This is a genomic window from Enterococcus sp. DIV0176, assembly GCF_050528535.1.
Lineage (GTDB): Bacteria > Bacillota > Bacilli > Lactobacillales > Enterococcaceae > Enterococcus_B > Enterococcus_B thailandicus.
In genome coordinates, this window is sequence record NZ_CP172879.1 from 1210207 (window position 1) to 1671579 (window position 461373).

Genomic DNA, 461373 nt, shown 5'->3' on the forward strand with positions numbered 1-461373 from the left:
GTAGGAATTCGGCAGTTTGAAACCCAAGAATCATTGGCTCATAAAATTGTTGAATGTTTGAATGGAGGAAACAAACATGGTGAAACATGAAGAAGTGAAAAATGGTGTAATCTTTCCAATTGGCGAAAAAAATGATGCTTATGCACAATATTTTATTGGACAAAGTTACTTACAAGGATTAATTTCTGATCCAAAAATTAGCGTAGGTGTAGCCAATGTGACTTTTGAACCGGGCTGTCGGAATCATTGGCATATTCACCATGATGGATTCCAATTATTACTCGTAACTGGAGGAGAGGGTTGGTATCAAGAAGAAGGAAAACCTGCAAAACTTTTAAAAGCTGGTGATGTGATCACGACACATGACGGTGTTAAACATTGGCACGGAGCAACGAAAGATAGCTGGTTTGAGCATCTTGCAATTACTGCCGGCACTCCAGAATGGTTAGAACCAGTGGACAATCAATGGTATGAAAATTTAACTAAATAAAGGAGGAATACTCTGATGAAAAAGCAGACAGCAGGAAGAGAACAACTAGGTGAGTTTGCACCACAATTTGCAGCATTAAATGATGATGTACTTTTTGGAGAAGTGTGGGCAAAAGAAAACGAATTATCTGCCCATGGTCGCAGCATGATTACTTGCTCCGCGCTTTTAGCATTGGGCGCTCCTCAGCTAGAAGCTCATCTCAAAATTGCCAAAGAAAATGGTGTCACAAAAGAAGAAATCACAGCGTTGATTACGCATCTGGCTTTCTATGCTGGTTGGCCTAAAGCGTGGAGCGCCTTTTCAATGGCAAAAGAAATATTTGGCAGTTAAATTTAAAATAATCGTCAAACTAGAAATTTAAAGGAGAAAAAATAATGATTTTACAAGAAAATTATCTGTTAAATAATGGGATGAAGATACCTAAAGTTGGATTTGGCACGTGGATGATTGATGATAAAGTCGTAGCCCAAGTAGTAGGAGATGCCTTGGCATTAGGGTATCGCCATATTGATACGGCTCAGGCTTACGGAAACGAGCGTGGAGTTGGAGAAGCAATTCGAGATTCTGGAATTGATCGTTCAGCTATTTTTTTAACAAGTAAAGTAGCTGCTGAGCATAAAACGTACAATACAGCAGCAAAATCAATCAATGAATCTTTAGCAAAACTAGAATTAGAAACAATTGATCTCATGATTATTCATGCCCCTCAACCATGGGATGAATTTCGAGAAGCAAATTATGATGAAGAAAATATTGAAGTCTGGCATGCATTAGAAGAGGCGGTGAGAGAAGGAAAAATTCGCTCCATTGGATTGTCCAATTTCAACCAGCATGATATCGAAAATATCTTAAAACATGCAACAATAAAACCAGTAGTCAACCAGATTTTAGCACATATCTCAAATACCCCATTTGGCCTCATTGATTTTTGTAAGAAAAACGATATTTTGATTGAAGCTTATTCTCCTGTAGGGCACGGTGAATTAATGAAAAATGTGGAACTAAAAGAGTTAGCTGAAAAGTATCAAGTTTCGGTTCCTCAACTTGCGATTCGTTATTGTTTGGAACTTGGTCTGTTACCTTTGCCAAAATCTGCCAATAAAGAACATATTAAAATGAATGGAGAACTTGATTTTAAGTTGTCAAGTAAAGATCTGGAAAAGTTAAAATCAGTCAAAATGATGGATGACTATGGTGAATCAAGTAATTTTCCGGTTTATAGTAAAAAATAGAGTGTTCATTTTTTGTTGCAATCATATTTTGATGTCTCTAAATTATTGGTTGATACGTTGTTTTCAAATCAGTTTATTTTTTCTAATGAAGTAAGGTTACTTTCAATAGATATCGAAATTGAATGTATGTTCTTTCTAGATAAAAAAAGAAAAGCCCTGAGGCTTTTCTTTTTTTTCATTAAACGGCCGCTTTAAATTTAGCCGCTTTCTCAAATGAAACTAGTGGGCTAAAATGAACCTCAATTTCTCCGTTCTGATTTAAACCAAAGTGAGCAGTACAGTCCATTGATTTTCCAGGAGCAACAGAACCCATAGTGTTATCATTTGGATATGTCGAAGCTTTTTTATTGTCAGGACCGTAAACTTCAACATCCATGCCAACAGGTAAGTCTTCATCACCGTTATTTGTCATTGTATAAGTAATCTTAACTACTTGAGCTGGCTGTGTTTCATCAAATTGATTTCGTTCATCTGTAAGTTCAACTGTATTTAAAGTATATTCAGCATCGCCAACTTTAACGGTATCACCAACGTTGTAGAAATTTTCTGTTTCTTCTTTTGAAGCAGATGTTGAAGAAGATTTCTCGACTTTTTCTCCACCGTTCTTGCTGGCAGCTTTTTTATCATTTCCACCGCCTAATGCACCACCAACGATAAATACAACAATCACTACTAGAATCCAAAACCAAACTCTTTTATAGAATGGCTTTTTCTCTTTCATAACGTATGTTTTACCATCTTCACCTGTAACTTTGTTCTTTGCCATTTTTTCTCCTCCAAAAATATATTACTCCCGTTTAAAGGCAGGCAGCGATAGTCGCCTTTATAATTAAAGAAGTACATACAATTTAACTTTCCCCACAAAGTTTTGAATATAATTCTTAACTACCAAAATTAATTTGAAAAGCTATATACTGATTTTAAAAGACAATAGTAGAGAAAAAATGTAACTTTCCTTATCACTATCATTTTTTTAACTCCCAGAATAGGGCGGTCGAGTCGGAACATCTTTAGTATGTTGTTTTTACTCAGGTAAAAGAGTTTATGTCATATACGATGCTAACCTTTGAATCATGCAATTGTTCAAGTTCAACTAGATTTTTTAGCTGCCCGTTCAAGTGCCTAGTTTATATCTAGCAAGTAATCAGTAGTAACTTCAAAAATATCGGCAATTTTTTGAAGTTTTTCGGTAGTGACTTTTCTTGGAACGCTTTCAATCTTATTTCTAACAAATTTTTTCCTGATTCAGTTTAAGTTCAACTCACTTACTTAAGTCAGATTATGTTATTGATTAAATCATGATTATCCATAAGTAAAAAGCCTACCAAAGTTGTTTTTTCCACAATTATTATACCATCAACGTAAAAGGAAAAATATAAAAATATGATTTTTATACGGATATATCGATTTTTTTTTGAGTTTAATAGATGAAATTGTTGAAAAAGAAAAGTGACAGTCGTATGATATAGTGTTTGACTTAATATTTTAAGAAAAATCCAATGATGTTATTTTCTTAAAATATAAATCCAAAATTATCATTTTATAGATTCTAACGGTTATAGGTTCAAACATTTCCCTGAAGTGTTTGATTAAGAAAAGTATCGGCGAAGGTTTCATATAGATTGTGAAGATTTGAAACAATTTCTTGAACATTTGAGTGATTGATCATTACCTTCGAATAAAAATAAAATTTGGCTATGGTTAATATTAAGTGCCATGAACCGTAGTAACCTAAAAATACTGACAAAGTTGTCCGATTAGTTGATAGGATAACTATTGGATGGCGTTTCAAGTTTCACTAAAGAGCTTCTTGTATCGGCTCCTCAACTGAGTGTTCAAGAGGTCATAGTTGGTTTGAATATTCTCTCATCTTATATACAGGTAAAATAACATTAATCTAAAAAATTCTTTTTGATCTGATAAGTATTTGCTAATGACTTATTAGTAGATCAAAAAGAATTTTTTTATTCTTCCGAAGGTAAAACTTGGGCCAAAACTCGGCTCAGATCATCGGCACTGGTTCCATCATCGTTAATCAACCATTCCTCGACTGTTCCCAGAACACCTCTGACAAAATAAGTGAAATAGTATTCAAGCAATCGTGGATCGTCTTCATGGTATCTAGTGCCAAAACTCTCAATGGCTACCTCGTGGACCTCTTGAAAAATAGCTTTGATTAGATGACTATTCTGATAATTACGGGTCAAAATAGAAGAAAGTGGTTGTGCTTCTTTTAAGATAGTGATTAGTCGACTTAGCCATGATGCCAACTCTTCATCACTGTCAATTTTAATTAAGGGAAGGATTTTTTCGATAAGTTGTGCTTCGATTTGGTGGAAAAGATCTATCGTATCTGTGTAATAATTGTAGAAAGTCCCGCGATTCACATCTGCTCTTTTACAAATATCGGTAACAGTAATTTTTTGGAGTTCTTTTTCGGACAACAATTCCAAAAAAGCTTCTTTAATTATCTTTTTTGTATAAATAGTCCGACGATTATTTTTGATTCCAGCCATGAGCATGCTTCCTTTCATTTTTTCATTTATTGAACAATTCAATAATTTTTGTCTACTCAATGACAACTCCAAGGTCTTTGCATATTGTCATGAGTTCTTGAAACGATTATACTAACAACAAAGTATATAATCAACAGGGTGTTGAAAACATGACGAGGTGAATAAACATGAGCTATATTGAAGTAAAAAATGAGTCTAAACGATATCAAATGGGAGATACAACCATTACAGCTAATAATGACATCAGTTTCTCAGTTGAAGAAGGTGAATTAGCTGTGATTTTAGGTCCTAGTGGTGCTGGTAAATCAACGGTATTAAATATCCTAGGTGGAATGGACACTCCTGATGAAGGTCAGATTATCGTTGATGGGATGGATATCGCCAATTTTAATAACCGACAATTGACAGAGTTTAGGCGAACGGATGTAGGATTCGTCTTTCAGTTTTACAATCTAGTTCCCAACTTGACTGCAAAAGAAAATGTAGAGTTAGCTACTGCTGTATCACCAGACGCCTTAGATGTGGAAGAAACGTTACGTCAAGTTGGCCTTGGTGAACGAATGAAAAATTTTCCAGCTCAGCTTTCCGGTGGGGAACAGCAACGGGTAGCAATTGCCCGTGCGTTGGCAAAAAATCCTAAAATTTTACTCTGCGATGAACCGACAGGAGCGCTTGATTATGAAACGGGAAAACAGGTGTTGACGTTGTTACAAAATGTAGCTAAAAAACAAGGTCGGACGGTACTTTTAATTACTCATAACTCGGCAATCGCACCTATAGCAGATCGAATTATTCGGATCAATGATGCTAAAGTCCGCTCCGTGGAAATTAATAAAAATCCATTGCCTGTGGCTGAGATTGAGTGGTGAGGTTATAAAAATGAAAAATCTCTATATTCGTAGTATCTTTCGAGATATTCGTCAAAGTCTAGGACGTTTTATCGCGATCATTTTGATTATTTTCATGGGTGTCTTATTATTTGTAGGAATCAAGTCTATTGGACCGAATCTTGAAAAAACTGTCCAAGAATTTGTTACTAGCCATAACGTTTCGGATTTGCAAATTCAAGGAACAGCTGGTCTGACAAATGAGGATTTGGCTATTGCCGAAAAAGTTGCGGGTGCCAAGGGAGAACTAGGCTATAGTTTTCCTTATGTGGAAGAACAGCAAGATCGTAATTTACAGATTTATTCTTATGCTAAGGATAAAAAGCAAAATAAACTGACGCTACTGCAGGGAAGCTATCCCCAAAATAATCAGCAGTTGTTGATGGATGAGAGCTTAAAAGAACAATACCCCCTGAACAGTAAGATCACGATCAAAGATAACCAATTAAAAGATGAGACTTTTACAGTCACAGGTTATGTGGCTTCTCCCATATATGTGGATAAAAAAGAACGCGGCGTTACGACTGTGGGAGATGGGATGATCGATGGTTACGTCTATTTACCTGAAACAGCTTTTGCTAGTGAAACCTATTCTATTTTGTATTTGCGTTTCTCTGATTTGAAAGAGACAGACATGATGTCCGATGTTTATAAGAAACAGATGATCGATAACGAGGAAAAATTACAAAAACTTTTTGATGAACGCAAAGAGCCACGAAAAACTGAGTTACAAGATATGGCTAATGAAGAGATTGTCAAAGGAGAGCAAGAGTTACAAGAAAATCAGCAAAAGCTGAGTGATGGGCAAAATGAACTGAACACAGCGAAAGAACAATTGAGCAGTCAACAACAACAGTTGGAACAACAAAAAGCACAACTTGAGATACTTTACGGTCAAACTGTCGCTGATAACCAGTTAGCCTCAGCACAAAGCCAACTGGAACAGGCAGCCACAACACTTGCTGAAAAACAGGATGAGCTTACGGAAAACCAACAAAAATTAACAGAAGCGCAAGCGAAGATTGACGAATCGAAAAAAGATGTCGCAGCCATTAAAACACCCAACTACATTCTGACTCAAAGAAGTTCAAATCCTGGTTTTACAGAATTTACTAGTCTATCTGACCGAATTGATGCGATTGGAAATGTTTTTCCAGTTTTTTTCTTTTTGATTGGCATCTTGATTACATTTACTACTATTACACGTATGGTTGAAGAAGACCGAAAAGAGATTGGTACGTTGAAAGCGTTAGGCTATCGAAATAGTGAAATCTCACAGAAATACTTATTGTACGCCTTAATGACAGGGACTATCGGAACGGTTTTTGGAGTTATTGTGGGAACGAAAGGACTGCCACCTGTTGTTTTCACTATGCTGAAGAAAAATTATGTTTTTGAAAACTACCCGACTGATTTTTGGCCTTGGCCGATTTTAGTGGCAATACTTGCGGCTCTTTTTGCAACCGTTGCTGCCACTATTTATATCTTGATCAAAGATTTACGGGAAAAACCTATGGCGCTTTTGATGCCTAAAGCACCAAAGCCCGGAAAAAGAATTCTTTTAGAATACATTACACCTTTATGGAGCCGATTGAGTTTTAACCAAAAAGTGACGTACAGAAATCTTTTCCGCTATAAAGCTCGAGCAATTTTGACGATTCTTGGGATCGCAGGCTGTATGGGCTTAATGGTTGCTGGATTTGGATTACAAGATTCTATTGGTGGTGTTGTGGATGTTCAGTTCAAGCAACTGAATCACTTTCAAGGAATCGTTACTTTGGAAGACGAAGCAAATGTCCAAAAGGCGAATAAAGTGCTGACTGCTGATGACAAAGTCAAAGAAAGTATGAGTGTTTTTGCTGATCAAGTGAAATTTAAAAAAGAAGGGGTCAGTGATCTAAGTGCGTCGTTGTACGCGTTTAAGAATACGGATCGTGCCAAGGATTATTTCACCTTGAAAAAAGCGAATAAAAAAGAAGCTGTAAAGATTACCGATGATGGCGCAGTTGTCACGGAAGGTATTGCGAAAGCTTACGATGCTAAAATAGGCAGTAATTTGACGATTCAAGATAATGAAGGGAAAAAAATGAAGATAAAGGTTAGTGGAATCGTAGAAAATTACCTTGGTAATACAATCTTTATGGATCAAAATTACTATCAAAAAGTAACTGATAAAGATTTCACTGAAAATACTGTACTCTTCAAAAGTCATGAGATGTCTTCTCAAGAGGAAGAAAAATTAGCAAATCAATTGCAAGACACTAATCAAGTGACAACAACGACTTTTATGAGTACGCAAGCAAGCAAACAAGCTTTTGCTAGTGAGAATTTACGACCAGTTGTCTTGATTTTTATCGTTTTGTCAGGCACGTTAGCTTTTGTTGTTTTGTTTAATCTGACGAACATCAATGTGTCGGAGAGGGAACGAGAGTTGGCAACAATCAAAGTTTTAGGTTTTTTTGACGGAGAAGTTACGATGTATATCATTCGAGAGAACGTTATCTTTACTCTGGTAGGCATTTTATTAGGATGCGGTGTTGGTAAGGTCTTGACCTGGTTCATTATTACGATGGCTAGTGCCGATAATATGGCTTTTCCACTTTTGATTCCGGGAATGGGTTATTTCGTTTCTGGCGCATTGACGGTCATCTTTTCTGCTATCGTGATGTTTATCACCCATAAAAAGTTAAAAGAAATTGATATGATTAGTGCTTTGAAATCGAATGAATAAAAGTAAAAAGTTTTGTAAGTAGCTATTAAGTCACTTACAAAACTTTTTTTGTAACTTAAAGTTGCGTTTAAAAAAGCAAAAATGTGTGAGTGCTGGATTGGTTATGAATGAAGGACATCAGATAAATTAATTTGATACAAAATAAATCTTTTAGGTTTTAAACAGAAGTTAAACTGTTACTTGGAAGAACTTAATCAAGTTGATAACATAAATGCAAAAAAGAATTGCCAGTTTAATTATAGGCTGCTGGACTGACAACAGTAGAAAGATACACTTTGACAGAATCAGAAGTAGCACACCTGTCCGTTCTTTTAAAGTCATTCACTACAAATTCGTCTGTTTATGGTCTCATTTTTGATCAAATATAAATTTTTTCTAAATGATTTCATAAGCAACTCTAAAGAAAATTCGTTTTTTTACGATTTATTTTGATATTCCTTGAAAAAAAAAGTAAGATTTTTATGAAATTAAATAAATATAAGTAAACTTGTTAGGTGAGGCTCCTAAACAAACACAGGCTATTGCGCAGAAACGTCGAAAGACGCCAATGTGTAAAATAGGAATTGTCGGATTAAGGCTTTTCATAAAATAGCTAAGAGAAATTCTTTACGTTGTTTAGTGCTAAAACTCAGACGATGAGATTAATTGTGTGGGACACCAGATTTGTTAGTTTTTTTAGCTAACGTTTGGTGTCTTTTTTTGAGGCTATTTACTGTTTCTCTCCCGTCTTAACCAAGTGCTTAAAAAGGAGAGAGAACATTGTGAGAAAAAGAAAAACGATCGACTGGCTATTATTATTGCCCTATTTGGGAGTGAGTGTAGTCGGGCTCTTACTTGTGTTCAGTGCAAGTTCGTACAGACTGACAGCTGAGGGGCAAAATGCATTATCGCTATTTTATAAACAAGCTATTTTTATGGGGATGAGCTGGTTTGTGATTGCGGGAATCTATCGGCTAAAAAAGAAAATTTTATTAAAAGGATTCCTTGCCAAAAGTCTGCTGGGCTTGGGAATCGTTAGTTTGATTTTGGTTTATGTCATTGGCGTAAATATCAACGGAGCACAGCGATGGGTTTCATTAGCTGGTATTCAATTTCAGCCTTCTGAAATAACGAATGTAGCATTGATTCTTTATTTGGCGTATTTTTTTCGGATTGAACGGACGAAGAAGGAAATGTGGGTACCTTATGTTTTAGTTTTATTTAGTGGACTATTGATTTTATTTCAACCAAAAGTGACAGGAGCAATCATTCTTTGGGGAATCGCACTAGTAATCATTACAACAGCACAATTGCCTTATCAGGTTTCAATTGGCATTTTTCTAGCAACAATTGCAGGAGTTGCAGTGGTAGGTGGAACGATTCTTTTTCTAGGTAATCATGATCTTTTACCAAATTTGTTCATGCATACCTATGACCGTATTCAGTTAGTGAGAGATCCATTTTTAGATCCGTATGGAAAAGGATTTCAGATGAGTAACTCCTATTATGCGTTATATAATGGTGGCTTCTTTGGTCGAGGGTTAGGAAATAGTATTACAAAAAAAGGTTATCTACCAGTGGCAGAAACAGATTTTATTTATTCGATTTTAGTAGAAGAACTGGGAATGATCGTCGGACTAATTGTTTTAGGACTTCTTTTTTTAATCATTCTTCGATTGTTTATGTTAGCAGCAAAAGAAACCAGTCAACAAATTAGTCTGATTTATTTTGGCGTTGGCACTTTGTTGCTCTTACAAACGAGTATCAATATTGCAAGTATCTTAGGGCTGATTCCGATGACTGGAATTCCACTACCGTTTATCAGTTACGGAGGAACAAGTTATTTGTTCTTATCGATTGCTTTAGGAATCTGCCTAAAATTTTCCTCGGAGGTAAGTGTAAATGATCAAGCGTTTGAGCAACGAGTTTAACTATTCTCTGTTTTTGCCGATTTTCATTTTTTATTTGATGAGTATAGGAGTGCAAGCGATAGCTGCTGATTTGGATGGGGTTGATGTCAGGCGTGTTATTCTAAAGCAAACGATTTTTTGTCTTGTCTCGTTTATCCTGCTAGTTGTCACCAGCAGGATTCCTGTATCAACCTTACTAAGATATGCACCGATTTTGTATGTGTTATCACTTGGATTAATGGCTCTCTTATACTGGTTTTATGATCCAGCAATGTATGCTTTAACAAACACAAAACGGTGGTTGCGAATTGGCTCGTTTTCTTTTCAGCCTTCTGAGTTGATGAAACTAAGTTTTATTCTTTTTATGGTACGGCTGACAGTTAGTTATGAAATGGAATGGTCTCAAAAAAATTTAACTAGAGACTTGAAAAGTGATTTGCGTTATTTAATCAAGATTGCTATGTACAGTTTGCCAACCTTTTTGTTGATGTTTATGCAGCGAGATTTTGGAACGAGTTTAGTCTTTATTGCAATCCTAGGTGCGTTGTTTATTATTGCTGGCGTGCATTGGAAAATTTTGACGATTATTACAGGCATCGGTGCAACATTAGGTAGTACATTGTTAGTTCTGGTGTTCAGCGAATGGGGAAACAAGTTACTTTATTCCTTACATTTTAAGACCTATCAATTAGACCGTGTTCGTGCTTGGATTGATCCATTTCAATATAGTGACACGATTGCATATCAGCAAGTTCAAAGTCTTTATGCGATTGGTAGCGGTGGATTATTTGGACGTGGGATTAACGGAATCTCTGTGTATGTGCCAGTTCGAGAATCAGATATGATCTTCACTGTAGTTGGTGAGGGCTTTGGTTTTATGGGCGCGGCATTCGTCGTTTTTCTGTATTTCTATTTGTTTTATCAAATACTTTCTGCGGCTTTGAGAACCAATAATAAAGCGAACCTTTACCTTGCAGTGGCGTTTGTTTTTGGATTGATGTTTCAAATTTTTGAAAACATCGGCGCAGCAATTGGTATTTTACCACTAACTGGGATTCCATTACCCTTTTTAAGCCAAGGCGGCACTTCGTTGATTGTGCTGGGAATTGGGCTGGGCGTCACGATGGGATTCAAGAAAAAAGAGCTTGTTATGAACAAAATAAAAGAATAAAAAGTGAGGATACTTTATGCGAAAGAAATTGTTTTTAAATAGCACTGTTGCATGGATTTTACTAATCATTGTTACAACAGGGGTTATGATGAATGCATCATGGCTTAATCATGTGGATCAAATCTTCATCCAATATCGATTACCAGACAATACTTATGTAACTGTTTTTGTAGGCATGTTAGCGAAAGTGGCAACAATTGTTCCAATGGTACTCATTTTTGGTGCAATAGCGATTTTCTTACTAAAAACGAATCGCAAATCATTAGCAATCTGGTGTTTTGGAAATCTTATATTGGTTAGTGGTATTGGTTATGTCTTAAAACAGTTGATTCAAAGGGCACGCCCAGATCAATTTCAATATCTTGCACGTTCTTCTTATAGTTTTCCGAGTGGTCACTCCGCGTTGATCATGACATTTATTTGTTCCATGATTGTGGTTTATGCTTTCAGTAGTCAAAAGATTCCTCTATCAATCAAGCTGGGTTTCTGTTTCTTATTCGTTATGATTGCTGGTGGTCGCATTTATTTGGGTGTCCATTATTTCAGTGATGTTTTTACTGGATTGTTGCTTGGATACGGTACTACTTTTGGAACAGCCGGACTTTTTTATCCATACTTGCGACAAGAAACATTAACTATTCAACAAACTAAAAAAGGTCATTTTTCAACGTGGCAAAAAATTTTACTAAGTCTTGTTACTGTTCTAGTTATCATTGTTTCTGGTTTGAGTGTCTTTGCTTTGCGCTTTTATCACAGTAGTCAAAAGATGGCAGACTCAATGTATTCGCCCGTTGAACGAAAAGGAAATACAAAGGCACCAGAAGCTTCAGAACCAATGAGTATTTTGCTGTTGGGAATTGCGAATGATTCGAAAAGAAAAACCGACTACAGGGCAAATACAATTATGGTGGCAACCTTGAATAATCAGACAAAGAAGACAACTTTAGTCAGTATTCCACGAGATTCGTTTGTGGAAATCGTTGGAGCAGATTACGAGGATAAAATCAATCATGCACATTCAATTGGCGGACCAGAAATGATTATGAATACGGTTGAAAAGTTTTTAGACATTCCAATTCATCACTATGTGTCGGTCAATATGGACGGGTTGCAGACACTGGTAGACGCAGTGGGTGGAGTCACTGTGGATAATGATTTTGCTTTTTCGGCTGAAGGAATTGATTTTCCAAAAGGAAAGCAACATTTGGATGGCTGGGAAGCCTTACAATATTCGCGAATGCGTTATGAAGATCCTACAGGTGATTATGGGCGTCAAGGTAGACAACGAGAAGTAATGGAATTGTTGATCGACAAAATGTTATCAACGAAAAGCGTTTTTAGTTATCAAAAAATTATGGACGGCATTGGAGAGAATGGGAAGACGGATCTGACCTTCGATCAAATGCAAAAAATCTTAACAGGTTATTATTCTTGCTTAACAACTATTGAAAGTGAACAAGTCCAAGGTGAGGGCTTTACGGGAGATGGGATCACTGGAAATGATGGAATATCTTATCAAAGAATACCAGAAGAAGAAGTCCAAAGAGTAAAAGATTTATTGCATAAACAATTGAACATGTAAGGAAGAAATTTTAGCGGAGGTCAGTTGGGAAACGATTAAGAGCCAAACTGAATAGCTCAGGCAAATAAAAAAACTATCAATTGATTTTTGATAGTTTTTTTGTTGCTTAGAATCTTTTTATTGGTTCGACTCATGATCTGTTTCCTTAATTGAATATAATTGAGTGGATCTGGAATTAATTAGGGTAAATAATTCATTCCAATTATCCGCAGTAGGAATGATTTCAAATAAAATACTGGTTTCTACATCTAATTCGTCTGTCAAGTATTCTTTATAATTTGTCACAACAATATCGACTTGATTTTTCTTAAAGTATTCCAAAATACTAATATCATATCTGTTTGGAAAGAAAAGTTGATGATATTTACCAAGATATTTTGTTGCATTTGCTTGGACATTCTCACAAATATAACGATTTCCTTCGAGAAAAAAAGCGATTCTTTTTTGATAATGTGAATGAACGAGTAACATAGAATCAATGAAAAGTGTAAAAGCAGCACAGACATCTCCTGCTTGTCGTGTAGTTAACTGGAGATCCCTTCCAATGGTTTCCTCAATAAACTGCAAATTTTGTAGATATTTTGATGCGAATTTTTCTTTAGAATTCAGTAACCAAGCAAGATACTATTCGCGGAACACTATATCGTACTGTTAAACATCAAATTGAAGACCACTCACTTTGGTTGAATGTCAACTTTGTAGGCGATATTAAGTGGGCTTATGAGGTTGAAGATACACTAATCTAGCACGAAATCTTCGTTAATCAACAAAATGTCCATGGTAACGAAGCATCGTGACAAATAATTAGGAAAAAAGATAGGTGCTTCCTATCTTTTTTTGTGGAAAATTTTAATCAGTCAGGAGATAACTTTAAAGGCAATTCGTAGCGAATTGGAAACAAGCAACAAAGTGAATAGATGAATCTTATTTTGTAAAAAGCATAAAGTCCCACCCATAATGTGGATGGGACTTTATTGATTAATGAAAGGAATCTAGACTAATTCTCAATGATTAAAAATAAAGCCCCAAATAAGTTTCAATCAATAAATCAGCTTGAAGCATTAGTGCAGACCGAGAAGTAATGTCATAGTTTTCATAAATATTTGTTGGCATGGAAGAGCTTAGTGTAACATCAGTTAACTTAGCTAGCGTACTATTACCATTATTCGTAATAGAAAATAGATCAACTCGTTCAACGTAGTTCATCTTTTTTACGGCTTGAATAATTGTTTTTGTTTCACCGCTCATCGATAAAAAGAGAACAATATCATCTTTTTTGGTAAACGTTGGCATCAACTCAATCAGATGTGATTCATAGGTATAAAGTGTGGACTTATTTAGCTGTAAAAATCGCTTGGCGACGTACTCTGCAATCGGCTTTGTTATGCCAACGCCGGCAACATAGAGTGTGGAAGCGCCGTGGATTTTTTGCGCAATGTACGTTAATTTGTCTAAATCGGTACCGGTTATCACCGCATCTAGATAAGAGCGGTATCGTTCAGCCAGATCCTTTTGCGGAACAATTTGTGTGTCGCTGACAATTCTTTCTACTAAGTATTTAAAATTGGAAAAGCCATCTAACCCAAGCTTTTTGGTCATTCGAATAATCGTGGTATTTGATGTGTTTAATTTCTCAGCAATTTCAGATAAAGTAAGTTTTTTTACTAGATTAGGATGTTCGTCCAAATAATAAAAAACATATTTCTCAGTTTCAGATAGATTTCCAATATCAGTTACAAAATAATTTTCAATAGCACCCATCTTGTATCTCCCCCTTGGCGTATAATTATACGCTTTCTGAACTTTTTTTAATACGGTTTTGTGATATAACTGTGTTTGTAATAAATGAAAGGGCTTTTAATTATTTGTTGAGGTGGATTTATGATAACAGAAAAAATAGCAGCACATCTAGAAAAAATATACACAAGTAAGCAAGATCTCGATCAAGCGAATCAACTTTTTACTGATTTATTAGAAAAATACGCTACGAAAGAATTTACTGAAAATCCAGCAATCGATCAATCAAATGCATACCTAATCACTTATGGTGATAGTTTTCAAAATGGCAATGAAAAAGGACTAAAAGTGTTAAGGGAGGTAGTCCAGACATATCTGGATGACAGTATCACAGATGTTCATTTGCTACCTATGTTTCCATTTACCTCAGATGATGGTTTTTCTGTGACGGATTATTTAACAATCAATCCAGCGCTGGGTGATTGGGATGACATCAAAAAGTTAGCGCAGAAGAAACGTTTGATGTATGACTTTGTTGCTAACCATATGTCAGCTAAGAGTGAATGGTTCAAAAAGTTTTTAAACAATGACATAGGTTTTGAACAAAGTTTTGTTGAGTATCAAGAAGAGTTTGATACCACAAATGTTACTAGACCAAGAACTTCTCCGTTGTTCCATGAGTATTCAACTGATAAAGGAGAAAAGAAGAAGGTTTGGACCACATTTAGTGATGATCAAGTGGATGTCAATCCAAAAGATCCAATCATGTTAGCACGTTTGTCCGAAGTCTTACTTGAATATACGTTTCGTGGTGCGTCGTCCATTCGTTTAGATGCCATTGGTTTCTTATGGAAAGATTCGGGAACGACTTGTATGCATTTACCCAAAACACATGAAATCGTAAAAATGTGGCGAACACTCTTGAATCACTTTTCACCAAATACACAAATTATTACTGAAACAAATGTCCCTCACAAAGAGAACATTTCGTATCTAGGTGATGGTCATAATGAAGCGAATCAAGTGTATCAGTTTCCATTGCCGCCGTTAGTTCTGTTTTCGTTTATTCAAGAGAATACACAAAAGTTAGCTGAGTGGGCGAGCACAATCCATGCTCTTTCAGATGAAGCAACGTTCTTTAATTTTTTGGCTTCACATGATGGGATTGGGATGCGACCAGTGGAAGGAATCCTAGATGATACCGAGCGAGAAACAATTGTTGAACGAGTGTTGAACAATCAAGGGAAAGTTTCGTATAAGAGTAATCCTGATGGGTCACAAACAGTTTATGAATTGAATATCAATTATGGCGATGCGTTACGTTCGTCAGAAGATACAGATCAACTCGCAGCCAAAAAGTTGATTGCCGCACACAATATTTTGCTTTCCTTTGTAGGCGTCCCCGCAATTTATTATCATTCCATCTTTGGTTCGCGTGGGGATTTACAAGGTGTTGAGGAATCAGGTATTAATCGGCGAATCAATCGACAAAAAATTGAGACAAAACAATTAGCTACGGAATTAGACATAGATTCTTATCGCAAAACAGTTTATGAAGGAATCACGAGACTGCTGAAAGAGCGTCAGAATTATGAAGCATTTTCTCCGTATGGGGAACAGGAAGTACTACATTTAGATGAGCAAGTGTTTGCACTCAAACGAACGGCTAAAGATGGCTCTGAAATTATTTCTTTGACCAATGTAACTGGTACTGAAAAAATAGTCGAAGGCCTAAATGGAATCAATGTTCTAACTCAGACAGAAGTGGATAACAATTTTAGATTAGCACCATACGGCATTGCTTGGATCAAAGTTGGTGAACAACAATGAAGGTTCTCATAGCTATTGATAGCTTCAAAGGAAGTGCTAGCTCAATTGAACTGAATCGTGCTGTTGCTGAAAAATTGAATCAACTTGATTTTGTGGAAAGTACAACAGAAATTGCGATTGCAGATGGTGGCGAAGGTACATTAGCAAGTGTTCAGCATTCTTTAAACGGGGAAATTTTAGAAATACCAACGATTGATCTAATGGGAAAACCAATCAATGCCAAAGTGCTTAGTTTTAGAGCAGAGGGAAAACGGCAGGCACTAATTGAGTCTGCTGATACGATGGGTTTGGACTTGATTAAACCAAGTGCTGAAACAGTCAAAGCTGCTTCGTCAAAAGGGCTCGGGTTACTGATTAAAGAAATAGAGCAACGTGGTTTTCAAAAAGTGATTATCACATTGGGCGGATCGGGCGTTACTGATGGTGGCTTGGGATTGCTGAAAGAATTTGGTGCGACATTTCTTGACAGGCAACAAAACGATTTAGAAGAGGGAAACTTATTACTGGATGCCAGCGAAATTGAAATTTCAACAATCAGATTCCCCAACATACCAATTATTGTGGCAAATGATGTAACCAATCCTTATTTTGGTAATCAGGGGGCATTTCAAGTGTTTTCTCAACAAAAGGGCGCAACAGCCGAACAGATACGGCAATTAGATGCAAATGCAGAAAAATTGAGTCAAACGATTCTCAAAGAATTAAACATTGATTTAGCAACTTTGCAAGGTGCAGGAGCTGCCGGCGGCTTGGGAGGAGCACTGGCTATTCTTGGAGCAAAAATGGACGCAGGATTTAAATTGGTTACGGAGTTGATTGACTTTGAAGGCAGGCTGAAAACAGCAGATGTGGTGGTGACCGGCGAGGGAAGTATCGATCAACAGAGTTTGTTTGGTAAAGTACCTTTTGCTATCGCAGAACTAGCTAAGAAGTATCAGAAACCAGTGATTGCTATTTGTGGAAAAAAAAGTATAACTAATAATGAATCTTCGCCATTTTCTGGAATTTTTTCGATTCAAACAAAGCCAATTTCTTTACCGGATGCGATGGAGAAAGCAACAACCTTGAAAAATGCTGCTGAATTGGTATCTGAAATTTTTATTACTGCTTTTCAACTATCAAAAAATGGAGGAATAGGACATGAATTTAAGTAGTATTACAAATGAATCATTGATTTTTATTCATCAAAGTTGGCAAACACAAGCGGAAGTCTTCGATCACTTGATTGATGCTTTTGTTCGTAATGACATCGTTACTGATAAGGAAGCTTTTTTAGCAGCTGTCCGTGAAAGAGAGGCTATTTCTGAAACTGGAATGGAGAATGGTTTTGCTATTCCACATGGTAAATCAACAACTGTTTCAAAAGCAGCCGTAGCCATTGCTACTTTGGACAAAGCGATGCCGGCAGGAGCTTGGCCGTCAATTGACCCATCAAATCAAGTTGAGCTGATTTTCTTGCTAGCCATTCCAGACGCTGAAAAAGGACAAACTCACTTGAAAATTTTATCTGAGCTAAGCGTGAAATTAATGGATCCTGTCTTAGTAGACCAACTAAAAAAAGCAAGGACAAAAACAGAAATACTGCAATTATTATCGAATCAAAACAGCGAAATGGAGGAAGTAGTCCCAATGACAGCGAAAAACATCTTAGCTGTAACTGCGTGTGCGACCGGCATTGCCCATACTTATATGGCAGCTGAAGCATTACAAAAAGCGGCTAAAGAAAAAGGAATCACGATCCATGTAGAGAAACAAGGTGCTAATGGCATCGAAGACGGAATTACACCAGAGATGATTCAAGCTGCAGATGGCATAATTTTCGCAACGGATATTGCACCAAAAGGTAAGGAACGTTTTAAGGGGCTCCCCTATATTCAAACAAAAGTTGCAGAACCATTGAAACACGGATCTGCAATGATTGATCGATTGATTACGACACCCGACGGTAGAGTCAAAACAGCCGACGATCTGTCTAGTAGTGATGCTAGTTATGGACCAAAAAAAGCTTCCGTAATGAGTACATTGATGCAAGCAGTTATGACTGGTATTTCATACATGATTCCAATCTTAGTTGCGGCAGGTGTAATGATTGGGATTTCGCAAATTGGTGCTAGTTTCTTCGGATTGAGTAAAGAAATCGGTAACGCCGAAATGGCTACAAATGCAAATCAACTCATTGTCTTACTTCACTATATTGGGCTTACGGGAAACATGACGATGCGTTTTATGTATCCAATTTTCACAGCATTTATGGCGTATTCAATTGCTGATCGCCCAGCACTAGCTTCTGGTTTTATTGGTGGTGCATTTGCCGCAGGGTTACATCAAACTTTATGGGGTGTAGAAGGTGGCATTCCTTCTGGCTTCTTTGGCGCATTGATCTTAGGAGCAGTTTCCGGCTATGTTTGCAAATTCTTGAATGAACATGTGAAATTACACAAGAATTTACAAGCGATGAAACCAATGTTGATTATTCCTGGTCTATCCATTTTGGCAGTCTTCTTTGTCAATTATCTCTTGGTCGACCCAGTATTTGGTGGATTGAATGGTTGGCTACAGCAGATGGTTATGCAATATCAAGATTCTGGTAAAGTAGTGCTTTCAACAATCATTGCTTGCTTAACAGCGTTTGACTTAGGCGGGCCAGTGAATAAAGCAGCCGGTGCAGTTGCAATCGGAATGGCAGCTGATCAAATTTTCCCATTGACACCAAGAGTATTAGCGATCGTAATTCCACCAATCGGTATTGGTTTAGCAACTATTTTAGATAAATATATCGTTGGTCGTCGTGTATTTGATGATAATTTACGCGTAACAGGCCGAACATCATTGGTTCTTGGTTTTCTAGCAATTGGTGAAGGCGCAATTCCGTTTGCTTTGCAAAATCCATTGATCACGATTCCTATCAATATGATTGGCGCATCGATTGGGGCAGTTTTAGCTGTTGTTTTAGGAGCAGTTCAGTGGTATCCGCTTCCTGCAGTTTGGGGTTGGCCACTGGTTGAGAACTTTTGGGCATATGCTGTCGGTTTGATTGCCGGCGTTTTATTCATCGCCTTAGGAAATATCTTTATTCGATTTTATTTGATTAAGAAAAAAGAAGCGAAAAAAGCTTAAAAGTAGGGGAAACTAATGACAAAAACAGTATTCGTAGTGGCACATTCACATTGGGATCATGAGTGGTATTTCACACAAGAAGATTCCGATATTATTTTAGTAGAAAATCTTGATTATTTAATTGACACATTAGAAAATGATCCGGCATTCACTTGTTACTCTTTTGATGGGCAATTTTCTATTGTTGAAAAATATTTGAAAATTCGTCCAGAAAATAAAGAGCGTTTGTTAGCTCTTGTCGAAAAGAAGCGCCTTTTCATTGGGCCTTGGTACACTCAGGCAGATGCATTGCTTGGGATGACTGAGTCCGTTATTCGTAATTTATTGTATGGAGTGAAATATGCAGAAAGCTTTGGCCATTCCATGAATATCGGTTATGCACCAGATATTTTTGGGCAACATGCTTATTTACCATCAATTTACTCTCGTTTTGGCATGGATTATTCCATTTTTCAACGAGGTGTTTATAACGAACAGGTTGCAAAGAACTTGAACTTTTTGTGGGAAGCTCCTAACAAAGAGACAATTAAAACAAATAATATTTTTTATGGTTACGGTCCGGGAAAATTTTTAACAACAGAAGAGAACTATGTCAATCAACGTTTATTACCTATTCTGGATGAGCTAGCAAGGAAAAATCAGGATACCAATGCTATTTTGCTGCCGGCTGGTGGTGACCAAGTCATTATCAATCAAGCGTTTCCTGAGACAGTGAAACAATTAAATGAATTAGATTCAGCATATGAATTCCTACTTAGTGATTATGAAACCTTTATGGCAGCTGCTTGGGATGAAAATAATTTCCCTGACACGATTTCTGGGGAATTGCTCGCTTGTCAAAAATCACGTATTCATAATACATGTCGTTCCGAGCGTTATGATATTAAACGTTTGAATTTTGAAGTTGAGGAACTGCTGATCCATGAACTAGAACCATTATGTTTGATTGGTCAACAGCACGGAATCAAGTTCCCGCAAAATTGGTTGGATCAAATTTGGAAAAAAATCTTTGATAGTCAAGCCCACAACGGCATTGGTGCATCAAATTCGGATGATGCGAACCATGATATCGTTGTTCGCTTAACCAGTGCTTTACGTCAAGTAAAAGACTTGATCAATTTAGTCAAGCGTCAACTGGTAGGAGCTATCAGTAGCCAATTAGGAACAGAAGATGTCGTAACGTTATTTAACACAGATATCAAAACACAAACTTTTACACGTGAATTAGTCCTGTTTAGTTCAAAACCGTCTTTTGGTATCAGAACGGTGACGGGTGAAGCAATTGAATATGTAGTCAAAGAACAAATCAGTCTCGATGGAGGTAAAAGAATCATTGTGACGTCAAAAGGGGAGAAAGAAGAAGAGGTCCCTCCGTATTATCGCTCAACTATTTTGTTGAAAGACGTTTCAGTTCCTGCGATGGGATACACTACTCTCCTAATGGAGGACCAATCAGGAGTAACAATCGGTACAACGGAAAAATCAGCTACAACTTCCATTGAAAACGAGTCGTTCAAATTTAATTTTGCTGACCGCCTAGTGATTGAAAATTTACAAACGGGAGAAAGAATAGAAGACCCATTCCATTTTGATGATACTGCGGATGCAGGAGATTCTTTTGATTACTCACCGTTAAAAAGTGGTGATGAAGCAATCATCATTAGTGACTATGAGAGAGGTATTGTAACTAAGAATGACTTGTGTCAATCTGTGGAGTTAACACATACAGTGAAATTGCCAGCAAAATTAACTGGTGAAAAACGGTCAACTGAAAAAGTAGAGTTTGTTATCCAAACGAAAGTCTCGCTTTACACAGGTGAAAACTTTATCCGAATCACTCACCAAATGAATAATCAAGTATTAGATCATCGTGTCCGTGTTAACTGGAAAACAGGTGTTACAGATTTAGCAAAACACCATGCAGATCAAGGGTATTCAGCGTTAGAACGTTTGAGTACTAATCCATATCAAGAAAATTGGCGTGAATTAGGATTTGTTGAAAAGCCAATGCCAATCTATCCATTAGAAAGTTTTGTTGCACTATCTGATGAAAAGGCACATTTTACTTTCCACACAGGAATGATAAAAGAATATCAAGTGGAACCTGAAAAAGAACGATTGTCAGTAACTTTATTCCGTAGCAATGGGTTGTTAGGTCGAGATGATCTTGCATGGCGTCCGGGACGTGCTTCTGGAATTAATAATATGGTGGTTGAAACACCAGATGGACAGATGCTGACGGAAATGTCATTTGACTATTTCGTAAGTTTTGGGGAAGGACGCTTTGATCCAACTGAAGCCTATGAAATTTCGAAAAAATTATTTACAACGCAAGATTTTTATCAAGTACAAAGCTTGAATTCTTATTTGAATCGGGTAGATCGTTTTAATATTCCACCGCTAACTAACGTTGTTCCTAGCGAAGATTCATTGCTGAAATTAGAAAATAAACAGTTGTTTATGAGTACTGCTAAAAAAGAGTGGGCAGGGGATGGGATGATTATTCGCTTGTTCAATCCAAATGAGACAGACGAAGCCATCAAATTAATGAACTTGGATCGATTTGACTCAGTTAAGGTTGTCGATTTAGCAGAAAATGTGTTGAATGATTTTGTTCAAGGACAAACTTTAGGAGCAAAAGATTTTCTAACACTTTGTCTAAAATAAGTAAGGGAGTTAAGGAATCATGACCTACGATTTAAGACCAACAATCAAGGTACAAGAACATGCTGCAGCAGCGGTCGGAATCACTGAGATTGTTGCAAGTTTAAAAGAACAGATAACTAAAAAAAACGCACAGATCATTTGTTTCGAGACATACCCGGGAATAGATCAGCAACTTTTAAATCAACTGGTGGCTGAACTTGTACCAGAGAAGGTGATTCACAGTGAAATATGTACTCGACAAAAAAAAGAAATCAATTGTGAGTTGGCAAAAGAGTTGACAGAAGATCGTGTCTTCGGGTTGATGACCCATGCAGAAATGAACGATTATTTTGATTGTTCCGCAATTACTGAAGTACAACAGGAAATCAAAGCAACAAATGGATTAGTTATTGTATGGGGGGTAGGGGCTGCTTTGGTAGCTTCTTCACCTGACATAACTGTTTATTTCGACATCACACGTTGGGAAATCCAAAAACGATTCAGAAAAGGGTTGAACAACTGGTTGGCGGAGCCTGAAACAGATGCGCTCAAGAAATTCAAACGAGGCTATTTTTTTGAATGGCGAATTGCGGACAAACTAAAAAGTCAGTTGCGTTCACAAACGGATTTTTATATTGATGGTACAAAAAATGAAAAGTGGACAATGATTGATCGTGCGACGTACGAAACAATTCAAAAAAAAGCTGTACAGCGACCATTTCGCTTAGTGCCCTACTTTGATCAAAGTCCATGGGGTGGGCAATGGATGAAAGAAAAATTTGAGCTTCCAGATGAAATCCCAAATTATGGCTGGGCATTTGATGGAGTGCCAGAAGAAAACAGTTTAATTTTTGAATTAGAAAATGCGCACTATGAAATGCCGGCAATCAATCTCGTACGAAATTACCCAAGCCAACTGTTGGGTGAACGCGTATATGCTTTATTTGGCACAGAATTTCCAATCCGCTTTGACTACCTTGATACAATGGGCGGCGGAAATTTAAGCCTGCAGGTTCATCCTAAGGTGGAATACATTCAAGAAAAGTTTGGGATGGTTTATACACAAAACGAAAGCTATTATATTTTAGATGCGAAGGAAGATGCTTCAATCTATCTTGGGATAAAAAATAATACTGACATAGACGAGCTGTTTAACGAACTAGAAAAGGCCAGTAAAGATAGCAACTATAGATTTGATGATACCAAGTATATTAATCATTTTCCTGTTCAAAAACATGACCATTTTTCGATTCCTGCAGGAACAATCCATTGTGGTGGCACAAACGCGGTTGTACTTGAAATCAGTGCTACTCCATATATCTTCACGTTTAAACTTTGGGATTGGGGTCGTTTGGGGTTAGACGGTAAACCTCGACCAATTCATTTAGAACATGGACGAAAAAATGTCGATCGTCGATTTGATGAGGATTATGTTCGAGCGAATCTTTTTTCACCAAATGAGATTCTTTCAAGTAACGAGCAAGCTCTTGTTGAGAAAACTGGGCTATGTGACTTAGAATTTATTGAGACTCGACGACATACGTTTACAGGTGAAATAAAGCTAGAAGCACATGATTCGGTAAATATGCTTTGTTTGGTTGAAGGGGAGTCCATTGAGTTATTCAGTGATGATGGTGAATTCGTTCCAATCACTATTCATTACGGTGAAACCTTTATTATTCCAGATAATTGCCAGAACGTATCCTTTAAGAATAACGGGAAAGATCCTTCAGTAGTAATTCAAGCTTTTATCAAATAAGAGAAGAGCCTATTGCAAATGCGGTAGGCTCTTCTCTTATTTACTCTGGACAAAAAAATAGTATCGGATGGAAACTATTTAGGTTTGGCATAAAATTTTTTAGGCAAACAGATGACAATCTAAGTGATTTGATCGATCATTCTTATGGTATCATAAAGAAAAACAGGAATAAGGAGAAATAATGGTTACTATCAAACAGATTGCTAAAGAATCCGGAGTCTCGAAGAGCACGGTTTCTCGTTATTTAAATAACGGATATGTTAGTGAAGCAACAGCAAAAAAAATCGAAAAAATCATCAGTAAATATAATTATTCACCTAATGAATTTGCCCGTAATCTAAAGATTCAAAAAAGTAATTTTATCGGAGTAATTTCCCCGCGATTAACTTCGCCATCAATCATGGCAATTTTGAATGGGATTGATGAGGTTGCACGGAAAAATGGATTTCAAATGCTGATTTCTAATACTGAATTGGCAATCAAACGCGAGATTGAGAGTATCTACAGTCTAGTGCAAAACAAAGTAGCTGGTATTATTTTATTGGCAACCGAAATTACGGAAGAACACATCAAAGTAGCGAATTCAATCGACGTGCCAATCTTATTTGTCGGGCAATCTAATGAAGCGGTCTATTCCGTAGACCATGACAATTATCAAGCAGGTGTGAATCTTGCTCAAGCTTTGTTGGAATATGGTCACAAAGAAGTATTATATGTCGGTGTACCAGAAAATGATTTGTCAGTCGGAATCAATCGAAAACAAGGGGTTGTGACAACTTTTCTTGAAAATGGAATCACACCTCAGATCGTTCCTTCAACTTTTTATCCAGAAGATAATTATCAGTTAGGATTAGAATTGCTACCTCAAAAGAATGCCAGTTTGATTATCTGTGCGACAGATAGTATGGCGATGGGGGTAATCAAAGCTGCAAACCAATTGAATATCGCTATTGGTGTCGAACTTTCGGTTGCTGGATTTGGCGGCTACTCCTTTGGTGAGTACCTCTATCCACCGTTAACGACAGTTGACTTTCACCATCAACTTGTCGGCGAGAAAGCAGCGTGTTTAATGACTGAGCTTTTACAAGGAAATGAGATTGCGCGACAAACAATTGTTGATACGACAATGATTATCAGAAATAGTGTATGTGCTGTTAAAAAGTAGTTGACAGCGCATACATCTGCGTGTTACGCTGTTTTTGTTATTAAGGGAACGGTTCCACAAAGGATTAAGTTTTTATTTATTATTTTTTTAAGCAAAAACGGGAACGGTTCCATAAGAATGAGGAGGAAGAACAAAATGGAAAACCGAGAGATTGCAGCAGAAGTGATTCATGCCGTTGGTGGTGCAGAAAATATTCAAAGCGTTGCGCATTGTGCAACTCGATTACGATTGATGGTCAACGATGAAAGTAAAATCGATAAAAAAAAGGTAGAAGACATTCCAAAAGTCAAAGGAGCATTTTTTAACTCCGGACAATATCAGATTATTTTTGGAACGGGAACTGTTAATAAAATTTATGACGAGGTTATCGGCTTAGGCGCTCATGAAACGTCCACAGCTGAAATGAAATCAGAAGCAACAAAAAATGCAAATCCTTTTCAACGAATGGTTCGTACGTTTGGAGATGTCTTCGTACCGATTATTCCTGTCTTAGTTGCAACTGGTTTGTTTATGGGACTCCGTGGATTGATTACTCAGCCTCAAATTTTGCAACTGTTTGGTATGACACCTGATGCAATCAATTCGGACTTTCTTTTATACACGCAAGTCTTAACTGATACAGCGTTTGCCTTTCTACCAGCTTTAGTTGCTTGGTCAACATTTAAAGTCTTTGGTGGTAGTCCAATCATTGGGATAGTTTTAGGACTAATGTTGGTTAATCCTGCTTTACCAAACGCTTATGCAGTAGCCTCTGGAGATGCTACACCGATTATGTTACTTAATTTTATTCCGATTGTGGGGTATCAAGGAACTGTTTTACCAGCCTTTATTGCCGGCATCTTGGGTTCAAAATTGGAAAAAAGATTGCATAAATCCGTACCAGATACCTTTGATTTATTAGTCACACCTTTTGTTACATTATTAGTCATGAGCTTACTATCCTTGATGGTAATTGGCCCCATTTTTCATTCTTTTGAAACGGTGGTCTTGAATGGCACAGAATTTGTTTTGGCTTTACCATTTGGTTTAGCTGGTTTGATTATTGGTTTTTTAAATCAATTAATCGTCGTAACTGGTGTACATCACATCTTTAATTTCTTAGAAGTCCAGCTATTGGCAAATACAGGTGTGAACCCATTTAATGCAATTATTACTTGTTCTATTGCAGCACAAGGTGGCGCAACTTTAGCGGTTGGCTTCAAAACGAAATCGAAAAAATTAAAGGCATTATGTTTTCCTTCTGCTTTATCAGCCTTTTTAGGTATAACAGAACCTGCAATCTTCGGGGTAAATTTACGTTATGTAAAACCATTTATCATGGGGCTGATTGGTGGCGCTGTGGGTGGTTTTGCAGCTAGTTTGTTGCAATTGGCTGGTACTGGAATGGCAATTACAGTTATTCCGGGAACGTTGCTTTATTTAAACGGTCAATTATTGCCTTATTTATTTGTAAATATCTTAGCAATCAGTGTAGCTTTTGTCTTGACGTACTTGTTTGGCTACCAAGAAAAAATGGAAGAAGAGCTAGAACAAGCATAGACAATTGGCTTTAGTAAGGAAGTGAAAGTTAGATGTTAGATGGTAGAGTAAAGGACAGCCGTTATCCATTGAGTTTCCATTGTACACCAGAAGAAGGGTTACTGAATGATCCCAATGGATTGATTGAATATCAAGGAGCGTATCATCTCTTTTATCAATGGAATTCCAAAGACTGCTCACATGATTATAAATCCTGGGGACATGTTGTTTCTCAGGACATGATTCACTGGAAACGTTTGCCAGTGGCATTGGTTCCTAGCGAGCCTTATGACAAAGACGGAATTTATTCTGGATCAGCGATTGAAAAAGATGGCAAATTATACTTATTCTATACTGGAAATGTGATTAACCCTGATAGAAGTCGAAGTAGTTTTCAGTGTTGGGCAGTTTCAGAAAACGGTGTAGATTTTAAAAAGTTAGGCCCGCTTTTTGAACATCCGCAAGGGTATACACGTCATGTGCGTGATCCAAAAGTCTGGTTTGATAATGAAACACATCGATGGCGTTTAGTGCTCGGGGCTCAAACTTTAGCAGAGCAAGGAACAATTCTCTGTTACTCGTCCGCTGACTTTAAAAAATGGCAATTTGATGGCGAACTTTTTGATTCAAATGAAATGGATAAGATCTCTCAGAGAGGCTACATGTGGGAATGCCCTGATCTTTTTCAGGTGGATGGTCAAGAACTCTTACTTTATTCGCCACAAGGATTGACGGCGGAGAGAGAACAGTATCAAAATATTCATCAAACGGTCTATCTGCCACTGACGAAAGAATGGCAGATTGCTTCAGAAAATGAGTTGGTAGAAATGGATTGGGGATTTGAATTTTATGCACCTCAAACGTTTGAAACAGCTGATGAACGACGCATACTCTATGGTTGGATGGGCGTAATGCCACCTGAAAAGGAACAAGCACAACCAACAGTTGCAGAAAAGTGGGTGCATTGTTTAACGATTCCTCGTGAATTGAACTTCCATGAAGGTCGGCTTTATCAAAGACCCATCCGAGAATTACAACAGTTGCGCGGAGAAGAGTCTACTTTTGGGTTGATGGGAGACTGGAAATGTCCTTTGGCGAAATTTGGTTCAGAAATTCTTATGACCTTTGACTCTTTTGCTGAAGATTTCCAAGTAGAAGTAACGACTGGTTTTTCTTTACTATTTGATGCTAAAAAATCGCTGATGGAATTGAGTCGAACGAATTGGGAAGACGGCAAAAAAGAATTTCGTCATTACCATTTAGATGAACCATTGAAAGAAATTCAGTTGATGATTGATGGATCCGCTGTAGAAATTTTTGTAAACCATGGAGTAGCAGTAGCTTCAGCCCGTTTTTTCGCCTTTGAGAAACCATTACTCAAATATAATGGAAAGAATCAAGGACGTGGTGTGCATTTCAGCTTGCTTGATTGCCGTTAAAAGAAAAGGGATTGGGACAAAACTAAAAAGCCCAGTTGTTCTTAACACATTTTTCAATTCAAAAAAGCCTAAAATCACCGTTTTCAAAAACGAAGTTTAGGCTTTTTTTCTATTTAGACTATTTTTGCCCCAGCCCCTTTTTGTGTGAAGTGAGGATATTCTTTAAGAGGTAGTAGTTGAAATTTTAGCGCGAATGGTAATTCTTGGTTGGCTTTTTATTCGTATGATTGTACTTAAATATACTGAGGAATTTTTGTACATAACTGGGTATGATGAGTATTAGAAGTGAATGATGATGATTTAGAAAAATTTTTTTTATGCGAGGAAATTGTTCCTTATGATTTGTACTATATGTGAAATCAAAAATGTTGATGATGAAGATATGTTGAATTTGGGAGAGCTCTTTTATGTGAAGCGTTATATTTTGAGAAAGTTAGTTAACTTAATAGAAAAAAGAACTAGTTCCATCGTGTGTATTCATCAAAGTAATGCTTGATTTCGTTTTTTTATAGGAGAGAATAGGACAAGATAGTGAAGTGTGTGCTAATAGTGTTCTTGAAAAGTACTAGCGTAGGTGGTGGAGAAATGGAAGAAATCGAAAATGAACTTTTTTATCAACGATTAAAAAAACGTGATGATGATGCATTCGATTATCTAATTACAGCTTATAGTAAATTATTATGGGCAGTGGGTGCTCGCAGTGGTGTTCATAATAACATGGATCTGGAAGAAATAATCAGTGATGTTTTCTTACGATTTTGGCAACATCCTGAAAAATTTAATCCAGAAAAAGGTAGTCTGAAAACTTATTTGTGTATTATGACAAAGAGTATGACCAGAAATAAATGGCAAAAAGTCCAAAAATTTAAACAAGAACCATTGACGGAAATAAATGAAGATGCACAACAACTGATTAGTGATGAACTTGATGAGAAAGAAGCATGGCAAGAACTGTATAACTTGATTTTGACGTTTGACGAGCCCACACGTCAATTATTGTTTTGGCGAATCTTTTGTGATTTATCTCCTCTGGAAATCGCAGAGCGCACAAAACTCACGAGTAAAGAAATTGATAATTATTTGTATCGAGGGCGTAAAAAGCTTCGTCATTTAGTGAATGAAAATTCTTTTTTTAGAGAGGTGGAAAATAGATGAAAAAAGATCCTTTAGAATATTTAACTGAAGAACAGTTAGATGAATTACTGAAATGTACCGATCAACTCTTTCACGAAAAAAATAAAAAAGAAATCAAGAATAAATTTGTAACAAAAAAGAATATGTTTAGAAAAAAGAGACAACAAAAAAGACGTTGGATAATTGGTGGATCAACGGCAGCATTAGGTTTACTATTAGTAGGATTTACTTTTCGAGATGATTTGTCGTTAGCTTATAAAAAAAGGTTTGGTACAGATACAGAAATCTTATTGTTAAATTCAGATAAGCTAAGTCAAGAAGTAACGGATCAAGGATTACGGCTAAAAGCTGTTGCCTCTTTTAAAGATGGGAATAATCAATACTTGGTTAGCCAACTAACTGATTTAACTGGTGATCGGCTAGCAAAAGATACAGTCATCGAGGATTGGGAAATGTTTAGTGGTGGGAATACCCAAGTGGTCAATTATGACGAAGGAACGAAAACGGCTACATTAGTTACCAGCGCGATTGGTGCAGAGGCTACGCCAATTTCCGGGTTTCAAATCCGTTCTTTTGCAAGTCAAGAAAAAAACTTTATAAAAACTTTTACTCCAAAATGGGAAGAAATAGTAAAACCAGCTAAAACTTGGATTGATTTAACAAAACAAGAAAGCCAAGGTGGTGGATTTGATGAAAAAGAAGCCAAAAAACTAGGCGTTACTTGGGACGAGATAATCAAGGAAGGATTAAAACCATTGGAAGTCAATGAAAAATTAGACCGAAATTTTACGATTTCCAATATTGCTTACAAAGATAATTTATTACATGTCCAACTAAAAATACCAAATGAATCTAAGATGGCAGCTGTTTTTCCAAGTTTGGCTATTGGTGAAAAAGAAATAGAACCAATCGTAGACTTTAGTATTGATGAGGGGACGCATAATAATCAAACTGGCAGATCTGATTATCAAGAATATGTTTTTGCTATTTCAGAAGCAGACTTAACTCAAGCAAAACTTCTTTTAAACGGGTGGAATTGGGGTGTCTATCAAGAAGGGAATTGGCTGATACAATTGAAAGAGGTGAAAGAATTACCAATCACCAATTTGCCTGATCAAGAAATCGATGGGGCAACGGATAAAGTATTCTTAGAAAATATTACTTTATCGCCGCTGGCACTAGACTTTGACTATACGGGGAGTTTAATCAATGTTCCGATTACATTAACTTATAAAGATGGAACAACTTTCAGGTTAGATGAAGACAGGAGCCATTTCCAAGAAGGTAAAAAAATGCATTATCTTTATGAATTTGGATTAAAAGATAACGAAGAAATCCAATCAATTAAAATTGGAGCGAGTGAATTAAGTTTAGATTCCAAGGACTCAGCAACTTCTGAAGAGAAGTAAAGAAAAATTAATGTGAAAAAGTGTTAATCAGCGAACTACTAATTGGCACTCGGATCAATTGTTTCTTAAATAATTCAACTAGCTCAGGCTAACTACGAAAAATTTTTTCAAAATAAAAGGTGCTTTCAAATGTCTAACTTTTGGAAATTGAAGGCACTTTTTTATGTATGTTCCAGCTCCTTTTTCTGTCAGTTAATGAGTGTGCTTTGGAGCGTAGTAAGGAATAATAGAAGATAAAAACGCTACGGCTAAAGAATGGTTCTCCCAGCTTTTATTTTAAAAATGAAGACTGGGAGATTTTTTTGTGTTCAGACAGGAGTTGCTTGAAAAAGATAGGAGTGAACAGTTTCAGCTTTATCTATAAAGAATATAGTTACCACATAAATGAATCTTCTGGGAATGCACGTTAAACGTGTGCTTACTTAAATAAATGATAAACTTTTGGTAGTAACAGGCATGTACTGAACGTTTTCTTGTTGCCAAATTGTATTCCGTGCTACAATTTCTTTAGTAATTTTTTGATAAAGGGGTCATGAAAGATGTTAGGGAAAAAGGATAAACAAAAAAAGAAACAGCTTGAGGTAACAAATGAAAAGAAACTGAATGAAGTAGCTGAGTTGGATACACAGGAAGAACAAGAAGAATTTCAATCGTTCTTTAATGATGTGTTGAAACAATTTCCAAGTAAAATCTCTACTGCCATCATGAAATCTTTTGATAGTACAAAGACTAAAGCATTAAAGTTGACGGCTGCTAGTCGAAGTCGTTTCGATGGCGTTTTTGATGAATTTTTGACAGATGTCGATCAAGAAACGCGTAAAAAATGTCATACAACGGTTCATGTGGCATCCTTAACAGCAGCAATCATTGGTTTATCACCTATTCCGTTTTCCGACGCGTTTTTATTAGTTCCAGTACAGTTAACGATGATGGCACGTTTACATAAAATATTTGGACAATCTTGGTCGGAAAGTTTGGGTAAAAGTTTGACTAAAGAACTGGTAGTTGTCAGCTTTGGCCGTAGTGCAGTAGGCAATATCTTAAAATTTATTCCGGTAGTTGGAACAATTAGTGGTGGTGCGGTCAATGCGGTGGTTGCGATGGCAATTACGGAATCTCTTGGCTGGGTGACGGTCAAAATGCTGAATGATGGGGAAGATATCTTTGATCAAGTAATGTCGTTTAAAGGCCAGTTTGATACTTTGTTCAAGGCGATTCAAGGAGTAAATAAGAAAAAATAGCCAGAAGAGGTTGTGGCTCCAAGCGTCCAGCTTCGAAAAAATAAAGAACAACTGACAAAAATAGCCTTTCATGTTTTTGAACAGTTGAGAGTTATTTCGAGAAGTTGCTTGGTGAGCACCGTAGATAGAGGTTGTGGCTCCAAGCGTTCAGCTGTGAAAAGAAGAGACTATGTCAATATTTTTTGTCATAGTCTTTTTTTTCAATTGGAGAATAATCAAAACAATCGCTAAATAAATTTGATTTTTTGGAGATCATCAATCTGAAAAAAGTTTCTGATCCAGTATTCAGTCAAAAAATGATGGCGAGGGATTTGCGGTAAAGCCAAGTAACAATGGTTGCGGTGATTAAGCAAATTTTTCTAATTTCAGAGAACGCGAAAAGCCCTCCTTCTTCTAAAATAAGAAGGAGGGCTTTATGATGCTTTCAAGCGGTTCAAGAGATGAGTACTCAACTTGGAAGACAAATCTGACCGAGAAATTACCAATTACATAATGATAGTTATATTATTCTTTCAATAGTGTTAGCTCTTACATTCTCGATTCAATGTTTACTTGAACTAAAATGAATTATTATTTGAATAGATTAACTATAGGAGGAAGTAAGCCATTGAAAAAAATATTTATTACACTTACTTTAGCGTTAGCAAGTCTTTTTGTTATGTCAGGATGTCAGTTTTATGATAGAGAACTAAAAAAAGAGGTCTACTATACAAAAATCACGACAACTCCTGAAAAACAAACAGATAAAGAAGGTAGCTCATATTTTGAGTATAATCAAGTATTTGTCAATAAAAATGGTGAGAAAATCGACTTAGAAATGAAAGAATATCGAAATAAACCATTAAAAAAAGACGCCTATTTGAAAGCAAAAGTAACGAAAAGTGACGGAGTGAAAAGTTGGGAAGAGGTAGAAAAGAGTAAGGTTCCTGACAAAGCTTTAGACGTTATCGAAAAGAGTAAGTAAATAATACGTAATTCTTGAATTGAATATTTCCTACAAACTAGGTTGACTGTATCTCGAGTAAAAAGATATGGTCAACTTAGTTTTTTTAGAATAAAAATCTTTAGTCAAAAATCACATGGCATCATGCGCTTTTTGAACTTGAAGATCAAGACGTTCTTAGAGATTATTGTTATGTAAGTTCGTACGGACAGTAATTTTAGAAAGTAGGGAATCAAGTGACATTAGGTATTTCAATTTATCCGGAAAAATCAACAAAAGAACAAGACAAAATCTACATTGATTTAGCTTACCAGCTAGGTTATCGTAGAGTTTTTACGAGTTTATTGGAGCTAGCAGGAGATAGCGATCAGGTTATTCGTCATTTTAAAGAAACGGTTCAGTATGCTAGTCAGATAGGTATGGAAGTTGTCGTAGATATCAACCCCCAAATTTTCAAGCAAATTGGTGTCAGTTATGAAGACCTCTCTTTTTTTGCAGATTTAGGCGTTTATGGTATTCGCTTGGATATGGGGTTTACGGGAAGAGAAGAAGCTGAGATGACGCGTAACATGTATAATCTAAAAATTGAAGTCAATATGAGTATTGGAACAAAGTATATCGATAATATTATGTCTTTCTCACCAAATAAAAAGAATTTGATTGGGTCACATAATTTTTATCCAATGGAGTATTCGGGTTTAGCCGAAGATTTTTATGCGTATTGTTGCCAGCAGTTCAAAAAATATGATCTTGAAACGGCGGCATTTATTACTAGTAAGCATGCGCAACTTGGTCCTTGGCCACTACAAGATGGACTTTGTACGTTGGAACAGCACCGAACGCAGTCAATTCGAAGTCAAGCATCGTATTATCTGTTGGATGACCGAATTGATACGATTATTATTGGTGATGCTTACGCTAGTGAACAAGAGTTGAGAGAAGTTTCGGAAATATATTTTACCACTCACCCTCAGTTGCAAGTTGTTTTAGAAGAGGGCATTCAACCTTTAGAAAAGAAAATTGTCTTAGAAGAAAAACATAGTTATCGAGGAGACCGCTCAGCATTTCTGATTCGTTCAAGTCTCCCGCGTTTTAAATATAAGGAAGAATCAATTGTGCCAACAATTTGTCCACCGCTAGAGAGAGGCGATATCGTGATCGGAAATGATTGTTTTGGTCAATACAAAGGAGAATTGCACATCATTTTGCAGGACATTCCGAATGACAGGCAAAGATGTAATTTGGTAGGACATTTGACGGAAGAATCAGTTGATTTACTATCCAAATTAAAGCCTTGGTCAAAATTTAAATTAACAGAGTAAGGGGAATAGTGATGAATAACAACGAATTGGCTAAAAAGATTTTAGATGGTGTTGGTGGAAAAGAAAATATCAGTGATGTCTTTCATTGCGCAACGAGGTTACGTTTTCGTTTGAAAGATGAGCACTTAGCAGCTACGTCAGAGTTAAATAAAATACCAAAAATAATCCAAATCGTTCAAAGTGGCGGACAATATCAAGTCGTGATTGGAAATGAAGTGAGCACTGTTTATGAAAGCTTGATAGAAGTAATGGGGGGAGAAGTAACAAGTGGTGATACTGGCAACGAAAAACAAGGAATCGTTGCCAAGATTATTGATATCGTTTCTTCGATTTTTACGCCATTTTTGACTGTGTTAGCAGGGACAGGGGTATTAAAAGGATTTTTAAGCTTGGCTGTCTTTCTGTCACCAGGATTTGCTGAAACAGGAACGTATATATTATTAAATGCTGCTGGCGATGCATTCTTTCGTTTCTTGCCAATTGCAATCGCTTTTACAGCTGCAAAAAAATTCAAAACAAATCAATACATTGCCATGGCATTAGCGATGGCAATGGTTTATCCAATTGAAAATACGGCTGATTTAACTTTTGTGGGATTGCCAGTTATTTATGGTGCAGGCTATACGTCAACAGTCTTTCCGATTATTTTAGCCGTTTTTATCCAGCGCTATGTAGAAGGCTTTTTCAAAAAAATCGTACCGAAATTTTTAGTATTTGGTGTTACGCTGATGACCTTAGTGATCATGGTTCCTTTCACATATCTGTTGATTGGGCCACTGGGAACAATCATTGGTTCGATTTTAAGTAAAGGTGTGAATGGACTCTATGAGTTTAGTCCACTACTTACAGGAATCGCATTAGGTGGGTTATGGCAGATTTTAGTGGTTTTTGGAATGCATTGGGGATTTGTGCCATTAACGTTACTTAATTTTTCAACATTGGGGTATGATCGTTTGTTGCCAATGTCAATTGCAGGTGTGATTGCCCAATCAGGTGCTGCATTTGGAGTATTTTTAAAGTCAAGAAATAAGAATTTAAAAAGTTTGGCTGTATCTAGCTCGCTAACAGCTTTGTTTGGTATAACGGAACCAGCAGTATATGGTGTTACCTTACCCTTGAAAAAACCATTTGTTGCTGCTTCCATTGGTGGGGCTGTCGGCGGCGGAATCATTGCATTCTTTGGTGTGAAATCATTTGCATTTAGTGCAAGTATTCTTGCCATTCCTAATATGATTGGTCGAAATGGCGTGGAGTCAAGTGCAACGATAGGAGTTATAGGATTAGCTGTTGCATTCATTATTGCAGCAACACTATCATTTATTTTTGGATTTGATGAAACGACTCAGGATGAAAAACTGGCAAACGAACTGGTTGAAGGAGAAGCGGTAACGATTGACGAAAAAATAACTGTTTTCTCGCCGATGAACGGAAAAATTCTTTCGTTGGAATCAATCGATGATCCTGTTTTTTCTTCCGGTTCGATGGGTAAAGGAGTAGCTATCTTACCAGAACAGGGAAGAGTGACCTCACCAGTGAATGGTAAAGTGACCCTTTTGTTTCCTACAAAACATGCGATTGGCATCACATCAGAAGAAGGTGCGGAGATTTTAATCCACGTTGGTATGGATACGGTTGAATTAAATGGAGAAGGTTTTACTCCATTAGTTAAGCAAGGCGATGTTGTTACACTTGGTGAAGAACTACTTTTATTTGATGAACAATTCCTCAAAGCACAGGGAAAAAGTACGGTTACCCCGATTGTGATTACTAATTCTACAAACTACAAAAATCTTCAATTAGTTGCTGGCGATACTATTTTAGCTGGTGAAAAATTATTTGTAAACGAATAAAGAGCCCTCAAAAAAGCATTCACTAACGTTTCTCGTTAGTGAATGCTTTTTGTGTTGTTAGTTGTTTTATTTGATTGTTGAGATCGTACCAGTTACGTTCACTAAAGTAGTCTGAGAAGCAAATGACATTTTTTATGCATTGAGGTGTATCAGCGATTGAGGTGACCAAAATAGCCTCATCGGGAATCATAATCAGCTCATCGTCCATCATTAAATGACAGTTTATATGGTAACGGCAATGACTTTCTAATTCTTTTTTTATAAACAGTGCATGTTCTAAATCAGTATCAACAAAAATATAAATAGCAATACATTGCTCAATTTTGTGCAGACAATTGTAAAGCTCGTACCAATGTGTCAGTAGAATGTAGATCAACTCATTGATTTCAGATTGAGGTGCAGCAGGAGCAAGAAGATTGATTACATAAGCAGATAAATAGTCCTTTAGATGAGGATACTTAATGGATAAATGTTCTAAAAAAGTTGCTCTGCGATCGTAAAGCAAAAACGTTCGAGGACTTTTAAACTGCAAAATATTGATAAAATCCAAAATGAGCATTTGTTCCGTTGACTCAGGCAGTCTGATTCCTAAATCTTGAGAAATGGTCTGCAAATTTGTTTTGATTGTTTGCATTTTCTCTTTTACTTCTATGGATTGCTCGGCCATCGTTTCAACCTGACCATAAGAATAGTAGAGGTAATAATTATTTAGTTGGTACAACAAATCGTTGATGGTTTCTAATGTTAGTGGAATCTGAAAAAGGTGCTCGAATTGATGGATAAATGTTTTATCTGATAATAAGCTACTTGTTTTGAAGCGATTCTTTTTTGGTGTGATACGATGACCGTACTTGATTCGAACGGCATTTAGATACATCCAACGAATATATTTATTGACTTGGTTTTTATAGATTTTTATTCCTCTTTGCTGAAATAAATCCTGAACTAAAGCATGTAAACATTGTCTTTGTTCCGTTGTCAAAAATTCTAGGTTGAAATACTTTTCATCATAAAAATAATTAAAAAATTGTCTTATTTTTTCTTCTTCTCCTTCAATGGCGACATTGTTATTTGAAATCATGATGCCTTCCCTTTTTAAAAGTGGTTTAATTCTGGTAATCGCTCGTTTCACCGTTGAGAGACTGACAAAGTTTTTTTCGGCTAGCTCTTCTAAAGTGAGATTTTCGTTTAAAAAGATTTGTTGAAGAATGGAAAACTCAAGGCTATGTTTCAATATGATACTGTAGACGTATCGGAAAGAATGTTCTTTGGGGATGATCAGATGCACTCCGCGATTGTCAGAGGAGATGTAGATGGGCAACTGGTAGCCATTGAACTCCTGTATATATGTCGATAACGTACGAATAGGAATAGCTAGTGTTTGACTAAGTTCTTTTAAGGAAGTGGTTTGTCGATTTCGATTCAACTCTTCCAGCAAGGTCAATAGTTTAAGGTCATGACTTGATAGCAATTTTTTCAAGGGATAAGCTCCTTTTTTACCAACTAAATGATTAGTTGCCGTTCTTTCTTATATCGTTTAGTTTATTATAACTTTTGCTATCTAATTATCCAACACTTGCATGAAATTGCTTACAAAAAATTCTCCTCATTCAAAATAAAGAGAGTTAAACATTTTTTTGTCAACAGTTATTGAAGTATCAATAAAATGTTCCATTTGCCATTCTTGTGTACGAGCGGCAGTCTTGTTTAAATCGTGTACCCAAGTGGGATAAATTCGCATCGCCATTTTCCCATTTGAAGTTTTGCTTTTGAGAATCCCTTTTTTTAGTAACACCTCTTTCGGAAAAATAAATTGCCGGATAGTTGTCCGTCAAGAATAGTAATAATCAGTTTGTCGGGGCTATTTTCGTATAAGAATGGTCGATTTTTATCAGTAATGTCCTTTTCCCAGAACGCAACAAAATAGCCTTTTTTCTTGGGGGTTGATTTGGCGAGTCGACTACGAAATGTGTGGGGATTTATTGAAAAAGTTGTACCTTCATACTCTTCATTTTGTCTTTCATAGTGAAGATTTTCGAAAGAAAAGTCATTCAATTTTTCAGTGATGAAACACAATGATTTATACAACGGTGGTCCTCCCTAAATGTTTTTGTAACTGAAATTCTCTCATAGAGGGAAAGTCATTACAATGTTAATGCCTCGAGTGTAACTTTTATTTTTCTTTCGCTCACCAAGGAAAATAACGTATCATTAATTAAATAAAAAATACTATCAGCAAATGGATTCACAAGAAGACCGATTCATGAGCTTAAAAAATCAACGGTTATCAAACTGAAACCAGATTCAAAGTCCTTTATTCGTTAGTTAATTCAAGAAAAAATGAATGAAACTAACATTAATGAACGGCAAAAAAGAAGGTGATGAATTTGGTTTGAATAAAGAAAAATGATCCAGGTAAAATAACTCAAAACGATTTTAAAGGTAGAAAAGAAGTGAGTAAATAAAAAACATTTAAAAAGAAAGGGCTTGCATTTGCGTTCAGGCACAGTTACAATCTGTTTGTAATTATTAATTACGTATCAATATACAAAAAAATGTACATTCATTTAGGAGGACTTTTGATGAAAAAAATCGTAGTAGGTGGCCAAATTGATAAAAGTGAAGTGAAAGAATTAGTTGAAAAATTCAGTGATGGAAAGTACGAAATCACAGTGAAAAGTGATTTGGATGCAGCGATGGCTGTAAAAAATGGTCAAGCCGACTATTATGTGGGGGCTTGCAATACTGGTGGTGGTGGAGCATTAGCAATGGCGTTAGCTTTATTAGGTCATGACAATTGTGTAACCGTTTCAATGCCAGGGAAAGTAATGGCTGAAGAAGAAATTCGCGAGAATGTTCGTTCTGGTAAACAAGCGTTTGGTTTTACTGCCCAACACAAAGAAGTAGTTGTGCCAATCATTATGGATGAATTAAAAAAACAATAGAATGATCGTGGGGGAAAAAAGATGGATTCGTCAAGAATAATTGAATTAATTGCTATCGCATCATTGGGTGGTTTATGTGCGGTATTAGCGAACAAGGGAATTGCTGTCTTTAATGATGGCTTGCGCCCAATCGTACCAGAGTTTTTAGAGGGGAAAATTGGGAAAAAAGAAATTGCTGCGACAAGTTTTGCGTTAAGTTTTGGTTTGGTTATCGGATTTGGGATACCAGTGTCGATTGGTGCATCAATTTTGTTAGTTCATAGTGTGTTATTGATGACAGATATTATCGGCTCTTGGGCACCCGAAGGAAAAACAGGCGTAATCATTTCGGCAGTGGTGGGTGCACTTTATGGGGTTGGTTTAGTTTTAGGACTTCAAGCGGTCGTTGATTTATTCGCGATGATGCCGGTCAACTTTATGGATGCACTTTCTTCGGTCGGGGCACCTGTAGTCATTTCCTTTAGTATTTTCCCGGCAGTAGCGATTACAAGCCAACATGGATTTAAAAAAGGCGCAATCTCTTTTGGTGCGACATTATTAACTTTATTTGTTGTTAAACGTTTCGGTACATTCAACTTAGGAAATGGAGCAACTTTGACGCTTAGCGCAGAAGGTATGTCTTTACTTGTCGGAATGATTTTTATGATTGTTTACGCAATTCAGGTCAAGAGTGATGGTAGTAATTCAAACGAAAGTTTAGTCAGTGTCTTTTTGGAACGTGTGAATCGTATCAAGAAAAATTGGATTTGGCTATCCATTACAGGTGGTTCTGTAGCAGCTGCGACTAGTTTAATGATTATCGCTGGTGATCCAATTTCATTGAATTTACTTTCTGAAGGAAAAATGAGTGAAGCAGCTTTAGCCGCATTTGCTAGAGGAATTGGCTTTATTCCATTGGTTTTCTCAACAGCAATCGTTACCGGCGTTTATAGTCCGGCTGGAACAACTTTTGTTTTTGTAGCAGGAATATTATTACATGATAAGCCAATCCTTGCGTTTATCGTTGGTGCGTTATTGATGTTTGTCGAAGTACAACTTTTGACATTGATGGCAAAAGCTTTGGATAAATTCCCGGGAATTCGCGAAATGGGTGAATATATTCGAACAGCAATGAACAAAGTTTTAGAGGTTGCTTTACTAATTGGTGGGGCAATGGCATCCGAACAAATTGCTCCGGGCATTGGCTATTTCTGGGTGATTGGCTTGATGCTGTTGAACAGAAAAGCGAAAAAACCAGTAGTAGAGTTAGCAGTTGGTCCAATTGCCGCAATTAGTTTAGGCGTAATTGTTAATATTCTTTACTTACTTGGTCTATTTGTGCCAGTCGTTGCAAACTAGGAGGAATCAGATTAGATGTTACTTGAGGGAATTACTTATATGCATGAGCACACGACAATTGATTTGTCTCGCTTAAAGAATATTGACGATACAAATCTGAATTGTTTTGAAGAAACTGTTTCAGAATACAAAAAATTGTATAATAAAGGTGTACGCAATATCGTGGACGTGACCAATATGGATATGAAAAGAAATCCAGCGTATGTACAAAAGGTTGCGGAATTATCTGGAATAAATGTCGTTCAAGCAACGGGTTTTTATCAAGATAAATTTCTTCCAGAATTTGTCACTGATGCAACGATTGATGAGTTGACAGAATTTATGGTGAATGAAATTGAACACGGAATTGCAGACACTGCAATCAAAGCACAAATTATTGGTGAGATAGGAACAAGTAAAAACTTGATGACTACACGTGAACGAAAAGTTTTTACCGCTTCAGTCATCGCACAAGAACAAACCAATGTTCCGATTACGACCCATACAACATTAGGAACTTATGGTCATGAGCAAGTAGCTTTTTTTAAAGAGCAACATGCGAATTTAGAAAAAATCGTTATTGGTCATGTAGACTTAACAGGAGATATTGATTATATTTTGCAGATGTTGGATCAAGGAGTCTATGTTGAGTTCGATACGGTTGGCAAAGAAAACTATCAGCCAGATTTAGTCAGAGCCAAAATGTTAAAAGAAATCGAAAGACGAGGATACGAAGACAAAGTGTTTCTTTCAATGGATATTACTCGCAAATCAAATTTAACCTATCAGGGTGGAATTGGTTATTCCTACTTGTTAGATCAATTTGTTCCATTGGCACTTGAAAATGGGGTTTCTGAACAATTCATCCAGAAGATGCTACGTTTCAATCCTCAAACCTTTATGAAATAGGAGTGAAACTTAATGGAAACATTTCCTTTACCAAGTTTATCGCTTGATGAAGCGATGGAGCTACAATTCAAACTAGTTGAAGCTGTGACAAATCATTTTTCTGGTGCTGAGATCTTGACTCGTGGAGATCTTGGAGTAGTGAAAGGCTTGAATCAGCCAAAAACAACGAATAAAGTTGAAAAAGTTCTTGCAGAATTTTTCGAAGCAGAAGCTGCAATGCTGGTTCGCGGATCAGGAACGAATGCGATTCGACTTGCACTTCACGCGAGTGTGGGTACGGGGAAAACGTTGCTCGTTCACGATGCACCTGTTTACCCGACAACACAAGTTTCAATTGATATGCTAGGAATTAAGCTAGTATACGCTGATTTTAATGATTGGGTTAACGTCGAAGCAGCATTAAAAGAAAACCAAATAGATGGTATATTAATTCAAGTAACACGACAAAAGATGGCTGATTCCTATGATCTGCGTACATTGATTACCCAAATTCGTTCGCTGGATCAAAAAGTGAAGATTCTAACGGATGATAATTATGCTGCTTTAAAAACGAATGGCATTGGGTGCCAATTCGGTGGCAACTTAGCTTGTTTTTCGACATTCAAATTATTAGGACCCGAGGGAATTGGCTGTATTGTCGGTGAAAAGTCACTGATTGACCAACTGAAAACTGAAAATTATTCAGGTGGTGGACAAGTTCAAGGTCACGAAGCAATTGATGTAATAAGAGGAATGGTTTACGCACCTGTTTCATTAGCCATTTCCGCTCAAGTAGGTGAAGAAGTCTGCCAACGAATCAATCAACAAGAAGTTGTCGGATTGAAAGAGGCATTTGTCGTTAATGCACAATCGAAAGTAGTCGTAGTGAAGCTAGCAAGCCCCATTGCAAAAAAGGTCATTGAATCAGCAACCCAATATGGTGCTTTGCCAAATCCAGTTGGAGCAGAGTCAAAATATGAATTTGCCCCGTTGATTTACCGTGTATCAGGTACTTTCATGAAGGCTGATCCAGATGCAGAAGACACCATGATCCGTATCAATCCAAATCGAGCAGGAGCAGAAACGATTATCCGTATTTTGAAAAAAGCAATGGCGAGTGTTCAACAGTAAGGAGTTTACTATGGGAGAAGAATTTTTAAAGAAAAAAGGAATTATCGTGAATTTTTTAGCTTCTGATTTATTACAGAAGAAAAAGGGTGATCGAGTACCGAGCGTGACTGACTATCAAACCAAATATGAAGTAGCACGAGGGACGATTCAAAATGCATTGTCTTTCTTAAAGGACAGAGAAGCAATCAAAGTAAAAAGTCATGGACACCTTGGTACCTTCATTGAAGAAATCAACTATAGCATTTTACAGGAGTATGCGTTGTCCGATACGATTTTAGGAACGATGACATTACCATATTCGAGACTGTATGAAGGTTTAGCGACGGGTATTTACGATGTGTTTAAAGAAAATAATATCAAATTAAATCTCGCCTATATTCGTGGTTCGAAAGAAAGAGTACGTTCAATCGTTAATAAAACCTATCGCTTTGCAGTTATTTCAAAATTTGCGGCAGAGCAAGCAATCTCAACAGGTGAACCAATTGAGATTAGTCTGGACTTCGGGAGCCGTTCTTACTTAAGCAAACATGTTCTCTTGTTCCGAGATAAGAATCAAAACCAAATCGAAAAAAATATGAAGATTGCTATTGATTATAGCTCAATTGACCAACAATTATTAACCAAATCTATTATTAAAGACGAGCAAGTCGAATACGTTGAAATGCAAGGACATCAGATTATCTCTGCACTACAAAATGGTCAAATCGATGCGGGAATCTGGAATTACGATGAAATACGTGATAAAAATCATCAGGGATTACATCATGTTTTATTGGAAGACAGCCAGATGGAAAGAGATATGAGCACTTCTGTCATCATTACACATGTAGATGACTCTTCAATGAATGCTTTTTTCCAGAAAAGTGTAGACAAAGAAAAAATCTTGTCCATTCAAAAAGATGTTTGTGCTGGAAAAATCATTCCACAATACTAATTCTTCTTACTAAAAAAAGCATCAAAAAATAAAAACTTTGTTGGAATTTAGGGGGCGTAACATGATTCGAGAGAAATTAATGATATTGCTAAGTTCAAATGTCATCGACCAAGAAACACATGAGTATGTCTTACATGTGTTAGATTACCTATTAAAAAATGAAATCATTCAAAATGAACAAAGAGCAGATGTGTTTTTGACACATCTGGCAATGGCTGACATGCGTAGGAAAACAAGTGAAACAATCAATGATTTGGAATCCTTTATTCGAGTAGAAATCGAAGCAGATACGAAATATCTTCATTCAAAAGAGTTATGGCAGGATTTACAAAAAATGGCTAAGGAAAAGCAGTTTACCAATGCTGAGTTGGACTATTTTTACCTTCATATCATTAATATGTTGAGGGAGGAATAGGATGTTTTTAGATGTTACTACCCGAAGAAATCCCAAATTAATTGAAGCAGCAGTTAACTTACATCAAGAAGGACTGATACTTCCTGATACGTATATTTTGGATCTCGATACGATTGAAAAAAATACGAAAAGTTTAGCACGTGATGCCAAGGAACAGGAAATCGAACTGTTTTATATGACGAAACAATTTGGTCGAAATCCTTACGTTGCACAAAAAATCCATGACGCAGGAATTGAAAAAGCAGTTGTTGTAGATTTCAAAGAGGCGCTAGTTATGATGGAACAAGGATTACCCTTAGGAAATGTTGGCCATCTTGTCCAAATACCACAACAATTGTTAAAAAAAATCATGAGCTATGGAACAGAGTTTATCACGATTTACTCACTGGAAGCCTTACGCCAAATTATTGTTATAGCAACTGAATTAGCCATCAAACAAAAAATTTTAATCAAAGTGATTGAACCCGATGACCAAATTTACGAGGGGCAGTTTGGAGGTTTTCATCTAGCTGAGCTGGCTAGTGTTGCTGAACTAGCAAATGAAACCGATTTAGTTGAAATTGCAGGAGTTACTTCATTTCCCTGTTTTTTATTTGATGGTGTTTCGCAATTAGTCCCGACAAAAAATAGCGGAACCATTCGAGCAGCAAAAGAAATTTTACAACATGAAGGAGTAGTTATCACAGAAGTGAATATTCCATCCGCAACTTGTCATAAGACCATTCCTTTGATTAAAAAAATGGGCGGAACACAGGGAGAACCTGGACATGCCTTGACAGGGACAACGCCTTTGCATGCAAAGTTGGATTTGCCTGAACTACCAGCGATGGTATATGTCAGTGAGATTTCTCATAATCTGGATGGCCAAGCGTATTTTTATGGTGGAGGTTATTATCGACGAGGAAATTTGGGCTCCGTGCTGATTACCGAAGAAGACGAGTTACTAAAAGATGACGTGATACCTTTTAGTAATGAAAACATTGATTACTATTTAGCAACTGCTCAAGAACATGCAGTTGGTTCGACCGTCATCGCCGCTTTTCGCACACAAATTTTTGTTACCCGAAGTGACGTTGCCGTGGTTTCTGGTATCCAAAAGGGGATGCCAAAAATCGAAGGGATTTATGATAGCTTGGGAAATTTAATTAGAAGGTGAAAGAAGAATGGGAAGATTTATCGTAATTGTATTAGATAGTTTTGGTGTAGGTGCAATGGCTGATGTGGCAAAAGTCCGCCCTAGAGATTTGGGTAGTAATACCGCTGGTCATATTATTGAAAAAAACGAGAAAATCCATCTTCCAACATTAGAGAAACTTGGTTTAATGAATGCGTTGGGGTATGAAATAGGGCATCATAAGTTTTCAAAAACAGCAAACTACGGAACCAGTAATTTAGCACATTATGGAGCAGATTCTTTTTTAGGACACCAAGAAATTATGGGAACAACACCAAAAGTTCCATTGATTCAGCCGTTCAATCAAAAAATCGATGTTGTTGAAGAAAATCTTCGAAAACACGGGTACAACGTCAGACGAGTAGGCGAGCTGGGAACGCAGATCTTAGTAGTCAATGAAGTTGCTACAGTGGGCGATAATTTAGAAACAGATTATGGGCAAGTTTACAATGTATCCGCTTGCTTGGATTTGATTTCTTTTGAAGCTTTGACTGAGTTGGGTCATGCTGTTCGAGAGGTTGTCCAAGTTTCACGAGTAATTACCTTTGGTGGTCAGCAAATTACTTTAGCAGATTTGTTACGAGCAAGAAAAATCAAGAATAATGAAATTGCAGGTGTAGATGCACCTGAATCAGGTGTTTATAATCATGGTTATCAAGTTGTTCATTTAGGGTATGGGATAGATAAGAATGTCCAAACACCAACGATTTTAGATAAAGCTGGAATCCCAGTATCCTTTCTCGGTAAAGTTGCTGATATTATTCAGACAAATAGTAAGCGCTTATCTCCTGGTGTGGATACAGAGATGTTGTTTGATTCCTTGATTAACGAAGTGAAAGCAATAACTCATGGTTTTATTGCTCTGAATATTCAAGAAACCGATTTGGCGGGTCATGCTGAAGATGTAGAAAAATATTCGGATCGTCTAGAGGTCAGTGATCGACGAATCAACGAATTACTTTCTTACTTGAATCAGGAGGATGTATTGATTGTGATGGCCGATCATGGGAATGATCCAACGATTGGTCATAGTAACCATACGAGAGAACGTGTGCCGTTACTGATTTATAGTCCAGAAATGCAAGGAAAAATGATTGGTGAACGAACGACTTTAGCAGATGTTGGAGCGACAGTATCCGAGTATTTTCAAGTGGATGCACCACAAAACGGTCACTCATTTTTAAAAGAGTTAATGTCAACTGAGCATAAATCTGACTAAAAAAGTTAAATGCCAGTCTTCTTTTAATGATTGATCGATAAGTAGCATTTGCAAAAGAAGAAATGACTATTTAGCAAAAATGTGAGCAATAATTTCGAAGCCAGTAGTTTATTTTTGATGCTAGGTCACCGGTTATTCCTATGTTATGGAGGTTCAGGTATGGAAATGAAAAGAATTCAAGAATATTCAAGTAAGACCAGTCTGGCAATGGCAAATGTTTATCACTCTGTAATGAAAGTTTACCCCAACTGCATTTCTGACATCAATTCTGATAAGGATTATTATCTTGGTGTCAAACAAGCTACATTGATTTCGCCTGCCTTGCTAGCATTTTTAGGAGAAAATGGTTTTCATTTTCATACATTAGATAAAGCAAGCCACAAAGGACGAGGAATTGATTTTCAGTTGAAAAATCCACTAACGGGCAAAGCAATGACGGGTTCTTCTAGCGGAACAGCATTGAATGTTTTTTTAGGTATCAATGATATTGGTATAGGAACAGATGGTGGTGGCTCTGTGCTTTCACCTGCAGCGACGTTGAATTTAATAGGAATGATTCACCCAGCATTTGGCGCAAACTGGGTCGATTTTCAAATGTATAAAAAAGTTTCAACAGATAACGTTGTTTTCACGCCGTCCATTGGCTTTATCAGTCGAAAATTACAGTTGGTTGAAGAAGTCGCCACTTTATTTGTTGAAACAGAAATGGAAAAAAAAGAAGTGAAAGTAGCGATTGATGCTGATATCGAGAAAGAAAAGTGGGCATCGTGGGAAATAGCCGCAGACATTCGTTTAAGAAATTTTGCGTATAAATACGAAGCAAGTAGGGAAGAACTGATTGATGAGGTGGAGGCACTTTTTACTGAGGTAGATATTATTGTTTCAAAAGAGGGGCCAATTGATGTTGATGGCATGGGTGAAACCCTTTTCGGCCATTTTGATACCCAGACAAGAGCGACACAAGTCCAAGGGAAAAAAGGCTTTGTTCGCGTCATAAATATGTGCAACGCTATAGGGTTGATTGTCCCTGCTGGCGAATTGGCAACAGGGTATCTAATTATCGCTAGACCACAACATGGGCTAGAAAAAACGGTCTTTCAATTGGCTGAACTGCTGATTGCAAAAGAAGATCCGTTGGTTGCTAATTATTTTTTAGATCATCATGCCTATTTTGAAGAGGGGTATAGTTCATAACAATGGGTCAAGAATGTTGCTTTACTAAAACGAAAAAGATGGAAACAAGTGATTGTTTCCATCTTTTTTTGTACATGCTAATTTAGAAGCAGCTTAACTAGCTGTTTAAAAAGTGATTCTTCAGTGACGTCTTGGATGATAATTACCTTTGCAAAAAAATAAGTCGAGTCATGAACGGATCTCATTTTCAGAATCACCGGTCATCTGCAAAATGATTTTTCCAGTAGCGCGACCAGATTGCGAATAGCTGAGAGCTTCTTCTACTTCAGACAATGGAACAATTCGATCAATCACCGGTTTAATTATTTCTGCTTCAATCAAGTGCCGTAAGACATCTAGCTGTGTACCACTTGGTTTCATGAAAAGAAAAGTATAAGAGGCTTGTGTTTGCTTTTCTAATTTTGTTAGGTTACGTGTCACCATTTTGAAAGCAAACTGTTTCCAAAGAGGGACACCGTATTCTTTACCAAAGCGATAGTTAGGTAATCCTGCGATGCTGACGACTTTTCCACCAGGCTTGATAATTTTGAAGGCAGCTTCTAATGTTGCACCACCACGTGTATCAAATACATAATCGTAATCTTGCAAAACTTCTGCAAAGTTTGTTGTTTGATAATTAATTGGATAATCAGCACCTAATGATTTCACGAGATCAAAATTATTTGCAGAAGTAGTCGTCGCAACATAGGCGCCTAAGTATTTTGCAAGTTGGATCGCAATCGTTCCAATCCCACCAGATCCACCTTGAATCATGACTTTTTGTCCAGGCTGAATCTGCATAATATCATGTAGCGCTTGGTAACTTGTCAGTCCAACCAAGGGGATAGAAGCAGCTTCTTCAAAATTGATATTTTTAGGTTTGAGGGCGATAGCTCCTTGATCGACAGCAATGTATTCGGCAAAGGTTCCAATTCGATTTTTTTGAACGCGACCATAGACAGCATCTCCAATTGAATAGTTGGTCACTTTTTCGCCAACGGCAGTGATGATTCCAGCAAAGTCACTTCCCATAATAATAGGCATATTGTAGCTAAGCAGCATCTTAAGTCCACCGTCTTTGGTTTTGATATCAATTGGATTGATGCTCGCAGCAACGATTTTTACTAAGACATCATTCGAGCGAATGTCTGGGATAGGAACTTCTTTTATTTTAGGCGTCGGTTGTTTGTAAGTATCAATAACCGCGGCTTTCATTGTTTTTTTCATGGTTATTTCCTCCAATTTATACGTGTTTCATTTAATCGTTCAATTTTTTGAACGAATCACTTTCACGAGTTTAGTTCATTGGTTTAAAAATGTCAACCAATAATTATCGACAACTAAGAGACCAAAAAAACGAGCCACCTATACAATTTCATCTAGGTGGCTTGTTTCGTTAGAGAGTTAGTTTTTTTTAAGACTTATGAACGTTTTGAAGGAAACTATTTTGAAAGAAAAAGATTCCCCTTTATACTTATCAAGAGAGAGGAGCTTGCGATGACTAATTGAGGGGAACAGTGGCAATAGATTCAGCAAAAAAAGTTTTTTAGGAGGGCGAAAGATGAAATTAGATATGATTGGTATCATTACTAAAGACATGGAAAAATCAATTGAATTTTATGCGTTGTTAGGGTTCATCGCGAATGGAGCTACTACCGAAGAATACGTTGAGCTAGCACATGAAGGTATTCGAATTTCTTTAAACACTAGCAAAATGATTGCTGGTATTTATGGATACGAACCGCAGACAATTGGAGACAAAATCGAATTAGCTTTTTTGTGCGACTCTGTGGCAGATGTTGATGAGATGTATCGAAAAGTAAGTGATGCTGGCTATGAGACTTTTAAAGAACCATGGGATGCTTTTTGGGGTCAACGCTATGCAATTATTAAAGATCCTGACGGAAATCTCCTCAGTTTATTTGCGAATTTTCCGACAAAATAGTGAACGAAAAAGAATAGAAATAAAAAAACAACTTTAGTTCAGTGCTAAGGTTGTTTTTTGTTTATTCAAAGTAAAAATCCACACTTTTTTTGGACTAATTGTATAAAGTTTATCAAATCATCAGCAAACAATGTTTTTCTATTTCTTGTATCTTAATAAAAATAACTATCAAGATGGGCATATACATGTGCGAATCTTCATTTGAATAAATTTTCATGTTATTTTTATGTTGACAAAGTAAAACTTACTTGATAAAGTGTCGTTGTCAAATCGTAATGATTACGTTTTGCTATAGACAAATCGAAAAAAAGGAGTGTCACCACTTATGGCTAAAAAAGCAAAAATGGCGCGAGCAAGGAAACAACAAGAGTTGATTGAGCAGTATGCAGAAATCCGACTTCAGTTAAAGACTGCCAATGATTATGAAGGTTTGGCAAAGCTACCCAAAAATGCGAACCCAAATCGTTTGAAACGACGCGATCAAATAGATGGCAGACCTCGGGGGTACATGCAAAAATTTGGTATGTCCAGGATAAGGTTCCGAGAATTAGCGCTTCAAGGTTTGATACCTGGAGTAAAAAAAGCAAGTTGGTAAAAAAGAAGAAAAGAAATCTGGAGGAATAAAAAATGGCAGTTCCAGCAAGAAAAACATCAAAAGCAAAGAAAAAATTGCGCAGAGCGCATTTAAAAATAGCAAAACCTGAAATTTCATTTGATGAAGAATTAGGCGATTATCGTCGTAGCCACCATGTTTCACTTAAAGGTTATTATAAAGGACGTAAAGTAAGCGGCAAAGAATAAGGGAGGATTAGAATGAACATTATTTATCCACCACTAGTTGAACAAAGCTTCCAATTTTATCAGAAAAATAGTAACGAAGACTTCAGTAAAACGGATCTTTATCGTTCAATGGTCGCTAATCAGATTATTACTGAGAATGGTAATCCAACAGTCGAAGCAATTGAAAGAGGACTTGTTCGAGATTTTTATGAGGAACAGGATCTTTCGTTTGAAGAATTTTTAGCAATTTATCCAATTTTTGCTACGTATGAAACAGAACTTTTTCAAAAAATTGATGGTTTTTGGGAGATACCAGTTTCATTGAAAAATGAATTGATGATCCAACTTGAGCAAGGGAAATTTAACTATGATGAACAGGTTCAAGTTGAACAGTTTTTATCAGAAAGATAAATCAGAAATGAAGGTGAAACGATTGAGACAAACAATTATTCTAGCATGCGAAGAAACAGGTGAACGAATTTATTTAACAAGTAAAAATAAACGAAATACACCTGAACGTTTAGTACTAAAAAAATATTCACCTAAATTACGTCGGCGTGCAATTTTTAAAGAGATGAAGTAAGCATTTTTGAAGAAGAGAGGTGATTTCTCTGGGAATACCGATAACAATCGTATCCGGCTTTTTAGGAGCTGGAAAAACAACCTTGATTAATCAGGCATTAAACGCGACTGAGCTACCAAGAGAAGAAATAATTATTATTGAAAATGAGGTTGGCCAAACAGGAATCGACCACGAACTCTTACTGCACACCAAGGAACATGTCCTGCAATTAAACAACGGTTGCATGTGTTGTAGCCTGAGAGAAGATTTGATAACAACGTTAGCAAGTATTGAAGAAGTAACCAAAGAATGGCAAGTTCCTTTGTCACAAATTATTGTTGAAACAACAGGAATTGCTGATCCTCAGCCAATTATTCAAACTATTTTAACTACACCTGTTCTGCGAAATACCTATTATATTGATAGTCTTTTAACTGTTGTGGATAGTCAAAATAGTTCGATGTATCAAAATGAACCTGTCAGTCTGAAACAAATCGCATTGGCGGATCGAATTTTCTTTGCTTTAAAAGAAGGAGATACTGTCAGCAATTGTTCAGAAATACTAGCAAGATTGATCGAAATCAATCCATTAGCTGATTTTATTTATTTTTCGGAAACAGCGCCGATTTCTGCAACCGACTTTTTTCACTTAGACAAATTTCAGGCGACCGAAGTGTTAAACGAGCCGGTAGCAACCCAAACTGAAATGGAATTGACGAATGAGTCGCATCACAGAGAACATCACCACAAAGTTCATTTACAGGGTCACACACATGCAACAACTGTTCATCAACAGAACAATCATGGTTTTCAAACCGTTTTGTTGACTGCAAATAGCGAATTAAATGAAACCGCACTAATACGTTGGATTGATTGGTTATTATTTTTTAATCAAGAGTTGTATCGTTTCAAAGGAATTGTTGCGCTAGAAAATCGTGAATTGGCAGTTGCTGTACAAGGCGTTAATCAGCAAGTTCGCTTTCAACTGACTCCACTAGAAAAATCAACGACAAAAATCGTACTCATTGGAAAAAATTTAGCATCAAAAGAAATAGAAGAAACCTTTAATCAATTGTGCATTGCTTATAAACAGTAAAAAGGAGAAATCAATGGAAAAAACAGACATTTCAAGTGCGTATCGACGATTAAAAAGTCCAAACATCAAGACAAGAAAACGAGCATTAAAGATTATCAAAGAATATAAACGAAATAAACAGCGAGCTAGTTGAATGAAAAGGAGAAATCGAATGAAAAAATGGAAAGTTGGTTTATTTAGCCTACTATTGGTAAGCGTGCTGGGTGCGTGCAGTACGAATGGTCAAACTAGTAAAGAAACCGGAAAAGAAAAGCTATCAGTTATCACAACTTTTTATCCCATGTATGATTTCACGAAGAACATTGTAGGTGATGAAGGTGAAGTCAAGTTGCTGATTCCAGCTGGAACGGAGCCACATGATTATGAACCATCTGCTAAAGAAATTGCAAGTATTCATGATGCAGATGTTTTTGTTTATCATAATGAAAATATGGAAACTTGGGTGCCACAAGCCGAGAAAAGTTGGAAAAAAGGTTCACCCAATGTAATTAAAGGAACAAATGGGATGGTGTTATTACCTGGAAGTGAAGAAGAACACGATCATGACCACGGCGAAGATGGGCATCATCATGAGTTAGATCCGCACACGTGGGTTTCACCTAAGATGGCGATTAAAGAAGTGACATCAATCAAGGAACAGTTAGAACAACTTTATCCCGAGAAAAAGAAAACTTTTGAAACAAATGCAGAAAAGTATCTAACAAAATTAAAAGCACTAGATGAAGAGTATACAGAAAAATTAAGTGTAGCTAAGCAAAAAAACTTTGTTACGCAACATGCTGCTTTTGGCTACTTAGCCTTAGATTACGGATTGAATCAAGTTCCTATAGCAGGTTTGTCTCCAGACCAAGAGCCTTCACCAAGTCGACTAGCTGAGCTAAAAAAATATGTTCAGGAAAATGAGATTAAATACATCTACTTTGAAGAAAACGCTGAGGATAAAATTGCAAAAACGTTAGCAGATGAAGCGAAAGTTAAACTCGAAGTACTAAACCCTGTCGAAAGTTTAACTAAAGAACAAATAGCAAATGGAGAAGATTATCTCTCGGTGATGAAAGAAAATCTGACGGCTTTAGAAAAAACAACAAGCGTTGCAGGCAAAGAAATCAAACCAGAAAACGTAACAGAATCGACTAAGACGGTTGCCAATGGTTACTTCAAAGATGAGGCAGTCAAAGACCGAACACTAGCTGATTATGCAGGTGAGTGGCAATCACTTTATCCTTTGTTAAAAGAGGGTGCTTTAGATCAAGTTTTCGACTATAAAGCAAAATTAAACAAAGATAAAACTGCGAAAGAATATAAGTCTTATTATACAGCTGGTTATAAAACAACTGTTGATAAAATGACGATCACAGATCATACGATTGACTTTGTTGTCGATGGCGAGCACCATCAATATGAATACAACTATGCTGGTTACAAGATTTTAAATTATGAAAAGGGAAATCGTGGTGTACGTTTCCTTTTTGAAACGGCTGACAAGGATGCTGGGGAATTTAAATATGTGCAATTTAGCGATCACAATATTGCACCAGTTAAAGCGGAACATTTCCATGTCTTTTTTGGTGGAGAGAGTCAGCAAAAGCTTTTCAATGAACTAACTAACTGGCCCACTTTTTATCCAGCTGATTTGACTTCGCAAGAAATCGCACAGGAAATGATTGCACATTAAGACCTATTTATGACAAATAAACGAGGACTTTTGAGGTCCTCGTTTTTGTTTTAGTGTGCGTATAAGAAAGCAGATAAGAGATACAAAATAGCAATATGTGCAGGGTAGAAAATATAGAAGAAATACTTCATTCCTTTTCCTTTTTGACCGTTGTAGAGCAAAATCGGAACGATTGCAAAAATCATCATCCATTGCGTAGAACCTAAGAAAAAGTAAATGGTTGCAACTACTACGATCATTAAACACTGGATTTGCCGATTATTTCTAGCGAGATACAGTAAAGGAATCAGCAGTACCATGACATTGTTTTCTGCCAAAAGTAACGCTGGTAAAGTCGCAGTAATTGTTAAAAAAACAAATTGATTTTGGATAATCATGGGGCTTTCCATTAATAGTGGTAATAAGAAAGAAAGCAAGATTGGGAGAATGAATAGAACAGTCCCGCCAAGCATTTTTTTCAAATTAGTTGCATGTTTTCCTTCGACAAAAAGATCAATGGCAAACATCATCAATGTACCAATAAAAAGATCTCTAAAAATATTGTTCATCAAAACAACTTGATCATATCCAACAAGTTTTTCGAGAGTAAAGGTAAATAAGGTCATCAGAACCATCGACAGGTAGAGTCTTGACATATATTTTTTCTTGTTGTGCGTATGACTAAAGCCAATAACACTGACAAAAAAGAAAATTGTTGCGACAGGTCTACCAAACCAGTCTAGCCAGTTAGGTGCTCCAAATGGAACAAACATCTGATGGATATGATCAATAAACATTAAGACAATGCCTAACATTTTTAAATCAAATGTTGATAGGCCTTTTTTGGGTGTATCAATCGTCAAAAATAATTCCTCCTAACTAATAATAACTATATGTTAACAATATGATTGATTGAAAGGCTAGTGAAGTAATATAGAACGAGCGAACAATTTTGTCACAAGAGATTTTTTTGTTATCGATCATATACTGGTCTTTATGAGGAAAGAGTTGGGTAGTTGGGCTAGTGAATTCATGGTATACTAATAAAAAAGATCCTTGAAATCTAAATAAATAGATACCAATAGAAGCATCCAAACTGAAGCCTTGCTATGGGCAAATAGTGCGAGTACGGAACCTCAAAAATTTTGAGCCGAGGTTTTAGAGCTATGCTGTTTTGAATGCTTCCAAAACAGTCGTCATTTTGAGCGTTTAAAACGTCAAGTTTTAGAGCTATGCTGTTTTGAATGCTTCCAAAACCCTTTGTTCAATGGGTCACTGCTAAATGTGCGTTTTAGAGCTATGCTGTTTTGAATGCTTCCAAAACCTAATACGAGTAATCTCTTGCCGTTTGCGTGTTTTAGAGCTATGCTGTTTTGAATGCTTCCAAAACAAGTTGGGTCAGTCGTCCATGGAAACCAATGTTTTAGAGCTATGCTGTTTTGAATGCTTCCAAAACATTGAAAAATTGGAGGTAATCAAATAATGATGTTTTAGAGCTATGCTGTTTTGAATGCTTCCAAAACATATGCAACTTTGGAATGTTATTCTTGGGAGTTTTAGAGCTATGCTGTTTTGAATGCTTCCAAAACTCAACTGTTATTTGCTCAAGCATACGCTGTGTTTTAGAGCTATGCTGTTTTGAATGCTTCCAAAACACATGGTCCACAAACCAAGTTCTATGGTTTGTTTTAGAGCTATGCTGTTTTGAATGCTTCCAAAACGTTTGAAAGTCAATGCCTTCTAGTTGCTTAGTTTTAGAGCTATGCTGTTTTGAATGCTTCCAAAACTTTCAGCGTCCCTCTTGACTAAATACACGCGTTTTAGAGCTATGCTGTTTTGAATGCTTCCAAAACTCAACTGTTATTTGCTCAAGCATACGCTGTGTTTTAGAGCTATGCTGTTTTGAATGCTTCCAAAACAATAGAAAAGAAGGTTTTTCAATGCTCTACCTGTGTATATTTAGGGTATACTCAAAATATACGATAATGTTCTATTTATTGATAATTATCTTCCTTAATTTTGAAATGGCAGAAATCGATATCAATGAGAGGATAGATTTTTTCTTAATCCTAAAAAAATTGAACAACAATTTCCGGAGTTTTTTAAAATCTCTGAGTTGTACTATTTGAAGGGAAAAATATGTTGGATACTAGAGAGTATGAGCTAAAGCTGCAGCAGCCGTAGATTTTCCTTGTAAAAAGGTTATTAAAGGTTTAAAAAGAACGCTTGAAAGAAATTGGAATACCAGTTCCAGAAATATATCAAGATAAAATAAAAAAGATGTAGCCGAGCAAATGCTTTGAAGAGGGTATAAATCCTGAAGATTATTAGGCTATAAGATTATATAGTTAAATATTAAATGTTATTTTTTGTGAGTGTACATACTTAATAAACCTTGTTTTTTAGCGTGTTTAGGTATTGAAATTGAATTATCAATAAATTTTAAAAATGTTATCGTAATGACACCGATTTATAATTATCCCTTTTTCTAAATATCATGCATACATTTCCAAATTAGTTTATTATACTTTTTGTGAACGTTTACAAACTAAATGAATGAATGGAGAATATCAAATGAAAAACGATGTTGGTAATTATTCTAAAAGTGTCTATGCTTTATTTTTCGCAATTCTTTTATGTTTAGGTATATTTTCACCCACGGTATCAATAGTGGTGGCTGCAGATGAACTTACTGTACCTGAAGCAAGTTCAACAGAAGTGGTAAAAAATGCAAAATGGGTTGCATTAGAACAAGAAATGGCTACACCACAATATCAAGTAGCTTCAAAAGCTAACCCTGAAGGCACTGCAAGATATATTCTTAATAAATATGAGGGAGCAGAAGCATTCGCTGCGGGATTAGGTCAACGTATACAAAATGGCGGTTGGAATGTATATTATAATTCAGCTTCGGGCAAGCAAACTGCTCGTACATCTTATAACGGTATGTATGTTGCAGCAGCAGGAGCCGGTAGTCTATCTACCGTATTAGCAAAATTTAGTGCTTCTGGTGGTGCAGTAATTGTTGGAGCTGCAGCTCTTTTAGCAGGTATAGCAATGGGTGCACTTAGCGTTTACTCGAAAGATTGCAGAGATAACATTGATAATCATGGAAATACTGGTACTGCACGGATTACACTTACTGAATCAAGATGGTCTTCACAATATGATCATCGTTGGTAAATTGATAATTTAAACTGGAAAACAATCTCTGTCTTCATTTATTGTTGCAATAAATAGAATAACAGAGGTTGTTTTTAATATAATGAGGAGGTGGGCGATGAAATCTTTGGGTTTTATTAGACTTTTTCAATTTTTTCTTTTAATTGCAAGTCTTTTTTTTGCTATGAAACACGATTTATTGTTAGCTTTGTTTATCTGGGCGCTATCTGGTGGGTTAAGTTTCACTGTCCCCCCAAAATATCGTTTCCCTTTTTGGTCACCTTATAAAGGCCTATTATTTCCAGTATGGATTGAAAATATTATGGATTTAGTCATAACAATAGGCGTGCTATTATTGGTAATATTTTTTTCATGATTTGTTTTAGAGCTATGCTGTTTTGAATGCTTCCCAAATAATAATAGCTGTGTTTATCAATGGTACCCAACTGAGCCATTTGAAGGAAACGAGTTTGCAGTAATTATCCAATATTCGTCAGAAACGTATCAACTGATTTTTTGATACCAATTTCAACAAAAAACCACCAACTAGTTGGTGGTTTTTTGTTGGGTAAATATTTGGGAATAACTAACATGAGAAGATATCATACAAATAAATTGAATTGGAAGATAGGGATAATTTATTCGTACAATATTATTATAACGTATTAAAAACGCTTTTATAATTTGTTTTTGCTATAGCTATTATTATCTTTTTTACTTAAATCAAGTTGCCTGAAATTGGCTATTGTAAAGTGAACGATAGAGTGTTGGACGTTTCAACAGTTGCTTATGCGTTCCTTTTTCAATGATGTCGCCCTTATCCATCACTAAAATCAAATCAGCATTTTCGATGGTGGAAAGGCGGTGAGCAATGACGAAACTTGTCCGATTTTGGGTCAACGAGTTCATTGCTTCTTGAATTTGTAATTCTGTGCGAGTATCCACACTAGAAGTTGCTTCATCCAAAATAACCACTGGTGGATTTGCCAAAATGACACGAGCAATGGTCAACAATTGTTGTTGCCCTTGTGAGAGGCCTCCACCATTATCACTTGTGACGATGGAATCATAGCCATTAGGAAGCGTCAGAATAAAGTGATGACACTGAGCGATTTTAGCTGCTTGGATAATTTCTTCTCGTGTTGCATCCATTTTTCCATATGCGATATTTTCAGCAATCGTACCTTCAAATAACCAAGTATTTTGTAGGACCATTCCAAATAGGGAGCGAAGATTTTCTCTTGGAAGATCAGTGGTTGGAATGCCATCGAATTCGATTTGACCAGATTCGATGTCGTAAAATCGCATAAGTAGATTGACTAGCGTTGTTTTGCCTGCGCCGGTTGGTCCAACAATGGCAATCTTTTGGTTTGCTTTCGCATCAAAGTCAACTTTTTTCATCAATGTTTTGTCGGGGGAGTAGCCAAAGCGAACATCCTTGAATCGGATATTTCCAGCAGGATGTTGAATGGTTGTTCGACTTGTATCTGCTTGTTCCTCTTCATAATCCAAAATATAGAAAATCCGTTCAATCGAAGCCATGGCAGCTTGAATCGAGTTAATGACGTAAGAAGCTGTTGAAATTGGTTCGGAAATTTGATTGATATATTGTAGATATGCTTGCAAGAAACCAATCGTGATTCCGCCACTTAATACGGTCATTGCACCAAATATCGCACTAAAAATAAAAGCTGATTGGTTAATAACACGGGATAAAGGGTAGATAGCAAAGTTCAAGAATTGAGCACGTTTAAATACAGTATAATGTTCATCAATTGTTTGACTGATAGCCTCTGTTTGTTGATTTTCTTGGTTAAAGGTTTTTGAAACAATGACACCAGAAAGATATTCTTCCATTTCATTGTTGATACTACCAAGTTTCACCTGTGCTTTATCGGCCACTTCTTTATTGATCATTGAAAATTTGTGTGTTACCAGTCCGCTAAGAACCAATAAACCAATCACTAAGATTGACATCTTACTGTCGATGTAAATCAACATGATTCCCGCAAAAAGAATGGTAACGACGGATGTGAATAGTTGGTTAATACCGGTCAATAATACTTGAGAAAGCTGATTCAAGCCTGTAGTCGTCCGACTAATTAGATCGCCAACTTGATGATTATCAAAAAAGGACATCGGTAATTTTTTGATTTTTTTCGTAATTAGTTTTCGAGTATTCAAAGTAAGTCGTTCACTCAATGTCGCCATTGCTCGTTCTTGCACGTAGGAAAGTCCACTACTGATTAGCGAAAACAGAATTAACAGTAAGACAGTTGGAAGCAATTGTTCTGTGAGTAAGTCAAGTGTTACTGGCAAAGATTCTTTCAATTGAATGACCGCGACGATTTTATCAATTCCTAGCGCCATCATGAAGGTCATTGCAACCACTAAAATATTTCCAACCAAACTACAAAACATCAATAGATAAAAATATTTATGTTCAAAACGATGTAATTTCCAAAAGCGATACATCAGATGTTTTTTATTCGGCATCATGTTGTTCTGTTTCATATTATCACTCCTTCATTCCTTGCGAAGCTGCAATTTCTTGATAAATTTTGTTGGTACATAACAATTCTTGATGTGTGCCTTCACCAGCAATCTTGCCATTTTCCATGAGGATGATGTGATCGGCATGGGCGATTGTACTCAAGCGTTGGGCAATGATTACTAATGTTTTGTTCGACAGTTCTTTTGTGAGAGCTTCTCGCAAAGCGGCATCTGTTTGATAATCTAAAGCAGAAAAACTGTCATCAAAAACATACATTGAAGCGGGCTTGATTAACGCTCGCGCAATACAAATTCGTTGTTTTTGTCCACCAGAGTAGTTACTGCCTCCCTGTGCAGTGAATGACTCATATTTATCGGGTAAAGTATCTACAAATGATTTTAACTGAGAAATTTTTGCTGCTTGGTCAATTTCAGCTGGTGTGGCATCTGCTTTTCCCATTAAAAGATTTGATTTAATTGTTCCTTTGAATAAAAATGCTTTTTGTGGAACATAAGCAACCTGTTCACGAATACTGCTTTGTGTCAAAGCAGTCGTTGGGACATCATTCAATTTGATTTCACCACTTGTAGGGTCATTGATTCGTAAAAGAAGCTTCATTAACGTGCTTTTTCCAGAACCAGTTGCGCCAACGATAGCGGTTGTTTTTCCAGCTGGGATTGTAAATGAAATTTTTTCAATCACTGGATTGCTTTCTTTTCCGTACGCAAAAGAAACGTTTTGATAGCTTGCAGCACTAGCATCTCTGATTTGAAAAGAAAACGGCTCAGGGTCACTGATTGACGGTTCAAAATCCATCACTTCTTCCAGTCGTTTCAATGAAGCAACGGAACGAGGGATGACCACAAAAACCATTGCTGCAAGCATAAGGTATGAGAGTGCCAAAAGCGCATATTCCGTAATTGCTGCGATGTTTCCAATTTGGATGGTCTGATTGCCAACGAGGTAACCACCGACCCAAAGAATGGATGCATAGACAACACCCATAATCAGAAAAGCGGTAGGAGTGATAAAAGCAAAAATTTTATTCACTTGAATCATTTGATTCGCGTAGTTGGTAAATGATTCATTCGTTTTCATTTCTTCATGGTCCTGATTGTTGAATGCACGAATCATGTTGATTCCAGTAAAAAACTCTCTTAGTTTAGTAGTGATTCGATCCATTTTTGGTTGAATACTTAATGCAATGGGTGTTCCTTTTTTCAGTAAAAACAATAATACGACCAAATAAAAGAGGATAGCTACCAGTGGAATCCACAACAAGTTTGGCGCATTGAGATACGTCATGGTCAAAGCAAAAACAGCAATGATTGGAGCAGGTAGGATCAATTGGCAAAACATCACAATCATTTGTTGCACATTGTCCACATCGTTCGTCATACGAGTGAGCAGAGTGCTAGAACCAATTTTATCAATATCAGAAATGCTTAGTTCCTGAAATTTTTGGAAAAACGATTTTCTGATTTGGCGACCGAAACGTCCGCCAAGAATTCCTGACAGATAGCTACCAATCACGGCGGCAATCGTACCTAAAACCGTAACGATAATCATTTGAATGGCAATAAGCTTGATTGCGTCAAGATCATTTTTTAAAATGCCAAGATTGATTAGCCGTGCTACTAGCATAGGCACGCCTAAGATTCCGATGATTTGTAAAACAATAAAACTGCTAGTCAGAGCAACAATGCCCTTATTTTGTAACAAGAAATTTTTTAGTACTTTCATAAGTCATGCCTCCTTAGTTTTGACAATAATGGAGTATACAGGTTAAAGTAGCTTTAAGGTCAAGGAGGTTTTAAAAAAAATGAATAAAACATTTTCTATTGGTGAAGCTGCGAAATTTTTGAACTTGCCAACATCTACGATTCGTTATTGGGATTCAATTGGTTTGCTAACGAACTCCCGAAATGAAGCCAATGATTATCGGACATTTACCTATGATGATTTATTTGCATTGTATGATGTCAAATTCATTCGAAGTTTGGGTTTATCAATCAAAGATGTTCAAGGCATTTATCGAAAATCAGAAAAAGAAGTTTATGAAGTTCTGGAGCAGACAGAAAAACGTTTGGCAGAAGAAATTGAAAGATTAAAAGGCGAAATGGCACAAATCGAGCAACGAAAACGACATCTTTCATCCACTGGGTTTGATTTGACTGGAACACATGATTTGAAAATCGACTTTACGAAAATGGTTCGTGCTGATTTAGATGAAAACTTTACTGCACGGAAATATTTAGAAAAAAATTGTAACTCAGGGATTATTTGGCAACAAAAAGGTCAATCGCTAGAATATGTTTTTTGTATCGGCACATCTTTTGAAGACGAAATTGAAGAAGAAATCCTTTGGGAATACAACCCAGCGTTTGATTATCAACCAGTAATCATTGAAGTAGATCCTGCAGATAGCGACCGAAATAATCTTCAAGAGGTCGTTCGTACGTTAACAGCTAAGGGTTATGATATTCAGCAAGTTATTGGCGAGTTTCTCGTAAGAAAACAATATGAGCACACTTCTGATAAGGAGTATTATTTATCTTGGATTGAAATCAAGAACAAAGGGAAACAAAACAAATAGTAGACAATTCGATAAGTCTGTCTAAAAGTAAGATTCGTAAATTTGCCTTATTCGTTGTAGGATAAAAGAAACAAATGAGTTATGATGAAGAAGGGATAAGATGGTTAAACACAAGCAAGAAGCTGAGGAACCTGTTGATATCTGGGGACGAAGCCCTTTACAACTGTACGAAAAAATTGGAACCCCTATCAAAAGGGCAACAACAAGTATGAATCGTTCAAGTAATGGCGAATTAATCCATGATTACTTTGTCGTATTTACTGATAGAAAACCGGATGTACGTGGCCACCGAGAATTGTTGCAAGCAGCTGAATGGATCAACTACGGCACAAAAATCTATCGAATCAGCACGACTAATTCTTTCGCAACAATTGAAAAATTAGTTACAGAAACATTTGATATTCAAATCAAGACAGATTTCTTTGTTTCTAATTCAACCGTTGATCCGAGATTCATCAATTAGTGTGACTGTTACTATGAGAATTGGACTGATAAGAAATTGTTACTGTTTTTATAAGTGAGGAGCGTGTTTGTAATGAAAAAGAAGATTTGTTTTGTCTTAGCGGTAGACGGTGGATTGTCTTATTCCGCACTCCCTATAGGCTTAAGAAATCAGCAACATTTAAAAGAGTTCTTTTCTAAAGACTATGATGTTTCGCTGAATTACCTTCGAGATAAAGAGCAGGTAGACTATCTGATTGTACCGAGACAGTTAGCACCATTCGTCAATGAAAAAAAGCTACCAATTATTGAAGTGCCATCAAATCTCTTTGTAATCAAAGATTATCAAGGAATAAAAGCAATCATCGATTACTATTTTAAGCTGGAAGATGAATGATAGAAGTGTTTCTAGTTGAAACAATTATCTAAACGTGCTAACGTTATGTGTGAGGGATGGTGCTCCCTCCTAAACGCTGAGTAAATCAGCTGATGGCGCCTATTGTAAACTAATTACTTATCCAAGAGTGTATTTGTTGTACTCTGTTTTTAAGTAGTTGCTTTACAATAGGCGTTTTTTTATTGCATTTTTGTAAAAACTAGGAGGAAAAAAAGATGACAGTAGTAATTGAACAAGTAAAAGCAAGAGAAATTTTTGATTCACGCGGAAATCCAACGGTGGAAGCCGATGTGATTTTATCTGATGGAACATTAGGCAGAGCCGAAGTGCCAAGCGGCGCCTCTACTGGTGATCGTGAAGCCGTGGAATTACGTGATGGCGGTACTCGTTTATTAGGAAAAGGAGTTAGTAAAGCTGTTGCTAATGTCAATGGAGAAATCAATGATGCATTGAAGGGAACTTCACCTTTTGACCAAGCAAAAATTGATAAAATGATGATTGATTTAGACGGAACATCAAACAAAGGACGACTTGGAGCAAACGCGATTCTTGGTGTTTCAATGGCGGTTGCTCGCGCAGCGGCACAAAGTAAAAAAGTTCCATTGTATCGTTATCTTGGTGGCGTTGATTTAGAGCTCCCTCAACCATTTTTCAATGTAATCAACGGAGGTGTTCATGCAGATTCTGGTATTGATGTGCAAGAATTTTTGATTACGCCCATTCAACGAACAACTTTCCGTGATGGCGTAGAAAAAATTGCTAACATTTACCATACATTAAAAAATATTTTAGCAAAAGACGGCTACGAAACAGCTGTCGGAGATGAAGGTGGCTTCGCACCAAAACTAGGAAGTACAGAAGCTGCGATTGAAATGCTTTATCGTGCAATTGAAGAAGCAGGTTACGAACCAAAAACGGAAATTGGTATCGCACTTGATCCAGCTTCCAGTGAATTCTATGAAGATGAAACAAAAAAATATCATTTTGAAGGAAAAGAATTAAGTTCTGATGAAATGCTTGCTTATTACCAAAATTTAGTTAAAAAATATCCAGCAATCATTTCTATTGAAGACGGATTTTCAGAGCATGATTGGGACGGATTCAAAAAAATGACGGATAAAATGGGTCAAACCATTCAACTAATTGGTGATGATATCTTTGTAACTAATCCAACGATTTTTGCTGAAGGAATTGCCAAAGGTGTTGCCAACTCGATTTTAATTAAACTAAATCAAATTGGAACAGTGTCAGAGTCCATTGAAGCCATCAAAATGGCACGAAAAAATGGCTACACAACGATGATTTCTCATCGTTCTGGTGAAACAGGAGACACATTTATTGCCGATTTTGCAGTTGCGATGAATGCTGGTCAAATTAAAACTGGTTCGATGGCACGCAGTGAACGTGTTGAAAAATACAATCAATTTTTACGTATCGAAGAAGAGCTAGAAGGCTACGGCGCACTTGCACAGTTTCCTAAAGTCCAATAAAAAACAAAGAATTAGCTAAATTTAATTAAAAAAGGGGTTCAAGCGAGAGAAAGTTCACTTGAACCCCTTTTTTCTTTTTTCAGCTATTATGTGAGCAGCAAACACGCTTGATTCGTTGAAAATGCTAACTAAAAGCAAAAGAAAGTCTGAGATAGAAAAAGAAAGAACAAATCGTATTGACAGCGCTTTCTCTAAATGGTAATTTATTTGTATAGTAAATTGAATAAGCAAAGAATAATAGGATTGTTATTATTAAGTTAAGCAAGACCTGACCAGTTTCGACTGGTTAGGTCTTTTTTTGTGTAATTCTATCTGAGGATAGTTGGTAATAGAATTACTAGTTGCTAAAACGAAATTTTAGTAACAAGTAGCTTAAAGAAAGGAGCATTTTGATTATAGCAACTCGCTATCACTAAAAAAGAATGTATCAAGAAGTACATTGTTAAAACGTTCGTTGGAATTTTTTGACATGTGCTTAAAAATGGAAGGGGATAGAAATGAAAAAGTGGTTGAAAGTAGTAGGAATGATTGGATTGATGTTTTCTTTATCAGCTTGTCAAGAAACAAACTCCGCAACAAGTACTGAAAAAGAGGCAAATAAAGCGCCAGATCAAGTAGAAATTTATTTAGCAAGACATGGCAAAACTATGCTGAACACAACGGATCGCTCGCAAGGCTGGATCGATGCACCGTTAACACCGGCAGGCATCGCTGTTGCAGAGGACTTGGGGAGGGGATTAGCAGATGTAGATTTTGATGCAGTTTATTCTAGTGATAGCGGACGAGCAGTCGAAACAGCAACCTTAGTATTGAAAAATAATGGACAAGAAAAGCTTTTAGATACATTACACACTGACAAACGATTACGTGAATTCAACTTTGGTACCTATGAAGGAATTCCCAATCCTGAAATGTGGAGCGAAATTGCCAAAGAACAAGGAAAAACGTTAGAAGAGTGGCAAAATGAAATGGGTGAAGAAGGATTCGTCAAAACAATCCAAGGTTTTGCAGACACTTTACATGAATTAGATGAAAAGAAACTTGAAGAATTAGGAAAAGAGCATGATGTCGCTGCTGATGAAGTGAGTTGGCGAGCAGAGGATTATCAAACAGTTATTGACCGTGTTTCGAGTGCAGTAGCTGACATTGTTAAAACAGCTGAGGAAAAAGGGCAAGATAAAATCTTAATCACTTCACACGGTATGACAATTGCTTCATTTGTCGCATCAATTGATGAATCGGCAGAAGTTCCGCCAACTGGCTTAAAAAATGCCAGCGTTTGTAAAATTATTTATCAAGATGGTAAGTATACAGTGGAATCAGTTAATGATTTATCTTACTTAGAAAAAGGTGCAAAAGATAAATAGTCTGCAGATGAAAAGTAACTTGCTCAAAAAAGTTGTGGCTCCAAGCGTTCTGCTTCGAAAAAATAATGAACAACTGACAAAAATAGCTTTCCATATTTTTGGACAGTTATGAATTATTTCGAGAAGTTGCTTGGGGAACACTGTGGATGAGGCTGTGGCTCCAAGCGGTCAGCTCCGGAAAACTAAAAAATAACTTTTGATTTTTCACAAGCAAATGGTATGACAGATAAATTCGTTCGTACTATTCTGGAACTGTGGGGGGGAAGTTTATTTTTTATACAAGGAAGGAGATTTATCGTGAGTAAAAGAAAAGTTATCATCGTAGGTGCATCACATGGCGGACATCAATCTATTTTAGAATTATTATCTAGATATGGTGAAGATGTGGAGATTACGTTATTTGAGGCTGGAGATTATATTTCGTTTATGTCGTGTGGAATGGAACTTTATTTAGAGGACCAAGTAACGGATGTAAATGATGTCAGAAACTTTCGACCAGAAAACTTTCCAGAAGAAAATGTACACATTTTGAATAATCATTTAGTAAAAGCAATCAATGCAGATCAAAAGACAGTGACTGTCACCAATACACTGGAAGATCAGACTACTGATTATGCATATGATAAATTGATTTTAAGTTCTGGTGTCACACCAAATTCGCTTCCAGTTCCAGGTACCGATTTAGAAAATGTTTATTTGATGCGTGGGTATAACTGGGCAACGAAAATCAAAGAAAAGCTCAATGATTCTGATGTTAAACATGTAGCAGTTATTGGTGCTGGATATATTGGTATTGAAGCAGCCGAAGCTTTTTGTAAAGCTGGGAAAGAAGTAATCCTTTTAGATATGATAGACCGTCCATTAGGCACTTATCTGGACCAAGAAATGACAGATATTTTAGCAGAGCATTTAACAGAAAAAGGAATCCAAGTCATGACCGGCGCAAAAATTGAAGCATTTTTAGGCAAAGGAAATGTTTCCGCTATTCAAGTAAACGGTGAAGAAATCCCAACTGATTTGATCATTCAAGCAGCAGGAGTAAAAGCCAATACTGAATGGTTAGAAGGAACCGTTGACTTAGATCAACGTGGTTGGATTGTAACGAATGAATACCTTCAAACCAATCTTCCAGATGTGTATGCCGTTGGTGATGCAACACTTGCTTATTCGATTCCGGCACGTGCCAAAATGCCAATTGCTTTGGCGACAGTTGCCAGAAGAGAAGCACGTTATGTTGTGCAACATTTATTTGAAAGCATTCCAAGCCAACCTTTTGGCGGAGTAGTTGGTTCATCCGCATTGAGTGTATTTGACTATCATTTTGCTGCAAGTGGTTTGAATAGTTTTACAGCGGGTAAAGCAGGAGTAACGATTGCCTCTGCTTACTTTGAAGATACTTTACGACCAAAATATGTACCAGAAAAATTTGGAAATACGAGAGTTTCTGTTCAACTATTTTTCGATCCAACGACCCATCAAATTTTGGGTGGAGCTGTGTTATCAACTTATGATATTACTGCTCAAGGAAATGTGTTAGCTTTAGCAATCCAACAAAAATTAACACTAGAAGATTTAGCTGAGGCAGACTTTTTCTTCCAACCAGGATTTGACCGTCAATGGAGTCTGTTGAACCTAGCTGCACAACATGCTTTAGCTGAAAAAGAATTTATTGAATAAGTTTCGTAAATTTATAGGATAAGTTCTATCTAGTTAATCAAAATAAAATGAATCACCTTCCAGAAGTTCGTTTAACTTTTGGAAGGTGATTTTTTTATATTTAAAAAAAATAGGTGATGAGATAAAGGCACCATATATAGGCAAACAGTTCGTGCGTGAACTAAGCTGATCAAAAGTATCGGTATTCATGACCAAAATAGAGATGCTTATTTATTTTAACTGATTTGGATAACTTTAATACCAGTATTTCGAATGTCAGTCAAAACTTTTTCAGAGCAAAATTGATCGGTAATCAGATAATCAAATGCAGAAATATCCGCAATTTTGAATTTCGATGTCAGACCAATTTTCCGATGATCAGCAACTAGAATTTTACACTTGAAAGTCTGACGAATCATCATTTCGTTGATGGTTGATTCATTTAAAATTTTTGTAGTCACGCCATTATCGAGACTTACTCCGCTACATCCAATGATACAAACATCAGCGTTCATAGAAGAAATTGTATTTAAAGCGATATCACCAACTAATGCTTCCTTAGGAAAACGCATCTCACCGCCAGTTAAGATGTAATTGCAGTTTTCTTTATGAGAAGAGTAGTTGACCTTTACATTATTTGTCACAACTGTTAGATGGTTTGCACGAAGAAATTCAAGTGTTTTTAAGGCAGTTGAGCTTGAATTTATAAATACAGTATCATAATCATTGATATATTTACTTGCCTCGCGAGCGATTGCTTGCTTCAATCGTTCTGGTCCAGATTGATCGAAGTCAGTATTGTTCTTATAATTATAAGAACAATAACCATACGTTCGGATGATCTCATTTTTTTCCTCTAGTAAGTTTAAATCTCTCCGAATCGTACTGATTGAAACCTTTAGACTCTCGGACAACTCAAGAGTAGTCATTTGCTCTTGTTGCTGAAGTAAGTCCAAAATATTTTTTTGCCGTTCATCAATATTTGCCAGCGAATTTTTCATCCTTTAACCTCCTATATAACTTTCTTTTTAAAATAAATGATTTTTCACCTCTAAACAATCATATAAAGTTCTTTAACTGCATCTATCATACTAAAAAAATCATTAAAGCTGTAAAGAACGTCATATAAATTTCAAACAGTCATATAAAAGGGTTCTCATATCCTTTTTGACACATTATGATTTAAATGTAATTAAGAAAGGAGCACTGAAGATGAGCAAGCAGGTCACTGACGTAACAAAAGAAAGCTGGATTCTAGAGACATTTCCGGAATGGGGCACTTATTTAAATGAGGAGATTGAAAGAGAAGAAGTCAAACAAGGAACATTTGCAATGTGGTGGTTAGGCTGTACAGGTATTTGGCTAAAGAGTGATAAAGATACGAATATTTTATGTGATTTATGGTGTGGGACGGGAAAACGTAGTCATGGAAATGGCAAGATGAAAAAAGGACACCAAATGATGCGGATGAGTGGTGTGCAAAAAATGCAGCCCAACTTACGGACACAACCATTCGTAATTGATCCATTTGAAATCAAAAATGTAAACGCTTTAGTGGTTACGCATATCCATTCTGATCATTTGGATATCAATACGGCAGCAGCAGTCCATCAAAATTGTCCAACAGCAAAATTTATTGGACCTAAGGAAGTAGTAAACACTTGGTTGAAGTGGGGAATTCCTAAAGAAAAAACAATTATTGTTAAGCCTGGTGATGAAGTGAAAATCAAAGATATCACGATTGTTGCACTAGAGGCTTTCGATCGAACTGCATTAGTTACTTGTGAAAATCCAGAAGTAACATTAAAAGGAACAATGCCACAAAATATGGATGAGATTGCAGTGAATTATCTGTTTAAAACGTCTGGAGGCAATCTTTATCATGCAGGAGATTCGCATTATTCGAACTTGTTTGCCAAACATGGGAATGAACATAAAATTGATGTTTGTCTGGGTGCGTATGGAGAAAATCCGCGTGGTATTACTGATAAAGTAACATCTGTTGATATGTTACGAATGGCGGAGTCTTTGAATGCAAAAGTAGTCATTCCTGTTCATTATGATATTTGGGCAAACTTTATGGCTGATCCAAAAGAAATTACTGAAATTTGGAAATTTAAAAAAGATCGTTTGAAGTATGCGTTCAAACCTTATATCTGGCAAGTTGGAGGCAAGTTTACTTATCCAACAAATAAGGATGATTTGGAATTCAATTTTTACCGTGGCTTTGACGATGTATTTGTTGTAGAAAATGACACACCGTTTCCATCATTCCTATAGAAACGAGGTAAAACAACATGTTGAAGTATTTTTTCGATAACGGCTTGGTAAAGTATTCTGATAAAGAAATTACTGATTGGAAAGAAGCAATCACTGAAAGCTGCCAACTGTTATTAGATAAACAACTAATTGATCAAACCTATATTGATGAAATCATTCAGTGTGTCAAAGAGTATGGTCCCTATATCGTCATTGTTCCGCAAGTAGCGATGCCTCATTCTTCTGAAAAAAGCCAAGGCGTTTTTGGTACAGCTATCTCATTTACAAAAATGCAGGAAGCTATTCAGTTTGAAAGTGACGGCGAAGAGAAATCAGCTATTTTATTTTTTACCTTAGCAGCTAAAAATCCTGAGGAGCACATGGAAAATATTCAACGTTTATCTGAATTGTTGATGACAGATGGTTTGATTGATCGTTTAGCGGCGACACATTCGCTTGAAGAATATCAAATAGTGATGCAAGAGTATCAGTTATAGGAGGAAAAGTAATGGCAGACTTTTTATTAAGTATTTGGACATATTTTGCAACAAACATCTTGACTCAGCCGGCTTATCTTATTGGTTTCATTGTTTTGCTAGGCTACCTCTTATTAAAACGCCCACTTTATGAGTGCCTTGCAGGTTTCCTAAAAGCCACAGTCGGCTACTTCATTTTGATGGTTGGTTCTGGTGGTTTAGTTAACAATTTTCGACCGATTTTAGTTGGTTTAAAAGAGCGATTCAACTTAGATGCGATGGTTACTGATCCATATTTTGGTCAAAATGCGGTAGATGCCGGTTTAATGGAAACTTTTGGTCGAACGTTTGGCGATGTAATGATCTTATTGTTAATTGCTTTTGTCATGAATATTTTACTTGTACGTTTTCAAAAATATACCAAGCTACGTTCAGTTTTTACCACGGGAAATGTCCAGATTCAACAATCTGCAACAGCATTCTGGATTTTACTATTCTGTTTTCCAGATTTAGGTAGAATTCAAGTTTTGATTTTTATGGGTTTGATTTTAGGTTGTTACTGGGCTGTTGCATCTAATTTGACCGTGGGAATTACGCAAGAGTTGACAGAAGGTGCTGGATTTGCGGTAGCTCATCAACAAATGTTTGGTATTTTTATCTTTGCAAAATTAGCTGAATGGATGAAAAAACAGGATAAGAAAAAAGATAAATCCAAAAAAGTCGATAAAAAAATTGAAGATATGGAATTGCCTGGATTCTTGTCAATTTTCAACGAAAACATGGTAGCAACCTCGTTATTAATGCTTTTCTTCTTTGGAATCATTTTATTGGTATTAGGACAAGATTATTTAATCCAAGCTGAGTTTATGCAAAAAGGTCAAAGTTTCTTATTCTATATTATGACAACTTCACTAAACTTTGCGGTTTATCTAGCTATTTTACAATTAGGTGTCCGGACATTCGTTGATGAGCTGACACAATCATTCCAAGGAATTTCAAATACAATTCTACCGGGAGCAGTACCGGGAATTGATGTTGCTGCTACATTTGGTTTCGGCTCCCCAAATGCTGTAACGATTGGATTTTTATTTGGCGCTTTAGGTCAATTTTTAATGATTGCTCTACTCATTTTGTTTCAGTCACCAACGATTGTAATTGCTGGATTTATCCCACTGTTCTTTGATAATGCTGTAATCGCCGTTTTTGCCAACAATCGTGGAGGCTTTAAAGCCGCTTGTCTTTTCCCATTCATTTCAGGGATTATTCAAGTTGGGGGATCTGCCATTTTTGCAACATGGATTGGTATGTCCAAATTTGGCGGGTATATTGGAATGTTTGATTGGGCTACGGCATGGCCGCTCTTCACCATTATTATGAAGGTGCTAGGATATGTTGGAATTGCCATAGTTGTTATTGGTTTGTTGATTATTCCGCAATTGCAATACCGTAAAAATCCAGATGGGTATTTTATGATTGTCGATGATTACGAACAATACGCAGAAAAATATCAAGAACAAAACTAAATAGATAAGAAAATAAAGAGAACATTTAGGAGGAGAACAAGATGAGAATTTTAGTATCTTGCGCAAATGGATCAGGAACAAGTTTGATGATGATGAGAAGTGTGGAAAAGGCGATGAAAGAACTAAGTATACCTATTACTAAAATTCATCATTGTTCTATTTCAGAAGGGAAAAGTTCTGCTACACAATATGACGTAGTTTTTACACCAGTCAATTTTTTGGCTATGTTTTCTCAAGCGGAGAAGAAGGGAATCACCGTTATCGGCATCAAAAATGTTATGTCAGCCAAAGAAATCAGTGGGAAATTTGCTGAATCAGAACTTTATCAAAAAAATAAGTAAAAGAGGACAATGAAATGAGTAGACCAAAATTACAAATTGCTTTAGATCACAATAATTTAGAACGTGCATTAGCAGATGTTATCAAAGTCGGAGAAATTGTCGATATCATTGAAGTTGGAACAATTTTATGCTTGCAAGAGGGCTGGAAAGCTATTAGCTGTATCCGTAGTATATTTCCAGAAAAAACAATCGTTGCTGATACAAAATGTGCAGACGCAGGTGGAACCGTAGCTAGAAACGTTGCAAAAGCTGGTGCTGATTTCATGACCGTTATCTGTTGTGCCACAATTCCTACCATGGAGGCCGCCCAAAAAGAAGTTAAAGAACTGCAAGTGGAATTATATGGTGATTGGACCTGTCAACAAGCAGCCGAGTGGCGACGGATTGGTATTAAACAAGCAATTTATCATCAAAGTCGTGATGCATTACTTTCGGGTGAAACTTGGGGTGAAAAAGATTTATCAAAAGTCAAAAAATTGATTGAAATGGGGTTTGAGGTATCTGTTACCGGTGGTTTAACCACTGATACACTTCAATTATTTGCAGGAATCGACATCTATAATTTTATTACTGGGAGAGGAATTTCTAGTGCAACTGATCCAGTTAAGGCTGCAAATGACTTCAAAAGAGAAATCATTCGTATTTGGGGGGAATAGTCGTGGCTCAAATTGGTATTTATGAAAAAGCTTTACCAAAAAATATCTCTTGGAAAGAACGTTTTGAATTAGCAAAGGAAATGGGGTTTTCCTTTATTGAAATGTCGATTGACGAAACAGATGCGCGCTTAGCTCGTCTAGATTGGTCAGCTGAAGTTACTGCTAAGCTACGTGAAGATATGTTGGAGACAAACATCCGTATCCATTCGATTTGCTTAAGTGGTCATCGAAGATTTCCTTTTGGTTCTTCGAACAGAGCAAAGCAAAAAAAAGCAAAAGAAATTATGCAAAAAGCAATCAAACTTGCTCACGAATTAAATGTCAAGATTATTCAAGTGGCGGGGTATGATGTTTACTATGAAAAAAAATCAGTACAAACGCGGGAAGCTTTTCTTGAAGGGCTGAAGGAAAGCGTCAAAATGGCTTCGGAATATGGCGTAATTCTTTCCATTGAAATTATGGATGATCCATTTATGAATTCAATTACTAAATTTTTGGAAATCAAAAAACAAATTCATTCACCTTATTTACAAGTATATCCTGATTTAGGGAATCTTTCCGCATGGCCAGAAAACAATCCGGGTGTTGAGTTGGAGCAAGGGGTTGACTACATTACCTCTATTCATTTAAAAGACACATACCCGGTAACTCATGATTCCAAAGGACAATTTAGAGATGTACCATTTGGGCAAGGGTGTGTGGACTTTTTAGGTTTATTAAAAACGCTCAAACGTTTAGAATATGATGGAACTTTTTTGATTGAAATGTGGAGTGAAACAAGTCCTGATTTTAAGAAGGAAATTGAAACGGCAAAAAATTATCTCTATCCAAAGTTAAAGGAGGCAGGTTATGCTATCGCGTGAGCAAATCATCAAAGAAATGAAACAACGTGTGTACGAAGCCAATTTGAAACTGCCTCAATACGGATTAGTGAAATTAACCTGGGGCAATGTGAGTGAGATTAATCGAGAACTTGGTATAATTGTGATTAAACCAAGTGGTGTAAACTATGAAAAAATGAAGGCGAATCAAATGGTTGTTACGGATTTGGCTGGAAATTTATTAGAGGAAGATAGCATGAAGCCATCTTCTGACCTACCAACGCATGTAATCTTATACGAAGCATTTGAACAAATCAATGCGATTGTTCATACTCACTCGACGAATTCCGTGATGTGGGCGCAAGCTGGTCGCGACTTACCCGCTTATGGAACGACCCATGCAGATGCTTTTTACGGAACGATTCCTTGTACGCGCCAATTAACGAAAGCAGAAGTCAAAGAGGCGTATGAGAAAAATACAGGACGTGTCATCGTTGAAACTTTCCAAGAAAGAACTTTACAAGCAACTGAAATTCCTGGTGTGTTCGTCTATGGACACGGGCCGTTCACTTGGGGTGAGACACCTGCGAAAGCTGTAGAAAATAGTCTGATTTTAGATGAAATCTGTTTGATGGCAAAAGAAAATGAAAAAATCAATCCAGACATTCATGAAATTCCACAATATTTATTGGATAAACATTACTATCGTAAACACGGTACAAATGCTTATTATGGACAAAAATAGGAAAAGCGATCAATCAATTGATTGATCGCTTTTCTGGTTTCTTTTAGTTGTTAGGAAGTCTGATTTAATCTTAGGTGTATGCCTATGAACATGTGAGGAAAAAATACCCTAAAATCACAGGTTACAGCAAAACTGTCAAAATTATTCCATTTATAACATAGTTATCATCAATCAAAAAAAGTTGCACTACCATACATAAACATAAAGGATAACAAAAACATGTTATCATTTTTATGCAGTCAGAGCAGTTATTCAAAAAAAGAGGAGGAATTGCATTGAAAAAAGAAATTAAGTTTGGACTAGGTCTTTTCTTAGTTATGGTGTTTGGAATTGTAAGCGGTAATCAAACAGTGGCGGCGAGTGCAAATGATGCTGGAGCGAAATACGACGATAAAATCGTTACAATCCAGAGTTTATTAGATCCTTGGTGGGTTGTTGACTACGATACAGAAACATTTGAAATCTCTACCCATTTGAATCAAGGAATTGATAGTCAAAAATGGCTCATGTCTTATAACGAGCAAGAAGATGCTTACACAATTAGATGTCGACAAGATCGAATCATAATTGATGGAGATGAGCAATTCAAAAATCCCTTATATTTAAATGCTTCTTCTATGGAAGACGAGAAAGGAAATGAAGTTATCGGCGTAGAGCCTGAATACCCTAATGAACGAAGATTTTGGCGATTAGTTGAGGATGACGTACATATGAATGGCGATGTTTATTACTTAGAAAACCTCTATAATGGTGACGTAATGGATGCACCAGGTTTGAATTTAGGTAAAGAACATCAATTGATCACATTCCCTAAAAATGGAGAGGATAATCAAAAATGGATTATCCAAGTAGAAGGAACTGTGGCTCAAAATTAAGCCAATTTTTTAGCACATAAAGATAATTTACTCGAATAACGAACGATGACTTGCATATAAAAAGAGTGCCGTTTCAGGAAACCCTTAGACCTTTGTTTGAGGGGATTCATTCATGAAACAGCGCTCTTTTTCTTAACGGATAGTACCTAGAAACATTTCAAAATTTTGCGTATCAGCTATTTTTTGTTGTAGTTTTCGGTCTTCTACAAGATCAGATAAATACTCAAAAAAAGCTTGGAGTTTGTCTTTGTCATCTTCAGCAACGGCAAGTAAAAAGATGATTTTTACGGTTGCATTCGGACGCCAAAAAATCGGTTCTTTTGAGATGTAAACAAAAATTTTTGTTTTCTGGATGGAGGCATCAATAGCATGAGGGATTGCGATTAACTCAGTGATATTTGTTGGTGCAATTTCTTCTCGATCAATCACTTTTTCAATAAAATCTTCAGCGACAATGTCTTGTTCTTGTAAAATAGTTCCGATTGACTGGATTAATTCGTCCCGTGTAAGTTGCTGATTGTTGACAACGAATAGGGCTGGATCAAACAAGCTCAAAAAATGACGTTTTTCTTCTTCAGCAGCTAAAAGTTTTTCAATTTTGCCCATCCCTTGTTTAATATCTAAAAAGTCGATTTGGATAACAGGAATCTGTTTATCTTCGAGAGGAACTGTTGAGATAAGAAAATCAACGTTTGTTAACTTTTTTGTTTGATAAGTTGCATAGGAAATAGTATCGATGATTTCTAATTGATCAGAAAAACGCTTCTTGAGCATCGCTTCAATCAACCGACTTGTCGAAACGCCTTGACCACAGACAACCAAAATTCGTTTTTTATCTGCTGTGTGTGCTTTTTTTCGCTCAATCGCTGCCGCAATGTGTAAAGCTAGGTAACCAATGTCATCTTCGGTGAACTCAAAGGTGCTTAGCCACTTACTATTGTTTGTTGCCAAAACAGCTAATTCAAAGGCATACGAAAAATTCTTTTTGATCTCCGATAATAGGGGGTTTTTTTTATTTTTCATAATTTCCTTTAATGTCAGGTAACTAGAAAAATGGATAAAGAGATCTTTTCGTAAAATCTCATCTTGTTGCAGGTCTTCACCAATCATTTCATTAAGTTCCATCAACATCTGATCAATGAATTGGTAGATCTTAGTTGTTTGGCTACTGGAATGTTGCGGCTGTTGTAAATCTAAAAAGAGATGGTTCTGTAACCAGATTTCGTCTTGAAGGTCAAAGCTGATTTGATTCTTTTTTTCGATAGCTGCCAAAAGTTCTCTGATTGAAGACTGAATCTTTTCATCAATAATAAAAAAACTCGAAACAGATTCAAGATGATGCTGATTTTTCACTCTAAGGATAGCAATGGCTAGGTGAATAACAAAATTTTTTCGATGATAGTCAGAAATTTTATACAGATTAGGTGGAAAGTAATCTGTTACTAACTGTGATAGTTCGACTAAGTTGATTTCGTGAAACAGTTCATACTCATTACGAGAAAACTGCGAGATATAGCTCTCAAAATTTTTTTCAATTAATTGATCTGAGATTACCTGCCGGATAGCTGATTCTTCCCCAACGATTTTATACCCAATGTTTACTTTTGAAGTGATTTTGATCTCATAAGAAGCAAGTAATAAGCGAAGCTGGCGAATATAACCTAAGATTGTCGTTCGCCCGACATACAATTGATTGCACAGTTCATCTAGTGATATTTCTTTCTCTGAAAATAAGAACAGAAGTAATAATTGCTTGATTCGATCTTCAGAAGTTTCTAGTTGATGGGATGGGGTGGTTGATTGTGAATGCAGCTCGGTAAATAGTTCTTGAACATTTTCTTTGTGTAACATTTCGTATCCAATACCTCTTTTGAGCACGACTGTGGCATCGTATTTCGCTAGAAAATCATTTAACTCCTTCAAATCATTTCTGATTGTTCGTTTAGAAACTGAAAAGTCCGAAGCCAGCTGCTCACTGGAACAATTTTTTTCGGTATAGAGACGTTGAAACAGCTGGTTTAATCTTTTATACGCAAACATAATTAGCTCCCCCCTTAATTGTTATCATATATAGGAATGAGCTGAATTACAATTGGCAGATTTTAATAAGAAATCCAAAAGAAAGAAAAGGCTTACAGTTCCAAGGCATGATGGATTCGTTTGAAGGTGGTCAAATGATTTCCATTTAATAACGGAAGTCATTGAACTAAAAAATTCAGCTCTTTCCACTTTGAAAAGGAAAGAGAAGTGGTATCGAATGTATGCGATTTCATTTATAGTATGGATAGCGAGGAGGTAATCGAGTGAAAGAAATCGAACAGCACTATTTATGTGAAAATCATCTAGCATTCAAATCAAAGGTTGCTAACTGGGAAGAGGCAGTGAAGTTAGCCGCAGAACCTTTACTACGAGAACGAATCATTGAAGAAAAGTATATTCAGGCAATGATCAAAAACGTTCGAGAAATGGGCACGTACATGGTATTAGTACCACGAGTTGCAATGCCTCACGCCCGACCAGAAGCAGGAGCATTAGGAACAGGATTTAGTATTTTGAAATTAGTTGAGCCGATTTCTTTTGGTGATGTAAAAGATGTGTACTTAATTATTTGTCTAGCAACGGATAATAATGAGGCTCATCTGGCAATGCTTCAAAAAATTTCCGCACTAATTGATGAAGAGGAAAAAGTCGATGCATTATTAGAAACATCGACAAAAACAGCATTTATTAAACTAGCAGAAAAGTTTATCAAAGAAGAGGAGGAATTATAATGATCAAAATTATTACAGTGTGTGGGAATGGAATTGGTAGTAGTAATTTATTGGCAATGAAAATCAATCAGATTGCGAAAAAGAATGGGTTTGAAGTTGATGCGAAATCCAGTGATTTTAATGCAGCGTTGGGAGAAGAACCCGATCTGTTTGTAACAGTCGATGAATTTGCCAAACAGTTTCCTGCAAACAAAAAAGTCGCTGTCGTTAGAAGCTACGCAGACAAGAAAAAAATTTCGGAAGACATTTTACCAGTATTGGAAGAATTAAGTAAAGGGTAATCATTTATCTTATATGGCCATATGAGAGGATTAAATAGATTCAATAAAACAGGAGGATTCATAATGGAATTTTTGGAATTTCTCAAGGATATGTTTAGTGAACCAGCAATTTTGATGGGGTTAGTTGCTTTGGTTGGCTTGGTTGCAATGAAAGCACCTGGACACAAAATCTTAACCGGAACATTGGGACCAATTCTTGGTTACTTGATGTTAGCCGCAGGTGCAGACGTTATTAGTGGAAACCTTGATCCACTTTCTCAGATGATTGAAAAAGGATTTCACATTACAGGAGTAGTGCCAAATAATGAAGCTGTAACTTCTGTCGCACAAAAAATTCTTGGTGTTGAAACAATGTCGATCTTAATCGTTGGACTGATTGTCAATTTGTTAGTCGCACGCTTTACCCGTTATAAATATGTCTTTTTAACTGGTCATCATTCATTCTTTATGGCGTGTTTATTATCGGCAGTATTAGGTGCAGTTGGCTTTTCTGGAACCTCTTTGATTTTAGTCGGCGGCTTTTTCTTAGGTGCATGGAGCGCAATTTCTCCAGCAATTGGTCAAAAATATACGCTTCGTGTCACTGATGGTGATGAAATCGCTATGGGACACTTTGGCTCGATTGGTTATTACTTATCCGCTTTTATTGGGAGCATCGTTGGAAAAGGTTCAAAGTCGACAGAAGATATTCAAGTGCCAGAAAAATTTGGGTTCTTACGAAATACGACAATTTCTACTGCATTAACGATGGTGATTTTTTACTTGATTTCCGCTATTGCGGCAGGACCTGAATTTGTTTCGACTTTATCAGACGGAAAATCACCCTATTTATTCGCGATTCTTTGTGGATTGAAATTCGCAGTAGGCGTTACAATTGTTTATTCGGGTGTCCGTATGATTCTTGCTGATTTATTACCTGCGTTTCAGGGAATTGCTGATAAAGTCATTCCAAATGCTGTGCCAGCTGTTGACTGTGCGGTATTTTTCCCATATGCACAAACAGCAGTTATCATTGGGTTTATTTCAAGTTTCGTTGGTGGCTTGATTGGTATGTTTATCCTTGGCGCTTTTGGTGGTGTATTGATTATCCCTGGATTGGTTCCTCACTTTTTCTGTGGTGCAACTGCCGGTGTTTACGGTAATGCAACTGGGGGACGACGCGGTGCAGTGGTTGGCTCATTCGTCAATGGCTTATTCTTAGCCTTTTTACCAGCACTTTTATTACCAGTTTTAGGTCAGCTAGGATTTTCAAATGCAACCTTTGGTGATTTTGACTTTGGATGGATTGGTATTTTATTAGGAAAAGTTGGTGGTCAATTTGGACAAACGGGAATCTATGTCATCATTGTGGCAGTTCTAGTCGCTTTGATTGCCCCAAGTATTATTCGACCATCTAAAACAGCGATTAATAATGAAGAAATGGAGCTTGATTAACATGAATTTTAACCTTGATATTTATTCAGATGGTGCAGTGATTGAAGAGATGTTGAAGATGAAAGCTGCTGGAATCGTTTCGGGATTTACAACTAACCCTAGTTTGATGAAACAGGCGGGAATTACGAATTATGTTGCTTTTGCAAAAGAAGTATTGGAAAAAGTCGAAGGATTACCTATCAGTTTTGAAGTTTTTGCCGATGATTTTGCAACGATGGAAAAAGAAGCTTTGAAACTCGCTGCATTGGGCGACAATGTTTACGTCAAAATTCCAATCATGAATACGAAAGGTGAGTCATCAACTGAATTAATCCAGCGATTATCAGAAAAAGGATTGAAACTTAACATCACAGCTATCATGACTTTAGAACAAGTAGAAGCCACAGTTGGTGCATTAGCGAATGGCACTGAAAACATCGTTTCTGTATTTGCTGGACGTGTTGCTGACACAGGAATCGATCCCTTACCATTGATGGAAAAATCTTTGAAAATTTGTGGCCGTAAAGAAGGAACTAAATTACTTTGGGCAAGTTCAAGAGAAGTTTACAACATCGTGCAAGCAGAACAGTTAGGTGTTGATATTATTACTGTGACGCCTGCGATCCTTTCTAAATTGTCAATGTATCACATGGACTTGAATGAACTTTCGTTGGAAACCGTCAAAATGTTCAATCGAGATATCCAAACTCTAGGATTTACTATTTTGGATGAAGAATAACTTAAGCAATAAAAAGAGAAGCTTGAAGCAATCGACTGATTGTTCCAAGCTTCTCTTTTTATAAGATTTATTGGACTAGTTAGTAGTAACAAGTTTATTATTTACTTTCTCGGGTAAGTCTTTTTGATCAATTGTATTGGGACCTTCGATAATCCGCTTTTTACTCATTTTTACTTTGACATATGAATTTGGAATCAATGGTTCCGCATTGTCATTAGAGATCTGAATCTCTCGTTTTTCAGTTGAGCCGTCTTCTTTAACAAAAGTAAGGTCGTAGTCGTAAGAAAACCAAGGACTATTGTCACCAATAGCACTTTCACTTTTATGTTTTACTTTAGCCGGGACTTCGTTTGGCACATGGGCATAGGCAACTTCACCAACATAAGTATCTTGATAATATTGATACCCTTTAAATCCACCGAATGCCAGTAATGCTAAAAATATTACGCCAATCACTTTTTTCATCTTATCACCTTTTTCTCCTAGAAATATGTTCTAGTATACCAAGGGTGATCCAAGATAGGGCTAACAGGGTGCTAACAGTTTTGCAAGATAAGCAAATGCAAAAATAAACTAGATCAACTAAATTTGCGAAGAAGTGTTTATATCGTTTTCCTTATTTTTGCCTTCGGTTTAAAAGTAAAAATGAAGGTTGAAGTGGATAGAGGGTGTATATGAGATATAAAAAAAATCACTGAGAAAAAACAGTGATTTTTTTTACAAACAAATTTAGTTTTAAAGCTAATTTTTTAATCTATTAAAAGTCAGACCAATCAGACTCATCATTTTCTACCGCGTTTGGTAGTGGCTCTGAAGAAGCTGTTTCTAACCCAGTAGAAGGAGAGAGACTTTCTAAGTTTTCAGCTTCATTTTTAGAATTGCGTTCAGCAGAATATTTATCTCTTAAATACTCTTTTAAAGTATCTCGATCCCACAATTCAACATTTCCCTCTAGTGCAAGCTGTTTTGCACTTGCAGAAAAATAGTTGTTTGAAATTACACTAACTTTATCAAGCTTGTAAAATGTTTTACCCGCCAGTGCTTGTTGAACCACGCTGTTTCCAAGTACACTAGAGTGTTTTCTGCATTGAAAACCATAGGATGTTGTTCCCATTGTGGCAAGCAAATCCAGTCCTTGATTGTCTGAATTAACAGTATTATTAATGTCACTGTAGCCGATTTTTTCTAAGAGTTTCTCACAATATCGACCAAATTCAACTTGAGTTAGTTGATCGATTTGTTGTAGTTCATATTCAAAACTCTTACGCTGTACACGATCCATCTCATGGACTATTTTCTTTTTTTGTTTGTTTAAGTCTTGAAGTTCATTTTTTATATGTTTTTTTTCAGCAGTTGAGTTCTCAATTTCTTGATTGATTTTATTTAGGTGATTCAATCTTGAATGATCAAATCCTACTTTCTCTAATAGCATTAATCGAAGAAATTTTGGCAGAATAAAGTAAGCAAATACAAGGCTAATCCCAAAACCACCAAGACGTTCACTTAATGGGCTACTTGCATCAAATAAAAGAGCAAACCCCGAAATACCAAAAAGTGCTGCCATAATAATTCTAAAAGTTTTCATTTAATATGCCTCCAGTGTTTATTTTCTTTTTCATAGTAAGAACATAACTATCTAATCTTTTAAATAGGCATTCAGAATTATTTGCATTCCTAAGGTTCTTATTTTCTCATAAAGGAGAAGAAAGGGGCGCTAAATAAAGTGAATAATTCGTTTTCTTTCCTAAAAAATGGACTAGAATATTTAGTTATCAAAAAGCATCGTTCTTGTTATTTCTTTTTTTAATTATACACTAAAAAATTTTGTGTTTTAATAAAATAAAGATTTATGTAGCGATTAAAATTCAAAAAATATAACAGCTTACAAAAAAAGCAGACCAACAAGTAGTCCACACTTAAAGTCCTAAAATCGTTCTTCTCTTATATCTTTATTATACCGCAAAAAAAATTGTAATTGTAGCCTTGTTTTTGATTGGATGTGGCTGTAAACTGCTATTCCGTAGATAAAACATTTACGGATCATTTTTTAGTAATTTAATAAATAGGCAAAGGGCGTGTTTTCTTGAAGAATGTAGATAAAAAAGAACAACAGCATTTAACGTCAGTTTATCAAGAGTTGAAAGCAGAAAAAAAACGATTGCTGCAGTTGATTCAACAAAAAGATCAGCATGGGCGACAGCACATTGAAGAAATGACTGGTGATATTCGTTTAAACATGGACAATATCACTGATAATTTAGACACCTTTGCCAATATTGAAGCCTTGAATCGGCAAATTGACCAGTACAATATTCAACTGGATTCCGCTAGAAAGAATTTAGAAAAGGTTGAGCGATTACTAGCTTCGCCGTATTTTGGTAAAATTTCCGTGGATTTTTTGGAGGAAGAACCAGATGAAGATTTTTATATTGGAATCAATGGTTTTACCACTGAAAAAGGATCGGATTTAATCTACGACTGGCGTTCACCGATTGCTGAACTATTTTATAACAATGAGCTAGGGAAGTCTCATTATCAAGTGAACAACCGAGAAATTGAAGTAGCAATTGAAAATCGCCGACAGTTAATTACTAAAGCAGACCAACTAATCAATTACTTCGATACTAAGACAACCATTCAAGATGATGTATTGCTTGACGTATTAGCGCAAAATACTTCGAGCACGATGCGAGATATTACGGCGACAATCCAACAAGAGCAAAATCGAATTATTCGTGATCAAGAAGCAAAAAATGTACTGGTCAATGGGGTAGCCGGCAGTGGTAAAACTTCAACAATCATGCAACGGATTGCGTATCTCCTTTATCAAAATCAACAAACGTATTCTGCAAAAGATATCTTGATTTTTTCACCTAACCAAGCATTTGGTCATTATATTGCAGATGTCTTGCCTAGTTTAGGAGAAGAAAATCCACCGACCTTAACTATTTTACAATTGGCAAGAGACTTTTCAGAAGCTGAAGTGGAAGATGAAACAACTTATTTTCAACGTATCAGTCGACAAGAGGCAACCAGACAAGAACGCGTCTTACGAAGTCAAGCATTTATCACATTTATTTTAGAGAATACTCGTTCACTACAGGTCACCTTTAACGAGGTGAATCAGAAGAAACAAGTCTTCTTTACACCTGAACAAATTGCTGAGTTGTTTAACTCTACACCAACAGACTATGACTTACGTGAACGAATTGCAGGCACTAAAGAAAAGATGCTTCAGCAGTGGGAACATCACTTGTTGCAACAAAGCCAAAGTGCAAAGTTGAGAAATCAGTTATTAGAACTGACGGAAAAACAGCAACGAGAATATTTTGGTAAATTATTAACGGAACAATCAGAAACAGCGTTAGCAAAATACGCCGAAATCTTATTGAGGAAAAAATATCGGAGAGTAACAGAGCAAATCAATGAGCTAGATTGGTTGGATAGTACCAACTTGATTGTTCAATTGTATCAAGCATTTACAGGGGAAGAATATCTGTTACAAGAAATTTTGACCCTCGATGAAGCAATAATCCAATTGTTCATTCAGCATACATTAGTTGAAAAGCTTGACCTTTTGGATTACAAAGTTATCTTGATTGATGAAATTCAAGATTATACACCTGCGCAGCTTCAATTGATACGTCATTTTTGGCCACATGCTGATTTGACAATGGTGGGAGACGAAAATCAAGGGATTTTTAACAGTCAGATTTCTTTTGCTGAAATCAGTGAGCTGATAGGAGACTCCGTTGTTTATTATCAATTAACGACAAGTTATCGTTCAAGTGGCGCAATCACGAAATTATTTGCATCATTACTGGAAAATCCCGAAGAAATGCAAATTACACCTATTCGTCCAGACGGAGAAGCAATTCAGTGGCTCCCTTATAACCGACTGTCAGTGTTTATCCATCTGATTGAACAACTGGATTCTGAGAAAATTTATACAATCCTGACAAAAACATTAGCAGAAGCAGATGGTTTGCGAGTAGAACTTTCTGAGCATGTGACAAAAAAAGTACGAATTCTACCAATTGAATTAGCAAAAGGATTAGAGTTTGACCATGTCATCTTGTTTGATGTTTCCGACAAAAATTATCAGACAGAGCAAGATCAACGATTGCTTTATACAGCGATTTCTCGTGGAACGCAAGCGGTGTGGATTACGTATGAAGGAGAATTGACAAGATTTTTAACGGAGCAGTTGAAGAAAAATTGAATTGATTGAGGATTAAAAATTGAAGCGCGGGGCAAAACACGAGTCATTCTTGTGTTTTGTCTCGCGCTTCTTTAAAAAAATTAGAGGACGCAATCATTTTGTTTACTTTCTGCAACCATTTTAGACAAGAGTTCCTTCGCACTTTCTAAGTCATTTTGCATGGCAGTTATTTCCTGAATCTTTTCTTCTGTAAAAGTAATTCGTTCTTCCTTTGTCAAATTTTGTGCGTCACTGGTCAAGTTTTGCAAATCAGAAATAGTAAATCCAGTAGAAGCTAGCATGCTTAATCTTTTTAAATAGGGAACGACCTCCTCCGCATATACACGGTAATTATTATTATCTCGTGAAATATATCTTTTAGGAATCAACTGTTGTCGTTCATAAAAACGGAGTGTAGAAATAGGAATCTTTGTCAGCTCTGAAACAGTTTTTGTTTTCAAAAAAATTTCTCCTTTATGCTTGCTATAAACAAAGGTTCATAGTTTAAGATAAACACATCTTATTGATTGAACAATAGGATGTCAAGAAAAAAGGAGAGAAATCAGATGAAATTAGAACATTTAAATGACTTTAACAAAATTATCGCTGAACGAAAATCAATCCGAAAATATGATCCTGAAGTTAAAATCTCGAAGGTTGAAATGACAGAGATGCTAAAATTAGCTAGCACCGCACCGTCAGCTGCCAATATTCAACCATGGCGAGTGGTGGTCGTTGAGTCGGATGAAGCAAAAGCCACACTTGAACCCGTATTGATGGGAAATAAATTGCAAAATGAAACTTCATCAGCGATGCTATTGATTTTTGGCGATTTATTAGCTTATGAAAATGTAGAGCGAATTTACGATGAGGCTGTTGAGAAACAATTAATGCCTTTAGAAGTACGTGAACAACAAGTGAATACTATTCGCGCAGGCTACTCTTCATTACCAACAGAAGTGCTTAGAGAAGTGGTCAAAACAGATGCAAGCTTATTCGCTATGCAGTTGATGTTAATCGCTCGTTCGTATGGTTATGACACAAATCCGATGACCGTTTTCTACCAAGATCAGCTTGCTGAAACTTTTTCATTAGATCCTGAAAGATATGTTCCAGTCATGATCCTTTCCATTGGTAAGGCAGTCGAGGAAGGTTATCGTTCAATTCGATTAACTGTTGATGAATTCAGCAGTTGGAAATAACAACATCTACTACAAAGTAAAACTCCCACCCAAATTTTATCGGGTGGAGTTTTTTGCTTAAAAAATCGTTGTGACAGAGGTTATTAGCTTTAGTAAATAGAAATTTTTGTAAATTGCTTTTCAAATTTTGTGAGATTTCCACTTAATGTCATTGTCGAAGAAATTGCTTTGGGAACACCGTGAATAAGGCTGTGAAAGAAGTGTCTAGCTCCAATAAATAAGAATAAATTTCCAGAAGCTGCTTCTCAAATTTTTGTGAAATTTATTTTTATTTTGAAGAAGTTACCTCTTGAACCCATTTATCTGGAAAAAGGGATGCAAGACAAGTATTCTCACATCTCCTTTTACTTTAGAGTTAAAGAGTACTCGTCTCGTGTTTATAAATTTCATTAATCAGTAAGAAGTTGATGACTTACTTATTAATCGAAGTAGATGAACATGTTGTGGTTAATAATAAAGAAATAGCAAAATGTTTTCTTGACTTAGAGTGCACTCCAGATGATTGAATGGAATTATCTTAAAAAAGGAGTGAAGAATAGTGAATAGCAAACTATTAAACAACGGAAAAAAAATGCCACAATTAGGTTTTGGTGTCTATCAAATCCCACTAGCAGACACTGCTGAAGCGGTCTATCAAGCAATCAAAATCGGGTATCGTTTAATCGATACAGCTATTTCATATGGAAATGAGGTTCAAACTGGTCAAGGAATCCAACGTGCAATTGCTGAAGGGCTTGTTCAACGAGAAGAACTCTTTATCACAACAAAACTTTTTATTCAACAAATGGGAGAAGAAAAGGCAACCCAAGCTATCCAACAATCACTCATCAATATGAATCTGGACTATCTGGATTTGTACTTGATTCATCAACCTTATGGCGACATTTATGGTGCATGGCGTGCCTTGGCAGCTGCACAAGAAAAAGGTTTGGTTAAATCAATTGGACTCTCCAACTTTGATTCGGCAAAGCTAATTGAATTTGTCAAAATGAATGAAGTAGCCCAACCACAAGTCAACCAAATTGAGGTTAATCCTTGGAACCAACAACAAGAAGCTGTCAGTTATCATAAAATGTGTGATGTTCAAATGGAAGCATGGGCACCTTTTGCGGAAGGACGGCATGAGCTGTTTACTAATGAAACGTTAGCCGGAATTGGTCGAAAGTATAACAAAACAATTGGGCAGGTTGTTTTACGCTGGTTGATGCAGCGAGGAATCATCGCCTTGGCAAAATCTGTGAATCCCGAACGAATGGCAGAAAATTTTGCTATTTTTGATTTTGAATTATCAGCGGAGGATTTGGCGTTGATTGCTCAATTAGATCAAAAAGAATCAGCATTTTTTGACCATCATGATCCAGAAAGAGTAAAATGGTTTATGGAAAGACTTTGATTTTTAATCAATGTAGCTGCAAAATGATCAATTGCCGGAGGGAAACAACATGAATATCAAAGAAGCAGCCAATCTAACAGGACTATCGAATGATACCATCCGTTATTATGAACGAATCGGAATCATTATGCCCGTACCAAGACAAGAAAACGGGCTACGTGATTTTTCAGAAAGAAGCATTAATCAGTTGAAATTCGCAAAGACGATGCGGAATGCAGGAATGGGTGTGGAAAGCTTACGCGAATATGTGGCGATGATTTATGAAAACGATGATTCAACGATCCCAGCTCGCAAAGCATTATTACTGGAGCAAGCTGAGCTGATGCAAGAAAAAATAACTAAAATGCAAGAAGCACATGATTATTTGCTATTTAAAGTCGAAAACTACGAAGGGCACATGCGCGAGTCTGAACAAAAGTTACAATAAATAACGAAAAAAAGCCCACTTTACTGCACCTTTTGATAGGGGAAAGTGGGCGAAACAATTCAAAATTATTTGTTGATTCGCGTTCGATTTGTCATACTGACATTTCCTAGATAGCGGTATAAGGGTAAGATATCCGTCTTTTTAGGAAATTCAAATTTATGTACGGCATGCACTTCGTTGTTTGAACGTTGATTAATATTTTTAAGATAAGTAATTGTAATCTCACTGTCATCTAATCCTGTTCCAGCAGTTTCCATATCGACTTCGACAATTGAATCAAGATGTATCGAGTGGAAGGCGGTTTTCTTACCAGTTGCTCCTTGCTTATCAACAAAAATCACTCGATGATTGGTAAAAATCAACGCATCCCTAACCAATTGATAGCCCATCGTAATTTCTTCATTATCAAAAAGATATGCTCCATATTCTTGAGTCAATTGTTCTGGCGTTTTTTCTGAGTAATTTCCTAAAGCTCCTTGTACAAGATTATTAAATAATGCCATACTGAGACCTCCTAAGTTGTTGTTTTTTGTGTCTAAACACTTAGTATGATTGACTATTTAATTAATCATACCTTATTTTATCGTACCACGTCGCGCATAATTATAGTATATATTTTTAAGTTATAAGTCTGATTTTTTTATTACTAGAAAGTGAACGAAATACTTAGTGGTGCTATAATAAATTTACGATAATTGAAATGAGGTCTGCAAAATGATGAATGAAACATTTTTAGAGGTAATGAGACATGAGGGAGCAGTAACAATAATTTCTTCGAGTGAAAATGCTCCGGGCTTTCATGCTGTGAACACTTGGAATAGCTATGTTCAAATCAGTGGCGATAAATTATATATTCCTGCAGCTGGGATGCACAGTGTTCAACAAGATATCGAAAAAAATAATCAAGTGATGTTAACCGTTGGAAGCAAAGAAGTCATTGGTACAGTAGGACCTGGTGCAGGATTCCATTTGCACGGAACCGCTGAGTTTATCACAGAGGGACCAATTTTTAATGAAATGAAGGAAAAGTTTCCGTTCTTAAGCCGTGTGCTACAAATAACTGTCACTGAAATTGATCAAAAAATTTAACAAAAAAAGGACCAGCTCTCAATGGGCGGTCCTTTTTTATCATATATTTAGCCAGTCATTCAAAACAGCATAGCTCTAAAACATTTCATCAACTTCTAATTGTAGTGTACCAGTTTTGGAAGCATTCAAAACAGCATAGCTCTAAAACACCACTCAACTTATCACCTCTGTTAACTACGTTTTGGAAGCATTCAAAACAGCATAGCTCTAAAACGTTTTTACACTTTTTATACCTATTTACTACGTTTTGGAAGCATTCAAAACAGCATAGCTCTAAAACGAAAAAGAAAGTCCGTTTGAAAGAAGTGAAGTTTTGGAAGCATTCAAAACAGCATAGCTCTAAAACAACAATATCGTCACACAGAAGCGTTCATTGGTTTTGGAAGCATTCAAAACAGCATAGCTCTAAAACTATCGCTCGCGTGAACAGTTGTCGAACCTTGTTTTGGAAGCATTCAAAACAGCATAGCTCTAAAACTTATTGCACATGTTAGATATGACCCGTAATGTTTTGGAAGCATTCAAAACAGCATAGCTCTAAAACCACCATGAATAACTTCCAGATTTATCAATAGTTTTGGAAGCATTCAAAACAGCATAGCTCTAAAACACACTTAACAATTGATTGTTTTGAATAATAGTTTTGGAAGCATTCAAAACAGCATAGCTCTAAAACCTCGGATAAATTTTTTGAGGCTCCGTAATCGCACTATTCACCCATAGCAAGGCTTCAGTTTGAATGCTTCTTTCTATTTATTTGGTAATATGTTGGCTATTTGAATGTCAACGAACAGTTTTCTTTAGTATAGCATAAACTGGCTTTCTGTCGTAACCAGTTTTTGGTTGATGAATGAGTCTGAGCTACAGGGACATAATTGTTTAAAGAACTAACAAATCAATATCGTAATTAAATCCATTTTCATCACTTAGTTTTTTATAAAATTCGCCACTTTTTTTGATTGTTCTTTTTTGAGTAGGTAGATCTAAGGAAACTAGTCCGTAACGATTTTTGTACGAATTGATCCATGACCAACAATCAATAAATGTCCATAAATGATAACCTTTGATGTTACAGCCGTCATCAATTGCTTTCCAAAGATAAGCTAAGTGGTCTCGAATAAATTCAATCCGATACTCATCAATTACTTGTCCATCTTCATCCATAAATCGTTCTTCGTTTGCAACACCCATGCCATTTTCAGAGATAAATGCTTCAATATTTCCATAGTTATTCTTGATATCCATACATAAATCATAGATTCCTTTTTCATAAATTTCCCAACCACGATATTCGTTCATACGACGCCCGGGCATTACATGATTTTCAAAGAACCATTCAGGTAGGAAGGGGCTTTCGGGATTGATTGCTGTTAGACGAGCTTTTACTCTGCGAGGTTCATAATAGTTCAATCCTAAAATTTGGGCGGTATTCGCTTGAATCGTTGCTAAATCCTCCTGAGTAAAGTCGAGTGGTAACTGATCATATTCGGTTAAAAGTTCAACTAGTTTGGGCGGGAAGTTTCCTTTCACCATTGGATCTAAAAAGCTTCGTGTATAAAATAAATCTGCAATCTCCGCGGCTCTGACATCAGCGGAATTATTACTTCTTGGAAAAGTTGGGCTAAGATTTAAAATGACACCAATCTTGCTTGATAAATTATATGTTTTAAAGACTTCGATTGCTTTCGCATGAGCTAAGATCGTAAAAAATGCGGCTTGGCTTCCGCGTTTAAAGTCAACCAAATTGGGATAGTGGAAGTCTTCTAAATAAGAGCCTAAGATTGGGCCAAGTGGTTCGTTAAACGTAAACCAGTGAAAGACTAAATCGCCAAATTCTTCAAAACACGTTTTTGCAAAATGGACATAAGCCTCAACAACATCCCGTGACTCCCAACCACCTTGATCCTGTAACTTAGCAGGCATATCAAAATGATAAAGATTAGCAAAAACTTTTATTCCGTTTTTATTCATTTCAGTAAATAAAGCACGATAGAAAGCAATCGCTTGTGGATTCACTTCTCCTACACCATCTTGCGGAAACATTCTTGCCCAAGAAATAGATACTCGAAAAGAATTATGTCCGGTTTGTTTCATCAATTGAATATCTTCTTTATAACGATGAATGTGATCGGTTGTGATTTCTGAGCTGATTCTTTGATAGAAGCGATTAGGTTGTTCTTTATACCAACGTTCCCACACCGTTTCAGCTTTTCCTGTTTCGCCACGACCTTCAGCTTGTTCAGCAGACCACGCAGATCCCCACCAAAAATTTTCTGGAAAGGATAATTTTTTGATTGTACTCATTGATAGACCTCCTTTAAATTCATACCAATCATAACACCGCTTTCAAATAAAATAAACATCTTTTTATAAAAATATATACTTTTACGACAGGAGCTTATTTTTTTTAGTTAAAAACAGCTGAAAGTATGGTAAAGTATATGAGAAGCTATTGTTTTAAGTGAAAGGAGGATAAGTATGAAACAGATTCCCAAATATATGGAGATTTATTTAGATGTTAAGCGAAAAATCATGGATGATAAATATCAGGTTGGAACAAAATTGCCGACTGGTGACCAATTGGCGGAAGAATACGGAACAAGTAAATTAACTGTAAAAAAAGGAATTGATTTATTAGTATCCGAGGGCGTGTTGCGAACACGTAGCGGATTTGGGACAGAAGTCTTACGTAAACCAATTGATAATTCAAAAGTTTTCGGTCCAAACGAAGGTTTATTGAGCGCGATGGGAGAAGAACATGTTGACTCTGAAATCCATACTTTTTCGATTGAACTTCCTTCAAAAGAAGTGGCGGAGATGTTGGAAATCAGCGAAAAAGATTATATTTACAATATTATTCGAAGTCGATTTATAGACCATCAACCTTATTCGATTGAACAAACATTTATGCCATTGGCTGTTATACCTGGATTGGAACCTAAGCATTTGAAAAAATCAGTTTATGCTTATATCACAGACGAATTAAATTTGGAAATAAAATCCTCTCATTTATGGATTAAGGGAGATATCGCCAATGAGTTTGATGCAAAAATTTTAAATATCGAGCCCGGTGAATTTATGATTGAAGTAGATAAAGTCGTCTCTTTGTCCTCAGGAACGCCGTTTGAGTATTCGTTATCCAGACATATCTATAAGGACTTTATTTTTGAAGCAATCTTTGTTGAAAAATAAAAAATCGGATATGCAATCAAAATAAACAGCAAGTTAAGCTTAACTTCTTGCTGTTTATTTTTTATTTTCGACAAAAGTATATATTTTTTAAAAAAGATATTTACTTTATTGGAAAGACGAGTTATTATCTAGGTGAAAGCAATCGCTTACAAATGAAGGGGGAGAGTTTTATGGGTAAAAATAAAAAAGAGATCATTCTTGAAAAGTTTGGGATGGTCGCAACAAAGTTAGGAAACCAGATTCACTTACGAACGTTGCGAGATGCATTTGCAACATTCATGCCTTTTATGATGCTGGCAGGATTTGTCACTTTGATTAACTATGTCATATTGGAGCCGACCGGTTTTCTAGGTCACTTTATTCGACCGGCTACTTTATCTACAATTCAAGAAATCGGAATTTCAATTAGCAATGGTACACTTAGCATTACGACATTGTTAGTCGTAGCAGCAGTTTCTTATCATATGTGCGTTAGCCGCAATTATCAAAATTCAATCGCTGCAGTGTTGGTTGCTATTTCTACTTTTATTGTCCTTACACCAATGGTTACGATGTTCACTCCAGAGAACAGTCAAAAAGCAATTGAAGTGAGTGGAGTGATTCCGATTGCTTACACTGGAGCTTCAGGCATGTTTGTCGGTATTTTTGTTGGTCTCGCAGCAACAGAATTGTTTATTAAGTTATCTAAAAATGAAAAACTTCAGATCAATTTATCTGGAAATATTCCACCAGCTGTTTTGAAATCATTTAATGTCTTGATTCCGATTATGTTGACGATCACAGTATTTGCGATTGGTTCATTTGCTATCAATCAGTTGTTCCATATGGATGTCAACACATTGCTTACTACGATCATTACAAAGCCTTTAAGTAAAATCACTACTGGACTACCAGGATTCTTATTGTTAACATCTATTGCAAATCTATTTTTTGGTTTCGGAATTCATCAAGCTGTCATTTCAGGTTCATTATTAGATCCATTCTTGATTCAAAATATGCAAGAAAACATGGCTGCGTATGCAAATAAAGAAGAGATTCCTCATATCATCAATATGGCATTCAAAGATACTTTTGCTGTAATGGGCGGCTCTGGTAATACAATTGCTTTACTTATTGCGATTTTTATTTTTAGTCGTCGTAAGGACTACAAAGATTTTGCTAAGTTATCTGTTACACCAGCTATCTTCAATATTAGCGAGCCGATTATTTTTGGGTTACCAATCGTCTTTAACATTAGTTTGATTATTCCATTTGTTTTAGCACCAATTTTTTCGTTAACCGTCGCCTATTTTGCGACTGCAGTTGGATTGATCAATCACGTCGTTGTCCAAATTCCTTGGACGACACCACCAATCATTTCTGGTTTCTTAGCGACTGGAGGGGACTGGCGTGCTGCAGTTCTTCAAGTGATAATTATTGCAGCTAGCGTGTTCATCTACTTACCATTTTTACGTATTGATGAAAAAGTTACGTCTGATATGACAAAATAAAGTTCAGAAATCTTAAAAAAGCGAACAGTTCAATGGTTCGCTTTTTGATTTGCTTAAACAAAAAAATTCTTTTCACTTCTGACGAAAGAAAAAATATGTTATGCTAGTCGGGTAAGTAAAAAATAATAGAATCTACTCACAAAGGGGAGCCTTTCGAGGCTGAGAATGAGTTTACTCTAAACCCTCCGTACCTGTTTCGGTCATACGAACGTAGGAATTGTGACGAGTGGAAGTGTAGCTAACACTTCTCCTTTGTGAATTGTGGTGATTCTAAAGGAGGAGTTTTTTTATGCATTCAGAAACAAAAGTTTGGATTGAGGGGACAATTATCGCAGCATTAGCTATGGTGCTTTCATTGATTCCACTAGACATTGGAAGCAGTTTTACTTTGTCGATCGGGCAAATTCCAATAACTATTTATGCTTTACGTAGAGGTCTCAAGGCAGGGTTAGGTGCTGGCTTGATTTGGGGTCTATTACACTTTTTAATGGGGAAAGTTCAATTTTTAAGTATCCCACAAGTTTTAATTGAATACCCAATTGCATTTACCTTTGCTGGATTCGCTGGATTGTTTACTTTATCTTTGCATCGCGCAATGGTGAATGGAGAGACAACCAAAATTTATGGAATCCTAATTGTCTCATCGGTGGTTGGAACCTTTACTCGCTTTTTCTGGCATTTTGTGGCTGGCGGTATTTTTTGGGGAGATTACGCACCAGAAGGTATGAACCCTTGGCTTTTTTCATTTGTCATGAATGGCGCAAGTGGCCTTGCTACTGCAATCGCCGTAGCAATCGTTGTCGTTATATGTTATCGAGTTTCACCAAAATTATTTGATCCTTTGAAGTAAAAAGGAACTGAAAATAAAAACTCTTAAAAGACTCGGGATGAACAAGTCTTTTAAGAGTTTTTTGTTATGCCAGTGATTTCTTTGCTAGTTGTGAAGGAGAGACACCGTAATATTTTTTGAAGAGCTTACTAAAATGATACGCATCTTGATAACCAACAGCTTGAGAAATTTCTCGGATAGTTAGTTGCTCGTTTGCTAGTAGTTCCTTGGCATGTTTTAGCCGAACTTGGATAAGATAATTGATGGGGCTCATACCTGTAGACTCTTTAAAAACTTTTGATAAATACGTAGGACTAACATACAACGTATCAGCTAATTGCTCTAAAGTAATTTCTTGCGTGTGATGGTTTTCTAAATAGTAAATGGCATGATTGACTAAATACTGTTTTCGTTTGGCATTTTTTGAAAGGGCTAGAGTGACCGTATTATCTTGCACTTTTTCTAGGCTTCTTAAAATAAGTACTAACATTTCGATAATTAACGCTTTGACCATTAATTGAAACTCAGGTTGCTCTTCACTATATTCTTTAACTAGACGCCACGCTTTGTCGAGAAATTCCCATTGGTATTCCCCAAGATTAAGAATTGCTTTTTTAGTTGGTAAGTGATTTCTCTTTAGTCCGTCTAATGAAATATTCGTTAAACCAATATGAAGTTGATGTGAATAAGTTCCTGTTCTTTGTTCTTCACCGTGATGGGTGCCAGGGTTAAAAAGCATAATTTGACCAGCATTTAATTGAAATTCTTGTTCCTCGATGGTGTAGTTCGCTTGGCCTTCTAAAACAATACTGATTTCTAGAAAATCATGGGTGTGGATGTCACTTTTGTTTCCTTGCTCATTCCAAGGATCAAAAGCGTAAATAATTTCTGGGTTAAATATTTGGGCATTTGCATAACTCATAAATGAAAACCCTTTCTTGTGGATTTGATAATATTGTACATCAAAACAAGTAAGAATAACCATTTTCTTTCAAATTTATTAAAGATAAGCTAGTACTTGATTGAGAAAAGGCTTTCGTATAGGAGGGGAAATAAAATGAGCAATTATCAATGGATTTGGCAATATGTAAAGAAGTATGCAAATAAAGGATTTCTGGCAATTATTTTTTTAATAATCAATGCGCTTTTAATTGTAGTCAACCCATTAGTGGCTGGTGAGATTGTCGACAAAGTAATTGAAAAAGGTGAAGCTGATTTATTGATTCCTTTATTAGCATTAATGATTGGTATCACGATTTTTCGAACGATCATCCGATATACTTATCAGATTTTATTTGAACGTATTGGTCAGAACAGTTTGTTTGAATTACGACAAGAAATGTATCAAAAGTTACAAGAACTTGATTTTGATTTCTTTAATCACACTCGAGTTGGGGACATTATGGCTAGAATGACTGGGGATACAGACGCTATTCGTCATTTTGTTTCGTGGGTCGTTTATAACATCATTGAATGTATTTTATGGTTCAGTATTGCTGTCATCCTAATGGCAACAATTAATTGGCAATTGATGTTGGCGTTGGTTGCAATCACACCAATCATTTTCTTGCTTACCCAGAAGATGTCAAAGCAAGCACGACCAATCTTTTTTGAGATTCGTGAAAGTTTTTCCCGTTTGAATTCGATGGTTGAGGAGAACATCGGGGGAAATCGAGTCGTCAAAGCTTTTGCTAGAGAAGACTTTGAAATTCAAAAATTCGTTGAGCACAACGAAGATTACAAAGTACAAAACATGAAATCAGCCGAGGTGTCTATGAAATACTTACCTTGGTTAGATGGACTAGCTGGAAGCTTGAACGTGATTACGTTGATTTTAGGCGGGTTATTTGTTATTCAAGGAAAGATGACCTTGGGTGATTTGATCGCATTCAATGGCTTTTTATGGATGCTGAATCAGCCGATGAGAATGAGCGGCTGGTTGATTAACGATGTTCAACGTTTTTCGGCAGCTTGTATCAAAATTCGTCAAATGTTAGGAACCAAACCACAAATTCCTGTATTGACTCATGATGAAGCAAAAAAAATCAAAGGGCATGTTGAATTTAGAGATGTTTCATTCCATTTTTCTGATGACCCAAATACATTAGTTTTGAAACACATCTCATTTAAGATTAGTCCAGGGCAAACGATTGGTATTTTAGGGGAAACAGGTTCTGGGAAAACAACGTTAGTTAACCTAGTTGGTCGTTTTTATGATCCAACTTCAGGTGAAGTCTTGATTGATGGAAAGAATGCAAAAGAGTACCCTGTTCGTCAATTACGTGAAAACATCTCGATGGTTATGCAAGATGTCTTTTTATTTTCTAACACGATTGAAGATAATATTGCTTTTGGTAATCCTTTAGCAAATGAAACGTACGTCCAACAAATGGCACAGATTGCTGATGCACATGAATTTATTTCACGGATGCCCGAAGGATACGAAACAATTGTAGGTGAGCGTGGTGTAGGACTTTCTGGCGGACAAAAACAACGCATTTCTTTAGCAAGAGCTTTAACGAAAGACCCATCAATTCTTATTTTGGACGATACGACTTCAGCTGTGGATATGGAAACAGAATTCAAGATCCAACGTGAGTTAACACAACTAACAACTGAAAAAACAACATTCATTATCGCTCATCGTATTTCTTCTGTTCGTGAAGCTGACTTGATTCTAATGATGGAAAAAGGACAAGTAATTGAGCAAGGAACGCACAAAGAATTACTGGAACAAAGAGGGCGCTACTATGAAGTTTACCAAAAACAATTAGGTATCAAAGAGAAGGAGGGGAACTAATGGCACGTAATAAATTTGATGTGGATGAAACACTGGAGCAAGAATTCAATTGGTCACATTACCGTCGCTTAGCCATGTATGTTAAACCCTATAAAAAAGCGATTTTCAAGGCTTTGTTCGTCATCATTCTTGCCAATACTGCCGGGATGTTGGGACCTTACTTTACCAAAATTGCCATTGATGATGTGATTCCAAAAGGAAATACCACATTATTGGTCCAAATAAGTGTGATCTTTTTAATTTCGCTAGTGGTCATTGGCTGGTGCATGCGTTATCGAATTTATGCAATTACCGAGATTGGTCAAGATATTTTAAAAGATATGCGTTATGCAATCTTTGAACATCTACAACACTTACCATTTTCCTATTTTGACAATCGACCTCATGGGAAAATTTTGATTCGTGTCGTTAACTACATCAATACGTTAAGCGACCTGCTAAGTAATGGTCTGATTAACTTGATTTCAGACATTTTCAATGTGCTAATTACTCTAATATTTATGCTTTTTATTGATGTCAAATTAACCTTGTATAGTTTAATTTTACTGCCAGTGTTATTTGTGATTGTTATGGTCATCAAAACGAAACAACGTAAAGCATATCAAGTGTTGAGTAATAAGCAATCAAATTTAAATGCGTATATTCATGAAAGTATATCCGGTATAAAAATCACACAATCTTTTGCTCGTGAACAGGAAAACTACGAGATTTTCAATGAAGTCAGTGATGAGTATCGTTCCTCCTGGATGAAAGCTGTCAAGGTTCAGTTCATGCTGTGGCCGGGAGTTCAAAATATTGCAGTAATGACAACTTGCTTGATTTATTTTGTAGGTATTCGTCAAATCGGGGTTAATGTTACAACAGGGACATTGATTGCGTTTATCGGTTATATCAACAATTTTTGGAATCCGGTAATCAATATTGGAAATTTTTATAACTCACTGATTACTGCAACAGCTTACTTGGAACGGATTTTTGAGACAATGGATGAAGTACCTGATATCCAAGATGAACCAAATGCACAGATTTTACCACCGATTAAAGGAAATGTTACATTCGATCACGTCACATTCCGTTATGAAGAAGGCAAGAATATCTTAAATGATGTTAACTTCCATATTAACGCAGGTGAGAGTATTGCGTTAGTTGGCCCGACAGGCGCGGGGAAAACAACTATTATTAATCTTTTGAGTCGCTTTTATGACGTTAATGAGGGAAGTGTCCAAGTGGATGGTCATGATGTTCGGTCAGTCACACTCGCTTCATTACGAACACAAATGGGCGTCATGCTACAAGATACGTTTGTTTTTTCTGGGACAATTATTGATAATATTCGTTACGGAAAGTTAGATGCAACAAAAGAAGAGATAATTGCAGCTGCTAAAATCGTTCGAGCGCATGATTTTATCAAAGAGCTAAAAGATGGCTACGATACCGTTGTCGAAGAAAGAGGTAGCACACTTTCTGCGGGACAACGCCAACTAATTTCTTTTGCCAGAGCGCTATTGGCAGATCCAAAAATTTTGATTTTGGACGAAGCCACTTCAAGTATTGATACTAAAACAGAAGAATTACTACAAGAAGGTTTGCAGCAGTTATTGAAAGGGCGCACTTCCTTTATTATTGCTCACCGATTATCGACAATAAAAAATAGTTCTCAAATTTTTTATGTCGCAGGTGGGAAAATTGCAGAAGCAGGGACACACGAAGAATTGATGGAGAAACAAGGTCTTTATCATCATTTGTATCAATCACAATATGATTTACTTCAAACAAATTGATAACGAAAAAACAGCAAGGAGCGTACGAGGCAGTTCGTATCTTCTTGCTGTTTTTCTTGTAAAATGAACGATAGCCCTCTCTGTTAAGAGAAGGCTATCTAACTAATCAATATTTATTATTCTAAAGTTGGTGGTGACTATTACTAACAATTAATTTTTCTCATTTAAACGATGTATTCCCTAACCTCTAATACATCCTTGTAACTCCAAGGTTACGCCAGTGTTGATTAAATTTCATCAAACAAATTAACAATTCGCGATAAAAATATTTTTCGTGTTAAGAATAATATTAGCAGGGAATATCCTTAATAGCAAGAAATCTAATTACAAATTAAAGAAAACTGAAGAAATAGCAGAACCAAAAAAGCACCTACTGTATTCATCCAGTAGGTGCTTTTAATGACTAGAACTGCAATCATTCATATGAGATATCTCTCCTATAGGGATTTTTTCAATTCTTGTACAGCTTGTTCAATCGTGACACCTGTAGCTACGTGGTTTGCATTGTCTTTATCAAAAACGATAAATAGATTCAAATCAGTATTTAAAGTAACACGATATTGTAAGTTTTTGTTATAGAATGTCATAATTCATTCTCCTTTCTTAAATCTTAACGAAAGGCAACTACTACGTTGATAACGAAATTCCACAAGTAATATAACATAAAAAAGAAAAAACAGCTAGTAAAGAGTTTCTTAAGATTAATCCGTGAGTATTCTTTTTTCAATCTTTCTTGTGTCAAGGAACCAATAATCATGATAATCGCCAATTAAAGCAGAGAAAGGAATAGGTGTTTTTCCTTGCTCAATTAATTTTTCGATTAAATAATTTTTTAGAATCCAAGGTTCTTCGATTGTAGCTGGTTGTAGTAGCAAAATGGCTTCTACTTTCTCCGGAGAAGTTCTTAATTCATCAGCAATTTCTTGAGTCGATGAACCTAGTAAAGCAAAGTTTTCTTGAAATTCATTTAGTGTATTTATTTGTTGCTGTTTTGTTAAAGACATCAGACCATCTCCTTGATTTAATAGTAGAAATAATAGTCCTAATAAATGAAAAATACAAGTAAAACCTGTGATTAAACGTGATTCACTATTGGAAAGCTTAACAATATGCAGTAAAGTAAAATTAGCAAGGAAACGAGGAAGACAAGAACAAAAAAATTATGAGGTGAACAATGAAATTAGTATTGGAAAACATAACGAAAAATTTTGATGAAAAAGTGATTTTTGATGATGCTAGCTTTACCTTTGAAAAGGGAAAAATCTACGGTTTGCTTGGACGAAATGGTTCTGGGAAAACAACCTTGTTCAATTGTATTTCAAAAAATCTATTACTTGATAATGGAACGATTGGCCTTGAAAAAAATGGCATTCTCAACACAGACTATGACAATACTGAAATCGGTTTTGTTTATACGATGCCACATTTACCAGCATTTATGACAGCATATGAGTTTGTGAAGTTTTTTATTGATATCAATCAAGATCGGATTGAAGAAATCAAACGGCCAGAAAATTATCTAGATTCAGTAGGGATCGAACGTCAAGACCAACACCGTTTGTTAAAAGATTTTTCTCACGGAATGCAAAACAAAGTACAGCTTTTGGTTTCACTTATGGTTCAACCACCTGTTTTATTATTAGATGAACCATTAACGTCTTTTGATGTTGTTGCCGCCCACGAGATGAAAGAGTTGATTTTAAAGATGAAAACGAACTCGGTTATTATTTTTTCGACTCATATTTTACAATTAGCACAAGATCTTTGTGACGAAATCGTGTTACTACACCACAAAAAATTGATTGGTATTGCATCAGATAAGATTCATGACCAAGATTTCGAAGAGGAAATCATTGATCTGTTGTCTGATAGAGAAGAACGGCCTACTTTTACAAAGGAAGAGGCGTAGTCTATGAACCGGATGTTTGATTATTTGCGCGACTATTGGCAATTAGAACAAGTTTCAGTCACTAAAAAGGTCAATGGCCTTGTTTTTTATTCACGAAAAATACCTGTTATTGGAAAATTCATACCTACTCGTTTCTATCAAAGTTATGAATTGAAACAAATTTTAACCGTCATTGGTTTGATAATTGAAAATATCCGCAGTATTCTCGCCAAAGGTTTATGGTTGGCTCTTTACTATGGACTCGCGATACTATTGAGCGGAGCAGATTTATTTTCCGGTAAAGCATTTACTCACCACACTGGCAACCTTGGTTTATTTTTGTGGTTCATGGTAGTGGCTGTTTTGTTTAATTTTTATGATGGGTTCGTTATCTCAGGAGAGAAAAGAATTGTTGACTTTATTGAACATTTCCAACGTCCTAAGCAGAGGATCATCCGTGGATATAAACTAACTGACAGCTTTATTCATGGCCTAAGATATCTTCCTGCTGCCATCATTTATGGTTTTGCTACCGGTGAACCGATTAAAGTAACTTGTTTTATTTTTTTAACGTATGTTGGTTCTCGCTGTTTTTATCTTTATTTAGGTAGAATTATTTTCACTTGGCACTTATCAAAGCGCCAACGGGTGATTTTTGGTAGTGTAGTGACTATTGTTGTTATTAGTAGCACGGTGATTCTTGTCTGGGAAAAATTAGCAGTAGCTGTGCTAGCATTTTTCCTTTCTTGGGTTGGAATCACGCTATCCATCGTTTTTCTCATCTTCAGTTGGTATGCTTTACTCCACTTTAAAAGGGAACTGGACTATGTCTTTTATTGGAGTGAGATGACTACTTTGTCGAATGTTGCCAGTCAAGAACTTGCTTCTGGTAAAAGTTATCTTAGTGATGGGTTAGCCATGCAGAAAAAATTAGTGATGAACCAGGAGGAACGATTCGCTCATTTAGATGGTAACCAATATCTGAATGCTTTATTATTTAGTCGGTATCGTAAAATACTGAACCGTGCTTTTCGATTACGTGTGTATACGATAGTTGCTGCATTAATTGTTGTTGTTATTCTTAGTTTCTTTGATGTTAGAGAAGCCTTGACTGAAAAAGAGATGACAAGAACCTTAAGTCTGCTATTTTTTATCATGTATGTCATGAGTTTTGGAAAGAAAGTCGTTCAAATGGTCTTTGTTAACTGTGATGTAGCGATGCTCTATTATCCATTTTATCGTGAAGCAGGAACAATCATTCATGGATTCAATTACCGTTTCAAACAGACTTTTTTCTACAATGGTTTATTATCAATCGGAATTTTTAGTGTTTATCTCCTTTTATCGGTGCTTAATGGGTTCTTTTTATCTTGGACATTTTTTGGTGTTTTAGCCTTATTATTACTGGCATTATCTGCCTTATTTTCATTTCATGAATTATTTATCTATTACTTGATTCAACCATTCACTAGTGAGATGGAAGTGGTCAGTCCGCTGTATAAAATCATTGCCATACTTTTTTATTGGATAGCGTATGGGAATCTACAATTAAAAGTATCAGGATTCTTTTATGCAATCATCGTGTCGGTGGCTTGCTTACTCTATGTCGGGATTGGTTTCGTGATTATTTATAAAAAAGCACCTAAAACATTTAGAATCAAAGATTAATTCCAAAGAAAAATAAACTTATTAGCAAAAAGGTTGCTTTCAGCCAGTGCCCATGGTATAGTAAACAAGTAATTTATTTTGAAACGTAATTTGAGCTGTATGGCACATTATACAAAACTCCTTTTGCTTATCAACAATTAATTGCAACAAAAAGCGTACTTGATACGTAATTAGGAGGAACTATAATATGAATAACGGTACAGTAAAATGGTTTAACGCAGACAAAGGTTTTGGATTTATCACTGGTGAAGATGGAAATGACTTATTTGCACATTTCTCAGCTATCCAAGGTGAAGGTTTCAAAACTTTAGAAGAAGGTCAATCTGTGACTTTTGATATCGAAGAAGGTCAACGTGGACCTCAAGCAACTAACATTGTAAAAGCTTAATTATTACATTGACTGTTAACCGTCTCGTCTGAGGCGGTTTTTTTGTGTCTTTATTTGGGTCGAATATTTTTCTATATCTACTAAAAAAAGCAAGACATTACAGTGTATTATTTATGTAATATTTACATTTCTGAACGATCCATAATTAATTGTGCTTTTTTTATAATAACTTGCGTTTTTTTGATATAATAGATATGGCTCAAAATAGTTAGCTATAATCAAAAGAAATGTAAACAAAACGGTTGTAGTTAGGGAAATAGGGGGAGAATATTTTGGGAATACCTAGTTTCATCATTTTGGCTATGATCGTTGGACAGTTAGCAAGTATGTTATTTGTCCTAGGCTATTTCAACGATGAATTAACAAATAAAAAATATCTATTGTTTTGTGTTGGGATCATGATAATTTGTATACCTACATATATGACGTTTGATGTGGTTTCTACTGGAATGTCCTGGTTATATATGTGCGCCACATTACTATATTTCAAGCGAGGGTATTATTGGTCTTTTTTCTCAGCCTCATTATCGATTTTACTGTATATCTTTGCTGATAATTTGTTTGCTACTGGGCTTTATGCAGTTGGAATTGATTCTGATACGCAAGTGAATCAGGTTCTTCGTTTGGTAATCAACACGTTGATCTACTTTTTACTCGCTTGGATGTTCAAAAAAATTGTTATCAAAAAGTATTTGAATAATGATCTCATCTTGAAAGTTAGTACAACCATCGTCACATTGACGTTTATGATGTACTTTTCTCTAATCGTAATTGATCGCTATCCCTCATTAAACGAGTATTTTGGACATGCAAATGCGTTTTTTCTTGTTTTGTATGGAATATTGTCTGCGTTGATTTGTTTTTCAATCATCTTTATCAAACAAGCGGAATACGAAGCAAAAGAGCAAAGAAACCGAATGAATTATTTGATTGATTACAGTGAACAAATCGAGAAAAACTATTCAGAACTCAGAAAATTTAAACATGATTATAAAAACATTCTGATTTCTTTAGAAGATTACATCGAAAATAATGATGTAACTGGTCTGAAAAACTATTTTTACTCCAGTATCAAAGGAACTGGGACAATCTTTGATCAAGAAATCTTGAAAATGGCATCCGTTAGTCATTTAGAAATTAGAGAAATCAAAAGTATTATCATCAGCAAACTGTATAGTGCATATGAACAAGGAATTCGCGTTAATATCCATGTGCCAAAAACAATTGACAAAATTTCAGTTCCATCGCTGATTCTAGTTCGGATGCTGGGAATTATTTTAGATAATGCGATTGAAGAGTCACAAAATGTCGACAACCCTGAAATTGAACTAACGGCGACCATTCATAATCAGGCTTGCTTGTTTATCATTAGCAATCGTTGTCAAGCGGACATCCCTAAACTACACGTTTTGAAACAAGCAAATTTTTCAACTAAATCACAGAATCGTGGGATTGGTTTAACAAACTTAGACGAATTGGTTCAAGCCCAACCCAATGTGTATTTAGAAACGAAAATTGACAACAATCAATTTATTCAAATCATTACAATTTTTGAGAGTTCGATGTAAAAAATCAAAAAAGTGCGCACTTTTTCTTAAAAAAGGCGCACTTTTGATTGTTTAAGGTCTATATCATTTTTCTTATTATAATTTTTATAGATAGTAACAAATTATATTGTTGCTACTTTGATTATTAGACTAGGGGTGGAGACGGATGATGAAAAAATTTTCAAATGTGAAGTTTCAAATGTTAAGTATGGTATCTGCTGTTGCATTGGTTGCCTATGAGGTAGCTACTACAAGTGGTATTTGTTTGCTAATGACTTACGAACCAAAAATGCCAGAAGCTTTGAAAAATGAAATGGAAAAATAATTACCTTTAAGAGCTTTTGCCAATAAGGTGAATGCTTTTAATCGTAGTTGTTTTATCGACATAGCATTGTCAGCCGACAGTGTTATGTCTTTTTTTATGAGCTTTTGATTGGTATTCGGTAAGCCTTTTTTGTGATGGGTTGCCTTTTTCAGAATAGCGTTTACTATGAAGATAGACCTATTGAATTACTTGAGAAGTATTTCACAAAATAAAACAAAACTATGATACAATAATTTACCCAAGCGCTAAAAGTTTGGGCGTTTCGCTTAATAATAAAGCGGTAAAAATGAGAGATGAAGTGGGGCGATAGCTGTGTTGAAAATCTTTGTTTGTGATGATGAAACAGTTCATAGAAATCGAATTACCAAAATTGTAAAAAACTATCTAATGATGATGGATTATGATATAGAATTTGCCATGGAGACTCCTGATCCTAATGATGTTTTGAACTTTATTCGTAAGGAACGAACAGAAGGACTCTATTTTTTAGACATTGACCTCAATGCCGAAATGAATGGAATCATGTTAGGTGCAAAAATCCGCGAGTATGATCCGACTGCTAAAATTGTCTTTATAACTTCTTATAGTGATATGGCTTATTTAACTTTTGTTTACAAAGTAGAAGCTATGGATTACTTAGTAAAAGACGACTTTGAAGAATTACAGAAAAAAGTGATTAGCTGCATTGACACTGCGATGCAACGTTATATGAACACAGAGCTTCCTAGTCGTGAACAGATTCGAATCAAAAGTGGTGTGCTGGACATTAAATTATTCGTAGACGAGATTTTATTTTTCGAATCGAGCCAAACACCGCATAAGCTGATTATTCATTTGGATAACAGAATGGTCGAATATACTGGAAAAATCAAAGATGTGGAGAAATTCAGTCAATCGTTTTATCGCTGTCACCAATCTTATGTAGTGAATGTCAACAATATCAGTCGGATTGACAAAAAGGAACGCGTAATCACAATGGTCAATGACGAGGAGTGCCTAGTGTCTACTCGTCACTTGAAAAAACTAGTTGATCGTTTTAATCAAAAATAAACTTAACACTTTTGCTGAAATAACTAACACTTATGAGTTTGCTTTCTCTCACTTTCAACTCCTTATATAATCAAGTTTAGGGGAGATGAAAATATGACAAATGAATATGTTTCACTAGAGGAGAAAATAGCAAAGAACTTAAGTCAAAAGCTTGGCTCAAATTTAAACCTTTCTGAACTTGAAACTGCAAAAATCGAGTATGGTCTTTCGACATTACTTGTTGAATTAATTAAACTTGTCTTTATTTATGCTGTTGCAGCATTCTTACAAATTGTTCCAGCTGTGATTGTTACCCACGTGACGTTTTTCGCCATTCGCCGAAATTCTTATGGCTATCACGCTAGCAAAAGTTGGTTATGTACAATCCAAAGTATTTTTTTATTAGTGATTGTGCCATTTGGTGCCATCTTTTTTGATATTACCATTGGTAGACTTGCTTTTTTAGGCGCTGCAGCACTTTTGACAGTGATTATCGGATTCAAAGGACCAGCAATCGATCCTAAGCGTTTAAAAGCAGGAGTTGAGAAAACACGAATGAAAGCAATCGTTGTCAGTATAGTAATTTTATTCATTGGCGTAGCGATTCCTAGTGATTTTTATCGAATGTGCATCCTGTTAGGAATGACAAGCGCAACAATTCTTTTATTCATCAAAGTTAAAGAGTAGTAAGTTAAAAAGTTACCTTTCACAATGGGAGGTAGCTTTTTTCTTTTCTAAAATTCTAGTTGTGTTTAACTTTAAGACAAATAAATTGCAATTTAAATTCATTCCGGCTATTATTATCTCGAATTAGAGATATTTGTTTTTAAGTAGATGGAGGTGGGAAAATGGAACAAACAACTCAGGCTTTAAATGCGTTCATTGGTTTATTGCGCGTAAGTGGAAAACTGGAAGCTGTGGTGAAAAAAGACGTTAAAAATTATGGTTTGAATATCACCGAATTTTCTGTACTTGAGTTTCTTTACCATAAAGGCAAGCAAACACCTCAAACCATCCAAGAGAGAATTTTGATTGCTAGTAGCAGTACCACCTACGTGATTGATAAGCTGGTAGCAAAAGGTTTAGCCGAGCGCAAAACGAATCAGGCAGATCGTCGTGAAACGTATGTTGCGATTACCGATCCGGGTTGTCAACTAATGGCTGAAATTTTTCCGCAACACGCAGCAACAATTGGTCGATGTTTCGCTGATTTTGAATTAGATGAACTATTGCAACTAGAAAAACTATTAAAAAAAGTAAAAGATAACTGACAATAAATATAACTATGAAGAAACGAGGAAATTGAAATGAATATACAAGATAACCCCTTAGGAATTCACCACGTAACTGCCATGACAAGTGACATTAAGAAAAATTATCAGTTCTTTACAGATATTTTGGGTATGCGTCTGGTGAAAAAAACAGTAAACCAAGATGATATCCAAACATACCACACGTATTATGCTGATGATTATGGTACACCCGGAACAACCATGACATTTTTCGACTTCCCTAATAATCCAAAAGGTGAAAAGGGCACCAATTCAATTTCAAGAATTGGTTTTCGTGTTCCCACTGATGCAGCACTAGAATATTATCTGCGCCGTTTTGATGAATTTGCTGTGAAACATGAAGAAATTTCTGAACTTTTCGGTAAGAAGATTTTACGTTTTTGGGATGAAGATGAGCAAGCTTACCAATTGATTTCCGATGAAACGAACGTAGGTGTTCGTCCAGGTACACCTTGGAAAAATGGACCAGTTCCAACTGAGTTTGCTATTTACGGTTTAGGTCCTGTGGAAATCACAATTTCTTACTTTGATGATTTTCGTGCACTTTTCGAAAATGTTTTAACCTTTAAAGAAATCGCTGTTGACGGTAACCGTCATTTGTTGGAAATCGGTGAAGGTGGAAATGGGGCACAAGTTATTTTAGTAGAAGATACAACTAGTCCTCAGGGGCAACAAGGCTTTGGTGAAGTTCATCATGTTGCATTCCGTTTAGCTGATCGTAGTTCTTTAGAAGTTTGGCAAAAGATTTTTGACGATCTTGGATTACCAAATTCAGGTTATGTCAACCGCTACTATTTTGAATCACTTTATGTTCGATTGGGACATATTTTAGTTGAATTTGCAACGGACGAACCAGGATTTATGGAGGACGAACCTTACGAAACGTTAGGCGAAATCTTATCATTACCACCATTTTTAGAAAATCAACGTGCATCAATCGAAAGCGCGATTAAACCTTTTGATACAAAACGTTAACAAAGGAGAATAGTATGCGTCCATTAAATAAAATTCATCATTTTTCTGCAACCGTTGCTGATTTAGATCAAACACTTCATTTTTATCGTGACATTTTAGGGTTACGCTTAGTGAAACAAACTGTTAATTTTGATGATCCAGATAGTTATCATCTTTATTTTGGGAATCATGATGCAGAGGTCGGTACCATCATCACTTTCTTTTCTTGGAAATATGAAACGAAAGGCAGAGTTGGAAGTGGGCAAGTTGGAACGATGGCTTTTCAAATACCGTTAGGAAGTATGCGTTATTGGCTTAGTCGTTTAGAAGAATTTTCAATTACTACGCAACAAACGGATTTATTTGGAAAACCAACAATTGAATTCGCTGATCCAGATGGATTGACGATTGCTTTAGTTGAAAATCAGAAAACCTCGGAGACCCCGGCGATTCTTAGTTTATATGGCGGCGTATTACTTTCTGCAGATCCCCAAGCAACGGTTCAGCTATTAACGGAAGGATTGGGTATGACTTTGGTACGTAACTCAGCTTTCGGCTACCATCTTGTTTTCGGTGAGGAAGAGGAGCAACAATTGATTGTTCCTAAAGAAACTTTAACTCCTGGTAGATTCGGGCCAGGAACAGTTCACCATGTCGCATTCTTGGTTGAAGATGATTCGTTACCAGATTGGAAAGCGAGATTACAAGAAGACAAATACGTTGTGACAAAAATCAAAAATCGTAAATATTTCCAATCCATCTATTTGCAAGAACATGGGAATGTTTGGTTGGAATTGGCAACGGGGACGCCTGGATTTACTGTTGACGAACCTTTAGAAACACTTGGTGAGGAATTTATGTTACCAGATAAATTTCTACCACAAAAGTCAGCAATTTTAAAAAGACTTCCCAAATTGAATACGTTATAGAAGGAGAAAAAAATGATCCAAAAATCACCTTCAGAATTAACTGAAAGAGAAAATTATAAATTATTGATTGGCTCAATCGTTCCCAGACCAGTAGCGTTAGTAACTACTCGTTCTGAAAATGGAATTGTGAATATTGCGCCGTTCAGCTATTTTTCGATTGTTAGCTCGAACCCGCCAATCATTTCGCTAGCAATTCAACGTAAAATGCACGAATTGAAAGATACAGCTGCCAATCTTTTAACCACAAAAGAAGCTGTTATCCATATTTTAGATGAAGATAACATTGCTGATGGAAACCAAACTGCGGCAACATTGCCAAGAGAAGAGAGCGAATTAACACGAACGACTTTTTCGACGGAGGACGCTCAGATAGTTAAAGTACCTGTTCTCAGAGAATCGAAAATTCGTTTTGAAACAGAACTCTACCAACACATTGAAATCAAAGAAAATGAGCAAATTACTGCGGACTTGCTTTTATTAAAAATCAAGCACTATCAAGTGGATGAATCCATCTATGATGACGGACGTATCTTAATTGAGAAATTAAAGCCTGTCAGCCGTTTAGCTGGCAATAATTATGCTAAAATAGGAGAGATCTTTACCTTGGTTCGCCCTGATTAATGTCGAGTGAGAAAAGAGAAAAATCAATTATACAGATTAGAGGGATTTATGATGTTAAAAATTACTTACAAAACTGCGGCAGATGCCAATGAAATGACGAAAGAATATGCTGAACCAGCAGCTTTCCTGCATGATCAATATTTAGAGGTCCCACCTTTACAAGATTACTATCATGTTGTAGAAGCAACTCTGGATGGTCAAGCAATCGAACTAAAGGATCAAACGATTGGTGGATTATTTAATCAATTGAATCAAAAATAAGAAAGCAAAGAGGCTGGGATATTTCATCCTAGCCTCTTTTTTACTGTGTTCCTAAAATGGTCTCTTCACCAATAAGCGAAAGTTGTTCAAAACTTAGAAAGCAATTCCTGGTAATTTCTATTTCTTGAAGTTAAATGCTTCTTTCACAGTCTAGCTTTTTTAATTTTATAACTCACTAAAATCATGGTTGATTGCCTCTAAAAATTGAAATTCTTTATCTGAATAAGAAAAGACAAGAATACAACAATTTGAAAATTGGACTTTTTTTACTTCAGGGAAAGACAGCCATTTTTGAAGAAACAGATACAAAGAGCCGCCGTGGCTAACGGCTAACACTTCTTGATGGTCAGGTCTTTCCATAATTTCTGTCAATGTATTGACCATTCTCTCCTGTAACTCTTGACTACTTTCACCACCAAAAGGTACAAAAAAATCACCATATGAAGTTTCTCCCGGTGCATGAGGAGGGTTGAGCGACTCGCTTTCGCCTTCAAAGACACCAAAATTCCATTCTTTTAACCCTTTTACTCGCTGATAAGGAAGCGTAGTGACTTGTTCCAACGTATCACAGGCTCTTTCTGAAGTAGAAGCATAAGCGTGATCTAGGGTGATTTGATTGGCAGAAAAATAATTACCAGCTATTTTTGCTTGCGCAATACCTTTTTCTGTTAGTGGTGAATCGCTCCAACCTTGAATTCTTTTTAGTTGGTTGAATAACGTTTCTCCGTGTCGCATAAGGTATAATTTTTTTGTCATTTTCATTCCTTCTTTACGTAAGATTTTGCTATTTGTAGCGTTTACTTTTAGTCTCTAAATAAATCATACAGGCTTGAGTGCACTCTAAGTCAAGCGTTTATTTGAAAATTTCTGACCTTTGCCCCATTTTCCGTTATAATAAATTTAGACAGCTTGAAGAAGTTGGTGGGTGAATGACCCCACTCAGTTGTCAACTTCCTATTTTTAATTGAACATAGACGAAAAGGAGTTAAAAAAATGAAAAAAATTGCTTATTTGAGCATTGCTATCGGCACACTTGGACTATTGGCAGGGTGTCAAAGCAATGAGAAGCAGGATCAAAGCCAAAATCAATCGAACACACAGACGAGCCAAACACAAGCAATGAAAGACAATCACAGTTCAACTACTGCTTCTTCCGTGGCAGGAAAATCAGTTGAAGGTGACTTACGCGTCTCAGTTGAAGAAGCAATCAAAACCTATCAAGCTACTTATCCTGATAGTGATATCACTTCTCTTGAATTAGATACCTCATTTGGTGCTTATTATTACAAGATTGAAGGAGTCAATGACACAACTGAATTTGAAATCAGGGTAGATGGTGTCACGAAAAAGGTGGAGAAAGAACGAGAAGAACAACTTGATAGAGATGAGCAAAATGGTGTAAAACGAAGAGAAGATAAAATTGACATCCAAAATTTATTGAGTATAGAAAAGGCTGCTGAGATTGCTGTCCAGCAAGTTGGCGGCGGAACAGCAACGGATTGGGATCTAGATAAGGATCTTGGTATTACTTTCTGGGAAGTTACTGTTGAAAACAACCAACAAGAAACAACTGTTAAAATGAATGCTCAGACAGGTGAGATTTTAGAAACCGAAGTTGATGACTAAAATAGCTCTTCGAAAAAAACGCTCTCAAAATAATTGAAATTCTTGTCCATAAGATATAGTATATACCGTGAAGTATATACTATATCTTTTTTTGTAAAAAATCAGCCAAATTTAAAGGAGCTCAGACTATTTTTATGGTGGAAAAAGAAACTAGAAATAAATTTACGCAAGTCGCTTCAAAAATTGAACAGCGAATTGAAGAAGGAACCTATGTCAGTTCGCAAAAATTACCTTCAGAATATGATTTAGCAAAAGAGTTTCAATGCAGTCGTTTAACAGTTCGAAAAGCAATTGATCTGTTAATTCAAAAAAACGTGTTAGTAAAACGACCAGGAAAAGGCAGTTATGTGATGTCTCAACAGAAGATTCAAAGTGGGCGCGCAGGTCTCCAAGGGTTTACTGAAGCAGCTAAAGCATATGGTAAAACGAGTAAAACAGAAGTTATTTCTTTTCGAAGATTACTCACAGACAATGAAAAAATTCGTAGCGCACTACAGCTGAATCCGGACACAGCCATTTACGAATTAATTCGAAGACGTTTACTTGATGGTGAGCCAATGACTGTTGAGAAAATCTACTTAGCAGAAAACTTTATCGCAGGTTTTACGATTGAGGATTTTAATGGTTCGTTGTTTGAACTATTGGAAAAACAAGTTGAAATCGCCTATTCTCATCAAGAAGTCGAAGCGATTTTAGTTGAGGAGGAGATGGCAGATTTATTAGATGTTTCCTTAGGCAATCCTTTATTAAGAGTGCAGTCTGTCACGTATGCCATTGATGCAGAACCTATTTTTTATGACATTTCATATTATCGAGCTGACCGTTATACATTTAAAAATACACTAACTCGTTACAGCCAATAGGAGGTCACTATGAACATTCACCAGTTAATCGAAGAGAACAAAGAACAGTTTTATCAAGATTTGAATGAAGTAATAAAGATCAAAAGTGTGAAAGGGACACCCGAAAAAGCAGCGCCATTTGGTCGAGGGCCAAAAGAGGTACTTGAAAAAGCCCTCTCTTTGTCTAAAAGCTATGGATTTGAAACTTCTAGTGTGCAAGATGCAGTTGGGTACGCACAATGGGGAAAAGATTCTGAGTATATTGGAATTGTTGGACATTTGGATGTTGTCCCCGAAGGTACAGGCTGGTCATTTCCACCCTATCAGTTAACAAAAAAGGCCGGACGTTTTTATGCGCGTGGAATCTTAGATAACAAAGGTCCTATTATGGCGTGTCTGTATGGTATGAAGTTATTAAAAGAAGCTGGATTCGTCCCTAAAAAAACGATTCGAATCCTTTTTGGAACAGATGAAGAAAGTGGTAGTTCTGACATTCCGATGTATTTGAGCCAAGAAAAGCCACCGATATTCGGTTTTACGCCTGATTGCAAATATCCCGTCGTTTACGGAGAGCGTGGAATTGTCAACTATCAAATTTTGACTGCTTTTGATACGCAAGAATTAAATCAACTCAGTAATATTAATGGCGATCAAGCAAAAGATCATGTTCCTGACCAATTAGCTGTCACAGTCAATCAGGAAGAAATCATGGTAACTGGGAAACGATCCCCCTCTAATGCACCTGAGTTAGGCGAAAATGCCATTACCTTATTAGCTGAAAAAATCAAGACCAACCAATTATTAACGGGAGAATTACAGGACTATTTTTCTTGGATAGCAGATTCGCTCGCGAATCAACACAACGGGGAAGGATTAGCTTTGAATTTTGAAGACGAAGACAGTGGAAAACTGATTTTGACCCCCTATGAATTGTTGAAAACAGAAACCGGTTTGTCCTTATCTATTGCCATCCGTTATCCTGTTTCCGTAACTGAAGAAGAAGTAACCGAAACGCTTCTTGGACAGTTACCAAAAAATAGCGAGATGGAAATTGTTCGTCGAATCAAAAGTAGTTCGTTTCCTAAAGAAAATCCACTTGTCCAAAAGTTGAGTGCAGTTTATGAAGAGGTAACGAAAGAAGATGGTTCACCCGTAACGACTACCGGTGCAACTTATGCTCGGTTTATGCCAAACATTGTCGCATTTGGTCCTTCATTTCCAGGGCAAAAAGGGATCGCACATAATCAAGATGAGTACATGGATGAACGTGACTTACTGCTGAATTTGGAAATTTATATGAGGGCAATCATTGCTTTGACTGAATAAGAACCCAAAAAAGATCTAGGATAAAAATTTTCCCAAATAGATAGACCGCCTAAAATCCGTTTTTAAAAGCGTTGATTTTAGGCGGTTTTAAAATTGAAAACATGCTGAGAGGGACTAGATTTTTCATTTTTTCGAATAAACGGTACTCAAGAAGTAACTTTTCCACATAGCTTTCAGCCATCTCCAAATATAAGCTACGGCTTTGAGCGACAGCTTGCCATCTTGTTTGGAGCTGAACGTTTTACATCGCAGCCTCTACCCACGGCGTTCAAGAAGCAACTCCTTCCAAATAAGTCTAAATTTCACAAAAATTTGAGAAGCAATTTCTGAAAATTTATTCTGATTTATTGGAGCCAAGCACTTCTTTCACAACCTTACTCACGGTGTTCCCAAAACAACTCCTCCAGATAGTGAGCAAACACTCAAAATAGCTTTTCATATTTTGAGGTGGATGCAAACTATCTGGAGGAGCTAAACGTTTTGTGCCACAACCTTTTTTACAGAAATGAGAGCTTGATTGTTTTTTTATGAGAAAGTCAACTTTTTAATTCTTTCAGTATATACAAAACAGTATATACTAATTATAATATTTTTATGAAAGCGCATTAATTGAAATGAAATAGAAAGGGTGAATAGAATGCAAGGTGCAATTGCTACTTGGCGAATGGCACATGATGGTGTCGTTGAAGCACTACGACTTTTAGAAAAAAATGAACGAGCTGGAGATGCTGTAGAAACACTGATTAAAACTGTGGAGGACTATCCGTATTATAAATCAGTGGGTTATGGTGGCTTGCCAAATGCTCAAGGCATTTTAGAAATGGATGCCGCTTTTATGGATGGCGACTCTTTTAAAATTGGCGCAGTTGCTGGAATTACGGATGTTAAAAATCCTATTTCAGTGGCTAGAAGTTTAAGTGAAGAAAAATTTAACAGTTTTTTAGTTGGAACTGGTGCAACACAATATTCGATGCTGCATGATTTTGAACGAAAAAATATGTTAACACCTCGTGCCCATAAAATTTGGGAAAAGCGATTAAAAGAAATCCAAGAAAAACAGTTGGATCCTTATGATGGTCATGATACGGTTGGTGCTATCACCTTAGATACCTATGGGTCGATGGCAGCAGGAACTTCCAGCTCAGGTTTGTTTATGAAAAAGCCTGGACGTGTCGGTGATTCACCACTTTCTGGTTCAGGCTTTTATGTCGATAGTACGATTGGTGGAGCAGCTGCAACTGGGCTAGGCGAAGATTTGATGAAGGGCTGTTTATCTTACGAGATTGTTCGACTAATGGGCAGCGGAGCTAGTCCACAAGAAGCTTGTGATCAAGCAGTTTATTCTTTTGAAACAAAACTTAAAGAGCGCTATGGGAAAGCTGGCGCATTCTCACTCATTGCACTGAATAAGGCAGGCGAGTGGGGCGTGGCAACCAATGTTGAATTCACCTTTAGTGTCGGTACACAAACACAAGCACCACAAATTTTTCTTGCTAATCCAGGGAAAAATCAGACAACGTTGATTGAACCAATCACGCAGGAATGGTTAGAAGCCTACGAGAAAAGAATCAAAGCACCAATTGATTAAAAATAAAAAAACATTTAAGGAGTGAATTATATGAAGAAAAAAATTTATTTGTTTTGTGATGCAGGTATGTCTACAAGTATTATGGTCAATAAAATGATGGAAGTCGTTCAAGCACACCAGATGCCATTAGAAATTACTGCCTTTCCAGTTGCTAGAGCACAAGAAGTTGTTGAGCAGGAAAAACCGATTGCCATTTTATTGGGGCCTCAAGTGCGCTTCTTGCTCGAAAAAGTTCGGACGCAGTTTTCACCACAAAATATTCCGGTTGCTGCAATCTCTCCAGAAATCTATGGCATGATGGACGGTGAAGGTGCGTTAAAAGAAGCACTTAAATTAATCAAGAAAAATAAACAATAACGTGGAGGTCGACCATGCAAAAATTTTTGAATTGGCTGGAAAAAGTACTAACTCCTTTAGCCAAAGTCATCGGTGAAAATAAATATTTAGTTGCTATTCGTGATGGATTCCTATTGTCAACACCACTATTGATCGTCGGCTCAGTTTTTCTTTTAATTGCTAATTTTCCTCTTCCTCAGTGGAATGAATGGATGTCTGCCTTGCTTGGTGACAACTGGGAGGCAATGATGTCTGTACCTGCTAGTGCGAGTTTCGATGTCATGACCATTTTGGCCGTAGTCGGAATTGCGTACAGTTTAGGGAAACAATTTCATGTTGATGCAATGCAGTCTGGGATTATAGCACTGGTTTCCTTCTTTATTTTAACTCCGTATCAGACATTATTTACACCAGAAGGAAGCACAACTGTTTATGAAGTAACTAGCTTGCCTTTGAAGTGGATGGGGTCTAGTGGGTTGTTTCTTGGAATGATTGTTGCGTTGATCTCTACTCGTTTATTCGTTGCAATGGTACGTAAAGGTTGGACGATCAAGATGCCGGATGGTGTTCCACCTACTGTAGTCAAATCATTTGAAGCACTTATTCCAAGTTTTGTAGTAGTAACAATGATGTTTTTAGTAAACTGGCTTGTTTCCTTGACTTCTTATGGCAATCTGCAAGATGTTATCTTCACCTTCTTACAAACGCCGTTATTAAGCTTAGGAAATACGTTAGGCGCTATGATTATCGCATATCTTTTCTTGCATTTCTTTTGGTTTTTTGGAATCAACGGGAGCAGTGTCGTTGGTGCTGTGTTCAATCCAGTTCTTCGAGCTTTATCCGTCGAAAATCTGCAAGCATTCAAAGACGGACATGAAATTCCGAACATCATTACCGGTCAATTTCAAGATATGTTCGCGACTTTTGGTGGGGCAGGTTCAACCTTGTCGTTAATTGTGGTAATGGTTCTATTCTGTAAAAGTCAACGAATCAAAAAGCTTTCACAATTATCGTTAATTCCGGGGATTTTTGGAATTAACGAACCCGTTATTTTTGGGTTACCGATTGTTTTGAATCCTATTTTGTTGGTTCCTTTTGCTTTAGTTCCAACAATCAATATCATTATTGCGTATTTTTCAATGAATATCGGATTGGTTCCTTACACAAATGGAATTCAGTTACCATGGACAACACCACCAATCATTTCCGGCTTTTTAGTGAGTGGATGGCAAGGTGCTGTGTTACAAGGACTTTTATTTGTTTTGGGGATGGCAATCTATTATCCATTTATCAAAGTAATGGATGTCCAGTATCTTCGTGAAGAGGTTAAGACTAGGGAAGAAGAACTAGATGAAATCAACTTAGATGATTTTGATTTCGATGATATTTAATTTTTTAACTTAAAAGAACCAACAAGACAATGGTGATTCTTGTCTTGTTGGTTTTTATTTATTAGAAAAGACGTGGTACATAAAACAAAAAAATAACAAATTTAAAAAAAATTTAAGATAGCAACCTAGTTGATAGTTAGATATAATAGAAGTGTTTTTAACGACCAACGATGGTTGAAGCAAAAATTGGGAGGATACAGATGAAAAGAAGCGAACAGAAAAAAACAAAAAGCTCTGTCCCATATATTTTAGGCGCTGTAGCACTCATTGCAATAGCTGGTGGGGGATTTTTCTATTATCAACATGATCAAGAAAACAAAACTGTCGATGAAGCGAAAACAACGATTAAACAATTTGTAAAGGCACTTGATAAAGGCGATTATCAAAAAGCAACGACCTTTTTAACAACAGCTACAAAAAAATCGAAATGGACGACTCAAGACATTTTGGATAAGTACCAGAATATCTATGATGCTGTTGATATAAAAGGATATACCGTGTCAGATTTAACTGTCGAAAAAAAGAAAAAAGATACCTATACTTTTTCTTACACAGCTAAAATGAGCACTGCTTTGGGTGAGCTAAAAAATCTGACTTTTGAAGGGACACTGACTCGCGAAAAAACAGGACCCAAAATCAATTGGCAACCTAATTTGGTTTTCCCTACTATGGAAAATGGGGACAAAGTCAGCTTGAACACACAAGAGGCAACGCGTGGTGAAATCCTGGATCGAAACGGGGAAGGATTAGCAACCAATGGCCAGTTGAAGCAACTCGGTGTTGTTCCAAGTAAGTTAGGCGAAGGTGCAGAAAAAGAGGCAAATATCAAAACTCTTGCTGAGAGGACACAACTAACAGAAGATGCAATCAACCAAGCTATCTCACAAAGTTGGGTTCAACCAGATTACTTCGTTCCACTCAAAATCATTGATGGGGAAACACCAGAATTACCTGCGGGTGCAACTATTCAAGAAGTAACTGGACGATATTATCCATTAAGTGAAGCTGCCGCACAATTAATTGGTTATGTAGGTGACATTACTGCCGAAGATATCGAAAAGAATCCAAAATTAAGTAGTGTAGGAAAAATTGGACGCTCTGGTTTGGAAATGGCTTACGATAAAGAATTACGGGGAACCAACGGTGGGAAGTTAGTTATCACAGATGAAAATGGGAATGAAAAAAACGTACTTCAAGAACAAGAAGTGAAGAATGGCAAATCAATTAAATTAACGATTGATGCAAAGGCTCAAAAGACTGCCTACGATGAATTAGGTGGAGAAGCTGGCTCGACTGTAGCTACCACACCAAAAACAGGCGATCTACTCGTTTTAGCAAGTTCACCAAGTTATGATCCGAATAAAATGACCAATGGTATCTCTGAAAAGGACTACCAAGTGTATGCCGATGACAAAAACCAACCATTTATCAGCCGTTTTGCTACTGGTTATGCGCCAGGTTCGACATTTAAAATGATTACTGCCGCAATTGGTTTGGACAATGGCACACTAAATTCTGAAGAGAGCTTAAACATTGATGGATTAAAATGGCAAAAAGATTCTTCTTGGGGGTCGTATGAAGTGACGCGGGTAAGCGATGTGGCACAAGTTAATTTACGAAATGCGTTGGTTTACTCTGATAATATTTATATGGCACAACAAACATTGAAAATGGGAGAAAAAGCTTTCCGAGCGGGCTTAGATAAGTTTATTTTTGGTGAAGATTTAGACCTACCAATCAGTATGAATCCTGCACAGATTTCTAATGAAGATAGCTTCAAATCAGAAATTTTATTAGCAGATACTGGTTATGGTCAAGGAGAATTATTGATTACACCTATCCAGCAAGCAACGATGTATTCCGTTTTTGCTAACAATGGAAATCTTATCTATCCTAAATTAGTTTTAGATGAAAAAACGAAAACGAAAGACAGTGTGGTTAGTAACTCCGCTGTTCAAACAATCTTGCCAGACTTGGAAGCTGTTGTGACTGATCCTAATGGGACAGCACATTCACTCGCTAGCTTAGGAATTCCTTTAGCAGCAAAAACAGGTACAGCAGAAATCAAGGAAAAACAAGATGAAAAAGGGCAAGAAAATAGTTTCTTATTTGCTACAAATCCAGCTAACCAAGGCTATCTCATGATTAGTATGCTAGAGGATAAAAAAGAAGGGGACTCTGCAACACAACGAGCACCAGAATTAGTAAACTATCTAAATGAAACTTATCAATAAAGGTTGTGGCGCAAAACGTTTAACTCCGAAAAAATAATGAATAACTGACAAAAATAGTTTTTCATATTTTTGGACAGGTATGAGTTATTTCGAGGAGTTGTTTGGGGAACACCGTGGATAAGGTTGTGGCACAAGGTGTTTAGCTTCAAGCAATAAGAATTTCTTTCTAAAAACAGTTCCTCATGTTTTTATGAAAGAAGGAATTATTGCCGAAGGAGCTGCCTTGGGAACACCGTGGATAAGGTTGTGGCACAAGGTGTTTAGCTTCAAGCAATAAGAATTTCTTTCTAAAAACAGTTCCTCAAGTTTTTATGAAAGAAGGAATTATTGCCGAAGGAGCTGCCTTGGGAACACCGTGGATAAGGTTGTGGCACAAGGTGTTTAGCTTCAAGCAATAAGAATTTCTTTCTAAAAACAGTTCCTCAAGTTTTTATGAAAGAAGGAATTATTGCCGAAGGAGCTGCCTTGGGAACACCGTGGATAAAGTTGTGGCTCCAAGCGTTCAGCTTCGAAAAAATAACTCTCAACTGGCAAAAAAAGCTTTTCATATTTTTAAACAGTTGAGAGTTATTGCGAAAAATTGCTTGGTGAACACCATCTATTCAGAAAAAGGAGGTATGACAAGACTTTTGTCATACCTCCTTTTTTGTTGGTGAATCATACGTTGAATAAAAATTCCAGCAATTTTTTTGTTAAAGTTTATTATCAAAGCGAATGAAACAATCAATTAAAATCAGCAACCTTAACGAACATTAAACTATTACTGAAAACTTGAGAATCATTTTAGGCACAATCTTTCTTGACCTAAAGAATCGTTGTGTCAGATGCAACCAATCAGCCAATCAAATGGTACTTTTCAAGCGTATCAAGACTTTCCAAAATGGTTTCTTCGTTATTGCTAAGTGGTTCACAACCTAAAAGATCTTTTGCTTTTTGATTACTAACATTGCGATTGATTTCAAGCATGAGTTTGCCTTCTTGCGCAGAAGGATTGAATAAAGCACCCAACTTAACAATAGGGCTGGGTAAAAGATGTTTGAGTTTCATTTGTTTAGCAAGTTCTGGTCGTTTCTTTTTGATAAGCGCAATGATTTCAGCCATAGAGATTTGGCCATCCTCAGTAGCGATAAACCGTTGTCCCTTTGCCTGAGGATGTGTCATTGCTCGAACGTGCAAATCAGCAACATCACGGACATTGACAAGATTTAAAGGGAGGTTCGGCATTGATGAACCGTTGAACAGGCTATTCAATAATACAAAACTACCAGAAACATGTTCATTAAGAGAAGCGCCCATAATTGCGACTGGATTGATTGTGGTTAATTCCAATGACGTGTTAGCATCTTGAATAAATTTCCATGCTGCTTTTTCAGCCAGCAACTTGGATTTCTCATAGGCAGATAAACCTTTTTCATCGGGATTCGTCCAATTTGCTTCCGTTGTGATTGAAGATTGATCTTTGTTACTAAAGCCGATAGCCCCAAAATTTGCTGTCATGACGACACGTTTTACCTTTGCTCGTGTGGCAGCTTTTAAAATTCGCAGTGTTCCTTCTTCTGATTGCTGACCAATAGTCATATCTTTATTTTTGGCATCGAAAAGAGGAGAGGCGACACTCAAGACATAGGTGATACCAGCCATTGCTTCCTCCCAACCTTCCTCTTTAGCCAAATCAGCTTGAATGAAACTTAATTTTTCAATATTTTTCACCTGATTATTTCTCAACGTCTTCCGAACATCTGCTTGTTTATCAAGGGATCTTAACGTTGCACGGACTTCGTATCCTTGATTTAAAAGAGCTAAAATAATTTGCATGCCCAAGTAACCATTTCCACCTGTAACTAATACTTTATCTGTCATTTTTCTATCTCCTTATCAGTTGCTTTTTCTGATTCATTTGTTTATGCTACTTATACTAGACCCTAGACCATACTCTATGGCAAGAAAAAAAGAAAAAAGGTGGAAAAATGAGTTACTCAATCAAAGAAGTCTCTCAAAAAGTCGGGCTATCTATTTACACATTACGATTCTACGACAAGCAAGGCTTACTTCCTTTTGTAGCAAGAAATGACGCAGGTTATCGTGAATTTACAGATGGTGACTTAAATCTGATCCATACGATTTGCTGTTTAAAGGAAACTGGAATGAAAATAAGTGATATTCGACAGTACATTGAATTTGTCATGGCTGGTCCTGAAACGGTTGATTCACGAAAAAACCTTTTATTGAGTCACCGACAAGAGGTATTAGAAAAGCAGAAAAAAATCGAAGAAAGTTTACAAGAAATCGACTATAAGATTGGTATGTACAGCTCGGAGGATGCAAAGAAACAAGTTGCTTTAGAAGTAAACTATGCAATTGCTGAAAAAGAAAAACATGGTTTATCGAATCCTTATGCGGGATTTAACTAAAAAAAACAAGACGTGTAATAAACTTCGCCGCGCGGTGAGGTTTATTTTTTTGCAAAAAAATTAGCTGGAAAGAAAGTGATGAAAAGAATTCTGTAACACAATCTAGTTGATTTTTTTTCATTAAATAATTTATAAAAAGTAGTTGACAAATAGTTCGGTGCCGAACTATAATAACTAACGAAATAAAGTTCGGTACCGAACTAAAAGAAAGGAATTTTGAAGATGAGTGAATTATCTGAACGTTTGATGAAGCAACTACGTTTTATTAGTGAAGCAAGCAATGCTTTTATGAGTCAAAAAAAGCAAAAATTTACTGGGCAACAACGAGTTTTGGCAATTTTACGACTAGAGGATGGATTAGTCCAAAGCTACCTTGCTGAAGTTTTAGATTTACGACCAAGCTCGTTAGCAGAACTAATGAAAAAAATGGAAAAAAGTGGGGATGTTACCCGTGAGGAAGATGAAAATGATAAACGAACAAAACGCGTTTATTTAACGGAACAAGGAAGAACAAAAGCGGAAAAGAATGCATCCTTCAAACAAGAAAATCAAAGCGAAATCTTTTTTGCTGGTTTAACTGAAGAGGAGCAAACAACTTTTAGCGACTTATTAGAAAAAATCTCTAGTGGATGGAGCGGTGAATTTCATCGTCAATCAGAAAAGTTTATTGATCCATTAGATCGTTTCCAAGCAATGCAAGAAATGCGGGAAGCTTTATTTGAAGAATACGGTGGAGATTGGCAAAACTTACCACCTGAAGATTTACGAAAAATGCGTCGCGAAATGAAACGAATGATGCGAAAATCGCCATTTGGTGAACATGGTGGTCGTCCAGACTTTTCACAAGATTTTCCAAATCGATTTGGTCGTGATTTTCGACGTGAGTTTTGGAGAGGCGGTCCAAATGAAAGACAGCATCCGTTCAACAAAGATGATTCGCAAAGAAACAATGATGATGAGTGGGAAGATTTTTAACGATTAAAAATTTTAGAACAAGTTTTGAGGTATTAGGAGGAAAAGAACATGGCACGAGGCGGAGGCGGACAACCCGCAAGATTTGCTGAAGAACTACCAGCATCTACTGGAACATTTAAATTCAAAGATTTTATGAAATTGATTAACAGTGTAAGCTCCAAGAAAGGTTTGTTTTTATTTGGGATCTTACTCAGTCTAGTCACAAGTGGAGCAAGTTTGGTCGTCCCACAGTTAACAAAGGGGCTGGTTGATACCAGTGAATTATCAAAAATTGACGGGAAAATGGTCGCAGTGCTACTTGTTGCATTTGCCGTTTATCTTGGTTTTGGAACGATTGGTGGTTTTTTACTTCGTTATGTTGGTGAACATTCTGTTAAATCCCTAAGAGAAAAGTTATGGGCACATTTACTTCATTTACCTGTAGGTTATTATGATGAACATAAATCAGGTGAGAGCAGTTCTCGTTTAGTAAATGACACAACGGTGATCAAAGATTTAGTGACGACTCAATTTCCAAACTTTATCACTGGTGCAATCCAACTAGTTGGCTCAGTTATTATTTTGATCATTATGGATTGGAAGATGGCGACGCTGATGTTTGTTGCAATACCAGTCGTCATGATTATCATGATCCCAATTGGTAAGATGATGTCTAAGATTGGTCGTCAACTACAAGGTGCGACAGCTGATTTTAATGCCGATGCTACAGAAAAACTTGCTGAGATTCGTTTGATCAAATCAAGTAATGGCGAGGAAGCAGAAAAAAATAGTGGTCGTACGTTTATCGAAAAGATTTTTGTTTTAGGTGTCAAAGATGCCAAAATAGAAGCTGTTTTACAACCAATCATGATGACAGCAATGCTTGGATTGTTTGTTGGAATCCTTGGCTATGGTGCCGTACGCGTTCAAGCAGGTACGTTAACAAGTGGCGAATTAGTTGCATTCCTTTTGTATCTGTTTAATATCATCACGCCCGTGACAAGCTTTGCGATGTTTTTCTCTCAAGCGCAAAAAGCAATGGGGGCAACGGAACGTATCCAACAAATTTTGGAAACAACGGTTGAAAAGAACGGTGAAGTAGCTGTCGATGTTGCAGGAAAAACGATTCAAGCAGAAAATATTTCTTTCAGCTATGAAGAAAATCATCCAATTCTAAAGGATATTTCGTTCTATGCAAAACCCAATACAGTGGTCGCTTTTGCTGGACCAAGTGGTGGCGGGAAGTCAACGATTTTCTCTTTACTTGAACGATTTTACCAACCAACAGCTGGTAAAATTACAGTTGGCAATCAAGACATTCAATCGTTTAAATTGAGCGAATGGCGTTCACAAATTGGCTACGTGTCACAAGATAGTGCTGTTTTCGCTGGAAGTATTCGAGATAATTTACAATATGGTTTGGGTAGAACTTTGACTGATGACGAACTTTGGCACGGCTTAAGTTTAGCGTATGCCGATCAGTTTGTTCGTGATTTTCCTGAACAATTGGAGACTGAAATCGGGGAACGTGGTGTGAAATTATCAGGTGGCCAAAAACAACGAATTGCGATTGCCCGTGCGTTTTTACGAAACCCACAAATTTTGATGTTAGATGAAGCAACTGCAAGTTTGGATTCACAATCAGAAGAAAAAGTCCAACGTGCATTAGATCATTTGATGAAAGGACGAACAACCTTAGTCATTGCCCATCGTTTATCAACAATTGTTGATGCGGATCAAATTTACTTCATTGAAAAAGGAACAGTTACTGGACACGGAACTCACAGCGAGTTGATTCATTCCCACAACTTATATGCTGAGTACGTCAATGAACAAATCGTTAATTAAATTTGTTAGTAAATAGGAAAGAAAAAGGTAAAACAAAACGGACTATCGTTTTGTTTTACCTTTTTTATTTTGATTTCAATTTACTTTAACAGTATAAATCTTTCTCGTAAAATGTTTTAAAATCAATGGAGAAACTAAAGTCGTTAGTAAAATGATGATTACTAATGGTGAATAATACCGTGCTTCAATCAACTTACTTTGTTGTCCAATTTGTAAAATAATCAGAGCCATTTCGCCACGTGAAATCATTCCCGCACCAACCATCAAGGAACTATTTCCAGAAAAGCCAGCAACTTTTGCGCCGAAATAACCACCGACCAGCTTCGTCAAGATTGCAACAATCGTAAAGGCAAGAATGAAGAAAAGTTGACTTCCGAAATTGGCGAAATCTACTTCCAGTCCTACACTGACAAAGAAAACAGGAATAAAGACGGAATAACCTAAAGCCTCTACATTTCGATAAACTTCCTGTTTGACTTTTGTCTGACTAACAGCAATTCCTGCAAAAAATGCTCCGATTACTGAACTAAGACCAACTAGATCTGCGACAAAAGACATCCCCAAACAGATGACTAGGGAAACAATGATCACAGCAGAATTTGCATAAATTTTTTCTGCGAAAGACATCAATAGAGGAGCAATCCATTTAACCAACAAGAAAATAAATACGAAATAAATCACTTGTTCCAATAAAATCAGTGGAAGAGATGTTTGGTTAGCTGTGTCACCAGTCAAGAACGAAAGACTCAAACTTAGCACTAAGACAACTAAAATATCATCTACTACAGAAGCTCCAAGGATGGTTGAGCCTTCTTTAGTATTGACCACATTTAATTCCTTCAATACCTCAACTGAAATACTTACTGAAGTTGCTGCAAGGATAATTCCAAAAAACAGTGCTTCATTTAGCGGCACATGAAAAGCTTCACCTGTGAGCCAACCAAATACTACTGGAAATAGAATTCCTAACAAAGCAACGAACATACCGGGCTTAAAATACTTTTTGAGTAAAGATAGATCGCTTTCCAAACCCGCAAGAAACATTAATAAAATCACACCGATTTCAGAAAAATCATGTACTAAAATGTTGGGATGCACCCAATTTAAACCTGCTTGTCCTAGAATCACGCCGACTAACAACTGCCCGATTACAGCGGGAATCCCAATACGACGTGAAAGATGTGAACCAAGCGTTGTCGCAATCAAAATTAGACACAAGGTTCCAATAAATTCCATTTGATCATTTCCTTTCATTTGAATAAAAAAGAAACAGCACACCTGCTACACAAAAATCAGGCGAACCATTTCTCTTGATACAATTAACACTTAGCTTAGTTGATCGTCATTTTTTTTAATTTGAAAAAGCTGATTGCTTCTGACACGCCCATGACAATGAGCATTACCCCAAAGATTTGGAATAAAACTAACAAACTAGCAAATGGGTTGAACAACAAAACGATTCCGCCAATCAATAACAGCACACTGTAGATAAGCCATGGTGTCGATTTCATATTCAATCCCATAATCAATTGGAAAATGCCGTTACAAATAATTGCTAAGCCTAACAAAATCGGTAAAATCGAAGCAATTGCTGGTGCAAAAAACAACACGACCAATGCCAAAATCAGAAAGATGATTCCGCTAAACAGACCAAAGCCCCAGCTTCCGACTTGTTTTTTACGTTTATAATCTTCAAATAAATTGAAAATACCTAACAAACAGAAATAAGCAGTAATCAGATAACCAATCAGATTAAAAACAGCTCTTGGATTAATAACGATCAATACACCTAAAACGATATAAATAATAGCTCTGACTAAAGCATAAGTTTTAAAGTTTCTTTTTAATCCCTCAATCATACGAAAACCTCCTTTTCTTTCATTCTATAACATAAACTGTTAGTTTGCCAAGAAAACCGATTAGCATTCACCACTAAAAATGCAAGATAACTTATTTTAGAAATAACGCAGTAATCAAAAATCCAACAGGTCTAACAATTCACTTTCATTTGAAAATAAAATAGCGTCATTAATCAAGACGCTTGGAACATCAGTCTGTGGGATAGGTTGATTGGTGATAATCAGATCAAATGCGTTTAAATCATAGTCAACGACTTCTTCATCTGTAATAGCTAACATATCTGAACGGATTTTGTGTAAAGAAAGTGTCGCATGAACATAATTACCAATGTACTGGCTATGATTGATTCCCATATCACTGACAACTAAAATCTTTTTAGATGCTACAATGCTTTGATTGATGCCTGGATAGCCATTCAACAGCCAAAAAATATAGGAAGAAGAATGGTTTAGTAAATTGGTTTCTAATAGAGCGGAAAAGAAGTGCAGTTCTGCTTGAAGTCTTGCATATAAATGGAGTTGAGTAAAGTGAATATGTCTTGTGAACAAAGTTGCTCGTTGTGTTAATTCCGTTGTATCAAACGGAATTAGTCGAGAGAATAAATAAAGACAAGTCAAGAGATGCACGATAAAATCGACTGCATCTTCTGTGAGTTGCTCAGTTTGTGAAAAAGAATTGAATTTTAGATTGGTACGGATTTTTTCACTGATATCCTTTTTTTCCTCATAAGAATATTGTTGGAAAGGTCCTTTTTGAAAATGGTAGAGTACCTCTTGATACGTTTCAACATCTAAGCCAATCAAATACTGGCTTAAAAAGACATAATCTTCGTGTTTGATTTTCATATTTTCAGGAGATTGTCTCTCGGAATAGAGTGGAAATCCCTGTTGCTCTCGCTCCAAGCTAACCATGAAATACATAATAAAAAAAGTATGCTCGTAACTATTATCACCACTGACAATATTTAATTGACAGTGGTTACGACGCATCAATTGCTTCACTTCCTTTTTGTCTAGTTGGTAAGGTAGTGCGTAGTGACCGTAGTAGATCAAAAAGAAAAAGGTAACGAAAATTCGTAATGATAATTCACCTTCTGTACTTGTTAGTTGATAGCCCTGGTCAACAACAATTTTCAGTGAATATTTCTCCAATACTTGATTACACTGTTTCAATTTTCGAGCAAAGGAGGAGCGGCTGATACAGATCGTGTCACAATAATATTCAATCGTATTGCCTGGATTTTGAATGAATTCGTTCAATAGTTGGGTATTTGTTGAGGTTTGTGCCATATCCGTTAACATTTGTAGATAAACTGAGACGTTGAACCTTTCCAAGCGATAGCCAAGTTTATGGGAAGTTTGAATCGTGAATACTGATCCCCAACGCTGTTTGATTTCTTCAATATAACGAATAAACGTTGACTCAGAGCTTCCAATATATTTTGCAAGTTCTTTTTTAGTCATCCATTTGTCAGAAATGGATAATATTCTAATAATTTCTTCCATTTTCCGATAATTATCTTCCAATAGCCTAATCATATTTTTTCCTCCCCAACCCTTTACTTTAATGAAACAACCATCGAAAGAATGAAGCAATCTCATAAATGAAACCGCTCGGTTTAAAAACTGGTGTGATTTAATTACTGGCTTCTTCGTATAATAATTATTAGATTAGAATAATGAAAAATTGTGCCATTAGCTATTCTAATTGAATTATTGACCCACAAAGGAAAGGAGAGAATAGAAATTAAATTATTGAAGAAACTTGGGGTTATTGGCGCTGTGCTATTACTTGTTTCATCTTATTTAATGCCAATCACTGTGAAAGCAGAAGCTGTTGATACCGTTGATATCACGTCAGCACAGATAACAACAGATGAAAAAGATCAGACCTCTTTAAATGTGGATCTGAATCTTATCAATCAGACAGATGCTGCACTAAAAAAAGAAATCAAGTTGACGAACGCTCGCTTGATTGATACAAAAGAACTTCAAAAAGATGGCTACTCTTATCAAGTAGAAGATCATATTCTCAGTTTAACAATTGCCAGTGGAACAAATCAGCAAGTTCAACTTTCGTTAGCTGTTGATTCTCACTCCTTAGATGTAACCCAAACACCTAAGTTATTGTACGAAAAAAATGAATTTGAAGTATCTTTTATGCCTGACGAAACTACGAGTGAGACGACTCCAAAAGAAACGGAGACTGACAGCACGACAGATAACACTATAGCAGAAGAAAGTGATGTCGAGCCAACGTCAGAAGAAATTGTTCGGCCTTTCGCCGAAGCAAAAATGGCCACAGCAGCCGATCTTTCCCGAAAAGAACATGAGTCGATTAATCCACAGTACACGACCGACAATTCAGGCACTTATCCAACAGCTAGTTGGCAACCAACTGGTAATCAGCAAGTCATCAACCATCAAGGAAATAAACAGGGAAGTAGCACTGAATGGGATGGGCAAACTTCTTGGAATGGTGATCCGCTAAATAAAACGAACTCGTATATCGAATATGGTGGTACTGGCGACCAAGCAGATTATGCAATTCGCAAATACGCAAAAGAAACTTCCACGCCCGGACTATTTGATGTCTACTTAAATGTTCGTGGAAATGTTCAAAAAGAGATCACACCTTTAGATTTAGTCTTAGTCGTTGACTGGTCAGGAAGTATGAACGATAACAACCGAATCGGAGAGGTTCAAAAAGGCGTAAACCGTTTTGTTGATACATTAGCTGATAGCGGAATTACTGACAGTATCAATATGGGTTACGTAGGTTATTCAAGTGATGGCTACAAAAACGGAACAGTTCCGATGGGCTCATTTGACTCTGTGAAAAACCCAATCAAAAATATTACGCCAAGTAGTACAACTGGTGGTACTTTTACACAAAAAGCATTACGTGATGCCGGTAACATGTTAGCAACACCAAATGGACACAAAAAAGTCATCGTTCTACTAACGGATGGTGTACCAACATTTTCATATCATGTTAGCCGTGTTCAAACCGAAGCTGACGGTAGTTATTACGGTACGCAGTTTACTACGAGTCAAGACAAACCCGGAAATACTTCCTACATTTCAAACAGTTACAATGCGCAGGACCAGAACAATACGAATCGTCGAATCAACAGTACCTTTATCGCAACGATTGGTGAAGCCCTAGCGCTAAAACAACGCGGAATTGAGATTCACGGATTAGGTATTCAATTACAAAGTGATTCAACTGCTGGTTTATCGAAACAAGAAGTTGAAAATAAAATGCGGCAAATGGTTTCTGAAGACGAAAATGGCGATTTATATTATGAATCTGCTGACTATGCACCAGACATCTCGGATTATTTGGCAAAGAAAGCCGTGCAAATTGCCGGAACCGTTGTGAACGGAAATGTCACTGATCCAATTGCTGAACCTTTTATTTATGAACCAGATACTTTAAGTATTAAAAGTGTTGGCTCAGTTCAAGTCCCATCTATGCCAAGCATTACAATGGACGGAACAACGGTAAAAAGTAATGGTATTTATTTAGGAAAACAGCAAGAAATCCAAATTCATTATCAAATTAGACTTCAAACGGAATCAGACTCATTCAAACCAGATTTTTGGTATCAAATGAATGGACGAACAACTTTTCAACCAATGGCAACGTCAAGTGAACTTGCAGATTTTGGTGTTCCTTCTGGTAAAGCTCCTGGGGTCAAATTGAATTTCAAAAAGATTTGGGAAGAATTTGATCAAGATACAAGTAGCCGACCAGAAAGTGTTACCTATGAAGTCACACGTCAACAAGTGACAAATTCAGCAAATTGGCAGACTGGTTACATCAAGATTTCTAAACCTGAAAATGACACTAGTAACACATGGGAAAGAACCGATATCACACAGTTATCAAAAACAGCTGATGATTCTTATGATGAAACCCTTAGTCTTCCTCAATACAACAATCAAGGGAAAAATTTCAGCTATCAGATGACTAATGAAGTGGCAGTCCCGGGTTATGACCAAGAAAAAGTAGATGAAACAACTTGGAAAAACACGAAACAGTTTAAACCATTAGACTTGAAAGTGATTAAGAATTCTTCAACTGGTGAAAAAAATCTCGAAGGAGCAATTTTTGAGTTAACTGGTGATGGCGTCAAAACAACGCTAATTGACAACCAAGATGGCAGTTACTCATTGCCTAAAGAGGTTCGCTTACAAAAAGGGGAAAAATATACACTGACAGAGCTTCAAGCTCCGGCAGGCCATGAACTAGGCGAAAAAACAACTTGGAACATCGAAGTCACGAATCAAGGGACAGTCAAGATTGATGGAAAAGAAGTAACTACGAGCAATCAAGTAATTACGCTAGAAATTGAAAATCAGTTTTCCGAATTACCAATCAATATCAGAAAGTACACGTTGCAACACGGTAAGCAAGTTAATCTAGCAGACGCAACATTTGAATTGCAAAGAAAAGACGAACAAGGGACTTATCAAAAAGTGGGTACCGAAAAAACAAATCAATCTGGAATTGCCCATTTTGTAATCAATCAGTCTGGGACTTATCGCTTGGTCGAAACAACTGGCCCACTCGGCTACGATACGCTTGCTGGAAATTATGAATTCAAAGTCGATAAATATGGCCAGATTCATTACGATGGTAAGAACATCGATCAGGATGCAACGGAGTGGACAGTGACGCACGAGAATCATCTAAAAGCTTTTGATTTGACGGTGCACAAGAAAGCAGATAATCAGACAGCGTTAAAAGGTGCAAAATTCCGCTTAACTGGTCCAGATACAGATATTGAATTACCAAAAGATGGCGAAGAAACAGATACCTTCCTCTTTGAAAACTTACAGCCTGGTGAATATACTTTGACAGAAACATTTACACCTGAAGGATATCAAGGACTCAAAGAACCCATTAAACTTGTGATTAACGAAGATGGGACAGTAACTATTGACGGAAAAGAAATCGACGATGTGCTCGTCACTGGTGAACAAAACAATCAAATCAGTTTAGATGTAACGAACCAAGCAAAAATTCCTCTACCAGAAACTGGTGGAATTGGTCGTGTTTGGCTCTACTTGATCGCTGCAATTAGTTTAGCAACAGTCGGTGGTTATCTATTCATCAAGCAACGAACAGAAGGAGAGGTGTAACGAATGAAAAACGCGCGATTATTAAAACTGTGTGTGTTCGTGCTTGTATTTTTCGGCTTTTCACAACAAGCATTGGCAGAAAATACGCAAGCAAACGTTCAGATTACTTTACACAAATTACTATTTCCTGAAGGTCAGTTGCCTACAGAACAAGAAAATTCTGGTGAAGAAGGTACCTTATTACAAAATTATCGTGGGCTCAATGATGTGGACTATCAAGTATTTGACGTAACCGATTCCTTTTATCAGTTACGCAGTGGGGGAGATTCTGTTCAATCGGCTCAAACTAAATTAGCACAAACAGGCGCTTCAGCGGGAAAGCTGGTCGCTGAAGGAACAACAAGTCATGTAAACGGTGAAGATGGGATCTTATCTTTTACTTTGCCAACTAAAGACGAAAAGCAACGTGATAAAGCTTATTTATTCATTGAAGTTCATGCACCAGAAGTCGTCAAAGAAAAAGCAAGTAATCTGGTCGTGATTTTACCAGTACAAGATAGTAATGGCACGGATTTGTCGACAATCCACCTTTACCCTAAAAACGAAGAAAATGCGTATGACTTACCACCACTAGAAAAAACGGTGTTAGAGGGAGAAAATGGATTTACTGTGGGTGATGCTGTTCACTACCAATTGAAGACAACTATTCCGGCAAACATCTTAGATTATCACCAGTTTCGTATTTCAGATACTGCTGATCCAGTACTGACGCTTTTACCGAACACATTGAAGGTATCTGTGGATGGACAAGAGTTAACCAGCGGCTATACGACGAAGACGCACACCCATGGATTTACGTTAGATTTTTCAATTCAAGAACTCCAAAAATTTGCGAAGAAACAACTAGTGATTTCTTACCAGATGACATTAGAAAAAGATGCAAAACCTGATACAGCTATTCTCAATGAAGGTCGTTTAGACAGTGATAAACACTCCATCACAAAGAAAACTGCTGTACGAACAGGTGGTAAACGATTTGTTAAAGTCTCAAGCGAAAATCAAACAGAAAAACTGGCTGGAGCAGTCTTTATCGTAAAAGACAAAACAGGTAACTACTTACATGAATCAGCTAGTGGCTACACTTGGAACAAAGATAAACAAGCAGCAAAACAGTTTCTATCTGATCGTTCTGGAAATTTTGCAGTCAAAGGCTTAAGAGATGGACACTATTTCTTAGAAGAAATCAAAGCACCTGATAACTATGTCTTAAGTCAAGAATCAGTTCCATTTACGATTACAGAACATTCTTATGTATCAAATGGGCAAGCGACAGAGCCTTTAAAAGTCGTCAATAAAAAGATAAAACATTCAGGGCTATTACCAAAAACAAATGACCAACAAACCATTTGGTGGGGACTACTTGGAACATTATTAATTGGCTTAGTCATTGGTTGGATAATTTATCAAAAACGAGGAGCAAAAAAATGAAACAGTTTAAGAAAGTTTGGTATTTATTAAGCACATTGTTACTGACCTTACCACTTTTTACAGGCCTAGTAGGTACAGTTCCAGCTTTTGCAGCAGAAAATGATGACACAGCAAAAGTAATCTTGCACAAAAAGAAGATGACTGATTTTCCTGACCCATTGATTCAAAATAGCGGGAAAGAAATGAGTGAGTTTGACCAGTATCAAGGATTAGCTGGTGTAACGTTTAGTGTCTATGATGTAACAGCAGAATTCTATGCTCAACGTGAAGCAGGTGCAACAGTCGATGCTGCTAAGCAAGCAGTTCAAGGCTTAACAACTGGCACACCTATTGCACAAGGAACAACCGATGCGAACGGAAACGTTAGCTTGGATTTGCCAAAGAAACAACAAAGTAAAGATGCAGTTTATACCATCAAAGAAGAAGCAAAAGATGGCGTAACTGCTGCAGCCAATATGGTCGTTGCTTTTCCTGTTTATGAACTAATCAAACAAGCAGATGGTTCTTACAAATACGGAACAGAAGAATTAACAACCATTCATTTATATCCAAAAAATATCGTAGCCAACGATGGTGCATTACACGTCAAAAAAGTTGGTACTGCTGAAAATGAATCTTTAAATGGTGCAGAATTTGTTATCTCAAAAACAGAAGGAACTCCGAGCATCGTAAAATATATCCAAGGTGTGAAAGATGGTCTTTACACTTGGACAACCGATAAAAGCCAAGCGAAACACTTCATCACCGGAAAAAATTATGCAATTGGCGAAAACGATTTTACAGAAACTGATGCTGCGACTGGTGAATTAACAATCAAAAATCTTGAAGTCGGTTCTTATGTATTAGAAGAAGTTAAAGCACCAGATAATGCGGAATTGATTGAAAGTCAAACGAAAACAGATTTTACAATTGAAGCTGATAATCAAACAGCTGTAGAAAAAACAATTAAAAATGACACATCAAAAGTAGAAAAAACAACACCTAACTTAGATGGAAAAGACGTTGCAATCGGTGAAAAAATCCAATACGAAATTTCTGTCAATATTCCTTTAGGTATTGCAGATAAAGAAGGCGATGCAAACAAATATGTTAAATTCAATCTAATTGATACACATGACGAAGCTTTAACGTTTGATAACATTGCTTCAGGTGACAATGCCTACGCACTTTATGATGGTGATACAGTAATTGCACCCGCAAATTATCAAGTGACAGAACAAGAAAATGGGTTCACTGTAGCAGTTGATCCTGCATTTATTCCTTCATTAACACCAGGTGGTACTTTGAAATTTGTTTACTACATGCACTTAAATGAAAAAGCAGATCCAACCAAAGGATTTAAAAACGAAGCCAACGTAGACAATGGACATACAGATGATAAAACACCACCAACTGTTGAAGTTGTTACTGGTGGGAAAAGATTTATCAAAGTAGATGGTGATGTTTCATCAACACAAGCTTTAGCAGGCGCTTCATTTGTCGTACGTGACGAAGACAGCGATACAGCTAATTACTTGAAAATCGATGAGGCAACAAAAGCTGTTACTTGGGTGAAAAACAAAGAAGAGGCAACTACTTTCACAACATCAGCAGATGGATTAGTAGACGTAACAGGGTTAGACTATGGAACGTATTACTTGGAAGAAACAGTTGCTCCTAACGACTACGTTCTATTAACAAATCGGATTGAATTTGAAGTTGATGAACACTCATACGGAACAACTGAAAACTTAGTTGCTCCAGAAAAAGTTCCAAACAAACACAAAGGAACTTTACCTTCAACTGGTGGTAAAGGAATCTACTTGTACATCGGTACAGGTGCTTTATTACTTGTTGTTGTAGGGCTATACTTTGCTAAACGTCGCAAAGAAAATGTATAGAAGCTGAACTTCCGCTAAAAAGTGAAGCAAGCCTTTCGATTAACAAAATAATCAAAGGATTCTATCTACCAAAACAATAAAAGAGCCTGAGACATTGTGTTGTCCTAGGCTCTTTTATTTATTGATCTTCATCCAAGGAGGAATCCATGAAACGAAAAAACAGACGACGAGTGATTGATAGCATAATGATTCTTTTATTGTTCATTGGCATAGGTGCTTTGGCTTATCCTTTTGTCAGTGATGCCTTGAACAACTATCTCGATCAGCAAATCATTTCTCATTATCAAACAAAAGCCAATCAAGAAAATGCAGATGCCATGGCGAAGTTACAAGCAAAAATGGAAAAGAAAAATCAGCAACTGGCTAAAGAAGGGGGAAATCCCGGACTAGATCCTTTTTCTGAACCAAAAAAGGCGGAGAAAAAACCCGATAAAACTTATTTCGAAAGTCATACGATTGGTGTTCTGACGATTCCAAAAATCAATGTTCGTCTACCTATTTTTGATAAGACGAATTCATTATTACTAGAAAAGGGGAGTTCCTTACTAGAAGGTACATCTTATCCTACTGGTGGGGCTAGCACCCATGCAGTAATCTCTGGACATCGAGGCTTGCCACAAGCAAAGCTATTCACCGACTTGCCTGAATTAACTGAAGGGGATGAATTTTATTTAGAAGTAAACGGTAAGACTCTTGCTTACCAAGTAGATCAAATCAAAACGGTCGAACCCACCGATACGCAATATCTGCATATTGAAGAAGGAAAAGACTTGGTGACGTTATTAACTTGTACACCTTACATGATTAATAGTCATCGCTTATTAGTAAGAGGTCATCGTGTGCCTTACACACCAGAAGAAGTTTCAAAAGGAATCAAAAAAGTAACTCAGCGACACCAATTTTTATTATGGGGTATTCTGTTAAGTGCATTACTTCTGATTAGTTTGTTTTTGATTCTCTTTTACAGACGGCACCAACGAAAAAAAGCCCGTAAGTAATAAAATTAGCTAACGAAATTACGCCAAAACAAGCTCGCGCTAAATAAAATCATTTATGCGTGAGCTTGTTTATTCTTTCAGCTATTAGTTGACGATAATACATTGATTCATTAGAATGTAAACTGAAAAGATTCCCAAAACAAAAGCAAGGGAACTTGCAAAATTAGGAGGAAATCCATGATTGTCAACCAGGAACGTCCAAAAAAAGCCACTGCAGCCACACATGGAAACAAGCCACTCTTTCTAGATAACGCTGATCAATCTGCCTTTTTCGACCGTCACTTTACCAATTCTGATGATGTCCGTTTTTCAGTAATCGAAAACAAAAGCCATTTAGATTCAACGGTCTTTAAAAAATATAAAAAAACTTTTTTTGACGACTGGATTGCATCTGAATAAACACAGAAAGTGACTAATTAAAGAATTGACTTGAGTCTTTTAAAAAATAAAAAAACAGAGCGGAGTATTTCATGAAAAAATTTTATTATTGGCTAGATGAGTGGGGACGTAATGATAAAATGCGTTATATTTTTCTGATTTCATTTCTTTCTGGATACTCAGTCAATAAAATTGATTCCTTTTTTCAATTCCCTGAATTTTTTCATTTTTTATTTGTTTGCGGAGCCTTTTTGTTAGGTGCAAGCATCCGTGCAACTTTTTATTACAAAAAACATCCACATAAAAATTTCCAGCGAAAGAATTGAGTATTTATCCTTCATCAGTCAACTGAAACCATTTACTGGTTTCAGTTTTTTTATTCTTCACTGTAATAAATGGTTGTTCGGATATTTTGTTCATGATTGCCAAAGGTATCTCCAAATAAAGTAACGCCTCCTTGATTGACTGCCCCTTCGTCTACAGCAATTTTAAACCGATAAAATGATTGATCTTCGATACCCAGATCAGCTAATCGAACCTCAGAAATTTTGACTCCATCAATTCCAGTATCAGAATTAGTGATGCGTAAGTGCTTTAAAAGGCCGTATTGGCTAAAATGATTCTTCCACCAATCAGGCGTTAATTTTCCCCTGACATCTGAAAAGTTTCCAGGACAGGTCCAAGTGCCTAGCTTGATTCCATTAATATAAAAGCTAATATCACTTGGCCAATTATTATTTGATTCTGGAAATTCTGAAGAGATTTCAAATGAGAGTTCCAATAACTGCAACGTTGAACCAACTGGTGCTTTATTAGGAATGATATATTCTACATACCCACGAGAAAACCATAAAAGGGCAGCTTCTGATCGGTGTTCGTCAACAAAGGACTGTGGCTCATCTAACAGACCAATAATCGTTTCCGTATCCGCGAGTCCACAAGTCGGCACGACCAAAAAATCAGAGAATAAGCCTAGCCGAGTTTCAACGCTTGCTTTTTTAAAAGGTAAAAAAACTTTTTGCGGAAAGACGATTTCCACTCGATCAAGTGCCAACGAAAACAAGCGCTTGTGTTGTTCGTCATCATTGAACCAAGAATCATTCAGTCGAATCAGGCGACAATCTTCTAATAGACGAACATGTCTTGAGATGATTGCCTTACTTAAATTGAGTTCCTTCGCAAGTTCGGTAACAGTCAAACCTCTTTCTGCTAGCAATTGCAAAATCGCTAACCGCGTTTCTGATGCTAATGCTTTATAAGTTGGTAAAGAATGTTGGTCTAAATATAATTCCATCTTAATGGTTCCTTTCATAAATAATTTAGTTATGTATGTAAGTAAACTATATCTCCGCTAGAGAATACAATTGCCTAATCGAATTGTTAACTATTGGGTTAACAGAGCCTATAGAAAATAAAATACACTCGTTAACTTCTCAGTTGAAAGTGGCTCGAACCTTGCTAAACTTATTGACGATACCCATGGTTCAAGCTAACATTTCTACTTGTAAGCGCTTAATACTATCGATAGGAAACCAACTCAAAAGGAGAGTGTCCAAAGTGTACTATAAAAAAGTCATCAAATTTGCGGGGATCGCCATTTTAAGTTTTAGCTTGGCCGCCTGTGGCAAAAGCTCGGAAAGTTCAGCCAAAACCGAAGAAATTCGAATCAGCTGGTGGGGTGGTGATGCGCGGAATAAAGTCATGCAAGAAGCCATCACAGCTTTTGAAAAAGAAAATCCCACAATCAAAATCAAGGCAGAGTTTAGTGGGTACGGAGGTTATCAAGAAAAAATGACAACACAACTATCTGGTGGCACAGCACCAGACGTCATTCGTTTGGATTCAATGTGGCTAAATCAATACAAAAACCAACTTGTTGATTTAGAGACTCTCTCAAAAGAGTTAGCAATTTCTACCAACTTTTCTGAAGAGTCCTTGATTTCACTAAAATATGATGACCATTTGTTAGGATTACCATTATCAACCAACTATCGTCCTTTGTTATACAACAAAACAGTTACAGATAAGTTCAATATCGAGGCACCCCAGTCTTGGGAAGATTTAATTGCTATGCGGGAAAAATTACCTGATGACTATTATCCAGCCTCAAATTTCTTTGGCGCTAAGTATGGTTCTCCAATTGTCTTCTTTCAAATTGTTGCGCAACAAACTGGATTACCAATTTCAGATGAGAATGGCAAGTTGAACTACACAGAAAAAGATTTCCTCACACTTGTCAATTTTTATCAGCAACTCGTTGAGCAAAGAATCATTCCTTCTAAAAAAGATGTAGACAATGCAGGAACAATTGAGGGCGCACCAGCACCAGCGTTACTTGAAGGAAAGTGGGTAACACTCTTTGAATTTATTGCCAACGTAAATACCATTAAGAGTCAATTGGAAGAACAAGGATTTGAATTAGCGTTAGCAGGCTATCCTTCAATGAGTAATGAAAAATCAACAGGAGTCTGGACGAAGCCATCGATGGTTTATTCTATTCCAACCTCTAGCAAGCACCAAAAAGCTGCTGCAAAGCTAATCAATTATTTAATGAATGATTCAGAAGCAAATAAAATTCAAAAATTAGAAAACGGCGTACCTGATAGTGAGAGCGGTAAACAAGCTTTGGAAGAAAGTGAACTGATTACGCCATTAGCGACAGAAATTTTAGTGGAAGGTGAGAAGAAGGTCGATACGAATCTATCCACTATGTATCGTTGGGACACAGCTAAGCTAAATGATGCAACTTTAGATATCATTACTCGATTAGATTATGGAAAAATCGACACTAAGCAGGCTGCAAAAGAATTTTACCAAGCATTCAAGGAAGAGGAAGACTCCGTGAATTAAGCCAGCTATGCTTTAACACATAGCAAATCATGGCATCTGATTTCTTAACTTTTATAGGAGGAAAAAAATGATCAAAAAAAAATACATTGGTCTTTTATATTTAACACCTTGGATGATTGGGATTCTCTTTTTTGTTGTTTATCCCTTTGCCATGTCACTCTTTTACAGCTTCACAGACTATTCGATGCTAACCGAGCCGAAGTTTATTGGCTTTGACAATTACATCAAAATGTTTACTGATGATCCCATTTTTTGGTCGTCAGTCAAAGCAACCATCAAATTCGTTTTCCTAACTGTTCCTTTTAAGCTGATTTTTGCACTTTTCGTAGCCTATGTAATGAATGCTAAGCTAAAGGGAATTGGCTTTTTCAGAACAGCTTATTATATCCCTTCGATTTTAGGTGCAAATGTCGCGATTGCTGTGTTGTGGCAGTTCCTATTTAAAAATGATGGATTAGTCAACATGGTATTAAACAGTATCGGGCTTGCTAATGTTGCTTGGTTTTCTAGTGGGACAGGTGCCATGTTGACCATTGTGTTGCTACGTGTTTGGCAGTTTGGTTCAGCTATGGTGATTTTCTTAAATGCGTTGACTGAGATGCCTCAAGATTTGTATGAAGCTGCAGCAATCGATGGTGCATCAAAATTTCGACAATTTTTCTCTGTTACTTTGCCACAATTGACACCGATTATTTTTTTTAATTTAATTTTACAATTGGTTCAAGCGTTCCAAGAATTTGATGGCCCATTTTTAATCACGGGTGGGGGACCAATGCGTAGCACGTACTTATTACCTATGTATATTTATGACAATGCCTTCAAGATTTTTAACATGGGCTATTCAAGTGCGTTGTCGTGGGTATTATTTGTGATGATTATGATCTTTACCGCAATCTTATTTAAGACTTCTAAAAATTGGGTCTTTTATGCCGATGGGAGGGGCTAACCATGCAGCAAACATTGCAGCATAAAACTGAAACAGAAAAAATGAATCGACAAGTAAAACGAAAAAAACGATTAGTTTCGTTGATCAAATATCTTATTTTGATTGCAGGAGCGCTCATCATGTTATACCCAATTCTATGGCTATTTGGTGCTTCCTTTAAGACAAATAGTGAAATTTTTCAATCCATTTGGTTTATGCCAAAAACGTTTGATTTTACGCCTTATATTGAAGGTTGGCAAACATCGAGTCAGTACACGTTTGCTACTTATTTCTTGAATTCTTTTCTGATTGTCATCCCTAAAGTTCTCTTGACTTTGATTTCCTGTACCTTAGCAGCTTATGGCTTTGCTCGCTTTGATTTTCCTTTCAAGAAAATTTTATTTCCAATAATGATTGCTACTTTATTTTTGCCTGGAATCGTTACTCGAATTCCAATGTATATTTTTTGGCGAAATGTAAATTTGCTTGATACGTATCTACCTTTGATTACGAATTCAGCTTTTGCCTGCGATACGTTTTTCGTTTACATGCTGGTTCAATTTTTCCGCACAGTACCAAAAGAACTAGACGAAGCTGCAACGATTGATGGCTGTAATTCTTTCACAATTTTAACAAGAATCCTTGTACCCATTCTCAAACCATCATTGATTACTGCAGCTTTGTTTCAATTTATCTGGACCTTTACCGACTTTCAAGGCCCATTGATTTACATCTCTTCTGTAGAAAAATACCCAGTATCGATTGCCTTAAGGATGGCGATGGACACTACTTCAGCAGATTTCAGCTGGAATCGAACAATTGCCATGTCGATCATTGGTTTGATTCCTTCATTAGTTGTTTATTTCTCTGCTCAAAAACACTTCATCGGTGGTTCAACTGCTGGTGGTGTGAAAGGTTAAAAAAGAAAGGAAGACAAAAATGACCGTGACAATTAGCGCATTTGCAGATGAAATTAATCCCAGTATGCAACAACAAATTGCTGGGTTAATCGAACAAAAAATCAAACACATCGAGTTACGAACACTTGATGGAAAAAATGTCAGTGAGTTAACCTTTGAAGAGGCTCACCGCTATAAACAACAATTAGATACAGCAGGAATCACCGTATCCAGTATTGGTTCACCTATTGGGAAAATAAATATCAATGACCCGTTTTCTGAACACTTAGAACTTTTTAAACATGTGCTACACCTAGCCAACATTTTTCAGAGTCCGTATGTCCGCATGTTCAGTTTCTTTATTGATCCTGCAGAAAATCCAGATGATTATCAAGAAGAAGTTGTTACTCGGTGGAAAGCCTTTGTAGCCATTGCGAAAGCATATCCTGAAATCACATTGCTTCATGAGAATGAAAAAGAAATCTTTGGTGATACCCCCGAACGATGTGCCTATTTGCTCAATGAGTTAAATAATCCGCAAGTCAAGGCTGTCTTTGACCCAGCAAATTTTGTTCAATGCGACGTTGAAGCTTTTCCCGATGCATACGAATTACTGAAGCCCTCAATTGCTTACCTCCACATTAAGGACGCTCGGTTCAGTGACCACGAAGTCAGGCCAGCTGGTTTTGGAGACGGAAAACTTGAAGAAATTCTAAACGATTTAACTTCCAATGGCTACAACGGTTTTGTTTCGCTGGAACCACACCTGACTTTCTTTGAGGGTTTTGAACGTTTAGAACCAACCAATCAACAATTAACAAAAAAAGCTGACAACGCAAGAATGTTCATTCTTGCGTCAGAGTCATTAAAAAAACTACTAACAAAACTTGATGTGAGGTGGCAATGATGAAACCAATTCGAATTGCGATTATTGGTGTGGGAAATATTGGAACTGCACATGTAAATAATTTATTAGCTAATGAGCTAAAAAATGTCGTATTAACTGGTCTTTGCGATAACCAGCCAGAGAAGTTAGCCAAAATTCGTGAAAAACTTGGGGAAAGTTATCTATACTTTACACACGCTGCCAGTGTATTTTCTTCTTCTGAAATTGATGCAGTGATTATTGCTACGCCGCATTATGACCATCCAATTTTAGCCATTGAAGCCCTAAAAGCGGGTAAACATGTCTTAATTGAAAAGCCTGTGGGTGTCTATACAAAAAAAGTGCAAGAAATGTTAACAGAAGCCAAAAAACATCCAGAACTAACACTCGCACTGATGTACAATCAACGAATGAATCCACTTTATCAAAAAGCGAAAGAGCTCGTTGATTCAGGTGAAATCGGTGAGCTTCGCCGGACAAATTGGATTATCACTGATTGGTATCGTTCGCAAAGCTATTACGATTCTAGCAATTGGCGTGCTACTTGGAAAGGAGAAGGTGGTGGTGTTTTACTGAATCAAGACCCACATCAGCTTGATTTATGGCAGTGGATTTGCGGTATGCCTCAGCGGATTTTCGCATTTACTTATAATGGAAAACGCCGAAATGTCGAAGTCGAAACAGAAGTTACCGCCTATGTGGAGTATCAAAATGGAGCTACTGGTGTTTTTGTTACAACGACGACTGAAACTCCCGGAACAAATCGTTTTGAAATCGTGGGTTCCAAAGGAAAAATTGTCATTGAAGATCATCAATTAAAATTTTGGCAAACTCGAATTGATGAAACCACTTGGAATCAAACCTATACAGGAGGCTTTGGTGAACCAGAAGTTTGGTCTATTAAGATTCCTGTCACTTTTGATAATGAATCTGGTCATAAAAAAATCACTCAAAATTTCATCAATCACATCTTATTTCAGGAAGAACTGGTTTCTCCTGCGGAAGAGGGAATCAAAGGCCTTAGTATTTCAAACGCCATCCATCTTTCTTCATGGCTTCAAGAATGGGTTCCATTACCAATCAACGAACATTTATTTTTAGAAGAATTAACTAAAAAAATTGAGACATCAACTGAAAAACAACGAGCAGAAGTAATTTTAGACACAAAAAAAACGTATTAGAAAGAAGGAAAAACAAAATGGTTGGTGTCGGAATAATAGGCTGTGGTGCAATTGCCCAAACACATGCTAAAGTAGTTCAAACATTGGAGGACGCCCAGCTAATCGCTTGCTGTGATATAAATCAGACAATTGGTCTCACTTTTGCAGAACAATTCTCTTGTATTTTTCATCAAGATTTCAATCGACTACTAGCAATGACAGAGGTCGAATTGGTAATCATTTGTACCCCTCATGATTTACATCAGGCAATGAGTATCGCTGCACTGAACGCACAAAAACATGTTCTTTGTGAAAAGCCAATGGCAACAACACTCCAAGCAACTGAAGAATTGATTTCTATCATAGAAAAACAATCCACACTTTACCATGTTTGCTATCAAAATCGACTGAATCCAACTTATTTACTACTCAAAAAACAGCTAGCAGACAACAAATACGGTAAAGTTACTGGTATCAAATGCGAACTGGCTTGGGAAAGAACTCCGAGCTACTATCAATCAGATTGGAAAGGAACGTGGCAACGAGAAGGGGGAGGTGTGCTGATCAATCAAGCGATCCACATGATTGATGCTGTTACTTGGTTAGTTGGCACACCCGAGAAAATCAAAGGGAAAATCATGACTGCTTGTTTAGAGCAAGTAATCGAAGTTGAAGATACAGCGATGGCGATTGCCCTATACCATGACGGCACACCATTTGTGATTCAAGCAACGAATAACTATACAGGTAATCCATCACCAAAACTTACCTTTGAATGTGAAAAAGGGCAGATTGAACTAACAACAGAACAATTGAAGTTTAACCAACAAGTAATCTTAGAAGATCTGCCACAACATTTAACTTATGCTTCAAAAAGGTATTGGGGGCGTGGACATCAGGCAGTTATTGCTGCCTTTATCAAGGAAATCAATGGACAAACGGACGACCATATAGCAAGTCTCGCCGGAATTGATGCACTTCAATCACTAAAAATTGTTTTAGGTATTTATACTTCTAGTCGGATGAACAAATGGATTTCGCTAAATAATTAATTTAAAAGCCCCCAAGTTGTAAAAGCTCAATACAACTTGGGGGCTTTAACTCCTATCTTTATTTTCCAGACTCACTTCTCAAAATCTTTCCCATTTTTTTACCTTTAGCTAATTCATCGACCAACTTATCGAGATAGCGAATTTCTTTCATTAAGGAATCTTCCATTTCTTCCACGCGAATGCCACAAATCATGCCAGTAATCAGTGAACGTTTGGGATTCAACAATGGTGCTTCTTCAAAAAAAGTTTCAAAAGTTGCTTCTTTAGCCAATTGGTTCTCTAATTCATCTTGTGTGTAACCTGTTAACCATAAGATAATTTGATCCACTTCTGCTTTTGTTCGCTGTTTCTTCGTCGCTTTTGTGACGTAGTGGGGGTAGACACTGGCAAAACTAGTTGTGTAAATTCGATGTTTAGGCATCTTTTTCCCTCCTGATTGAGATTAATAAAAAGATATTAATTTAAGTAATTGTCAACGGTCGACTTAAAGATTGGATAGCTAAAAAAAATAGAACAAGCTGATTCAATAAAAATTCAAGCAAAATATTCTGGATATCTTTCCACAACTGACTCTTGCTCGTTCAACATCATATGCAAATGTAAAATCGTTAAAAAGCGAACTTCTTCAGGATTTTTAGCAACTAGTGCGTCAAATAATTGCTGATGCTGGTTTGTGATGGTTTCCCAAGGTAACCCAGAAATCGTCACCCGTAGCCAACGAAATCGTTCTAAATGCGTATTATGGTTATCTAACCAATTCCAAACTTCTTTGCGCTCAGCAATGTCAAAACACGTTTCATGAAATAAATTATCCGCATGAAAAAATCCACGTGCATCTTGTTTTTCAATTGTTTTTTGTTGTGAGTTTAATATTTCTTGTAATCGTTGTTGTGTTTCAGGAGTTAATTTTGTACAACACTCAACCATGATTTGCTGTTCAAGTTGCTCACGTACAAAGCGTGCATTTTGCGCAGAAGCCAAATCAATTTTTGAAATATAGGTACCACTTTGAGGAATCGTATAAACAAGTTCTTGTTGACGCAATTGTATCAAAGATTCACGAATAGGGGTGCGGCCAATGTTAAGTAAGTCTTCTAAACTTTTTTCAGATATTTTGCGTCCTGGTTCTAAATCTGAAAAAATAATTCGTTTTCTAATTTCCTGGTATGCTTGATTTTGCAAGCTATCAATCATGTTCATTCCTCCAACTCCACCATCAATATCTGTTTTATTATAGCAGAAAACCACTTAAAAGTATGTTATGCAACTAGTAGCTCGTTAGTCTATTTTATAAAAAAAGCATGTAACATGTTACGCAAAATGTAACATGTTCTTTTTGTTTTCTATTCCTTTCTTAAACTAGAAAAGCCCTTACAACTTATTAAAAAAACAAGTATGCTCAAAGTGTCAAAAGGATTACTCGAGTATAAACGACAAAAAATAGATAATTGAAGGAGAATGTAAAATGCAAAAACGTGATTTTATCGATACAAATGATTTTTCAAAAGAAGAGGTAGATTACTTGATTGAATTGGGCTTGAAATTGAAAGAATCAATTACTAATGGCTACTATCCTCCTTTGTTGAAAAACAAAACGTTAGGAATGATTTTTGAGCAATCTTCTACACGTACCCGTGTATCTTTTGAAACAGCTATGACGCAACTAGGTGGGCACGCACAATACCTAGCGCCTGGACAAATCCAATTAGGTGGACACGAAAGTCTGGGCGATACTTCCCGCGTCTTATCTCGCTTAGTAGATATTTTGATGGCTCGGGTAGAACGTCATGACTCAGTAGTTGAATTAGCTAAAACAGCAACGATTCCTGTAATAAACGGAATGAGCGACTATAATCACCCGACTCAAGAACTAGGTGACATCATCACCATGACAGAACATCTACCAGCCGGCAAAAAATTAAGTGACTGTAAAGTCGTTTTTGTCGGTGATGCGACACAAGTTTGCGTTTCGTTAATGTTTATTGCTACAAAAATGGGGATGGACTTTGTTCAATTTGGACCAAAAGGATTCCAAATCAAACCAGAAACATTGGCTATTGGTGAAGCAAATGCACAAATATCTGGCGGAAGCGTGTTAATTACTGAAGACGCTGATCTTGCTATGAAAGATGCAGACTTTGTTTATACAGATGTTTGGTATGGTTTGTATGAAGCGGAACTATCTGAAGAAGAACGGATGAACGTATTTTATCCAAAATATCAAGTCAATGCAGACTTAATGAAAAAAGCGGCCTCACATGCTAAATTTATGCATTGTCTACCCGCTACCCGTGGAGAAGAAGTAACTGATGAAGTATTAGATGCACCTTACTCAGTGGTACTGGACGAAGCCGAAAACAGATTAACAGCGATGCGCGCTTTGCTAGTTTACTTCTTAAATCCTTACTTAAACTATGCGAGTGAAGCAGTAGTCACAACATACAATAGTGAATTTGAACGTTTATTACGTCAAACAAAACAATACGAACGCAAAAACTAAGGCTAGAAAGGAGCAAGGATAATGGAAAAAAAGAAGTTCCGATTATTTGACGCTGTATTAATGGCAGTTGTGGTTATCCTGGTAGTAGAATCTGCTGCCCCCGCCGCAGCAATTGGCTCCTCACAATTTTTTTGGTGGGGGTTACTACTGATTTTATTCTTCTTACCTTATGGATTAATTTCTGCAGAGTTAGGTACAACTTATGAAGGCGACGGCGGAATTTATGATTGGGTAAAGAAAGCTTTTGGTCGACGTTGGGGTGGAAGAGTTGCCTGGTTTTATTGGATCAACTTTCCTATTTGGATGGCAAGCTTAGCCGTTTTGTTCCAAGAAGTCCTATCACAAATTTTTCAAATTCAGCTTCATTTATTTGTAACTATTGGAATCCAGTTGCTCTTCATTTGGGTCGTTACTTTTATTAGTTGTTATCCTGTGAGTGACAGTAAATGGATTTTGAATCTTGCCGCTTTTGCGAAAGTTGCCATCATGATTTGTTTAGGTGTTCTGGGTATCTATCATGCGGTAACGAAAGGTGTAGCAAACGATTTTTCAGGAGCAGCTTTACTTCCAAAAATGGATATTAAGAGCCTTAGCTTTCTTTCAGTTATTCTATTTAACTTTTTGGGATTCGAAGTGGTAACTACTATGGCAAGCGACATGGATAATCCGAAAAAGCAAATTCCGCAATCAATTATCTATGGTGGAATACTTATTGCATTCTTTTATCTATTTGCGGCATTTGGTATGGGCGCAGCGGTTCCTGCCGATGAATTATCTGCATCAGGCGGCTTAATCGACAGCTTTATCTTATTAGTCGGTGGCTTGAATCCGTTTGTAGTGATTATTGGCTTATTATTTATGTATACTTTAGCTGCCAATTTGATTTCATGGTCTTTAGGTGTGAATTATGTTGCTTTATACGCAGCTAAGAATAACGATATGCCTGCGATTTTTGCACGTGTAAATTCCAAAAATGAAATGCCCGTTGGTGCTTCTTTACTTAACGGAATCATTGCAACATTGCTTGTTGTCGCCGCACCAATGATCCCCAACGAAAATATTTTTTGGGCATTCTTTTCATTAAATGTCGTTGCATTATTGTTATCATATATCATGATGTTCCCAGCATTTTTAAAACTACGCAAAACAGATCCCGATACACCTCGACCATTCAAAGTTCCTGGCCCAACATGGTTTCTTCGAATTCTGACTTATGTTCCATTTACTTTACTGGTCTTAACTTTAATTTTCTCAGTCGTACCACTTGATAATAGTCCAGAAGAAATTTCCGGAAAAATTCCGGTATTGATAGGTACAATTCTTGTAGCATTGATTGGTGAAATAATGATAAAACACGCAGGAAAAACGTTAGAAAAAGGAGTTCATTCTCATGAAAACAATTGATAGTACCCCAAAACAAGATGGCTTTTGGATGCCTGGCGAATTTGAAAACCATGAGGGCGTTTATATTTTATGGCCCCAACGATCAGATAATTGGCGCAATGGTGGAAAGCCAGCACAACAAACATTTGTCGAAGTAGCCAAAGCAATTGCTGCCTTCGAACCAGTAACCGTGGGAGCAAATCCTGACCAATATAATAATGCACGTCATTTACTACCGGAAGAAATCAGAGTAGTTGAAATCGCTAATGATGATGCATGGGTACGTGACTGTGGCCCAACATTTGTTAAAAGTAGTAGTGGTGAAGTCCGCGGTGTCGATTGGTCATTCAATGCGTGGGGCGGATTGGAAGATGGTCTTTATTTCCCATGGGATAAAGACGATCAAGTCGCTCAAAAAATTTGTGAAATCGAACGTAAAGATCGTTATCGGTTAGATAGTTTTGTTTTAGAAGGCGGCTCAATCCACGTCGATGGAGAGGGTACCTTATTAACAACGGAAGAGTGTCTACTTTCAAACGGACGGAATCCTCAATTATCTAAGGAACAAATTGAACATGTTTTAAAAGAACAGTTAGCCGTTGAAAAAATTATTTGGCTGAAACGTGGAATCTATCTAGATGAAACGAATGGTCACGTTGACAATATTGCTAATTTTGTTAAGCCAGGTGAAGTGGTTCTTGCTTGGACAGACGACATAGCTGATCCGCAGTATGAAATTTCTCAAGAATGCTTGAATATTTTAGAAAACGAAACAGATGCCAAAGGGCGGAAGTTGGTCGTTCATAAAATGTATGTACCAAATCCTGTTACGATTACTAAAGAAGAAAGCTTAGGTGTAGACGCTGTAGCAGGTACCTTGCCAAGAGAAGAGGGCGACCGTTTAGCTGCTAGTTATGTTAATTATTATACGGCTAATGGCGGAATCGTCTTTCCATTATTTGGTGACCCTATGGATCATGAGGCAGAAAAACTTTTAGCAAAATTATATCCAGATCGTGTAATTAGCGGGGTTCCTGCACGAGAAATCCTTTTAGGCGGAGGAAATATTCACTGTATCACTCAACAGATACCTAGTAGCCACTAAAAGATACAATGAAATGATTTAACAAGTTAAAAGGAGAGGACGGAGGATTCGCAAACAGGTTTGTTTCGAATCCTCGTTTTTTGCTATACTAATAGGAGAAGAGGAGTTGTCCAAATGAAAATCGAACACAGTACCCCGAAGCAAGATGGCTTTCGCTTGCCGGCAGAAACAGTTCCTCATGAGGAATGTTTTATGATTTGGCCGGAGAGAACTGATAATTGGCGAAATGGTGCAAAGCCAGCTCAACTTACTTATGCAGAAGTTGCACAAACTATTGCGAAATTCGAACCAGTGACAATGCTTGTATCAAAAAGACAATACAAAAATGCTCGTCATTTACTTAACGAAAACATCCGTGTTTTAGAAATGAGTTCAGATGATGCATGGATCAAGGATACAGGTCCAGTCTACGTCATGGACACGTCAGAAAATCTTCGTGCTGTAGACTTTCGATTCAATGCGTGGGGCGGATTGTTAGACGGGCTGTTTTTCCCTTGGGATCAAGATGATTTATTGGCAGAAAAAATTTGTAATTGGCAACGATTAGACTATTATTCCTTAGCAAATTTCGTACTAGAAGGTTGCTCCATTCACAGCGATGGGGAAGGAACAATTTTTACTACGGAAGAATGTCTCCTATCTGAAGGAAGGAATCCGCAATTTACTAAAACACAAATCGAAGAAATCCTTTTGGAGTATTGCGGAGCTCAAAAAATCATCTGGCTTCCACATGGCTTCTTTTTAGATGAAACAAATGGTGATATTGATAATTTGTTGAATATCGTTCGCCCCGGTGAACTCGTCCTTAATTGGTGCGATGATCCAGAAGACCCAATGTATGAAATTGTACGAGAAGCTTATATGTACTTATCAAAAGTAACAGATGCCCAGGGACGGGGACTACAAATTCATAAAATGCCTTTACCGCAAGCAATGTACATTACTGAAGAAGAAAGTCAAGGAGTAGACCCAGTAAATGGTATGCTTCCACGCTTTCCTGGAGATCGATTAACAGCTAGTTATGTTAGTTATTATACGGCAAATCAAGGCGTAATCTATCCTGTATTTGACGACCCTAATGACCAAAAAGCACATAAAATACTGAAAGACTTGTATCCTGGATATGAGGTCATCGGAGTTCCTGCACGAGAAATTCTTTTAGGTGGAGGAAATATCCACTGTATTGCTCAGGCACTACCAAAACATAGAAAGTAGGATGATTATGGATTTCTATGAAATTGTTAATTCCCATCTAGCAGAACTGACAAGAAATGAACGGGTTTTGTTTGATTATGTTATCTCAAACTTGAATGTCATCAAAAATAAAAGTATTAGAGAAGTTTCTGAAGAATGCTTTGTTTCAACCACGACTTTTTTGCGTTTCGTTAGAAAAATAGGTTTTAGTGGTTATAGTGAATTTTCAACAGTTATCAAATACACTTTATTAACAAAAAATGATGTTCCTCAACAAAGTCCATTTGTGGTTTCTCAAAGAGATTATCGGGAAGAATACTTAAAAAATTTAATTGAGTCCGTTCGTGTAATGGATAGTGATAAAATCAAAAAAATTGTTTTGGCCATGCAGGAAAAACCAAAAATCTTTTTATTCGCCAAAGGAATGAGCAAAGAAATTATGGGCTATATCAAATATCTCTATACTACAGCTGGATTTTTTGTCATCTTTCCAGAAGATCAACAAACAAGAACAATTGCTTTACAACAAGCTGAATCAAAAGATTTGGTTTTCGTTTTTAGTTATCGTGGTGAGGACAATGAGTTAATTACCTTGATTCGAAAGTTGAAAGAGCAGTCACATCCCTTGATTGTATCAATCACCGGTGCCGACAATAACCTGATGCAAAACACAAGCGATATCAATCTCTACTTATTTACAGATGAATTGTACCTTAATCAACTAAATCTTACTTCGCATATCTCGATGATTGCCTTGATGGAGCTGTTGCTTTATCAATATATCGAAGGCTGTGATCCCCAGGACTATCATCTGGTATTTCGTTGAATCAACTACCTTTAGAGCTTAGAACAACATGTTCTTCGTGTCTATAGGTAGTTTCTTTTTTGGTAAAAAGTTTCAGTTTTTTGCGATAAACAGGCTTTTTTCTGGTACAAACTGCCAATTTTCAGTCGTTCGCTTATCAAAGAATCATTTTCATGGTTCAATGAGGCCACAACAATCTATGAAAATGAAATTTCAATTAAAAGGGTGAACAATATGAAGTTAGCGATAATTGGCTCTGGCAAAATTGTACAAGACTTTTTAACAATTACAAAAGACTTACCTCAAATCGAATTAGAAGCAATCGTCGGAACAAAAAGAAGCAAAGAGACATTAGAAGAACTACAAAAAAAATATGGAATCAAAAACTATTTTACTGACTACGAACAATGTTTACAGGAAGATACGATTGATACCGTTTATGTTGCTGTCCCTAATCATTTACATTTCTCTTTTACAAAAAAAGCATTGTTAGCTGGTAAAAATGTCATTTGCGAAAAACCATTTACTACTGATTATCAACAATTTTTAGAACTAAAACATTTAGCAGAAAGCAAACAAAAATTTTTGCTTGAAGCAATTACAAACCAATACCTGGAGAATTATTTGGAAATCAAGAAACAACTGTCTTCCTTAGGAGAGATAAAGCTAATCGAATGCAACTATTCTCAATATTCTTCACGATATGATGCGTTTAAAAACGGAGAGATTGCGCCTGCTTTCGATGCTCAAAAAGGTGGAGGAGCATTGATGGATCTTAACATTTACAATGTCCACTTTGTTGTAGGACTATTAGGAAAACCATTAGAAGTCTATTATTTTCCACATATGGAAAAAGAGGTTGATACTTCTGGCATTTTAGTGTTGCAATATAAGGAATATCAAGCAGTTTGTATCGCGGCTAAGAATTCTGATGCACCCGTTCGCTCAGTTATTCAAGGTGAAAATAGGTCGATTGTAGTTGACAGTCCTGCCAATGTTCTAACTTCCTTTGGTATCTATCAAAAAAATCAACTCTTAGAAACTATTTCTGCGAATAGTCACGCACATAGAATGTATCAAGAATTTGCAATGTTTGATCAGATGATTCAAAGTAAAGATTTTTTTGCCATGCAAAAACAATTAAAACATAGTGAAACTGTCATGTGGGTGATTGACCAGGCAAAATTATCAACGAAATCAAGAAATTAATTCCTCGCATCAATTTTTTAAAAAAACTGCAAACAAAACTATCTGTCTCTAAAACAGTTTTACATTTCTACTTGTTTCAAAGACAGATAGTTTTCTGCTTAGTCCAGCTGCTTAATATTACATTTCTGGTGCTAGATTGTTTAAATACATATCCCACAACCAATTAAACAACTCACTTAAATAATTTGATTCATCTGTTAATTCGACGATAAAGCATGGTTTCGTCGTACTCGGCAAAATTTCTGAAAAGCTAGTGATAAACAAATCGATTTCTGAATGGTCAGTTACTGATAGTTCATAGTCAACAAATTGCAATTGTGATAAAAACAAAACAATATTCTGTAATATTTTTTGATTAATCATAGGAATAATTGCAACTTTCACTCGTCTATCTTTGATTTTTTTCTGGAAGTAAGGATAGAGGATAAAACTTAAATCTTCAAGTAATTCTTTTTTACGATCTTTAAAAATAAAAAAGGACGTTTTTTGAAAATATTGCTCAAAATAATGACCTAAAATCTCTATTAACTTTTGATACCCCGGTGTTTCTGAATGACTAGAAACGCCATCAAACCCATAGAATTTGGGTAGTTTTCCCCCATTAGTATAGTGAGAAAATAGCGTAGAAAATAGATTTGCACGGATAAGCAGTTCTTCTTCTTCAGTCAGATTTTCAGGTAAGATTTTTTTTGAATAAAATGAATTAAATTCTATCAAAAACCTGTGAAATTGCTGTTCTCTCTTTTCTAAATTTTGATAAAAATCAACTAAAATAGTTAAGCGAGAATCAACCGGTGATGCATAGTAGAACGAAAAAACAAATACATATTTCAAAAAATTAATGTGATAAATAATCTGATAGGGATCCTTAATAAACTGAGAAAAATATTGTTGTAAAACGGGATTAGCGTCAAAATAAATCAATTCATTTCCTTCAAATTCATCCAATTCATACCCTTGTAAACTTCGAATTTTCATAATCGTTAACATTAATCGGATTGCTTTTGGATGAACATGAGAAAAGTTAAAAAAATCAAAGTCTTTTAAAAGTTCTTTTTCATTATAATACGGTAAATCAAGTTCTTCGTTTGTGAGCACATCATCTCCAGTGGAGCCTAACCAAATCACATAAAAAAAAAGCAGTTGAATGTTGCTTTCTTCTCCAAAAATTTTCATTTTAGAAAAGTTAAGTTTTACATTCAAATCATCTAAGCACACTTTAGTCGTTTGTAATGCTCTGATTGCAGTCGAGCGACTGATATAGTTTTCTTCTAAAAAATCTTCAATCGTTTGTTCTGGTCTTGTCAATATAGAAAGTAAAAATTGATAGGGTAGAGAACACTTAATCAAAAACTGTAAATATATATTGTAATTATAGCCTTTAGTGTGCCAATTAACTCGTCCGCTCTCATCCCAAACACTCTTATCAAAGAGCGTAATCATGTCACGATCAAATGACTGGATCAACGATTGAGTGGCTGGAAAAGATAGTTTGAATTCTTTAGCTAAATAGGAAATGGAACAAGAAGCATTCTGTGAATTAAGGATCTGAAAAACTGCTAACTTTCGCCTGTCATAATCATTAAGAACCACAAATTCAAACATAATGAACTCTCTCCTTCTTTATTTTTGACCAGATTTCTTACATAATCCATCAACTTTCTGACAAAAAAATTAAACTATATCGTTTTTTATAACAAAAAACATTTTAAATATTAATTATATTTTAATACAAATAAAGGATTTACAGAAATATTACGCACTTTTAATGCATAAATTTTTACTTTATCAAAATATAACTCATACTAACTATGTGTTATACGCTCATCATTACATCACGCCATTATCATAGTTTGTGAATATTTTATAAATCAAAAAATAAAATGTGTTACATTTTTGAGAAAATAACATATAAAAAACGAACATCCTCTTTAAACCACACATTGTTAACTTTTGCTATAACATAATTCCGTTGCTAAACTTCAAATTGTAGAGGGAACATTTTTCATGTTTGTGAATTTGGAGGGAGGGGAGTCGGAATGAATCGTAAAGTAAAACTAGTTAGCTTCTTATGGATTGGTGTTTTGTTGCTAAGTATTTTTAGTCAGTTGTTAGGGATTTCTAGTTTAATTCATGCAGAAGAGACCACCGAATTTCGAGAAATTGCAACCAGTCAACAGTTGAAACTTGAGGGGAAAGATTCAATTGCCACAGAAGATGGCTCAGAAGGTACCAAGAACTGGACCTTGAGATATCATAAACAAGTAAGTGAAGAAAAGCAAACAACCTTACAACTAAAAGTTACCGCTGAAGATCAGCCAATTAAACAAGTAACGCAAACAGATTTTATAGAAATTGAAAATGGCTGGATTGAAGAAGTTCATGATGCCGAAATGAATACAATCGAATTTCAAACAGCTATTGAACAATCAGCTATCCAAATTCAAATAAAATTATTAGATGAGCAAGGAAAAATTTTAGAAGAAACAGCTCAAGCAATTGAGTTCCAATCAAGCATTGATCCCTCTATAAATGGTCAACAAACGAATGAATCTACTGATGAACAGGAAGAAATTAAGAAAGAAAATGATACAACTGTTCAAGAAAATACGTTAGGCACGGATGGCTCAGAACAAGCGAAGGAATCTGAGGAAGATAAAACTTCAGAAAAAGAGCAAACAGCAGATACTGAAGCTGCTCAACCTTCTGATGAAAAGGCACTTCCATTGATTACTGCAGCACCATTTGCTATGACACCTTTAGCAGGAAGTCCGGTCAATGTCGATCCATTTAATTACGTTAATGATGCGTTAGGAACGTATCCAGAACACTCGACAAATAATTACACGACCAATGACTCTTCCACATTTATCAAGAACTATGATTTTAGTACAGAGAAAACAGAGGGGACTTCATCAATAAATAATATCATTGATAGCAATCCGCTGAACTTTACTAATGGTTATCATGATTATGGTGATGGAGCAATTAAAAAAATTGTTATTCCAACTAGTAACCCAAATCAATTTAAAGTCCAATTAGATGTAATTGGGGATGCACTGGAAACAAATCAACCGATTGATATCTCTTTAGTATTAGATAAGTCTAGCTCAATGGTTCAAGAAACTGTTCCTGAAGGGATGACTCGTTGGGTCGCCTTACAAGACGCAGTGACTACATTTGCAAATGATTTGCTTGGACCCGGCAATGATGGAAATATTCGTTTAGGACTAGCAGCATTTGGTTCTACACGTATGCAAATCAACAATAATTCAGTCGATGTTCCATATGGAGAGATTGGGAAATTTGGTTCTAGTGGTTTCACAACAAGTCCATCAGCAATTACCAGTCACACAATCTATACTGCGACACCTGATACTTCTGGTACACCAACTTACCTTGGTCTTGATGCAGGTTATGCCATGCTAACAAATCCAAGTTATGGAACTAGGAGTGAAGCAGCAAAAGTCCTAATCGTTTTAACTGATGGTGAACCTACTTTTTCACCAAATCAAAATTATTTGAATCTGACAAATAACCTACTCAGTTTGAATCAAACAAATCTAGGCAATTCTGAACGCTACTATGCACGAATGAACAATACAAATTACTACAACGGGAACGGAACATCGTCAACTGGACATGTTACACCAACAGTTGATTATGTTAATCAAAGAGCTACGCATCCAGCAAATCAAAATATCATAAAATACTCAATTGGTTTTGCTACAGGTGAGACTGCTGAAAGTGTCTTAACAGCTATTGGGAAAAATGGTTATTTCACCGCAAATAATCGTGAACAGCTGATTCAGGTTTTAAAAACATTGAGTACTACTTTCTCAGCTACGCTCCAACAAGCAACGGTTACAGATCCAATGAGTGACTATGTCAATTTGATTGGTGATGTAAGTTCTTTTGCCTTGAAAGTTGATAATGGGTTGACTGTTATTCCATCTACAAGTAGTAGTTATCCGTCATTTGCACAACAAGTCCAAGTTGCCATCAATGGAAGTACGATCAACTTATCAAATATGAATCTAGGAAAGACAGAGACTGGACGAGAAGGTTATCGAATCGAATACCTGGTTGAAGTAAAAGAAGCCTATCGCGATGGCCTGTTTTATCCGGCGAATAAGACAACCTATGTAACAAATAATCGAACAACAACGCCAGATTATCTTCATTTCGCAATTCCATCTGTAAAAGTTCCAGTAACCACATTTGATATCCATGCGAAAAAAATCTGGGAAGATGAATCTAATCAATGGAATTTACGTGAAGACATCACCTTACAATTACAAGAAAAAAATCAAGATGGTAACTGGGTAGATGTCCCAAATCAACAATTATCGGTACCAAAAGGAGCTACGTCGACAGAAGGAATATTCACTGATGTGGTCGCACTTCGAAATGGTCAATTTATCGAATACCGTATCATCGAAAAAGTCGGCGAAGCAAATCACGTCACTGGGTACAGCGCACCGACATACGCACCAGCATCAACTACAAAAGAAACAAATCAAACATTAACCGTTACAAATACTTTGCTGAAAAAAGGAATCAGTTTTATCAAAGTCGGTGAGGATCATGAAACACCACTTGCGGGGGCAAAATTTGGTATTTATCAGAAGTCTGCGCCAACTGTTCTTCTTGCTGAGGCAACTTCTAATGATTCCGGGTTAGTTCAATTTCCAGCATATCCGATTGGTGAGTATATCATTCGTGAATTAGCTGCACCTGAGGGATATCAAGAAATTGAAGAATTTACGATTTTGGTAAAACAAGAATCTGATTTAAGTTTAAGCGTCACTGGATTCCCTGAAAACAATCAAATCAGTAACCAACTCGTTCCATTTTTACTTGAATTTAAGAAAACAAATGAAACTGGAACACCACTTTTAGGTGCAACTTTCACATTGGAAGGTGAAAATCTATTAGAACCAATTGAAGCAACTTCAGAATTACATGGAGTTGTCCAATTTAGCCAAGGGTTACAACCAGGTGAGTATCTCTTGAAAGAAACGAATGTACCACTTGGATATGAAAACAATCAGGGACCTTGGAAAGTAGTTATTGGTTCAGATAAAGTGATTCAAATTTTTGATAAGGATGAAACACTTCTCTACTCAGAACCCGCTACTTTTGATGAAACTCAAAACCGCTTTATTATTACCGGTTTGACACTGACTAACCGCTTAAAAGACTTTACTTTAGAACTAGAGAAAAAAGATCAAGATGGTCGATTGCTAAATGGTGCAGAGTTCACGCTTACTGGACCAGATAACTATAGTGAAACGATTAAACAAACAGATAGTTCCACATTTATCTTTACTGGCTTACGACCAGGAGAATACAGCCTAGAAGAAACCTTTACCCCAAGTGGTTTTATCGGCTTAACTCAACCAGTTGTGATTGTTATTAGTGATACAGGAAAAGTGACTATTGATGGAGAAGAACAGACAGACGTTCTCACTGTATCAGGTAATATCATCCAATTAGAAGTGACAAACCATGCAAAACAGCCACTTCCAGAAACTGGTGGAATGACAATTATTCCGTATTTAGCACTCGGTAGCACGTTGATGTTGAGTTTTTACATTTATTTAAGAAGAAGAGGGGGTAGAGCATGATGAAACAACTACTTTCCCGATTAAGCATTGTCCTAGTTTCACTTCTCTCTGTCTTCATGATGGCGCAAATTAATTCAACCGAAGTTTATACAGAAACTGAGGCTTCTTCAACAATCACGTTACACATTCACAAACTGTTGTTTGACCATGAAGCAGATATTGATGAACAACACAATGATGGTGAAACAAATCCTTTTGAAGAACCGATTGGACTCCAGAACTTTGAAGGTTTAAATGATGTTGAATTTACTGTTTATGAAGTAACAGATATGTATTATGAACAATTAGCAGCCTCAGATTTTGAAAATCAACCAATTGAAGAATTTCGAGCAGCATTTCTTAGACACATGCAAACGGCGGATGTTGAAGCATTGACCAAATACGTTGGTGTTACCCAAACACAGGGAAATGAAAAGGGGATTGCTTCCTTTGAACTTCCTGCTAAAAAAGGGGATAAGGATAGTGTTTTCTTCATCAAAGAAACGAATCATCCACCAACTGTCAATTCTATCACTCGCCCCATGTTAGTTGTTTTACCAGTATTTGATAATAATGGGAATGAATTACAAACCATTCGAATTTTCCCAAAAAGTCGAGCAACCAGAACAATTCCACCAACACTAACGAAAAAAATCAATGGTGAGAAAATCGACTTTGAATTTGGTGAACCAATCGACTATCAGTCAACACTGACCGTTCCATCAGATATTGCTAATTACGAAAGCTTTGTTGTGACTGATATACCGGATGACTCTTTGATGCTAATTCAAAAAGCAACTGCCGAAGAAACAGTCTCAATTTCGCTTAGTCAACCTGAAATGCGTCCATTTTATACATTCACTTCGATTTCAGAGCGCGGATTCACTGTCGCATTTGATCCAAAGGTTTTAGCAGACCATGTTGGTGAAAAAATCACTTTTTCTTATCAAATGTTGATCCAAGAAAATAATTTAAATCAGTCTGATTTCTTGAATCGAATCTCACTAATAGTTGATGGTGAGAAAAAAATTGAAGTAACGACAACCGTCGAAACAGGAGGGAAATACTTTGTAAAAGTTGATGCAACAGATGAATCAAAAAAATTAACGGGTGCAGAGTTTGTCGTACTAAATGATAAAGGAGAATATTTAGCACATGCAGATGGAAAAAACATCTGGATTGATGCAACGAAAGTACCAACTTCTTATGAAAATCTAGTGAAATTAGTCTCTGACACAAACGGTCTGTTTTGGATCAATGGATTACGTTATGGCGACTACCAACTATTAGAAATCAAAGCCCCAGAAGGTTACCTTCTAAATAAAGAAAAAGTGCCATTTGTTGTTGCAAAAGGAACGTTTACACAACAAGAAAACCAAACTTTAAAAATTGTAAATCAACAGGAAACAGTCAAAAAAGGTATACCAGCTACGCCCGTTGTTCCAACGGCTTCAATTGCTACACCAAGCAAATTTGGAAAAGATTTACCTAAAACGGCAGATCAATTCAATAATTATCTATTAGCAGCTGGTTTACTCATGATAGCAAGTGCAGGTTATTTGTTGGTCAAGCAACACAATCATGGAGTGAAAAAAAAGAATGGGAGTGAGGAAAATGAATAAGCAAAAGAAAGTATTTACCTGGGTTCTTTCACTTTTACTAATGTTACCGTTGTTTTTAGGGTTGGGAAGTGCTGTTTATGCCGTTGAAGAAGGCGACACTGAAACAGAGCAAACTGTTACACTACACAAACTTGCTTTTGATACGCTGCCCGAGTCAATTCAAAATACTGGTGATGAGATGACTTGGCCAAATTCGACACCATTAAGTGGTGCAGGTTTTACAGCATATGATGTAACGAGCATTTACTGGGCTGCTTATGATGGCGCAAGTGGTACACATGAAGAACGAGTCACTGAAGCTACCGATGCTGCAATTGCAGCAGATACTACTGGGTTAGCATCCCATGAATTTGCACTAACTGACTCAAGCGGTATTTCTTCACTCGCCTTACCAACACAATCAGGTGGACGAAATGCTGTTTATCTATTTAAAGAAACGACTACTCCCGCTGGTGCGATTGCTGAGAAATCAGTGCCATTCGTGGTCGGATTACCCGTAACTGATGAAGGTGGAAACAATCGTCCGGTTGTTCATCTTTATCCAAAAAATGAATACAAAACCTCAGACCTAACATTCAAAAAATATGGTGTAGGACTAGATGCTGAGGGAAATCAAGCAAATCCAGTCGCATTAAAAGACGCTGGGTTCATTCTAAAAGATCAAGCATCAGGAATGTATTACCAAGCAAGCACAGGCAAATTTGATGGAACAGTTGATGCAGCAACAATTCTTTTCTCGGATGCATCTGGCCAAGTTACTGTTGAAGATTTGATTTTAGCTGATGGCGGTATTTATGAATTTTATGAAGTAGACACACCGGTTGCAACAAGTCAACTTCAAACAGGAGCAGAAATTTATCACTATTTGAATAATCCAGTTGTTACAGCCTTTGCAACTCGTAATGCAAGTGATGGTTCAATGGCGATCAAATACTCACATTACAACGAACTCCAAGTGCTATTAACTGATAAAGAAAATGCATCTGCATACAACTACAAAGTTCCTGAACCTAAAAAAGAAGCAGATGATGTAGATGTAGATGTGGATCAAATCGTCACCTTTACAATCACACAACAAATTCCTAAAGATGTAGCGCAATTTACGAAATTCGATTTAGTTGATACGTATCATTCATCACTGGAACTTGTTTCTACAGCAGATGAAATTCTTTCAAGTATCAAAATTGATGGCGCAGCCACTGGAGATGTGACCGCAACTATTGCTGACATTACAGCTAACCCATTTATTGTTAGCTTCACACCAGCTGAGTTAGCAAACCATGCAGGTAAAATATTAACTTTTGAAGTTCAAATGAAAATCAAACCAGGCGCTCCACTAGCAACAGCAATCGACAACCAAATCAAGTTTGACAATAATTTTATTCCAAAAACAGCCCAGGAAGAAGTAAAGACTTTTGGTAAGAAATTTATCAAAAAAGATGCGGATACAAAACAAACACTTGCTGGAGCAGAATTTGTAGTTAAGCGCGGTGAGGCCTTCCTAAAAATGACAGACGGAAAAGTTAGTTGGGTTGCTACACAAGGAGATGCAACAGTTTTTCAATCAAATGACCAAGGCGTAATTGAAGTTTTCGGTATTGCTAAAACAGATGAACTTGGTGCTGATATCGTTTATCAATTGGTGGAAATAAAAGCTCCTGATGGTTATGTTTTACCAAATACACCAACAAACTTTGTCGCAGATAATGGAAAAGTTGAACTCGTGGTAGTGAATAAGACAAAAGGTAAGTTACCAATTACCGGTGGTATGGGGATTACTGTTTTCCTAGCTGCTGGACTAACAGCTGTCCTATCTGCTGGTTATTATTTTAAAAAACGAAAATCAGAATAATAAGATGTAGCTGTAATAAATTTGGCACGAGTGGTAGGTAAGGTGAGGCTGTAACAAAAGTCAAAATTGATTTTTGTTACAGCCTTTTTCTAGCAATTTTTCGATGATTTTACAAACAGGTGAGGTGAGTGAGATGAAAAAACAAAAAAAGGACAGAAAAAAAACAGATATCTTCATGATAATTGTTCTATTTCTTGGTATTAGTTTATTTTCCTATCCATTTGTTAGTGATGCCGTTAATAGTTATTTCGATCAACAATTAGTTCAGTATTACCAACAAAAGGCCAATAACGAAAATGAAGAAGCAGTTGCCAAACTGAAAGAGAAACAAGATAAACAGAATGCGGAGTTAGCAAAAGATGGAAATAATCCTGGAGTAGCAGCATTTAATGATGCGGTAAGTAATGAACAGCAAAAGAAAATCAAAAAAGAACAATCTTATTTAAAACAGCATACAATTGCAACTTTAACTATTCCAAAAATCAAAGTTAGTTTACCCATTTTTGATCAGACAAACGAATTGTTTTTACAAAACGGTGTTTCCTTGCTTGAAGGTACAAGTATCCCTTCTGGTGGTCCAAGTACTCACAGCGTCTTGTCAACTCATCGAGGATTACCAGAAGCTAAACTATTTACGGACTTACCTAAACTAAAAAAGACAGATGTTTTCTATATTGACATCAACAATGAACGACTAGCTTATGAAGTTGACCAAATAAAAACGATTGAACCTACAGACACTCAAGACTTACTGATTCAAGGTGGAGAAGACCTTATTACCTTGATGACATGTACCCCTTATATGGTCAATACACATCGTTTGCTCGTTCGGGGCCACAGAATCCCATATAAGCCAGAAGCGGAGAAAGAAATCAAAGAAACTATCAACCACAATCGAAACAAATTATTTATTTGGATAGGTGGAATAATTTTAGCCGTGTTACTTAGTCTTTTCATTTTTAGAAAGATCAAAAAGAAAAGAACACATTAATCAATAAAAAGCGTGAGTCAGACTACTCTTGGAAGGAGCCTGCTTACGCTTTTTTGATTGTAATTAACCATTCGTGCTTTCTTGAAGAATTCCTTCAATAATTTCTGATAAAAAAATAGTTTTCATTTCGTTTTCGACTGATTGTTGTAAAAAAATATATTTCTGATCCAATACTTTTTGAATATTTCCACCAACTAAGCAATTTGGGGCAGTATTTTTATCTGAATGAAAAATTGCTGGGTCTTTTTCGACCGCTTTATAGATAGTAGCTAATGAAATTTCTTCCGGTGGCATTACTAAAGAGGGGGCAGCCTTTCCTGATTCTGTTTTAATTAGGTTTGCTTTTCTCAAATCACCCATGATTTTTCTAACAGTTACCGGATTTGTTTGCACACTTTTGGCAATTGCTTCACTGGATAAATCAGTTCCTTGAAAAATTTGAATATAAGCTAAGATATGTATAGCATCACTAAGTCGCACTGAATACTTCATTCGATCACCTTTTCTTTTTATTTGACATCTATACTTTTATTATATATTATTTACCTGTAATTTACAAATATACAGGTAGGAAGTATTATCTAGAGAGGGGTATCGTATGAAAAAAATTGGTTTATTTTTATTAGCAATTAGTATGGGCACGGTTTTGTTAGCTGCTTGTTCATCTCAAAATAAAGAGGAAAACACAAAAAATGATTCAAGTAACACCACAACAATGACAAAGGAGGACACAAAGATGTATACAGAAACGAAAGGGCACAACATCACATATTACACTATGAATCCAGATGAAGTGTTTGGGGCCACTGCAACAATTATTGAAAAAAACGGTAAAGGTTTATTAGTAGATACTCAGTTTTCAAAAACAGACGCAGAAAAGATTTTAAAAGTAGCTAAAGACAAGAACATTGATATTCAGACAATTTATATTTCTTATAGTGATCCAGATTATTATTTTGGAGCAAGTCAAATCACAAAGAAATTTCCAAACGCTAAACTTTTAGCTACAGCTTCTAACATTGAAAGAATCAAAGAAACTTACAAGGCGAAGCTTTCTGTATGGTCGGATACGCTAAAAGAAAATGCACCCGACGAAATCATTATTCCCGAAGAAGTAAAAGATTCAATTAGCTTAGAGGGAATAGAATTCTCAATTTTTGGCAGCGATAGAAAGAAACAAACACTTTACAATAAAGAAGATGACTTACTTTTAGGTGGGATTCTTGTTTCTACAGGTAGCCATTTATTTATGGCAGATACAAAAACGATTGAAACTCAAGAACAATGGATTACAGACCTTGATGAACTAACTTCTTTGCAGCCTAAAGTAGTTATTCCAGGGCATTTTGAACAAGGAAATGATTTTTCAGCCAAAAATATTGAATTTACCAAAGACTATATTCAAAAATTTATTGAAGTAGAAAAAGATAGTCAAGCAAGCGCAGAGATTATCGAAAAAATGAAAAAAGCTTATCCAAATTTGCCAGATGGAAGTTTAGAAATGAGTGCTAAAGTTGTGACTGGAGAAATGGACTGGGAATAAACTTATCAAATAGCGAAGACGTCTACATCAGGAAGTTTCTTCACAATATTAAAGACAAAAAGATGATGACCTATATTTGGAGATAAAAAATTTAGAGATATAAACTCTTTTCGTTCGAATAAGTTGCTATCAACCGCTTATCAGAACAAAAAGAGTTTTTTTATATATTAGATACAAAAGCAACCACCATTTTCATTCCACATATCTATTAGAAAACGAGAATAAGATAACACCTTATCTTACTAAGTATCTCCGTTACCCAAGTGCCAAATAAATGGTGGAACATGACTTTTGATTGTTCTGGATGAAATTAAAAAACGGCATAAAAAATAGAGCGGATGAATCCACTCTATAAAAAGTCTAACTTTTCGGGGTCACTACAGGACTTCGATGTTATTTTTCACTCTTTTTTAATTACTTCTTGTTGCTCTTTTTTTAGATGTAGAGGAATTTCTTTTACTTTTAAAATGTCTAAAAAGAAAGTGAAAATCGGAATACCCACGATTAGTCCCCAAACACCAAACAAACGCTCACTGACTAATAGTACGATAAAAGTATAAAAAATCGGTAATTCTGTTTTGCTAGACATCAATTTAGGATTCAATACATAAGACTCGATCAAGTGGACAATCAAAATCGTGATTAAAATATAAACAACATCTCTGATTCCTCCTTGCGAGTAAGCAATAAATGACAATGGAATGCAAGAGATAATAACACCTGCTACTGGAATCAGGCTCAAAATAAAAATCATGATCGCTAAACTAGGTAATTGAGTGAATCCAAATGCAGCTAAGGCAATTGTCGTAATCACGGTGTTCAAAACAGCAATCACAAATTGTGCCTCCAAAACTAAGCCAAACGTGTTAACAAATTTATCTGCGAAATAATAAATATCTTGAAAGAACCAAGCAAACTCACTTTTCAAAAAGAGTCGAGAAAAAAGCACTGTTTTTTTCTTCTCAATCATGAAAAAGAAACTCAAAATAAAGGACATGGCAAACGCTACAGCTAATTTTCCAAGATCTTGTAGATAGCCAATAGCAATAGATGCACTATTTTGCACTTGTTCAAAAAAATCATTGCGTTCAATATAATTATGAACATAGGTTAGTAGTGGATTATCATCTTTAGGTTGCTGTTCATAAAAGTGAATAACTGAACCAACCATATCAAAAGTCTGATGAATCAAGATAGGGATATACTTCGTTAGTGCCAGATAAATCATGTAAACCACTATCGAATAAATAACTACTGTTAGTGCTGCAGTTGGTATCTTAACAAAACGCTGAATAATCTGAACAAGATGAATCATTAAATAGGTAAAGATAAAGGTGAGCAAGACCGTAGTAATCATTGCTTTAGATAAGAAAAGTAGTAAGATAACTGAAAGTAGAACAGTCAACCTACGAATTTTTTCATTTGCCAAAAATCGTTGGTAAAAAGACAATCATACAACCTCCCAGAAAATTATAGTACGTAACAAACTCATTATAGAATGAACAAACTTAAAAAGAAAACCGTTAAAAGTAACATTAGGTACTTTCTTATCAATTCCTTACTAACATCTAAAAAAGAAAGGGTTTACATACAAAAGAGTTATGTCATACTACTAAAGAGATCTAAATATATAAAGTAGAGGTGCAGACAAAATGACAAAACTAACAGATTCCTTACCAATTTCCACAGAACGAGGTTTATCAATTGATATTGGTCGCAAATTTTATTCACCAAATTTTTTAAAAGATCTACTTGATTACATGGCATCACTAAAAATGAATGCGTTACAGCTTCATTTTTCGGACAACGAAGGTTTCCGAATTGAATGCGAAACTGTTCCAGCGTTAACTTCGTCGCACTACTTATCAAAAATAGAAATCAAAGAATTAATCGCTTATGCTAAGCAACTGGGAATCGAAATCATTCCAGAATTTGATAGTCCTGGTCACTTGAAACGACTACTTAGTATTTATCCAGAATGGCAGATGGAACGTTTAGGAGAAGACTCAGATGTTTTCCCTTCAAACCGTGCAATAGATATCACAAATCAACTGGCAGTGAATAAAATCAAAGAAATTATCAAAGAATATTTAGAACTATTCCATGATTCACATTATTTTCATTTAGGAGCAGACGAATATATTAGTTTTGATGAATTAGATCGCTATCCTCAATTAGCGAGAAAAGCAGAGGAAATTTATCAGAATCCTGATAGAACCTATGATCTATTTATTGATTATATCAATGACCTAGCAACTCTAATTGAATCAACTGGTAAAACTGCACGTATCTGGAATGATGGAGTTTACAAAAAGAATCAGAAAGCGGAAAGCGCCCTGAAGAAATCAATTCAAATCACTTATTGGACAAATTACAATGCACAGATGGCAGATGTTCAAACCTTTTTTGAAGAAGGGCATAAAGTGTTAAATTTCAATGATAACTATTTTTATTTTGTACTTGGTGAAGGAGCGGGCTATCGTTATCCTACTGGAGATAAAATAAAAAATGAGTGGAAGCCAACGATTTTTTCTGGTAATCAACAGATTACAGAGGAGCAACTAACTAAAGTACCTGGAACATATTTTGCCATCTGGTGCGACTTCCCAGATGCATTAACGGAAGAGGAAGTATTACAAATGATTAAAGAACCACTAAAAGAGCAACAAACAATGCTCTGGAATGATCAGCTAACAACAAAATAAAGTCATTCATTCTCATTGCTTTTCTATAAGATTTCATAATAAAAACTATTATAAATATCATCTTTATAAATGAAAAATAATCATTTATACTTTTCATGAAAAGAAAAATACTAGAAAGAGATGATTATATATGATGAAAACAAGTAGAAAAGTCGCAATTGTAGGTACAGGATTCGTTGGAACAAGTATTGCCTATGCGATGATTAATCAAGGGATTACAAATGAATTAGTTTTAATTGATGTTAATCACGAAAAAGCAGAAGGAGAAGCACTTGACTTGCTGGATGGTATGGCTTGGGGCGAAGAAAATATTGCTGTTAAATCTGGTGACTATGCTGAATGCGCAGATGCTAATCTAGTAGTCATCACAGCAGGGATCAATCAAAAACCTGGCCAAACTCGCCTAGACCTTGTTAAAACAAACGCGACTATCATGCGCGAAATAGTTGTACAAATTATGAATGCTGGATTTGATGGTATCCTTGTGATTGCTTCAAATCCCGTAGATATTCTCACTTATATTGCTTGGCAGACATCTGGTTTACCAAATAATCGTGTGATTGGTACAGGAACAACTTTAGATACTACTAGACTAAGAAAAGAAATCGCATTGAAATTACAAGTCGACCCAAGAAGTGTTCACGGTTATGTTATGGGTGAACATGGTGACTCTGAAGTTGCTGTCTGGTCTCACACAACAGTGGGTGGCAAACCGATTCTCGAACTAGTAGAAAGTGATTCTCGCCTAACAAAAGGTGAGCTAACAATAATTGCTGAAAAGGTTAAAAATGCAGCCTACGAAATCATTGACCGAAAAAAAGCAACATACTATGGTATCGGAATGAGTACTACTCGGATTGTAAAAGCCGTCTTGAATAATGAGCAAGCCGTGCTACCAGTTTCAGCTTATTTATCAAATCAATATAGTCAAAAGGACATCTTTACTGGGGTACCTTCTGTAGTAGATGAAAATGGTGTCCGTGAAATAATCGAATTAGCTATCACAGACGAAGAACAAGAGTCATTTAATCGCTCTGTATCCGAATTACAAGCTGTTCTAGATACTGTAAAATAATAATGTGGTGAAAGGGAAGAGGTGGAGCTCTTCCCTTTTTTAGTTATGATATTCTTTCAAAAGCCCTTTTTGTAAAAGTTCTTGCTTGTCTTTAAGATTAAGTATATTTTCTTGAAAGTTCTGTGCATACATGACTGAATAAAGGGTATTTAGCACATAATCAAAAGCAATCTGAGAAGAGAAAGTAGCGACTTTTGCAAAGTCATATTCATCTTGAGAAATAACTAAACTCATTGTCGCTTTCTTTGCCATTTCAGAATGTTCGTTTCCTGTAATTAGCAAAGAAGGGGTACCCACATAGTTCAAGTAAGCCAATATCCGTTCATAATGGTGAATACGACCACTATAGCTAATAAAGATCGCACAATCATTTTTCATCAGATTAGCAGCATTCCATGAAGAATCACTATACTCTTCAGCAAGAATCAAAAATTTATTAAGCTTAACTAACTTATTTTGAAACTTCCTTGCAGTAATCTGGGAATCTCCTTTTGCGAATAAAAACATTCGGTTTGCTTGATTTAACGTGGTTGCTATCGTATCTAATTCTTGTCCTTCAATTTGTAGTTGCGCTTTTTTTATTGTCTGAACAGTAAGATCTGCCATTTTCTTAGCAATCGTTTGAGCATTATCTTCATGTGAAAATGGAAAATTTGGATCAATCACATGATTAAACTGGGCTACTAGTTGATGAACTTCACGTCCTAATTCAAAGCGAAATTCTTTAAAGCCCGTATAACCCATTTTTTTACATAAACGAATAATAGCTGAGTGAGAAGTATATGTAGCTTTTGCCAGTTCCTCAATCGTTAAATAGACGGCTTCTTCAAAATGTAATCGGATATAATCTGCAATCCGCTTCTCTGTAGTAGTAAATGTTTCTTGTTCGGCTAATTTATCTTCAATCAACACGCTTTCAACCTCCTAACGTCTTTATCATCTTACTAACAAATGACAAGGTTGGCTACTAATTCCTAAAAATTGGTACTTTTTTTCAAAAAACGGTTAATTTCCAGTGAAATTCAGAACATTTTTACCAAAATACGTGTACGTTAAGACTTTGAACACAGGATTCAGTATACTTGGCGTATCAACTATATAGGAGGTTTATTTATGTTAACAATTGCTTATCTGGGAAATGGAAAGAGTACAAATCGTTATCATTTACCTTTTTCTAGAAAATTATCAGACAAAATAAGAATCAAAAAAATTTACTCACCAAGTGAACCAGCCTGGGAAACTTTTGATGATATCGAGTACACTACAAAACTAGCTGATTTATGGAACGACCCTGAGATTCAATTAGTCGTTATCACGACACCAAGTCAATTTCATTATGAATATGCCAAACTTGCACTAAGACACGGCAAAAATGTTTTAGTTGAAAAACCTTTTGCAGAAACTTCTAAAGAGGCAAAAGAACTCTTTTCTCTAGCTAAAGAACAAGGATTGTTTATCCAATGCTATCAAAATAGACGTTTTGATTCAGATTTTTTAACTGTACAAAAGGTAATTGAAAGTGGCAAACTAGGAGATATTTTAGAAATCGAGATGCATTACGATTATTTTCGACCAGAAATCCCTGAAAGCACCACTACGTTTTCTATAGCAAACAGCTATCTTTACGGACATGCGTGTCACACAGTAGACCAAGTTCTTTCTTACTTTGGTGAACCAGACGACATTCATTATGATGTTCGCCAATTATTAGGAAAAGGTCGGATGAATGATTATTTTGATTTAGATTTTTTCTATGGAACAATGAAAATCTCAATAAAATCAAGTTACTTTAGAATCAAAGAACGTCCTAGCTTTGCTGTTTATGGAAAAAAAGGCATGTTTGTCAAACAAACGAAAGATCGTCAAGAAGAACATTTGAAAATGTTTTATATGCCAGATAACGCTGATTTTGGAATAGATTTACCGGAACATTTTGGTGTTTTAACTTACATGGATGATAAAAACATCTATCGTGAAGAAAAGGTGACTTCAGAGATAGGTGATTATAGCCGTGTATATGACGGTATTTATGAAACATTAATCAATGGTGCAGAAAAACTCATTAAAGATGAAGAAACCATTTTACAAATGCAGATTTTAGAAAATGGCATTCGTTCTATTCAAGAAAACGAAGAGAAAGAATAACATTTATATTCAAAAATTTAAATTAAAGAGATCCTTTTTGACAGTCTATTTATTCTTAGGTAAGATAAATAAGAGAACATGATAATTTTCTGGAGGGACAAAACTATGACTAATTACGATGGTGAAAAAGGAAAACGACTAAGAGGATCAATGGCACCAAAAACAGATGATGAAGTAGCTTTGGCTGGCACTAATTCTGGCGAAACACAAAACAAACAAGAAGCATTATCTGGAACTAACTCTGGAGAAGAAAAAACAGTCGCATTATCTGGATCAAATGCGGTTGAAGATGACACAAAAGAAGAACCAAACAAACTTGAAGAAGTAGTTGAAGAAGTCATAGAAGATGTCAAAGAAAAATTTGAAGAATTGACATCAAAAAACAAACATTCTAAATAAACAAAAATAGGCTGAGGCAAACGTAGCCTCACTTAAATAGAAAAAAAGCCTAAAATTCGTTTCTCAGAACGTTGATTTTAGGCTTTTTTTAATTGGAAAATGTGTTGATAACGACTGGATTTCTAGTTTTCTACCCGTCTCTTTATTCTAAAGACAAGGCACTAAACGCTAGTGCCTTGTCTTTTTTTATTTATGTTTACACTATTAAATTTGATTCCTTTCGCGTTTTGCTAGATAGGGCATAACGAACCCTAAACCAATCAAAACAACAATTCCAACAATATTGATGATTAATTCATGCCAAAAAAGTGATGAACCAAAAGCGGCATCCTGTGGTAAGACACCAAAAAGCGTTGCAATTATTGTTACAGCAAAACACCAGACACCAACGGCAACAGCAAATCGGTCGTTTTTGATAAACACGTACTCTGATTGGTATTTTTGACTATTTAAACGGATTTTGATAAACGCAAAGAAAATCCAACAAGTCACACCTGGAGAAATAATCCCATTCAAGTTCAATAACCAGTTAAAAATATCATTCATTTCTGGCAAGAAAACACCCAACAATAGAATAAAAGCACTTAACGCAGTTGTTAGAATATATCCGTTAATTGGTAGACCATCTTCATTTAATTTTGTTAATTTTTTAGGCATAAATTCTTTACCTGTATCTGAGATAAGCATTCTTGTCATAGCATCAAGTAAAACTGCAAGCAGCGCGCACATATAAATAATTTGCGTTACCGCAAAGACATACATCAAGCTATTCCCCATATGAAAAAACTCACCTAGACGTTGAAAAGCATAATAAGAACCATTCATCTTTAGATTATTCGGTAAATGGTGCGCATCGAAGAATACACCTAAAGAAAAAGAACCAAAAACAGTTAAGAAAATAGTCATAACAGTTAACATAATCATTGCTTTAGGAAATTCTCTCTTCGGTTTACGCATTCGAGTAACGAAAGGCGCAACTAATTCTGCTCCATTAATTGCATAAATCAGTAACCCAATCGTTGTTAAGTAATGCAGATCAAATTTTGGCAAAATTGTTTTGAAATTCATTGGTTGTGTTTCAATGTGTCCATTTGGCATAAATAGAGAAGTAAAGGTCATAATAACGAATAAGATTGTCATCACAAACATTGCACCACCGCCAATTGTGCTTAGAACTTCTAAAGACTTCTTGAAATGACGTTGCAAGAAAATAAATGCCAAGAAAATAACAAATGTCAGTAAAGCAAATAACGAATTAGACATTGTGTCTTCCATCGAATCATTTCCATTAATCAACCAACCAAAACCAACTACCACTGCATTAGCGGTGTCAACAACATAGGGGATAGAAGCAGCCCAATAAGTCCATGCCGTAAAGTAGCCAAGTTTATCACCACTTGTCCCACGAACCCACGAACTCAAACCACCACCTTCATGATTAAAGACAGACCCCAGCTGACCAACCATCAATGAATAGGGAACAACGTATAGTATTAACAAAATAACCCATGAAGTAATAACACCCATGCCTTGATTAGCAAAATTATAAATAATATCATCAAACCCAATAACCGTAACAAAAGACATTAATGCCAACACGGGCCACGAAATAAAATTTTTCTTTTCTTCCATATACATAACCTCCAGCAAGTATTATAATCTTATTTTTCTGAAAATAATATGAAAGACAATCTGTGTTTCACTTAAAATATAGCGAAAGAACACAAAGAGAACTAAAAAATAAAAATCATCTATAAGTTAAGAAATAAAGCGATTAAAACAATCAATCTGCAAATTTCACTAAATAATCAAATAGTTAAGGTTGAAATCCCAAAAACGTTTAAACATAATCAGTAGTTTTTCGATTAAAAAAGTTACAATAATTGTATTGATCACAATACATAAAGATAAATCATTTTTTATAGTATTTATGTTGAGTAAAGATAAAAGCAACATACAAAATTCATGCAAAATAATTTTTAAATGTTGTATTCAGTATAATTAGCTAAAATTAATATAAAACAGCAATTATTTGATTAAAAGAGTGAATCTCATTCTTGTAATCTACTTTGTATAATATATATTATGTAAACTAAAATAAATTTAAAATTTAAATCGCTGTACCAACCCTCCCTTTGTTCCTAAATTAAGCATTATTTGACGAAAATCATTCGTTTTTGTTTTATATACGTAAAACACAGTAAAATTTGTGTTTAAAATTCTGACGTACACTAAATTCGTAGTCAATATTGTCATTTGTTCGTAGGATAAACATAAGATTTGCGAATTCACAGGTTTTTGGCGTGCTTGGTGGATTAATGGAATCATTTATACAGCTACAAAATTACCAATTAGAATATAGAAAATAATCAAAAACACTGGTTTTAGACATATAAAGTGGATTTATTTTATTATCTGTGTCTTGATTGATTCAGACTAATTAAGCACAAAAAAGAGGAATCTTGGGATACAATTCCTCTTTTGATGGCTTTTTAGGCTACTGACAATAATATATAATTAAGCATTGTAATGTTAAAACTTCTTAATCTAAAAAGAGAGTTTCAAACATTGTTTAGAAAGCTGCTGTCACCTGGTGAAAAACCTCTTTGATTACAGGCAAGAAATAGATCACTCCGGCAGCTCCTAGAACTAAGAATAGTTGTTTTCTTTGTTTTTTTCGTTTCAGCATGCTTGTTGTTTTATGAAAAAAGTACAAAGCACTTTTTGCTAACGCTGTTACTGTCGATAAAATCAATGTTGGTGAATAAGCTGTTTGCTTTTCCGAAGTAACAGCTAGTAATTTCGTCCCATAAGTTGGATACTTGATAAATGCTTGATATAGCGCAATTAAAACAATTACCCCCATTGAATAATTTAGTAATGAATGAATTTTTCGCAAAAACGGTACCTCTTATCTTTATTATTTTATAAATATTTTTATTTTTTTTTTCTAAGTGTTAAAGTTCTCACTTTTCGGAATAAATGCCTTTACTCTGATTGTGACTCTTTTTCTGAATTTGCTTTGTCCATCCATGGGAATTCGAAGCCAATTGTTAGATCCGCTTTTAATACTAAAACTGCATCGAACTTCCCTTTTTTACCAGTAAATCCTTTGATTACCTTGCTGGTCTTTCTTTTCGATAAAAGCTCACGTAGGTTCGTCTTAGTCAGTTTCTTTTTAGCGACTATTGGCCATAATTTGAAGTCACATTCTGCGTTGAGACAACTTGCAATCTTAGGATACAACATCACAACCCCTTTTTGACACTTTGGACAGCGACCCAATTGATCGTTCTTCTTCTCCATCGCCTTAATTTGACGTGTACCGCTAACTTCCTTTGATAAATCAACTTGTTGGATTTGTTGCGGAACTGAATCTAGCAAATGTAAAATAAATTTTTTGATATTTTCCAAAAATACTTCAGGAGTTCCTTGGTTCTCTCCAATTTTTCGTAAATACCCTTCCCAACGCGCAGTCATTTCGGCACTGGTCAATAGTGGTTCACTTGCGACAGCTTTACATAAAGTGATACCTTTTGAAGTAACAAATAGTTCATTTTTCTTTACTTCGATATAGTGACGCTGCTTCAAATTTTCGATAATATTTGCACGTGTTGCTTCAGTTCCAATCCCTTCCACTTCTTTCAATATTTCTTGTGCTTCGTTATCATCTAATGTTTTCCCCGCTGTTTTCATAGCTGTAATCAGCGTCCCTTCATTGTAAGGTTTGGGAGGTTGTGTTTCTTTTTCGAGACGCTTCAATTCAACTTCAACAAGATCACCTTCTTGAATTATCGGCAATTTTTGCAGGTCTTTTTTCTTTTTCTTTCCAGTATTTAAGATCGCTTGCCAACCTTGTTGGATAGGTATTTTGCCAATACTTTTTAGTCTCAACTGATTTACAGCTGTCAAAATAGTTGTTTCTTCATAAATGTAGTTACTTGCAAACATTGCGAGCGTCGTTTGTAGCACCTGCAAATAGACCGCTTGTTGGAGACGCGAAAGTTTAGCAAAACGTTCTTTGGTCGGGATCGTTTTGGTAGGAATAATTGCATGATGTTCCTGTACTTTACTAGCATCAACGTAACGTTTTTTTGGAAAGAGTTCTGGTGTTTCAATCGTATCAATACCAAGAAATCCTTTATATTTTTCTAATCGCTGAACTAGATAGCGATGTTCATTATCAGTGATATATGGCGAATCCGTTCTGGGATAGCTTAAAAATTTACTTTCATATAACCCTTGAACCGCTTCTAAAGTTGATTTTGCACTAGCTTTCATCAACTGGTTCATTTTCGATTGCAAACTAGATAGCGAAAATAATCGTGGACTACGTATTTGCTTTTCTTTTTTTTCTACCTTGTTGATTCGCCCTTCTTGAACACCCAAATGCGTACCTAATTTTTGTAATTCTTCTGTTAATGCTTCTGGTGTCTTGAAAGTTTTTTTGGGTTCCATTTTTCCGATGAATCGCCCATTTTGATGTCGAATTTCTCCCTCACCTTCGAAATAAGGTTCCTTTTTGAAATGATTGATTTCTTCTTGTAGTTTAAAAATCATATATAAAGTAGGTGTCTGAACTCTTCCTAGTGAAAAGCTACCATCAATTCCTTTATTTTGAAGCAACAAACTGTATAAAGGACTGCCATTCATTCCGATTAGCCAATCAGCATTTTGTCTTGCTTTTGCCTCTTTATACTTCGGGTAATAGTATTCACCTGGTCTTAAATCTTTAAAGCCATCATAGATTGCTTCTTTTTCTAAAGAATTAATCCATAAACGAAGATATTTTTTTTCTTTGGAAAATGCTTTTGCTTGACGAATAATCGACCAGGCAATCGCTTCTCCTTCTCGATCCCCATCAGTAGCAACAATAATGGTATTTGCAGACTGCAGCTCTCTTTTGACAATTGCAAACTGCGCTCTCTTATCCGTAGGAACTTCATATTGAAAAGTCTCAGGGAAAATAGGTAAATTTTCTAAGGACCATCTCGCCCAACGTTGATCATATGCTCCCGGTGGAACCATATCTACTAAATGGCCAAATCCATAAGTAATTGTTACTTCACCTGTAAATAACGGATCTTTGATTTCATAATAACCATCCCGTTTTTTTCGTTGTTGAAAGGCTTCAGCATACGCTTTTGCTTGTGATGGCTTTTCAGCTAAAATGACTGTTTTCATAGCTTTCCCTCCGTTATTCAAGCTATTTTCGACTTACCTATTATGAAACAAATTCTTGAATCTGACAACCAAAAAAAGCCTTACCTCATCAAGAGTCTGATAAGGAAAGGCGAAAATACGTTCGTAGTTTCATAAAAATGAAGATTTATCCATTTAGACCATAAATTCAACAAATCTTTGATCCCAAATTTTTTCATAAAATGCAATTGTGTCTTGCGCACTCATAAATGCGTTGTCGTAAGTCGTTGTTAAAGAATGCAGCATCCTTACTTGATAGCCTAGGTGGTGCGCAACTTTGATTGACGTATCAATGCAATATTCTGTTTGTGCCCCACAAATTTCCAGCGTCTGAATATTTAACTCCATCAGCATATTTTGTAGCGCTGTTTCGAAAAAAGCATCCGCATGCGTTTTTTCTACATAACGCGCTTCATTTGGTTGAATAATTTCGGGAATGATTTTCCAAGCCGTTGTCCCTGAAATTAGTTCTTTATCGGAATGTTGAATAAAGATGATTTGCTTTTGTTGTTCTTTATATAAAAGTATACGTTCATTTACTTGTTTTGTTAGCAATTCTAATCCAAAAATTTCAGTTTTATCGTGACAAACACCGTTTTGTAAATCAATTACGACTAGTGCATCACATAGTTGTGCTTTCATACAAACGTCCCCTCATTGTTTTCTACATTATAGCCGATTTAGTCCGATATCTGCCGCTGGCAACACGTATTCAAGCAAAGAGAAATCTTGATTATTATGCACGCGAATTTCCAAAGGGTTTAACTGTAGCAAAGGCTCAAGTTGCCGTTCGAGCATGATTGGCGAATGCGTACTAGTACTTCCAATATTCAATAACTCAATGCACACATCTGGTGATAAGTTAGAAGCAATCTTGGGTACATCTCGATTCAAAAAATAATCGACTAAAACGATGTCTCCTTGAAGTGCATGAATCATGTCTTGATTTTTCGCTAGTTCTACATAAACAAATTTCAACTTATTTTTCAAATCACTTGTCCGAACGTTCCGATAAAGCTGTTTGGTAATATGTTTTCCAAGTGATTGCGTACGAGTCACCAAAAAGACTGTTTTTTTCTTTAACATAGCTATCCCCTCTCTTTTTCAACACTATAAAACTATTTTCAGAAACATTACATTTATTTTCACTGAAAAAACGCTTTTTTTACTTATTATTAATAATTGCAGTCGGTAATTCCTCAATTAGACACACAAAATTGCTTTAAGCTAACTTTAGGTTAACTATGTTAAAATTAATTAGAATGAAAAATGAGGTGAATCAATGATAAAGTTACTCATTGTTGAGGATGAAAAAGTTTTATCTGACAACATCAAAGAGATTATTAACGATCTTGGAGAAGTCGTCCAAGTTTACAATGGTAGTGAAGGGCTCTTTGAATTAGAAAGTGGTATTTATGACTTAGTTATTCTTGATCTGATGATGCCCGAAATGAACGGATACGAAGTTTTAGCCCAAGCAAGAAAAGCAAATATCCAGACGCCTGTCTTGATTTTAACAGCAAAAGATGGTTTAGAAGATAAAATCGAAGGGTTTGAAAAAGGCGCTGATGACTATTTAACTAAGCCATTTTATCGTGAAGAGTTGATTATGCGTGTCAAAGCGTTATTGAAACGTTCTTTGGGACTTTTTAATGAGCATTCACTTGAATACAAAGGTGTTACTTGTGATTTAAATCGTAATGAGGTCTCTTTTAAAGGCGAAATTTTACCAATTCAAGGAAAAGAATTTGAACTCTTAACTTACTTTTTGCAAAACAAAGGTATTATTTTAACAAAGGAACAGATTTTCGATCGGATTTGGGGATTTGATTCCGATACGACATTAACAGTCGTTGAAGTTTATATGAGTAATTTACGAAAACACCTGCGTGAAACGACTCTTGCGAAAGACATCAAAACACTCCGAAACGTTGGCTACATTTTACAGGAAGTGTAACAAAATGAAAAAAATAAAAGACAGATTTCCTAACAAGCAAAAAATCCGTTTCTTTTTAACTAATGTTACTGCTTTTGCTAGTATTTTTATTTTATTAGGCTTTATCACGCTTCAACTGCTGAACCAATCTGCCTACAGAGAAACTGATTTAAGTCTAACTCAAATTGATGCAAATTCGCGAGCCGTTCAGTTAGAAATTTCTCGTTATGAACAAGGAAACCCCTTTTTAGAAAATTTTCCTGGCGGACAACCCTTAAGTGATCCGGATAACAATCGTTTTAATACCCAAGTGATTTTGTGGTCTGCTTCTGGCGATATTTTAAATAAAGCTGCTATTGGTGGCCGTTTAAATCAAATCCAAGGATTGAAATTGAATACCAAAAATCTAGATGTTATTCAAAGTATCGATTTATCTGAATCAGAGAACGATCATTCTTTGGCTTTTCGTTCAATTACACGTAAAGCTGAGTCCAATCAGAGCGAAATTGCTTATATTCAAGTATTAGCAAATACAAATCAGATTAAAGATTCTCTAGCTACCTTTCAAACTGTTATGATTATTTGTATGATCGTCTTCTGGCTGATTTCAATTGGTATTAGTTATTATCTATCTAACTTAAGTATGCGCCCTATTCTAGCTTCGTGGAAACAGCAAAAGGAATTTGTCGAAAATGCTTCTCATGAATTCCGAACACCTTTGTCTATTATCCAAAATAGCTTAGAACATTTATTTACAAAACCAAATCACACTGTTATCGAAGAATCAGAAAGTATTGCTCAAGCTTTAGCAGAAACTCGGCGACTTACTGGACTGACGACAGATTTATTAACGATTGCGCGAAATGATTCGAATCAACGGCTTTTATCAAAAACAGCTGTAAATATCCAGCCGTTCATCGCTCAATTAGTTAAGCCATTTCAAGAAATGGCCGAAATGGATGGAAAACATTTCTTGATTGCGAATAAGACCACAGCTACTGTCTTCATTGATGAAAAGAAAATCCATCAAGTATTAGTTATCCTACTTGATAATGCTTTGAAATACACTAACCAAAGTGATTCTATCTTGATTGAATCACAAATAACTAACAAAGAATGGAAAATTGAAGTTAAGAATACTGGACCAAATATTTCCCCTGAAGAAAAAGCGCGAATCTTTGAACGTTTTTATCGTGAAGATCGTTCTCGTTCAAAAGAAACTGGTGGCTATGGGCTGGGTTTGGCAATTGCCAAACAAATTGTCGAGCAGCATAAAGGGAAAATTTCTGTAAGGGATTATGAACCACAAGGTGTCATCTTCACTGTTGAATTACCCCTAAAATAAAAGAGTTCCGATAGAATCAATTGATTTGATCTCTATCGGAATTTTTTATTTAGATATTTTAGTCAGAATTGTTTTTCCTGTACTAATACTTTCCTATTCCTGACTTTTGTTTTAGGATAAGAGAAAGAATCAGCTATCGTTTTGCCTGATCTCGTTAATAACTCATCTGCGTTTAGGATTGCTTTATCCAAAGCTGAAAGGAGAACAATTATGGATAGTAAAACTAGAAAACAAGTACAAGAAAAATTGAAACAAAGATTACAATTGTTACCGCCAATTTTTGAACAGTTCTTGCTTGAAAACCGGGGACACTTATCTTTAAGTAGCCGTTATGAATATGCGAAAGATTTCCATTTATTTACCGATTTCCTAAAAGAAGCTTATCCAAAGCAAGAAATGGATGATGAATTTATCTTACAATTAGAGAAACAAGATTACCTGAACTTTCTAGCTAGTATATATCGTCATACACGCTCTTTTCAGACAGCCGCTGAACAGCCTGTCGAACAGACATTTAAAAATAATTATCATGGTGTTTCTCGGAAACAATACGCGCTCAACCATTTTTTGAAGTTTTTGTTTCAAAATGGCAAACTAAAAGAAGAAATTTCGTTGTTAGGGACCAGCACCCCAGAGACCACTTCAGCCGCACCACGTTATCTCTCTGCGGATTTATTACTTGATTTTGAAACACTATTCATACCATCTGCAGGATTTGACACAAGCCGAGAAGCTAGTTTTGAGAAGAAAAACCGACCACGCAATCTCGCAATCCTTGCACTATTGCTTTATTGTGGACTCAAAATTCATGAAATTGTTGAATTAAAGAGGAAAGATCTCCTGCTAGAAAAACAGCTGATCCAATTACATCGAAAAGAAAACCGGTTGAATCAAGTACCACTTCCCAATGAAGCATTCAGTTTGCTGACAGCGTATCTCACACTAAATGAATTAGCTGCGGAAGAATTTGTCTTTCAATCATCACATGACCAGCAGATTTCTCCTCGAACGATTCGGCAAATTTTAAGTAAAGTAACTGTTTATCAAAATCTTTCACCAGAGTTGTGTCGAAAAACTTTTCGTTATTATACTGAACAATATTTGGATGATCTCGACGCAGTTAACTATTTATGTGGCAATCGCTACCTTCATCAACATAATTTTCAAGAAGTCTATCAAAAAATGCTGGTATTTTCCTACCGCCAATTTAGCTAACATACCGATTTTAGCTAAATTGTCTAGAAATCAACCAGCAATAAAGCTTTTTTCACTTTGATTATCTTTTAGAAAGGAAACGTTTTGCTCTTTTATTCACAAAATAATCTGTTATTTTCAAAGCGTTTGTGCTACGATTATAGCGGAATTTGTAACCCTTTTAACAAAAATTTGATGGAGTGTGACCTATGGAAACAATCGAATATTCCCCACTTAATTTATTTACTAATTACGAAGAGGCAGCAAAAAGAACACCAGATATTCCAATTATTATTGACGAACCTTTAGTTGCTTTTCCTGAACTTGGATTTAAAAGCACTTACAAAGAAAGCTATGAAACCGTCTTAACACGTGCCTATCAGTTGGCAGCAATGGGTGTTGGGCTTGGCGACAAAATCATGCTATATAAAAGTTCAGCATTCGATACTTATTTAATGGCAGTTGCTGCTTCTTATCTTGGTGCTGTACCTGTGATGACTTCTTATCACTTACCTACAGCGACAATGGAAGTTTTCGTTGAGCGATTAGAAGATCCCTTTATCTTATTTGACGAAGTTACTGCTGAACGCGTAACAGGGATTTCAAATGGTTCAAAAGAAAAGCAATTATCAGTGAAAGAATTATTGAACCAATCGGCAACGCCAGTTTCTCAACAAGAACTACCAAAAGATCAAATTGCCTACATGACACATACTTCGGGAACAACAGGCATTCCAAAATTGATTTGTCATTCAGCAAACTCTATGGGCTGGCGAACAAAATGGCAAAAAACGATTTTTACAAAAATTGCAGCAAAAGAACTAGTTGCTTTCCACATTTCTCCCGTCCACTCTCGTTTCAATATCGGAATTTCTTCTTTAATGGCTATGGGTTTCCCAATGATGCCGTTAGCTAATGCACAGGGGGATCATGTAGTTAAAATGCTAACTGAAAATCCACCAATTGCACTAGAAACGCATCCAAATAACTTTGTTCAATGGAGTTTCGTTGCAAAGGAGGCACCAGAAGCTTTTGCTGGAATTCGTTACTACCACTCGACTTTTGATGCAATTAATAATCAAACGATGGCAACTTTTCTTGACACATCTAACACCAAGGATGCTATCTTTTTACAAGTTTATGGTCAAAGCGAATGTGGTCCAATGATTCTCAAAGCACATACATTGGAGTCACTAAAAACAAACGATGCTCGTGATATGGGCGTTGGTCTTGGTGACTTGACTAAGGCTCGAATCGCAGACGACCAGGGGAATCTCTTACCTATTGGCACAGATGGTCATATCCAATTCTTATCAAAAGGCCGCGCATTGACTTACTACAAAGAAGATGCACGTTTCCAAGAAAATGTTTATGGCGACTGGTGGGACAGTGGTGATTACGGTGTAATGAATGCAGATGGGCACCTTTTCTTAAAAGATCGTCAAGTTGACTTGATCGAAACAATCAATAGTACATTAGCAATCGAGGATTACTTACTTGACTCTCTTGATTTCCTTGCTGAAGTCGTAATCGTACGTGATAAAAATGATTCACCACAGCCAATCATTGCTTTAGCACCTGGAAAAGAAATGGATTGGGACACTTATTGGACACAAGTTCATGAACTACCACGCTTGAATACGCCAATTATTCGCGCATTTGAAGATATTCCACGGACTGCAACAATGAAAGTCCAACGTCTGCAAATCGAACAAGAATTAAAAAATCAATAAATTTGTTTAAACAAACTGATACTTTTGATAACGATGTTCTCTTCGTTGTCAAAAGTATTTTTTATTCCCCCGTTTTTACAAAATTGGCTGAGTTTCAAATCTGCCAATTGGCTGTTTTCATTTTATTTTACTTTCGCTATACTTGCTTTCATGGAGGAAAACAAGATGAAAAGAGTATTAACAATTGGCGGATCTGACCCTTTCGCAGGTGGCGGAATTCAATCCGATTTAAAAACTTTTGAAAACTACCAGCTTTTTGGCTTAAGTGCCTTAACCTGTGTAGGCTTTTTGGATGAGCAAGGCGCATTCCAATTAGAAAATCTATCACCGAGACTACTGAAACAACAATTAGCTTCACTAACAAAAATGACGAGCCTTGATGGAATCAAGCTTGGCTTACTTCACTCAGAAGAAGCCATCACGATTGTACGTGATTTTTTGATACAAAATTCAGAACTTCCAGTTGTCCTAGATCCTGTCCTTGCGTTTAAAGAAACCAAAACGACTGAAAATAAACGTTATATGGATAAAATGATTTCTGAACTTTTTCCTTTAGCAACTGTGATTACCCCAAATTTAAAAGAAGCGGCTTTGCTAGCAAACCAAGATAAGTTGCGCTCACTAGATGATCTTCGCCACGCAGCTCAAATCATCCACGCTTTCGGAGCAAAACAACTTGTGATTAAAGGTGGTCAAGGCATTCATGGTGACTTTGCTATCGATTTATTTTTTGACGGCGAAAAAGAACAACTATTTACTCGTAAAAAATTAACAAAGTCAACTGTGAATGGTGCGGGTTGTACGTTTTCTTCTGCTATTTTAGCAAATTTATGCCAAGGAAACTCCTTACCTGACGCAATTGCGACTAGTAAAGATTATGTTTATCATTGTATTGAACACGGCATCTTGATGAATGATGGCTCCGGAAGTGTTTGGTCCGGAGGAAAATTAAAGGAGGAATAACGAGGAATGAACATTAGACAAATAACCACTTATGCTATGTTGATTGCGCTAACTGTTGCGCTTTCTCTGACGATTCTTATCCCCGTTCCAGCCACAAATGGTTTTATTACCTTATGTGAAGTTGGGATCTATACAGCAGCTTCGTTATTTGGGCCGATTGGTGGCTTAGTAGTTGGTGGTTCCAGTGGTTTATTGATTGATTTGATTTCAGGTTATCCACAATGGGCGATTTTTTCTCTGCTCATTCATGGGTTACAAGGATTGACAGTGGGTTTGATTGGTCGACAAACAACGCTTCGCTGGTTTCTTGGATTATTAACTGGTAGTGTAGTCATGATTATTGGCTATTTGTTAGCCGGTTGGTTCTTATATGGCTGGCCAGCGGGAGTCGCGTCAATTCCCGGAAATATGATTCAGAATCTATTCGGAATTGCTCTCACCTACCCATTAGTTTCTGGCTTGAAACGATTTCAATTAGGAAAACAACGCTAATCATAGCGAAAGAAGGATGAATAAAATGGAATTAACAAAAGAAATGTTGGCAAAAGAATTAACGGAAATGGTTACTGATATCTTGAATGAAGCAAACCTAAGGGCAGGTGATTTATTTGTATTAGGATGTAGTACCAGTGAAGTTGTCGGTGGACATATCGGAAAAAACTCTAGTGCTGAAGTTGGTCAATGGATTGTCCAAACATTAAAAGAAATCCTTGATCCTAAGGAAATCTCGCTAGCTGTCCAAGGCTGTGAACACTTAAATCGGGCACTTGTCGTGGAACGTAACGTGGCAGAAAAGAAAAATTTTGAAATTGTAACAGTTGTTCCAGCTCTACATGCGGGTGGTGCTTGTTCTGTTGCCGCCTTCGAGCAATTTGCTGATCCAGTCGAGGTCGAACACATTGTTGCACAAGCGGGAATCGATATCGGTGATACGTCTATTGGCATGCACGTCAAACATGTTCAAGTTCCTGTCCGTCCCCGTTCAAATACTTTAGGTGGGGCTCATGTCACTGCGCTACGTTCTCGTCCTAAATACATTGGCGGGCCACGTGCGCAATACAATACTAATGAACGTTAAGTAGTGATTAGCTTCAAGTAATAAGAAACCTTTTCTAACAATCACTTTCCATATGTTTATAAAAAGAGGACTTATTACCGAAGAAGCTGCTTTGGGAACACCATTTATTCAGAAAAAGGAAGCTGGTTTTTTCCCCAGCTTCCTTTTTTCGGCTCCTTTTCTTCTTACACTTTTTCAGATGTGTACTAGAGAACCTTTCGTTGATACATTCTGGCCTCATAAGGTGCAAATTCACCAACAAGACCAAATTGGGGCTCATCTAAATAGTTGGTTAATACCAGTGACCAGTCTTCCGCTAATTTTTCAGTTGTTAGATCAAAAGTTGTCTTTTCCATCGTTAAGTTTACCATAATCAGGAATTGTTCACTAGATTCTATACGTTCGTAAATAAATAACTGCTTGTGTTCAGGTAAATATTCTTTGAATTCACCTGTAATCAATGCAGTATGCTGTTTTCGTAATTGAATCATTTGTTTATAAAAAGATAAAAGTGAATTTGGTTCTTTTTCTTGCGCTTCGACGTTGATAACTTCCTTATTTGGATTAACAACTAACCAAGGCTCATGTGAAGAGAAACCAGCAAATTTTTCATCCGTCCATTGCATTGGTGTCCGGCTATTATCTCTTGTCGTGCTACGAATGATTGCCAATGATTCTTCCGGTGTGCGCCCTTCTTGAAGCAATCGTTGATAAAGTTTTCTTGAATCAAGTGCATCTACTTGTTCGATTGATTCGAAAGCCATGTTGGTCATTCCAATTTCTTGTCCTTGATAGATAAATGGTGTCCCTTGTAAGAAAAAATACATCATTCCTAACGCTTTTGCAGACTCCAACCAATAATTCTGGTCATTGCCAAACGCAGAAACGCTTCGAGGTACGTCATGGTTTTCCATATAAAGTGCATTCCATCCTTTTCCTGCTAAAGAGTTCTGCCACTGACTTAATGCTTGTTTCAGTTTGACAACATCCAGCGCACCTTGTTCTTCATGGTTCCACAAAGAAATATGATCGAACTCAAAAATCATATCAAAATACCCAGATTCACCAACCCATTGTGGGCCTTCCGTTGCAGATACACCACTTGCTTCACCAACAGTCATGATGTCATACTCGTTAAAAATTGTTTTTAGTTCGGTCAAATACTCCCCGATTCCGGTTACATTTTGAAATGGTGAAAATGGATTAGCTGTTGCTGGAACAGCATAGTCTGCTTTTTTGATATGTGAAATGGCATCTAATCGAAAGCCATCAATTCCTTTCTCTAGCCACCAGCGAATCATAGTAAATAGTTCTTCTCTCACTTTCGGATTTTCCCAATTCAAATCAGGTTGTTCCTTGGCAAAAACGTGTAAATAAGATTGTCCGCTCTCCTCATCATGTGTCCAGGCTGAACCACCAAAAATGGACTGCCATTCATTTGGAGCTAACTCTGATGTGCTATCTGCCCATAAATAATAATCACGGAAAGGATTATCTACCGATTTTTTTGATTCAATAAACCATTTATGTTGATCGGATGTATGATTGATGACCAAGTCCATAATGACTCTGATTCCCATTTGATGTGCTTCAGCCAACAGCAAATCAAATTCTGCCATTGTTCCAAATTTTGCTAAGATTTCTTGATAGTCACTGATGTCATAACCATTATCAACAAATGGAGAAGAATAAATAGGATTGATCCAAATGAAGCCAATCCCTAACTCTTTTAAATAACTTAATTTTTCACGAATTCCATTAATATCACCAATCCCATCTTGATTGCTGTCTTTAAAACTCGCGGGATAGATTTGATAGCCTACTTCTTGTTGCCACCATTGCACATTTTTTGTCATGCGGATGTCCTCCTTTACCTTTTCATCAATTATAAACGAAATTGCTTCCTATAAGTCTTTGTTACCGTTAACAAAAAAGAATTAAAAACACTCAAAGAAACACTCAAAGCAAAAAACATACGTTCATTGCTTTGAGTGTTTTAGTAACTATTGATAACTTCCTATAGATAACGAGCAATCAACTGGATCATTTGTTTAGGAAATTCTTGGAGATCTGTAATATCAAGGAAACGACTTTCACCGTAAATTTCTTTAATTTCTTCTTTATCTTGGCCAATCGCCGCAGCAATGAAAATAATTCCTTGTCGATCATATTCTTTGATGACTTCTTGAATGTCTTCCTTTGCTTTTTTTCCAGTATAATCTGGAAGAGCTTTTGGCTGTCCATCACTAATATTCAACAATAACTTGGTAGTTGCCGTTTGTTGGTTCAACTTATCAGCAACCACTCTTAAAACAGCTCCGTCGCGGTTATTTTGGCGTGATTTCATTGTCACCAATTTCTCATCCAACCATTGAAAAGTATCAGCAAATTCTTTATAAGAAAAAATCGATGTCTTTTCACGCACGGAAACATCTGCTGTATCACCATTGATCATCAGTGGGATATTGACACGTTTAGCAAATTCCGCAATCGCAATCGCGGCTTTTTTTGCTGCTTCTATTCGATCTTCGCGAATCATCGAACCTGATTCATCTAATCGAATAGCAACGGCTAGAGACGGTTGTTCATGTGGCGGATTTTTTTTGTCAAAATTACGCAAATCACCATATGCAATGCGACTAGCATTAAAGCGTTGCCCTTCGTACTTACCTTTTTGATAACTTGTGCTTTCTTCGTTATCTAAAAGTTCTAATACTTGTCGACTTAATGAATCGACGACTGGAAAGACTTGGGCTCTGATTGCTCGTGCTTCATCGCTGTTTATTTGATACTTCGGTCGGTGAACGATCAATCCTTCTTTTTCATGCATCGTGCCTTTCATGATTTGGCGCGCTTCTTTGTTCAACTCTTTTTTCATTTCTTTGTCATGGGCGTCCATGTCAGCGGCAGACATTTCAGCAGACTCATCTTCCGCACTTTTTTCTGTCTGATGTTTTCCTTCGACGTCACTGCTTCGTTCTTCTTGAATGTTATCTAGATTCTCAGATTCGTCTGTCTCTTCTGGAGCTTCTTTATCAGCCATTTCTTCTGCTTTTTCGAGTGTAGATAGTTCTTGTTCTGCTAAAGTCAATTCTTCTGGAGCAAGCTCTTCAATCTGGCGCTCTTCTGCTTCTAATCCACTGATTTTTCGTCCACGGACTGTTGGTGCATCAGTAGCTTCGCCCCACTTTTTTGCTCGAAGCAACTCTCTCAATTCAATTAATAACCCCGTATCCTCTAAAGCTTGAAGCAAAATCTTTAGTTCATCTGGATCCGTTGTCAGTTTATATAAGACTTTTGGGTAGATAGATTGTAATAAATCTTGTCCTTGCTTCATCGTATTCACCCAATAAAAATAAGAACGCATTCCTGCGACACCTTTGATCGCGTTTGCTTTGGCTGTTTCGTCTAATAATCGAATAATTTCTGCCATTTTGAATAAAATAGATGAGTCTTGAATTCCTGTTTTCCCAACAGCACGTTCGACCATTACTTCGAGACTAGGTAAATCCATTTTTTCTGCATGCTGCATTCGGTCACGCAACGATTCATTCAGTGGTCGATTTCCTTGATAGTTTCGGTTCGTCGTAATCACAACTACGCTGTCAGGATGGCGACGGACGATACCAGTGGGTAAATTCAACATACCATTTGGTTCCAAGGCTGAGTTTAGCGCGACTAAGACAGACGCATCTCGAATCACTGTTGGCTCTTGGATTTCAAGTAAATAGCCTTTTTCCATCGCACGGACGATTTCTGAAGGGTAATATTTATAATGAATAGGTGTTGTTTCAGATTTTGCTTCAATTTGTTGTACAAATTCAGCTAGTTTTTCTCGTGCTGAAAGTACATCTAATTGGTAATGTGATTGGACTAAACGTAACACAGCATCAAAACTCTCGGTTTGAGAGATGGCTTCCAACAATTCTTGACTATCCGCATCGACAGATTCCACTACTGGTAATAACGCACCAAACACATCTGATTTATCCATATCTGCAAAACACGTCACCTTTGTATAAGGTAATTGCAAATCAGCAGATAACGCCTTAGCTAATTGTGTTTTCCCAGATCCGGCATCCCCTTCCAATAAGATATTCATGATTTTCATCTCAGGATCGAGCCAGTTTTCATTGATTTCTGTTGCAATTCGAATTTCTTCCACACTTGTTCGGTGACTTTTTGGTTTTTGCCAAATCATCTGTTTTTCTAGGCGTGAAAATACTCGGTCTTGTGTAAGCGAGAACTCTCCCATTATGCAACCTCCTTTAACGATTCGACGAGTTTAATAACCTAATTCTTCTAGCAAACGTTTTAAGATGCGGAATCGTTCACCAATGAGTTCACCATCTTTTTGTAATGTATCATAGTAAAGAATAATATCCTCATCAATCTTAGGATTTTTTGTATCGACTTCAACAGTCATTCGGTTTCCCTGCAAACCAATGATATCGACCACTGGGTTTTCAGGATCATAGAATTTTTTATAACGATACGCATCTTGGAAATACAAACTTCCTTGAGCTGCTAAAATTGCTAAATCTAAAATGCGAGTAATTGGTAATTCTTCTGATTGACGTGACCATTTTTCCCCTGTATGACGCCAAACTTTTCCAGAAATATCGACTTTTCCACGATCATTCCATTGTGCTAAACCAAGAGACAAGCCTTTTGCATCTGTATCTAGTGCATTACGGCCATCAACTTTATCATAATCTTCAACGACAAGAACAGGTTTGTGTTTTAAATTTGTTGGGATTTCCATAAGAAACACTCCTTTAATATTTATGTTAGTAATTTACTAAATTACTAGCGTAGTAAATTACTAACGACCAATATGATTATAAGCCTATAGACAAAAAAAAGCCAGCAAACAAATTTGTTTGCTGGCAAAATAAATAAAATAAGAATTATTGCGCTGAAATAGCAAGTCCTACTGCTTTTTCTCCAAGATGCGTTCCAATTACCGGGCCAAAGTGACCAATCTCAATTTCTGCATCGGGGTATTTCTTTTGTAATTTTTCTTTTTCACTGATTGCAACATCTAAGTTATTCGCATGGATCACATACAACTTAACTGGTCCTGCAATTTCAGTTTTTCGTTGGCCAATAATATCTTCTGCACGGGCGAATGCTTTTTTGCTTGAACGGATCTTTTCAAACAAAACGATTTTCCCATCCGTAAAAGTTAAGATCGGTTTAATTTTTAACAACCCACCAATCAACGCTGCACCATTTGTTAAACGACCTCCGCGCACTAGATTGTTCAAGTCATCAACTATCAAATAAGCGTAAGTATTATCGCGAATACGATCAATATGTGAAAGGATCTCTTCAAGTGATGTTCCTTGATCATTTAAATCCAAGGCAGATTCGACCATGTGTCCCATGGGCATGCTTGTAATTTTCGAATCGTATGGAATCACCGTTAACCCCTTCACATCTTCTTTCATTGCAAACAATGTATTAACAAAACCCGAAATGCCAGAAGAAAGGTGGATACTGATTATCGTGTCATACCCTTTCGCCTTTAATTCGTCATATAATGCCAAAACTTCTCCCACAACCGGCTGAGATGTCGTAGGGAAATCTTTACTGTTTTTTAGAAGACCATAATATTCATCAGCTTCAATATCGATACCTTCATTATAAATCTTCCCATCTAAAATAACTGGGATCGGAATTACATATAAGTCGGGATGGTTCTTGATACGTTCCGGCAAATAAGCCGTACTATCAGTAACAACTGCAAGTTTCATTTATCTATTTCCTCGTTTCAAAGAATTTTTCCAGACCTTATAACTATAGCATAATTTTGCTTGTAGATAAATCTAAAATCCGTTTCTATCAAAAAAGACTGTCACAAAAATCGCTTTTTGTGACAGCGTATAGTTAAGAATAATAAGCAACTCTTTCCTCAGACGTTCCGGCGATGCAATAGTGAGTGGATACCACTTTTACCAAACTGAGCGAAAAGAAAAGTCACACCTCCGACTCCTGTAATCAACACACAATAGATCACAGCGTTCGTCTTGCTTTCTAATGAGAGTTGCGTATGCAATAAAAAGAACACTATCATACATACAAGTAACATTAGTGCTGTCGAACGAACTGTTTTAAGGAAGAAGTCTTTGATTCTGTATAATGGTGCTATTTGATACTCGTGACACATGTACCAATAACCACGGATAAACACATACCCAAATGCCAATCCATTTGACAAACTCATCCCATAGCCACCAAATAAAGCTAAGAAAATGACTTGGAAAAGAACTTTTAAGACAATTGCTTGTACCGTTAGCCGGATAGCAAACAAATGGTGATTCAATGACTGTAACATCGTTGATAAAATTGTAAATAATGAAAAGAATAGCGAAGCTAGTAACGCTAATTGGAAATACCCCACACTCTCAGGATCATAACCAAAGAACAGTGTGTACAATGGTCCTGCTAATAAAGACATCCCTGCAAGTGATGGCAATAAAATCAAAATCGCGATTGAAAAACTATCTCCAACCGTTTTTTCAATTTGTTTTCGGTTTTCTTTTTTCAAGGTACTTAATAATGGCAAACTACTGATTGCTACGGTACCAACCATTGAAATCAAAATCAAGGTCAACTTGTTCGGATTCACTGACGCTCGACTAAATAAAAACTCTAACTGTTGATCTGCGAGATCTGGACGGAAAAAATGTAATAACGGCTTCATCGTTACTTGGTCGATCATTTGTACAATCGTAATAACTGAACCAACAAAGATAAACGGAAGTGTTTCACGTATAATAGCGCTTGAAGCACGACGATTGTCTTTTTTGAAATAACGGGTAGATATCAAGAAATCTTTCAATCTAAAGTAATCTTTCTGCCGTCCCACTACATACATATGGAAAATCGCAGCTAAACCACCGAAAAACGACGCGACGGTACTGACTAAAACTGCTTCTAAAATCGTTCCATTCGTTAGGACACGCAAATAATATGTCCCAGCTAAAATAACCAGAACTCGGATTGCTTGTTCGATAATCAATGAAGTTCCATAAGGGCGCAAGTCATTCTTCCCTTGAAAATATCCACGCATTGCACTTAATACCGGAATAGCAACCAATGAAGGACATAAACTACGAATCGCTAAAATCCCATTATTCACATTGGCGATTGGACTGATTCCTGCTAGCGCTGGCGCAAATAAATACATCAAAACAGCCGAGGCAATCCCAATGACAAACATGATATTAATCGTACTGCGAAAAATCACTCGACTTTCTTGTGCATCTCCTTCTTTCGTTGCAATGGCAACTTTTTTCGCGATTGCGTTAGGAAAGCCAACTGTTCCAAGCATTAAGAATAATCCATAAGGCAAATAACCGACATTGTAGAGAGTTGTAGCCAACATCCCATCTTGATTATCACCCATCATCATTAACCAAGGAATTAAGTACACAACACCTAAAACCTTACACAACAAATTGGCAAACGTTAACCAAAATGTTCCTTGCATCAATTTTTTATTCATCAAATCTTCCTCAACTATATATTAGGTTCTAAACATCTTTTACATTATAGCAAAAAAACAAGAACAAGTAATCCCAGCATTGCTTTTTCATTTCATCAGCCTGATTATCTCAGCACACAGATTCCACAAATGCCAATCAACCTTTCACTAAGTAATTTTCTAACTAGACTGTTTCAACTATTATGCTATACTTTTCTCATAACGAATTTCATTCGTTATTTAGACAAGTCAGTTGGCGGAAAACAGACTGCTTGTCTAGTTCAATATTCTTTGGAGACAACCAGTGGTCGGTTGTCTCTTTTTTATAACATTTTAATCATTCAGGTTGAATCTATCGAAATCAGCTTTCTTTCATTCGCTTGCTGAGTTAAATACTATCATTCATCCAGCTACAATCAAGTTTGTTAAAGGAACCTTAACACTTTCTCCACTTGTCAAAATTCCGGCTGAGAACCGTTGTTCAAAATGAATTTATCTAACACTCTTTGTACCAATCATTTGATTCGTTTATTTCAAAAAAAGTCTGGAACATTAATCGAAATGATTATGCTCCAGACTTTTTTAAAATACATAGCGTTTTCAAAAGTTATTTTCTTGGAAGCACACTAACCCCTTCCAAAAACAAAAATAGGTGAGTTATTTCCGGATACTCTTGCTTATTTCTCAGAGCTGATTGTTTTTGACCCAACCTCTTTTAAGAAAGTTATTTTTATTTTAAGATAAGTTTTCACCATTCGTTTCAATCACTTTTTGATACCAATAAAATGATTTCTTACGACTGCGATTTAACGTACCATGCCCTTCGTCATCACGATCAACGTAAATAAAACCGTAACGTTTACTCATCTCACCTGTTCCTGCACTGATCAAATCAATGCAGCCCCAAGGTGTATAGCCAATCAAATCTACTCCGTCGTCAATTGCTTTGTCCATTTCAACGATATGTTGTCTAAAGTAGTCGATGCGATAGTCATCTTTGATTGTGCCATCCTCTTCTACTTGATCGAATGCACCCAAGCCATTTTCTACTACCATCAAAGGAACTTCGTAACGAGAATAAATTTGATTTAAGGTATACCGCAAACCAACTGGATCAACTTGCCAACCCCAATCGCTGGCTTTCAAGTATTCATTCGCCACACCACCAAATAAGTTTCCACCCGTAGTATCTTCACGGTCCTCAAGGTTAGCGGCAATACAAGTACTCATATAATAACTAAATGTATAGTAATCAACAGTGCCTTCTTTTAACAATGCTTGATCTTCTTCAGTTATTTCCAATTGAATATCATTTTTTTCAAAATAGCGTTTCATATAATACGGATACGTACCTTTAACTTGGACATCACCACAGAAATAATTCAAACGATCATTCAACTGTTGTGTTCTCAGCACGTCTTCTGGGCGACAGGTCTTAGGATACATCGTAATGTAGGCCAACATGCAACCAATTTTAAACTCTGGATTGATTTTATGCCCCGCAACCACTGCTCTGGCAGATGCTAGAAAGACATTATGCAATGCTTGATATTGTTCCGTTTCTGTATACTCACGGTTAAACAAACCATTGATTTGCTTGCCATGCTCTAATGTTCCAAAATTGATTTCATTAAATGTCAGCCAATACTTCACCTTATCTTGATAGCGTTCAAATAAAGTCGTTGCGTAACGTTCATAAAATGCAATTGTTCGCTGATCTAAAAAACCATCGTAGCGTTTGCCTAATTGAAACGGTAATTCAAAATGAGAGATCGTCACTAAAGGTTCAATCCCATACTTGTGTAATTCATCAAATAAATCATCATAAAATTGTAATCCTGCTTCATTAGGTGTTTCTTCATCACCATTTGGAAAAATCCGTGACCAGGCAATCGACAAACGATATACTTTAAAACCCATTTCTGCAAACAGGGCGATATCTTCTTGATAGCGGTGATAGTGATCAATCCCTGTATGGCTTGGATAATAGTACTTCTCTTCATCGATTACTAAGTCGAATGTTCGCCGTGTCCCTGCTGTTCGACTACCTGCTCGATTATGATCACTGATTGAATCTCCTTTACCAGCAACATCCCAAGCACCTTCACATTGATTGGCAGCTGTCGCGCCACCCCATAAAAAATTCTTTGGAAAACTCATTGATCTTTCTCCTTCATTTTTGATTTAATTAGCAAGAATAGCGGTAGAAACCAAGGTTCCTTGCTGCACTTCATTTTCATCAGTCACAATAATATCCGCGTAATCAGGCGTATTCGTCACAATGATTGGGACTTGTGTGCTATAACCTTCTTCTTCAATCGCCTGAATATCAAAACGAACCAACTTATCTCCTTTTTTTACTGTGTCGCCTTGCTTTACAAAAACTTCAAAGTGTTTTCCTTCTAATTGAATCGTATCAATGCCAATGTGAATCAATAATTCCATGCCATCATCAGAAATGATGCCAATTGCATGATTTGTTGGGAATAAAGTCATGATTGTTCCATCAAAAGGTGCGACAACTTCACCAACAGTCGGCTCAATCACCACGCCTTTGCCCATAATTCCTTCCGCAAAAGCAGCATCTTTTGCTTGACTCAACGGCAAAATATTCCCAGTAATTGGTGAAAAGATTTCTTGTTTCGCTACTTTTTTCTTTTGTACTGTAAATGACCCTTTTGCTTCTTCTTTACTCATCGCGATGGTTGGCTCATCATCTTTAAAACCAATCACCCAAGCTAAACCAAAACCAGCAACTAATGCCACTGCATCTAAGATCATGCTATAAATCGCAAATTTAATATCGCCATCAGGAGAAATAGCACCTGTGTAACGGAAAATTCCTAATCCACCCATTTGATACGCTTGTAAGCCTAAAGCCATAGCTGTTCCACCTGTAAATGCACCAACGACACAAGAGGCCCAGAATGGTTTCTTTTTAGGTAAAGTAATCCCATAGATTGCCGGCTCTGTTACACCAAATATTCCCGAAATAAATGCTGGAACAGACAATTCTTTTAATTTGGCATTTTGTGTTTTTAACATGACAGCTAAAACTGCTCCTGTTTGAGCGAAAGAAACACTACCACTTGGCGTCAATAACGCTGTTGGTTGTCCTTGAGATAAAGCAATGATTGCAAATGGGATTAGTGCCCAATGAAGACCAAACATTACTAAAACTTGCCAAGTAAAACCTAAAATCGCACCAAAAATAATTGGGTTAAATGTTTGAATCGCAATCAAACCACTTCCCAACGCTTCCGAAGCCGCATTCATGATTGGACCAATAACGATAAACATCAATGGAACAGTAATCAATGCAGTGAAAAATGGAACTAAAAATAGCTTAACAACATCAGGAATGACTTTTCGTAGTTGTTTTTCAAGAAATGCTGCAAAAGCGGTTGATGCAATAATCGGCATCACACTTGAACCATAACCAGCTGCTGGAAGTGAAAATGGGATACCAAAGAAATTCAAGCCACCACTTTCAGCAAATTGACTTGTCAATGAACCATCAATAAATCCGGTGTACACCATACTTGCTGCAATCATCATTCCTAAAAACGGGGATCCCCCAAAACGTTTCATGGCTGTAAAACCAATAAAAATCGGTAATAGTAAGAACAGGCCGTCACCCATCGCATTAACTACAGCATAAGTTGGCGTCGCAGCGAACTCTGGTCCTAAAGCAAATGACAAGATTGCAGCAACCCCTTTTAACATACCGGCTGCAGATAATGGCGCTAGAATTGGTTGGAAAATACTTGAAATAATGTCTACAAATTGATCGAATAAGTTTCCTTTTGGTCCTGAATCTGTTTTTTCCTCCAATAAACCTAACACTGCATCCACATCTTTACGTACATCAGGTACATGATTGCCAATAACTACTTGGTATTGGCCACCTGATTGCATAACCGTTACAACGCCATCCATGTTTTTCAACACATCTGTATTTGCTTTACTTTCGTCCTTTAACTTAAAGCGTAAACGCGTAATACAGTTCGTTAACGAATTGACGTTTTCTTTTCCACCAACTTCTTTGACAATGTCTTGTGCTAGTTGTTCATATTTTCCCATGATTTTTTCCTCCAAAATTAAGTATATTTTTTAATCCAGAGGTCTCGCCAACTAAATGTAACGATCCAATTCCTTTTGCTGGGTAAGCTAGTTTTACTCCTTTCATTTTTATTTTAAGAGAAACTCTCTTATTTCGTTTTTTCGATGATTCTTGCAATGTGAATCGTAATATACACCTGCTCATCTCTAGAAACTTGATAGCTCCAACGAGTGGCTAATAATTCAACCACTTTCTTAGTCGCCTCAAAGGCTTCAGGATACTTTTTACTGACAAGGATAAACAGTTCGTTTTCAACTAGTTCGTCTGCTGCTTCTTTTCTTTGCGCATTCAAAACTCTCTCCGCAAAAAATCGTAGATGGGTAATGAAGCGCTGAAAGTAAATGTCGTTTTCAGCAAAGTTGATCTTCAATGTATATTTGATAACCGTTAGAATTTCTTCAATCATTTGTGTAAGGCTGACGGCTGACTCATTCGTGATATCCAACTCGGCATTTACGATGTGTAACGTTAAGAAACCAGATTCGTCATCGGATAGCTCGATACCCATTTTTTCATTGATAAACTGGATACCTCTTCGCGCAATTGCTAATTCTTCCGGGAAGAAGTGCTTGATGTCCCACAATAGAAAATTCTTCATTTGGATTCCTTTGCCCTCGCGTTGGATCGCCGTGTATAAATGATCCGCAAAAGAAATAAAGCTTGTTTCATTAAATTCTTTGTCCAACTTTTTCTTTGCATAATTCAAGATATCAAAAGCAACCATGATGACCTCTTCGGGAATTTCCGAAAGCATTTGTTCTACTCGTAATGACTCACTTTGATTTTTTATTTCAAACACCTTTTCAATACTATCTGAATCAACCTTAAAGCCCGGCTTTTTTTGAAATCCCAATCCATTACCCATTAAAACGATTTCTTTTCCTTCATCATTCAAGGCAACCACGACGTTGTTATTCAAAATCCTCAGAATTTTCAATTGTCTCCCCCCATCTCTTTCAGCCTCACCAACGCATAAAAAAAGACCCAAACGACACCACAAATAAATGTCGTTCAGGTTTAGCTTAACTGAATAATAACTATCCTAAAACAAAGTTACCATTTTCAGTAAGCGCTGTCAATCTGATTTTTACAGTTTTTTTCTGCGCTTTAGTACAAAAAAATGGCACATAGTTTCAGATGTTACGATTGATGAAACAATTGCTAGGCATACACTCCTCCCCTTTGGGCAACAAAAAAAGGGCTTCGACACATTGATGTCCCACCCCTTACCTTCGTTATTTAAATCATTGATAATAAAAAGACAGCTGCTAAACCAGTCACTACAGATAACGCCATAGAACGTGTTTTATATGCTACACCTGCAACTAAGACCATAGCCAAAATTTTGATATTCCAAGCAAAATCTAAATGTTCGTGTGTGATAAAAACATCTTTGAATGCTAATGCAGAAAATAATGCTACTGGAACGTACTTCATCCAATCACTAAACCACGCAGGAACTTTTCTTTGTGTAAAGTAAAGCATTGGTACTACTCTGGGAATGTAAGCTGCTAGAAATAAACAAGCAACTAGTAAAATCAAATAACTTTTACTCATGGTTTTGGACCTCCTGATCTGGGAAGTTAAACAACGGCTCGTTCACTTGCTCCGCACGATGTCGTAACTTTTTCTCTTTTTCTTTTTGGAAAGCTTTTTCTAAAAGCAATCCAGCAAAAGAAGCAATGACAGTCGCTAAGATTAAGCCAAATGTATTTTGGAACAAAACCATAAATGCAACCCCTAAGACACCCGAAAAAATACCAGTCAGAATCAGCAAACCATTCTTCATCTGCATAATAAACATAAAAATAAACATTGCCGTTAACGCGAAATGAACTAAGTCAGCATCTACTCGAATCACTGAACCAAAAACATTTCCAATCACGTTGCTTCCTGCCCAAGCAGCCATAGAAAACCAATTGACGTACAGGGCTTTTTGTTTGTTCCAAGTTGGATCTGTAGAATATTTCAAGTAATTAACTGCATAGTTTTCATCATTTAGTGATTGCGAAAAGACAGCTAAAAATGGACGGCTTTCTTTCTTCATAAATACTGAAAGACTTGAGCCCAATAATGTATAACGTAATTCTAAGAAAAATACCATCAAGATGGTTGTTGCAAATGATGCGTGTGTTGCTAACATTGAGGCAACTAAGAATTGCGCACCGCCGGAAAAAACCAAAATTGATAATAGACCGGTCAATAATGGATCAAATCCAACCTTCTGTAACAGAACACCACAGGCTAATCCAACCGGGATATAGCTAAAACAAAGCGGCATCACTGCATGAAAAGACTGAAGCCATGGCGCAGTTTTCTTTCTACTCATTAAAATGTCTCCTTTGATTACAACAAATAAACAGCGGACTCATTGTAACATAATTTCAATAAATTGTAGCCGTTTTATCTAAAAACAATATTAAATTTTTCTCATTTCAGCTTCAATTTATGATTTTTTTTCATCCTTGCTTATTCGCGATGGTAATTCGGGTCATACTTATCCGTTTCAATATAAATGTAAATCTTTTTATCTGGTAAACTTTTCCGAATCATTCGTTCAATATCATTGACAATTGCATAAGCAAATTCTTCCTTGATATCCAGAATATCCACTTTCGCAGCAACCATAATTTCGGTTGGCCCCATGTGAACTGTTTTAATATCAATCAATCGTTCTATTTCTGGTCGATCAAATGCTTTTTTAATCAACACTAAGTCATGCGCAGTCACACTCTCACCAATAATCAGGCTGTAAAATTCTTTCGCAAGGAAAATAGCGGCACCCATCAATAAGAAACCAATTAATAGACCACTAATTGCATCAAAAGCAGCGATCCCAGTCACCATGGTTAAAATTGTTCCAGCCATAGCCAACACCAAACCAATTACTGCACAAAAGTCTTCTGTGAAAATAATCAAAATCTCACTATGGCGACTTTCACGTAAAAAGGCTAACAATGATAAATTTTCTGTATTCAGTTCTTTGATTTCTTTAAATGCAATCCGCAAAGAACTTCCTTCAATAATAATCCCAAATAACAAAATAGCTAAAATAATCATTGGATTTTCTACTTCATGCGCAGGATGAAACAACTTTTCAAAGGCCTCCATGACTCCTAACGCGCCCCCACCAAAAAAGAGCATCATGGCAACGATCGTACTAAAAAAATATTTTGCTCGACCTTCGCCAAACTGGTGAAGGTCACTTTGACCAGCTGCCGCACGTTTATTCCCAAATAATAGTAGCACTTGGTTACTACAATCCACGATACTATGGATACTTTCATTCAACATAGCGGCACTTCCACTAATCGCATAACCAATAAATTTGCTAACTGCAACTAAAATATTGGCACCTAATGCTGCTAAGACAGAAAACATGCCACTTTTCTTTAAATTTTCCACTGTTGTTCCTCTTTTCTATGGATTCAATTTTTTTGGATCCAGTCTTAAATTTTGGCTAAATTAAAGACAATCTTTTGTCCCGATTTTAGTTCGATTTCAGCAGCACCTTTAGTGGCAGATTCACCATCAATCGTAAACAACCAATACTTTTGTTTTTCCTGATTCTGTTTACGCCCTTCGATTTCAGTAATAAACCCTTTTTCTTCCTCGACTTTAAAAGTTTTTTGCAAAACTTCTAAAAGATTTTCTCCTGTTTCAAAAGTAACCTTCTGATTAGCAAAATCTTTTCCATCTTCTTGAAGAACGATTGTTGCTTCTTGCTGTTGCACACTGGAGCTTAATTGACTATCAGCTGTTTTTTCTACGTTACTGCTACACCCACTTAAAATTCCTAACCCTATGATAACTACAAACAAACTATAAATAATCTTTTTCATTTTTTCCTCCAAATTGTTTTACTAATCGCTGGATAATAGGAAAGAAAATCAAATAAAAAAGTAAATTTCCTATAGCATGCGACAAATCAAACGAAATCCCTTGTATATAATAAACCAACGGCTGTGGCAACTGATACAACACCGTATCATAAATCGCCATTAGGCCTCCATAAATAAAACCCGCTAAAAAAAAGAAAATACCTTTCAACCAATAACTTGTTCTGAAATAACTCGAGTGTCTACATAAAGTAAACAACAAGAAGATTCCTCCATAGCTAAGCCATTGGCCAATCACCCACGGGCCCATACCAAAATAAAAACTGCTAATTACTAACGACAGACTCATAACAATCAGCCCATCAATCATTCCCAAGTAAAAAACGACAAATAACAAAATTGCCGTCATAGGTTGAAAATTAGGAATAAATTGAAAAGCAACTCTACCTGCTACACAAGCAGCGCTGAGCATACTCAGCTGTGCAAGTTTTCTGGTACTCATTTTTTCTCCTCTTCACTCTTAAAAATCAACACTTGAAACTGGCACAAGCCGCGCATTTGCGGTTTGTGCCAGTTCGATTATTAACCTACAGTTCAAGTGTTCAAACTTTTCGTACCATCAACGGGATTAGAAATTCATAGTTGATAAAGAAATCAATAACTGAACGATGGTATTCACCAGAAGAAACAAACAACGCTGTCTGCTCCCCTTCTTTAGATACCGTCAGTGATTGTCCCTTATCAAGCAAGACTTCATAAGCATCTTCACCCAGTTTTTCCATATCGTATTGCGGATGATTCATCGCAACGATAAAGATATCATCTAGAACTTGTTCCGTTAATTCGAATTCACTTTGCAAATTCAAACGTAAAACTTTTGTATTATCTAAAAGCGTCTCGTTGACAGTAAAGCCAAGTTGTCGAGCATGCTCCAATAACTGATTCAATTTGTGATTAAAAATCGTCATTTGTCCAACTGAAAAAACACGTTCAACTGACCAATAACGAATAAGCGCTAAAACTTGGTCATCCTTCACGTCGATTGTCATTGTTTCTGGAGAAATTTTTAAAAGGTTGATTGCATCCACCTGATAGCGTTCATCAATCGTTGGCAACGCAAAAGAGAAAATCAAGTTTGCTGAATCATCCAACGCGTAATTAATTGAAAAATGACGTGTTTCCCAAGTATCATAGGTCGTTCCTGACAATTCTAGCCCAATATCATTTAAAGGTTTTAACAATTCATAGGCAAAGTACTCAACCAAGCTCGTCTTAGCAATCGGCGAAATTGGTTCACCGGCTAAAATATATTGCTGATACGCACCCAGCAACTCAGAAAAGCCAGATTCAATAAAAGCTTTACGCATTCTTAAATCAGCAAGCTGTGTTTCAGCCTCATGAATCATTTGAACGATTTCTTGGTGGTCTTGTTCTTTTCCACTCAGATAAGACTGGTTATCAGCTAACTCTTGTTCTTTTTTTGCAAGCGTTGTATCTGCTGTCATTTGAGGAACGATTTTTTCTTTTTCATGAATCTTTGTTCCTTCAGTTGCACTTTCTAATTCCACATCATCATCTGATTCTGTCAAAAGTTCAGCGGTTGTTTCATCTGTTACTACTTCTTCCATAGGAACAACTGTTGTTTCTTCGTTCTCGATTTCTGAAGGTTCAACTACCTTTTCTGCTTCCTCTTTTTCGTACTCGCTCATTCTTCCAAACCTCCTTCATCAAGGATTGCCACTTCCGGGTTTTCACTACCAAGATAGCTCATTAAAAACTGATGGATAGCTGGTCCAAAGTTTTCCCTTCCACCAAAGTAACGCGCAATTTGGCGTTGTTCTTTTTGAACGATTGCCGCTTTTAGTTGATCTGCTTTTGCTTGTCGCATCATGGCTTCTTTTTGTTTTTGAATTTTAGCTGGTTCATCAATATAAGGTAACCAACCTAGCTTTTCATTTTCATAAACTTGTTTTTCTTTTGCCAATGCTTCAATTTCTTCATCAATTTTTTTTCGGTTTAAGAACCCCTTTGACTCTTCTAAAGCAGCAATTTTTTTGTTATATGTTCCGATTTCTTCATCAAGACGTTCAATTTCCGTTTGCGCAGTAATTACTTTTGCATCTAACTCATTTAATTCATGGCTGTAATCTACCACTTCCCCTTGTGAGTATTGCTCCCACTCGGCATCAATTTGTGGTAAAACAAAAATTTCCGGCAAACTGGCATCAATCGCAATCGTTGGGCGCTCATGATAGTACGTCCCAATTTTGTAATAACTTAAAGTAGGTGACATTTCATCTACCAGTTCCATAAAAGGAAATTGTTGTAAGAATCGATCTTGGATTTTTCGCATAAGTAATTGGTCAATTTCATGGTTCTCATTTGAGCTTCGTTTTAGCTCATCATTTAAATGACTATTATATAGTCGATAAATTTCAGGAATGTTTTCTTCACGTACTGCTTGTTCAAATGCTTGTAAATCTCCCAGCAATTGAGATAAGTTTGTACTTGCTTTTTGTTTAATATCATCAAAAGATGACTCATCAGTATGTTTATCCATATCTACCGTTTCAGGTTCATGGTGTTCTTCTGTAATAGAATCTTTCATATTTTTACCTCCTTGCATTCATTTGATAACTTAATAGTACCATTTTCTTCAAAAAATTGTTACAAAATCGGGCACGACAGAAACGAATCACTCGTTCATTTAGCAAAAACGTAAAAAAACAAAAAAACTGTGACAAAAGTCAAGAGACCCATGTCACAGCTCTAAACAGAGTGAGAGAAATGCACACTTGCAACAACTCTTCCTATTCTGCTTTCATCAATCAAGGATTGTTTTATTTGTTAGGCAGTTCGCGGGTCGTGAAATGAATGCGTTGTTGCTCATCGCGAGTCAGTAAGGTTTCTTCATTTAAGTATGAAAGTCTAAGCTCACCTAATTCAGGATTTTCCAGCATTTTTTCATAACCAGTAAAAATCGAACGGATATAATTCTTATAAGCGTTTTTCTTCTTTTGTCTTTTTTTCATAGGACACCTTCCTTATCAAAAATATCATACCAATGAATAGCTACATAGACAAGATAGAATCGAAAAATTGAGTGAAACATTTATTATTTTTTGTAATAACCGATTGCTTTTAGTGGAAATCACTACATAATCAAAACAAACAACATTCTTTTCTTCGAATTTTCTCACGAAGGTTGACGAATCCGTCAAAAAATGAAAAAATGCTTTAGTACTTAAGGAGGGAATCTAGTGAAAAAAATCGGTTTTGACTCAGAAAAATATATTGAAGAACAATCTACTTATATTTTGGAACGAGTAAATCACTATGACAAATTATATTTAGAATTTGGTGGGAAATTAGTTGACGACAAGCATGCAAAACGTGTATTACCTGGTTTTGAAGAGGATGCTAAAATCAAATTGCTACAAAAATTGAAAGATCAAGCAGAAATTTTGATTTGTGTCTATGCTGGCGACATTGAACGTAATAAAATCCGTGGCGATTACGGAATCACTTATGATATGGATATCTTACGTTTGATTGACGAGCTACGTGGCTATGGTCTAATGATCAACAGTGTCGTTATCACTCGCTACAATGGTCAACCAGCAACGAAAGTTTTCATCAATAAACTTGAACGTCGTGACATTAAAGTCTACACGCATTCAGAAATTGAAGATTACCCTGTTAACGTGGATAAGATTGTTTCTGAAGATGGATTTGGCAAGAATGCTTATATTGAAACGACAAAACCAATCGTTGTTGTAACAGCACCTGGTCCCGGTAGCGGAAAATTAGCGACTTGTTTGAACCAACTTTATCATGAAAGTCAACAAGGACATGCCGCTGGTTATTCAAAATTTGAAACTTTCCCAGTTTGGAATGTACCGCTAAAACATCCGTTGAACATTGCTTATGAAGCTGCGACTGTTGATTTAAAAGATGTCAATATGATCGATTCCTTCCATTTCGATGCTTACAATAAAGTAGCCGTAAACTATAATCGTGATGTTGAAACCTTCCCTGTCATCAAACGTATTATTGAAAAAATCACAGGTAAAGAATCTGTTTACTTGTCACCTACTGATATGGGTGTGAATCGTGTTGGTTTTGGTATCACGGATGATGAAGTTGTTCAAGAAGCATCTAAACAAGAAATCATTCGTCGCTATTTCCAAACAAAATGTGACTTTAAAAAAGGGCAAATTGACGAAGAAGCAGTCAACCGCATCAAATTAATCATGGAAGAAGTTGGCTTACGACCTGAAGACCGTAAAGTAGTTACTCCAGCTCATGATTATGCTAAGACAATTCAAAACCCTTCAAAAGATCCAACTGCTGTCATTGCAATTGAACTTCCAGATAATGTCATTATTACTGGACGTACGGGTCAATTGATGGATGCTTCCTCAGCTGTCATTTTGAATGCCGTGAAGCATCTTGCTCATATCGCTGATGATATTCCTTTACTTTCACCATTGATTTTAGAAACAATCCAAGGAATGAAATCACAAGCTTTGCATTCTTCAATTGATAAATTAACGATCAACGAAGTCTTGATTGCTTTATCCATTAGCGCAGTAACGAATCCAATTGCCCAAGTTGCTTATGAAAAACTCGGTGAATTAGATGGTGCCCAAGCGCATTCAACTGTTATGATGAATAAAAATGATGAACAAACATTGAAGCAACTAGGAATCGATTTAACCTGTGCTCCAGTTTATCCATCTGAAAACCTGTATTATCAATAATCAAGTTTTGAACGAAACTTGTCAAAACCATATTGAACTTTCTTGTTCGATATGGTTTTTTTATGCTCGAAAACACTCATCATTTTAAAACTTTTTTTTAGAATCAAATGGTTTTTATGTTGTATCCGCTTCACTCTAAAAAAACAATGAAAGTTTAATTGAAAGGTTAGTATTTCGTTATGAAAACAGGTAAAATTAGACGGAATTTTGTTAGGAGTGATTTTTTGAGTTATTTGTTAGGAATTATCGGTTTAATACTAGTTTTAGCAGTTGCTTTTTTCATTAGCAGTAATAAAAAAGCAATCAAATGGAAGCCACTACTTGTTATGTTTGTGCTTCAATTAGTTTTTGGTTTTGTGCTTTTGCGAACCTCTGCAGGTCATGCAGTTGTTTCTGTTTCAGCTAAATTGTTCGACCATTTACTAGCCTTTGCAGGCGAAGGCGTCAACTTTGTTTTTGCTGGTGTCGCAAATAAAGGAAGCTTCCCTTTCTTCTTAAATGTTTTGATGCCAATCGTCTTTATTTCAGCAATTATTGGGATTTTACGTTATATCAAAATCTTGCCTTTATTTATGAAAGCAGTTGGTCTTGGTTTAAGCAAAATCAATGGTATGGGTAAATTGGAATCATATAACGGGGTTGCCTCTGCTATTTTAGGACAATCAGAAGTGTTTATTTCCATAAAAAAAGAACTACCTTTTCTGTCTGAAAAACGTTTGTTCACAATGAGCGTTTCCGCGATGTCAACAGTTTCAATGTCAATCGTCGGTTCTTATATGGCGTTGATTGATTCTAAATATGTGATTACTGCACTTGTTTTAAATTTACTTGGTGGTTTCATTATGGCTTCGATCGTCAATCCTTATGAACTCGATCAAAAAGAAGACGAGTTGATTATTGAAGAAGACAAAAATCAAACATTTTTCCAAATGCTTGGTGAATATATTTTAGATGGATTTCATGTTGCAGTGACTGTTGCAGCGATGCTGATTGGTTTTGTTGCATTGATTGCAATGATCAATGCTATCTTCAACGGATTATTTGGCATTACATTCCAAGAAATCCTTGGATACATCTTTGCCCCACTTGCTTTTATCAGTGGTATTCCTTGGAATGAAGCAGTTGATGCTGGGAGTATCATGGCAACCAAATTAGTTACCAATGAGTTTGTCGCGATGACTGAACTTTCAACTGGAAACTTCCATTTCACAGAAAGAACGACAGCCATCTTATCTGTTTTCTTAGTTTCATTTGCAAACTTCTCTTCTATCGGAATTATTTCTGGTGCAATGAAAGGATTGAATGAAGAAAAAGGAAATTTGGTCGCAAAACATGGCTTGAAAATCTTGCTGACTGCAACCTTAGTCAGCTTCCTTAGCGCTATCGTTACAGGTTTATTAGTTTAAATTAGCCAAACACAAGAGGTTAAAACCATTCTGTTTAGCTCATCATGCAATTAGATTAACTAAAAAGAAAGAGACTGAGAGAAAACTTTCCCCAGTCTCTTCTTTTCATTTTAAGCGTCATTGGGTTATATTATTAACTAATAAGGAGGTACACTATGACCCATTGTTATGTAATTATTGGTCCATCAGGTTCAGGGAAAACTTCGTTAGCTGCTTCCGTTTTTCGTCCAGATCAAAAAATCATCACACACACTAGTCGCTCAAAGCGTCCTAGTGAACAGAACGAAAAAGATTACTACTTTATCTCTAAAAAAAGATTTCAAGAAATGATTTCAGATGGTGCATTTGCTGAATGGGACGAATACGCAGGAAATTACTATGGCTCTAGTAAACTAGAGATCGAAAATCGACTAAAAAAAGCTGATTGTTACGCTGTACTAACAGCTTCTGGTTTTTGGCGACTTCATGAAATTTTTGGAGAGCGCATTCGCCCCATCTTCATCTCGATTTCAAAAGAAACTTTGCAAAAACGTTTAGAAGATCGAGGGGATTCTCAAGCTGAGCGTTCAAAACGACTAGCGCTTTTTGAACGTGACCAAGAAGAACTACAGCGCCTAACCAGTATTCCCACCCTTGCAATTATTTCAAATGACACAACTTTCGAGTCAGCCCAGCGGCAACTCGTAAAAGTTTTACAGGAAAACACTTCAAGATAAATGTTTCCAATTATACTTTGGTTATTTGCTAAACAAAAAGAAATCAGACACACAATCTGATTTCTTTTTGCTTGTATTCAAAGGAGAAAATACGATTTACTTTTATTCACCAATGATTTCCTACTAAATCACCAACTGATAAGCCAGTCTTTCCCCATGTTCAAATGGAAATTCAATCATTCCTCGATAATTGAAGCCTGCTGCTAAAATTGTTTTTTTCATTGGTTCATTGGTCGGATACGTGTCAATTCGGATATCTTTGACTCCTTGGATTGCCGCAATTGTTACTAAATGTTTCAGTAAATTTTTTCCCAAGCCTTTTCCTCGAACTGTTGGATCAATTGCAACTCGATGAATCGATAAATAACTTGATGTGACTTCTTCCCACGAACCATCAATAGCTGTATAAACAGGATCAACACCTGAAACTAAAGCTGCTGTGCCAACGATCTGCTCCTCATCAATCAAAACAAAGCTTTCCTCTTTTTCACTATCCATTAAAATGATTTCTTTGGTTGGGCCTTGCCCATTTTGCCATTGTGGCAATCCTTGTGTTGCTAAAAATTGCGTTGCCGCCTGAATGATTTCCATCACTTTTTCGATGTCTTCAGGTCTTGTTTTTCTAAGGTACATCTTCATTGCCTCCTGTAGGTTCCCTTTTATTGGTCTAGTTCTTGTAAGCGATTGGTCTGTGTCACTTCTTTCAGCCAGTTTGTTGGATGCTCCACCAACTGACTCATTAGCTCTAAGTGATGCAGTAAGGACCATTTTTTTAATACACCTAAGCCCGGAAATTTTTGCTTTTTTTCTAATAACAAAAGCTCGATCATTCCTGAAGTAATCAGCAGTTGGTTTTGATTGCGCCAAACCCAATTTTTCATTTTTGTCGCTGCTTCGAAGAATTTGACTGCTTGATCTTTTGCAGACTCATTACTATCAGAAATGAAATGTTTCACCCGGATATTTCCGTAAGCATCAACATAGGTTAAATGAATGCCTAACGCACGACTAGGATACCCTTTATCAAAATAACGACTACCTTCAATCGTAAAATCAGCAAAACCAACATAGCCGTCTTCTCGATGAAATAAGTAATCGTCACTAAAAAAATCATCTGGCTTTTCAGCATAGTTTTCGACATATTTTTTTGTTTGAAACGAATCCCGTAAAATGATTTTATTTTCTGGTAGCCAAATTCGCAAGCGACTCTTATCAGGAATAATGAATTTTGTTGCATTATTTGCCAATTTTTTCCAGCTTGCTGATTCTCTTAAATAGTACTGTCCATCAAAAATCAGCCATTCAGGAGGATTGTTCACAATCTCTTGGAAATTTTGTGGTGTCAAAATCAGCCCATGCCGAATGGAACTCTTCTGCGTTTCAGTCCACGGGTGTAGATGTTCTTGAAATAATTTAAATTGACCTACCTGTGGATTATCAATCACGATTAACGGTTGTTTTTTCTTCTGGAAAAGTTCAACAACATTTTTTAGTGTCGCAGAATCTCGTACTGGTTCAATGATTGGCTGAACTTTAGTTGATAAAACATTACGATTAATCGCTTCTTTTAAGGCTAACAAATCAAATTGTTTTCCACGTAAATAAGGATAATACATAAGATCACTCCAATGGCTCAGTTGGTAAACGCCGAATTTGTTGTTGGCGGCGTAGGTATTCATAATCTTGTTGCAAGGCAAGAACCTCTTCTTGTAATTCTTCTACCGCTTGATTATTTAAATCTTCCATGAAACGTTCATAATAACGTTCAGTCGAAAATGGACTTTGTTCATCTGAACGTCTTTTTAATTCTTTATATAATTGTTCAGTCGGAAAATATCTAACCCCTCGTTCCATTTGTTTCGCTTTTCGAACTTCTCTAAATAGTGAAGCCATAAAACGGTTGGTCAATGCTGTTTCCGGTACTGACAGTTCTTTTTTCGTTGCTTTTTTGGCAATTGCAAACGTTCCTGGTGCAGGCATTTCTTCTGCCGAGACATAAGGTCGGTAAACAAAAACACCAATTTCAGCCGGAATCTCTGACTGAACAATTTCGTAGAGTTCCTGAGGCAACACAAAATAATTATAGTGTCCAACAAATGAGAGCTTCGCCGCTGAACGAAAGTCTGCTTTTGTTACTTTTAATTCATAACAACGCCATTCACGCGTTCCATCTGCTTTTGTTAGACAACATAACGTATCCACAATTCCTTGTTCTTCTGGCATCGTCACCTCTTCTACCACGATCCCACCTTGTTCAAGACAATAGTAGTAAAGTGATTCCTCCATATCAATTGTTAAGGATGTTTTCATCTTCTCGCCTCCGACACGAACGTATTTTCGCCTAATCATCTTGTTTATTTTACACAACGATAATCAAAAAGGCTAGTTATTTCTCTACTTAACAGTAAATCAAAAAAGGAGTGCAACAGCTAGTGCCACACTCCAACGAACTTTTCTCAACATATTTGATTAACGAACTGCTACTGCCATACCAGTTACATTAAACGCATTCTCATAAGTACTCGCATTGATCCATTTTGCACCAAAGACAGGATCGACAACATGATATGCACCATTTTTGAACCCATCGACTAATACCACATGTCCATTCCAAACGGCGCGTCCCCAAGGCATTTGTTTGAATTGCGGCGAAGCATAATTATACGTGATCCAAGTAACAACTGGATTTCCTTTACGAATCTCATTCTTAATTCCAGCCGTTCCTTTTCCGGAAATATTTGCTGTATTTCCACCTACTTTTTTCGCCCATTGGACGACCGGATCAGCCATCATTCCTTGATAAGTACCAGAAACATTATGACGCCATTCACCAGAATATCCATGATATGGATTATTATCATTTGCACGTGGCATCGAGTTAACGAAAGTCAATAAGTCTTGATTCGTAACTCCTTTATAACGTAACCCTTGTAGTAATGACGCACCTTCACACAACATCGTATTTCCTTGCCAAACAACAGGCACATTCAATAGTTTTTCTTCGCTTGGGGTTGGGGCGCTATTCGGCACTGCATACCAGCCAACACCTTCGATTTTCCACCCTTGTTTGCTGATGATATTTTTTTCATTGTTGTCTAGCGTATAATGATGCCAATTCACTTTTTTACTATATAAACGTGTAACTGGTACACCATTAGCACCACTGTAAGAATAAAAAGCGATCCCTTCATAGGTCCAGCCAGTATGGGAAATCTTATCTCTTTCTCCTGCATCGATCGTATAAAAATGTTCACCATTATAGCGATTGTATAAACGATATACGGGCGATCCACTGGTTGGGGCTTGCCATGCCACACCTTCGTAATTCCAACCAACACGTTTCAAATTATCTCTTTCCCCCGTACTACGTGTGTATAAATGCTCACCACTATATTTATTGAAAAGGCGATACATTGGAATGTTACCTGTACTAGTTGTTACTACTTCTTCTGCCTGCGCATGTTCTGTCTGTATACCAATTGCGAAAAGCAAGCCAAGCCCTAACAAAGTAAATCCTCTTTTCTCCACGTTTATCCCCCAGTTCATTCAATTATTTGCACAAAAATTGTAGCACAAAACACATTATGACAAAATTTTATTCAAAAAAGACTCTTTTTTTCTCATTCTTGCAGGAAGATTGTGCGAAAAATAACTTCTTCTCAAGAAAATTATCTAACAGGAAGAATGAAATAGCAATTTTTTATAAAAAAAGAAGCTGGGATCATTTTCTATCCCAACTTCAGTTATTATTTATTCATGTTCATTGGATCAAACGATTGGCATAATGCTTTTCTAATAGTTGTTGGACTTTCTCAATTCCAATACAAATCAGCCAATAAACCAAAGCGACTAAAATATACAACGAAAAATAGTCAAATGTCCGCCCACCAATGATTTTTGCTTTTTGAAAAATTTCTGGAACGGTAATCGTTGCTGCCAAAGAAGTCCCTTTCACCAAATCCATCGCTACGTTACTTAGTGCAGGAATCGAGATGCGAAAAGCTTGCGGCAACACAATATAACGCAAAACACCCAAAAAAGAAAAACCACCAGCCAAGCCAGCATCCCATTGTCCTTGAGGCACACCAGCTAACGATCCACGATAAATCTCACCGAGAAAAGCACTACTTGTAATCGTAAAACAAATAATCGATGCTGTCACGGCACTCAGTTGATACGGTAAGCCGAAATACAGTAAAAAAAGTAATACTAATGCAGGAACTCCCCGAAAAAAAGAGAGATAAAACCGGACGAACCAACGAATAGGTCGCCAGCGAACTAACCCGAGTATTGTTAATAAAATCCCAATAACATTGCCTAATAAGAAAGAAAGGACCCCGATTCCTAACGTATAAGTCAGCCCTTGTAAAACAAAGGGGATAGACTGCCACATTAGAAGAAAATCAATTGCGGGAAAATACATTATTCACTCACCGTCTCAGCAATTTCTTCTTTTGGTTTCACTGAAACATCGGTTTGGAAATAACCTTCAGAAATTGTTTTCAATGTCCCGTCTTCTTTCATTTGCTTAAGTGTTTCGTTCACTTTTTCTTCTAAAGCATCATGCCCTTTTTTAAACAAAAAGCCACTACTATTTGCATTGAAATAAACGTTTTCCAAAATTTTAACTGGAATATCTGGTAACGCAGCTACAGACATCTTTTGTAAGTAATAATCATTTAAGATCACATCTGTTCGTCCATTAGCAACATCTGTTAGATATTGATCATTCGTCGCGTTATCATAAGTAACTAATTCTGCACCATATTTTTCTGCTAATTTCATATAACTTGTGTTAGGTTCACCGGCAGCTTTCTTCCCTTTCAAATCTTCTAAAGAAGCAATCCCAGAATCATCTTTTTGACGCACGATCATACTGTCAAAAGAATATTTGATTGGATCAGATAAAGAGAATTTTTTCTCCCGTTCTTTTGTAATCCCAAAATCATTTGCTGCAAAGTCAACTGCTTGCTTAGATACAGCAGTAATTTGGCCATCAACATTGTACTCTTTAAACGAGATATCAACACCCAAACGCTTCGCTACTTCTTTTGCTACGTCAACATCATAACCAACTAATTGATTATCATCGTTATAATAAGATGCTGGGAACAGTGTTCCTGAAGTCGCAACAACCATTTCTTTCTTATCTTCCACTTGCTTTAAACTATTATCTTCTGACGTTTTAGAATTTCCTTGGCCGCAAGCTGCTAAGGCGAATAAACCACTGACTAAAATAATTGCAAAAACTGACTTTTTCATTTTTTCCTCCTACGAATCACACACTATTGAACATTTTTCGGTAAATAAAATTTTTGATTTTCTTCAAATAACTTTCCTATAGTAAATAAAAGATCTTCGCGACCTCTAGCTGCCATAAACTGAATTCCTAATGGCAACCCTTCAGCAGTTAGATGTGTTGGCAAACTGATACCTGGTTGTCCAGTTAGATTGGCTAACTGAGTATAAGGCGTAATCTGCAAACTTTCCTCAAACATTTCCGTAACAACATCAAATGCTTGTTTTTCCGACAGTTCAGAAACTTGACTCATCTTCTCGCGAATCAGATCACTTTGTAAATCTCTTGCTATTTCTGGAGCTGAGAACGCAGTTGTTGGTGAAAGAAACAGATCATACTCTTGGAATAATTCTTCCATTGTTACCGCTGCACGATCCCAAACATGCAAGGATTCAATATAAGTAGCAGCAGCGATTTTTTTCCCATATTCTAGTAACGTCCATGAAATCGGTTCTAATTCTTCTTGTCTGACCGACCGTTTAAGACTTCCTTCAATCGAAGTAATCATCGCTGCCGTTTCAGCAGCATTCATTTGATAATAAGAATTAATCAAGTGACGACCATCCAATGGATAAGTAACTTCTACTACGTCATGTCCTTGCTCAACTAAAAAATCTACCGCATGTTTTATCGCTTGTTTTGCTTCTTCACTAATTGTTGAGCCAATCGGCGAGGCAGAACAAACCGCTATACGCAACGTTTTTTTCTCTGGATGTGTTTGCCATTCTGCTGGTGATGCTTGATAAGGCGCACCCGAGGCAGTTCCACGTAATCCATAAAATAAAGCTTCCGTATCCCGCATAGAAATCGTTAACCCAAAATCAATTGCTGCTCCTTGCCAACCACGCCAGGCATAAGGCCCCACAGGCATCGTTCCTCTTGAAGGTTTCAGACCAATCAGACCACAAAAGGAAGCCGGAATTCGAACAGAACCACCACCGTCACTTGCTCCCGCCATAGGCACAATGCCGGCTGCTACAGCCGCTGCTGCGCCACCACTTGAACCACCGGGTGAATGAGCAACATTCCATGGATTTCTTGCTGGACCATAAAGTACAGGATCTGTGATGTTTTTAAAGCCGAATTCGGGTGAATTCGTTTGTCCAAACGGCAACAAGCCAAGCGATTCAATTTGTCGAACATAGTTTGAATTCATCGAAGCATGATGATCTTGGAACAAAACAGAACTAGATGTCGCCAACCAACCTTTTTTCTCTTGCCCTAGCATCTTCAACGGAAAAGGAACTCCCGCTAATAATGAATCAGTCTTTTTTTGAGGCAAATCAGTAGTAGCAAATGTCACAAAAGCATTTAATTCGGGATTCAGTTTTTTTGCTTTTTTCGCTGTTTCTTCAAGAAACTCTTGTTGGCTGAATTGCTTCTCTTTCAATGCTTGAGATAGATAGATCGCATCTTTCATTTTAGACCCTCCTTTTTTCCCAAGTTATTCTCCCATAAGTTTCTATACAAAACAATGAATACGCTTGCACATTTGTGCACAAACTTTTAAACAATAAAAAAGTTGGGCATCACTTTCATCCGTGACTAAACCCAACTTTAATTCGCAATTATTTTTGACTTACTTCACTCTTCTTGTATTGATTTCTTTCACTTTAGCTAAATCAACTTTTGGTTTTCGATCCGTAGTTAACAGTCCGTTTACCTCTTGCTCAACATCTGTCAATTGTGTATAACAGTACCCCGTAATAAATGGTAACTCCTGAATCGCTTGATGGATGGCATCAAAACGTGTCATAAATTGTTCCTCATTCCTCACTTGATTCCCATAACCCCAGTCTTCTGCCTTTTCTGTTGTGAAAGCAATCCCACCAAATTCAGAAATAATGATTGGTTGATTTTGGTACTGATACCCATCAGCGAAAGCATAAAAATCTTGATTAAACTGATGTTCATTAGTTACAAAATCTTTCTTATTTTCATACCGTGCTGTGAAACGTTCACCATATTCTTCATAATCATGTAATGTCAAAATATCAGAAATGGTATGGACCCAACCATCATTTGTGATTACTGGTCGTTGTTTATCAAAAGATTTCGTTAAATAGTAGATACTTTCAGTGAAGTGTTGTTGTCGTTGATCGTGTTCAATTCCTTTGATTCCCCAAGATTCATTAAATGGTACCCAAGTAATGATTGATGGATGATTGTAATTTTGGCGGATAATTGCTTGCCACTCATCAACAAAACGTTCCATTGCTTGATCGTTAAACAAATAAGTTGATGCCATCTCAGACCATACCAACAAACCTTTTTCATCACATAGATATAAAAACCGTTCATCTTCGATCTTTTGATGTTTTCTTAACCCGTTGTAACCCATTTCTATAATCCGATCAAGATCTACTTCCAGCGCTTCAAGCGAAGGCGGTGTGATTCCTGATTCTTTCCAATAACCCTGATCCAAAATCAATCGCTGATAGAGTTGATGATGGTTCAATAAAACTTGTCCCTTCTTGATAGAAATATCACGCATGCCGAAATAACTGGATACTTCATCTAATAAGTCACCTTCTTCAGTGAAAAGACGGAAAGTGACATCATATAAATGCGGCGTTTCTGGCGACCAGACTTTCGTTCCCCAGCAACCGTCCTCTTTGACTTTTGTTTGCAATGAAATTGGGGTGAGTGAATGAGTTAGCAATCCTCGATGTGAACTAATTAATTGTTCAGCAAATGAGACTTCCGCTTCAAATAAATAACTTCTTTTTGGATAAGTCGCCCCTTCTTTAACAAGTGGCTCAAAAACAATCTGATCGTTGGCTAAATCTGGCGTCATTTTAACTGACGCCAATCGGATTTCTGACTGCTGTTCTTCCAACCAAACCGATTTCCAAATCCCCGTTGTTTGAACATACCAGCAACCAAAATTATCCGTTAACCATCGCTGCTTTCCTCGTGGTTGGTCCTCCGCAAGCGAATCTTCCACACGAATCACCAAATGATTTTTACCGGGTAGCGCTTCCGTTAAATCAAATTCGAAACGTTCGTAAGCTCCCTGATGCGAGCCAATCTGTTTGCCATTCAACCAGATTTGGCTAAAATAATCAACGCCTTCAAATAATAAGGTGTACTTTTTTTGCTCCTCTAAATCAATTGTCTTCTCATACCATACAACAGAATGATGGGCAGGATCATTGATACCACTCAATTCTGTTTCATAAGTGAAAGGTACAGTAATCGGAACGGTATTGGGAATTCCTTTGTACCATTGGTGTTGGATTCCTTGATTGTCATCATCAAATTGAAATGCCCAGGTGCCGTCAAGCAAAGTCCAATTTTTTCGAATGAATTGTGGGCGTGGGTGTTCTCGTCGAAGGTTATTCATATTCTGCCTCGTTTCTCCATTGATTTTTAATAGAAATGCGTTCTGGATGATATTGATCGTTAATTTCCTTAATTTTCTTTAAAGAAACTTTTGCTTGTCGATCATAAGTAAGCAAGCCATTAATTTCTTGTTCTACATCTGTTAACTGCGTATAACAATAACCCCATAATGCTTTAGATTCATAAACTGCTCGCATAATCCGACTATAATCCGCAAGAAATTGTGTGCCGTCATTTACGGAAGTATAACCCCATCCTTTTTGACCTTGCACCTGATAGCCGATACCCCCAAATTCAGTCAACAAAATCGGTTGATTCTGATAGGTAAATCCTTGAGCAAAAATTGCCCATTTCCCTGGTGGATGGTTGATCAATCCATCAACGCTTGCTAAACTTCGTTTAAAATGATTGTATTTTTCAGTTTCAGTTTCCTCACCATGATTATAATTGTGAATCGCGCAAATATCTGTTTCAGTCATTTCCCAACCATCGTTAGAAATAACCAAACGAGTTGTATCTAACGCATGCAAAAAGTTGTAGATGCTTTTAGAAAAACTTTGTTGTTGCGTATTCAAATGGATTTCCGGAATCCCCCAGCTTTCATTTAGCGGAACCCACGTTACGATGGACGGATGATTATAATCACGTTCAATAATCTCGACCCATTCTTTGGTCAGCCTAGAAGCCGCGTCTGACGTATAAATAGGCGCGGATGCACATTCTCCCCAAACGAGAAAACCTAGCTGGTCTGCCCAATATAAAAATCGTGGGTCTTCCACTTTCTGATGTTTTCGACAACCGTTAAATCCCATTTCCTTCGCTAACTCAATATCCTTGATCAATGCTTTATCATCGGGAGCTGTCAGTAATCCCGTAGGCCAATAGCCTTGGTCTAATACTAACTTTTGATAATAGGGTTGATTATTTAAGAAAATCATTCCGTTTTCAACATGAATTTTACGCATCCCAAAATAACTAGTTACTTGATCCAACACTTCTTTCCCATCAACTAATTCAAAACGAATATCAAACAGATTTGGGTTTTCAGGCGACCAAGTCCACCCATGGTCATGAAAGTTGGTACGGAAAATTTTTTGATTATAAATATCAATCCAACGTTTGGTGAAAGTTGAAAAAATGGTTAGCTGATCTTCACAAATTACGATATCTTTAAACGAAATTTGATAGCGCAACGTTCGGCCAACAGCCGCAGCTGGTACGGTGAGCGCAAGACAGACATTTCCTTGGTCAATGTCTGGTGTTAATTCGATCTTTTCGAGATGTTCTTCTGACACCTCTTCCAACCAAACGGTTTGCCAGATCCCTGTGCTATTCGTATACCAAATGCCTCTTGACTCTGCTTCCCAAAATTGTTTTCCTCTTGGAATCGTTTCATCGTCGTGCGGGTCCCAAGCACGGACAACTAAACTTTGTTCTCCTGTTATTAAAAAGTCAGTAATATCAAATGAAAATGACGTTTGCCCACCAAGATGATTTCCAACATAACAACCGTTAACATAAATATCCGCTCGATAATCCACTGCACCAAAATGTAAGAAACATCTTTTTTGTTCCCGTTTTTCCCAAGAAAATGTTCGCTGGTACCAGACAACATCATGAATTTGACGTTGGTTGATCCCACTTAACTCTGATTGATAAACAAATGGTACTTCAATTGTTTGATCAAGTTTTTCAGGTGTACAATACCACCTTTCTTTTATTCCAATGTTTTTATCATCAAAAGCAAATGACCAGACTCCGTTCAAATTGACAAAGTGTTCACGGACAAATTGCGGACGAGGATACTCTTCACGCATCATATTTTTAACTCCCAACTAAGATTTTTGAACGTTCAATTTAATTCCCTTATTTCTAGCAAGTAAAATAATTCCTGCTGTCATTCCTAACGCCAAACTAATGATGTCCAGAATCAAATAAGAGAATAAGCCTTGAACTAATAAGTACACACCTATTTTTATATTCACCTGATTGTCTTTTACATATCGTTGGCTAATGACTAAATTTGCTAATCCTAAACCAATCAATAACGTGCCAAACGTACAGACAAATAAGAAAACATTCCCAAATAATGCATCAATTGCCTTCAATTGTGCTAAATGACTTTCGACCATACCAGAAAAGATTTGTTGCTGGTACAAGCCATAAATTCCGATTGTTACTACCCCATCAAGGATTTGCCAGATTCCCATCATTCGAATCAATTGTCGTTCTCTTTTTCGTTCCATTTTCTCTTATCCTTTCACACCAGCAGATAAAGACATCGACTGTAAAAAATATTTTTGAGCAAATAGGTACAAAATAAAAGTCGGAATAATCGCCACCAAAGCGCCCGCCATCAACAAGGTTGGTTGCGCTTGGTACATGCCTTGTAAAAGTTGTAACCCTGAAGTGATCGGCATTTTTTCAATATCATTAAATACGATGGATGGCCACAAGAAATCATTCCAAGAACCCGTAAAGGCAAATAACGCTACTACTAATAACACTGGTTTAATCAAAGGTAAAATAATTCTACGGAAAATCGTCCATTCGCTCGCACCATCAATCTGTGCGGCTTCATCAAAGTCTTTTGGAATATTATCCATAAACTGCTTAACTAAGAAAATGTTGAATACACCAGCTGCTCCTGGGACAATCATTGCCAATGGCGTATTGACCCAACCTAAAATATCAACGATTTTATAAAGTGGAATCAAATTCACTACACTCGGAAACATCATCGTTGCTAGCAAAAAGGAAAAAAGTCCATTTTTACCTCTAAAACTTAAACGGCTATAAGCAAACGCCGAAAATGAGACGACAACTAACACCAAAAGAGTATGAGAAACAGAGATGAATAACGAATTAAAGAACCATTTAACTAACGGTGTACTTGAATTATTCACTAAAAGTTCTGTGTAGTTCGTTAAGACCCATTCAATTGGTAATAACTTAAACCCCGCTGTCATCAGCTCCATCTCAGATTTAAATGATGTCAACACACCATACAGTAATGGAATCATCCAAACAATTCCCATCACAAGCAAAAAGCAAAATGCCATTAGTTTAGACATTGACTTTTTCTTCATCTTGTCTCCCCCTACTCTTTTCGTAAAAACTTAAATTGAATCGCAGAAACGACCATGATACAGAGACCTAAAATGACTGCCATCGCAGATGCCATTCCGGCAATTGATTGTCCTGAACCAAACGCATTTTGTTGGATATACATCAATAAGACTCGCGTTGAGTTGTTTGGTCCACCACCTGTCAACATTAGCGGTTGTCCGTAAACATTAAACTGTGCAATCGTTGTCATTACTACGGTATATAAAATCTGTCCTCTGATTGCTGGCAAAGTAATTTTAAAAAATTTTTGTAACGTCGTAGCGCCATCAATATCGGCTGCCTCGTAAAAATCTTTTGAAATGCCATTTAATGCTGCTTGATAGATAATCATATTTCCACCAATTGTCCACCAAACTGTTACAACCACTAACGCAATCCAGGCATAGGGCTGTGTCCCAGTCCAAGGAATGTCAGATTGTAAAATCGTGTTGATTGGACCATAGTTGACATTAAAAATTAGCGTCCAAATGATTACTACGGCAGAAATGGCAAAGAGTGATGGTAAATAAAACAGTGATTGAAATAGTTTTGCTAATTTTGGTTTCGTATTTAATGCTGCTGCTAAAATCAACGGAACGATAATACAGCTCGGCACTGAAAACAGAACAAATAAAAATGTATTTTTTAACCCAATCCGCAATTGTTCATAAAAAGTAGACTGTTCATTAAACAAAAGATCTTGATAATTAGCTAAGCCAACAAATGTCGGCGAGTTGAATAAGTCCCAGTCTGTTAAAGAAATATACAAACCAAAAATAACAGGTAGTAAGAAAAAAATTGTAAAAATCGTTAAGTGTGGTGCCAAGAACATCCAAGGCAGCCATTTCTTTTTCTTGATTACCTTGCCTGTACTTGACATCGTTTCCGTAGAAGTCATCATAACTGCGCAATCCTTTCTTGAATCAAAATAACTTGTGAAAAAAATTTATTTATTGGAACTATCCTTGGCAATTTTATCGACAACTTCTTTTTGCATCCCTTTCGTGAAATCAGCCACCGACTGTTTCCCAAAAATCGTATCAAAACCATGCGCATCAATGTACTCTGAAACATAACCATTATATTTATAGTCAAAGATTGAAAGTGTTGCTTGTTGTTCAGGTGTTTCAATGAAGAATGATTGTGGCATCTTTTGGTATTCTTCATTCTCTAAAATTGCTAACGTTGCTGGATTTTGTCCCGCTTTTGCCCACTCAAGTGAATTCGTCCGCAACCAATTGATAAATTCCATGATTCCTTTTGTTTTCTCATCGGAACGATCTTTGTTCTTGAACATCACAAATTGATGGGAAGATGCCCAATTGACTATTTTACTTGCGTCAGCTGTTAGTTGTGGTGAATTGGTCAATCCCCACTCAAATTTTGCATCTTTGATATTATTTTGTAGCCAAATGCCTTCTGGGAAAAAGAGTAGTTTTCCAGCTAAGTATAATTGCGTTGGGTCTTCCCCATCTTTTGTTGTAACTCCAGCTTGATATAAATCAGCCCATGCATTCATTGCTTCCTTAGCCGCTGGTGTATCCAAGGTTGGTGCCGTTCCATCTTCCGTTAATTCGCCTCCCGCTTGCTTCAATGTAGATAAGTAATTGGGTTTCATCCAAGTAACAGCTACGCCTCGAACGTCATCAGCTTTTGCTTTTTCGCCTGCCTCTTTGATCTCATCAAAGGTCAAGATATTGTCATCCAGAGCATTGGGTGCATATTTTTCTAGCAGTTCTTTATTGTAATAAGTTCCCCAGTTGTGGATATCAAGTGGTAAGCTGTATCGCACACCATCCAATTCACCCAAATTCCATGCTTCAGTCACGTAATTTTCGGCTTTGACTTCGGGAAAATCAGCCAAAATTTCATCATAATTTTCTAGCATGTCGTTGTCTTTATACTGCTTAATTCGTTCTGCATGAACAATATTCAAATCCGGGATATTTTTTCCTGAGTTAACGACAGTTGGGATTTTGGTATACATATCTGTTTCTTTTAACGAGACATTTTTGATTTTATATTCAGGGTCTGTTTTGTTATACTCATCAATCATTGCCTTGACGTTTGAACTGTCCGCCCCTGTAAATGGATTCCAAAAAACGATTTCTTTTTCATTTGCCGACCCCGTACTTCCAGAACTGCCACATGCTGTTAATGTCATCAAACAAGCGCCCGTCACCAATGCCATACCTAATAATTTTTTCATTTTTCTGTCCCTCTCTCAATTTTACTAAATAGTTAATTTTCAACCGAAATTATTTTTAGGCTAATGAACCATTTAGTATTTTTTTATTTTCAACAACTAGTACATTGCTAAATTAGCATCGTATGTAAGCGCAGTCAACACTATTTTGTCAACGTTTATCAAAAACAACTATACAGTTAAATAGGTGTTGGGATATAATCGTACTGAGAGATAATCTGTTAACTTTTTAGTTAAATAGGAGATGAAAAATTATGGAACTTTCTTTAGATGAACGTTCATTGCCTGTTTTTGAATGCCTCGCTAGTGCTACCCGTTTGGAAATTTTAAAATTTATCGGGAGCGAGAAAAAAAGTATTGGTGAGATTGCGAAACATTTGGAAATCAGTAGTGCGATCACCACTAGACACATTCAAAAAATGGAAGATGCAGGTTTGATACATTCTGAGCGTGGCGTTGGTGCCAATCGAAATAAAAAAATGGTCTACCTTAAAGTCGATGATATTAATATTTGTTTTCCAGAGAAAATTTATCAAGAATTTCAACGTTATTCTACTAACCTGAAACTTGGTCATTTTACTGATTTTTCTGTTACACCTACTTGTGGATTAGCGACGATTGAAGATGTGGTTGGTAAAGCAGATGACCCAAAATATTTTATGGACGCCAAACGAGTTGATGCGTCATTGTTATGGTTCAGTAGTGGGTTTGTTGAGTATAAAATACCTAATTTATTACAAGAAAATGAAACACCTGAAATGCTTGAAATTAGTTTTGAAATTGCATCAGAATTTCCGTTATCAAATAATGTTTGGCCAAGTGATATCTCCATCTACGTGAATGATGTCAAAGTAGCTGTCTACACTGTCCCTGGAAATTTTTCAGATATTCGTGGACGCTATACGCCCGAATGGTGGAACGATAGTTTCAGTCAATACGGTCTTTTAAAGCATCTTCGCATCAATAAATTAGATACCGGAATTGATGGTGAAGCTTATTCTGATGTGACGATCGAAGACTTGAAACTACGTGAACTATCTTTTATCAAATTACGCTTTTCTGTTGAAGATGATGCCAAGCATCAAGGAGGATTAACATTGTTCGGTACTGGATTTGGGAACCACCAGCAAGATATTTTGATTACTACCTATTATTTGAAAAAGTAACTTAAACATGAAACCTTAAAACCAAAAGAGAAAACCGCTAGTAATCGTTCTTCTGTTTTTGTTGAAAGCTATTACTCATCAATTCAAACAGTATGTACGTAAAAATGCTTGCTTAAAAAAAGCAGAAACCAAATCTCCAAAAATTATTTTTCAGAGTTAGGACGAAATTCACTTGCTCACCCAAGTTATATCTGCTCTTCTTTTCATCTAAACTGATTGACGGAAAAGAAAAAGACTGGAACTAATTTTGTCCCAGTCTCCCTTTTTCTAAGACTTTTTCTCGTTGGTTTCGTTCATTGTGAAGAAAAAAACATTTTTAGCACCCAGAAAATATTCTTTGCTTTTTTTTAATTGATGTTATAATTATCTATGCTAGATTCATATATATTGTTGTTATTTATAAATTCCGTGTTATGTGTGATGAACTAAGTCTTACTAAAAATGTGAAAAGCAGGTGTTGATTTTGAACCTTTTGAATTTATTGGATAAAAATAGTCGTATTCAAATTTCAATGGTCCATTTTTTATTGGATTATAATGCTAAGACAAGCACCACAACAATGATTGAAGAATTAGCACTCACTCGATTCCTTTTTGAAACAAATATTGAAGAAGTCGGCTCTACCCTCGAGCAATTAAATATCGGGTTATCTCTTACATACGATAAAATACACAACAGTATCACACTTCAAAAGGATAATCACACCAGCTTAGACAAGTTCTATTATTATTATTTGAATCGTTCGGTTGACTATCAAATTCTCATCTATCTATATCAACATCCAAGTTATTCAATCGTTGATTTAAGTCACAGCGTTTCATTAAGTGAAGCTGCTATTTATCGTCACCTAAAAAAATTAAACAAGGAAATTGAAGAATTTGATATTCAGATTCGCAAAGGAACCATCATTGGCAACGAACTACAAATTTGTTATTTTTTCTATCAATTATTTTGGGTAGGTGTCCCGCTAGACGAATTGGAAGGGAAAACAAATGACGTAAGCGCCATGCGTTTTGCAGATTACTTGGAAAAGAAATTAAAACAAACTTTCACAAGAGAAGCAAAATTAAAGCTATACCTTTGGATTCGGATCTTAAAGACACGTATTTTAAAGCAATCTTTAAATGATTCAAGTCCTATTTTGGAAACTTTTTTTGACTATCAGACAGAAGATTCTATTTATCAGATTGTGCGTGATGCTTACTTTTTTTCACTTAGTCACTCTGCTGTTTTTGGTTCACCCCATAATGCAATTTATTTATACCTATTCATCTCTTCTATGTCGATAGTGCCACCTGATGTTGTAATGATTTTAGAAGATGGCTATTGGCCGACCAGCAACCCTAAAATCATCGCACTGAATGAACTGGTAGTAAGCAAAGTTAAATCTGACTATCAACTTGACCAAGAGAAAATTGACGAAACATTTATTGCTAATTGGAAGTACTATTTGACACAAATACATGGTTCACTTCTCTACTTTCGAGGAAGTATCACCTTTCTTGAAGAAAAAATTATTTCTGAACGGTTACTCAAAGCAACCACCTTTATTCCTAACTTCGAACTTGCAAATCAAATCGTAGATGAAGGAGAAATTTTAGTTGAAAAAGCTTTATTAGATACTACTAAACAACTAGTAACTCGTATCTACCTTTATTTCATTAATCAGATAAAACGTTTTTCAACAAATCAGATTACGATTGGCGTCCACTCAAGTGATGATTATCTTTACAGTAATATCATGGTGGAAATGGTCAAAACTGAATTTGAAAACCATTTTTTCATCACGTGTGAAATCGCTGAGTTTGGTAAGTCTTATGATATTCTGGTTACTAACTCCACTATCTCTCTTTGTGATTTTGGATATACCGATCTTTATATCACAAATAATTTCAAAACCAATAAGGATGTTAGCTCTTTACGCGAACTATTAGCAAAACATTCCCAAAAAAATAAACCTTTAGAAGAATAAGCGTAAACAAAAAAAACGTGGGGCACAATTGCCTCACGTTTTTTTTGTTGAGTTTTATGAAATAGTTCGTAATTTCCCTTGAAATTCGCTAATTGATTGATACCCTTTTACTTCCATAATTTCTGCTAATTCTTTGATTATTCTAGTAAAAATTTCTGGTCCTTCTTTGTGCAATTGCGTTCCAATTTGCAACATGCTTGCGCCACACAATAAATGTTCGAAGGCGTCTTGTCCATTACAAATCCCACCAGTCCCAATAATTTGAATTTCAGGTTTTAATCTAGTATAAAAAGCACGAACATTTGCCAAAGCAGTTGGTTTGATATACTCGCCACCAATTCCGCCAAACCCGTCCTTCGGTTTGATTACTACCGTATCACTTTGAGGATCGATATATAACCCATTCCCCACACTATTGATTGCATTAACGTAGGTCAAAGGAAATTGATTCAAGATATCTGCCATCGCATCGAAATGAGCAAAGTCAAAATATGGTGGTAATTTCACGCCCAACGGTTTTGTAAAAATGGCAAATGCTTGTTTAAGTGTTTCAAAAGTGGCATCGAAATCATAAGCAAGTTGTGGTTTCCCTGGAACATTAGGACAAGAAAGATTTAATTCTGTGATTCCACGAAAATCACTTTTTTCGATCATTTCTAACATTTCTAAGTTCTCTGCTACACTCATTCCCGCAATTGAGAAAAATAACGGAGCAGCAGTTGGATTTTCTTTTTCATATTGAAGTGCGTAGTCCAAATAATAAGCAAAACCTAAATTAGGTAACCCCATCGAATTGATGCTCCCTAACGCTACATCATAGTATCGTGGTTCAGGATTTCCTGCACGCTCTGGGATCGTGCAACTCTTAGTAATCATCGCACCAGCATCTGAGCTTGCTAGTTCATGCATTTCTTGCACCGTTATACAATGAACACCAGACGCATTCATAAACGGATTAGCAAAAGTATGGTTGGCAAAGGTCATTTCTAAATTCAAGATAATCGCTCCTTCAAAGGCATTTTATCTAGTTTAGCATTTCCAACTAGAAAATCAACAAAAAAACTTTATTTTTTTCAAACGAACTGGATAACGTTCGTCTTTTACAAGAACAAAATTTATTTTAACGAAGGTTTCTGTTTATTTCACTAACAATGAGCAATCACCTTCACACAACCAGCTTCATTTTTATCAACTTAGACAAGAAGATTGCTGATTTTCTGGCAAAAAGAGGAGGTTTGTTTAGTTTATTATGTATAAATAGCTTAGTTAATTTGAGTCTATTCTCTCTTTTCCAAAATTATTTTTTCTATGTTCATTAAATTAGTTACATCAGAGTCATAACCAAGAAACTTAAATACTTCTACTGCCATAGAGCCGTCAAATTCATACTGATCTGTTACAGATTGATATAGTCGCTTAAAGAATCGCCAATACAGCCTCCCTTTCATAAAGTCGGAATCATTCGTTGTGTCATGTAGCAAAGATAACAAATCCGGAAGTTCGGTATACTGTCCCGCTTCAAACGAAAGAATGATCGAATGAACTAAAAATTTAATAAACGCGTAATTATATTTCATTGATGAATTGAATTTTCTAAACTGAGAAATGACATCCTTTGTATTAAATAAACGAAACTCACCTTTAAATAAGCTCAAACAATTCGTATACATCGCTAACTCAAAATAACCCCAACATTCAACTCGAGCCAGGTATTCATAAACTTCATTTAGTTCTTGTTCGTTAACTGTTTCAAGATGATTATTCACCATTCTTGCAGTCACAGCTTTTATTTGAATAATCAGATAGAGATAAAATACATCCCCACTTTCTTGATATTCTGATTCTAACTCTTCCAAAAAGCTTAACGTATCTTCTTCAATAATTACTTTTTTTCTAAATCTTGACCTCAGTTCTTCTTTCTTACTTGTCTGAAAATCGTGATATGCTAGACAATACTCATCTAGTTGAATGTTCATTCGTTCCAAAAAAAGCCACATAGAGTCGATATCTATCTTAGCCTCCCCATTTTCAAATCGTTGTAATGTACTAATTGAATGAATCTCTTTGACTAATCGCTTTCGACTAATTCTCCTCTCTGTTCGAAGTTTTTTAATCATTTTGCCATGATTCATGATAAATTCACCAACTTTCTACCTATTTTTTATTATTCAAAATTTTAATAAATGATTTCGCGTACTATTTATGTAGATTCAGATGAAAGGAGGGTACAACTTATTTGAACAAACATGATCAATTTTTAGTTAGGAAATAGTTCGTCAAAATAATCTTAGTTCAAAATAACTGAAAGGATAAATCATCATGAAATTACATAAGCCAAAAACGGTCTTTGCTTGTTCTATGACTATCTTAACACTGTCAACAACTGCTGTCCCATCATTAAATACCGCAGTCTATGCAACAGAAAACAATTTCCAAACCACAGCACAAATAAAGTCTTGGGAAGATAAAACAATCGCTGAGTTAATTAACGAAGCAACTCCTACATTTTCGAACTTAAACCTCCCTTTAACAATTAATGAAAAAGCAGGTTCACAAAACGCTATTGCTTCTGCTTTAGAAAAAAAGGTCATGACTATGACTGTGCGGGAGGTTCAAAATAATATCGAATCCTTGATGAAAGAGTTTGATGGCGCTAATTACAGTTCCCGCAATGTCGCAGGTGTTGGCGGAAAAATACAAAACGGGGGTTGGAACATGTACTATAAATCTAGTGCCGGTAAAAAATCCGTTTATAATTTTTATGATCGTTTAGTTATCGGAGCTGCTGGAAATGTTCTATACAATGTCATTGTAGACACACTTGCAACTACTTGTGGAATAACTGTTGCTGGAGCAGTTATTATAGCAATTTCAAATCTAATTTCCCTTGAACTAATCAGAAAGTCAGCTAGTGCTCGTGGACTGGTTTCTGGCCATGGAAATACGGGAACCATTCGCGTAACTCTTTCTGACGAACTATGGTCTTCAAAATATAATGCAAGTTGGTGATCAAAAATAGCAGATTATGTAACAGATTATATGATATTTGTTCTCGTTTTTATTGGTGTTCTCAAAACAGGTGGACAATTAAACGAAATTATCCAATTACTGAAAGCCCAAAAAAGACGAGAAATGACGTTACTTGAGCAAATCAAAAAATTACTTGAAGAAAAAGAATCCCGATAGGTAAAAAATATTCTATCCTCTTTTTAGACGTTTTCAGATACCAGAAAGCGTCTTTTTTACACAAAAAAGGCCAGAACACTGTCCAGCCTCTCCTCTTTTCAACATTCAATTACGTACTGAAACGAAAACCAGCCTTTTGTTTCAGCCACTTTTACTTAACTAATTTTTTAACAGTGATTTCTTTTTTTCTTTCGAAAAGATATCTCTTCCTAACATTCTATATAAAATAACCGCACATGCTTCAGAAATAAAAATCAATACAGCTAAAGGTAAATACGTATTGCTTCCCATGATTCCTACTAGCGGCGTGAAGACCATCCCGATTGCATACATTCCTAATCCAAGTACGGAAGAAGCAATCCCAGCATGTTTGCCTTGCCTTTCCATTGCCATTGTTGTTACCACTGCATTTACTAACCCCAATGTCGACACGACTAACAACAACCCAAGCAGAGCTAACCACAAGTGATTTGTATGGATGCCACTAATAATCACTAAAATGCTACCCAAAAAACCAAGACCTACTCCCCAACCTAGCTGACGGAAGCTACTCATTCTCTTCGATAACACACCAGCAAGTTCTGCTGCAACTACAATTCCGATTCCATTGATTCCATAAATCAAGCTAAACATTTTATCCGACAAACCAAAAACATTTTGTAACATAAAGGACGAACCAGAAATGTAACAAAACATCGCTGCATAAACGAAACCTTGAATCAGCACGAACATCATAAATGGCCGATCGCTGAATACTGCTTGCCAACCTGCTCTTTGATCAACTTTTTCAGTTGCCAATTGGACTTCATGCGTTTCCTTAAACCCGATTAGAATACCTAAAAATAATAACAAACCAATTACTGCAAGAAAAATAAAAATAACTCGCCAAGAAAAATAGCTCAAGAAAAAACTGCCCAGTAAAGGAGAAACAATTGGAAAAATACCATTGATTGCCATCAACATTGCAATGAATCGAGTCAATTGAGTTCCAGAAAATAAATCTTTTGCAATTGCTCGCGTCAGAACAACGCCAGTTGAGCTAGCAATTCCTTGAATCAAACGTAAGCTTAAAAATAACCAAATATTTGTGACAGATACTGATAATAAACAGGCAATGACAGAAATACCAATGCCCCATAGAAGTGGTTTCTTCCGCCCGATACGGTCACTGATTGCGCCAATAAACAATGGACCAAATGCGAGTCCTGCTAAACACATGGTCAAGCTTAACTGAACCATTGATGTCGGGATGCCAAAGTCCGTTTCTAGCACTGGTAAAGCTGGTAAATAAGTATCAAGTAGTAAGGGGCCATAGGCGCTTAATGTGCCAAGCAAAATAGATAGCCACCATATTTTCTTTTTGTTTTCAATCATTTTCCTTTCACCTCAAAAAAGAAAATAGCATGGAAAAACGGAAATATCAATAAAAAATCCAGTAAATTTTCACTTTTTTCAAAAAAATGAGAACAATACTCATTTAAGTCGTTTTTCACCGCAAACAAAAAAACGCCGAGACCTCATTTGATCTCGCACGTCTTTCATCATTCCTATGAAATCAACTACTAGTTCTTCCCGATTCCTTTTATCAAATAAACTTTTCAACTATTATTCAGTAGTCATCCCTAAAATCTGGTTATTCAGAATAATTGTTTGTTTTTCAGATGGCAAGTTTTCCGGTATTCCTTTGATTCGTTCAAGGATAATCGTTGCTGCCGTTTCACCAATTTTTTCGGTTGGCGGATTAATCGTGACCTGCGGTAAAATACTTTGCTCCTCTTCAGATAAATAGTCATAATGACCAAAGGCAATGTCTTTTTTTACAGAAATTCCTTGTTCATTAAAACATTCTAAGGATCCAAGAGACATATTGTAGTTGCTGACAAAGATAGCTGTTGCATTTGCCATTAATAATTCTTTTGTTCCTTGGTAGCCACTCCTTCTGGTGTAATCCCCTTCGTAAATTTCAAGTGCTACTTCGGGGTGATTCTCGACTGCATCTTTTGCGCCTAACAGTCGTTCTTTTGCTGTGTAATCTGTTTGCGGAGCAGTGATATAACCGATTTTTTGATGGCCTTTAGCAATGTAATCAGAAATCACATTTGAGACACTTTCACGATCATCCAATAAAATGACATCTGCATTGTTCAATGGATCTGGATAATTCAAAGAGACAATTGGGACGTTGACTTGTGCTAATTTTTCCATGTCAATCCACTCTTCACTTGATAAAAAGACAATCAATCCATCCACGGAGTGTTTCAACAAATAATCAATTTTCTCATCCATTTGCTTTTCACTTTTCGAAAAACCACTAAGTAGTATGCTATAACCATTTGCTTCAGCAACTTTTTCAATTCCTGACACAACTTCTGAGCCGAATCGACTAGAAATACTGTTCATCAGTAAGCCAATGGAAAAACTTCGATTATTTTTAAGCCCCTTGGCAATAATATTTTCTTTATAGTCTAAAACTTTGATCGCTGAAGTAATTTTTTCAACATTTGATTGTCTTAATTTTTGACCATTCAAGTACCGTGATACTGTTCCTACTGAAACACCAGCAAGTTGAGCAACGTCTCTAATTGATGCCATTTCTCCCACCCCTACCAATCACAATTGATTTCTGCCTCCTGATCACCAACCATGATTTTTGCTTTTTTGGCGAAATGCCAGCAATTGTCTGCACCTACATATTGAAAATCCTCTGGAGACAACTCAAACGTCACCGTTTTTTCCTCCTGCGCTTTTAATTCATGTTTGCTAAAAGCTTTCAGCAGCTTTTTACGCTGAATAACAGATCCTCCAAGGAGTTTGACAAATACAAGCGAACTAACTTTGCCAGCAATCGTTCCTTTATTTTTAACTTTAACGGATACCGTTAGTTTGTCAACATTTGTTTTGCATTGAAGTGCTGAATAAGCAAACGTGGTATAGCTTAACCCTTCCCCAAAATCATGCAGTGGACTGCCACTTAAATCATAATAATTCTCTTGTTTTGAGGCATCTCTCTGATAATAATAAACAGGTAATTGCTGACTATTTCTAGGATAAGTAACACTTAAACGACCACTTGGATTTGATTGTCCGAGTAATGTCTTCGCGATTGCTTTTCCTCCTTCTTGGCCTGGAAACCAGCCAATCAAAACAGCATCAGACACTGCTTCGACCAATGACAAGTCAGATGGACGACCTTGGATTACTACTGAAACGAGTGGTTTTTCAAGTTTTGACAGTTCAGTTAAGAGGAATTCTTGCTTTCCTCCTAAAGATAACGAGGCAACATCAACATTTTCTCCAGAGTCCATATTTACCCCTTTTGATGAGACCGCGCCATTTTGTAAAAATTCCATATCGAAATTTCGCGCACTTGAGCCACCTAAAACAGTAATGATTAGATCTGCCTCTCCTGCTACTTGAAGTGCTTCTTCGATTTTTGCTTCTTGTGATACTTCATTTCGAATTTCGCAACCCTCGGCATACGTAACAGTCGCTGAAGAAAATAGCTGCTTGATTTCCCGATAAACCGTTTTTTCTAATTGGATTTCTGTTTGTGGAGCTGAATAATCACCCAACAAATGATACAAGTTATCTGCATTCGGTCCGATAACAGCAACTTTTTTCCCGCTTGGATTTAGCGGAAGCACACCATTGTTTTTAGTAAGAACTAAGCTTTCCTCTGCCAACTGTTGATTTAATTTTCTTGATTCTGTCAATAACTCTTCCCATTGATCTTTCGGGTCTTTGATAAAAGGATCTTCAAATAATCCCAATAAAAATTTAATTGCTAGAATGCGTCGGACAGACCGATCAAGCATGGCTTCGTCAATCACATCTTCCAACACGCCTTCTTCAATCCGAGTATAAGTTTCATCCCACAAACTTAAATCAATCCCAGCAGTTAATGCATGGCTAGCTGCTTCTGTTTGGCTTTCATATACATCATTCAGACGATCCAGAGCAATCCCATCTGCCATGACCAATCCTTGGAACCCCATTTTTGCTCGCAGGTTTTGTTCAAACAATTCATGGTTCACATGACAAGGGACACCATCAATATCATTGTATGCAGCCATTACTCCGACAGCATTACGTGTACTTTTTAATAATGGTGTATAAACATCTGCAAATTCTCGTCTGCCAATTGGAACAGTTCCAGAATTATGACCACCAAGAGCCTCCCCTTGTGCAATGCAATGCTTCAAGACCACACCAATTTGTTCTTTAGACCGATTAATATCTGCCACTCGTTGATCCAAGAAAGCTATTTCATCAGAAATCAGAGAACCTTGAAAACCTTGAACAATTGCTTCGCTCATTCGTGCACTGAGAATCGGATCTTCCCCAAAGCATTCTTCTGACCTTCCCCAGCGCGGATCTTTTAATAAATCCAAGGTTGAAACTAATGCTAAATGCACACCTTTTGCTGCTAGTTCTTTCGCCATTAAGCGACTTGTCTGCTCAACTAGTTCTAGGTTAAAACTACTACCTCGACCAACATTCGTAGGATAAGAAATGCTTTCCAGTCCTTGATGCCCATGAGGACACTCTTCAACGATTAAAGCGGGAATTCCCCAACGAGAATGGCTAATCACGTACTCTTGCACTTGGTTTGCTACCTTCCAACTATCCTTTGCAGCAATTCCATTTTTATCATCAACTTTTGACCAAGGATCTGCACGAAACAACCCGTAAAGTGCGCCTAAGCCACCACCCCACTGAACATGATTCTTAAATTTTTCTGTTAATTCAACAGCTTCTTGTTCCTTTTTATAACACTCCCAGCCATAGAGATGCTGATTGACTTGCCCAACTTTTTCGCTAAGACTTAAGCGTGCCAATAAGTCTTCTACACGTTGGCGAATCGTTAGTTCTGGATTTTGATATGGATACTTAGCCAAGTTCCCCCGCTCCTTCTTGTCGTGCTTTATTTGCAGCTAATACAAACGGTACAAATAAAAAGACGTCTAAAATAATCAATAACACAGTCAAAATAGCTGCTTTTACATCGCCCCCAGTTGCAATAAATGATTGGATTACTGGCGGTGTAATCCATGGTGCTGCAGCAACTGTTTTTTCAATCAAACCAACACTTGTTGCAACATAAGCAATAACTAAATTGATTGATGGAATAAGCGCACAGGGAATCATATAAATTGGATTCATTACGACTGGTAGCCCAAACATCACAGGTTCAGTAATATTGAACAAGCAAGTTGTCAAACCAAACTTGGCGATTTGTCGCTGTTCTTGTCGTTTTGAAACCCACAAAATCGCAATCACTAATGGTAAGATACAGCCTCCTCCACCAATTAATCCAAATGCATTCGTAAAAGGTTCGGTAATAATATTAGGAATTTCTTTTCCAGCAGAAAAAGCATCCATATTTTCTTGAATCGATTGTAATAATGGTGCTTGACGAATTGGTGCCAAAATACTTGAACCATGCATACCAAAAACCCAAAGAAAATCAGAGAAGAATTGTAAAAATAAAATACCAGGAACAGATAAGACGAAAGCTTTTAAAGGTGTTTGAATGGCTAATTCAATCAAACTTGGAAAATCAAGACCAGTAAACTTATCCAGTAGAAAAACAAAAATAGCAAATAAAAGAATAACTGCTGTTTCAGGAACTAAAGAATTGAATGAAGTAGCAACTGCCGGTGGAACACCATCAGGCATTTTGATTTTTAACTTCTTGATTTTTGCTAGCTTCATAAATAACTCTGTCCCAACAATGGAAGCAATCATCGCCGTTGCTAGACCGGAAGAAGAAGTCAGACTTTGTAAAAATACGCCAGTTGCTTCAGCTGTACTACCGTCCACCAAAGTAACACTGCTTTTCAACGGCATCAGAATAAACATAACAGCAACGCTTAACACACCTGCATGTACTGCACTAAAAGCCGGATCATTCATCTCACCTGATCGAATGTAATGATTTGCTAAATTCCAGCCGATGTTATAACACACAACAATTGCTAAAATACTCATCGTACCATTATTGACGATGGAAGCCAGGTTTGCTAGAAAACTCAAGTCAATCCATTGTTGAACAAAGGCATTAGAAAAAATCAATGCATTTAACAAGACCATGACAGACGCCGCCATTACTAGTGGCATCGTAATGATAAAACTATCTCGAATTGCAAGTAAGTGACGCTGGTTGTTCATCTTAGAAACGATTGGTAATAACTTTTCAGATAACTTGTCTACAAAACTCATTAGTAAATCTCCCCCATTTAAATAAGTTGAACCGGTTCAACTTCACTATAGCATGACTTTTATTTTTTGCAACAGTTTTTTTGGAGGCGGATTCATTTTTTTGTAAAATAGCTAGTTAGCTAAAAAATACCCGACCAAAAAATTGGATGGGTATTTTAGATTTTGTTTTTTAAGAAATAACTACTCATGAAATTCCTTAATTAAATCTGTCATTGCTGAAATACTTTCTTTCTGTCCCGTTTCGATCCAACTCAACCACACTTCAAAGATGCCAGCTGACATGAATTTGATCCAGTAGTAACGTTTACTTCCTTCCCAATCTTCCCAAGTGGTCGTTTCATCGTAAAAGCGGGCCATTTGTTGACTAAAGAGTTGAAAGATAATCTCTTTGTAACCTCCTTCAATAGCCGCTTGGAAATCTGGTGTCAGTTCTTGAAAAAATTCAGACAAATCATCAATTTTCTGTTCATGACTAACTTTGTTGATTGTTTTATCAAAAATAGCTTGAAATTTGGGTTCATAATATTCGGTCAACACTTGTGTTAGATCAGTAAAATGCCGATAAAATGCCATTCTACTCACACCTGATCTCTTAGCTACTTCAGAAACTGTCAGTTTTGATAATTGTGTTGTTTTTAATAATTCGAGTGTAGCTAATGTGAGCCATTTTTTGGTATCCTCTTTGATACTTTTTGAATAATTCGTCACTGCCATAACAGATTCCTCCTTCTGTTACAAATGCCGATCAATTGCTTGATTAAGCACTTTTTATCTTCTAAAATAGCATCCATAACAAATGTAACACTAGGAGGTAAAAAATGAAAGTATTAGTCACAGGCGCAAATGGATTTGTCGCAACTCATATCATAAAATTATTGCAAGAAAAAAATTACGAAGTTAATGGCACTGTTCGGAATTTGGATCGAGCTCCTGTTATTTTTGAAGGTGTTTCTTACTTTGCTGCAGATTTAACAAGTGCTTCTGGTTGGAAAGATTCGATGGTTGGTGTTGATGCAATTCTCCATGTTGCTAGCCCTCTTGGACATGAAAATTCCAACGATCCAAAACTGATTGATGAGGCTGTTCAAGGTGTTCAACATGTTTTTGATGCTGCACATCAAGCTGGAATCAAACGGATTATCATGACTTCCAGTCAAGCAGCAGCTACTCCTTTAGCAAGCACGACAGGCGTGATTGATGAAACGTATTGGTCTGATCAGCACAATCCAGAACTCAATGCTTATCGGTTATCAAAACTTGCTGCAGAAAAAAAGGCTTGGGAATTAGCCCAAAAGTATGATTTAGCTTTGACAACAATTTTACCAGGCGCTATTTTTGGTAAGGCTTTAACCAGTAACCGCTCATCAAATGGTGTCTTAGATGGTATCAAACGTTCTCGTTTAGTACCAAAAATTACGCTTGAAGTGACAGATGTTAACGATCTAGCTAATTTACATCTTTTAGCTTTAGAAAATAATGACACGATTGGCGAACGAATTTTAGCAAAAAATACAGACCTCTCTTTCGCACAAATCAGTCGAATTTATGGAAATCAACCAATTATCGTCCCTGATTTTGCTTTAAAATTTGCAGCCAAATTTGTTGGCGAATTGCGTTCATTAGTTCCCATGTTGAAACGTAAATATACTCATAGTAATCAAAAAGCGATCAAGTTGGGGTGGCAACCACGAGATGGACGTCAAACGGTACTCGAAGCAATCGAAAATTAAGTTAAAGAACGAGTCTGGGGCAAAATTAAAAATCCAGTCATTCATCGCACATTCTTCACTTCAAAGAACGCCTAAAATTAACGTTTACAAAACGAATTTTAGGCGTTTTTTTATTTAGATTACTTTTGTCCCAATCCTATTTTAAATGTGATTCTCTGAACCGAATCAAGTACTTGTCGGAAAAAATAGCTAGACTTATCTCAGCTTTTTGTTGATTTCACGGTTCAAATTTTCGCGCCAATCTTCCGTATACGTTTTTGTACTTTTCAACAGTTCATCGCAAAAAGAAGCCACATCTGTTCCCGTCACTTCAAGAACTTTTTTCCCGTCAGCTATACCTTCTTCAAACAGATCAATCAAATCATATTGCACTGCCATCATGTCATAACCACTACCAGTTGCAAATTTCCACATATGGCTTTGGATTTTTTTGAAAACAAATTGGTAATCATTTGGCAACGCATCGACTCGTGCCATTTGTGCTTTATATTCTTTTTTACTTGTAATGATTTTTTTTACATTAAAGTAATCATAAAAAAACTTATTCATTTACTGTTTCCTCCTTTAATTGAGTCATCTTTTCTGATAAAAATGCCCACTTTTCCCAAAAAATTGCCAGTTCAGCTCGCCCAGCATCATTGAGGGTAAAAAATTTTCTTGGTGGTCCTATATCAGAGGGCTTCTTTTTCGTATCCACCAGTTTATTTTTTTCAAGACGTAACAAAATCGTGTACACTGTGCCATCCACCACATCAGTAAACCCAAGAGCATTTAGCTTTTTTGTTATCTCATAGCCATACGTCTCTTGCTGACTAATGATTTCCAAGACGCAACCCTCAAGTACGCCTTTGAGCATTTCTGTTAAATTTTCCATATCCTTCTCCTTAAATTTCCCACTTTCAGTAATAAGTATTACTAAGTACCGCTATATAGTATTACTTATTACTTAAGTTGTCAAACTTTTGTGTGTATTTCTAAAAAAGATACCCAAAAAAAGAAGCTACGACCGATAAGGCCGCAGCTTCACTCTTTCTTGTGAGAAAATAGTCATAAAACTTATTTTTTCAAAATCAACTTTTGATTTTCAATTTGATAAACCACCTCTGCCACTTCATGAACAAATAACGTATCATGAGAAGTAAAAATAACAGTTCCCGGATATTGTTTGATTAATGCTTCTAAAGCTTGCATCGTATTTACATCAATAAAGTTCGTTGGCTCATCTAAGATTAGCGTATTTGCTGGTTTGGTAAAAAGTAAGGCAATCGCCAAACGTGTGGCTTCACCACCACTCAACTCACGAATAGGTCTAGTGATTTCTATTTGTTTAAACCCTAAATTATTTAGCAAGGCTCGCACAAAAGGTTCTGGATATTCCGTTTGTTTCAATAAATAAGCTAATAAGGGTTCCTCACTTGTTAATTGATAGTCCATTTGCTGATAAACAGAAAAAATAACATTTGAAGAGACAATTATGCCTCGTTTTTGGTCAAGAATATAACGCAATAACGTCGATTTTCCAGAACCGTTAGCACCTGTAATTGCAATTTTTTCTCCTAACCCAAATTGAAAAGTAGCTTCTTCTATTAGCTTTTTTCCAGCAACTTCCAGCGCCACCCGATCTCCCATGATTGGAAATTTATTATGGATTTCCAGTGTTTTTGGCACAGGAAAAATAATTTTTTGATTTTTCACATCAACAGTTTGTTCTACTAATTGGTCTAAACGACTGGTCATTGCTTTTGCTGTTTTTTGTAAAGATTTTTGGACCGTATCTTTTTGTTTTGATGAAGCTAGCCGATCTGGACGTTGACTTTTTTGTTTCTGTTTTTTCGTTGATTGTGTTAGTTTTTCTGCCTGTGCTTGTTTTTTCTTGATAGCATTTTCTAAACGCTTCTTCTCTTTTTGAAAATGATCTGCTAAACGCTCTTTTTCGATGCACTCTGCTTCTTTTTGTTTCACATACTCTGTATAATTTCCGTGAAATTCTCTCACGCGTCCCTCTTCAATTTCCCAAATTTTGGTCGCGATTTGGTTTATGAAGAATCGGTCATGACTGACTACAATTAATGTACCGTAATAATAACTTAGTTCTTTAATCAATGTTTCAATACTCTGGCTATCCAAATAAGTGGTTGGCTCGTCCAGTAATAAGCCCATTTGATAATCTGATAGCTGATTGGCTAAACGAAATTTCGCTTGTTCTCCCCCACTAAGAGTCTCCATTCCCATTGTTGGAACAGCAAATCGACTTAACAGTTCGCCATCTAGTTGGTTACTAACGTGGACCTTTGTTAGCTCTTCGCTTTGGGCATAGTAATTAAATTCAATTTCTCTTTGAACTTTTCCACGATCAGGCTCAACTTTACCAGCAATCATTTTTAGTAATGTTGATTTTCCACTTCCGTTTTTTCCAATAATTGCAATTCGTTCATTTTGATAAATCGTTAATTCATCAATAGATAAAATGTTTTTGGCGCCAAAATTTTTTTCAATATTTATTAATTTAACAGCTAAAGTTTCCATTTTTTCCGCTCCTTTTATGAGGGAAAAGTGTACAAAAAAGAGGTAGCCATAAGCCACCTCTTTGATTTCAATCAAAATTATCGAAGGAAAAAGGATACACTCATCCCCTGAAATCACATGTGCTTAGGACTTTTTTATTAACTAAATGTCATTAAAAGTTCAATGCGCAATTTCATGGAAGCAGTCATCTTTGTTCTCCTTTACTTTTTCTTTTCTAAACTATAACAAAAATACCGATGTCCTTCAAGCCTCGGCTACTTGCCGTTCATCCTTGAAGCCAGTTTTCGCGAAAATCCATAATAGTAACAAAACAGCTACCGTTGACTGGATACCTAACATTAAAATCAGATCAAAATGTACAAAACCAACTACCGCAGCAAGAATCGATCCTACACCCAAAACATTCAGCATTAGATTCGCACTTTCCTTAAACGTTTGGATAGAAGAAAAGCGACTCTTTCTTGTCATCCATAAAAAGAGTGATGCGCCAAACAAAATCATGATAGTCATAACTAGTAAGATAAACCCCAAACTTAGACTATAGGACAAAATAATCACTGGACGATTGCTGAGATAAAATTGTTCTTCTAGAAATTGTTCAAATTCTTGTGGTGTTTGACTCATTGCTGGTGTAAAAGACGGCCCATAGTTCATCGTATAGCTTCTAGTTTGTCCATTTTCTTGTTGCTGAATGTGCCACTGTGTTTTTTCAAAATTAATAAACGTACCCTTTTGTTGAACACTCTTTGGTAAATCCACGCCCACTATCAGCTCTTGATTTTCAAAAATGATGGCTTCTTTCCCCTTTAATTCGCCGTTGACAACTCGTAAGTGAGAAAATTGCTCCACACCTGCTTGATCCATCATCTGATTGACCGCTAAAAATTGCTGACTCGGTATTGCTGTAACCTGATTTGCGTAATAAAGAGTGATTGGGATCGTCATAAAAGAGACTAAAAAGACTAATATTAAGAACAATTTTGGCCATGAAAGTTCCTTTCGTCCAGCAAACAAACGTTTTGGTCCAGCTAGACTGGCGAAATAATTAAATGGGAAAGTTTGCATTTCTGATACCTCCTATCCTTTGGTTCCGCCTGAAGTCAGCCCTGTAACAAAGTTCTTTTGTAAGAAGAAGAATAACAAACAAATTGGTAAAGCAATTAAGATTGCTCCCGCTGCAAATAACGATACTCTTTGATTCGTCACATCAGAGATAAATGTTTGCAACCCAACTGCTACGGTTTGGTTCTCAGGTGTGCGTAATAAAAATTTCGATAGCATGAAATCGCCAAATGGTCCCATGAATGCCCACAATGCTTGAACGGCAATCATTGGCTTAACTAATGGCAAAACAATTTGAGCGAAAATTCGAAAATGACCTGCGCCATCTAACTTCGCTGATTCATCCAAGTCAATCGGCACAGTATCGAAATAGCCTTTCATCAGCCAAGTATTCATCGGGATGCCACCACCAATATAAATCATTGTTAGGAACCAATACTTGTCTAGCGCATCAAGCAAGAATGCCATAACATAAAAGGCAGTCAAAGCCGCCATTGTTGGCACCATCTGAATAACTAAGAAAAACATCAAACTTGATTTGCGACCAATAAAGCGATAACGACTATATGTGTAACCTGCTAATGTTACAACCGTTACTTGTATCACCATTGTTAATACAGAAATAATCAAGGTATTTTTATACCAAGTGCCATACAATGTTTCATTAAACAAACGTGAAAAATTATTTAATGTCCATTCACCGGATAAGTCTAAGCTAAATGCAGCAATGTTCCCTGGCTTAAATGCTGTACTAGCAGTAATCAATAGTGGATATAAAATAATGATTGAGAGAAATATCAAGAAGGCATACGTAAAAAAGTGTGACACGCTTCGTTGAAATCTCGCACTAGAATTTATTTTTTTCATCTGCTAATCCCCCATGTTGAACGCATTTGTTTTCTTAAAGACAAGCAAGGAAACACAAATTACTACAGCAGAAATAATCAATGTAATTGCCGAAGCCATTGAATACTGTGGTGATGTTCCTGTTGTCAGTTTATAGATCCAAGAAATCAAAATATCAGTTGAGCCTGCGCCACCACCGACACTACCTGGTCCTCCATTATTAAATAGGTAGATCATCGAGAAATTGTTGAAGTTCCCTGTGTATTGCGTAATAAATGTTGGCGCCGCCACTAAGAAAATTGCAGGTAACGTTATATTTGAGAAACGTTTCCAAGCATTCGCCCCGTCAATTTTTGCAGCTTCATACAAATCTTCAGAGATTGACTGCAAGATTCCAGTGACCATGACATAGATATATGGGAAACCTAACCAACCTTGAACAAGAATAATTGCCACTTTTGTCCAATTCGGATCTGTTTTCCAAGAAATTGCGCCAATATCAACCAAAGGTAAGTTGTTCAAAAATGGGATAACTTGTGTGTTAATCGCTCCAACACTGTCATTAAAAATGTTAGAGAAACTCATAATTGTAATAAAAGCAGGAACCGCCCAAGGTAGTAAGAAAATAATACCAAATACACGTTTAAATTTAATAAACTTTTGGTGGGCAACTACGGCAGTCAACACGCCTAAGCTAATTTGCAAAGTTGTTGCACACAAAGTCCAGATGATTGTCCAACTGAAAACAGATAAAAAAGTATTTCGATAGGAACTTAAAAAGAAGATACTAAAGAAGTTTTTGAATCCCACCCAATCAATCAAACTTGCAGGCGGAATGTGGTTGAAATCGTAGTTTGTAAATGCTGTAAATAAGGTAACCAACACTGGAAAAATAATGGTAAAAATCATTAAAAGATAGGCTGGTAAAGTTAGTAAGTAAGGAAATCCTTCATCCCCAATAGTCTGCAACGTTTCTTTCATTGTTACATTGATTTTTTGGCCATTTTTTTTCATAGTTGCGACACGTCGTGCATCATAAAGATTTAAACCATAAAAGAGAAAGAAAATAATCGTGATGATTAATTGTAATGTTCCTTCAATCAAAATAAACAATGAATGATCTTCTATAGGGATACTTCCCAGTGTTACTAATCCAACTAATGATTGAAAACCACCAAGGATCATTTGAATCACAAAAATAAGAAAGATACTGAAAAAAGCAATTCCTTTCGCTTTTTGTCCATTTGCTAGCTGACCGAAGCCAGGTATTAGCGAAAAAAGTGTCACTTTATTGACTTGAACTTCATTTTTCGTTCCAGACTGTTTCATCTAAAACGCCCCCTAATCATTTGATTCTAACTAGTTAAAGGGGAAGTGACCTAAGCCACCGCTCCCCTTCTTCCTTTATGTCTAGCTTTGTGGAACTTTAATATTTTTGCTCAATTGCCTCAGTAATTGTTTTGACTGCGCTGTTAGCAGATTCTTTTGGTGTTTTAGCACCAGAAGCTGCATCAAACATTAAGTTTTCTGCCCCTGTCCAAACTTCAGCCATTTCCGGAATGTTTGGCATTGCTTGTGCTGTTTCATACTGTTCGATTACCGCAGTTGTCAATTCATCATTTTTAGCTTTAGCTGTTTCACGTGCGCTTTGATTTGCAGGAATTTCATTGACCATTTCGAAGAATGTTTCTTGGTTTTCTTGGTTAGTCACATAATCAAGCCACTTTTGAGCCACATCTTTATTTTTTGCGTAGTTGCTAACAACCCAACCTTTACCTCCACCAAATGGTTGGTAAGATTCACCGTTATCTAATGTTGGAATTTTTGCTACGCCGTAGTTAACTTTACTTTCTTTATATGATTGTGCTTGCCATGGTCCATCAATAATCGCTGCTGCTTTGTTTGAAGTAAACTGTTGTGTCACAAAGTCGCCAGCACTAGTCACATCTTGCATTCCTTTTGGCCAAACATTTTGGAACCAGTCAGTTGCATAAGTGATTCCTTCAACTGCACCAGCATTGTTTAAACCAATATCTGAAGCATCCGTTCCATCTTCACCAAAAACATAACCGCCATAACCTGCAAGTAGTCCGTATGAATAATAAAAGTCAGTCCATTTTGCTAGGAAGCCAGTGTTTTTACCTGCTTCTGAATCAAATGCAAATCGTTCGTCTTTCGCAAGATCTTCGACTTCTTTGAATGTTGTTGGCGCTGCATCGATCAAGTCTTTGTTATAATACAAAACCAGTGTTTCAATTACAGCAGGTTCTCCGTAAATTTTGCCATCATAAGTTACTTGTGCTTTATCCGTTTCATCGTAATCTGCTTCATTTCCTAATTTTACTTCTGCTAAGTGACCTTGTTGTCCCAAAGCACCGATTCGGTCATAAGCAGCCATCATCACATCTGGCCCTTTTCCTGCAGGACCATCAAGAGCTAACGCTTCTAATTGGTCAAACATGTCTTTTTCAACTAATTTTATTTTGACATCATTCTCTTTTTCAAACTTACCTTTAATCTCGTTCATGTAATCGGTATAACCTGAATCAACAGAAATTGTTAGTGTTTTCTCATCATCTGCTGCTTTACTGTTTGATTTTCCACCATTACCACAAGCAGCAAGTCCACCAATCACACCGACTGAAAGCAAACCTAAACCTAATGTCTTCATCATTTTACTTTTCATTTTTTATTTCCCCCTGTAGTTTATTTTTCTGTTTTCTTACTAAAATCATTATACTGTTATTAAAAATATTAGTGCAACCGCTTTCTCTTTGTTACCGGTAACAAAATATCAGCAGCTAAGAATAAACCCATGTGGTTGGATCTCAATTTTTTCATCTTTCAAGACATGAACACCTTGTGAAAAAAGTACTTCACTTGGTTGGTCTACGACATACACGTTCTCTGATTCATTAAAAATGGCTTGAACTTTTTGTTGATCTAGTTGTCGAGCAAACGAAATAATTCCTTGTGTTTCAGGTGACGTTTTCCACAAAGTTTCTCCCTCGGATAAAATCAAATGCAACCGTTTGCGCAAATGAATAAGTTCTTTCATAAAGGCAAAAAGTTCCAAGTCTTGCTTTTCTTCGTCCCAAATCATACATTTCCGACAATCAGGATCATCATGTCCTGTTAAACCAATTTCTGTTCCATAGTAAATACAAGGTGAACCTTTTTGTAAAAACATGAACGTCATGACAGCTTTCAGCAACTCTTTATTTTCTTCACACATCGTGAGAATTCGCGCTGTGTCATGGGAATCCAATAAATTGAAAGTTCCTTCATTGACTTGGTCTCGGTAAAGCATTTGTTGTTGATTCATTCCGCTAATCATTTGCGAAACACTGATTTTCTTTTTCACAAAATAATCTTTGATTGAATCTGTAAATGCATAATTCATTACTGCGTGAAATTCATCTCCCTGTAACCAAGCTTGTGAAGAATGCCAGATTTCACCCAAAATATAGATATCGGGTTTTGCCTCAGTGACTGCTGTATAGAATTTCTTCCAGAAGTGATGATCGACTTCATTTGCTACATCTAATCGCCAACCATCGATATCGAATTCTTCGATCCAATAAGTCGCAATCTTTAAAAGATGTGCTTGCACTTCAGGATTTGCCGTATTTAGCTTAGGCATATGTGGCGTAAATGCAAACGTATCATACGAAAGATGTTCTGCTGTTTCTGGCACCTCTGTCAACCGGTAATCGTCCACTGGAAAGGAATGAATATGAAACCAATCTTTATAAATCGACTCTTCACCGTTTTTAATTACGTCTTGCCATTGTGGTGAATCATCGCCCATATGGTTGAAAACAGCATCTAACATCACGCGAATCCCTCGTTGATGCGCTTGCTCAATTAATGTTTTAAATAATTTTTTATCACCGAAATGAGGATCAATCTCTAAATAGTCAATCGTGTCATATTTATGATTAGACGTTGCTTTAAAAACTGGACAGAAATAAATACCATTGATTCCTAAATCAACTAAGTAATCCAGATGATCAATTACTCCTTGCAGATCACCGCCAAAAAAATCATCCCGATCCGGCGCTTTACTTCCCCACGGTAATGTGTTTTCTGGATCGTTATTCGTATCTCCATTAGCAAAACGTTCTGGGAAAATTTGATACCAAACAGTTTCTTTCACCCATTCTGGCACTTTGAAACGATCAATTTCTTGAAAATAAGGCATTCTAAAGTACATGTTTGGTTCTGCTAAAAAGCGATTTTGATAAGGAAACACGCCTTGATCCCCATAAAAACATTCCGTTTCATCTTTGCCAATCACATGAAACCCATATTGGATTCTCCTCGTATCACTATGGACTTCAAGTTCCCAATAATCATGCACATTGGTACTTAATCCTTTTTTCATCGGCACTTCTTCTAAGTACCACTGTTCCGTCGTGAATGTGTATGGATCACCCTTTATCACAAATACTTTTTCGATATCATCTTTGCCAGTTCGTAGCCGCAAACGAAGTGTTTCTTTCGTATACAAATAAGCAAATTCGCTTTCTGGACGATGATAAACTGCTGCTGTGTTCATGTATTTCCTCCTTCTTTACTTCTAAGATAATTTCACTATAAAAGAATCAAGTACGAAAGACAACGCTTTCAAAAATGTTAACGATAACAAGTTCTCTTGAAACAAAAAAATGTACGAAAACATTTTTTGTTTTCGTACATTCGTTTACTGATTGTTTCAATGATTTTATTGATAGGTTTGTTTCTGGTCACAAACTTGTTCAATCACTTGCCAATCTAACTCAACGCCTAAACCAACTCCTTGAGGAACGACAATATTTCCTCTTTCCATTTTTGCCGGTTTCTTTATGACGTCTGCAGTGTAATAACGATCAGCAGCTGAGATATCACCAGGAAAAGTAAAGATATTTTGGCTAGCAAACTGTAAATTTAACGCTCGGCCAATTCCAGACTCGAACATTCCTCCAAGCCAAACTAGTAACTGATGTGTTTGACAAAAATCAACGATTCGTAGAGCTTCTGTGATTCCTCCCACGCGTGGAATCTTCAAATTGATTCCTTGACAACTTCCTAGCGTATAAGCGGTTTTCACATCCTCCAATGTCCGAATATTTTCATCTAAACAAATCTTTGTCTGAAGATGTTGTTGAAGTCTGGCATGGTCGACAAAATCTCGTTGATGAAAAGGTTGCTCAATCATCGCTAAGTTCAATTGATCTAGTTGTTTAAATAACTCTAAATCAGCGAATGTATACGCTGAATTTGCGTCTGCCATCAGGGGAACATCTGGGAACTCTTCACGAATAGCACTTAGTGGCACAATGTCATATCCCGGTTTGATTTTCACTTTGATTCGCTGATATCCTTGTTCAAGATAATTTGATACTTGTGCAATCAAATCCTCTGTTGTCGCATGAATCCCAATACTGACACCAACTGGGATTTCTGATTTGTGGCTGCCAAAATAACTTTGTAAACTTCGCTGTTCTCGTTTCGCAAACAAATCCCAAACGGCCGTTTCCAATGCTGATTTTGCCATAAAATTTCCTTGGACAGTTTGAAACAATGACCAAACATCCCCTACCTTTTGCAAATCAGCTTGAAATAGACGTGGCACTAATTGCTGTTCGATAAGTTGCCGATCCGCACCAATCGTTTCTTCGATATAATCAGGTTGTTCAAAAGAAACTAGCTCTCCGTATCCTTGATTGCCTAGCTCATCTTCTAAAATCAAAAGGTCTAACGCTTTTTCGTTAAGGACGCCATAACTGGTTTGAAAAGGGGTAACTAATGGTAAACGTAGTTGGTACTGCTCAACTTTCATAATTTTCATCACAAGTTCCTCACTAACAGTGCGTTTTTCTTTTTGCTAACCATTGAGACAATTTGTTCGCAAAAGCTTGTGACTGTTCCAGATGCACACAGTGACCACTATCAGGAATAACTGCCAATGTCGAATGTGGAAGTTGCTGACACAACGTATCCCCAATAGCAAGAAATTTTGGATCTTGTTCCCCTACCACGTATAGAACTGGTTGCTTTAACTCTTCTAATTCCAACCAATAATTTTTTTGTACACCTGTCCCCATAAACCACAAACTCATTGCCAAACCAAATTTATTTTGACTCAATCGCTCATCTCGAATCTTTTTTTGTATTTCTTTCGGTAATTTTTTTTGGCTAGAAAATAACGGAAGATTTTGCCAAAAATCTACAAAATTAACGAGTGGTTCACGCCATAGCCTGAGCGCTAATCGTCGGTCAGACTCTTTTCGCTGTTTTCTTTCTTGCTCGTCTACAATTCCAGGAGTTCCAGCTTCTAAAATGACACCAAGAAGTTTACTTGGATGCTCAATCGCCCAAGCTAATGCGACTCTTGCCCCCATAGAATAGCCTAAAACATACCATTGGTTAATTCCTAATTCCTGTATCAACTGATTGAGGTCCTTCACTATTTCGGACAATTGATAACGCCACGGATGTACAAAAATACTTGATTCACCATGGCCAAGCAAATCAATGAACAGGAAATTATATATTGGATCTTGAAGCAACTGAAACGTTTGCCTCGTTCCAGTGAAACCATGCAAGCAAACAATCGTCTCCTTTGAAGGATCGTATTTTTGTTGCCAGCTATACGCATATTTTACGCCACGAATGATCTTATCCATTTATTTCACCGATTTTTTCTCGGTATTCAGCTACTACCTCTTGCCAAAACTGCACTGGTTCATCTTGATTTCCTGCAATCTCAATCAATGTCCAACGATCAGCAAACCGACTTTTCTCGATTGCAAATTCAAATTCAGCTAAGGAAGTTGGTTTGATATACTGGCCATCGTATAAATCAGCCACTTTTGCAAAATCCAATGAAAGTGGTGTCTCAAATAACGGAGTAAAATCTGTTTTATCCAATTGTTTTTGCGGTAAAAAAGAAAAGATTCCGCCACCATTATTATTGAGTAATACAATTGTAACTGGTAACTTCAATGAACGGATCATTTGCAATCCATTCATATCATGAAAAAGTGCCAAGTCCCCAATCAATAAATAAGTCCGTTGCATCGTAGCAGCTGAAATACCGGCTGCCGTTGAAACAATGCCGTCAATTCCATTGATTCCACGATTACCAAATACTGGATAAGAAGTGACGCTACTCATTGCATAACGGTCTACAAAACGAATGGCATTACTGTTTGATAAAAAAAGTTGTTCATCAGCATAAAGTAACTCACTCAATTTCAAGCTGGCACTACTTTCATTGAAAGACTGTGTCAGGGTTTCTTTTTGAAGTACGACTTGTGCTGTTTCTTCAGCTTGCTTCCATCCATTTAGCCAGCTTGAATGCTTTTGTTTTTCTATCGAATCCACAGCTAGGGCTGATTGACAAAAAACGGAAATCGTGAAAGGTAAAAAGTAATTGGTTACGTGTAATAAGTCTTGCCACTGTTCTTGCTCATCGACTAACACAAAAGTCGTCGTTTCTCTAGTTAGTTTTTGTAAATACAGCATGACATTTTTCGTAACTGGTAGCCGACCAAAACGAATTACTACTTCTGGCTGTTCCACCTTGCTACTAGAGAAAATCAACTCGGCATGCTTCAAGTAATTCTCACTTTGACTACCACAGGTTGCTAAATTAGTTAGCGGATCGCCAATAATCGGCCAGCCCAAATACTCTGCAAGCTGGATCAACAATTGTGCTTCTGTTACACTCACTTCATTTCCAACAATCAATAATCCTTTTTTTTCCAACCAATCTGAAAGCTCTGGTATTGATTGGACTGCTTCTTCAGTTTTCGTCAATTTTTCACTTTTAAAAGATTTTTCTAACTGAAAATCTAAATCTGGTAGCAATGGCTCACGAAAAGGTAAATTGGCATGAACAGGCCCCATTGGTATTTGTTGAGCAGTATATCCTAGCTGGACACCTTGCCAATAACTATAACGTTGCATTGACTCCGAGCCTTCCGGAACAGCTAACTCCACAAATTTTTTCACATGGGTCCGATAAAGCTCCTGTTGATTCATCGTTTGAGGTGCACCCACTTCACGTAGTTCTGGCGGGCGGTCTGCAGTTAAAACAACCAATGGATGATTGGTTTCTTTGGCCTCACAAATTGCTGGATAATAATTTGCTGCCGCTGTCCCAGATGTACATAACAAGGCAACTAGTTCTTTTTTTGATCCTTTAGCTAAGCCTAAGGCAAAAAAACCCGCAGAGCGCTCGTCAACGTCAACGTAACATTCAACTTCAGGATCGCGAAAAAGCAATAGTGCTAGAGGTGTAGAGCGTGAACCAGGACTAATGACTACTTTCGTTAACCCACCTTCTTTTAAGCCTTGAATAAAAGCTAACAGATAACTAGTTGTTTCTTGTTTACTCGTCATTGCCTTTCACCCCTCTAATCATTGGTTGAAATTTCAACCTTGTTTCCAATCGTTCTGCTTCTGGATCTGAATCATCAACAATTCCACAGCCAGCATATAATAAGCCTTGATTTCCGCTGAAAATACCTGAACGAATCCCCACTGCAAACTCACCGACATCTTCGGTTAAGTCAAGCCAACCAATTGGTGCGCCATAAAGTCCTCGTCCGGCGACTTCTTTTTCCGCCAGCCAACGTAAAGCCTCTGCCTTAGGCTCTCCACCTAATGCAGGCGTTGGATGCAATTCTCGAACAACATCTAGCAAACTAGTTTGCCCTTTCCTAGAACCTTTGACAGTTACAAATAAATGCTGAATGTCTCGGTTTTTTAAAAGACTCTTATCTGAAACAAGCAATTCACCTTGCGTAAAATCTTTTAGCTGCTTTTTGATTCGTTCGACTACCACTTGATGTTCATATGAGTTTTTAGCGTCTTTTAAAAGTTTCAAACTGTTTTCCTGGTCTTCTGTTTGATTTTTCCCTCGTGAAATTGAACCTGCAATGCCCGCTGTTGCAAACATCGTTCTGCTTGCTTCAACAAGTCGTTCAGGCGTTGCTCCGACGAAAGCTTGCCGTTTGTCCTCCAAGGCAAAAACATAAGTATTTGGTTGTTGTCGCAATAAATTTTCGACAATTGTTTCGATTGAAAAAGGCTTTCCCTTGAGTTCCATTTGACGTGCTAGAACAACCTTTCTGAGTTTAGCATTTGTTTTTTTGATTTCCTCCACGCTTTCATCAACCAAGGAAACAAACGCGCCAACGTTTCGTTCTTTCCTAACGACATTTGTGCATGAAGATTCGACAGGAGGGTGATCGAGTAAGTTCGCAACTTCATTTCCCAATGATTCAAAGCGTTTCTCAAGTCTTTTAAAAAACTCCGAGTCGCAAGTCTCTTTTTCTTGATGACAAGTTAGCGTGACTACGCAAAAATCCTCTCTTTGAGTAAACAAAATTTCAGGCAATACAAAGTAGCCATTTTCTAACTTCCCCCAAAATGATTCTTTCGCGCCCTCACGGTCAAACGGGAACCCACCAAATAAGATAGGTGCTTCTTTTCGTTTACTCACCATGCAAAAACTTTTAAAAAACTCCTTCTTGAATCGCTCAATCGCTTCAAATTCTGTTTCCGCATTGAAAAACTGCTTCACTGTTCCTAACCCAATATAGCTTAAGTGACGGTCTGGGGTTTGCCAAAAAAAACGCGCACCACGGTAGTCGCTAGTTTTAGCAAATAATTGACCAAATTCTTGAGACGGAAGTTCATAACTATAACTAAAGTAGGCTTTCTCAGTTGAAGACACTTTTTCTTTCCAATTACTTAAGTTGATTTTCAATATAATTCACTCTTTCTTCTGTCAGAAATAGTCGTTTCAATGGTTTGCCACTCGCCGTTTTTGGAATACACGACACACTAAAGACTTCACTAGGATGTTTAAACGTTGCTAACGGTTGTAAGACTCTGGCTAATTCATCACTGGTTAAATCAGCCATTTCTCTCACTACTAAATAGGCTACTGGTCGTTGTCCCCAGCGTTCGTCTCTGCGTCCTACCACCACGACTTCTTGGATCAACTCACTCTGGAGCAACGTAGATTCAATTTCTGCAGGATAAATGTTTTCGCCACCAGAGATAATCAATTCGCTCATCCGGCTATCCACATATAAAAAACCATCTTCATCCAGATGACCTAAATCCCCCGTTCTGAACCAGCCATCTTGTGTCCATGATTCTTCGTCGCGATAGTTTAAATAGTGACTAGCAATTGTCGGCCCTTTTAGTAAAATTTCTCCAGTAGTTTGCTGATCCTGGTTCGTTTCGATTTTCAACCTAGTTCCGGTCAACGGGACACCAGCAGAACCCAATTTTTCTGACGCTTTTTCTGGTGATAAAGCAACCACTTGTGAACAAGTTTCTGTCATTCCATAAGACTGGATTACCAATAGTTTTTTGACTACACATTCGCTTAACGTTTCCCGATCAATTGGCCCACCACCCAATAATAGTTTTGGTGCAGTAGCATACCCATTTTCCGGAACAAGCGGTAGAAGGTCTTTTAACGTTTTTGTCACAACAGAAAGACAGATTTCTTGCCCTTCCAATAGCTCTTCATGGATTCTTTCTGGAGAAAAATTCGTATGTAAACGAACACTAATACCCAACACTAATGAACGCAACAAGATTGCCAAACCACTAATATGATACAGAGGCAAACAACAAATCCAGCTCTCAGAAGCTGTCAGTTTCATGTTCATCTTGGTTGCTAAAGCGCTGGCGCGATGATTCGCAAATGTTTGTGGCACTCCTTTTGGTTTCCCTGTCGTTCCAGATGTATACATAATAGAAGCAATTTTTTCCTCATCATAACCAGAATCATGATAGTCCAGTTGATCCACTACAGGCAATTGTGTTGGACTTGGAAATTCCAGTAAAGAACTAGTTACGGAAATATGTGCATGTTCTGTAATCAGCCACTTAGTTTCAGCATCAGCTAATTGAAATGCAACCTCCTCCGATGTCAGGTGTGTGTTTAAGAACTGGACTTCAAGACCTAACTCCCACAAAGCCAAAATTGTCAAATAGCATTGCTCTGAGTTTTGGCTATAAATGGCTACTCTTTTTTCGTTTTCAGGCAATTTTTGTGCAAAATAAGTCGCGTATCTTTGGACAGATTGGTTTAATGCAGCAAAAGACCACCTTTTATTTTCAAAATAAAAAGCTGGTCTAGTTGGATGAAGCTGTGCTTGTTGCTGCAACCAACTCCTTGGATGTAGCCTATGGGAATTTAGGGAATTGATCAAAATCTGGTTCTCGTTTTTCTTTAAAGGCATCGCGCCCTTCTTGTGCTTCATCCATAGTGTAATAAAGTAACGTTGCATCACCAGCAAGTTGTTGAATGCCAGCAAGGCCATCTGTATCAGCATTCATAGCAGCTTTAATCATGCGCAATGCCAATGGACTTTTTTTCAACATTTCTTCTGCCCATTCAATTGTCACATCTTCCACATCAGCTAGTGGAACCACCGTATTAATCCAATTCATTGCTAGTGCTTCTTCAGCTGTATATTGTTTGGTCATGAACCAAACTTCTTTTGCTTTTTTATGACCTACTACCCGCGCTAAATAACCTGCGCCATAGCCGCCATCAAAACTACCAACATTAGGACCCGTCTGCCCGAATTTGGCATTATCAGCCGCAATCGTTAAATCACAAACCAACTGCAATACATTTCCTCCACCAATTGACCAGCCCTTAACCATTGCAATTACTGGCTTGGGAATCACACGAATTAAGCGTTGTAAGTCAAGAACATTTAAACGTGGAACTTGATCGTCACCAACGTAACCCCCATTCCCTCGAACTTTTTGATCACCACCAGAACAAAATGCCTGATCCCCAGCGCCAGTTAAAATAATGACACCGATATCTTGATGTTCACGACTAATTGTAAAAGCGTCCATCATTTCAAAAACTGTTTTTGGGGTAAACGCATTATGAACCTCTGGGCGATTGATTGTGATTTTCGCGATTTTTCCATATTGTTCAAATAAAATTTCACTATATTCTTTAATTGTTTGCCATGTTCTCATAATTTTCCTCCTTCAATTCATCCTTTTTATTATACACAAGAACGAAAGAAAACGGTTAAAAATCCGCGGAATTTTTAGTATTCTGTTATACTAAGAAAAAGAACGGAGTGATATTTGTATGAATTTACTGGAACATTTACAAATCAAAACGCTAGAACTTTCTCCAGAAAAAGTTGTCTTATCTTTAGACATCCACGCCATTCATTTGCAACCTTATGGCTATCTACATGGCGGAATCAATGGTGTTTTGATTGAAACAGCTTGTAGCCTTGGCGCAAATCAACATTTAGAGCAACCTCATTTTGCTGTTGGTGTGGATCTACAAGTAAATCATCTCAATAAAGCACAGACGGGTACGTTAACTGTCATTGCTGTGCCAGACAAAGTTGGACGCTCTTTACAAGTTTGGCATGCAGACATTTTTTTAAATCAACAAACAAAAATCGCAGTCGGACGCTGTACCTTAGCTGTCAAATAAAACAGGTGAAGCTTTCAAGTTATTTTTGAAGAGCTTCACCTGTTTTCAGTAAAACGATTAATGTTTAACTATTACTGTTTGAATGGTTTGATACATCACTACAATTGCACAGAAAATCAAGAAAATCCCCATAACTGCTGGCGCAGAATGTCCCAGCGAGACATATAGCTGTCCACCAATCAATGGTCCGATAACTCTTGCTAACGATTGGATTGCTTGACTTCCACCTTGCACGCGTCCTTGTTCCTGTTGTGTAACTGCTTTAGATAAGAGGCCGTTGAACGCTGGCCCAAAAATTGAATCACCAAAACCAAAGATAAACATTCCGATAATAAATAAACTTGGTTGGTGAAAAATTGTCGAACAAGCAATCAATACATAGCCAACAATTTCAGCACTCATTCCTAAGGTAACAATTTGACGATCCGTGAGCCATTTTAGTAGTCGAGGCATGATTAAGCTTTGAGAAAAAATATCTTGAATACCAATTATTGAAAAAACTAAACCGATAACTGTCGGCTGCCAGTGAAAAGAATCAATCGTAAATTGAGAAAACACTGCTTGAAATGCACCGTTTGGAATCCAAAGCAAAAAACCGGCGAACAATAAACGACTGACTTGCTTAATGGAAAGAATATTTTTTAATTGGGTAAATGGATTTAAGCGACTAACAGGAACTGCGGTCAAGCGACTTTCTTTTGCTAAACTTTCTGGCATAAAGAAGTACCCAAATAAAAAATTGAGAAACGTTACAAAAGCACCGGCAAACATTGGAATTGCATAACCAAAATTAGCAAGTAAACCACCGATCGTTGGTCCGAATACGACACCAACACCGGTAACAGCACTAATCCAGCCAAAATATTTCGTTCGTTCCTCAGCTGGAGTGATATCTGAAAAATAGGCAAAAATCGTACCAATCGTCCCTCCCGTGAACCCTTCAATTATCCGACCAAGAAATAAAATCCAAAGTGCACCACCTAAACCAAATACTAAATAGCCAATTGTTGAACCTAACAAGCAAATCAGCAACACAACTCGTCGGCCAAAGCGATCGCTTAATGCACCTAATCCAGGAGCTGCCAGAAAAACACAAACAGCATATACAGAAGTCAGTGCTGTCACTGCAAGTGCTTGATTGGCTGGATTACTGATATAAGGTTGAACTAAAAATGGAATCACAGGTGAAACAATTGTAAAACCAATGCCTGAAAGAAAAACTGAGATCAAACCAAAAAGAAAAGCCTTTTGGTCGATTTGATTACGTGATTTGATCGTATTTTGTTGATTAGAAAACATAAAAAACTCCTTTGTTATAAATATCATATTGTGTCCTAGGCAACAAAATAATATTCTTTTTTTGTGTCCTTGTCAACAATTTTTACACAAAAAAATAAAGCGAATGATTCGCTCTATTTTCAGTCAACATTTTGCTCTCTAAATTTTCTTCTCACAAACCTAATTTCTCGATTTCCTGATTTAGATGTTGGTCATACTTTGCTAAAAAAAGCCCTAATTCTTCATACTGTTGTTCCGTCACTTGGTCAAAAATCACTTGGTCTCGTTGCTGAAATTCTTGATGTGTCCGTTCGTGCACTTCAAAAACTTCTTTTCCCTTCCCAGTCAATTTGAAATAAACTTCTTTTTTATTGTCAGGTTTTTGATAACTTTCGATATAGCCTTTTTTCACTAATTTTTTAGTTATTTTACTAATTGCACTTCTTGTCATAAATAATGAACTAGCAAGCTTAGTCACATTTGAGTCCTGATTTTTCCCGATGAATTCGATACAGTGGACTTCTGATGGCTGATAGCCTTCTAATCGTTTTTCCATTGTTAATTTGTTCAGCCACGCCATTTTGCTGAAAACATTTCTTGCTTTATCCATAACGGCTGCATTTGTTTCCTTTTTGCCCATTTCTAGCCCTCCCGTAAGCTTCTTCTCACCTAGTATAGTGATTTTTCGAAGTTGATTCAACTACATCCATTGTTTTTCAAATCAAAAGAAATGTTCGCTATGCCTAAAAAAAAACACAAACCATAGTTAACATTACACAAAAATTAGGTTATAATGAACTACTTGGAAAAAAGGAATTAAAACAAAATGTGTTTAGGATGTGGATGAATGAGACAAACAAAAGATTTTATTTGGACTTACATAAAAATTCTTTTTGCTTTACTTATTTTAGGTGTAAGTATCAACTTATTTTTAGGCCCTCACCATGTAGCGGCTGGCGGTGTTAGTGGGCTAGGTATTTTATTTGAATCCGCTTTTGGAATGAATCGTGCTTTAGTTATTTTGGCTTTGAATAGTCTCATGCTAGTGCTTGCTATTCTCTTTTTAGGCAAAAAATTATTTTTAAAAGTTCTTTTTGGTAGCATCGTTTTTCCCCTTGTGATTGCCATCGTCCCTGAGACAATGGTGACCTCTGATCGCCTACTATCAGTTATTTTTGGTAGTGCCATTTTTGCCTTAGGTGTTGCGATTTTATACAACAACAACTCTTCTAGTGGTGGAACGACCATCCCTCCGTTAATCTTTAAAAAATATTTTCACTTGAATACATCCATTGGGTTGCTGTTAACTGACGCTGTGGTAGTCTCCTTAAACTTACTTATTTTCGGTTTTGAAGAATTTCTTTATGCCATTCTCTCCATTGTTATTACTTCAATTGTCATGACCTATATCGAAACTGGTCTCAATCGTAAGAAATCAATTATGATTATGAGTGAAGATTCATTAGAAGAAATCCGTATTCGTTTAACTGCGGAGATTGGTCGCGGTTTGACTTTATTAGAAGCAAAAGGCGGCTATAATCGAAAGCCTAAAGAAGTCTTACTGATTGTCACGACGGATCAGGAATTTACTCGGATCAAACCATTGATCAAAGAAATCGATCCAACTGCTTTCGTTATCGCAAATAATGTTGCTGAAGTTACAGGTAGTGGCTTCACCTATCATCCGATTGAATGATGAGCTTTTATGCTTTTTTTAAGGTTCATTCCTTATTATTAGGACATCCCAAAACTCCTAATTTTTTCATTTTCTTTTCTCAAAAAATAAGCAGAACTCATCTTTGGACACAAAGTAAGTTCTGCTTATTTTGATTTCTGTTTAGCTGAAGGAATCCCCATTGATAAACGTCGTGTAAATGTGCTCATCTTCTGTAGATTCGCCTTGGATCAATTGAATAATTTTTTCTGCTGCTAACATTCCCCAACGATGTTTAGAATATGAAATCGTTGCTAACGTTGGCGTTAAAAACTCACCAATTTCGATATGGTCAAACCCGATTATACGAACGTCTTTTCCTATTTCATACTGCGTTTCTTTGAAAAATTTATACACACCTACCGCCATTTCATCATTGAAAGCAAAAATATCAATTGGAAAATCCGGTTGGCTAGCTACGATTTCTTTGGCTGCTTGATAACCAGATGGCTCTGTAAAATCCCCCTCAATTGTGTGATAATCAATACCAAATCGTTGAAGCTCTTTTGTACTTGCAGCTAAACGTTGCTGACTATCATATGCTTTTGTTGAACCCGTAATCAGGTGAACAAATTTCGTCTGTTTTGCAACCATTTCACCTACTGCCAGTGTTGCTCCACCTTTATTATCTAACAATACTTTCCGAACATGTTCATGAGAAAGTTTACGATCCAACACAACGATTGAATGTCCCCGTTGTGCAAACTGTAAAATTTCCTGTGAATCAAATGTCCAATCTAAAATGATTGCACCGTCGACCATTCGTTCAGGAATGAATAAATGAGATTTCTCACCACTACAAACAATCATCTCAAAGTCATAAAATGCTAAGCCTTTTTTGATTCCATCTAATAATTCACCATAAAAACTGCCACCATAATCTGCTAAATAAACACCAATAATATTTGTTTGCTGTCTTTTTAATGTACGAGCAGCCATATTAGGAACGTAGTTTAATTCATCCGCAATTGCTTTGATTCTTTCTCTCGTTTCTTCCGTCACCTTTTGGCTACCATTTAAAGCGTACGAAACAGTAGAGATGGATACCCCTGCTTTTTTTGCGATATCTTTAATTCCCACCATGTTGCTCTCATCTCCTAACAATAGATATCAATTCGATTTGTTGCTTGTAACTGCGCTATAATCGCCTGGTTAGATACTTTCAAGCCACCCGTTCGATACGGATTTTTTTCATGTTCAACTGGCAACTCTTGCTGGTTCAACATCACTTTTGATTCACCTGAACCTAAATGGTAATGAATAGTGACTGGTTTTCCTAGCAATTGATAGCGAAGGCTTAATTGGTCCAGCTCAGTTGGCAATACTGGATCGAAGGTTACGCTCTGACTTGTTTCTCGAATACCTAAAACACTTGAGATCAATTGGCCTAAATAAATTCCCGGACCACTTGAATAAATGCGCCAGCCACCTTTTACTGGTACACTTCCATCTTTCAGTTTACCAAAGTTTGATTCCGCTTCATACCTTGTTTTAAAATCTCCATCAGAACTACTGAAATAGACATTTGCTTGTCGTAATTTTGCATGCTTCACTTGGTTCGTTATTCCGATAGGATTAATAATATTGAGTGCATGCCAAGTTTCTTCTGTCTTGCCTAATTTCGCCATGGCTTCTGTAAAACGAATGTGTGCATGCACATATTGTAACCCAATTTCTCTCCCAAAATTGGCAGATTGTTCTGCCCGTTTGAAGTTCGTACTTACACCACCTTGATAAGCCGCTGGGCGATTCATCAACCGAACACCATCAGGAAATTGTAAGTGTTTTTTGATAATGGCTAAATGATGTTCAGCCTGTTTTGGCGTCAGTAATTCAGCAATCATTCCTCTAGTCATTGGCAACAAACGATAATGAATGCCCGTTTTCTGATCATTTGGATGGATCATCAATTCTACTTCGTTTTGTGCGTCCATTCGGACAAAGCCTGGCAAAGTATCGGTTGTAAACATATATGTTTCATAATCCTGTTTTATTTTAGCAACTAATTCACTCAAATGCTGACTATAAGACTGATCGACCTCTCTCAGCAAAATACTTAACTTGTGCAGTACTTGATACGTCAAAGCGACTGTCCAGCTACTTGCCATTGATTTCTTTAATTGATTATCAAATGGTTGCAACGTATCATCCCAATCACCGTCACCGTAGCAAGACAAAGCTGTCCCAGGTAAAAAGTGGGATTCGATATAGGAAATTTCTTTTTTGATATGGTCTAATAGTATCTCTGCTTCATTTGTTTTCAAAAAAGTTTTACGATCAGTATAAGTTATATTTTCGTTCAGAATGCCCCAATCACTCGTTTTATCCAAGTAATCTGCAACAACCTTCATTGGCCAAACAATTACATCTCCATGGCTTTCATCCGCTTTTTGTGTTTCGTAACGATCAAACATAAACCATTGCGGCCAGTTTCCATCATCAGAGAATTGGTTAGCATAAACTTTTTTGATAATGGACGCAACAACTTCCGGTCGATTCACAGCAAAGAAAAATTCAGTTGGTCCTTGCGAAACATCTCTGGTTCCCCAGGCAGCTCCGCCATATTGTTCTAACCCATGTGGAGATAAATAATGAACTAACATATTATGGGTGTACCAGCGTGCAATCAAATTCATTTGCTCAACTGTTTGTGTTTCATGCACTAATTCAAAGTTGTTTAATAACTCATTGATATATTCTGTATACTGTTGATCTTGTTCAGCAAGAGTTGTTGCTTTAGCTGCCTTAAATTCACCTGTTAGGCTTCCTTCAATTTTGACTGTTACTTCTGCTTGATTTTCAATTAGGAAAATAGTTAGTTTCTGGTCATTATTAGGACTAGCAAAAAACAGTGATTCGTCTGTTAGCTGAAACGGTTGATCCAAGGTGAAACGATAAGCTAGATTAGGATACGTTTGCTGTGTATCTGACTGTTTACTCCCTGTTACCGTCACCACTTGCTTGTTTTGCTCTAACTGATAAGTTGGTTGTGCTTCATCGGCACCCATCACTAGCTGGTTGGTAATCGCGAATGTATAGTTTTTCCCTTTCTGGCTGTGGATCTCTGTTCGGATTTCACGGCCGTCAACCACCGTATAAGTCGTAATGGTCAACAAATCGTCCTCTAATTTATAGTACCATTTAGCCGAATTCAGTCCCATCTCAAATAAAGAAGGCATTGTTAAAATCCGCCAATTTTCGCCCTGTTTCAAATAGATTCTTTGACCAGATTCCTTGATAACATTTAAAGCATTTCGACTATTACTCATCAATTTATTCATTGTCGTATTGCCTAAGACCACTTGGGAATTAAAAATTCCGGGCATATAAACAGTTGTACTTAATAAGGGACGGTCAACATCTAGCTCAGTTCCGCTTAATAAGATATGTCCATGCGTTCGCTCCATTGCTCGCTCTTTTGCTTTGGTAACGACATGATGATAATTGGTTGTAAAAAAGGAAAGTAACTGCTGATTTTCTTGTTCAACTTGTTCTTTCACAGGAAAGTACTTCAAAATTTCTGCTTTAGTCATCGTTTCACCAACAATTGGCTCGCCCAAATGTTTCGTTACTTGTTTTCCTTCAGTCCCCATAAACGAATGATCAAACGTTAATGAATGATATGAGGCTACAACTTCTGCTTTTGAAAAAGCTGGCTTTGTCACAGCCGTTGCTTGATTTGCCAGTGTCCCACCATAAAAAATAATTATTTGTTTCTCTTGTGTAACTGTTATTTTTTCTGACTGCAACGCAACATAAGCAAATTCATATTGATAAACTTCATTTGCTAAAAATGGCTGGTTCAATGCTTCTGGCTGATTTGTTTCTTTATAACTCTGGCCAAAAAATTGATACCCATCTGTTGAAAAAGCAACAGCATTTGTTAAACTTCCTACTTCTACTAAAGGATAATTTTCCCCTTGAATTTGATTTTGGCGCGAAGAAATCACAAGTTTATCATCGACTTGGGTAATATGGTGATCCAAGTATTGTGACATATACGCCTCGTTTGAACGAACTGCTCCTGGTAACGCATTGCCTAAATCTTGTCCATAAATCACATCTGCTTGCTGTCCCGTTCCTTGCAAATTGACTTGCCAAAACCACAAGCCAGTGTTTGCTAATTGAAAGTCCACTTGATAACTAACTCCTGCAAATTGTCCTTTCCACACCAATTGATTCTCTTTTTGGAAAAACTGACTATGCGCATTCGACCCAATCATTGGCGCAAATAAAATAGTTTCTTCTTGATAAACTCTTAAATAAAGTTGAGTCAAACTACCATCTAAATAATTTCCCATTAGTTGGTTGATCATCATCCCATGACTTTCGATTTCTGCTAAATCACCTGTTGGCAGAAAAGAAAAATGGCTATTTTTTTCTGTCAAATCAATCATTTTTTGTGTCATCATCTAATCTTCCTATCTATTTTTTTAAGTTGAAACGCACCGACGAAAATTCTCGGCTGTTTGGACCAATCATTGCTTCAAACTCACCTGCGTCACTGCTCATTTCTTGGTTACTGTGTACATATCGCAAAAGCGACTCATCAATCGAAAAAGCCACTGTTTTCTCTTCAAAAGGTGCCAAGTGAACTTTCTGGAATCCTTTTAGTTCTTTGACTGGTCGAACAACTTCACCGACTAAATCATGAATATAGAGCTGAACCGTTTCTTCACCCGCAAAAACTGATTGATTTTTGATCGTAACAGAAACAGTTATCTCCGTTGCTGGTGTCAATTCATCACTGGTTAAAGAAATTGCTGAGTAACGAAAATCGCTATAGCTGAGGCCAAAACCAAACGGATATTTTGCATAATTTGAAACATCTAGATATTTTGAAACATATTTTTCATCAGGTGTCGTCTCAAACGGACGACCAGTATTATCACAATTATAATAAATCGGTACTTGACCAACTGTTTCAGGAAAGGATATACTTAATCGTCCACTTGGATTATATTTACCCCAAAGAATTTCTGCTAATGCTCTCCCACCTTCTGTCCCAGGAAACCATGCTTCAATGATTCCTTTTGCTTCATCAATTCCCTGTAAGTCTAATGGACGACCATTATACAAAGTAACAACAACTTGATCATTTATTTCCAAAACTTGTTGGAAAAATGCTAATTGCGCACCTGGTAAGCGAATATCACTGCGACTTGCTGCTTCTCCACTCATTTCTTCTAATTCACCTAATGCAATAACAACTTTATCTGCTTGTTCTGCTAACAATAAGGCTTCTTGAATCGCCTCAGTCGTTGGTTCTAAATAATCAAATACTTCGTTTCCAACTAACAATTTCTTGCTTAAACTAGCGGCACCTTCAACTAACGAAATTGCCTCTTCTGATTTCCCTTGCCAAGACCACGCACCTAAAATTTTCTTAGAAGCAGCAGCTGGGCCAATAATCGCGATGGTTTCTTCTTTTTTAAAAGGTAAGATATCATCATTTTTCAATAATACCATTGATTTTTTAGCAATCTCACACGCGACTTCTCGATGTTTATTGGATAGAACAATCTCTTTTTCTTTCACTGGATCTGCCCCACGGAATGGTTGTTCAAACAAGCCTAAATCATTTTTCAATTCTAAAATTCGAACGACAGCTTCATCTAATAATTCGACAGAGATTTGTCCTTCTTTAATCAACTCACTTAAATAATTGCTGTAGCAAGTCGTCATCATTTCAATATCTACTCCAGCTAGCAACGCTTGTTTAGCCGCTTCTTTTTCATCTTTGGCAACGCCGTGTGGAATCAGTTCTTTTACTGCACCCCAGTCAGAAATCACAACTCCTTGAAAATTAAGTTCTTTCCTGAGAACTTCTCTAAATAACCACTTATTCCCTGTTGCTGGAATACCATCTATGGTGTTAAAAGAAGTCATTACTAATTTAGCACCTGCTTCTAGTGCAGCCTGATACCCGGGAAGATAGCTTTCTCTCAACTGGCGTTCTGACATGTTCACCGTGTTATAATCACGACCAGCAATCGCTGCTCCATAAGCTGCAAAATGTTTGACACAAGCAGCCACTCTGAAGAAATCTTCTTTTAAATTTTCTCCTTGATATCCCTTCACAAAGCGCTCAGCAAACCGACTATTTAGAAAGGAATCTTCACCCGTTGATTCCATTACTCTGCCCCAGCGCGGATCTCGAACGAGGTCAACCATTGGTGAAAAAGTCACATGTAAGCCAGATACAGCGGCTTCTTTCGCTGAAATCTCTGCCATTTTTTCAGCAGCATCCAGATCCCATGAACTCCCTAACCCTAATGGAATCGGAAAAATCGTACGAAACCCGTGGATGATATCTGCCATCAAAATAGTAGGAATACCCAAACGGTTTTTTTCTAAATATTTTTTTTGGATTCGAATGGCTTCTTCTGCACCTGAAACCCCTAACGTTGTCCCTGCATTTGCAATGGTTGCTTCAGTTAAGCCTAAATCAGCCATTGGACCTGTTCGTTCTTCTGCGTTTTCCGAATAAAATTCTGCTGCTAATTGTAACAGCTGATCGATTTTTTCTTCTAGCGTCATTTTTTCAAGTAAATTCAGAATTTCTTGTTGTTTCATGCGTAAGCTCCTCTATTTATTACCAGACACATTGTACCCATCTAGAATATATTTTTGTAAAAACATAAAGATAATAATAATCGGTACGACCATAAAAGCAGATCCTGCCATTTGTAACGCATAGTTGTTTGCATATTGACCTTTTAATAACTGCAACCCAACTGATAACGTGTAATATTTTTCATCACTTGCCATAATCAACGGCCATAAGAATGAGTTCCAACCACCGATAAATGTGGCAATTCCTTGAACAGCCAATACTGGTTTAGAAATTGGCAAAATGATTCTCGTAAAAATAAACCATTCACTCGCACCATCCAAACGAGCAGCTTCTAATAACTCATTTGAGATTGCTGACATGAACTGTCGGAACAAGAAGATACCATATGCTCCAACCAAGCCTGGCAATACAATCCCTGGCATCGTATTAGTCAAATTCATTGAATTCATAATCAAGTAAACGGGGATCATTGTCACTTGACCAGGAATCATCATCGTTGCTAATACTAAATAAAAAAGAGGTTCTCTTCCCTTAAATTTATATTTAGCAAAACCAAAACCTGCCATCGCATTAAAAATCATTCCTAAAAAAGAAAATGCGACAACAATCAGCGTATTTTTTAAGTACGTCGTAAAATCAAATGCATTGAACAATTCAATAAAATTATCTAAACTCGCTTTTTCTGGAAAAATTCTAGGTGGAAATTGCATGATTTCCATATCCGTTTTTAACGAGGATAATAGCATCCAAATAAACGGCAACATCCAGACTAGTGCGCCAATCGTTAGAACCAGACCCATAACAAATTTCACTCGTCGGTTACTTTGTAATTCTTTATTCATAACAGTCACACCTCTATAGTTGATTTTCAATATTGCGTTTTTGCATTCTAAATTGGAATAAAGTAACTAGGATAATTACCGCAAATAAAATAAATGACCCCGCAGCGGCATACCCAAATTTACTGAATTGGAACCCATTACGATAAATGAATAACGCAACTGAAGTCGTGCTATCTAATGGTCCACCATTCGTCATTACAAATGGTTCTTCAAAAAATTGAAGCCAGCCGATTAAAGTTGTCACCGTTACAAAGAAAGTTGAAAAACGTAAGGACGGAATCGTGATATAAAAAATCTGTGCTTTTTTTGAAGCTCCATCTAATGATGCTGCTTCATATAATTCTTTGGGGATTCCTTGGATTGCCGCTAAAAAGATTAACATATTTGTTCCAACAGCCCGCCAAACACCCAAGATAATCAAGGATATTTTTGCGATGGTTGGATCCGTTAGCCAAGGAACAGCTGGTAAATGAACTAAAGACAACAAATAGTTCAAGAAACCAAAACTTGGATTGTAAAGATAACTAAACACCACTGCAACGGCAACCACATTGGTAATTGCTGGTGTGTAAAAAATCATTCGAAAAGCTGAGAATAATTTATTTTTTCCAAAGTTAATCATTAATGCTAAGCCTAGCGACATGACAATGACTAACGGCACGCCCAAAACAACATAAAAAATCGTATTTTGAATACTTTTTAAAAACACCGGGTCACTAATGATTTCTTGATAGTTATCGAATGAAACAAAATTGATTTTTGACCAATCTGCTAACCCTACCAAGCTCATATCAGTAAAACTAATAAAAAAAGCGACAAAAATCGGAATGATTGAAAAAAGTAAAAGCAAAAGAAGTGCAGGTGCAATAAATAAATATGGTGCTTTAAGTGTTCGACTTTTTTTCACTTTCAGAACTTCCTTTCTAGAATGGGGAAAGCTAGCTTGATTGCTATTTGACAAGCAAACATTAGATTCTTTCGCCAATTTAATTGAATAAATCGGCCCGAGATAGCGACACGAGTTGCTGACCTCAGGCCCGATAAACTATTTATTTAATAAAGTTTCTGTTTCTTGATTGAATGAATCCATTTCTTTTTGAACATCTTGACCACCTAAATAGATTTGTTCAAAATGTTTCAAATAGTTTTGAGCGATTTCTTCAAATTGTGTGATTAATGGCATTGGTTCTGAATTAAGTAGTTGTTCATTGAAGACACTATAAATTGGATCATCTTTCAATTCAGGATTTTCCCAAGTCTTTTTAGCTGTTGGAAGTGCGTCTGTCAAATGCATCCACTCTAACTGATTGTCTGGCTGTGCCATAAAGTTAATAAATTTCGCCGCGTCATCTTTTTTCTCTGAATATTCAAAAATAGTTAAGTTCGACCCACCCATGGATGAGATATTGTTTTCTTTACCCGGTAACGGTGCGATTGCCCATTTTCCATCAATATCTGGAACAGTATCCTTCACCGTTTTTGCCATCCACGGTCCACTAATGAACATTGGAACCATCGCATCGCCTGAAAACGTTTGGCTGACATCTAAGCCAAGATCTTGCTTAGGCGCATAGCCTTTTTGGATAAAGTTGTTCAAGTAAGCAACACTATCGACAAAAGGTGCTTGGTCAAATTCTGGTTGGTTATCTTTAATCAAAGGTGAACCATTTTGTCGTGCAAACATGAACCCTAATGTTTGTTCCTTGGAATCAATATTGATTCCATATTTATCATCTCCACGTGCTGCTAATTTTTTCGCAGCATCTTCTAATTCTTCCCAAGTTTTTGGTGGTTCTTTATATCCTACTGATTCTAAGATATCTGTTCGGTAAAACAAGACACGTGTTTCTGCCGCCCAAGGAATACCATAAGACTTCCCATCAAACTGTGTCGTTTCAACAGAACCTTCATAAAAGTTATCTGGATTCATCGCATCGTACTTATCAATGTAACTTGACATATCTGCTAATGCACCAGCTTCTTGAAATTCAGGCATCCAAGTCGTTCCCATCTGTAAAACATCTGGACCACTTTTTGAAGCCACAGCCGTTAGTAGTTTATCGTGTGCATTCGACCATGGGATAGATTGAATTTTCACTTCAATTCCAGTTTCATCTGTAAATTTATCAGTCATTTTTGATAACTGCTTTACTTCGTCCCCCATTCCCCAAATATTTAAAACTTCGCTATCTTTTGCTGAATTATTGCTTGAACCACACGCCGCCAATCCACCAAGTGCCATTACAGCTGTCAATCCTAATAAGCCAATTTTCTTCGATAGTTTCATTTTTTTACTCCTCCATTTTTTAGTGAAACGTTTCTACAGGGAGAAGTATACTAGCTTGTTTCTAATTTGTAAAGCGCTTTCTAAAATATTTTTTTCGATAAAAAAGCATTGAAAGCTTGATTTTTTTGATTATAATGAAAGCTAAGTCAGGAACTTGTTTGAATTTTATCAAGCGACTCTTAGAAACGTTTCACCAGAAAGGAGTTTTTTATGAATAAAGACAATAAAGAGACTATACCTTGGTGGCAATCAGCGGTTTTTTATCAAATCTATCCAAAGAGTTTTCAAGACAGCAATCATGACGGGATTGGTGATATCAACGGCATTGTCTCTCGCCTTCCCTACTTGCATCAACTGGGAATTGATGCGATTTGGCTATCACCGGTTTATTCCTCGCCTAACGTTGATAATGGTTATGATATTGACAACTATTATGCAATTTTAAATGAATTTGGAACAATGGCGGATGTTGAACAATTAATTACCAAAGCGAAGTCTTTTGGAATCCGAATCATTATGGATTTAGTTGTTAATCATACATCTGATCAACATTCTTGGTTTTTGGAAGCAGAAAAAGGAAATAAAAAATATCAGGATTATTATATTTGGCAAAAAGAACCACCCAATACTTTGCAGTCCTTTTTTGGCGGAACGGCCTGGACATTTAACGAAAAACAAAATCGGTATTATTTGCATTTATTTTCCAAACATCAACCAGATTTAAATTGGGAGAATCCCAATATGCGAAAAGAGATTTGGGAAATGATGCGCTTTTGGATTGATAAAGGGATCGGTGGCTTTCGATTAGATGTTATTGATTTGATTGGAAAGCAACCTGAAAAAGAAGTACTCGGTAACGGACCAAACTTACACACATACCTCCAAGAAATGTATCATGGAGTCTTAAAAGAAACTGACCTAGTGACTATTGGCGAAGCAGGAAGTGTGACTCCTGAAACTGCACCGTTATATACGGCACCAGAAAGAAACGAACTTTCAATGGTCTTTCAATTTCAACATATGGCATTAGATGAGCAAACTGGGCACTCAAAGTGGGCACTTAAAAAGTTAAGTGTTCCTGAACTAAAAAAGGTGCTTTCAAAATGGCAAACTGCCCTGCCTGAAAATGCTTGGAATAGTTTATTTTGGAGCAATCACGATCAGCCTCGCATTTTATCTCGTTGGGGAGACTTAAACTATCCATTAGAGAGCGGGAAAATGTTAGCAATCCTGCTTCATTTGATGCGTGGGACCCCATTTATTTATCAAGGTGAAGAAATCGGTATGACGAATTTTCCGATTCATTCCGCCAAGCAGATTCAAGATATCGAAAGTCTAAATTTTTATCATAGTCAACAAGAAGCGGGGATTGCGAAAGAAAAAATTTTTGAAGCGATCAATACCAAAGGTCGTGACAATGCACGTACACCTATGCAATGGGACGATTCGCTCTTTGGGGGATTCTCAACCGTTTCTCCTTGGTACCCAATCAATCCAAATCACGAACAAATCAATGTCGAAGCAAATTTGAATCATCCTAATTCGCTTTTCTTTACTTATCAAAAGCTGATTGCTTTACGAAAAAAATACCCAATTATTATTTGGGGAAACTATGAGTTATTAGATACTCCCCCTACAATTTTTGCCTATAAAAGAAATTACGAACACGAGACTTGGTTAGTCTGCGCAAATTTTTCAGATCAAAAGACTTTCTATTCTTTTTCTGAAAAACCAGAAATGACAATTATCAGTAATTACGATGCCACTTATTCAACACTTGACCAACTTAACTTACGTCCATACGAAACTTTTGTTGTAAAACTTACACCTTGACTACTCTGCTATTTTTCTATTTACGATTTTAGTAACTAGAAAAATAGCAGTTTTTATTTATAGCAAAATTATTTCAAAAGTAACCGCTAACTTAAAATTCATTTTGTCATTTTAATTTCCTGATTAATTCTTTAATTACTAGTTACAATATAGTAAACTTATTTAATAAGATGGTTATTTTAAGATTAACTTTAAATAACTTTTACACAACTATATGGCGACTATCGCTACCTGCCAATAAGTGGGAGCAAAAATTATCTAGGAGGAAAAAATGAAAAAGAAAAATGGGGTAACTTGGTTTCTTGCAGGGATTGGGATGGTTTTATTCTTTCAATCAATAATTAATATGGAGGCAACTGCCTCGATTACATTGGGTACCTTACTCTTTGCATTCGTTGGTTGGCAACTAAAACAAACACAAAGAGTTCAATACAAGAAATGGCTTTTGCCAATAATCTTTTCCCTTTCACTGATTCTTGGTGCCTGTGGAACTGGTTCGGCTATAACTACAGAAAGCACTAGTAGTTCGACCAACATAACCAAGTCATCAAAAACAAGTGAATCATCAACTAAAGATACTACTGAGATTTCAAAAGAAAAAGCTAAGAAAAAAGAACTAGAAAATTTAACAAAACAGGCACAACAAGAAGTTGAAAAAGCGGAAAAAGAACCAACCAGAGATCAACTAAACATTGCGTTGACAGCGATTGGAAAAATCCCTGGTGGAAGCAGTGCATTAACTGAACGAACAAATAAAGTTGAACAGACCATCGTTACTGCGGAAAAAAAGGCAGCAGAAGAAAAACGCGTCGCTGAGGAAAAGGCCGCTGAAGCCAAACGAATTGCTGAAGAACAGCGAGTCGCCGAAGAAAAAGCTGCGGCTGAAGCTAAACGTGTCGCTGAAGAGCAGGCTGCAGCTGAAGCTAAACGTGTTGCCGATGAGCAGGCTGCAGCTGAAGCTAAGCGGATCGCCGATGAACAAGCAGAACAAGCTAGAGTCGCTGCGGAACAAGCCGCCGCTGCGCAAGCTGCAGCCCAGCAAAATCAAAACCAACAAATGGTTTATATTGCTCCGGACTCTGGTCGAAAATATCACTATAATCCCAATTGTCGTGGGCTAAATAACGCAAATTCGGTTGTAAGTATTCCATTGTCCGAGGCACAAGGTTCGTATGGTTTATGCGGCTTTGAGGACTAGCAACGAAAATAAATTAAACCACGCATAAAATGCGTGGTTTTTTTACATGCTTTGCGAAAAAATGACTAAAGTCTCTAATAAAAAAATCCTAGGAATTTTTTCATCCTAGGATTTTTTAAATTGTTTCCACTATGAGCCTACCTGATAACAAAAATCACTCTTATCTTTACTCAAATTATTCATTCAAAAACGTGGTAATCGCATCTTGGTTCATTTGATTATCAATGACTAAGACACTTCCTGCATACTCACTGTTACCATAATCCCAAGAGCCGTCAACTGGCACGCTTAGTCGATCGATGCCAGTTGCACCACGAGCAATTGAAAGCAGATGAGTAGCTATAAATGTTGCGGTGACGTCTGTCGAAGTATACCCAATTGCTTTTCCAGCCGCATAAGGTGCTCGAAGTAAGTTAATTGGATTTTTTAGTTGACTGAAAATTGCATTCATCACCTGTTGCTGACGTCTAACACGACCAAAGTCCCCTTCCTCATCCATTCGAAAACGAGCATATTGCAATAAGACATGGCCATCCATTTTTTGGACCCCTTTCTTGATATCGACACCATCAAGATTCAGGTCTTTCTCAGCATCTAGCTTCACACCGAACATAAATAACGCATCAATTACTTTTTCAAACGACTGAAAATCAACTTTTGCGTAATACTGACACTCGATTCCAAAGTTTTCTGCTAACGTCTGCCGGACTAGCTCTGCACCGCCATAGGCATAAGCAGAATTGATTTTGTTTTGCCCGACACCAGGAATGTTAACAAAGCTATCACGCATAAAGGAAACGAGCTTCGGTTTGTGCGCTGGACCTCGTAGCTGCAAAACCATAATTGTGTCTGCCCGACCAGCGTCTTCTCCCCTTGTATCACTTCCCAAAATCAAAATGTTTTTTGCTCCGTTTTCTGACTGAACACCATTAAAGGTCTCAACTGGTGCATTAGCTAAACTACTGTCATGCTCAGCCATAAATTTTCCTACAAAAAAAGAAATACCTGAATAAAGTAGAATAAGAATGAAAAGACCAAAAAGCATTTTCTTCCATGAACGTTTTTTTCGTCCTTTTGGTGGTTGTTGTGGTGATTTCTTTTTCCGAAAAAATTTCTTTTTCTCAGTTGTTTGCTGATTCAATTGCTCATATTCATTGTATTCATCAAATGGTCGATTCAATTGGTTGTTTGATGAATCAAAATCATTCGAAAATGACTGATTGCTTTGATTTTGTTCTACATGTTGATCTGATTCTCGCTGAATATCCTGTTTTCGTTGACGGCGAGCGAAGAGATTATCTGTATTGTTTTTTAAGGATTTCCCTTTGTTTTGTTTATTGTGACGGTCCATCCGACTCATCGCATTTCCTCCTAATTACCTAATGATAGTTCAAGGATACGTTACCTATCGATAAAAAGCATGCTACTTAAGTCCAATTTAATAAAAAATAACGATTTTTTATTTGAAATACTATTTTTTCAGTCAATTTCGTAAAAAAGTAGGACAAAACAAACTTCTTGTTTCCCCTCACTCTTCTTTGCCAATTTACCAATAGTCATTCGAGATGCTTTCTTAACAGCGTGCTAAAATTTCTGTCACGATTTGTTGTGGCGATTTGTTCGTCGTCTCAATTTGAAACGTGGCTACTTCTTGATAAAATGCTTTTCTAGTCTGATATAGTTCTGAGAATTCAGCAACTGTCTTTTGTCGTGCCAAAGGTCTCACATTTTTTTCGTCATGAATAACTCTTTGATACAGCTCAGCAATTGATGCTTCTAAAAAAATAACATTTCCACCATTTTTTAGCAATGTTCGATTTCTTTGATTTAAAATAATGCCACCACCAGTAGAAATCACTTGTGCTTTTGAAACAGTCAATTGTTCTTGAAGCAGCTTTGTCTCAGCTTGACGAAAGTGTGATTCGCCATATTTTTCAAAATATTGTGTAATCGTAGTCGCATATTTCTGTTCGAACAATTCATCTAAATCGACTAAAGAAACAGCAAGTTTTTCTGCTAAGAGTGTGCCAATCGTGGTTTTTCCCGACCCCATAAAACCAACAAGTATAATCGAATTATTCATTTGATGTACCTTGGACTAATTTAGCTAAATCACCAAAGAACTGAGGATATGAAATGGCTACCGCTTCTGCTTCCGCTAGTTCTATTTCGCCGGTTTCGACTAACAAAGCAGCAATTTGTAACATCATACCAATCCGATGATCGTTATGGCTAGAAACTTGTTGTTTTTTTTGGAAAACTCGAAGTGGTGTTGGTCCCTCAATGATTAGCCCATCTTCTGTCGCTTGGATGTTTGCACCCAATTTTGTTAATTCTGTCGCCACTGCATCAATTCGATTGGTTTCTTTCACTTTTAATTCTTCGGCATCATAAATTCGGGTTGTTCCTTTTGCTTGGGTAGCAAGTAACGCAATCACAGGTAGTTCATCAATCAGTCGCGGAATGATTGCCCCTCCGATTTCGATACCTTGAAGTTCAGATGTTTTCACCTGAATCGTTGCTGATTGGTTAACAGAATCTTCTTCCGTTAGCTTGATTTGGCCATTCATCTGTTTAACTACATCTAAAATGCCAGTTCGAGTTGGATTAATACCGACATTTTTTAGTGTAATTTCACTTTCTGGACACAACAAACCTGCAACAATAAAAAATGCAGCCGAAGAAATATCACCGGGAATGTTTACTTCACAGCCGGTTAATTTTTGTGGTCCAACAAGTGTGATTTCTTTTCCTGACTGCTGAATTCGCCCACCAAACTGTTGGATCATTTCTTCTGTATGATTTCTAGAAGGTGTTTTTTCAATAATTGTTGTCGTACCTTCTGCCTGTAAGCTTCCAAATAAAATAGCTGATTTCACTTGAGCACTTGCAACAGGCATTTCATATGTGATTGGTATTAATTGATTTGTTTGATCGATTTTGAGAGGTAACAAACCTTTCTCCGTCGCCCCAGTTATTCGAGCATTCATTTGGGTCAGCGGATCAATGATTCGGTTCATTGGTCGTTTGCTTAACGAAGCATCTCCAATTAACGTTGACGAGAAGGCCGCACCAGCTAAAATTCCTGAAACGAGCCGAACCGTTGTTCCTGAATTCCCACAATCTAGCGGACTACTACTTGGACGTAATCCTTCAATCCCTTTTCCATTGATACGAATAGTTTGGTCTATCTCCTCAGTGATCTCGACACCTAAGTTTCGGAATAGCTGTAACGTTGAAAGGCAGTCTTGTGCCCGCAAAAAATTATGAATAACAGTTTCTCCATAACTGATTGCACCAAACATAACACTTCGATGAGAAATTGATTTATCTGCAGGTACTTGTAAAGTGCCTCGGAGCTTCGTCTGATTTGTCAGTAATTTCATCTTTTGTCCCACTTCCTAACATAGCTGAAATAATAGCTAAACTATTTGTTGCCGTTAAAACTGAGCAATTCGATCGCGATACAAGTCAACAGCTTCTTTTAATTCCCCACAAGTGTCCGCAGAAAATTTTGTTAAAAATGCTTTAGCTATCTCTGTTGCCACGACGCTTTCGCAAATGACGCTTGCTGCAGGAACAGCTGTCGTGTCAGAACGTTCAACACTTGCTCGGTATGCTTCTTTTGATTGGATATCAACACTTTGTAACGGACGATATAAAGTTGGAATTGGCTTCATTACTCCTTGTACGATAATCGTTTCACCATTGGTCATGCCACCTTCGAAACCACCTAAGTTATCAGACTGCCGAGTAAATCCACGCGTTTCATCCCAAGTGATTTCATCCATGACTTTTGATCCAGGCAAGTTTGCCATAGTAAAACCTAAGCCAAACTGGACACCTTTAAAAGCATTGATACTCATCACTGCTTGGGCGATTTTCGCATCTAGTTTTTCATCCCAATGGACATAGCTTCCCAACCCAGCTGGAACATTTGCTACTAGCACTTCGACTACGCCACCCAAAGTATCTCCCGCTTTTTTCGTATGATCAATCAACTCTTTCATCGCAGCTTCAACTTTAGGATCAACTACACGTAATTCGGAATTTTCAGAGCGATGTTTGATTTCTTCTACTGTCAAGTTATCCGGTAGTTCACCTCTCAAACCTCCAAGGGCTAATACGTGCCCAGCAACTGATACGTCCAGTTCCTTAAGCAATTGTTTACAAACGGCTCCAATCGCTACTCGTATTGCCGTTTCACGCGCGGATGATCGTTCCAAAACATTTCTTAAATCGCGGTGACCATACTTCATCCCCCCAACAAGATCTGCATGTCCTGGTCGAGGTCTAGTCACTTGTCGCAGGGGTGCATCTTTCTCAGAAACTTGTTCAGGCGACATCACAGTTTGCCAATTTTTCCAGTCTTTATTCTCAATAACTAATGTTACTGGGGAACCTAGTGTATAGCCATGACGAACACCCGAAGTAATTTTTACTCGATCCTTTTCGATTTTCATTCTGCCGCCACGACCATAACCGACCTGACGTCTTGCTAGTTCAAGATTGATTTCATCAACAGATAAGAAAAGACCTGCTGGCAATCCTTCGATAATCGCGGTTAATTCTAATCCATGCGATTCTCCGGCTGTCAAAAAGCGCATCTCATTTCTCCTCCTTCTTCAAATAATCCATTAATTCATTTAAGGGGGTCGGCAAAATAGTTGCTTCACCAATTTTATTGAGCACAATTAATTTCACTCGATTTCCTCGTGCTTTTTTATCGTGAGTGATAGCTTCAAATAATGCACGCTCTTGCCATTCAGTTGTTTCTTCAGGAAGTTCAAATTTCCGCACCATTTCACGTAAACTTTCCGTTGTTCCTGTTTCCGTTAAACCCTTTTTTTCCGCGACTTTGGTTAATTGAATCATTCCGATTGCAACAGCTTCTCCATGGGTAATCTTTCCATAACCGGCAGTTTTTTCAACAGCATGACCGATTGTATGGCCAAAATTAAGAATTAGTCGTTGCCCATTATCAAATTCATCTGCTTCAACTACTGTTTTTTTTATAGCTAAACACGCTTCAATTATTTGTTCAGATTGCTGAACTATTTCCTCTCGTCCATTTATATTCACTAAGGTTTCCCATAAATTTTTGTCAGCAATTGCAGCATATTTAATTACTTCTGCTAATCCTTCACTGACTCTTCTTGGTGTTAACGTAAGTAACGTATCCGGATCAATCAATACCCCTTCAGGTTGCCAAAATGCACCAATGATGTTTTTGGCATACGAGGTATTCACTGCTGTTTTTCCACCAATACTACTGTCTACTTGAGCAAGTAAAGTCGTCGGGATTTGTAAAAAATGAATACCACGCATAAACGTTGCTGCAACAAAACCTGCTAGATCACCAATTACGCCACCACCTAAAGCAATGATGCCATCACTTCTAGTAAATTGTTTTTCTGTTAGTAACTGAAACAACTTTTCTGCTTGCTGCAATGATTTGCTTGCTTCGCCCGGCTCAATCACAGCTTTGATTACCATGTAGCCTGCATTAGTTAATTGGTCACTCACTGCTTGAGCATAAAGTGAATCAACATTTTTATCAGTTATCAAACAAATTTTTTGTGGGGACCACAAAGCGTTCACCCATTGACCGATTCTCGATAATGCACCTTTTTCAATAATGATTTCATAAGAATGTTGTGGTAGCTCTACTTGAATACTCATGTTCACACCTGCATTTCCTTTGTCATTAGCTATTTAATTTACGAATTTCTTTCATTGCTTTTTCTAAAATATGCACTTCTTCCATCATCTTCAGATACGTTTTTTCATTCAAAGACTGCGGGCCATCTGACCAAGCATTAACCGGATCGGGATGGATTTCAACAATCATGCCATCGGCACCTGCAGCAACACCAGCACGAGCCATCGGCGGAACCAAATCCCAAACTCCAGTCCCGTGGCTTGGATCAACAATGATTGGGAAATGACTAAGCTTTTTAATCAAAGGAACGGCACTTAAATCAAACGTATTTCGAGTTGCCGTTTCATACGTTCGAATACCTCTTTCAATAAAAATAATCTGATTATTATTTTGAACAGCAATATATTCTGCAGCATTTAGCCATTCATTAATCGTTCCAGCAATCCCTCGTTTTAATCCAATTGGCATGCCTGTTTTTCCAACCGCTTCAAGTAAACGGAAATTTTGCATATTTCGTGCGCCAATTTGTAAAATATCACTATAATGTGCCACCATTTCAATGTGGGCTTCATCCATTACTTCAGTGATGACCTGCATATTAAGTTCGTCTGCCGCTTGGCGAATGTATTTCAATCCTTCTTCTTCCAACCCTTGGAAAGCATAAGGTGAAGTTCTTGGCTTGAATGCACCACCACGCAAGATTTTCGCACCACCAGCTTTAGCTATTCGAGCTGTTTCGCGAATTTGATCTAAGCCCTCAATGGAACATGGGCCCGCCATTGTGACAAAAGAACCATCACCGATTTTGACGCCGTTAACATCCACAACTGTATCTTGTGGATGAAACTCACGCGAGGTTAGTTTGTACGTATTTGTAATACGAACAATTTCTTCTACTCCGTCGTATCGTTGAAAGGCAACATCCTGAATTTTTCTAGTATCACCAACTAAGCCAACGATTTGTTGCTCATTTCCACGATTCATTTGAACAGCTAAGCCTTCTTCTTTTACACGATTCACGACTTGTGAAATTTGTTCATCTGTTGCATTTTGTTTCATAATAATAATCATTTCTTTTTCCCCTTTATTCAAATAAATCTTTCATGATATCAAGTGGCATTTCGTGATTCGTCCATAAATGAAAAGCCGTTGCACCTTGATATAATAGCATACCTAAACCATTAAAGGCAGGCGCACCTATTTTTTCTGCCTCTTTTAGTAATTGTGTTTTTCTTGGTGAATAAATTAAATCAATCACAAATAAGTTTTCATGTAAAAAGGTAGCTTTTGCTAACGGCGATTGTCCTTCTTTTTTACCCATGCCAATATCTGTTGCATTCACTAATAGCTCACTCGTCTGCAAGTCACGTACGAGTTGTTCCTCATCTGCATAATCAACCACTCGTACGATTGAATCAGTCTGTTCTCCAATTTTTTCAAAGTCACGTTTCACCGTTAAAAATCGTTCATTTTTTCTTTTATATAAAACAACTTCTCTAGCACCTTCAAGAGCAGCCTGGACAGTGATTGCTTTAGCCGCACCACCAGCACCGAGAATAGTTATTTTTTTGTCTTTTATCTTAATTTTTGCGGTTTCTGCCATTGCTTTCACAAAACCAATACCATCTGTATTATAGCCGATCAGTTTCCCATTTTGATTCACGATCGTGTTGATTGCACCAATCAACTGTGCTTCTTGACTTAGTTCATCGACATAAGCGATAGCCGTCGTTTTGTTAGGCATTGACAAATTCACACCTAACATATCCAATGTGCGAATACTTTCAATTGCTCGTGCCAGATTTGTTTGATCTACTTCAAAAGCTAAATATACCGCATCAACACCACAAGCTTGAAACCCACGATTATGCATCCGTGGTGATAAACTATGTTCCGCTGGATTTGCAAAAAAACCTGCAAGTTTTGTTTTCCCAGAAATCACGCTTTGTCCTCCTTGATTGTCCAAAGTAATACTATTTTGTTTATTTATCTTGTCATGAAATATAAAAAAAACCACCTAGTGTTTTCGTACTAAACAAAAAGTACAGTAAACGACTACGTGGCAAGATGTCTTGAACTATTCACAAAACGTAAAGCATCTCATGAAACTTATTTAATTTTCACTCAAAGTATAACCTCACGAAACGCCTAAACTGTCTTAGATTGTACTAAGTATAGGACGAATGAAAGGAGCTTGTCAATTCCTTTTTCATTCTACTTCGCCAGCTAAAAAGAGGTAAGGATAGATAGAAGTCCTTACCTCTTTCTTTTGATTGTATCCGATTCAATCAGAAGAAAACGTCCACAAGTTGGAGACACGACTCAATGTTGCGCAAACATTGGCGAAGACATTCGCAACACTCTTGCTTGGTTCTCAATACTACTCATTTTTTTACCTTTTTTAATCAAGAACTTCCTCAAAAAATTGTAACAAATCACTCATTGATAAGTTTTGTTTTTCTTGTGCATTCAAATCTTGAACAATTCGTCCCTTTTGTAAAACAATCAATCGGTTTCCATAATTTAATGCATCTTCCATTCGATGAGTAATCATCAAACAAGTTAATTTTTGTTCCGTGATTCGGCGGTTGGTTAGTTCCATTAATGATTTCGCTGTTTTAGGATCTAAAGCCGCTGTGTGTTCGTCTAACAGCAATAGTTCTGGTACTCGAATCGTTGCCATCAATAAACTTAGCGCTTGGCGCTGTCCGCCAGAAAGTTCACCTGCTGGCGTATCTAAATGTGTTTCCAATCCATTTCCGACTTCTTGACATAATTGGTAGAAAAATTCTTTTTGTTTTTTTAAATTTCTCAGGTGTAAAGGACGCTTTTGTCCACGTTTTTGTGCTAACAATAAATTTTCAGCAACAGTCATTCGCGGCGCTGTTCCCATTTTAGGATCTTGAAACACACGTGCCAGAAACGCTGCACGTTTTTCTTCGGAATCTTTCGTAATCACTCGATCTTTAAACAAAATACTGCCTTGAGAAAGTTGCAGTGTCCCCGCAATTGTATTGAATAGCGTGCTTTTACCTGCCCCATTTCCGCCTAAGACAGTAATAAAATCTCCTTCATTGATTGAGAGGTTGATATCTTCAAGTAAAACTTTATTTTCATTCAGTCCATTATTCACAACTTTTTTTCCATTTTGGATGGTTAAGATTGCTGTCATTTATTTTGCCTCCTTCTCAAAGCCCGTTTTTAGATTCAGCGCTTTTTTCACTTGCGGAATCATCAAACAAAATGCAAGAATGATTGCTGAGAATAGTTTCAAGTAAGTTGTATCAAAACCTAATTTAATAACGATCAAAATCAATAATTGATAAATAATACTACCAACAACAATAGCAATCAACCGTTCCGCCAATGTTAACTCTTGAAAAATCACTTCGCCAATAATGATCGAAGCAAGACCTATAACGATTACACCAATTCCCTTATTTACATCTGCATAACCATCATTTTGAGCAATTAATGCACCAGAAAGAGCTATCACCCCATTTGATAACGTTAACCCCAAAATTTTCATTCGATCTGTTTTAATCCCCAAAGAACGTGCCATCGTTTCATTATCCCCTGTTGCAATGTATCCTTGACCTAAATCTGTATTGAAGAAAAACAACAGAATAGAAATAATCACACCTAACGCAATTAAACCTAACAAAACTGTATCAAAATAATTTGGTAGTTGAAGTCTTTGGAAACTATCTTGTAAAATGGGCCGATTCAATAAAGAAAGGTTAGGTGTTTTCATCACATATAGAATCACTGAATTCAAACCAGACATTACTAGAATTCCAGCAAGAATAACGGGAATCTTTCCTTTTGTATAAAGCAAACCAGTTACCAAGCCGGCTACCATTCCTGCTCCTACTCCTAAAAGTGTAGCAAAAATCGGTGCTACCCCATTCGTAATCGCAGTCACACAAACGGCTGCACCCAACGGAAATGACCCTTCTGTTGTCATATCAGGAAAATCAAGAATTCGATAAGTCATAAAAATGCCCAAACCCAAAATGGCCCAAAGCATTCCTTGTGAAATAGATGAGACGATCATTTGTCTTCCTCCTTTGAACTTTCAGTTGATTTTATTGACTCCTGTGTTACACTTTTAGCTTTTTCTTTTACCTCTTCAGGAATCGTGACACCTAAGCGAGCTGCTTGCTCTTGATTGATGATAATATCACCTTTATCAAAGGTATAAACAGGTGTCGTAGCTGCTTCATTTTTTCCTAGTGCAAGTTTTGCAGCCATTTTGCCACTTTGAACACCTAATTGGTATTGATTGATCCCAATTGTTGCCAGACCACCTTGTTCAACCATTGTATCAACTGATGGAATAACAGGAATTTGTTCTTTGTTTGCTTCCTTGATAACTGTTTGCATCGCATTGGCAATCGTGTTGTCCAAAGGAATATAGATCACATCAACAGATTGACTCATGACTTGAACTGTTTGTGCAATTTCATTTGTTGAAGGTACTGCATATTTTGTCACTGTCAAATCAGCTTCTTTTGCAGCAGCTTCCGCTTGCGCAACTTGATATTTAGAATTATCTTCCGATGACGCATAAAGAATTCCGATTCTTTTGGCTTGTGGTAGTAAGGTTGTAGCTAATTGGATTTGAGCACTGACAGGCGGCTGATCAGAAACACCGGTCACATTTTTTCCCGGCTTATCTAAGGACTCAACTAATCCTGCCCCAACTGGATCTGTTACAGCGCCTAGCACCACTGGAATCTCACTTGTAGTATTTGCTAATGCTTGTGCTGCAGGTGTTGCAATTCCAATTAGTGCCGCTGGATTTGCTTGAACAAGTTGTTGGCTCATCGTCGCTAATTTGCTTTGATCGGCTTGACCATTTTGAAAGTTTATTTTAAGATTTTTTCCTTCAACCAATCCTTCTTCTTTCAACCCATCCTTGATTCCGCGATAAATTTCATCTAATGCTGGATGACTGACATATTGTAAAACACCGATTTCTTTTACTTCCGTTGTTGCTGGAGCTGCACTTTTCGTCTCAGCCATTTTTTCGTAAACGAAACTACCAATCAAGTAGATTCCCAGTAGCGCTACGACCGCTATCAATCGTTTATTTTTCATTTTTTTCCTCCTGTTAATAACTAGTTATTTTTGCTATGAACGATAACAATGTTTTAATAAATTGTTTTATTATTAAGCAAACCCAACAAAAAAAGGACAATTCCTTTTACGGTATTGTCCTTAGTGCACAAAAAACCGCATAGAAGTCTCTATGCGGTAGTCAAATTTCTTGTCTAGCATAGATACAAACTTTAGATTGTTCTCTAAAAAGTCGTATCTATGGGAAAGTTCGCCATCAATACAACTCATCTACGCCAGTTACGCCATGCTTTATTGTTTCCTAGTAAAGTTTGGTTTGATAAGTTCATTGTGGTTCACCCTTTCGTCAAATAATTGATTTAAGTCTAATCGAATTTTTTTTATTCGTCAATAGAAATATTTACATTGTGCAAATTATTGTGTTGAGTCTGTTGTCATTTCAAGTTCAAGTTTTTTAATATTTGCTAATGGAAGGCGATTCAACTCCGGTACTAATTCTTTTGAAACATCCGTGATTCCTTCCTTACCGATAACGACTCGGTTCGTCTCCTTACCGCCATCAAAAAAAATAAATGTGATTTGTTCCCTGTTGATCCCGTACTCTTTTTCTTCCTCAGCAACGTCATAAACGAGAGGATAAAAATAAATTTGACGATTCAACTCTTCCATTTTCTTTGAATCATTAAAAATAGACAAGACTTGTTCATAGGTTTCACCTTTTGGCACGCAAAACATGACTGATATCGCTTTGCTATCAGCAATTGTTTGCTTAGCATTACTGTAATCAAACCCTTTGACTTTATCAGAGGTGATCGTTGAATACACCAAACTATCTACTTGATCTGCTTTGATTTTTTCAGGCAAAAAAATCATTGAGCCTGCTAACAACAATGATAAAAAAAGTAAGCCACCTGCACGCCAAAAATATTTGATTGGATTTTCAGCAAACGCGTCACCAAATTGCGTCCAGCTTTCTTGGATTTTTTCTTTTATTTCTCCCCAAATAATAAACACCTCGCTTTTTCCTCCGATGTTGTTTGTTCATTTTCTTTATTATACCTATAAATTAGCACTTTGACGAAAAAAATTGCGTCTCCCTCAGAAATTTTTACTATTTATGCAAAATATAGATTCTTTTCACTGATAAATCACTAGAAACTTGTACGTAAATAGACTAGCGCTTTACTGGCATTACGATTACGCCACTATTGGTTTTTATACTTGTTTTTCGTTATAATGAAACTAATTACGAAAAGAAAAGAGGAAGCATTATGTCCTTTGACGGTGTTTTTACCCACGCAATGGTTAGTGAGTTGCGTGATACCTTATTATCTGGTCGAATTTCCAAAATTCACCAACCTTATGAAAATGAAATTATTTTAGTTATTCGCTCGCGCGGAGCCAATCATCGTTTGTTATTATCCGCTCATCCTAGCTATGCGCGAATTCAGATTACGCAAATTGATTATCAGAATCCTGACACACCCCCTAACTTTGTAATGATGCTAAGAAAACATCTGGATGGTGCTTTGTTAGAAAAAATCGAACAAGTTGAAAATGACCGTGTCATTCATTTTCATTTTACAAAACGAGATGAGCTGGGCGACTTACAAAATATTGTTTTGATTGTTGAACTGATGGGTCGTCATAGCACAATTGTACTGGTCAATCGGGAAAGCGGAAAAATCTTAGATGCAATCAAACACATCGGAAGCTCTCAAAATACTTATCGGTCGCTGATTCCTGGTGTTACGTATGTTGCTCCACCAAAACAAGAACAATTAAATCCATTTTCAGCAGAAAAAGAAAAAATCTTTCAACGTCTTTCCCAATTAGAACTGACACCAAAAATTTTACAGCAAAATTTCCAAGGTCTTGGTTTTGATACAGCACAAGAATTAACAAGTCGCTTGACAGAACAACCTAATGAAAAAATGGCTGTTTGGGAAAACTTTTTCCATGAGTTGAATGATAAACTTTCCCCTACGCTTTATGAAGCAAAAAATAAAGACTTCTTTACCCCCATTTCCTATCAATCAATTGCGAAAACTGCTGATCAAATAACAAACTACTCAACCTTGAGCACGTTGCTTGACGGTTTTTATCATGACAAAGCAGAGAAAGACCGTGCCAAACAGCAAGGTAGCGAATTGATTCGAAAAATGGAAAACGAGCGTAAACGAAATCAAAATAAATTAAAAAAACGAGAACAAACACTAAAAGATTCTGAAAATGCTGAAGATTTTCGTCGCAATGGTGAACTGTTGACCACTTTTATGACTCAAGTCCCACGTGGTGCAACAGAAGTCACTTTACCGAATTACTACGAAGCAGATCAACCTCTGACCATTAAGCTTGATCCTGCATTAACACCTAACCAAAACGCACAAAAGTATTTCCATCGTTATCAAAAGCTAAAGAATGCCGTTAAACTAATTGGTCAACAAATCCAAGAAGCCAAAGACGAAATTCAGTATCTTGATTCTGTCTTAGCTCAACTTGAAATTGCAGGTCCAATGGATATTGAAGCAATCAAAGAAGAATTAACCGATCAAGGGTACTTTAAAAAGAAATCTGCTAAAAAGCAAAAGAAAAAGAAACCTTCTCAACCAGATGTTTACTTTGCTGAAGACGGTACTCAAATTCTGGTAGGAAAAAATAATTTACAAAATGATTTACTAACAATGAAAACTGCTAAAAAATCAGATTACTGGCTCCATGCAAAAAACATCCCAGGTTCACACGTGATTATCAAAAGTAACGAGCCATCTGATGAGACGATTACTCAAGCAGCAGAATTAGCTGCTTACTTCTCAAAATATCGTCATTCAGCGCAAGTTCCTGTAGATTTGGTTCAAGTAAAACATATTCGTAAACCAAATGGCTCCAAACCTGGATTCGTTATTTATGAAAATCAGAAAACGATTATCGTGACCCCTGTTGAAGAAATAATTTTACAAATGAAAAAACAATAAGAGTTAATCAATCATTGTCATGTCTTTAACCGATTCATGATAATTGTTAAAAGAACAACTTTTTCAAAACAACAAAGGTGCCTTCAAATTTCCTATTTGGGAAATTGATGGCACCTTTTTGTTTATGTGCTAGGTTCATATGGTCTGTAAGCACAACTTGCTACACCAAGTATCGCATCTTGAAGAAACAGATGCATACGATGCTTGTTTTCGTCACAATGAACCTAAAAAATAGCTATATGTTAGTAACAGATGTTCTCGCTTGTTTTTTATAAAAATAGACAAAAGAAGCTGACTATCTACTTATTCCCTTTAAGACCTGTTTTCATTGCAATATCTCTGCTTTTTAAACATCTTATACATGATTTACGGAGTCGGTTTAAATCTAAAATACATAGTGGATGAAGATTTTGATAGTTCAGTTTGCTCTTTAACGGATCCCTCAAAGTCTATTGTCTTTATTTCGTTAAAGCCTAGAACTTCTAACGATTCTGATTTTTGTAATCCTTTCTCATTTTCATAAAGGACAATTTTTTTATTATTCGAAATGAGATTCAGGGCTAACTCTTTTCCTTTTAAATTCTCGTCGGCAACAAACTGTTCAACCTTGACTTCGACAGGTACAGTTGAATTGTTTTCCATTTTGTAAACAGGTGAAATGATTTTTTCTTCGTCTGAACCAAAATTCATTTTTGTTGGTATTGTTAGGTTGATTTCAGATGTATCGATCTGAGTAACGATGCCAGCCGGAACCTCGATTGAAGCTTCTGGAATATCTTGCTCGACTGAACTTTCATTTGTTGCTTTTCCTGTTACTTTAACTACTGGATTTTGATTCAACGCAGCATCTGTCACTTTTACTTTTACTTGATAAGTAAACGTTTTACCAGGTGCTAGCTCATCAATACTCACATTTTGTTCACTTCGTGTCACGACTTCCAATCCCTCTGGTAACTCAATTGAAAGATTTCCTGACTTAAGTGACGCAACGGAGCTATTATTCGTTAGCGTGTAAACATAAAGTAATTCATCACCAACATTGGTTTCTTCCTCACTTCTTGACAGGTTTTCAACAGTTAGATCTGCAGCCAGCGTTAACTTCGGTGCTTTGACGATAAATGGTACCGTGTAATTAAATTCAAAAGTTCCTCCACTTTGTAACGTTTCTTCTACTTTAATTACGGCACTTGTTGTGCCAAGTTTTGATGTATCTGGATACGAAACAAATTCTTTTACCTTCACATTATTGAAACTTTCTGTTGATAGAAAATCGCTGATACGTTGATCGAGTGCCTCGTGTGTCATTCCTTGAGTCACTTCTTGATTACTCGGAGTCAAACGATTGATATTGAGTAATGAATACCCTCCAGTGGTTACTTCATACAGTGCTTTTTGATAGCCTTCGGCTTCTTTCACTAATTGTTCATTTCGACTCACATAAGTTTGTGCACCCATTAATGGAAACGTTGGATCATTTTGATGAAAAGTTTCAATAGAGAGTACATCACCGTATATTAGGCTTGTTGTTTGAAGTTCTTTGCTCCAACTGCTCGCTAATTCCTTCGACGTTTGGTAAACCGTATCTGTTTTCAATTCGAACAGTTTTTGATCTATGTTTTTACGATACGCTGTGATATTTGGTCTCATCGAAAGATTAGTACTTGTGTTCAGACCAGTCGTTACTAAATTAGGGTTCCCTGCTTTATCCAGTAAACTAAGAGCAATCATCGATGGCTCACCTAACACGATACTCTTTCCATATAAAACCTTGTAATCTATAATTATCTCTTTAGATACTTGATATGTTGGGCTCGTCACACGAACCTTTGCTTGATGCGTTCCCACTGTCGAAGCACTAATCGGATCACTAATCCATTCAAAAACCAATTTATCTTCGGCTTCTGGTGTAGATTTTACATTCACATAGTCTTTTGCATTATTTGATAATGTTGTACCTAATGAGATATCAGCGATTGTCTTTGCGCTCACTTCCAGCGTTTTTACAATTGTAAATGGTACCGTGTAATTAAATTCAAAAGTTCCTCCACTTTGTAACGTTTCTTCTACTTTAATTACGGCACTTGTTGTGCCAAGTTTTGATGTATCTGGATACGAAACAAATTCTTTTACCTTCACATTATTGAAACTTTCTGTTGATAGAAAATCGCCGATACGTTGATCGAGTGCCTCGTGTGTCATTCCTTGAGTCACTTCTTGATTACTCGGAGTCAAACGATTGACATTGAGTAATGAATACCCTCCAGTGGTTACTTCATACAGTGCTTTTTGATAGCCTTCGGCTTCTTTCACTAATTGTTCATTTCGACTCACATAAGTTTGTGCACCCTTTAATGGAAACGTTGGATCATTTTGATGAAAACTTTCAATGGAGAGTACATCACCGTATATTAGGCTTGTTGTTTGAAGTTCTTTGCTCCAACTGCTTGCTAATTCCTTCGACGTTTGGTAAACCGTATCTGTTTTCAATTCGAACAGTTTTTGATCTATGTTTTTACGATACGCTGTGATATTTGGTCTCATCGAAAGATTAGTACTTGTGTTCAGACCAGTCGTTACTAAATTAGGGTTCCCTGCTTTATCCAGTAAACTAAGAGCAATCATCGATGGCTCGCCTAACACGATACTCTTTCCATATAAAACCTTGTAGTCTATAGTTATCTCTTTAGATACTTGATATGTTGGGCTCGTCACACGAACCTTTGCTTGATGTGTTCCCACTGTCGAAGCACTAATCGGATCACTAATCCATTCAAAAACCAATTTATCTTCGGCTTCTGGTGTAGATTTTACATTCACATAGTCTTTTGCATTATTTGATAATGTTGTACCTAATGAGATGTCAGCGATTGTTTTTGCGCTCACTTCTAAGCCATCCAAAACATTAAAATTAACCTCATACTCATAATTTAATTTTACACCAGCGATTGTTTCTTCCACTAAGACTTTAGATTGTTTCTTCCACTAAGACTTTACCTTTTGCCGTTCCCGCTTTGGACCGGTCAGGATACTCAGTGATCTTAGAAACTTTCAATCCATTTCCACTCATCCCAAGAAAGTCAATCAAATCACTCACTTGTTTATCTAACTCTGCATTGGTGGTTTTGGTCGTGATTGTTGTTTCTTTTGGTTTCAACCGATTCAAACGATACGGGATAAAACCATCAGCTGTTACTGCAAAATAGACGCTTCCTTCATCCATGTCTGAATACTTAACATTACTTCCATTTCTAGTATAGGAGTTTCGCCACTGTTCCTTATGCCATATTTGGACGACATCTCCCAGTTGAACATCCTTCTGTGCGTTCGTTCCAAAGCTACTGACTACTTCATTCGCTGTGATTTCACCATTGAATCCTTCATAGTATGTGCTACTTAATTGATCGATTCTTCCGGTCCCTCTTAGTAACGTGATTGACTGATAGGTCATTCCTTTACGATACTCATGGATACCGTTACTTCTATAATTTTTGTTTTCTCCATAGCTGGAACGAATATAATACGTATTTCCTATTTTATGAAGTGTATATGCACCACTTGTACCATTATCATAACCTCGAAGTTGAATGGTATTTCCCCAGGACATCTTGATTGGTGCTTGTAAATAAGTCATCGCACCATTTGACTTACGGGTGATTTTCACACCAATTTTGTCCGTGACCGTCATATTATCGAAGCTAGGAACTGAGGTAATCTCCGCCGTGTAACCAGAAGAATCGATTGCTGTTCCGTCTTCTAAACGTACGTTAGTAATCATTTTTGAAACAGCGGGGATTTCACCTGACCATGTTCCAAGCTCGATCGTTTGTTCCACCACGTCTGCCCAGATTCGTCGGTCATCGGTTACATTATAAGTCACTTCGTATTCATACGTTTGTGTCACACCTGCAATAGTTTCCTCAACCAAGACTTTACCTTTGGCGACGCCAGTTTTTGAACGATCCGGATATTCGGTAATTTTTGAGACTTTCAAGTCGTTACCAGAATACCCAGAAAAATCAATCATCTCATCTTTTCGTTTGTCTAAATCCGCATTCGAGTCACTTGCAGAAATCGTAATCTCTTTTGGTTTCAACTGATTCAAACGATAGGGAATAAAGCCATCGGCAGTAATTGCGAAATACGTGCTATCTTCGTTCTTGGTTGAGTAAGTAATTTCTTTCTCATCTTTCGTATAGGAATTTTTCTTTTGTTCTCTATGCCAAATTTTGACGACATCACCTAATTGAACATATTGTTGCCCATTTGTTCCAAAATTTTCTACCACTTCTTTGGCAGTATTGGTACCTTTTGTTTCTTTGTAATAGGTGCTACTCAACTGATCGATTTTACCCGATCCTCTTAATAAAGTGATTGAGTGATAGGGTGTATCAGGATAATACCCATGAACCCCACTGGGATAATAGTCATTATCTTGCCCGTAGCTTGAGCGAAGTCGATAGCCGTTACCAACTTTATGAAGCGTATACGCCCCAGCTACAGAATCTATAATTCCTCGAAGCTGAATCGTATTTCCCCAAACCATTTTAACAGGTACCTGTACATAAGTAGCAGCGCCATTTGATTTACGTGTAATTTTCACACTAATTTTATCTGTAGCTGCCAGGTTATCAAAGCTGGGAATTGAGGTGACTTCCGCTGTGTAATCTGAAGCATTGATTGCTGTTCCATCTTCGAGACGCACATTGGTAAACATCTTTGAGACGTCAGGTATCTCACCTGACCATGTTCCAAGCTCGATCGTTTGTTCGACGACATCCGCTAAAATCGTCCCATCAGCTTTTGATTCAGCATACTTATCGGCAGAGTCATTGATAGAGCCAACTTCCATATTATTTTCATTTTCAGTTGACTGTCCTTCAGAAGATGTAGCAGAGTGTGAAGTATCTTCGTTTTCTACTTGATTACTTTCTTCGTTCAAGCTGACTTTTTCTTGACTTTGGATTGCCTCTGTTGTTTCTTCAGACTCTATTTGGTCCTCACCTGAATTAACTGATACAGGTTCTTCTTCAGTTTGACTTGGTTCTAGACTTTTATTTTTTTCTTGTGCCCATACTGCTGAACTGCCGGCATTGATGATTTGAGAAAAATTTCCGAACAGAACAGAGCCTAGCATGAAACAAATAATTATTTTAGATTTATTTTTCATCTTCTATCTCCCCAGTTCTTCACCACCATCCCTAACTATGAAATCTCTTCCGTTAGCTGACATACAGAACGCCATCAATAGTCGATTGATTAATCTGTTTTTCCTCATCAAAAATCGTATAGATAATCATTACTTCATGACTACCTTCCGACAGACTTTTTTTCAGCTTTACTTCAGATAGTTGGCGATTTGTGGGAATCAAACCAGATTTATATAGTTGTTCATTCCCCTCTTTCAATAAGTACTCAACTTGAATACTGTACGCATTTGTTGGCTTATTTTTCACTGCAAGTTGGGCAACACTCGTTTCTTTAGAGACTGAAATCTCATGCTTCAAGTTAATATTGATCTTGTCTTTATCTACTTCTGACTGCATGAATTTCAACATCTGTTCATCGCTCATCACTTCAAGACCTGTTTCTAACTCAGGCAACCCACTAATTACTCTGGGCTCCGTAAAAAAACGATCCTTCAGAAAGTATGCTGTCATACCTGATGCTAAAAGGAGGATTACTAAAAATAGTAAGACAATTAATTTTCTTTTCCTTTTTTGTTCTTCTTGATTATTGATATTATCCATATGTAACGCTCCTTAATCATGAATAAAAGAGAGAAAAAAATCTTTCATCTCTTTAATTACGTTTCCTCATAAAGGACTCTTACAACAATATGCTTACTTGATAGCAGTAAAATGTAGACCCATTTGATATTCAGGACGTAATGCAGCATCACCACTTGCTGGAAAATAACTTGGATCAACAGAACCTACGAATGTAAATGTATCAACTGCATCTGTTCCAAGTGAAGTTAAATAGGTTTTCTTAGACAACATTTGACCTGTCTTTTTGTGTAATGCAACTTCAGCACCATTGGAAGCTTTTATTGACAAATCTTGCTTAACATCCACTGCATTTTTTGAAGCAAAATTAGCCACCGCAATACTCAACTTAGTTGTAGTCGAATTATTTTCAATTTTATAGATTGGTGAAATAATACTAGCCGTCGGTGCACCCTGGCCATCTACGCTATTAGCGTATAAAACTTTTGTAGGAATCGTAACATTAATAGCTGATGGATCTTCAGGATCAGTTGGTGACCCTGGATCTGTTTCATCCCATTCACCGATCCAACCATTTACAGCTACATCTCCAGTTTCGACACCGTCGACAATTTGTGGTGTATCACTAGGATCAATATCTCCACTAGTCCATGCACTTACATTTGTTGGTGCAAAAGCAACTACTCCTCCAAGAATCAAAGTACTTACTAACAACTTTTTAATCATTCTAAATCGCCTCTTTCCTCTTTTCTTTAGAACCTTCTTTACTGTTTCAGTTACATAACGGTTGGCTTGGTTAAGTAGTCGTTCTTTTATCGATCTTTGTCTACAAATAAAAGAAACGTGTAAATAGAATTAAGCCTCCAATTTTAAAAATGTCACATAACAAATAACAAGTAGGTTCAATAAAAATTCTATCATCTTATCTGACAATTGAGACAATACAAATCAAGTAGAGCGGTAGACTAAAATTGTATATGCAACTACTACAAATAAATATTTTTCTCATTTTATGGAAAAATGATACTTGGAAAACAAGCTGAATCCATCAAAAAGTATGCTTTTTTGACTAGACGATTCCTAAAGAAAAGAAGTACTATTGTATTATGAGATAACATTAAATAAAACAAGTATATGAGTTAATCCATCTTTTTACTTTGAAGATGTTCTTAAAGAAATGTTTTTCTATAAAATATACACGGTATAATCAGTCTGATAAATAAGCTAAATTAATAACGATAATGATACAAAAAATCAATTGACCTGTAACAACCATTTTTCACAGTTCAATATTCAATAAAAGAGCATTATTTATAGGTTTCTATCTCACCGTAAAAACGATAGATATCTTTAGACATCGTTCTTCTCTTATAAAATAGAAATATCAAAATAGAAACGAGGCATACTATGATTATTTCAAATCATTTTGAGCGCGAACTCATTATTTTACACATAATACTTACTAATAAAAGTACTACCTTGACGCTTCTATCAGAAGAAATAGCTATTCCAAAATTAACGATCAAAGGTGATATCATTAAATTGAACAACTACTTCGTTGAGCATACTAAAAATGAAAATGATCTTATTATTTCAAATAATCAAGGCATCATCTCGATAAACCCAATGTTTTCAGATAATATCATCACTTATTTTTATCAGCTAAAACTTGCGCTCTCCAATAACTCTACTCTTTTTAGGCTCTGTGTCTTATTGCTTACAAATTACAGTATTTCAAAGCAACAAATTCTCGATCATTTATTTATCTCGGAAGCATATTTACTGAAACTCTGTTCACAATTGAATGGTTATCTTTCTCAATTTGATTTATCTGTCAACAGTACAAATCAAATCTACTCTCTTAAAGGAAACGAAATTTGTCTTCGCATGTTTTCATATACAATCTTGCAAGATAATTTTCAAGGAATGGAGTGGCCATTTGATTCCACAACGCCAATCGTAAATTTTGATAATAGTAATTCTGCAATTTCTTTAACCAAAAATCATGCATTGTATTTATTTAGCGAAATAGTGCAACAACGCTTTTTAAATGATAACTTTCTAGTTATTGACCCTGATGATTCGCTCTATGACCTACTGAAACTTTTTCAAGAGAGCTACGATGTAACCAAACTATTTAATAAAAGTCCGTTTGAAAATCTTTCAGAAAATGTAGCAGATTCAGAGAAGCTATATCTCAACTTTTTCGCAAGAATTTTTCTGTCCGATTTGATCTCCTCTGAAACAAAAATTAATTTAGGAAGAAAATTCCAAGAATTTGATCACCCTGCTTGTCGACTAGCAAATGAAATATATTCAAAATTTTCAAATGTTTTCTTGGAACCTATCAGTGCTAACGAAAACGGTATCTATTTGTATTATTTAACGATTTTCAATATTCTCTATTCTCTGATTGGTGATAAGTACGTTCTTTTCTTAGAATTGATGATTCCTGTTCCACACTTAAATATTAATAAAAATGATGATTATATGAATCGCATCAAAAAAGAAATCGCGGAACTTTTTGAAGATAAAGCACTAGAAAATTATATCGCCGCATTGCTTTACACTGTTTCTTCTTTTAAAAAAAGTACCACCCTAAAATTATATATTCAAATGTCCAAAGTCTTTACAGCCGTATACGTTATTGAGAAACGTATCCAAACAATTTTCAACACCAACAATATTGTCTTTACAAATAATTTTTCCGAAGCTGATATCGTAATCACAGATAGTTTTGAAAAAAAATCAACTGACCAAATACTTTTCTACCTGGATTCCATCAACAACTCGAACAGGTGGATAGATCTTATTTCGCTCATCCAACAAAAATTTATAGAAAAAATTGATGATAGAAAGAAGTAGTAGCCATTTCTATAAGCTATATGATTTGTAAAAATAGGAATTTAACAGGAGAATTATGTTTCTATCTGTTAATACTTAACATGATTCAATCATCATCACCTTGTATGGACTAAGCTGTTCAACCTCTTTCATTGTTATATACTCTAAACAACTGACTTTTAACGAGACTAAAGAGATTTTTAATAGAACTTTTTACTATCAACCCACCTACCCGTTACATTCACACGATCTAAGAATGTAACTGGGGCTAAAGACATAATAAAAAAGCAACTTCAAATGTAGCGAGCGTCCAAGGTTAGACTAGCAATCTAACTTTGGACGCTCGCTTTCGGAAATTGAAGTTGCTTTTTTCATAATGATAACTAACTTATTTTTTATTTACTAATTCACTTGTTAGTATATCCGTTAAACCTTGAATAAATCGCTGTGCTTCTACACTCAACGTACGTTTACCAGAATGAATGACGCAGAGTTGATTTGGTTGACTATCTGCTAATGGAATAAGTTTGATTTGATCTTTGATACCACCAATAACAATTCCAGATCCAGAAGCATAAGCATCTGTTTCTAGTACTAAGTTCATCAGTGTCCCACGATCACTGGTATAAACAACTGATTCTTGTGCAGGTATCTCAATCAGATCTTCGTAAAAATAAGGAAAATTATTGCCATCTTGAGTAAAGCGTACTTGAGGGTAAGCTAACAATTCTTTTCTATGGATTTTCGTCTGTTTTGCTAGTGGATGTCCTTGTCTCAAAAAAATATGTGTAGAGAACGTATGAATCGTTCTGGCAACTAGCTCACCTTGCTGTAAATAGCGCATGATTCCAGCTTGGTTTTTTTCGTTCATGTATAGCACGCCTACTTCACTATGCTGTTCTCTCACTTCTTCAATCACTTTTGCAGTAGTCGTTTCCATGATTCTGAATTGTTTGATTTCTTGATTGAATTCTGCCATCATTTTGGCAATCAGTGGCCCTAAAAAATCATAGTGTTGAGAAGCCACAGAAAACATTTCGCGTGTTTCACTTGTTTGATAATAACTTTCAAGTGATTCTAATTGAACCAAAATTTTTTCTGCACGTTGCAAGAAATCTTGTCCTGCTTCTGTTAAATACGCGCCTCGATTTGTACGAGTAAATAAACTGATTCCTAATTCAGTTTCTAATTCTTTGATTCCGGTAGACAAGCTAGGTTGCGAAACGAATAACTTCTTAGCAGCCTCTCGAAAGCTACCATTATTCGCAACAGCAATCACATACTTCATTTGTTGGATATTCATGTATTTGACTCCTCAAAATAGTCGATTTTCCGATCATTAAGTGCTTGTAGCGGACGATTATTAGGCTGCGCATACTGTCCTTTAAATGGAGTCAGGAAGTCTTGATTTAACTGCCCAACTTGATCCATAACAAACCACTGAATAGGGCCTGCAGTTGGGGGTGTCGTTAATGAGCCAACATAATGATAGTGGCTCTTCTTTTCAGGGAAAAATACGATTGGATTCATCCAATGTTCATGCGCTGCTAAGTCCCAGCGTTCTTCGTGATTCCGATCATAAAACCAGCCATCCTCATGTCGCAACTCATACATAACTCCAACAACCAAGTTTTCTTGACGCTGATTCGTATGGACAAAATGAAATTCAATGTCTTCGTGTTTTCCATTAATAATATGCTCAGAAGGCAGATGGAAGTGGATATCTGTCAAATAAAATTCTTCACCTTGATATTTGACATAACTGATTTGGTCAAATGGTACTAAGTGGATCGTGTTTTTAAATTCTTTATCTGTGAATTTTTGACATTGATAATGGAAAGAAATCGTTTCTTTCACATCACTTACTTCTTGGCAAGTAACAAGTGGAATAGGTGATTGCAAAGAAAATTCTGCTCCTTTTGCAAACCAATCACATAAACTTGCCCAGTGCTCTGGCCCTCGCTCTCCCGAGTAGCCCCATTCAACATCCATATTTTTTTTCAACGCTTACGTCCTCCTGAGTCTTTCCATAAAAGTTAGTTCGTTCGTTTCTTTCTTTGTAAAGCGGCAGAAATATCTGCTAGAAACTCTTCTTTTCCGAAAAATTCTTGGTTCAATAGTTCTGGAAAAATAAAATCAAAGAAATAATTTACACTTGCTCGATGATCGAATTCTTTAATTGTTAAAATCGATTCAATAAACATTTCTCGGTAAACTTTTTCAGGATTATTTTTGCTGATTTCATCAAATGATTCATACAGCAAATCTACTTTATCCGCGATTGCTAGCAATTCTCCTTCAATCGTGTCATCTTTTCCTTCAAATAGGCGACGACGATAAATTTCTTGAAATTCTTCTGGGATTTCTTGATTAATAAATTCATCAGTCATTTTTTCTTCAACTGTTTGTAACATCCCTCGTAGTTCTTTATTTGCATATTTCACAGGTGTTTTGATGTCACCAATAAAGCGTTCTGTATAATCATGATTCAAAGATTTTTCATATAACAGTTTCCAATCAATCGTCTGTCCATTAGCTTCTTCAATATCGCCTAAAACTTGTGCAATTGATGCTACTCGAAACGAATGTGCCGCCACCGTGTGTTCTGTGTGCTTGAAGAAGCCAGGCGCACGAATAATTTTTTCTAAATTATTTAATCCTAAAAGGTATTCATTTAAGCCCATATTGCCATCTCTCCTCCATACTTTTCCAACAATCATAGCATTTACTCTTCGCATCATGCAATTACAAAGAACTAGATTTGCTGCTTTTTAATTTTTATTTAGCACAAATTCCACAAAAAATACTTGCACGAATAATTTTTCAATGAGTTAGCCGAGTTAAAGAATTAGTTGCAATTTTTTATTAATTTTTTTCTTTTTTATTGAGTCGTTTCCACTTTTCGGAATAAACATATCAAAACTTTTTGATAACACTCTTTCGCTCGTTCACTTGAGCAGTGATTTTAATTAATTGATCAAGATTCGGTGTTTTTGTTCCCGTTTCTTTTTTAAGCCGTTCAAAGGAACAAATAATCAACTCGATTTCTGTATAACTTCCCTGAGCTGATGCCATCAATGGTGTAGCATACATTAGTCTCAAACCAATTTTCGTCAAAAATTTATTTTGCAATAAACTTTCCTGAATCTTCGGCACGATTGGATACCCATTTTCTTCTAAGATAGTAAATGCTTCTTTGAAAGCTGCAGCCGTTATGGAAAATAAGCGAGTTAATTCTTGTTTATTTTTCATTTTTTGTCGATAAATAAGATCTAAGCTATTCAGCACCATAATCAATGCAGCATGGCTTTTCAGCCAGTCAGGTAAAGTTGGATCTGATTGCCATTGATAATTTGTTCGAGCAAAGACTTGATTCAAAAGCTGAGTCATTTCGAACTCATTGGAATCAAGATAGATTTTCATTTTGCCTCCATTGAAACGTAAAATTGTAATTAAGTTACCTTCCCTTGTTCCACCAGTATTTTGAAAACCAAAAAAGACTTGCTTAGCTGGATTTTTTTGAATGATTTTTTCTTTTAATAATTCTGGATTCATTTGATTGCCAACAAAAATCACTCGCTGACTGTGATTCCTAGCAATCGGTTCAATCACAGAATCAAAATCATTGTATTTCATTGTGACAAAAATCAAATCATACTTATCTGTTGGTTCTAGCTTTGAAATTATTTTGATTGTATCTACTGTTCTTTTCTTCTGAATAACATGTTTTAATTCAAGCCCACTTGTTTCTAAATGCTCCTTCGTTTTTCCTCTGGCAAGTATCGTTACTTCATTTTCTTTATTTTTAGTAAGAACATGTGCAAGATAACTTCCTTGAATGCCTGCACCATAAATTAATAGTTTCATTTTTTTTCCTTCTATAAACATCTGTTTATAAATCAACGAACATCCAGTATAATAAACAGACCAAAGTCAGCAATCAATCATCAAAAATGACAATCTGTTGATTAACGAACAAATCACTTAACATGACAGGAGAATCACATGGATCGACGAGTGCGTAAAACACAAACAGCTATTCAAACAGCTTTTTTCCAATTGCTAAAAAAGCAAGACATCGAACGAGTAAAAGTCAGCGAGATTTGTGAACTAGCAGATATCAATCGCGGGACATTCTACTTAAATTACTTAGATAAATATGATCTTTTAGAAAAAATGATCCAACAATCAATTCAAGAACTAGTTACTTATTGTCAAACAGAAGCAGCGGAAACAGACAATCTACTAATAAAAACTTTTCAATTCATCGTAGAGAACCAGGAAACGTATCGCATGTTGATTGCTTCTGATAAGCAGGGTCTATTTACAGATTACCTAAAACAACATATCTTGACTTTTACAGCAACAAACGATCAAGCACAAACAACGGAAGCGATTTTTATTGCAAATGGAATCGTGGGTGTCTTGAATCATTATTTGTCTTCTCGTGAAGCTTCAATTGAATCGTTGTATGAAATCAAGCCAATTATTGAACGATTTCAGTTACCGTCAAACTTAGCAAAATACTAATGATACTATAAAAGACGACAACACTATGAAAATAGTTGTTATCGTCTTTTTGTTATGCATTCCAGTTTTCTGGATCTTTTTTCCAACTTTTCAGTAAATTTAATTCTTCTTCATTGATGTAGTTTGCTTCACGTGCTGTTTCAATTAATGTTGAATAGTTAGTCAACGTGACCAAAGGCATTTTCGCCTGAGCAAAATTAGTTAATCCTTTGGGTAGCTCATAAGTAAAGATTGCTGCTACACCTTGCACATCAGCACCTTCACGTGTTGCTGCTTCACAAGCTTCTAACACACTGCCACCAGTTGAAATCAAATCTTCAATGACAACCATTTTTTGACCTTCAAAAATCCGACCTTCAATTTGATTTCCTTTTCCATGATCTTTCGCTTTGCTGCGAATATAAACCATTGGTAAATCAAGGATATCTGCAACCCAAGCAGCATGAGGGATACCTGCTGTGGCTGTTCCAGCAATTACTTCGACTTCTGGAAACTCTTCTTTAATCTTTTTGGCTAAACCATTTGCTATTTCCCGACGAACCTTAGGATAACTCATCGTGATACGATTATCACAATAAATTGGGCTTTTCAATCCACTTGCCCAAGTAAATGGTTGTGTTGGGTTCAAAAATACTGCTTCAATTTCTAATAAGTCTTTTGCAATTAATTTTTCGACAGTCATTCGTGTTAGCTCCATTCGTTTTTTATTGTTTGGTAAGCTTCGTAAGGATTTTCTGCTTGTGTAATTGGGCGCCCAACTACAATGAAAGTTGCTCCAATTTCTCTTGCTCGTCCGGGAGTTACCACTCGCGTTTGATCACCGATGTCTGCTCCTTGTGGTCGGATGCCTGGTGTTAAGCAGACAAATTCAGAATTTGTAGCATCTTTGATTTTAGTTACTTCCAGTGCTGAAGAAACTACGCCATCTAATCCTGCTACTTGTGCACAAGTAGCGTAATGGATCACACTTTCTTCTAAAGGAACTTCAATCAGCTGATCATGATGCATCTCTTCTTCACTTGTCGAAGTCAACTGAGTAATTGCTAATAATAAGGGTCGTTGTTTTCCTTCCGGTGTTCCTGATGCTAAACCACGCATCGCAGCCTCCATCATTCGGATTCCTCCGGCGGCATGTACACAAGTGATATCAACGCCTAACTTTGCTAAGCCACGCATTGCTTTTTCAACTGTATTGGGAATATCATGTAATTTCAAATCTAAAAATACATCATGTCCTGATTCTTTCAGCCAACGGACAATCGCTGGCCCTTCTTGATAAAAGAGTTCCATCCCAATTTTAACAAACAACTTTTCCTCCTCAGGAAATAATTGTAAAAATTGTTCTACTTCGTTTCGGTTTGAAAAATCTAAGGCAATAATCGGTCGCTGATTCATTGTTGACGCTCCTCTCTAACTTCTTGAATAAGTTGTTCCAATGATGCGATACCTAACTCAGCCATTCGCTGAGGTAAAGCATCAATCAATTTTGGGCAAACGTAGGGATCTGTAAAATTGGCGGTTCCAACTGCGACTGCACTTGCACCCGCCATAATCATTTCTAATACATCATCAACCGTCTGAACACCACCCATACCAATAATTGGTAATTTAGAGACGCCTGCGACTTGATGGATTAAGCGAATCGCAACTGGTTTGATTGCGGGACCTGATAGACCACCTGTTTGATTCGCTAAAATCGGTTTTCTTGTCTTTAAATCAATGCGCATTCCTAAGAGTGTGTTAATCATAGTAAACCCGTCTGCTCCACCTGCTTCAATTGCTAAAGCGATAGGAACGATATCAGTAACGTTGGGCGATAATTTGACATAGATTGGAACCTTAGCAACTTTCTTTACCGCCTGTGTTAGTTGAAAAGCGACATCAGGATCTGTTCCAAACGCAATACCTCCGTGCTTCACGTTGGGGCAAGAGATGTTTAATTCGATTGCCTTCACATTAGGCGCATCACCAATTTTACCGCAGACTTCCACATAGTCTTCTTCGCATGCGCCTGCTACATTGGCAATGATTGGCAAATCAGGATATTTTTCTAATTCAGGTAATAACTCATTCATCACGGTTTCTAGTCCGGGATTTTGTAAGCCGATTGCATTTAGCATACCTGAAGGGGTTTCAGCAACACGAGGTGTCGGGTTACCAAATCTGGCTTGTGGTGTCGTTGCTTTAACCATGATTGAACCTAATTGATTCAAATCATAGTACTGTCCATATTCTTTTCCAAAACCAAAACAGCCGCTAGCAGGCATGATTGGATTTTTTAAATCAAGTCCTGGTATTTTTACTGCTAATGATGGTTGTGTCATAGAATCACCTCTCCTGCTTTGAAAATCGGACCTTCATCACAGACTTTCACACTTTTCGTTTCATCTTCTGCCTTGTGGCATACACAAGCATAGCAAGCACCGATTCCACATGCCATGCGTGATTCTAAAGAAAGCTGGACATTAGGATGATCGTGGAAAAAGTGCTCGACCGCCTTAAGCATTCCATTCGCACCACAAGCAAACACTGCGTCTGGTTTTTTATTTTCTTCTGCTAACAAAAGATTACCAACATTTCCTTGGACGCCTGCCGAGCCATCATCTGTAGCAATTTTTGTTTCTCCAAGTTGTTGGAACTTTTCTTCATAGTACATAACATCTGCTGATGCAAAACCTAAAAAGTGCTTGACTTTGACACCTTTTGCTTTTAGTTGATGAGATAATTCATATAATGGTGGAATCCCGATACCACCGCCAACGATGAATGCACAATCTCCAGCTTTTAATCCCGTTAAATCAAACCCATTTCCTAGTGGTCCCATCACATCCAGCGTATCACCTGTAGTCAACGTTGAAAATGATTTAGTTCCGTCACCTTCTACACGATAAATGATTCGACAAGTATTCGTACTTGGATCGATTTTATTTAAACTAATTGGTCTACGTAATAACAAGTCTTCTCTAGGAACACGGATATGAATAAATTGACCCGGACGCTTCATCTCTTGAACTAATTCACCCTTTAGTGTCAGTTCGAAAATTCGTGGTGCTAACTGATTTTGTTGAATGATTTCCATAACTTCTTGTTTCATATCCACACTCCTATACTTATCGACTTTGTTAAAACTCATTGATGAAGCCGTTTTCATACTCAACCTATTTTTCCATAAAACAGCTCCTCAGAGCAACTCACAACTAGTCAGAACCAGCTAAAAGGATTCTGTTACTTGTCAGTTACTTCAGCGGAGCTAAGTGAATGATGCGAACCTTTTTAAATTGCTTTTGTTGAAAACGCACGTGATTCCATCACTCGAACGATTGCATCTGCTGTATCAAGTGAAGTAAAGAGTGGTACACCATGTTCAACTGATTCACGTCGGATAATAAAGCCATCTTTTGACGCATTCCCACGGTCTTTATCAATCGTATTCACAACTACTTGTGCTTTTCCTGTTCGAATGATATCGACAACGTTTTCCTCTGTTGTTTCTGAAATTTTCGCTACTGTCGTAACAATTAACCCGTTGTTACGGAAAAATTTGGCTGTATGTTTCGTACCTAGCAAACTGTAACCAATCTCTGCAAAGCGTCTAGCTAAGCCCAATGCTTCTTCTTTTGTTTCGTCTGCAATCGTAAAGAGGACTGCACCATAATCTGGTAGATTTAACCCAGCAGCTCGAAAGGCTTTATACAAAGCTTTGTCTAAGTTTCGATCGGAGCCCATGACTTCACCAGTTGATTTCATTTCAGGTCCTAAGTACGTGTCAACCTTTTGTAGCTTCGTGAATGAAAAGACAGGTGCTTTTACATGGACATCTTCGGTTTCAGGATAAAGACCTGTTTCATAACCTAATTCCCGCAAATTTTGGCCCAAAATGGCTTTGGTTGCTACTTGTGCCATTGGGATCCCAGTTACTTTACTTAAGAATGGTACAGTACGGCTCGCACGGGGATTGACTTCGATCACATAGACTTTTCCTTCATGGATCACAAATTGGATATTCATCATTCCAATACAGTTTAGTCCTAAAGCTAATCGTTTCGTGTAATCTTCAATTGTCGATTTAATCTCTTCTGATAATGTTTGTGGTGGGTATACCGCCATTGAGTCACCTGAATGGACCCCCGCACGCTCAATATGTTCCATGATTCCAGGAATCAAGACAGTTTCTCCATCACAGATCGCATCAACTTCACATTCACCGCCCACTAAGTAGCGGTCAATCAAAACAGGATGTTCAGGCGAGGCTTTTACGGCATGCTCCATATAATCCTCTAGGTCACGCTGATTTTCTACGATTTCCATTGCCCGTCCGCCAAGCACATAACTTGGACGAACTAAGACAGGATAACCAATCATCGTTGCAATTTTTACAGCTTCTTCTTTACTTGTTGCTGTATCTCCTAGTGGCTGTGGAATCTTTAGTTCTTGCAACGCTTGTTCAAATAAATCACGGTTTTCTGCTCGATCCAAATCCTCAATCGTAGTTCCTAAAATTTTCACACCAGCTTTTGCTAACGGCTCACCTAAATTGATTGCCGTTTGTCCGCCAAACTGAACGATAACGCCAATTGGTTGTTCTAGCTCAATCACATTCATCACATCTTCAAAAGTCAGTGGTTCAAAGTACAACTTATCTGAAACTGAGAAATCTGTGGAAACTGTTTCTGGATTACTATTCATAATGATTGCTTCATAACCTGCTTGTTGGATTGCTTTTACTGAATGAACCGTCGCATAGTCGAACTCCACCCCTTGACCAATTCGAATTGGTCCAGAACCAAGTACCAACACAGATGGTTTTTCTGAGCGACTACTTTCATTTTCAAATTCATACGAGCTATAAAAATAAGGCGTATTTGATTCAAATTCAGCTGCACAAGTATCTACCATTTTGTAGACTGGCAATAACTGATTTTCTTTTCGAAGTTCACGAATTTTTTCTGGCGTTGTTTGCCATAATTGTGCAATCTTTTTGTCTGTAAATCCGTTTTTCTTTGCTAATTTCAACAGCCTTAAATTGGAAGGGTCTGCTTGTAATTGGGTTTCGATTTCAATAATATGGAGTAATTTATCTAAGAAGAATAAGTCAATCTTTGTTAACTCAGCTATTTCCTCAATTGGATAGCCTCGGCGTAACGCCTCCGCAACATAAAACAGACGATCGTCTTGTGCTCGAACCATTTTTTCAGTTAGCTGGTCTTCATTCACATTTGCCAATTCAGGAAGCTCAAGATGATGTGTGCCGATTTCAAGAGAGCGAACGGCTTTTAGTAACGACTCTTCGATATTTCGTCCAATTGCCATGACTTCACCCGTTGCTTTCATTTGTGTTCCCAGTATACGTTCCCCATTTTCAAATTTATCAAATGGCCAACGTGGGATTTTTGCAACGACATAGTCTAACGCTGGTTCGAATTCTGCATAAGTTGTTCCAGTTACTGGATTTTTCATTTCATCTAAAGTCAAGCCCAACGCGATTTTAGCCGCTAATTTTGCAATTGGATAGCCGGTTGCTTTACTTGCTAGTGCCGAAGATCGTGAAACACGTGGATTTACTTCAATCACATAATAATTAAAGCTATGAGGGTCAAGGGCAAGCTGAACGTTACAACCACCTTCGATTTTCAACGCACGAATAATTGAAAGTGACGCATCACGCAATGTTTGATATTCGTGATCAGATAGCGTTTGACTTGGTGCAAAAACAATGGAATCTCCTGTGTGGATACCTACTGGATCAAAGTTCTCCATATTACAAACAACAATCGCATTATCAGCTGAGTCACGCATCACTTCGTACTCGATTTCTTTATATCCAGCAATACTGCGCTCAATCAAGCATTGCGTAACAGGCGATAAACTCAGCCCATTTTCTGCAGTGATTCGCAATTCTTCTTCGTTTTCACACATTCCACCACCTGTACCTCCAAGGGTGAATGCAGGTCGAACAATAATCGGATAACCAATTTGATTCGCAAAAGCGACGGCATCTTCGACCGTAGTCACGATTTCTGATTCGGGAATTGGCTGATTTAAGTCTTCCATCAATTTTTTGAACAAATCTCGATCTTCTGCTTGGTCGATTGCAGAAAGCTTCGTACCCAGAAGTTCAATCTGAAGTTCATCCAAAATTCCTGACTCAGCTAGTTCCATCGCCATGTTTAAACCCGTTTGGCCACCTAAAGTTGGAAGCAGTGCATCTGGACGTTCTTTTCTTAAAATGCGTGAAACAAACTCTAATGTTATTGGCTCGATGTAGACTTGATCCGCAATTTCTTGATCTGTCATAATCGTTGCAGGATTTGAGTTGACTAAAACAACTTCATAGCCTTCTTCTTTAAGTGCAAGACAAGCTTGCGTTCCAGCATAATCAAATTCGGCCGCTTGACCGATAATGATTGGTCCTGAGCCAATCACCATGATTTTTTTGATATCTGTCCGTTTTGGCATTCTTATTGCTCCCTTCCTGCATCCATCATTTCCATAAATTCATCAAATAAGTGTAGTGCATCGTGTGGTCCTGGTGCTGCATCAGGGTGAAATTGCACACTAAAAGCAGGGTAATCGCGATGGCGAATCCCTTCCACTGTTCCATCGTTCACTTCAATATGAGTGACCATTAGTTTATTCGGATCAATTGTGTTTTCATCAACTGCGTATCCGTGGTTTTGTGAAGTAAAGTCAATTCTCCCCGTCGCAATTTCTCGTACGGGATGATTTAATCCTCGATGACCAAATTTCATCTTATACGTGTCTGCACCATTAGCTAGTGCAAACAATTGGTGACCTAAACAAATACCAAAAATCGGTACTTTTCCTTGAATTTCTTGAATCATCTTGATTGCTTCAGGCACATCTTTGGGATCTCCCGGTCCATTTGTCAGCATCACGCCATCGGGTGCAAGTTCGAGAATCGTTTTTGCCTCTGTGTTATAAGGCATGACTGTTAAGTTACAATTTCGTTTGCTTAATTCACGTAAGATGCTATGTTTCAAGCCAAAATCAATTACAACTACATTTCGCCCTGTGCCAGGACTTGGATAAGGTTTGTTGGTCGACACTTGTTGGACTTGATTCGTTGCTAAAACAGTCGCTTTTAATTGATCAAATGCATGTTCAAAACTATCACCTGCATCAACAATACTTGCTTTCATCGTCCCAACTTCGCGAATTTTACGGGTTAAAGCTCTTGTATCAATTCCCGAAATCCCTGGGATCCCTTTTTGTTTCAAAAAAGCATCTAACGTCATCTGATTGCGCCAGTTTGAAGCCACTCGCGCATGTTCCTTCACTACAACACCCTTACAAGTCGGCGAAATCGACTCGTAATCATCTCGGTTCACGCCATAATTTCCAACCATTGGATACGTAAAAGTAATGATTTGACCATTAAAGCTTTGATCTGTAATCGTTTCTTGGTAACCAGTCATACTTGTTGTAAAAACAATTTCACCAAAAACATTTGCATCTGCTCCAAAGGCTTGCCCTTCAAATACAGTCCCATCTTCTAAAATCAGTAATCGATCCATCCTGCTCCTAGACCTCCTTTTGCCAAGCAATTTTTCCGTCAACGAATGTCAACAATGTTTCCCCTTTGACCGTCCAATCAACGAATGGTGTATTCTCACCTTTTGACAAGAAGTCTTCTTTCGCAATTTTATACTCGTGTTCGATATCAAACACTGCAATATCTGCTGGAGCGCCAATCGTTAGTGTCCCAACATTCAAGTCAAAAATTTCTGCTGGTTTAACAGCTAGCCATTCAATCACTTGTTCCAGCGTGAAAATGCCGGTTTTAACAAAATGAGTATAAATCAACTGAAAAGCTGTTTCGCTTCCAACGATTCCGAATGGTGCATTTAAAAAGCTTTGACTCTTTTCTTCTAGACCATGAGGTGCATGGTCTGTGGCGATGCAATCAATTGTTCCATCAAGTAATCCTTCAATCAGCGCTTCACGATCTTCACGTCCACGTAGGGGTGGATTCATTTTCCAAAAACCAAAATCTTCTGGAATATCTTCATCGATCAAGAGCAAATGGTGCGGCGAAACTTCTGCTGTTACATGAACACCAGCTTTTTTCGCATCGCGGATAATACGAACACTTTCTTTCGTTGATACGTGACAGACGTGGTAATGGACACCTGTTTCTTCCGCTAAAATTAAATCTCTTGCAATTTGCGAAGATTCGGTTGCACTTAAAATTCCCGGCAAATCCAATTCTTTGGCTTTTTCGCCTGCGTGCATAACGCCACCGAACAGTAAGGATTCATCTTCGGTATGGGCAACCAATGCTTTATTATTTTTAGCAGCTTCCTTCATTGCTAGATACATCGTACCTGCTGTTTGTACACCAACACCATCATTGGTGAATGCAAAGGCACCTGCGTCAATCAACGCCTCTTGATCAACTAAAACCTCACTTCGCAACTTTTCAGTGATTGGTGCGTACTGTAAGACTTTCACAACTGCATCTCGCTTGATGATTTCATAAACTTGACTTAGTTTTTCAGCTGTATCAGGCACAGGATCTAGATTAGGCATTGCGCACACTGTAGTAAATCCGCCATGTGCTGCTGCTTTCGTTCCTGCTTCAATCGTTTCTTTATACGTAAAACCAGGTTCTCTTAAATGAACATGTACGTCCACTAGCCCCGGTGTGATGAGTTGTCCTTTTGCATCAAACACTTCATCAAATTCAGTCTCAGAAAATCCAGTACCGATTGCTTTGATTTTCCCTTCTTCAATCCAAATTTCTGCAGGTGTTGTTTCATTTTTTCGTGTAATGATTTGACCGTTTTTAATGAGTGTTTTCATGTCTTCGTCCTCCTACTTTTACGCTTTCCCGTTTAGTACTGCCTCTAAAATTGCCATTCTGACAAATACGCCATTGCTCATTTGTTGAACGATTCGTGACTGTAATCCTTCCACTAATGAGTCGGCTAGTTCAACGTCACGATTGACAGGTGCTGGGTGCATGATGATTGCATGTTTTTGCATCTTCTTTGCACGTTCAACAGTTAAGCCATGTTCTTGATGATAACTTTCTTTTGAGAAACTTTCTTTTCCATCATGACGTTCATGTTGTACTCGTAGCATCATCATTACATCTACTTGGTCGAGTAGTTCATCCAGTGGCAAGTAGTGTCCGTAAACTTCAAATTCATTGTCATACCATTCTTCTGGTCCAGAGAAGAAAACTTGTGCGCCTAGGCGTTTCAACATTTGCATGTTTGATTTAGCGACACGTGAATGTGTGATATCACCAACGATGGCTACTTTCAGTCCGTCAAAATGGCCAAATTCTTCATAAATCGTCATCAAATCTAGTAAACATTGTGTTGGATGCTGACCACTGCCATCCCCACCGTTGATAATCGAGCATTGGATTGTTTTGCTTTGAATCAAATCCTCATAATAGTTTTCATCTCCATGACGAATGACTGCTACATCCACTCCTAATGCGGACATTGTCAAAACGGTATCGTAAAGTGTTTCCCCTTTTGAAACTGAGCTAGTGCTTGCTTCAAACTCGATTACTTCTAAACCAAGCTTTTTCTCAGCTACATCAAAACTTTTATGTGTTCTTGTACTATTTTCGAAAAATAAGTTAGTTGCAAAATACTGGCTCTTTTGTGGTGTCCATTTTGCACCTTGTTTGAACTCTTGCCCGCGGCGAATCAAGCCCATAACTTCTTGGTCTGTTAGTGCTTCAACGGTTAATAAATGTTTTAAACTGATACGTTCTGATTGGATGATCATGAATTTTCCTCCTAGTTTTCTTCGCTACGTGAAGTTTCTGGTAAGATAAGATTTAAAATGATACCAAGGACAGTTGCTAATGCCATTGCTGATAACGTGAATGTTCCTACTTGGAAGACTAAGCCTCCGATACCGACAACCAAGATGACTGCTGCAATCAACAAGTTTTTCTTTTTATCGAAATCTACTTTGTTCTCAATCAAGATTTTCATCCCGCTAGCTGCGATAACACCGAACAAGATAAAACTGATTCCTGAAATAACCGGTCCAGGGATACTTAAGATTAAGGCACTTAGTTTTCCAACAAATCCCAAGATAACCGCGAAGAATGCTGCTCCGCCAATCACGAAGACGCTATGCACTCGTGTGATTGCTAGTACGCCAATGTTTTCTCCATAACTTGTAACTGGAGGGCCACCGACAAACGCTGCAACGATCTGTGCTAATCCGTCACCCATTAATGTTTTGTGCAATCCAGGCTCTTCAAAGAAGTTTCTGCGAGTTAATTTGTTCAGCACCATCAAATGACCAATATGTTCTGTCATTGTTACAAATGCGATTGGTGCCATTGTTGTAATCGCACCTAGATATAATTTTGGTTCATATTGAACAAATGGAATTTCAAAGTTTGGTAAAGCAAACCACGCTGCGTCTGCAATCGGTTGTGTATCAACAATTCCAAAGAGTAAGGCGACGATGTAGCCACTCACGATTCCTAATAAGATTGGAATCAACCCAAGAAATCCGCGTAAGAACATATTGAAGAAAATCGTCAAACCTAACGTGATTAACGCTACGGCAATGTATTTAAAATCGTAGTTACCATTGTTGTACATTGCATTGTTTGCAGCATTTGCTGCTAGCCCCAACCCGATAACCATAATTACTGGTCCAACAACGATTGGTGGTAAGATTCGGTCAAGCCATGCTGCACCGATTTTTTTGATAATCAAAGCGACAATCAGGTAAACCAACCCAGTTGTGATTGCTCCTTGCGCAATTGCTGGATAACCATCTGTTTTCATCAACATTTGCATCGCTGCAATAAAGGCAAAGCTACTTCCTAAGTAAGCTGGAATTTTTCCTTTTGTTGTAAACAAGTAAACCAGTGTGCCCAATCCTGAACTGACTAACGCAATCCCCGGATCGATTCCAACTAAAATCGGTACTAAAACTGTTGCTCCAAACATCGTGAATAAATGCTGTAAACTTAAACCAACCCAATGACCTAATTTTGGACGGTCATGAATGTCTAATACGACACTATCATTATGAAATTCTTTTTTCTCTGACATATCTTTTCCCCTATTCTTCCTCTTTTAAAATCATGATACGATCTTGTCCGTCAAGCTCTTGCATCTCTACCAGAATTTCTTCTGCTTTTGATGTTGGAATATTTTTCCCGACATAATCGGCACGAATTGGTAGTTCGCGATGACCGCGATCAACTAGTACAGCTAATGAAATTTTTCTTGGGCGTCCTAAATCCATGATGGCATCCATTGCCGCTCGAATCGTACGCCCTGTGTAAAGCACGTCATCAATCAAGATAACTTCTTTTCCTTCTAAAGAAACTGGCACATCTGATGAATGTAGCTCAGGTCCTTCTGCAAGCTCTTTTTTATCATCACGATACAATGTGATGTCTAACTCACCAACTGGAACTTCGATGTCTTCCAACTGTTTTAATCGTTCAGCAATTCGAGCAGCAATATAAATTCCTCGTGTTTTGATTCCCACTAAGACGATGTCTTCAATGCTGTGATTTCTTTCGATGATTTCATAAGTAATTCGTGTCAATGCTCGTTTCATTGTTACTTGATCGACTACTTCTTTGGTTTGCATACTGTTTCCCTCCATTTTTTTGCATAAAAAAACTCCTGCCCTAAGAGGACAGGAGGTATGTTTAGACTGATTGTACAATTTGGTACGTTCATAGATAGCTAATACAGTTGCACTGTTAGCTATACTTCGTCATTGAGCATCACACATATAGCGCACCATATGGTTGATTACTCACACCCTTCTTAGCCTCACGGGACTAAACTTAAAGGACTACTATTTAATTTTCGTTTAAGCTTTTCGTTGTTAATACTATACCGTTGCCAGCATAAAAAATCAATGGCTTTTTCTTAATTTTTCTAAAGTTTTTTCAAACACTTCAGGAAGTGGCGCTTCAAAGACCATTTCTTGTCCGGTAACAGGATGTGTGAAGCCTAACATCTGGGCATGTAAGAATTGACCATTTCCTGGTAAAGTTTTCTTTGGCCCGTATACAGGATCGCCTGCCAAAGGAAAACCAATATATTGCATGTGGACACGAATTTGGTGCGTACGACCTGTTTCTAATTTTAATTCAACCAAAGTAAATCCTTCAAAACGTTCTAGCACAGTAAAATGAGTAACAGCAGATTTTCCATCTTCACGAACGGATTGCATCTTGCGATTGACTTTTGAACGGCCAATCGGCGCATTGATCGTTCCCTTATCGTGCGAAATCTCACCATGAACCAACGCAACGTATTTTCGTAAAGAAGTTTTATCTTTTAATTGTTTTGCCAATGATTCATGTGCTTGATCATTCTTGGCAACCATTAACAAACCAGAGGTATCTTTATCAATCCGATGCACGATTCCAGGGCGAATCACACCGTTGATGGAAGATAAATCTTTGACATGATACATCAACGCATTTACCAAAGTTCCATGGCTGTGCCCAGCTGAAGGGTGGACAACCATGCCTTGTGGCTTATTGATAACTGCGACATCTTCGTCCTCGTAAACAATTGTTAACGGAATATCTTCAGCGATGACATCTAATGTTTCTGGCTCGGGAATTGCTACAAATAGTTCATCCTTTGCTTTCACTTTATAATTTGCTTTAACGGGTTGACCATTTACAGCAACCACGCCTTCTTTTAACCAAAGTTGGATTTGAGAACGACTATAATCTGGAAATAAGCCTGTTAGGACTTTATCAATTCGTCCTGTTTCTTGTTCGATTGTTGCTCTTAGTTCTGTCATTTTTTCACTTGATCCTTTTCATCTAAAATAATATATATCAATATACAAATCACGCCACAAACTAATGAAATATCAGCGACATTAAAAATCGGAAAGTTCATAAAATCTGTTTGGAACATGTCCACTACATAACCTAAACGCACACGATCAATAAAGTTTCCAATCGCGCCTGCTAAAATCAATGCCAAACCAGTCATAAACCAACGACTTGCTGTCTGCCTGTTTTTAATCATTAAATAAACGATTGCTACCACAGCAACAATTGTTACCACAGTAAAGAACCACATTTTTCCCTCTAGCATGCTCCAAGCTGCTCCCGTATTCCGAATATGGTTTAGCGATAAGACACCAGGAATGATTGGTTGGGTTTCTCCTAATGCTAAGTTGCTTGTAATCCACCATTTGACCCATTGATCTATTGCAATCAAAGCGCCACTCATTATCCAATATATAACTAACACACGATCAATCCTTTTCTACTTGTTTAAAAATATCTCTTGGTCGAATAATCCCTAATAAATTGCCATCAGGGTTTCCATCTTTTGTAATCAACACTGCCTCTAGCGTCCCTTGCTCACGAAACATCAACTCAACTTCGTATATTTTCGTGTTCGCAGAAACAAATTGATAATTTGTATATTTTCCATCACCAATAATCAAATCTTTCGCTTGCTTCCGTGTTAAGTCAATCACTCCTTGTTGACTTTCTTTAGCCAACCAAAATCCGATTGCTCGTAAAGTAATCAATGCTTCAAATTTCCCTTTATTATACAGTGGAAATTGAGAGTAACGCTTTTGAGCAATCGTCTCTAGCAAATCTAGTAAAGGAATATTTTTATCAAAACCAGTCACTTTCTTTGCAAACTTCGGCAACACCGTGGCTGGACGAATCAATGCCTCTTCAATGACTTGGATCTTGTCAACTGCCCACTCATTTGGCTCTGCAATGACAAAGTCTTCAGCAATTCTTTCATGAACAATTGCGTTCCTTAATTGCGCCATCTGAAATAAATCTTCTTCATATTTACTGACCATTGACCCTTTTTTGCGAGCCAATCGGCGCACTAATTCGGTAAAGCCCATATTACGGGTATTTCCCATTTCCTCACGCATCCATTTTTCAATACGATTGAAGCTACTTAAAAACACATCAGAGTTACTCATATTTGCTAGGGTCCTCCTTGATGACATAAGCTTGGTTCTTAATGAAGAAAAAGAAACCAATCATTCCAATCACAGCTACCAAGCTATAGAATAAATTATTAAAATAAATAGCACTTAAACTCGTGAAAAAAAAGAGTACCGGATACAATTGCAACAGGAGTAAGTTCATCGTAATAACGTACGCATCTTTTGGCAATGCAATTTGATAAACTGGACTTTTTAACCAAAAAAACGTGACTTGCATCGTTAGTGGAACGGTTGCTTCTACTTCCACGCTGTCTTGCTGATTTAAGTAAACAGACTTTCCATTAATTTGTAGTCGAATAGAACTTCCCATTCCATAAAAACCAGTTTTTCTGGTGAATTTTATTTTCATAATGCCCCTCCTATTATGCTTTAGTATAACTTAAAACACAACAATGAAAAAGAAAATACCTTAGATAAGGTTGTGACTCCAAGCGTTCAGCTTCGAAAAAATAAAGAGCAACTGAAAAAAATAGCTTTTCACATTTTTGGATAGTTATAAATTATCTCGAGGCGTTACTTGGAGAACACCATAACTTCAGAAAAAGGAGGTATGACAAAAGTTTTGCCATACCTCCCACTTCTTTTGAATCATCCGTTTATCATCAAAACAAACCGATCACTTCTCCTTGATTCGTTACATCCATGTTTAACGCTGCAGGTTTTTTTGGCAATCCTGGCATCGTCATCACGTCACCTGTGAGTGCTACTAAAAAGCCAGCACCTAATTTGGGAACAAATTCTCGAATCGTAATCGTAAAATCAGTTGGTGCGCCAAGCAACGTTGGATCATCTGAAAATGAATACTGGGTTTTTGCCATGCAGATTGGCAAGCCACTCCAACCATTTTTCTCAAACTCCTCGATTTGTTTCTGCGCTTTTTTACTAAATTGAACGCCTTGTCCACCATAAATCTTTTTGACGATTGTCTCTGCTTTTTCCGAAATCGTCGCAGTTGATTGATATAACGGTTGATAATCAGCTGCTTGTTCAGCAATTAGTTCCACTACAGCTTTTGCTAAATCCACACCACCAAGTGCGCCTTGTTCCCATACGCTGACACGTTTAGCTAAGACACCTTGGTTTTCACATAACTCTTCTAACAATGCAAATTCTGCTTTCGTATCCGTAACAAACTCGTTGATTGCCACGATTACAGGGATATTGTACGAACGCATATTTTCAATGTGGCGTTTCAAATTAACAAAACCGGCTTTCAAAGCAGGTAAATCTTCTTCAAGTAGTTCTGACTTTTGTCTCCCCCCGTGCATTTTTAATGCGCGAATCGTTGCAACAATTACAATTGCATCTGGCGCTTTTTTCAAGTTAGGGACTTTGATATCAAGAAACTTCTCCGCGCCCAAATCTGCACCAAAGCCAGCTTCCGTAACCACGTAATCAGCTAATTTCAAAGCTGTTTTAGTTGCTAAAATACTATTACATCCGTGAGCAATATTTGCAAACGGTCCACCATGAATAAACGCAGGTGTGCCATAAATTGTTTGAACTAAATTTGGTTTCAACGCATCTTTTAGAAGTAAAGCAAGAGCGCCTTCTACTTTTAAGTCACCTGCAGTTACAGGTTCTCTGTCAAAAGTATACCCAATGACGATTCGTGCTAGCCGCGCCTTTAAGTCATCTAAATCAGTTGCCAAACATAAAATCGCCATGATTTCACTAGCAACGGTGATGTCAAAGCCATCCTCTCTTGGTACTCCCTGGATTGGTCCACCTAAGCCAACAATCACCTGACGCAATTCACGGTCATTCAAGTCAACCACACGCTTCCAAATAACACGTCTGGCATCAATTTTCAATTCATTTCCTTGATGGATATGGTTATCTAAGAAGGCAGATAGCGCATTATTCGCACTTGTAATAGCATGCATGTCGCCAGTAAAATGCAGATTGATGTCTTCCATTGGTAAAACTTGGGCATACCCACCGCCAGCTGCACCACCTTTAATCCCCATGACAGGTCCTAATGAAGGTTCTCTTAAAGCGATTGCTGCCTGTTTGTTAATTTGATTTAGTGCATCTCCCAAGCCAACAGTAACAGTTGACTTTCCTTCCCCCGCAGGTGTTGGGTTAATTGACGTGACCAAAATCAGTTTGCCATCCGGCTTTGCTTTTAGCTCCTCAATTGCCGAAAAATTTATTTTTGCTTTGTAATTTCCATATAATTCCAGGTCCTCATAGCCAAGATTTACTTTATCAGCTATCTCAACAATCGGTTTTAAGTCAGTTTCTTGTGAAATTTGTAAATCACTCTTCATCAAACTACCCCTTTACACGAACTTTAATTCAATTTATTTTCTTTTTGTTAAGTTATTTTTATTATACACGTTTTTAATTGAAATAAATAGATAGAAAAGCCATCTCTTTTATTTATTTGACGTACTTATAAATACTCTTTATAATGTGGCTATGGTAGATTTTAAGAAAGGTCGTGAGTGCTTTGACCCAGGGAATCGTGAAGTGGTTTGACAATAAAAAAGGATACGGATTTATCAGTTATGATGAGACGGAAGAGATTTTTGTCCATTTTACCGCAATCGAAGAAGATGGCTTTAAGAGTCTGGAAGAAAACCAAGCCGTTGAGTTTAAGATTATTGAAGGCAATCGCGGAACACAAGCAGCTCATGTTAAGAAATTAAGTTAATTGATTCAATTAAAATCACATTCAATGATAAATGAACAAGGAAATTGTAGTTGAGACAAGGAAAACTTGTCTCAACTTTTTTTATACTTTTAGTAACCCAAAAAGGAGTCGCGGACAAAAGCCCTCAACTCCTTTTTCTCATTGTTTATGAGAACTATTTGATTGATCCTTTGATTTATCTTTTCGTGACTGATCAACAAATACTTCTTGTGAAGTTCCCGCAAAATAATTACGAACGGGTACCCGATCTTTTGCACGTAATAAATAGATTGTCGGCTCTAACTCATCTGTTAATTTCAACTCCAAGCCATGATCATGTGGAGCTACCTTTTCGACTTGCTGTAACGTTAATTTTTTATCTTTCCAAAAAGCAGCATAGCGAATTTTGATTGAATTTTTTTCTAGTACAAACGATCGACGTAACCCTAGCAATAAAAACACAGCAAAAATGCCCATAACTACATTACTTTTCCAATAAGGTCCTGTATTTTCAAGTGACAAAATCAAACTGAAAAAGAAAATAATCAACGTCAATGACCAATAAATGATCGACTGTGCCAATTCTGGCTGCCAGCGAATAATTTTTTTCATTGTCTAACCTCGCATGATAAGTAATAATGCTATAATCATATCATAACATTACTTTATTTTAAAAAGGAGATATTCATGTTACGAGTATACATTGATGCCTCGACAAAAGGCAACCCCGGTCCAAGTGGTGGTGGCATTGTGATTCTTGGAGAAAATCGTTATGAACAGCTAGCTGTTCCTCTTTCTGATGGGTCAAATCACGAAGCAGAATTCGAAGTCTTTTTAAAAACTTTAGAAATTTTAAAGGAAAAGGAATTAAACACTGAAACGATTTTTTGTTATTCAGATAGTAAAACGTTAGTTTCCACCATTGATAAAAATTTTACAACTAACGAATTATTCCAGCCCTACTTGTCAGCAATCCAATCACTTCTTCCAACTTTCTCTTTGTTTCTTTTACAATGGATTCCTGAAAGTAAAAATAAAGGTGCCGATAATCTAGCTCGACAAGCATTAAAAAAACAACTCCAACAAACAAAAAAATAAACCGAAAACGATGAAGCTTACTAAACTCCATCGTTTTCGGTCTTTTAATAAACTTTTCAAGCTTATTAAGATACTTCCTTAGGTTACGGATTTAACTGGTAGAAAAGTTTCCTTATTGCTCAAAGCTAAGCGTTTTGCGCCACAACCTTATTTACGGTGTTCCCCAATCAGCTTCTTCGGCAATAAGCCCTCTTTTCATAAAAATATGAGGAACTATTTTTAGAAAAGTTTTCTTATTGCTTGAAGCTAAGCGCTTGGAGTCACAACCTTTCACAACAAATAATTATGATCGAAAGTAATCTCCACCTGATACTTCCCAATCTTCTGCTTGACTTGCTCCCGAATAATTTCTTCCAAGTTCTCATCAGAAAAATGACATTTCTGTGGAACAACCACATCAAATTGCAAAATTTCCCCTTCTTTTATCACACGAAAATCATGAATTTTAAGTCCTTCTGCTGTAGTTGCAACAATTTCACGCAATGTCTGTAATACCGCTAAATAACGTTCATTACTCACTGGAACAGGATCTAAATGACAAACCAAATCAACTGCTAAACGTTCTTTGAAATCTTTTTCGATTCGGTCAACAATACGATGCGCCTGATTCAAATCTAAACTATCATCCACTTCGATATGAACAGATGCAAATCGTTTACTTGGTCCATAATTGTGTACTAACAAATCATGATAACCTAAAATTTGATCGTAATTATTCAGCGAATCTTCCATTTCTTCGATTTCTTCTGTTGTAGGTCGGCTACCCATCAACTCATAGACAAAGTCACGAACCATCATTCCACCGCTATACAAAATATATAATGCTAATGCAAATCCAATATAGCCATCGATTCTCCATCCAGTCAACCATTCAATACCCGCTGAAATCAAAACCGCTAACGTTGTAAATACATCATTGTAACTATCAGTTGAAGTAGCTCGCAAAGCATTCGAATCAATTTTTGTTGCGATTCGACTATACATTTTCCCTTGAATAAACTTCAAACCAATTGAAAAAACCAAGACTAAAAAGACAACTGGTGTCAAAATAACATTTTCTGGATGTATAATTTTTTGAAAAGAAGATTCTAAAAATGTAAATCCCACATAAGAAATAATGATTGACACAAATAATCCACTGATATATTCAAACCGTTCATGTCCATATGGGTGCTCTTTATCTGCTGGTTTAGCTGCAATCTTAAACCCAATCAAGGTCAACACAGAGGAAGCAGTATCCGACAAACTGTTGATTGCATCTGCCATGATTGACACACTACCTGATAAGATTCCAATCATAAATTTGGAAACAAATAAAATCAAATTGGAAATCAAGCCTAAGACACCTGCCAAGATTCCTTGTTTCGTTCGTTCTCTACTCGTTGTTTTTTCTGTCGTTTGTTTTCTTGTCACACTCTTACTCCCTTATCTGAAAAGATCTGCTCTCAATTAAATTTTTTATTCTGGTTTCAAAGGAGTCGCCGCAAAGAGTGCTTTAGCAAGAAGCGGCGTAATAATTCCTGCCCCAATTGCTTCTGGAACACCATTGATTCCCGCAACTCCGATCAAAGTTTTAAATAAAAGTGATGTGTCCACGCCATAAGCATTGGCAGTCGCACTTGTATAAAACATTCCCATAAAACCTAAAACAAGTAAAGTATTCGTTAGGGAACCCAGTACTCCTGCAACAGCAGCCCCCATCACCACAGATTGATTTTTACGATAAATCCAATGAAAGATAACACCAGCAACCAAACCAACAAGTACCCGTGGGACCACTGAAATGATTGGATTCGTAAAGACTAACGTATCAAAGGGAGTCGTCGGCATGGCAAACGCGCGAACAATAGTCGCAATTCCCCAGAACAAGCCAATCAGCATGCCATCTTTAGGTCCTAATACAACGGCTGCTACAATAACTGTAATATGGATGATTGTTAAGCTAATAAACCCTAACGGAATAAAGCCCAGCCAAGGAACCATTGCTTGAACAAGAATGATTGCTAACAAGACTGCGCGTAATACTAAACGAAATGTTTTATTTCTACTATTCATCTTAAACCCCACCTTTTTCTTTTCATCGTAAAAAGTTCTTGCTCATTCGTCAACTATTTACCTTTATCCTAAAATAGACACAAAAAAACAAGCGGACTTGGAATGGCTATTTTTCAATAGCACTCCAAGTCTTGCTTATCTTTGAACGTTAAATTTTAACAAACGATTATTGGTTAAGCAACCAATTTTTTGCTTCGGCTAATGCATCTGGAATACCTGCTGGATTTTTACCGCCTGCTTGTGCCATGTCTGGACGTCCGCCGCCGCCACCGCCAACTTTCGGTGCGATTGCTTTGATTAAGTCCCCAGCTTTTAATCCGGCTTCATTTGCTTCCTTCGACATAGCCACTAACAAACTAACTTTTCCGTCTTGCTCATTTGCCAGAACAAGAATGTCAGAAATTGCTTTTTGTTTCCATTGGTCTGCTAATTGACGTAATTGATTCATGTCTTTCACTTTCACTTGTGAAGCAATCAATGTTTTTCCAGCAACCGTTTCTGACTCTTTGAAAATGTCTCCGGCTTGTTGATTAGCTAATTTACTTGCTAATTTTTCATTTTCTTTTTGTAATTCACGTAATTGTTGTTGTAATTGTTCTGTTTTTGCAACTACTTCTTTTAATTGAGGTGATTTGACGATTGCTGCAACTTCTTTTAATTGTTGCTCCTCACCTTCTAGTAGTTCGTAAGCTTCTTTACTTGTAACAGCTTCGATACGACGAACGCCAGCACCGATTCCTGATTCAGAAACGATTTTGAAAATACCGATGTCTTCTGTGTTTGATACGTGTGTCCCACCACAAAGTTCGATTGACCATTCGCCAATGTTGACGACGCGGACTTCACGACCATATTTTTCACCAAACAAGGCCATTGCCCCCATATTTTTTGCTGTGTCAATGTCTGTTTCGATTGTTTGAACTGGAATAGCTTCCCAAATTTTTTCATTGACGATTCGTTCCATTTGAACTAGTTCATCTGCTGTGATTTGGCCAAAGTGAGTGAAGTCAAAACGTAAGTGTCCAGGTGCAACTAATGAACCTGCTTGGTTTGCATGTTCACCTAATGTTTCTTTTAACGCTTTATGCAATAAGTGAGTCGCTGTATGGTTTTTAATGATTCGATTACGCATTGGTTCGTTGATTGCTAAATGATAGATTGTACCTTCTTGCATTGGTGATTTGACTGTTACTGTGTGCATAAATTGACCGTTTGGTGCTTTTTGAACATCTGTAACTGTTGCAACCACTTCTTGTGCATCATTTAAAATCCAACCTTGATCAGCAACTTGTCCACCCATTTCTGCATAGAAAGGTGTTTCAGCAAAAATCATTTGAGCAACGCCTTCTGTTACTTCACTTAGTAATTCTTCGTCTTGAACGATTACTAATAATTTGCTGTCTGCCTCAACTTCTGTGTAACCAATAAATTTGCTATCCACTTTGATATCCGTTAATAATGCTGATTGAACGCCCATTGATTTTTCCGTGCTTCTTGCAGAGCGGGCACGTTCTCTTTGTGCTTCCATTTCTTTTTCAAAGCCAGCATGATCGACTTTCAAACCTTCGTCTTCCGCTACTTCTTCAGTTAATTCTACTGGGAAGCCGTAAGTATCATAAAGTTTAAAGATATCCTTACCAGCTAAAGTCGTTCCGTTTGCTGCTTTTACCTCTTCAATCACTTGGTTCAAGATATCTAGACCTTCATTAATTGTTTCGTTAAAGCGTTCTTCTTCTGTCCGAATGACTTTTTCAATAAATTCTTTTTGTTGTAACACTTCTGGATAGTAGCTAACCATGATTTCTCCAACAACTGGAACTAATTTATACAAGAAAGCTTGATTGATTCCCAATTTTTTACCATGCATAACTGCACGACGTAATAAACGGCGTAATACATAACCGCGTCCTTCATTTGAAGGTAGTGCGCCATCTCCAATTGCAAAAGATAATGCACGAATGTGGTCAGCAATTACTTTATAAGAAATATCCGTTGCTGGGCTTTCACCGTACTTCACTTGGTTGCTTAATTTTTCAACCGCATGAATGATTGGCATAAACAAATCTGTTTCAAAATTCGTTGGTGCATCTTGAACGATAGAAACCATGCGTTCTAATCCCATGCCCGTATCAATGTTTTTATGTGGTAGTGGTTCAAATGTGTTGTCTGGTTTGTGGTTAAACTCAGAAAATACCAAGTTCCAGATTTCTAAATAACGCTCATTTTCGCCACCAGGATAGTTTTCAGGATCATCTTCTGCTAAATCATTATAAGATTCTCCACGATCATAGAAGATTTCCGTATCGGGACCACAAGGACCGGCACCAATATCCCAGAAATTATCTTCTACATCGATGATATGATCCATAGGTAAGCCCACTTCTTCGTGCCAGATGCGTTTTGCTTCCGTATCTTTTGGATAGACAGTAACATATAACTTTTCAGGGTCAAAGGCCATCCATTCAGGGCTTGTCAAAAATTCCCATGCCCAGTGGATTGCTTCTTCTTTGAAATAATCTCCGATAGAAAAGTTTCCTAGCATTTCAAACATCGTGTGATGGCGAGCAGTTTTTCCGACATTTTCAATATCATTTGTTCGAATTGATTTTTGTGCATTAGTGATTCTTGGATTTTCTGGAACAACTGAACCATCAAAATATTTTTTTAAGGTTGCTACTCCTGAGTTGATCCATAACAAAGTTGGATCGTTAACTGGCACTAATGAGGCGCTTGGCTCGATTGTGTGTCCTTTTGATTGGAAAAAATCTAAAAACATTTGACGAACTTGTGCACTACTTAATTGTTTCATTCCATTACCTTCTCTCGTTGTTTTTCAATACAAAAAACACCATTACAGCCAAGGACGAAAACTCGCGGTACCACCTTGGTTGCAATGATGTTTGATCATTACCTCTTAAACTCGATAACGCTGAGTTGCGTTGATATTTCTATCAAAAGAAAAAAGGGAGCAATTTGATTGGTAACTATTCTTTTTTCAGCCTAGAAAGAATTTTCTGTAAGCCCCTAAAAACAAATCATGTCCTTTTTTGTACTCGTTAAGTATACGCACTTCCCGGATATCTGTCAATAAAGCTTTTCTATTTTGGCTCTTTTTGCTGCTCTCCGTCTGTGTTACGATAAATAAAAAGAGTTGATTGGAGGAAAAGATTCATGAACGACTTTTTTGGTAATGAAACTTGGATTCAAGCAGCAAGCTTCGCACTTCGCTATGAAGTCTTTGTTTTAGAACAACATATTCCACCAGAATGGGAGTTTGATGCACTCGATACCAGTCAAAGAAATTATTTTTTGCTCCTTGATGATCTAACTCCTGTTGCGACTTTACGTTATCAACTGAAAAGCGAAACATGTTTTCAGCCTGACCGTTTTTGTGTGGCAAAACCCTACCGCAAAAAAGGCATTGGACGTTCACTGTTATTCAAGGCAGAACAAGTTGCCAAAAATAATGGCTGTCGGTTAAGCTATTTAGTCGCTGAGTTAACAGCGCAGTCATTTTATGAACGCTGTGGGTATGTTTCCTGTACGCCACCTTTTGAAGAAGATGGCATTCTTTGTGTAGGCATGGAAAAAATTTTATGATTAGCTAACTCAATAACAGTATAAAAAACTTAGATAAATCTAAACAATCTGTTTGTCTTTAACTCTGATTTCAATATTAAAACCGCCTAAAATCAACGTTTTCAAAAAACGAATTTTAGGCGGTTTTTTTCTTGAATATTTTTGTCTCAGACTCTTTTTTACGAATAAACGGTGTTCAAGAAGTAACTCCTTCCAAATAAGCCTAAATTTCACAAAAATTTGAGAAACAATTTCTGAAAATTTATTCTTATTTATTGGAGTTGAACACTTTCTCCACAACCTTACTCACGGTGTTCTCAAAACAACTCCTCAAGAAAGTTTGCATTCACTTCAAAATGTGGACTGCTATTTTGTGTGCTTCCACGCTATCTTGTCGGAGCAAATCGTTTTGCGCCACATCCTCTTTCACGGTGTTTCTCAAGCAACTTCTCGAAATAATTCATAACTGTCCAAAAACATAAGCAGCTATTTTTGTCAGTTCTTCATTATTTTTTCGAAGCTGAGCGCTTGGAGCCACAACCTTTTTATTTATGTGAACTTTTTTTATTTTTACGAGCTGTTCGTGACTGTTGGCGACGTTCGATTTTACGTTCTTGTTTGTTCTTTTCAGCAATCGCCCAATCAATCTTCTTCTTGTAGCCCGGTTTGATTTTTTTCTTTTTCTTTTTCACTAACCCAATCAATGTTGGATCCAATGTGTCTTTTGATTTTTCGCGTTTTGTTCGACGATTTCGGTCATAAGTTTTCACAATTTCGCCGTCTTTGATTTCTTTCGGTTCAAATTTGACACCTAACGTTTCCAACATGTCAATTGATTGTTCATCGCTTGGCGAATAAAGCGTGATTGCCGTTCCTTTGAGACCATTTCTCCCCGTTCGACCGACACGGTGAATGAAGAAATCTGTATCTTCAGGAATCTCTGCGTTGATCACATGTGAGACCCCTTCAATATCGATTCCTCGTGCAGCAAGGTCGGTTGCTACTACATATTGAAATTCTAAATCTTGTACTTGGCGCATCACGCGTTTACGTTCGCGAGGAGTGATGCCTCCATGAATTTTCGCAACTTTCAAACCTTTTTTCTTCAAATAATCTGCGATTTCATCAACATGTTGTTTCGTATTTGCAAATACAATTGCTAAATACGGATGACCAATTGTCAATAATTGATAGATCATTTTATTTTTATCTTTGCCTTTCGTCGACATCAACCAGTTTTCAATATCTTCAGAGATAATTGCTTTTGGTTTGATTTCTTCGATAATAGGGTTTTGCATATATTTACGCAAAAATGGACGCAATTTTTCTGGGATTGTTGCTGAGAATACTAAAAATTGAACTTTTTCAGGTAAACGACCTGCGATTTGATCGACTTCATTTAAGAATCCCATATCCAATGTCATATCTGCTTCATCGACAACAAACGCAAATGCTGTATGGATTTTTAACGCTTGTTCATTCATCATATCTAAAATACGACCTGGTGTTCCAACTACGACATGTGGTTGTTGGTGACGTAAACGATCCAATTGGCGTTGCTTATCCGTTCCACCAACAAAATTGCTGACACGAATTTCTGGTGATGAAAATTGTGCAAGCTGATTAGCGGCCTTATAAATTTGTGCAGCTAATTCGCGACTTGGAGCAGTAATGACTACTTGGACTTCTTCCTTTGTAGCATCAATTTTATTAAATAGTGGCAATAAAAATGTATGTGTTTTTCCAGAACCTGTTTGTGATTGACCAACAATATTTTTTCCTTTGGCAATCAATGGAATCAATTTTTCTTGTACTTCCGTTGGTTGCACGAAGCCCTTTGCTGTCAATGCTTCGTTAATAAATGGTTGAAAGTTGAATTTATCAAAATTATTCATCTATGCACCTCTTCTCTTTAATTTTTCACGACTTTGGCATTATAACACAGCCGCATGATTTTTGCTCTCTTATTCTCAAACAGTGATTCGCGCCTTCTTTACAATATCTCATCAGATTTCATCAGCAATTTTCAATTTATTTATTTTTGATCGTGCTGATGGTGTAGGTATGACTCGCTTTTTCATAAAACAAGACACTCTTTTTCCTCACAAATGAAAGTACGAGATTCAAGACAAAAATTCCTTGAGCAAACATCAAGCCCATAAAAACAAAAATCGCCGTCATTTGCAGTACACCAGTTGATTGGTCCATGATTTGTTGTGAAAATTGAATTGCCCAACTCAAACCATAAAACAAGAAATAGAGATAGCTATAACGAATCAACAATGCCTTAAAAGAAATCCGTTCTTTCTTTTCTTCCACAACTTGAATGCGTACAACTTTTTTTCCAAGTGTCTTACCATTTGTTAGATAAGTCAAAACGATAAAATACAAGAAAACTTCTAGGAAAATCCACTCACTGTTCGTCGTAACGACATCTTTTTTGAACATTAATTGTAGCAAAATGGAGATGACACTATCTAGTATTCCCAAAAATACCCAGTCAATCAAATATGCAACCAATCTTCTTGTTAAGGAAACTTTTTGACCTTTCTCATAAGATATCTCATCCATTCTCGCTCTCGTCGGCAACATGAAAGTGAAAATTGGTGCTATAAGATAACCTAGTGTGCCCCCCAGCGTGTTGTGAAGCAAATCATTCACATCAAACAAGCGATACGGTCTAGGATAAATAAAGTACAGACCACTTAATTGTGTAAGCTCAAAAAACAACGATAAGCAAAAGCTTGCAATGATTGTTTTTGCAAAAGATAATCTAAAATAATATCTTAAATAAATCCCAAAAGGTACCAGCAATAAGATATTAAACACTGGTTCTAAAAAGACGCTTTGTTTCATAGCAGCTAAATAAGTACTCGGATCATGAATGTTTAATACTGTTTGATTCCAAAAATGGTGCCATGAAGCAAACAACTCTAGCTCCATTTTAGGTCCTGTCATCTGAGCCACCGTTTCCCTTGCTGGTAATGGTAGAATAACTAGAAAATATGCACATAATAGGTAAAATACAAAAGAATAAAGAATAACACCTCGATATAAGAGAAATGTTCCATATTTACGGTATTCATAAATAAAGAAGACCGACGAAATTGCTAGTGCTAAAAATGGAAATACAAATAATGCAAACCGAATTGGTTCAATATAACTTGCCATAACAGCCCACCACACTTTTTATAAATTTTCTTGAGTATCAACATACATTTTATCAAGCATTTCAATGCTTAATCAAGCAACGACGCTATTATTTCTCAATTCAGCCAATTTGAAGTATCATAAATGGTATACGAGGAGGTGTCGAAGTGCTGAATTTCTATTTTGTCTTTGGAGTTCCAGTTTTTTTATTCGTGCTGTATTTAGGATTTGCGTATCTACGCAAAAAAACCAAAATCCATTATCTAGGTTTTATTTTGTTGATTATTTCCGGCTTCATGATGGTTTTCAACCTTCAAACATGGCAACAAGCCGCCACTGAACTGCAGAACATTTCGTCACAAACACTTTCCGCTCAAATCGGTTATCCAGTTTATCTGATCTGGTTACCAATCATTATAGCTGGTTGTTTATTCTTCTTAAATCTGATTCGTGGCTATCGTCGCTTAACAAGTTTTAAGAAAAAGAACTCTTAGCTTTTTACTAACATAAATACTACGATAATTGTCGTGGTATTTTGTTTTTTATCTAAGTTTACATAATAAATAATTAGTTAACAAACTTCATTTACTCCGCTAATCACTTGTATTCTCCCACTCTTGATAAAATTCTTTTAAAAAATCACGCATAAATCGTTCACGACGTTGCGCTTCTGTTTTCCCATAAACGGTATTCATTTGTGCAGGCAATAAAAATAACTTTTCATAAAAATGATTGATAACGGTGGAACCTTTACGATAATCGGCTTTGTTCGCATACTTTTGTGGCAGCATCTCAGGATCATGAATGGGATGACCATGTCCACCACCAAAATAAGCTGTTCTCAAAATCCCAATTGCACCTAATGCATCCAGCCGATCTGCATCTTGAACAATTTCTCCTTCAATCGTTAATTCTTCAGCATTTTCTCCAAGACTTTTAGAAAAGGACATATTTTCAATAATAGAAAAAATTGCGGTAATTTGATGCTCGGTTAAATCAATCTCTTTTAAAAAAGTAACTAATTCTTTTTTCGCCTGTGCTTCATCAGAAACGACTTTATCATCAATCGTATCGTGAAGATAAGCCGCCGCCAAGGTAATTTCTCGATTAGCAGTTGGTTCTGTTGCTAAGATATCTGTTGCTAACTGAACAACTCGCTTCGTATGGTCTTCTCCATGACCTGTTTGATCATTTTTCAATTGATTGAAACTATACGCAGCTATCTTTTTTAGTTTTTCGCCCATTTTTCTACCCCCACATTAATTTTCTCCTCATTTTTAACAAATTCATCGAACAGAAAAAGTCTGGAACAAATGAAACAATGTTCCAGACTTCCAGTTTTAGTTTACTTGGTACACGTCGAAGTATAGGTTTCGCATATATTCAATCAAATAATTAGGATTTAGTGGTTCATTTGTAGCATCCTGAATCAATTGGTTTGGTTTTCTTGAAGCCCCATATTGGTGAATATGTTTTTCCATCCACTTCTTGATTGGTGAATAGTCATCTGAAGCTAAAACCTCATCAATTGACAATTCTTTTTCTAGTGCATGTAATAGTTGCGCTGCATACATGTACCCAAGAGCATATGAAGGGAAATAGCCAAAACTTGCACCTGACCAGTGGACATCTTGAAGGATTCCTTCCAGATCATTGGTTGGCCGAACACCTAAATATTCTTCGTATTTTTGATTCCAGACTTCTGGAAGTTCAGCAATTGCTAAATTTTCATTGAAAATCATTTTCTCGATTTCGTAACGAATAATAATATGCAAAGGATAAGTTAAACTATCTGCCTCAATGCGAATCAAACTTGCTCGTGTACGTTTCAATGAGCGGTAGAAATCAGCAAACGCAATATCAGCAAATGCTCCTTCTGCGCATTCTTGGAAGAAAGGATATTGTTTTTCCCAGAAGCTTCGATTGCTTCCAACAATAATTTCGTTAAATAAAGATTGCGATTCATGAATGCCCATTGAAGCGCCTTGATAAACGGGTGTATACGCATATTTATCGTCAATATCTTGTTCATACATTCCGTGACCTGCTTCATGGATAACACCAAAAACAGCCATTTGAAAATCATGTTCATTCCAACGAGTTGTGATTCGTGCATCATTAGGATTGATTCCAGTCATAAATGGATGGATTGTATCATCTAAACGTCCTCGGCTGAAATCATACCCTAATTGTTCGATAACGCCCACAACGAATCGCTTTTGTTGTTCTTTCGTCATTTTACGTGAAAGAAAACTGGTTTCAGGTTCTATTCCTTTTTCACTAATTTCTTCACGAATAGACATGATTCCATCTTTTAATTGTGCAAATACTTTGTCTAGAATTTCAACAGTCATGCCTGGTTCATACTGATTCAACAGCACGTCATAAGGCGTCTTTTCGTCTTTTTGCCAATAAGGAATCAGCTCTTTAGTCAATTCAATATTTTGTGTCAACGCTGATTCAAAATCAGCAAACTGTTTTGTTTCTCGTGATTTTTGCCATTGACCATGCGCAGAAGAAATTGCTGCGCTATATTTTGTCATCAATTCTTGAGGCACATTATGTTCTAGTTCAAAGTCTTCTTTCACTTTTCGATATGCGGCTTGACCTACTTCAGACAATTCTTCTGGATGCTCGCCAAAATAAGCAAGTGCTTCCTCGATTTTAGGTCCTACTTTTTTCGCAAAGTAAAGTCTGTACAAGTAACTGTCAACAGCACTACGGTATTCACTGGCTTTTTCAGGCATCCCTGTCTGTGTATCCCAGTCCAAAATACCTAATGCTTGTTGCAAAAGGTTAATTTCTTTTAATTCTTGTAAAAATTCTGTTTCTTTCATCTGTCATTCCTCCAAAAATCCAAATTTAAAAACAAATCCTAATCTTCTTTTTTCGCACGAGGTGGACGTGTTCCCCAGTACTGGAATAAATCAGTTCTTAAAGCACCGTTATATAATTTACGTTTCTTTGTTGCTTTTTGTCCGTAATATTCTTCAAATGCTAAATCACTGGTCAAGATGTATTTACTCCATGTTTTCAATGGTCTAAATACGTCACCCATTTCTCGATACAGCTTACGAACTGTTTCTTCCTCACCCAAGCGTTCTCCATACGGTGGGTTAGCAACGATTACGCCATATTCTTTATCCGTCTTGAAATCTTTCAACGCTTGTTGCTTAAAGGTAATTGAATCACCCAATCCAATTTCTTCCGCATTCGCTTTTGCGATTTCAATCATTCGTCCATTGATATCTGAACCAGTAATATCTAGTTCTACATCGTAATCAGCTTGTTCTTCTGCTGCAGCACGTACTTCTTCCATGATGTTATTGTCAAACCATTCCCATGATTCACAAACAAACTCACGGTTAAATCCTGGTGCAATATTGTGTCCAATTAAGGCTGCCTCAATACAAATAGTTCCAGAACCACAAACAGGATCATAAAAAGGACGATCTTTACGCCATGTTGTTAGTGCGATTAGCGCAGCTGCCATATTTTCTTTTAATGGTGCGCCACCTTTTTCCAAACGATAGCCACGTTTAAATAAACTTGGTCCTGTCGTATCTAACGTGACCATCACATGGTCTTTCAGCAAAGCAACTTCTAATTGAAAATGAGCACCGGTTTCTGTCAACGGTACAGAAGCTGGCCGGTGATAATACGTACGCAAACGATCAACAATTGCTTTCTTAGTGATTGCTTGACAATCCGGTGTACTATATAGTTTTGATTTAATCGATTTTCCAGCAACTGGAAATTCTGCATCTAAAGGTAAAAAATCTTCCCATGGTAAAGCTTTCACATTTTCAAATAATTCATCAAACGTAAATGCATCAAACTCACCTACAACGATTTTGACACGGTCTGCTGTACGCAACCATAAGTTCGCTGTTGCGATTGTTTCCATCGTGCCCTCAAAACGCGCACGACCGTTTTCCACTTGACAATCAATTCCTAAATCACGTAGTTCTTTCCCAACAAGAGCTTCTAAACCGCTTGCGGCAGTTGCTACAAGGTTAAATTTTCTATTTTTATCCATACTAGTCTCCTTATTTATAAAAAAAACCTTCACAACATCGTTGGAAGGTATTCCCTGATTATTGCGATTTTCTGTAAGCCATGTTTTGTCCTTTATTCCTCCAGGGAGAAGAAATAAAGGGGTAACCATCTATCTGCAGTTTACCTGCCCTTTTGCCTTGTTCTGATTCCTAGCAAAAAGCGCCCCTACCATTGTTTGGGTTGCTCGCTCGAGGGGTTTACCGCGTTCCACCGAATAAGTTTCCCGATTCGCTTCGTCACTGTGGCACTTTCAAGGATACTAAAGCATAGTCGAAACCTTAGCTCGTTTTCCTGCCGTTACTCCTTAGAGTACCTTAGCTTATCTTTTCGCTAAGCACGAACACTACAGACATCACAGTCTGTGCGAGCATGGACTTTCCTCAGCCTGATCAAGTCAGACCGCGATTACCCGAAAACCGCAAAAATTCACTAATTAAAATTGACGTGTTTTTTCGTTGTCATCACTTGCATCTGCATTTGTATAGTTGCCTGCATTTGGTTGTGCAGAAGCAGCTGGTGTTGCTTGGTCAAGTTTTTTTCCAAAAACTTCACGTTCAAGATTTGATAAACGTTTCAAAATATCAAAGTTTGTTACTGCTGTACTCTTAGGTGCTTCTGTTGGTTGCACGCGAGTTTGTGTTCCTTGTGTTTTTGATAGTTGAGCAACTTTAGCACTCAAACGATCATTTTCTTCTTGTAAAGCAAGGAGTTCTTTGCTGTATGCTTCATAATCTTTAATAATATTGTCCAAAAATTCGTCGACTTCAATCGGATCGTATCCACGCATTTTGGTTTTGAATTCTTGTTGTAAAATGTCTTTTGGACTATAAATCAAATTCGCCATATTTACACCTCTATTTAATTCTCGTTTACATTATAACTTTTCTACTTTTCCCATTGTATCGGAAAAATAACTATAAATCAAACACTATCTTCTTTTATTCCACAGAATTTTGTAAATCATCCATGCTAATCAAATGAATCTCGTAAGGTTTAACTTCTTGCATTTTTTTTGCATCACGCAAAAAATAATCTGTTTTTCCAATGTATTCTGGGTCATAGATCAACAAAGTACCATCTGTATGTGTAAGTAGAAATTGTGTATGATTTTTTAATTGATTAGGATTTTTATAAGGTAGATGACTGACCGACTCAACGTAGTCTGCCACTTGTTCCGCTAACATTTTCTTTTCTTGATTTGTTTCGTTCCAATTACTACCAAATTCAGCAAACGGATAAATAATTCCTAGATGTAATTCAGGATACTCTTGCTTCAATTCGGCTACAACTTCAGTAACCCATAACTCAACACCAAGGTTACCACTGCTAATCACCCACTCTAATCCTTCTTCCGTTAATTGGCGAATTTCTTTTTTTAAAACATTTTTAATAACTTTGATTTTTGGATCCTTTTCCTGAAAAACACCCAGTTCAAAGCTTCGATAGCCTGAAACATAGATTACTTTCAATTGATTCACCGCCTGATTTCTTTTCTTTCTCTGCTTTTTTTTGCTATAATGTGCGCAGGAGTGTGATTAAATATGGTCTTACGCTACCCTAATGGCCAACCTTATTCTAAGGATGCCTCTTCAAAACCAAAAATTCAAGGAAAAAAAACTTCTTCTACTATTTTTGGTAACCGAGGTATGTCATTTGAAGAAGCTATCAATGAAAGCAACAACTTTTATCTGTCAAAAAATTTGGCAGTCGTTCACAAGAAACCAACACCTATTCAAATCGTTAAAGTCGATTACCCTCGAAGAAGTGCCGCAGTGATTAAGGAAGCTTACTTTACCCAAGCTTCGACAACAGATTACAACGGTGTCTATCGAGGTTTCTATTTGGATTTTGAAGCGAAAGAGACAAAAAATAAAACCTCTTTTCCATTCAACAACTTTCACGAACATCAAATCAAACACATGGAGTCTTGTTTAAAACAAGATGGTATCTGTTTTGTTTTACTATGGTTTTCTAGTCTAAAACGTTGCTTCTATTTAAATAGTACACATCTGATCGACTATTGGTATCAACAAAAAGATGGCGGTAGAAAGTCTTTGCCACTCGCATTGATTGAAGAACTTGGCATTGAAATCACCCCTGGTTTCCTACCACGCGTCCCTTATCTTGATGCCGTCGATCGCTATCTATCATTATCAAAAGGAGAAAAGCACTAATGGCAAATGAACAAACGAGAACTTCGCGAAGAAAAGCAAGTCCTCCCCAGAAAAAAGGAACGAAATCAAGTTCTGGAAATGGCTCTGGTAAACAAAAAAACGGAAAAAATTTGATTGTCAAAATCTTACTTGGTCTTGTTTTTATTGGTTGTATCTTATTCTTATCTGGTGTTGGTCTGTTTTGGTTTTATGCAAAAGACGCCCCTGCCCTCACTGACAAAGAATTAGACGCTACTGTTTCGTCAAAGCTTTATACTTCCACTGGCGAACTATTTGAGGATCTCGGTGCAGAAAAACGCGAAAAAATCACCGCCAATGAATTGCCACAGCAATTACAAGACGCCATCGTTTCTGTCGAGGATCGTCGTTTCTACAAACATATTGGTGTCGATCCTGTCCGCATTCTGGGTTCGGCGTTATCAAACTTTACGTCTGGCGGACTACAAGGCGGAAGTACTTTGACTCAGCAATTGATCAAACTTTCCTTCTTCTCAACCAAAGCAGAAGATCAAACGCTAAAGAGAAAAGCACAAGAAGCTTGGATGGCTGTCAAGCTAGAGCAAGAAAAATCAAAAGAAGAAATTCTGACTTACTACGTAAATAAAGTCTATATGGCAAATGGTTTTTATGGCATGGAAACAGCCGCAGAAATGTACTTTGGAAAAAGATTACCCGAGTTATCGTTAGCACAAACGGCGCTTCTAGCTGGGATGCCTCAAGCACCTTCCGCTTATGATCCATATACTTATCCTGAACAAGCAAAAAAACGCCGTGATATTGTCCTTTACACAATGCTGCAAAACGAAAAAATCACTCAAGCAGAGTACGATCAAGCAGTAAATGTGCCCGTAACAGATGGCCTGCAAGAATTATCTTCAGGTGATGACAATACAAAAATCGTAGATAACTATGTAAAAGAAGTAATCAACGAGATCGAAGAAAAAACAGACAAGAATGTTTACACCGATGGTCTTGATATTTACACAAATCTTGATTTAGATGCTCAGAAACAACTATATAATATTGTAAATACCGATCAATACGTCACTTATCCTGATGATCAAATGCAAGTTGCTTCCACTTTGATTGACACAAAAACAGGACAAGTCAAAGCACAAATCGGTGCTCGAAAAGTCGCTGAAGACGTTACTCTTGGAAACAACCTGGCTGTCAATACATCACGTGATTTTGGTTCAACGATGAAGCCAATTACGGATTATGCACCTGCCTTTGAGTATTTAAAATATTCTACTGGCAAAACGATTTCCGATGCTCCTTATAACTACGAAGGAACAACTACGCCTGTCATGAACTGGGATAACCGCTACATGGGGACAATCACTTTACGACAAGCACTATACGACTCACGAAATGTTCCGGCAGTTAAACTCTTTAACGAAGTTGGTGCGGACAAGGTCGCTTCTTTCTTAAGCGGTATTGGCATTGATTACCGTACGATTCATCAATCAAACGCCATTTCAAGTAATACAGAAGAGCAGGACGGAACAAAATATGGTGCTTCTTCCTTAAAAATGGCGGCGGCTTACGCAGCTTTAGCCAACGGTGGTACCTACTACAAACCACAATACGTCAACAAAGTAATCTATCAGGACGGAACAGAGGAAACATTTGATCCTGAAGGAACCAGAGCGATGTCAGAAGAAACTGCCTACATGGTAACTGATATCTTGAAAGACACTTTGACAAAAGGAACTGGGACTAACGCTCAGATTCCCGGCTTATACCAAGCTGGTAAGACTGGCACATCTAACTATACAGACGATGAATACGCAAAAATTGGTCTTTCTTCTGGTGTCTATCCTGATATTTTATTTGCTGGATATACACCAAACTATGCGATTTCGGTTTGGACAGGCTACAATGAGAAGATGACACCAGTTACTGATGCTTCATCACACGTTGCTTCTGATGTCTATCGTGAATTGATGCAATATGTTTCTGCCAATGTTTCAAATGAAGATTGGGTCATGCCAAATGATTTGATTCGTGTAAACAATGAACTTTATTATAAAGACCAGTATACTGTACCAAGTTACAGCGCACCAAAAATTTCCAATGTTCCAGTACCTAGTTCAACGGTTGAACCAGAAACAAGCACTACTTCGTCAACCACTGTTGAGTCAAGCACAGAATCTTCAACAACGGTTGAAAGCAGCTCCTCTTCTAGCTCTTCAGTAGAACCAGCGCCTTCAAGTTCGAGCAGCTCATCGACAGTTGAATCAGAAACATCACCAGAAACACCTTCAACTGAGCCACCAACAAGTGATACTGAAAACGCCGCTCGCTCTGAAAAAGCTAGTTCGAGTTCATAAGTTGTTACTGATAACTAATTGAGCAGCATAATACACAAAAAAGGTCAGGACGTCATTTCGTCCTGGCCTTTTCTTTTTCTTTCATCCGCATTTTTCCGTCTTGGCACATCGGTAACAAAGGACAAACTTCACACTTTGGATTTCTCGCTGTGCAATGATAACGACCAAAAAAGATCATGGTATGATGTGTTTTCACCCAAAGATTTTCTGGCACTTTTCGCATCAAAGTTTCTTCCACTTCAAGTACACTTGCATTTAATTTACAAATTCGCAATCGTTTAGAAACTCGCTCGACATGTGTATCAACCGCAATAGCTGGAATTCCAAAAGCATCACCTAACACAACGTCAGCTGTCTTACGCCCCACTCCAGGCAATGACATCAGTTCTTCTCGAGTGCTAGGAACTTTTCCATTGAAACGCTCCAATAGTTGTTCCGCACAAGCTTTTATATTCTTTGCTTTGTTTCGATACAGCCCAATCGTTTTGATTTTTGGAATAATTTCTTCGACAGAAGCCTGCGCCAGTGTTTCGGGATCAGGAAATGCTTGAAATAATCCCGGTGTTGCTTTATTTACTGAAACGTCCGTTGCTTGCGCACTCAAAATCACAGCAATCAATAATTCAAAAGGATTTTTATGAACGAGTTCCCCGTGTGCATCGGGAAACATCTTGTACATTTCTTCAATCGCTAACATTGTATTTTCTTTACTTAGCATCTTGTCTTCCTCATCATTTTCTACTTCGTTTCGTTTCTCAGTTCTTCTTCCAACCAATTTGTCAAAGAAACTTTAGGCAAATCCTCTGATTGTGAAGATTGTTCTACTTCTTTTTGTAATAATTGCTGTTTACGTCGTTTTTGTTCTCCCTCAACTTGTTGCTTTGTCCGCAAATTTTTTCGTTCCCAAGATAACAAAATTCGGTCAACATAGTTAAAGCTATACGCTTGGTTCAACACTGCCTCACGCAAAGCAAGCTTTAGTACTTCTGGTTGATAGTGATCTTCTTCTAACCATTGACCAATTCGTTGGAACTCGATTGCAGACAACGGCCGACCAAATTCTTGTTCAAACGAACGGTAAACCGATTGAATTTCTTGCTCTTGTTGATTTTCTTTGGCTTTTGATGCTTGACTATCTAAATACTTTTCAAGTCGTTCATATAACGGAAGTAAATTGTATTGATCCGCTTTTTTACCATCAACAGTAATCGTCTCAATTGCGATAAAGCCACCACTAACCAATCGATTTAAAATTTGATAAACCTGATCTGATTTCAAGCCCATGTTGATTGCTATCAACTGTAAGTCAGGAAAAGAGTCTCCTTCTTGTTGCTTCATATGCAACTGCAAAACAAACAGAAACTCTTCTGATTCTAACCCCATTTTCCGGTAATTTACGAATAATAAATTAGAAATAGTGGTCTGTCCTGATTGTAGATATTTGGTTAAACTTAGCATGTTCTTTTCCTCCGCTTCAAAATCAGTATACGGAAAAAGAGCAAGTGAAGCAAGTTTGCCTGATTGATTCTTGATTTGACTTCGTTATAAACTGACTAAGGAAGGCACCAAGAATCTTTACCTTACGATTCTTGGTGCCTCCCTCTCCCACTCATTTATCCCCATTGAACAAAGAGTATGATTCATGTTTTTTACAGGTTGATTGCCTCGCCGCCAGTTACACCATAAATTTGTGCCGTAACATAACTTGCTTTATTTGAGGCTAAAAACACATATACTGGTGCTAATTCGGCTGGCTGACCTGCACGTTTTAAAAGGCTATCTTGTCCAAATTCTGGGATAGCTTCGCTCGGTTGCCCATCATCAAGCTGTAATGGTGTCCAAATTGGTCCCGGAGCGACAGCATTCACCCGAATACCTTTCGGCGCTAACTGCTTCGCTAAGCCAATCGTAAAATTCGCAATAGCAGCTTTAGTAGCTGCGTAATCAAGTAGATGTTCGCTTGGATTTGTCGCCTGGACAGAAGTTGTATTAACAATAGCTCCTCCAGCTGGAAGATGAGGAACTGCTTCTTTAACCAAAGAAAACATGGCAATGATATTTACCATAAAGGTATCTTTTACTTGTTGCATCGGCAATTCTTCAATGGATGAACAAGAAATTTGTTGCCCAGCGTTTAGAATTAATGTATCAATGCCACCTAATTCAGCTACTGTTTGGCGAATGATTTCCTTAGGTGCTTGCTCATCACGCAAATCAAAAGGCAACAGTACTACTTTGCGACCCGCTTTCTCAATTAGCATTGCAACTTCCTTCGCATCATCTTCTTCTCCAGGAAAAAATTGTAATGCGATATCTGCACCTTCTCGTGCAAAGGCAATAGCAACAGCACGTCCAATACCAGAATCCCCACCAGTAATCAGCACACGGCGATTTTCTAATTGATTGGCCCCTTTGTAAGTTTTTTCACCACAATCTGGTACAGGTTTCATATTTTGTTGGAGAGCTGGTGTATCTTGGTCTTGCTTTGGAAATTTTTCCGTATGGTATAATTTTCGCGGATCTATTAACTTTGGTTCAGTCATACTATTCCTCCTATTTAAAACAAATTTTTCTTCAAAAAAAGCAACTCATACCTAACTACTTTGTGTAATCTTTCGTCAGTAAATGAAGTGCGACCGCAGCTGTTGCTACGGCAGAACCAATTAAAACCAGCAAAAAGCCTAATTCAGAACTTCGTCCCGGTAGTCCACCTGTATTCATCCCCCAGATTCCCGCAATCATTGCTGGAACAGAGATGACCAAGGTTGCTGAATCAAGATACTTCATCAAATGGTTTAAGTGATTATCCATCATCCCACTGAAAAGATTCCCAATACTTTCGAGTAAATCGCGATAAATCGAAATCATTTTTTCCGTCTGTCTTTGTCTTAGTTTCACATCATAAAGCAATTGATCGTCAGCTAGCTTCTCCGCAAAATGATTCACTTCCCACAGTTCATCCAGCGTTTCTTTTTGATCTCGTAATGTATGGTCGATATAAACAATGGCACGCTCTAAATCAGCTTGTTTATAGAGTTCCTCATTCTCAGTGGTCCTGCGTGCGCCTTCATCTAGCGAATCAATTTCTTGCTTCATTTTTTTCAATTCTTTGACAAAGTGCATATAACTATTCAAAATCGTATATGCAATAACTTTTTCAAACGAAATCAGTTCAGTCTGATATTTTTCAACTAAACTTTCAATAAACATCGTTTCGTTTTCGACACAAGTAATCAGTAAATCATCCGAAACGACAAACGAAATTGGCGTTAATCGCTCTTCGATTTTTTGACTATTGCTGGAAAGGTTAAGCAATACCAGTGAGAATGCATTAGCTAGCTTCGTTCCAGGGAGATACTCGACTCTCGAAATCGCTTCAGGGTAAGAAATGCCAATAAAGATTTCTTTAGGTAACTGATATTTTTGTGTGATGTTTTCAATCGTTACTACATCGCTATGATTAATGATTAGCCAATTGCTCTTGGCTTTATCCACCTCCGTTACCTTGTGCTGTTTATCAATAAAGTAATACTTTGGCATTCTTTTTTCCTCCCTTGTGATTTATTTCAGTCTTTCTTTCAAACGAAACAGTTTCGTTTCCTCCCCCTATAATTAGGATAAACGTTCCAATTTTTTTATTCAAAGGATTTGATTTAAGTTCGTTTTGTCCTCAAAAAATAGTTAGTATGCTTAACAGCTTTCAGTCTACGACTAGCAAATAGAACAGTTCTTGCTAGTAAAGTAAAAAGACCACATAGAATCGTTCTATGTGGTCTTTCGTACTATTTCCTTGCTCTGATTATTCATCTGTTTCTAAAACGTAAGGCTCACCTTCATACGTATAACTTGTATTTAATGTGCCATCATTTTCATCTGCATACACACGACGGCTAAATGGGAAACAATGGCTCTTTCCATCCACTGCATTTTCTTTGGCCAAGGTGAAGTGATTTGCTTGTGTCTTATTTAATTCTTCAATCACTTGATCCGCTAACTGATCAATTGTTTCATTATTTTGTTTTGCAAATTTTTGATAATCTTTTAAAAATGCTGCTTGTTGGTTAAAGTATTCTTTTTCCATTTGACATTCCTCCAATTTAAACTCCTTCTTTATTTTCACAAAAAATCCGCTAGATTACAACTAATTATACTTTTGAAGCCTTCAAACACTCCCAGAACAAAGAAACACGCCGACAATTCTTCAACTGTTTGTCGGCGTGTTCGTTGTTTATTTATTTTCTGCAATTTCAGCTAAAGCTGCTTGTGCAAGTAAGTTCAAGTAGTTCCAAGGACGATCAAAGTGTGGTTGGAAGAAGAAATCAGATAATGCTAGATCTTCAACTGTCATTTTGTTTTGTACAGCAAGTGACAATGTATTAGCAGATTGTGTAATGTCATATTTCGACATAAATTGTGCACCAACAATACGATTTGTTCCATTTTCATAAACTAATTCCATCAACACTTTTTCAGTTGTTGGCATAAACTCTGGACGATAATTATCTTCAAATAAAGTGGCATGAACATCCAAATTATTTAATGGCGCACTTTCAAGTGTTACACCAGTTGAGCCAATTGTCCAACCAAATAGATATAAACCTGATGTTCCTTGTGTACCACGATAATGCATTTTATTTTCAGTTAAGTTATATCCAATCAACAAACCTTGGCGAACGGCATTTGTTGCCAATGGAATATAATTTTGTGTATTCGAAGGGTTATAGTGAACAACAGCTGAATCACCGGCTGCAAAAATGTCTGGGTTACTTGTTTGCATATATTCATTGACCTTGATTGCGCCGTTTGGCAATGTATCAACTTTTCCAGCAACCAACTCTGTATTTGGTTTAAAACCAACACATAAAATAACCATATCAGCATCAAATGTTTCACTAGGTGTTTTGACTTGTTTTACTTTGCCTTCTTCATCTGAGATAAACTCTGATACATTTTCACCCAAAGCCAAAGTTACTCCACGATCAACCAATTCTTTTTCCAGAACATCTGTGAATGGTTTATCCAAATATTTATTTAAAATACGGTCTAGCCCGTCAATTAAAGTTACTTGTTTTCCAGATTCAACAAAAGCTTCAACCAATTCGATTCCAATATAGCCTCCACCAACGATTACGACGCGTTTTGCATCTTTAGCTTGTGCAATAATTTCATTTGCTTGGTTATAGTTTTTACATAGTAAAATATTTTCTGATTCGATTCCTTTGATTGGCGGAATAATTGGCCATGAACCTGTTGTCATAACTAATTTGTCATAAGAAACTGTTTCAACTTCACCAGTCTTTAAATTTTCTGCAGTTACAGTTTTATTTTCTGTATCAACATCTGTAACATTGTGTTCCATTTTGACTGTCGCACCTAGCCCAGAAAGTTCGTCTGGATTTGAGTAAAACAACCCAGCAGGATCTTTAACTACGCCTCCAACATACAAAGCAATCCCACATGATAAGAATGAGATATTGTCATTACGTTCATAAATTGTTACTTCTGCTTCTGGATGATTATTTAAAATACTTTTTACAGCTGCTGTTCCAGCGTGGGTGCAGCCAATTACAACTACTTTCATGGTAATCCCTCTTCCTGCTAAACTTTTTGTCTTTTGACAATGCTAACTATAGCAAAAATAAAACGTATTCAGAAATTTTATGCTTGTGAATTCACAAGGTAAAATTCGCTTACTTTTTAAAAGGAAACAGGAAGAAAACCTGTTAAAAAAAGCCTCGCGCCGTAGTGTTTGAGACTTCACAAAAAAAAGGATTGTGAAAGCGCAAAAAAATAAAAAACTATTTTATCCAAAATTCAGATAAAATAGTTTTTTATTGCTTTCTTTTTCACCAAGTATCGCCAAAATAGATTAATTACGTTTTTTCTTTTGTGATACATTTTTTAATTAAACAGACTCACTTGCACGTGCTTGCTGACATTCTGGACACAAGCCATACAGTTCAAGACGATGTTCGTTAATCTCAAAATCAGTCAAACGACTTGCAGCCATCTCAACATCTTCAAGACCAGGATAATGAAAGTCCACGATTTTCCCACAGTTTTGACAAATCACATGGTAATGGCGTGTCGAAGTAAAGTCAAAACGACTTGACGCGTCACCGTAACTCATTTCCTGTACAAAACCAATAGATGTAAATAACCGAAGATTATTATAAACAGTTGCGACACTCATATTTGGAAAACGATGTTCTAACGCTTTATAGATTTCATCAGCTGTTGGATGAGAATGATGTTCGATTAAATACTCTAAAATTGCATATCTTTGAGGTGTGATACGAATATTTTCATGCTTCAGTTTTTCGATTGCCTCGTCTACCAATTTGTTGCCCACATTGACACCTCCTACGTAGTCATTCACATATTATCATACTATTTTTATTTTTTAAAATCTACATTTCATACAGATAAAATTAAAATTCATGCTTTTCTATTAAAAATGTTAAAGTGAACCTAAAGATTAATAAGGTATATAAAAAAGGCCAAGACAAATTTTCGTCTTGACCTTTTTGGTATCATTGATTTTAGTCCTCTTGATACAATGCAGTTGATAGGTAACGTTCGCCATTGTCTGGCACAATAACTAAAACTTTTTTTCCTTTACCTAATTCTTTCGCAATTTTTAAACCGGCTGCAATTGCAGCACCAGAAGAAATCCCCACTAAAAAGCCTTCTTGGCGACCGACTTTTCTTGAAGTTTCCATTGCTTCTTCACCAGTGATTGGTAAAATTTCATCGTAAACTTTCGTATCAAGTGTATTTGGTATAAATCCTGTTCCGATTCCTTGAATTTTGTGTGGACCAGCTGGTTTTCCTTCTAAAACTGCTGATTCAGCAGGCTCAACACCGATCACTTTAATTTCAGGATAAACACGTTTCAATTCATGTCCGGCACCAGTAATTGTTCCTCCTGTTCCAATTCCAGAAACAAAAGCGTCTAACCCAGCTACTCCAAAAGCAGCTTGAATTTCAGGACCAGTTGTCTTTTCGTGGATTTCAGGATTTGCTGGATTTTCAAACTGAAGCGGTAAGAAATAATCATGTTCTTTTGCTAAACGTTCTGCTTCTCTAATGGAACCAGAAATGCCATCAGCTCCAGGTGTTAAAATTAATTCAGCGCCGTAAGCCTTCATTAGCAATCGACGTTCCATACTCATTGTTTCAGGCATTACGATAATCACTCGGTAGCCCTTGGCTGCTCCGACCATTGCTAAGCCAATCCCTGTATTACCAGAAGTAGGTTCAATAATTGTGTCACCAGGTTTCAGACTTCCGTCTTGTTCCGCTTTTTCAATCATGCTTAAGGCAATGCGATCTTTCACGCTACCTCCCGGATTGAAAAATTCCAATTTAACATAAACTTCTGCAGAATCCTCTGGAACTATTTTGTTTAATTTAACGATTGGTGTTTCTCCAATCAAATCAGTAATTGCTTGATAGATTTGTGGCATGAAACTCTCTCCCTTCGACCTGTCTTTACTTCTTCATCATAATACAACCCCATGCTATCTGGCGAATATTTCGTCTTAAAAAATGCGACAAAAAAGTAGTTTAGATATTTGATCTAAACTACTTTTTAAAAAATCTTATCTCAAAACGATTAACGACTTAAGTTATTAAACAGTTAACTCTTGTCCAACCATTAGTGAATAGTCGCTTAATCCGTTTTTCGCCATTAAATCATCAATGGTCATCCCAAATTTTTGGGCAATTCCCCATAATGAATCACCAGAAACAACCGTATAAGTTTGACCTGTTCCAGTTGACTGCGCGCTTTCACCATAACTTGATTGTGTCATAGATGAAGTCGTCGTTGTGGTCGTGGTTGTTGTCGTGCTTGAAACAGCACCAGTTGATGGTGTGTCAAAACGTGTTAAATTGTACGTACTAATCAATGAATTTAGCTTATCACCATAAGTTGGGTCAGTAGCATAGCGACCTGTCAAATAAGCTGTAGCATCATAAACGCTTGTCGTATTGCTTTTCCAAGCACCTGAATAGTGATAATCACCAGTTGAAAAACTAGTTGAACGTAGCACATTCGCATGGTCTTGGAATGATTCCCAATAAGAAGAGTATTTACGGAATGGTTCATTCATCGTCACCCATTGACCATTTAAATACTCTTTTGTCGGCATATAAACAACGGCACCATTATAACTTCCTTTAACACCAAATAAGTTATAATTCGGCGCACTTGCTAATCCAGATGTTCCATAAGCACTTTCAAGTAATGCTTGGGCAATCATCACAGAAGCATACAAATCATTGTTGGCAGCAACTTCTGACGCAGACCAACCAATTTGGTTAATGAAAGACTGAGGATCAGTTGTTGTTTGGCTCGCACTTTGTTCATCTGCATGTGCACTTTGTGGTGCTGCTGTAACCATCATTGGCCCAACCAAAAGACTTGTCCCCATTAATGGAGCAATGGCTTTTTTATTAATCACCATAGGTTTCTTCGCCTTATGATGACGGGCGCTACGGGTTTTCAGCTCTTGCATTCGTATTCCTCCTCAAAATAAAAAAACTTTAAATAAAAGTTCTCTCCTTAAAACAAACTTAATTAAATAAATTATACGTTTATTTTGACAAAATCTCAATTTAATCTGAACGTTTTCTACTCATGTAACGAAATTGTAACACTACAGAAATCAAACAGCAATCTTTCTTTACTCAATAAAACAAGCTGGGAATTTACCCCAGCTTGCTTCTTTCATAATCAAATTACTTGTTTTTTATAGTTCTTCGTAGGTTTTTACAACATTTTCAACTGTGAAACCAAATTCTTCAAGAATTTTATTTCCTGGTGCTGATGCGCCAAAGTGATTAATTGTAATTGTTGTTCCTTCTGTTCCAACGTAACGTTCCCAGCCAAATGGTGCAGCCGCTTCGATCGCAACACGTTTAGTTACAGCTTTAGGAAGAACACTTTCTTTGTATTCAGCAGATTGCGCTTCAAACAAGTCAAAACTTGGCATTGAAACGACAGAAACGTCTTTGCCATTTTCAGCTAATACTTTCTGTGCTTTAACCGCTAAATCAACTTCTGAACCAGTTGCAATCAAGATACCTTCTGGTGTTTCACCTTGTGCAGGAGAAAGTACATAAGCACCTTTTTTCACCATCTCATCAGCTTTTTCTTTTGTTGATGGAAGAACTGGTAAGTTTTGACGACTCAACACTAAAATTGTTGGTGTTTCTGTTGACTCCATGGCAATTTTCCAAGCAGCACGTGTTTCATTGCCATCAGCTGGACGTACAACATGAACGCCTGGCATGCAACGAACAGAAGCGAGTTGTTCGATTGGTTCATGTGTTGGACCATCTTCACCCACTGCTACTGAATCATGTGTTAGTACATAAATAACTGGTGCTTTTTGAATGGAAGCAAGACGAATAGCTGGACGTAAGTAATCCGTGAATACAAAGAATGTTCCACCATAAATACGTGTACCGCCATGTAATTGGATTCCGTTCATCGCTGTTGCCATAGCAAATTCGCGAACGCCAAACCAGATGTTTCGACCTTCGTAGTTACCTGGTTCGAAATCAGTTTCAGCTGCAACCATTGTATTATTTGAGCCAGATAAATCAGCAGAACCTCCCCATAAGCTAGGAACTGCATTTGAGATTGCTTGAATCATGTCTTTGCTTGACACACGACTTGCTTGGCTATGACCTTCATCATAACTTGGCATCTCAGCATCCCAATTTTCTGGTAGTTTTCCAGCAAACGCATCTTCAAATTGTTGCGCTAATTCTGGATAAGCATTTTTATAGTTAGCAAATTTTTCATTCCATTGTGCTTCTGCTTTTTCGCCATCTTCAACCATTTTTTCGTGGAAACGAGTTGCTACTTCTTCAGGCACTGTGAAATCTGGATAGTCCCAACCGTAAACTTCTTTAGCAATTTTAATGCCATCCGCTCCAAGAGGTGCACCATGAACAGCAGATGTACCTTCTTTAGGTGCGCCATAACCAATAACTGTTTTAACTTCAATTAATGTTGGTTTAGTTGTTTCAGCTTTAGCTGCTTCAATCGCATTTGAGATTGCTTCTAAATCATTGCCATCTTTTACTAAGATATGTTGCCAGCCATATGCTTCATAGCGCGCACCGACGTTTTCTGTGAAAGCTTTTGAAGTTGGACCATCAAGTGAAATATCATTTGAATCATATAAAACGATTAATTTACCTAATTTCATATGTCCAGCCATAGAACTTGCTTCTTGAGAAACGCCTTCCATTAAATCGCCATCACCACATAAAGCATAAGTATAATGATCGACAACATTAAAGTTTTCTTTATTATAAGTTGCTGCAAGATGTGCTTCTGCCATTGCCATACCAACAGCCATGCCAATTCCTTGACCTAGTGGACCAGTTGTTGCTTCAACGCCATCTGTATGATGTACTTCTGGATGTCCTGGTGTTTTTGATCCCCATTGACGGAATTGTTTCAAGTCATCAATTGTTACTTGATATCCAGATAAGTGAAGTAAACTGTACAACATTGCTGAACCATGACCAGCAGAAAGTACAAAACGGTCACGATCGACCCAATTTCTTGAAGTAATAGGATTTACTTTCAAATGTTTTGTCCAAAGTGCATATGCCATCGGTGCAGCACCCATCGGTAAACCTGGATGACCTGAATTTGCTTTTTGTACAGCTTCAATACTTAATGTGCGGATTGTGTTAACGCCTAGTTGATCAATTTTGTCGAACAAAAGAACCCCTCCAATTTAGGTTTTTTTTACTGTAATTCATTTCATACTCATTTTAGCGGATACAAATCAAAAAATCAATGCTTTTTGGTATTTTTTACCAAAAAGCACACTAACGGTCATGTAAGCCTTTTTCTTTTTGAATTTCTTTTAATTTATCTGGTGTAACATCGTTTCCTTCAGGATCAACAATTTTCATCCCTTCAATATGATGTCTCATACCAGAGCGAAAAGCTGTTAAATATTCTTCTCTCAATAAGATTTGTTCTTTTTCTTCTTCTTTTGAAAGTCCCTCAGCTTTTTTCTTTTTGGCTAATTCATTAATACGTGCAATTTTTTCAGGTGATAACATTATCAGCCCTCCTTTTTCTCTTCTTATATTATATAAAAAAAACAAAAAAAACAACTAGGTATCCATATTTAGATGCGAACATTTGTTTGAAACAGCGCTTTTTATGTGGTATTATTTAAATATTAAGTGAAAGAAGGTGTACTTTGTGGCCCGACAAACTGAAACACGACAAATCGAAGTCTTACGTTATATCCACGAACAAGTAACCCGAAAAGGATACCCACCAACCGTTCGCGAGATTGGTGAAGCTGTTAACCTTTCTTCAACATCAACTGTCCACGGACATTTAGCACGATTAGAAAAAAAAGGATTTATTTTGCGCGATCCGACAAAGCCACGGGCAATCGAATTAACGGACTTAGGTTTAGATCAGATTGGAATCAAGCCATCGACTATTCCAATGCTTGGCGTTGTTACAGCTGGTGAGCCGATCCTCGCTGTTGAAGACGCCTCCGACTTTTTCCCTGTACCACCAAATTTAACTTCAGAAGAAGGCAGTTTGTTCATGCTAACCATTCGGGGCGAAAGTATGATCAACGCAGGGATTTTAGACGGAGATAATGTTATCGTCCGAAAACAAGAGAGCGCTAAAAATGGAGATATTGTCATCGCTATGACGACAGAAAATGAGGCAACTTGTAAAAGGTTCTATAAAGAAAAAGATCATTTTCGTTTACAACCTGAAAATGATTTATTAGATCCAATTATTTTAGATGAGGTAGCCATTTTGGGATTGGTAGTTGGTCTCTATCGTAGCCACATTTATTAACATGATTCATTCAAAGAATTGTAGAAAAATTTCTGCAATTCTTTTTTTATTGTTCTTTCCTCTTTACAAACCGAACAAACATTCGTATAATGATTTTACGAACAAACGTTCGCACAAATAAATGAGGTGAGAATTCATGAAATCAATTAGACGTATTGGCTTGGTATTACTGGTTTTATTCTTAGGTATTTTGATTGGCAATTTTGGGATCCAACCGGCATTGATTATTTTTCTTCCGTTATTCACATTGTGGTTTATGTTGTGGGACGAAAAAAAATATCGTCAAGCCGAACAGCGTAGGCTTCATGAAGAACATTTCTATCATGAACATTACTTACGCTCTCGGCAATCTTGAAAGAAAGACCAACGTAAATAATCGTTCGTTACACCTATCTACTGGCTATCATATTTAAGGCAATTGCTCGTTTTCTACTTTGGATTAGCCAAAGTATTCATTCGATAAGATCTATTACTCTTTTATCAAAAAGAAAAAAGACTGGGACAAAGCGAAAGATTCAGTCGTTCTTAACACATTTTTCAATTTAAAAAAGCCTAAAATCAACGTTTTAAAAACGAATTTTAGGCTTTTTCTATTTAAGCTATTTTTGTTTCAGTTCCTTTTTGTATTTCTTAATTAGTTGACTATTTTTTTAACTCCCACGATGCATCACTACCTGGTACAGATTGTGTCCACCATTTAGCAAGATATTGTTTGCCATTATAGTTCACTAAATCGCCAGCGACATAAGTTCCTCCTTTGTAATAATCCACGCTTCCGTCTTCGTTTTTAATTATTTCTTTTTCCCAGACTTGTGCGGATCCTGGAGTATCTCCTTTTGTCCACCATTTTGCAGTGTAAGTTGTTCCTTGATAGCTTACCTTATCACCTTTGACGTAAACTGTCGTTGCTGAATAAGCTGAAATACTTTCTTTTTCTTGAACCGTGATTGTAATTGTTTGCGTTGTTTTTTCACCTTTACTATCAGAAACTGTATACGTGAGAACATTCGCGCCCGCTTTTGAAGTATCTACATCTCCTGTCACAGCTATTTTCGCGGTCAGGTCACCATCTTCTTGATCGTTTGCCGTTACGCCAGCCAATTTATCAAAGTTTGTTCCAACTTCAATTGTTTGATCCTTTAGACCAGAAAAAATTGGTTTCGTATTTGCATTTGGATCAACCACAGTAATCGTCCGAACCTTTTCTGAATGATTCTTCTGACTGTCTGTCACAGAATATGTTACTTGGTATTCACCAACTTTCGCAGAATCAACTGTTCCTGTCGTCGTAATTTTAGCAGTTAGGTCGCCATCTTCCTGATCAATAGCTGTCACACCTGCTAGTACATCAAACGAGTCATTTAACTCAATTGTTTCATTTGTTGCTCCTTTAATTACTGGTGCTTGATCTCTTACACCTAAATCTCCATCAAATTCACCCATAATTTTTGAAAATTCATAGGTTTCTTGCTCAAGTCCTGTATTTTTTAAATCTTCATTCAAATCGTTATCCCGATTCAACGACCAAAAAGAAAGCATTCCAATTTGTTTTTCGTTTGCATAAGCTAACAAAGCTTTAGCATCCGATTGAGTAAATGTTTCATTTGCTTGACTTGATTTTCCTACCCATGGTGTTAAACCAATTTTCTGATAAATTTGTGAATCCGTTAGGTCTTGATTAGCATCACTATAAATTCGTTTTATTTGTCCAGCTAAACTCTCTGACGCTTGTTCGACATATGTATGGTATGTATCTGTTGGTCCTGTAACAAATGACGGGCCAAAACACATCGTCATGATATTTACACCATGAACATTAACCTTTTTCTGAACAGCATCTTGTAGTACGTTATACGCGTCATTGTCTGTCCCTTCACCTACTAAACCAGTCGGTAAAACAGGGAATGTGTACCAAACGTCAGGAGCTTCGTCACCTAACTTATCTTGCATGATCTTGATTGCATCGTTATTTCTTTCCCAAGCTTCTTTGTCTCGAACGTGAGCCCCTTCAATATCGAAATCAATCGTTGTTAATCCATAATGCTCGACAATCTCAATGTATTTATCCGCAAGTTCTTCAGCGTTATCATAGACATCTTGAAGCGGCGTTCCGTTTTCACCACCAAAAGAAACCAATACATCTCCACCTTGTGCGCGGAACTCTTTGATTTGATTAGCAAATGCAGTGACAACTGAACCATTTGTTCCGGTGCCATCTACATTATAATAGCCGCCAAAAGAGGCCGTCTTCGGATTACTTGGGTCCGATACAATAAAACCAATATTTGCATAACTGATGTTTGATTTCTTCACTTCTTGACCAAGAGGATACAATCCTTGATACCCATTCTCTCCGTTATACCATAAACCACCATCAATGTACGGCGCAAAAACCTTCTCGCCCCACTTCACACCCTGTCCTGCATCAACACCTGCATACGGAGTATTTGGATCAACATTTGGATCAATCGTTGGTTCAAATGGATTAGCAGTAACACCTGCGTTAAGAGTAACTGAACCATCAGAAGCAATTGTTCCTACTTCTTCCCAGCCAGTTGAAGTTGCTTCACCTGATCCTGGCGCTACATCTGTAGCCCCATTTTTCCACCAAGTTGCTGCATAAATTTTACCATTGTGTTTGACTTGTTTTCCTGTTGTGTCTGAACTTCCAAATTCTGTTAACTTTGTGACTTCTGACCATTCCGACCAGGCCTCTTCTGTTAAACTTGTTGTTGCTTTTGAACTCGTTTTTTCTTCAGCACGAACTTGGATAATCGGCTGGATTGTTGAGACAGCAAGCCCACCTAACATCAATCCACAAATGAGCGGTGATGCTACCTTTTTTATTAGTTGTTCTTTTTTCAATAAAATCATTTCCCTTCAACAAACTATTTTACAAATTATTTTCGATGAATGTTTACGCATGTTTTGATCCCAGGTTTCAAAAAATGAGTGAAACAATATCTGTTGTGAATATTAATGGACTCTGCCATGCTGAGCAACCCCCAAATAATGTCAGTAATCCGACATATTTAGGGTGTTTTTTTTGTTCAAAATCCCTTTATTTGAAAGTTTTCATTATTGTAAATGCTCTCTTTAACAACACTCCTCAGTAAACTAGTTAAATTGTCATCAAGTGAAGATTTCCTTTTGCTAGCACTCTTTCTATCCTTACAAAACTATGGACATTCACCTCTATTTTCACTATTCTTAGAAGCAATCAATCAACCTTTTTTAGAGTTTAGCGTGAACTTGTTAAGAAAGTTTCTTATCAAATTTCACACAGGCTTTCTTTTGCCAACTGTTTTTTGCTGAAATGAACGAAAATAGAATGAACTCACAAAAAATGTATCGTTATAATATAAGTGTTATTTATGTATGAAAGAACAAGTTGATTACGAGTCATTTTCTTTTATTTTTTCATTGAACCCAGAATAAAATTATTTAATACATCAAAAAAGATCTTCAGAAAAGATCAGACATTGTGTCTTAGTCATTTCTGAAGATCTACTTTTTTCTATTAGTATTCCATCAACGTAATGATGTCATAGCCCTTAATTTTATCACGGCCATGTAAGTCCATCAATTCAATCAGGAATGCACAACCAACAACTACGCCACCTAATTTTTCAATCAGTTCGATCGTTGCTTTGATTGTTCCGCCAGTTGCTAACAAGTCATCACAAATCAACACACGTTGACCTGGTTGAATCGCATCTTTGTGTAAAGTCAATGTATCTGTTCCATATTCAAGGTCATAAGTTACTTCAATCGTTTCACGAGGCAACTTTCCTTTTTTACGAACTGGTGCAAAACCCACGCCCAACTCATACGCTACTGGACAGCCGACAATGAATCCACGCGCTTCAGGTCCGACAACCATGTCAATCCGTTTTTCCTTTGCATAATCGACGATTTGTTTTGTTGCTTCCCGATATGCATCTCCATCTGCCATTAGCGGTGAGATATCACGAAAAACGATTCCTTTTGACGGATAGTCCGGAATACTGGCAATATAATTTCTTAAATCCACTGTTTGTTTCCTCCTAGGTTGTTAACCATTTCTTAATGGTAGGAATATCACTTAGTAGTAAAAATTCCTCAACTTTAATTTTCTTTAGTCGCTGTTGATACAGAGTGCTTTCAGTCAACGGGTGACTTTCTGGATGGGCGACTTTTTGCAAAACACCATCGTCTATTGTAACAAATTTCAATTCAAAAAACACCTGAATCATAAAAATTAATAATTTTTCTGGAATTTTTAAATACTGAGCGACTGCTTTTGTTTTATAGCGAATATCAACTTTATCTTGTGTTTTAATAAACTGAAACAAGCGAGCATATTGTTCTCTCGAACCAACTCCATTAAGATAAGCTTCCTGTGAAGAAATACCCAATAAATAAACTCGGCTAAACGTTCCCGCATGAAACACAGCTTTCAACTCATCAAGTTCTGTTGGGCAATCCACTAATACAAGCGATTCTGGTTGATTCGTTTCCAGCCAACTCTTCATTTGATCCATTTCTGTAAAAGTAACTATTTGTTCACGAATACTTGGGGAGACCTGTTTTTTAACTGTCTCGTCAAATGCTAGATAACATGTTTTTTCTGGTAATGCTACGTGGTCACGGAATCGTTTTGCACGCCAATCAAACACTTGAAGTCCTTTGACCTCGAAATCAGAAACCAATAATTGTGCTTTTTTTCGACCATTCCATTCATTAACTGAGAGTTTACCAACGATATCAAGTGAATCATTTAACAGTTCATTTTCTTGAGAACCAAATCCAAAAGCAACTGCATCTAGCTGCTCCCCCTCATCTGTTAAAACGAATTTCAAATGTTGTTGATTTGCACCAATCTTTTTTACTTGTGTCGCAGTCACTTGTTTGAATAAAAATTGTGGTACAGGATTATCGGTTCCAAAAGGTGCTAACAATTTCAACTCATCTAATAATGTCAAAGAAGCATCTTTAGGCGAAAGCACCTCATCAATTTTCATCGCTGGTCCTTTCGTCAGATCAATCTGATTTTCTTTCACATACTCATTCATTTTTTCTTGCAACAACTCAATGTTCTCTTGAGGCATAGTCAAACCAACAGCTGCATGATGTCCACCAAAATAAGTAAATAAATCTCTCATTTGATTCAACATTTCATAAAGATTCAAGGCCTCTACACTACGCCCGGAACCCTTGGCAGATCCATCTTCTTTTAAAGTCAGTACAATCGTGGGTTTACCCGTTTCGTTCATAATTTTACCCGCAACGATTCCCAAAACGCCTTCGTGCCAGCCATTATTCGCTAATAAATGGATACTGTTAGCAGGATTTACCATCGCTAATGCTTCTTGAGTAATTTCTTCAACAACGCTTTTACGTTCTTCATTGATTTCATTTAATTTTTTTGCTTGTGTTTGAGCAACTTCTTCGTCAAAGGTCGCCATCAGTTCAACTGCGGGGTTAGGATCACCCATTCGACCAATCGCATTCAAGCGTGGTGCGATGGAAAAACCAATAGTCGTTTCATCAGCATCTTTCATTTTTGCTCCACTTTCAGCAAACAATGCTTGTAAACCAATTCTTTCTGAATGGCGAATAGCATCAATTCCTAGTGAGACTAAACTGCGATTTTCCCCAGTTAGCGACACTAAATCAGCGATTGTTCCAATTGCAACCAAATCTAAAAATTCTGCTGGTGCTTCTTCCAACAAAGCTGTTGCAACTTTGAAAGCCACTCCTACACCTGCTAAATCAGTAAATGGATAATTTCCATCTGGGTGTCGTGGGTGAACGATTGCGAAAGCATCTGGTAACACTGCCGGCATCTCATGGTGATCGGTTACAATAACGTCAACTCCGACACTTTGAGCATAGGCAATTGCTTCATTCCCAGCAACCCCATTATCAACGGTAACAATCAATTGTGTCCCTTGATTAATTTTTTCTTCATAGACAGCTTGGTTCGGTCCATAGCCGTGTTCAAAACGGTTAGGTAAAAAGGCCTCTACTTCTGCCCCTAGTAATTCCAGTGTTTCTTTCATAATTGTCGTACTGGTGATTCCATCGGCATCGTAATCGCCATACACAAGAATCTTTTCGCCACTGATAACTGCCTCTTGGATTCTGCTGATTGCTTTATCCATATCATGCATCAAGTACGGATCATGTAATTGTTGTTCTTTTGGATATAAAAACTGTTTGATTTCTTGTTCTTCCTGATATCCGCGCTGCCAAAGCATTCTGCCAATAAAAGGAGATAAGTTATGGTTATTGATTAGCTGAAAAAAAGCTTCAGGTGGTTCTTCGGCACTTAATTTCCAATCATAATTTGCTTGCTTCACTGTCTCACTCCTAACTTAGTTATTATAGCAAACGAAACCGACAAAAAGAAGAGGTGGAAAAGAAGGTTGTGGCGCAAAACGCTTGGCTCCGACAAGATAGCGCGTAAGCACTCAAAATAGCTTTCCATATTTTGTAGTGAGTGCAAGCTATATCGAGGAGTTGTTTTGGGAACACCGTAAATAAGGTTGTGGTTCCAAGCGGTCAGCTTCGAAAAAATAAAGAGCAACTGCTAAAAATAGACTTTCATATTTTTAAACAGTTGAGAGTTATTGTGAGAAGTTGCTTGGGGAACACCATAAATAAGGTTGTGGTTCCAAACGATCAGCTTCAAGTAATAAGGAAACTTTTCTAAAATGCGAACAAAAGCTTATTTTAGCTTTAGCTAGCACCTAGATGACTTTCCCCTAAACAAGCACAAAAGGAGCGCGACTTCGTCACACTCCTTTTCTAATTCAGTTTGACTAACTGATTAATCAAAATAATTGAAGCTTTGTTGTGGAGATTGAGCTCCGTCTTCTTTGGTGTCACCAGTCTCTTCTAATTGACTGATTTTCACCGTTTTCGCTTGTAGTTCTGCTTGATAAGCGGCCTCTAATTCTGCCCGTTCATTACGAAATTCGCGTTGTTGTTCTTCTTTTGCTGTTTCAATTTTTTGCTGTACGCTACTTTGATATTCAGCAAGTTCCTGTGTTAAGTTTTTGATTTCTTTTTTTTGTTGCCACAAACTAGCTGAAGCTGTTAAAAAGACGATCAAAGCGCCAATCAGTGCTGAACCAATAATAACTAAAATCAATGGCGCTGAAAATGAAGCAAACCCCAGACTCACCGGAACTTGTTCAATGTTGAATACTGCAAATAAAACAATCACTAATACTAAAAGAAACCCTAAAATCACACTGCTTTGTTTTTTCATTTTTTCACCTACTTTTTATTAAAAATTCCCCCAGCTAAATAATCCCCAATGTGTGGGAAAAGCGTATAGAATTTGGCTGCGATTTCCATGATAACCGGTTGGTTGATTTCACGTTTTGGATGACTCATATTCCGCACAATTTGTTTTGCTAACTTCGTTGGGTCTAGTACGATTTGTCCTAAGTTAGCTAAGTATTCTCCGCTTGGATCTGCTTTATCGAAAAATTCTGTAGCAATTGGCCCTGGATTAACAGTCGTGACTGCGACCCCAAATGGTTTTAATTCCAATCTCAACGCATTGGAAAAACCAATCACAGCAAATTTAGTTGCAGAGTAAATCGTTGATTTAGCTGTAGCCATTTTCCCTGCCATTGAGGCTAGATTAATGATGTGCCCACTCTTTCTTTCTGCCATATCGATTGCAAATTTTTGCGTCAAGACCATCATACCTAACACATTAACCTCAAACATATCATAAGCTTTTCCTAAATCAAATTGTAGAAAATCTTCGAAGATGCCAAAGCCAGCATTGTTAACCAATACGTCCACTCGACCAACTTCTGTCATCACTTTTTCATACAGGCTTTCAACGCTTTCTGGATTGCTAACGTCCACTTGAAAAGCATAGGCTTCTTTGCCACTCAACTCTTGACACTTTGCTTTTACTTCTCCAATCAACTGAATCCGTCGAGCACAAGTAATCACGATAGCTCCTTGTCTTGCTGCTTCATAACAGATTTCTGCACCTAATCCCGCAGATCCACCAGTCACCAATACCACTTTATTTGCTAATTTCATGACAGTACCTCCTCGTCTCTAAATGGAATATCAATCACATCGAAATCTTTCATAATCGTTGTGTTTGGAAAAATTTCTTGCGCTTCTTTTTCCAGCTCAAAAGCTGCTTTACCAACATAACGAGCGCTAATATGCGTTAACAACAAACGCGCTGTCTTCGCTTTTGTTGCAACTTCTGCTGCTTGATGAGAAGTTGAATGAAAATAATTATGTGCCATTTTCGCTTCATTTTTGTTAAAGGTACTTTCATGGACTAATACGTCACTATTTTGGGCAAGTTCAACGGCATTAGCCGTCTTTCTTGTGTCGCCTAAAATCGTAACAATCCGCCCTTTTTTATCAGGACCCACGAATTCTTTGCCATTAATGGTTGTACCATCTTCTAGCTGAACTGTTTCTCCGCGCTTCAACTGACCATAAACTGGACCGGCAGGCACACCTAATTCTTTTAAGCGTTCTACTTGCAACTCGCCCTTATGATCCTTTTCGACTACGCGATACCCATAACTATCAATTCCGTGATCTAATTTCTTTGTATACACTGCAAACTGTTGATCTTTAAAGATTGGTTCATCTTCACGTACTTCAATAAATTTCAACGGATAACTTAAACGAGTTTGTGAAACAGATAGTGCTGTCTTAACAAATTGCTCTACCCCTTTTGGACCATAAATTTCTAATGGTGTGTCTCCACCTTGAAATGAACGACTACTAATTAATCCTGGTAACCCAAAAATATGGTCGCCATGTAAATGCGTAATAAAAATCTTTTCGATTTTTCTTGGACGAATATTTGTACGCAAAATTTGCATCTGTGTGCCTTCACCACAATCAAATAACCAAATTTCATTACGTTCATCTAATAGTTTTAATGCGATACTTGTTACATTTCGCTGCTTCGCAGGTACCCCTGCACCTGTCCCTAAAAATTGTAATTCCATAATCTACCTGACTTTCTATGAGTTCCCTCTAATTTTAGGGGAAAATGCACGGATAAGCAACCGAAAAAGACAGAGAAAAGTGCCTCAAGTACACTTTTTCTCTGCCAGAATTCACTTTTTTGTTGGAACTATTCAAAGTGAAAATAAAACAGAACTTATTCTTGTTCGTTTTCATCATCCCTTGATTGATTCTCAACTGGTGGATGTTTTTCACTCCATGTTTTTTGAGCTGCTTCTTTTGTGCTACGTTCAACTTCTTTCGCATCGGCAACATCTTTTTCGACATCATCATAGTCTAGACGGGTAATTTCTCCACCCAGTTCCATCATAACCAATTGGTTCAATGGACGATTATCTTCTTCTTCCGCAATCAAAATCAGACCAGTAGCACCTTCGCCAATTTTATCACCAACAAAGTCAAAAACAGTTTGTGCATTTTGAATTTCTTTCGCGTCTTGAGTTGCTCCAATCATTCCGCCTGCAAACCAGCCAAGTAAAATACCAAGTGGTCCACCTAAGATACCAACGAGCATACCAATCATGCCACCCTTGGAAGACTTATTACTTCCAGTAAAGTCGATAAAATCTTCGACTTTAAATTGGTGTGTTCCATTGGGATCGTGACTGATTACAGCCATTTGTTCGCCCTTAATTTTTCGAGTAGCATGAAACTTTTTGATTTCTGAAAAGGCTTGATAAGCTTGACTCTCCACATCAAAATTTAAAATAATCACTCGTTTGTTCATTTGACTCACTCCTCACTTTTTGCGTTCATTTCATTTTACCTTTGATTTAGCCAGAAATAAAATAATAACCCCTAAAGCAGAAGTGTTTACTTTAAAAAATTAAAAAAACAAAAAAGCGGTGTGTTAAAAGCAGCTTAAATAGAAAAAACGCCTAAAATTCGTTTTTGAAAACGGTGATTTTAGACGCTTTTTAAATTAAAAAATGTATTTGTATTAAGAACAACTGGTATTTTGCTCCAGTTTATTTTTCCTAATGAACGTTGTTTCCAAAGCAACTCTCATTATATCTTGCAATCACCGCAAAATGCTGAGCACTTCTTTCACAGCCTTTTTCACTTCTGTCCTTTATTCAACAAATTCAAACTCGAATTCACCAATCCGAACGATATCGCCGTCTTTAGCACCGCGGGCACGCAATGCTTCATCAACACCCATACCACGTAATTGACGTGCAAAACGCATAACTGTTTCATCGTGATCAAAATTCGTCATTTGGAATAATTTTTCGATTCGCTCACCAGTTAATACCCAAGTAGCATCTGGCTCACGATCAATCTTGAAGTCTGGCCCTTCAGGTGTGAATCCGTAATGAACCGTTTCTTCCTCAATTTCTTCATCGTAAAGAGGAAACTCTGGTGTGACTTCTAGTAAATCGGCAGTTGCATTCAATAACGCATCCAGCCCTTTACGTGTCACTCCAGAAATTGGAAATACTGGAATGTCATCTGCAAATTCATCTGCTTTTTCTTTATTCAATTGCTCTTTGAATTTCACCAAATTTTCTTCTGCATCTGGCATATCCATTTTATTCGCAACAATCAACTGTGGGCGTTCTAATAAGCGCAAATTATAAGTAGACAACTCATGGTTGATCGCTAAATAATCTTCGTAGGGATCTCGCCCTTCCATCCCGCTCATATCAATTACATGTAAAATAACACGAGTACGTTCAATATGACGTAAGAATTGCGTACCTAGACCAACACCTTGTGAAGCTCCTTCAATTAAACCTGGTAAATCAGCTGCCGCAAAGCTTCGACCATCAGTCGTTGTGACCATTCCAAGATTAGGAACTAGCGTAGTAAAGTGATAGGCACCGATTTTTGGTCGTGCAGAAGAAATAACTGAAAGTAATGTTGATTTTCCGACTGAAGGGAAACCCACTAAACCAACATCTGCTAAGACTTTTAATTCCAATTCGATTTTACGTTCTTGTCCTGGTTCACCGTTTTCTGCGATTTCTGGTGCAGGATTACGTGGTGAAGCAAAACGAGTGTTTCCGCGACCACCGCGACCGCCTTTAGCAACTACTAAAGTTTGACCATTTTCAATCAAATCACCTAGTAAAGCACCTGTTTCTGCATCACGTACAGTTGTTCCTTGAGGGACTTTAACGTATGTGTCGTCTGAACCGCGACCATGCATTCCCTTGCTCATTCCATTTTCACCCGGTTGTGCTTTGAAATGACGATTGAAACGAAAGTCCATCAATGTGCGCAAGCCTTCATCGACAACTAAAATAACATCGCCACCGTGACCACCATCACCACCAGCTGGTCCGCCATCAGGAACATACTTTTCTCTACGAAAAGCAACCATTCCATCGCCGCCCTTACCAGCTTTCACATCGATTGTTACTTGATCTAAAAACATGGACATATTCTCGTCCTCCTATTTGTATTTATTTATTTAAATTTCTCGACTACCTGAATTTCCACAATAAACAAAAGTCCTATTTATTTTAGCGATGAAATCACGTTTTGTCTATCTTTTCAGCCAAAACTTTGCTATCTCTTACCATTTTTTGCATTTTTAGCAAATCCAACTGAAATTTTCGGAAAAATCAAGTGAAAAGATAAATTTTTTGACAAATTTTAAATTTAGTAGCAAACTTAAATCGTATTAAGAGAGGTTGCGGCACTTTCACAGCCCTTAAATTAAAGGAGGAACTTTTGATTATGACAGTAAAAGTAGGTATTAATGGATTCGGACGTATTGGACGCTTAGCGTATCGTCGTATCAAAGAAGTATCTGATGACATCGAAGTAGTTGCAATCAACGACTTAACAAGTCCAACTATGTTAGCACAATTATTACAATTCGATTCAACACATGGTACTTATCCTGGAACAGTTACTGCTACAGAAGACTCAATCGTGGTTGATGGGGAAGCAACTCGTGTTTATGCTGAACCTGATGCAAGTAAAATCCCTTGGGTAAAAGAAAACGGAGTAGACATCGTACTAGAATGTACTGGTTTTTATACTTCAGAAGAAAAAGCACAAGCTCACTTGAACGCAGGCGTTAAACGTGTTGTGATCTCTGCCCCAGCTGGCGCAATGAAAACAATCGTTTATAACGTAAATGATGACACTTTAGACGCAAGTGATAAAATCATCTCTGCTGGATCATGTACAACTAACTGCTTGGCACCAATGGCTTATTTCTTAAATAACGAATTTGGTATCGAAGTTGGTACAATGACAACTGTCCATGCTTATACTTCAACACAAATGTTGTTAGATGGACCAGTAAAAGGTGGAAACTTGCGTGCTGCTCGCTCTGCTGCTGACAACACAATTCCTCACTCAACTGGTGCTGCAAAAGCAATCGGTTTAGTTATTCCTGAATTGAACGGCAAATTACAAGGTCATGCTCAACGTGTCCCTGTTGTTGATGGTTCATTAACAGAATTAGTATCAATCTTAAAAACAAAAGTAACTGCTGATGAAGTCAATGAAGCAATTAAAAAGCATACAATTGACAACCCATCATTTGGTTATGATGACCGCGAAATCGTTTCTGGTGATGTAATCGGAACAACTCAAGGTTCAATCTTCGACCCAACACAAACAGAAGTAACTTCAGCTGGTGATTACCAACTTGTTAAAACTGTTGCTTGGTACGATAACGAATATGGCTTCACTTGCCAAATGATTCGTTTATTAGAAAAATTTGCTAACTTATAAGAAATTTTCCAATCAAAATTTCTTACCATACTAAAAAGAGCTGAGACAGATGTCTCGGCTCTTTTTATAGTTATTACACTGAACCACTTGATTCATCATCACATACTTAAAAATACTTCACTAGGAAATCTTTTACTACTTGCTGATATTTTTCTGGGTCAATAGCATATGCCTTAGCATGCTCCGCCCCTTTTACGATATATTTTTCTTTTGGAACATTGGTCGCTTCATAGACTTCATTTAACATTTCAAACGGAACAAACGTATCTTCATCACCATGAATAAAGAGCATTGGCGTTTGGTTTTTCTTCAATTGTTTGACTGCACTTGCTTCATTAAAAGAATAACCTGCTCGAACTTTCGTCATTAAACTAGTCGCAGGCATCAATGGAAATGCCGGTAGATTAAACATGTCTGCTAGTTGGTATGAAAGTTCTTCATTTACAGAAGAATAGCCACAATCCTCAATGATTGCTTTCACATTTTTAGGAAGCTGCTCTCCACTGGTCATCATCACCGTTGCACCACCCATGCTGATTCCATAAAGAGCAATTTCTTCTTGTTTTCCATTTGTTTCAAGAACTTTGTTGATCCACTTTACATAGTCCTTTCTTTCTGGCCAGCCAAATCCAATATAATTTCCTTCACTTTTTCCATGTCCTCGTGCATCTGGGAGTAAGACATTGTAGCCTAAATCATGGAAAATTTTAGCATAGTTTGCCATCGTTTCAGCATCGCCCATATAGCCGTGCGCCGCAATCACTGTCTGGCTACTTGGTTTTGCTGCAGGCAGATAAATCGCAGAAAGTTTTAGTTGATCATCTGATTCGATCGTCCAATGCGTACGATTTTCTTTTGCTTTGAACCACGTTTGCGTTGCAGTTTCTTCTGCCGTTTTTGTAGTGCCAGGTGTATCTTCGCCAATAAAGTCTTTCGGCGCTGGAACGATTGCATAATTATAAAAATAATTTGCTGCAAAACCTAACCCAATCGTTACTATCAGGATCACGCCAATACTAATTTTCACCCAAAGTTTCATGTTCTCCACTTTTCTCCTATCACTTAAATTAAAAATAAATCACTGAACGAATAAATTTAATCCTAAGTATAATCAATGTTTTTGTTTGATGCAAATTGATTCGATAAATAAAAAGGACCAAGACATTTACGTGTCCTGATCCTTTTTGAAGTACTTGATGGTAAAAAGCTATTTTTGAAAGCTTACTTACCTCTTTTAATTTATTGCTTGAAGTTGACCGCTTGGAACCACAACCTTATTCACGGTGTTCCCCAATCAACTCTTCGACATAGCTCACAGTCACTTCAAAATATGAAATGCTATTTTGAGTGTCTGCTCGCTATCTTTTCGGAGCTAATCGCTTGGTGCCACAACCTTACTTCACATTTTCAATCAATTTAAAGCTTGACCAAGGTTTCAAGAAATCAAGCAAGAATAATTCATCTGCTGAAATTCGGCCGACTACATTTACACGACCGTCATTTTTCATTTCTTTCAAAGCAATTTGTGTTTCACCTTTGTACTGACCGTAGCCAACATTATCAATCAAAACATCTCCGTGAGCCATGTCACGAGTGTTATGAGCTGGGAAAGGTTTATCTTTGTAATAAACACGAGTCATTGTCGAACGTAAAATATATTCTGAACGATCTCCTCGATAACTGTGTAAGTTATCAAACAAGCAAATACGTTCGTCTTCGGTAATGCCTTCTTCTACATCGACTTTTAATGTTGGATAATCTGCATTGAAAGCTTCTGCCATTGCTTTTAATTCTTCCTCACTTGCATAAGCGTTCCCAACAGAAATATCATCAATCAAGCCAGTTAACATCAAATGTTTTACTTGCGTTGAAATTTCTAAATCACGATGGTCTTCTAATGAACACAACCCATCTTGTGTTGGCCATGGACCAAAAGTGGCAACTTGTGAATTCACAAATGCCATCGTATTCAAATTATATTTTCTGAATTTTTCTGAACAATAAACAAAGTGATCGTAACTCAAACCAGAATAGCGATGTGGGTAAAAGTTATGAGATCCCAATAAATTATTTGTGTTTGGTGAATAACTCATGATGTTATCCACGTAGTTTGTTCCAGAACTCATATTGATTTCAATTTTGATTCCATATGGGTTACGTGTCATCTTCGCTTCTTCTGCACCCGTAAAACCAATATCTAAACGTACGCCATAAGCGCCCATTTCATCAAAGAATGATAAATCATCATAAGAAATCTCAAGTTGTTCAAATAAGGCAGGATTGATATCTACCATTACTTCCATTCCTAAGCTATTCGCATAGTCGACTACTTTTGTAAATTCGGCTAATACTTGCTCTTTGTTATCATTCACTTGTAGCAAGCTTGTAAACACACGTTTAAATCCATATTTATGTGCTAAATCTAAATATGCTTTATCCTTTTCAAATGTTGAGCGTTCTGGGTAAATCGAAACTCCAAGTTTTCCCATAATCCTATTGCCTCCTAGCGGTTTGCTTTTTTGTATCCACTTACATTATAACAAACATGATACAAATGGTCTACACCTTTTACCAAGGCTTTCAAAAAGAAAAATCGCTTGCTAATTTTCATTAGGTTTTTGTTCAAGAGTTTGCTATCATAAATGTAGACTATTTTTAACGAAGAAAGGATCCAGATATGAAAAAGAAAAAATTAATGTTAACTCTTGGACTGGCTGCAGCTCTACTCGTTGTTGCAGGCTGTTCAACCAATCAAACAACTACTTCAAGCACGAAAGCAAGTACTGCAGAAAGCACGACTGAAAGTAGCGTTGACCTCAACGCTTTGGAATTACCCCAATTAACGAACGAAGTTGCTGCAAATGAATCATTAGTCGAAATGACCACTAGTGAAGGAACAATCAAAATCAAATTGTTCCCTGAATTAGCACCAAAAGCAGTTGAAAATTTTATGACGCACGCCAAAGATGGTTACTATGATGGCTTAACTTTCCATCGAGTGATCAAAGACTTCATGATTCAAGGTGGCGATCCAAAAGGTGATGGCACTGGTGGTGAAAGTATTTGGGGAGAAGGATTTGAAACAGAAGTTTCGAATCAGTTGTACAATATTCGTGGTGCACTTTCAATGGCACGTTCACAAGATCCAAACAGTAATGGTAGCCAATTCTTTATCGTTCAAAATTCTGATGACGTACACGACGGCTTACTAAAAGATGATTACCCTCGCGCAATTATCGATGCGTATAAAAATGGTGGTTATCCAAGTTTAGATGGCCAATATACCGTCTTCGGACAAGTAATCGAAGGAATGGACGTCGTTGATAAAATCGCGCAAGTTGAAACTGACAGCAATGACAAACCAACAACTGACGTAAAAATCGAAAGTATCAAAGTTTTACAAGAAGCTGAAACAAAATAAATCATTAAAAAGAGGAGAAGACTTTTCTGATAAGTCTTCTCCTCTTTTGCTTTGCCTAAATTAAAAAATTAAGTATTAAGCATCTTGGTTTACGATAAAAGTAAATTCACATTCGCAAACTTTTTTGTCATCAACGTATGCCGCTGAAAGTGCAGTACCCACAGCTCCCTTTAATTTTGTGATTTCAAAGTGACACTTCATTACATCACCTGGTACAACTTTTTGACGGAATTTTGCTTTATTGATTCCCCCAATGTAGGCACGTTTCCCTAAAAATTCTTCTGATTTCAAAATTAAAATTGAACCAGCTTGCGCCAAAGTTTCTAAAATCAAGGCTCCCGGCATCACTGGATTATCTGGAAAATGACCTTGGAAAAAATCTTCATTGATTGTGACATTTTTCGTCGCAACGATCTTCTTTCCTGGCTCTAATGTGTCCACGTAATCAATATAACAAATCGGGTAGCGATTAGGAATCAAATCCATAACTTCTGTAGCAGATAAAACATAAGACATATATATGCTCCTTCTTTCATTTCAGGCAAATGCCAATTCATTTATTACTTTGATTATCAAAGTATCATATTCCTAATTATTTAGCAATCTTTTTTTTAATATCAAAAAAATAGTTTGACAATCAAAGCATTTTGCCTAATAATAAGAAATCAAGGAAGTTATTTTCTTTTAAGCACTTATCTTTTTATTTTATTTTTTTACTAGACAACGAAATTTTTCGCGAAACAAAGGAGAGTCAATATGTCATTTTTAAAAGGAAAAAAAATCGTCATTATGGGCGTCGCAAACAAAAAGAGTATTGCGTGGGGCTGTGCCGAAGCTATGCAAAAACAAGGAGCAGAAATCATCTATACTTATCAAAATGAACGCATGAAAAAATCTTTACTAAAATTAGTTGGTGAAGATGCTTTTACTGTCGAGTGTGATGTCGCTAGTGACGAGAGTATCGAGCAAGCAATGGACGCTATCGGCGCTTACGCTGGTGAGATTCACGGACTTGTTCACGCAATCGCTTATGCAAATAAAGAAGAATTATCAGGAAATGTTTCAGATATCTCTAGAGATGGTTATCAATTAGCACAAGATATCAGTAGCTATTCCCTAATCGCTGTCACAAAATATGCGCAAAAATATTTGGCACAAAACAGCGGAATCGTCAGCATGTCTTATCTTGGATCTGAACGTGCAATTCCAAACTACAACATGATGGGAATCGCTAAAGCATCACTTGAAGCAGCCATTCGTTACTTGGCTGCAGAACTTTCACCAAAAGGTATCCGTGTCAACGGAATTTCTGCTGGTGCAATTAAAACTTTAGCTGTGACAGGCGTCAAAGATTACCAAAAACTAATTCAACTATCTGAATCACGTACACCAGATCAACAAGGTGTCACAATTGAAGAAGTCGGCAATGCTTGCGCGTTCTTGATTAGTCCACTTTCAAGCGGTATGATTGGTGATATCGTTTATGTGGACAAAGGTGTTCACTTATCATAAAAATCGTTAGCATTATTTAGAAACAACTGATAAAAAAGCGGTTGGCGCTGATGCGTCACCCGCTTTTTTTCACCTACTATTTGATTGAGTAACAACAAAAGAAGCTGGAAAATAACTCTCCAGCTTCTTTGTATTTTTCTTTGTGCTAGTCCACTACTTGGATCCAACCCTCAGGTGCTTCTACGTCACCAAATTGAATGCCAGTTAATTCGTCATATAAACGTTTAGTTACAGGCCCCACTTCAGTTTCACTGTAGAAAACATGGAGTTGATTATCATGATAGATTCCGCCAATTGGTGAAATAACTGCCGCAGTCCCACACGCACCTGCTTCTGCAAATTCATCAAGCTTGTCAATGAAGACATCTCCTTCGATGGCATCCATCCCTAAACGTTCTTCAGCAAGCTGCAGCAACGAATATTTGGTGATACTTGGTAAAATAGATGGTGATTGTGGTGTGATGAATTTTCCATCTTTTGTAATTCCAAAGAAATTTGCCGCGCCAACTTCTTCAATTTTTGTATGCGTCGCTGGATCTAAGTACACACAATCAGAATAGTCTAATTCATGTGCTTGTGTTCCAGGTAATAAGCTAGCTGCATAGTTCCCGCCCACTTTAGCTGCTCCTGTTCCTTTTGGTGCAGCACGATCGTAATCGGAAACGATAAAGTTCGTTGGTTTTAATCCACCTTTGAAATAAGCACCAACAGGCGTACAGAAGACAACAAATAAATATTCTGGTGCTGGGTGCACACCAATATTTTCTCCTACACCAATCAATAAAGGTCGCAGGTATAACGTTGCACCTGTCCCATAAGGTGGTACGAATTCCTCGTTCGCTTTGACAACTTCCTTGACTGCATCCACAAACATTTCTTCCGGAACCATTGGCATCAATAAGCGACGTGCACTTTGGTTCATTCGGCGACTATTTTGTTCAGGACGAAATAGATTGATTTTTCCATCTTTTCGACGATACGCTTTTAATCCTTCAAAACATTGTTGCCCGTAATGTAACGCAGGTGATCCTTCGTGAATCGTTAAGTAATTATCTTCTGTTAACTCACCTTTGCTCCATTCTCCATCTTTCCATTTAGCAATGTAGCGCCAAGGTGTTTTGATATATGAAAACCCAAGATTATTCCAATCTATTTGCATATTCGTGTCCCCTTCATGTTTTTCTCCATATTTTACCATTCGCTTAGTTGTTTGTCATTTTTATTTTGAAAAACACTTTTTCTCTTCCATTTTCTTTTTTTCTACTTCTTGATACAATGTTACAAAGAACGAGTGAAAGAAAAGAGGATTCTATGTATTTAGCACAAATAACAGAAACAAAAACATCATCAAGTGAAACAATTACCGACCAAGCTGTCCAGCAAGTAAATGCTTTCCAACGATTTTGGAATGAGATTGATTGGGACGCGATCCTTGCAACGTTTATCGAGAAAACACTTTATCTGATTTTTCTAGTAATTCTTTTTAGTGTTTTGAGCAAAATTGGAAAATACTTACTTGATAAGTCATTTAGCCAATATTCCAAAAAAGCCAGTTTGAACGAGAGTCGTTTAAAAACTCTCCACAGTTTACTTCATACAATTTTCCATTATACACTTGGCTTCTTCTTTATCTATGCGTTGTTGTCCGTCATCGGTGTGCCGATTGGTTCCTTATTGGCGGGTGCCGGAATCGCCGGGGTTGCCATTGGTTTAGGTGCACAAGGCTTCATGAATGATATGATTACCGGTTTTTTTATCATCATGGAGCAGCAAATGGATGTTGGTGATTATATCCAGTTAGCAAATTTGTCCATTGAAGGCACTGTTGTTTCCGTGGGGATTCGTACGTTACAGTTAAAAGCAACAGATGGAACTGTTCACTATATTCCCAATCGAAATATCACCACGATTAGTAATTTATCACGGGCAAATATGTTAGTTCGTTTAGATATCCGAATCGTCCCTGAAGAAGATTATGATAAAATTCAAGCTGTGATTCAGCAAGTCAATCAACAGCTGGCAGAAAAATATCAAAATGAGTTGCAAACTGAGCCAACGATTTTCGGACTTGTTGATTTAGGTAATAGTAACTTTGCGATTCGAACAATTTGTTACGCACTAAACGGCAAACAACATGTCTTAAAAGAGGAATTCCTTAGTGCATATGTTCAAGCATTGACGACAGCTGGATTTACGATTCCGAATACGCCAGTCGGAACGGTGGGTTAAACATTAACAAATGGGCTCCTGTCATCCATAAAAGAATTCCAAATTCATTTGTGCATTGAATAAAAAGCTCGTTTTATTTCATTTAGTTTTTAGAAAATGAATGCAAGAACTATTTGTTGCTACACGAGTAAATACTATCCGTGTAGCAACAGAAAAAAGGAGAAAAAGAGTAGCTACTCTTTTTCTCCTTTTTTCTATGATTTCTCCATACATCGAGTGTGACACATACTTCGTATAACAGCTTAATTCAACAATCAGTTTACATTTTTATTTATTTCGGCTCTTAGTTCAAATGCTGAAATATAATCCATAAAATAGCTGTCTTTTTTTTCAACATTTTTCGGTGAAATACCAGAAAGAATTTTAGCATCAAATCCTAGCAGAGAACTATTTGTTTCAACCATACCAACTGATTCATCAAGAAAAATATATATTCGCTTATCTTGTAGGAAAGGATCTGTCACACTTTGAATAAAGTATGGGTGCTGATAATAGTTTCTACTTTTTTCATTGTCTATTACAAAGAAAAGTTTGAGTGAAACGCCTTTTGATTTATCAAAGTGGATTGAATGAATGAGATTGTTTTCTAATAATTCAATCCGTTTTTGCGGAAGAAAATCAATTGGTTTTTCTTCCAGATCAACAAGTTGTTTCAAAATATCGCTTGTTTTTTTTCGATTATCAACATAGATAAACGAGTCTTGGTGCTTTATAAGTAAATCTGAAAAGTCTAACAACTATTTTTCCCTTCTCTAGCTAATAGTTAATATCTCTTGATTAACAATACTAGTAAAAATCATTTTTCTTCATTGATTGATTACTACAGTTAAAATTATTTTTTATAGTTAATAGCTTCATATTTTTTGATATCAACCAAATACAAGTATACCAAAAAAAGAGTCAAAAACAGAAAAGTTTCGGACTCTTAAATGATAAAAAGAAATTATAACTTATGTACCATCCCTCCAAAGCTAGACTTTGAAATCAGGCACAATTTGTAACCTCTTTTTGTATTCATTTTTTATTGAACATTTACGTCCATGACTTGATAGAAAGCATTTACTGTATCACTAATATTCCAAACGGCTAGAATAAGGTGATAACCATTGCGGTTTTGTGGAACAGAGATAGTATGATTAACCAATTTTGGTGGTACTGTTGCATTGTCATTTACTTGACCAATTTGTTCGAAATCGCTAAATTTTAATGGCTGATTAGGATTCCAGCCTGGTTTAGTCATGTAATAATCCCAAGTACTTGTTCGATGCTGTGCAGTTAATGTCCAAGAAACATTTAATGAACCTGTATTGATTTGACTCTTATGCCAACGAGTCGCTGTTTGTTCATCTAAAGGCTCAAAACCTGTCACACCAGCACTTGCGATTTTTCCGTCGATAAATGTATTTTTCAATGCTTCAATACTTTGTGGTTCCCACTGTGCACGACCAACGTTTTGATTCAAGTTCCCCGCAGCTGCTGTTCCAAAATAGGCACGACTACCAGGTTGTGTCACATAGCCATGTGCAAACCCAGGAAGACTAAAACCAAATAATCCAATCCCGACCAAAACCAACAATAAAACTTTACCAAGCTTTTTCATAAATGAACCTCCTCTGATTTGATAGTTACATTGTAACCGCTTACTTTCGTTTTGGAAATAAATATGCTTGGCAGTTTGGTTATTAAGTTGCACAACAAAAAAAACAGACAGTGACAAAAACCTTTGTCCTGTCTGCCTTCAATCAACCATTTCACATTTAAAATAACCAATAAAATAAAATGATTGTTTTTTTAATTTAACAGATTGATTGTTTCTTTTAGTCCTTCAGTTTTAGAAGTCAAAATATTTCGTCTCTCTAATTCATGGACCATGAAATTCACCGCTTTTAATAGTTCTTTTCGCGTGATGATTCCTTTAAAAACTTTTTCTTCTGTGACAACGGGTAGAAAAGGTGAATTAACTAACAAATGCAACACATCTTCTAGCTCCCAGTTTTCGTCAACTGTCGTAACGCCAACTTCCATCACATCTGCGACCGTCAAGCCCTCTAATGGTTCCATGCTGATATTTTGCAAATCCAACATTTTATTCACTACATCAGATAAACTAATCAATCCGACAAAGCGATCGTTTTTGTCCAAAACAGGAATTTTTGAATATCCGACTTTCGACAAAACAAGTAAGCCATGAGAAAGCGGGTGTTGATAAAGGACATTTGCTACGTTTTCTGCAGGAATCAAAAATGTGTCTTGATTTTCCAACAGCAGTTCTCTTACTACAGGTCCAATCATCGAGTGGCCTCCATTCTTATTTGTTCAACAACTTTATTTTACCGAAACCGGATGCAAAATCCATAAAGAAATGATGAATTTTTAGCAAAAATTAGAAATTAATCCATAAAATCAGCGAGAAAAGTGAAAAACTAATTCTTCTACTGGTTGATGTGCGCGATTATAATAGTGCACATTGATCTCATCGGCTAAACTTTCAATGAGTGCATACGATGGAATTTGAATGGGTCCGCGTGGTTGTGAAATACTACCGGGATTTAAAAATAAAATGCCATTTTCCACCTCACAACCAATCTGATGTGTGTGACCAAAAAATGCCATATTGGCTTCTACTGATTGAGCTTCTAGAGCTAACTGAGTCAAATCAAAACGAACGTTCGACAGATGTCCATGGGTAAGATAAATGGTGTCACGACCAGTATTGATGACCTTCTTTGCTTCAAACCCTGGACCGTAATCACAGTTTCCTTGGACAACCTGAAAATTTTCCCACAATGAATCGTCTGCAGGTAATTCTGAATCTCCACAATGAAAGAAAAAGTCAACTTCTGAACGATAGCGTTTGACTAAATCCACCAAAATATCACGGTCACCATGATTATCACTTACAACTAAATAGCGCATTTATTTTGCTCCTTCCAACCACTGTTGCCATTTTTGGCTCAATTTTTTCATTGCTTGTCCGCGATGACTCATTTGATTTTTTTCCTCGCTAGACATTTCCGCAGCTGTTTGCGTTGAACCGTCTGGAATGAACAACGGATCATAGCCAAATCCATTTTCTCCCTCAGGAATTCTAGCAATTTTCCCGGGCCACTCTGCTTCCACCACCAAACTATCTTTATCAGGTGCTGCAAAGACTAATGTGCAATGAAATTGTGCTGTTCGTTGTTCATTGGGGACATCTGTTAACTCATGCAATAATTTTGCATTGTTTCCTGCATCACTTTTTGGTTCTCCTGCAAAACGTGCGGAATAAACACCTGGCATCCCACCTAATGCATCGACTTTCAAACCAGAATCATCTGCTAATACAGGCTGCTTTAAAATCTGTGCAATTGTTTCAGCTTTTAAGCGAGCATTTTCTTCAAAGGTTTTCCCCGTTTCTTCTACATCTGGTATTTCAGGATAGTCAAACAAGGTTTTGACTGCATATCCTTCTTTGCCAAACATTTGGCGGAATTCTTCCGCTTTTCCGGGATTTTTTGTTGCAATGACGATTGTTTTTGCTACTTCTGGCGTTTGACTTGCTTCAGTTGAAAGTTCAGTCAACAACGCATGCTTTTGCTCTGCAATCAGCTGTTCGATTGCTGATTTCCCATAAAAAAGCATGTCATTTAATTGTTCACCATCAAAAGTTGCCTCTTCACCCGTTCCTTGAATTTCCACAAATTTGCCAGATTCAGTCATTACTAGATTCATATCAACTAACGCTGCAGAATCTTCTTCGTAATCTAAATCTGCTACGCATTGACCATCAGGCAAGATTCCTACACTAATGGCAGCCAAGTGTTCTTTCAAGGGATCTTCTGTCACTTCTTTTTCTCTGACCAGTTTCTCAACCGCTAATGTTAAAGCGACAAAAGCACCTGTAATACTTGCTGTGCGTGTTCCGCCGTCAGCTTGAACCACATCACAATCAACGATGATGCTTCTTTCACCTAATTTTTCCAAATCGACGACTGCGCGCAAAGAGCGGCCAATTAATCGTTGGATTTCCATCGTTCGACCAGTTAATTTTCCTTTACTGCTCTCACGACGATTTCTAGTATTTGTTGCTCGAGGAAGCATGCTGTATTCTGCAGTGACCCAACCTGTACCAGTTCCTCGCAAAAACGGCGGAACAGAAGCTTCAATTGTCGCAGAACAAATCACTTCTGTGTCACCAAAACTGATGACCACTGATCCTTCGGGGTGTTTGAATACATTGGTACGAATATCAATTTTTCTTAATTCTTGTGCTTTTCTTCCATCATGACGCATGCGCTATTTTCCTCCTAATTCGATATGTTCCACTTCTAACTCATCAAGCGGTAACCAGTCTTGGGCAATTTCTTTAAACAATTTAGGTGAGCCTGTTGTGTAAAACTTGCTGATTGTTCGTCCTGGAACGGGCGCGTTACTGATTTCAAAATAATCGAGTAACATAGAAACTTCTCCAACAGTCTCTGCACCTGAGTCGATCAAAGTCACACTTTCTCCCATTACATTTTGAATGATTGGGCGTAACAATGGATAGTGAGTACAACCCAAAATAAGTGTATCTAACTTTTTGGTTAGCAGTGGTGCTAAAGTTTCTGCTACGATTTTCTTTGCAACAGAGGAATGATACTCATTACTTTCCACCACTGAAACAAACTTTGGACAAGGTAAGCTACTAACGGTCAATTCCGGTGCTTTTTCTTTGAGTGCTGATTCATAGGCACCACTTTTAACCGTACCTAATGTTGCAATCACTCCTACTTGTTGATTTTTCGTTGCTTTTAAAGCAGCACGCGTTCCCGGAAGGATAACTCCAATTACAGGAATAGGCAATGTCGCTTTGATTTCTTCTAGAGCCACTGAAGTTGCAGTGTTACAAGCGATCACAAGCATTTTGATTCCTTGATCGACCAAATAGTTAGTCATTTCCCAAGTAAATTGAATCACTTGTTCTGCAGGTCGCGGACCATATGGACAACGCGCAGTATCTCCTACATATAAAATATTTTCATTTGGCAATTGCTTCAGTGCTTCTTTGACAACTGTAAGGCCGCCAACACCTGAATCAATAAAACCTATTGGGCGATTATCTGACAATGGAACCCATCCTTTTTTTTGATTTCATTCTATCTGTCTATTGTGGACTTTTTGGTACAATTTTTCAAGTCTTGAACTTCTTACAAAGCTTGCTTATCACTCTTCTTTTACAAAGAAAAAACCTCAACCCTTTGTTCATTTTTCAACAAAGAATTTGAGGTTTTTTTTAATAACTATATTTTCGTCGCTCCAAAAAGCCCGATAATAATGAGAGTGCGTAACAAATGACAAAGTACATCAACGTCATTGCTACAAACATCGGTAAAACATAATTCGTATTTTGCCCATAAATGATTCGCGCTTGGTGCGTCAACTCTGGTAAAGAAATAATTACGGCTAATGACGTATCTTTAATTAATGAAATCAATTGACTGACAATTGCGGGAATCATTGATTTAAATGCTTGAGGCATGACTATCGTCCGCATCGTTTCAACATAAGTCAATCCAGTTGATAGCCCTGCTTCCATTTGTCCTTTTGGCACGGCATTCAAACCTGCGCGGAATATTTCTGAGAGCATTGCTGATTCAAAAATCGTCAACGCAGCAACTGCTGACCAAAAGATATTCATTTGGATTCCCACTTGGGGTAAAGCAAAATACGTGAAGAAAATGATTAGTAACAATGGCAGATTTCGAATGACATCAATCACCAAACCAACAATTTTGGATAAATAAGGAATATTCGCAAAACGGATCACACCAGTTAAGCCACCAATCAAAAAACTAAAAATGATTGAGACCAATGAAACTTCGACGGTCACTTTCAATCCCTCTAGTAAAAAACGGATATTCATCCATGAAAAAGCACCACTAAAATCCATTCAACTTCCTCCTTCTATGAACGAACTGCCCATTTTTTCTCAAGATGAACCATCAAATAAGAAAGGGGCAACGTAATAATCAAATAAAATAGACCAACAATAATATAGGTATCAAATGTATTGAATGTTTCGCTGGCAATCAAGTCACCTTGATACATCAAATCTAATCCTGCAACCATTGCTAAAATAGATGAGTTTTTCACTAAATTGATAAACTGATTTCCTAACGGTGGAATAACTATTTTAAAAGCTTGAGGCAATACGATGTAGCGCATCGTTTCTGAATAAGTAAAACCTGAAGAAAGCCCCGCTTCCATTTGTCCACTAGGAACCGTTTGGATTCCTGAACGAACCGTTTCCGCAATAAACGCGGATGTATAAATCGTTAAACCAATGGTTCCGGCTTGAAAACCGTTCAATTGTAGCCAATACATAGGTACCACTACATAGAAAAACATGACAATAATCAGTAATGGAATATTTCGGAAAAACTCAACGTAAGCTTTTGCCAGACCATTGACTAATTTATTTTTTGATAACTGAAAAATCGCCATCAATGTTCCAATAACTAAACTAGCTACGAGCGCCAAAACACTGGAAAAAATTGTAATTTTGAATCCTTCTGCAAAGGTCGCTCCATAAGTTTGTATCAATTCACTCATATTGCTCCTCCTTAATCAACTTTGCCATCTGTTTCATTTGGAAACCAGCGTTGATAAATTTCATCATACGTACCATCAGCAATCATTTCTGCTAATGCTTGATTGACCTTACCTAAAAATTCTTCTTGCCCTTTGTTGATTGCAATGCCATAAGGCTCATTAGTGAAGGTTCCCCCAACTAACGTATACGCTGGGTTTTCAGCCGCCATTCCTAAAAGGATCGCATTATCAGTCGTCATCGCATCACCTTGACCTGACTGAAGTGCCGTAAACGCCTCTGCATAATTTTCTAGTTCTAAAATCTTTGCATCTGGTGCATGTTCACGAATATTTGCTGCTGAGGTCGAACCTTTGACAGCCAAAACTGTTGTCGAATCATCCAAATCAGTCACGCTTTGGATACTGCTCCCTTTTTTGACTAGCAATGATTGTCCAGCATCAAAATAAACATCTGAAAAATCAACTTGTTTTTTTCGTTCATCCGTGATGGTCATCGTTGCGATGATTGCATCAATATTTCCATTTTTCAACAGCGGAATCCTAGTCTTCGATGTTACTTCGATAAAATCAGCTTGCCCATCTTCACCAAGTATTTTCTTGGTGATAGCTTTTGCAATATCGATATCAAAACCTTGAACTTCACCAGACTTGATGTCCATCATGCCAAATAAACGAGTATCATATTTGACACCCCAGGTAATCTTATTTGTTTCTTTGACTCTTTCTGCGATATTTTCGTCCGCTACGCTTGTGCTTTTACAGCCAACCAGTGCAAGTAGCACGATACTTAACAGAAAGAGTAAGCGAAAGCTTTTTTGCTTTTTCATACAATTCCTCCTAAATTTTAATGGTTGATTACTTTGCTAATAAATTGTTGTGCGCGTTCTTCCTGTGGATTGTCAAAGAATCCTTTTACGTCACGACTGTCTTCTAACACTTCACCATCAGCCATGAAGATTACTCGATCTGCTACTTCTTTTGCAAATCCCATTTCATGTGTAACCACGATCATTGACATGCCCTCTCTCGCTAACTTCTTCATAACGTCTAGCACATCCCCAATCATTTCCGGATCCAGCGCTGAAGTTGGTTCATCAAATAATAGCATCTCTGGATTCATCGCTAAACCTCTAGCAATAGCAACACGTTGCTGTTGCCCACCAGACAGCATGGATGGATAAGAATCTTTTTTGTCTAACATATTGACCGTATCTAAAAATTTTTCAGCATTTTTGATTGCCGTTGCTTGATCTTGCTTCAATACTTTAATTGGTGCTAGTGTGATGTTTTCTAGTACAGTTTTATTAGGATATAAATTAAAATGTTGAAAAACCATCCCGATATTTTTACGTACTTCTGTTAATTTTGTCTGTTTATCTCTTAAATCTTTGTTATTTATCAGTAGTTGTCCTGAAGAAATAGTTTCTAAGCCATTGATGCAACGCAGCATTGTACTTTTCCCAGAACCTGAAGGCCCAATGACAACAACTACTTCCCCCTTCGCAAATTCGAGGTTAATATTCTTCAAAGCATGGAATTTCCCATAGTACTTTTCCACGTTCTTAAATTCAATCATTGCCATATCATTACACTCCCATTATTATTTAGTAAGATTTCTTTTAAAGATACCTAATGAAACATATTATATCTGATAATAAAGGGAAATGTAAAGTTTCTACGTTATTTTCTACAAATATCCTCTGTTTTTGAATGTTTGATGCTCTTCGTTTTTCCCTGCATCCTTTCCACGTTTTTTCGTTTGAATAGTTGTTTCTTCTAAAAAAAAACGGTAAGATATAAAGTGCTAGTCTTACAAATCGTAAAGAGGTGTCTTTTTTGAAAAATATTATATTGACTGGAGACCGTCCAACGGGAAGATTACATCTTGGCCATTATGTCGGTTCTTTAAAAACGCGTGTGGAAATGCAAGCAGACGAAAACAATCAATTGTTTGTCATGATTGCTGACATGCAAGCTTTAACAGATAATGCAAAAAATCCTGAAAAAGTTTCATCTAATGTGCTACAAGTCGCATTGGATTACTTAGCTGTTGGTCTTGATCCGACCAAAACAACTTTATTTATCCAATCACAAATTCCTGAGCTATCTGAGCTGGCCATGTATTACATGAACTTAGTCAGCGTTGGTCGCGTGAAACGAAACCCCACAGTGAAATCAGAAATCGAACAAAAGAAATTCGGTGAAAGTATCCCAACTGGTTTTTTTGTTTATCCGATCTCACAAGCTGCTGACATCACAGCTTTCAAAGCAAATTTAGTTCCTGTTGGCGAAGATCAAAAACCAATGTTGGAACAAACACAAGAAATCGTCCAAAGTTTCAACAATACGTACGGTCAAGTTCTGGTTGAACCAAAAGGCGTCTTCCCTCCAAAAGGCATGGGACGTTTACCTGGAATTGATGGCAATGGTAAAATGAGTAAGTCCTTGGGCAATGGTATTTATATTGCTGACCCAGCAGATGTTGTTCAGAAAAAAGTCATGAGCATGTACACCGATCCAAACCACATCCATGTGGAAGATCCTGGTCAAGTAGAAGGAAACATGGTGTTCACTTATCTGGATGTCTTTGGAACAGATAAAGAAGCAATTGAAGAAATGAAAGCTCATTATCGTCGTGGTGGACTTGGTGATGTGAAAATTAAACGTTACTTGATTGACGTTTTAGAAGCTGAATTTGCACCAATTCGTGCACGTCGTGAAACGTTTGAAAAAGATCCAGCAGCTGTCATGGAAATGTTACGTCAAGGCAGTCTAGCTGCAAAAGAAGTTGCGGCAGAAACTTTAGCAGAAGTAAAATCTGCGATGGGAATCAATTATTTTAACTAACTTTCAAAATCAAAAAAGTGAGAGCCAAAATATTTTCTATTTTGGCTCTCACTTTTTACTAAATAAAACCCAGCCACGAGTTAGACTTTCCTGTCTGATTCGTGGCTGGGTTTTTCTGAATAAGAAAAGACTTAACGAATACTTGCGTGCAAGTTTTCTGTTAACGCATTGATTACTTTATCCATAGCTTTATTGATTTCTTCATCAGTCAATGTTGCTTCAGGATTTACAAATGTCAAACTATACGCCATCGATTTGTTTCCTGCTTCGATGTTCTCACCTTGATAAACATCAAATAATTGGATTCCTGTTAAGAATTTACCAGCGGATGCTTTGATCACTGTTTCCAATTCTTGGTTTGTTACTTCTTCTTTCACTAGCAAAGCAATGTCTCGACTCACGGCTGGGAATTTTGTCACAGCATGATAAGTAATGCCCGCTTGTGCTGCTTCAATCATTGAAACTAAATCTAATTCTGCAACATACGTTTCTGGAATGTCATACGCTTTGGCAATTGTTGGATGAACTTGACCAACAAACCCAAGGTATTGTTCACCAAGATAGATAGCAGCCGTCCGACCTGGATGCATTTCTGGCATTGTAGTTGCTTGATAGCTAATTTGTTCAGTGATAGCTAATTGAGCAAAAATGTTTTCTAACAATCCTTTAATTGTAAAGAAATCAACTGTTTCTGCTTTTGTTTGCCAATCTTTTTCTTGCCATGTACCAGAAATAGCTAACGCAAGATGTTTTACTTCTTGTGGTAAATGAGTCAAAGGATCATTTTCTTGATAGAATACACGTCCTACTTCATAGAAACCAACATCAGTATTTTTACGAGCAACGTTGTAGTTAACATTGTCCAGTAACCCACTAATCAAGTTCATCCGAAGAACCGAACGCTCTTCACTCATTGGCCAGTCTAAACGAGTAATATTCGTTTCTTTCATTGCGAATTGACGAGACTTTTCTTCAGTCGTCAAGGCATAACTAATCGCTTCATTCAACCCACTGCCTTCAAGCAATGTACGAATTGTTCGTGTGCCTGTCTGCTCTGCTGTCAAGCTTCCAGCAACTGTTTCTCCACTTGGCAACGTTGATGGCAAGCGATCATATCCATAGATACGCGCAACTTCTTCAATGATGTCTGCTTCAATTTGAATATCCCAACGTCTTGGTGGAACAACAACAGAATACGTTTCATTGGTTTCTTGATAATCAAAACCAAGTGCTTCAAAAATTTCGTTCACTTCTGCGCTAGTCAATTTTGTACCTAAATACTGGTTGATTCGTTGTAATGTGATTGGAACTGTTACATCTTCAACTGTTACTTCCGCACCAGCTACTGCACCTGTTAGAACTTCGCCTCCAGCAAGTGCAACGATCATAGCTGCCGCAACATCATTTGCTTCAGCAATCGTTGCATGATTGATTCCCTTTTCAAAACGAGCAGAAGATTCACTACGTAAATTGAATTGTTTGGCTGTTCGACGAATCGAAACTGGATCAAATAAAGCTGCTTCTAATGCTACTGTCGTCGTTGTTTCAGTGATTTCTGAATCCAATCCACCCATGACACCTGCTAAAGCAACAGGAACCTCGCCATTAGTAATCACTAAGTTTTCTGGTGTCAATTTACGTGCTTCACCATCAAGTGTCACTAATTCTTCTGCTTCTTTGGCATGACGAACAACGATTTCCTTTGAACCAAGTTTGTCGTAATCAAATGCATGTAATGGTTGCCCAAACAATAACAGGATATAATTTGTTACATCAACTACGTTGTTGATTGGACGAATTCCTTCGTTCATTAAAAGGTTTTGCAACCATTGTGGGCTTGGCTGAATTTTGACTCCTTCAATTACCCGAATTTGATATGCTGGAACAAGCTCTTTGTCCTCTACAGTCACAGTGATTTTTTCACTTGCCAAACGATCAACTTCAGTTAATTTTTCATCATCGAATGTTGGTGTTTGACGATAGATTGCGCCAACTTCATAGGCAACACCACGCATGGATAGTGCATCTGCACGGTTTGGTGTAATGGATAATTCAATAATTGAATCGTCCATACCTAGATATGAAAATACTGGTTCACCATTCACAGCCTCTGCTGGAAGATAATAGATACCTTCTGCATATTCTTTTGGTACTACGCTATCAGAAAAACCAATTTCTTGTAATGCACAGATCATCCCGTTGGATACTTCTCCGCGCATTTTTCCTTTTTTAATCTTCACATTGCCAGCAATCCGTGAATTTGGTAAAGCCACAATGACTTTGATGCCCGCTTTAACATTTGGTGCACCACAAACGATTTGAGACAATTCATCTTCACCAATATCTACTTGGCAAATGGATAAGTGATCAGAATCAGGATGTGGTACACATTCCTTTACTTCACCAACGACGATTTTTTTCAAACCTTCTTCTGGTACTTCGATCCCTTCGACCTCAATACCAGTAACAGACATCTTATCTGCTAATTCTTGTGGTGTCACTGCCGATAAATCAACATATTGGTTTAACCATTTATATGAAACTAACATCCTTTTTTACTCCCCCTTGAACTGACTTAAGAAACGCAAGTCATTTTGATAGAAATTACGGATATCGTTGACGCCGTAACGTAACATTGCTACGCGATCTGGTCCAAGTCCAAAAGCAAATCCTGAATACTCATTTGGATCAATTCCTGACATCTCTAAAACATTGGGATGAACCATTCCAGCACCTAAGATTTCAATCCAGCCAGTATATTTGCAGACATTACAACCCTTGCCTCCGCATTTGAAACAACTAACATCTACTTCCACTGAAGGTTCAGTGAATGGGAAATAGCTTGGACGTAAACGAATTTTACGATCTTCCCCAAACATTTTCTTCATAACAACTTCCAGTGTCCCTTTCAAGTCACCCATTGTTACATTTTTATCAATCACAAGACCTTCAATTTGATGGAACTGATGGCTATGAGTAGCATCATCAGTATCACGACGGAAAACTTTCCCAGGTGAGATCATCCGTAATGCACCTTTTGAAAAATCATGTTTTTCCATTGTTCGCGCTTGAACAGGTGAAGTGTGTGTACGAATCAAAATATCTTCGGAAATATAAAACGTATCTTGCATATCTCGTGCTGGGTGATCTTTTGGTAAATTCATTCGTTCAAAGTTATAGTGGTCTGACTCCACTTCATAACCTTCAACGATTTGGTAACCCATTCCCACAAAAATATCTTCAATTTCTTCCATAATTTGCGTCAAGATATGGCGTGTTCCTTGTTTTACTTGACGACCAGGTAAAGTCACATCGAGTGTTTCTTTTGCTAAAGCAGCATTCAACGCTTCTTCTTCAAGGACTTCTTTTTTACGTTCAATTTCTGCCGTTAATAAGTCACGAATTTCATTAGCAAAACTACCTACTTTTGGTCTTTCTTCTGGACTAAGATCTTTCATTCCACGAAGAACTTCGGTAATCGGGCCTTTTTTCCCTAAAGTTTCCACACGGATTTGATTTAATTCTTTCAAATCCTGTGCGGCAGTAATTTTAACAATCGTTGCTTCTTTCAAGCTTTCGAGTTGTGCTTGTAAAGACATTGCTGTTTTCCTCCTTCAAATTCAAATACAAAAAAGACCTCATTCCTATCAAGGAACGAGGTCTTCGCGATACCATCCTAATTTGTGAGTAAAGCTATCAGCTACTCACACACTTACTTGATTAACGACAATTGCCGGCCCAGTATCAAAAACTAGGCGAACTCAGAAAGTGAACTTCATTTTTCAAACACAGAATTTGCTCTCAGTCTATGACAAATCTCCCTGATCTGGTTTAGCCAAACTACTCTTTTTCGTCATGGTTCTTTTTTTATTTACAATTTACAAAATCAATTCTACAAGAATTTTGTCCTGAAATCAACTGCATTCTTCCTCAGTGACCCACTTTTCACTCCAAACTTGTAACTGTTTGATTGAATTTTGTAAGTCTGCTCCTTTTTCAGTCAAAAGATATTCAGAACGATTGGATTCATTACAGGAAATATTTCGAGTAACAATTCCTTCTTTTTCTAACTCTTTTAGACGTTCAACTAATACTCGATCGCTAACCATCGGAATCTTTGCAGCAAGATCAACAAAGCGTTGCGGACCATTTTCTAGTAGTACATCAATAATCAACCCGTTCCATTTTTTCCCCAAAATCGAGAAAGTTTTCTCAAACTTCGGACATAGAACAAAGTCTGTCTGTGTAAGCTCCATCTTACTCACCTCTTTTTGAAGAGTATAGCATAATACTTACAAAGTGTAAGCAACTTATGCTTATTCATAATCTTTTGTTAACATTTATGATTTTCTTGCCACGTAATAAAACTAAAAAGGTATTTGTTACAGGTTTTCCTAAAGAATCAGCCAATGCTTGTTGGTAAAGTCGGAGCTGTCCTAAATATTTTTGAACAACTTTATCAATCTCAGTTGGGTCATCTGGATTCATAAGGAAATCCGTTTTGAAATCATAAAGATAGATGTCATCTGCAAATTCGATATAGCCGTCAACGATTCCGTGAATCAGTAATTCATCAGTTTCATCCGGATAATTTTCAAACACTTCTTCCGCTGTCATCAGCATCGCAAATGGTTGCTCTCTTTTCACTTTTGTGGAGTGTTCCAGTAATAATTTTCCAAGATCTGTTTCAAAAAACCAAAGAATTGCAGAAATGTCGACTTTTTCTGCCACTTGTTGATCCACCAATCGCTTTTTGACTAGCTCTGCTAGTAAAGCTTGGATTGCTTCTTCTGTTGGTGGCTCCAATGGCAATAATTGCAACAACGTATGTGTGACTGTTCCAATTGCAGTTGCTGATACACCTTTTTGCAAAAATTTTGGTTCAGCTAGCTGTTCTTGTGTATAACGAAATTGTTGATTTTTTGCTTTTGTTTGATTGTCTTCCCAAGTTAGCTTCGTTGCCTGACTATCATCTGGGTCTTCAAATAATCGTTTGATTTCTGAAACAGATTGGTAACTCGTCGTTTGAGTGGCAGCCTGATAAGGATAAACATATGCTAAACGTTGACGCAGAGTCTCCGATAAACCAAATTGGTTTTCTTTCGGCGTAACTAAAGAAGGCTCCCGCTGTGCAAGTTGTTGACGCTTTTCCGCCAACTCTTGTTGGTTCATCCACAAAACGGTAAAGGAACCGTTCGCATCAGCTAAAGTCAATACTGACTCGTCCTCCAAATATTCAGACATTCGAGGATGACGAATCAAGCTGTAGCCAATCCAATTCATCAAGCTCCCTCGACCTTTCAAGCGCAACGCTGGATCCAGAACCAGTTCCGATGCATTTAGCGCTTCGCCCCACGTTTTAATTGTTTGTTCACGACTCTTGTAAGAGCCAACAATAAACAGTTTTTGTTCCGCCCGAGTCAATCCAACATACAATTTACGCATTTCTTCAGATAATAATTTGTTTTGTTTAGCTAATTTAATGGCTTGAAAAGGTAATGTATCAAATAATACGCGAGTTTGCGGGTCCATGTAGCGGATTCCTGCACCTAATTTTTCTTCAAATACGTAGCGTTTTCGCAAATCCTGTAAATTGAATTCTTTCGTCATGTCCAACAAAAAGACAACAGGGAATTCTAGTCCTTTACTGGCGTGAATCGTCATCACACGAACTGCATTGTCTTCCACCGCAATGACAGGTTCTGCCAAATCTTTATCCTTTTCTTGCATTTTTTCGATAAAACGAACAAACTGGTACAATCCTCGAAATGAACTTTGCTCATAAGCTTTCGCACGATCCACTAATGCATATAAATTTGCTTGTCTTTGTGCCCCAGCTGGTAACCCAACCACGTATTCTAAGTAACCCGTCTCGTAGTAAATAGCCCAAAGTAAGTCCGCAATTGAAGAACGTCGAGCAAGTTCACGCCATTTATCCAACAATTCTTTAAAATCAGAGAGCTTAGCACTCAAGTGATCTTGATTCATTTTTTCATAAGTTAAAAAGGCATCAAAGAACGTACGATTTCGATCCGCTAAGCGAATCTGCGCTAATTCAGGTTCAATCAAGCCAACGATTGGTGAACGTAAAATAGCTACTAAAGGAATGTCTTGGTAAGGATTATCAATGATTTGTAGTAATGAAATCACTGTCCGGATCTCTGTTGCTTGGAAATAATTTTGAGCATCGTTCATTTCCAGTGGAATATCTAAGGTCTTGAACACATCCAAAATCGTTAAATTATTTTTTTTCGTTGGTGTCAGTAGGACAATATCCCCATATTCGACTGGTCGATTAGCTTTCAATTTTTTATCGTAGATTTCCCACTTGTTATCAATTAATTCACGGATTTTCAACCCCGCCATCAATAATTCGCCTTCTGTTTTATCTTCAAGAAAATCATCCGAAGGCAACTCTTCCGTAGTTTCTTCCTGTTCTTTTTCATAAATCAAAATTTCTGGATCAAACTGCGTACTATTAGGAAAATCAGGAAATCCTAACGCCAGTTTTGCTGCTTCATCATAAGTAATCTGGCCAACTTGTTCATCCATAATTTGTTCAAAAATCAGGTTAGTAAATCGCAAGACTTCTTCTCGCGAACGAAAATTTTCTGCCAGAACGATTCTTCTACCACCTTCTGCTTTTGAAAATTCTTGATATTTTTTGATGAATAAACTTGGATCCGCTAATCGGAAAGAATAAATAGATTGCTTGACATCTCCAACCATGAAAAGATTTCCATTCGTTGGATCAGGTTCTCTTAACCAGTATAAAATTGCTTCTTGCAATTGATTGACATCCTGATACTCATCAACCATTACTTCTTTGAATTTCTCTCGGTAATAATTCGAGGCTTCACTTGATATCCAACCATCAGCGGTTTTCTTGGTCAAAATCATCAACGCCAAATGTTCTAGGTCATTAAAATCTAATACGCCTTTTTCGCGTTTTTTCTCACTAAATCCATCCATAAACGCTTGTGTTACTTGGCACATCTCTTCGACTAAAGGAAGTGCTTGTGTCATAATAGCTTCCATTTGCGCTGGCGAAACAGCGAAATAATTTTTACTGATTCCTTGAATCATTTTTTTCGAGCGATCACGAAGAGCTTTTACTTCTGCTGATCGTTCTTTCAATTCGGCTTTTCGACTGCTTTTAAATGTTGAAAAGGTTAAGTTTTCTAATCCTTGATAAGCCACCTCTAGTTGATCTTGTATAAATGCCTCATAAATGGCATTGATTCGTTCACGTTCCTCGGAAACTTGGTCGTACATTTTTTCCAAACCTTCCGTCTGAGCTAAGCTGACCATCTCTTCATATGCCTGTACACATTGAAAAACATCTGCCAAAATCAATGGACGTAATTGATTTTGATATAACGCCGATTCGCCAAGCGAGCCTTCTAAACGATAAGATTCACTTAATCCTTTAAGCCAATTAGTTGGATCTGGATTCGCACGCGCAAACTCATAAAGAGACAAGATTAAGTCAGTCAAGCCTTCATCTGATCGATCATTTGAAAAGTTTGTCGTTAGTTGGAAAAATCGCTCATTTTTTTCTCCGTAAAGACGTTCACGTAATTCGTCCCACACGTCTTCTTTCATTAACAAGGTTTCTGTTTCATCTGTCAGCATTCGAAAAACTGGATCGATATCGATCAGATAATAAAAACGACGAATGACAGTTAAACAAAACGCATGTAGTGTTGAAATATTAGCTGTGGGTAGCAACATTAATTGTTTCGTAAAATGTTGCTGACGTTGCGTATCTGTTTCGTCGTTGATTGCCGACTGCAAAGCTTCTTGGATTCTTTCTTTCATCTCACGTGCAGCAGCTTCCGTATACGTAACAATCAAGAGTTCATCAATATTGACACCCATTTTAAGTTTTTCAATCACTCGACGAACAAGAACTGTGGTTTTTCCTGATCCTGCTGAAGCGGAGACAAGCAAATTGTCCCCACGATCAAAAATCGCTTGCCATTGTTCATCTGTAAAACGTTCATTTTGGGGCTTTAATGGAATCTGACTCACTCTTCTTCACCTCGTTTCAAAATTCTGCGTAATGCTTCGTCCTTATCCAGTTTTTCTAAGCGATGATAATTGTTTTCCTTTAACATCACATCGAAAGTGCAGACACTTCGAAATGGACAAAATTGACAAGCAATCCGCTGTTTATCTTTATAGGCTGGATTTAGTTTGATTTCTCCCGAAGTGATTGCTTCACCAGCTAAACGCATATTTTTACGATTGTGTTCCATAAACTGATGTAATTCTTCTTCTGTGAAGAATTTTTCTTTACTGTAACTGCCCTTTTGATACTCATCTTTCGCATTTTTTTTCACTGGATAAATCAAAGATTGCTCTTTCGCTTCTAACGAATGATCAAGAACTTCCAACAATCCCGGATCATCAACAAAGACGCCATCATAACTAAACTTTTTCAACGTATTCTTTTCAATTTCTTCGTTTTCGGTTAATACAGGGTTGTGGACATGTAAATAATAGGAACCAGCAGGCTTGACTGTGGCTTGTCCGGTTAAGCGTACTGCATCCATCAAGGCAACATCTAAGTAAGTCAATAGTTGCATGGCCATTCCATAGTAAGCTTCCGTAACATCAAACGTTCGCCCACTAGATTTATAGTCCACAACACTTAACCAGGTTTCGTCTTGTTCCGTGGCCGTGTCGATACGGTCGATTTTTCCGCGAACATGTAGTCTTCCACCATTTTGTAAAGGTAATTCCAAACCCGGGATTCCTTTTGCCCCAGCAATTTGTCCGAATAAAATCTCCGTTTGTAACGGATGGAGACCGGTATTTTTACTTTGTTTTTGTAACGCCCACGCTACTTTTTGGATTGTTTGGCTCAATTGATAACGGATGTAGTTCATCCGTGCAGAACTATCTAAAATTTCAAAACGCAGTTCACCAAAAACTTCTTGGAGAACTTTCTCAGTAAATGCTTGGCGTTCTTTTTCCGTCATGTTAACGAGTGAAAGTTCATTTGAAAATAATAATTTAAAGAAGCGATCCAGTGATTCATGATAAAAGTCCCCAGTTGCTGCTGGTGTCAGTCCATAAATCATCCGTTCTTTCAACTTCAAGCCAAATTGAACAAAATATTTATATTCACAGTTGTAAAAATTTTCCATACGAGAAATAGACGTATAGATTTCTTTTCCGTATAACTGCTCTGCTAACTCTGTCGGTAATGAAACTGGAACATTCAAATGAGACTGACTTTCAAATACACGTAAAGCAAAGTTCCGCCAAGGAGAATGGAGAACGACTTCTCTCAATTCAGTCCATACTTTCGCTAATTGTTGTTTCTCATCTGCTGCCAAACGAAACATTCGGTTCAACGTATCAACGGCACTCCGATACGTCCCAATATAATCCGCTGGCTCACTGGTCACCGTCAATCGTGTCTTTTTCTCAATTGGAATTGCTAAATAACGATTGATTCGTTGTAAATAAGGAGAAATTTTCAAACTTCGATCCGTATCGTAACTTTGTGCATAGCTTAAATAAAGTCGCTTTGTTCCTGAAAGAAAGACCAAATATGCTTGAAAAGGTTCAGAAGACATACTTTCCGTTGCAGGATCAAACAAATACTGATCTTCAGCCAATGCTTGATTCAATTGTTCTCGTTCTTCACTAGATAGCAGACCTTTTGTTTCTTGACGAGCTGGGAAAGTTTGATCGTTCAAGCCCAAAGCAAAGGTAATTTTTGCTTGATTTGGACGAACTAATTCTAAGCGGTTTACTTGAACTTGATCAATTGCTGTAGGAATCTTCCCATAACTTAAATTTTCTAGTCCACTGCTAATAATGTCTTGGAATGTTTCCCATTCAAAGCTGGTTTCCCCATAAATCAATGCAAACTCGTCCAGTAAGTCGATCAACGCACCCCACGTTTGCTCATGATTTCTGGCTTGTGCTAAATTTCCGCGGGCAACTTCTTGATTCCGCCAAAATAACAGTTGTTGACGGACACCACTGGTCACTAAAAACTGATAAAAAACACTAGCAGCTTCTTGACCATTTTCACAATTTTTGATTTTTTTAAAGAAACCCGGAATATTACTCTGGAATAAACGACGAATCTCATTTGACTGCTCTTGCAGTTCTTGAACGTCTTCCAGCTCCTCTGTTTCAAAGTTGTAAGAAACAAACGTCCAATCCTTTGCGCGAGTCCAGTAGTTTCCTTGATAATTATAAGCTAAGGCAACATTTTCTGTGAGATCTAATTTTTTGCGGAAATCATCTCTGATCCATTGCCATTGTTCCTGCTCTAATTCTTGATTTTCTGGAGCAATCAATAACTCCGTTTTGAAAAATCGCATAATGTCACTCAAACGATAGGCGTAGCGATCCAAAGCAAACAGACTGTTGATCCACTCGATCAGAGGATGGTTCTCCATCAACTGCTCTTCATCGAGATAAAACGGAATCGCCATTTCTTGAAAAATCGGCTTTAATAAATTGCCATAAAGAAGCATATCTTTCGTCAATACTTGAATATCACGATACCGACATTCCCCCTCGCTAACCAAACGGCGAATTTCCACGGCCAACTGTTGGACTTCTTCCGTTGGTGTTTCCGCCTCCCACAAATGAATCGTCTTTTGTGCGCCAACTTTTCGAGAACGATTTTGTTTTTGACTACTTGTTTCTTCCCACATCTCTTGTAATGCGGCTAACGCTTCTGGCACTTCCTTCGCTGGTGCATATTGATCAATCAAAATCGGTGCACGATGTTCTTTTGCCCCGTTCAACAAGCGAAAATATAACTTGCCTGTTTCGTGAAACAGATTTAAGGGTTCAGGCACTTCATTAGGATAAGGTCGATCAAGTAATAAATCGACAACCAGGTTTCCTTTGACCATCATTGCGCTCAACAACTGATACTCCTGGGCATTGATCCGAGAAAAACCCGTCATCAAAAATTTTACATGGCGAAAATCTTGTTGATAAAGATACTCACTTAAAATAGCTAAAACATCTTCTGCTTGTAGCATTCGCTCAAATAGTTCTTCTTCATACGCAGAAAAAATCAACTGTAAATCTTGCATTTTCAATTGTTGGTCTGCTGCTTTGGGACTTTCCCCAGTTACACTAGCTATTAAGTCACTTGGGTGAATGTTTCCTGTGCGCATTTCTTCATATAATTCTTGGAGTTGCTTGATGAATCCTTTTTTGTTGACTTCTCCACGAAAAATGGTCAACTTTTCGCGGTTTTTTTCTAATATCTGACGTAGAATCATTGCTGAGCCAGACTCGGTGATGCTATTACCTGAAAGCAAAGTTGTCTGTTGCAAAATGTACCATGCTAGTCGATAAAAACTAAAGACTTGCACCTTTGTCGTACTAAAGGTTTGTGTTCCTTTGCGCTGACGTAACATTGCTAATAACTCTTGTTCTTGTTCAAACTTATTGTAATTAGGTACAAGGAAAAAGACTTGATTTTGAGGAGCTGCTTCTAACCAAGTCGTTGCCTCATCAATCAGTGCTGTTCGATGATCTTTCTTACCTGAGCCGAGAATAAATTGTAAAGACATTTTACTCCTCCTTTACTTTTTGATGCTCTTCTATTATAACAAAAAAACTGAACATTCGTTCTACTTATCAAGGTTTTTGGTAAAAAGAAATAACTTTTTAAAAAAGGTTGTGACACAAAGCGGTTAGCTCCGACAAGATAGCGCGCAAGCACTCAAAATAGCTTTTCATATTTTGAAGTGAATGCAAGCTATCTTGAGGAGTTGCTTTGAGAACACCGTGAATAAGGTTGTGACACAAAGCGATCAGCTCCGGAAAAATAAAGAGCAACTGACAAAAATAGCCTCTCATATTTTTAGTCAGTTACGAATTATTTCGAGAAGTTGCTTTGAGAGCACGGTGGATAAAGGTTGTGATTCAAAACGTTCCCCTTCAACAATATAATACGCAATCATAAAAAATAATTTTTTCTATTTTGAAGTGATTGAAAATTATATCGAGGGGTTGCTTTGGGAACACCACAAATAATCTTCCAACATAAAACATTCAGCTCCGAAAAAACAATCAAAAATATTTTTTTGTTGGCAAACCTATTTCTCATAAACTTTCTTTACACTTAATCTCAAAGTTTTACCGTTTTCTCCACAAAAAAAGCCTAGGACATCAACTGCCCTAGGCTCTAATTTTTTTAATGAATTGAACCCATTAATTTCTTAATTGGTTCTTTGATTGTGAATAATAAAATCCCACCGATGATTGCAACGACTCCGATAATCCCAAAATATGCTGATTCAGTTGCCGGTGTATAAAAACGAGCGATTTGCGCGTTAATTGCTTGTGATGAAGCATCTGCTAAGAACCAGATAGCAATTGTTTGTGATTCAAACGCGCGTGGTGCTAGCTTAGTTGTTACAGATAGGCCAACTGGTGATAAACATAATTCTGCAATTACAATGATGAAGAAGCTACCAACCAACCACATTGGACTTACTTTTCCAGCTGTTCCATATAATAAACCTGGTAACATCAATAACAAGTAAGAAAGCCCAGCAAATAACAACCCAAGTGCAAATTTTACAACAGTTGATGGTTGTTTTTGTCCAAGTTTCGTCCATAAAGTAACGAAGACAGGTGTCAGAACAAAAATAAAAATTGGATTTAATGATTGGAACCAGCTTGCTTGGATCGTTACACCAAATAAAGTTGATTGTGTTCGTTCGCTAGCAAATAACGCAAGAATCGATGAACCTTGCTCTTGTAATGACCAGAAAATAATTGCTGCTAAAAACAAGGGAATATATGCTAATACTCGTGGTTTTTCTTCTGCAGAAACATCTTTTGACGTTAACATTTTTACAAAATAGAACACAGGTAGAACAATTCCAAGTATGCTAATCGAATTAACAAAGAAATCAATAGAAAGATGACCAGTTAATTGTGCACCACCAAAAATAGCAATGATGACAACAATCGCAATAATAAAGTTACGAATAAAACCTTTACGTTCTTCTGGTGTTAATGGGTTTGGAGCTTTTGTTCCAACACCATCTAATGTTTTGCGGCCTTGGATGATGTATTGTAGTAGACCGAAGAACATCCCAAATGCTGCTAACGAGAAACCTAAATGATAGTTATATTCTTGACCTAAAGTCCCAACAATCAGTGGTGCTAATAATGCCCCCAAGTTAACACCCATATAAAAGATTGAGAAACCTGCATCACGACGTAAATCTGTTTTTGAATAAAGATGTCCCACCATTCCGGACACATTTGGTTTCAATAAAGCTGTCCCCATAATAATCAATGCCATTGAAATAAATAAAGCACCTACTCCAAATGGTGTCGCTAAAACAATGTGACCAAACATGATGAATACTCCACCAAAAAATACTGTTCGTTTTGCTCCAAGTAAACGGTCGGAAATCCATCCACCAACAATGCTTGACATAAATACAAGTGAACCATAAATCGACATGATTGCTAAGGCCGTTGTACGTGGTAATCCAAGACCACCATTGGAAACTGCGTCATACATATAATAAAGAAGTAATGCACGCATTCCATAATAACTGAATCGTTCCCACATCTCTGTGAAGAACAATGTTGATAACCCCTTCGGCTGACCAAAGAAGCCTTTATCTTGTTGATTTTCCATAATCTATACCCCAATTCTTTAAATTTTCAGAAAATAATAAACATATTACCTGAAAAATTTAACTGAAAAACTTATCTAAGAAATATATACTTCTTTTCTATAAAAATAAGTAAAATTCAATGACAAAATAATAAGAATAAAAAAACACACATTTAATAATTATATAGTTCCTCTCAATAAACTGACTAAAAAAAGTCGTTAAAGCAGTTAAGTAACCGTTATCACTCTTTTTGCTTTCTCATTTACTTTTTCCTAAAAAAAAATTTCCATTTTTTTGAGCTTTTCCATTTACTTACTTTTTGTAAGATGATATACTTCATTTTGTATTCAATTACAAAAAGTAAGTAAAAAAACAACATTCAAAGGGAGACTATACTATGACTACATTTACAAACACTTTAAAAAATCGCCGTTCGATCTATCACTTAGGACGTAACGTTTCATTATCAAACACAGAATTAGAAGCACTTATTAAAGAAGCTATCAAAGAAAGCCCAACTGCTTTCAACGCACAATCAACACGCGCTGTTATTCTTTTCGGTGACGCTCACGAAAAATTATGGGAAATCACAGAAGAAGCACTTCGCCCATTAACACCTGCTGAAGCTTTTCCTAATACACAACAAAAATTAGCTGGCTTCAAAAATGGTTACGGAACTGTTTTATTCTTCAAAGACACTGATATCGTTAAAGGATTGCAAGAACAATTTGAACTTTATGCAGACAACTTCCCAGATTGGTCAGAACAATCAAATGGTATTGCAACAGCAAATACTTGGGTTTCATTAGTCGAACAAGGACTTGGCGCAAACTTACAACATTACAATCCAGTAATTGATGAAGCAGTTGCAAAAGAATGGAATATTCCTGCAAACTGGAAACTACGTTCTCAATTAGTTTTTGGTTCTGTTGAATCACCCGCTGGCGAAAAAGAATACATGAACGATGAAGATCGTTTCCGCGTATTTAGCTAATTACAAGATTATAAAAAAGGAACACGTCTAGGATTAATCTAAACGTGTTCCTTTTTTAGTTTAAAGTAAACATTTTGATAGAAAATAAAATCTGCTTCGTAATAAAAACGGTTTCATTAATTCTTTTTGCTGCGATGTTTTCAAAAGAACTTCTCGAAATAACTCACACCTGGTCAAAAATATAAAAAGCTATTTTCGCCAGTTGCTCATTATTTTTTCGAAGCTAACCGCTTTGTGCCACAACCTTGTCCTCACTCTTCATCAATCATAATATCAATCTGAGCATCATCATTTAATCGTTGCGCTAAAAATGGCACCAACTCCTCTAAAGAAGCGGAAAATTTTAACATCGGCCCACGCCAGCCCTTACGGAAAAAGTTCATTTTCACTTCATTTGAGCCTTGGGGTTGATATAAAACGATTCGATTGATTTCAGAAAAAGGAACGCCCCGTTTATCAAAGCTATTTAAAACCAAGCCTTCTTCCGTTATCCCACGACTATCCATTAAAAAACTGATGAATATCATTGCGGATAAAACGGCTTTCGCCAAGTCATCCACCGTTGGCTGACTAATGATCGTAAACCAGATAACTAAGACCACAAGAAACGGAACCACCAAGTAAACCCAACGATTTCGTACTGCTTTATAAACAATTTCTCTACGAACGAACCATAGAAATAAAAACATGACAAAAACAAATGCAAACAATAACAAAGTAAAGGTTGTTATCATCGTACATCACCTCTCTTCTCTCATCTCAAGAAAACTTTTCTCTTTATTAAGTCAAGTATATAGAACTTTTTCAAAAACAGCAAAAAGGACACGCAGCAACACTTTTTCATGTTTGAACTACTTGTCCTTTTTATTTTTTATTCAAATGTATCATATTTTGCAACAACCATGCTGGACTTCTCTTCCAATAATTCTTGGTCTTCGTCAGCACATTGAGCAACTTTGACTACGGCACAATTCGTCATTTTTGATACAACTTCTCCAACAACTGGTTGTGTGAATCCAATTGGCTTACAAGAATACTTTTCTCCTAGATTTATCATTTCTTCCGTCATCAAAATCCTCCTACACTGCTGCCCCATTTTCTTTCCTGAAGTAATTTATTCAGGCAGAATGTTCGTTGTCATTACCAATTGATTCTTGTTAATAACTTTTTTGAACAAACCATATTGGCATTATAGCCTACTGGTTTCGTTTTCACAAATAAAACCTCTTTTAAACACGAAAGTTTCGTATAAAATTCATAAAAAAGAACGGAATTATTCATTTTTTCTTCCCCTCATTTTTTAAGTTGAAATAGTTGAAAAAATGATTACTAGCTGTTAATTTTTTTATGTAAACTTCTCCATCAGGAATTAACGTAAAAGTATTTCACATTCACAAAAAAAGCATTATAATAGCAAGAATGTAAGATGTTCCCTTGCGGAATAATTGGAGGTCCTTATGAAAAAGAAAGTTGCAAAAAAATTAAGTGGAATTGTTAGCGTTAGTCTGCTTGCTGCTGGCTCAATCTATTGGTTAACAACGCCCAGCTCAAACGAAACTGCACAACAAAAACAAGAAGACCAAAAGCCTCCAGCTAAAAAGAAATCCAATGAAGCGAATGAAATGATTTTAGATGTTCCACTTGCTAACCAATTTGACGAACCAGCTTTAGAAAATGGCTGTGAAGTAACTGCCCTTTCTATGTTGTTAAATTACTATGGTTTTGAAACGACCAAAAACCTGTTAGCAAACGAACTTACTTATGTCCCTGTGTTTAATGAAGATGGTACACATGGTGATCCAAATGAAGGATTTGTTGGTGATATTTCTGGTGGAGACTGGGCAATGGGTGTCTATGTCGCACCAATTGCTGCACTCGCACAAAAAGTAGTACACACTAGCTACCATGCACAAGCAAAAAAAGAAGCCTCACTTGCTGATATCAAAGAAGCCTTGAATGAAGAAAAACCGGTTTGGACCAGCGTCACCATTGAGTTTGAGGTCCCTGATGAAACTGACTTTATGACTTGGACTACCCAAAATGGTGAAGTTTCTGTCACTCCCCTAGTTCACGCTTGTGTCGTAACTGGCTATGACAAGGAAATGATTTACGTGAACGACCCTTATGGCGAAAAAAATCGAGCAGTTCCAATCGATGATTTCACTGAAATTTTTGAAGCAATGGGTGGACAAATGTTAACCTTGGAAAAAAGTAACTAGCGTTCTTTCAAAGAATGACATATACTTTAGACAAGAAGATTCTTATTTGAAGGAGGAGGCATCATCATGGAAAGATTCAATCAAAAAAAACCGAATCCAAATGAAATTCCAATCATTTTTGTACGTGATGATTCTGGCAATGTTCAGGGAAAAGTTTCCGTCAACGAATGGACAAACCGCCACCGTCCTTCCTCTTTAAACCAATTAGAAATCAAATTATATCGTCAAGCTTTAGCGTATTACGCCGAGCAAGATTTGGAAAAAGCGATTGATATCCTAAAGTTTTTGATTTTACAAACCGAATATACTCACTTTGAATATGTTGAGCGTTTAGCAAATATCTATCACTTGAAAAATGAACTACAACTTGAATTAAAACTTCTCTCGTCAACTATTTCCGTTGCTGAAGTTACAGGTCTACCTTCTGGTCTGGTTAGAAAAATCGAACGTCGAATCGAGCGAATCAAAAAAAACAAATAACAGGCAAGATAAATTAGTTGCGTTTTTATAAATAAGTGCTAACATAAACTTGCATTGAGTCATTGGGATGTAGCCAAACTGGTAAGGCACTTGACTCTGAATCAAGCAATTGCAGGTTCGAACCCTACCATCCCAATTTGGGTTCACGTTTTCTTATCATTTCAAAAAGGAGTTGCGACAATCGTCACAACTCCTTTTTTTATTATGCTTTTATCTTGATTATCCAATAAGTGCTAATGCTTTTTCAGGAACTTCGTTTTTGTCGACTTCTTCGTACGTTTCGACATGTGCGCCTTTATTCGTTAATTTCAAATAACGTTCTTCCTTTAATACACCAATCCCATTAAACTCAACTGTCCGTTTTTTTCCATTTTTATCTACCGCTTCCTGGATATAAGTTGCTGTTCCGTAACTATTGACAGCGTCCGGCTTTTTCGTTTTTACATAAACTTCTCCTTCTGTTACCAAAGGATTTAGTTGGTCCATTATACCAGCAAATTCACTGTGTTGATTTGCTGTATACATTTTTAATCCAAACAAACTTAACCCGCCAATCAGAATAATTCCTACAAAAAATTTAACTACTTTCATTTTCCTACCTCCTATGATGTTGCACTTATTATAACTAGAAACAGAAGGTAGAAACCTCCGACCAGGGAATGAGTTTTCCCTCATACTTTAGCAATGCAATCAAATTTCATAACAACTATTATTCAAAAAACACTCGTTATCTGGTAAACTATGAATGTAAAAGTAATCTGAACATGAGCATAATAGCATTTTATATTGTTATTCGTTACTTTTTAATAACTTTTAATAACTATAAAGGATGGGGTAAAAATGAATAAAGATGAACTAATCGCAAAAGTAAAAGAAATGATTAATGAAGGAAACTTGGACGAAGCAAAACAATTTGTCGAAGATCATAAAGATGAGCTTGGTAGCTATGTTGAGCAAGCAAAACACCTTTTGAAAGATATTGATGTTGATGGAATCACTGATAAAATCAAGAATCTGTTTAAATAAAGCTTGTGGCTCCAAGCGTTAAGCTTTAAGGAATAAGGAATCCTTTCTAAAAATAACTTCTCATATTGTTATGAAACAGAGATTTCTTACCGAGTAAACCACCATGGAAATAACACAAATAATGTTATCAAAAATTGTAACACATAACACTCAGCTACAACTAGCTATCCATAAACATGGGTTGAGACAAAAGTAGCCTAAATAGAAAAACGCCTAAAATTCGTTTTTGAAAACGTTGATTTTAGGCGTTTTTTAAATTGAAAATGTGTTAAGAACGACTGGTTTTTAGTTTTTGCCCAGTCTATTTATTATGCTAGTGTTTTTCTGAGTAACTTTCTTTTGTTGTTAAACTAATAACAGTTAAATAACCACCTCAGGTTTTCATACCTTCTTCTGGATCTTGCTTTTCTAAACAGTTATCTACAAGCTAGCTGGTTTAGCTATCCTAATGATGCTTATTTTGGAAAACGGTAATTTTTCCTGCAATAGGTTTATTTCTTCAAACAAGACGGCTAAATAATTTTTATTTTGCTATCACTTTAGATTCATTGGGCTTATTTTTCCCTAGTCAACGCTCTTAATCTAGCTTTTTTGTCAAAAACTAATATAAACGTGTTGGATCATAGTGATAGGTAACATTTCCGTTCAAGGATGCTTTTCCAACCACATATTTGCGGTCTTCCAACTTTAACCAAGCTTCCCGGAAGGTCATTACCTCATCATGCTTGACCTCGATTTTTTCGATTTTTCCAGCAATCAATGCTTGGATTTGTTCATCATATGGATTCATTTTTTCTTCCTCCATTGTTAATACGTAGTAAAAACTGGTTCATAGATTTTTTTCGTATCCAAATCTTTTCTAACTTTTACTGTTGTGTAGATGATTTTTTCAACCGGAATACTATAAAATTCTTCTTCGCCATTATTAAAACGGTGAACCTCTTTTTTGCTTAAAATACCATTGATTTTATTCGTCAACACCCGCTTTTCTACACTGTTGCTGACAACATAATAAATCACTCGAATATTGTTCACTAAATGTAAGTCAATCTCTAATATCACATGGTCCATGAAAATTTTCATCCTCTCTTTCAGGTCTGATTATATCAGGAATTTGTGAGACAATCAAAATCAATCAGCAGATTAATTGCGTACTTATCACAAATGTGCTTGCACCAATCAACTTAACATGTTATTTTGTAACATGGACTTATTTTAATATAGGAGGCGCCCCATGCTGATCTTGGGTCAATTATTCTTTTATATACCTTTTTTTATTATGGCTTTGATTACATTCTATTATATTCACTGGACGAGAAAAAAAGTTTCCGTTTTAATTGCTTCTCTCCCTAGTGCTTATTTCACTTATCAAATTTTTACTATTCGTCATTGGGAGACTACCTCTTTGCTAACCAAGTATGTCTTTGGGCTTACGATTTCAGTTATTTTGCTGATTGTGTGGTTATTCATCTTATATAATAAACAAAACTAACGTTATCTCTTTCAAAACTCACATTTGTTATGCGTTCGTTTGAAACTCTTCAACCAGCTAATTCTTCTTAGCTGGTTTTTGTACACAAAAAACATGAGTTGCATTATTTCCTACAACCCATGTTTTCAACTTTCTTCTATACTATAGAAGAAAAAAGATTTACTCATTTAAATCTTCCCTTTTTTGTAAAAATTCTTCTAGATCATCCAGAGCTTGTTGTGTATGCACGAAATCTTGACTGTAAAGCGATGCTAGTCGCTCAGGCAAAATAAACCATGATGGATGATAGCCGTTTGTTGTCACAGGAAACCCTTTATCTAGCCGATTATCCCCATCCCATCGAACAGCAATCGTCTTCTTCTCTTTCCATTTTACAAATGCTGTCGAGTAGCCTTTCTTGGTCTTCGTGCCATCCTCAATAATTGACAACACTTTGATTTTTTCTTTAGGAGCCGATACATCTTGTGGTTGAACCATTTTATACACCAACTTTCCTTATTTTACTACTAAAACATTACATGGGGCATGTGTCACTATATATGAAGTTGTCGAACCGACTAATGCTTGCTGAATTGCTCCTTTACCCGTTGCCCCCATCACAATCAAATCAATTTGTTCCTTATTAGGAATATCGACTCCAATCAACTCACGCGGATCACCAGTCTCAACGACGGCATGGATCGAATCAATACCATATTCCTTTGCATCATTGATTTTTTTCAACATTTCCAATTCAATTGCTTCTTTTTCCTCTGCATAAATTTTTGAAAATGCGTAAGCACTATGGGTTAATTCAACTTCATTAATAATCGAAACAATATATAAACTTGCATGATTTTGTTTGGCAATTGCCATTGCTTCAGAAAAAGCTTTTTCTGATTGTTTTGATCCATCAACAGCAACCAAGATGTTTTGATAACTGATAGTCATTGAAACCGCCTCCCTTTTCTTTTATTGTATCATCACCTACTTAAATTCAAAAATATATGCACTATTTCTTCAAAAATTCCTTTAAATACGAAATTTTTTTTGCTTTTACGCGCAAAAAACAGAACATACTTTCTCATTTTTCACCCTTAACAATCATTGATGTGATTACTTTATGTGCTTTTTTTCATTTTACCCACATTTTTTGATAATATTTTTGTTACAAAAAACCTGATTCTGTTACAAAGTGTCATCAATCTTTCACCTATGAAATCTTTTCACATGATAAAGTATGTCCATGTTGAAAAACACTTAACAAAAACTTTTATGATTCGAAGGAGAATATATATTATATGAAATCACTTAAAACTGTACTATTAGGAACAACTCTGGCTGCCGGCGCTGCATTATTTATGGGAACAACAACACACGCAGACGAAGCGTACACTGTTCAATCAGGCGATTCATTATCAACTATTTCACAAAAATATGTTGGCGATAACTCCTTGATTAACCATATTGCTCAATCTAATTCAATTTCAGATATCAATCTGATTTTTGCAGGTCAAACATTAACTATTCCAACCTCAGAGCAAGGCTCAACAACAGATGTTGCACCTCAAACAGAAGCAGTTCAAGCTGAACCTGTTCAACAAGAAACAACACAAGAAGTTGCTCAAGCACCTGTTCAAGAAACAGTTCAAGCAACTCCAGCAGTTGAAACAACAGAAGCAGTAGCTACTACTTCTAACTCTGCAAAAGAATGGATCGCACAAAGAGAATCAAGCGGTTCTTATACAGCAACTAACGGTCGCTACATCGGTCGTTACCAATTAGATTCATCATACTTGAACGGTGACTACTCAGCTGCCAATCAAGAACGTGTAGCAGACGCTTATGTTTCTTCACGTTATGGTTCTTGGGAAGCTGCTCAATCATTCTGGTTAGCAAACGGCTGGTACTAAAATTCAATTTAATTAGTAATTAAAAAAGGTCTGGAAGAATTCTTCCAGACCTTTTTTCAATTCACTTTAGATAAACTATTTCAGCCAAACTTAATCCATTTTACGGACAAAGAATGAAACGATTAGCACTAAGATCACTGCACCAACAATTGACGGAATGATTGCCATTCCTGCCAAACTTGGTCCCCAGCTTCCTAGTAGCCATTGTCCTAATGCAGAACCAACTAAACCTGCAGCAATATTTGCAATAATTCCCATTGAAGAACCTTTCTTCGTAATTGCACCTGCCACAGCTCCGATGATACCACCAACAATTAATGACCAAATAAAGCCCATGTCACTCACTCCTTTTCAAATTTTACAAGTTTAAATTATTTTATTATTCCACACGAGGTTCAGTGTTTTCTTTCACACGTTGCGTTCCTTTGTCGACAGCTTTTTTCGCTTTAGAGGTTTGTTTTGAAGCAAACTCACCAGTTGATTTTGCTGCGTCCGTTACTTTATCTTGAACTGTTTCACTTTCTTTTGCGTATTCTTCGCGTGTTTTGATGTCAACGACGTTCACATTAACTTCAATCACATCTAAGTGAGTCATATTTTTCACTTCACGACCAATTAACTCTTTCATTTGTTCGTAGATACCTTCAATGTCCTTGCCGTATTCAACAACAACATCCATATCAACAGCTACTTGTTTTTTACCAACTTCTGTGTCGATTCCTGCTGTTACATTATCTGTATTCACTAATTTTTCAGCAATATTGGAGAAAAATCCGCCATCCACAGTTAGCAAGCCATCCACATCTTCTAAAGCAATTCCAATAATTTTTTGAATCACTTTGTCTTCAAAAGTTAGTTCTCCATTCATTTGATCAATCCCCTTTGTATTTTTTTGTTCTGTTGCAGGTTTGAATTCGTTGTGTGCCATTATCCATTCCTCCTAAAATTTAAAATAATCATCTAAAAGATGTGTTTCTTTAAGATAAAAACCAATTGCGATACCGATTGCGGTTAAAATCAAAATGAGCAAGGTTTTAAAAAATCCTACAGTTAACCACAAAATCGCTAAAATGAGCCCAAGACCCCCAAAGATAATAGGGAGCTTGTATGTTGAAAAGAATTGATTCATTTTTTGCCCTCCTACTCTACTCGAGAGTGCTTGTTTTCTTTTGCTGCTTTTTGAAATTGCTGATAAGTGACTACCACTTGAACAGGTTCATTTACCCCTAACAATCGTTTGACTTCTGCTTCGATCTCCTTCATCAACTGGTCTGTTTGCCCAATTAACGAAGAAGTTCGCTTCAATTCACCCTTCACTTTGATTTTGATTTGATTTTTTGTTGCACGAACCACAATTCTAGGGGAATGAATAAATTCTTCTGCCTGTAATTTCGTTCGAACTAATCCTTCAATCGCTTTTTTATCGACAGCTAAAGTTCCATGTTCTCGCTTCAAGACAAAGGTTGTCTTGGTTTTTGGATAAAAAAGGATGAATAGAATAAATATGGCAACAAGAATACTAAATACAATGGCAACCCAAAAGATATATTGTTGAAAGTAAAAACTAGTAACAATAAAGTATCGAACATTCTCTAAGAAAGTTGGCAACTGATACAGTGAATAAATCAATGCAACCGTCAACGAGATTGAAAGGATAACCAAACTTCCGATGATTCCAATCACTTTAACCCCTTTATTCATTTTCCACCTCCTAAAATTTTTTAAACAATGGCAATTTGCCAATTATTTACTAAATAAAATCTAGCCATTCAGCGAATATAACAACATTTTTATGGCAATTCGCTCACAATTAAAGCGTTCTCTTTTTATGTTTTTCTAATTTATCTTAATTCCAGACTATTACTTTCAATTTTTTTTTGCAAAAGTTATGCTTACTTATTAAAAAACAAATAGACAAACTAAAAAAACCGTTCATTTCTAAAATGAACGGTTAGTTGAATCGTTTTTCAATTGTTTTTCTTAGTGACCTTTATAACTTAAATAATAAAATCCTGAAACAAAAACGCCACCACCAAGAATGTTTCCTACGTACACTAACAAGAAATTTCTAAAGAATTCTCCCCAACTTAATGAGCCTTCAAAAATGGCCGCAGGAATAACAAATGCATTTGCCACACTATGCTGAAAACCAATCGCAACGAAGATCATCACGGGAAACCAAATACCTAAAATTTTTCCAGCAGCATCTTTCGCACCATAGCATAACCATAAAGCAAGTCCAACAAACCAGTTACAACCAATACCAGAAATGACTGCTTGTTCCCACGAAACATTGACCTTATGTTCTGCTAATGACAGCACTTGGTCTAAATACACGCCACTATGCGTTAAACCCAACACATGTCCGAAAGCATAAGCAACAAAAAAAGCACCCAATAAGTTTGCTAATGTAATCGTTAACCAGTTTAGTAAAAGTTCTTTAAAAGAAACTTTCTTTGCCATCCATGCTGTGCTCACAGCCATCATGTTCCCAGTAATCAATTCTCCCCCGGCCAATAAGATCACAATTAATCCAATTGGGAAAACAGATGCGCCAACTAACGCCTGAACACTGGCTAAATCTGCTGGAATCGAAGCCGATACTCGAATATATGCTAGATAACCTAAAGAAATCATCGCGCCTCCAATGAAGCCTAAAATCCATTTGGCTATCCATGTTTTTTCAATTTTTTTCTGACCATTCTCAATGCTGATTGCTAAAATTTCACTTGGTGAATACACAAAAATCGCTCCTTTAAACTTTTCTTCTCCTTTTTACTACTTTACAGTTAAATCAACCGTTTTCAATAGTTTTGTACATTTTTTCACTAATTCCTCATTTCTATAACTCTTCCATCATTTTTCACAAAAAAAACTGGGACTAAAAGCTGTCCCAGTTACCTAATTATCCATTTTAACAAGTAATTTGATTCTCCAAAATCTTTTCATTAGGATTTATTTAGTTGATTTAAATCTCAACCGCATGTTAGAAGATGATTTCGATACATCCGTTTGTTTATTAACAGAACCTTCAAATGAAACTTGTTTGATTTCTTGAGCATCTAAAGTTAGCAATAGATGTGCTCGGTTGATTTCTTGATTATTTTCGTAAAGAGTCACAGGTTGTCCATCAGCAACAATTTTCAGTAATAAATTCTTGTCTTTTAGTTCTGTATCTGGTGTAAATTGTTCAACAGATACTTCGACAGGGACAGTTGAATTGTTTTCCATTTTGTAAACAGGTGAAATGATTTTTTCTTCGTCTGAACCAAAATTCATTTTTGTTGGTATCGTTAGGTTGATTTCCGAAGTATCAATTTCGTTAACAATTCCCCCAGGAACATCAACTGCTACTTCTGGAATATCCTGCTCGACTGAACTTTGATTTGTTGCTTTTCCTGTTACTTTAACTACTGGATTTTGATTCAACGCAGCATCTGTCACTTTTACTTTTACTTGATAAGTAAAAGTTTTACCAGGTGCTAGCTCATCAATACTCACATTTTGTTCACTTCGTGTCACGACTTCCAATCCATCTGGTAACTCAATTGAAAGATTTCCTGACTTAAGTGACGCAACGGAGCTATTATTCGTTAGCGTGTAAACATAAAGTAATTCATCACCAACATTGGTTTCTTCCTCACTTCTTGACAGGTTTTCAACAGTTAGATCTGCAGCCAGCGTTAACTTCGGTGCTTTGACGATAAATGGTACCGTGTGGCTATATGCAAATGTTTTCCCGCTCTTCAACGTTTCGACAACGCTGATTACAGCCATGCTTCCACCAAGTTTTGATGTATCTGGATACATTTCGAATTCTTTCACTGACAGTTCATTATAGTTTTCTGTTGAAAGAAATTCATTGATTCGTTGGTCCAACTCTGCTTCTGTCGTCCCTTGTTCAATTTCTTGCACTTGTGGTTTCAACCAATTAACATGTAATAAAGAATAACCATTTGGTGTCAATTCATAGAAAGCTTCTGTCTGTCCTTCAGCTTCTTTCACTAATAATTCGTTTCGACTCGTATATGTTTCCGAACCACTTAATTGCCAAGATGGATCATCTTTCTTAGTACCCGAAGCTGTTATCACATCACCATACTCGATTACTGCTGACCCAACCAATCCATTCCAGGTGGTTGCTAACTGATCCGGCGTTTGATAAACCGTATTTGTTTTTAGTGAAACGAGCACATTCGTCATTGAGCCACGATAAACATTCAATAGCGGACGCAATGTCAATTCATTTTTTGCCGTTCCTGGTGTTGCAACTAGCTTGGGTACTCCCCCATCGTCCAATAAGCTAAGTGCTACTAACGGATCAGTCCCCATTACGATACTATTGCTATACAATACTTTGTAATTAATCACGACATCAACTGACTGATTGAAGCTTTGGCTGGTTACGCGAACCTTTGCTTGATGTGTTCCCACTGTCGAAGCACTAATCGGATCACTAATCCATTCAAAGACCAATTTATCTTCGGCTTCTGGTGTAGATTTTACATTCACATAGTCTTTTGCATTATTTGATAATGTTGTACCTAATGAGATATCAGCGATTGTTTTTGCGCTCACTTCCAGCGTTTTTACAATTGTAAATGGTACCGTGTAATTAAATTCAAAAGTTCCTCCACTTTGTAACGTTTCTTCTACTTTAATTACGGCACTTGTTGTGCCAAGTTTTGATGTATCTGGATACGAAACAAATTCTTTTACCTTCACATTATTGAAACTTTCTGTTGAGAGAAAATCGCTGATACGTTGATCGAGTGCCTCGTGTGTCATTCCTTGAGTCACTTCTTGATTACTCGGAGTCAAACGATTGATATTGAGTAATGAATACCCTCCAGTGGTTACTTCATACAGTGCTTTTGGATAGCCTTCGGCTTCTTTCACTAATTGTTCATTTCGACTCACATAAGTTTGTGCACCATTTAATGAAAGCGCTGGATCATTTTGATGAAAACTTTCAATGGAGAGTACATCACCGTATATTAGGCTTGTTGTTTGAAGTTCTTTGCTCCAACTGCTTGCTAATTCCTTCGACGTTTGGTAAACCGTATCTGTTTTCAATTCGAACAGTTTTTGATCTATGTTTTTACGATACGCTTTGATATTTGGTCTCATCGAAAGATTAGTACTTGTGTTCAGACCAGTCGTTACTAAATTAGGGTTCCCTGCTTTATCCAGTAAACTAAGGGCAATCATCGATGGCTCGCCTAACACGATACTATTTCCATATAAAACCTTGTAGTCTATAGTTATCTCTTTAGATACTTGATATGTTGGACTCGTCACACGAACCTTTGCTTGATGTGTTCCCACTGTCGAAGCACTAATCGGATCACTAATCCATTCAAAAACCAATTTATCTTCGGCTTCTGGTGTAGATTTTACATTCACATAGTCTTTTGCATTATTTGATAATGTTGTACCTAATGAGATGTCAGCGATTGTTTTTGCGCTCACTTCTAAGCCATCCAAAACATTAAAATTAACTTCATACTCATAATTTAATTTTACACCAGCGATTGTTTCTTCCACTAAGACTTTTCCTTTTGCCGTTCCCGCTTTGGACCGGTCAGGATACTCAGTGATCTTAGAAACTTTCAATCCATTTCCACTCATCCCAAGAAAGTCAATCAAATTACCTGCTTGTTTATCTAACTCTGCATTGGTGGTTTTGGTCGTGATTGCTGTTTCTTTTGGTTTCAACCGATTCAAACGATAGGGAACAAAGCCATCAGCTGTTACTGCAAAATAGACACTTCCTTCATGCATGTCAGAATATTGAGTATTGCTACCATTCTTAATGTAAGAATTTCGCCACTGTTCCTTATGCCATATTTGGACAACATCCCCCAGTCGAACAAATTGTTGCCCGCTCGTTCCAAAACTACTTACTACCTTATCAGTAGTGACCTCACCGTTGAAACCCATATAATACGTGCTACTTAATTGATCGATTCTTCCGGTCCCTCTTAGTAACGTAATTGACTGATAGGTCATTCCTTTACGATACTCATGGATACCGTTACTTCTATAATTTTTGTTTTCTCCAAAGCTAGAGCGAATATAATAAGAGTTGCCTACTTTATGAAGTGTATATGCACCACTTGTACCATTATCATACCCTCGAAGTTGAATGGTATTTCCCCAAGTCATTTTAACAGGTACCTGTACATAAGTAGTGACGCCACTTGACTTACGTGTAATTTTCACACTAATTTTATTTGTAACTGCCATGTTATCAAAGCTGGGAACTGAGGTAATCTCCGCTGTGTAGTCGGAAGAATTGATTGCTGTTCCGTCTTCTAAACGTACGTTAGTAATCATTTTTGAAACAGCAGGGATTTCACCTGACCATGTTCCAAGCTCGATCGTTTGTTCAACCACATCTGCCCAGATTTGTCGGTCATCATTTATGTTGAAACTTGCTGAAGCCGAATCTAATGGAATATTACTCATAGGGAGTGCCCAATACAAAAGACCTCCATCATAAATCGATATTGTACGCCCTTCAGCATCATGACGTGTATTAATTGTTACAGAACAGTCACCTGAAAAATTACCTGCTTTGACTCGCTTCATTCGATAATTTATCTTTGTACCAGTTGAACCCGTCTTCTCAAGTTGAACATAGTTAGAAAAGTTACTGGATAAATCAACTTTAAACTGAGACAGGTCAGAGAAATAGTCTCCTGTAAAATTGACCTGCCCTGCATATTGTTCACTCACTTTACTTTCAACTGTAAAATTTACAGTATTATTCACGTTTTTTCCCAGTTTACTGTAATTGGATTTCAATGCGTCAGACAGGTTACTTGCTATTTTCCGGACAGATACTTTTCTCCACTCATCATAGAACCAAGAATATTTACTAGGCATATCTACACTCTCAAGGTTACAAACCAATCCTGTCATACCTAGACTAACGGTACCTTTCTCAAAATAATCAACTTTGTTCCAAACATAGTTCCCAACACCAAGCGCTTTTATATATTCATCCGCTCTTAGCTCTCCATGATATCTCAAGTTTATAGAAGGAAGCGTAATATTTGAACCAGGTTTCGTTCGCTTTATCACAAGATAAAACCTATTGAATTTTTTACCATTCTTTGTTGATACGGAGGCTGATCCAGTGAAGGCAATACCGTCACCTCCTAAAAATGCCATATTGTCAAAATATATACTTGTCGCATAGTCCCATTTATACAGACCACTAGTTGCAGATGTTACAGGTGCATTCTCAACTGGAAGCTCAAATTCAAGGATTGATGTAGCTCCGGTATAATTTCCAAGTTTGGGTGCTGCTTTCAATCTGGCGTATATTTCTCCAATCCAATATGCAACTGCTTTATTATAAGCTACCTTGGCACCAGGGTTATCATCAACATTTCCAGCCTGTGGTTGGATACTCGTTTTCAATGTCTGTGATGCAGCTTCCTCTTTTGTTGAACTTTCAGCCACCTTTTTCTCAGTGGATGTTTGTGTTTTTGATGAAACTTCATTTTCTTCTTGTTGAGGACTAATTTGTGCTTGAGTTTGACTTGTTTCGGTTGTTTTTCCAGATTGTATTTGATTCACACTAGTTTCAGTTAACGTCGTCTTTTCTTGCTTTTCAGTTGATTTAAGCGTTTCACTTTCTTCTTGTGCCCATACAACCTGATTACTAATACTCACTAAATGAGTAATTTCTGAAAGTAGCAGTGCTATTAACATCAGCCAAATGATCATCTTTTGTCTATTTTTCATTCTTGTTTCATCCTTTTTTGCTCAGCCCTTCTCCACCGTCCTTCATACATAGCAGTGCCCCCTTTACTAGCTGACATATAGAACACCATCAATTGTCGATTGATTGATTTCCTTTTCGTCATCATAGATCGTATAAACAATCGTTACTTCATGACTACCCTTTGACAAATCTTTTGCTAGCTTGGCTTCCATTAATTGGCGATTTGCAGGTATCAGTCCAGATTTGTAAACCTGTTCATTTCCTTCTTTCAGCAAATATGCCACTTGGATGCTGTAAGCATTCGTCGGTTTGTTTTTCACCGCGATTTGAGCAACATTCGTTTCTTTTGAAACTGCAATCTCATGTTTCAGGTTGATAGTAAAATTGTCTTTGTCGACTTTTGTTTGCATGAACTTTAGCATTTCTTCATCTGTCATTTTTTCTAAATTTTGTTCAACGTCTGGCAACCCGCTGATAACTTTCGGCGTTTCTCTGAAAAAGTAAAATGAAAAAAATGATCCTAATGCAACAAGCAACAACAGTAATAAAATCAATAATCGTCTTTTTTTCTTCTTATTTTCTTTTGCTCTTTGTTCCACCATCTTTTGTTATCCCCCTATGTCAAAACCCAGAAAAGGAGAAAGATTAGTCAATCTCCCTCCTTTACTTTAAAGCTCTTTATTTGCTTATTTTACTGCTGTAAAGTGTAGAGACATGTCATATGTAGGTCTCAATGCTGCATCAGTATCACCCGTTGGGAATGCACTTTGATCAATGTTTCCTGTGAATTCAAAATTTTTCGTTGATGTTTTAGGAACAGTTACCAACTTTGTTCTTGCATTAAGCATTTGACCTGCTTTGGTTTGTAAAGCAACTGCTGCTTCACCTGTCGCCACAACTGATAAATCTTGTTTCACATCAATTGCATTTTTTGAACTAAATTTTTCAACAGAAACTTTTACATCATTTGATGTTGAGTTATTTGTTAACTTATAGATTGGTGAAATAATTGTTGATGTAGGTTTTCCAGCATCATCTACGCTATTCGCATATAAAACAGTTGTTGGAATTGTGACGTCAATGACTGTTGGATCTTCCGGATCAGTTGGATCTGGAGATTCTGGATTTGATAAATCCCATGCACCAATCCAACCATTAACAGCTACATTTCCAGATTCTTGACCTTTGATCGTTTGTCCACCAGCTTCATTGGGATCTGTTTCTCCTGCTTCCCAGGCACTTGCCGTAATTGGAGCCAAAACAACCCCACCTAAAATTAATGTACTAACTAGTAATTTCTTTACCATTTTTGTATCTCCCCTATTTTATATTTTTAAAACAAAGCTATTTCTTACTAAAACAGCCACTACAAAATCAATTTTAGATAAAGTAAAAAATAGCAATTTCTATCTTTTACTTACACGAGGGTTACCTAAAACGGTTTATGCAATGTCCATGTCAGAAAAATAGCATCATTTTCAAACATAACGCTTTGTTCCAAATAAATTTTCGTTTTTTGCGTAGTACGCCTTGGAACATAAATTATATTAGCAAACGAACACAAACCATTTCCAATCAGATTTTACCTAGGTATCGGAACGAGATGTCCTTTGCAGAATCTCTACCTCTTGCTTAATCACCAACACGTCATCTCAAACAAGGAACTCACCGCGCTTTTCATTTTCTAAATAAAAAACAACAATGCGCGGACAAATAATAACTTTTTTCTTCCATAAAATATACATTTACAAAACTAATAAAGCCCAACGAAGCTTTATTGAAAGCAAAAAAAAATAAATTCATTGAACCAGAAATAGTCAGTCACTTTACACTAAGGTCGTTGCTTGTCTTTTGATTTCCTTAAATAAACGTGCTAAATTAAGCACAAGGAGATGATTCTATGTCTGAAAGCAAATTCGTAATCATGATGAACCAGTTGAGTGCAGCTTACTCAGATGAAAAAGTGGCGCAAATGCCTAAAATCAAAGAGATGATTTTTAGTGCAGCGCAAGAGTTAGAAAAAACTGAAAATACAAAGTTAGTTGCTACAAAGCTTTGCCATGCAATCACGCTAAGTTATCTTGAAACTAAACAACCATTTCCAGAAGCAGTCATAAACTTGTATTATCAATTAAAACATGACGCAGAAATCTACCAAGGGATTGCTCTGAGTGCCATGCTCCTTCCTCTATGGTTTTAGCCAAAAAGACTGCAACAAACTGAAGTGACCTCCAAAAGTCCGTTTTCTGATCGAACTTTTGGAGGTTTTTTTGTATGAGAAAATGCAGTTTTGAATTGAAATTTGAAATTGTTCATGACTATTTATCTAGTCAAAGAAACACCTGAAGCAAGCAATCCTATCAAAGAATTAGAAAACAAGTTTGTTTGCTTCAGATTGAGAATGCCTTTTAAAAGAATGAAAGAAACTGTGAAAACTAGAAAGCCCAACAAAGACGAAAGAATCAGTCATATGAATGATCAGCAGCCTCCGAAAGTCATTCAAATTAGTTGAGCCTCTTGCATTCATAAACTTCACTAGGGTGACCTATCTGTACTGGCAAAAACGTTTTGACCGTTCAATTCCAGCTCAAGCAGTTGATTAATCCTTATTTTACAGTATAAAAAAAGAGCGGATTTCTCCACTCTATAAAAGTTTAACTTTTTGAGTCACAACATTTATCTACGTCTTGTTGCTACCTATTTGAAATGAATCATTGTTGATTCGTTTTTTTATATTTACGATACCAGAAAGTACTTAATACAAGTACAATCGTAACAACTCCTGCCCACGCAATCACCGGTTTAGAATCATCATTCGTTTTAGGAAATTTATTTTTAGATTCTTTAAAACTACTATTTGATGTAGTAGATGCATAGTTTTTATTTATTTCTGAGTGAGTTGTTCCCACTACCGAGTTACTTGTGTCAGAAATACTACCCATAGGAACCGTTGTACTGCTTGAATCCGTCGTACTGCTTGAGTCTGTCGTGCTACTTGAATCTGTTGTACTGCTTGAGTCTGTTGTACTGTTTGAGTCCGTCGTACTACTTGAATCCGTTGTACTGCTTGAGTCTGTCGTGCTACTTGAATCTGTTGTACTGCTTGAATCTGTTGTACTACTTGAATCTGTCATACTGCTTAAGTCTGTTGTACTGCTTGAGTCTGTCGTGCTACTTGAATCTGTTGTACTGCTTAAGTCTGTCGTGCTACTTGAATCTGTTGTACTGCTTAAGTCTGTTGTACTACTTGAGTCCGTCGTGCTACTTGAATCTGTTGTACTGCTTGAATCTGTCGTACTACTTGAGTCCGTCGTGCTACTTGAGTCCGTCGTGCTACTTGAATCTGTCGTACTACTTGAATCCGTCGTACTACTTGAATCCGTCGTACTACTTGAGTCCGTCGTACTACTTGAATCCGTCGTACTACTTGAATCCGTTGTACTGCTTGAGTCCGTCGTGCTACTTGAATCTGAATTTTCTCCAGCAATAATCATTTCGGTTTGAGAGTATGGCGTTAAATGATTGCTGTCTCCTGGTACACCGTCTTGAATTTTGATAGTAAATAAGCAAGGATTACTAGAATACGTGTTTAACGTAACGGAAAAACTAAACGTACCACTATTTCCAGTAATTTCTAAATCATTGTTATAGTTAATCGTCAAGTTAGGATTTACATTTTCAAACTCAACTATTGCTTGCTCAATCGCTTCCTTATCACCCGAAAAACTGATTGATGCGCTGATGTTAATTGTTTCGCCCACCGCTAATTTTTTTTCACCAGAATTATAGTCAGAAAAATCTCCTGTAAATTTGATGTTATTAACATTTCCGTATGTTGACTGCGCCCAGTTAGAAACATAACTACTTGCCGTCTCTGCTTGTGTCGGTTGATTAAAAACCGTTCCGAGACTTGCCAATGGACCAATTAGTAATGATGATGCAAACAATAAACTACTGATTTTCATATATAAACCCCTTTTCTGCTCTCAAGGGTACCATATGAATAAAATGTTTCAAGGTATAGTCCGATTTTCTAATTTATTCCTTATACAACTGTTATTTATGAAAATATATTTAATCTTATTTCTCATCTAAAAGAAAATAAGTGTCATGCTTTCATTCATTTGCATACTAAAAAATCTTCTTTTTCTTTATTATCTAGTTATCCTATAATACAGTACAAAGACATTAAAAAGATGAAAAGCAACACAAAAATTACCGCAAGCATATCTTTCCCTTGGTTTATCAGTTAGCAAGCTACGCTTTCTTGAATCTATCAAAGAATTTTCTTATGCTAAAAGCACATCAATGAAAGGAAATCACTCATGGAATTCGGACAAAAAATAAAAGAAATTCGTAAACAAAATGCATTAACACAAGAGCAGTTTGCCCAACAACTAAACGTGACAAGGCAAGCTGTTTCGAACTGGGAAAACGATCGAAATCTTCCTGATTTAGAACTGTTGATTATGATTGCAGATCTCTTTCACCTTTCACTTGATGAATTGATTTTAGGAGGAACAAACATGAACAATCTGACTGAAAAACTTATCAACGATGGCAGTGAAACAAAAAGAGCGAAGTTCAACTTATTTACTACTCTCATCGGAACTTTCTTATTACTCTTTGGTTTTGCTTGCTTTTTCATCAAAGGACACTCAGTCGAGTATATCGACTCATCCGGTATCTTACACGAAAATTTCTTTTTGATTCCAATTGGCTTTTTATTCTTGTTTGCAGGTCTCATGGTATTTTTAGCAACTGGAATAACTTATTTATTAACAATATTGAAAAAACGACACTAAAATAGGGGCTAGGACAAAACTAGCCTAACCAGAAAAAAAGCCTAAAATTCGTTTTTGAAAACGTTGATTTTAGGCTTTTTTTATTGAAAAATGGATTAAAAACGACTAGATTTTTAGTGTTGTCCTACTCTCGTTTTTGAGGTTACAGTTATCGAAGTTTTACTAATGAAAAAGTTAACTAGACAGAAAATCATCCAATCTGACTACTCAATTTGCTTCCCACACCATAACTAATTCTTTTTCAGCGGTTTCTTCATCGATGTTCATGTGAGCCTTTTTAAAACCTAGCTTTAGATAAAAATCAATTGCGTGTTTATTTTTTTCATAAACATTTAAAGATAGCCGATCATTCAATTCCATTGCTTTTTTTAAAAGTTTTTTCCCTATTTGTTGATTTCGATAGGCTTCTTCCACAAAAACACCTGCAATGTAGCCATCCATAATTCCTATAAAACCAACAATTTTGTCATCTATCTGATCGACAAAAAGTTCTGCTTTAGGCAATTCTTTTTCGACCACAGGAAGATTTTTTTCCCAATAGCTTTTCTCAATATAGTGATGCGTTTGGATGTTACTCTCTAACCATATACTGATAATTTCTTGTAGCTCTTTTTCCGTTATCTTTTCTATTTTTTTGATCAATTTTTTAAATCCTTCCATTTCAGCTTTGTCTCTGATGCTAACATTTTTTACCAATTTGGGTATAAATAACTCCTCTACTAGCTTTCTTATTGAGGCGAGTAGAGGAGTTCTATTTGCGAGTTTATTTACGAAAAAGCGCGTACTTTTTCTTTATCTGATTCCTAGTGCAATCCGTGCATAACGACTCATTTTATCGGTCGTCCACGCTGGATACCAAACAAGTTTCACTTCGACTTTCTTCACTTCTTCGACTTCACGCAAAGCATCGTGAATGGAGTCTGTTAGGATATCTGCTAGCGGGCAGCCCATCGTTGTTAACGTCATTTTAATTACTGTGTCGCCATCTTCTGGGTTGAATTCAATATCATAAATTAAGCCTAGGTTCACGATGTCGATTCCCAATTCAGGGTCGATAACCGTTTCTAGTGCAGAAAGAATTCGTTCCTTGATTGCTTCTGTTTCTTGTGCAGACCAGTCTTGGTTTGCTTCTGTCATAGTCGACACTCCTTCATCTGATTTTCGTTTATCATACTCTCTTTTTAATTATTTGTAAATGAGAATTGCGATGCTATGTTCTCGTTTAGCTAAGAATTTTTTTAATTACCAAGTTATTATATTAAAGTTATTATTAACTACTTATCTTTTTTTACGATTTTGTTTCTTTTTAGGTTCCGGCAAGACACCGGTTGAACGATACGTCTTTTGTTCTTGCTCGTTTGCAAAACGACCAAAAACAGATTGTGTTGGCAAAATATTAATAAAGGCATCTTCATCGACCTCATGAACGATTTGATCTAAATCGTATAACTCATAACGTGTAATTACCATCATAATCATTTTGCCATCTTTTTTTGAATAACCGCCAACTGATGGTAATAAAGTGAGTCCGCGTACCATATTTTTCATTAACTCTTCGGTTACTTGGTCTGGTTTGACCGTTACAATCATCGCCGTTACTTTCTGGTGACTTGTGTGAATCGCGTCAACGACTTGTGTCAAAGCATAAATTGAAATAATTGTATATAACGCACTCTCCCAATTGAAAAAGAAGCCAGCAATGACAACAATGATACCATTTAAGATAAACATATAATTACCAACAGTCTTCCCCGTTGTTTGCGATAGAACTAAAGAAATGATATCCATTCCACCAGTCGTAAACCCCATTTTAAGAGAAAGTCCTGCGCCAACCCCAAGCAAAACGCCTCCAACTAAAGCATTCATCAAAATATTATCTGTTACGTGTCCCACTGGCATAATGGTTGTCATCAACGACACACCCAGAACATTGATAAAACTTAAAATCGTAGATCCTTTACCAACTTTTAAAAAACCTAAAATAAACACAGGAATATTTAGTATGAAGATAAAGATTCCGGTATCAGCTTGGATATGAAACCACTCATACAACAAAGAAGCGATGATTTGTGCAATCCCATTCATCCCCGCAGAAAAAACATTTGCCGGGATCAAAAAATAGTTCAAAGCAACAGCTGCTGTTACTCCGGTTATCAAAATCACCACTAATTTCTTCAGCATTTCATTTTTTTGATAGACAGTCATCACTTTGCTCACGAGCACCTCTCCTCTACACCTTATTTCAAATGTAAGAATAACAGTTTCTTAATTAAAATAAAACACCTGTTAGATAAATGAGAAGAATTTTAACAAAGGCTACTTTATAAATGTGGCACTATGCTACAATAAAGAAAACTAATTGTAGCAATAAGGAGGATTATCCATGGCAAAAGATGCAAGTTTCGATATCGTTTCCGAGGTCAATATGGAAGAAGTAAAAAATGCCATTCAACAAACAACCAAAGAATTAACTAATCGTTTTGATTTTAAAGGTTCAACCGTTGAAATCAAATTAGAGCAAAATCGTTTAGTTGTTTTAGGTAATGACGATTTTAAATTAGAACAGATCAAAGATGTTTTATTAAGTAAATTGATTAAGCGTGGTGTTCCAATTAAAAACATTCATTTTTCTGATTCTGAACACGCACTTGGTGGAAAAGCTAAGCAAAATGCTGATTTAGTTAGTGGAATTGACCGGGAAAATGCTAAGAAAATTACTACCGCAATTAAAAATGCCAAGTTAAAAGTAAAAGCACAAATTCAAGAAGATCAAATTCGTGTGACGGGTAAAAGCCGTGATGATTTGCAAGAAGTAATTTCTTTATTAAGAAAACTTGATTTGCCGATTGAGTTGCAATTTACTAACTATCGTTAAAGGTTGTGGCTCCAAGCGGTCAACTCTGAAAAAATAATGAGCAACTAACAAAAATTGCTTTTCATATTTTTGGTCAGTTATGAATTATTTCGAGGAGTTGCTTGGGGAACACCGCGTATTAGATCATGTCGCAAAGCGCCTAGCGTCAACAAACAAAAAAACAGCCCTTGCAAACACATATTTTGAGTTACTTGCAAGAGTTGCCACAGAAGCTTAGCTTCACTTCCTTTCGATGAACTAACGCAAAGATTGATTTTCTTCACTAACAAAAAAGAGGCTGGAACAAAAGTAGCCTAAATAGAGAAAAAGCCTAAAATTCGTTTTTGAAAACGTTGATTTTAGGCTTTTTTTAATTGAAAAATGTGTTAAGAACAACTGGCGTTTTGTCCTGGGCTCCTTCTTTGATGTTTATTTTGTCGTTCGTTGCCAAAATTGGTTTACCGTTTCATCAAGCCCGCTTAAAGTTTGGACCTTTGCAGCATTTTGCCAATGTTTAGGAAACAGTTGACTATACTGTGGGCTAGCAAAACGCCGATCTGCTAATAAAATAATTCCTTGATCGGTCATCTCTCGAATCACTCGACCAGCAGCTTGCAATACTTTATTCATTCCTGGTAATTGATACGCGTAAGCAAATCCCAACTGCTCTTTTTCGTCATAGTATTCTTTAATCAATTCTTGTTCGTGATTCATTTGAGGTAACCCAACGCCAACAATCATACTACCAATCAGGCGCGTTCCTTTTAAATCAATGCCTTCTGAGAAAATACCACCCAATACACAAAATGCAATCAAGGTTTCCTGAGGATTTTCCTGAAAATTCAATAAAAATGTTTCGCGCTCGTTCTCATCCATCTTTGTTTCTTGAATTAGTACTTCCACCTCAGGATACTGTTCTTTAAAAACCGTTACTACTTGATCTAGATAGCTATAAGAAGGAAAGAAAACAAAATAGTTTCCTGTTTTTCCCTGCGTGAAATGTGCAATCGTTTCAACTAATGCCGGCAAGCTTGTTTCTCGTTTTCGATAAGTGGTTTCAAGATAACTTGCAACAATCACTTGCTGATTTTCTTCTGGAAATGGGCTTGGCAAACGATATGCCAAACTATCTTTTCCACCCAATGTTTCTTGATAGTAAGATAACGGAGAAAAACTAGCAGAAAACAACAAGCTACTTCGTCCTTTTGCTAATGACTGTTCAAGAAAATAACTTGGATCGATACAAAATTCTTTCACTACCAAATCATACAAACTCTTCTCAACTGTTGTTTCATAATGATCGTCATAAAACTCACTGATTTTCAAAAAATGCAACACCTCAAAATAATAGGATAATAACTGTTCTTGCACTGGATGCTCTGGATATTCAGCTAGCCATTCTTTGATATGTTCACTGACTTGATACAACGCATTGGTCAATGAATCTGCAGAAGCTTTTTGATGATGATATGTTTTGGTATCTAACGCTTGTTCAATTTGCTTGAATTCCTTTTCTACTTTTGTAAAACGTCGTCGTAACTTTGCGTATTCTTTTGGAATCTCTTTTTTTATTTTTTTTGTTTTTGCATAAGAGATTTCTGCTGAATACATCTCTCTTGAACGCCCCACCAGATTATGCGCTTCATCAATCAGAAAAAGGTTCTCTTCATTTTTTTCTTCTTCAAAAAATCGTCGCAAATAAACAGTTGGATCAAACAAATAATTGTAATCACCAATAATCACATCGCACCAAAGACTTGCATCCAAAGACAATTCAAACGGACACAGAGTATGTTTTTTTGCATATTTTTCAATCACTTCTCTGGTCAGCTGATTTTCGTGATTCAGTAGATCCCATAAACCTTCATTGATCCGATTATAGTAACCATTGGCATAAGGACACTGGTCTGGATTACACGTTGTTTCTGTTAGAAAACAAATTTTATCTTTTGCAGTAATCGTTACACTTTTTGCTTGTGCTCCAACATCTTTCAAGGCAACTAAAGCATCTTCCGCCACTTGCCGCGTGATTGTTTTGGCTGTTAAATAAAAAAGTCGTTCTCCTTCACCTTCGCCAATTGCTTTCAGACTCGGAAACAACGTTGAAATCGTTTTTCCTGTTCCTGTGGGCGCTTCGACAAAAAGTTTTTGTTTTGTCCGGATCGTTTTATAAGCCGCAACTGCAAGTTCACGTTGTCCTTTTCGGTACTGTTCATAAGGAAATTTCAATGCCATCAACGACGCATTCCGAACAGTCCGCCAATTCTCAGAAAAAATCAGCCATTCTTGATAATCCGCTACTAATTTTGTAAAAAAAGTATCTAACTCTTCAATCGTTTGATGCTCGATTTTCCGAGTAATAATTTCTTCCGTTGTTTGAAAATAAGTTAATTGTAAATTGATTTCTGTCAAGTCGTGCTCATGACTATAGATATAAGCATACACTCGTGCTTGATGAAAGAACAATTCAACTTGTTCTTTCTCCAAATCTTCAAAGCGTGGTTCAGAAGTCTTGATTTCGTCGATATAATAAATACCTTCTTTTTGAAAAATTCCATCTGCTCTGCCTTCAATCGTTAATTGGTAACCGTCTAAATCCACCGTTTTCTTAAGAAATACTTCTTTTTCATAAGTATCTCCACCTTGCTTTTGCAACTTCCGGTGAATTTTTGCACCTTCTAATGCGGTATGGTTACTCTTTTTGCGATTATCAATGCTTCCTCTTTTCAAAATAAATTCAACAAGATTTCGCACAGAGATTTTTGATTGTTTCACCACATCCGCCTCCTTCTTTCGTCTATAAGATTACCTGAAAAAAACTCATTCGCAAAGGATGAAATACAATAAACGAACATTTTTTCGTTTTTTGGCAAAAAAAAAACACCCTGCTGGATGGGCAGGGATATAGGATATAGAATTTGGATTTTTGGATGAGTTAAATATAACAAGGACAAATTAAAATGTGATGAAAACTCACTATCCTTCCGTTTAAAATCTATAAATACTTTTCATATAGTCTGATAATTCAGATAAGTGAGCTTTTTTGTTTGATCAGGATGAATACGTTATACTATAGTAAGTAATTTGACTTGCTTGAAAACATATTGGAGGAATTCTTATGCACATTGAACGTCTAAAAACTGGGCCTATCGAAGAAAATTGTTACTTAGTTTATAACGACGAGGCACTACTAATTATCGATCCCGGAGAAGACGCTGATTTGATTCGTCAGCAAATCGCTAAAACCACTCAGCAACCTGTAGCTATTCTGTTGACACACGCGCATTATGATCATATTGGTGCCGTGGAAGAACTACGTCATTTTTATGATATCCCTGTTTATGTCAGCCCACTAGAACAATCTTGGTTAGGCGATCCGATCCTCAACCTTTCTGGGCTTGGTCGTCACGATGACATCAATAATATTATCGTTGCCCCTGCTGAATACGAATTTGAAATGAAAGAATATACACTCGGTGACATTCATTTTCGGGTCGTACCTACCCCCGGACATTCAATTGGAAGTGTCAGTTTTATTTTTGATGACTTTGTCGTCTCTGGTGATGCATTATTCCGGGGAAGTATTGGACGAACAGACTTGTATACTGGTAATTTAGAACAATTACTAGATAGTATCAAAACGCAATTATTTATTTTACCAAATGAATTCGCGGTCTATCCCGGGCATGGTGACGCGACTACCATCGAACATGAAAAACAAACAAATCCATTTTTCAATGCATAATCTATTTTAGGAGGAATGTTCAAATGACTGAAACAACTCTTTATATTGTCAGACATGGAAAGACCATGTTTAATACGATCGAGCGTGTCCAAGGTTGGTGTGATACGCCACTCACACGTGAAGGAAAAGAAGGTATACGTCATCTGGGACGTGGATTAAAAGAAATTGAATTTGCTTTTGCTCATTCAAGTGATAGCGGTCGCGCAATCGAGACTGCTCGTACGATTTTAGGGGAGCATTTAAAAGGAAAAGAAATTCCATATTCAATCGACCCAAGAATTCGTGAATGGTGTTTTGGTTCACTTGAAGGTGGCTATGATAAAGAAATGTGGGGTGTCATCCCTCGTGTCTTGAATTTTCAAACACCTGATGAAATGTTTACCACTGATGTGACCTTTGAACAGATTGCAAATGCTGTCTATGATTTAGATACTGCAGGCTGGGCTGAAACTTATCAAACACTGAAAGAACGTGTCTGGAATGGCTTCGAAGATATCGCACATCACTGCGAGAAACACGGTGGCGGAAATGTTCTAGTCGTTTCACATGGTTTAACGATTGCCTTCTTACTAAATTTGATTGATGAAAAACAACCTGTACGTGCTGGTTTGCAAAATGGTAGCGTGACAAAGGTTTCTTATCAAGATGGAAAATTTACTATTTTAGGGATCAATAATGTTAGCTATATTGAAAAAGGAAAAGAACTTACTCGTGATTCTTTTCTATAATCAAAAATACTCGAAAAAACAACTACGTTGACTTTCTTGACGTAGTTGTTTTTTTGCGTTGAAAGGAACTTTAGAAATTTTTTCTTAATATTTTAAAACAGTTTGGTTTTCAAAAAAAAGAACGGTATACTATAACATGTATTTTGTTTGGAAAGGAAGGAATTTATGTTTTTTGCAAATGTTATTAAAGCAGTTATTTTGGGAATCATCGAAGGCATTACCGAGTGGTTACCTATTAGTAGCACTGGCCATTTGATTTTAGCTGACGAATTCATCAAACTGGATGCTAGCACACAATTCATGTCAATGTTCAACGTGGTCATCCAATTAGGTGCGATTCTAGCCGTCGTAGTTCTTTATTTTCATAAGCTAAACCCGTTCTCACCTAGTAAAACAGCAATTGAGAAAAAAGATACTTGGTCTTTATGGTTCAAAGTGGTGGTTGCTTGTCTACCAGCTGTAATTATTGGATTACCACTTGATGATTGGCTGGAGGAACATTTTCATAACTTCTTGTCAGTCGCTATTGTTTTGATTATTTATGGGATTGCATTTATCATCGTTGAAAAAAGAAACAAAACAAGAAAACCACGCTGGGAATCATTAAACGATTTTACTTATCAAGCCGCTTTGATGGTTGGTTTATTCCAAGTGTTGGCACTTGTTCCTGGGACTTCTCGTTCAGGCGCAACAATTTTAGGTGCAATCATTATTGGTGCTTCACGTTTTGTTGCAACTGAATTTTCATTCTTTTTAGGCATTCCAGTGATGTTTGGAGCTAGCGGGTTGAAAATCGTGAAGTATTTGATGGAAGGAAATACTTTTGGAACTGAAGAAACCGTCGTTTTACTAGTCGGAACACTTGTTTCATTCATTGTTTCTATTTTAGCAATCAAATTCTTATTAAGTTACTTGAAGAAAAATGACTTTACTGCTTTTGGTTGGTATCGAATTATTCTAGGAATTATTTTAATTGGTTATTGGTTTATTAGTATGTAGGAAATAAGAAACGAAGTTGGGGTCCCTCTTGACCCCAGCTTCTTTTTTTATTGTTTTATTGATAATAATTATTATTTGAATAATAGATAGAATCTGCAAATACAACTGATAACCATTATCGTTCTCAATTAGCACATTTTATTATCAATTAGATTTTGACTATGCTATAGTAATTTTGAGAAGGAGGAATGCCCAATGGAACTTTTTAAAAGAAAAGCATTTATTTCTACGATTTTTTGTTTTGTATTCATGAGTTTAGGCTTCATCTTTACTAAACTTGCCCTCCCCTTTGCACCGTTCTTGTATCTCTTGGCAATTGGAATTGGTGGCTTTAAGCAGACAAAGGAAGGTTTGACTGAATTATTTTTCGACCATACATTAAATGTCGATTTGCTCATGGCTCTCGCCGCTATTGGTGCGTGTTTGATTGGAAATTATTTTGAAGGTGCCATGCTGACATTTATTTTTTGTTTAAGTGGCGCGTTAGAAGAATATACGACAAATAAAAGTCAAAAAGAAATTACCGCTTTGATGAATTTGCAACCACAACGTGCCTTAAAACTTTTTGAGAGTGGCGAAACAAAGGAAGTCGATGTAACTGAGTTAACAATCAACGATAAAGTCTTTGTTCCTAAAGGTGCAGCAATTCCAATCGATGGTCAATTAACGAGCCCAGTAGCAACAATTGATGAAGCAGCAATCAGCGGTGAATCCGTACCAGTGGAAAAACAACAGCAAGATCCAGTTTTCGCAGGAACGTTGAATCAAGGAAACCCCTTTACGATGACCGTGACGAAACTTAGTTCGGATACAGTTTTTGCTAAAATTATCCAACTTGTTGAGGAAGCTCAAAATACGCCAACAAAAACAGCTTCCTTCATCGAACGAATCGAAAACACTTATGTCAAACTCGTACTGCTTAGCGTTCCGCTGATGATTCTTCTCCCTCCCTTTTTGGCTGGATGGACATGGGAAGAAAGTTTTTACCGAGGAATGGTCTTACTTGTTGTCGCTTCACCTTGTGCCCTCGTCGCCTCTGCAACACCCGCAACCTTAGCTGCGTTATCAAACGCTGCTAAAAACGGGATTTTAATCAAAGGTGGGATTCACTTAGAACAGTTGGCTGAATTAAAGGCAGTTGCTTTTGACAAAACTGGAACACTGACTCGTGGAAAACCAATTGTAACGGATTCTTTCTTTTTAACAGATGATCCAGTCAGCAAAAACGTTTTAGTTGCTATGGAAAGCCAAACAACACACCCCTTGGCTGAAGCAATTACAACTCATTTTGGAAGTCAATCAACTAAAGAATTTCAACAATTGACTGTTGAAGAAATCACTGGTTTTGGCCTTACCACCAACTATCAAGGAAGTCAGTGGCATGTCGGAAAGCATGCTTATTCACTAGCTGAGATTAAAAAAGATGAAAAATTGGCGAGTCTTGTTGAAGAACTAGAAAAGCAAGGCAAAACTGTTATTTTCTTTTCAAAAGAGAATGAACTATTAGCGATTCTTGGTCTGTTAGACGTTCCCAAAACAAATGCGGCAGCTGCTATTCATTATTTCAACGAATCTGCTATTCATACCAGTATGATTACTGGCGATAACCTTGGGACTGCCAAAGCAATTGCTACCCAAGTAGGTCTTTCCGCTTTTCATGCTGGGTGTACGCCTGAAGAAAAAACAGCGCTCATCAAACAAGAACAAATAAAGTATCAGACAAATGCAATGGTTGGTGATGGCGTGAATGATGCACCAGCTTTAGCTACCGCGACCCTTGGTATTGCTATGGGAAAAGGAACTGATATTGCGATTGACGTTGCCGACCTCGTTTTAATGAATAGTGACTTAGACAAATTAGTATACAGTCATCGTCTCTCCTTGAAATTAAAACGAATCATTAAGCAAAACATCGTCTTTTCTGTTGGTGTAATTGTTTTATTGATTCTTTCAAACTTCCTTCAATTTTTAAATTTACCTTTTGGTGTGATTGGTCATGAAGGCAGTACTATTTTAGTGATTCTCAACGGACTACGAATGTTACAACCACTAGCGCCTTTGAAAGACGATGATTCTAAACGATGCACACCTTGTCCATTGTACCAAGCGGCAATTACACATTAAAATTAAAAAGGTTGTGAACCCCTGTTTGCCTTTAAGAAATAATTTTTTTTCTGATTATTTAAAGCACGAACGAGCCTCACAGCCTTTTTGTGTTTCAATCCACGAACTTTTTTCTATTCTCTCATTGCTTCACCACATCTCCACTTTTGTTTGGATAATTGAAATGGTATGATTAACTTCTAAATAAAGGAGGTCTCTTAATGGAAAGCTGGTTATTTCTTGGTCTTATTTTATTGATTGCATTTATTGCAAAAAACCAAAGCTTACTGATTGCGACAGGTTTTGTACTCTTACTTAAATTGATTCCCCTTTCAAAAAATATCTATCCTTGGCTTCAAGGAAAAGGGATCAATATCGGAGTTACCATCATTACTGCAACAATTTTGATTCCGATCGCTACGGGCGAAATTGGTTTAAAAGACTTGTTAGAAGCTTTTAAATCACCAATGGGCTGGGTTGCTATTTTTTGTGGTGGTTTGGTTGCGGTCCTTTCTTCAAAGGGAGTTGGTCTGATTGCTTCTGATCCTCAGATTACTGTAGCTTTAGTTTTTGGAACAATTCTTGGAGTTGTTTTCCTAAAAGGAATTGCTGCTGGGCCTGTTATTGCATCTGGCATCGCCTATTGTATCTTACAACTCATTTCAATCGGAAAATAAAAAAGCTTATCTTTGGTGTGCCCAAAACAAGTCGTAATTTCGACGATTGAGTCACACTAAGATAAGCTTTTTTTCTATTTATTTGACACCTTCTGCTTCCATGACAAATTTTTTTATAAGCCAAAACATAAAAAATAACCAAAGATGAAAAACAGTAAATAACAAAATAATCAATAATTTTTCAAAACTCCATTCAAAAAAGACAATTTGAATGACCCTCAAAGGTTCTTTGAACAAATAAATTGAATGAATCCTCGGTGGAAATCTTCCTACATACACTCCAAGCGAAGATAAAAATGAAAAAATCATCAATGAACAATTTTTCAATGCTCTCGTTTGCCCAAATAGCGGGAACGTTTCAATGATTTTTTCAGCTAAAGTAAATCCTAATAAAACATACGTAAAAACCAATAACGCTAAAATCACGAACAGCGTCCAGTGTCTAACATCTGGTATCCCAGCTAACTCGGCTGGCGCATAAATGTGCAGTCTCTTTACGTGAACAAAGTCAGTTAATAAGTAAGGGATATTAGGAAAAAAGAGTAACCAGATTGGTAACAATACATAACTACTCTTTTTGGTCTTATTTCGCAAAATCTGGTAGGATAATTCTATAGGAAGATACGCAAGAAACGTGTTAACTGGTAAAAAAACTAATGGAGTATCTGGGATGAATGTGACAACCATGACAGCGGCTGTCAACAAACGAACAAACCAAATAAACATCAAACCACTCCTTTTCTCTCATATTGTAACGAATATTTTCGTGTAATGCACCTTAGTTTTCAACAAGAACATTGATATTTTGCTGTTTCTTAATAAATGATTATGCAAAATCCATGGTATACTGATAGGGAGGTGAATGCAATGTTAGAAAAAATAAAATATTTCTTTGGTACTATTGGCTGGTTTGTCTTGGCTATTCTATTGATTTTAGGCTTAGCATATGTTCTCTTTCCTGACTTGATCCAAAATGTTTTCCAATTTAAATTTTAAATCACAACGATTGATTTTTCTCAATCTTTTGTTCGTTTAAGAGTTGCTGCCTAGCCGAAAGACTTCTGGTGACAACTCTTTTCTTTTTTGGCTCAAATGCACTTTTTTTGCTATACTAAATGTTAAGAACATCAGAAAATGATGTCAGATTGTTACAATTAATAGAAAGGAAGACGCTCATGGAAACCTTTGAAGGTCTTTTAATAGATACTTATGTACTACAAGAACAACCTATGATGCTAACTGGCATCAATCTTCAGCTTGAAGATCGCGTAATTAACGGCTTGTTAAAAGATCGTTATTTAGCTAAATATATTTTACGCTTACCATTGAACAAGTATGTCCTAGAAGTTTCAGGAAAATGGAACCGTAGAAATCAATTAGTTATCAAAAAGATGATCATCAAAAATATTGATGAATATATCAAAATCGTCGGCACGCCTGAGTAACTGTTTTCATGATATTTTCAAAGTTATAAAATAACTAATGATTCCGATCATAAACATTTATTAAATCAAGAATGTAATCCCTTTTCAAAAAATACTTTGCAAACGGTAGCACTTGTTATATAATATCCATGTACCAAACATTCCCATTCAAATTTTGTTTTAAACTATAGATCTAATCTAGTTTGGTTAACGCTATTGTCTCCCACAATAGCGTTTTTTTGTTGCCTACTTCCCTAGCTCACTGTCAGGTGCTTTATTTTATTCATTTATTGATAAACAACCAAAAAATTGCGTTCTTTTACTGTTAAGGAAAAAAACTTGTCATGTTCATATTGCAAAGCTAGCTTCCTTTAGGTATAATAATGAATGTTGAATTATGCGGTAACTCGCGTAAGAACTTAAATTATCGGAGGTGAAACTAATGCCAAACATTGAATCTGCAATTAAACGCGTTCGTACAAGCGAAAACGCTAATGTAAAGAATTCATCTCAAACAAGCGCTATGCGTACTGCTGTCAAGAAATTTGAAGACGCTGTTGCTTCAGGTGCTGAAAACGTAGATGCGTTATATAAAGAAGCTGTTAAAGCAATCGACATGGCTGAGTCAAAAGGTCTAATCCACAAAAACAAAGCTAACCGCGACAAATCTCGTTTAAGCAAAAAAATTGCTAAATAATAAAAGAATCGGCTGATGCCGATTTTTTTATTTGCTGATTATCAAACAGGGGGTTAGGACAAAACCAATATGTTTTGTCCTAACCCCCTGTTTGATTGTTTTCTTTGACTTATTAAACACACATCTATAAATTTAAGCAAAATCAGCGCGCCAAACAAAAATGACTACGTATTGTTTCATACACTTTTTTTCTCGAATCCTATGTCACGAATTCTATGTTCAGTTATGTTTTTGTCTACTTCCTAACTAATTGTCCAGCTTGCAAAACAAATAGTTGGAAACTTAATTCTTTATCAATTTGCCCTGTTTTGATTTGGTAATCCAACTCCACCAATCGATCAAATAGTCGTATCAATAATCCTTCGTCAAAACGACGAACTTCTTGCATCGCTAACTTGACCCGATAAGGATGGACCTTTAATGTTTCTGCAATATTTGCTTGCTGGTAGCCAATTTTAATTAAAAATTTTGTTTGTAGTAATAAGCGCAATTGTGCCAATAAAATGGCATTGATTTTGATTGTTTCTTCTCCTTGCAAGACTAAATCTTCATATAGTCGCAATGCCTGTTCTGTATTCCCAGTTAACACATATTGTGTCATATCGAAAAGATTATGCTCCAGCGTTTTAGGCACAAGCTGTTCCACTTCTTTGGTCGTGATTTTCTTTTGGTCTTGTGCAAAAAGCATTAATTTTTGCAGTTCTCGCATCAATTTTGATAAATCTAGATCCGTTAATCGTAAAAATAAATCGATTGCGTAACGATCCATCTCAATTTCTGAGTTATTTAGCGTGTTCATCAAATATTGACGGACTTCTTTTTCATTTAGTTGCTTAACATCAATTGTGATTGCTGTCTTTTTTAACTGCTTTGTTACTTTTTTTCGTTCATCTAGCTTCTCATACGGTGCAAAGAAAACCAACACGGTGGACTCTAATGGTGCTTTTAAATAATCGACTAATAAATCGGTATTTTGCTCAATCCCATTATTAACTTTCTCACCAGTTAAAAAATAAGGATTTTCTACGAATACTAATCGTTGCTCTCCAAAAAATGGAAGAGTTTCCGCCTCTGCGACTACTTCGTCCAAACTAGCATTTTCCATATCAAAACTCAAAAAGTTTAAGTCATCTTTACTATCAACTTGTATTTTTTTCAAAATTTCTTCTCGCACTTGATCTTGTAAAAATTTTTCAGTTCCTAAAACTAAGTAACAAGGTTGTAATTTTTCTTTGCGAATTTTTTGTAAGTCTGCTTGCACGCTCAAATTATTCACCACTTTCAAAACTTATCCTACCATTTCAAGAATTGAATTACCAGCCTTCCATCGTTTGAATTTCCTCTGCTACATCAAATGGTTTCCAAAGAAAACGAATCATTCCTTCCTTATCTGTTCTACGGTAGGCAATGTGTTGTTTCGTTAAACTAGTTAACACTTCTTGATGTGGGTGACCATATAAATTATTTGCTCCACAGGAAATAATTGCTAATTTTGCTTGAAGTTGTGTCATCAATAAAGGGCTGGTTGAACTTTTGCTTCCATGGTGTCCTAGCTTGACAATATCCGCTCTTAGCAGAGGGTATCGCTTTGCTATTTTTTCCTCTGTTGTTTGGTCTAAATCTCCCAAAAATAAAAATTTTCGTTGGTTGACTTCTGCTAAAAGAACAACAGAGTCCTCATTTTCCCCCTTTCCTTGACTCAAAGGTGCCAATACGCGCAGTCCAAAATAACCAGTGATTTCTTGCCCCGCACCTATTTCTTGAACAATTGTCCCTTGTTTCTTTAGTTGATTCAGCTGGTTCTTGACCTCTTTCGTTTTCCCAGACCCTTTACCGATAAAAATAGTTTCAATGGTAAAATGTTTTGCTAAATTAGCAAGTTCACCTACATGATCTGTATCATCATGGGTCAAAATCAATCGATGAATTGTTCTGATTCCTTGTCCTTTTAAAAACGGAACGAGATTATAATCAGAGTATGCTCGTTTCGGACGTTCTCGCCACTTTTCTTTATTAAAGGATAACTTACCACCTGTATCGATCAAAACGTTTTCTCGTCCATTAGGTGCCTTTAAAAGAATGCTATCTCCTTGGCCAACATCAATAAAAGTCACTGAGGTTGTCAAATCAAACTTTGTTCCATGACACAAAATGAACGGAACAAAAAAAGAAAGGATCATCCGTTTAAACAAATCATTTTTTCGAAAAGAAATAGTGTGAAGAGATAACAGATATACCATAGTTAACAAAAAGAGTAAACTATCTGGGCGCCCAACGATCAAATTGCCAAATGTCAGTTGCTTCGTCAATTGCTCCAAATAACCTAATCCTTCATTTAAAGCAAATAAAAGACTACTTGGTAGATAATTATGTAAAAAGAAAATACTAACTACAAGCGGCAACAATAAGTATTCAAATAACGGTAAAAAGAGTAGTGTCAAGAACATCCCAAAAATTGGCCATTGAAAAAAATGCCAAATGATTAATGGCATCATGACTATGCTAAAGATAGCCAACTTCATAAAATATTGAAATATGCCTTGCCTTCTTTCAGATAACGGCAAAATAATAAACAAAAAACTAAACCAAAGACTTAATTGACCTCCAGTTTGATAAAGTGTCAAAGGTTCCAGCAACAACAATAGCCACATAACAACTGCGAAACGATCCATTGCAGACAATCGTAACTTAAAACACTTCCCTACTAGACGAAGTAAAAACAAGAAGCTCGCACGTAAAATAGACACAGATCCCCCGGATAGTACAACATAACATAGTGTGATAATCAGCAAGAAACCAGTATTTTCTTGCACTGTCCCTCCCAGTCGTCTAAAAACATAATAGATCCAACCTAAGTAGACCTGGATATGTAGTCCCGACAAACTGAATAAATGAAGCAAGCCCGTATCTTGGTACACTTCTTGGGAGTCAGTGAAAGTCGCATCTTTGTAACCAAATAGTAAAGCGTTGACATACACCCCTACTTTATCTGGTAAATGTTTTTTGACGTGCATGATTCCAGCAGCTCTTTTTCGTTGTAAAAAATTACGCCAAGTATGATGCTCTTGAATTTTTTTTACTTTTTGAATTGTAAATTTCCCCATTATTCGTTGGCTCTTAAAATAGGCGGTTTGGTCAAAATTATAAGGATTTCGCGCTCGTTCAGGCTCTTCGAACTCACCGCTTGCCCATAAAATAAAAGCTGTTCCTCGAAGATTTTTAATTTGAATCAGTTCCTCTTCAGACTGGACTCGATAACTCAACTGAATTTTTTGCTGTTTTTCATCTATCAGTGTTCCAATCAATGTAATAAAATCACCTGATTCACGCATTGTATCAGTGTTAATCATGAAGCTGCTGGAAGTTGACACCTTTGGTTGAATCGCTGGTTTTTCTGAAAATAAACAAGAGGAAAATACCAGAGCGCCACCAACTAAGCTTAAAAACAAAATCGAACGATCTTCTTTTAAACAAATCCAGAAAAAAAGGCTGGCAAAAATCAAACGATATTGCCAGCTTTCTGTATAATAACTTAAACTAATCAAGCCAGAAATCAACGCAGGAAAAATCAAGCGATTTTGGACAAGACAAAGTTTTAAACTAAACGTGTTCACCAGATAGCTCTCTTTGTAGTTTAGAGAAGTAGGCTGAATCTAGTGATACTTGATGGATTGATGCACCCATTTGATCAATCAACGAAAGTGCATAAGCATCATTTCGATAATCATGTAGATAATTGATTTTAGTAATACCAGCTTGTAATAATGCTTTCGTACAAGCCAAACATGGGAAATGGGTCACATAAATCTCTGAACCTTCTGTGGGGATTCCTAGCTTTGCACATTGAAGTAAAGCGTTCATCTCCGCATGAATTGTTCGCAGACAATGACCGTCGACAATGTAACATCCTTCATCAATGCAGTGAACATCGCCACTTACAGCGCCATTGTATCCACCAGCAATGATGCGTTTTTCTCTAACCAAAGTCGCTCCGACTTCTAATCGTGTACACGTACTACGTAAAGATAATAATACAGATTGGGCCATAAAATACTGGTCCCAAGGAATTCGATCATTGCTCATTTTCTTCACCTCTGTGAGTTAGTCTATTGTTATTGTAACTAAGTTTTTTAGTTTTTCAACCGTCTTTTCCCCAATTCCCGATATTTCCTGTAGTTCTTCTACTGATTTAAAGTGCCCATTCTCTTCACGATAGTTGATAATGTCTTGCGCTTTCTTTGCCCCAATCCCTGATAATTCTTGCAATTCCGAAATATCTGCCGTATTGATATTGATTTTTGACTCTGTGGCTGGTGGTGTTTGGCTCTGTGGCGGATGTGAACGAATCTCTCCGATTTTCGGAACATAAATCAATTGTTGGTCAACCAGCTTCGCAGCAAAATTAAGTTGACTCGCATCTGCGTCTTCGGTCAATCCACCAGCTTTAGTTAGCAAATCTTTTATACGTTGGCTTTGCGTCACAGAATAAACACCAGGATACTTAACACTTCCTTTGATATCCACATATATTTCTTCGACTGCGCTACTCCTCTGCTCTTTGGCTGTCGTCTCAGTCGTTAAAATTGTTTGGTCTATCGTTGTCGCTGGAAGTTTTTTCATTGTATTTATTTGAAAAAAATAGATCCCTCCACCCAGACAAAGTAATATTAATCCTAAAAAAAGACTGACCACAAGTTTAGGGGATTCGACAAATTTATGATAGATCTGGGCTAATTGTGCTTTCAACGATGCAACTACTTTTGCCAACATTTGGAAATCGCTCCTCTCCACTTTTTTTGTTCCCATTTTGTTATTTGGTACTTCCCCATTCACAATTAGTTACGTCGAAATGAGATTTTATTTTTTTATTTCGCAATTTTTTGACAATCTCATCGCTCTTAATGCATTTGTTTTTCAAAAAAATAAACGAAAAATCCGGAACAAGTTGTCCGAACTTTTCGTCTAGTGTTTAAATCAGCTCATCTTTTTTAGATAATTTAACGCATCTTGTACCGTTTTAACCGGAACGATTTTCATTTTACTGTCCAGTTTTTCGGCAGCAGCTTTTGCTTCTTCGTAATTTGATTTTAGTTCTGGGTATTTTTTCTTAATTGCAGGATCTAGCGTATCATCTGGTGCAAAGAAAATATCCATACCTGCTTGATTTGCACTTGCAACCTTTTTATCGATTCCGCCAATTCGACCAACTTCTCCCGAACTGTTAATCGTACCCGTTCCAGCAATCGCTTTTCCTTGTCGAAGATTACTTCCTGTTACTTGATCGTAAATTTCTAAGGTAAACATTAATCCTGCTGAAGGACCACCAATGGAACCAGCATTAATTTTTACGTTTGTATCAGATGAAATCTCTGTATGATCTGTCAAAGTAATCCCAATTCCTGGCTTTTTATCTGTAGATAACTTAATTAAGTCGCCAGTCGCTTCTTTTTCTTCTCCAGCATGTAAGAATGTCACTGTTACACTTTGCCCAACTTCTTGGCTTTTGATGTACTTCATAAATTCTTCAGAACTCTTAAATGTTTTGCCATCGACTTTTGTTACGGTATCTCCCACAGCCAGTTTGCCATAAAAATTTGAATTTTTTTCAACACTCATCACATACACGCCTTCGAACTTCATTGTGTACGATTGGTTTGCTAATTTAAGCGCTTGTTCGATAGCCGCATTTTGTGAAGACTCCATATAATACTTTTGCATCTGATTATATTCTTCACTCGTTGCTCCACCTGTCAATTCTTCTTTACTAATAATATCTTCAAAATCGGTGAACTTTGCTTTAACTGCTAATAAACCTGTTGCTTGACGAATACCTACAGAGGTCAAAGAAAACGAACCTGATGACTCATCTGCTTTTCCATCAACAGTAATCAGTTCTTTTAAATTGATTGTTGCCCCTGGTGCCTCAATATAAAATGGCAGTGGAACAATTACAAAGGCTGCCACCGCTAGCCCAATCAGTACGATAATAACACTTTTGATCCATGGTTTAAGCTTCATTTTGATCCTGCTTTCTAGCTAAAGCTTCATTGATTACTGGTGGTAAATAAATACTTACGTCACCATTAAAATAGAGTACTTCTTTTAACAAACTTGAACTAATATGGCTGTACTCAGGTTTTGCTAAAAGAAAAACTGTTTCTAATTCACTATTTAAGTGGTGATTCATTTGAGCAATACCTCGTTCATACTCAAAATCTTTCACATTTCTAATCCCACGAATCAACGCTTTAACACCTAATTCTTTTGCTGTTTCTACAGTTAGCTGATGCTCTTGGTGAATCACGCGAACATTTGGTAAATGTGCAACAGCTTTCGTAATCAGCACCACTCGTTCTTCTGCCGAAAACAAACTTTTCTTTGATGTGTTGACGAACACGCCAACGATGACTTCATCAAATAACTCTGCTCCTCGTTCAATTGTATCAAGATGCCCCATTGTTAAAGGATCAAAACTTCCAGGAAATAATGCACGTGTCATGCTTTCGCCTCATTTCGATAAATAGTTACAGCAGTAATCCCATAATTTTGCTGTCTGATTTGTGTCAAACTTTCAATCGTTTCAGGAAGCTCAACTGTTTTATCTGTTTCACACACAATAATCGCATCTGGTTTGAGCAAACGAAGTTCTAGCATTTTCTCAATTTGATCCACGATTTTTTGTTTTGCGTAGGGGGGATCTAAAAAAAGAAAATCAAATTGCTCCTTTTGGTTTGCTAATTGTTCGATTGCACGATCAGCATCTAATTTCAATGTAGTGAATTTTTCTGGTTCTTTGGTGATTGCAATATTTTCTTTGATGATTTTTAAAGCCTGATAATTTTTATCTACACAAACAGCGTGTGAACAGCCTCGTGAAATAGCTTCAATTGCTAATCCACCACTACCTGCAAACAAATCTAATACTCGCTCACCGTCAAAGTAAGGGCCAATCATGTTAAAAATCGATTCTTTGACTTTATCAGTTGTTGGTCTCGTATTTGCACCAGGCAAACTTTTTAATCGGCGTCCGCCGTATTCTCCGGAAATAACTCGCATATGCTCACTCCTTGTTTCTCGCTTTTACTAGTATACCAAAACCTGACAAAAAAAGGACTGCAAGTCACCAAACAATTTCTTAGTAACTTACAGTCCTCACTCTTTTTTATCTACGAAAGTATGACTTAAATATTTTCAGCTAAACGAATTTCTGTGCTTAGTTCTTCGATTTCAAAGCCATCATCTTTGATTGCATCTTTAGAACCAATTTTTTCTGCAAAATTCATTTCAATGTCAGGACGATAAGAAGGTTCTACTCGCCGAACGAAATGAAGCTTTTGGATTCTTTCTTGTGTTTGCTCAAATGTCTCTTCATTTAAGTAAAGAACAACATATTTCATTCTTCTTGAGACATAGTGGAGTAACCCAAATTTCTTTAGATTTTTTAATTGTTTTAAGCTGTATACCCAAACGATTATTCCACGACGTTTCGTTATTTCAAAGTTAGTTTTATCAACTTGCATGACAGTTCCCTCCGCATCCAGCATGTTTACTTGTTTCAAAAAACGGACTACCTGCATTAATTTTGATTTCACTGGAAATCCCGCTTGCAAGTTGTTGCCCTATCTCATCCAAAATTCCTTGTAATTGTGTTTCATTTACCCGAAACTCTGACACTTCATCCGTTAAGTCTAGTTTTCTTTTTGCAGCTCTGACTGCACGTTGTTTTTCTCGAAAATCAGGGGCATACTTCCCATAATCGGCAATTTGCTCAAAGCTAGCTTTTTTCGTTAAAAAATCTTTTTTTAGCTCTTCAACTTCATCAGAGTGATTCATGACTCTTTTACTTATCAGATATGCACGAAATGTTTCACTTTCACGAATACGCTGAACCACTTGTTGACATTGATCTTCTAAGCAAAATAATTCTTCATTAATGATCACTGCTATCACTACTTTCTTCCTGCTCTTCTTGCAATAAGACTAACACATTTTCTTTTGAAAAGGCAATTGCTAATGTATCAGCCGATTCACTCATAAAACGCTCGTGTGTATACGGATCACTATACCACTGTAAAAAAGAAAAGGTTGGGTCAATCATCGGGTGCGTAAACAAGCCAGTTGTTTGCTTCAATTGATTTTTTTCAAGAATATCCGTCAACTCATCACCAGTCAGAGAGAAACGTTTCATTGTTTTAGAAGAAGTCACTGCTGCTTGCCATTCTTCTACTCGTTCTGGTGTTAAGTAATCTTCTGGTTTAGTCAAAAAGCTTGATAAAACATGTTTTGTTTTTTCTTCAAAAAGTAACATCTGTCGGTAAGCAGGTAAACTATCTTTTTCTCTCAGTTGATTAAGTAGTTCTGTTCCTTTTTGTTCTTTTACCCGATTGATTTTATCCCAGTCTGCTTCTTTATCTAGTTGATAGGTTGGCAGATTGTCACCAAAAACTTGATAAGGAAGCAATTTCAGCAAGCTTTCTTTATCCAAATATGTTACTGCAAATAGACCATTTGTTGTCTGATCAAAAAACATAATTGCAAAAGTATCGTTATCAAAAGCAATCAAGGGACGGTAGTTCATATCTTCTTCCATCAATTCGATTCCAATTTCTTCTTTTTGATAATCAAATGTGAAATTCGTATAAATCGTTGTAAAAGCTGTTAAATCTTGCATCGTCATGCCAAAAGAAAATGGTGCAATCTGATCATTCGCACTGTTTAGTACCTTAACGGCTTTCACCTTGTTCTCTTGAATATTTGCTTCTAAGAGAAGCTGTTTTTCGGCATCTTGGTAATATCTGATTTCAAATCCAAATCCACTGGCTAATCGATCATACGCACTACCAAAATCCGCTTCAAGCTTGCTAACGGGTTGGTCTATGTACGTGGAAAAACCAGTCGCTTGAAGCTCCTGATATTTCCACGTTGTCATTTGATTTTCTTCTATTTGCTGAGTTCGATCATTTTTGATTTCTGTCTTAGGTGGAAAGAAAACAGGTTCCATGTAAAATGCCACAACTACCAAAAAGAAGATGGCAGTAAACAATCCTACTCTTTTCACGTTTTTAATTCCACCCTTCATCAAATTTTATTGTTCGGTCACTTCGATTAACAAATCACCTGAATTGATGACTTCGCCAGCACTCACGTAGACATGTTCGACTTTTCCGTCAAAACGTGCTTCGATCGTTGTTTCCATCTTCATTGCTTCTGTAATCAATAACGTATCACCTTTTTTGACTACGTCACCTTTTTTCACTAATACTTCTAAAACAGACCCAGACATCGTTGCCCCGATTTGTTCTTTATTTGTTGGTTCAGCACGACGTTTCGTTTGAACTGAGCTGATAATTGAATTGTCTTTAACGAGAATCTCACGACGTTGTCCGTTCAAATTAAAGAATAATACTCGGTTTCCATCAATATCAGGTTCCCCAATTTCATCTAAACGAATAATCAAGATTTTTCCACGCTCGATTTGAACATTCACTGTTTCGCCCAAACGAATTCCTTGGAAGAATGTCGGTGTATCCAGTAACGTAACATCTCCAAATTGGTTATAGGACGTTTGGTAATCTAAAAAGACTTGTGGATACATCAAATAGCTCAACACTTCATCTTTGCGAGGCGTATAACCAATTTTTTCTGCCAATTCTGCTTTTACTTTTTCAAAATCAATTGGTTCAGCTAATAATCCTGGACGTTTCGTAAATGCTGGACGATCTTTCAAGATGATTGCTTGCAGTTTCTCTGGAAATCCACCAACAGGCTGACCAAGTTCTCCTTGGAAAAATGTTACGACTGACTCAGGGAAACTCAAGTTATCCCCATTTTCATAAATAGCTTCTTCTGTTAAATCATTTTGAACCATAAATAACGCCATATCTCCTACTACTTTAGAAGAAGGTGTCACCTTTACGATATCTCCAAACATCAGGTTAACTGTATGATACATTTTCTTGATTTCATCCCAACGATGGCCAAGACCAACAGCTTTTGCTTGTTGTTGGAGATTCGAATATTGTCCACCAGGCATTTCATGCATATACACTTCTGTTTCAGGAGCATTCAGGCCATTTTCAAAAGGCTTATAATACATTCTGACATCTTCCCAATAATGATTCAGTTTTTGGGCATGTTCAATATTGATTTCTGGTAAACGTGGACCGTTTACCAAAGCATAATACAAACTACTCATGCTTGGTTGACTCGTATTTCCACTCATTGCACTCATTGCCACATCGACGATATCAACACCTGCTTTTGAAGCAGCAGAGTAAGTAATGATCCCGTTGCCACTAGTATCATGTGTATGCAAATGAATTGGTAAGTCTGTTGTTGCTTTTAATTCACTAATCAAGCGATAAGCTGCTTGTGGTTTTAATAAACCTGCCATATCTTTGATTGCAATGATATGGGCACCTAATTGCTCCAGCTCTTTTGCCATATCTTTATAATACTGCACATTATATTTTGCACGACTTGGGTCATTGATGTCACCAGTATAACAAATTGCTGCTTCAGCCACTTTTCCTGCATCACGAACTGCTTGAATACTTTTTTCCATTTGCGGTGTCCAGTTCAAACTATCAAAAATTCGGAAAACATCAATTCCTTGTGCCGCTGCTTCTTGTACGAACTCAGCTAGAACGTTATCTGGATAATTAGAATAACCAACAGCATTTGATCCTCTAAAGAGCATTTGTAGTAATGTATTAGGCATCAATGCACGGATTTTTCTAAGTCGTTGCCATGGGTCTTCATTTAGGAAACGATAAGCAACATCAAAGGTTGCGCCACCCCACATCTCACTTGAGAATAATTCAGGTAACGCCTCACCAGTTAAGCGAGCAATTTTCTTGAATTCTTGCGTTCTTACACGCGTAGCTAACAGACTTTGATGTGCATCTCTAAATGTCGTATCTGTTAACAGAAGGTTCTCTTGATTTGTAATCCAATCAACCAGACCATCTGCACCTTGATCATCTAAAACATTTTTTGCTGTCACATAGTCTTGACGAAGTTCCAATGAAGTTGGAATTCTTGGTTCATCATAAAATGGTTTTTCCATTTTTTCGATTCCCGGGAAGCCATTCACCGTGATTTCGCCAATATATTTCATTGTTTTATTTCCTCTGTCACGTAAACGTGGAAATTCAAATAATTGAGGTGTATTATCAATAAACGTCGTTTTGGCATGGCCAGACTGAAATTCCGGGTGAGTAATCACATTTAGCATAAATGGAATATTCGTTTTGACCCCACGGATTCTAAATTCTTTCAGACAACGTTCCATTTTTTGGATTGCTGTATCGAAATCCGCCGCATGCGTACACACTTTTACTAACAATGAATCGAAATAAGGTGTAACGACATAACCAGCATAGGCGTTACCCACATCCAAACGAACACCAAATCCACCTGGTGAACGATAAGTATCAATCTTCCCTGTGTCTGGCAAGAAGTGGTTCAATGGATCTTCCGTTGTAATTCGACACTGGATAGCTGAACCATTCAATTGAAGATCTTTTTGTTGTGGCAACCCAATCTCTTTATGGAGATCTTTTCCTTGGGCAATCAATAATTGGGTAGTTACAATATCTACGTCAGTGATCATTTCAGTGATCGTGTGTTCAACTTGGACACGTGGGTTGACTTCAATAAAGTAGAAGTTCTCCCCTTCCACTAAAAATTCAACAGTTCCTGCATTCACATAACCAACATGTTTCATTAACTGAACAGCTGCTTCACAAATTTTTTGGCGCTGTTCTTCACTTAAAGATACACATGGTGCAACTTCAACGACTTTTTGATGACGGCGTTGAACAGAGCAATCACGTTCAAAAAGATGAATCACATTTCCATGAGTATCACCTAAGATTTGGACTTCAATATGTTTGGGATTACCAATATATTTTTCTGCATAGACTTCATCACTACCAAAAGCAGCTTTTGCTTCACTTTTAGCACGTTCATACCCTTCACGAGCGCTCTTTTCATCATAAGCAACACGCATCCCACGGCCGCCACCGCCAAGGGCAGCTTTGATCATGATTGGATAACCGTAAGTATCAGCAAATTGTAATGCCTCTTCGACAGTTGCGATTGGTCCATCTGTCCCAGGAATGGAAGCAATTCCAGCTTCAATTGCAGCAGTTTTTGCTTTAATCTTATCACCAAAAATATCTAAATGGTGAAGTTTAGGTCCCACAAAAATAATGCCCTCTTCCTCACAACGACGAGCAAAGCTTAAATTTTCTGATAACAATCCATAACCAGGATGAATGGCATCCGCACCGCATTCTTTCGCAATTTCAATGATTCCTTCAATATCAAGATACGCATCAATTGGTTTTTTTCCTTTACCAACCAAATAAGCTTCATCCGCTTTAAAGCGATGGACAGAATATTCATCTTCTTGTGCGTAGATCCCAACAGTTTTAATTCCTAATTCTGTACAAGCACGAAATACTCGCACGGCAATCTCTCCACGGTTAGCAACTAAAACCTTTTTCATCGAACCACTCCTACATCTTTTTTAGTATAATCCTAAACTTTTCCGTTTTTCATCTGCACTAATATTAAGTACAAATCCGACACACACCGAGAGCATCAGTAAACTTGATCCTCCCTGACTTAAAAAGGGAAAGGTAATCCCAGTTAAAGGAATAACGCCAGTAATCCCACCCAAGTTGATAAACACTTGGATCAAAAACATTCCGCCAATTCCTATACATAACAATGAATTAAATGGATCACTTGAGCGAATTCCAACTAAGATAATGCGAGCAATCATGAAAAATAGCAAAGCTAAAATCAAGACTGCCATTATCAACCCAAGTTCTTCTACAACGATAGCGAAAATAAAGTCTGTTTGTGCCTCTTGCAGAAATCCTTTTTTCTGAATACTATTACCTAAACCGCGGCCAAACAAACCACCGTTGAAAATTGCATAATAACCATTGACCATTTGATGTCCTTTATCCAGCTCATCAGCAAATGGATTTTGAAAAATCGAAAAGCGGCTATAAATGTACTGCAAACGTGCAGGTAAAATTTTCCCATGCGTAACATTCATCAGCCAAATAACAAAAATACTTAAGCCAACTCCACCAATTCCGACAATCCAAGTGTAGTAGTAGTTTACACCACTTGCTAAAAGCATAACTAAAACGATCAAGAAGATTACTGTTGCGTTCCCAAAATCGGGTAAGATAGCCACGATAACTGTCAATCCGAGAACCAATGCTAAGGGTCGTTTAATCGAACCCACAAAATCTTTCTGCACACCATTTTGACGATTTGCCAACGTCAATGACAAATACCAGATGGCAATGATTTTTAAATACTCCGCTGGCTGAATGGAAAAACCTGCAATTGTTAGCCAACCTTTGGCTCCGTTTACTTCTTTCCCAAAAAATAGCACGATTATCAACAAGAGTCCCAAGACAACAAAAGCAATCATAATGAGTCGCTGATTTTTCAAAACATCTGTCTTCATCTTGTATAAAAGTGCGATTGCCACTAAGCTCAATACCCAAAAGACACTTTGATTGATCACCGATGACATGGGATTTTGACCATTTTCTAATAATAAATATGAAGTAGAACTATAGACCATAATCAAGCCTAGTGCACACAAAATCAAATAGGGAATTAAAATCGTATAGTCCATTAAATGCCGTTTTTTTACTTTTTTAGGCAAGTTTATTCCTCCTTGCCACTTTCATTTTTTTCATAGTTTTCCTGATAAACATCATTATATAACTGATTCAATTCACGCTCTAGTTCACTCAAAATTAGCTGTCCTTCGTCTTTTTCAATGATTCCCACACGAATAGCAAAGCTAACTTGTTGAGAAAAACCATACATTTGCGTATCAACAACTTCTTCAAATGCTTTGCACTGTGAAATACACAAACTGTTTTTTTGATTGCGAATCAATCGTTTGATCCGATTTGCATCTTCCTTTAATACATGAACGGCGAATTCTTTGGTTAGAGAATCCATCTATGTCTACCCCCTATTCTAATTTATTCATTATAACATACTTGATTTTTTAACGAACAGTAAAATCAAGGGATTCCTCGCTTTTTTTATCCATTTTTTCTTACATAGACACAAATTTTTTTCAGGTTACAAACTTTTCTACAAAATAAAAAATCACTTTTGTAAAACAAGTAGTTATTTGTTATTTTTTTAAGTTGTTTCATTCAAAATTTTTAAAAATGCCTCGCCATATTTATCTAATTTACTTTGTCCTACACCTTTGATTTGTAACATTTCTAGTCGATTTGTTGGACGTACCTGACTCAATTCTTTCAATGTTGAATCAGAGAAAACCACATAAGGTGGCACACCTGCATCAGCAGCCAAGTCAGTTCGCAACTCACGAAGCTGTTCAAACAAAGTATCATCTTCTGCCAATTGCCGAACTTTTTTCGCTTCTTTTCGATAAACCTTCTGTTCATTTTTCAACACTTGGATTCCTTTATCAGTCACCTTGAGTACTGGAAACTCACCCGTCACAGATAACAGATAACCGCTTGAAATCAAATACTCAATGAGTTGTAAAATATCTTTTTGAGATTGCTTCTTCAATAGCCCGTAGGTCGATAATTGTTGAAATCCTAACGTTTTTACTTTCTGTTCTTTAGAACCCGCCAAAACTTTCATCAAAAGCTGTTTTCCGTAAGCTTCACCCATTCTTTTAAGGCATGACAAAACCATTTGCGCTTCAGTTGTTACTTCAATCAGCTCGCGATCGTCTAAACAGTTTCCGCATCGATTGCAAGGTAGACTCTTTTCACCAAAGTAATTTAAGATATATTGCTGCAAACAAGACTCAATATACGCATATTCAGTCATTGCTTTTAATTTTTCATATTCTTTTTGCTTTTGTCCTTCGTCACGCTGTGATTGTTGGATAAAAAACTTTTGAACTTGAATGTCTTGAGCAGCAAACAATAAAATTGCTTCACTTGGTAATCCATCTCGACCAGCCCGACCTGCTTCTTGATAGTAAGCTTCTAAGGATCCAGGAATTTGATAATGGATGACAAAGCGAACGTTACTTTTGTTGATTCCCATACCAAATGCGTTGGTTGCTACAATCAGCTGAACACGATCAAACAAAAATGCTTCTTGCATTTCGGTCCGCTCACGTTCATTTAGCCCACCATGATAGCGTCCAACTGAAAACCCAAACTTTTGTAGCAAATGATACACACGATCAACTTCTTTTCGGGTCGCCGCGTAAATAATTCCAGATTGATTTTTGTTGATTTTTAAATATTCAATTAAGTATTGTTCCTTTTTTTGATCTTTGATTACTTGAAAGGTCAAATTTTCCCGAGCAAAACCAGTTTGAATATGATTACTATCAGGGATTTTTAAAAGTCTTTTGATATCTGCAGCAACTTGAATGGTTGCCGTCGCTGTCAACGCTACAATTACTGGTCGACTTGGTAATTGAGTTAAAACTTCAGCCATTTGCAAATAGCTTGGACGAAAGTCATGTCCCCACTGTGAAATACAGTGTGCTTCATCGATTGCAATCAATTCAACTTTCCAATAGCTCATTGCCTGCTGAAAATCAGGCATAATAAAACGTTCTGGTGCAACATAAAGTAATTTACACTGATCGTGATTCAATAACTGAAATCTTTCGGCTGTTTCTTTTCCTGTTAGCGAACTGTTGATAAACGTAGCAGGGATGCCTAGTTGGTTGGCAGCGTCGACTTGATCTTTCATCAAGGAAATTAAGGGTGACACAACAATTGTTAGTCCATCCATCATAATTGCCGGGAGTTGATAACAGATTGATTTCCCACTACCAGTCGGCATGATTCCTAATACATCCTGTTGTTCAAAAATTTTTTGAATGATTTCTTGCTGTCCAGGACGAAATTGTTCATAGCCAAAATATTTTTTTAATACTTCATACATGTTGTGACTCCTTTCTTTTTTAGTTTACTTCGAGAGTTGGAGCAATACAAGTACTCGTTTCATTTGTGAAACAAATATAAAGTATGAAACATTTTCACTGGTTTTTTAAAACTTTAAGAAAACTTTTAAAAGTTCTTATTTGTTTTTACGAGATTTTTCTTCCTTTTCTTTCTCACTTCTCCACAGGTAAAAAAAGACCAGCTCATTTTGAACGAGCTGGTCTTAAGATTATTCATTCATCAATGAATTATTTTTTCTTTTTAGATGCTTTTTCACGAGCATTTTTGTTTAAGATATGTTTTCTCAAACGAATTGATTCTGGAGTTACTTCACAGTACTCATCATCATTCAAGAATTCAAGAGATTCTTCAAGTGTTAATTGCTTAGGTTTTTTGATTACAGAAGTTTGATCCTTGTTAGCAGAACGAACATTGGTCATTTGTTTTGCTTTTGTAATGTTAACTGTTAAGTCATTATCACGGCTGTTTTCACCAATGATCATACCTTCATAAACATCTGTACCTGGTTCTACAAAGACTGTTCCACGTTCTTCAATACTCATGATTGAGTAAGTAGTTGCTTTACCAGTATCAATAGAAACTAATGCACCTTGGTGACGTCCACCAATTTGACCAGCTAGCATTGGTAAATATTGGTCGAATGTGTGGTTCATGATACCATAACCACGAGTCATTGAAAGGAACTCTGTTGAGTAACCAATCAAGCCACGCGCCGGTGTTAAGAAAGTCAAACGAATTTGGCCATTTCCAGTATGAACCATATCTTGCATTTCACCTTTACGCAAGCTTAGTGATTCAATCACACTACCCATGTATTCTTCCGGTGTGTCGATTTGTACACGTTCAAAAGGTTCGCATTTTACACCATCAATTTCTTTTTCAATAACTTCTGGACGTGAAACTTGTAATTCATAACCTTCACGACGCATTGTTTCGATCAAAATTGATAAATGTAGTTCCCCACGGCCTGAAACAGTCCAAGCATCAGGTGAATTTGTTGGTTCAACACGTAACGACACGTCAGTTTGTAATTCAGCCATTAGACGTTCTTCGATTTTTCTAGCTGTTACATATTTACCTTCGCGACCTGCGAATGGTGAATTATTAACTAAGAAAGTCATTTGTAAAGTTGGTTCATCAATGTGTAGGATTGGTAAAGCATCTTGATGATCGACTGGTGTAACAGTTTCTCCAACGAAGATATCTTCCATACCAGACACAGCAATCAAATCTCCAGCTTTTGCTTCTTCGATTTCTAAACGTTTCAAACCAAAGAAACCAAATAATTTTGTTACACGGAATTTTTTAACTGTTCCATCAAGTTTCATCAAAGCAACTTGATCGCCCACTTTGATTGTTCCGCGGAACACACGACCAATACCGATACGTCCAACGTAATCATTGTAATCAAGCAATGAAACTTGGAATTGTAAAGGTTCGTCACTGTTATCAACTGGCGCAGGAATTTTTTCAATAATTGTATCAAAAATTGGTGCCATTGTTGCTTCTTGATCTGCAGGATCATCAGATAAGCTTGAAGTTCCGTTCAATGCAGAAGCATAAATAACTGGGAAATCTAATTGGTCGTCATCTGCTCCTAATTCGATGAAAAGTTCAAGAACTTCATCAACAACGTGTTCAGGGCGAGCAGACGGTTTGTCAATTTTATTAACAACAACGATAGGTGTAATGTGTTGTTCTAAAGCTTTTTTCAAAACAAAACGTGTTTGAGGCATTGTACCTTCATAAGCATCAACAACTAAAACTACGCCATCAACCATTTTCATGATACGTTCAACTTCACCACCGAAGTCCGCATGTCCAGGTGTATCCATGATGTTTACGCGAATACCTTTATAATCAACAGCTGTATTCTTAGCTAAGATTGTGATTCCACGTTCTTTTTCTAATGCATTTGAGTCCATCGCACGTTCTTGTAATTGTGTATGTGCGTCTAATGTATCTGATTGTTTCAATAACTCATCAACTAATGTTGTTTTTCCGTGATCGACGTGGGCAATAATTGCTACGTTACGGATATCGTTTCTATAATTCAATGTAACTAACTCCTTCTTTTATCAGTTTATTTCTGACAGGGCAATTTACTCGACTGCTTATTATAGCAAACTTTTTTCATGAAATATAGTGAAATGTTTTCATTTTTTCGCGAAACTTAATAAACTATCAACTTTTTTTCATTTTCATCTCGAAAAATTCCGTTTCACAGCTTTTTTAAGTTTCATTTGTACCTGCCTACTCAGATTTCTAAGAATGAGTGGATTTGCTGGAACGCTTTCGGAGTTGCTGCTACAAATAATTCACGCCCATGAAATGCTAACTGCTCGCCATTCATATTACTATAGAAGAAACCGAATTCTGTTAACAAAACACAACCAGCCGCATAATCCCATGGACTCAAGTTTGACAAATAGCCAATATGATTTCCTTTTAGCATTGCAATCATTTCTAAGCCGGCACACCCAGTGATTCTGACCCCCATACTTTTTTCACCAATTGTTCGGATATTAAACTTATTATGCGCAAATAAATAGCCATTCATTCCTAACAATCCAGCCTCTAACGTTTTATTCACAGGTTGTGAAAGCTGCAAATCATTTTGATAGACGCCTATTCCACGTCCGCCCCAGTAAAGTTCTTCTTGCATCACATCATAAATAAACCCTAACTGTCCTACGCCGTTTTCATACATAGCCAGCATGATACAAAAATTTTCGCCTTCCATCACAAAATTGAGCGTTCCGTCGATGGGGTCAATAATAAATACTCGTCCAGTTAAGTCAGTTAACTCATTATAACCATCTTCTTCCGCTAGAATTCTTGCATCTGGATCGAATGCAGCAATCTTCTGAACTAAGAATTGTTGAACTGTTCGATCCATATTTGTGACTAAGTCTTTTCGATTTGTTTTTTCAAAGATAGTTAGTTGTTGCCTTTCACTTGCTTTGATTTGTTCTCCCGCTTCAAGCAGCCAACTTTTGATTTCGTGAATTATTGGTTCCATCTGGTTCACCCATTCATTTTCAAAGTTTTTTTCTGATTTTTTTTCGCCATTTGAACTGTTCGATACAGCGAATAGCCTGAAACTTTTTCAAATTCTCGACCTAAACGCTTTTCTTCTCCAATAGATTTCACCACTGTTTTAAACTGCTGATACGCAGCTAAAAATTTTTCATTATTAATGCCGGCTTCGTTTGCTTTTTCTAACGCTTCCCACATATTCATTACGGTCACCATTTCATCCGTTGTCCAATCTAAATCAATTGGATATTGGTAATCTTGCATGCATTCATTCCTCCATTTTCCTACTCCACCTTAGTTTATCACAGCTAAGACATTTGCAACAGAATCTCACAAGCTTTAAACTTTTCCCAGCAAACTTATAAGTAAGAGTCTAATTTTTAAAAACACAAAAAAAGTTTATGAAATAAACGGCTCCGCGTAATCTCATAAACTTTTTAACATTCGTATACTTGTTTACAGACTTAATGCAACTAAATCCACTAAAACATGTGTACACCAAGATCCCCAAATACTTCTTCCAGTAATAATATAGACATAATTAAAAATTAATCGCGCGGCACCTTGCAACAACAATACATGGATTACTGTTGAAATGATGGATCCGTCCCAATACACAAATACATGCATCAACCCAAAAACTAGTGCACTTATTAAATTACTAATCGTTAGGGAAAAGCCTTTATTATGTGCAACTTCCAGAACACCAATTCCTAATAATTCCTCCCCCATTAACATAAAAGGTAACTTAAAGATCAAAAGCATCAGATTACCTGTTGCTGGATTACTGGTCCAGTCAAATCCAATACTTTTTGTTAGCGCACTTATGACCCCGCCAAAAATCAAGTAAAAAAGTGCCGCACAAGGAATCACCCAAAATTTTCTTGGAAAAGTAAAAATCTCTTTGCTAGCAGGACCAAATACAACGACCCACGCAAGAATACTCGTAAAAAACAATGCCCACCAAGTCCATTCAAATAGTGATAATAAACCGAACCCCATAATCAAAAGTGCGCTACCAATTATTAATTGCTGCCATTTAATTTTCACGTTAACTAAGTAATCCATCTTAGTTCCTCCTATTCTTCTCATCCTTTCCACAACTACATTGTACTGATGAACAATATTTAGCCATTGCTAGCTATGGAATGGCATAATTATACTGCCAAAAAAAAGTTCAAGCTGAAAAGTACCTTATTTACTACCTGGATGCTAAAATCCATGTTAGGGAGGTAGCAATCATGAAAAATTATGGTGAAACAATTCGTACGATTCGCTTAAAAAAAAATATGCCTCAAAAAGTACTCTACCAAGATATTTTATCGAAATCATATGCCATTCGATTGGAACAAGGAAAACACGATATCTCTTTTTATTTATTGCTCAAAATTTTGGCACGCTTTCCAATGGAGATTGATGAGTTTCTCTATATTCATCAGAATTATCAAGAATCTGAAACAGAGTGGTTCTACGAAGAATTTAGCAAACGCGGCAACCAAACAGATAGCACTGCTTTATTCTCTTTAAAGGAACATTATTTAAAGACATATACAGAGCATTCAGCCGATCATCCTTGGAAACTCCAATTAGACGCTCGCTTAGATCAGTTAGTTTATTATCAAGAAACCAATGAACTAACAAAAGACAGCGTCAGCTTACAAACAACAACAAAAATAAAACAAACGTTAAGTAGTATCCAATCTTGGACAATCGAAGATTTTCGATTTTTTGCTAACACCTTGGATTTACTTGACTCAACTGATCGTGTACTTTATTTTCAGTCCATATTACCAGCAATGGATCGCTACAAAAATTTTGAAAAAGCACGGAATGTGATTTGTGTGCTCTTAGTTAACGCGATTCATGAGTTAATTGAAGATTTCCATATAGAAGGCGTTCCAGCCTTGCTAACTACTTTATATGATTTTTCAGATAAAGCGCACCAGATGTTTTTTCGAAATTATTATCATTTTTATTTAGGTCTTTGGCAGATTCTTACCAACCACCCAAACGGCGAAAAAAAAGCACGAGCTGCAATCGAACTTTTGAAGCAAATGGACTATCACTACCACACAGAAATCTTAACCCTCACATTGACTCGAACACTACGTCAAAAAGAAACCAACTCTACAGATTAATTATAGCAAAAAAATTTTCTTTATCTGTGCAACGCTCAAAGCTGTCGTTACCTAAAAAAGAAGCATCTGGAACATTATCTGTTGTCCCAAATGCTTCTTTTGATTATTCCTTTATTTTACAACTAAATAACCAATTCCATCTTTGTCCAATGTTGAAATCGTATGACTACCAACTGTCGTTTCTTCAATGTCTGTAAACACATGCTGATAATCATCACGTACAGATCCTGTTACATTTAAATCTTGTGTTTCGTCAAAGTCGCCAACTTGCAACGTTACGCTAAGTTTATATTCCCCGGGTTCTAATCCACCTAGCAATGTGTTGTCAATAATGCCTTGATAGCCATTGAAAACACCATGATTATACCAATCTTGATTTGCACAGGCAATCGTACCAACCTCTGTTCCGTCTGCAGCTGTCAAATGAAGTGTTTTCTTCACAGCGTCTTGATTTGTTAAATCTAAGTTTCCGTTATCCATTGATCCTTCTAAAATCAACCCATAACTTTGCCAATAACCTGTTTTGAAGAAGTTAACAGTCTGATCTAAGTGGCTAACAATTTGTGAAACAAACTCACTTTCATTTCCATCAATGACTTGATTCACGTCAATTTTTGTTCCTTCAGTTTGTGGTTCGATTGTGATTGTCCAACGACCATCCGCTTCTACGGTTCCCGTTCCAAGTAATACGCCATCTACATAAGCATTGATTGTTGCACCTGGTACGCCAAGTCCTGTTAACTGTTTGTCTTTATCATTGACAACATTAAAAACAGGCGCATCAACTTTTTCTTCATGAGTAACTACTTGTGAAACCATTTCACTTTCTTTTCCATCAACGACTTGATTCACATCAACTTTCGTTCCTTCTGCCTGTGGATCAATTGTGATTGTCCAGTTTCCTTCTGAATCTACTGTTCCTGTTCCAATCAAGACACCATCCACATAAGCATTAACTGTCGCCCCCGGCGTTCCTGTTCCAGTTAACTCTTTGTCTTGATCCGTTACTGCATTGAAAACTGGTTTCTCAGTAACGATGCCATCATCAACAAATGCCCCCCCTTGAATTTTTCCGTAATTTGTAAATGGTGTCGTTTCAAAATATGAATCAGTTGATGAGAAATCCGTGGTCTTAATTCCTGTATGTGTATACCCTAAGATATTAAATGACGATTTTACCGGCCCCGCAATTACTTCTTCGGGTTCCTCTTCTTCTACATGATCAATCCACCAAAGATTGTAGCCTGTTGGTGAATCCAAAGTTACATGCGCTTTTGTTGCATAGCCACCTAAAATGGGGCCCTCTGAGTGATGATTGGTAATTGAATAGTTTGAGCCACTTTCAAAAACGATTTCTTTTCCTGCGATGATTGTACTTTGGTTACCATTTGAATCAGCTTCAATTGTTGCACCTTTTCTCACGAATAAATTACCAGATGTAACTAAGATACTTTCATAAACTGAATCGTCTGTGTGAATTTTCAAATGACTACCGTCTTTTAATTCTAAAGTACTGCTTGCTCCTAAATTGATTCCTCGATCATCAGCGGAAGTCGCAACGATATTCCCTTCATTCACAAAAGAAAAGTTTGTCCCACCTAAAACTGAGGTTGTATTTGATTTGATTGTTACTTGTGCATCTTTTCCAACCGATAAGATGCCTTTTGAATAAATCATATGAACAGCAGGAATGGTAGTTGATTCATTTTCAAAGTTAATTACGGCACCTGGTTTCACTTCTAATTCTTTTCCTTGATAAACTTCTTCTGTTGTAGAAACACTAGATACTTTACCATCTAAAGTTAGCTTTCCTTCTGGTAAATAAATCATTTGTCTTCCTGTATGTTCAACGTTTTTATATGTAATATTTGCTGTATGTGAACTCCAAAGTAGTCCATAAATATCTGTGTTGATAATTTTCACATTTTCCATCAAACCAACCGCATCTGCTTTCGTAAAATAAAGTTGATGTAGGTCGGCATCAATCGTATGTCCGTTACCATGAATGTTTTTCGATAAGTTCGTAATTGATTCTGTCGTCGCCATTGTGATATCGGAAGACAAGCTGATATCTGTCACTGTGTCATTATTAATTGCTTCTTTAAACTCTTCCCACGTCGACACATCTACGTTATTTTCTACTTGTTTAACCTCAATAGCTGGCTGGCTGGTCTCGGCTTTAACTGATTGCGCTTGACCTAATAGCGCGACTGAAAAAAGAACTCCTGATAACGATAAAATAATTGATGATTTTTTCATAGCAAAACACCTCTACACTTATTTTTATGTAATTACAGTTATAACGATAATATCAAAAAATAAACAAATTATGTAACAACCGCTTACAAGAACTAATATAACACCTAAAAAAAGAAACATCAACATTAAAATATAACAAAAAATTAAAATATAAAAGTTATTTTATTTGAGTGAAAATATACTTTAAAAATAATTATTATAATTAAAATAACTAAAAACCATAGAAACCAATGATTTATATTAAAAAAACGCTTTGAAACAATAAAAAAAATACCTGATACAATTCATATCGGGTATTTCAACTTTTAAGTTATTTATGATTGTAAAATAATCGATTTTGCATCATTTAAAATCTTATTTTTTGCATTCGTCCATTGACCATCAATGCCAATGACAAAATCATCCTTTGTTTTTCTAATGATATTGGCATCATTTTGAACACTGATTCGCCAAGTTTTGATCCATTTCTTTTTTTGATAAAGTGAAATAGATGTAACTGGACAGTAGTTTTCTAAAAATATTGTTTCTATTTGATAATTGTAGGCACCCATTCGCGGAAGTTTTTGATTCAAACTAGCAATTCTTTCCAAGTAATATCTTTGTTTATAACTTGATATTTTTCCATAATAATTCATTGTGACACCTCAAATCTTATTGCTAAATAAAACGACACCTGTTCCAACGATTGCAAACAAACCAAACAAGGCGATTTGTAAATAAACTTTATGCATTGCCTTTTTGTTCACCTGTTCAATCATTTGAAGTGGCTCTTTTGCTGAAAGTTGTTTTTTTGTTAGTGCTGTTTGTGTATCCTCGATCATTTTTGCCTTAACTAAAATGCGCTTTGTTGTTGCTGCTGCCTTATCACACGTCAATAGCGTTACTGTCTTTGCTGGATTTTCTTCGATGTAATTGACTTCTTTTTCATCAATTATCTTTTTCTCGCTTATTACATAGTGATAGCTTTTGCCTAAATACGTCATATCAATATGCTGTCCTTTTTTCGCATCTACTAATTTTCCAAACAATAAACCTTTTTCGCTTAAATGATGTCCTAGAAAAATCATATTTTCTTTCAATGGATTCCGGCTCGGATACATAGACGCTGCACCGATAAGCATAGCACTTTGACTGATTCCAGGAAAAATCGGAACAGCTAATGTTAATTCAGGGATTGATAATGCACCGATTGCCGTTGACTCCTCATTTTTCAACGTAAACACATCATTCATCGTCGCAGACTGCACTTCTTCAAATGGAATCGTTGGTAAGTTTGCAACGTTGTCGCCCACCGTATACTCGGCAGTTACTATGTGCTGTGTAAAAATTGAATTTTCAATGTACCGATAAGCGACCAACGCTAAAGCAATGTAGAAAAACAGCAGAAAATAAACTTTTTTATTCTTTTTCATTCGATTTTCCTCCAAAGATAAGCGTACCGGACAGACTTTCGAAAACATTCCCCAATTTAGTTACCGGGATTGAGCTACTTCCAAAATTCGCGACTTTCTTCTTACTAATCCCATTACTTGGTGCAAAACCAACAACTGGTTGTGCTGATTTTTTCTTCCTCAACTTTTTTTCATAGAAGCCAACACTTGTTTCACGGGTATGCTCTTCTTCGTGTACCACATCTTCTTCTGCATGATAAAGTTTAGGAACACTTGCTTTTTCACCATTCATCAGCATAACCGAACTAAACAAAAAAACGATTAAATATTTTTTCATAAGCTATTTCTCATTCCATAAATTTTTGATACCAAATTCCCAAAGACTTTCCAATCCTTTGAACTTGGCGGACTATTCCAAATTAAGTATTCACTCTCAACTACTTCGGATAGAACATCTGATAGATAGATATCTGTTTGAGCCGAGTACTGATTATCGACTTTTAGGGTAACAAACGGCAAATGCACAATATTATTGGCAATGTACTTGTTGTATTCTTCTCCTAAAGTGAAATCAATCGTGATTGTGATTGCTTGTTTTTGATTTCGATAGGCTTGACTGTTGATGATAAGTAAAAGTGTTTCTAATAATAGTTGTTGGCTTTCCGCTTGATTGCCAATCACCGCAATCGTTTCTTTATTACGCAAAAATTGTAAAATTCGCTCTGCTTCTTGACCAAAACCATCAAAAAAGAAATCTAAGATGACATAAAAATGACCGTCTAATAGACTATCTTTGTAATAAGAAAATTTAAACAACAATTCGTATAACTGGTTATTAAGCTTTTCATCTGGTTGTTCGATTCCTACTGTAGTTAACAAATTGCGTGTTAGTTGCATAAGATCATTTTCTTTTTTTAAGCTACTGTCTTTTTCCTGAAAAAGATAATGGTTGACTCTCAAATAGTTGATCAACGTGATGACGTCTTCAGTTTTGACTTCATCCCGATTTTCCGCAAATTTGCGATAACTTAAGATAATTGGTTCCATATAGCGTTCATCAGTTGATACAAGCAATACCTCATCGCCACTATTTTGCTTGTTTTCTACCCTAAAAAAAGAAACCAAACAATAATACAGAAGTTTTGTTTTTTTCAATTTTTCAATTGGCTCGATTACTTTTAATTCTTGTAATTCCTCAATAAAAGCTTGCGCAGTTGTCCACTCTTCCGCTGAAAAAGGATTTTCATAATTTTTAAAAATATAAAAATAAATCTGTGCTAAAAAAATGCGTAACTTGCTTTCACTTACATTTTCAACCAAAAAATTCATTTGGTGCATCTCCAAAAATGCTTCCAATTTATTTTTGATGACATAGGAATAAGAAACACTTACATAGTGGTAATAGCTATAGTTCTCCATTATTTCTTTGGTGTTCATACCATTTTTTAAGAAGTAATCTAAAAGACTAAATAAATAAGATTCTCTACCATATTTCCAAATCAAACGATTGATAGAATCCAAACAGTTTTTCTTATAAATATATTTACTTTTATTTTTGGAGATAAAGAAGTAATCATCCAGCTCCATCGTTTTAAAGTCTTCGATTAATAAACCTAAAAGTTTATTTGCCCGAAAATAAGTTAAGTCAAATTGTTTTTCAATATCTTTGACTGCAAAAGAGTCAGTGTCTAAATTATCAATATATGAGAATAACATCAGCTTTGCTAACGTCTCTTTTTCAAATAGTTCCTTCATACGATTCCTCTTTAAAATAGCTACTATTTAGCTGGCGCTATCTTCTTTCTGTAGTTCATTCATTAATTTTTTGATTTTCTGATTTTTCTTACGAATGTAGATAAAGATAATAATAAAAAGAAGTAATAAAATACCACATACTAGAAGAATCAGGTAAAGCATCGTGTGATCTTCTTCCTTAGTTATTGCCGTTTTATTTAAATCAGCTGCTGTTTTTTTCGAAATAGTGAAATTTTGTTTGAATTCCCATTTTTCTCCTTTTGATTCAGCAGTCAGAGTTGCCGTGTATTTACCCGGACTCAATTCTTTTCCATCGGTTCGAATATCAAAGTTATACACTGAGTTTGGCGCTTGTTGCCCGTTTTCGATTTTCGTAGTGTATAACACCTTTTCTTCATCGGCTTTGCGAATGTCCCCCTTCACATTTAGCTTATTGATAAACATTGCACTGGTATTTTTTAGAGGGAATTTAATACTATTTCGGCCGTTAATTTGTTCCACCTTGATTTTGCCAGCTTCGACAATCGGCTTTGTGATTTCTTTTTCGCCATGTAAAATAAGTGCAATCGTGTATCCATATTGATTTTGGACTGCCATACTGCTCTTATTTGCAGCACTGTCTTGCGTTTCTTTAGAAATCTCTTCTATCAAATTAATTCCGCCTGCTACAACTCCATCAAACGTTTTTTCTGGCGCAGTAATTGTATAAGTTAATTCTTTTGTTTCATTGGCTTTTAGCGCAATTTTATCGACTTGGACTTTCACCAACTGTTTCAGATCATTTGTTAAGTTTGCTACTTCAAACTGTTGACTATTCTTATATTCCACAACACCATTACTATTTGTTGATGCATGATCCACATTTGTATCGACTACAATTGGATGATTGGCATTATTCGTCACTTGAACAACTAACTCTGTTGCTTCTTTCGGTTTCAGCTGTAAATCGTAATACGATAACGACTTATCTACCTGTTTCTCAGAAGGTAATGGATTTACTTGAAAATCAACCGCAGAAGCAGACACGTTTTGAAATGAGTAAAACGTACCTACTGAAATAGCACATAATAAAAAAGCCTTGACTTTGTTTTTCATCTTTTTTCTCCTTCAAAAAAATAGGAATAGATAGCCGGATGACTGTCTATTCCTACACGTTTACGAATGGTTAGTTGTTTGCAACTCCATCTGTCAATACCCAGTTAAGCGTAGTAGTATATTGACCAGCCACTTTAACTGTTGCACCAGGAACGCTTAAAGATGCAGCACCTTTAGCAAAATCTTCAATTGCTAAACCATTACCTTCACCTGTTTGAGCATCCATGATGACTGCTGCTTCATTGGTAGTTTTCAAAACAACACCTGCTTTTTCGTGAGCAACTGCTGTTGAACTTGTATCAATCGTTGGTGAAACTAATGTAATTTGTGCATTTGTTAATTCATGTGTATCATTTTTAAATTGACCAGCTTCAGAAACTTGTAATGCCCAACCAGCTTCAGTACCACGTAAATCTTGAACTTTGCTGAAAGTATCTGATTCAGTTGTATAGTTTTGGTCAGTAGCTGAGATTTCATGCATACCAAAGTCTAGGTCAGCAGCCTCTACAAGTGTTAAAGCGCCAGTATCTGGTGCTTTAAAACCAACTTCACCAGTTGTATCTTTTTGATCAATGTCAGCAGCATAAACAGTTGCCCCAGCTGTTGCAGATAATAAAGTTGCAGATAATACGATTCCCATAATTGCTTTTTTCATTTTAAAATTCCTCTTTTCGTTTTTTTAATAAATAAATGACCCCGATAATCATCATGGCAACTCCAAGAAGTGTAATCGGGTCTGAGTTAACAGTACCTGTTTTGGGCAGGATGCCAGAGCTTATTTTGTAAGAACCTGATTGTGTCGTATCAGGAACAAGTTGTCTTGTATCGTTGTTCACTGTATTATTTGTTGTTTGATCGTTATTATTGATGATCTGATTGTTTGAATATTCTTGTGAATCACTTGTACTACTATCCTCTGTTTTGTAAAAACCAACGCTTGCTTTACTTCCACCAGAATCAGCGACTTGCTCTGCTTGAACTCGTGAAGCAAAACCAAAGAATAAGATCAAGGATAGTACTGCAGCGAATCGCTTGTTTCTTTTTTTCATAGCTTTCTATCCCCTTATTCATTTGCTACAACATCGTTTAGATCCCATTCGATCGTTGCATCGTACGTATCCGCAACAGCTTTTCCACCAGGAACGAATAATTGAAGAGTGTCGGGTTTTGACTGCCAGTCTTGAGACACATTCTGTTCATCATGGTTGCTTGTTGTTTGATTATGGATAACGACACTTTCGTCTGTTGTGATTGCTTGTTTACCTTGTGTCGGATTATTGTAATACAGTGTAGCACCTAATTTTTTGCTCGTTGTTGTGCCAATGAATTCTTGATTCAATTTTGCAGTTAAGCTCCAAGTAGATCCATTTTTACGTAAATCTTGGACGAGTAAGTTCTTATCCAAAGATTCTAAAGAGTAAGTTTCATCTCCTGCTGAAATGGTGTGCTCGCCAAATTGCAGTTGAGTTGGCGCATCAACAAAGAGAAGTTTGCCTTGATAAATATATGTGACTGTTTGAGGTTTATCTGTAAATTGCCCCTCTTTATTATCAGGTTCATCTAATAAAGTATAGTTATCGATTGTTGCTGCTTGAGAAGTGTAAGGATCGCCAACTTTTCCATTTAGAACCTTTGCTTCAGCAATTTCATTTTGATCTTCATCAACATACTTCACAGTAACTGGCGCACCATCTTGTTTTTCCAAAATCGTAACGGTTGCCGTCTTCGTTGAGAGATGTCCAGAAGAATTTGTCACAGAATAAGTGACTTGGTACTTGTCTGGCGTATTCGGTTGAACACTACTATAATCAACTGTCACATCTTTACTGATATCGCCATCTTCAGTGTCTCTAGCCGTAATATTTTCTAATAATTTTTCTTTAATATTTTCGTCTGTTAGATCACCAACATAAAATGTTTTATCTTCAACAGTTAAGTTAGCAAAAACGGTACTGTCACCAGTCGTCAAGAACCGGTTATTCAAATCAAAATGTGCGCCACCACCGATATTCCCACCATTAGCTGTAGCCATATAGATATAAGCTTGACTTGGGTAAGTGATACTATCATTATTAGCATGTGCGCTGACACTTGCTTCGTAGCGACCATCTCGTTTGATATAGCCTCCCGAAACGTCTTCAGACTGTAAATCGATCCAAATTTCATTGTTGTCTGGCTTTCCAGAATCCAGATACACTTTGTAATATTGTTTAGGAATCACTGCTTGTGTTAACGTATCTCGAACAACAATATTCGCTATGTCTTCGTCTGTAATAGTCACTTTTCCGTTTCCTACTGGTTCGATGTACCAAGCAAAACGATAAAAGCAATCAGAAGGCAAAATGTTTTCTCCAGTATAGTTTACCTCAATAAAGTTTTGAATCACGTCTGACGTACGATTAAAATTACCAGTTGGTAGTCCACCTATATCAGAGCCATCTCTTGCAACAAAATTTCCAGGATTACTATTTGAAATCCCCCAATAAGAGTTAACATAATTATAAATTGGCGGTGTATTGGTATTTACTTTTAACTTAGGCGTGCCAACAATTGTTGGTATGTCCTGTCCGTTTGATGTCGTCGTTGCAGACACATTATACGTTGTTCCAGGGGTTCCAATTACTTTTGTATGAAAATCAGCCGAAATTGTAGTATTACCAACAATATCTTTTTTGACCACGAACGTGAGCGTTCCCGCACTTTCATCAATTGTTACATCAAAATAATTTGAAATGTTTTCATCTGTTAAATCAATCGTGCTATAATCAATTGCTTCTGACGGAATAGAAATAACGATTGTTGTACCTGCAGGAATCGAATCACCATCTTTGTTGCTCAACGTAATCGTTCCTGTATAAGTTGTATTTAACGTATATTCACTAGAGTTAGCTTTATAAGAAACAGAGCCGGTAGCAATTTTTGGAGTTATTCCGGGGAGAACATCTTTTTTGATTGCATCATCTGCTGTTGTTTCTTTTTCTGTTGCACTTGTTTCAGTTTCCGTTATAATGGAACTTGAAATATTTTTTTCACTGGACTCTTTTTCGGAAGTATTTGTTATCTCACTTAAATTTTCAGAGGTTTGAGTGGTTGTTGTTTCTGTTGCTTCCGATGAGAGAGTTGTTTGGTCAGCTGTTTCTGCATAAACAATTGTTACAAGATCATTTGTTACTGATAAAGTTAGAAACACGCTACTTAATAAAACAAACTTCTTATATGCTGAACTTTTCACTTCTTTCACCTCCCTTCAAATGTATTGCACCTAAATAACATTTCGCTGTTATTTACTTACAAACCCATTGTACTAATCATAAAAAAACTTTTCCTCTTTAATATTTAAAAAAATTTTTCAATTTCAAAGAATGAATAAACTTTCACAAGCTAATTACGCTAGTTAAGACTTATGCACTGATAAAGAAAAATGCTAAAATTCCTGCAATTACCACTAAATAAACCAAATTTTTTCCGAAATAACCTGCGCGATGTTCTTTCTTCGTCTGATGACGACTTGTTTTTTGATCTAACTTCAAATTATTTTGTACTTGCATATTGTTCACCTTCCAAATCTTTGTATTGTACGGAATGTACTGTTTTGTTCCATTTGTTTTGTGGCTTGAACCACGTAAAGAAGCCTACGATTTGCGCAATCATATACGTTAACGAATTATAAATAAAGCAGTAAACCAAGCGAATGAAAAACAGGATTTTTTTCCACCAAGTGTTTTTCAATTGGAAATAGTCCTTACCTTCTTCAATAAAGTAAACGGTCGGTATAATCAAAAAGTTGAATGCTTCCATTGTTAACCAGAATGTGATAACAGAAAACAAATTAGGTAAGTATTTCAACAAACGAATATCAATAATTCCTAATGCTAAAATAATTAAGTAAGCTACCGGACGAACCATTGAATAAGAATAAAATAAGGTTTCAATCTTACTCATTAGTTCATTGAAGTGTTTTGATTTAAATAACGACTTAATTTGTTTAAAAGTTGTTGAAAATGCTACATACCAGTGTCCTTGCGCCCAACGTGTTCGTTGATGATGGCTTGCTAAAAAGCTATTTGGTTTTTCATCATGGACAACTGCAAACTGATTCCAACCACTTCTTAACCCATTCATTGACAACTCCACTTGCAACTCGAAATCTTCTGTATAACTTCTTGGATTCCAGCCACGTTCCATTAAATATTTTGTGTCTAAAATAAATCCTGTGCCACCAATCGCTGCATTCCAGCCTAAAACATAATTGGCAAATTGAACCGCACGATTAGTAATAAAGTACACAGCAGAATAACCAGATGCTGTAATCGATGTAAACACATTTTTCATACCCAAATATCCTTGGATGACTACAAATTCCGGATGAGCAATACTTTGTGAATTCATTTCTGTTAAGTAGTTAGGTTCCACAATATTATCCGCATCAATAAATGCAATATAATCATACTCTTGCCAACTTTCATTATTGATGAAGCTTGCAATTGCATGTGGTTTCCCTCTTGGTTCATCAGGCTTCGATGTGTTTTCAAACACTTTTGCTTTGCCAATACTCCGTACAATCTCTGCTGTATTATCAGTGCAGTTATCAGCAATCACCACAATGTCAAATAAGTTAGGATCGTAATCCTGATGAACTAACGCTTCGACAGTTTCTTTGATTACTGCCGCTTCGTTATGCGCAGGAATCAAAAATAAAAATTTCTTTTTCGGAGCAACTATTTCATAATCTCTTTTTGGCGTGATGAGACCAAAAACAGATAATGCTGTAAAAAATAATAGATTTGCAAAAACAAGTACAATCAACGCTGTACAAATCCAAGATAGCGGTTCAAATAAATAATTTGGTAACGTAAACAATTAAAATTCCTCCTGTCCTTCTATTAAATAGTAGCACCCTCTTGGATAGTCAACTTCCCATTATTTAAAAAAATTTTTTTCAGATATTGAGAAGTCAGCCAACGAAAATTAGTATAACAAGCATAATTTATGCTTTCCTCTTCAAAATTCAAAAAATAAATGACGCTTTTTCAAATTTCATGGAATCAGTCTTTACTTATCTTTTAAAAAAATAAAAAAACTACTGAAAACTCAATGATTTTCAGTAGTTCTTCTATTTTTTTCTTCAAAAATTTTTCTTTCAAGTGCGGTGTAATTTTCTGGAAAATTACTTTGATCCCAATAATAATATCGTTGTTTTTTTGGCACCTTTTGTTTCATGAGCGAATAATTGATTAAAAGTAAATCACAGGAGTTAGTTGAAATATCCTCAAGAATAATGACTTTGACAAAGCCAAAGCTTCCCAAAAATGATTGCAAATCCTTGATACATATGATTCCCAATTCTTTAGGTAAACCAACGGTCACTGATGGCACGCGATACTTACGGTAGTGAAGTGTCAACAATACACAGAGCACCAATAAAGGTCTGCTTTTTGTTGCGACTTGTAGTTCCTCCTGTTCAATCACTTTTCCTTTCAATGCGACTAACGTTTTTTGATAGCTAGCTGGTAACAATTGTTGAATAAGCTGGATAATTTCTTTGGCTTCTTCCCCAATCAAGTTGTTGACCATTCCTGAAAAAAGCAAGACATCATACACAAACTCACTGTCACTGATGATTTCAAATTGATTTTTTTCAAGTAATCTCAGATACGTTTTGACAAACTCGGCTAATTGTTTGTTTTGTTTTAATTGTTGTCTGGCAAATACTCTCTTTTGTTCCGTGGCGATCCGCTCATTCAAGATAAACAAATTGATAAACGTGCTCAAGAATTTTTTCTCTGCACTTCTGACCTTTTTCGGTGTGTGATGCCATAATTCAGCATAAGGAGCTCCATAATCGTAAAAGAGGGTATGTAATCCGTCCTGTAACTCAAAATTCGTTAAATATTTTTTTAATAAATAGCGACTTTCCAACACATTTAATAGCAAAACCAGCTGCTGTTTTGTGATAAATGAGCTATCTTGATTCGCAATCACCTGATATTTCTTTTCATTACCTAGATAAGTAAATAAATTTTCTTGCCCGCGATATCCCCACCACAATGAAAAGTAAAGAAAGATCCGATAAGCCGTTTCTTGAAGATCGTTTGTCGTTTTAAGTGTTAGATTCATTTGATAAACTGCTAGAAGATTTTTTAGCAATTGAATTTTTCGATGAAAAGTTGAGATACTAATCAAGTGTTTTTGCGCATAACTGAGTTCATTTTTATTAGGATGACGCACTTTATAAACTAAATAGGTAAACGTAACACTTTCTTTTTTTAGCAAAAATAAACGATAACTGTCAATCGTAAATAATTGTACTTCTTGCTCCCGAAGAACCTTTCCCGTTTTTAAGATAAATTGCGATTGACCATGTTCTTGTAACTCATCTTGAATAATTTCTTTCGTCAATGTTTGTATTCCTTGATAGGAAAGATTAAACTGTTTTGCTACACTTTTTAACGAAACTTTTTGTTCTTGCACAATCAAATATTTAAATAAATGAAGTTTGTTTCGACTGTTTGACTCAAAAAATAAGGTTTCAAACATCCCGTCAACTAAATGATTCATTTTGCTCACCTATATTCCCTAACTTTTCCAATTTTATCTCCTATTATTATGTACGCAATAACGTTCAGTCCTACCCAAACTTAATTAACATATTACTTTCATCAAAATGATTGCCATAATTAACAAAAGAACTCTTTACTAAAAAAACACAATGTTTTTCTTATAATAACATTTTAACTAATTTTATTTCATAAATAAACAAAAAAAGTAACACTGCCTGAAACTTCACTAACGGGCAGTGTTACCTTAAGAAAATCTAATAATTTGAACTAACTTAATGATACCATACTTTTTTCATAATACAAATATTTCGCTAATAAAGTAGCAAAATGGATTTGAAAATCATATACGAAATAATGTCAGATATAAAAAAACATTTATTATTCAAAAAAATATGTTCAACTATTCTTAACTTTGGATATCTTTTACTCATAGCTAGACAACAAAGTTAAAATTTCTAACGGATGATCTGTTTGCAACAATTCGTTCATACGTTCAGGCTGCTTCTCTAAATAATGAATGACGGAGAATAATTTTTTGAATTCTGGATGTTTCAAATCATTTTTCTTGACCGCCAGCAACAAAACAACACAGATTTGCTCACCGTGCCAAGTAATTGGTTGCTTCATCGTCGCAATCGAAATCGTTGAATGCTTCACATAAAATGGATTGCCATGGGGAAGCGTGATTAGTGATGCGACCCGCGTACTTGAATGGCGATCTCGCTCTAAAACAGATTCAATAAATTCCGGATGAACATATTGATTTTCAACTAAGACATTTCCCATGAAAGACAAGATTTCTGTAGGGTCTGTTAAGTCTAAATGCGAGAAAATCAAGAATGGATTCGTGAAATTTGCCAAATCAAACGTTTTTGTTCGTTTATTTGGCACATGCTCTAGCATGTATTTCGCCAACCTCGATAAATCTGTTTCCGTAATCATCGGTGAAATTTCGATTACAGGAATGCTTTCATGTTGAAAAGGGAGCGTCGTCAAAATAAAATCAACCGGTGGAAATTCTTCAGCATTCAGCTCAGAACTATGCTCAACTAAATCCAAAATTGTCAATTCAGGAAGTTCTCGATTAAGTCTCGCTTCAAGAAAAGTTGCCATTGCCTTTGAGTATTCGCTAACTAAAATCGTTTGGTATCTCCGACTTTTTTGATGCTGGTGGCGCTCGATTGCCGCTTGGAAATGGATCGTCAAATAAGCAATCTCATCTTGCGGCACATAAAAGGGTTCTTTATCAAAATAATCCTCCAAAATCAATTGCAGAACTAAAAATAATTGCGTATACGTGCTAAAAACATTTTTCGTTAACGGATTTGAAATCGTTAATCCATAATTCAAACGAAAATAAGTGGAAGATAAATGAGAACTTAAATTTTGTGCCAAAAGCTGGTCTTCTTTCAATGAATAACCTAAGAATTGCTCAACTTGATCAATCAAATGAAGGGCTAATTCATCTGCTTCACCTTGAAAGCGTGCAGCAGACTGAGATTTAGAAAATAAGTTAGCAATTCTTAACGCTAAATAGTTGATTTCATCCGGTGAAAATTCAATTGGATACACGTTTGCTAACTTGGCTAAGACTTGGCTACTGATTTTTTGCGCTTGCGTATGATTGACTGCTTCATTTTCATCTTCACTCAATTTGACTTTTTGCAATTGCTTCATGCGTTCTAACATAAAATAAATATGAATCTCAACAGTAGACAAGCCTGCTGGTTCCTCTAGCTGATTCTCATAGAAGACATCGCGCAACGTATGTTGGATTACTTTTAGTGTATCTTTCGCAAAAAATTCCTTCAAGGATGGACTTTGTGGATCTGCTTTTTGCATATTACGTAATGTTTTCACCAGCAGTCGCCTTTTTTCTTGCTCGTCACCGGTGATAAATGTGCCCAGTTTTGTTTTTGACACTAACGCTAAATGATGTTGTTGGAAAAAACTTTGCAAATCAGTTAATTCTTTTCTGACTGTTCGGCGACCAACAAATAATTTCTCTGCTAATTCTTCAAGACTGAGACCGTCTTTTGCAACTAACAAATGAAAAATCAACAATTGCCTTAACTGGCTTTTCTCCAGCTCTGTTTCAGTCTTTTCATTCAGCAGACGTTTGACCTGATCTTTTTCATGAGGTAAGCCAACTAGTAAAATACCTGTTCCTTTTTTTCTTTCAATAATTAAAGGTAATTGGTGCGCATTCAACCAGTCTTCGATTTTGTTTAAGTCACTATGGATAGTGCGCTCAGAAACTTGGAAGCACGTTGCTAATTCTTTGGTAGTTAAATAACTATTATTTTTTATTAATTGATAAATTAAAGATTGCTGGCGTTGATTCATTAAGAAAAGAAGCTCCCTTCTGAATAAAAAAATCGACTATGATAACACATCTATTATGTCTCATCACAGTCGATTTTTCATCTTATGTTACATTTCGCTTAATAATTGATTAACAGCCGCTTTATTTGGGGCTTCCATCAATGCTTGGCGGAAGTCATCATCCATTAATTTGCGTGAAAGACGTTGGAGAATTTTTAAGTGCATATCTCCTTGGCTATTTTCTGGAACAGCAATCATAAAAATCAAATGCGCCGGGTCACCATCGAGTGATTGCCAATCAATTCCTTGTTGACTTCTCGCAAAAGCAAGTGTTGGCTTGGTAACATGGGCTGATTTACCATGAGGGATTGCGATACCCATCCCAATTCCAGTTGTACTTTCATTTTCACGAGTGTAGATTGCTTTTTTAAACCCTGCTGTATCTGTAATGTGACCTGTTTTCCCTAAACGTTGTACTAAATCTTCAACAACGGTATCTTTTGTTGTTTCAGTTGTGTCTAAAACAATCGTATCATCTGTCATGATTTCTGTGATTGAATCAAAATTTTCTGGAGCAATCGTTGGTTCAGTTTCTGCGTCTTCTACTTCGTCTAGGTGCATTGCTCCGTTTGGTGTCGCAACAACTGGTGTAACTTGTAAAGTTGGTTTCAAGATTCTTAACATTAAAACAGTTACTGCGATTCCAGCAATCACTGCTGCAAAGAACATTGCCACATGATCAACTGCACCTAACACCGCTACAATTGGTCCACCATGTGCAACGTGGTCAGTTACACCTGAAAGCATCGCAATTACACTACCAGTCATCGCACCAACTACAATACTTGGAATAACACGTAATGGGTCAGTTGAGGCAAATGGAATCGCACCTTCTGTAATCCCAAACAAGCCCATCGCTAACGAAGCTTTTCCTGCTTCTCGCTCAGTTTTTGTAAATTTCGTTTTCAAGATCAATGAAGCTAAACCTAACGCTAAAGGAGGAATACAAATGGCAACTGCAATTGGCCCCATAATTGAGTAATTTCCTTCAGCAATCAATCCTGATCCAAATAAAAAGGCAACTTTATTAAAAGGTCCACCCATATCAAAAGCAATCATCGCACCAAGAATCATCGCTAAAACAACTTCACTTCCACCTTGCATACCTGCTAAGAATTGTGTCAATGAATTAAACAAAAGCGCAACAGGTTCACCAATAACATAGATAAAGACAAAGCCAACTGCCAGTGAACCTAAAATCGGAATGACGATAATCGGCATAATGGATTGCAAAGCTTTCGGTACAGGAATTTTTTTGATTCCCAAAGCAATAAATCCAGCTAGGAACCCTGTGATGATCCCACCTAGGAAACCAGCATTTGCATCACTTCCATATAAAGCACCGTTAGCTGCCAACATGCCACCGACAAACCCTGGAACTAAGCCCGGACGATCCGCAATACTTTGCGCAATAAACGCTGACAAAATAGGAACCATCAAGCCCATAGCAATTCCGCCAATACTGTTCATCGTTGCCCAGATCGTGCCTTCAGGAATTTTGATTCCTTCTGGCGTCGCTGTCCCACCTAAAGTCAATGAAATTGCAATCAACAACCCACCGGTAACAACAAACGGCACCATATAAGAAACACCATTCATCAAACTTTTATAAACTTTTTTCCCTAGTCCTTCTGTTTCGCCATTGTTCTCAGCAGAAACATCTGTCAGAGCGCTTTCAAAAACAGGCGCTTTTCCTGTTAAGATATCTTCAACTAATGTATTCGCATGATGAATGCCATCTTGAACGCCCACATTGATTAGTGGTTTACCACCAAAGCGTGATTTATCAACTTTCGTATCAGCCGCGATAATGACACCTGCTGCTTCTTTGATGTCGCTGGCTGTTAACTCGTTCTCTACACCAATCGAACCATGTGTTTCGACCTTCACTTCGACACCAAGTTCTTTCCCAGCTTTTTCTAAATTTTCAGCAGCCATGTATGTATGGGCAATTCCAACTGGACAAGAGGTGATTGCAACAATTTTTTTCATCTTTCTTCCACCTTTCTTTCTACTCACTTAGTATATAAAAACGGTTTCTTTTTATTAAGGACAATTTGATTCCGAAATAACGGAAATTTTTGTCATAAAGCTTTTACTTCAAAAAATCAAAACAAAAAACTGTAGCCGATCACTTATTCGTCATCGCTACAGTTTTTTTGCTAAAAATGCTCAGTTACGTTATTAGCTAAATGTTACCTATAAGGAAACTGGCGTTGCTGTTTCCTTTAATACAGTGTTCAATGCCTCGATATTTTCTCGACCAGTTTGGTTTAACCATTTGCGTGCAGCTACTTCCCCTTCAACAATGAATGGTTCCACACCATTTGCCCACGTTGCTCGTCCACACAAGACACCATTAAATGTTGACCCTGCCGCTTTAGCAAAGCGCAATGTTTCCTGGAACAACTCGGCAGACACTCCTGCACTCAAAAAGATAAAAGGCAATGAAGTTGCTTCTGTCTGCTCTTTGAAATAAGCCGCAGCTTCAGCTTGTGTATAAACAACTTCATCAGTTGCATACCCTTCAACATAATTCATATTGACTGGGACTTCTACTTTCAATACATCAACATGATAGCGTTCGCGAGAAAATTCTTTCATCATCTCAATCACCTTATGTGGTTTAACTTTGGCATATGCTGAAGATGCGCTATCCGCATTCTCAGCGTCATAAGAAACTAGCTCTAAGAAGAATGGCAATTCTTCTGCTTCACATTCTGATCCAATTCGTTCAATAAACGCTTGTTTTCGTTGATTGATTTCGGTAGCTTCATCCACATCGTAGTACAATAAAAATTTACAGGCATCCGCACCTTGTTCTTTTAACCGTTTCACTGACCAATCTGCTAAAAGGTCGGGTAATCGTCCCGGTGTCGAAGCGTCATAACCTGTTTTTTCATAAGCTAAAAGTAACCCAGCACTCTCTGCACGCGCTTGAGCTGCCGGCAAGCCATATTCAGGATCCAACAAAATAGCTGAAGCATACGGGGTTAATTCTTCTGAAACGATTTTTTTGAAGTTTTCAATTTGTTCATCTGTTGCGGGGATTGCTTGATGTTTCGCAATCATTTTTTTCAATGCGCCCCGTTGGTCAATGGCTAATGCACTGATAATTTTATTTTCATCCGTTAGTTGCTCAATATATGCTTGTTTTCCTTTAGTTCCAATCATTGATTTTGCACCGTCCTTATTGAGTTTCATCATCAATCACTTCAATGTTTGATGTATTTTGTCAAATAATTAGTTAAACTTTCGCAACCTTGATTTGGTTATATAAATGAGGGAAATTCATTAAGTTTACTTGACCAGTTACTGCTTCTTGCGCATTTAACATTCCTAAAACATTGGCTATTTTCAATAATTCTTCTGCACTTTTCCCTTGTTCCAACGCATAGGTGATACCGGCAACTGTCGCATCCCCTGAACCAACTGGATTCACCACGTCGATTTTAGGAATGTTTACTTGATAAAAAGTATTTCCATGCTTTGCAAAAGCGCCTTGCGCTCCCAGTGAAACAACGATCCATTCAATCCCAGCGAAACGTTCATTTCTTAATGCTTCTTTTAAAACTGGCAACTCATTGGTCACTTCAAACGCTAATAGTTCTGATAACTCTTCCAGATTCGGTTTGATTACTGTTGGTTTTTCCTGACTTTCCAAAACGGCTTGCAAAGCTTTCCCTGAGCAATCTAGTACGACTGGTTTCTTCTTTTGCTGACAAATCGCCAACATTTCACTATAAAAATCAACAGGTAATCCTGCCGGCAAACTCCCAGAGAAACTTAGAATCGTTGCATCTTCTGCCAACTGTTCAAAATGAACTAAAAAGTCTTCCGCTTCTGAAGCTGAAATGACCGGCCCTTGTTCTAAAATTTCTGTTTGTTTCCCTTCATGCAAAATGGCAATGCAATTTCGCGTCTTACCACTAATAGGTGAAAACGCATGTTTAATCCCTGCACTTGTCAACTCATGTTGGATGGCATCGCCCAGTTCACCACCCAATAAGCCACTTGCTAAGACATCGGCACCCAACTGTTCTAAGACTCGTGTGACATTTAATCCTTTACCGCCAGCAGTTTTCCTCACTTTCGAAACACGATTGACCGTATCCAGTTGAAAATGTTCCAGCGGATAAGAGATGTCAACTGAAGGATTCATTGTGATCGTGACAATCATTTTTTCACCTCCATTTTAATCGTGGTACTCGCCACGGTCCCATTTTTCTAAAAATTCATCAAAGAAATGTTCATCTGCTTGCTCTGGATGATTTTTTTCAACGTGATCGATTTTTGCAATCAAACGTTTGTTTTCAGGTGTTTCTTGGTATTTCGCTTGAATAAAGGCCTCGATAATATCACAAATCAAAAATTCTCCGGTGATTTTCCCACCAAAACCAATCACGTTCGCATTCAATTCTTCTTTCGCATAAATCGCACTTGTCATATCGCGAACTAAAGCAGAACGGACACCAGGAACTTTATTGACTGCATTATTAATTCCTACACCAGTTCCACATATACATACGCCTAAATCTGCTTCATGGCTGACAACTGCTTCACCTACTTTTTTGCCATAAATAGGATAATGTGTTCGTGTAAAGTCATATGTCCCCATATCAATAACTTCATATCCTTTGCCTTTCAAAAAATCTGAAACAGCAATTTTTACATCTGTCACAATATGGTCACAACCAATAGCTATTTTCATGAATATTTACCATCCTTTTCTTTTTACGCCATTTTATTTAACATATCTACGCGAATTTGGTGACGTCCGCCATCATAATCAGCTGCTAAAAATTCTTTGACGATATTTTTGGCTAGTCCTTCACCAACGATTTCTGAGCCAATCGTAATCATTCGCGCATTATTATGTTCTCGAGTCATATAAGCTGAGCGCTCATCAGATACTTCCGCCGCTACCATACCTTTCACTTTTGTTGCTGTCATGAAACTTCCTGCACCATATCCGTCAAATGCAATTCCAAGACTTCCTTCTTCAGCTAAAACGTCTGTTGCTACAGCTAATGTTGATTCGATAAAATCAGTCGAAGCGGTTTCACTTTTGTCAACCACTTCAAAACCCTTTTTAAGTAAATATTCTTTGATTGGTTCTTTCAATTTCATTCCTTGTTCATCTGATCCAATGACGATTTTCATCTGTACTCCTCCTCTAATCAATTAAAAATTTGAGTATATTGTTCGTATTGAGTTTTCATTTCCTCTGAGATTGTGTAATCCGTAAAAAAACCATCGATTTCAGTAAGTGAATAAAAATTGTAAAAGTCGCTATGGCCAAATTTATGCGCATCACCTACTAAATATTTTTTGTGTGCTTTTTCCAAGACTAATTGCTGGAACTTTCCTTCCTCAATGCTGAAGGTGAAGACGTGCTCGTCCAAAATACCATTCACGCCGACAAATGCTTTTTCGATACTTAGTTTTTGAATCGTCTCATTTGCCATAGAACCAACAAATGCACCGGTCTTCTTACGAAAAGAACCACCTACTAAATACAGCTCGAGATCTTCCTTTTTTTCTAGCAAATTAAAAACTGGCAAACTGTTCGTCACGATCCGTAACGGCCCTTCTTGAATAAATTGAGTCATTAATTCGATGGTTGTTCCAGATCCTAAAAAAATCGTATCTCCTGCTGAAATTTTTTTAGCAGCATTTTTTGCAATATACTTTTTTTCTTCTATACTGATGGCTTTTTTCTCAGTATGAGATAACTCAACCCCTGTCAGTGGCTGTTCTCTTATCGTTATCGCAGATTCGGCATATCCCTTACTCTGTGCACCACCATGCACACGCTCGATTTTACCTTGCTGAGCCAGTTCATCTAAATCTCGACGAATCGTCATATCTGACACTGGTAAATTTTTTTGAATCATTTTCACCGTAATAACGCCAAACTGCTCACACAATTCTAAAATGGAACGTTGCCGTTCACTTTTCAACATAGGCACCACCTTTCCAACGACATAATAAAACATTTACAAACAAATATCAACACCAAAAAGCAAAAATATGTTTATTTTCTTTTGAAAAGATGCTTGACTTTCTTATGTAAGCGGTTATACTGTAGGTGTAATTGAGATATACAAACATTTTCAAACAAAGGAGGAGGAAATATGTCAACAACTACTACGTTCTTTTTCCCCGAAACAGTCTATGTTTCAAATAAACAAACCCAAACAGAGGTGTTTGAGGAAGTTTATTTAGATTTAGTAGAAAAAGAATTAGTCACTGAAGACTTTTTCGATCATTTATTAGAAAGAGAGGCCAATTATCCAACTGGGTTAGACTTATCGCCCATCGATTCATCTTTGCCAGATATTGCGATTCCCCATACTGAAAGCGAGTTCGTCAAAACGACTCGAATCGTTCCAATCAAATTAACGCACCCAATTTTATTTCATCACATGATTCGGCCATCAGACACTTTGGATGCTTCCTTTTTATTTATGATTTTAAATGAAAATGGTGCAGAACAAGCGGGTATGTTGGCAGACATCATGGACTTTATCAATTCTGTTGACAAAAAGGAGTTACAAAAATTTTTCTCATATGAAGACCCAAAGGAAATTTATACATTTTTAGAAAAGAATTTTAATTAGAGGAGTGTTCTGAAATGATCAAAATTTTAGCTGCTTGTGGTGCGGGTGTTAACTCAAGCCACCAAATCAAATCTGCATTAGAAAATGAACTAGGTAAACGTGGGTATCAAGTTTCTTGTGACGCGGTCATGATTAAAGACATCAACCAAGAAATGCTTTCTCACTACGATATTTTTGCACAAATCGCAAATACCGATCTTGGTTTCCCAGTCAACATTCCAATCGTTGATGCTGGTGCGATCTTATACCGCATCCCTGCAATGGCTGAACCTGTGTATTCTCAAATGGAACAAGCAATTCAATCAATTCAAAAATAAGAAAAGAGGAATTTCGAATGATTAACATTTTAGCCGCTTGTGGTGCAGGCGTTAACTCAAGCCACCAAATCAAATCTGCATTAGAAAATGAACTAGGTAAACGTGGGTATCAAGTTTCTTGTGACGCGGTCATGATTAAAGACATCAACCAAGAAATGCTTTCTCACTACGATATTTTTGCACAAATCGCAAATACCGATCTTGGTTTCCCAGTCAACATTCCAATCGTTGATGCTGGTGCGATCTTATACCGCATCCCTGCAATGGCTGAACCTGTGTATTCTCAAATGGAACAAGCAATCCAATCGATTCAAAAATAAGAAAAAATGATTTTCAACTTGACATAAAGGAGAAAAGAGCATGAATGCAATTATTGATATCGCAAATACGATTTTCCAGCCTCTAATCAACTTAGGGGCTGCACCTTTGATGACTATTGTTTTAACACTGATCGCGCTTTGTTTTAAAGTCAAGCCCACTCGCGCACTGGAAGGCGGGCTGAAATTAGGGATTGCCTTAACAGGGATTGGTGCAATTATTGGTATTCTAACGACTGCATTTTCGGGCGCAATGACCGATTTTGTTGAACGTACCGGTATTTCATTAAATATCACCGATGTTGGCTGGGCTCCTCTAGCAACAATCACTTGGGGCTCCCCTTACACGTTGTATTTCTTATTGATTATGGTTATCGTCAACGTTGTTATGTTGTTCTTAAATAAAACAAACACATTAGATGTTGATATTTTTGACATTTGGCATTTATCAATTGTCGGTCTATTCGCCATTTTCTGCGGAGCAAATCTATTGATTGCTACACTGTTGGTTATTTTTATCGGTGTCTTAAAAATCATCAATTCTGACTTGATGAAGCCAACTTTCAACGATTTGTTAAATGCACCTGATTCAAACCCAATGACTACCACACATATGAACTATATGATGAATCCAATTATCATGGTTTTCGATAAAATTTTTGATAAAGTTTTCCCATGGTTAGATAAATATGACTTCGACGCTGCCAAATTAAATAGCAAAATCGGTTTTTGGGGATCAAAATTTGCTATCGGGATTTACTTAGGTATCTTTGTTGGCCTACTAGCTGGTCAAACACCAACCGAAATCTTCTCACTCGCATTCACTGCCGCTGTCTGTTTAGAGCTATTTTCTTTGATTGGCGCATGGTTCATTGCTGCTGTTGAGCCTTTATCACAAGGAATTACAGATTTTGCCTCAAACAAATTAAAAGGTCGGACCATCAATATCGGTTTAGACTGGCCCTTCATTGCTGGTCGTGCAGAAATTTGGGCTGCTGCCAATGTGTTAGCACCGATCATGCTTCTTGAAGCGATTGTTTTACCAGGAAATAAATTATTACCTTTAGGTGGTATCATCGCTATGGGTGTTACACCCGCCCTATTAGTTGTGACTCGCGGTAAATTGATTCGTATGATTGTCATTGGTGCAATCGAATTACCGTTATTCTTATGGTCAGGTACCTTGATTGCTCCATTCGTTACAGAAACTGCAAAAAAAGTTGGTGCGTTCCCAGCAGGGCTAAATGCTGATTCCTTGATTTCTCACACTACAATGGAAGGTCCAGTCGAAAAATTCTTGGGCTATTTAGTTGGTCATGCTTCTCAAGGGCAAATTGAATTTATTCTGTATGCGATTTTAGCACTTGTCGCTTACCTATTGATTTTTGTTTGGTATGCTCGTCAAATGAAAAAAAGAAATGCTGCTTACGCTGCGGAAAAAGCTACTATGTAAAAAAGGTTGTGGTGCAAAGCGGTCAGCTCTGACAAAATAATG

At 36.8% G+C, this 461373-nt stretch carries 409 protein-coding genes, 1 tRNA gene, 1 other RNA gene, 2 pseudogenes, 2 CRISPR repeat arrays, 3 riboswitches and 1 other annotated feature; of the genes and pseudogenes, 175 read left to right on the forward strand and 238 right to left on the reverse strand.

Annotated features, from left to right (window positions below; genetic code table 11):
- Positions 1-76: 76 nt before the first annotated feature.
- Genes IGJ66_RS05710 through IGJ66_RS05720 form a run of 3 tightly spaced genes read left to right on the forward strand, consistent with a single transcriptional unit; the run spans position 77 to position 1722 of the window.
- On the forward strand, positions 77-490 hold the full coding sequence (locus tag IGJ66_RS05710) for a cupin domain-containing protein (RefSeq protein WP_086270972.1): 414 nt from the start codon (positions 77-79) through the stop codon (positions 488-490).
- Between the two features lie 15 nt (positions 491-505).
- Positions 506-820, forward strand: coding sequence for a carboxymuconolactone decarboxylase family protein (locus IGJ66_RS05715; protein ID WP_430616964.1), 315 nt, complete (start codon positions 506-508; stop codon positions 818-820).
- 44 nt (positions 821-864) lie between these two features.
- On the forward strand, positions 865-1722 hold the full coding sequence (locus IGJ66_RS05720) for an aldo/keto reductase (RefSeq protein ID WP_095803599.1): 858 nt from the start codon (positions 865-867) through the stop codon (positions 1720-1722).
- 178 nt (positions 1723-1900) lie between these two features.
- Here the strand turns inward: IGJ66_RS05720 and IGJ66_RS05725 are convergent, their stop codons facing one another.
- Both IGJ66_RS05725 and IGJ66_RS05730 read right to left on the reverse strand, forming a co-directional pair.
- On the reverse strand, positions 1901-2488 hold the full coding sequence (locus IGJ66_RS05725; RefSeq protein ID WP_430616965.1) for a DUF4352 domain-containing protein: 588 nt from the start codon (positions 2486-2488) through the stop codon (positions 1901-1903).
- A 1198-nt stretch (positions 2489-3686) separates the two neighbouring features.
- A complete protein-coding gene (locus IGJ66_RS05730) occupies positions 3687-4238 on the reverse strand; it encodes a TetR/AcrR family transcriptional regulator (protein WP_430616966.1) in 552 nt (183 codons plus the stop codon).
- A gap of 167 nt (positions 4239-4405) precedes the next feature.
- Between IGJ66_RS05730 and IGJ66_RS05735 the strand changes: the two genes are divergently transcribed.
- The 5 genes from IGJ66_RS05735 to IGJ66_RS05755 all read left to right on the forward strand — a co-directional run bounded on the left by IGJ66_RS05735 (position 4406) and on the right by IGJ66_RS05755 (position 12498).
- A complete protein-coding gene (locus tag IGJ66_RS05735; protein WP_071869338.1) occupies positions 4406-5107 on the forward strand; it encodes an ABC transporter ATP-binding protein in 702 nt (233 codons plus the stop codon).
- A 10-nt stretch (positions 5108-5117) separates the two neighbouring features.
- Positions 5118-7856 carry an FtsX-like permease family protein gene (locus IGJ66_RS05740; protein ID WP_430616967.1) on the forward strand — a complete coding sequence of 913 codons (2739 nt, stop codon included), beginning with the start codon at positions 5118-5120 and terminating at the stop codon, positions 7854-7856.
- Positions 7857-8335: 479 nt separating this feature from the next.
- Positions 8336-8503, forward strand: a riboswitch (M-box (ykoK) riboswitch).
- Between the two features lie 114 nt (positions 8504-8617).
- On the forward strand, positions 8618-9766 hold the full coding sequence (locus tag IGJ66_RS05745; RefSeq protein ID WP_430616968.1) for an FtsW/RodA/SpoVE family cell cycle protein: 1149 nt from the start codon (positions 8618-8620) through the stop codon (positions 9764-9766).
- Positions 9738-10916 (forward strand): FtsW/RodA/SpoVE family cell cycle protein, encoded by a 1179-nt coding sequence (locus IGJ66_RS05750; protein ID WP_430616969.1) that lies wholly within the window; start codon positions 9738-9740, stop codon positions 10914-10916. Before IGJ66_RS05745 ends, IGJ66_RS05750 begins: the two co-directional genes overlap by 29 nt.
- A gap of 16 nt (positions 10917-10932) precedes the next feature.
- Positions 10933-12498, forward strand: coding sequence for a phosphatase PAP2/LCP family protein (locus IGJ66_RS05755; RefSeq protein ID WP_430616970.1), 1566 nt, complete (start codon positions 10933-10935; stop codon positions 12496-12498).
- A gap of 117 nt (positions 12499-12615) precedes the next feature.
- On the opposite strand, the gene IGJ66_RS05760 is transcribed toward IGJ66_RS05755, so the two are convergent.
- Both IGJ66_RS05760 and IGJ66_RS05765 read right to left on the reverse strand, forming a co-directional pair.
- Positions 12616-13065 (reverse strand): hypothetical protein, encoded by a 450-nt coding sequence (locus tag IGJ66_RS05760; protein WP_430616971.1) that lies wholly within the window; start codon positions 13063-13065, stop codon positions 12616-12618.
- Positions 13066-13509: 444 nt separating this feature from the next.
- Positions 13510-14259 (reverse strand): MurR/RpiR family transcriptional regulator, encoded by a 750-nt coding sequence (locus IGJ66_RS05765; RefSeq protein ID WP_067481850.1) that lies wholly within the window; start codon positions 14257-14259, stop codon positions 13510-13512.
- Positions 14260-14379: 120 nt separating this feature from the next.
- Between IGJ66_RS05765 and IGJ66_RS05770 the strand changes: the two genes are divergently transcribed.
- The 14 genes from IGJ66_RS05770 to IGJ66_RS05835 all read left to right on the forward strand — a co-directional run bounded on the left by IGJ66_RS05770 (position 14380) and on the right by IGJ66_RS05835 (position 35608).
- Entirely contained in the window at positions 14380-16065 is a 1686-nt protein-coding gene (locus tag IGJ66_RS05770) for a sugar phosphorylase (RefSeq protein WP_430616972.1), read from the forward strand.
- On the forward strand, positions 16062-17219 hold the full coding sequence (locus IGJ66_RS05775) for a glycerate kinase family protein (RefSeq protein WP_430616973.1): 1158 nt from the start codon (positions 16062-16064) through the stop codon (positions 17217-17219). Before IGJ66_RS05770 ends, IGJ66_RS05775 begins: the two co-directional genes overlap by 4 nt.
- Positions 17206-19182 carry a fructose-specific PTS transporter subunit EIIC gene (locus tag IGJ66_RS05780; protein ID WP_430616974.1) on the forward strand — a complete coding sequence of 659 codons (1977 nt, stop codon included), beginning with the start codon at positions 17206-17208 and terminating at the stop codon, positions 19180-19182. Before IGJ66_RS05775 ends, IGJ66_RS05780 begins: the two co-directional genes overlap by 14 nt.
- A gap of 15 nt (positions 19183-19197) precedes the next feature.
- Positions 19198-21849: a glycoside hydrolase family 38 C-terminal domain-containing protein gene (locus tag IGJ66_RS05785; protein ID WP_430616976.1), complete on the forward strand. Its 2652-nt coding sequence runs from the start codon at positions 19198-19200 to the stop codon at positions 21847-21849.
- A gap of 19 nt (positions 21850-21868) precedes the next feature.
- Complete coding sequence (locus IGJ66_RS05790; RefSeq protein WP_430616978.1) at positions 21869-23587, forward strand: class I mannose-6-phosphate isomerase; 1719 nt, start codon at positions 21869-21871, stop codon at positions 23585-23587.
- 181 nt (positions 23588-23768) lie between these two features.
- Positions 23769-24752 carry a LacI family DNA-binding transcriptional regulator gene (locus IGJ66_RS05795; protein ID WP_067481862.1) on the forward strand — a complete coding sequence of 328 codons (984 nt, stop codon included), beginning with the start codon at positions 23769-23771 and terminating at the stop codon, positions 24750-24752.
- A gap of 135 nt (positions 24753-24887) precedes the next feature.
- Positions 24888-26291 carry a sucrose-specific PTS transporter subunit IIBC gene (locus IGJ66_RS05800; protein ID WP_067481864.1) on the forward strand — a complete coding sequence of 468 codons (1404 nt, stop codon included), beginning with the start codon at positions 24888-24890 and terminating at the stop codon, positions 26289-26291.
- 32 nt (positions 26292-26323) lie between these two features.
- Complete coding sequence (locus IGJ66_RS05805; RefSeq protein WP_430616980.1) at positions 26324-27709, forward strand: glycoside hydrolase family 32 protein; 1386 nt, start codon at positions 26324-26326, stop codon at positions 27707-27709.
- A 585-nt stretch (positions 27710-28294) separates the two neighbouring features.
- Positions 28295-28864: an RNA polymerase sigma factor gene (locus IGJ66_RS05810; protein WP_067481867.1), complete on the forward strand. Its 570-nt coding sequence runs from the start codon at positions 28295-28297 to the stop codon at positions 28862-28864.
- The gene (locus tag IGJ66_RS05815) at positions 28861-30252 is read left to right on the forward strand and encodes a hypothetical protein (protein ID WP_430616981.1); all 1392 of its coding nucleotides are present in this window, start codon (positions 28861-28863) and stop codon (positions 30250-30252) included. The genes IGJ66_RS05810 and IGJ66_RS05815 overlap by 4 nt, the downstream gene beginning before the upstream one ends.
- Before the next feature lie 539 nt (positions 30253-30791).
- Positions 30792-31493: a YcjF family protein gene (locus IGJ66_RS05820; RefSeq protein ID WP_271027101.1), complete on the forward strand. Its 702-nt coding sequence runs from the start codon at positions 30792-30794 to the stop codon at positions 31491-31493.
- 607 nt (positions 31494-32100) lie between these two features.
- Positions 32101-32457 carry a YxeA family protein gene (locus tag IGJ66_RS05825; protein ID WP_430616982.1) on the forward strand — a complete coding sequence of 119 codons (357 nt, stop codon included), beginning with the start codon at positions 32101-32103 and terminating at the stop codon, positions 32455-32457.
- 215 nt (positions 32458-32672) lie between these two features.
- On the forward strand, positions 32673-33758 hold the full coding sequence (locus IGJ66_RS05830; RefSeq protein ID WP_430616983.1) for a DUF871 domain-containing protein: 1086 nt from the start codon (positions 32673-32675) through the stop codon (positions 33756-33758).
- A gap of 11 nt (positions 33759-33769) precedes the next feature.
- Positions 33770-35608, forward strand: a complete 1839-nt coding sequence (locus tag IGJ66_RS05835) for a beta-glucoside-specific PTS transporter subunit IIABC (protein ID WP_430616985.1) — start codon at positions 33770-33772, stop codon at positions 35606-35608.
- A 22-nt stretch (positions 35609-35630) separates the two neighbouring features.
- On the opposite strand, the gene IGJ66_RS05840 is transcribed toward IGJ66_RS05835, so the two are convergent.
- Positions 35631-37088 (reverse strand): helix-turn-helix domain-containing protein, encoded by a 1458-nt coding sequence (locus IGJ66_RS05840; protein ID WP_430616986.1) that lies wholly within the window; start codon positions 37086-37088, stop codon positions 35631-35633.
- Positions 37089-37214: 126 nt separating this feature from the next.
- Positions 37215-37696, reverse strand: a pseudogene (locus tag IGJ66_RS05845) (MepB family protein).
- A 494-nt stretch (positions 37697-38190) separates the two neighbouring features.
- On the opposite strand from IGJ66_RS05845, the gene IGJ66_RS05850 reads away from it, so the two are divergent.
- The 9 genes from IGJ66_RS05850 to IGJ66_RS05890 all read left to right on the forward strand — a co-directional run bounded on the left by IGJ66_RS05850 (position 38191) and on the right by IGJ66_RS05890 (position 46825).
- The gene (locus IGJ66_RS05850) at positions 38191-38553 is read left to right on the forward strand and encodes a DUF2620 domain-containing protein (protein WP_071868314.1); all 363 of its coding nucleotides are present in this window, start codon (positions 38191-38193) and stop codon (positions 38551-38553) included.
- Positions 38554-38574: 21 nt separating this feature from the next.
- Positions 38575-39891 (forward strand): YhfT family protein, encoded by a 1317-nt coding sequence (locus IGJ66_RS05855; protein WP_071868315.1) that lies wholly within the window; start codon positions 38575-38577, stop codon positions 39889-39891.
- Positions 39892-39906: 15 nt separating this feature from the next.
- Positions 39907-40779, forward strand: a complete 873-nt coding sequence (locus IGJ66_RS05860) for a phosphotriesterase family protein (protein WP_075491492.1) — start codon at positions 39907-39909, stop codon at positions 40777-40779.
- Between the two features lie 12 nt (positions 40780-40791).
- On the forward strand, positions 40792-41889 hold the full coding sequence (locus IGJ66_RS05865; protein ID WP_086270964.1) for an aminotransferase class I/II-fold pyridoxal phosphate-dependent enzyme: 1098 nt from the start codon (positions 40792-40794) through the stop codon (positions 41887-41889).
- A gap of 10 nt (positions 41890-41899) precedes the next feature.
- Complete coding sequence (yhfZ, locus tag IGJ66_RS05870; RefSeq protein ID WP_086270963.1) at positions 41900-42823, forward strand: GntR family transcriptional regulator YhfZ; 924 nt, start codon at positions 41900-41902, stop codon at positions 42821-42823.
- 61 nt (positions 42824-42884) lie between these two features.
- Positions 42885-43238, forward strand: coding sequence for a hypothetical protein (locus IGJ66_RS05875; RefSeq protein ID WP_430616987.1), 354 nt, complete (start codon positions 42885-42887; stop codon positions 43236-43238).
- A gap of 1 nt (position 43239) precedes the next feature.
- The gene (locus tag IGJ66_RS05880) at positions 43240-44394 is read left to right on the forward strand and encodes a YhfX family PLP-dependent enzyme (protein ID WP_086270962.1); all 1155 of its coding nucleotides are present in this window, start codon (positions 43240-43242) and stop codon (positions 44392-44394) included.
- A gap of 7 nt (positions 44395-44401) precedes the next feature.
- Positions 44402-45631 (forward strand): phosphopentomutase, encoded by a 1230-nt coding sequence (locus IGJ66_RS05885; protein WP_430616988.1) that lies wholly within the window; start codon positions 44402-44404, stop codon positions 45629-45631.
- Positions 45632-45790: 159 nt separating this feature from the next.
- The gene (locus IGJ66_RS05890) at positions 45791-46825 is read left to right on the forward strand and encodes an amidase family protein (protein WP_430616989.1); all 1035 of its coding nucleotides are present in this window, start codon (positions 45791-45793) and stop codon (positions 46823-46825) included.
- A 168-nt stretch (positions 46826-46993) separates the two neighbouring features.
- On the opposite strand, the gene IGJ66_RS05895 is transcribed toward IGJ66_RS05890, so the two are convergent.
- Positions 46994-48019 carry an NADP-dependent oxidoreductase gene (locus IGJ66_RS05895; protein ID WP_430617021.1) on the reverse strand — a complete coding sequence of 342 codons (1026 nt, stop codon included), beginning with the start codon at positions 48017-48019 and terminating at the stop codon, positions 46994-46996.
- A 346-nt stretch (positions 48020-48365) separates the two neighbouring features.
- Here IGJ66_RS05895 and IGJ66_RS05900 point away from each other — a divergent pair, with 346 nt between their 5' ends.
- The 8 genes from IGJ66_RS05900 to IGJ66_RS05935 all read left to right on the forward strand — a co-directional run bounded on the left by IGJ66_RS05900 (position 48366) and on the right by IGJ66_RS05935 (position 52862).
- The gene (locus IGJ66_RS05900) at positions 48366-48749 is read left to right on the forward strand and encodes a VOC family protein (RefSeq protein WP_067481872.1); all 384 of its coding nucleotides are present in this window, start codon (positions 48366-48368) and stop codon (positions 48747-48749) included.
- Positions 48750-49074: 325 nt separating this feature from the next.
- Positions 49075-49344 carry a 30S ribosomal protein S14 gene (gene rpsN / locus IGJ66_RS05905; protein ID WP_271027103.1) on the forward strand — a complete coding sequence of 90 codons (270 nt, stop codon included), beginning with the start codon at positions 49075-49077 and terminating at the stop codon, positions 49342-49344.
- Positions 49345-49376: 32 nt separating this feature from the next.
- Positions 49377-49550, forward strand: coding sequence for a 50S ribosomal protein L32 (rpmF, locus tag IGJ66_RS05910; RefSeq protein WP_067481876.1), 174 nt, complete (start codon positions 49377-49379; stop codon positions 49548-49550).
- 12 nt (positions 49551-49562) lie between these two features.
- Positions 49563-49940 carry a hypothetical protein gene (locus tag IGJ66_RS05915; RefSeq protein WP_430616990.1) on the forward strand — a complete coding sequence of 126 codons (378 nt, stop codon included), beginning with the start codon at positions 49563-49565 and terminating at the stop codon, positions 49938-49940.
- A gap of 7 nt (positions 49941-49947) precedes the next feature.
- Positions 49948-50112: a 50S ribosomal protein L33 gene (gene rpmG, locus IGJ66_RS05920; protein WP_256869270.1), complete on the forward strand. Its 165-nt coding sequence runs from the start codon at positions 49948-49950 to the stop codon at positions 50110-50112.
- A gap of 28 nt (positions 50113-50140) precedes the next feature.
- Positions 50141-51187, forward strand: a complete 1047-nt coding sequence (locus tag IGJ66_RS05925) for a CobW family GTP-binding protein (RefSeq protein WP_430617022.1) — start codon at positions 50141-50143, stop codon at positions 51185-51187.
- Between the two features lie 13 nt (positions 51188-51200).
- Positions 51201-51320: a putative metal homeostasis protein gene (locus IGJ66_RS05930; protein ID WP_086270960.1), complete on the forward strand. Its 120-nt coding sequence runs from the start codon at positions 51201-51203 to the stop codon at positions 51318-51320.
- Positions 51321-51338: 18 nt separating this feature from the next.
- Positions 51339-52862, forward strand: coding sequence for a zinc ABC transporter substrate-binding protein AdcA (locus IGJ66_RS05935; RefSeq protein WP_430596834.1), 1524 nt, complete (start codon positions 51339-51341; stop codon positions 52860-52862).
- A 50-nt stretch (positions 52863-52912) separates the two neighbouring features.
- On the opposite strand, the gene IGJ66_RS05940 is transcribed toward IGJ66_RS05935, so the two are convergent.
- The gene (locus IGJ66_RS05940) at positions 52913-53656 is read right to left on the reverse strand and encodes a TraX family protein (RefSeq protein ID WP_430617023.1); all 744 of its coding nucleotides are present in this window, start codon (positions 53654-53656) and stop codon (positions 52913-52915) included.
- Between the two features lie 340 nt (positions 53657-53996).
- Positions 53997-54760: a CRISPR direct-repeat array (repeat unit 36 nt; unit sequence GTTTTAGAGCTATGCTGTTTTGAATGCTTCCAAAAC).
- A gap of 655 nt (positions 54761-55415) precedes the next feature.
- On the opposite strand from IGJ66_RS05940, the gene IGJ66_RS05945 reads away from it, so the two are divergent.
- Complete coding sequence (locus tag IGJ66_RS05945; protein WP_067481884.1) at positions 55416-56024, forward strand: hypothetical protein; 609 nt, start codon at positions 55416-55418, stop codon at positions 56022-56024.
- A 97-nt stretch (positions 56025-56121) separates the two neighbouring features.
- Complete coding sequence (locus tag IGJ66_RS05950; RefSeq protein WP_430616991.1) at positions 56122-56379, forward strand: hypothetical protein; 258 nt, start codon at positions 56122-56124, stop codon at positions 56377-56379.
- Positions 56380-56726: 347 nt separating this feature from the next.
- On the opposite strand, the gene IGJ66_RS05955 is transcribed toward IGJ66_RS05950, so the two are convergent.
- Together IGJ66_RS05955 and IGJ66_RS05960 are read right to left on the reverse strand one after the other, a co-directional pair.
- Positions 56727-58517, reverse strand: a complete 1791-nt coding sequence (locus IGJ66_RS05955) for an ABC transporter ATP-binding protein (protein ID WP_430616992.1) — start codon at positions 58515-58517, stop codon at positions 56727-56729.
- 4 nt (positions 58518-58521) lie between these two features.
- Positions 58522-60240, reverse strand: a complete 1719-nt coding sequence (locus tag IGJ66_RS05960) for an ABC transporter ATP-binding protein (RefSeq protein WP_067481890.1) — start codon at positions 60238-60240, stop codon at positions 58522-58524.
- A gap of 79 nt (positions 60241-60319) precedes the next feature.
- On the opposite strand from IGJ66_RS05960, the gene IGJ66_RS05965 reads away from it, so the two are divergent.
- The 6 genes from IGJ66_RS05965 to IGJ66_RS05990 all read left to right on the forward strand — a co-directional run bounded on the left by IGJ66_RS05965 (position 60320) and on the right by IGJ66_RS05990 (position 66465).
- Entirely contained in the window at positions 60320-61093 is a 774-nt protein-coding gene (locus IGJ66_RS05965) for a MerR family transcriptional regulator (protein ID WP_071868329.1), read from the forward strand.
- Positions 61094-61193: 100 nt separating this feature from the next.
- Positions 61194-61556 (forward strand): hypothetical protein, encoded by a 363-nt coding sequence (locus tag IGJ66_RS05970; RefSeq protein ID WP_271027107.1) that lies wholly within the window; start codon positions 61194-61196, stop codon positions 61554-61556.
- 72 nt (positions 61557-61628) lie between these two features.
- Complete coding sequence (locus tag IGJ66_RS05975; protein WP_430616993.1) at positions 61629-61931, forward strand: hypothetical protein; 303 nt, start codon at positions 61629-61631, stop codon at positions 61929-61931.
- Between the two features lie 43 nt (positions 61932-61974).
- A riboswitch (Fluoride riboswitch) is annotated at positions 61975-62040 on the forward strand.
- Positions 62041-62146: 106 nt separating this feature from the next.
- A complete protein-coding gene (eno, locus tag IGJ66_RS05980) occupies positions 62147-63421 on the forward strand; it encodes a phosphopyruvate hydratase (protein ID WP_430616994.1) in 1275 nt (424 codons plus the stop codon).
- Positions 63422-63918: 497 nt separating this feature from the next.
- Positions 63919-64788, forward strand: a complete 870-nt coding sequence (locus tag IGJ66_RS05985) for a histidine phosphatase family protein (RefSeq protein ID WP_067481901.1) — start codon at positions 63919-63921, stop codon at positions 64786-64788.
- Between the two features lie 297 nt (positions 64789-65085).
- Positions 65086-66465, forward strand: coding sequence for an FAD-dependent oxidoreductase (locus IGJ66_RS05990; RefSeq protein ID WP_430616995.1), 1380 nt, complete (start codon positions 65086-65088; stop codon positions 66463-66465).
- A gap of 215 nt (positions 66466-66680) precedes the next feature.
- On the opposite strand, the gene IGJ66_RS05995 is transcribed toward IGJ66_RS05990, so the two are convergent.
- Positions 66681-67445 carry a DeoR/GlpR family DNA-binding transcription regulator gene (locus IGJ66_RS05995; protein ID WP_270607696.1) on the reverse strand — a complete coding sequence of 255 codons (765 nt, stop codon included), beginning with the start codon at positions 67443-67445 and terminating at the stop codon, positions 66681-66683.
- A gap of 211 nt (positions 67446-67656) precedes the next feature.
- Between IGJ66_RS05995 and ulaG the strand changes: the two genes are divergently transcribed.
- The 8 genes from ulaG to IGJ66_RS06035 all read left to right on the forward strand — a co-directional run bounded on the left by ulaG (position 67657) and on the right by IGJ66_RS06035 (position 74140).
- Positions 67657-68724, forward strand: a complete 1068-nt coding sequence (ulaG, locus tag IGJ66_RS06000; protein ID WP_284591143.1) for an L-ascorbate 6-phosphate lactonase — start codon at positions 67657-67659, stop codon at positions 68722-68724.
- Positions 68725-68741: 17 nt separating this feature from the next.
- Positions 68742-69200: a PTS sugar transporter subunit IIA gene (locus IGJ66_RS06005; RefSeq protein ID WP_270607693.1), complete on the forward strand. Its 459-nt coding sequence runs from the start codon at positions 68742-68744 to the stop codon at positions 69198-69200.
- Between the two features lie 11 nt (positions 69201-69211).
- Positions 69212-70702 (forward strand): PTS ascorbate transporter subunit IIC, encoded by a 1491-nt coding sequence (locus IGJ66_RS06010; protein WP_270492568.1) that lies wholly within the window; start codon positions 69212-69214, stop codon positions 70700-70702.
- A 41-nt stretch (positions 70703-70743) separates the two neighbouring features.
- The gene (locus tag IGJ66_RS06015) at positions 70744-71043 is read left to right on the forward strand and encodes a PTS sugar transporter subunit IIB (RefSeq protein WP_075491502.1); all 300 of its coding nucleotides are present in this window, start codon (positions 70744-70746) and stop codon (positions 71041-71043) included.
- A gap of 14 nt (positions 71044-71057) precedes the next feature.
- On the forward strand, positions 71058-71699 hold the full coding sequence (locus IGJ66_RS06020; RefSeq protein WP_430616996.1) for a 3-keto-L-gulonate-6-phosphate decarboxylase UlaD: 642 nt from the start codon (positions 71058-71060) through the stop codon (positions 71697-71699).
- A 2-nt stretch (positions 71700-71701) separates the two neighbouring features.
- Positions 71702-72562, forward strand: coding sequence for an L-ribulose-5-phosphate 3-epimerase (locus tag IGJ66_RS06025; RefSeq protein ID WP_430616997.1), 861 nt, complete (start codon positions 71702-71704; stop codon positions 72560-72562).
- Positions 72549-73265 (forward strand): L-ribulose-5-phosphate 4-epimerase, encoded by a 717-nt coding sequence (locus IGJ66_RS06030; RefSeq protein WP_270492574.1) that lies wholly within the window; start codon positions 72549-72551, stop codon positions 73263-73265. Before IGJ66_RS06025 ends, IGJ66_RS06030 begins: the two co-directional genes overlap by 14 nt.
- Positions 73266-73540: 275 nt before the next feature.
- On the forward strand, positions 73541-74140 hold the full coding sequence (locus IGJ66_RS06035; RefSeq protein WP_430616998.1) for a hypothetical protein: 600 nt from the start codon (positions 73541-73543) through the stop codon (positions 74138-74140).
- 132 nt (positions 74141-74272) lie between these two features.
- Here the strand turns inward: IGJ66_RS06035 and IGJ66_RS06040 are convergent, their stop codons facing one another.
- The gene (locus IGJ66_RS06040; protein WP_075491507.1) at positions 74273-76180 is read right to left on the reverse strand and encodes a BglG family transcription antiterminator; all 1908 of its coding nucleotides are present in this window, start codon (positions 76178-76180) and stop codon (positions 74273-74275) included.
- A gap of 263 nt (positions 76181-76443) precedes the next feature.
- Here IGJ66_RS06040 and IGJ66_RS06045 point away from each other — a divergent pair, with 263 nt between their 5' ends.
- The 4 genes from IGJ66_RS06045 (at position 76444) to IGJ66_RS06060 (ending at position 79344) form a co-directional block, all read left to right on the forward strand.
- Complete coding sequence (locus IGJ66_RS06045) at positions 76444-76911, forward strand: PTS sugar transporter subunit IIA (RefSeq protein ID WP_082294042.1); 468 nt, start codon at positions 76444-76446, stop codon at positions 76909-76911.
- A complete protein-coding gene (locus IGJ66_RS06050; RefSeq protein ID WP_067481906.1) occupies positions 76911-77192 on the forward strand; it encodes a PTS sugar transporter subunit IIB in 282 nt (93 codons plus the stop codon). Before IGJ66_RS06045 ends, IGJ66_RS06050 begins: the two co-directional genes overlap by 1 nt.
- A 63-nt stretch (positions 77193-77255) precedes the next feature.
- Positions 77256-78626 carry a PTS ascorbate transporter subunit IIC gene (locus IGJ66_RS06055; RefSeq protein ID WP_067481908.1) on the forward strand — a complete coding sequence of 457 codons (1371 nt, stop codon included), beginning with the start codon at positions 77256-77258 and terminating at the stop codon, positions 78624-78626.
- A gap of 1 nt (position 78627) precedes the next feature.
- On the forward strand, positions 78628-79344 hold the full coding sequence (locus IGJ66_RS06060) for a transaldolase (protein ID WP_067481910.1): 717 nt from the start codon (positions 78628-78630) through the stop codon (positions 79342-79344).
- Between the two features lie 75 nt (positions 79345-79419).
- Here IGJ66_RS06060 and IGJ66_RS06065 read toward each other — a convergent pair whose 3' ends face one another.
- Both IGJ66_RS06065 and IGJ66_RS06070 read right to left on the reverse strand, forming a co-directional pair.
- Complete coding sequence (locus IGJ66_RS06065; RefSeq protein WP_067481912.1) at positions 79420-79809, reverse strand: YxeA family protein; 390 nt, start codon at positions 79807-79809, stop codon at positions 79420-79422.
- Between the two features lie 292 nt (positions 79810-80101).
- Positions 80102-80929 carry a restriction endonuclease gene (locus IGJ66_RS06070; protein ID WP_071868331.1) on the reverse strand — a complete coding sequence of 276 codons (828 nt, stop codon included), beginning with the start codon at positions 80927-80929 and terminating at the stop codon, positions 80102-80104.
- 498 nt (positions 80930-81427) lie between these two features.
- On the opposite strand from IGJ66_RS06070, the gene IGJ66_RS06075 reads away from it, so the two are divergent.
- Positions 81428-83566, forward strand: a complete 2139-nt coding sequence (locus IGJ66_RS06075) for a HelD family protein (protein WP_430616999.1) — start codon at positions 81428-81430, stop codon at positions 83564-83566.
- Between the two features lie 80 nt (positions 83567-83646).
- Here IGJ66_RS06075 and IGJ66_RS06080 read toward each other — a convergent pair whose 3' ends face one another.
- Positions 83647-84006: a MerR family transcriptional regulator gene (locus IGJ66_RS06080; RefSeq protein ID WP_071868333.1), complete on the reverse strand. Its 360-nt coding sequence runs from the start codon at positions 84004-84006 to the stop codon at positions 83647-83649.
- Between the two features lie 105 nt (positions 84007-84111).
- On the opposite strand from IGJ66_RS06080, the gene IGJ66_RS06085 reads away from it, so the two are divergent.
- The 3 genes from IGJ66_RS06085 to IGJ66_RS06095 all read left to right on the forward strand — a co-directional run bounded on the left by IGJ66_RS06085 (position 84112) and on the right by IGJ66_RS06095 (position 86567).
- On the forward strand, positions 84112-84747 hold the full coding sequence (locus IGJ66_RS06085) for a nitroreductase family protein (protein ID WP_430617000.1): 636 nt from the start codon (positions 84112-84114) through the stop codon (positions 84745-84747).
- Between the two features lie 571 nt (positions 84748-85318).
- Positions 85319-86140, forward strand: a complete 822-nt coding sequence (locus tag IGJ66_RS06090; RefSeq protein WP_376021665.1) for an aldo/keto reductase — start codon at positions 85319-85321, stop codon at positions 86138-86140.
- A gap of 49 nt (positions 86141-86189) precedes the next feature.
- A complete protein-coding gene (locus IGJ66_RS06095; protein WP_075491510.1) occupies positions 86190-86567 on the forward strand; it encodes a MerR family transcriptional regulator in 378 nt (125 codons plus the stop codon).
- Between the two features lie 65 nt (positions 86568-86632).
- Here IGJ66_RS06095 and IGJ66_RS06100 read toward each other — a convergent pair whose 3' ends face one another.
- Positions 86633-87070 carry a PH domain-containing protein gene (locus tag IGJ66_RS06100; RefSeq protein ID WP_067481922.1) on the reverse strand — a complete coding sequence of 146 codons (438 nt, stop codon included), beginning with the start codon at positions 87068-87070 and terminating at the stop codon, positions 86633-86635.
- Between the two features lie 214 nt (positions 87071-87284).
- Between IGJ66_RS06100 and IGJ66_RS06105 the strand changes: the two genes are divergently transcribed.
- Positions 87285-87656, forward strand: coding sequence for a pyridoxamine 5'-phosphate oxidase family protein (locus IGJ66_RS06105; protein WP_218658259.1), 372 nt, complete (start codon positions 87285-87287; stop codon positions 87654-87656).
- A 46-nt stretch (positions 87657-87702) separates the two neighbouring features.
- Positions 87703-88332: direct repeats of the CRISPR family, unit length 36 nt; unit sequence GTTTTGGAAGCATTCAAAACAGCATAGCTCTAAAAC.
- 203 nt (positions 88333-88535) lie between these two features.
- Here IGJ66_RS06105 and IGJ66_RS06110 read toward each other — a convergent pair.
- A complete protein-coding gene (locus IGJ66_RS06110) occupies positions 88536-89960 on the reverse strand; it encodes a glycoside hydrolase family 1 protein (protein WP_430617001.1) in 1425 nt (474 codons plus the stop codon).
- 174 nt (positions 89961-90134) lie between these two features.
- Here IGJ66_RS06110 and IGJ66_RS06115 point away from each other — a divergent pair, with 174 nt between their 5' ends.
- The 3 genes from IGJ66_RS06115 to thiT all read left to right on the forward strand — a co-directional run bounded on the left by IGJ66_RS06115 (position 90135) and on the right by thiT (position 93188).
- Positions 90135-90848, forward strand: coding sequence for a GntR family transcriptional regulator (locus IGJ66_RS06115; RefSeq protein WP_067481926.1), 714 nt, complete (start codon positions 90135-90137; stop codon positions 90846-90848).
- Positions 90849-91018: 170 nt separating this feature from the next.
- Complete coding sequence (locus IGJ66_RS06120; protein WP_430617002.1) at positions 91019-92338, forward strand: PTS sugar transporter subunit IIC; 1320 nt, start codon at positions 91019-91021, stop codon at positions 92336-92338.
- Positions 92339-92470: 132 nt separating this feature from the next.
- A riboswitch (TPP riboswitch) is annotated at positions 92471-92572 on the forward strand.
- A 55-nt stretch (positions 92573-92627) separates the two neighbouring features.
- Positions 92628-93188, forward strand: a complete 561-nt coding sequence (gene thiT / locus IGJ66_RS06125; protein WP_067481930.1) for an energy-coupled thiamine transporter ThiT — start codon at positions 92628-92630, stop codon at positions 93186-93188.
- A gap of 64 nt (positions 93189-93252) precedes the next feature.
- Here thiT and IGJ66_RS06130 read toward each other — a convergent pair whose 3' ends face one another.
- Complete coding sequence (locus IGJ66_RS06130) at positions 93253-94089, reverse strand: AraC family transcriptional regulator (protein ID WP_067481932.1); 837 nt, start codon at positions 94087-94089, stop codon at positions 93253-93255.
- Positions 94090-94224: 135 nt separating this feature from the next.
- On the opposite strand from IGJ66_RS06130, the gene IGJ66_RS06135 reads away from it, so the two are divergent.
- Both IGJ66_RS06135 and IGJ66_RS06140 read left to right on the forward strand, forming a co-directional pair.
- Complete coding sequence (locus IGJ66_RS06135) at positions 94225-95967, forward strand: ABC transporter ATP-binding protein (RefSeq protein WP_430617003.1); 1743 nt, start codon at positions 94225-94227, stop codon at positions 95965-95967.
- On the forward strand, positions 95967-97748 hold the full coding sequence (locus tag IGJ66_RS06140) for an ABC transporter ATP-binding protein (protein ID WP_430617004.1): 1782 nt from the start codon (positions 95967-95969) through the stop codon (positions 97746-97748). The genes IGJ66_RS06135 and IGJ66_RS06140 overlap by 1 nt, the downstream gene beginning before the upstream one ends.
- A 437-nt stretch (positions 97749-98185) precedes the next feature.
- Here the strand turns inward: IGJ66_RS06140 and IGJ66_RS06145 are convergent, their stop codons facing one another.
- The gene (locus IGJ66_RS06145; RefSeq protein ID WP_169819312.1) at positions 98186-98335 is read right to left on the reverse strand and encodes a hypothetical protein; all 150 of its coding nucleotides are present in this window, start codon (positions 98333-98335) and stop codon (positions 98186-98188) included.
- A gap of 114 nt (positions 98336-98449) precedes the next feature.
- Positions 98450-98752 (reverse strand): DUF2316 family protein, encoded by a 303-nt coding sequence (locus tag IGJ66_RS06150; protein ID WP_271027114.1) that lies wholly within the window; start codon positions 98750-98752, stop codon positions 98450-98452.
- Positions 98753-98922: 170 nt separating this feature from the next.
- Between IGJ66_RS06150 and IGJ66_RS06155 the strand changes: the two genes are divergently transcribed.
- The 12 genes from IGJ66_RS06155 to IGJ66_RS06210 all read left to right on the forward strand — a co-directional run bounded on the left by IGJ66_RS06155 (position 98923) and on the right by IGJ66_RS06210 (position 108650).
- On the forward strand, positions 98923-99657 hold the full coding sequence (locus tag IGJ66_RS06155; protein WP_067481941.1) for an ATP-binding cassette domain-containing protein: 735 nt from the start codon (positions 98923-98925) through the stop codon (positions 99655-99657).
- 3 nt (positions 99658-99660) lie between these two features.
- A complete protein-coding gene (locus tag IGJ66_RS06160; RefSeq protein ID WP_430617005.1) occupies positions 99661-101304 on the forward strand; it encodes a hypothetical protein in 1644 nt (547 codons plus the stop codon).
- A gap of 187 nt (positions 101305-101491) precedes the next feature.
- Positions 101492-101692: a cold-shock protein gene (locus IGJ66_RS06165; RefSeq protein ID WP_067481945.1), complete on the forward strand. Its 201-nt coding sequence runs from the start codon at positions 101492-101494 to the stop codon at positions 101690-101692.
- Positions 101693-101964: 272 nt separating this feature from the next.
- Positions 101965-103260 carry a sensor histidine kinase gene (locus IGJ66_RS06170; RefSeq protein ID WP_430617007.1) on the forward strand — a complete coding sequence of 432 codons (1296 nt, stop codon included), beginning with the start codon at positions 101965-101967 and terminating at the stop codon, positions 103258-103260.
- A gap of 145 nt (positions 103261-103405) precedes the next feature.
- On the forward strand, positions 103406-103564 hold the full coding sequence (locus IGJ66_RS06175) for an AgrD family cyclic lactone autoinducer peptide (RefSeq protein ID WP_430617008.1): 159 nt from the start codon (positions 103406-103408) through the stop codon (positions 103562-103564).
- A gap of 312 nt (positions 103565-103876) precedes the next feature.
- Positions 103877-104614 (forward strand): LytR/AlgR family response regulator transcription factor, encoded by a 738-nt coding sequence (locus IGJ66_RS06180; RefSeq protein ID WP_067481947.1) that lies wholly within the window; start codon positions 103877-103879, stop codon positions 104612-104614.
- 93 nt (positions 104615-104707) lie between these two features.
- On the forward strand, positions 104708-105280 hold the full coding sequence (locus IGJ66_RS06185) for an accessory gene regulator B family protein (protein ID WP_071868346.1): 573 nt from the start codon (positions 104708-104710) through the stop codon (positions 105278-105280).
- A gap of 161 nt (positions 105281-105441) precedes the next feature.
- Complete coding sequence (locus IGJ66_RS06190) at positions 105442-105864, forward strand: MarR family winged helix-turn-helix transcriptional regulator (protein ID WP_067481951.1); 423 nt, start codon at positions 105442-105444, stop codon at positions 105862-105864.
- A gap of 36 nt (positions 105865-105900) precedes the next feature.
- Positions 105901-106860: a ring-cleaving dioxygenase gene (locus IGJ66_RS06195; RefSeq protein ID WP_095803627.1), complete on the forward strand. Its 960-nt coding sequence runs from the start codon at positions 105901-105903 to the stop codon at positions 106858-106860.
- 14 nt (positions 106861-106874) lie between these two features.
- The gene (locus IGJ66_RS06200; protein ID WP_430616364.1) at positions 106875-107768 is read left to right on the forward strand and encodes a VOC family protein; all 894 of its coding nucleotides are present in this window, start codon (positions 106875-106877) and stop codon (positions 107766-107768) included.
- A gap of 12 nt (positions 107769-107780) precedes the next feature.
- On the forward strand, positions 107781-108389 hold the full coding sequence (locus IGJ66_RS06205; RefSeq protein ID WP_349702423.1) for a flavin reductase family protein: 609 nt from the start codon (positions 107781-107783) through the stop codon (positions 108387-108389).
- Between the two features lie 51 nt (positions 108390-108440).
- Positions 108441-108650 (forward strand): hypothetical protein, encoded by a 210-nt coding sequence (locus IGJ66_RS06210; protein WP_067481959.1) that lies wholly within the window; start codon positions 108441-108443, stop codon positions 108648-108650.
- Positions 108651-108815: 165 nt separating this feature from the next.
- Here IGJ66_RS06210 and IGJ66_RS06215 read toward each other — a convergent pair whose 3' ends face one another.
- Complete coding sequence (locus IGJ66_RS06215) at positions 108816-109406, reverse strand: histidine phosphatase family protein (protein ID WP_067481961.1); 591 nt, start codon at positions 109404-109406, stop codon at positions 108816-108818.
- Between the two features lie 237 nt (positions 109407-109643).
- Here IGJ66_RS06215 and IGJ66_RS06220 point away from each other — a divergent pair, with 237 nt between their 5' ends.
- The 7 genes from IGJ66_RS06220 to IGJ66_RS06250 all read left to right on the forward strand — a co-directional run bounded on the left by IGJ66_RS06220 (position 109644) and on the right by IGJ66_RS06250 (position 117993).
- On the forward strand, positions 109644-110276 hold the full coding sequence (locus IGJ66_RS06220) for a PepSY domain-containing protein (protein WP_067481963.1): 633 nt from the start codon (positions 109644-109646) through the stop codon (positions 110274-110276).
- A gap of 134 nt (positions 110277-110410) precedes the next feature.
- On the forward strand, positions 110411-111139 hold the full coding sequence (locus IGJ66_RS06225; RefSeq protein ID WP_430616365.1) for a GntR family transcriptional regulator, LSA1692 subfamily: 729 nt from the start codon (positions 110411-110413) through the stop codon (positions 111137-111139).
- Between the two features lie 9 nt (positions 111140-111148).
- Positions 111149-112444, forward strand: coding sequence for a M20 family metallopeptidase (locus IGJ66_RS06230; protein WP_430616366.1), 1296 nt, complete (start codon positions 111149-111151; stop codon positions 112442-112444).
- A gap of 637 nt (positions 112445-113081) precedes the next feature.
- On the forward strand, positions 113082-114032 hold the full coding sequence (locus tag IGJ66_RS06235; RefSeq protein WP_430604995.1) for a N(4)-(beta-N-acetylglucosaminyl)-L-asparaginase: 951 nt from the start codon (positions 113082-113084) through the stop codon (positions 114030-114032).
- Between the two features lie 30 nt (positions 114033-114062).
- Entirely contained in the window at positions 114063-114389 is a 327-nt protein-coding gene (locus IGJ66_RS06240) for a PTS sugar transporter subunit IIB (protein WP_067481971.1), read from the forward strand.
- 14 nt (positions 114390-114403) lie between these two features.
- On the forward strand, positions 114404-115759 hold the full coding sequence (celB, locus tag IGJ66_RS06245) for a PTS cellobiose transporter subunit IIC (RefSeq protein WP_067481973.1): 1356 nt from the start codon (positions 114404-114406) through the stop codon (positions 115757-115759).
- A 200-nt stretch (positions 115760-115959) separates the two neighbouring features.
- On the forward strand, positions 115960-117993 hold the full coding sequence (locus tag IGJ66_RS06250; protein ID WP_430616367.1) for a penicillin-binding transpeptidase domain-containing protein: 2034 nt from the start codon (positions 115960-115962) through the stop codon (positions 117991-117993).
- An 834-nt stretch (positions 117994-118827) separates the two neighbouring features.
- On the opposite strand, the gene IGJ66_RS06255 is transcribed toward IGJ66_RS06250, so the two are convergent.
- Positions 118828-119853, reverse strand: coding sequence for an SDR family oxidoreductase (locus IGJ66_RS06255; protein WP_430616368.1), 1026 nt, complete (start codon positions 119851-119853; stop codon positions 118828-118830).
- A gap of 107 nt (positions 119854-119960) precedes the next feature.
- Between IGJ66_RS06255 and IGJ66_RS06260 the strand changes: the two genes are divergently transcribed.
- From IGJ66_RS06260 to IGJ66_RS06270, 3 genes are all read left to right on the forward strand, one after another.
- The gene (locus IGJ66_RS06260; RefSeq protein ID WP_430616369.1) at positions 119961-120404 is read left to right on the forward strand and encodes a MerR family transcriptional regulator; all 444 of its coding nucleotides are present in this window, start codon (positions 119961-119963) and stop codon (positions 120402-120404) included.
- A 222-nt stretch (positions 120405-120626) separates the two neighbouring features.
- Positions 120627-121379: a MarR family winged helix-turn-helix transcriptional regulator gene (locus IGJ66_RS06265; protein WP_430616370.1), complete on the forward strand. Its 753-nt coding sequence runs from the start codon at positions 120627-120629 to the stop codon at positions 121377-121379.
- A 132-nt stretch (positions 121380-121511) separates the two neighbouring features.
- Positions 121512-123206 (forward strand): ABC transporter ATP-binding protein, encoded by a 1695-nt coding sequence (locus IGJ66_RS06270; protein ID WP_430617024.1) that lies wholly within the window; start codon positions 121512-121514, stop codon positions 123204-123206.
- 75 nt (positions 123207-123281) lie between these two features.
- On the opposite strand, the gene IGJ66_RS06275 is transcribed toward IGJ66_RS06270, so the two are convergent.
- From IGJ66_RS06275 to IGJ66_RS06285, 3 genes are all read right to left on the reverse strand, one after another.
- On the reverse strand, positions 123282-124442 hold the full coding sequence (locus IGJ66_RS06275) for a cation:proton antiporter (protein WP_270344523.1): 1161 nt from the start codon (positions 124440-124442) through the stop codon (positions 123282-123284).
- A 95-nt stretch (positions 124443-124537) separates the two neighbouring features.
- Positions 124538-125065, reverse strand: coding sequence for an HdeD family acid-resistance protein (locus IGJ66_RS06280; RefSeq protein ID WP_271014916.1), 528 nt, complete (start codon positions 125063-125065; stop codon positions 124538-124540).
- Between the two features lie 114 nt (positions 125066-125179).
- Positions 125180-126604, reverse strand: a complete 1425-nt coding sequence (locus IGJ66_RS06285) for a helix-turn-helix domain-containing protein (protein WP_075491521.1) — start codon at positions 126602-126604, stop codon at positions 125180-125182.
- Between the two features lie 150 nt (positions 126605-126754).
- Between IGJ66_RS06285 and IGJ66_RS06290 the strand changes: the two genes are divergently transcribed.
- From IGJ66_RS06290 to IGJ66_RS06315, 6 genes are all read left to right on the forward strand, one after another.
- Positions 126755-130216: a vWA domain-containing protein gene (locus tag IGJ66_RS06290; RefSeq protein ID WP_430616371.1), complete on the forward strand. Its 3462-nt coding sequence runs from the start codon at positions 126755-126757 to the stop codon at positions 130214-130216.
- A gap of 3 nt (positions 130217-130219) precedes the next feature.
- Complete coding sequence (locus tag IGJ66_RS06295) at positions 130220-131644, forward strand: SpaH/EbpB family LPXTG-anchored major pilin (protein WP_430616372.1); 1425 nt, start codon at positions 130220-130222, stop codon at positions 131642-131644.
- Entirely contained in the window at positions 131641-133524 is a 1884-nt protein-coding gene (locus IGJ66_RS06300) for a SpaH/EbpB family LPXTG-anchored major pilin (RefSeq protein ID WP_430616373.1), read from the forward strand. The genes IGJ66_RS06295 and IGJ66_RS06300 overlap by 4 nt, the downstream gene beginning before the upstream one ends.
- A 146-nt stretch (positions 133525-133670) precedes the next feature.
- A complete protein-coding gene (locus tag IGJ66_RS06305; protein ID WP_071868360.1) occupies positions 133671-134522 on the forward strand; it encodes a class C sortase in 852 nt (283 codons plus the stop codon).
- 177 nt (positions 134523-134699) lie between these two features.
- Positions 134700-134921, forward strand: a complete 222-nt coding sequence (locus IGJ66_RS06310; RefSeq protein WP_067481993.1) for a hypothetical protein — start codon at positions 134700-134702, stop codon at positions 134919-134921.
- 71 nt (positions 134922-134992) lie between these two features.
- Positions 134993-135226 carry a hypothetical protein gene (locus tag IGJ66_RS06315; RefSeq protein ID WP_067481995.1) on the forward strand — a complete coding sequence of 78 codons (234 nt, stop codon included), beginning with the start codon at positions 134993-134995 and terminating at the stop codon, positions 135224-135226.
- A gap of 50 nt (positions 135227-135276) precedes the next feature.
- Here the strand turns inward: IGJ66_RS06315 and IGJ66_RS06320 are convergent, their stop codons facing one another.
- A complete protein-coding gene (locus IGJ66_RS06320) occupies positions 135277-136194 on the reverse strand; it encodes an ArsR/SmtB family transcription factor (RefSeq protein WP_075491525.1) in 918 nt (305 codons plus the stop codon).
- A gap of 263 nt (positions 136195-136457) precedes the next feature.
- On the opposite strand from IGJ66_RS06320, the gene IGJ66_RS06325 reads away from it, so the two are divergent.
- The 6 genes from IGJ66_RS06325 to IGJ66_RS06350 all read left to right on the forward strand — a co-directional run bounded on the left by IGJ66_RS06325 (position 136458) and on the right by IGJ66_RS06350 (position 142672).
- Positions 136458-137750 (forward strand): ABC transporter substrate-binding protein, encoded by a 1293-nt coding sequence (locus IGJ66_RS06325; RefSeq protein WP_430616374.1) that lies wholly within the window; start codon positions 136458-136460, stop codon positions 137748-137750.
- 70 nt (positions 137751-137820) lie between these two features.
- Entirely contained in the window at positions 137821-138696 is an 876-nt protein-coding gene (locus IGJ66_RS06330; RefSeq protein WP_071868431.1) for a carbohydrate ABC transporter permease, read from the forward strand.
- Between the two features lie 2 nt (positions 138697-138698).
- Entirely contained in the window at positions 138699-139595 is an 897-nt protein-coding gene (locus IGJ66_RS06335; protein ID WP_067482001.1) for a carbohydrate ABC transporter permease, read from the forward strand.
- Positions 139596-139614: 19 nt separating this feature from the next.
- On the forward strand, positions 139615-140481 hold the full coding sequence (locus IGJ66_RS06340; RefSeq protein WP_075491528.1) for a sugar phosphate isomerase/epimerase family protein: 867 nt from the start codon (positions 139615-139617) through the stop codon (positions 140479-140481).
- Positions 140481-141641: a Gfo/Idh/MocA family protein gene (locus tag IGJ66_RS06345; protein WP_430616375.1), complete on the forward strand. Its 1161-nt coding sequence runs from the start codon at positions 140481-140483 to the stop codon at positions 141639-141641. Before IGJ66_RS06340 ends, IGJ66_RS06345 begins: the two co-directional genes overlap by 1 nt.
- Positions 141642-141658: 17 nt before the next feature.
- Positions 141659-142672, forward strand: a complete 1014-nt coding sequence (locus tag IGJ66_RS06350) for a Gfo/Idh/MocA family protein (RefSeq protein ID WP_430616376.1) — start codon at positions 141659-141661, stop codon at positions 142670-142672.
- A gap of 58 nt (positions 142673-142730) precedes the next feature.
- Here the strand turns inward: IGJ66_RS06350 and IGJ66_RS06355 are convergent, their stop codons facing one another.
- Positions 142731-143093 carry a DUF2200 domain-containing protein gene (locus IGJ66_RS06355; protein WP_430616377.1) on the reverse strand — a complete coding sequence of 121 codons (363 nt, stop codon included), beginning with the start codon at positions 143091-143093 and terminating at the stop codon, positions 142731-142733.
- 113 nt (positions 143094-143206) lie between these two features.
- Complete coding sequence (locus IGJ66_RS06360; protein WP_430616378.1) at positions 143207-143866, reverse strand: GntR family transcriptional regulator; 660 nt, start codon at positions 143864-143866, stop codon at positions 143207-143209.
- A gap of 271 nt (positions 143867-144137) precedes the next feature.
- Between IGJ66_RS06360 and ptcA the strand changes: the two genes are divergently transcribed.
- The 6 genes from ptcA to IGJ66_RS06390 all read left to right on the forward strand — a co-directional run bounded on the left by ptcA (position 144138) and on the right by IGJ66_RS06390 (position 150868).
- Positions 144138-145172, forward strand: a complete 1035-nt coding sequence (gene ptcA / locus IGJ66_RS06365; protein WP_071868368.1) for a putrescine carbamoyltransferase — start codon at positions 144138-144140, stop codon at positions 145170-145172.
- Between the two features lie 18 nt (positions 145173-145190).
- Entirely contained in the window at positions 145191-146576 is a 1386-nt protein-coding gene (locus IGJ66_RS06370; protein WP_071868369.1) for an APC family permease, read from the forward strand.
- Positions 146563-147660, forward strand: a complete 1098-nt coding sequence (gene aguA / locus IGJ66_RS06375; RefSeq protein WP_067482016.1) for an agmatine deiminase — start codon at positions 146563-146565, stop codon at positions 147658-147660. The genes IGJ66_RS06370 and aguA (IGJ66_RS06375) overlap by 14 nt, the downstream gene beginning before the upstream one ends.
- A gap of 114 nt (positions 147661-147774) precedes the next feature.
- Entirely contained in the window at positions 147775-148875 is a 1101-nt protein-coding gene (gene aguA, locus IGJ66_RS06380) for an agmatine deiminase (protein ID WP_071868371.1), read from the forward strand.
- A gap of 7 nt (positions 148876-148882) precedes the next feature.
- Positions 148883-149680 (forward strand): MurR/RpiR family transcriptional regulator, encoded by a 798-nt coding sequence (locus IGJ66_RS06385; RefSeq protein ID WP_071868372.1) that lies wholly within the window; start codon positions 148883-148885, stop codon positions 149678-149680.
- Positions 149681-149893: 213 nt separating this feature from the next.
- Complete coding sequence (locus IGJ66_RS06390; protein WP_270607631.1) at positions 149894-150868, forward strand: Gfo/Idh/MocA family protein; 975 nt, start codon at positions 149894-149896, stop codon at positions 150866-150868.
- Between the two features lie 117 nt (positions 150869-150985).
- Here IGJ66_RS06390 and IGJ66_RS06395 read toward each other — a convergent pair whose 3' ends face one another.
- Positions 150986-152473, reverse strand: coding sequence for a helix-turn-helix domain-containing protein (locus tag IGJ66_RS06395; protein ID WP_071868374.1), 1488 nt, complete (start codon positions 152471-152473; stop codon positions 150986-150988).
- 434 nt (positions 152474-152907) lie between these two features.
- Here IGJ66_RS06395 and IGJ66_RS06400 point away from each other — a divergent pair, with 434 nt between their 5' ends.
- The 4 genes from IGJ66_RS06400 to IGJ66_RS06415 all read left to right on the forward strand — a co-directional run bounded on the left by IGJ66_RS06400 (position 152908) and on the right by IGJ66_RS06415 (position 160942).
- Complete coding sequence (locus tag IGJ66_RS06400) at positions 152908-156498, forward strand: SpaA isopeptide-forming pilin-related protein (RefSeq protein ID WP_430616379.1); 3591 nt, start codon at positions 152908-152910, stop codon at positions 156496-156498.
- Positions 156495-158099, forward strand: coding sequence for a SpaH/EbpB family LPXTG-anchored major pilin (locus IGJ66_RS06405; RefSeq protein WP_430616380.1), 1605 nt, complete (start codon positions 156495-156497; stop codon positions 158097-158099). Before IGJ66_RS06400 ends, IGJ66_RS06405 begins: the two co-directional genes overlap by 4 nt.
- A complete protein-coding gene (locus IGJ66_RS06410) occupies positions 158092-159951 on the forward strand; it encodes a SpaH/EbpB family LPXTG-anchored major pilin (protein ID WP_430616381.1) in 1860 nt (619 codons plus the stop codon). The genes IGJ66_RS06405 and IGJ66_RS06410 overlap by 8 nt, the downstream gene beginning before the upstream one ends.
- A 133-nt stretch (positions 159952-160084) precedes the next feature.
- On the forward strand, positions 160085-160942 hold the full coding sequence (locus tag IGJ66_RS06415) for a class C sortase (RefSeq protein WP_430616382.1): 858 nt from the start codon (positions 160085-160087) through the stop codon (positions 160940-160942).
- Between the two features lie 63 nt (positions 160943-161005).
- Here the strand turns inward: IGJ66_RS06415 and IGJ66_RS06420 are convergent, their stop codons facing one another.
- Positions 161006-161434 carry an Rrf2 family transcriptional regulator gene (locus IGJ66_RS06420; RefSeq protein WP_071868378.1) on the reverse strand — a complete coding sequence of 143 codons (429 nt, stop codon included), beginning with the start codon at positions 161432-161434 and terminating at the stop codon, positions 161006-161008.
- Between the two features lie 106 nt (positions 161435-161540).
- On the opposite strand from IGJ66_RS06420, the gene IGJ66_RS06425 reads away from it, so the two are divergent.
- Positions 161541-162485 (forward strand): MBL fold hydrolase, encoded by a 945-nt coding sequence (locus IGJ66_RS06425; protein WP_430616383.1) that lies wholly within the window; start codon positions 161541-161543, stop codon positions 162483-162485.
- Between the two features lie 400 nt (positions 162486-162885).
- Here IGJ66_RS06425 and IGJ66_RS06430 read toward each other — a convergent pair whose 3' ends face one another.
- Positions 162886-163935, reverse strand: coding sequence for an AI-2E family transporter (locus IGJ66_RS06430; RefSeq protein ID WP_067482039.1), 1050 nt, complete (start codon positions 163933-163935; stop codon positions 162886-162888).
- 202 nt (positions 163936-164137) lie between these two features.
- On the opposite strand from IGJ66_RS06430, the gene IGJ66_RS06435 reads away from it, so the two are divergent.
- Positions 164138-165190 carry a family 20 glycosylhydrolase gene (locus IGJ66_RS06435; RefSeq protein WP_430616384.1) on the forward strand — a complete coding sequence of 351 codons (1053 nt, stop codon included), beginning with the start codon at positions 164138-164140 and terminating at the stop codon, positions 165188-165190.
- A gap of 130 nt (positions 165191-165320) precedes the next feature.
- A complete protein-coding gene (locus tag IGJ66_RS06440; protein ID WP_071868381.1) occupies positions 165321-166265 on the forward strand; it encodes an L-lactate dehydrogenase in 945 nt (314 codons plus the stop codon).
- A gap of 39 nt (positions 166266-166304) precedes the next feature.
- On the opposite strand, the gene IGJ66_RS06445 is transcribed toward IGJ66_RS06440, so the two are convergent.
- The gene (locus IGJ66_RS06445) at positions 166305-167177 is read right to left on the reverse strand and encodes a MurR/RpiR family transcriptional regulator (protein ID WP_411372544.1); all 873 of its coding nucleotides are present in this window, start codon (positions 167175-167177) and stop codon (positions 166305-166307) included.
- A 201-nt stretch (positions 167178-167378) separates the two neighbouring features.
- On the opposite strand from IGJ66_RS06445, the gene IGJ66_RS06450 reads away from it, so the two are divergent.
- Both IGJ66_RS06450 and IGJ66_RS06455 read left to right on the forward strand, forming a co-directional pair.
- Positions 167379-168410, forward strand: a complete 1032-nt coding sequence (locus IGJ66_RS06450) for a Gfo/Idh/MocA family oxidoreductase (protein ID WP_430616385.1) — start codon at positions 167379-167381, stop codon at positions 168408-168410.
- A gap of 105 nt (positions 168411-168515) precedes the next feature.
- The gene (locus IGJ66_RS06455) at positions 168516-168809 is read left to right on the forward strand and encodes an rRNA processing protein (RefSeq protein WP_067482048.1); all 294 of its coding nucleotides are present in this window, start codon (positions 168516-168518) and stop codon (positions 168807-168809) included.
- 204 nt (positions 168810-169013) lie between these two features.
- On the opposite strand, the gene IGJ66_RS06460 is transcribed toward IGJ66_RS06455, so the two are convergent.
- The 5 genes from IGJ66_RS06460 to IGJ66_RS06480 form a co-directional block, all read right to left on the reverse strand.
- On the reverse strand, positions 169014-170441 hold the full coding sequence (locus IGJ66_RS06460; RefSeq protein ID WP_430616386.1) for an amino acid permease: 1428 nt from the start codon (positions 170439-170441) through the stop codon (positions 169014-169016).
- 940 nt (positions 170442-171381) lie between these two features.
- Positions 171382-171675 carry a hypothetical protein gene (locus tag IGJ66_RS06465; protein ID WP_186807802.1) on the reverse strand — a complete coding sequence of 98 codons (294 nt, stop codon included), beginning with the start codon at positions 171673-171675 and terminating at the stop codon, positions 171382-171384.
- A gap of 122 nt (positions 171676-171797) precedes the next feature.
- Positions 171798-173993, reverse strand: coding sequence for a DNA topoisomerase III (gene topB, locus IGJ66_RS06470; RefSeq protein WP_430616387.1), 2196 nt, complete (start codon positions 173991-173993; stop codon positions 171798-171800).
- A gap of 153 nt (positions 173994-174146) precedes the next feature.
- The gene (locus tag IGJ66_RS06475) at positions 174147-174653 is read right to left on the reverse strand and encodes a cysteine hydrolase family protein (protein ID WP_086270932.1); all 507 of its coding nucleotides are present in this window, start codon (positions 174651-174653) and stop codon (positions 174147-174149) included.
- Positions 174654-174680: 27 nt separating this feature from the next.
- Positions 174681-175097, reverse strand: a complete 417-nt coding sequence (locus IGJ66_RS06480; protein WP_075491164.1) for a hypothetical protein — start codon at positions 175095-175097, stop codon at positions 174681-174683.
- 196 nt (positions 175098-175293) lie between these two features.
- Here IGJ66_RS06480 and IGJ66_RS06485 point away from each other — a divergent pair, with 196 nt between their 5' ends.
- The 7 genes and pseudogenes from IGJ66_RS06485 to IGJ66_RS06515 all read left to right on the forward strand — a co-directional run bounded on the left by IGJ66_RS06485 (position 175294) and on the right by IGJ66_RS06515 (position 182260).
- Positions 175294-175968, forward strand: coding sequence for a response regulator transcription factor (locus IGJ66_RS06485; RefSeq protein ID WP_075491162.1), 675 nt, complete (start codon positions 175294-175296; stop codon positions 175966-175968).
- A 13-nt stretch (positions 175969-175981) separates the two neighbouring features.
- Positions 175982-177292: a sensor histidine kinase gene (locus IGJ66_RS06490; protein ID WP_430617025.1), complete on the forward strand. Its 1311-nt coding sequence runs from the start codon at positions 175982-175984 to the stop codon at positions 177290-177292.
- Positions 177293-177502: 210 nt separating this feature from the next.
- Positions 177503-178507 (forward strand): tyrosine-type recombinase/integrase, encoded by a 1005-nt coding sequence (locus IGJ66_RS06495; protein ID WP_430616388.1) that lies wholly within the window; start codon positions 177503-177505, stop codon positions 178505-178507.
- Positions 178508-178695: 188 nt separating this feature from the next.
- Positions 178696-180219: an AMP-binding protein gene (locus IGJ66_RS06500; protein WP_376021647.1), complete on the forward strand. Its 1524-nt coding sequence runs from the start codon at positions 178696-178698 to the stop codon at positions 180217-180219.
- A gap of 165 nt (positions 180220-180384) precedes the next feature.
- Positions 180385-181199, forward strand: a pseudogene (locus tag IGJ66_RS06505) (bifunctional hydroxymethylpyrimidine kinase/phosphomethylpyrimidine kinase).
- Complete coding sequence (locus tag IGJ66_RS06510) at positions 181189-181674, forward strand: ECF transporter S component (RefSeq protein WP_067482070.1); 486 nt, start codon at positions 181189-181191, stop codon at positions 181672-181674. Before IGJ66_RS06505 ends, IGJ66_RS06510 begins: the two are co-directional and overlap by 11 nt.
- Positions 181675-181699: 25 nt before the next feature.
- Positions 181700-182260, forward strand: coding sequence for a TIGR01440 family protein (locus IGJ66_RS06515; RefSeq protein WP_067482072.1), 561 nt, complete (start codon positions 181700-181702; stop codon positions 182258-182260).
- Positions 182261-182445: 185 nt separating this feature from the next.
- Here the strand turns inward: IGJ66_RS06515 and IGJ66_RS06520 are convergent, their stop codons facing one another.
- The 16 genes from IGJ66_RS06520 to IGJ66_RS06595 all read right to left on the reverse strand — a co-directional run bounded on the left by IGJ66_RS06520 (position 182446) and on the right by IGJ66_RS06595 (position 200725).
- The gene (locus IGJ66_RS06520) at positions 182446-184095 is read right to left on the reverse strand and encodes an alpha-glucosidase (protein ID WP_430616389.1); all 1650 of its coding nucleotides are present in this window, start codon (positions 184093-184095) and stop codon (positions 182446-182448) included.
- Between the two features lie 161 nt (positions 184096-184256).
- Positions 184257-186494: an AAA family ATPase gene (locus IGJ66_RS06525; protein ID WP_430616390.1), complete on the reverse strand. Its 2238-nt coding sequence runs from the start codon at positions 186492-186494 to the stop codon at positions 184257-184259.
- 30 nt (positions 186495-186524) lie between these two features.
- On the reverse strand, positions 186525-187004 hold the full coding sequence (locus IGJ66_RS06530; protein WP_067482078.1) for a DUF6530 family protein: 480 nt from the start codon (positions 187002-187004) through the stop codon (positions 186525-186527).
- Positions 187005-187149: 145 nt separating this feature from the next.
- On the reverse strand, positions 187150-187998 hold the full coding sequence (locus IGJ66_RS06535) for a DegV family protein (protein ID WP_071868393.1): 849 nt from the start codon (positions 187996-187998) through the stop codon (positions 187150-187152).
- A 158-nt stretch (positions 187999-188156) separates the two neighbouring features.
- Positions 188157-189752, reverse strand: a complete 1596-nt coding sequence (locus IGJ66_RS06540; RefSeq protein WP_430616391.1) for a putative polysaccharide biosynthesis protein — start codon at positions 189750-189752, stop codon at positions 188157-188159.
- A gap of 714 nt (positions 189753-190466) precedes the next feature.
- Positions 190467-191891, reverse strand: a complete 1425-nt coding sequence (locus IGJ66_RS06545; protein ID WP_430616392.1) for a glycoside hydrolase family 1 protein — start codon at positions 191889-191891, stop codon at positions 190467-190469.
- A gap of 24 nt (positions 191892-191915) precedes the next feature.
- Positions 191916-193814 carry a beta-glucoside-specific PTS transporter subunit IIABC gene (locus IGJ66_RS06550; protein ID WP_067482085.1) on the reverse strand — a complete coding sequence of 633 codons (1899 nt, stop codon included), beginning with the start codon at positions 193812-193814 and terminating at the stop codon, positions 191916-191918.
- A 128-nt stretch (positions 193815-193942) separates the two neighbouring features.
- Positions 193943-194791 carry a BglG family transcription antiterminator LicT gene (gene licT, locus IGJ66_RS06555; RefSeq protein ID WP_067482087.1) on the reverse strand — a complete coding sequence of 283 codons (849 nt, stop codon included), beginning with the start codon at positions 194789-194791 and terminating at the stop codon, positions 193943-193945.
- Between the two features lie 302 nt (positions 194792-195093).
- Positions 195094-195411 (reverse strand): AzlD domain-containing protein, encoded by a 318-nt coding sequence (locus IGJ66_RS06560; protein ID WP_067482089.1) that lies wholly within the window; start codon positions 195409-195411, stop codon positions 195094-195096.
- Entirely contained in the window at positions 195404-196183 is a 780-nt protein-coding gene (locus tag IGJ66_RS06565; protein WP_067482090.1) for an AzlC family ABC transporter permease, read from the reverse strand. Before IGJ66_RS06565 ends, IGJ66_RS06560 begins: the two co-directional genes overlap by 8 nt.
- Positions 196184-196323: 140 nt before the next feature.
- On the reverse strand, positions 196324-197259 hold the full coding sequence (locus IGJ66_RS06570; RefSeq protein ID WP_067482092.1) for a cation diffusion facilitator family transporter: 936 nt from the start codon (positions 197257-197259) through the stop codon (positions 196324-196326).
- Between the two features lie 44 nt (positions 197260-197303).
- Positions 197304-197696, reverse strand: coding sequence for a DUF4430 domain-containing protein (locus IGJ66_RS06575; protein ID WP_067482094.1), 393 nt, complete (start codon positions 197694-197696; stop codon positions 197304-197306).
- Positions 197677-198195, reverse strand: coding sequence for a hypothetical protein (locus IGJ66_RS06580; RefSeq protein ID WP_270345433.1), 519 nt, complete (start codon positions 198193-198195; stop codon positions 197677-197679). The genes IGJ66_RS06575 and IGJ66_RS06580 overlap by 20 nt, the downstream gene beginning before the upstream one ends.
- Before the next feature lie 100 nt (positions 198196-198295).
- Positions 198296-199402: a hypothetical protein gene (locus IGJ66_RS06585; RefSeq protein WP_368026820.1), complete on the reverse strand. Its 1107-nt coding sequence runs from the start codon at positions 199400-199402 to the stop codon at positions 198296-198298.
- Positions 199399-200301 carry a viral A-type inclusion protein gene (locus IGJ66_RS06590; RefSeq protein ID WP_430616393.1) on the reverse strand — a complete coding sequence of 301 codons (903 nt, stop codon included), beginning with the start codon at positions 200299-200301 and terminating at the stop codon, positions 199399-199401. The genes IGJ66_RS06585 and IGJ66_RS06590 overlap by 4 nt, the downstream gene beginning before the upstream one ends.
- 232 nt (positions 200302-200533) lie before the next feature.
- Positions 200534-200725: a hypothetical protein gene (locus IGJ66_RS06595; RefSeq protein ID WP_067482101.1), complete on the reverse strand. Its 192-nt coding sequence runs from the start codon at positions 200723-200725 to the stop codon at positions 200534-200536.
- A 228-nt stretch (positions 200726-200953) separates the two neighbouring features.
- On the opposite strand from IGJ66_RS06595, the gene IGJ66_RS06600 reads away from it, so the two are divergent.
- The 3 genes from IGJ66_RS06600 to IGJ66_RS06610 all read left to right on the forward strand — a co-directional run bounded on the left by IGJ66_RS06600 (position 200954) and on the right by IGJ66_RS06610 (position 204578).
- Positions 200954-202456: a DUF1846 domain-containing protein gene (locus IGJ66_RS06600; RefSeq protein WP_067482103.1), complete on the forward strand. Its 1503-nt coding sequence runs from the start codon at positions 200954-200956 to the stop codon at positions 202454-202456.
- A gap of 224 nt (positions 202457-202680) precedes the next feature.
- Positions 202681-203862, forward strand: coding sequence for a NupC/NupG family nucleoside CNT transporter (locus IGJ66_RS06605; RefSeq protein WP_067482105.1), 1182 nt, complete (start codon positions 202681-202683; stop codon positions 203860-203862).
- Between the two features lie 155 nt (positions 203863-204017).
- Positions 204018-204578 (forward strand): guanylate kinase, encoded by a 561-nt coding sequence (locus IGJ66_RS06610; protein WP_075491144.1) that lies wholly within the window; start codon positions 204018-204020, stop codon positions 204576-204578.
- 123 nt (positions 204579-204701) lie between these two features.
- Here the strand turns inward: IGJ66_RS06610 and IGJ66_RS06615 are convergent, their stop codons facing one another.
- From IGJ66_RS06615 to IGJ66_RS06675, 13 genes are all read right to left on the reverse strand, one after another.
- Positions 204702-205211, reverse strand: coding sequence for a GNAT family N-acetyltransferase (locus IGJ66_RS06615; protein WP_067482110.1), 510 nt, complete (start codon positions 205209-205211; stop codon positions 204702-204704).
- 26 nt (positions 205212-205237) lie between these two features.
- The gene (locus tag IGJ66_RS06620) at positions 205238-206194 is read right to left on the reverse strand and encodes a sce7725 family protein (protein ID WP_430616394.1); all 957 of its coding nucleotides are present in this window, start codon (positions 206192-206194) and stop codon (positions 205238-205240) included.
- A 4-nt stretch (positions 206195-206198) separates the two neighbouring features.
- Positions 206199-206888: a hypothetical protein gene (locus tag IGJ66_RS06625; RefSeq protein WP_271027218.1), complete on the reverse strand. Its 690-nt coding sequence runs from the start codon at positions 206886-206888 to the stop codon at positions 206199-206201.
- Between the two features lie 159 nt (positions 206889-207047).
- Positions 207048-208058, reverse strand: coding sequence for a C39 family peptidase (locus IGJ66_RS06630; protein WP_430617026.1), 1011 nt, complete (start codon positions 208056-208058; stop codon positions 207048-207050).
- Between the two features lie 280 nt (positions 208059-208338).
- Positions 208339-209001: an amino acid ABC transporter permease gene (locus tag IGJ66_RS06635; protein ID WP_075491139.1), complete on the reverse strand. Its 663-nt coding sequence runs from the start codon at positions 208999-209001 to the stop codon at positions 208339-208341.
- On the reverse strand, positions 209001-209840 hold the full coding sequence (locus tag IGJ66_RS06640; RefSeq protein ID WP_430616395.1) for a transporter substrate-binding domain-containing protein: 840 nt from the start codon (positions 209838-209840) through the stop codon (positions 209001-209003). The genes IGJ66_RS06635 and IGJ66_RS06640 overlap by 1 nt, the downstream gene beginning before the upstream one ends.
- A gap of 23 nt (positions 209841-209863) precedes the next feature.
- Positions 209864-211297, reverse strand: a complete 1434-nt coding sequence (locus tag IGJ66_RS06645) for an amidase (protein ID WP_430616396.1) — start codon at positions 211295-211297, stop codon at positions 209864-209866.
- 159 nt (positions 211298-211456) lie between these two features.
- A complete protein-coding gene (locus IGJ66_RS06650; RefSeq protein WP_071868399.1) occupies positions 211457-213223 on the reverse strand; it encodes a glycoside hydrolase family 2 protein in 1767 nt (588 codons plus the stop codon).
- Positions 213216-215042: a glycoside hydrolase family 2 protein gene (locus IGJ66_RS06655; RefSeq protein ID WP_430616397.1), complete on the reverse strand. Its 1827-nt coding sequence runs from the start codon at positions 215040-215042 to the stop codon at positions 213216-213218. Before IGJ66_RS06655 ends, IGJ66_RS06650 begins: the two co-directional genes overlap by 8 nt.
- A 15-nt stretch (positions 215043-215057) precedes the next feature.
- On the reverse strand, positions 215058-215468 hold the full coding sequence (locus IGJ66_RS06660; RefSeq protein WP_067482126.1) for a hypothetical protein: 411 nt from the start codon (positions 215466-215468) through the stop codon (positions 215058-215060).
- A gap of 6 nt (positions 215469-215474) precedes the next feature.
- The gene (locus tag IGJ66_RS06665; RefSeq protein ID WP_067482128.1) at positions 215475-216311 is read right to left on the reverse strand and encodes a carbohydrate ABC transporter permease; all 837 of its coding nucleotides are present in this window, start codon (positions 216309-216311) and stop codon (positions 215475-215477) included.
- Positions 216312-216322: 11 nt separating this feature from the next.
- On the reverse strand, positions 216323-217228 hold the full coding sequence (locus tag IGJ66_RS06670) for a carbohydrate ABC transporter permease (protein ID WP_370629936.1): 906 nt from the start codon (positions 217226-217228) through the stop codon (positions 216323-216325).
- A 48-nt stretch (positions 217229-217276) separates the two neighbouring features.
- On the reverse strand, positions 217277-218539 hold the full coding sequence (locus IGJ66_RS06675) for an extracellular solute-binding protein (RefSeq protein ID WP_430616398.1): 1263 nt from the start codon (positions 218537-218539) through the stop codon (positions 217277-217279).
- A 251-nt stretch (positions 218540-218790) separates the two neighbouring features.
- Between IGJ66_RS06675 and IGJ66_RS06680 the strand changes: the two genes are divergently transcribed.
- Positions 218791-219702, forward strand: coding sequence for an ArsR/SmtB family transcription factor (locus tag IGJ66_RS06680; protein WP_270607590.1), 912 nt, complete (start codon positions 218791-218793; stop codon positions 219700-219702).
- Between the two features lie 463 nt (positions 219703-220165).
- Complete coding sequence (locus IGJ66_RS06685) at positions 220166-221674, forward strand: helix-turn-helix domain-containing protein (RefSeq protein WP_430616399.1); 1509 nt, start codon at positions 220166-220168, stop codon at positions 221672-221674.
- A 54-nt stretch (positions 221675-221728) separates the two neighbouring features.
- Here the strand turns inward: IGJ66_RS06685 and IGJ66_RS06690 are convergent, their stop codons facing one another.
- Positions 221729-222670, reverse strand: coding sequence for a dihydroorotate oxidase (locus IGJ66_RS06690; protein ID WP_071868402.1), 942 nt, complete (start codon positions 222668-222670; stop codon positions 221729-221731).
- 281 nt (positions 222671-222951) lie between these two features.
- Entirely contained in the window at positions 222952-223806 is an 855-nt protein-coding gene (locus IGJ66_RS06695) for a helix-turn-helix domain-containing protein (RefSeq protein WP_430616400.1), read from the reverse strand.
- A gap of 187 nt (positions 223807-223993) precedes the next feature.
- Here IGJ66_RS06695 and IGJ66_RS06700 point away from each other — a divergent pair, with 187 nt between their 5' ends.
- Positions 223994-224683 (forward strand): hypothetical protein, encoded by a 690-nt coding sequence (locus IGJ66_RS06700; RefSeq protein WP_430616401.1) that lies wholly within the window; start codon positions 223994-223996, stop codon positions 224681-224683.
- Between the two features lie 336 nt (positions 224684-225019).
- On the opposite strand, the gene IGJ66_RS06705 is transcribed toward IGJ66_RS06700, so the two are convergent.
- The 5 genes from IGJ66_RS06705 to IGJ66_RS06725 form a co-directional block, all read right to left on the reverse strand.
- Positions 225020-226234: a multidrug effflux MFS transporter gene (locus IGJ66_RS06705; protein ID WP_067482138.1), complete on the reverse strand. Its 1215-nt coding sequence runs from the start codon at positions 226232-226234 to the stop codon at positions 225020-225022.
- 231 nt (positions 226235-226465) lie between these two features.
- Positions 226466-227452 (reverse strand): LacI family DNA-binding transcriptional regulator, encoded by a 987-nt coding sequence (locus IGJ66_RS06710; RefSeq protein ID WP_271027224.1) that lies wholly within the window; start codon positions 227450-227452, stop codon positions 226466-226468.
- A gap of 11 nt (positions 227453-227463) precedes the next feature.
- Positions 227464-229758, reverse strand: coding sequence for a glycoside hydrolase family 3 N-terminal domain-containing protein (locus IGJ66_RS06715; RefSeq protein WP_430616402.1), 2295 nt, complete (start codon positions 229756-229758; stop codon positions 227464-227466).
- Positions 229751-231082, reverse strand: a complete 1332-nt coding sequence (locus IGJ66_RS06720) for a PTS sugar transporter subunit IIC (RefSeq protein ID WP_071868405.1) — start codon at positions 231080-231082, stop codon at positions 229751-229753. The genes IGJ66_RS06715 and IGJ66_RS06720 overlap by 8 nt, the downstream gene beginning before the upstream one ends.
- Before the next feature lie 180 nt (positions 231083-231262).
- Entirely contained in the window at positions 231263-231796 is a 534-nt protein-coding gene (locus IGJ66_RS06725) for a TetR/AcrR family transcriptional regulator (protein ID WP_067482145.1), read from the reverse strand.
- A gap of 104 nt (positions 231797-231900) precedes the next feature.
- Between IGJ66_RS06725 and IGJ66_RS06730 the strand changes: the two genes are divergently transcribed.
- Positions 231901-232812: an NAD-dependent epimerase/dehydratase family protein gene (locus IGJ66_RS06730; protein WP_368026816.1), complete on the forward strand. Its 912-nt coding sequence runs from the start codon at positions 231901-231903 to the stop codon at positions 232810-232812.
- Positions 232813-233007: 195 nt separating this feature from the next.
- Here IGJ66_RS06730 and IGJ66_RS06735 read toward each other — a convergent pair whose 3' ends face one another.
- The 14 genes from IGJ66_RS06735 to menB form a co-directional block, all read right to left on the reverse strand.
- The gene (locus tag IGJ66_RS06735) at positions 233008-233361 is read right to left on the reverse strand and encodes a DUF1048 domain-containing protein (RefSeq protein WP_430616403.1); all 354 of its coding nucleotides are present in this window, start codon (positions 233359-233361) and stop codon (positions 233008-233010) included.
- Positions 233354-233686, reverse strand: coding sequence for a PadR family transcriptional regulator (locus IGJ66_RS06740; RefSeq protein WP_095803660.1), 333 nt, complete (start codon positions 233684-233686; stop codon positions 233354-233356). Before IGJ66_RS06740 ends, IGJ66_RS06735 begins: the two co-directional genes overlap by 8 nt.
- Before the next feature lie 182 nt (positions 233687-233868).
- A complete protein-coding gene (gene abc-f / locus IGJ66_RS06745; protein WP_430616404.1) occupies positions 233869-235338 on the reverse strand; it encodes a ribosomal protection-like ABC-F family protein in 1470 nt (489 codons plus the stop codon).
- Positions 235339-235581: 243 nt separating this feature from the next.
- Positions 235582-236403 (reverse strand): maltodextrose utilization protein MalA, encoded by an 822-nt coding sequence (locus IGJ66_RS06750; RefSeq protein ID WP_270344925.1) that lies wholly within the window; start codon positions 236401-236403, stop codon positions 235582-235584.
- A 12-nt stretch (positions 236404-236415) separates the two neighbouring features.
- Positions 236416-237267, reverse strand: coding sequence for a sugar ABC transporter permease (locus IGJ66_RS06755; RefSeq protein ID WP_071868410.1), 852 nt, complete (start codon positions 237265-237267; stop codon positions 236416-236418).
- Between the two features lie 3 nt (positions 237268-237270).
- Positions 237271-238575 carry a carbohydrate ABC transporter permease gene (locus IGJ66_RS06760; protein ID WP_430616405.1) on the reverse strand — a complete coding sequence of 435 codons (1305 nt, stop codon included), beginning with the start codon at positions 238573-238575 and terminating at the stop codon, positions 237271-237273.
- A 97-nt stretch (positions 238576-238672) separates the two neighbouring features.
- Positions 238673-239932 (reverse strand): extracellular solute-binding protein, encoded by a 1260-nt coding sequence (locus IGJ66_RS06765; RefSeq protein WP_067482157.1) that lies wholly within the window; start codon positions 239930-239932, stop codon positions 238673-238675.
- 108 nt (positions 239933-240040) lie between these two features.
- The gene (locus tag IGJ66_RS06770; RefSeq protein ID WP_075491129.1) at positions 240041-241807 is read right to left on the reverse strand and encodes a glycoside hydrolase family 13 protein; all 1767 of its coding nucleotides are present in this window, start codon (positions 241805-241807) and stop codon (positions 240041-240043) included.
- Positions 241808-241972: 165 nt separating this feature from the next.
- Complete coding sequence (gene menC, locus IGJ66_RS06775) at positions 241973-243079, reverse strand: o-succinylbenzoate synthase (protein ID WP_071868412.1); 1107 nt, start codon at positions 243077-243079, stop codon at positions 241973-241975.
- Between the two features lie 13 nt (positions 243080-243092).
- Positions 243093-243917 carry a 2-succinyl-6-hydroxy-2,4-cyclohexadiene-1-carboxylate synthase gene (gene menH, locus IGJ66_RS06780; RefSeq protein WP_430616406.1) on the reverse strand — a complete coding sequence of 275 codons (825 nt, stop codon included), beginning with the start codon at positions 243915-243917 and terminating at the stop codon, positions 243093-243095.
- Positions 243910-245637 carry a 2-succinyl-5-enolpyruvyl-6-hydroxy-3-cyclohexene-1-carboxylic-acid synthase gene (gene menD, locus IGJ66_RS06785; RefSeq protein WP_430616407.1) on the reverse strand — a complete coding sequence of 576 codons (1728 nt, stop codon included), beginning with the start codon at positions 245635-245637 and terminating at the stop codon, positions 243910-243912. The genes menH and menD overlap by 8 nt, the downstream gene beginning before the upstream one ends.
- A complete protein-coding gene (locus IGJ66_RS06790) occupies positions 245627-247009 on the reverse strand; it encodes an isochorismate synthase (protein WP_430616408.1) in 1383 nt (460 codons plus the stop codon). Before IGJ66_RS06790 ends, menD begins: the two co-directional genes overlap by 11 nt.
- On the reverse strand, positions 246990-248504 hold the full coding sequence (menE, locus tag IGJ66_RS06795) for an o-succinylbenzoate--CoA ligase (protein WP_430616409.1): 1515 nt from the start codon (positions 248502-248504) through the stop codon (positions 246990-246992). Before menE ends, IGJ66_RS06790 begins: the two co-directional genes overlap by 20 nt.
- Positions 248449-249264, reverse strand: a complete 816-nt coding sequence (gene menB / locus IGJ66_RS06800; RefSeq protein WP_430616410.1) for a 1,4-dihydroxy-2-naphthoyl-CoA synthase — start codon at positions 249262-249264, stop codon at positions 248449-248451. Before menB ends, menE begins: the two co-directional genes overlap by 56 nt.
- A 118-nt stretch (positions 249265-249382) precedes the next feature.
- On the opposite strand from menB, the gene IGJ66_RS06805 reads away from it, so the two are divergent.
- Positions 249383-249742 (forward strand): PaaI family thioesterase, encoded by a 360-nt coding sequence (locus IGJ66_RS06805; protein ID WP_067482170.1) that lies wholly within the window; start codon positions 249383-249385, stop codon positions 249740-249742.
- Between the two features lie 57 nt (positions 249743-249799).
- On the opposite strand, the gene IGJ66_RS06810 is transcribed toward IGJ66_RS06805, so the two are convergent.
- Entirely contained in the window at positions 249800-251041 is a 1242-nt protein-coding gene (locus IGJ66_RS06810) for an MFS transporter (RefSeq protein WP_067482172.1), read from the reverse strand.
- A 151-nt stretch (positions 251042-251192) separates the two neighbouring features.
- Entirely contained in the window at positions 251193-251660 is a 468-nt protein-coding gene (locus tag IGJ66_RS06815) for a MarR family transcriptional regulator (RefSeq protein WP_067482174.1), read from the reverse strand.
- A gap of 207 nt (positions 251661-251867) precedes the next feature.
- On the opposite strand from IGJ66_RS06815, the gene IGJ66_RS06820 reads away from it, so the two are divergent.
- Positions 251868-252716 (forward strand): YitT family protein, encoded by an 849-nt coding sequence (locus IGJ66_RS06820; protein WP_067482176.1) that lies wholly within the window; start codon positions 251868-251870, stop codon positions 252714-252716.
- Between the two features lie 141 nt (positions 252717-252857).
- Here IGJ66_RS06820 and IGJ66_RS06825 read toward each other — a convergent pair whose 3' ends face one another.
- From IGJ66_RS06825 to IGJ66_RS06850, 6 genes are all read right to left on the reverse strand, one after another.
- Positions 252858-253817, reverse strand: a complete 960-nt coding sequence (locus IGJ66_RS06825; protein WP_368026807.1) for a LacI family DNA-binding transcriptional regulator — start codon at positions 253815-253817, stop codon at positions 252858-252860.
- Between the two features lie 14 nt (positions 253818-253831).
- Positions 253832-257143 (reverse strand): GH36-type glycosyl hydrolase domain-containing protein, encoded by a 3312-nt coding sequence (locus tag IGJ66_RS06830; protein ID WP_430617027.1) that lies wholly within the window; start codon positions 257141-257143, stop codon positions 253832-253834.
- A 16-nt stretch (positions 257144-257159) separates the two neighbouring features.
- Positions 257160-259310: a glycoside hydrolase family 3 N-terminal domain-containing protein gene (locus IGJ66_RS06835; RefSeq protein ID WP_430616412.1), complete on the reverse strand. Its 2151-nt coding sequence runs from the start codon at positions 259308-259310 to the stop codon at positions 257160-257162.
- Positions 259311-259322: 12 nt separating this feature from the next.
- On the reverse strand, positions 259323-260153 hold the full coding sequence (locus tag IGJ66_RS06840) for a carbohydrate ABC transporter permease (RefSeq protein ID WP_067482185.1): 831 nt from the start codon (positions 260151-260153) through the stop codon (positions 259323-259325).
- A gap of 13 nt (positions 260154-260166) precedes the next feature.
- Positions 260167-261060 (reverse strand): carbohydrate ABC transporter permease, encoded by an 894-nt coding sequence (locus IGJ66_RS06845; RefSeq protein WP_067482187.1) that lies wholly within the window; start codon positions 261058-261060, stop codon positions 260167-260169.
- A gap of 138 nt (positions 261061-261198) precedes the next feature.
- Positions 261199-262440, reverse strand: coding sequence for a sugar ABC transporter substrate-binding protein (locus IGJ66_RS06850; protein ID WP_067482189.1), 1242 nt, complete (start codon positions 262438-262440; stop codon positions 261199-261201).
- A 210-nt stretch (positions 262441-262650) separates the two neighbouring features.
- Between IGJ66_RS06850 and IGJ66_RS06855 the strand changes: the two genes are divergently transcribed.
- Entirely contained in the window at positions 262651-264273 is a 1623-nt protein-coding gene (locus IGJ66_RS06855) for a glycoside hydrolase family 13 protein (protein ID WP_430616413.1), read from the forward strand.
- Between the two features lie 271 nt (positions 264274-264544).
- Complete coding sequence (locus IGJ66_RS06860; RefSeq protein WP_067482199.1) at positions 264545-265471, forward strand: hypothetical protein; 927 nt, start codon at positions 264545-264547, stop codon at positions 265469-265471.
- 175 nt (positions 265472-265646) lie between these two features.
- On the opposite strand, the gene IGJ66_RS06865 is transcribed toward IGJ66_RS06860, so the two are convergent.
- From IGJ66_RS06865 to IGJ66_RS06915, 11 genes are all read right to left on the reverse strand, one after another.
- Positions 265647-266831: an LCP family protein gene (locus IGJ66_RS06865; protein ID WP_285603049.1), complete on the reverse strand. Its 1185-nt coding sequence runs from the start codon at positions 266829-266831 to the stop codon at positions 265647-265649.
- Between the two features lie 213 nt (positions 266832-267044).
- Positions 267045-267554: a shikimate kinase gene (locus IGJ66_RS06870; RefSeq protein ID WP_067482203.1), complete on the reverse strand. Its 510-nt coding sequence runs from the start codon at positions 267552-267554 to the stop codon at positions 267045-267047.
- Complete coding sequence (gene aroA / locus IGJ66_RS06875) at positions 267547-268857, reverse strand: 3-phosphoshikimate 1-carboxyvinyltransferase (protein WP_075491472.1); 1311 nt, start codon at positions 268855-268857, stop codon at positions 267547-267549. Before aroA ends, IGJ66_RS06870 begins: the two co-directional genes overlap by 8 nt.
- A 54-nt stretch (positions 268858-268911) precedes the next feature.
- Positions 268912-270078 carry a chorismate synthase gene (aroC, locus tag IGJ66_RS06880; RefSeq protein ID WP_430616414.1) on the reverse strand — a complete coding sequence of 389 codons (1167 nt, stop codon included), beginning with the start codon at positions 270076-270078 and terminating at the stop codon, positions 268912-268914.
- A gap of 1 nt (position 270079) precedes the next feature.
- A complete protein-coding gene (gene aroB, locus IGJ66_RS06885) occupies positions 270080-271153 on the reverse strand; it encodes a 3-dehydroquinate synthase (RefSeq protein WP_067482209.1) in 1074 nt (357 codons plus the stop codon).
- 25 nt (positions 271154-271178) lie between these two features.
- Positions 271179-272204 carry a 3-deoxy-7-phosphoheptulonate synthase gene (gene aroF / locus IGJ66_RS06890; RefSeq protein WP_430616415.1) on the reverse strand — a complete coding sequence of 342 codons (1026 nt, stop codon included), beginning with the start codon at positions 272202-272204 and terminating at the stop codon, positions 271179-271181.
- Between the two features lie 13 nt (positions 272205-272217).
- Positions 272218-273075: a shikimate dehydrogenase gene (locus IGJ66_RS06895; protein ID WP_270345414.1), complete on the reverse strand. Its 858-nt coding sequence runs from the start codon at positions 273073-273075 to the stop codon at positions 272218-272220.
- 459 nt (positions 273076-273534) lie between these two features.
- The gene (locus tag IGJ66_RS06900; protein ID WP_067482215.1) at positions 273535-274305 is read right to left on the reverse strand and encodes an ABC transporter ATP-binding protein; all 771 of its coding nucleotides are present in this window, start codon (positions 274303-274305) and stop codon (positions 273535-273537) included.
- A complete protein-coding gene (locus tag IGJ66_RS06905) occupies positions 274306-275190 on the reverse strand; it encodes an ABC transporter permease (protein ID WP_067482217.1) in 885 nt (294 codons plus the stop codon).
- Entirely contained in the window at positions 275187-276236 is a 1050-nt protein-coding gene (trpX, locus tag IGJ66_RS06910; protein ID WP_430616416.1) for a tryptophan ABC transporter substrate-binding protein, read from the reverse strand. Before trpX ends, IGJ66_RS06905 begins: the two co-directional genes overlap by 4 nt.
- A gap of 393 nt (positions 276237-276629) precedes the next feature.
- Complete coding sequence (locus IGJ66_RS06915; RefSeq protein ID WP_086270905.1) at positions 276630-277229, reverse strand: hypothetical protein; 600 nt, start codon at positions 277227-277229, stop codon at positions 276630-276632.
- A 257-nt stretch (positions 277230-277486) separates the two neighbouring features.
- Here IGJ66_RS06915 and efbA point away from each other — a divergent pair, with 257 nt between their 5' ends.
- Complete coding sequence (gene efbA, locus IGJ66_RS06920; protein ID WP_075491477.1) at positions 277487-279190, forward strand: fibronectin-binding protein EfbA; 1704 nt, start codon at positions 277487-277489, stop codon at positions 279188-279190.
- A 366-nt stretch (positions 279191-279556) separates the two neighbouring features.
- Here the strand turns inward: efbA and IGJ66_RS06925 are convergent, their stop codons facing one another.
- The 4 genes from IGJ66_RS06925 to IGJ66_RS06940 form a co-directional block, all read right to left on the reverse strand.
- Positions 279557-282073, reverse strand: a complete 2517-nt coding sequence (locus IGJ66_RS06925; RefSeq protein ID WP_430616417.1) for a hypothetical protein — start codon at positions 282071-282073, stop codon at positions 279557-279559.
- An 82-nt stretch (positions 282074-282155) separates the two neighbouring features.
- The gene (locus IGJ66_RS06930) at positions 282156-284357 is read right to left on the reverse strand and encodes a hypothetical protein (protein WP_430616418.1); all 2202 of its coding nucleotides are present in this window, start codon (positions 284355-284357) and stop codon (positions 282156-282158) included.
- Between the two features lie 52 nt (positions 284358-284409).
- Positions 284410-284937: a hypothetical protein gene (locus IGJ66_RS06935; protein ID WP_271027271.1), complete on the reverse strand. Its 528-nt coding sequence runs from the start codon at positions 284935-284937 to the stop codon at positions 284410-284412.
- Between the two features lie 93 nt (positions 284938-285030).
- The gene (locus IGJ66_RS06940; RefSeq protein ID WP_430616419.1) at positions 285031-285642 is read right to left on the reverse strand and encodes a hypothetical protein; all 612 of its coding nucleotides are present in this window, start codon (positions 285640-285642) and stop codon (positions 285031-285033) included.
- Positions 285643-286323: 681 nt separating this feature from the next.
- Here IGJ66_RS06940 and IGJ66_RS06945 point away from each other — a divergent pair.
- The gene (locus IGJ66_RS06945) at positions 286324-287781 is read left to right on the forward strand and encodes a helix-turn-helix domain-containing protein (protein ID WP_430616420.1); all 1458 of its coding nucleotides are present in this window, start codon (positions 286324-286326) and stop codon (positions 287779-287781) included.
- Between the two features lie 367 nt (positions 287782-288148).
- Here the strand turns inward: IGJ66_RS06945 and IGJ66_RS06950 are convergent, their stop codons facing one another.
- From IGJ66_RS06950 to IGJ66_RS06965, 4 genes are all read right to left on the reverse strand, one after another.
- The gene (locus IGJ66_RS06950; RefSeq protein WP_075492101.1) at positions 288149-289063 is read right to left on the reverse strand and encodes a LysR family transcriptional regulator; all 915 of its coding nucleotides are present in this window, start codon (positions 289061-289063) and stop codon (positions 288149-288151) included.
- The gene (locus IGJ66_RS06955) at positions 289060-289764 is read right to left on the reverse strand and encodes a carbonic anhydrase family protein (RefSeq protein ID WP_067482235.1); all 705 of its coding nucleotides are present in this window, start codon (positions 289762-289764) and stop codon (positions 289060-289062) included. Before IGJ66_RS06955 ends, IGJ66_RS06950 begins: the two co-directional genes overlap by 4 nt.
- 32 nt (positions 289765-289796) lie before the next feature.
- The gene (locus IGJ66_RS06960; protein WP_067482237.1) at positions 289797-290444 is read right to left on the reverse strand and encodes a YfbR-like 5'-deoxynucleotidase; all 648 of its coding nucleotides are present in this window, start codon (positions 290442-290444) and stop codon (positions 289797-289799) included.
- Positions 290445-290676: 232 nt separating this feature from the next.
- Positions 290677-291627: a ketopantoate reductase family protein gene (locus tag IGJ66_RS06965; protein ID WP_270346683.1), complete on the reverse strand. Its 951-nt coding sequence runs from the start codon at positions 291625-291627 to the stop codon at positions 290677-290679.
- A 138-nt stretch (positions 291628-291765) separates the two neighbouring features.
- On the opposite strand from IGJ66_RS06965, the gene IGJ66_RS06970 reads away from it, so the two are divergent.
- Complete coding sequence (locus IGJ66_RS06970) at positions 291766-292290, forward strand: TetR family transcriptional regulator (protein WP_430616422.1); 525 nt, start codon at positions 291766-291768, stop codon at positions 292288-292290.
- A 52-nt stretch (positions 292291-292342) separates the two neighbouring features.
- On the opposite strand, the gene pyrE is transcribed toward IGJ66_RS06970, so the two are convergent.
- From pyrE to IGJ66_RS07045, 15 genes are all read right to left on the reverse strand, one after another.
- Positions 292343-292972: an orotate phosphoribosyltransferase gene (gene pyrE, locus IGJ66_RS06975; RefSeq protein WP_067482242.1), complete on the reverse strand. Its 630-nt coding sequence runs from the start codon at positions 292970-292972 to the stop codon at positions 292343-292345.
- Positions 292973-292977: 5 nt separating this feature from the next.
- Positions 292978-293685 (reverse strand): orotidine-5'-phosphate decarboxylase, encoded by a 708-nt coding sequence (pyrF, locus tag IGJ66_RS06980; RefSeq protein ID WP_071868957.1) that lies wholly within the window; start codon positions 293683-293685, stop codon positions 292978-292980.
- The gene (locus tag IGJ66_RS06985; RefSeq protein WP_067482246.1) at positions 293682-294614 is read right to left on the reverse strand and encodes a dihydroorotate dehydrogenase; all 933 of its coding nucleotides are present in this window, start codon (positions 294612-294614) and stop codon (positions 293682-293684) included. Before IGJ66_RS06985 ends, pyrF begins: the two co-directional genes overlap by 4 nt.
- Positions 294611-295384, reverse strand: coding sequence for a dihydroorotate dehydrogenase electron transfer subunit (locus IGJ66_RS06990; RefSeq protein ID WP_430616423.1), 774 nt, complete (start codon positions 295382-295384; stop codon positions 294611-294613). Before IGJ66_RS06990 ends, IGJ66_RS06985 begins: the two co-directional genes overlap by 4 nt.
- Positions 295385-295563: 179 nt before the next feature.
- Positions 295564-298746: a carbamoyl-phosphate synthase large subunit gene (gene carB, locus IGJ66_RS06995; RefSeq protein ID WP_430616424.1), complete on the reverse strand. Its 3183-nt coding sequence runs from the start codon at positions 298744-298746 to the stop codon at positions 295564-295566.
- A gap of 2 nt (positions 298747-298748) precedes the next feature.
- Complete coding sequence (locus IGJ66_RS07000; RefSeq protein ID WP_067482251.1) at positions 298749-299825, reverse strand: carbamoyl phosphate synthase small subunit; 1077 nt, start codon at positions 299823-299825, stop codon at positions 298749-298751.
- A 7-nt stretch (positions 299826-299832) separates the two neighbouring features.
- Entirely contained in the window at positions 299833-301113 is a 1281-nt protein-coding gene (locus tag IGJ66_RS07005; protein ID WP_071868960.1) for a dihydroorotase, read from the reverse strand.
- An 18-nt stretch (positions 301114-301131) separates the two neighbouring features.
- On the reverse strand, positions 301132-302058 hold the full coding sequence (locus tag IGJ66_RS07010; protein WP_067482255.1) for an aspartate carbamoyltransferase catalytic subunit: 927 nt from the start codon (positions 302056-302058) through the stop codon (positions 301132-301134).
- A gap of 11 nt (positions 302059-302069) precedes the next feature.
- Positions 302070-303353 (reverse strand): solute carrier family 23 protein, encoded by a 1284-nt coding sequence (locus tag IGJ66_RS07015; RefSeq protein ID WP_067482257.1) that lies wholly within the window; start codon positions 303351-303353, stop codon positions 302070-302072.
- A 10-nt stretch (positions 303354-303363) separates the two neighbouring features.
- Entirely contained in the window at positions 303364-303903 is a 540-nt protein-coding gene (gene pyrR / locus IGJ66_RS07020; protein ID WP_067482259.1) for a bifunctional pyr operon transcriptional regulator/uracil phosphoribosyltransferase PyrR, read from the reverse strand.
- Positions 303904-304176: 273 nt separating this feature from the next.
- Positions 304177-305082: an RluA family pseudouridine synthase gene (locus IGJ66_RS07025; protein WP_067482261.1), complete on the reverse strand. Its 906-nt coding sequence runs from the start codon at positions 305080-305082 to the stop codon at positions 304177-304179.
- Positions 305079-305543, reverse strand: a complete 465-nt coding sequence (gene lspA / locus IGJ66_RS07030; protein ID WP_067482263.1) for a signal peptidase II — start codon at positions 305541-305543, stop codon at positions 305079-305081. Before lspA ends, IGJ66_RS07025 begins: the two co-directional genes overlap by 4 nt.
- Positions 305544-305547: 4 nt before the next feature.
- Complete coding sequence (locus IGJ66_RS07035) at positions 305548-306246, reverse strand: CBS domain-containing protein (protein WP_430616425.1); 699 nt, start codon at positions 306244-306246, stop codon at positions 305548-305550.
- Positions 306239-306622, reverse strand: coding sequence for a hypothetical protein (locus IGJ66_RS07040; RefSeq protein WP_067482267.1), 384 nt, complete (start codon positions 306620-306622; stop codon positions 306239-306241). Before IGJ66_RS07040 ends, IGJ66_RS07035 begins: the two co-directional genes overlap by 8 nt.
- A gap of 253 nt (positions 306623-306875) precedes the next feature.
- The gene (locus IGJ66_RS07045) at positions 306876-308546 is read right to left on the reverse strand and encodes a formate--tetrahydrofolate ligase (protein ID WP_075491690.1); all 1671 of its coding nucleotides are present in this window, start codon (positions 308544-308546) and stop codon (positions 306876-306878) included.
- Between the two features lie 182 nt (positions 308547-308728).
- Here IGJ66_RS07045 and IGJ66_RS07050 point away from each other — a divergent pair, with 182 nt between their 5' ends.
- On the forward strand, positions 308729-308932 hold the full coding sequence (locus IGJ66_RS07050) for a cold-shock protein (protein ID WP_067482445.1): 204 nt from the start codon (positions 308729-308731) through the stop codon (positions 308930-308932).
- Positions 308933-309070: 138 nt separating this feature from the next.
- On the opposite strand, the gene IGJ66_RS07055 is transcribed toward IGJ66_RS07050, so the two are convergent.
- A complete protein-coding gene (locus IGJ66_RS07055; protein ID WP_071868966.1) occupies positions 309071-309523 on the reverse strand; it encodes an EbsA family protein in 453 nt (150 codons plus the stop codon).
- A 75-nt stretch (positions 309524-309598) separates the two neighbouring features.
- Here IGJ66_RS07055 and IGJ66_RS07060 point away from each other — a divergent pair, with 75 nt between their 5' ends.
- Complete coding sequence (locus IGJ66_RS07060) at positions 309599-310009, forward strand: ribonuclease HI family protein (RefSeq protein ID WP_067482274.1); 411 nt, start codon at positions 309599-309601, stop codon at positions 310007-310009.
- A 270-nt stretch (positions 310010-310279) separates the two neighbouring features.
- Here the strand turns inward: IGJ66_RS07060 and IGJ66_RS07065 are convergent, their stop codons facing one another.
- From IGJ66_RS07065 to alaS, 3 genes are all read right to left on the reverse strand, one after another.
- On the reverse strand, positions 310280-311422 hold the full coding sequence (locus tag IGJ66_RS07065; RefSeq protein WP_430616426.1) for a cation diffusion facilitator family transporter: 1143 nt from the start codon (positions 311420-311422) through the stop codon (positions 310280-310282).
- Between the two features lie 45 nt (positions 311423-311467).
- The gene (locus IGJ66_RS07070; RefSeq protein ID WP_067482276.1) at positions 311468-312064 is read right to left on the reverse strand and encodes an ECF transporter S component; all 597 of its coding nucleotides are present in this window, start codon (positions 312062-312064) and stop codon (positions 311468-311470) included.
- A 166-nt stretch (positions 312065-312230) separates the two neighbouring features.
- Positions 312231-314873, reverse strand: coding sequence for an alanine--tRNA ligase (gene alaS, locus IGJ66_RS07075; protein ID WP_218657832.1), 2643 nt, complete (start codon positions 314871-314873; stop codon positions 312231-312233).
- A 362-nt stretch (positions 314874-315235) separates the two neighbouring features.
- Between alaS and IGJ66_RS07080 the strand changes: the two genes are divergently transcribed.
- Entirely contained in the window at positions 315236-315664 is a 429-nt protein-coding gene (locus IGJ66_RS07080) for a GNAT family N-acetyltransferase (RefSeq protein WP_430616427.1), read from the forward strand.
- A 524-nt stretch (positions 315665-316188) separates the two neighbouring features.
- On the opposite strand, the gene IGJ66_RS07085 is transcribed toward IGJ66_RS07080, so the two are convergent.
- Both IGJ66_RS07085 and IGJ66_RS07090 read right to left on the reverse strand, forming a co-directional pair.
- Positions 316189-317538, reverse strand: a complete 1350-nt coding sequence (locus tag IGJ66_RS07085; protein WP_067482282.1) for a DEAD/DEAH box helicase — start codon at positions 317536-317538, stop codon at positions 316189-316191.
- Between the two features lie 136 nt (positions 317539-317674).
- Entirely contained in the window at positions 317675-318814 is a 1140-nt protein-coding gene (locus IGJ66_RS07090) for a VanZ family protein (protein ID WP_067482284.1), read from the reverse strand.
- 146 nt (positions 318815-318960) lie between these two features.
- On the opposite strand from IGJ66_RS07090, the gene IGJ66_RS07095 reads away from it, so the two are divergent.
- On the forward strand, positions 318961-319287 hold the full coding sequence (locus tag IGJ66_RS07095; RefSeq protein WP_067482287.1) for a hypothetical protein: 327 nt from the start codon (positions 318961-318963) through the stop codon (positions 319285-319287).
- 99 nt (positions 319288-319386) lie between these two features.
- On the opposite strand, the gene IGJ66_RS07100 is transcribed toward IGJ66_RS07095, so the two are convergent.
- The 6 genes from IGJ66_RS07100 to IGJ66_RS07125 form a co-directional block, all read right to left on the reverse strand.
- Entirely contained in the window at positions 319387-320037 is a 651-nt protein-coding gene (locus IGJ66_RS07100; protein ID WP_086270897.1) for an HD domain-containing protein, read from the reverse strand.
- Between the two features lie 96 nt (positions 320038-320133).
- Entirely contained in the window at positions 320134-321630 is a 1497-nt protein-coding gene (locus IGJ66_RS07105) for a carboxypeptidase M32 (RefSeq protein WP_430616428.1), read from the reverse strand.
- Between the two features lie 38 nt (positions 321631-321668).
- Positions 321669-322832, reverse strand: coding sequence for a THUMP domain-containing class I SAM-dependent RNA methyltransferase (locus tag IGJ66_RS07110; RefSeq protein WP_067482293.1), 1164 nt, complete (start codon positions 322830-322832; stop codon positions 321669-321671).
- 69 nt (positions 322833-322901) lie between these two features.
- Positions 322902-323269, reverse strand: an RNA gene (gene rnpB, locus IGJ66_RS07115) — RNase P RNA component class B.
- Positions 323270-323285: 16 nt separating this feature from the next.
- On the reverse strand, positions 323286-323696 hold the full coding sequence (gene gpsB / locus IGJ66_RS07120) for a cell division regulator GpsB (protein WP_067482295.1): 411 nt from the start codon (positions 323694-323696) through the stop codon (positions 323286-323288).
- Positions 323697-323790: 94 nt separating this feature from the next.
- Positions 323791-324330 carry a DUF1273 domain-containing protein gene (locus IGJ66_RS07125; protein WP_075491697.1) on the reverse strand — a complete coding sequence of 180 codons (540 nt, stop codon included), beginning with the start codon at positions 324328-324330 and terminating at the stop codon, positions 323791-323793.
- Between the two features lie 63 nt (positions 324331-324393).
- Here IGJ66_RS07125 and recU point away from each other — a divergent pair, with 63 nt between their 5' ends.
- Together recU and IGJ66_RS07135 are read left to right on the forward strand one after the other, a co-directional pair.
- Positions 324394-325026 carry a Holliday junction resolvase RecU gene (recU, locus tag IGJ66_RS07130; RefSeq protein ID WP_095803677.1) on the forward strand — a complete coding sequence of 211 codons (633 nt, stop codon included), beginning with the start codon at positions 324394-324396 and terminating at the stop codon, positions 325024-325026.
- A complete protein-coding gene (locus IGJ66_RS07135) occupies positions 325026-327359 on the forward strand; it encodes a PBP1A family penicillin-binding protein (protein WP_218657835.1) in 2334 nt (777 codons plus the stop codon). The genes recU and IGJ66_RS07135 overlap by 1 nt, the downstream gene beginning before the upstream one ends.
- Positions 327360-327411: 52 nt before the next feature.
- Here the strand turns inward: IGJ66_RS07135 and nth are convergent, their stop codons facing one another.
- From nth to IGJ66_RS07190, 11 genes are all read right to left on the reverse strand, one after another.
- Entirely contained in the window at positions 327412-328077 is a 666-nt protein-coding gene (gene nth, locus IGJ66_RS07140) for an endonuclease III (protein WP_067482306.1), read from the reverse strand.
- 20 nt (positions 328078-328097) lie between these two features.
- On the reverse strand, positions 328098-328817 hold the full coding sequence (locus IGJ66_RS07145) for a DnaD domain protein (protein WP_430616429.1): 720 nt from the start codon (positions 328815-328817) through the stop codon (positions 328098-328100).
- A gap of 191 nt (positions 328818-329008) precedes the next feature.
- Positions 329009-329902, reverse strand: a complete 894-nt coding sequence (locus tag IGJ66_RS07150) for an SDR family oxidoreductase (RefSeq protein WP_430616430.1) — start codon at positions 329900-329902, stop codon at positions 329009-329011.
- Between the two features lie 55 nt (positions 329903-329957).
- On the reverse strand, positions 329958-330899 hold the full coding sequence (locus IGJ66_RS07155; RefSeq protein WP_067482312.1) for a magnesium transporter CorA family protein: 942 nt from the start codon (positions 330897-330899) through the stop codon (positions 329958-329960).
- Between the two features lie 259 nt (positions 330900-331158).
- On the reverse strand, positions 331159-331440 hold the full coding sequence (locus tag IGJ66_RS07160) for a DUF5960 family protein (protein ID WP_067482314.1): 282 nt from the start codon (positions 331438-331440) through the stop codon (positions 331159-331161).
- A gap of 147 nt (positions 331441-331587) precedes the next feature.
- Positions 331588-332940, reverse strand: a complete 1353-nt coding sequence (locus IGJ66_RS07165; RefSeq protein ID WP_067482316.1) for an NADH oxidase — start codon at positions 332938-332940, stop codon at positions 331588-331590.
- Between the two features lie 324 nt (positions 332941-333264).
- Positions 333265-333711 (reverse strand): peroxide-responsive transcriptional repressor PerR, encoded by a 447-nt coding sequence (gene perR, locus IGJ66_RS07170; protein ID WP_067482318.1) that lies wholly within the window; start codon positions 333709-333711, stop codon positions 333265-333267.
- Between the two features lie 190 nt (positions 333712-333901).
- Complete coding sequence (gene cysK, locus IGJ66_RS07175) at positions 333902-334828, reverse strand: cysteine synthase A (RefSeq protein WP_430616431.1); 927 nt, start codon at positions 334826-334828, stop codon at positions 333902-333904.
- 165 nt (positions 334829-334993) lie between these two features.
- A complete protein-coding gene (locus IGJ66_RS07180; protein ID WP_430616432.1) occupies positions 334994-335881 on the reverse strand; it encodes a glucosaminidase domain-containing protein in 888 nt (295 codons plus the stop codon).
- Positions 335882-336115: 234 nt separating this feature from the next.
- Complete coding sequence (tkt, locus tag IGJ66_RS07185; RefSeq protein ID WP_430616433.1) at positions 336116-338110, reverse strand: transketolase; 1995 nt, start codon at positions 338108-338110, stop codon at positions 336116-336118.
- 109 nt (positions 338111-338219) lie between these two features.
- Positions 338220-338459, reverse strand: coding sequence for a DUF896 family protein (locus IGJ66_RS07190; protein ID WP_067482326.1), 240 nt, complete (start codon positions 338457-338459; stop codon positions 338220-338222).
- Between the two features lie 145 nt (positions 338460-338604).
- Between IGJ66_RS07190 and lexA the strand changes: the two genes are divergently transcribed.
- Together lexA and IGJ66_RS07200 are read left to right on the forward strand one after the other, a co-directional pair.
- Positions 338605-339228, forward strand: coding sequence for a transcriptional repressor LexA (gene lexA, locus IGJ66_RS07195; RefSeq protein WP_067482328.1), 624 nt, complete (start codon positions 338605-338607; stop codon positions 339226-339228).
- Between the two features lie 136 nt (positions 339229-339364).
- Complete coding sequence (locus tag IGJ66_RS07200) at positions 339365-339583, forward strand: hypothetical protein (protein WP_067482330.1); 219 nt, start codon at positions 339365-339367, stop codon at positions 339581-339583.
- Positions 339584-339870: 287 nt separating this feature from the next.
- Here the strand turns inward: IGJ66_RS07200 and IGJ66_RS07205 are convergent, their stop codons facing one another.
- The 8 genes from IGJ66_RS07205 to obgE form a co-directional block, all read right to left on the reverse strand.
- On the reverse strand, positions 339871-342093 hold the full coding sequence (locus tag IGJ66_RS07205; protein WP_430616434.1) for an immunoglobulin-like domain-containing protein: 2223 nt from the start codon (positions 342091-342093) through the stop codon (positions 339871-339873).
- A 655-nt stretch (positions 342094-342748) separates the two neighbouring features.
- Positions 342749-343261 (reverse strand): adenine phosphoribosyltransferase, encoded by a 513-nt coding sequence (locus tag IGJ66_RS07210; protein ID WP_067482334.1) that lies wholly within the window; start codon positions 343259-343261, stop codon positions 342749-342751.
- A 13-nt stretch (positions 343262-343274) separates the two neighbouring features.
- A complete protein-coding gene (recJ, locus tag IGJ66_RS07215; protein ID WP_218657839.1) occupies positions 343275-345572 on the reverse strand; it encodes a single-stranded-DNA-specific exonuclease RecJ in 2298 nt (765 codons plus the stop codon).
- Between the two features lie 470 nt (positions 345573-346042).
- A complete protein-coding gene (locus tag IGJ66_RS07220; RefSeq protein ID WP_067482338.1) occupies positions 346043-346486 on the reverse strand; it encodes a LapA family protein in 444 nt (147 codons plus the stop codon).
- Positions 346487-346494: 8 nt separating this feature from the next.
- A complete protein-coding gene (locus IGJ66_RS07225; protein ID WP_071868984.1) occupies positions 346495-347283 on the reverse strand; it encodes an SDR family NAD(P)-dependent oxidoreductase in 789 nt (262 codons plus the stop codon).
- Complete coding sequence (gene rnz / locus IGJ66_RS07230) at positions 347280-348224, reverse strand: ribonuclease Z (RefSeq protein ID WP_067482342.1); 945 nt, start codon at positions 348222-348224, stop codon at positions 347280-347282. Before rnz ends, IGJ66_RS07225 begins: the two co-directional genes overlap by 4 nt.
- Positions 348225-348379: 155 nt before the next feature.
- Positions 348380-348970 carry a DUF1269 domain-containing protein gene (locus tag IGJ66_RS07235; RefSeq protein WP_071868986.1) on the reverse strand — a complete coding sequence of 197 codons (591 nt, stop codon included), beginning with the start codon at positions 348968-348970 and terminating at the stop codon, positions 348380-348382.
- A 345-nt stretch (positions 348971-349315) separates the two neighbouring features.
- Positions 349316-350629: a GTPase ObgE gene (gene obgE, locus IGJ66_RS07240; RefSeq protein WP_067482346.1), complete on the reverse strand. Its 1314-nt coding sequence runs from the start codon at positions 350627-350629 to the stop codon at positions 349316-349318.
- 299 nt (positions 350630-350928) lie between these two features.
- Between obgE and gap the strand changes: the two genes are divergently transcribed.
- Positions 350929-351939, forward strand: coding sequence for a type I glyceraldehyde-3-phosphate dehydrogenase (gene gap, locus IGJ66_RS07245; RefSeq protein ID WP_067482348.1), 1011 nt, complete (start codon positions 350929-350931; stop codon positions 351937-351939).
- A gap of 106 nt (positions 351940-352045) precedes the next feature.
- On the opposite strand, the gene IGJ66_RS07250 is transcribed toward gap, so the two are convergent.
- Entirely contained in the window at positions 352046-352978 is a 933-nt protein-coding gene (locus tag IGJ66_RS07250) for an alpha/beta hydrolase (protein WP_071868987.1), read from the reverse strand.
- A gap of 355 nt (positions 352979-353333) precedes the next feature.
- Entirely contained in the window at positions 353334-354428 is a 1095-nt protein-coding gene (locus tag IGJ66_RS07255) for a DUF871 domain-containing protein (protein ID WP_067482352.1), read from the reverse strand.
- Positions 354429-354616: 188 nt separating this feature from the next.
- Between IGJ66_RS07255 and IGJ66_RS07260 the strand changes: the two genes are divergently transcribed.
- The gene (locus IGJ66_RS07260) at positions 354617-355360 is read left to right on the forward strand and encodes a peptidylprolyl isomerase (protein WP_067482354.1); all 744 of its coding nucleotides are present in this window, start codon (positions 354617-354619) and stop codon (positions 355358-355360) included.
- A 75-nt stretch (positions 355361-355435) separates the two neighbouring features.
- Here IGJ66_RS07260 and fabZ read toward each other — a convergent pair whose 3' ends face one another.
- Positions 355436-355876 (reverse strand): 3-hydroxyacyl-ACP dehydratase FabZ, encoded by a 441-nt coding sequence (gene fabZ, locus IGJ66_RS07265; RefSeq protein ID WP_067482356.1) that lies wholly within the window; start codon positions 355874-355876, stop codon positions 355436-355438.
- Positions 355877-356116: 240 nt separating this feature from the next.
- Here fabZ and fabI point away from each other — a divergent pair, with 240 nt between their 5' ends.
- The gene (gene fabI, locus IGJ66_RS07270; protein ID WP_067482358.1) at positions 356117-356872 is read left to right on the forward strand and encodes an enoyl-ACP reductase FabI; all 756 of its coding nucleotides are present in this window, start codon (positions 356117-356119) and stop codon (positions 356870-356872) included.
- Positions 356873-357017: 145 nt separating this feature from the next.
- Here the strand turns inward: fabI and IGJ66_RS07275 are convergent, their stop codons facing one another.
- The gene (locus IGJ66_RS07275) at positions 357018-358070 is read right to left on the reverse strand and encodes a branched-chain amino acid aminotransferase (RefSeq protein WP_071868990.1); all 1053 of its coding nucleotides are present in this window, start codon (positions 358068-358070) and stop codon (positions 357018-357020) included.
- Positions 358071-358183: 113 nt separating this feature from the next.
- On the opposite strand from IGJ66_RS07275, the gene IGJ66_RS07280 reads away from it, so the two are divergent.
- Positions 358184-359101 (forward strand): mechanosensitive ion channel family protein, encoded by a 918-nt coding sequence (locus tag IGJ66_RS07280; protein WP_430616435.1) that lies wholly within the window; start codon positions 358184-358186, stop codon positions 359099-359101.
- A gap of 254 nt (positions 359102-359355) precedes the next feature.
- Here the strand turns inward: IGJ66_RS07280 and IGJ66_RS07285 are convergent, their stop codons facing one another.
- From IGJ66_RS07285 to IGJ66_RS07330, 10 genes are all read right to left on the reverse strand, one after another.
- Entirely contained in the window at positions 359356-359757 is a 402-nt protein-coding gene (locus IGJ66_RS07285; RefSeq protein ID WP_231885382.1) for a hypothetical protein, read from the reverse strand.
- A gap of 365 nt (positions 359758-360122) precedes the next feature.
- Positions 360123-360701, reverse strand: coding sequence for a lytic polysaccharide monooxygenase (locus tag IGJ66_RS07290; protein WP_067482364.1), 579 nt, complete (start codon positions 360699-360701; stop codon positions 360123-360125).
- 191 nt (positions 360702-360892) lie between these two features.
- On the reverse strand, positions 360893-361393 hold the full coding sequence (cbpB, locus tag IGJ66_RS07295) for a cyclic-di-AMP-binding protein CbpB (RefSeq protein WP_067482366.1): 501 nt from the start codon (positions 361391-361393) through the stop codon (positions 360893-360895).
- Positions 361394-361504: 111 nt separating this feature from the next.
- Positions 361505-362017 (reverse strand): metallophosphoesterase, encoded by a 513-nt coding sequence (locus IGJ66_RS07300; protein ID WP_429941382.1) that lies wholly within the window; start codon positions 362015-362017, stop codon positions 361505-361507.
- Positions 362018-363376 (reverse strand): ribonuclease PH, encoded by a 1359-nt coding sequence (rph, locus tag IGJ66_RS07305; RefSeq protein ID WP_430616436.1) that lies wholly within the window; start codon positions 363374-363376, stop codon positions 362018-362020. It abuts the gene before it with no gap.
- 3 nt (positions 363377-363379) lie between these two features.
- Positions 363380-364192 carry a glutamate racemase gene (racE, locus tag IGJ66_RS07310; RefSeq protein ID WP_067482372.1) on the reverse strand — a complete coding sequence of 271 codons (813 nt, stop codon included), beginning with the start codon at positions 364190-364192 and terminating at the stop codon, positions 363380-363382.
- Between the two features lie 166 nt (positions 364193-364358).
- Positions 364359-365015 carry an amino acid ABC transporter permease gene (locus IGJ66_RS07315; protein WP_067482374.1) on the reverse strand — a complete coding sequence of 219 codons (657 nt, stop codon included), beginning with the start codon at positions 365013-365015 and terminating at the stop codon, positions 364359-364361.
- A 14-nt stretch (positions 365016-365029) separates the two neighbouring features.
- Complete coding sequence (locus tag IGJ66_RS07320) at positions 365030-365677, reverse strand: amino acid ABC transporter permease (protein ID WP_067482375.1); 648 nt, start codon at positions 365675-365677, stop codon at positions 365030-365032.
- 11 nt (positions 365678-365688) lie between these two features.
- The gene (locus tag IGJ66_RS07325; RefSeq protein WP_271027252.1) at positions 365689-366504 is read right to left on the reverse strand and encodes a transporter substrate-binding domain-containing protein; all 816 of its coding nucleotides are present in this window, start codon (positions 366502-366504) and stop codon (positions 365689-365691) included.
- Positions 366505-366521: 17 nt separating this feature from the next.
- Positions 366522-367259, reverse strand: a complete 738-nt coding sequence (locus IGJ66_RS07330) for an amino acid ABC transporter ATP-binding protein (protein WP_430616437.1) — start codon at positions 367257-367259, stop codon at positions 366522-366524.
- Between the two features lie 254 nt (positions 367260-367513).
- Between IGJ66_RS07330 and trpS the strand changes: the two genes are divergently transcribed.
- Positions 367514-368524 carry a tryptophan--tRNA ligase gene (trpS, locus tag IGJ66_RS07335; RefSeq protein WP_075491717.1) on the forward strand — a complete coding sequence of 337 codons (1011 nt, stop codon included), beginning with the start codon at positions 367514-367516 and terminating at the stop codon, positions 368522-368524.
- 131 nt (positions 368525-368655) lie between these two features.
- On the opposite strand, the gene pheT is transcribed toward trpS, so the two are convergent.
- The 6 genes from pheT to IGJ66_RS07365 all read right to left on the reverse strand — a co-directional run bounded on the left by pheT (position 368656) and on the right by IGJ66_RS07365 (position 382181).
- Positions 368656-371073 carry a phenylalanine--tRNA ligase subunit beta gene (gene pheT, locus IGJ66_RS07340; protein WP_430616438.1) on the reverse strand — a complete coding sequence of 806 codons (2418 nt, stop codon included), beginning with the start codon at positions 371071-371073 and terminating at the stop codon, positions 368656-368658.
- A gap of 6 nt (positions 371074-371079) precedes the next feature.
- The gene (gene pheS / locus IGJ66_RS07345) at positions 371080-372123 is read right to left on the reverse strand and encodes a phenylalanine--tRNA ligase subunit alpha (protein ID WP_067482386.1); all 1044 of its coding nucleotides are present in this window, start codon (positions 372121-372123) and stop codon (positions 371080-371082) included.
- A gap of 48 nt (positions 372124-372171) precedes the next feature.
- Positions 372172-372390: a binding site (T-box leader), on the reverse strand.
- A 48-nt stretch (positions 372391-372438) separates the two neighbouring features.
- Entirely contained in the window at positions 372439-372780 is a 342-nt protein-coding gene (locus IGJ66_RS07350) for a winged helix-turn-helix transcriptional regulator (RefSeq protein WP_067482388.1), read from the reverse strand.
- 64 nt (positions 372781-372844) lie between these two features.
- Positions 372845-376558, reverse strand: a complete 3714-nt coding sequence (gene addA / locus IGJ66_RS07355; protein ID WP_430616439.1) for a helicase-exonuclease AddAB subunit AddA — start codon at positions 376556-376558, stop codon at positions 372845-372847.
- Positions 376555-380088 carry a PD-(D/E)XK nuclease family protein gene (locus IGJ66_RS07360; protein WP_430616440.1) on the reverse strand — a complete coding sequence of 1178 codons (3534 nt, stop codon included), beginning with the start codon at positions 380086-380088 and terminating at the stop codon, positions 376555-376557. The genes addA and IGJ66_RS07360 overlap by 4 nt, the downstream gene beginning before the upstream one ends.
- A gap of 626 nt (positions 380089-380714) precedes the next feature.
- Complete coding sequence (locus tag IGJ66_RS07365; protein WP_067482393.1) at positions 380715-382181, reverse strand: peptide MFS transporter; 1467 nt, start codon at positions 382179-382181, stop codon at positions 380715-380717.
- A gap of 377 nt (positions 382182-382558) precedes the next feature.
- On the opposite strand from IGJ66_RS07365, the gene IGJ66_RS07370 reads away from it, so the two are divergent.
- Entirely contained in the window at positions 382559-383155 is a 597-nt protein-coding gene (locus IGJ66_RS07370) for a nitroreductase family protein (RefSeq protein WP_067482395.1), read from the forward strand.
- Positions 383156-383406: 251 nt separating this feature from the next.
- On the opposite strand, the gene IGJ66_RS07375 is transcribed toward IGJ66_RS07370, so the two are convergent.
- Positions 383407-383889 (reverse strand): hypothetical protein, encoded by a 483-nt coding sequence (locus IGJ66_RS07375; RefSeq protein ID WP_067482396.1) that lies wholly within the window; start codon positions 383887-383889, stop codon positions 383407-383409.
- A 137-nt stretch (positions 383890-384026) separates the two neighbouring features.
- Positions 384027-384224: a hypothetical protein gene (locus IGJ66_RS07380; protein WP_067482398.1), complete on the reverse strand. Its 198-nt coding sequence runs from the start codon at positions 384222-384224 to the stop codon at positions 384027-384029.
- A 388-nt stretch (positions 384225-384612) separates the two neighbouring features.
- Between IGJ66_RS07380 and IGJ66_RS07385 the strand changes: the two genes are divergently transcribed.
- From IGJ66_RS07385 to IGJ66_RS07395, 3 genes are all read left to right on the forward strand, one after another.
- Entirely contained in the window at positions 384613-385374 is a 762-nt protein-coding gene (locus IGJ66_RS07385; RefSeq protein ID WP_430616441.1) for a C39 family peptidase, read from the forward strand.
- Between the two features lie 66 nt (positions 385375-385440).
- The gene (locus IGJ66_RS07390; RefSeq protein ID WP_067482402.1) at positions 385441-385854 is read left to right on the forward strand and encodes a hypothetical protein; all 414 of its coding nucleotides are present in this window, start codon (positions 385441-385443) and stop codon (positions 385852-385854) included.
- Positions 385855-385917: 63 nt separating this feature from the next.
- Positions 385918-385990 (forward strand) — tRNA-Gln (locus IGJ66_RS07395).
- Between the two features lie 83 nt (positions 385991-386073).
- On the opposite strand, the gene IGJ66_RS07400 is transcribed toward IGJ66_RS07395, so the two are convergent.
- Positions 386074-386445, reverse strand: coding sequence for a YxeA family protein (locus IGJ66_RS07400; protein WP_067482404.1), 372 nt, complete (start codon positions 386443-386445; stop codon positions 386074-386076).
- Between the two features lie 249 nt (positions 386446-386694).
- Here IGJ66_RS07400 and IGJ66_RS07405 point away from each other — a divergent pair, with 249 nt between their 5' ends.
- Positions 386695-386880 (forward strand): hypothetical protein, encoded by a 186-nt coding sequence (locus IGJ66_RS07405; protein ID WP_067482405.1) that lies wholly within the window; start codon positions 386695-386697, stop codon positions 386878-386880.
- 601 nt (positions 386881-387481) lie between these two features.
- Here IGJ66_RS07405 and IGJ66_RS07410 read toward each other — a convergent pair.
- Both IGJ66_RS07410 and IGJ66_RS07415 read right to left on the reverse strand, forming a co-directional pair.
- Positions 387482-387670, reverse strand: a complete 189-nt coding sequence (locus IGJ66_RS07410; RefSeq protein WP_067482407.1) for a hypothetical protein — start codon at positions 387668-387670, stop codon at positions 387482-387484.
- A gap of 17 nt (positions 387671-387687) precedes the next feature.
- Positions 387688-387951: a hypothetical protein gene (locus IGJ66_RS07415; RefSeq protein WP_067482409.1), complete on the reverse strand. Its 264-nt coding sequence runs from the start codon at positions 387949-387951 to the stop codon at positions 387688-387690.
- 163 nt (positions 387952-388114) lie between these two features.
- On the opposite strand from IGJ66_RS07415, the gene IGJ66_RS07420 reads away from it, so the two are divergent.
- The gene (locus IGJ66_RS07420; RefSeq protein ID WP_067482411.1) at positions 388115-388372 is read left to right on the forward strand and encodes a glucose uptake protein; all 258 of its coding nucleotides are present in this window, start codon (positions 388115-388117) and stop codon (positions 388370-388372) included.
- A 159-nt stretch (positions 388373-388531) separates the two neighbouring features.
- Here the strand turns inward: IGJ66_RS07420 and IGJ66_RS07425 are convergent, their stop codons facing one another.
- Both IGJ66_RS07425 and IGJ66_RS07430 read right to left on the reverse strand, forming a co-directional pair.
- Positions 388532-388849 (reverse strand): hypothetical protein, encoded by a 318-nt coding sequence (locus tag IGJ66_RS07425; protein WP_067482413.1) that lies wholly within the window; start codon positions 388847-388849, stop codon positions 388532-388534.
- Positions 388850-388867: 18 nt separating this feature from the next.
- A complete protein-coding gene (locus IGJ66_RS07430) occupies positions 388868-389302 on the reverse strand; it encodes a universal stress protein (RefSeq protein WP_067482415.1) in 435 nt (144 codons plus the stop codon).
- Positions 389303-389652: 350 nt separating this feature from the next.
- Between IGJ66_RS07430 and IGJ66_RS07435 the strand changes: the two genes are divergently transcribed.
- On the forward strand, positions 389653-390264 hold the full coding sequence (locus tag IGJ66_RS07435; RefSeq protein WP_071869456.1) for a LysM peptidoglycan-binding domain-containing protein: 612 nt from the start codon (positions 389653-389655) through the stop codon (positions 390262-390264).
- 90 nt (positions 390265-390354) lie between these two features.
- Here IGJ66_RS07435 and IGJ66_RS07440 read toward each other — a convergent pair whose 3' ends face one another.
- From IGJ66_RS07440 to IGJ66_RS07475, 8 genes are all read right to left on the reverse strand, one after another.
- Entirely contained in the window at positions 390355-390600 is a 246-nt protein-coding gene (locus IGJ66_RS07440) for a GlsB/YeaQ/YmgE family stress response membrane protein (RefSeq protein ID WP_067481318.1), read from the reverse strand.
- Positions 390601-390643: 43 nt separating this feature from the next.
- A complete protein-coding gene (locus IGJ66_RS07445) occupies positions 390644-391192 on the reverse strand; it encodes an Asp23/Gls24 family envelope stress response protein (RefSeq protein ID WP_082904057.1) in 549 nt (182 codons plus the stop codon).
- A 12-nt stretch (positions 391193-391204) separates the two neighbouring features.
- Positions 391205-391393 (reverse strand): DUF2273 domain-containing protein, encoded by a 189-nt coding sequence (locus IGJ66_RS07450; RefSeq protein WP_075492220.1) that lies wholly within the window; start codon positions 391391-391393, stop codon positions 391205-391207.
- Positions 391394-391404: 11 nt separating this feature from the next.
- A complete protein-coding gene (gene amaP, locus IGJ66_RS07455) occupies positions 391405-391965 on the reverse strand; it encodes an alkaline shock response membrane anchor protein AmaP (RefSeq protein ID WP_430616442.1) in 561 nt (186 codons plus the stop codon).
- A gap of 279 nt (positions 391966-392244) precedes the next feature.
- Positions 392245-393006, reverse strand: coding sequence for a formate/nitrite transporter family protein (locus tag IGJ66_RS07460; protein ID WP_067481312.1), 762 nt, complete (start codon positions 393004-393006; stop codon positions 392245-392247).
- Between the two features lie 213 nt (positions 393007-393219).
- The gene (locus tag IGJ66_RS07465; protein WP_430616443.1) at positions 393220-398022 is read right to left on the reverse strand and encodes a hypothetical protein; all 4803 of its coding nucleotides are present in this window, start codon (positions 398020-398022) and stop codon (positions 393220-393222) included.
- A 66-nt stretch (positions 398023-398088) separates the two neighbouring features.
- Positions 398089-398604 (reverse strand): hypothetical protein, encoded by a 516-nt coding sequence (locus IGJ66_RS07470; RefSeq protein ID WP_430616444.1) that lies wholly within the window; start codon positions 398602-398604, stop codon positions 398089-398091.
- A gap of 84 nt (positions 398605-398688) precedes the next feature.
- The gene (locus IGJ66_RS07475) at positions 398689-399309 is read right to left on the reverse strand and encodes a hypothetical protein (RefSeq protein ID WP_430616445.1); all 621 of its coding nucleotides are present in this window, start codon (positions 399307-399309) and stop codon (positions 398689-398691) included.
- Between the two features lie 593 nt (positions 399310-399902).
- Between IGJ66_RS07475 and IGJ66_RS07480 the strand changes: the two genes are divergently transcribed.
- On the forward strand, positions 399903-400202 hold the full coding sequence (locus IGJ66_RS07480) for a bacteriocin immunity protein (protein ID WP_413127029.1): 300 nt from the start codon (positions 399903-399905) through the stop codon (positions 400200-400202).
- Positions 400203-400713: 511 nt separating this feature from the next.
- Here IGJ66_RS07480 and IGJ66_RS07485 read toward each other — a convergent pair.
- Entirely contained in the window at positions 400714-401967 is a 1254-nt protein-coding gene (locus IGJ66_RS07485) for an LPXTG cell wall anchor domain-containing protein (RefSeq protein ID WP_430616446.1), read from the reverse strand.
- A gap of 360 nt (positions 401968-402327) precedes the next feature.
- Between IGJ66_RS07485 and IGJ66_RS07490 the strand changes: the two genes are divergently transcribed.
- On the forward strand, positions 402328-402807 hold the full coding sequence (locus IGJ66_RS07490; protein ID WP_075492250.1) for a DUF3955 domain-containing protein: 480 nt from the start codon (positions 402328-402330) through the stop codon (positions 402805-402807).
- 207 nt (positions 402808-403014) lie between these two features.
- Here IGJ66_RS07490 and IGJ66_RS07495 read toward each other — a convergent pair whose 3' ends face one another.
- The 3 genes from IGJ66_RS07495 to IGJ66_RS07505 form a co-directional block, all read right to left on the reverse strand.
- Entirely contained in the window at positions 403015-403503 is a 489-nt protein-coding gene (locus IGJ66_RS07495; protein WP_430616447.1) for a GNAT family N-acetyltransferase, read from the reverse strand.
- 96 nt (positions 403504-403599) lie between these two features.
- Positions 403600-403944 carry a metal-sulfur cluster assembly factor gene (locus IGJ66_RS07500; protein ID WP_067481306.1) on the reverse strand — a complete coding sequence of 115 codons (345 nt, stop codon included), beginning with the start codon at positions 403942-403944 and terminating at the stop codon, positions 403600-403602.
- 141 nt (positions 403945-404085) lie between these two features.
- The gene (locus IGJ66_RS07505) at positions 404086-405012 is read right to left on the reverse strand and encodes a YitT family protein (RefSeq protein ID WP_067481354.1); all 927 of its coding nucleotides are present in this window, start codon (positions 405010-405012) and stop codon (positions 404086-404088) included.
- 178 nt (positions 405013-405190) lie between these two features.
- On the opposite strand from IGJ66_RS07505, the gene IGJ66_RS07510 reads away from it, so the two are divergent.
- The gene (locus tag IGJ66_RS07510) at positions 405191-405682 is read left to right on the forward strand and encodes a YajQ family cyclic di-GMP-binding protein (protein WP_430616448.1); all 492 of its coding nucleotides are present in this window, start codon (positions 405191-405193) and stop codon (positions 405680-405682) included.
- A 408-nt stretch (positions 405683-406090) separates the two neighbouring features.
- Here IGJ66_RS07510 and IGJ66_RS07515 read toward each other — a convergent pair whose 3' ends face one another.
- Positions 406091-408439 (reverse strand): ATP-dependent DNA helicase, encoded by a 2349-nt coding sequence (locus IGJ66_RS07515; RefSeq protein ID WP_071869211.1) that lies wholly within the window; start codon positions 408437-408439, stop codon positions 406091-406093.
- 340 nt (positions 408440-408779) lie between these two features.
- On the opposite strand from IGJ66_RS07515, the gene IGJ66_RS07520 reads away from it, so the two are divergent.
- The 5 genes from IGJ66_RS07520 to IGJ66_RS07540 all read left to right on the forward strand — a co-directional run bounded on the left by IGJ66_RS07520 (position 408780) and on the right by IGJ66_RS07540 (position 413913).
- Positions 408780-409406 carry an MBL fold metallo-hydrolase gene (locus tag IGJ66_RS07520; RefSeq protein WP_430616449.1) on the forward strand — a complete coding sequence of 209 codons (627 nt, stop codon included), beginning with the start codon at positions 408780-408782 and terminating at the stop codon, positions 409404-409406.
- Positions 409407-409429: 23 nt separating this feature from the next.
- Positions 409430-410134: a histidine phosphatase family protein gene (locus tag IGJ66_RS07525; RefSeq protein ID WP_430616450.1), complete on the forward strand. Its 705-nt coding sequence runs from the start codon at positions 409430-409432 to the stop codon at positions 410132-410134.
- A gap of 165 nt (positions 410135-410299) precedes the next feature.
- A complete protein-coding gene (locus IGJ66_RS07530; RefSeq protein WP_067481296.1) occupies positions 410300-411133 on the forward strand; it encodes an undecaprenyl-diphosphate phosphatase in 834 nt (277 codons plus the stop codon).
- A gap of 195 nt (positions 411134-411328) precedes the next feature.
- Complete coding sequence (locus IGJ66_RS07535; RefSeq protein WP_430616451.1) at positions 411329-413257, forward strand: heavy metal translocating P-type ATPase; 1929 nt, start codon at positions 411329-411331, stop codon at positions 413255-413257.
- Between the two features lie 200 nt (positions 413258-413457).
- Positions 413458-413913: a DUF441 domain-containing protein gene (locus tag IGJ66_RS07540; RefSeq protein ID WP_067481293.1), complete on the forward strand. Its 456-nt coding sequence runs from the start codon at positions 413458-413460 to the stop codon at positions 413911-413913.
- A gap of 78 nt (positions 413914-413991) precedes the next feature.
- Here the strand turns inward: IGJ66_RS07540 and IGJ66_RS07545 are convergent, their stop codons facing one another.
- Positions 413992-414639 (reverse strand): DUF1361 domain-containing protein, encoded by a 648-nt coding sequence (locus IGJ66_RS07545; protein WP_430616452.1) that lies wholly within the window; start codon positions 414637-414639, stop codon positions 413992-413994.
- A gap of 141 nt (positions 414640-414780) precedes the next feature.
- Between IGJ66_RS07545 and IGJ66_RS07550 the strand changes: the two genes are divergently transcribed.
- From IGJ66_RS07550 to rpsT, 3 genes are all read left to right on the forward strand, one after another.
- Positions 414781-414909, forward strand: coding sequence for a hypothetical protein (locus IGJ66_RS07550; RefSeq protein ID WP_256869128.1), 129 nt, complete (start codon positions 414781-414783; stop codon positions 414907-414909).
- Positions 414910-415088: 179 nt separating this feature from the next.
- Positions 415089-415358, forward strand: a complete 270-nt coding sequence (locus tag IGJ66_RS07555; protein WP_067481291.1) for a hypothetical protein — start codon at positions 415089-415091, stop codon at positions 415356-415358.
- 421 nt (positions 415359-415779) lie between these two features.
- On the forward strand, positions 415780-416034 hold the full coding sequence (gene rpsT / locus IGJ66_RS07560; RefSeq protein WP_067481289.1) for a 30S ribosomal protein S20: 255 nt from the start codon (positions 415780-415782) through the stop codon (positions 416032-416034).
- 235 nt (positions 416035-416269) lie between these two features.
- On the opposite strand, the gene holA is transcribed toward rpsT, so the two are convergent.
- The 18 genes from holA to IGJ66_RS07650 all read right to left on the reverse strand — a co-directional run bounded on the left by holA (position 416270) and on the right by IGJ66_RS07650 (position 436106).
- Entirely contained in the window at positions 416270-417313 is a 1044-nt protein-coding gene (gene holA / locus IGJ66_RS07565; RefSeq protein WP_067481287.1) for a DNA polymerase III subunit delta, read from the reverse strand.
- A 34-nt stretch (positions 417314-417347) separates the two neighbouring features.
- Positions 417348-419648 carry a DNA internalization-related competence protein ComEC/Rec2 gene (locus IGJ66_RS07570; RefSeq protein ID WP_430616453.1) on the reverse strand — a complete coding sequence of 767 codons (2301 nt, stop codon included), beginning with the start codon at positions 419646-419648 and terminating at the stop codon, positions 417348-417350.
- A complete protein-coding gene (locus IGJ66_RS07575; protein ID WP_067481282.1) occupies positions 419635-420117 on the reverse strand; it encodes a ComE operon protein 2 in 483 nt (160 codons plus the stop codon). Before IGJ66_RS07575 ends, IGJ66_RS07570 begins: the two co-directional genes overlap by 14 nt.
- Before the next feature lie 18 nt (positions 420118-420135).
- The gene (locus tag IGJ66_RS07580) at positions 420136-420804 is read right to left on the reverse strand and encodes a helix-hairpin-helix domain-containing protein (protein ID WP_430616454.1); all 669 of its coding nucleotides are present in this window, start codon (positions 420802-420804) and stop codon (positions 420136-420138) included.
- A gap of 204 nt (positions 420805-421008) precedes the next feature.
- Positions 421009-422052 carry a SepM family pheromone-processing serine protease gene (locus IGJ66_RS07585; RefSeq protein WP_284590426.1) on the reverse strand — a complete coding sequence of 348 codons (1044 nt, stop codon included), beginning with the start codon at positions 422050-422052 and terminating at the stop codon, positions 421009-421011.
- Positions 422042-422533: a pantetheine-phosphate adenylyltransferase gene (coaD, locus tag IGJ66_RS07590; RefSeq protein ID WP_067481276.1), complete on the reverse strand. Its 492-nt coding sequence runs from the start codon at positions 422531-422533 to the stop codon at positions 422042-422044. The genes IGJ66_RS07585 and coaD overlap by 11 nt, the downstream gene beginning before the upstream one ends.
- On the reverse strand, positions 422530-423090 hold the full coding sequence (rsmD, locus tag IGJ66_RS07595) for a 16S rRNA (guanine(966)-N(2))-methyltransferase RsmD (RefSeq protein WP_067481274.1): 561 nt from the start codon (positions 423088-423090) through the stop codon (positions 422530-422532). The genes coaD and rsmD overlap by 4 nt, the downstream gene beginning before the upstream one ends.
- A gap of 125 nt (positions 423091-423215) precedes the next feature.
- Entirely contained in the window at positions 423216-423554 is a 339-nt protein-coding gene (locus IGJ66_RS07600) for a YlbG family protein (protein ID WP_067481272.1), read from the reverse strand.
- The gene (locus tag IGJ66_RS07605; RefSeq protein WP_067481350.1) at positions 423544-423975 is read right to left on the reverse strand and encodes a YlbF family regulator; all 432 of its coding nucleotides are present in this window, start codon (positions 423973-423975) and stop codon (positions 423544-423546) included. Before IGJ66_RS07605 ends, IGJ66_RS07600 begins: the two co-directional genes overlap by 11 nt.
- Positions 423965-425092 carry a CAP-associated domain-containing protein gene (locus IGJ66_RS07610; RefSeq protein ID WP_430616455.1) on the reverse strand — a complete coding sequence of 376 codons (1128 nt, stop codon included), beginning with the start codon at positions 425090-425092 and terminating at the stop codon, positions 423965-423967. Before IGJ66_RS07610 ends, IGJ66_RS07605 begins: the two co-directional genes overlap by 11 nt.
- A gap of 27 nt (positions 425093-425119) precedes the next feature.
- The gene (locus IGJ66_RS07615) at positions 425120-428548 is read right to left on the reverse strand and encodes a pyruvate carboxylase (RefSeq protein WP_284590421.1); all 3429 of its coding nucleotides are present in this window, start codon (positions 428546-428548) and stop codon (positions 425120-425122) included.
- Positions 428549-428569: 21 nt separating this feature from the next.
- Positions 428570-429736 carry an FtsW/RodA/SpoVE family cell cycle protein gene (locus IGJ66_RS07620; RefSeq protein WP_067481268.1) on the reverse strand — a complete coding sequence of 389 codons (1167 nt, stop codon included), beginning with the start codon at positions 429734-429736 and terminating at the stop codon, positions 428570-428572.
- Positions 429737-429738: 2 nt separating this feature from the next.
- On the reverse strand, positions 429739-430041 hold the full coding sequence (locus IGJ66_RS07625) for a YlaN family protein (RefSeq protein ID WP_071869204.1): 303 nt from the start codon (positions 430039-430041) through the stop codon (positions 429739-429741).
- A gap of 189 nt (positions 430042-430230) precedes the next feature.
- A complete protein-coding gene (gene recQ / locus IGJ66_RS07630; RefSeq protein WP_067481264.1) occupies positions 430231-431979 on the reverse strand; it encodes a DNA helicase RecQ in 1749 nt (582 codons plus the stop codon).
- 247 nt (positions 431980-432226) lie between these two features.
- Entirely contained in the window at positions 432227-434056 is a 1830-nt protein-coding gene (typA, locus tag IGJ66_RS07635; protein ID WP_067481262.1) for a translational GTPase TypA, read from the reverse strand.
- A gap of 200 nt (positions 434057-434256) precedes the next feature.
- The gene (locus IGJ66_RS07640; protein WP_067481260.1) at positions 434257-435021 is read right to left on the reverse strand and encodes an inositol monophosphatase family protein; all 765 of its coding nucleotides are present in this window, start codon (positions 435019-435021) and stop codon (positions 434257-434259) included.
- Positions 435022-435026: 5 nt separating this feature from the next.
- Positions 435027-435302 carry a UPF0223 family protein gene (locus IGJ66_RS07645; protein ID WP_067481258.1) on the reverse strand — a complete coding sequence of 92 codons (276 nt, stop codon included), beginning with the start codon at positions 435300-435302 and terminating at the stop codon, positions 435027-435029.
- Positions 435303-435494: 192 nt separating this feature from the next.
- A complete protein-coding gene (locus IGJ66_RS07650; RefSeq protein WP_067481256.1) occupies positions 435495-436106 on the reverse strand; it encodes a CPBP family glutamic-type intramembrane protease in 612 nt (203 codons plus the stop codon).
- Positions 436107-436279: 173 nt separating this feature from the next.
- Between IGJ66_RS07650 and IGJ66_RS07655 the strand changes: the two genes are divergently transcribed.
- Positions 436280-437176, forward strand: a complete 897-nt coding sequence (locus tag IGJ66_RS07655) for a hypothetical protein (RefSeq protein WP_430616456.1) — start codon at positions 436280-436282, stop codon at positions 437174-437176.
- A 111-nt stretch (positions 437177-437287) separates the two neighbouring features.
- Here the strand turns inward: IGJ66_RS07655 and IGJ66_RS07660 are convergent, their stop codons facing one another.
- The 19 genes from IGJ66_RS07660 to IGJ66_RS07750 form a co-directional block, all read right to left on the reverse strand.
- On the reverse strand, positions 437288-439435 hold the full coding sequence (locus tag IGJ66_RS07660) for an Ig-like domain-containing protein (RefSeq protein WP_430616457.1): 2148 nt from the start codon (positions 439433-439435) through the stop codon (positions 437288-437290).
- A 314-nt stretch (positions 439436-439749) separates the two neighbouring features.
- Positions 439750-440070, reverse strand: a complete 321-nt coding sequence (locus IGJ66_RS07665) for a hypothetical protein (RefSeq protein ID WP_067481249.1) — start codon at positions 440068-440070, stop codon at positions 439750-439752.
- A gap of 9 nt (positions 440071-440079) precedes the next feature.
- Positions 440080-440847, reverse strand: coding sequence for a class A sortase (locus tag IGJ66_RS07670; protein ID WP_349702555.1), 768 nt, complete (start codon positions 440845-440847; stop codon positions 440080-440082).
- Positions 440834-441163, reverse strand: coding sequence for a hypothetical protein (locus IGJ66_RS07675; protein ID WP_067481245.1), 330 nt, complete (start codon positions 441161-441163; stop codon positions 440834-440836). Before IGJ66_RS07675 ends, IGJ66_RS07670 begins: the two co-directional genes overlap by 14 nt.
- On the reverse strand, positions 441160-442581 hold the full coding sequence (locus IGJ66_RS07680; RefSeq protein ID WP_071869199.1) for a hypothetical protein: 1422 nt from the start codon (positions 442579-442581) through the stop codon (positions 441160-441162). Before IGJ66_RS07680 ends, IGJ66_RS07675 begins: the two co-directional genes overlap by 4 nt.
- Before the next feature lie 27 nt (positions 442582-442608).
- Entirely contained in the window at positions 442609-443676 is a 1068-nt protein-coding gene (locus tag IGJ66_RS07685) for a DUF916 and DUF3324 domain-containing protein (protein WP_376021728.1), read from the reverse strand.
- A gap of 70 nt (positions 443677-443746) precedes the next feature.
- A complete protein-coding gene (locus IGJ66_RS07690; protein ID WP_430616458.1) occupies positions 443747-444331 on the reverse strand; it encodes a WxL domain-containing protein in 585 nt (194 codons plus the stop codon).
- Between the two features lies 1 nt (position 444332).
- On the reverse strand, positions 444333-444725 hold the full coding sequence (locus IGJ66_RS07695; RefSeq protein WP_430616459.1) for an LPXTG cell wall anchor domain-containing protein: 393 nt from the start codon (positions 444723-444725) through the stop codon (positions 444333-444335).
- A gap of 14 nt (positions 444726-444739) precedes the next feature.
- Positions 444740-446908 (reverse strand): MucBP domain-containing protein, encoded by a 2169-nt coding sequence (locus IGJ66_RS07700; RefSeq protein WP_430616460.1) that lies wholly within the window; start codon positions 446906-446908, stop codon positions 444740-444742.
- A gap of 169 nt (positions 446909-447077) precedes the next feature.
- Positions 447078-447224 carry a hypothetical protein gene (locus IGJ66_RS07705; protein ID WP_271026780.1) on the reverse strand — a complete coding sequence of 49 codons (147 nt, stop codon included), beginning with the start codon at positions 447222-447224 and terminating at the stop codon, positions 447078-447080.
- Positions 447208-448536, reverse strand: a complete 1329-nt coding sequence (locus IGJ66_RS07710) for a glycosyltransferase family 2 protein (RefSeq protein ID WP_067481235.1) — start codon at positions 448534-448536, stop codon at positions 447208-447210. The genes IGJ66_RS07705 and IGJ66_RS07710 overlap by 17 nt, the downstream gene beginning before the upstream one ends.
- Before the next feature lie 231 nt (positions 448537-448767).
- Complete coding sequence (locus tag IGJ66_RS07715) at positions 448768-450234, reverse strand: helix-turn-helix domain-containing protein (RefSeq protein WP_430616461.1); 1467 nt, start codon at positions 450232-450234, stop codon at positions 448768-448770.
- A gap of 425 nt (positions 450235-450659) precedes the next feature.
- The gene (locus IGJ66_RS07720; protein ID WP_270344817.1) at positions 450660-452582 is read right to left on the reverse strand and encodes a BglG family transcription antiterminator; all 1923 of its coding nucleotides are present in this window, start codon (positions 452580-452582) and stop codon (positions 450660-450662) included.
- Positions 452583-452669: 87 nt separating this feature from the next.
- Positions 452670-454613, reverse strand: a complete 1944-nt coding sequence (locus IGJ66_RS07725) for a fructose-specific PTS transporter subunit EIIC (RefSeq protein WP_430616462.1) — start codon at positions 454611-454613, stop codon at positions 452670-452672.
- 207 nt (positions 454614-454820) lie between these two features.
- Positions 454821-455795 (reverse strand): tagatose-bisphosphate aldolase, encoded by a 975-nt coding sequence (gene lacD / locus IGJ66_RS07730; RefSeq protein ID WP_172843750.1) that lies wholly within the window; start codon positions 455793-455795, stop codon positions 454821-454823.
- A 73-nt stretch (positions 455796-455868) separates the two neighbouring features.
- Entirely contained in the window at positions 455869-456801 is a 933-nt protein-coding gene (gene lacC / locus IGJ66_RS07735; protein WP_086270871.1) for a tagatose-6-phosphate kinase, read from the reverse strand.
- Between the two features lie 15 nt (positions 456802-456816).
- Positions 456817-457332, reverse strand: coding sequence for a galactose-6-phosphate isomerase subunit LacB (gene lacB / locus IGJ66_RS07740; RefSeq protein WP_067481225.1), 516 nt, complete (start codon positions 457330-457332; stop codon positions 456817-456819).
- Between the two features lie 23 nt (positions 457333-457355).
- Positions 457356-457784, reverse strand: coding sequence for a galactose-6-phosphate isomerase subunit LacA (lacA, locus tag IGJ66_RS07745; RefSeq protein ID WP_067481223.1), 429 nt, complete (start codon positions 457782-457784; stop codon positions 457356-457358).
- Between the two features lie 17 nt (positions 457785-457801).
- Positions 457802-458587, reverse strand: a complete 786-nt coding sequence (locus IGJ66_RS07750) for a DeoR/GlpR family DNA-binding transcription regulator (RefSeq protein WP_075491362.1) — start codon at positions 458585-458587, stop codon at positions 457802-457804.
- Positions 458588-458758: 171 nt separating this feature from the next.
- Between IGJ66_RS07750 and IGJ66_RS07755 the strand changes: the two genes are divergently transcribed.
- The 4 genes from IGJ66_RS07755 to IGJ66_RS07770 are packed head-to-tail and all read left to right on the forward strand — an operon-like array spanning position 458759 to position 461331.
- Positions 458759-459244 carry a PTS sugar transporter subunit IIA gene (locus IGJ66_RS07755; RefSeq protein WP_430616463.1) on the forward strand — a complete coding sequence of 162 codons (486 nt, stop codon included), beginning with the start codon at positions 458759-458761 and terminating at the stop codon, positions 459242-459244.
- Positions 459245-459258: 14 nt separating this feature from the next.
- Positions 459259-459561, forward strand: coding sequence for a PTS sugar transporter subunit IIB (locus IGJ66_RS07760; protein ID WP_067481217.1), 303 nt, complete (start codon positions 459259-459261; stop codon positions 459559-459561).
- Positions 459562-459578: 17 nt separating this feature from the next.
- Positions 459579-459881 (forward strand): PTS sugar transporter subunit IIB, encoded by a 303-nt coding sequence (locus IGJ66_RS07765; protein ID WP_075491361.1) that lies wholly within the window; start codon positions 459579-459581, stop codon positions 459879-459881.
- A 40-nt stretch (positions 459882-459921) separates the two neighbouring features.
- Positions 459922-461331: a PTS galactitol transporter subunit IIC gene (locus IGJ66_RS07770; RefSeq protein ID WP_270608535.1), complete on the forward strand. Its 1410-nt coding sequence runs from the start codon at positions 459922-459924 to the stop codon at positions 461329-461331.
- Positions 461332-461373: the final 42 nt, after the last annotated feature.

What these genes read in the sequence shown, in the direction of transcription:
- rpmG (WP_256869270.1), top strand. Translation starts at nt 49,948, where the DNA reads ATGAAGGTGAAACGATTGAGACAAACAATTATTCTAGCATGCGAAGAA.
- rpsT (WP_067481289.1), top strand. Translation starts at nt 415,780, where the DNA reads ATGCCAAACATTGAATCTGCAATTAAACGCGTTCGTACAAGCGAAAAC.
- rpsN (WP_271027103.1), top strand. Translation starts at nt 49,075, where the DNA reads ATGGCTAAAAAAGCAAAAATGGCGCGAGCAAGGAAACAACAAGAGTTG.
- IGJ66_RS06550 (WP_067482085.1), bottom strand. Translation starts at nt 193,814, where the DNA reads ATGGGAAAATATGAACAACTAGCACAAGACATTGTCAAAGAAGTTGGT.
- IGJ66_RS06340 (WP_075491528.1), top strand. Translation starts at nt 139,615, where the DNA reads ATGACCGTGACAATTAGCGCATTTGCAGATGAAATTAATCCCAGTATG.
- IGJ66_RS06595 (WP_067482101.1), bottom strand. Translation starts at nt 200,725, where the DNA reads ATGAAAAAAAGACAAAAGAAGAAAAACGCTTATAAGAATTATATCCGT.
- IGJ66_RS06950 (WP_075492101.1), bottom strand. Translation starts at nt 289,063, where the DNA reads ATGAATATCCAACAAATGAAGTATGTGATTGCTGTTGCGAATAATGGT.
- IGJ66_RS06865 (WP_285603049.1), bottom strand. Translation starts at nt 266,831, where the DNA reads ATGAGTCGGATGGACCGTCACAATAAACAAAACAAAGGGAAATCCTTA.
- IGJ66_RS07380 (WP_067482398.1), bottom strand. Translation starts at nt 384,224, where the DNA reads ATGACGGAAGAAATGATAAATCTAGGAGAAAAGTATTCTTGTAAGCCA.
- IGJ66_RS06500 (WP_376021647.1), top strand. Translation starts at nt 178,696, where the DNA reads ATGGAAACAATCGAATATTCCCCACTTAATTTATTTACTAATTACGAA.
- IGJ66_RS06460 (WP_430616386.1), bottom strand. Translation starts at nt 170,441, where the DNA reads ATGGAAGAAAAGAAAAATTTTATTTCGTGGCCCGTGTTGGCATTAATG.
- IGJ66_RS06635 (WP_075491139.1), bottom strand. Translation starts at nt 209,001, where the DNA reads ATGTATTTTCCCGCAATTGATTTTCTTCTAATGTGGCAGTCTATCCCC.
- IGJ66_RS07425 (WP_067482413.1), bottom strand. Translation starts at nt 388,849, where the DNA reads ATGGTTCAACCACAAGATGTATCGGCTCCTAAAGAAAAAATCAAAGTG.
- IGJ66_RS06175 (WP_430617008.1), top strand. Translation starts at nt 103,406, where the DNA reads ATGATGAAAAAATTTTCAAATGTGAAGTTTCAAATGTTAAGTATGGTA.
- IGJ66_RS07685 (WP_376021728.1), bottom strand. Translation starts at nt 443,676, where the DNA reads ATGAAAAACAAAGTCAAGGCTTTTTTATTATGTGCTATTTCAGTAGGT.
- IGJ66_RS05950 (WP_430616991.1), top strand. Translation starts at nt 56,122, where the DNA reads ATGAAATCTTTGGGTTTTATTAGACTTTTTCAATTTTTTCTTTTAATT.
- IGJ66_RS06160 (WP_430617005.1), top strand. Translation starts at nt 99,661, where the DNA reads ATGAACCGGATGTTTGATTATTTGCGCGACTATTGGCAATTAGAACAA.
- efbA (WP_075491477.1), top strand. Translation starts at nt 277,487, where the DNA reads ATGTCCTTTGACGGTGTTTTTACCCACGCAATGGTTAGTGAGTTGCGT.
- aroB (WP_067482209.1), bottom strand. Translation starts at nt 271,153, where the DNA reads ATGAGTATTCAAGTAGAGCTACCACAACATTCTTATGAAATCATTATT.
- IGJ66_RS07390 (WP_067482402.1), top strand. Translation starts at nt 385,441, where the DNA reads ATGGAAAGATTCAATCAAAAAAAACCGAATCCAAATGAAATTCCAATC.
- IGJ66_RS06010 (WP_270492568.1), top strand. Translation starts at nt 69,212, where the DNA reads ATGGCAGACTTTTTATTAAGTATTTGGACATATTTTGCAACAAACATC.
- IGJ66_RS07260 (WP_067482354.1), top strand. Translation starts at nt 354,617, where the DNA reads ATGAAAAAGAAAAAATTAATGTTAACTCTTGGACTGGCTGCAGCTCTA.
- IGJ66_RS07080 (WP_430616427.1), top strand. Translation starts at nt 315,236, where the DNA reads ATGAACGACTTTTTTGGTAATGAAACTTGGATTCAAGCAGCAAGCTTC.
- IGJ66_RS06090 (WP_376021665.1), top strand. Translation starts at nt 85,319, where the DNA reads ATGCCACAATTAGGTTTTGGTGTCTATCAAATCCCACTAGCAGACACT.
- coaD (WP_067481276.1), bottom strand. Translation starts at nt 422,533, where the DNA reads ATGACACGTGCATTATTTCCTGGAAGTTTTGATCCTTTAACAATGGGG.
- IGJ66_RS07450 (WP_075492220.1), bottom strand. Translation starts at nt 391,393, where the DNA reads ATGAATCAATTCTTTTCAACATACAAGCTCCCTATTATCTTTGGGGGT.
- IGJ66_RS07280 (WP_430616435.1), top strand. Translation starts at nt 358,184, where the DNA reads ATGTATTTAGCACAAATAACAGAAACAAAAACATCATCAAGTGAAACA.
- IGJ66_RS07290 (WP_067482364.1), bottom strand. Translation starts at nt 360,701, where the DNA reads ATGAAAAAGCTTGGTAAAGTTTTATTGTTGGTTTTGGTCGGGATTGGA.
- IGJ66_RS06315 (WP_067481995.1), top strand. Translation starts at nt 134,993, where the DNA reads ATGAAAAAATTTTATTATTGGCTAGATGAGTGGGGACGTAATGATAAA.
- IGJ66_RS07000 (WP_067482251.1), bottom strand. Translation starts at nt 299,825, where the DNA reads ATGGATCGATTACTGATTTTAGAAGATGGGACTGTATTTGAAGGGCAA.
- IGJ66_RS05890 (WP_430616989.1), top strand. Translation starts at nt 45,791, where the DNA reads ATGGAAATGAAAAGAATTCAAGAATATTCAAGTAAGACCAGTCTGGCA.
- pyrR (WP_067482259.1), bottom strand. Translation starts at nt 303,903, where the DNA reads ATGCAAACCAAAGAAGTAGTCGATCAAGTAACAATGAAACGAGCATTG.
- IGJ66_RS06420 (WP_071868378.1), bottom strand. Translation starts at nt 161,434, where the DNA reads ATGAAGTATTCAGTGCGACTTAGTGATGCTATACATATCTTAGCTTAT.
- IGJ66_RS06560 (WP_067482089.1), bottom strand. Translation starts at nt 195,411, where the DNA reads ATGAGTAAAAGTTATTTGATTTTACTAGTTGCTTGTTTATTTCTAGCA.
- IGJ66_RS06240 (WP_067481971.1), top strand. Translation starts at nt 114,063, where the DNA reads ATGAAGAAAAAAATTTATTTGTTTTGTGATGCAGGTATGTCTACAAGT.
- IGJ66_RS07520 (WP_430616449.1), top strand. Translation starts at nt 408,780, where the DNA reads ATGCACATTGAACGTCTAAAAACTGGGCCTATCGAAGAAAATTGTTAC.
- trpX (WP_430616416.1), bottom strand. Translation starts at nt 276,236, where the DNA reads ATGAAAAATAAACGATTGATAGCGGTCGTAGCGCTACTGGGAATCTAC.
- IGJ66_RS06205 (WP_349702423.1), top strand. Translation starts at nt 107,781, where the DNA reads ATGATCCAAAAATCACCTTCAGAATTAACTGAAAGAGAAAATTATAAA.
- IGJ66_RS05740 (WP_430616967.1), top strand. Translation starts at nt 5,118, where the DNA reads ATGAAAAATCTCTATATTCGTAGTATCTTTCGAGATATTCGTCAAAGT.
- IGJ66_RS05810 (WP_067481867.1), top strand. Translation starts at nt 28,295, where the DNA reads ATGGAAGAAATCGAAAATGAACTTTTTTATCAACGATTAAAAAAACGT.
- ulaG (WP_284591143.1), top strand. Translation starts at nt 67,657, where the DNA reads ATGAGCAAGCAGGTCACTGACGTAACAAAAGAAAGCTGGATTCTAGAG.
- IGJ66_RS07375 (WP_067482396.1), bottom strand. Translation starts at nt 383,889, where the DNA reads ATGATAACAACCTTTACTTTGTTATTGTTTGCATTTGTTTTTGTCATG.
- IGJ66_RS07580 (WP_430616454.1), bottom strand. Translation starts at nt 420,804, where the DNA reads ATGTTGGCAAAAGTAGTTGCATCGTTGAAAGCACAATTAGCCCAGATC.
- pheS (WP_067482386.1), bottom strand. Translation starts at nt 372,123, where the DNA reads ATGTCTTTACAAGCACAACTCGAAAGCTTGAAAGAAGCAACGATTGTT.
- IGJ66_RS07385 (WP_430616441.1), top strand. Translation starts at nt 384,613, where the DNA reads ATGAAAAAGAAAGTTGCAAAAAAATTAAGTGGAATTGTTAGCGTTAGT.
- IGJ66_RS06870 (WP_067482203.1), bottom strand. Translation starts at nt 267,554, where the DNA reads ATGAATAATTCGATTATACTTGTTGGTTTTATGGGGTCGGGAAAAACC.
- IGJ66_RS05790 (WP_430616978.1), top strand. Translation starts at nt 21,869, where the DNA reads ATGACCTACGATTTAAGACCAACAATCAAGGTACAAGAACATGCTGCA.
- IGJ66_RS06030 (WP_270492574.1), top strand. Translation starts at nt 72,549, where the DNA reads ATGCTATCGCGTGAGCAAATCATCAAAGAAATGAAACAACGTGTGTAC.
- IGJ66_RS07200 (WP_067482330.1), top strand. Translation starts at nt 339,365, where the DNA reads ATGAAATCAATTAGACGTATTGGCTTGGTATTACTGGTTTTATTCTTA.
- IGJ66_RS05860 (WP_075491492.1), top strand. Translation starts at nt 39,907, where the DNA reads ATGTTACTTGAGGGAATTACTTATATGCATGAGCACACGACAATTGAT.
- IGJ66_RS07475 (WP_430616445.1), bottom strand. Translation starts at nt 399,309, where the DNA reads ATGGTAAAGAAATTACTAGTTAGTACATTAATTTTAGGTGGGGTTGTT.
- IGJ66_RS06100 (WP_067481922.1), bottom strand. Translation starts at nt 87,070, where the DNA reads ATGGCATTATTTAATAATCTTGTACAAGGAGCTTTAGGAAATTACTCA.
- IGJ66_RS07770 (WP_270608535.1), top strand. Translation starts at nt 459,922, where the DNA reads ATGAATGCAATTATTGATATCGCAAATACGATTTTCCAGCCTCTAATC.
- menH (WP_430616406.1), bottom strand. Translation starts at nt 243,917, where the DNA reads ATGGATAAGATCATTCGTGGCGTAAAATATGCGTATAGCTGGCAACAA.
- IGJ66_RS06765 (WP_067482157.1), bottom strand. Translation starts at nt 239,932, where the DNA reads ATGAAAAGTAAAATGATGAAGACATTAGGTTTAGGTTTGCTTTCAGTC.
- IGJ66_RS06140 (WP_430617004.1), top strand. Translation starts at nt 95,967, where the DNA reads ATGGCACGTAATAAATTTGATGTGGATGAAACACTGGAGCAAGAATTC.
- IGJ66_RS06830 (WP_430617027.1), bottom strand. Translation starts at nt 257,143, where the DNA reads ATGACACAAAAAATGATTGATTTGACAGAAAAAAATAGCCATTTTTCT.
- IGJ66_RS06610 (WP_075491144.1), top strand. Translation starts at nt 204,018, where the DNA reads ATGACCCATTGTTATGTAATTATTGGTCCATCAGGTTCAGGGAAAACT.
- IGJ66_RS06455 (WP_067482048.1), top strand. Translation starts at nt 168,516, where the DNA reads ATGACTAATTACGATGGTGAAAAAGGAAAACGACTAAGAGGATCAATG.
- obgE (WP_067482346.1), bottom strand. Translation starts at nt 350,629, where the DNA reads ATGTCCATGTTTTTAGATCAAGTAACAATCGATGTGAAAGCTGGTAAG.
- IGJ66_RS06270 (WP_430617024.1), top strand. Translation starts at nt 121,512, where the DNA reads ATGAAATTGATTAACAGTGTAAGCTCCAAGAAAGGTTTGTTTTTATTT.
- IGJ66_RS06155 (WP_067481941.1), top strand. Translation starts at nt 98,923, where the DNA reads ATGAAATTAGTATTGGAAAACATAACGAAAAATTTTGATGAAAAAGTG.
- IGJ66_RS06515 (WP_067482072.1), top strand. Translation starts at nt 181,700, where the DNA reads ATGGAATTAACAAAAGAAATGTTGGCAAAAGAATTAACGGAAATGGTT.
- IGJ66_RS07445 (WP_082904057.1), bottom strand. Translation starts at nt 391,192, where the DNA reads ATGGCACACAACGAATTCAAACCTGCAACAGAACAAAAAAATACAAAG.
- IGJ66_RS07680 (WP_071869199.1), bottom strand. Translation starts at nt 442,581, where the DNA reads ATGAAGGAACTATTTGAAAAAGAGACGTTAGCAAAGCTGATGTTATTC.
- cysK (WP_430616431.1), bottom strand. Translation starts at nt 334,828, where the DNA reads ATGCCACAAATCTATCAAGCAATTACTGATTTGATTGGAGAAACACCA.
- IGJ66_RS07325 (WP_271027252.1), bottom strand. Translation starts at nt 366,504, where the DNA reads ATGAAAAAGCAAAAAAGCTTTCGCTTACTCTTTCTGTTAAGTATCGTG.
- IGJ66_RS06230 (WP_430616366.1), top strand. Translation starts at nt 111,149, where the DNA reads ATGAACATTCACCAGTTAATCGAAGAGAACAAAGAACAGTTTTATCAA.
- IGJ66_RS07750 (WP_075491362.1), bottom strand. Translation starts at nt 458,587, where the DNA reads ATGTTGAAAAGTGAACGGCAACGTTCCATTTTAGAATTGTGTGAGCAG.
- IGJ66_RS07300 (WP_429941382.1), bottom strand. Translation starts at nt 362,017, where the DNA reads ATGCGCTATTTAGTTGTAAGTGATAATCATGGTGACCGTGATATTTTG.
- IGJ66_RS05785 (WP_430616976.1), top strand. Translation starts at nt 19,198, where the DNA reads ATGACAAAAACAGTATTCGTAGTGGCACATTCACATTGGGATCATGAG.
- IGJ66_RS06770 (WP_075491129.1), bottom strand. Translation starts at nt 241,807, where the DNA reads ATGAACACAGCAGCAGTTTATCATCGTCCAGAAAGCGAATTTGCTTAT.
- IGJ66_RS07755 (WP_430616463.1), top strand. Translation starts at nt 458,759, where the DNA reads ATGTCAACAACTACTACGTTCTTTTTCCCCGAAACAGTCTATGTTTCA.
- IGJ66_RS05730 (WP_430616966.1), bottom strand. Translation starts at nt 4,238, where the DNA reads ATGGCTGGAATCAAAAATAATCGTCGGACTATTTATACAAAAAAGATA.
- IGJ66_RS06940 (WP_430616419.1), bottom strand. Translation starts at nt 285,642, where the DNA reads ATGATTAAAAAGTTGTTAGTAAGTACTTTGATTCTTGGAGGAGTAGTT.
- IGJ66_RS07715 (WP_430616461.1), bottom strand. Translation starts at nt 450,234, where the DNA reads ATGAATCATTTAGTTGACGGGATGTTTGAAACCTTATTTTTTGAGTCA.
- IGJ66_RS06040 (WP_075491507.1), bottom strand. Translation starts at nt 76,180, where the DNA reads ATGTTTGCGTATAAAAGATTAAACCAGCTGTTTCAACGTCTCTATACC.
- IGJ66_RS07695 (WP_430616459.1), bottom strand. Translation starts at nt 444,725, where the DNA reads ATGAAAAAAAGAAACAAGCGATTCGCTGCAGTACTATCCTTGATCTTA.
- IGJ66_RS06415 (WP_430616382.1), top strand. Translation starts at nt 160,085, where the DNA reads ATGAAAAAACAAAAAAAGGACAGAAAAAAAACAGATATCTTCATGATA.
- IGJ66_RS05895 (WP_430617021.1), bottom strand. Translation starts at nt 48,019, where the DNA reads ATGAAAGCCGCGGTTATTGATACTTACAAACAACCGACGCCTAAAATA.
- IGJ66_RS07085 (WP_067482282.1), bottom strand. Translation starts at nt 317,538, where the DNA reads ATGAATAATTTTGATAAATTCAACTTTCAACCATTTATTAACGAAGCA.
- IGJ66_RS07500 (WP_067481306.1), bottom strand. Translation starts at nt 403,944, where the DNA reads ATGACAGAAGCAAACCAAGACTGGTCTGCACAAGAAACAGAAGCAATC.
- IGJ66_RS06050 (WP_067481906.1), top strand. Translation starts at nt 76,911, where the DNA reads ATGATCAAAATTATTACAGTGTGTGGGAATGGAATTGGTAGTAGTAAT.
- IGJ66_RS06465 (WP_186807802.1), bottom strand. Translation starts at nt 171,675, where the DNA reads ATGGGGGTAATTGTTTTAATTGCGCTATATCAAGCATTTATCAAGTAT.
- IGJ66_RS07165 (WP_067482316.1), bottom strand. Translation starts at nt 332,940, where the DNA reads ATGAAAGTAGTTGTAATTGGCTGCACCCACGCTGGAACAGCAGCTGTA.
- IGJ66_RS05865 (WP_086270964.1), top strand. Translation starts at nt 40,792, where the DNA reads ATGGAAACATTTCCTTTACCAAGTTTATCGCTTGATGAAGCGATGGAG.
- aguA (WP_067482016.1), top strand. Translation starts at nt 146,563, where the DNA reads ATGAAAACAATTGATAGTACCCCAAAACAAGATGGCTTTTGGATGCCT.
- IGJ66_RS07255 (WP_067482352.1), bottom strand. Translation starts at nt 354,428, where the DNA reads ATGGGAAAACTTGGAGTTTCGATTTACCCAGAACGCTCAACATTTGAA.
- IGJ66_RS06475 (WP_086270932.1), bottom strand. Translation starts at nt 174,653, where the DNA reads ATGAAAGCACAACTATGTGATGCACTAGTCGTAATTGATTTACAAAAC.
- IGJ66_RS06295 (WP_430616372.1), top strand. Translation starts at nt 130,220, where the DNA reads ATGAAAAACGCGCGATTATTAAAACTGTGTGTGTTCGTGCTTGTATTT.
- IGJ66_RS06970 (WP_430616422.1), top strand. Translation starts at nt 291,766, where the DNA reads ATGGATCGACGAGTGCGTAAAACACAAACAGCTATTCAAACAGCTTTT.
- IGJ66_RS07440 (WP_067481318.1), bottom strand. Translation starts at nt 390,600, where the DNA reads ATGGGCTTTATTTGGTCATTAATTGTTGGTGGTATCATCGGAGCTGTG.
- celB (WP_067481973.1), top strand. Translation starts at nt 114,404, where the DNA reads ATGCAAAAATTTTTGAATTGGCTGGAAAAAGTACTAACTCCTTTAGCC.
- IGJ66_RS06350 (WP_430616376.1), top strand. Translation starts at nt 141,659, where the DNA reads ATGGTTGGTGTCGGAATAATAGGCTGTGGTGCAATTGCCCAAACACAT.
- nth (WP_067482306.1), bottom strand. Translation starts at nt 328,077, where the DNA reads ATGCTAAGTAAAGAAAATACAATGTTAGCGATTGAAGAAATGTACAAG.
- menC (WP_071868412.1), bottom strand. Translation starts at nt 243,079, where the DNA reads ATGAAAATTATGAAAGTTGAGCAGTACCAACTACGTTTACCATTAGTT.
- IGJ66_RS05975 (WP_430616993.1), top strand. Translation starts at nt 61,629, where the DNA reads ATGAAAAAGAAGATTTGTTTTGTCTTAGCGGTAGACGGTGGATTGTCT.
- IGJ66_RS07225 (WP_071868984.1), bottom strand. Translation starts at nt 347,283, where the DNA reads ATGAAATTAGCAAATAAAGTGGTATTGGTGACTGGTGGATCTGCGGGA.
- IGJ66_RS06860 (WP_067482199.1), top strand. Translation starts at nt 264,545, where the DNA reads ATGAAAAAGAAAAATGGGGTAACTTGGTTTCTTGCAGGGATTGGGATG.
- IGJ66_RS07690 (WP_430616458.1), bottom strand. Translation starts at nt 444,331, where the DNA reads ATGAAAAAAGCAATTATGGGAATCGTATTATCTGCAACTTTATTATCT.
- IGJ66_RS06480 (WP_075491164.1), bottom strand. Translation starts at nt 175,097, where the DNA reads ATGTTAAAGAAAAAAACAGTCTTTTTGGTGACTCGTACGCAATCACTT.
- IGJ66_RS06195 (WP_095803627.1), top strand. Translation starts at nt 105,901, where the DNA reads ATGAATATACAAGATAACCCCTTAGGAATTCACCACGTAACTGCCATG.
- IGJ66_RS07670 (WP_349702555.1), bottom strand. Translation starts at nt 440,847, where the DNA reads ATGAAAAAGAATAAAAAAGTTTATTTTCTGCTGTTTTTCTACATTGCT.
- IGJ66_RS07485 (WP_430616446.1), bottom strand. Translation starts at nt 401,967, where the DNA reads ATGAAAATCAGTAGTTTATTGTTTGCATCATCATTACTAATTGGTCCA.
- IGJ66_RS07220 (WP_067482338.1), bottom strand. Translation starts at nt 346,486, where the DNA reads ATGAAAAAACAAAGCAGTGTGATTTTAGGGTTTCTTTTAGTATTAGTG.
- IGJ66_RS06395 (WP_071868374.1), bottom strand. Translation starts at nt 152,473, where the DNA reads ATGTTTGAATTTGTGGTTCTTAATGATTATGACAGGCGAAAGTTAGCA.
- IGJ66_RS05935 (WP_430596834.1), top strand. Translation starts at nt 51,339, where the DNA reads ATGAAAAAATGGAAAGTTGGTTTATTTAGCCTACTATTGGTAAGCGTG.
- IGJ66_RS06310 (WP_067481993.1), top strand. Translation starts at nt 134,700, where the DNA reads ATGATTGTCAACCAGGAACGTCCAAAAAAAGCCACTGCAGCCACACAT.
- IGJ66_RS05940 (WP_430617023.1), bottom strand. Translation starts at nt 53,656, where the DNA reads ATGTTAGGCATTGTCTTAATGTTTATTGATCATATCCATCAGATGTTT.
- IGJ66_RS07070 (WP_067482276.1), bottom strand. Translation starts at nt 312,064, where the DNA reads ATGAATAGTAGAAATAAAACATTTCGTTTAGTATTACGCGCAGTCTTG.
- IGJ66_RS06385 (WP_071868372.1), top strand. Translation starts at nt 148,883, where the DNA reads ATGGATTTCTATGAAATTGTTAATTCCCATCTAGCAGAACTGACAAGA.
- IGJ66_RS06760 (WP_430616405.1), bottom strand. Translation starts at nt 238,575, where the DNA reads ATGAAACAGTCTGGAACGAAAAATGAAGTTCAAGTCAATAAAGTGACA.
- IGJ66_RS06055 (WP_067481908.1), top strand. Translation starts at nt 77,256, where the DNA reads ATGGAATTTTTGGAATTTCTCAAGGATATGTTTAGTGAACCAGCAATT.
- IGJ66_RS07625 (WP_071869204.1), bottom strand. Translation starts at nt 430,041, where the DNA reads ATGGATTCTCTAACCAAAGAATTCGCCGTTCATGTATTAAAGGAAGAT.
- IGJ66_RS06110 (WP_430617001.1), bottom strand. Translation starts at nt 89,960, where the DNA reads ATGAGTACAATCAAAAAATTATCCTTTCCAGAAAATTTTTGGTGGGGA.
- IGJ66_RS06005 (WP_270607693.1), top strand. Translation starts at nt 68,742, where the DNA reads ATGTTGAAGTATTTTTTCGATAACGGCTTGGTAAAGTATTCTGATAAA.
- IGJ66_RS06535 (WP_071868393.1), bottom strand. Translation starts at nt 187,998, where the DNA reads ATGAAACTTGCAGTTGTTACTGATAGTACGGCTTATTTGCCGGAACGT.
- IGJ66_RS06670 (WP_370629936.1), bottom strand. Translation starts at nt 217,228, where the DNA reads ATGACTTCTACGGAAACGATGTCAAGTACAGGCAAGGTAATCAAGAAA.
- lacD (WP_172843750.1), bottom strand. Translation starts at nt 455,795, where the DNA reads ATGATTGGAACTAAAGGAAAACAAGCATATATTGAGCAACTAACGGAT.
- IGJ66_RS06705 (WP_067482138.1), bottom strand. Translation starts at nt 226,234, where the DNA reads ATGATTGAAAACAAAAAGAAAATATGGTGGCTATCTATTTTGCTTGGC.
- IGJ66_RS05815 (WP_430616981.1), top strand. Translation starts at nt 28,861, where the DNA reads ATGAAAAAAGATCCTTTAGAATATTTAACTGAAGAACAGTTAGATGAA.
- IGJ66_RS07060 (WP_067482274.1), top strand. Translation starts at nt 309,599, where the DNA reads ATGTTACGAGTATACATTGATGCCTCGACAAAAGGCAACCCCGGTCCA.
- IGJ66_RS07480 (WP_413127029.1), top strand. Translation starts at nt 399,903, where the DNA reads ATGTCTGAAAGCAAATTCGTAATCATGATGAACCAGTTGAGTGCAGCT.
- IGJ66_RS05855 (WP_071868315.1), top strand. Translation starts at nt 38,575, where the DNA reads ATGGATTCGTCAAGAATAATTGAATTAATTGCTATCGCATCATTGGGT.
- IGJ66_RS05720 (WP_095803599.1), top strand. Translation starts at nt 865, where the DNA reads ATGATTTTACAAGAAAATTATCTGTTAAATAATGGGATGAAGATACCT.
- IGJ66_RS05805 (WP_430616980.1), top strand. Translation starts at nt 26,324, where the DNA reads ATGTTAGATGGTAGAGTAAAGGACAGCCGTTATCCATTGAGTTTCCAT.
- IGJ66_RS05875 (WP_430616987.1), top strand. Translation starts at nt 42,885, where the DNA reads ATGATTCGAGAGAAATTAATGATATTGCTAAGTTCAAATGTCATCGAC.
- IGJ66_RS05970 (WP_271027107.1), top strand. Translation starts at nt 61,194, where the DNA reads ATGGTTAAACACAAGCAAGAAGCTGAGGAACCTGTTGATATCTGGGGA.
- IGJ66_RS06345 (WP_430616375.1), top strand. Translation starts at nt 140,481, where the DNA reads ATGAAACCAATTCGAATTGCGATTATTGGTGTGGGAAATATTGGAACT.
- IGJ66_RS06105 (WP_218658259.1), top strand. Translation starts at nt 87,285, where the DNA reads ATGAATGAAACATTTTTAGAGGTAATGAGACATGAGGGAGCAGTAACA.
- IGJ66_RS07330 (WP_430616437.1), bottom strand. Translation starts at nt 367,259, where the DNA reads ATGGCAATGATTGAATTTAAGAACGTGGAAAAGTACTATGGGAAATTC.
- IGJ66_RS06185 (WP_071868346.1), top strand. Translation starts at nt 104,708, where the DNA reads ATGACAAATGAATATGTTTCACTAGAGGAGAAAATAGCAAAGAACTTA.
- IGJ66_RS05755 (WP_430616970.1), top strand. Translation starts at nt 10,933, where the DNA reads ATGCGAAAGAAATTGTTTTTAAATAGCACTGTTGCATGGATTTTACTA.
- IGJ66_RS07765 (WP_075491361.1), top strand. Translation starts at nt 459,579, where the DNA reads ATGATTAACATTTTAGCCGCTTGTGGTGCAGGCGTTAACTCAAGCCAC.
- amaP (WP_430616442.1), bottom strand. Translation starts at nt 391,965, where the DNA reads ATGAATAAAGGGGTTAAAGTGATTGGAATCATCGGAAGTTTGGTTATC.
- IGJ66_RS06935 (WP_271027271.1), bottom strand. Translation starts at nt 284,937, where the DNA reads ATGGATAATATCAATAATCAAGAAGAACAAAAAAGGAAAAGAAAATTA.
- IGJ66_RS06825 (WP_368026807.1), bottom strand. Translation starts at nt 253,817, where the DNA reads ATGGTGGGAATTAAAGATATCGCAAAAAAAGCAGGGGTATCCATCTCT.
- IGJ66_RS06425 (WP_430616383.1), top strand. Translation starts at nt 161,541, where the DNA reads ATGAAAAAAATTGGTTTATTTTTATTAGCAATTAGTATGGGCACGGTT.
- IGJ66_RS07470 (WP_430616444.1), bottom strand. Translation starts at nt 398,604, where the DNA reads ATGGTGGAACAAAGAGCAAAAGAAAATAAGAAGAAAAAAAGACGATTA.
- IGJ66_RS07525 (WP_430616450.1), top strand. Translation starts at nt 409,430, where the DNA reads ATGACTGAAACAACTCTTTATATTGTCAGACATGGAAAGACCATGTTT.
- IGJ66_RS07505 (WP_067481354.1), bottom strand. Translation starts at nt 405,012, where the DNA reads ATGACTGTCTATCAAAAAAATGAAATGCTGAAGAAATTAGTGGTGATT.
- rsmD (WP_067481274.1), bottom strand. Translation starts at nt 423,090, where the DNA reads ATGCGAGTTATTTCCGGAGAATACGGCGGACGCCGATTAAAAAGTTTG.
- IGJ66_RS05765 (WP_067481850.1), bottom strand. Translation starts at nt 14,259, where the DNA reads ATGGGTGCTATTGAAAATTATTTTGTAACTGATATTGGAAATCTATCT.
- IGJ66_RS06130 (WP_067481932.1), bottom strand. Translation starts at nt 94,089, where the DNA reads ATGAGTTATGCAAATGCCCAAATATTTAACCCAGAAATTATTTACGCT.
- IGJ66_RS06215 (WP_067481961.1), bottom strand. Translation starts at nt 109,406, where the DNA reads ATGACAAAAAAATTATACCTTATGCGACACGGAGAAACGTTATTCAAC.
- recU (WP_095803677.1), top strand. Translation starts at nt 324,394, where the DNA reads ATGGTCTTACGCTACCCTAATGGCCAACCTTATTCTAAGGATGCCTCT.
- IGJ66_RS06620 (WP_430616394.1), bottom strand. Translation starts at nt 206,194, where the DNA reads ATGTATTATCCTTATTTACGTGGAAAACAATTTGATTTGTTAGCCTTA.
- IGJ66_RS06285 (WP_075491521.1), bottom strand. Translation starts at nt 126,604, where the DNA reads ATGATTAGGCTATTGGAAGATAATTATCGGAAAATGGAAGAAATTATT.
- IGJ66_RS06305 (WP_071868360.1), top strand. Translation starts at nt 133,671, where the DNA reads ATGAAACGAAAAAACAGACGACGAGTGATTGATAGCATAATGATTCTT.
- IGJ66_RS07235 (WP_071868986.1), bottom strand. Translation starts at nt 348,970, where the DNA reads ATGAACAAACGAGTGATTATTTTAAATTTTGATGTGGAGAGTCAAGCT.
- menB (WP_430616410.1), bottom strand. Translation starts at nt 249,264, where the DNA reads ATGAGAACATGGCAAACAATTAAAGAATATAGTGAAATTTTATTTGAA.
- IGJ66_RS05880 (WP_086270962.1), top strand. Translation starts at nt 43,240, where the DNA reads ATGTTTTTAGATGTTACTACCCGAAGAAATCCCAAATTAATTGAAGCA.
- IGJ66_RS07090 (WP_067482284.1), bottom strand. Translation starts at nt 318,814, where the DNA reads ATGGCAAGTTATATTGAACCAATTCGGTTTGCATTATTTGTATTTCCA.
- lacA (WP_067481223.1), bottom strand. Translation starts at nt 457,784, where the DNA reads ATGAAAATCGTCATTGGATCAGATGAACAAGGAATGAAATTGAAAGAA.
- IGJ66_RS06070 (WP_071868331.1), bottom strand. Translation starts at nt 80,929, where the DNA reads ATGAAAACTTTTAGAATTATTATGGCAGCACTTTTTGGTATTTCGGGG.
- IGJ66_RS06265 (WP_430616370.1), top strand. Translation starts at nt 120,627, where the DNA reads ATGAGTGAATTATCTGAACGTTTGATGAAGCAACTACGTTTTATTAGT.
- IGJ66_RS06735 (WP_430616403.1), bottom strand. Translation starts at nt 233,361, where the DNA reads ATGAATAAGTTTTTTTATGATTACTTTAATGTAAAAAAAATCATTACA.
- IGJ66_RS07760 (WP_067481217.1), top strand. Translation starts at nt 459,259, where the DNA reads ATGATCAAAATTTTAGCTGCTTGTGGTGCGGGTGTTAACTCAAGCCAC.
- IGJ66_RS07535 (WP_430616451.1), top strand. Translation starts at nt 411,329, where the DNA reads ATGGAACTTTTTAAAAGAAAAGCATTTATTTCTACGATTTTTTGTTTT.
- IGJ66_RS07430 (WP_067482415.1), bottom strand. Translation starts at nt 389,302, where the DNA reads ATGACTATCAGTTATCAAAACATCTTGGTTGCTGTTGATGGATCAAAA.
- IGJ66_RS07320 (WP_067482375.1), bottom strand. Translation starts at nt 365,677, where the DNA reads ATGAGTGAATTGATACAAACTTATGGAGCGACCTTTGCAGAAGGATTC.
- IGJ66_RS07705 (WP_271026780.1), bottom strand. Translation starts at nt 447,224, where the DNA reads ATGCAAGTACAAAATAATTTGAAGTTAGATCAAAAAACAAGTCGTCAT.
- IGJ66_RS06225 (WP_430616365.1), top strand. Translation starts at nt 110,411, where the DNA reads ATGGTGGAAAAAGAAACTAGAAATAAATTTACGCAAGTCGCTTCAAAA.
- IGJ66_RS06210 (WP_067481959.1), top strand. Translation starts at nt 108,441, where the DNA reads ATGTTAAAAATTACTTACAAAACTGCGGCAGATGCCAATGAAATGACG.
- rnz (WP_067482342.1), bottom strand. Translation starts at nt 348,224, where the DNA reads ATGGAATTACAATTTTTAGGGACAGGTGCAGGGGTACCTGCGAAGCAG.
- IGJ66_RS07420 (WP_067482411.1), top strand. Translation starts at nt 388,115, where the DNA reads ATGCTGATCTTGGGTCAATTATTCTTTTATATACCTTTTTTTATTATG.
- IGJ66_RS05955 (WP_430616992.1), bottom strand. Translation starts at nt 58,517, where the DNA reads ATGAAACAGAACAACATGATGCCGAATAAAAAACATCTGATGTATCGC.
- IGJ66_RS07040 (WP_067482267.1), bottom strand. Translation starts at nt 306,622, where the DNA reads ATGAAAATAAAATTCACCAGAAAAACTGGTTTTTATGGAATGGGAAGT.
- pyrE (WP_067482242.1), bottom strand. Translation starts at nt 292,972, where the DNA reads ATGACTGTCGAAAAATTAATTGCAAAAGACTTATTAGAAATTGAAGCA.
- IGJ66_RS05900 (WP_067481872.1), top strand. Translation starts at nt 48,366, where the DNA reads ATGAAATTAGATATGATTGGTATCATTACTAAAGACATGGAAAAATCA.
- IGJ66_RS05770 (WP_430616972.1), top strand. Translation starts at nt 14,380, where the DNA reads ATGATAACAGAAAAAATAGCAGCACATCTAGAAAAAATATACACAAGT.
- cbpB (WP_067482366.1), bottom strand. Translation starts at nt 361,393, where the DNA reads ATGATTGGACCTGTAGTAAGAGAACTGCTGTTGGAAAATCAAGACACA.
- IGJ66_RS06135 (WP_430617003.1), top strand. Translation starts at nt 94,225, where the DNA reads ATGAGCAATTATCAATGGATTTGGCAATATGTAAAGAAGTATGCAAAT.
- IGJ66_RS06585 (WP_368026820.1), bottom strand. Translation starts at nt 199,402, where the DNA reads ATGAGCGAGTACGAAAAAGAGGAAGCAGAAAAGGTAGTTGAACCTTCA.
- IGJ66_RS06710 (WP_271027224.1), bottom strand. Translation starts at nt 227,452, where the DNA reads ATGGCATCAATTAGAGACGTTGCTCAACTTGCTGGTGTTTCAGTAGGA.
- IGJ66_RS06590 (WP_430616393.1), bottom strand. Translation starts at nt 200,301, where the DNA reads ATGAAAGATTCTATTACAGAAGAACACCATGAACCTGAAACGGTAGAT.
- IGJ66_RS07540 (WP_067481293.1), top strand. Translation starts at nt 413,458, where the DNA reads ATGGAAAGCTGGTTATTTCTTGGTCTTATTTTATTGATTGCATTTATT.
- IGJ66_RS07100 (WP_086270897.1), bottom strand. Translation starts at nt 320,037, where the DNA reads ATGGGCGAAAAACTAAAAAAGATAGCTGCGTATAGTTTCAATCAATTG.
- rph (WP_430616436.1), bottom strand. Translation starts at nt 363,376, where the DNA reads ATGCGTCATGATGGAAGAAAAGCACAAGAATTAAGAAAAATTGATATT.
- IGJ66_RS07275 (WP_071868990.1), bottom strand. Translation starts at nt 358,070, where the DNA reads ATGGTAAAATATGGAGAAAAACATGAAGGGGACACGAATATGCAAATA.
- IGJ66_RS07010 (WP_067482255.1), bottom strand. Translation starts at nt 302,058, where the DNA reads ATGATCATCCAATCAGAACGTATCAGTTTAAAACATTTATTAACCGTT.
- IGJ66_RS06095 (WP_075491510.1), top strand. Translation starts at nt 86,190, where the DNA reads ATGAATATCAAAGAAGCAGCCAATCTAACAGGACTATCGAATGATACC.
- IGJ66_RS05885 (WP_430616988.1), top strand. Translation starts at nt 44,402, where the DNA reads ATGGGAAGATTTATCGTAATTGTATTAGATAGTTTTGGTGTAGGTGCA.
- IGJ66_RS06115 (WP_067481926.1), top strand. Translation starts at nt 90,135, where the DNA reads ATGAAACAGATTCCCAAATATATGGAGATTTATTTAGATGTTAAGCGA.
- IGJ66_RS07405 (WP_067482405.1), top strand. Translation starts at nt 386,695, where the DNA reads ATGAATAAAGATGAACTAATCGCAAAAGTAAAAGAAATGATTAATGAA.
- IGJ66_RS05945 (WP_067481884.1), top strand. Translation starts at nt 55,416, where the DNA reads ATGAAAAACGATGTTGGTAATTATTCTAAAAGTGTCTATGCTTTATTT.
- IGJ66_RS06085 (WP_430617000.1), top strand. Translation starts at nt 84,112, where the DNA reads ATGAAATTAGAACATTTAAATGACTTTAACAAAATTATCGCTGAACGA.
- IGJ66_RS07145 (WP_430616429.1), bottom strand. Translation starts at nt 328,817, where the DNA reads ATGCTAAGTTTAACCAAATATCTACAATCAGGACAGACCACTATTTCT.
- IGJ66_RS07720 (WP_270344817.1), bottom strand. Translation starts at nt 452,582, where the DNA reads ATGAATCAACGCCAGCAATCTTTAATTTATCAATTAATAAAAAATAAT.
- IGJ66_RS06675 (WP_430616398.1), bottom strand. Translation starts at nt 218,539, where the DNA reads ATGAAAAAATTATTAGGTATGGCATTGGTGACGGGCGCTTGTTTGATG.
- IGJ66_RS06905 (WP_067482217.1), bottom strand. Translation starts at nt 275,190, where the DNA reads ATGATCGTCTCATCTATTTCACAAGGAATGCTTTGGGCCATTTTGGGT.
- IGJ66_RS07575 (WP_067481282.1), bottom strand. Translation starts at nt 420,117, where the DNA reads ATGAGCAATGATCGAATTCCTTGGGACCAGTATTTTATGGCCCAATCT.
- IGJ66_RS06545 (WP_430616392.1), bottom strand. Translation starts at nt 191,891, where the DNA reads ATGAGTTTTCCAAAGAATTTTTTATGGGGTGGCGCGACAGCTGCCAAT.
- IGJ66_RS05800 (WP_067481864.1), top strand. Translation starts at nt 24,888, where the DNA reads ATGGAAAACCGAGAGATTGCAGCAGAAGTGATTCATGCCGTTGGTGGT.
- IGJ66_RS06485 (WP_075491162.1), top strand. Translation starts at nt 175,294, where the DNA reads ATGATAAAGTTACTCATTGTTGAGGATGAAAAAGTTTTATCTGACAAC.
- IGJ66_RS06405 (WP_430616380.1), top strand. Translation starts at nt 156,495, where the DNA reads ATGATGAAACAACTACTTTCCCGATTAAGCATTGTCCTAGTTTCACTT.
- IGJ66_RS06680 (WP_270607590.1), top strand. Translation starts at nt 218,791, where the DNA reads ATGGAACTTTCTTTAGATGAACGTTCATTGCCTGTTTTTGAATGCCTC.
- IGJ66_RS06930 (WP_430616418.1), bottom strand. Translation starts at nt 284,357, where the DNA reads ATGAAAAATAAATCTAAAATAATTATTTGTTTCATGCTAGGCTCTGTT.
- IGJ66_RS06440 (WP_071868381.1), top strand. Translation starts at nt 165,321, where the DNA reads ATGATGAAAACAAGTAGAAAAGTCGCAATTGTAGGTACAGGATTCGTT.
- IGJ66_RS06150 (WP_271027114.1), bottom strand. Translation starts at nt 98,752, where the DNA reads ATGTCTTTAACAAAACAGCAACAAATAAATACACTAAATGAATTTCAA.
- gpsB (WP_067482295.1), bottom strand. Translation starts at nt 323,696, where the DNA reads ATGGCGAATTTGATTTATAGTCCAAAAGACATTTTACAACAAGAATTC.
- IGJ66_RS06650 (WP_071868399.1), bottom strand. Translation starts at nt 213,223, where the DNA reads ATGAATAACCTTCGACGAGAACACCCACGCCCACAATTCATTCGAAAA.
- IGJ66_RS07675 (WP_067481245.1), bottom strand. Translation starts at nt 441,163, where the DNA reads ATGAAAAAATATTTAATCGTTTTTTTGTTTAGTTCGGTTATGCTGATG.
- IGJ66_RS07510 (WP_430616448.1), top strand. Translation starts at nt 405,191, where the DNA reads ATGGCAAAAGATGCAAGTTTCGATATCGTTTCCGAGGTCAATATGGAA.
- eno (WP_430616994.1), top strand. Translation starts at nt 62,147, where the DNA reads ATGACAGTAGTAATTGAACAAGTAAAAGCAAGAGAAATTTTTGATTCA.
- IGJ66_RS06695 (WP_430616400.1), bottom strand. Translation starts at nt 223,806, where the DNA reads ATGAATCATGGCAAAATGATTAAAAAACTTCGAACAGAGAGGAGAATT.
- IGJ66_RS07665 (WP_067481249.1), bottom strand. Translation starts at nt 440,070, where the DNA reads ATGAATTATTATGGAAAAATATCAAGTTATAAACAAAGATATTACTTG.
- IGJ66_RS05780 (WP_430616974.1), top strand. Translation starts at nt 17,206, where the DNA reads ATGAATTTAAGTAGTATTACAAATGAATCATTGATTTTTATTCATCAA.
- IGJ66_RS06665 (WP_067482128.1), bottom strand. Translation starts at nt 216,311, where the DNA reads ATGAAGAAAAAGTCAATGTCTAAACTAATGGCATTTTGCTTTTTGCTT.
- IGJ66_RS07160 (WP_067482314.1), bottom strand. Translation starts at nt 331,440, where the DNA reads ATGGAAAAAGAATACTTTAACCAACAAGCAGCATTTTTAAAAGATTAT.
- IGJ66_RS06965 (WP_270346683.1), bottom strand. Translation starts at nt 291,627, where the DNA reads ATGAAACTATTAATTTATGGTGCAGGCATTCAAGGAAGTTATCTTGCA.
- IGJ66_RS06720 (WP_071868405.1), bottom strand. Translation starts at nt 231,082, where the DNA reads ATGAGTTTTGTAGACAAGTTATCTGAAAAGTTATTACCAATCGTTTCT.
- IGJ66_RS07725 (WP_430616462.1), bottom strand. Translation starts at nt 454,613, where the DNA reads ATGAAAAAAATTGTTGCAATCACCTCTTGTCCAGTTGGAATTGCCCAT.
- IGJ66_RS05710 (WP_086270972.1), top strand. Translation starts at nt 77, where the DNA reads ATGGTGAAACATGAAGAAGTGAAAAATGGTGTAATCTTTCCAATTGGC.
- IGJ66_RS06820 (WP_067482176.1), top strand. Translation starts at nt 251,868, where the DNA reads ATGAGACAAACAAAAGATTTTATTTGGACTTACATAAAAATTCTTTTT.
- IGJ66_RS06145 (WP_169819312.1), bottom strand. Translation starts at nt 98,335, where the DNA reads ATGACATTCTATAACAAAAACTTACAATATCGTGTTACTTTAAATACT.
- IGJ66_RS06275 (WP_270344523.1), bottom strand. Translation starts at nt 124,442, where the DNA reads ATGGAATTTATTGGAACCTTGTGTCTAATTTTGATTGCGACAACGCTT.
- IGJ66_RS06725 (WP_067482145.1), bottom strand. Translation starts at nt 231,796, where the DNA reads ATGGCAGTGACGAATTATTCAAAAAGTATCAAAGAGGATACCAAAAAA.
- topB (WP_430616387.1), bottom strand. Translation starts at nt 173,993, where the DNA reads ATGAAAACAGTCATTTTAGCTGAAAAGCCATCACAAGCAAAAGCGTAT.
- IGJ66_RS06190 (WP_067481951.1), top strand. Translation starts at nt 105,442, where the DNA reads ATGGAACAAACAACTCAGGCTTTAAATGCGTTCATTGGTTTATTGCGC.
- IGJ66_RS06400 (WP_430616379.1), top strand. Translation starts at nt 152,908, where the DNA reads ATGAATCGTAAAGTAAAACTAGTTAGCTTCTTATGGATTGGTGTTTTG.
- IGJ66_RS06840 (WP_067482185.1), bottom strand. Translation starts at nt 260,153, where the DNA reads ATGAATAAAGAATTACAAAGTAACCGACGAGTGAAATTTGTTATGGGT.
- IGJ66_RS05965 (WP_071868329.1), top strand. Translation starts at nt 60,320, where the DNA reads ATGAATAAAACATTTTCTATTGGTGAAGCTGCGAAATTTTTGAACTTG.
- aroA (WP_075491472.1), bottom strand. Translation starts at nt 268,857, where the DNA reads ATGAAATTACTGACAAATCAGACGAAGCTCCGAGGCACTTTACAAGTA.
- IGJ66_RS07650 (WP_067481256.1), bottom strand. Translation starts at nt 436,106, where the DNA reads ATGGATTACTTAGTTAACGTGAAAATTAAATGGCAGCAATTAATAATT.
- IGJ66_RS07550 (WP_256869128.1), top strand. Translation starts at nt 414,781, where the DNA reads ATGTTAGAAAAAATAAAATATTTCTTTGGTACTATTGGCTGGTTTGTC.
- IGJ66_RS06020 (WP_430616996.1), top strand. Translation starts at nt 71,058, where the DNA reads ATGAGTAGACCAAAATTACAAATTGCTTTAGATCACAATAATTTAGAA.
- IGJ66_RS06015 (WP_075491502.1), top strand. Translation starts at nt 70,744, where the DNA reads ATGAGAATTTTAGTATCTTGCGCAAATGGATCAGGAACAAGTTTGATG.
- IGJ66_RS07415 (WP_067482409.1), bottom strand. Translation starts at nt 387,951, where the DNA reads ATGGACCATGTGATATTAGAGATTGACTTACATTTAGTGAACAATATT.
- IGJ66_RS05775 (WP_430616973.1), top strand. Translation starts at nt 16,062, where the DNA reads ATGAAGGTTCTCATAGCTATTGATAGCTTCAAAGGAAGTGCTAGCTCA.
- IGJ66_RS07530 (WP_067481296.1), top strand. Translation starts at nt 410,300, where the DNA reads ATGTTTTTTGCAAATGTTATTAAAGCAGTTATTTTGGGAATCATCGAA.
- lacB (WP_067481225.1), bottom strand. Translation starts at nt 457,332, where the DNA reads ATGAAAATAGCTATTGGTTGTGACCATATTGTGACAGATGTAAAAATT.
- IGJ66_RS06320 (WP_075491525.1), bottom strand. Translation starts at nt 136,194, where the DNA reads ATGGAATTATATTTAGACCAACATTCTTTACCAACTTATAAAGCATTA.
- IGJ66_RS06625 (WP_271027218.1), bottom strand. Translation starts at nt 206,888, where the DNA reads ATGAAAACATCCTTAACAATTGATATGGAGGAATCACTTTACTACTAT.
- IGJ66_RS06510 (WP_067482070.1), top strand. Translation starts at nt 181,189, where the DNA reads ATGAACATTAGACAAATAACCACTTATGCTATGTTGATTGCGCTAACT.
- IGJ66_RS07155 (WP_067482312.1), bottom strand. Translation starts at nt 330,899, where the DNA reads ATGCCAAAGTATTACTTTATTGATAAACAGCACAAGGTAACGGAGGTG.
- IGJ66_RS06755 (WP_071868410.1), bottom strand. Translation starts at nt 237,267, where the DNA reads ATGAAAAAAATAAATTCTAGTGCGAGATTTCAACGAAGCGTGTCACAC.
- alaS (WP_218657832.1), bottom strand. Translation starts at nt 314,873, where the DNA reads ATGAAACAATTAAGTAGTGCACAAGTTCGTCAAATGTTTTTAGATTTT.
- IGJ66_RS06165 (WP_067481945.1), top strand. Translation starts at nt 101,492, where the DNA reads ATGAATAACGGTACAGTAAAATGGTTTAACGCAGACAAAGGTTTTGGA.
- IGJ66_RS07135 (WP_218657835.1), top strand. Translation starts at nt 325,026, where the DNA reads ATGGCAAATGAACAAACGAGAACTTCGCGAAGAAAAGCAAGTCCTCCC.
- IGJ66_RS07025 (WP_067482261.1), bottom strand. Translation starts at nt 305,082, where the DNA reads ATGACAGAACTAAGAGCAACAATCGAACAAGAAACAGGACGAATTGAT.
- IGJ66_RS07150 (WP_430616430.1), bottom strand. Translation starts at nt 329,902, where the DNA reads ATGACTGAACCAAAGTTAATAGATCCGCGAAAATTATACCATACGGAA.
- IGJ66_RS06810 (WP_067482172.1), bottom strand. Translation starts at nt 251,041, where the DNA reads ATGTTTTCTAATCAACAAAATACGATCAAATCACGTAATCAAATCGAC.
- IGJ66_RS07655 (WP_430616456.1), top strand. Translation starts at nt 436,280, where the DNA reads ATGAAAAATTATGGTGAAACAATTCGTACGATTCGCTTAAAAAAAAAT.
- IGJ66_RS06255 (WP_430616368.1), bottom strand. Translation starts at nt 119,853, where the DNA reads ATGACAGATAAAGTATTAGTTACAGGTGGAAATGGTTACTTGGGCATG.
- lacC (WP_086270871.1), bottom strand. Translation starts at nt 456,801, where the DNA reads ATGATTGTCACGATCACAATGAATCCTTCAGTTGACATCTCTTATCCG.
- IGJ66_RS06335 (WP_067482001.1), top strand. Translation starts at nt 138,699, where the DNA reads ATGCAGCAAACATTGCAGCATAAAACTGAAACAGAAAAAATGAATCGA.
- IGJ66_RS07400 (WP_067482404.1), bottom strand. Translation starts at nt 386,445, where the DNA reads ATGAAAGTAGTTAAATTTTTTGTAGGAATTATTCTGATTGGCGGGTTA.
- IGJ66_RS06065 (WP_067481912.1), bottom strand. Translation starts at nt 79,809, where the DNA reads ATGAAAAAAGTGATTGGCGTAATATTTTTAGCATTACTGGCATTCGGT.
- IGJ66_RS05995 (WP_270607696.1), bottom strand. Translation starts at nt 67,445, where the DNA reads ATGAAAAATTCGCTGGCAAATATTGATGAACGGCAAAAAAATATTTTG.
- IGJ66_RS05985 (WP_067481901.1), top strand. Translation starts at nt 63,919, where the DNA reads ATGAAAAAGTGGTTGAAAGTAGTAGGAATGATTGGATTGATGTTTTCT.
- IGJ66_RS07435 (WP_071869456.1), top strand. Translation starts at nt 389,653, where the DNA reads ATGAAATCACTTAAAACTGTACTATTAGGAACAACTCTGGCTGCCGGC.
- IGJ66_RS07105 (WP_430616428.1), bottom strand. Translation starts at nt 321,630, where the DNA reads ATGAAAGAAACAGAATTTTTACAAGAATTAAAAGAAATTAACCTTTTG.
- IGJ66_RS06900 (WP_067482215.1), bottom strand. Translation starts at nt 274,305, where the DNA reads ATGACAGCAATCTTAACCATCCAAAATGGAAAAAAAGTTGTGAATAAT.
- IGJ66_RS06855 (WP_430616413.1), top strand. Translation starts at nt 262,651, where the DNA reads ATGAATAAAGACAATAAAGAGACTATACCTTGGTGGCAATCAGCGGTT.
- aroF (WP_430616415.1), bottom strand. Translation starts at nt 272,204, where the DNA reads ATGATTATTATTATGAAACAAAATGCAACAGATGAACAAATTTCACAA.
- IGJ66_RS07190 (WP_067482326.1), bottom strand. Translation starts at nt 338,459, where the DNA reads ATGTTATCACCTGAAAAAATTGCACGTATTAATGAATTAGCCAAAAAG.
- IGJ66_RS06200 (WP_430616364.1), top strand. Translation starts at nt 106,875, where the DNA reads ATGCGTCCATTAAATAAAATTCATCATTTTTCTGCAACCGTTGCTGAT.
- IGJ66_RS06235 (WP_430604995.1), top strand. Translation starts at nt 113,082, where the DNA reads ATGCAAGGTGCAATTGCTACTTGGCGAATGGCACATGATGGTGTCGTT.
- IGJ66_RS06280 (WP_271014916.1), bottom strand. Translation starts at nt 125,065, where the DNA reads ATGATTGAGGGATTAAAAAGAAACTTTAAAACTTATGCTTTAGTCAGA.
- IGJ66_RS06360 (WP_430616378.1), bottom strand. Translation starts at nt 143,866, where the DNA reads ATGATTGATAGCTTGCAAAATCAAGCATACCAGGAAATTAGAAAACGA.
- IGJ66_RS07365 (WP_067482393.1), bottom strand. Translation starts at nt 382,181, where the DNA reads ATGGAAAATCAACAAGATAAAGGCTTCTTTGGTCAGCCGAAGGGGTTA.
- aguA (WP_071868371.1), top strand. Translation starts at nt 147,775, where the DNA reads ATGAAAATCGAACACAGTACCCCGAAGCAAGATGGCTTTCGCTTGCCG.
- IGJ66_RS05835 (WP_430616985.1), top strand. Translation starts at nt 33,770, where the DNA reads ATGAATAACAACGAATTGGCTAAAAAGATTTTAGATGGTGTTGGTGGA.
- IGJ66_RS06945 (WP_430616420.1), top strand. Translation starts at nt 286,324, where the DNA reads ATGATTATTTCAAATCATTTTGAGCGCGAACTCATTATTTTACACATA.
- rpmF (WP_067481876.1), top strand. Translation starts at nt 49,377, where the DNA reads ATGGCAGTTCCAGCAAGAAAAACATCAAAAGCAAAGAAAAAATTGCGC.
- gap (WP_067482348.1), top strand. Translation starts at nt 350,929, where the DNA reads ATGACAGTAAAAGTAGGTATTAATGGATTCGGACGTATTGGACGCTTA.
- IGJ66_RS06525 (WP_430616390.1), bottom strand. Translation starts at nt 186,494, where the DNA reads ATGGGAGAGTTCTCGCTTACACAAGACCGAGTATTTTCACGCCTAGAA.
- IGJ66_RS07360 (WP_430616440.1), bottom strand. Translation starts at nt 380,088, where the DNA reads ATGTCTTTACAATTTATTCTCGGCTCAGGTAAGAAAGATCATCGAACA.
- IGJ66_RS06520 (WP_430616389.1), bottom strand. Translation starts at nt 184,095, where the DNA reads ATGACAAAAAATGTGCAATGGTGGCAACAAGAAGTAGGCTATCAAATC.
- IGJ66_RS06700 (WP_430616401.1), top strand. Translation starts at nt 223,994, where the DNA reads ATGAAATTACATAAGCCAAAAACGGTCTTTGCTTGTTCTATGACTATC.
- IGJ66_RS06985 (WP_067482246.1), bottom strand. Translation starts at nt 294,614, where the DNA reads ATGACACAACCATCATTAGCAGTAAAAATACCAGGACTTGATTTAAAA.
- IGJ66_RS06435 (WP_430616384.1), top strand. Translation starts at nt 164,138, where the DNA reads ATGACAAAACTAACAGATTCCTTACCAATTTCCACAGAACGAGGTTTA.
- IGJ66_RS07645 (WP_067481258.1), bottom strand. Translation starts at nt 435,302, where the DNA reads ATGCAAGATTACCAATATCCAATTGATTTAGATTGGACAACGGATGAA.
- menE (WP_430616409.1), bottom strand. Translation starts at nt 248,504, where the DNA reads ATGCCTTTAAAGAAAAACGAGAACCAGATTTTGATCAATTCCCTAAAT.
- IGJ66_RS06575 (WP_067482094.1), bottom strand. Translation starts at nt 197,696, where the DNA reads ATGAAAAAGATTATTTATAGTTTGTTTGTAGTTATCATAGGGTTAGGA.
- IGJ66_RS07035 (WP_430616425.1), bottom strand. Translation starts at nt 306,246, where the DNA reads ATGAGTAACTCTGATGTGTTTTTAAGTAGCTTCAATCGTATTGAAAAA.
- IGJ66_RS07660 (WP_430616457.1), bottom strand. Translation starts at nt 439,435, where the DNA reads ATGAAAAAATCATCAATTATTTTATCGTTATCAGGAGTTCTTTTTTCA.
- aroC (WP_430616414.1), bottom strand. Translation starts at nt 270,078, where the DNA reads ATGCGCTTTTTGACAGCCGGAGAATCGCATGGATTAGAATTAACCGCG.
- IGJ66_RS07490 (WP_075492250.1), top strand. Translation starts at nt 402,328, where the DNA reads ATGGAATTCGGACAAAAAATAAAAGAAATTCGTAAACAAAATGCATTA.
- IGJ66_RS07005 (WP_071868960.1), bottom strand. Translation starts at nt 301,113, where the DNA reads ATGAAAACACTCATTAAAAACGGTCAAATCATTACACGAAAAAATGAA.
- IGJ66_RS05960 (WP_067481890.1), bottom strand. Translation starts at nt 60,240, where the DNA reads ATGAAAGTACTAAAAAATTTCTTGTTACAAAATAAGGGCATTGTTGCT.
- ptcA (WP_071868368.1), top strand. Translation starts at nt 144,138, where the DNA reads ATGCAAAAACGTGATTTTATCGATACAAATGATTTTTCAAAAGAAGAG.
- IGJ66_RS07585 (WP_284590426.1), bottom strand. Translation starts at nt 422,052, where the DNA reads ATGAAGCTTAAACCATGGATCAAAAGTGTTATTATCGTACTGATTGGG.
- IGJ66_RS05735 (WP_071869338.1), top strand. Translation starts at nt 4,406, where the DNA reads ATGAGCTATATTGAAGTAAAAAATGAGTCTAAACGATATCAAATGGGA.
- pyrF (WP_071868957.1), bottom strand. Translation starts at nt 293,685, where the DNA reads ATGAATCAGCGACCGATTATTGCCTTAGATTTTTCAAACCGAAACGAA.
- IGJ66_RS06655 (WP_430616397.1), bottom strand. Translation starts at nt 215,042, where the DNA reads ATGATGCGTGAAGAGTATCCTCGTCCGCAATTTGTCCGTGAACACTTT.
- IGJ66_RS06645 (WP_430616396.1), bottom strand. Translation starts at nt 211,297, where the DNA reads ATGAAAGATGCGATCTATCTATCTCAAGCATTGAAAGAGAAGCAATTC.
- IGJ66_RS06530 (WP_067482078.1), bottom strand. Translation starts at nt 187,004, where the DNA reads ATGGAAATCCCAACAAATTTAAAACACAAACCTGTTCTTGTCGTTGAA.
- thiT (WP_067481930.1), top strand. Translation starts at nt 92,628, where the DNA reads ATGCATTCAGAAACAAAAGTTTGGATTGAGGGGACAATTATCGCAGCA.
- IGJ66_RS06835 (WP_430616412.1), bottom strand. Translation starts at nt 259,310, where the DNA reads ATGAAACAACAAGAAATTCTGAATTTACTTGAAAAAATGACGCTAGAA.
- IGJ66_RS06260 (WP_430616369.1), top strand. Translation starts at nt 119,961, where the DNA reads ATGAGTTACTCAATCAAAGAAGTCTCTCAAAAAGTCGGGCTATCTATT.
- IGJ66_RS06960 (WP_067482237.1), bottom strand. Translation starts at nt 290,444, where the DNA reads ATGGGCTTAAATGAATACCTTTTAGGATTAAATAATTTAGAAAAAATT.
- menD (WP_430616407.1), bottom strand. Translation starts at nt 245,637, where the DNA reads ATGACGAGTAAACAAGAAACAACTAGTTATCTGTTAGCTTTTATTCAA.
- IGJ66_RS06615 (WP_067482110.1), bottom strand. Translation starts at nt 205,211, where the DNA reads ATGTACCTTAGAAAAACAAGACCTGAAGACATCGAAAAAGTGATGGAA.
- IGJ66_RS07615 (WP_284590421.1), bottom strand. Translation starts at nt 428,548, where the DNA reads ATGAAAAAGGTTTTAGTTGCTAACCGTGGAGAGATTGCCGTGCGAGTA.
- IGJ66_RS07250 (WP_071868987.1), bottom strand. Translation starts at nt 352,978, where the DNA reads ATGAAACTTTGGGTGAAAATTAGTATTGGCGTGATCCTGATAGTAACG.
- IGJ66_RS05715 (WP_430616964.1), top strand. Translation starts at nt 506, where the DNA reads ATGAAAAAGCAGACAGCAGGAAGAGAACAACTAGGTGAGTTTGCACCA.
- IGJ66_RS06740 (WP_095803660.1), bottom strand. Translation starts at nt 233,686, where the DNA reads ATGGAAAATTTAACAGAAATGCTCAAAGGCGTACTTGAGGGTTGCGTC.
- IGJ66_RS06495 (WP_430616388.1), top strand. Translation starts at nt 177,503, where the DNA reads ATGGATAGTAAAACTAGAAAACAAGTACAAGAAAAATTGAAACAAAGA.
- IGJ66_RS07045 (WP_075491690.1), bottom strand. Translation starts at nt 308,546, where the DNA reads ATGAAGAGTGATTTACAAATTTCACAAGAAACTGACTTAAAACCGATT.
- IGJ66_RS07545 (WP_430616452.1), bottom strand. Translation starts at nt 414,639, where the DNA reads ATGTTTATTTGGTTTGTTCGTTTGTTGACAGCCGCTGTCATGGTTGTC.
- IGJ66_RS06580 (WP_270345433.1), bottom strand. Translation starts at nt 198,195, where the DNA reads ATGAGTACCAGAAAACTTGCACAGCTGAGTATGCTCAGCGCTGCTTGT.
- IGJ66_RS07015 (WP_067482257.1), bottom strand. Translation starts at nt 303,353, where the DNA reads ATGTCAGAGAAAAAAGAATTTCATAATGATAGTGTCGTATTAGACATT.
- IGJ66_RS06450 (WP_430616385.1), top strand. Translation starts at nt 167,379, where the DNA reads ATGTTAACAATTGCTTATCTGGGAAATGGAAAGAGTACAAATCGTTAT.
- IGJ66_RS07110 (WP_067482293.1), bottom strand. Translation starts at nt 322,832, where the DNA reads ATGGATAAAAATAGAAAATTTAACCTTGTAGCAACTGCCGCAAGCGGT.
- IGJ66_RS07465 (WP_430616443.1), bottom strand. Translation starts at nt 398,022, where the DNA reads ATGAAAAATAGACAAAAGATGATCATTTGGCTGATGTTAATAGCACTG.
- IGJ66_RS06120 (WP_430617002.1), top strand. Translation starts at nt 91,019, where the DNA reads ATGGGTAAAAATAAAAAAGAGATCATTCTTGAAAAGTTTGGGATGGTC.
- IGJ66_RS06850 (WP_067482189.1), bottom strand. Translation starts at nt 262,440, where the DNA reads ATGAAACTATCGAAGAAAATTGGCTTATTAGGATTGACAGCTGTAATG.
- IGJ66_RS07350 (WP_067482388.1), bottom strand. Translation starts at nt 372,780, where the DNA reads ATGGAGCTTACACAGACAGACTTTGTTCTATGTCCGAAGTTTGAGAAA.
- yhfZ (WP_086270963.1), top strand. Translation starts at nt 41,900, where the DNA reads ATGGGAGAAGAATTTTTAAAGAAAAAAGGAATTATCGTGAATTTTTTA.
- IGJ66_RS06750 (WP_270344925.1), bottom strand. Translation starts at nt 236,403, where the DNA reads ATGCAAACTTTCCCATTTAATTATTTCGCCAGTCTAGCTGGACCAAAA.
- IGJ66_RS06250 (WP_430616367.1), top strand. Translation starts at nt 115,960, where the DNA reads ATGAAAAGAAGCGAACAGAAAAAAACAAAAAGCTCTGTCCCATATATT.
- IGJ66_RS07370 (WP_067482395.1), top strand. Translation starts at nt 382,559, where the DNA reads ATGACTACATTTACAAACACTTTAAAAAATCGCCGTTCGATCTATCAC.
- IGJ66_RS06355 (WP_430616377.1), bottom strand. Translation starts at nt 143,093, where the DNA reads ATGCCTAAACATCGAATTTACACAACTAGTTTTGCCAGTGTCTACCCC.
- IGJ66_RS07055 (WP_071868966.1), bottom strand. Translation starts at nt 309,523, where the DNA reads ATGAAAAAAATTATTCGCTGGCAGCCAGAATTGGCACAGTCGATCATT.
- fabI (WP_067482358.1), top strand. Translation starts at nt 356,117, where the DNA reads ATGTCATTTTTAAAAGGAAAAAAAATCGTCATTATGGGCGTCGCAAAC.
- fabZ (WP_067482356.1), bottom strand. Translation starts at nt 355,876, where the DNA reads ATGTCTTATGTTTTATCTGCTACAGAAGTTATGGATTTGATTCCTAAT.
- IGJ66_RS05915 (WP_430616990.1), top strand. Translation starts at nt 49,563, where the DNA reads ATGAACATTATTTATCCACCACTAGTTGAACAAAGCTTCCAATTTTAT.
- pheT (WP_430616438.1), bottom strand. Translation starts at nt 371,073, where the DNA reads ATGTTAGTTTCATATAAATGGTTAAACCAATATGTTGATTTATCGGCA.
- IGJ66_RS05820 (WP_271027101.1), top strand. Translation starts at nt 30,792, where the DNA reads ATGTTAGGGAAAAAGGATAAACAAAAAAAGAAACAGCTTGAGGTAACA.
- carB (WP_430616424.1), bottom strand. Translation starts at nt 298,746, where the DNA reads ATGCCAAAACGGACAGATATCAAAAAAATCATGGTGATTGGCTCAGGA.
- IGJ66_RS07410 (WP_067482407.1), bottom strand. Translation starts at nt 387,670, where the DNA reads ATGAATCCATATGATGAACAAATCCAAGCATTGATTGCTGGAAAAATC.
- IGJ66_RS05795 (WP_067481862.1), top strand. Translation starts at nt 23,769, where the DNA reads ATGGTTACTATCAAACAGATTGCTAAAGAATCCGGAGTCTCGAAGAGC.
- IGJ66_RS05930 (WP_086270960.1), top strand. Translation starts at nt 51,201, where the DNA reads ATGGAAAAAACAGACATTTCAAGTGCGTATCGACGATTAAAAAGTCCA.
- IGJ66_RS06660 (WP_067482126.1), bottom strand. Translation starts at nt 215,468, where the DNA reads ATGGAACGAAAAAGAGAACGACAATTGATTCGAATGATGGGAATCTGG.
- abc-f (WP_430616404.1), bottom strand. Translation starts at nt 235,338, where the DNA reads ATGGAAACTTTAGCTGTTAAATTAATAAATATTGAAAAAAATTTTGGC.
- IGJ66_RS06410 (WP_430616381.1), top strand. Translation starts at nt 158,092, where the DNA reads ATGAATAAGCAAAAGAAAGTATTTACCTGGGTTCTTTCACTTTTACTA.
- IGJ66_RS07600 (WP_067481272.1), bottom strand. Translation starts at nt 423,554, where the DNA reads ATGCAAGTTGATAAAACTAACTTTGAAATAACGAAACGTCGTGGAATA.
- IGJ66_RS05850 (WP_071868314.1), top strand. Translation starts at nt 38,191, where the DNA reads ATGAAAAAAATCGTAGTAGGTGGCCAAATTGATAAAAGTGAAGTGAAA.
- IGJ66_RS07640 (WP_067481260.1), bottom strand. Translation starts at nt 435,021, where the DNA reads ATGGAACCAATAATTCACGAAATCAAAAGTTGGCTGCTTGAAGCGGGA.
- IGJ66_RS05750 (WP_430616969.1), top strand. Translation starts at nt 9,738, where the DNA reads ATGATCAAGCGTTTGAGCAACGAGTTTAACTATTCTCTGTTTTTGCCG.
- IGJ66_RS06640 (WP_430616395.1), bottom strand. Translation starts at nt 209,840, where the DNA reads ATGAAAAAGTCAGTTTTTGCAATTATTTTAGTCAGTGGTTTATTCGCC.
- IGJ66_RS06805 (WP_067482170.1), top strand. Translation starts at nt 249,383, where the DNA reads ATGAATTTACTGGAACATTTACAAATCAAAACGCTAGAACTTTCTCCA.
- IGJ66_RS06220 (WP_067481963.1), top strand. Translation starts at nt 109,644, where the DNA reads ATGAAAAAAATTGCTTATTTGAGCATTGCTATCGGCACACTTGGACTA.
- IGJ66_RS07315 (WP_067482374.1), bottom strand. Translation starts at nt 365,015, where the DNA reads ATGGATTTTAGTGGTGCTTTTTCATGGATGAATATCCGTTTTTTACTA.
- recQ (WP_067481264.1), bottom strand. Translation starts at nt 431,979, where the DNA reads ATGTATGAAGTATTAAAAAAATATTTTGGCTATGAACAATTTCGTCCT.
- IGJ66_RS05725 (WP_430616965.1), bottom strand. Translation starts at nt 2,488, where the DNA reads ATGGCAAAGAACAAAGTTACAGGTGAAGATGGTAAAACATACGTTATG.
- IGJ66_RS06060 (WP_067481910.1), top strand. Translation starts at nt 78,628, where the DNA reads ATGAATTTTAACCTTGATATTTATTCAGATGGTGCAGTGATTGAAGAG.
- IGJ66_RS06390 (WP_270607631.1), top strand. Translation starts at nt 149,894, where the DNA reads ATGAAGTTAGCGATAATTGGCTCTGGCAAAATTGTACAAGACTTTTTA.
- IGJ66_RS06300 (WP_430616373.1), top strand. Translation starts at nt 131,641, where the DNA reads ATGAAACAGTTTAAGAAAGTTTGGTATTTATTAAGCACATTGTTACTG.
- IGJ66_RS06540 (WP_430616391.1), bottom strand. Translation starts at nt 189,752, where the DNA reads ATGAATAAAAAATTGATGCAAGGAACATTTTGGTTAACGTTTGCCAAT.
- IGJ66_RS06990 (WP_430616423.1), bottom strand. Translation starts at nt 295,384, where the DNA reads ATGAAACAAGAAGTTATGGAAATCATTCAACAAAATCAGTTAGCACCA.
- IGJ66_RS06565 (WP_067482090.1), bottom strand. Translation starts at nt 196,183, where the DNA reads ATGAGTAGAAAGAAAACTGCGCCATGGCTTCAGTCTTTTCATGCAGTG.
- IGJ66_RS07180 (WP_430616432.1), bottom strand. Translation starts at nt 335,881, where the DNA reads ATGCAAGAGCTGAAAACCCGTAGCGCCCGTCATCATAAGGCGAAGAAA.
- IGJ66_RS07555 (WP_067481291.1), top strand. Translation starts at nt 415,089, where the DNA reads ATGGAAACCTTTGAAGGTCTTTTAATAGATACTTATGTACTACAAGAA.
- IGJ66_RS06815 (WP_067482174.1), bottom strand. Translation starts at nt 251,660, where the DNA reads ATGGGCAAAAAGGAAACAAATGCAGCCGTTATGGATAAAGCAAGAAAT.
- IGJ66_RS06730 (WP_368026816.1), top strand. Translation starts at nt 231,901, where the DNA reads ATGAAAGTATTAGTCACAGGCGCAAATGGATTTGTCGCAACTCATATC.